This window comes from Nocardioides salarius (assembly GCF_016907435.1).
In the GTDB taxonomy this organism is placed as follows: Bacteria; Actinomycetota; Actinomycetes; order Propionibacteriales; family Nocardioidaceae; genus Nocardioides; species Nocardioides salarius.
This window is the reverse complement of record NZ_JAFBBZ010000001.1, coordinates 1,404,598-1,860,830: the sequence shown is the minus strand read 5'-3', so window position 1 is coordinate 1,860,830 and position 456,233 is coordinate 1,404,598. Positions and strand designations below refer to the sequence as shown.

Sequence of the window (456,233 nt, the reverse complement as noted above, 5' to 3'; positions counted from 1 at the left end):
GAGGCGAACGCGGTCGTCGTGGAGGTCGCGCGGGCCCACGGGGCCGACGAGGTGGTCAAGGTGAAGTCGATGGCCACCCAGGAGATCGGGCTCAACGAGGCGCTGGAGGCGCAGGGGATCGCGGCGTGGGAGACCGACCTGGCCGAGCTGATCGTGCAGCTGGGCGAGGACCTGCCCTCGCACATCCTGGTGCCGGCGATCCACCGCAACCGCGCCGAGATCCGTGAGATCTTCCTGCGCCGGATGGCCGAGGTCGGCCGCCCCGCGCCGGCGGACCTGTCCGACGAGCCGGCCGTGCTGGCCGGGGCGGCACGCGACCACCTGCGCGAGAAGTTCCTGCGCGCCAAGGTGGGGGTCTCGGGCGCCAACTTCGCGGTCGCGGAGACCGGGACGCTGGTGGTGGTGGAGTCGGAGGGCAACGGGCGGATGTGCCTGACCCTGCCCGAGGTGCTCGTCTCGGTCGTGGGGATCGAGAAGGTGGTGCCGACCTGGGCCGAGCTCGACCCGTTGCTGCGGTTGTTGCCGCGCTCCTCGACCGGGGAGCGGATGAACCCCTACACCTCGACCTGGTCCGGGGTCACCGACCCCGACGGCGGCGCGGACGGGCCGCGGGAGGTGCACGTGGTGCTGCTGGACAACGGCCGCACCCGCGCCCTGGCCGACGCCACCGGTCGCCAGGCGCTGCGCTGCATCCGCTGCTCGGCCTGCCTCAACGTGTGCCCGGTCTACGAGCGCACCGGCGGGCACGCCTACGGCTCGGTCTACCCGGGCCCGATCGGGGCGATCCTCAACCCGCTGCTGGCCGATCCCGAGGAGCCCGACGCCGGGGTCCGGGCCCAGACCGACTCGCTGCCCTACGCCTCGTCGCTGTGCGGGGCCTGCTTCGAGGCCTGCCCGGTGCGCATCGACATCCCCGAGGTGCTGGTGCACCTGCGCTCCAAGGTCGTCGACTCCCACCGCGGCGACCGGGTGCCGAAGGCGGAGGCGCTGGCCATGAAGGCCGCCGCCTGGGCCTTCTCCGACGCCTCGCGGCTGGGCCTGGTCGAGAAGGCCTCCGGTCTCTCGGGGCGGGTCCTGGCGCGCCTGTCGCGTACGACGCTGCCGGGCGGTCGCCCCGCGGCGGGACGCCTGCCCGGCCCGGGCGCCGCAGCCTGGACCGGCGCCCGCGACCTGCCCGCCCCACCCCGCGAGTCGTTCCGGGCCTGGTGGGCCCGCACCGACGGCGGCCGCACCGAGCCCGGCGCCGGCGCCGGCCCCGGGGTCGGCGGTGAGCAGGCAACCGGCCTGCCCAGCAGTCCGGTTGCTGAGGCACCGCCGCCCGAGCCGCCCGCCGCTGAGCCCGCCCCGGCGGTGGGCCAGCAACCGGTCCCGGAGCCGGAACAGTTGCCAGCTCACCGCTACCCGGCCGACCCGACCGGCGCCCGCGCCGAGGTGCTCGACCGGGTGCGTGCGGCGCTGACGGGGGTCGTCCCCACGCCCGAGCCGGTCCCGGCGCCGGCCGGTCCCGCGGGCACGCCCGCCCAGGTGCTCGACCTGTTCGCCGAGCGGGTGGCCGACTACCGCGCCGTGGTGGAGCGGGTGACGGCCGCCGACCTGGCCGCCCACGTCGCCGGCCTGCTCGCGCCGACCGACCGGGTCGTCGTACCTGGCGGGCTCGACGAGGCGCTCCTCGAGGCGCTGGGGGAGCGCGGGATGCCTGACGACCACCTCTCGGCCGCCGACCTCGACCGCGTCGACGCGGTGCTCACCACCGCCAGCGCCGGGATCGCCGAGACCGGCACGATCGTGCTCGACCACGGGCCGGGCCAGGGCCGCCGGGCCCTGAGCCTGGTGCCCGACCGCCACATCGTGGTGGTGCGCGCCGACCAGGTCGTGCCCGACGTCCCCGACGCCGTCGACCGGCTTGCCTCCGCGGTGCGCGCGGGGCGCGCGTTGACCTGGATCAGCGGGCCCTCGGCCACCAGTGACATCGAGCTCGACCGTGTCGAGGGGGTGCACGGCCCTCGCCGGCTGCACGTGCTGCTGGTCGACCCGATGGGCTGAGGACAACCCGCTGCACCGGGCGCCCGGCCGTGAGGGCCGGCACGCCCGACCGGGCACCGAACGGACATCCGGGCGGCCCGGACGGCCGGTTCCGGACGGGGGCGGCGCCGAGATGTGCGCAGCAGTGCGGCTTCGAGCGATCGAAGTGGGCAGCACTCGGGCATCCGCGACCGCCCGATCGGGCTGGTCAGATGGCGGACAGCGGGCGCACCATGGTTGTCACGAGCCTGTGACACCAGTCACAGACCGACAGCGGCACCGGGGACACCAGCCCGAGCGGTCGAGGGGAGATGGACGCGATGGAGGCCACCAGACGCCACCGCGAGATCCTCGAGCGGGCCCGGTCGTCGGGGCGCGTCGAGGTCGGCGGCCTGGCCGTCGAGCTGGGGGTGGCGCCCGAGACCGTGCGCCGCGACCTGCGCCACCTCGTCGACCGCGGCGTGCTGCAGCGGGTGCACGGCGGGGCCTACCCCGTCGAGAGCGCCGGCTACGAGACCGACGTCGCCACCCGCAGCGCCAGCGGTCTCGACCAGAAGCGCCGCATCGCGACCGCGGCAGCCCAGCACCTCGACGGCGCGGAGACGGTCTACGTCGACGAGGGCGTCACCCCCCAGCTGGTGGCCGAGGCGCTGCGTCCCGACGGCCCGCTGACCATCGTCACGTCGTCGCTGCTGACCGCCACCGCGCTGGCGGCCCGCCCCGAGGTGACCGTCCTGATGCTCGGGGGACGGGTGCGTGGTCGGACCATGGCCACCGTCGACCACTGGGCCACCCACATGCTCGCCGACCTGGTCATCGACCTGGCCATCCTCGGCGCCAACGGCGTGACCCGTGAGCACGGGCTGACCACCCCCGACCCGGCCGTGGCCGCGGTCAAGGGGCTGGTCGTCCAGCGCTCGCGGCGCCGCGTCTTCGTCGGCATCCACAAGAAGTTCGGCGTCTCGAGCTTCTGCCGCTTCGCACACGTCGCCGACTTCGAGGTCCTGGTCACCGACACGGGCCTCAGCGCCACCGAGGCGCACCGCTATGCCGCGCTCGGACCCCACGTGGTGCGCGCCTAGCCCGCACATCCCCACCCCGCTGGCCGTCGTCGACGGTCGGCCTGCCGGCCACGCCCGTGGCCGGTGCTCGATCGGACACGCACGACCCCAGGGAGGACCCAGATGAGCATCACGAAGAGGCGGCTCGCCGCAGCAGCCATCGCTCCGGCGGTGGCAGGACTCGTACTCAGCGGCTGTGCCGGCGCCGGAGGCGGCGGCGAGGCCGGCACCGACGGCGAGGGTGGCGCCATCACCGTCCTGATGGTCGGCAACCCGCAGATGCAGGACATCCAGCAGATCACCGAGGACACCTTCACCGCCGACACCGGCATCGAGGTCAACTACACCGTGCTCCCCGAGAACGAGCTCCGTGACAAGGTCACCCAGGACGTCGCCACCGGCGCCGGCCAGTACGACGTGGTCTCGGTGGGCGCCTACGAGGTGCCGATCTGGGCCAAGAACGGCTGGCTGAAGCCGGTCGACGAGTACGTCGAGGGTGACGACGACTACGACGTCGACGACCTGCTCGACCCGATGATCGCCTCGCTCTCCTCCGACGACCAGCTCTACGCGCTCCCGTTCTACGGCGAGTCGTCGTTCCTGATGTACCGCAAGGACGTGCTGAAGGACGAGGGCATCGAGATGCCCGAGCGGCCCACCTGGGACGAGGTCGCCGACATCGCGGCCCAGGTCGACGGCGCCCAGCCGGGCATGAAGGGGATCTGCCTGCGCGGCCTGCCGGGCTGGGGCGAGATGTTCGCCCCGCTCACCACGGTGGTCAACACCTTCGGCGGCACCTGGTTCACCGAGGACTGGGAGGCCCAGGTCGACAGCCCCGAGTTCACCGAGGCCGTGCAGTTCTACGTCGACCTGGTGCGAGACCACGGTGAGGCCGGTGCCGCGCAGGCGGGCTTCACCGAGTGCCTCAACGCGATGAGCCAGAGCAAGGTCGCGATGTGGTACGACGCCACCTCGGCCGCCGGCTCGCTCGAGGACCCGCAGGTCAGCAATGTCGCCGGGAAGGTCGGCTACGCCTTCGCCCCGGTCAAGGAGACCGACTCCAGCGGCTGGCTGTGGACCTGGTCGTGGGCGATGCCCGAGACCACCACCAACTCCGACGCGGCCGCCGAGTTCATGTTGTGGGCCACCTCCAAGGAGTACGAGCAGACCGTCGGCGAGGAGCTCGGCTGGTCGCGGCTGCCCGCGGGCAAGCGAGAGAGCACCTACGAGATCGCCGAGTACCAGGAGGTCTCGGAGGCCTTCGGCCCGATCACGCTGCAGGCCATCGAGGAGGCCGACCCGACCGACCCCGGTGTCCAGCCCCGCCCGACCGTCGGCGTGCAGTTCGTCGGCGTCCCCGAGTTCGCCGACCTCGGCACCAAGGTCTCCCAGGAGATCTCGGCCGCCATCGCCGGCAGGGGCACCGTCGACGAGGCGCTGGCCCAGGGCCAGGAGCTCGCTGAAGAGGTCGCCTCCCAGTACCAGTGACCACGCCCGGGCGGGCCGGCTCCGGCCGGCCCGCCCGGTCCCCGCGCCGGCGCCGCCGACGTACGTCCCGCTCCAGCCCGCCACCTCTCGCACCACCTCGAGACCGCCCCACCGGAGGACGAATGAGTGCCACCGCCACCCCGGCGCCGGAGGACCAGGCCCGTTCGGGCCACCGCTCCCGCCCACCTCGCCACGAGCTGACCCGCGCCCAGAAGTGGCGTCGTCGCGGCCCGCTGATGCCGGCGCTGATCTTCACGATCATCGTCACCCAGCTGCCGTTCCTGCTCACGATCGCCATCTCGACGCTGAACTGGAACGTGCTGCAGCCCGGCGACAAGAACTTCCTGGGGATGGGCAACTTCAGCTCGTTCGCCGGGTTCGACAACTACCGGACCGTCTTCACCGACAGCCGGCTGCGCGACGCGGTGCTCAACACCATGGTGCTCACCGTGTCGGTGGTCCTCATCAGCATGATGCTGGGCCTGATGCTCGCGATCCTGCTGGACCGCAAGTTCCCGGGCCGCGGCCTGGCCCGCACGCTGCTGATCGCACCGTTCCTGGTGATGCCGGTGGCCTCGGCGCTGATCTGGAAGCACGCGCTCTACAACCCCGACTACGGCCTGTTCAACGGCACGCTCAACTGGGTCTGGCAGCTCTTCGGGGCCGAGGAGGGGCCGGTCATCGACTACGTCTCCACCTTCCCGATGCCCGCGGTCATCGCGGCCCTGGTCTGGCAGTGGACGCCGTTCATGATGCTGATCCTGCTCGCCGGGCTGCAGTCGCAGCCGGGTGACGTGCTCGAGGCCGCCAAGATCGACCGCGCGTCGGGGATGCAGACCTTCCGCTTCATCACGCTGCCGCACCTGCGCCGCTACATCGAGCTCTCGATCCTGCTGGGCTCGATCTACGTGCTGCAGACCTTCGACGCCATCTTCACCATCACCCAGGGCGGTCCCGGCTCGGCGACGACCAACCTGCCCTACGAGATCTACCTGACCCTGTTCCGCAAGTTCGAGTACGGCGAGGCCGCTGCGGCCGGCGTCGTGGTCGTCATCGGCTCCATCGTCGTGGCGACCTTCGCCCTGCGGGTCATCTCGTCCCTCTTCAGCGAGGAGCACCAGCGATGAGCACGCGCACCCCCGACCAGAGCACCGGGACCCGTCACCCGGCCGACCCGCTCGACGCCCACGGGGCCGACCCCGGCGACGTCGCCCAGGGCATCGCACCGCCGCCGGCCCAGAAGCGCCGCCGCCGGCGCAGCAGCAGCGGCGACGGCGACCGGGCCGGGTGGCGCTGGGCCACGCTGGCCTGGGTGCTGACCCTGCTCTTCGTGGCGCCGGTCTTCTGGATGATCCTGACCTCGTTCCACCAGGAGTCCGACGCGGCCACCAGCCCGCCGTCGCTCTTCGCGCCGCTGAGCTTCGACAACTACGCGGCCGTCTTCGACCGGGGGGCGAGCACCTTCCTGATCAACTCCGCGATCGCCAGCGGGGTCTCGACGCTGCTGGTGCTCATCCTGGCGGTGCCGGCGGCGTACGCGCTGTCGATCCGGCCGGTGGAGAAGTGGACCGACGTGATGTTCTTCTTCCTCTCCACCAAGTTCCTGCCGCCGATCGCGGCGCTGCTGCCGGTCTACCTGATCGTCAAGCAGATCGGGGGGCTCGACAACATCTACACGCTGGTCCTGCTCTACACGGCGATGAACATGCCGATCGCGGTCTGGATGATGCAGTCGTTCCTGGCCGAGATCCCGCCCGAGATCCTCGAGGCGGCCCAGGTCGACGGGGCCGGCTTCCTGCGCACCGTGTGGAGCATCGTGACGCCGATGGCCTCACCTGGGCTGGCCGCGACCGCGCTGATCTGCTTCATCTTCAGCTGGAACGAGTTCATGTTCGCGGTGAACCTGACGGCCACGGTCTCGGCGACCTCGCCGATCTTCCTGGTCGGGTTCATCTCGAGCCAGGGCCTGTTCCTGGCCAAGCTGTGCGCGGCCGCGACCCTGGTCTCGCTGCCGGTGATGATCGCCGGCTTCGCGGCCCAGGACAAGCTGGTGCGGGGCCTGTCGCTGGGAGCGGTCAAGTGAGCCTGCCGGCCTCCGCCGCCACCGCGCTGGGCCTGGACTCGCTGTCCCGGCTCGCCGACCGGCTGCCGGTGCCGTCGTACGACCGAGGTCGCCTGCGGCACGGGATCGCCCACCTCGGGGTGGGCGGCTTCCACCGCGCGCACCAGGCGATGTACCTCGACGCGCTGATGAACCGGGGCGAGGCGCTCGACTGGGCCGTCACCGGCGTCGGGCTGATGCCCGGCGACGTCGCGATGGCCGACGCGATGGCCGCGCAGGACAACCTCTACACGGTCGTGGTCAAGCACCCCGACGGCTCGCGCGAGCCGCGTGTCGTCGGGGCGATGGTCGACTACCTCTTCGCGCCCGAGCAGGGGGCCAGGGTGCTCGACCTGCTCGCCGACGCCAGTACCCGCATCGTGTCGCTGACCGTGACCGAGGGTGGCTACCACGTGCACCAGGTCACCGGGGAGCTCGATCCCGACGACATCGGCCTGCAGCGCGACCTGCGGGCCGGCCCGGGCGAGCTGCCGGTCACCGCGTTCGGGTACGTCGTGGAGGCGCTCGCGCGCCGCCGGGCCGCCGGCACGGCGCCGTTCACCGTGATGTCGTGCGACAACATCCAGGGCAACGGTCACGTGGCCAGCCGGATGATCACCGCCTTCGCCCGGCTCCGCGACCCCGACCTGGCCGACTGGATCGCCGCCGAGGTGCGCTTCCCGAGCTCGATGGTCGACCGGATCACCCCGGTCACCACCGACGACGACCGTGAGGACCTCGCGGCGCGGTGGGGGGTCTCCGACGCGTGGCCGGTGGTCTGCGAGCCCTTCACCCAGTGGGTGCTCGAGGACGACTTCGGCCCGCTGGGAAGGCCTGTGCTGGAGGACGTGGGGGTGCAGGTCGTGCCCGACGTGACGCCGTACGAGCTGATGAAGCTGCGGCTGCTCAACGCCGGGCACCAGGCGCTGGCCTACCTCGGTGCGCTGGCGGGCTACACCTACGCGCACGAGGCGTCGGCCGACCCGCTCTTCGAGCGATTCCTGCTCGGCTACATGGAGCAGGAGGCCAGCCCGACCCTGGCCGAGCTGCCCGGCGTCGACCTCGACGCCTACCGGCACCAGCTCGTCGAGCGGTTCGCGAACCCCGAGGTCCGCGACACGCTGGCTCGGCTGTGCGCCGAGAGCTCCGACCGCATCCCCAAGTGGCTGCTCCCGGTGGTCCGCGAGCGGCTCGCTGCCGGCGGCGAGGTCAGGCACGCCGCCCTCGTGGTGGCCGCGTGGTCGCGCTACGCCGAGGGCGTCGACGAGCAGGGGCGGCCGATCGACGTCGTCGACCGGCGCCGCGAGGCCGTGCTGGCCCGCGCGCAGGCGCAGGCCCAGGACCCGCTGGCCTTCCTGCGCGACCCCGACCTCTTCGGCGCCCTCGCCGACGAGGCCCGGTTCACCGAGCCCTACCTCGAGGCCCGCCGGCTGCTGCACGAGGTGGGCGCGCAGGAGACGCTGCGGCGCTGGGTGGGCAGCCTGTCGGCGTAGCCGGGCGGCCAGGCCCCGCGGCCAGGTCCCCGGGCCACCACCCCGTGTGCCCGACTGATTTCGCCCGAGCGCGGCGCCTCCGGTACATTCACCGGCGGTGGCGTGTCCGAGAGGCCGAAGGTGCATCACTCGAAATGATGTGTGGGGAAACCCACCGTGGGTTCAAATCCCACCGCCACCGCCAGCCAGTCGGACCGAACGCCCCGGAGCACCGCTCCGGGGCGTTCGTCGTCCTCGTGGACGGGGATCGGGAGCGAGGACCTCGGCCATGGACTTTTGTAGGGTGCCCACGTGTCCACCCCGGAGATCAAGCCCGCCACCATCTACGACGTGGCCCGTGAGGCGGGCGTGAGCATCTCGACCGTCTCCAACGTCCTGAACAAGCCGGGCCGGGTGGGTGCGCGGACGCGGGAGCGCGTGCTCGGTGCTGCCGACCGCCTGGGGTACGTGCCCAAGGCGAGTGCGGCGCAGCTGGCGCGCAAGCGGGTGGGGCGCATCGGCGTCGTGGCTCCCTTCTCCGCCTACCCCTCCTACCTGAGGCGTCTGGTGGGGGTGATGCGGGCCGCGGCGGGGGAGCCGATCGAGATCTCGGTCATCGATCACGAGTCCGCGGCGACCGCGTCGTCGCCGGTGCTGGCCAGCATGCCGCTGCGGGGATCGGTCGACGGGCTGCTCGTCATGGGATCCCAGATCGAGCAGGACATCGAGGACCGGTGGCACCAGCACGGCCTTCCTGTCGTGCTGGTCGATGCGCCGAGTGCGGTCTTCAGCGTCGTGAACATCGACGACTACAGCGCGGGCGCCCTTGCCGCCAACCACCTCCTCGAGCTGGGACACCGCCGGATCGGCTACGTCCTGGAGCAGCAGGAGTCGGACTACGCCTCCCAGGCGCGCCGACGTTTCGGTGGGTTCCGTGCCGCCGTCGAAGACCGTGGCGGTGTCGACCTGGTGGTCACCGAGTGCGAAGGAACGGTTCAGGCTGCGCAGGCCGCCGGAGAGGCGCTGCTGGCGAGCGCGGAGCGCCCGACCGCGGTGATGGCACACTTCGACGACCTTGCGCTGGGGGTGGCCCGCGCAGCCGGCCGCGCAGGACTGTGCGTCCCTGACGACCTCTCGGTGCTCGGGTTCGACGACGGGCCGGTGGCCGAGGCCGCGGGGCTGTCGACGGTGCGGCAACCCTTCGAGGAGTCCGGGGAGGTCGGGCTGCGCCTGCTGCTGGAGGCGATGGGCGGGCACGCGCAACGACGTTCCACCCTCCTCGACTGTCAGGTGGTCACCCGCGGGAGCACAGGGGCACCGCGCTGAGGCGAGATGTAAAGTGCTTTACAAGAAGTGCTTGACGACCGTGACGCTCTTCACTACGGTGGCGTCGTCGCGCGGAGCCCTGTGAGGCGAGCCGCCGCGCGGGACCCCATCGAAGGAGCACGTCGTGAAGAAGCTTTCCCATAGCCCGCTGTCACGCGCCGGCGTTGCCGGACTTGGTCTCTGTGTCGGCCTTCTCGCCGCGTGCGGCGCCCCGGGGTCCGATGGCGAGACCGCCTCGCAGGACCTCGACCGCGAGGTGACCACCGAGCTCGGTGAGGAGCCCGTGACCCTGGAGCTCTACCTGGAGACCGGGTTCCCGCTCGTCGAGGAGCTCAGCAAGGAGTTCACCGAGCAGTACCCGCAGGTGAGTTTCGACATCCGTAGTGACCAGTTCGCCGCGCTGACCGAGAACGCTCCGCGGGTGATGGCCAGCAACGACGCACCCGACCTGATCCGGCTGCCGACCATCGTCGACTCGGCGCGCGACGGGCTCCTGCTCAACCTCGACCCGTACGTCGACGCCTACGGCTGGGACGAGTTCCCCGAGTCGCAGCTGGAGCAGATGCGTGTGGGGGAAGACGGCACCCGCGGCTCGGGGTCCCTGTACGCCCTGGGCGTCGGCTACTCGGTCACCGGTGTCTACTACAACAAGGAGATCGCTGCGCGGATCGGCATGGACGAGCCGCCGGCGACCATCGATGAGCTGGAGCAGGCGATGGCCGATGCGAAGGCCGCCGGTGAGCAGCCCATCATGCAGTTCAACGACATCGGCGGCGTCGCCTTCCCCTACCAGGCACTGCTCAACCAGATGGGCGACCCCGGCGCCATCGCGGACTGGATCTTCCAGAAGCCGGGGGCGAGCATCGACACCGAGGCGGCCGTCGAGGCGGCCACTCACGTGGGCCGCTGGGCCGAGCAGGGCTACTTCCCGGCTGACGCCAACAGCCTCGACTACACCACCATGATGGGTCGCTTCACCGAGGGCACCGGCCTGTTCATGTTCAACGGGGACTGGGAGTCGGCAAACCTGGACGAGTCCATGGGTGCGGATGTCGGCTTCTTCCTGATGCCGCCCGTCGAGGAGGGGAACGCGCCGGTCGCGATGGGCGCGCCGAACACCTACGCCGTGCCGGCCAAGTCCGACCACCGAGACGAGGTCGCCTTCTTCCTCGACTGGATCCACACCAACGAGGAGGCCCGCGACATCCTGGTGAACCAGGGCGGTGCGGCCCCCGGGGGTCCCGCGTCCCTGCCGCTCCCGGAGGTGCCGGACGACTCCCTGGTCAGCCAGACCCTGCAGGGCGCCCAGACCATCGGCGAGTCCGGGGTGCTCGTGGACTTCATGGCCAACGCCACCTCGGGGATCTACGCGGGGTCCATCCGTCCCGAGCTGCAGCGTCTGCTGGACGGCCGCACCGAGCCGGAGGCGGTGCCCGCCGCGCTCCAGCAGGCCTACGAGGAGGAGCTCGACTCGTGAGTCTCGGGTCCTCGACCGCGACGGCAGGAGCTCGCGCCACCGCGCGCGGCCCTGCCGCCGCGGGTCTGCCCGGCGCGTCCAGGGTCGGGCGCCGGCGTCGCGCCCGGCGCAGCTGGGGCCACCTGCTGTACGTGCTGCCCGCCCTCTGCGTCTACGGCTGGTTCGTCCTCTACCCGCTGCTGACCTCGGTGCAGTACTCGCTCTATGACTGGAACGGGATCGGCCCGGCCACCTGGGTGGGCCTCGAGAACTACCAGCGGGTCCTGACCGACCCCGACCAGCTCGAGACGATCCTGCACGCCCTCGAGCTGATCATCTTCTTCACCCTGGTGCCGGTCGCGCTGGGCCTGCTCGCGGCGTCGCTGATGCACGGCCTGCCGAGCGGGCCCTTCGTGACCCTGTCCCGCACCGTCCTCTTCGTCCCCCAGGTCATCCCCCTGGTCGCGGCCGGCATCATGTGGGACTGGGTCTACTCGAGCGACGGGATCGCCAACCGCCTGCTGGAGTTGGTCGGGCTCGGCGACCTCGCCCGGCCGTGGCTGGCTGACTTCACCACGGCGCTGCCCGCCGTCGGCCTCATCGGATCGTGGGTGATGCTCGGTCTGTGCACCCTGCTGCTGCTCACCGGCATCAGCAAGATCGACCCCTCCCTGTACGAGGCCGCCCGCATCGACGGGGCCAACCGGTGGCGTGAGTTCGTCCACGTCACGCTGCCTGGCCTGCGTCGCGAGATCGGGGTGTGCGTGACGGTCACGATGATCGCCGCCCTGGCGAGCTTCGACATCATCTACGTCTCCACCCAGGGCGGGCCGGGTCGCACGACCATGGTCCCCGGTGTCGAGATCTACCGGCTCGCCTTCACCGAGAGGGAGATCGGCCAGGCCTCGGCCATGGCAGTCATCTTGATGGCACTCGTGCTGGTGATGATCGTGCCCGTGCAGCGACTCACGCAGCGGGAGGACACATGAGTCCACGCTCGCGCAGCCTCCTCGCCGGCCGGGGCATGCTGGTCCTCTTCATGGTCCTGACCCTCGTGCCCTTCGCGACCCTGTTCACGACCGCTCTCGCACCGCAGGGGAGCATCCCGACGGGTCTGGGGTGGCCCGAGGACCCCCAGTGGGGCAACTTCGTCGACGCCTACCGGGTCGCGAACCTGACGCCGCTGCTCACCTCGAGCCTGCTCATCGTCCTGGGCGTGGTGCCGGCATCGCTGTTGCTGTCCAGCCTCGCCGGTTATGCGCTCGCGAGCCTGCGCGTGCCCGGCGCCAACGCACTCTTCCTGCTGTTCGTGCTGGGGCTGACCATCCCGTTCGAGTCGCTGATCACCCCGTTGTACTACCAGGTGCAGGCGCTCGGGCTGCTGAACACCCGCCTGGCGCTGGTCCTGCCGCTCATCGCGCTCTACCTTCCCTTCGGGGTCTTCTGGATGCGTGCGCACTTCCTGACCATGCCCGCCGAGCTCTCCGAGGCGGCGTACGTGGACGGTGCGGGGACCTGGGCGACCTTCCGACGCATCCACCTGCCGCTCGCGATGCCGGCCCTGTCGTCGCTGGCCATCCTGCTCTTCCTCTGGACCTGGAACCAGTTCATCCTGGCCATCGTCCTGGTCGACGACCCCACCAAGCGCACGATGGCCGGGGCGCTGGGTGCCTTCCAGGGCCGCTACGGGACCGACATCGTGCTGCTCTCCGCCGGCGCGCTGCTCATCATGGCGCCCACGATCGTCGTCTTCGTCCTCTTCCAACGCCAGTTCTCCAAGGCACTCCTCCAGGGTGCCGTCAAGGGCTGAGGCGCACAGCCCGACAGCAGTGCTCTCCCCGTCAACCGGACCAGAACAGAAAGCGCACACGATGCCGCAGTACGACCTCCCCCTGCCCGAGCTCGAGCGCTACCGCTCCGGTGTCGAGGCGCCAGGCGACCTGCGCTGGTTCTGGGACAGCACGATCAGCACCGCCCGGTCCTGCATGTGGATGCCGAAGGTCGAACGGATCTCCACCCCGCTGGAGCTGGTCGACGTCTACGACGTGACCTTCTCCGGATTCGGGGGAGATCCAGTCAAGGCCTGGTACCGCCGCCCCGCCGGCCGCAGCGATGACCTCCCGGTCATCGTGCGGTACCAGGGCTACACGGGTGGACGGGGTCTTCCCCACCAGGTGGGCCACTGGCCGTTGGCCGGCTACGCCGTGCTCGACGTGGACAGCCGGGGCCAGGGGGCCGGCGGCGGGGCCGTGGGTGACACCGCCGATCCGCACGGGCACGGCCCCTCCTACCTGGGTGGGTTCATGACGCGAGGTCTGGACGACCCGCAGGACTACTACTTCCGCCGACTGCTCACGGACGCGGTGCTCGCGGTCGACGTCGCCACGATTCTGCCGGGAGCGGACGCGTCGCGGATCTGCGTCACCGGCGTCAGCCAAGGCGGGGGCATCGCCCTGGCCGTCGCCGGTCTGCGCGCCGACCTGGCGGCGGTGATGAGCGACGTGCCGTTCCTGGGCGACGTCCCGCGTGGCATGGCCATGGCCAGTGCCGGCCCCTACCTGGAGGTGGCCGCCTTCCTGGCATCGCACCGCACCAAGGTGGGGCGCGCCCTGGCCACCCTGGCCTACGTGGACACGACGGTGCTGGTGCCGTGGGCGACGGCACCGGCGTTGTTCTCGGTGGCCCTCATGGACAACGTCTGCCCCCCGTCCACCGTCTTCGCAGCCCACAACGCCTACGGAGGCCCCGCCTCCATCGAGGTCTACCCCTACAACGACCACGAGGGCGGTCAGTTCCACCACGAGGCCGTGCAGCTGACGTGGCTGGCGAACGTGCTGGACAACCTCGCCGGTTGAGCTGTGGGGGGCAGGCAGGATGTGCCCCGTGAACCTCTTCGAGCTCGACGGCAAGCGTCCCTCCGTGCACCCCGAGGCCTGGGTGGCCCCCACCGCGACCCTGATCGGCGACGTGGTCGTCGAGAAGGACGCCAGCATCTGGTACGGCGTCGTGGTGCGCGCCGACGTCTGCTCGATCGTGGTGCGCGAGGGCACCAACGTGCAGGACAACTCGGTGCTGCACGCCGCCCCCGGGGAGCACCTGTCGATCGGCCCGAACGCCACGATCGGGCACGGCTGCGTCGTGCACTGCGCCGAGGTCGGCGAGCAGGCGCTGGTCGGCAACGGCTCGACGCTGCTCGACGGGGCGCACATCGGCGGCGGCACGCTCGTGGCCGCCGGGTCGGTGGTGACCCCCGGCACCCGGATCCCCGCGGGCGTCGTGGCCGCGGGCGTGCCGTGCAAGGTGGTCAAGCCGATCGAGGGCACCAGCTCCCAGCAGTGGGTCGAGCACAACGCCGCCGGCTACCAGCAGCTGGCCAAGCACCACGCGACCAGCGCGAAGCGGGTCGAGACGGCCTAGCCGGGCGCACCCGGCCGCGGTCTCGCGTCAGGGCAGGGGCGCGGCGCAGACGGCGACCAGCGTGCCCGGCCGGCTGCCGTCGTACGCCGCCCAGCCGCGCTCGAAGGTGACCATCCGCAGGGCGCCCTCGGGGGAGCGCAGCACGGCCGAGCCCGGCACCACGCCGTCGTCGAGACCCCTGGTGGAGCAGTCGTAGGCCGCCATGAGACTTGTGAGACGGTCGCTGCGCGGGTCGACGGGGGCGCGCGACGGCGTCGTGCCGCTGACGATCGTGCCGGTGACGACGGCGATGATCGCCACCACGACCCCGAGCTTCACGACCCCCAGCAGGCGTCGCCCGCCCGCGAGCGGGGCGGGGGCGACGGGGCCGGGGGACCTCGGTGCACTCATCGTCTTCACTTTACGAGCACGGTGGTGGGCGTCGCCGGGCTCAGGACCGCTCGACGGCCCGGGTGCCCAGGCAGACCGCGACCAGGGTGCCGGGGAGCATCCCCTCGTGGGCCTGCCAACCGCGCGCGAACCCCACCACGCGCAGCTGCCCGCGCTCGGTGCGCAGCAGCGCCGCGGCCGGCAGCGAGCCGTCGGCGAACCCCCTGGGGCTGCAGCGGTGGTCGCTCATCAGCCGCTCCAGCTGGGCGGCGCCGATCTCGCTGGGCACCGGGGGCGGAGCGGTCTCGGCGCGCACGTGCGCCGCGACCGCGACGCTCAGCACCGCCGCCAGGGCGCCCATCCGCAGGGCCCGCAGCCCACGCAGCACCCCGCGCGGCGCGGTGGGGGCGGCGAGACCGGTGGGGGCCGGGCCGGTGCGGGCGAGGCCGGTGCGGGAGGCGGGCACACCGGTCCAACGAGTCCTGGTGAGCCGGGTCACGGCCGGTCTGGTCCGGGGGTGGGACAGGATGGGCCCATGACCTGGTTCAGCTCGCCGTCCGACGCCGCCGACCGCCTGGGCGCCACCGGCTACCTCACCGACGCGGCCACCGCGACGACGACGTACCTCGCCGGCGCCCTGGAGAAGCCGTTGCTGATCGAGGGCCCGGCCGGGGTCGGCAAGACCGAGCTGGCCAAGGCGGTGGCCCGGGCGACGGGCGCCGACCTGGTGCGGCTGCAGTGCTACGAGGGGCTCGACGAGGCGCGCGCGCTCTACGAGTGGAACTACAAGAAGCAGCTGCTGCGCATCCAGGCCAGCCAGGGCAGCGACGCCACGTGGGACGAGACCCACGACGACATCTTCACCGACGAGTTCCTGCTGACCCGCCCGCTGCTGACCGCGATCCGCCGCGAGGAGCCCACGGTGCTGCTCATCGACGAGGTCGACAAGACCGACGTCGAGGTCGAGGGCCTCCTGCTCGAGGTGCTCTCCGACTTCCAGGTCACCATCCCCGAGATGGGCACCGTCACCGCGGTGCGCCGCCCCTTCGTGGTGCTGACCTCCAACGCGACCCGCGAGCTCTCCGAGGCGGTCAAGCGGCGCTGCCTCTACCTGCACCTGGAGTACCCCGACGCCGAGCGCGAGCGCGAGATCGTCGTCTCCCAGGTGCCTGGCCTGGAGGAGGCCGTGGCCACCCAGCTGGTGGCGATGGTGGCCCGGCTGCGCGAGCTGGAGCTCAAGAAGGCGCCCTCGATCGCGGAGTCCGTCGACTGGGCACGCACCCTGATCGCCCTCGAGATCAGCGACCTCGACGACGACGCGGTCAACGCCACCCTGGGCGTGGTGCTCAAGCACGTCTCCGACCAGGAGCGCGCGGTCAAGGAGCTGCGCCTCGACCGCGCCGGGCGCTGAGCCGATGCCCACCCCCGACCCGCCGGACGAGGCCAGGTCCGGCCTGCTCGACCGCCACATCGCCTTCCTCGAGGCGCTGCGCGCGGCCGGCCTGCCCGTCTCGCTGGCCGAGGACCTCGACGCCGTCGCGGTGCTGACGGCGCTGCCGTGGGACGACCGCGCCGTGGTGCGCGAGGGGTACGCCGCCGCGGTGGTCAAGCGGCACGCCCAGCGGCCGACCTTCGACGCGCTCTTCGACCTCTACTTCCCGCCGCTGGTCGGCAACGGCGCCGACCGGCTCGGCGCCGACGAAGCGGGCCCGGAGGACAGCGAGGGCGGCGACGCCGACGCCGCGGCCGGTGGCCCGCAGGACGGCGACGTGCCGGGGGCGCGCGACAACGCCGAGGCGCTGCGCGACTTCCGCGAGCGGCTCGAGGCCGCGATGACCGCGGGGGACGAGCAGCAGCTGGCCCGGCTCGCCGCCGAGGCCGTGGGCCGCTTCGGTGCCATGCCCGGGCGCGGGCCGGGCCTGTCGTCCTGGTCGGCCTACACGGCGCTGCAGCGCGTCGCGCCCGGCGAGATCGTCGACCGGCTGGTCCAGGGGCTGCTCGCCGAGGGCCGCGGCGACGAGGAGGCCCGCCGTGCCGCGGCGCAGCGGGTGGGTGGCTTCACCCGCCGGGTCGAGGCCGACGCCCGCCGCCGGATCGGGGAGGAGAAGGGCGCCGAGCACGTGGCCCGCACCGCCCTGCGCCCCTCCATCGACCGACTCGACTTCCTGCAGATGCGGCGCACCGACCTCGAGCAGATGCGCCGCGAGATCTACCCGCTCGCGCGCCGGCTCGCGACCCGGCTGACCCAGGAGCACCACGCCCAGCGGCGCGGCCCGCTGGACTTCCGGCGCACGGTGCGGGCCTCGGTGTCGACCGGTGGCGTGCCCCTGACGACCCACCACAAGCCCAAGCGCCCGCACCGCAGCGAGCTGGTGGTGCTGTGCGACGTCTCCGGCAGCGTCGCGAACTTCGCCCAGTTCACCCTCCTGCTGGTCTTCGCGCTGCGCGAGCAGTTCACCAAGGTGCGCGCCTTCACCTTCATCGACCACGTGCACGAGGTGACCCACCACTTCAAGCCGGGCGCCGACGTGGTCGACGTGATGGCCGACCTCGCGGCCAGCGCCTCGCACGCGGCCCTGTGGGGGCGCACCAACTACGGCCGTGCGATCGAGAAGTTCGCCGAGCAGCACGCCGACGCGATCGGCCCGCGCACCTCCCTGCTGGTGCTGGGCGACGCCCGCTCCAACTACTCCGACCTGGCCCTGACCACCCTCGCCGAGCTCGCCGGGCAGTGCCGGCACGCCTGGTGGCTCAACCCCGAGCACCGCCGGCACTGGGACACCGGCGACTCGGCCGCCAGCAGGTACGCCGACGTGGTGCCGATGGTCGAGTGCCGCAACCTGACCCAGCTCTCCGAGCTGGTCCACGACCTGCTCTGAGCGGGACCCGGTCCGCCCGGCAGCCCGCCCGTCAGCCCGCCCGTCAGCGCGCCAGGTAGCCCAGGGCGCGCAGCCGCTCGAGCTCGGCCACGACCGGGGCGTGGCGGGCCCGGTCGGCTGCCCGCCCACCGGCGACGTAGACCTGGCCCCGCCGCCCGTGCCCGGCCCCGGCGTCGGGATCGCCGGAGGTCACCCGGGCGTCGAAGACGACGGTCAGCCGGTTCTCGGCGCCGGCGTTGACCAGCGAGCCGAGCAGCGCCACCGGGTCGGAGCGGTCCTCGAGGCTCAGCACCCGCGTCGGCGCCGGGATGCGCGGCACCTGGGCGGCCGGCGCCCCCGCCGTGACCACCTGCTCCACGCTGAACGAGGCCGGGACCGCGCCGGTCGCGACGCCCGCGGCGACCTCGGCCGCGGTGGCGCCGCCGTGCGCGCCGCCCACCAGCATCACCCGCGCGTCGGGCACCCCGCGCACCGCCCGCTCGAGCGCGCCGACCACCACGTCGGCGTACGCCGCCCGGTCGCCGCTGACGAGCCGGAGCGGCCCGCGTCGACCGGCGTCGGGGCCCGCCAGGTAGGCGACGAAGCGGCCGCCGCCGACCGCGCGCACCTCGACGCTGCTGCGGGCGTGGACCAACCTGACCAGCAGCTCCTCGAGACCCCGGGGCGCCCCGGCAGCCCCGTCAGCCCCGGCAGCCCCGGCAGCCTCGTCCGGCCCGCCGTCGTCGGTGCTGCGGCCCGTCGCGGCGTCGTTGTCGGTGTCTGCGTCGGCGTCGGCGTCGAGGAGCCCGCCGGCGATGTCGCGCGCCGCCGACCCGACGTCGAGACCGAGGTCCTCGATGCCCAGCGCGCGCAGCCCGGCGGCAGCGGCCAGCGGTGCGTCGTCGCGGGCGAGGGCGCTGACCGAGAGGAGCGAGCGCAGCTGCAGCGAGTCGAGCAGCCCGCCGCCACCGCTGCTGACGTGGTCCATCAGCGCGGGGTGCATCCCGGCGAGCTCGCCCAGGTAGCCCGCGACCTCGTCGCGGTCGGCGGCGTCGGTCTCGATCAGGCCGGCCGAGACGATCGACCCGCCGAGCGCCACCTCGGGCGCCAGGTAGCCGATGGCCCGCCCGGCGATGGCGCCCAGCGTCTCGTAGGCGGCGCTCGCCAGGTCGTCGATCCAGCGGTAGGTCAGCACGGTGGCGCGCACCACGAGGGCGTCGGCGTCGAGCTCGACCGACCGGCCGACCAGCCCGCCGCGGCCCGTGGTGGCGGCGCGGACCTCGTCCTCGGCCTCGCGCCAGGTCGCCGGCGAGAGCGGCTCCGAGTCGGCCAGGTCGGGGTCGTCCAGCACCTCGGGGCCCAGCCCGGAGCGGGAGCGCAGGTCGCCGCCGGCGCGGGAGAACAGGTCGGCCAGGTGCAGCATCTGCTCGTACTTGTCGTCGAGGCCGGCGCGCTCGTCGAGGTCGGGCCGCTCGCTCATGCGCCGACCTCGCCCTGCGCCCGGCCCCGCGTCTCGTCCTGCACCCGGGCCAGGACCGGGGCCAGGTCGGTGGCCAGGCCCGCGGGCTCCACCCGCGCGACCTCCACGCGGTGGCCCGCGTCGTCGCCGCGGGGGCGCAGCGCGTGCCACCCGTCGGCGAGCAGCACCCACGACACCACGCCCGCCACGGTGGTGCGCGGGCCCGAGACGTCGGCGACCAGCGCCCGCAACCGTCCCCGCGACTCCTGCGACAGCGCCGTCAGGGCGGCGACCGACGCGGCCTCGTCGAGCGCCCGGCCGTCCTCGTCGCGCAGCGCGCCGTGGTGCTGGGCGACGAGCACCGGCAGCAGGTCGAGCCGGCCGGCACGTGCCGCCTCGCCGGCGGTGTCGAGCAGCTCGTAGGGCGCCTCGAGCACGGCCGGCACCCCGCTGGGCCCCGTCGCGCCGTCCTCGGGCAGCACCGCCACGCGGGCCAGCTCGAGCGGCCACTGGTCGACGCCCAGCCAGGCCAGCTCGAAGACCAGGCCGTCGGCGGTGGCCAGGGTGGCCACCGCGGCCCCCGCCTGGCGGTGCCAGGCCCGGGCGCGGGCCGTGCCGACGGCCAGGTCGAGGTCGAGGGCCACCTCGGGGGTGGCGAGCAGGCCGACCGCGCCGGCCAGGCCGTCGTCGACCCGGTCGCCGTCCAGCAGTCCTCGGCGCGCCAGGCTGTCGGCGGGGTCGTGCAGCGAGCCCAGCGCGGCGGCGTACGCCGCGTCCTCGGCGCCGCCGCGCAACCGTCCGAGCCGACCCTCGAGGGTGGGGGCCACGCGCTCGGCGGTCTCGAAGGGCAGCGGTGCCCCACCCGCGGCCCGCGCGACGTGCCGCAGCTCGGCCAGGCTCAGGGTGACCCGGCGGGGCAGCGCGTGGAGGCCGCCCGGGGCCGCCGGGGACGCCGGGGGCGGGCTGCTCAGGTCGACGGTCGGCACGGGGTCCTCGCGGGGGTCGGGGGCACGGGTGCGGTCACAGGCCCGGCAGCTCGAGGTCGAGCCAGTCGCGGTGCCCGGCGGGCGGCAGGTCGCACTCGAGCAGCCGGCGGTCAGCGGCGTCGGGCTCGCGCACGACGCCGAGCTCGCGGTCGGCCTCGGCGTGCGCGAGCACCGCGTCGACCCGGGCACGCGCCCCGTCGCGCAGCGAGCGGGCCCGGCGCTCCCGGGCCGCGATCAGCTCGGCGACGCGCTCCACCTCCTGCAGGTGGCGCTGCAGGGCGTCGGCGGCCACGTCGTGGCGACCGGCGCAGGCGCGCAGCTGCCCGGCCCGCTCGCGGACCCGCTCGCGCATCGACTCCGCCGCCCGTCCGCTCCAGGCCACGGTCTCGGCCTGCGAGACCAGCCGGTCGGCGAGCGCACGCACGTCGCCGCCCTGCTCGCGCAGCTGGGCGACACGCCTGCGCATCACGTCGGTGTCGCCGTGCACGTCGCCTCCCTGCTCTGCTCGCGGCCCGGGATGGTCGCTGGGACCCTTCCCCGGCCCCTGGCGGGCAAACGCCGGACCAGACCGGTCGGCGCCGGCACGCCGGTGCGCTGCGGACAGTGTGCCCACCCCCGCCTGACGTGAGCGCGATCACCCCCGGAGGCGTGACCGCCGGCACACCGCGCTCGTTGGAGGGGTGCCGCGCCCGTTGCGAGAGGACCCCCATGTCGCTGCCCACCCGCCTGCCCGCCCGCCGACCCGCCGGGCCGAGCCCCGCGCGCCACCTGGCCCGCACCGCGCTCGCGCTGGCGCTGGCCGCCGGACCGGTGACCGGTCTCGCCGGCAGCGCACCGGCCGGGGCCGCGGCCACCGTCGTCAGCACCGTCCCCAGCACCGTCCCCAGCACCGTCCCCAGCACCGCCCCCAGCACCGCCCCCAGCACCGCCTCGGGCGCCGTGACGCTCGACGGCGCGCGGGCCGACGCCGGTCGCGGCGCCGCGCAGACCGTGCGGGTCGGGCGCGCGAAGCGGCGGCTGGTCTTCGTGGGCAACAACTGGGCGGGCACCGCCGACCTGCTGCGCCCCGGCTCCTTCAAGCGGATCGCGCGCATCGACGTCGTCCCCGACCGGGAGGAGCGGATGGGCGAGATCCTCTCGAACCCGGTGCGGCTGGCCTTCTACGCCGCCATCCAGCAGTTCATCGGCGAGGGCCACGACCAGCTGGTCGACGACATGTACTCCTCCAACGACGGACGGCTGCTGGTCGTCTCGCGTCCCTCGTTCGCCGACGTCGTCGCGATCGACCTGCGCACCCGCGAGATCGTGTGGCGCTTCGCCGTCGACGGCTACCGCTCCGACCACATGGCCCTCTCGCCCGACGGGCGCACCGTGGTCGTCTCGGCCTCCACCGGCAACGTCGTGCACGCCCTCGACGTGCGCACCGGCGCGGAGGTGGGCCGCTTCGAGTCCGGCGGCTCCCCGCACGAGAGCGTCTACATCGACGGTGGCCGGCGCATCCTGCACGCCAGCATCGGCATGGTCTACACGCCCTTCGACCAGCCCGCGCTCGACCCGACCAAGGACGAGCGGGTGCTGCAGGTCGTCGACGCGCGCACCTACGAGGTCGTGCGCCGCTACGACCTGCGCGCCGCCCTCGACGCCGCGGGGCTCGAGGGCGCCTCGACCGCGGTGCGGCCGCTGACGCTCTCGCCCGACGAGGAGCAGGTCTACTTCCAGCTCTCGTTCATGCACGGCTTCGTGCAGATGGACCGGCGCAGCGGCGAGATCGTGCGGGTCAAGCGGCTGCCCGACCTGGTGCCCGACCTGCCCCGCGAGCTCTACCTGCTCGACTCGGCCCACCACGGCATCGCGATGGACCCGGCCGGTCGCCGGATCTGCGTCGCCGGCACGATGTCCGACTACGTCACCGTCGTCGACGCCCGCTCCTTCCGCCGCACCGACCTGGTCGTGCGCGAGGGCGGCAAGCCCTACTGGGTGACGCCGAGCCACGACGGCAGGCACTGCTACATCTCGTGGAGCGGCACCGACGAGGTCTCCAAGGTCTCCTACCGCACCGGGCAGGTCGTGCGCACCACCAGCGTCGGCGACCACCCCCAGCGGGTGCGCAACGGCGTGGTGCGCAAGAGCCACCTGCGCTGACCCTCACGGCTCGCGGGTGATGCGGTAGACGCCGTGCCGCACCCCGTCGGGCGGCTGGGCGCCCAGGAACCCTGACTCGTGCAGGCTGCGCACCTGCTCCTGCACGCCGGGGTGCGTGCTGGTGTCGGCGGCGGCCGCGCCGGCGGCGTACGCCGCGAAGCCGTGGTGGCCGGCCACGTCGCGGCCGGCGAGCGGCCCAGCCTCGAAGGTCAGCGTCACCTGCTCGGGCGAGTCGGGGTTGGGTGCGCCGTCGAGCAGCGGCACCACGTCGCCCCGCTGCTCGAGCGACAGCACGTGGCTGCCGTCGGGGAAGGGGCCCAGGTGGGCCACGGGGGCGCCGGCGGTGACCACGTGGGTGACCCGGTAGCCGTGCTGCTCGTCGAGCAGCTGGGCGGCCTGCAGCCCGCCCTGGGAGTGGCCGGCCAGCAGCACCGGCTCGTCGGGGCCGATCCCCGCCGCCTGCATGGCCTCGAGCACCCCGGCGCCGTAGGCGGTGGGCTGGTCGCCGACCAGCGCCAGGTTGGCGCCCATGTCGCGCACGTCGTCGTCCTGGGTCCACGGCCAGGTCGTCATGTCGTCGGTGCCGGGCAGGTAGACCACGTGCCGCGCGACCCCGTCGTCGCCGGTGAAGCTCTGCACCTCGATGGTGCCGTTCATGTCGGGCCGCCCGGGAGCCGACAGCTCGCTGAGCTGGGCGAGGTGCTCGACGAGGTCCTCGACGCTGCTGGGCCGCTGCCCCGAGGCCGGCACCGTCACGCCGGGCAGCGCCCGGGTGCGGGGGCGCCCGGGGGCGTAGGCCCTGGCCAGCAGCCGGGCCGCCGCGGCCGTGTCACGGGTGGGTGGCAGCAGGCCCAGCATCCCGAGCAGGCCCAGGGGCGGCAGCGGTGCCGCCGGGCCCAGGGGGAGCCCGGCGCCCCGCAGCCCGTCGACGAGACCACCGCCCCGGGCGGCGAGCCGCTCGACCAGTCGCGGGTGCTCGGTCACCCACTCCTGCAGGTCGTCGCCCTCGCCGTCGAGGCGCTCCAGCAGGAGGTCGCGGCCGGGTCCGGGCACCTGCGGCCACAGCAGTGCCGCGGTGGTGAGGCCGCCGGCGAGAACCGGCACCCACAGCGGGGCGCCGGCGGCCAGGGTCTGGCCCAGGGCGCGGCCCAGCGCGTGGTCGATGGCGGCGAGGGAGTGCCCGGCCAGCTCGTCGGCCTCCTGCAGCAGCCGCACGGCCAGGCGCAGCGCCTCGGCGTCGAGCCACCAGCCGGCGGACTCGGTGAGCACCCCGTCGGGGCCGGTCGTCGCCGTCACCACCGCCACCTCGGCCTCGGCGAGGCTGAGCGGGGCGAGCAGCCCCGAGGCCAGGAGGTCGCCGTCGACCAGCACCCTCGCGCCGTCCGCCGCCCACGCCCGCATCCGCTCGGCGGCGGCCTCGAGGGTCACGGCCAGCGCGAGCAGCCGCTCGTACGTCGCCGACACCCCGGTGACGCCGCCGGTCACCGACACCACGACGGCGCCGTCGGACCCGGTCACCTCGCGCTCCCCGAGGAGGCGTCCAGGGCCCGGGCCAGGGCGTCGACGTCGACGCCGAGCCAGCCCGGGTCGCCTGGAGGTGGTGGCACGAAGCGCTCGACGAGGTCGGGCAGACCTCCCGCGAGCTCACCGGCGGCGTTGAGCAGCTCACCGACACGGTGCTGCGCGGCGAGCAGCAGCGCCAGCCGCTCCTCCACGACCGCGGCGTGCCGCTCGAGCGAGTCCGCCGCGTCGTCGTGGCGCGCGGCCGCGCGGCGCAGGGCCGCTGCCTGGTCGCGCACCCGCGCCTGCAGGGCCTCGCCGGCGCGTCCCTGCCAGCCGGCCGCCACCGTCAGCGCGACCAGCCGGTCGGCCTCGGCGCGGATGTCGGTGCCCTGCTCGCGCAGCTCGCGGGCCAGGTGGCGGATGGCGGCGGGGTCGGCGGTCACGGGGCCTCCCGAGGTCGAGGACGGTCCCCCGATGCTGGCCGCGGGAGCCGGACGGCCGCAGTGCTGCCGACCCGCCTGTGGAGGACCGCGCGGGAGAGGTCCCCTGTCGAGGGCGACGGGACCCGGTGCCCGAGTCGGGCGTCGGCCCTCAGCGACCCGAGAAGGCGGGCGCCAGCCGCGCGAGACCGGTCTCCACGTCGCTGCGCGGCCCCGCGAAGGAGAAGCGCAGCGAGCGGTGCCCGTGCACGGTGTCGAAGTCGACGCCCGGCGCGAGCGCCACGCCCGTCGTCGCCAGCAGGTGGTGGGCGAAGGCCATCGAGTCGTCGGTCAGGTGCGAGACGTCGGCGTAGACGTAGAACGCGCCGTCGGCCGGGGCCAGCCCGGTGACGCCGAGCCCGCGCAGGCCCTCGAGCAGCACGCGGCGGTTGTCGGCGTACCGCGCGACGTGGCCGTCGAGCTCGGCGTACGACGCCTCGGAGAACGCCGCGACCCCGGCCCGCTGGGCCAGCACCGGCGGACAGATCGTGAAGTTGCCGGTCAGCACGTCGACGGCGCGGCGCAGCCGCTGCGGCACCAGCATCCAGCCGATCCGCCACCCGGTCATCGAGAAGTACTTGCTGAAGCTGGAGAAGACGACCGCCTCGCGGCTGGTCTCCCACGCCGAGCGCGCCAGGCGCGGGCCGCCGTCGAGGACGGCGTGCTCGATGCCGTGGTAGATCTCGTCGGAGATCAGCTGCACGCCGTGCTCCTCGCACCAGCGTGCCAGCGCGGCCAGCTCCTCGGGCAGCAGCATCGTGCCGGTCGGGTTGGCCGGGCTGGCCACCACCAGCCCGCGCAGTCCGCGGCCGGTGCGGGCGGCGAGGTCGGCGTGCAGCGAGGCGACCTGCTCGACGGTGGGCTGGAAGCGGGTCCCGGGCCCGGTGTCGACCTCGACGACCTCGCAGCCCAGCGCCGCCAGCACGTTGCGGTAGCAGGGATAGCCCGGCCGGGCCATCGCCACCGCGTCGCCGGCCTCGAACGCCGCCAGGAAGGCCAGCAGGAACCCGCCGCTGCTGCCGGTGGTGACCACCACCTCGTCGGGGTCGACGTCGACGCCGTGCGCGCGGGCGTGGTGGCCCGCGATCGCCTCGCGCAGCTCGAGCACCCCGGTCGCGGGGGTGTAGCCGAGCGGGTCGCCCGACCCGAGCAGCCGCACGGCCTCGGCGTTGACCGGCTCGGGCGCGCCGGTGCTGGGCTGCCCGGCCAGCAGGTTGACGACGTCGCCGTGGGTGCGCTGGCGGCGGGTCGAGGCCTCCAGCAGGTCCATCACGTGGAACGGCGGCACGTTGGCGCGCGAGGCGACCTGCAGGCGCTGGACGGGAGGCGGTTCGGGCTGGCTCACCTCCCCGAGGCTAGGTCAGGCGGCCGGGAGGTTCATCGGGTGCCCGATGGATCTAGCGTCACCCGCACGAAGGTTCAGTCGGGCAGCGCCAGTTTCATCGGGTCCCCGATGAACCATTGCGGGCCAGCTCCGCAGCGGCCAGGCCGGCGCGGCGGCCGAAGAACGAGCCCTCCCCGAGCTGGGTGCCCGAGCAGTAGCCGTTGCCGTCCTGGGCGAGGTTGGAGGCGCAGGCGCCGGCGGCGTACAGCCCGGGCACGGGGGAGGCGTCGTCGCGCAGGGCGCGGCCGTCGACGTCGGTGGCGATGCCGCCGAGAGTGAACCCGGCGTAGAGCGCCTTGCCCAGCCGCAGGTCGAAGACCGCCCAGGGTCCGACCGACTGCGGCGCCAGCCACTGCGGCGCCTTGTGGAGGTCGGGGTCCTCGCCGCGCGCGGCGTGCTCGTCGTAGCGGGCCAGGGTCGCGCGCACCGACCCGTCGGGCAGGCCCAGGGACGTCTCGAGCTCCTCGAGGGTCTCGTAGCCGTCGAGGAGCGGCGCGAGCGGGAAGTCGGGGTACTCCACGTGCTCGCTGTCGACCACGAGGTAGGCCTCGGAGCCCGGCTGGGCCATCACGTGCTGGCTGGTGCGGGAGTGGTAGCTGTCCTCGGCCACGAACCGCTCGCCCCGGTTGTTGATGATCACCCCGGTCAGCAGGGTCGCCGGCGGGTAGACCGGCGCGGTGATGAACGGCTCGTCCATGTGCTGCAGCGCCGCGCCGGCCGAGCGGCCCAGGCGGATTCCCAGCCCGTCGTCGTACGTCGAGCCGAGGGTGAAGAGCTTCTCGCCGAGCGCCGGGGTGTGCTCGGCGACCATGTCGGGGTTCATCACGAAGCCGCCGGCCGCCAGCACCACCGCGCCGGCCAGGACCACGCCGGTGCGGTCGAAGCTGCGCCAGCCCACACCGCGCACCGCCCCGGCCCCGTCGAGCACCAGCGCGGCGGCGCCGGTCTCGTAGCGCACCTCGACCCCGGCCTCCTCGACCCGCTCGCGCAGCAGGTCCATCACCAGCCGGGTGCCCTCGGTGTCGCCGGCGACCGGCACCTTGTGCCCGCGCGGCGCCGGGCGCGCGAGCTCCCGGAACGGCCACACCTTCTCGTTGCCGGTGTACATCAGGCCCTGGGTGCCGGGCTGGATGACGGCCTTCTCGGGGTAGTAGGAGCGCTCGAACTCGAAGCCCAGCGCCTCGAGCCAGTCGAAGTGCGCCACCGAGCCCTCGCAGTAGGCGCGGATCTTGGTCTCGTCGGGGGCCTTCGACGAGGCGGTCAGGTAGGCGACCATGTCCTCGACCGTGTCGTCGTGGCCGGTCGCGCGCTGCACGGCGGTGCCGGCGCCGAGGTAGAAGTGCCCGCCCGACATCGACGACGTGCCCCCGTGCACGGCCGCGCGCTCCAGCAGCAGCACCCGCGCCCCGGCGCGCGCGGCCTCCAGCGCCGCGCAGCCACCGGCGATGCCGAAGCCGACCACCACGACGTCGTACGCCGGGGCGTCGGGCGGGACGCCGGCGGCCGGGATGGTCGCGGGGATGGTGGTGCCGGGGCTGTCCATGGGCCAAATCTAGAACATGTTCCAGTCTGTGGCGACGGTAGGCTGCGACCTCGCGGCCCACCGTCCAGATCGGATGAGATGACCATCGACGTCCAGGCGCTCAACGAGTTCGTCCTCGTGGGCTCCGCGGTGCTGCTGCTCGCCATCCTGGCGGTGCGGCTCTCCAGCCGGGCCGGCCTGCCCAGCCTGCTGGTCTACCTGCTGATGGGCGTGCTGCTGGGGGAGTCCTTCATCGGCGTGCCCTTCGAGGACGCCATGCTCGCCCAGGTCCTCAGCTTCGCGGCCCTGGCGATCATCCTGGCCGAGGGCGGCCTGACCACCAGCTGGCGCGAGACCCGGCCGGTGCTGCGCCTGGGCCTGTCGCTGGCGACGATCGGCACCGTGGTCTCGATCACCGTGGTGGCCGTGGGTGCCCACTACCTGCTCGGGCTCCCCTGGGAGCTCGCGGTCCTCCTGGGCGCGGTCTGCTCGCCCACCGATGCGGCCGCGGTGTTCTCGGTGCTGCGGGTGGTGCCGCTGCCGCGGCGCGTCAGCAGCGCGCTGGAGGCCGAGTCGGGCTTCAACGACGCACCCACCGTCGTGCTGGTCACGCTCATCTCCGTCGGCACCGTCGGTGACCACCACCCCGGCGTGGTGGCACTGATCGTGCTGGGCCAGCTCGTGCTGGGCATCGCGGTCGGCCTGGTCGCCGGCTTCGGCGGCGCCTGGCTGATGCGTCGCGTCGCGCTGCCCACCGCCGGCCTCTACCCGCTGGCGGTGCTGTCCATCGCGCTGCTGGGCTACGGCTCGGCGGCGGTGCTGCAGGGCAGCGGCTTCGCGGCGGTGTACGTCGCCGGGCTGGTGCTGGGCAACTCCGAGCTGCCGCACCGCGCCGCCACCCGCTCCTTCGCCGAGGGCGTCGCCTGGTTGAGCCAGATCGGGCTGTTCGTGGTGCTCGGGCTGCTGCTCAGCCCGGGGCGGATCACGCTCGACACGGTCGGGCTCGCGCTGGCGGCCGGGCTGCTGCTGACCCTGGTGGCCCGGCCGGTCTCGGTGGCCGTGAGCGCCCTGGTGCAGCCGATGCCGCTGCGCGAGCTGTCCTTCATGAGCTGGGCGGGCCTGCGCGGCGCCGTGCCGATCGTGCTGACCACGATCCCGCTGTCGGAGGGGGTCGAGGGCGCCGAGCGCCTCTTCGACCTGGTCTTCGTGATGGTGGTGGTCTTCACCGTCGTCACCGCCCCCAGCCTGCCGCTGGTGGCGCGGCTGCTGCGCGTCGCCCGGCGCTCCGAGCCGCGCGACCTCGAGCTAGAGGCCGCGCCGCTGGAGCGGATCGCGGCCGACCTGCTGCAGATCACCATCAGCCCCGTCTCGCGCCTGCACGGCGTCGAGGTGGGCGAGCTGCGCCTGCCGCCGGGGGCCTCGGTCTCGCTGGTGATCCGCGAGGGTGCGACGCTGGTGCCGGAGCGCTCGACGTCGCTGCGCCACGGCGACGAGCTGCTGGTGGTCACGCCCCGCAAGGTCCGCGAGCGCACCGAGTCGCGGCTGCGCCAGGTCAGCCGCGGCGGGCGGCTGGCGCAGTGGCTGCACGAGGACGACGAGCGCGAGCGCTGAGCCCGCCGCTCGAGGTCGCCGTTCAGCCGGCGGTCGGGGGCGGCGCGACGCAGACCTCGACCTCGTCCTGGACCTTGATCCGCTTGCGTCCCTTGGTGACCTTGTCGAAGCGGTCGCCGACCACGACCACGACGCCGGGAGCGGTCACCTCGCGGTCCACCACCGGCACCTTCTTGCCCAGCGTCGAGAGCACGAGACGCACCTCGGGAGCGTTGCGGTCGGGCGCCCAGACCTGCACGCGCTCGACCTCGGCGTCGCCGGGGGCGTTGCCGCTGGTGCCCTCGGCGTACCCGCGCGCGGAGAGCTGGGACAGCACCCGGGCGGCGAAGCTGCCGCGGTTGCCGGCGTTGAGCACGCTGACCTCGACCTGGTCGGGGTAGAGCTTGTCGCCGGGGCCCAGCGTGGTGGGGGTGCAGCCCTCGGAGGAGCCGGTCGTCTCCGGCAGCGGCTCGGTGGCCGCCGACCAGCCCCAGACGACGCCCACGACCAGGAGCAGGCCCAGGACGGCCAGGGTCAGGGCGGAGCGGGCCGCGGCCGGGATCTCGGTCATCGGCCCACGGGGTCCACGCGCTCGGAGGTCACACCCGGGAGTGTAACGAGGGACCCGGGTGCGCCTCCGAGCGCGCGGTCGCGGCAGTGGTCGCGGCAGTGGTCGTCGCAGTGGTCGTCGCAGGGGTCGCGGGTCAGACCGACCAGCGCACCGCGTCGTCGACCAGGTCGGCCAGCGCGTTGACGCCGCGCAGGTCGGCGCGCTCGCTCATCAGCCGGGTGAGCCCCTCGGAGTGCCGGTCGCGCAGGGCGTTGGCGCGGGCCCGCTCGCGGGCCGGGTCCGGCGCCGTCTCCAGGGCCGGGTCGCGCCGGCCGTGGATCAACGTGAGCTGGGGCGGCGGCGGCTGGGTGCTGCGGGTCGGGGTGTCGGGGGTGGTGCGGAGCTGCTGGGTCATCAGTTCTCCTCGGGTCGGCCATCGCTGGCGGGTGGGTGGTCCCAGCCTCGCCCCGCCAGGTCGCCGGGGTGTTGACGGCAGGTGACGCGGGGGTTTCGGGTTCGGCCGGAGGCCGTGACCTGCGCCACGTCGGTGTCGTAGGTTGCGACCGTGACCGAAACTGATACGCGTTCTAGTCATGGGCGGGACCTCGGCGCCGAGCTCGACCGGCTGCACGCCCTCGAGGACGTGCGCGCGCTCAAGCACCGCTACCTGCGCTGCCTCGACACCAAGCAGTGGCAGGAGTTCGAGGACTGCTTCGTGCCCGACGCGACCGGCGACTACAACGGCCTGGTCTTCGACGACCGTGCCGCGCTGGTCGACTACATGCGCACCCACATGGGCCCGGGCCTGATCTCGCTGCACCAGGCGCACCACCCGGAGGTCGAGGTGCACGGCGAGCTGGCCTCCGGCCGCTGGTACCTGCAGGACAAGGTGATCGTCGCCGAGCACGGCTTCATGCTCGAGGGCGCCGCGATCTACGACGACCGCTACGTGCGCACCCCGCAGGGCTGGCGGATCGCGCACACCGGCTACCGCCGCACCTACGAGGCGACGTACCGGCTCGCCGACCTGCCGGGCCTGCGCGTGCGGGGCCCGGGGGAGCACACGCACGTGTGACCCGAGCGGTGCCGGCGGCGGCCCGACCGCCCGCGCTCAGAGCGTCGGCTCGGTCCAGGCGGTCTGCACGACCTCGGTGCCGCGGTCGCGGGTCAGCAGCCGCCCGCGACCGGGGGCGGTCGGCGTCGGGCGCAGGGTGCCGATGAGCGGGCCCTCGTCGGGTGAGCCCGAGAGCAGCAGGCCCGGCATGGCCAGGTCGCGCAGCGACTGGACCACGGGCTCGTAGAGCGCCCGCGACGCGCCGCCGGAGCGCCGGGCCAGCACCACGTGCAGGCCGACGTCGTGGGCCTGGGCCATCAGCGGTGCCAGCACCTGCACCGGCGAGGACTGCTGGGTGGCGACCAGGTCGTAGTCGTCGACGAGCACGAAGACCTCGGCGCCCTGCCACCACGAGCGGTTGCGCAGCTGGTCGGGGGTGACGTCGGGACCCGGCAGCCGCTGCTGCAGGTAGGCCGCGACGTCGGTGAGCGCCGGGCCCGCCTGGGTCGCGGAGGTGAGGTAGTTGAGCAGGTACTCCTCGGGCACCTCGCCGAGCAGCGAGCGCCGGTAGTCGACGACGATCAGCTGCGCCTGCTGCGGGCTGCGGGTGCGCATCACCTCGTGGGCGTAGGTGCGCAGCAGGGCGCTCTTGCCCGAGCGGCCGTCGCCGAAGACCAGCAGGTGGGGCTCGGTGTCGGGGTCGAGCGCGACCGGGGCGAGCTCCTTCTCGTCGACGCCGAGCAGCAGCGGCCCGCCCGCCTTGGCGGCGTGCTCGGGCTCGGGGTCGACCTGCGCCAGCTCGCGCACCCGCGCGAGGTCGATGCGGTCCGGCAGCAGGCGCAGCTTGGGTCCGCGGGGTCCGGTCCAGGCGCGCCGGACCCGGGCCACCAGGTCCTCGATGCCGTCGCCGAGGGTGGCGCCGTCGTGGTCCGCGTCGACGCGCGGGAGCGCGCCGAGGAAGTGCAGCTTCGACTGCACCAGGCCGCGTCCGGGCCGCCCGGTCGGCACGAGCGCCGCCAGCTTGCGGTCGACCTCGGAGTCGATGTGGTCGCCCAGGCGCAGCTCGAGCCGGGTGCCGAAGACGTCGCGCATCGCTGCGCGGAAGTCCGACCAGCGGGCCGCGCCCGCGACCACGTGCAGCCCGAAGGTCAGGCCCCGCCCGGCGAGCTGCTGCAGCGCGAGCTCGAGGTCGTCGAAGTCGGCGCGCAGCGTGCTCCAGCCGTCGACGACCAGGAACACGTCTCCGTAGCCGTCGTCGACCCGGCCGGCCGCCCGGCGCGCGCGGTAGGTCTCGATGGAGTCGATGCCCTGGGCGCGGAAGTAGGCCTCGCGGCGGTCGACGATGCCGTGCACCTCCGCGACGATGCGGCGTACGACGTCGGGCTCGGAGCGGGTGCCCACCCCGGCCACGTGCGGGAGGTCGACCAGCGGTGCGAAGGTGCCGCCGCCGAAGTCGAGCACGAAGACCTGCGACTCGAGCGGCGTGGTGATGAGCGAGGTGCTGGCCACGATGGTGCGCAGCAGGGTGCTCTTGCCGCTGCGCGGGCCGCCCACCACCGCGACGTGGCCGGCAGCGCCCGCCAGGTCGACCGTGAGCGTGTCGCGGCGCTGCTCGCGCGGCCGGTCGACGGTGCCGAGGGGGATGGCGAGACCGCCGAGCCGGCGCCAGGCCGGGGAGACCAGGCCCAGGGCGGGGTCCTCGACCAGGTCGGGCAGCAGGTCGTCGAGGGTGTCGGGCACGTCGAGCGGCGGCAGCCACACCTGGTGGGCGGCGGGTCCGTGGCCCTGCATCCTGGCCACGGCGACGTCGAGCAGCGAGAGCTGGGTGCCGTCCTGGGTGTCGTCCTGGCCGCTGGCCCGGGTGGTCGGGGGCTCGGGCGGCGCGACCTCCCCGAGCGGCTCCGGCAGCTCGAGCTGCTGGACCTCCGAGATGGTGAAGGGCAGGATGCCCGCCACGTGCCCGCCCTCGTCGCGGCGCACCCGGACGCGGCCGGTCGGCGGCCCCGACACGTAGGCGGCCTTGAAGCGCAGCATGCTGGTCGGGTCGGGCTTGAGGTAGCCCAGGCCCGGCACGGCCGGCAGCTCGTAGGCGTCGGCCACGCCCAGCACCGCACGAGACTCCTGGGCGCTGAAGGTGCGCAGCCCGATCCGGTAGGAGAGGTGCGACTCCAGGCCGCGCAGGCGACCCTCCTCGAGCCGCTGCGAGGCCAGCAGCAGGTGCAGGCCCAGCGAGCGGCCCAGCCGGCCGATGGCCACGAAGAGGTCGATGAACTCCGGCTTGGCCGAGAGCATCTCGGAGAACTCGTCGACCACGATGAACAACGACGGCAGCGGGGCCAGGTCCTCCCCGGCGGCGCGGGCCTTCTCGTAGTCGCGCACCGAGGCGAAGTTGCCGGCCTCGCGCAGCAGCTCCTGCCGGCGCACCATCTCCCCCGAGAGCGCGTCCTGCATGCGGTCGACGAGGGTCAGCTCCTGCGACAGGTTCGTGATCACGGCCGAGACGTGGGGCATCTGCGCCATCCCGGCGAAGGTCGCGCCGCCCTTGAAGTCGACGAGCACCAGGTTGAGCTGCTCGGGGGAGTGGGTGAGGGTGAGGCCGAGCACCAGGGTGCGCAGGAACTCCGACTTGCCCGAGCCGGTGGCGCCGATGGCCAGGCCGTGCGGGCCCATGCCCTGCTGCGCCGACTCCTTGATGTCGAGGTGGACCAGTGCGCCGGACTCGCCCAGGCCGATCGGCACCCGCAGCCGGTCGCGGGCAGGCCGCGGCCGCCAGGCCGCCGCCGGGTCCAGGGTGTGCACGTCGCCGAGCGCCAGCAGCTCCATGAAGTCGGTGGGCCCGGCGATCTCGCCCGTGCCGGCGCCGGCCTCCGCGGCGGAGGTCGAGCCTCCCGACCCCGTGCTGTGCAGCGGGGTGAGTCGGCGGGCGAGCGCCTCCGCGGTGGCCAGGTCGCACTGGTCGGCGCTCGCGCGCACCGGCGCCTCGCGCACCCGCAGCGCCAGCAGCGGCAGCCGGCCGGCGGCGTCGGGCGCCGCGGCCACCTCGAGGCGCAGCCGGGTGGCGTCCTCCAGCTCGTCCCACCGGGTGGGCAGGTCGAGGACCGTCACCCCGTGCAGCCCGTCGGGCGGTACGACGTGGTTGCCGGGCGGCAGCGCGACGCCGTCGGTGACCAGCAGGATGTGCGGGGTGGCCGGCCGCTCGTCGGCCCCGAAGCGGGGCCGGTCGCCGAGGTCGGGGGGCAGCAGGTCGGCGAGGTCGTCGAGCGAGGTGGTGACCATGCGCTGCGCCCCGACGGCGTCGGAGCGCTGCGCCGACAACCCGTGCGGGAGCCACTTGACCCAGTCCCAGTGGGCGAGGTTCTGCTCGGAGGCCAGCACCGCCACCACCAGGTGCTCGGGGGACTGGAAGGTCACCGCCGAGCAGACCAGCGCCCGCGCCAGCGAGCGCGCCGGCTCGTCGGGTCCGCAGACCTCGATCCGGTCGAAGGCGCGCAGGTCGACGGAGGCCGGGAGGTCGGGCTGGTTGCGGTGCACCACCAGCAGCCGGTGCAGGGCGGAGGCCGCCACCGGGTCGACCTGGTCGATGGGGGTGCTGTCGGGCGGCACCAGCGCGAGGGCCAGCTCCTGGCTGCAGCGCCCGTAGCGCACGTGCAGGAACTCCGGGTCGCCCGCACCGTGCTCCCAGACGCGGGTGCGGTCCTCGGCCAGCGCGGGCAGCGCGGCGGGGTCGGGGTGGCGCCAGGTGAGCGCCCGGCGCTGCTGGTCGGCGGCGTCACGGGCCACCTGGCGCACGCTGCCCAGGTAGCGCAGGTACTCGGTGCGCGAGCCGGTGACGCTCTGCGCCCGCTGCTTCCGCTGCCGGTCGATCTGCACCACGATGAAGCCGAGGGTGGCGAAGAGGAACATGCCCGCGGCGATGAAGCTGCGCCCGCCGTTGCCCGACGACTGGCCCATGGTGGCGACCAGCACGATGGAGCCGAGGCTGCCCAGCATCGGGATGGCGTTCATCAGCACGCCGGCCGCGCCCTCGGAGCGGTCGAGCTCGGGCGGGGCCTGGAGCTGGATCTCGCCGGAGGGCATCTCCGGCTCCTCGAGGCGCGGGCCCCGCAAGGTGGTGGTCACTGCTCTCCTCGCTGCTCCGGGCACGCGCTGGGGTGGCCACGTCGCCCGCGCCAAGCACTACCCTGCCTCACCACGGGCCAAACCGTCCTGCACGACGCCCGACCGGGAGCGGAGGTGGTCATGTCGATCGGCGAGGACGCCTCCCAGCGCGTGGCGCTGACGGTGCACGGGCCGGCCGGCGCGGTCGACCTGGTCGTCCCTCTGGTGGCCGGGGTCGCCGACGTCGCGCGCGAGTACGCCGCGCAGGCCGGCCTGCACCGCGTCCCCGCCCTGGGCACCGTCGACGGCCGGCTCCTCGACCCCGACGCGCCGCTGGCGGGCACGGGGCTGCGCAGCGGGGCGCTGCTGGTGGCGCTCGACCCACCGGCGGCGCCCGTGCGCGCGCCGGGCGAGGACCCCGGCGCGACCGCCGACGTCTCCGACCCGACCGTGCCTCTCGGGGCCGGCGCCTGGGTGGGGGTGGCCGCGGGGCTGGCCGGCCTCGCCGGGTGGTGCGCCGCGCGCGTCGACGGCAGCCTGCACCTGGCCAGCGTCGGGGTGCTCGTGCTCGCCGCGCTCGTGGCGGTGCTGCCGGTCGGGCGGTTCGCGGCGTACCGCCTGCCGGTGGCGCCGGCCGCCGCAGCCGCGGCCGCCTTCGCCGTCGTGTGGCAGCCCGAGGTGGTGCTGCGACCCACCGTCGTGGGCGTGAGCGCGCTGGTCGCCGCCCTGGCCGCCGCCGTGGGCCGTGCCCTGTCACGCGCGCAGGAGGAGGCGCTGCGGGTGTGGGTGGTCACCGGCGCGGGGGTCTTCGTGGTCACCGTCGCCGGTGCCCTCGTCGGCGCCCCGACCCCGCTGGTCTGGGGCCTGCTGCTGCTCCTCGCCGTGCTCGCACCACGCTTCGTGCCGGGGCTGGCCGTCGACGTGCCCGACCAGCTTCTGCTCGACCTCGAGCGGTTGGCGGTCACCGCCTGGTCGGCCCGCGAGCGTCCTGCCGGGCGGCGAGGGCGCACCCTGGTCGCGCCCGAGGCCGTGGCGGCCGTGGCCGCCTCCGGCGCCCGGACGGTGACGGCGGCCTGTGCCGGCGTGCTGGTCGTGGCCGCGGTCGCCGCGACCGGTCTCCTCGGCTCCGTCGAGGCCGAGGTCGACGTCGTGGGCGCCCGGCTGATGGTGCTCTTCGCCGGGGCCGCCGTGCTGCTGGCCGCGCGCAGCTACCGGCACCGCGCCGCCCGGGCGCTGCTGCGGCTCGCCGGGCTGACCTGCTGGGCCGCGTTGGGCTGGTCCGTCGCACCGGCCCTCCAGGGCTCCCTGGGGATGGCGCTGGCCCTGGCCGCGGTGGTGCTCGCCGGGCTGGTCGTGGTCGTGGCCGTGGCGACCGGCCGCGGCTGGCGCTCGCCGTGGTGGGCGCGCCGGGCGGAGGTGGCCGAGGGGCTGTCCACGGCGCTCGCCCTGGCCGCCCTGGTCGTGGCGTCCGGTTTCTTCCGCGGCCTGTGGGAAACCATCCCCGACGTTTAGAGGGTAAAGACGGGGGTAGAGGACTGCCCGACAGCTCCATGCCGGGTCCGCGAGGAAGACACGTATCGGCCCGCAGGCTGAGCGAACATCCAGCGCACCCAACGCAGACTCCCGCAGCGGCGACGCCGCGCGGGGTGAGGAGCAGGACATGAGCAACGAGTACGGACAGGGCGAGAAGACCCTCAGCCGCGCGGCCGGCATGGTCGCGCAGGCGCGCGGCGAGTTCGACGCCATCAGCAAGAACCTGATGGGCAACGTCGAGTCGATGCGCGCGCAGTGGGGCGGGCAGGGGTCGGTGGCCTTCCAGACGCTGGCGATGGCCTGGGGCGAGAAGCAGCAGAAGATCGTCAGCGCCCTCAACGAGTTCGAGTCGAACCTGGTCACCACCGAGAAGGACAACATGGCCACCGACGACTCCCAGTCCTCGGCCATGACGTCGCTGCAGAACAGCCTGGGCCAGCTGCCCAACGGCTGAGCCACCCCTCGACCCACCTTCCACGGACCAGGAGAACAACCGATGATGAACGACGGCATCCGCGTCAACCACGCCGGCCTCGACACCGGCGCGAGCGACCTCGCCACCGGGGTCAAGCAGATCGAGGACCGCATGAACCGCCTCGAGGACGACCTCAAGGAGCTCAAGGGCGCCTGGGTCGGCAACGCCAAGGACTCCTACACGGTCGCCAAGGCCAAGTGGGACCAGGCGATCCTCGAGATGAAGGACCTGCTGCAGAAGACGAGCCTGGCGGTCTCGCAGGCCAACCAGGACTACCGCTCGGCCGACCAGCGCGGCGCATCTCTGTTCAACGGCTGATCCAGCGCCGAGCACGATCCCACGACCAGGGGGCCGGCACCGCGAGGTGCCGGCCCCCTGGCGCCGTGGCGCAGTAGCATCACCGTCCGGTCGACACCCCCGGTGAGGGAGACGAGATGAGCCCCCAGATGAGCCCGGCGCCCGCGAGCGCCACCGCCCTGGTGCGCGTGACCGTCGCCTCCGGCAGCCGCCGCGTCGACCTGGTCCTGCCCGGCGCGGTGCCGCTGGCCGAGATGGTCCCCGAGCTGGCCCGCAGCGTGGGGCTCCTCGACCCGATGACGGTGCACGGCGGCTACCGGGTGCGCACGGCCGAGGGTCGGCTCCTGGCCACCGACGCCGGACTGGTGGTCCAGGGGGTCGAGGACGGCGCCCTGCTCGCCGTCACCGCGGGGGTCGACGACCCGGCGCCCCGGGTCTACGACGACGTGGTCGAGGCGATGACCGACGTCGTCGAGCGCGACCTGCGCCCCTGGTCGCCGGCGTCTGGGCGGCTCACGGCGCTGGGTGCGGCGGGGCTGCTGATGGCGATGGGCGCCGCCGCGCTGCTGGTGCAGAGCGACACGGTGCTGGCCGGCAGCGCGGCGGGCGTCGTCGCCGCGGTGCTGGTGGCGGGCTCGGTGGTGCTGTCCCGGGCGCAGGGCGAGCCCGAGGCCGCCGTCGCGGTCGCCTGGATGGCCACGGCGTACGCCGCTGTCGCGGGGCTGCTGCTCGCCCTCGACAGCGCGCCCCTGGGCACCGCCGGGCCGGGCGACCTCTCCGGTGCGGCCGTGGCCGCTGGGGGGCTCGGTGCGGTCCTGGCGGGGCTGGTCGCGCTGCTCGGCCTCGGCGACGGCCGCGCCCTGGTGCTGCCCCCGGTGGTCGTCGGCGCCGCGTTCTGCGTGGTCGGGCTGGTGCTGCGAGCCGGCGGCGGCGTCGACGTGGGCGTGCTGCTGGCGACCCTGCTCGTGCTCGTCGTGCTGATGGGCAGCCTCTTCCCGTGGCTGGCGCTGGGGATGACGGGGGCCCGGGTGGAGCAGATCTACAGCACCGCCGACATCACCGCCGACCCCGACGACGTCGACCCCGACCAGGTCGGCCGCGAGGCCCGGCTGGCCCACGAGATCCTGCTGGCCATCACCGCGACCGTCGGGCTGCTGCTGGTGCTGGTCGCCCCGGTCGCCGTCGACCTCGGTCTCTCCGGCACCATGCTGGCGCTGGTCTGCTGCGGCGTGGTGATGCTGCGCACCCGCCAGTACCGCGCCGGGAGCGAGGTCCTGGTCGGCCTGGTCGCCGGCATCGCCGGGCTCGCCTCGGTCGCGGTCGCGCTGCTGTGGTTGCAGCCGCAGTGGCGACCCACGACCGCGCTGGTGCTCGCGAGCGCGGGGGCGGTGCTGCTGGCCGTCACGCTGCTGCCCGGCCCGCCGTCGGTGCGCCGCGGACGCCTGGGCGACGTCGCCGAGAGCCTGTGCCTGCTGGCCCTGGTGCCGCTGGCCCTGCTCGCCACCGGCGTGTTCTCGGCGATCGCGGGCTGAGCGTGGCCACCAAGCGCGACCTCGTCGAGGCGCACGCCTTCAGCAGGCGCCGCCTGGTGACGGCGTTCGTCTCCGGGGCCCCCGGCGGCCGCGAGGTCGAGCCGGCGCGACCCGGCCGGACCATCGTGGGCGGCGTGGCGCTGGGTGTGCTGCTGGTGGCCGGCGCGGCGATCACGGGCGTGTTCACCGACAACGCCCCCACCGACTGGGACGAGCCGGGTCTGGTGATCAGCAAGGAGCAGGGGGCGGCGTACGTCATCCTCGACGACGACTCCGCCGGCCAGGACGGCCAGGACGGCCAGGACGGCGAGGACGGGAGCGGGGACGGGGACGACGGCCCCCTCCTGCGCCCGGTCCTCAACATCACCTCCGCCCACCTGATCCTCGGAGCCGAGGGCCTCGAGCCGCGCATCGTCTCCCAGGAGACCATCGAGACGCGTCCGCTGGGCGAGGACATCGGCATCCTCGACGCCCCGGCCCGGCTCGCCGGCACCGGCTCCCTGGTCGAGACCGGCTGGAGCGCCTGCACCGGCGACGGGCTGGGGGTCAAGGTGTGGCTCGGCGAGAGCCCCGGGGTCAGCGCCGCCCCCGGCACCGCGTTCCTGGTCAAGGTCGCGACCCGCAGCCCCAGCGACGCGGCGTACTGGGTCGTGGGCACCGCCGAGCGGACCGGCCAGGAGACCGAGGCCTACCGCTACGCGCTCACGATGCCCGGTCGCTCGCAGCGCAACGCCTTCCTGGCGGCGCTCGACCTGCCGCTGCTCGACTCGGCGGTCAAGGTGCCCGGCGAGTGGCTGGCGCTCTTCCCCCGTGGCGGCGACCTCGACGCCGGCAGCTTCGACGTGCCCGGCCTGGGCGACCCGCTGCCCGGCGGCGAGGGGCGCGTCGGCGACTACGTGGTCGACGACGGCGGGGGCGGCTACCTGGTCACCACCGACGGCGCCGAGCTGCTCGACGAGTTCGCCCTGCAGGTGCTCGCCGCCTCCGAGCTGCCGGGTGGGCGGCTGCCGCAGGAGCTGGCCGAGCTGCCCTCCGGCAGCGACGGCTCGTCGCTGGTCGCCGCCAACCGCTGGCCCGAGGACGTGCTCGACGACGAGCCCGGCGAGCACTGCGCCCTGCTGGAGACCGCGGCGGGGGAGGTGCCGCGGGCCCAGGTCGCCGTCGACCCCGTCGGCGAGGCCGCGGCCGAGGGCCTCGCCGACGACCGGCGCGAGGTCGAGGTCGAGCCCGGCGGGGGCGCCTACGTGATGAGCGGCGGGTGGGACGACGTCGAGAGCGACAGCCGCTGGGCCGTCGACCAGAAGGGCCGCGCCAACGCACTGGTCGGCGCCGAGACGCCGACCCTGCTGGGCTACGGCTCCTACGCCCCGGTGCTGGTGCCCGACACCTGGCTCGAGCTCTTCGAGACCGGTGTCGCGCTGTCCCAGGAGGCCGCGCTCTGCCCGCCCGACCGTGACGCCGGCTCCGGCGAGGGCTGCGGGTGAACGGCCGGGCCGGCCGGAGGGTGCCCGCGGCGGCCTCAGCGGCCTCGGCGGCGGTGGGGGCGCTGACCCTCCTCGCGCTGGCGGCAGGCGCTGCTGCACCGGCCGCCGCGGTCGGTGGCGCCGCGCCCGAGACCAGGTCCTGCACCGAGGTGGCCGCCGAGGACCCCGAGGTGGGCCCGTTCGCCGGCCCGAGCCGGGCGCTGGAGGCGATGGGGGTGCCCGCGGCGCACGAGGTGCTGCGCCGCCGCGGCGTGCTCCCCGGCGAGGGCGTGACCGTCGCCGTGGTCGACACCGGCATCGCACCACGCGCGGGGCTGCCCGCGGCGCCCGGCGTGGCGTCGTACGGGCCGGACGGCGAGCCGGTCGACCCGCACGGCACCGTCGTCGCCGGCCTGGTCGCCGCGCCGCCGCGCCCCGACGGTGACGCGGTCGGCGTGGCCCCGGGCGCGCGCCTGGTCGACGTGCGGGTGCTCGACGCGTTCAGCCCGCAGGAGGGCCAGGCGGGGCCGCTGGCGGTGCGGGTCGCCGAGGGCCTGGAGCACGTCCTGGCGCAGGTGCGTCGCGTCGGCGGCGCTCGGCCCGTCGTGGACGTCGTGAACGTCTCCGTCGCCGTCCCGCCCGAGCCGCGCATCGACGCGGCGGTCGAGGCGCTGTGGCGCGCGGGCGTCGTCGTGGTCGCCGAGTCGGGCGACCGACCGGTCGACGAGGCCGACCCGCTGCCCGACGAGCTGGCCGTGGCCACGCCCGGCGAGGACGCCGCCTCGCAGGTGCATCCCGCCGGGGCGGGCGACGGCCGGGGCGAGCACGTGCTCGGGGTCGCGGCCGTCGGCGACGCCCCGGACGCCCCCGACGCCGGGGTGCTGCGCAGCAGCGCCATCGACGTCGCCGCCCCCACCGTCGGCGGGGTGTCGGTGGGGCTCAACGGCGGCACCTGCGGCGTCGACTCGGTCTCCACCTCGTGGGCGGCCGCGCAGGTCACCGGCGTGGTCGCCCTGCTGATGTCGGCCTACCCCGACGACACCCCCGAGCAGGTCCTCGACCGGCTGCTGCCCGCGGCCGACGGTCGCGCCGACGTACGCTCGCCGACGCGCGGCGCCGGGGTGGTGCGCGCCGACGAGGCCCTCGCCCGCGGCCTGGGCCCGCCCGCCCCCGAGGCCCCCCGGTCGGTCGCCGACGCCGAGCCCGCCACCGCCCCGGTGCCCGAGCCCGACCTGCTCGCGAGCGTGCGCGACGACGCCGTGTGGTGGGGTGTGCTGGGCGGGGGAGCGCTGCTGCTGGCGCTGGTGCTGCGCCCCGTCCTCGCCCGCCGCGACCCGGCCCGTACCTCGCGCTGACCCGGCCCAGATCTCGCGCTGACCCGGCCCGTACCTCCGCTGGCTCCGCGGGGCCGGGCCGTCCGGGCCGTCCGGGCCGGTCGAGACGCGCGAACGGCGCCGGCCCGGGGGCCGACGCCGTTCGAGTGGCGGAGGATAGGGGATTCGAACCCCTGAGGGCGTTAACCCAACCCGCTTTCCAAGCGAGCGCCATAGGCCACTAGGCGAATCCTCCGCCGAGGAGCGTACCGGTGCCCCCGGGAGGCGGCGAAATCGCCCCGGCCACCCGCTGTCGCCGGGCCACCCCCGCTGACAGCACGCGTGCGGGCGCTGCGACCACCTCTGGGACGACCTCGGCGACGACCTCGTGTTGGAGGGCTCCGGCCCCCTCGCCTACACTCGGGCCAACCCCCCGTGTGGCGGCATCTTGCCCAACTCCCCCAGGGCCGAGAGGCAGCAAGGGTCAGCGAGCTCTGTCGGGTGCGCGGGGGGCCTTTTCATGCCCGGACGCGGGTGGCCGGCGCGGTGTCCTCCCCAGGTCCCCTCCTGGCGATGGCCACTGTCGGACCTGCTGGTTAGGGTCGTCGTGTGGAGTCCCCCCTCGCCCTGTACCGCCGCTACCGGCCCGAGACGTTCTCGGAGGTCATCGGGCAGGACCACGTCACCGAGCCGCTGCGTGCCGCGCTCGCCAACAACCGGGTCAACCACGCCTACCTCTTCTCCGGGCCGCGAGGCTGCGGCAAGACCACGTCGGCGCGCATCCTCGCGCGGGCGCTGAACTGCGAGCAGGCCCCGGTCGCCGACCCCTGCGGGGAGTGCGACAGCTGCCGCGACCTGGCCCGGGGCGGCCCGGGCTCGATCGACGTGATCGAGATCGACGCGGCCAGCCACGGCGGCGTCGACGACGCCCGCGACCTGCGCGAGAAGGCGTTCTTCGCGCCGGTGCGCAGCCGTTACAAGGTCTACATCATCGACGAGGCCCACATGGTGACCACGCAGGGCTTCAACGCCCTGCTCAAGCTCGTCGAGGAGCCCCCGCCCCACCTGCGCTTCATCTTCGCCACGACCGAGCCCGACAAGGTGCTGCCGACCATCCGCTCGCGCACCCACCACTACCCGTTCCGGCTGATCCCGCCCCGCCTGCTGTCGTCCTACCTCTCCGAGCTGTGCGAGCTCGAGGGCGTGCCGATCGAACAGGCGGCGCTGCCGCTGGTGGTGCGTGCCGGGGCGGGCTCCGCGCGCGACTCCCTGTCGGTGCTCGACCAGCTGCTCGGAGGCGCCGGTGCCGACGGCGTGACCCACGCCCTGGCCACCGGGCTGCTCGGCTACACCCCCGACTCGCTGCTCGACGAGGTCGTCGACGCCTTCGCGGCCGGTGACGGCGCGGCCGTCTTCGGGGTGGTCGACAAGGTCATCGAGACCGGGCAGGACCCGCGCCGCTTCACCGAGGACCTGCTGCGCCGGCTGCGTGACCTGGTCATCGTGGCCGCGGTGCCCGACGCCCCGGCCACCGGGCTGATCGACGTCAGCGAGGACGCCGGCGAGCGGCTGGTGGCCCAGGCCGCCCGGTTCGGCGCGGCCGAGCTGACCAGGGCCGCCGACCACGTGGCCGCCGGCCTGACCGAGATGCGCGGGGCGACGGCGCCCCGGCTGCTCCTCGAGCTGATCTGTGCGCGGGTGCTGCTGCCGGGCGCCGACCACTCCACCGACGGCCTGACCGCCCGCCTCGACCGCATCGAGAAGCGGATGTCGGTCTCGGGGCTGCCGGCCAGCGCGCCCGCGCGTCCGCAGACCCAGGTCCCGGCGCAGGACCGCCCGGCGCCGGCGTCGTCGACCCGGGCACCCGACCAGGTCGCCGAGGCCCCCGCCGGCGCGGCGGTCGCGCCGTCCGCCACCGCCCCGCACGCCGAGCCGGCGCCCGAACCCGTCCCGGCGCCCGCGCCGGTCGCCTCCCAGCCGGCCGCCCAGCCCGACCCCCAGCCTGCCGCCCACCCGTCATCGCCGCCAGAGACGCCCCCGCAGGAGACGCCCCCGCGGTCGGCCCCTGCGCCGACCCAGCAGGCCCCGGCCCAGCAGGCCCCGGCCCAGCAGCAGGCGCCCCCGCAGCAGGCCGCCGCCTCGACGCCCGAGCCGGGCGCGCTCAGCCTGGTCGAGGTACGCCGCCTGTGGCCCGACATCGTCGAGGCCACCAAGGTTCGGCGCCGGGTCACCTGGATCCACCTGACGCAGAACGCCCAGGTGGTGGCCGTCGACGCCAAGACGCTCACCCTCGGTTTCGCCAACGCGGGCGCTCGCGACTCCTTCGACGGCAACGGCAGCGCCGAGATCGTGCGCCAGGCCGCGATCGACGTGGTCGGCTCCGACTGGCGCATCGAGACGATCGTCGACCCCGGCGCCTCGCCCGACACCGCGCCGGTGGTGACGCGCCAGGCCGCGCCCGCCGCCCCGCCGGCCGAACCCGCGGCCTCCCCGGTGCAGCCGCAGCAGCCGCAGCAGCCCCAGCAGCCCCAGCGGTCGCAGCAGCCCCAGCAGCAGGGCGCACCCGAGGGGCAGCCCGGCCCGCTCGGGCAGCCGCCCGTCCCCGAGACCCCGGCGCCGGCCCAGGAGCGACCGCCGGCCTGGCTCGACGAGGCGCCGCCCGACGACGACCCCGGCGAGCCGGGCACCCCGCCGCCGGACGCGGCCCCGACGGCCCCGGCCCAGCGCCCGCAGGCCGGCCCGGGCTCGATCGCGGCCGCCCGCGGCGCCATCCAGCAGACCCGCGTCGGCGGTGCCGACATCGCACGCTCCGACGACCTCCGGGCCGCCGATGCCGACGCGCACCCCGACGACCTCGACGCGGACGACGAGACGCTCGGCGGCGCCGCCCTGCTCGAGCGAGAGCTCGGGGCGCGCGTCATCGAGGAGATCCGTCACCAGTGAGCGGCCCAGCACCCGCCGGGTGAGCGACCGCACGACACACTGGGCACATCCCGCACCACCCACCGCGAATCCACGACCCAGACCCACGACAGCCAGATCCACGACACCCAGAGGTGACCCCATGAGCCAGAACCCCTTCGAGGCGCTCGGCGGCGCAGGCGGCGGCCTCGACATGAACGCGCTGCTGCAGCAGGCCCAGCAGATGCAGGAGCAGCTCCAGCAGGCCCAGGAGCGTCTGGCCGAGGCAGAGGTCGAGGGCACCGTCGCCGGCGGCGCCGTGACCGTGCGGGTCAACGGGGTCGGCGAGCTCGTCGGCGTCGACATCAAGGCGGGCGGCTTCGACGGCAGCGACGCCGACGACCTCAGCGACCTGGGCGACATGATCGTCGCGGCCTACCGCGACGCGAAGGCGCAGGCCGACACCATGGCCGGCGAGGCGCTCGGCCCGCTCGCCGGCGGTGGGATGCCCGGCGGCGGCGCTCCGGGCGGCCTGCCCGGCCAGCTCGGCTTCTAGGGCGCGCGACCTTGTACGAAGGCGTCGTCCAGGACCTCATCGACGAGCTCGGGCGCCTGCCCGGGGTCGGGCCGAAGAGTGCCCAGCGCATCGCGTTCCACCTGCTGCAGGCCGACCCCGTCGACGTACGCCGCCTGGCCGACGTGCTGCTCGAGGTCAAGGCCAAGGTCAAGTTCTGCTCGGTGTGCTTCAACGTCTCCGAGGACGAGCAGTGCCGGATCTGTCGTGACCCGCGCCGGGACCCGGCGGTGCTGTGCGTGGTCGAGGAGTACAAGGACGTCGTCGCCATCGAGCGCACCCGCGAGTACCGCGGCCGCTACCACGTGCTGGGCGGCGCGATCAGCCCGATCGACGGCATCGGCCCCGACCAGCTGCGCATCCGCGAGCTGATGACGCGGTTGGCCGACGGGGTGGTCACCGAGGTCATCCTGGCCACCGACCCCAACCTCGAGGGCGAGGCCACGGCGACCTACCTCACCCGGATGCTGAAGGTGATGGACTTGCGCGTGACCCGGTTGGCGAGTGGACTGCCGGTGGGTGGGGACCTCGAGTACGCCGACGAGGTGACCCTCGGACGGGCGTTCGCAGGAAGGCGGGCAGCGGAATGACCAGCACCAGCAGCGGTACCGACGACGTGCACGGCGGGGCCGGCGAGCCCCCGGGCGGCCTGGCCGAGGCCCTCGTGGAGGCCCTGGCGCTCGACGCCGAGACCGAGGAGTTCGCCCAGCAGATCGCCGACCAGGTGGCCAGCTTCCTGCTGGCGCTGCGCGCCATCGCCAAGGAGGCCGACGGCGGCCGGGCGATCTCGCTGCTGCTCCTGGAGATCAGCCAGGTGCTGCTCGCCGGTGCCCGGCTGGGCGCCCAGCAGGACTTCACGCCGCACTCGCGCTACCAGCCCGACGTGGGCCCCGAGCCGGACCTCGACGAGCTGCGCATGCGCCTGGCGCTGATGCTCGACAACATCGACACCTACAGCTTCGTCTTCGACCCCTACGTGCCCGAGGTCGTCGAGAGCCAGCTCTCCGACGACCTGGCGGCGATCGCGACCGACCTCGACACGGGGCTGCGCCACTTCCGTGACGGCAACGTGGGCGAGGCGCTGTGGTGGTGGCAGTTCTCCTACGTCTCCTCCTGGGGCAACCTCGCCGGCGCCGCGCTCAACGCGCTGCTCTCGGTGGTGGCCCACGACCGCCTCGACGTCGACGTGGACCTCGACGCCGACCAGGTCGCGGCCGCCGACGCGCTGCTCACCGACCGGCCCTGAGGCGAGGAGCGCTCGCGCCGACGACGTCGGTGCCGTGAGATGGGGGCGGGTGGCCCCTGGCGGCCCCGGTAGACTCCGACCCCGGTCATCGTGGGCCCGCGGCCCACGCCCCTCGCATCCGGAACGGGAATTTTGTCGTGGGCATTGTCGTCCAGAAGTACGGCGGTTCGTCGGTCGCTGACGCCGCCGCGGTCAAGCGGGTCGCGCGCCGCATCGTCGAGGCCAAGAAGGCCGGCAACGACGTCGTCGTGGCCGTCTCGGCGATGGGGGACACGACCGACGACCTGCTCGAGAAGGCGCAGGCCGTCAGCCCGCTGCCGCCGGCCCGCGAACTCGACATGCTGCTGACCGCGGGGGAGCGGATCTCGATGGCGCTGGTGGCGATGGCCATCAGCGACCTCGGCTACAGCGCCCGCTCCTTCACCGGGTCGCAGGCCGGCGTGATCACCGACTCGGTGCACGGCAAGGCCAAGATCATCGACGTCACCCCGGGCCGCATCCGCACCGCCATCGACGAGGGCCACATCGTCATCGTCGCCGGCTTCCAGGGCGTCTCCCAGGACACCAAGGAGATCACCACCCTGGGGCGCGGCGGCACCGACACCACCGCGGTCGCGCTGGCGGCGGCCCTCGAGGCCGACGTCTGCGAGATCTACACCGACGTCGACGGCGTCTTCACCGCCGACCCGCGCATCGTCCCCAGCGCCCGCAAGCTCGACCGCGTCACCTACGAGGAGATGCTCGAGCTGGCTGCCAGCGGGGCCAAGATCCTGCACCTGCGCTGCGTGGAGTACGCGCGTCGCTTCGACATCCCGATCCACGTCCGTTCCTCGTTCAGCCAGCTCGACGGCACCATCGTCTCCGGCAGCATCGAGGACCCCGCGCCCGAGGAGGGCACCATGGAGCAAGCCATCATCGCCGGCGTCGCGCACGACCGCAGCGAGGCCAAGATCACCGTCACCGGTGTGCCCGACAAGGTCGGCGAGGCGGCACGCATCTTCGCCGCGCTGGCCGAGGCCCAGATCAACCTCGACATGATCGTCCAGAACGTGTCGGCGGCCTCGACCAACCTGACCGACATCTCCTTCACCCTGCCGCGCACCGACGGCCAGACCGCCATGACGACGCTGGCGGGGCTGCAGGAGGAGATCGGCTTCGAGACGCTGCTCTACGACGACAAGGTCGGCAAGGTCTCGCTCATCGGCGCGGGCATGCGCAGCCACCCGGGAGTGACGGCGAAGTTCTTCTCGGCGATCGCCGAGGCCGGGGTCAACCTGGGCATGATCTCCACCTCCGAGATCCGCATCAGCGTGGTGGTCGCCGACGAGGACGTCGACGCCGCGGTGGCCGCGACCCACACGGCGTTCGACCTCGACGCCGACGAGGTCGAGGCGGTCGTGTACGGCGGGACCGGCCGATGAGCGGGCTGCGCATCGGCGTGGTCGGCGCCACCGGCCAGGTGGGCGTCGCCATGCGCCAGATCCTGGCCGAGCGCGACTTCCCGGTCGAGGAGATCCGCTTCTTCGCCTCGGCCCGCTCGGCCGGCAAGGTGCTCGACTTCGCCGGCACCGAGGTCGTGGTCGAGGACTCCGAGACCGCCGACCCCACCGGTCTCGACATCGCGCTCTTCTCCGCGGGCGCCACCGCGTCGCGCGCGCTGGCGCCGCGCTTCGTGGAGGCCGGCGTCATCGTGGTCGACAACTCCAGCGCCTACCGCTTGGACCCCGAGATCCCGCTCGTGGTCGCCGAGGTGAACCCCGAGGCGGCCGCCGCCGTGATCGAGGCCGGTCGCGGCATCATCGCGAACCCGAACTGCACCACGATGGCCGCGATGCCGGTGCTCAAGCCGCTGCACGACGAGGCCGGGCTGGTGCGGTTGATCGCGTCGACCTACCAGGCCGTCTCCGGCTCCGGCGTCGCCGGCGTCGAGGAGCTCGCCGGGCAGGTCGAGGCGGCGGGCGAGAAGGCCCGCGAGCTGGCCTACGACGGCGAGGCCGTCGACTTCGGCGAGCCGGGCGTCTACCGGCGCACCATCGCCCACAACGTGCTGCCCTTCGCCGGCAACCTGGTCGACGACGGTCTCGGTGAGACCGACGAGGAGCAGAAGCTGCGCAACGAGTCGCGCAAGATCCTCGGGCTGCCCGAGCTGGCCGTCTCGGGCATCTGCGTGCGGGTGCCGGTCTTCACCGGGCACTCGTTGGCCCTCAACGTCGAGTTCGCCTCGCCGCTGGGCGTCGAGCGCGCCACCGAGCTGCTGGCGGCTGCTCCGGGTGTCGAGCTCAGCGAGATCCCCACGCCGTTGCAGGCCGCCGGCAAGGACCCGTCGTACGTCGGTCGCATCCGTGCCGACGAGGGCGTCCCGGGTGGCCGGGGGCTCGCGCTCTTCGTCTCCAACGACAACCTGCGCAAGGGCGCCGCACTGAACACCGTGCAGATCGCCGAGCTGGTCGCCGCGGCCCGCTGAGGCTCCGGCCGCTGGCCCCCGGCGGGCCCCGGTCGAGGCGGGTCGTCGGGCGGAGTGTCAGTCGCGGGCGGGCTCGACCACCGCGGTGGTGACCCAGTGCGAGAGCACGAACGCCCCGACGGCCACCAGCGGGATGACGATCGCCATCCACGGTGACATCAGCGCGTCGACCAGGAACAGCAGCGCCACCACGCACAGCAGGCCGACCGCGAGGAAGGCGGTGCTGGTGGGGTCGGGCGCCCCGGCCGCGCGCAGCATCGCGCCGCCCAGGACCACCATGGCCACCATGATGGCCAGCAGCAGGAAGATGCCGGGGTTGCCGCAGGACGGGGTGCCCTGCAGCACCTCGCACAGGCGCAGCGAGAGCCAGGTCAGCACGACCACCAGCGCCCCCACGACGGCGCCGGTGGCGGCGGCCGCGCTGCGCCCGCGCAGCCCGAAGAGGCTCGAGAACGGTGAGCGGCTGCGGGCGGCGGTCGGCTCGTCAGCGGCCACCTCGTCGACGAAGAGGGGTGCGCCCGCGGTCTGCGCCGTCCGCGTCTCCGCGGCCTGCTGCGGGACCTGCTGCTGGGCGGGCTGCTGGGCGGGCCGGGCAGGAGGCGTGGGGCGGCGTACGGGCTCGCGGGAGGCCGGCGGCGGAGTCGGCGCCGGGGCCGGCGTGGGCGCGGGGACCGGGTCGGGCTCGGGCTGCGGGGTCGGCTCGACGTCGGGCAGCGGCTCCGGCTCGACGACGGGGACGGTCGCGGTGGCGTCGTCGCTGCTCCCGGTCGCCGCGGCGGGCGCGGCCTCGTCAGCGGTCTTCTTCCGGCGGCGCCACCGGCCGAGCCCGAGCGAGGGCGCCTCCAGGGACGGGCTGTCCGCGGAGCGGTCGTCGTCTGCCATGCGCGCATTCTGGCACGCGGACCCCGGTGGCCGGGCCCGCGAGCGACGGTGGCGCAGCGCCACGTCCTGAGATGACAGCAGCCGGGCCCACTCTCGTGGGCCCGGCTGCTCGATGCCGGGAACATCGGATCTGTCGGGCTGACAGGATTTGAACCTGCGGCCTCCTCGTCCCGAACGAGGCGCGCTACCAAGCTGCGCCACAGCCCGATCCATGGGTCCAGCCGAGGCTGGCCCCACGAGCACCGGAGCATACCGGAGCGCCGAGGAGCACCCCAATCGGGCCCCCGCGCTCCGTCACCGCCCGCGCGGCACCAGCGTGAGCAGGGTGGCCTCGGGGCGGCACGCCGTGCGCACCTGGGCGTAGGGGCTGGTGCCGAGACCGGCGCTGACGTGCAGCCACGCCGAGCCCGGGTCGCCGGGGGTGGAGGCCGCGGGGTGGCGGTGCAGCCCGCGCGCACGCGCCGGGTCGAGGTCGCAGTTGGTGGTCAGTGCCCGGCCTCCCGGCAGGCACACCTGGCCCCCGTGGGTGTGCCCGGCGAGGATCGCGTCGTGCCCGTCGGCGGCGAACCGGTCGAGCACCCGCACGTACGGCGCGTGCGCGACGGCCAGGCGCACGTCGGCGGCCGGGTCGGCCGGCCCCGCGACCGCGCCCAGGTCGTCGTACTCCAGGTGCGGGTCGTCGACGCCGACGAAGGCCAGGTCGAGCCCGCCGACGTGCAGCCGGCCGCGGGTGTTGGTCAGGTCGAGCCAGCCGTGCTCGGTGAAGGTGGCGCTCAGGTCGCGCCACGGCAGCTGGGGCACGTCGGTGTGGCGGGTGCCGTCGTCGGGCAGCACGTAGCGCAGCGGGTTGCGCAGCCGCGGCTCGAAGTAGTCGTTGGAGCCGTGCACGAACACGCCGGGGACGTCGAGCAGCGGGCCGAGGGAGTCGGTCACGAAGGGGACCGCGCCCTGGTGGGCGAGGTTGTCGCCGGTGTCGACCACGAGGTCGGGGCGCAGCGTGGCCAGCCCCGCCAGCCACTCCTGCTTGCGGTGCTGGCGCGGGGTCATGTGGATGTCGCTGAGGTGCAGCACGCGCAGCGGGTCGGACCCCGCGGGCAGCAGCGGCACCTCGACGCGGCGCAGCACGAACTGCCGCGTCTCGCGCACGGCGTACGCCGTCACGGCTGCGCCGCCGAGCGTCGCGGCTCCGAGCAGGGCAGCGCCGCCGCGGGTCAGAAGCGGGGTGAGGCTCACCGGCACAGGCTGTCACAATGTCGGTCATGAGCACCCTCAAGGACCAGCTGCGCGCCGACCTGACCACCGCCATGAAGGCCCGCGACCAGGTCCGCTCCTCGACCCTGCGGATGGTGCTCGCCGCGGTCGCCAACGCCGAGGTCGCCGGCAAGACCGCCCGCGAGCTCTCCGACGACGAGGTCGTCACGGTCCTCGGCGCCGAGGCCAAGAAGCGCCGCGAGGCCGCGGCGGCCTTCGACGAGGGCGGTCGCGAGGAGAGCGCCGCCAAGGAACGTGCCGAGGCCGAGGTGATCGCGGTCTACCTGCCCGAGCAGCTCGACGCGGCCGAGATCGAGCGCATCGTCGCCGCCGCCGTGGAGTCGACCGGCTCCGCGGGCGAGGGCATGAAGGCCATGGGCAAGGTGATGGGCGTCGTCCAGCCCCAGGTCAAGGGCCGCGCCGACGGTGCAGCCGTGGCCGCGGAGGTCCGGCGACAGCTCGGCTGACCTCGAGACCCCGCGGAGGGGAGATCCGGGCCGGGTCGAGGCGAAGTTCGGGCCGGGTCGGCGGGAAGTTTGGGCCGGGTCAGCCGCGCCCGTTCCCGCCGCCGTTCCCACCGCCGCCACCGTTTCCGCCGCCGTTGCCACCGCCGCCGCCGCCGTTGCCGCCGCCGTTGCCACCGCCGCCGTTGCCACCGCCGCCGTTGCCGCCGCCGTTGTTGTTGGAGGGGGGAGGCGGCGGGGGTGCGGGGGTGCCGTTGGAGAGGTAGAGCGTGATCTGCGAGCCGGAGGGCGCGCTGCCGCTGGGGGAGGAGTAGGCGACGGTGCCGGAGGAGTAGGACGAGTTCACGTAGCCGCCGTTGCTGACGCCGAAGCCGGCCTCCTCGAGCACCTGGGTGGCCCCCTCGAGGGTCATCCCGCTCACCGAGGGCAGCGAGACCGTGACGCCGTTGACGACCGTGGCGTCGGGAGCGGTGAACCCCGTGTCGGGCAGCTGGTCGTCGATCGCCTTCATCGCGTCGCCCCAGATCGGCCCGGCGTAGCCGGAGCCGGAGGCCGAGGAGACGTAGCGCCCGCCGACGGTCTGGCCGGTCAGCGTGATCGGGGTGCCGGCCTGGTTGGCGCCGGCGATCATCGCGGCGGCCGCCATCTCCGGGGTGTAGCCCACGAACCAGACCGAGCGGCCGTTCTGGGTGGTGCCGGTCTTGCCCGCGGCCGGGCTGTCGAGCGCCTCGGCCTGGGCGAAGCCGCCGGGCTCGATGACGCCGCGCAGGATGTCGCTGACGGCGTCGGCGGTCGAGGCCTTCAGCACCTGGCGGCACTTGGCGGGGTACTGCTTGAGCACGTTGCCGTTGGCGTCCTCGATCGAGGTGACCGGCCGCGAGGCGCAGTGCTGGCCACGCGCGGCGAAGGTCGCGTAGGCCTCGGCCATCTCGAGCGGGCTGACGCTCGCCACGCCGAGCGGGAAGGACGGCACCATCTCGCTGTTCTTGTCGGTCAGCCGCACGCCCATCTTCTTGGCCAGGCGGTAGGGCTGGCACAGCCCGGTGCGCTGCGCGAGCTGGATGAAGAAGGTGTTCACCGACAGCTGGGTGCCCCGGTAGAGGTCGAAGGTGCCCGAGCTGGTCGAGTTGCCGACCTCATAGGTGTCGGTCGACTGGTAGCTCTGCCCGCCGCACACCTCGAACGAGCTCTGCGCGACCTCGATCTCCTCGGGGCTGTTGATCTGGGTGTTGAGCGGGATGCCCTGCTCGATCGCGGCGGCCAGCACGAAGGCCTTGAACGTCGAGCCGGGCTGGAAGCCGCCCGAGTCGCCGTACTTCCGGGGCACCACGTAGTTGAGGTAGGTCTGGCCCGGGCCGTCGCCGACCGGGCGCGACTGGGCGATCGCGCGCACCTGCCCGGTGCCGGGCTCGACCATCGCGAGCCCGCCGATGGCCTGGTCGGTGGGGTTGACGCCCTCGCGGACCGCCGCGTCGGCGGCGTCCTGGTAGTCCTGGTCGAGGGTGGTGCGGATGGTCAGGCCGCCCGACTCGAGCAGCGCGCGCCGCTCCTTCTTGGTCCTGCCCAGCGCCGGGTCGGTGACCAGGTAGCGCAGCACGTAGTCGCAGAAGAACGGGGCGGCGGTGAAGACGCACCCGTCCGAGGTCTTCTGCACCTTCAGGCCCAGGGGCTTGTCCTGGAGCCGGTCGGCGCGCTTCTGCTTGACGACGCCCAGGTCGGCGAGCCGCTCGAGCACCACGTTGCGCCGCTCGGTGGCGCGCTCGGGGTTGTCGACCGGGTCGTAGCCCACGGGGTTGCGCACCAGGCCGGCCAGCAGGGCCGACTGCTGCATGTTGAGCTTGTTGGCGTTGACGCTGAAGAAGTGCTGGGCGGCGGCCTGGATGCCGTAGGCGCCGTCGCCGAAGTAGGCGATGTTGAGGTAGCGCTCGAGGATCCAGTCCTTGGAGTGGCGCTGCTCCATGGCCACGGCGTAGCGCAGCTCCTTGAGCTTGCGCGCGTACGTCGTCGCGGTCGCGGCCTCGCGCTCCTCGTCGGTCTTGGCCTGGATCACCAGCGTCTGCTTGACCAGCTGCTGGGTGATCGAGGACCCGCCCTGGACGTCGCCGCCCTCGGCCTGGTTGGTCACGAAGGCGCGCATCGTGCCCCGCACGTCGAGGGCGCCGTGCTCGTAGTAGCGGGCGTCCTCGATGCTGACGATCGCCTTGACCATCTTGCGCGAGACCTGCGAGAGCGGGACCTCGACGCGGTTCTGGTCGTAGAGGGTGGCCAGGGTGTTGCCGTCGACGTCGAGGATCGTGGTCTTCTGCGCCAGCGCCTCGGTCTCGAGCTCGGCCGGCAGCTGGTCCATGGTGTCGGCGAGGTTGCGCGCGCCGATGCCCACGACGCCCGCGAAGGGGATCGCGAGCCCGGCGACGACCACGCCCAGCACGGCGGAGATCGCGACCATCACGGCGAGGTGGGAGGCGACACGGCTGGCAGGACGAGACGCGGGCATGGCGCCCAGCGTACGGGAGCAGCGCACGGCCGACCCATCGTCGAGCCCGGCACGGTACCTCCCAGGAGCCGCGCCGGGGGGAGAACACGACATCCTTCGTCGTCGCACCCCAGTGAGTCTGACCACATCGGTCTAGTCATTTCGGGCCATGTCCTTTGGGTCGAAATGACCTGTCCCCCAGCGTGGCGTGGCCCTTTACTGAGAGGCAGGGACATGAGAGCGACGTCGGTGCCGGCCCCAGGGGACGCAACGGGGCCCGCCGGCGCACGCTCTCGCGACAAGGATGTGGGGACTCGTCATGTGGGTTGAGGACTGGACACCGCGCGCTGCCTGCCGGGCGGCGCAGCCGGATCAGCTGTTCGTTCGCGGAGCGGAGCAGAACAAGGCCAAGCAGGTCTGCCAGGGCTGCCCGGTGCGCACCGAGTGCCTCGCCGAGGCGCTCGACAACCAGATCGAGTGGGGCGTGTGGGGCGGGATGACCGAGCGTGAGCGCCGGGCCCTGCTGCGTCGTCGCCCGGCCGCCTCGTGGCGCTCGGTGCTCGAGAACGCACGCACCCGCGGCACGGTCGAGGCCGAGCCGCTGCGCGCTCGCTGATCCAGCCGGCGCCCAGCCGGCGCCCAGCCGCCGGTCAGCCGCCGATCAGCCGCCGCTCAGTCGGCGGTGGGGGCGCTGCCCAGCAGGTCGCCGACCCGGCGCAGCCCGTCGAGGTCGTGCACGTCGCCTGCCAGCGCCGGCACGGTCGTCGTCGGCACGTCGGGGTGCGCGGCCGCGAAGCGTGCCCGCAGGCCCGCCTCGCGCTGCACCAGCCGCACCCGGTCGGCGTGCAGCCGCAGCAGTCCGGCGCCCAGGTCGTGGCCGCCGCGGGTGCGCAGCCGCTCGGCCGCGGCCATCGCCTCGTCGGCCCCGAGCTCGTCGTACGCCGCCGGGCTGACGCGGTTGACCACCAGCCCCGCCAGCGGCATCGCGTCGCCGCACAGCCGCTCGACGAAGTAGGCGGCCTCGCGCAGCGCGTCGGGCTCGGGGGCCGCGACCACCACGAACGCGGTGCCCTCGGCCTGCAGCAGCGCGTAGGTGCGCTGCGCCCGCTGGCGAAATCCTCCGAAGACGGTGTCGAGGGCGGCGACGAACGTCTGCAGGTCGGTGAGGACCTGCGCGCCCAGGATCTTGGTCAGCGCGCCGGTCACCAGGCCCAGCCCCGCCGTGACCAGGCGCGCCGGGCCGCGCGCGGGCGCGAGCATCAGGCGGATGAACCTGCCGTCGAGGAAGCTGGAGAGCCGCTCGGGCGCGTCGAGGAAGTCCAGGGCTGAGCGCGAGGGCGGGGTGTCGACCACGATCAGGTCGTAGGTGCCCTCGCGCCGTGCGTCGGTGTCGATCTGGCCCAGCTTCTCCATCGCCATGTACTCCTGGGTGCCGGCGAACGAGCTCGACAGGGCGATGTAGAAGGGGTTCTCGAGGATCTGGCGGGCCTTCTCGGGGGTGGCCTGGCTCTCCACCACCTCGTCGAAGGTGCGCTTCATGTCGAGCATCATCGCGTCGAGGCGGCCCGGGCCCTCGACGCCGGCCACGGGGCGCGGGGTGTTGTCGAGCTCCTCGATGCCCATCGACTGCGCGAGGCGGCGGGCCGGGTCGATGGTCAGCACCACCACGGAACGGCCCCGTTCGGCGGCGCGCAGCGCCAGCGCCGCCGACGTGGTGGTCTTGCCCACGCCTCCCGAGCCGGTGCAGACGACGATGCGGGTCGCCGGGTCGTCGATGAGCGCGTCGACGTCGAGGTCGGGCACCGGCGAGGGGTGGGCGGCGAGCGGGCCGACGCGGGGCCGGGCGCGGTCGCTGCGGCGGGTTCTGGTGGCCTGGGTCATCGGAGCCCCTGTTCGTCGAGGGTGGCCGCGAGGTCGTAGAGGCCGCCGAGGTCGACGCCGCCTGCGAGCCGCGGCAGCTCCACCACCGGCACGTCGAAGTCGGCGACCAGCCGGCGCTGCGCGTCCTCGAGCGCCCGCCGCTCGGCGTGGTCGCGCGCCTCGGCGACCAGCCCGTCGAGCAGGGGGTCGGTGACCTCGACACCGGCGGCCTCGAGGTCGCCGCGCAGCTGCGCGCGGTCGAGCCGGCCGGCGAGCGCGTCGGCGAGATCGCCCGTGGCCAGGTCGCGTGGGCGCACCTGGTTGACCACGACCGCCCCGACGGGCAGGCCCGCCTCGCGCAGCTGGGCGATGCCGTCGGCCGTCTCCTGCACCGGCATCTCCTCGAGCACCGTCACCAGGTGCACGGCGGTGCGCGGCGAGCGGAAGAGCGTCATCATCGTGTCCGACTGGGCGCGGATCGGGCCGACCTTGGCCAGCCCCGCCAGCTCGTCGCTGACGTTGAGGAACTGGGTGATCCGGCCGGTGGGCGGGGCGTCGAGCACCACGGCGTCGTACTGCACCGCGCCCTTGTTGCGGCTGTTGCGCTGCACGGCCTCGTAGACCTTGCCGGTGAGCAGGACGTCGCGCACGCCCGGGGCGATGGTGGTGGCGAACTCGATCACGCCGAAGCGGTCGAGCGCCCGCCCGGCCCGGCCGAGCTTGTAGTAGAGCGCGAGGTACTCCAGGAGCGCGGCCTCGGGGTCGATGTGCAGCGCGTGCACGGTGCCGGGCCTGCTGCCGGTGGTGCCGCTCCCGGGGTCGGCCAGGCCGGTGGCGATGCGGCGCTCGGCGTAGGGCAGCGGGTCCACGTCGAACATCCGGGCGATGCCCTGGCGCCCCTCGACCTCGCAGAGGAGCACCTGGCGGCCCTCGGCGGCCAGCGCCAGGGCCAGGGAGGCGGCGACGGTGGACTTGCCGGTGCCGCCCTTGCCCGTCACCACGTGCAGCTGCACCTCGGACCAGTCGGTACGTGTCACGGACGCGAGCCTAGTGCGCGCGCTCGCACCCCGCCGGGTGGTCGCGCACCACCCGCAGGTGTGACGAGCGGGGTGTCCGGGCGGTAACGTGATCGGTTGCTCCCGCGCCGGCCTCGGGGCCCGGCGGCCCCACGAGGGCCCTGCGGTGGGTACGCCCGACCGAGCACGACCGACTCAGCACGACCGACTCAGAGTGATCCCGACCGAGAGGCAGTCATGACGTCCAGCCCACCCACAGACCGACCCGCTCATCCGGACGAGCCGGCCTCCGACGCGCCCGACCGCGCCGAGGGTGCTGCGCGGCGCCGCTTCCCGATGGCCGCACCCCGCGTCTTCATCCCCGCCGCCGTGATCCTGGTGGTCTTCTCCGCGGCCGCCGCGATCTTCCCCACCGGCATGGGTGACCTGCTGCAGAAGGCCAACAACACCGTCGTCATCGACCTCGGCTGGTGGTACGTCCTCGTGGTGACGTCGTTCGTCGCCTTCTCCCTGTGGATGGCCCTCTCACCGATGGGCTCGATCGTCCTGGGCAAGGACGACGAGGACCCCGAGTTCGGGCTCAAGTCCTGGTTCGCGATGCTCTTCGCGGCCGGCATGGGCATCGGCCTGGTGTTCTGGGGCGTCGCCGAGCCGCTCAACCACGTGGCCACCCCGCCCCCGGGCACCGACGTCGCCGGCGGGCCCGACCAGGTCGCCCGCACCGCGATGGACACCACCTTCCTGCACTGGGGCCTGCACGCCTGGGCCATCTACGTCGTGGTGGGCCTCGCGATCGCCTACGCCGTGCACCGCAAGGGCCGCCCGATCTCGATCCGCTGGGCGCTCGAGCCGCTGCTCGGCAAGCGCATCCTCGGCTTCTGGGGCGACGTCGTCGACGTCGTCGCGATCGTCGGCACCCTCTTCGGTGTCGCCACCTCGCTCGGCTTCGGCGTCAAGCAGGTCGGCGCCGGCCTGAGCTTCCTGGGCGTCGTCGACGAGGCCAGCACCCCGCTGCTGGTCCTGCTGATCGCCGTCATCACCGGCATCGCGCTCGTCTCCGTGGTCACCGGCGTCGACAAGGGCATCCGCTACCTGTCGAACATCAACATGGGCGTCGCGGCCGGCCTGCTGGCCGCCGTGCTGCTGCTCGGCCCGACCGTCTTCCTGCTGAGCGACTTCGTGACCCAGATCGGGTCCTACCTGCAGAACTTCCTCAAGCTCTCCTTCGACGTGCGCCCCTTCCAGGGCGAGGCCGGCCAGAGCTGGCTGTCGGGCTGGACCACCTACTACTGGGGCTGGTGGATGAGCTGGGCGCCGTTCGTCGGCGTCTTCATCGCGCGCATCTCGCGCGGGCGCACCGTGCGCGAGTTCGTGCTCGGCGTGCTGCTGGTGCCGACGATGGTCACCTTCCTGTGGTTCTCGGTGCTCGGTGGCACGGCCATCTGGACCGAGATGTTCGGGGGCGGCGGCCTGATCGGCGAGGAGGGCGTGAGCACCGACCTCGCGCTCTTCCAGATGCTCGACACCCTCCCCCTGGGCACCCTGCTCAGCGTGGTCGCGATCTTCCTGATCGTGGTCTTCTTCGTGACCAGCTCCGACTCGGGCTCCTTCGTGGTCGACATGCTCGCCGAAGGCGGCGACCCGAACCCGCCGGTGTGGAGCCGCGCGTTCTGGGCCGGCATGGAGGGCGTCGTGGCAGCGGTGCTGCTGATGGCCGGCGCCGGCGGACTGGCGGCGCTGCAGACCAGCGCCATCCTGGTCGCGGCCCCGTTCAGCATCATCATGGTGCTGCTGATGATCGCCACCGCCAAGGCGCTGCTCGCCGAGAACCGCGTCATCCAGCGCAAGAAGCGCAAGTGGCTGGCGACGCAGATCGCCGACGAGGTCACCGAGGGGCTGCAGGACAGCGGCACGATCCCGGTGGTCGAGGACTCCTCGACCAGCACCACGCACCGCCGCTGACCCCAGCACCACCCAGCACGACCCAGCACCACCCAGCACCACCCAGACACGGCCCCGGCCGCGCCCCGCGCGCGGTCGGGGCCGTGTCGTCGTACGACGCCTCCGCGGGGGGCGGTGGCGGCGCTGCCGCGGCGAGTAGGGTGCGGCCCATGACGACGTGGGAATACCAGGTGGCGCCGATTCCGCTCCACAACGAGGCCCTGATGCTCAACAACTTCGGCCAGGACGGCTGGGAGCTGGTGACCATCCAGACCAACGCCCAGGGCGGCCTCGTGGCCTTCCTCAAGCGCCCGGCCCAGGGCTGAGGAGCGGGCTGTGAGCACTCCCGAGGAGCGCCTGGCCGACCTCGGCCACGCGGTGCCCGAGGTGGCCGCCCCGGTGGCGGCGTACGTGCCGGCGGTCCGCTCGGGCGCGCACGTCTTCACCTCCGGCCAGCTGCCGATGCGCAGCGGCGAGCTGATGGCCACCGGCAAGGTCGGCGGCGAGGTCACCGCCGAGGAGGCCTACGAGTGCGCCGTGCAGTGCGCGCTCAACGCCATCGCCGCGGTGCGCGCCGAGGTCGGCGAGCTCTCCCGGGTCGCACGCGTCGTGAAGGTCGTGTGCTTCGTGGCCTCCACCCCCGACTTCACCGGCCAGCCCGGGGTCGCCAACGGTGTCTCCGAGCTGCTCGGCAAGGTCTTCGGCGAGGCCGGGGTGCACGCACGCTCGGCCGTCGGGGTGCCGGTCCTCCCGCTCGACTCGCCCGTCGAGGTCGAGCTGGTGGTCGAGGTGGCCGACGCCTGATGCGCATCCCGCTGCCGCCCGTGCCGCTGCCCGACAAGGTCGTGGCCCTGGCCGCGGAGTACGCCGACGGAACCCGCGAGCCGGTCGAGCCGCGCAACGCGGCGACCGTGATCGTGCTGCGCGGCGGCGAGACCGGGCCCGAGGCCTACTACCTGCGCCGCCAGGTCTCGATGGACTTCGCGGCCGGGATGGCGGTCTTCCCCGGCGGCGGCGTCGACCCGCGCGACTTCGACGCGCAGGTGGGCTGGGCCGGGCCCGACCCGGCGGCCTGGGGCGAGCGGCTGGGCTGTGACGAGGAGACCGCCCGGGCGCTGGTCTGCGCGGCGGTGCGCGAGACCTTCGAGGAGTCGGGGGTGCTGCTGGCCGGCGTCTCCGACGGCGACGTCGTGGCCGACACCACGGCCGACGACTGGGAGGCCGACCGGGTCGCCCTGGAGTCGCGCGAGCTGGCGATGACCGACTTCCTCAACCGCCGCGGGCTGGTGCTGCGCACCGACCTGCTGGGCGTCTGGGACGCCTGGCTGACCCCGGTCTTCGAGCCCAGGCGCTACCGCACCTGGTTCTTCGTCGCCGAGCTCCCCGCCGGTCAGGTGACCCGCGACGTCTCCAGCGAGTCGTCGTCGGTGACCTGGCTGCCCGCGCGGGTCGCGGCCGACCAGGCCGACGCCGGCGAGCTGGCGATGATGCCGCCGACCTACCTGACCTCGATGGAGGTCGGCACGTACGCCGACCCGGCCGCGGTGCTGGAGGCGGCCCGGGAGCGCTCGGTGCAGATGTTCACCCCGACCGTGGAGCCGCTGGGGGACGGCTGGACCCTGTCGCTGCCCGACCGGCTGCGCCCGCTCGTCAGCGAGCGGAGGCAGGCGTGAGCACGCCCGTCGTGGGTCCCTCCGGCTGGGCCGGCGGGTCGTTCGGCGAACGGGCGCGCTGCGTGCTGGCGCCCAACGCCGACCACATGACCCTCGACGGCACCAACACCTGGGTGCTGCGCGAGCCGGGGGCCCGCCGCTCGGTCGTGGTCGACCCGGGTCCCTCGATCCTGGCCCATCTCGACGCGGTGGCCGAGGCGGCCGGCGAGGTGGGGGCGGTGCTGCTGACCCACCACCACCACGACCACTCCGAGGCGGCCAAGGAGTTCGCCGAGCGGATGGGCTGCGGCGTGAGGGCCCTCGACCCGCGCCACCAGCTGGGCTCCGAGGGGCTCGACGACGGTGACGTCGTCGAGGTCGACGGGCTCGAGGTGCGCGTCGTGGGCACCCCCGGCCACACCGCCGACTCGCTGTCCTTCGTGCTGCCCGCCGAGCGGGCGGTGCTGACCGGTGACACCGTGCTGGGCCGCGGCACCACCGTGGTCGCCCACCCCGACGGCGAGCTGGGCGCCTACCTGGGCTCCCTCGGCCGCCTGCGCGCCTTGGCCGAGGCCCAGGAGGTCGCCACCATCTGGCCCGGCCACGGCCCGGTGATCGACGACGCGTTGGGCGCGATCGGCTACTACCAGGACCACCGCCGCGAGCGGCTCGAGCAGGTGCAGGCCGCGGTCGACACGCTGCGCGCCGCCCCGCACCCCGAGGGCATCGCCGTCGACGAGGTGCCGCGGCGCGTCGTCGAGATCGTCTACGCCGACGTCGACCCGGTGCTCTGGGGCGCCGCCGAGCTGTCGGTGCGGGCCCAGCTGGCCTACCTGGCCGAGCGGCGCTGAGCGCGGCGGCGTACGACCGCACGGGCGAGCGCCAGCGCGCCCACGAGCGCCAGCCCGCCGCCGACCCACCACCAGGTGCGGGAGCGTCGCTCCTCGGCGAAGGCGGGCAGCGGGCGCTCCACCGCGGCGGCGCCGTCGGCGAGCAGGTCGGTGGCCACGGTGAGGGCGTGCGCGTCGGGGCCGCTGACGAGCACCGTCTCGAAGGTCGCACCGCCGGCGGCCAGGGTGAGCACGCCGACCTGCGTCTCGAGGGTGGAGCCGTCCTCGGAGACGTCGACGGCCACGACGACGTGGTCGGGGTCGACCCACTCCAGCACCCGCCAGGTGGCGCCCAGGAGGGCATCGGCGAGGCCGAGGCGCCGTGGTGCGGCGTCGGGGTCCGCACGGCTGGCGGTGACCCAGCTGTACGCGGCCTCGCGGTCGTCCCCCGGCTGGTAGGTGTTGACCAGGTGGCTCACGGCGCTGTCGTCGACGGTGCCGCTGAGCACGACGCCCTCCACGCCCGGCGGGGCGCGGGGCGCCGAGTCGTCGTCGACGGGCAGCAGGCGCGTCGACGCGCCCACCCGCGCGACGGTGCCCTGGTCGTCGATGCCGACGGAGAGCCCGGTTCCTCGGTCGCGGCCGGGCAGCGGCACGGAGCGGGTCGACCCCGGGGCGACGCGGCCGGAGACGGCGGCGTCCCCGAAGGACCTGCCGCTTCCGCGCGGCAGCACCGGCTGCCCCGTCCAGAGCAGCCAGCCGCCGCCGGGTGAGAAGGAGACCGTGCGCACCAGGACGGGGCGCCCTGCGTCCTCCAGGGCCACCTGGCGCACCTCGCCGGTGGTCAGGTCGACGATGCCCAGGCCGGTGCGCAGCGTGGCCCCCACGGGGAGCCCCGAGACGGTGGGGTAGGCCAGCGTGGTGCCGTCGGGCGAGAGCGCCACGGGGTGCACGGTGCCGCTGAGGTCGCGGCCCGCGGCGGCGCCGAAGCGGGGCAGGTCGAGACCCCGGTACTCGCCGGTGCGCGCGTCCACCGCGACGACCTGCCGGTTGCCCTGCGGGGTGTCGGGCACCATCGCGGCCGCCTGGGCCCCCACGGCGAGGTCGTCGGTGGAGTGGACGGCCTGCCGGCCGCTCGGCACCGGCAGGTACGCCGGCAGCGCACCCGCGTCGCCCTCGGCCGGGGCGACCTCGGCCCGGTCGGGCAGCCACGCGAGCGCGCCGGCGACCAGGGCCACCACCGCGGCCACCGCGGCCACGACGGCGAGGGCGTCGCGCCGCACGCTGCGCCGCGCCCGCTCCCAGGTGTCGGCGGGCACCTCGGCCACCGGGGCGCGCTCGGCGATCCGCTCGAGCTCCTCGCGCAGCGGCCGGCTCATCGGGCCACCTCCTCGGCCGGGGGGTGCCCGACGAGCTCGGCGAGCTCGGGCGCCAGGGTGCGGAGGCGGGCCAGCGCCTGGCGGGTCAGCGACTTGGCGGTGCCGGGGCGGATGCCCAGCGCGGACGCGGTCTGCACCTCGGTGAGGTCCTCGAAGTAGCGCAGCACCAGCACGGTGCGCTGGCGGCTGGTCAGGCGGGCGAGCGCCTCCTCGAGGCTCAGGCGCAGAGCCGGGTCGGAGCGCTCGGCCGCCGGGGCGTCGTACCCGCCGAGCGGCTGCTCGGTGAGGTGGCGCCTCGAGCGCCACCAGGAGATGTTCTGGGTGTAGAGGATGCGCCGCACGTAGGGCTCCGGGTCGCCGGAGAGGCGCGGCCACGCCCGGGCCGCCTTGAAGAGCGCTGTCTGCACGAGGTCCTCCGCCAGGTGGGCGTCCCCCGTCAGGAGGTACGCGGTGCGGGAGAGGGCCGGTGTGCGGGCGCGCACGAACGACTCGAAGTCCATGCCCGGTCCGGACGCCACTGGATCACCCTCTCTCACCCAGGCATACGCGCGCAGGGCCACCCGCGGGGGTCACTCCTCGGCGACGTCTTCGCGTGCCCTGCGCCGGCGGCGTACGACGACCCAGGCCAGCCCGCCGACCACGAGCAGTCCCAGGATGCCCAGGCCCACGGTGAGCAGCCACCGCTCCTCGGACCACGGCCAGTCGGGCGCGGGCCGGGACACGGTGGGCCGCTCCGCAGTGACGAGATCGGTCGCCACGCTGAGCGGGCCGACCCCGGGTCCGGTGGACGAGCCGTCGCCGCCCCCGATCATGCCGACGTCGAGCAGGTCGGCGTCGGCATCGACGGGGGCGAGGGTGAGCCGGCCCGGACCTCCGTCGGCGGGCACTCGCTGGACCAGGACCGCGTCCCCCACCCAGCCGAGGGGGCGCACGGCCCAGGACCGCCCGTCCGGTGCCTCGCCGGAGCGGGAGTAGGACGCGCTCCGGTCGAGCTGCAGCACCACGAGGTCCTCCACGGCCGAGGTGCCGATGGCCAGCCGGTCTCCGTCGGGCGCGAGCGCGCCGGCATCGGTGGTCTCGAGCACGCCTGTGGTGAGGCGCTCGGTCCGCGATCCGTCCGGCCGGTGGACCTTGACCGTGCCGCTCGTCAGCACTGCGGCAGTGCCGTCGTCGTCGACGAACGAGCTGCTGCCCGCAGGCTCGAGCCGGCGCTGGGCGCCGCCTGGGGCCACGGTCCCGGAGACGGCCCGTCGACCGGTGCGTGCGGATGTCGTCCAGTACGAGTTCTCGACCCCGCTCCAGGCCAGCCAGGATCCGCCCGGTGACCACGACACCTGGGTGATCGTCACGCCGGCTCCGCCCTCGAGCGGAAGGTCGCGCTCGACCTCGCCGGTCTGCAGGTCGACGACGCGCAGCCCTGACGGGACGGCGGTGCCGTCGTCGGTGGCCGGCCAGGCGTAGGCGTAGGCCAGCCGGGTGCCGTCGGGGGAGAGCGTCAGCGGGGCCGCGTCGCCGGGGAACCAGCCGCTGGTCAGGCCGCTGGTCAGCAGGAAGCCGGGCGGGTCGAGCAGGTGGTAGTCGCCGTCGGCCGCGTCGACGAGCACCGGCAGCCCGGCCTGGGTGACCCACGCGGCGGCAGCAGGACCGACGGCCAGGTCGGAAGTGACCTCGTCGCGCAGCCACGCACCGTCGTCGTCGCGCTCCGACATCCTCTCGGGCACCGGGTGCAGGCTGTCGGGGAGCCCCAGCGCCGACGCTCCCTCTCCCGCGGGCTGCGGCGCGGTGCGGTCGATGGCACGGTCCAGCAGCCCCGGGGTCGCGGCGACGAGCGCGACCACCCCGACGACCGCAGCGGCCCGCAACGCCAGCGCCCGGCGGTGCCGCCGGCGCCCGCGCTGCCAGGTGTCGCGCGGGACCTCGGCGGGCGGCACGGCCTCGGCGGCCTGCTCGAGCAGGTCCTGGAGCTGCGGGTGGGTGCTCATGCGGGGTCCTCCACGAGGTCGGCCAGGTCGGGGGCGAGGACCCGCAGGCGCGCGAGCGCGTGGTGGGTGGTCGACTTGACCGTGCCGCGGCTGACCCCGAGCACGTCGGCCACCTGCGGCTCGGTCAGGTCCTCGAAGAAGCGCAGCACCAGCACGGTGCGCTGGCGGGTGGTCAGCCGGCGCAGCGCCTCGACCAGGCTCAGCCGCAGGTCGGGGTCGTGCCCGGCCGCGGCAGCGGCGTCGTACGCGCCCAGGGCGTGCTCGCGCACCCCGCGGCGGCGCCGCCACACCGAGACCTGCTGGGTGTAGAGCGTGCGCCGCACGTAGGCCTCGGGCGAGGTCTCGACGCGGTGCCAGTGCTCGGCGGCCTTGACCAGGGCGCCCTGGACCAGGTCCTCGGCCAGGTGCGCGTCGCCGGTCAGCAGGTACGCCGTGCGGGTCAGCGCCGGGGTGCGGGCACGCACGAACGCCTCGAAGGCGGCGTGCTGCTCCTCGCGCCGCTCGTGGCGTGGCCCCATGGCTGTCTCCTCGTCCTCACCTGCTCAGACGCTGGGCAGGTGGGAAAAGGGGGCAGTGCTCGAGAAGTTTCTCCTCCGGCCCTCAGCGGGCGCGGCGAGACATCCGCTCGAGGTCCATGATGACCACCGAGCGGGGCTCGAGGCGCAGCCAGCCGCGCGAGGCGAAGTCGGCCAGCGCCTTGTTGACCGTCTCGCGGGAGGCGCCGACCAGCTGGGCGAGCTCCTCCTGGGTGAGGTCGTGGTGCACGTGCACGCCGTCGTCGGCGGTGCGGCCGAAGCGGTCGGCGAGGTCGAGCAGCGCCTTGGCCACACGCCCGGGCACGTCGGAGAAGACCAGGTCGGCCACGACGTCGTTGGCCTTGCGCAGTCGCCCGGCGAGCTGGGTGAGCAGGCCGCGGGCCACGACCGGGCGCCCCTCGAGCCAGCGCAGCAGGTCCTCGTGGGACAGCGAGGCGAAGGAGGCGTCGGTGACGGCGGTGACGGTCGCCGAGCGCGGGCCCGGGTCGAAGAGCGAGAGCTCGCCGAACATCTGGCCGGGGCCCAGGATCGCCAGCAGGTTCTCGCGCCCGTCGGCTGAGGTGCGGCCGAGCTTCACCTTGCCCTCGAGCACGATGTAGAGCTTGTCGCCGGAGTCGCCCTCGCGGAACAGGACGTCACCACGGCGCAGCCGGCTCTCGGTCATGGACGTGCGCAGCGCGGAGGCCGCCTCGTCGTCCAGGGCGCTGAAGAGTGGTGCCTGACGCAGTACGTCGTTGTCCACCGGACCTCCTGTAGTGCGTGCGGGTGCTCGAGACTCGACCGCGCAGGGGCGCACGGATGTGGGCAATGCTATCCAGTGGACTTGATCACAGGCACCATCGCCCCTGTCCGGCGCGGCGGCGACGGTCGCTCCGGGGGTGTCGGTGCTGTCTCGTAGGCTGGCCCGGTGCCCGCCGCCGAGACCCCCACCGCCCTCGTGCGTCGTGCCCGCAAGACCCACCGGGTGCTCGCCGAGACCTACCCCGAGGCCCGCTGCGAGCTCGACTTCGACGACGCCTTCCAGCTGCTCGTGGTGACCGTGCTGTCCGCGCAGACCACCGACCGGCGGGTCAACGCGGTGCGACCCACGCTCTTCGCCGCCTACCCCGACGCCCGGGCGATGGCGGGCGCCGACCGAGGCGTGCTCGAGGAGATCGTCGGTCCGCTCGGCTTCTTCCGCGCCAAGACCGAGTCGCTGCTCAAGCTCTCGGCCCACCTGGTGGAGCACCACGACGGCGAGGTCCCGCCCCGGCTGGTCGACCTGGTCAAGCTGCCGGGGGTCGGGCGCAAGACCGCCAACGTGGTGCTCGGCAACGCCTTCGACGTGCCCGGCATCACCGTCGACACCCACTTCGGCCGGTTGGCGCGCCGCCTGGGCTGGACCGAGGAGACCGACCCGGTCAAGGTCGAGCACGCCGTGGGGGCGCTGTTCCCCAAGAAGGACTGGACGATGCTGAGCCACCGGCTGATCTGGCACGGCCGCCGGCGCTGCCACGCCCAGCGCCCGGCCTGCGGTGCCTGCCCGGTGGCGCGCTGGTGCCCGTCGTACGGCGAGGGCCCGACCGACCCCGAGACCGCGGCCGCGCTGGTCAAGACCGAGGCGCGCCGGTGACCCGACGCCGCACCGCCCCCGTCCTGGCGGCGGTGGCCCTCGTGCTCAGCGCCTGCTCGGGTGAGGACGGCTCGTTCGTGGCCGCCCCCGGCCCGGCGCAGATCGACGTCGACACCCCCGCGCTGCGCGAGGCCAAGGCCGAGGCCGGCATCGAGGACTGCCGTCCCGGCGACGGTGCACCCGTCGAGGGCGGGCTGCCCGAGCTCGAGCTCGCCTGCTTCGGCGGCGGTCCCGCCGTCGACCTGGCGACGCTGCGGGGGCCGCTGGTCCTCAACGCGTGGTTCGCCACCTGCGCGCCGTGCAAGCGCGAGCTGCCGGTCCTGCAGGACTTCTATGCCCAGCACGGCGACCGGGTCGACGTGCTGGGCGTCGACTTCGCCGACCCGATCACCGAGGGCGCGATGGAGCTGCTCGTCGAGAGCGGCGTGACCTACCCCCAGGTCGCCGACACCGAGGGCGAGCTGGGGCTCGACCCGGTGGTGCGCGCGGTCGCCTTCCCCACCACGGTGCTGGTCGGGGCCGACGGCGCGGTCGAGGCGGTGCTGCCGATGGAGATCCGCAGCGTCGCGCAGCTCGAGGGCCTCGTCGCCGAGCACCTGGGGCTCGTGCTGTGAGCGGCTCCAGCGGTTCCATGGCGCCGCTGCCCGAGTGGCTGCTGCCCGTGCAGGCCGCCGCCCAGGCCATCACCGCCGGCCACCTCACCCGCTTCACCCCGCCGGCCGACGGCAGCGCCCGCCCCGGCGCCGTGCTGATGCTCTTCGCCGAGGGGCCGCAGGGCCCCGAGCTGCTGCTCACCGAGCGCGCCCACGACATGCGGTCGCACCCGGGCCAGGTCTCCTTCCCCGGAGGCGGCGTCGACCCCGGCGAGAGCGCGGTGCAGGCGGCGCTGCGCGAGGCGGAGGAGGAGGTGGGTCTCGAGCCCGCCGAGGTCCGGGTCTTCGCGACCCTGCCCGACCTGTGGCTGCCGCCGAGCAACTTCGCGGTCACGCCGGTGCTGGGCTGGTGGGCGCACCCGAGCGGCGTGCACATCGCCAGCCGCCACGAGGTGCACGCCATCCACCACGTGCCGATCAGCGAGCTGCTCGACCCCGAGCACCGGGTCACCGTGCGCCACCCGCGCGGCTACCAGAGCCCCGGCTTCATGATCGGGCCCGACAACGACGTGATCCTGTGGGGCTTCACCGGCGGCATCATCGCCAAGCTCTTCGACTTCCTGGGCTGGACCCAGCCGTGGGACGAGACCCGGGTGCGCGACCTGCCCGCGCACATGCTGGCCGCCGACCCCCGCCCGACGCCGGGCCTCCTCGACATCGAGGACGAGCCCGACCGACCCCACGAGGACATCTGACGACCATGAACCTCCTCGACTGGCTGCTGGTCCTCCTCGTCGTCGCCTACGCCCTCTCCGGCTACTGGCAGGGCTTCATCACCGGCGCCTTCGCCACCGCAGGCCTGCTGGCCGGCGGCCTCTTCGGCATCTGGCTGGCGCCGATCGCCCTGGGCGACGCCAACCCCTCGCTGCTGGTGACCCTGGGGGCGCTGTTCATCGTGATCCTGGCCGCCTCGCTGGGCCAGGCCACCTTGCAGTACGTCGGTGCGCGGCTGCGGTCGCGCATCACCTGGCAGCCCGTGCGCGCGCTCGACGCCGTGGGGGGCGCTGCCCTGAGCGCGGTCGCGGTGCTGCTGGTGGCCTGGGCGCTGGGCGTGGCCGTCTCGGGGTCGCGGATCGCGGGCGTGACCCCGATGGTGCGGGCCTCGACGGTGCTGGCCAAGGTCGACTCGGCGCTGCCGCAGTCGGCCGGGGGACTGCTGCAGACCTTCAACACCGTGGTCGGCACCAGCTTCTTCCCCCGCTACCTCGAGCCCTTCGCGCCCGAGCGGATCATCGAGGTCGGGCCCGGCTCGGAGAAGATGCTGCAGCGTCCGGCGGTGCAGCGCGCCGCTCCGAGCGTGCTGAAGGTCCGGGGCGCCAACTCGTGCGGCAGCGGGGTCGAGGGCACCGGGTTCGTCTACGCCCCCGACCGGCTGATGACCAACGCCCACGTCGTCGCCGGTGTCGACACCCCCCAGGTGCAGACCGCCGACGGTCCGGTCGAGGGCCAGGTCGTCTACTACAACCCCGACGTCGACGTCGCGGTCGTCGCCTTCGACTCCGGCGCCCTGCCGGCCCTCGACTTCGCCGACGCGGCGCCCCGCGACGCCGTGGCCGTGCTCGGCTACCCGCTCGACGGCCCCTACGACGTGCGGGCCGCGCGCATCCGCGCCGAGCAGCGGCTGCGCTCGCCCAACATCTACGGCGACGGCACCGTGATCCGCGAGGTGTTCTCGCTGCGCGGGCTGGTGCGCCCGGGCAACTCCGGGGGGCCGATCGTCTCCACGTCGGGCGACGTCGTGGGCGTCATCTTCGCGGCGTCGGTGACCGACGGCGACACCGGCTACGCGCTGACCACCGACCAGGTGGAGCAGGCCGCCGAGCAGGGCCGCTCGGCCACCGGCGCGGTCTCGACCGGAGCGTGTGCCTAGCGCACAGCCGGTTCGAGACCCAGCCGAGCCTCAGGCGCTGTGCTTGCCCTTGAGTGCCGAGGGGATCTGCTTGCCCTGGGAGATGGCCTTCTCGGGCGCCCGCACCTGCTTGACCTTCTTCACGCCGATGAGCACCAGCAGCCCCGCGAGGGCGACGTACGCGCCGAAGACGATCAGGAACGCCCAGTGCAGGGAGAGCCCGGAGCCGTTCCAGTGGATGAAGTAGGCGATGGCCACCGAGAGCATGATGACGGCCAGCACGCCGAGGAAGCCGGCCGCGGCGAAGAGCCCCACGCCGATGCCACCGGCCTTGACGCTCACCTTCAGCTCCGACTTGGCGAGCTGGATCTCCTTCGAGATCAGGGTGGAGATGTCGCGGCTGGCGTCGGTGACAAGACGCCCGATGGTGGGATCGGTGTCCTTGACCGGCTCGATGGCCATGCGGTTGCTCCCCTGCGGTGAGTGCGGTGTGTCGGGCTCCGACCCTACAAGCCCGGCACCCCACCCGCGCCGCCAGTGGGGGTGAGGGGTCAGGCCGGCGGGGTGGCCGGGTCCTGGTCGCCGGTCTGGTAGACGTCGGGGATGTCGTCGCGGTCCTTGTCGACCTGCTCGGCGTCCCACATCGACTTGTAGACCCGGTTGCGCGCGCGCAGCACGATCGAGGCCAGCAGCACGGCGACCAGGGAGCCCACGAGCACCCCGACCTTGACGTGCTCGTCGCGCTCGGAGGAGCTGCCGAAGGCGAGCTCGCCGATGAGCAGCGAGACCGTGAAGCCGATGCCGGCCAGCAGCGAGAGCCCCACCACGTCGATCCACGACAGCTCGTCGTCGAGGTCGGCCTTGGTGAACTTCGACAACAGCCAGGTCGAGCCGGTGATGCCCACCGCCTTGCCGACGACCAGCCCGGTCACGATGCCGATGGCGACGGGGTCCTGCAGCGACTCCACGAGCCCGCTGAAGCCGCCCACCGTCACGCCGGCGGCGAAGAAGGCGAAGACCGGCACCGCGAAGCCGGCCGAGACCGGGCGCACGAGGTGCTCGAGGTGCTCGGCCAGGCCGGGCTTGTTGCTGTCCTCGTCACGGCGCAGCACCGGCACGGTGAAGCCGAGCAGCACGCCGGCGACGGTGGCGTGCACGCCGGACTCGTGCACCAGCACCCAGGCGACGAGCGCGAGCGGGATCAGCAGCACCCCGTTGAAGATGCGCTTCTGCACCAGCAGGGCGAAGAGCAGGATGGGCAGCAGGCCCAGTCCGAGGAAGGCCAGGTCGAGCTCCTCGGTGTAGAAGAGCGCGATGATCGTGATCGCGAGGAGGTCGTCGACCACGGCCAGGGTCAGCAGGAAGGTGCGCAGCCCCGTGGGCAGGTGGGTGCTGATGACGGCCAGGATCGCGACCGCGAACGCGATGTCGGTGGCGGTGGGGATCGCCCACCCGCTGGGCCCGCCGTTGTCGGCGCCGAGGTTCCAGGCCAGGTAGATCAGGGCGGGCGCGATCATGCCGCCGACGGCCGCGGCCATCGGCAGCGCCGCCCGCTTGGGGTCGCGCAGGTCGCCGGCCACGAACTCGCGCTTGAGCTCGAGGCCGACCACGAAGAAGAAGATCGCGAGCAGGCCGTCGGCGGCCCAGGTGCCGATGCTCAGGTCGAGGTGGAGGGTGAAGAGACCGAGGTCGAGCGGCTCGGAGAGCGGCTTGAAGTCGCGGATCGCCTCGTAGGTGCCCGACCACGGGGTGTTGGCCCACACGATCGCGATCAGCGCGCCGGCGATCAGCAGGAGACCGCCGGTGGTCTCGGCCCGCAGCACCCCCGCGATGCGGGAGTCCTCGAGGAAGCTGCCGCGCGAGAAGAGCCGCGACGAGCCGGAGGTGGAGGGCGGGGTGGGGCTGCTGGAGTTCACGAGGGCTCCTCGGATCGGTCAGCGGTCATGGGCGATGCCGTCGACAGGGGTCGACGGACGCGTTGCCGACCAGACTTCCCGGCGCACCAGCCACTCATCGTAGCGGCGTACCGACCCACCCCTCACCGCCGACCCGGCGCCAGTTCCGCGCGAGCCGGCGCCAGTTCCTCCGCACTCGGAGGAAGTGGCGCCGGCTCGCGGATGAAGTGGCGCCGGGTCGGTGCTGCTCGGTGCTACTCGTCGCCCTTGCCGGTGGAGATGCCCGAGGAGATCAGGTCCATCACCGAGGAGTCGGCCAGGGTCGTGACGTCGCCGACCTCGCGGTTCTCGGCCACGTCGCGCAGCAGGCGGCGCATGATCTTGCCCGAGCGGGTCTTGGGCAGCTCGGCGACGATCATCACCTGGCGCGGCTTGGCGATCGGGCCGATCTCCTTGCGCACGTGGGCGCGCAGCTCCTCGACGATGTCCTCGCCGCCGTCACCCGCCTCGTCGCGCAGGATGACGAAGGCGCAGACGGCCTGGCCGGTGTCCTCGTCCTGGGCGCCGACGACCGCGGCCTCGGCGACCTTGGGGTGCGAGACCAGGGCCGACTCGATCTCGGTGGTCGAGAGGCGGTGGCCCGAGACGTTCATGACGTCGTCGACGCGACCCAGCACCCACAGGTCGCCGTCGTCGTCGAGCTTGGCGCCGTCACCGGCGAAGTAGTAGCCCAGCTTCTCGAAGCGCGACCAGTAGGTCTCCTTGAACCGCTCGTCGTCGCCCCAGATGGTGCGCAGCATCGCCGGCCACGGCTTGGTCAGCACCAGGTAGCCGCCCGCGCCGTTGCCGACCGGCCGGCCCTCCTCGTCGACGACGTCGGCGCTGATGCCCGGGATCGGGATCATCGCCGATCCGGGCTTGCCGTGGGTGACGCCGGGCAGCGGGCTGATCATGATCTGGCCGGTCTCGGTCTGCCACCAGGTGTCGACCACCGGCGTGCGGTCGCCGCCGATGACGTGGCGGTACCAGACGTAGGCCTCGGGGTTGATCGGCTCGCCGACCGAGCCCAGGACCCGCAGGCTCGACAGGTCGCGCGCGTCGGGGATCTCGCGGCCCTGCTTCATGAAGGAGCGGATCGCGGTGGGGGCGGTGTAGAAGATCGAGACCTTCTTCTCCTCGATGATCTGCCACCAGCGGCCCTTCTCGGGCGAGTCGGGGGTGCCCTCGTAGAGCACCTGGGTCGCGCCGTTGGCCAGCGGTCCGTAGACGATGTAGGAGTGCCCGGTGACCCAGCCGATGTCGGCGGTGCACCAGTAGACGTCGTCGGGCTTGAGGTCGAAGACCGCCCAGTGCGTGTACGCCGCTCCCGTCAGGTAGCCGCCCGTCGTGTGCAGGATGCCCTTGGGCTTGCCGGTCGTGCCGGAGGTGTACATGACGTAGAGCGGGTGCTCGGCGTCGAAGGCCTCGGGGGTGTGCTCCGTCGACGCGGTGTCGACGCTCTCGTGCCACCACACGTCGACGCCGTCGTCCCAGCCGTCGGCGCCGAGGTCCTGCCCGGTGCGGCGCACCACGAGCACCTTCTCGACCGTGTGGCCCAGGTCGGCGGCCTTGGCGCGGGCCTCGTCGACGGCCGGCTTGAGCGCCGAGGGCGCGCCGCGGCGGTAGCCGCCGTCGGCGGTGACGACGACCCTGGCCTGGCAGTCCTCGAGGCGCGAGGCCAGCGCGTCGGAGGAGAAGCCTCCGAAGACGACGGTGTGCGGGGCGCCGATGCGGGCGCAGGCCAGCATCGCGACGACGGCCTCGGGGATCATCGGCATGTAGATCGCGACCCGGTCGCCGGTCTGCACGCCCAGGTCGGTCAGCGTGTTGGCGGCCTGGCTGACCAGGTCCTTCAGCTCGGCGTAGGTGATGTCGCGGCCGTCTGCGTGTCCGTCAGCGTCGACCGGCTCGCCGACGAAGTGGAAGGCCACCTTGTCGCCGCGCCCGGCCTCGACGTGGCGGTCCACGCAGTTGTACGCCGCGTTGAGGCGCCCGCCCTCGAACCACTTCGCGAACGGCGGGTCGTCCCAGTTGAGCACCCGCTCCCACGGGGTGGCCCAGTCGAGGCGCCCGGCCTGCTCGGCCCAGAACCCCTCCGGGTCGCGCTCCGCGGCGGCGTACGCCTCGGCGGTGACGTTCGCGTTGGCCGCCAGCTCGGCGGGCGGCTCGAAGCGGCGGTCCTCCTTGAGCAGGTTCGACAGGGTCTCGTCGCTCACGTCTCTTCGTCTCCTCGGTCGTCGGCGTGGGGTGCGGCCGTCGTCACACTAGGACGCCGGCGGCCGGCGTGGGAACGCCCCCGAGGGCGAACCTCCCGGCGCCGGCGAGGCGGCCGGGCGGGTGCGGGTGCACCGGCCCGGCCGCGGGTCCTGCTCAGAGCTCGATCTCGCCCGCCTGGTGCTGGGCGACGAGCTTGGTCTTGCCGGGGTAGCGGATCTCCTCGACGAGCTCCTGCATGATCGGCGAGGGCTTCGTGGTGAACTGCGAGACCACGATGGTGACGGTGAAGTTGATCAGCATGCCGACGGTGCCGAACCCGGTCTCGGGGATGCCGAACAGGCCGTCGGAGTTCCCGTAGATGTCGATGGTCCAGATCATGTAGGCCAACGTCACCGTGAGGCCGGTGAGCATGCCCGCCACGGCACCCTTGGCCGTGCAGTTCTTCCAGAAGATGCCGAGCACCAGGATCGGGAAGAAGCTGGCCGCGGCGAGGCCGAAGGCGAGCGCGACCACCTGGGCCACGAAGCCGGGTGGGTTGATGCCGAAGTAGCCGGCCACCACGATCGCGCCGGCCATGGCGAAGCGGCCGACGAGCAGCTGCTTGGCCTCGGTCGCGGCGGGGTTGATCTTCTTGTAGTAGACGTCGTTGGCCACCGACGAGGAGATCACCAGCAGCAGCCCCGAGGCCGTCGAGAGGGCCGCGGCGAGCGCGCCCGCCGCGACCAGGCCGACGATCGGCGCCGGCAGGCCACCGATCTCGGGGCTGGCCAGCACGATGATGTCGTTGTTGATGACGGTCTCGGTGGCGAAGTCGATGACCCCGTTGCCGTTGGCGTCGGTGGCCGAGACCAGCCCGACCTCCGACCAGGTGCTGAACCAGCCCGGCTCCGAGCCGATCGCGGTGCCGTCGAGGTCCTGGAGGATCTGCAGCTTGGTGAAGGCCGCGACCGACGGGGCGGTCGTGTAGAGCAGCGCGATGAAGAAGATCGCCCACAGGGCGCTGTAGCGGGCTGCGCGCACGCTCTTGGCGGTGTAGAAGCGCACGATCACGTGCGGCAGCCCGGCGGTGCCGAACATCAGCGCCGCGGTGATCAGCACCATGTTGGGCATCGAGGTCTGCGTGAAGGCCTCGGTGTACGCCGCCAGGCCCAGGTCCTGCTGCAGCCCGTCGAGCTCGGCGAGGATGTCGCCGAAGCCGATCTGCGGCACGGGGATGCCGGTGACCTTCGCGGAGACCGCGAACGCCGGGATCATGTAGGCCACGATCAGCACGGAGTACTGCGCGACCTGGGTCCAGGTGATGCCCTTCATGCCGCCCAGGACGGCGTAGAAGAAGACCACCGTCATGCCGATGACGACGCCGGTGGTGGTGCCCACCCCGAGGAACCGGGTGAAGACCAGGCCTGCGCCGGCCATCTGGCCCGCGACGTAGACGAACGAGACGACGACCGCGGCGACGACCGCGACCAGCCGGGCGGTCTCGGAGTACCGGTCGCCGACGAAGTCGGGCAGCGTGTACTTGCCGAACTTGCGCAGGTACGGCGCCAGCAGCAGGGCGAGCAGCACGTAGCCGCCGGTCCAGCCGAGCAGGAAGACGCCGCCGGCGTAGCCGTTGTAGGCGAAGGCCACGATGCCGGCCAGGGAGATGAACGACGCGGCGCTCATCCAGTCGGCCGCGATTGCGGCGCCGTTGGCCACGGCCGGGATGCCGCCGCCGGCGACGTAGAAGCCGGAGGTGGTGCTGACCCGGCTGGCGTAGGCGATGTAGATGTAGACGCTGAAGGTGATGACCGTGAAGATCAGGGTCCAGAGCTGGATGTCGCTCACGAGTGGTGCACCTCCTGCTCGTACTCCTCCACGCCGAACTCCGCGTCGAGCTTGTCCATGCGCCACACGTAGACCGCGATGATCGCGACGAACGTGATGATCGCGCCCTGCTGGGAGAACCAGAAGCCGAGCGGGAACCCGGCGACCACGATCTCGTTGAGCGGCTCCACGAACAGGATCCCGGCGCCGAACGACACCAGGGCCCAGATCGTCAGCAGCACGGCCATCAGCCGTACGTTGCGGCGCCAGTACTCCCGGCGCTGTGCGTCATCCATCGCTTCCTCCTCGTCTCGACGACGCGTGAGGTGGACCACACGTCAGGTCGTCGGAACGGGATGCAATCGCCGTCGCCGGGGTCGCCGCAAGAGTAAAAGGTGACTCCGGTCACACTTTGCGACGAGCGGGTCGGCGGCTGCGACGAGCGGCGGGCGGGCGGCACTCGAGGGGCGACGAGCGGCTCCTGAAGGGGGTCGTCGACCGCTCGTCGCGGCGCAGCGACCGTTCGTCGCGCGGCGTACGACGCTCGGCCGGCGCGCGGGGTCGTGCCCCTGCCGTGACGTGGGTCACTCGTCGTAGCCTCCCGGCATGGCCACCACCAGCAGCGCTGCCGCCACGACCACCAGCAGCACCGACGCCACCCGCTCGCGCACGCGGGGCCGCCGCGGCGGCGAGCCGGGGCGTCGCAGCCTGCTCGGTGCCAGCCTCCTGGTGCTCTTCGGCTCGTTCATGCCCTGGGTCGACACGCCGCTCGGCACGGTGCTGGGCGGCCAGGGCGCCGGGCTGTGGACGTTCTACGCCTGCATGCTCGGCTTCGCCGGGGTGATGGTGCCGTGGCGCACGCTGGCGGTGGCGCAGGCGGCGCTGCTCGGTGTGGTGGCGCTCGCCCTGCCGCTGTGGCAGGTCGGGCACCTGCTGAACCTGGTCGGCACCGCCGGCTGGATGCCCGGCCCCGGTCTGGTGCTGGTGCTCGGCGGCGGCGTGCTGGCCTGCGTGAGCGCGGTGCGCCTGCACCGCGGCCCAGTGGGCGCCTGAGGGCCCGACACCCGGGCGCTCCGCCGCCTCTCCCTGACGCCACCCGGTCCTCGAGGACCGGGTGGCGTCGTGCATGAGGGGTCCTCCGGCACACCCGAGGCCGCAGATACGTAGATCCACGGACGCCACCCCCGTGCGGGTGTTCCTACGGTCCTGGGACACGCCGGTCGACGACCGGGAGGACCGGCCGAAGGAGCAGCTCACATGTTTGACCTCACCGGGCGCGTCGCGCTGGTGACGGGTGCCGCGCAGGGAATCGGGCACGCGGTCGCCACGGCACTCGCCGATGCGGGAGCGACGGTGGTCGCCACCGACATCAGGGACCAGTCCGACCTGGGCGACGAGATCCGCACGCGGTCCCACGACGTCACCGACCCTCGCCGTTGGGCCGAGATCGTGGACGAGGTCGCCGACTCCGAGGGCCGCCTCGACATCCTGGTCAACAACGCCGGCGTCTCGGGCTACGACCAGCTGCACGAGCTGTCGCTGCAGGAGTGGAACCGCATCGTGGCCATCAACCAGACCGGTGTCCTGCTGGGGATGAAGCACGCGCTGCGACTGATGCGTCCCCGGCGTTCCGGAGCCATCGTCAACATCTCCTCGATCTGCGGGGCCACCTCGGTCGCCGGCGTCGCGGCCTACCACGCCTCCAAGCACGCCGTGCTGACCATGACGAAGAACGCTGCCGTCTCCTACGCCGCGGAAGGCATCCGGGCCAACGCGGTCCTGCCCGGTTGGATCCGCACTCCGCTGACGCTGGGGCAGACCGACGAGCTCAACGACGCCTTCCTGGACGCCACCCCGATGGGCGTGGGTGGCGAGAGCGCCGACGTGGCAGCAGCTGTGTGCTTCCTCGTCTCCGACCACGCCCGCTTCATCACCGGCGTCGACCTCCCGGTCGACGGCGGCTACCTCGCCCGCTGAGCAGGAGGAGATCCACATGAACCCGCAGAGCGGACGACTCGACGGCAAGGTCGCGCTGGTCACCGGCGCAGCGGTCGGCATCGGCCTGGCCACGGCCCGCCTCTTCGCCGCCGAGGGCGCCACCGTGCTGGCCGCCGACGTGGACAAGCCCGAGCCCGGGGCCCTCCTGGTCGAGGGAGCCGAGGAGATCGAGTACGTCCACCTCGACGTCACCGACGAGCACGAGTGGGAGCGGGTGGTCGTCGACGTCGTCGCCGAGCACGGCAGGCTCGACGTGCTCGTCAACAACGCCGGTGTCATCGACTACGCCGGCATCAGCGAGGTCACGCTGGAGGACTGGAACCGGGTGCTGGGCGTCGACCAGACCGGGGTCTTCCTGGGCACTCGCACGGCGCTGGCGCCGATGCGTCGGCAGCGCTCGGGGTCGATCGTCAACCTCTCGTCGGCGTGGGGCGTGGTCGGCTCCGAGGGGGTGGCTGCCTACCAGGCGGCCAAGGGGGCCGTGCGCGGCCTGACCCGCAACACCGCGACCACCTACGCCCGTGACGGCATCAGGGCCAACACCGTCATCCCGGGCTGGATCACCACTCCGTTGACCGACCGCCAGCCCGACCAGAAGAACGCCGAGGTCATCGGGCTGACCCCGCTCGGCTTCGGCGGTGCCCCCGAGGACATCGCCTGGGGCTGCGTCTACCTCGCCAGCGACGAGTCCCGCTACGTGACCGGCAGCGAGCTGGTCATCGACGGCGGCCTGCTCGCCCGATGACCACCACCGACCCGTCCTCCACTGCCTTTCCCGAGGAGACCTCCATGACCCGCACCCTCCGCGTCGCCGCCGCCCAGTTCGAGATGCGCGCGGTCGACTCCTTCGACGCCTTCGCCGAGCAGGTCCGTGCCCTGCTCGACCGTGCCGGCGACGCCCGGCTCGTCGTGCTGCCCGAGCTGTTCACCGAGGCGCTGTTCACCCTCGACCCCGACTGGCAGCAGCACCGGATCGACCAGCTGACCCGGATCGCGGACCACACCGAGGCCTACCGCGACCTGTTCCGCACCGAGGCGGCGGGCCGCGACCAGTGGATCCTCGCCGGCAGCCACCTGGTGGCCACCGAGCGCGGCCACGAGAACGTCGCCTTCCTGTTCGGCCCCGACGGCCAGGAGCACCGGCACTCCAAGACCCACATCTTCCCTGCGGAGGCCGAGTGGGGCACCGCCGAGGGTGACGAGCTGGCGGTCTTCGACGTCGACGGAGTCAGCGTGGGCATCGCCATCTGCTACGAGGCGGAGATCCCCGAGGTCAGCACCACCCTGACGGCCATGGGTGCCGAGGTGCTCCTGGTGCCGTCGTACACGTTCACCGAGGCCGGCTTCTGGCGGGTGCGGCACTGCGCGGCCGCCCGGGCCATCGAGGACCAGGTGTACGTCGTGCACAGCCCGACCGTCTCCCACCTCGAGTCGCCGCTCTCTCCTGGCTGGGCCCGTGCCTCGGTGCTCTCACCCTGCGACCTGGTCTTCCCCGCCGACGGGGTGCTGGTGGAGGCCCGCACCAACGTCGAGGACGTCGTGGTCCACGAGCTCGACCTCGACCTGCTGCACGAGAACCGCCGCTCCGGCGCCGCGACCACCTACACGGACCGCGGTCGCCGCAAGGACCTGTACGCCAAGTACGACCACGTCTCGCTCTGACCCGGCTCCACGCCCTCGAAAGGACTCCTGATGCCGCTCACCCTGCCTCCAGGCAAGAAGATCGCCGTCAACATCGGCTGTGACTTCGACGCCCACTCCGTGTGGATGGGCACCTTCGGCAAGACCAGCCCCAGCTACCTCTCCCGGGGAGAGTTCGGCGCCGAGGTCGGTGTCCCGCGGGTGCTCGACCTCTTCGACCGCTTCGGTGTCACAGGAACGTGGTGCACGCCGGTGCACTCGATGGAGACGTTCCCCGAGGCGTTCGCGACCATCGTGGAGGCCGACCAGGAGATCGCCGCGCACGGCTGCTACCACGAGTCCGTGCCCTCGCTGGACGAGGAGACCGAGGTCCGCCTGATGGAGCAGACCATCGAGGGTCACCTCAAGCACGTGGGCAAGCGCCCACGGGGCTACCGCTCCCCGGCCTGGGACTTCACCGAGCACACTCTCGCGCTGCTGGAGAAGACCGGCTTCGAGTGGGACTCCTCGCTCATGGGTCGTGACTTCCAGCCCTACCGTCCGCGCCCGGTGGAGGTGCGCTGGGAGGAGGGCTCCGTCCGGGGGCCCGCGAGCCCGATCCTGGAGCTGCCGGTCTCCTGGTACCTCGACGACTTCCCGGTCGGCGAGTACATCCCCGGCGTCAACCAGGGCCTCGGTTCGGCCGAGGTGATGTTCCAGCGGTTCCAGGACCACTTCGACTTCGCCTACGAGCGTGAGACGAACCCCGTGCTGGCCATCACGGTGCACCCGCAGACCATCGGCCGCGCCCACCACCTGCTCGGCATGGAGCGGCTGCTGACCCACATGGCGGGCCACGACGGTGTCTGGTTCGCCTCCCTGAGCGAGATCTACGACTGCTGGAGCGACTGAGCGCCGTCTCTCCACCACGGCAACGACGCCGTTCCTCTCGGATCCGCAACAACCATCCGCCGGCGCAGGCCGGCTCCCCAGTGAGGACACCCATGAGAATCCACCGCACCCCCTACGTCGCTGCCCTGGCCGTCGCCACCTGCCTCTCGGTCGCTGCGTGCTCCAGCGGCGTCAGCGAGACCGCTGCCAGCGGCAGCGGCGACGTCGAGATCATCGACGCCCCCGTCGACGACCCGTCCGACCTCAAGATCGCCTACTTCTCCGCCGGCAGCAGCAACTCCTACCTGCAGGCCTCCATCGACGAGGCCAACACCGTCGCCGACGAGATCGGCGCCGAGCTGGACGTCTTCGACGGCGAGTTCAACGCGCAGACCCAGTACGACCAGATGCAGCAGGCGTTGACCAGCGGCAAGTACAACGCCTTCGTGGTCGAGCCCAACGACGGCAACCTGGTCTGCGACATCCTCACCCAGGAGGCTCCCGAGAAGGACGTCCTGGTCTCCGTCTTCAACCTGCCGATCTGTGGTCGGGCGACCAATCTCGGCGAGGAGACCTACCAGCCGGGCACCGTGACCTACGTCGGCGGCCAGACCCTCGACGTCTACCAGGCCTGGGTGCAGGACGTCATCGACTCCCACCCCGAGGGCGCCAAGATCGGCCTGATCTCGGGTCCCGACCTCAACGCCAACACGATCTGCTTCTTCGATGCCGCCCAGGCGTTCGAGGACGCGGAGGGATTCGAGGTGGTGGCACAGCAGACCACCGACTACACGACCCCCAAGGCGTTCGACGCGGCCCAGACCATCGTGCAGGCCAACCCCGACATCGACATCGTGATGTCGAACTTCTCGGGCATGACCCGCGGCGTGGTGGAGGCCGTGGGCGGCAAGGACGTGGAGATCTACGACTTCGGTGGCGACGAGTGGGCGCTGTCGCAGCTGCGGTCCGGGGGGCTGGAGAGCTCGGTGATGATGCTGCCCCGCCAGGAGACGCGTGAGGCCATCGAGGCGGTCGCCGACTACGTCTCGGGCGAGGACGTGGCTGCCTTCGTCAACCTCGCCGAGTCCGACTCGCTGCCCGGTACGCCGTTCGCGACGCCCGACAACGTCGACGAGTTCACCGCGGAGTACTGAGCCCGCCCGCTGCTCGACCACCCACCGCCAGGAGAACCACATGCCACTCGCGACACGTCCTGCCCCCGAGGCGGACACGGTCCCGGCCATCGCGTGCCGAGGCGCTCGCAAGGTGTTCAGCGGCGCCGTCGCCGTGCAGGGTGCCGACCTCACCGTCCGCTCCGGGGAGGTGCACGCCCTCGTGGGCGAGAACGGAGCCGGCAAGTCCACCCTGCTCGGCATGATCAGCGGTCGGCTCGGAGTCGACGGCGGCACCGTGGAGGTGTTCGGCCGGCGCCTGCGTGGCGCCGACCCGCGGGAGAGCCGCGAGCACGGCTTGGTGACCGTCTACCAGGAGCTGACCATGGTGCCGGGGCTGTCCGCGGAGGCGAACGTCTTCCTCGGGCAGACCCGCACCCGGCGCGGTCTGCTGGACCGACGCTGGATGCGTCGCCGCTACCTCGAGCTGTGCGAGGAGCTCGACGTGCACGTGCCGCCAGACGCGACGGTGCGCGCGCTCTCGGTCTCCCAGCAGCAGATGCTGGAGATCATGCGCGGTGTGCAGAGCGACGCGAGGATCGTGGTCCTCGACGAGCCGACCGCCGCCCTGGCCGAGCACGAGCGCGAGACGCTCTACCGGGTGCTGCGCACGCTGACGGCGCGGGGCACGACCATCGTGTTCGTCAGCCACAACCTCGACGAGGTGCTCGACCTCAGCGACACGATCACGGTGCTGCGCGACGGGGCCGTGGTGCGCAGCGCCGCACGCTCGGAGTGGACCCGGCCCACGCTCATCGAGCACATGGTGGGTCGGGCCGTCGACAAGCTCGCCGACCGGGGCAGCCACCCGCTGGGAGCGGAGGTCCTCCACGTCGAGGACGTGAACCTGCCGGGCGTCCTCAGCGACATCGCCATGACCGCGCGCGCCGGAGAGATCGTAGGTCTGTGGGGCTTGGTCGGTTCGGGGCGCACGACCTTCCTGCGCTCCCTGGCCGGGGCCGAGCCGGCGTCGCGCGGGGTCCTGCGCCTGCGCGGCGAGGAGCGCAGCTGGCCCGGGCGGGTCCGGCACAGCGTCGACGCGGGCGTCGTGATGGTCCCGGAGTCGCGCAAGCAGGCTCTCGTGCTGGGGATGGACGGTGCCAGCAACTACTGGCTGGGCCGCCCCGGTGGCGGACGTCCCTTCCTCGACCGAGGTGCCGAGCGCGCCGAGGCGGGCCGGACCGGCGAGTTCTTCGCCTTCGACCGCCGCCGCCTCGGCGAGCCGGTGCGCAACCTGTCCGGGGGCAACCAGCAGAAGGTGCTCCTGGCCAAGTGGGCCGGCCACCGACCTGACGTCTTCCTCATCGACGAACCCACCCGAGGCATCGACATCGGCGCCAAGGCCGAGGTGTTGACCTCGCTCGTCCGACTGGCCGAGGAGGGCGCCGCCGTGGTGGTGACGTCCTCGGAGCTCGAGGAGGTCCTCGCCATCGCGAACCGGCTCCTCGTCTTCGCCCATGGACGTGTCGTGCGCGAGATATCCGCCGACGACCCCGAGTTCACCGTCGACGCCGTGGTCCACCACGGCTTCAGCCCAGGAGAGAAGCATGAACCAGCCCACTGACCTCGCCTCGCCGCCGACCCGGGTCGCGGCACCGAGCACGGGGTCGCGCGAGCGTCCCGGGCCCGCGGCCCTCCTGCAGCGCTACGCCATGATCCTGGTCCTGGCCGGCCTGGTGGTGCTCGCCACCGTCCTCTACCCGGGGTTCGTGTCGCCGGAGAACCTGCGCGACCTGCTCCTGCAGAACACCGCGGTCGGGATCGTCGCCCTCGGCATGACCTTCGTCATCATCTCCGGCGGCTTCGACCTCTCGGTCGGAGCGACGTACGCCCTGGGGGCCACGGTGGCGGCCGGCGTCGCGATCTCGACGGGCTCACCGAGCCTGGGGCTCGCCGCCGCGCTGGGGGCCGGCCTGGTCTGTGGCGTGCTCAACGGACTGCTCGTCGCCCGGGTCGGGATCAACCCGTTCGTGGCCACCCTGGGCAGTGCCTCCGTGATCTCGGGAGTGGCCTACCTCTACTCCGGCTCGGCGCCCTTCATCGTCTCCGACCCGCAGTTCAAGGTGCTCGCCCGGTCGAGCGTGGCCGGGGTTCCCACCCCGATCCTGGTCCTTGCCCTCACCTTCGTCGCCGGTGGGGTGCTGCTCGCGCTGACCCGCTACGGCCGCAACATCTACGCGATCGGCGGCAACCACGAGGCGGGCTGGCTGTCGGGGCTGCGGGTCAACGACCTCACGGCCAGCGTGTACGTGCTCACCGGCGCCCTGGCGGCCTTCGCAGGCACGATCGATGCGTCACGGCTGGGCGTGGGACAGGCCGATGTCGGCGCCAACGTCGCGCTGGACGCGATCGCCATCGTGATCGTGGGAGGCACCTCGCTGCGAGGTGGCGAGGGCGCGGTGTGGCGCACCGTCGTGGGGCTGCTGATCTTCGCGACCCTGACGAACCTGTTCTACAGCCTCAACCTCTCGCAGAACTGGCAGCTGATCGCGAAGGGCACCATCGTGCTCCTCGCCGTCGGGCTGGACTCGTGGTCGCGCCGGCGCTCGTGACCCGAGCCGATCACGGCCTCCTCACGGTTCGGACTCGGGACGCACGACGCCACTGGCCATCCGGCGCCCGGCCCTAGAGTCTGGGACGGGCTCGGGCCCAGGTTCGCAGAGATCGGAGAAGACGTGCCCGCCAACGCCCGCCCGCCCGTGCCCGGAGCCGCCGTCCACGAGGTGGTGCTCGACAGGCACGGAGAGCCGGCCTCCGCCCGCGGCGTGAGCCTGGCCCAGGGCCCCGGCGCCTGGCAGGAGCTGCTGGAGCTGGCCCGCAGGGCCGGTCGGCTGCAGGGCGCGCACGAGCTGTCCTTCTACTGGCGCGACGAGTCCCGCCGGCTGGTCTTCGCCACGGTGCGCAGTGCGGGGGTCGGTGGGCGCACGTCGTTGTCCTGGGTGGAGGACAGCGAGCCTCCCTACTCCCTGACCCAACGGGAGCTGGAGGTGCTCACGCTGCTCTCCGGCGGTCTGGGCAACGCCGAGATCGCCGAGCGGCTGTGGGCCAGCGTGCGCACCGTCACCACGCACGTCGAACGGGTCCTCGGCAAGCTCCAGGTGCGCTCCCGGGCCGCCGCTGCGGTGACCGCGCTCGAGGAGAGCCTCATCCTCCTGCCGGTCACCGGCGGGCCCCACGGTTTCGACCGCCTGCTGCACGGCATCCTGAGCGACCCGGACGCGACCAGGGCCCCGGCGTCCTCCGGAGGGTTGTCGAGACGAGGGGACAGTGCATCGGCGCCCACCACGCGCAGGCGCTCGGTGCGCCGCCCGATCCTGCTCGGCAGCGCCTTCCCCGTGACCGGGGAGATCGCCGAGGACGGGGAGGAGATGATCCGAGCCAGCCAGCTGGCCATCGACCAGGTCAACCTCCGCGGCGGGATCGGTGGGCGTCCGGTCGAGCTCGTCAACGTCGACCTCGACATCAAGGACGGCGAGTCCATCCGGTCAGCCTTCTCCGAGCTCGCCGGACGCGACGTGGACGCCCTGGTGTCGGGGTACCTGGGCGACCAGGAGGTCGCGCACGAGATCGCCGCCGAGCACGGTGCGCCGTACCTGCACGCCGCGACGCTCGAGTCCATGGTGCGGCTCGTGGAGCACAACCCCGGCCGGTACGGACACATCTTCCAGATCTGCCCCAGCGACATCAACTACGGCCCGGGCTTCGTGCACGCGCTCACCGAGCTGCGGGACAGTGGCCAGCTGCCGCGTCGTTCACGCTCGCTGGCCATCGTGCGGGGGCGGTGGAAGCTCGGCGACCTGGGTATCGAGCGTGCCGTGGCGATGGCCGAGGCAGCGGGGTGGGAGCTCGACTACATCGCCGACGACATCGCGTCGGCGGAGCAGTGGGCCGAGGAGGGCCGACGCGTGGCCGCCCGGGCGCCGGCGGCGGTCATGATCGGCAGCTTCTTCACCCACGAGACCATCTCGTTCGTGCGCGCCTTCCAGGCCGACCCCGCACCCACCCTGCTCTACGCCCTCTACGCCCCCTCGATCCCCAGGTTCCGGGTCGAGATGGGCCCGGCGGCGGAGGGTCTGCTGTGGGCCACCACCACCGGCACCTACTCCGACCAGGTCGCTCGACGGTTCATCGACTCCTACCGGCGCGCCTGGGCCGTGCCGCCCGGTCGTTCACACGCGGGGATCGCCTACGACCGGGTCCGGATCCTCGCCGACGCCTGGGGGGCGGCGGACTCGGCGCGGGACTTCGGCTCGGTCTCGGAGGCGCTGCGCCAGGGCGTGCACCGCGGGGTCAACGGCGCCTACAGCTTCGCCGGAGCGGGGCAGGCCGCCCTCGCCTACCCCTTGGCCACGCCGGATCCGTCCATCTCGATGGCCCACCTGGTGTTCCAGATACAGGACAACAGGCAGCGGATCGTGCATCCCGCGCCCTACACCGAGTCGGGGCTGCGGCTGCCACCCTGGTGGCCCAGCTGATCGGTGGTGCCCCCGGGTGCGACGGCGCCGGACCGGTCCTTGAGGTGGACCCCGGTGGCGCCGAGCCGGCGCGCCCCCGCCACCAGCATCGACAGGACCCGCGCGGCCGCGGGGTAGTCGAGCCCGTGCGGCGGGCGGATGTTGCTGACGCAGTTGCGCGCGGCGTCGCCGAGGCCGGGGCGGGGCTCCCAGGTCAGGTAGGCGCCGAGGCTGTCGGTGCTGGACAGGCCGGGCCGTTCACCGATCAGCACGAGCACCAGTGCGGCACCCAGGTGCGCGCCGACGTGGTCGCCGAGCGCGACCCTGGCCTGGGTCGCCACCACGGGGCTCGCGAGCACCAGGCCCGGCAGGAGGGTGACGAGCTCGCCGAGCAACGGCGTCGCGTGCCGTTCCACGGCCTCCGAGGACAACCCGTCGGCCACCACCACCGCCAGGTCGACGGCACGACCGCGCGCAGGGGCGAGGTCGCCCGACGGACGGCGGCCGAGGTCGGGACGGGCGAGGTAGGTGCGCCGGTCGGGCGCGGCGCTCCGGACGACGACCGGCTCGCCCAGGCCGAGGCCGCGCAGCTGCTCGGTGACGGACTCGACGTCCAGGGGACGGTGCACGGCGTCCCGGGCCAGGGCGTGGGCGGCGCCGAGCGACAGCAGTGCCGGGGTGTCCAGCGCGTCGCCGGTGCGGTGCAGTCCGATGCGGGCCGGCGTCGACCCGCGCAGACCGGCCCAGAAGTCGCCGCTCATCGGGCCAGCGTCCGCAGGACCGTGCCCGCCGGGTCCACGTTGCGCACGCCACCGTCCGGCGCGAGCAGCCCGACCCGGTCCAGCCACGCCTCGAACTCGGGGGCCGGGCGCTTGCCCAGGACACGGCGCACGTACAACGCGTCGTGGTGGGAGGTCGACTGGTAGCCCAGCATCACGTCGTCGGACCCGGGGACCGCGATGACGAACGAGCACCCCGCCACCCCGAGCACGGTCAGCAGGGTGTCCATGTCGTCGGCGTCGGCCTCGGCATGGTTGGTGTAGCAGACGTCCACGCCCATCGGGACCCCCAACAGCTTGCCGCAGAGGTGGTCCTCCAACCCGGCACGCAGGATCTGCTTGCCGTCGTAGAGGTACTCCGGCCCGATGAAGCCCACCACGGAGTTGACGATGAACGGGTCGAACGCGCGGGCCACGCCGTACGCGCGGCACTCCAGGCTCTGCTGGTCCACCGGGTGCCCGTCCGTCCCGAGGTGGGCGTCGGCCGACAACGCCGATCCCTGGCCGGTCTCGAAGTACATGGCCTGCTGCCCGACCGTGCCCCGTGCCGTGGAGCGCACCGCGTCGCTGGCCTGCGCCAGCAGTCCGAGGTCGACGCCGAAGCCCCTGTTCGCCCCCTCCGTGCCCGCGATCGACTGGAACACCAGGTCGACGGGCTCACCGGCCTCGAGCAGGTCGAGGGTCGTCGTCACGTGGGTGAGCACGCAGGACTGGGTCGGGATCTCGTAGCGCTGGCGCAGCTCGTCCAGCATCCGCAGCAGGCGGGTGACGGTGGCCGGGTTGTCGGAGGCGGGATTGATCCCGATGACCGCGTCGCCGGCGCCCAGCAGCAGGCCGTCCAGCACGGCGGCAGCGATCCCGGCAGCGTCGTCGGTCGGGTGGTTGGGCTGCAGGCGCGTCGACAGCCTCCCGGGGAGCCCGACGGTCGTGCGGAAGCCGGTCACCACCCTGGTCGCGGCGCCGACCGCCACGAGGTCCTGGTTGCGCATCAGCTTGGAGGTGGCCGACACCATCTCGGGGGTCAGGCCGGGGGCCAGGCGGGTGAGCCGCTGCGCACCGTCCGCCTCGACGGCCACGGCGAGCAGCCACTCGCGCAGGCCCCCCACCGTCAGGTGCGAGACGGCGGAGAACGCGGACTCGTCGTGCGACGCGAGGATCAGCCGGGTCACGTCGTCGTCCTCGGGCGGGACCAGGTGCTCCTCGAGGAAACGGGTCAGCGGCACGTCTGCCAGGGCCCACCTCGCGGCGGCGCGCTCGGCGTCGCTCGCGGCGGCGCATCCTGCCAGCTCGTCGCCCGAGCGCGCCGGCGACGCCCTGCCCATCAGCTGCACCAGCCCGTCGAACTCGTAGGTGCGACCGCCGAGGCGGTGTCGGTATCGCATGAGGCCTCCTCGTTCCCGCGAGGCTAGTCGGGCTCGGGGCCCTGCCGCGTCCGTCGAACGACGTACACCGGCCGGAACGGCTCCTGCCCCCTCCTCAGGGTCTGCGCGGCGGGAGCCGGTGCAGCACCACGGCGTGCAGCGACCCGTCGGTGATGTTCGCCGTCAGGTAGGTGCAGTGCGGCTGGCGGCGCCGGTCGGTCGGTGAGCCCGGGTTGAGCAGCCGCAGGCCCCCCGGGGTCGTGGTGTCCCACGGGATGTGGCTGTGGCCGAAGACCAGCACGTCGAGGTGCGGGTAGGCCGCGTCGCAGCGCTTCTCGCGGCCCTGCTTGTCGCCGGTCTCGTGCACCACGCCCAGCCGCAGCCCCTCGATCTCGGCCTCGGCCACCAGTGGCAGCCGCTCACGCAGCACCCCGTGGTCGTTGTTGCCGTGCACGGCGACCAGGCGGCGGCTGCGCTGCTCGAGCTCGTCGAGGAGGGACACCTCGACCCAGTCGCCGGCGTGCACCACGACGTCGGCCTCCTCGACCGCTGCCCACACCTCCTCAGGGAGCGCCTTGGCGCGCCGGGGGAGGTGGGTGTCGGCGGTGATGAGCAGTCGGGTCGGCACCGCCCCAGTGTGCGCCGTGCCGGGATCGACGGTGAGGTCGTGAGGGGTGTGAGGCCGTGAGCGGAAGTTGACGGGAGCGACGCGTCAGGCGCACGCAGGCTGAAACCTGGGCTCGGGAGGCTGGCAGCACGCCGGTCACCGACTGGTCGGCGCGCACCCGTCCCGTGCTCCTCCGAGGAGAACCGCCATGACCACCCTGCAGCCCACACCCGCCGCCGCTGCACCGGCAGCCAGCCCGCCCTGCGCCCCGGCGCCACGCCGCACCCGGCGCTGGATCGACGACTGGCGCCCGGAGGAGCAGGACTTCTGGGAGGGCGGCGGCAAGCAGGTCGCCCGTCGCAACCTCGGCTGGTCGATCTTCGCCGAGCACCTGGGCTTCTCGGTGTGGCTGATCTGGAGCGTGTCCGCGGCCATGCTCGGCAGCCGCTTCGGCTACAGCCCCCAGCAGCTGTTCTTCCTGGTCGCCGCCCCCAACCTGGTCGGCGCGCTGATCCGGATCCCCTACACCTTCGCCGTCCCCCGCTTCGGCGGACGCAACTGGACCGTGGCCAGCGCGCTGCTGCTGCTGGTGCCCACCGTCCTGTTCGTGGTGGCCGTCCAGCGCACCGGCACGCCGTACTGGGTGATGGTGCTGATCGCGGCCACCGCGGGCCTGGGCGGTGGCAACTTCGCGTCCTCGATGGCCAACATCAACGCCTTCTACCCCTCCGACAAGAAGGGGGCCGCGCTCGGTCTCAACGCCGCAGGCGGCAACATCGGCGTGGCCGTCATCCAGTTCGCGCTGCCCGTCATCGTGGGGGCGGCCGGTGTGTTCGGGCTGGTGAAGGCCGCCGAGGGGGGCATCCACCTCGAGCGGGCCGGATGGGTCTACGTCGCCCTGGCCGTGGCGGCCGCACTGGGCGCGTACTTCTACATGGACAACCTCGGCACCGCCACCGGCTCGAGCAGGGAGAGCGCGGCGGTGCTCCGGCGCCCCCAGACGTGGGTGATGAGCTTCCTCTACATCGGCACCTTCGGCTCCTTCATCGGCTACTCCGCTGCGATGCCGCTGCTGATCAAGGTGAACTTCTCGGTGGTCGACCCGTCCACCGGTGCCGTCACCGGCGGCATCAACTTCGTGTTCTACGCCTTCCTCGGCGCACTCGTCGGCTCGTTCACCCGCCCCTTCGGCGGATGGCTCGCCGACCGCTTTGGCGGGGCCCGGGTGACCCTGGCCGCCTTCGTGGCGATGATCGCCTCCACGTGTGCGGTGCTGTGGACGTTGAGCCAGGTGGTGGCCAACCCGGCCGGCGACCTGGCGGTGGCCGACGCGAACTCGTCGTGGTTCCCGCTCTTCCTGGCCTTCTTCCTGTGCGTCTTCGCCGCCACCGGCGTCGGCAACGGGTCTGCCTACCGGATGATCCCCACCATCTGGCGCCACCAGCACGCCGCGGGCACCGAGACGGGCACGCCCGAGCACCGCAGCGCCCTGCTGCGCGCCACCAAGGAGTCCTCGGCGGCGGTCGGCATCATCGGCGCGGCCGGTGCGATCGGGGGCTTCCTGATCCCGATGATGTTCGGCGCCCCCTGGATCGCCGACCCGCTCGCGGCGGTCAAGACCGCCTTCGTGCTGTTCATCTCCTACTACGTGCTCTGCGCGCTGGTGACCTGGTCGGTCTACATCCGTCCCACCGCACCGCTCGCGGCCGCCCGCGCCTGATGACCGGCGCCGCGCCCCCGTCCGGGGGCCCGCAGGGCACCCGGACCCACTGCCCCTACTGCTCGCTGCAGTGCGGCATGACCCTGACCGGCTCCGGCCGGGGCGGGGCGCGCCTGGAGGTGCAGCCGTGGGCGGAGTTCCCGGTCAACGAGGGGGCGCTGTGCCGCAAGGGGTGGACGGCCGGCGGGCTGAGCGGCAGCCGCGAGCGGCTGACCACCCCGCTGCTGCGGGACCGGGCCACCGGCGAGCTGCGCGCGGCCTCCTGGGACGAGGCGCTCGACCTGGTCGCCGCCCGGCTCTCGGACCTGCGCGAGGGCCACGGCGCCGACGCGATCGGGGTCTTCGGCGGCGGCGGGCTGACCAACGAGAAGGCCTACCAGCTGGGCAAGCTGGCCCGGGTCGCGATCGGGACCAGCCAGATCGACTACAACGGGCGCTGGTGCATGAGCTCGGCGGCCTCGGCCGCCACCCGCACCTTCGGCATCGACCGAGGACTGCCCTTCCCGCTCGCCGACGTCGAGCAGGCCGACGTCGTGGTCCTGGTCGGCTCCAACCTCGCCGAGACCATGCCGCCTGCCGCACGCCACCTCGACCGGCTGCGCGAGCGGGGCGGGCAGGTCGTGGTGGTCGACCCGCGGCGCACCCCGACCGCTGCGCACGCCGACGTGCTGGTGCAGCCGGTTCCCGGGGGCGACCTGGCGCTGGCGCTGGGGGTGCTGCACCTGCTGGTGGCCGGCGGCCACGTCGACGCGGCGTACGTCGAGGAGCGCACGCGGGGGTGGGACGCGGTCGCCGAGTCGGTCGCCGGCTGGTGGCCCGAGCGCGTCGAGCGGGTCAGCGGCGTCGCGGTCGCCGAGCAGCAGGCCCTGGTCGAGCTGCTCGCGGGCTCCGGTCGCGTCGTGGTGCTCACCGCCCGCGGCGCCGAGCAGCACGCCCAGGGGTCCGACACCGTGCTGGCCTGGATCAACGTCGCCCTGGCGCTGGGCATGCCGGGTCGCCCGCACGCCGGCTACGGCTGCCTGACCGGCCAGGGCAACGGGCAGGGCGGGCGCGAGCACGGCCAGAAGGCCGACCAGCTGCCCGGCTACCGGATGATCGACGACCCCGAGGCGCGCGCCCACGTGGCGCGGGTCTGGGGAGTGGACCCCGGCGCCATCCCGGGGCGCGGCCGCTCGGCGTACGAGATGCTCGACGCGCTGGGGACCCCGACCGGTCCCCGGGCGCTGCTGGTGATGGGTTCCAACATCGTGGTCTCGGCCCCCCGGGCCACCCGGGTGACCGAGCGGCTCGAGGCCCTCGACCTGCTGGTGGTCTGCGACCTGGTGCTCTCGGAGACCGCGGCGCTGGCAGACGTGGTGCTGCCGGTGACGCAGTGGGCCGAGGAGACGGGCACGATGACGAACCTCGAGGGACGGGTGGTGCTGCGCCGCCAGGCGGTGCCGGTGCCCGAGGGCGTGCGCTCCGACCTCGACGTGATGGCCGGGCTCGCTCAGCGGCTGGGCTCGCCGGTGCCGCTGTCGACCGACCCCGAGGAGGTCTTCGCCGAGCTCGGGCGGGCCTCGGCGGGTGGCGTCGCCGACTACAGCGGCATCACCTACGCCCGCATCGAGGCCGAGCACGGCGTCTTCTGGCCGTGCCCGGCGACCGAGGGCGCAGCGCACCCCGGCACACCCCGGCTCTTCTCCGAGCGCTTCGAGACGCCGGACGGCCGCGCCCGCTTCCACGCCGTCGACCACCGGGGGCCGGCCGAGCCGCCCGACGCGGACTACCCGCTGCACCTGACCACGGGGCGGGTGCTGGCCCAGTACCAGTCCGGCGCGCAGACCCGGCGGATCGCCGCGCTGCCCGACCCGGGCCCGTTCGTCGAGATGCACCCGCAGCTCGCGGCCCGGCTCGGGGTCGCCGACCGGATGCTCGTCGAGGTCGGGACCCGCCGTGGCACCCTGCGCGCCCCCGCCCGGGTCGTCGACACGATCCGGCCCGACACCGTCTTCGTGCCGTTCCACTGGCTCGGGGTCAACCGGCTGACCAACGACGCGCTCGACCCGGCCAGCCGGATGCCGGAGTTCAAGGTCTGCGCGGCCCGGGTGGGTGCCGCGTGAGCCGCGAGCGTCTCGTGGTGGTGGGCCACGGGATGGCCTGCACCCGGCTGGTCGAGCAGCTGGTCGCCGGCGCGTACGCCGGACGGGTCACCGTCCTGGGCGACGAGCCGGTGCCGGCGTACAACCGCATCCTGCTCTCGGCGGTGCTCGAGGGCACCCACGCCGCCGGGGCGATCGGGCTGCGCAGAGCGGAGTGGTACGCCGAGCACGGCATCGACCTGCGCCTGGGGACCAAGGTGCTCGCCGTCGACCGTGAGCACCGCGACGTGATGCTCGTCGACGGCACCGTGGTGCCCTTCGACCGGCTGGTGCTGGCCACCGGGTCGCTGCCCACGTTGCCCCCCGTGCGCGGGCTGGTCACGCCCGAGGGGCGGCTGCACCCGTCGGTGCACGCCTTCCGCTCGCTCGCCGACTGCGACGGGCTGGTCGCCGCCGTGCCTGGCGCCCGTCGGGCGGTGGTCGTGGGCGGTGGACTGCTGGGGCTGCAGGTGGCCCGGGCGCTCTCGGTGCGCGGGGTGTCCACCGAGGTCGTCGAGGGCGCCGAGCACCTGCTCTCCCGACAGGTCGGCGCCGGAGCCGGACAGGTGCTGGCACGCAGCCTGCGCCGGCTCGGCACCACGGTCTACACCGGGGCGCGCGCCGTCCGGCTGGTCGAGCCGGCCTCGGGCGAGGGCGTCACCGGCGTGCGCCTCGACAACGGCGCCGTGCTCGACACCGACCTGGTCGTGCTCACCGCTGGCGGGCGCCCGTCGACCTCGCTGGCGCGGGCCGCGGGGCTGGCCGTGCGTCGGGGCGTCGTGGTCGACGACCACCTCACCTCCCCGACGGACCCTGCCGTGCACGCGATCGGCGACTGCGCCGAGCACCGCGGCACCACCACCGGCTTCGTCCCCCCAGCCTGGGACCAGGCCGCGGTGCTGGCACGCCGGCTGTGCGGCGAGGACGTCGCCCACGCAGGGTCGCGGGGGGTCGCCAGGCTGCGGGCCACCGGTCTCGACGTGGCGGTGCTCGGCGACCCCGTCGGGGCCGCAGGAGAGGTCGTCGAGGTCACCAACCCCGTGGTCGGCAAGCACTCGCGGCTGGTGGTGCGCGGCGGCGTCGTGGTGGCCGCCGCCCTGGTCGGCGACCTGTCGCGCGTCGGCCTGATCACCCAGCACTACGACCGCGGCACGGTGCTCGGCCCCCACGAGCCGGGCCAGCTGCTGCTGCCCGAGCGGGGCGCCGCGGCGCCCACCGCGACCGCCCTGCCCGACGACGTCGAGGTCTGCGCCTGCGCCGGTGTGAGCGCCGGCCGGCTGCGGGGCTGCGCCGACCTCCAGGAGGCGCGCGAGAAGACCCGGGCCACCACCGGCTGCGGGTCGTGCACCGCGACCTGCGTGCAGCTGGTCGGCACCACCGCGGCCGAACCGGCCTGTGAGGTCGTGCGGACAAAGTGACACGACGTCATCGACGAGGTCACCGCGGGGCAACCTCGCCGGCCCAGCCTGGTCAGGCAGTCCCGCACCACCCGAGCCCCGTTCCGAGCCCCGGTCCGAGCCCCGGTCCGAGCCCCGTTCCGAGCCCCGTTCCGAGCCCCGTTCCGAGCACTGCACCAAGTGAGGGAGAACCGATGACGAGCACCACCCCCCGCCCGCGCCTGGTCGTGGTCGGCCACGGCATGGTCGGCCACCGCCTCGTGCAGGCCGCGGTCGAGCGCGGCCTGACCGCCACCCACGACGTGGTCGTGGTGGGCCAGGAGCCGCGCCCGGCCTACGACCGGGTGGCGCTGACGTCGTACTTCGCGGCGTCGGGCCCCGAAGAGCTCTCCCTGCTGCCCTCCGGGAGCTACGACGACCCGGCGGTCGAGCTGCTGCTCGGCACCGAGGTCACCGCCCTCGACCGGGCCGCCCGCACGGTCCGGCTCTCCGACGGGCGGGTGCTTGCCTACGACCAGCTGGTCCTGGCCACCGGGGCGGCGCCGTTCGTGCCGCCGGTGCCGGGGCGCGACCTCGACGGCTGCTTCGTCTACCGCACCATCGAGGACCTCGACGCGATCAGGGAGGCCTCCCGGTCGGCGACGGCCGGGGTCGTGGTCGGCGGCGGGCTGCTGGGGCTGGAGGCGGCCAACGCGCTGGTCCAGCTCGGCCTGGAGACCCACGTCGTCGAGATGGCGCCGCGGCTGATGCCGGTGCAGCTCGACGAGACCGCCGGCGCCACGCTGGTGCGCCACGTCGAGGGGCTGGGGGTGCGCGTGCACACCGGCGTCGCCACCGAGTCGGTGACCGGCGCCGGCCGTGTCGACGGTCTCGCGCTGGCGGGGGGCGAGCGTGTCGATGCCCAGGTCGTGGTGTTCTCGGCCGGTGTCCGGCCCCGCGACTCGTTGGCCCGCGCCGCCGGCCTCGAGGTGGCCGAGCGTGGTGGCGTGCTGGTCGACGAGCAGTGCCGCAGCAGCGACGAACGGGTCTGGGCGGTCGGCGAGTGCGCCGCGCCCGGCGGCCGGATGTACGGGCTGGTCGCCCCGGGCTACGACATGGCCGAGGTGGTCGTCGACGCCCTGCTCGGCGGGCCGGGGCGCTTCGCGGGCGCCGACATGTCCACCAAGCTCAAGCTGCTGGGGGTCGACGTCGCCTCCTTCGGCGACGCCTTCGCCACCACCGAGGGCGCCCTCGAGCTGGTCTTCGCCGACGCGGTCGCGGGGCTCTACAAGAAGCTCGTCGTCAGCGACGACGGGCGGCGGCTGCTCGGCGGGATCCTCGTCGGCGACGCGTCGGCGTACGGCGTGCTGCGGCCGATGGTCGCCAGCGGCATCGACCTGCCCGACAACCCCGAGGAGCTGATCCTGCCCCCCGGGCGCGGCGGGGGCGCCACCGGCGTGGCCGCGCTGCCGCCCGAGGCCCAGGTCTGCTCCTGCAACAACGTCACCAAGGCCACGCTCCTCGAGCGGCTCGACGTGGCACACCCGGGTCCCGACGGCGTCGAGCACCACTGCGAGGACGTCGCGGGGCTGAAGGCGTGCACCGGTGCGGGCAGCACCTGCGGCTCCTGCGTCGGCACCGTCAAGGCGCTCGTCGAGGACCACTTCGCCGCCCAGGGGCGCGAGGTCAGCCGGGCCCTGTGCGAGCACTTCGCGCTCTCGCGCGCCGAGCTCTTCGACGTCATCGCCATCCACGGCTACCGCGGGTTCGACGAGGTCGTGCAGGCCCACGGCACTGGCCGCGGCTGCGACGTGTGCAAGCCGACCGTCGCCTCCGTGCTGGCCAGCCTGGTGAACGAGCACGTGCTCGGCGGGCAGCGCGCGGTGCTGCAGGACACCAACGACGCGTTCCTGGCCAACATCCAGCGCAACGGCAGCTACTCGGTGGTGCCGCGGATCCCGGGCGGCGAGATCACCCCCGACAAGCTCATCGTGATCGGCGAGGTCGCCCGCGACCACGGGCTCTACACCAAGATCACGGGTGGCCAGCGCATCGACCTCTTCGGTGCCCGCGTCGAGGAGCTGCCGGTGATCTGGCGCCGGCTCGTCGACGCCGGCTTCGAGTCGGGGCACGCCTACGGCAAGTCGCTGCGCACGGTGAAGTCGTGCGTCGGCTCGACGTGGTGCCGCTTCGGGGTGCAGGACTCCGTGCAGATGGCCATCGACCTCGAGCTGCGCTACCGGGGCCTGCGTTCGCCGCACAAGCTCAAGGGCGGCGTCTCGGGGTGCGCCCGCGAGTGCGCGGAGGCCCGGTCGAAGGACTTCGGCGTGATCGCCACCGAGAAGGGCTGGAACCTCTACGTCGGCGGCAACGGCGGCGCCTCGCCGGCCCACGCCCGGCTGCTGGCCGGCGACCTCGACGACGAGACGCTGGTGCGCTACCTCGACCGCTACCTCATGTACTACGTGCGCACCGCCGACCGTCTCCAGCGCACGGCGCCCTGGCTCGACTCGCTGGAGGGCGGGCTCGACCGGCTGCGCGAGGTCGTCGTCGACGACGTGCTCGGCCTCGGCAGCGAGCTGGAGGCGGCGATGGCGCGCCACGTCGCGACGTACGTCGACGAGTGGTCGGCGGTGCTCGACGACCCCGACAAGCTGGCCCGCTTCGTGTCGTTCGTCAATGCGCCCGAGACCCCCGACCCGGCCGTGTCGTTCGGCACGGCACGCGACCAGATCGTGCCCTCGGGGCCGGCCGGCCCCGCCGGGCCGGTCGACCTGGGGGCCACGATCCCGGTGGGGGCGCCGGCATGAGCGCCGCGGTTCCCCACGAGGAGCGCCCGCCCGAGGCGGTGGACTGGGTGCCGGTCTGTGCCCTCGCCTCCCTGGCCCGTGAGGCCGGTGTGCCGGCCCTGGTGCGCGGCGAGGCGGTCGCGATCTTCCGCACGCACGACGACCAGGTGCACGCGCTGTCCAACATCGACCCGGTGACCGGGGCCTCCGTGCTCTCGCGTGGGATCATCGGCACACGCGGTGACGAGGTGTTCGTGGCCTCGCCGCTGCACAAGGAGCACTACGCGCTGCGCGACGGCCGGTGCCTCGACGACCCCACCCTGGGGGTCGCCGCCTACGACGTCCGTCTCGTCGGCGGAGAGGTCCAGGTGGGCGGGCGGCGGCCCGAGTGCACGCTGTGACCCCCGGGAAGGCCCTGGCACCAGGCGTCGGACCGGACGCCGACGGGAGGGCCGAGGAGATGGACGAGTCCGGTGGCGGGAGCCTCGACGGCTTCCGGATCGGAGTCACGGCCTCGCGCAAGGTCGAGGAGCAGATCGCCCTCATCGAGCGTCGCGGCGCCGAGGTCGTCTGGGCCCCGGCGCTCTCGAACGACCCCACCCGCGTCGACGACGCGGCGCTGCGCCGGGCGACCGAGGCGGTGGTCGCCCAGCCACCCGACCTGTTCCTGGCCACGACCGGGGTCGGCATGAAGGCCTGGCTGCGCGCGGCAGAGTCCTGGGGGCTGCGCGAGGAGCTCCTCGACGCCCTGCGCCCGGCCGAGATCCTGGCCCGCGGGCCCAAGAGCGTGGGCGCGCTGCGCGGCGCCGGCCTGCGCGAGCTGTGGGCACCGGAGTCGGAGCTCTTCGAGGACGTGCTCGACCACCTGCGCGGGCGGGACCTGGCGGGCCGGCGGATCGTGGTGCAGGAGCACGGTCAGTCGCTCTCCATGGTCGCGCACGCCCTGCGCCGCCAGGGCGCCGTCGTCGACGTGGTGACCGTCTACCGCGTGGTGGGCGCCGAGGACCCCACGCCCATGTTCCGGCTGGTCGACGAGATCGCCGACGGCGACGTGCAGGCCGTCACCTTCACCGCCGCGCCCGCGGTCGCGGCGCTGCTCGACGCCGCCGCCTCGGTGGGGCGGCGCGACGACGTGGTCAGCGCCTTCCAGGCCGACGTGCTCGCTGTGTGCGTCGGCCCGGTCACCGCAGCGGCCTTCGAGCTGTGGGGCGTGCCCACCGTCTACCCCGAGCGCTCCCGGCTGGTCGCGATGGTCAAGCTGCTGGCCAGCGAGCTGCCCTCGCGCCGCTCCGGCCTGGCCGTCGAGCTGGTCGGTGGGCACCAGCTGCTGCTGCACGGGGACAACGTGCTCCTCGACGGCGCCGAGGTGCGGCTCTCGCCCGCACCCGCCTCGGTGCTGCAGGCCCTCGTGGCCAACCCGGGCAATGTCGTCTCGCGCCGCGCCCTCCTGGCCATGCTGCCCAGTGGCACGGCCGGGTCGGAGCACGCGGTCGAGATGGCCGTGGCGCGCCTTCGGGCCGCTCTCGGCACCCGCGCCGTCCAGACGGTGGTCAAGCGCGGCTACCGCCTGGCGGTGGATGCGTGAGTCGTGCGCCCCGCCTCGTCACGGTCGCGCACGGCACCCGCCGCGCCGGCGGCAACGAGACCGCGCGGCGCCTGACGGCCGCGGCGGCCGAGCGGCTCGGCGTGCCCGCGACGGCGGCGTACGTCGAGCTGAGCGAGCCGCTGCTCGCCGACGTCGTGGCGCGCCTGGACGGGCCGGCCGCGGTGGTGCCGCTGCTGCTCTCGACCGGCTTCCACGTGCGCCAGGACCTGCCGCAGGCCTGTGCGGCCGCGCCTGCCGGCGTGCCGGTCGCGCTCGGGCGCCCGCTCGGTCCCGACCCGCTGCTGGCCCGTGCCCAGGTCGACCGGCTGGTCGAGGCCGGCGCCGAGCCCGGGGCGCCGCTGGTGATGGTCGCGGCCGGCTCCACCGACCTGCGCGCCTGGCGCGACCTGCGCGGCGCCACCCGGCTGCTGGGCCAGGAGTGGGGCGGGCGGGTGCGGCTCACCACGCTCTCGGGCTACGGACGACGGCCCGAGGAGGTCGTCCGGCCGGGGGACGCGGTCTCGCCGTACCTGCTCTCGCCGGGGTTGTTCTCGCGGAAGGTGCGCGAGATGGCCGAGACCGCCGGTGCGGGCTCCTGCGCCGACGTGCTGGGGGAGCACCCGCTGGTGGTCGACCTCGTCGTGGAGCGCGCTCGCGCCCTGCTGGGGGAGGCGGGGTCTCAGCCGGGGCGGTGCAGGTAGACGCGGAGCCGGGTCGCCCGGCCCTCGCCGACGCCGTTCGTCGCGCGGATCCGGAACGTGTGCCAGCCCGGCTGCAGGCCGAACCACGCCAGGCGGGTGTCCGGGGTCGACGGGACGCCACCCACCGTCCACCTGTCCTCCCGGCCGTGCCGCACGCGGTAGCGGTGCACGTACGAGCCGTTCTGCTCGGCGTAGTCCCAGCGCAGGACGAAGCCGCCGCGGCGCGGCCGCTCGTGGGCGCGCAGCTCGCCGGGGCGCCCCGGGGGCTCGGCACCGACCACCGTCGTGGTGCGCGAGGCCTCGTTGCCGGCCAGGTCGCGGGCGTAGAAGGTCACCTGGTGCTCGCCCTGCGGCACACCGACCACCATCGCGTAGTCCACCTCGTAGACCACGTCCTGGCCGGGCGCGTGGAACCAGCCGTGCGGCTCGAACCCCGACCCGTCGTCGTACACCCGCTCGGCCACCGGCTCGCCGTCGAGGAGCGCGCCTAGCACGGCCAGGTCGTCGCCCTCGTCGAGCCACCCCGCGACGTACGCCGCCTGGCGCTGGCACGGCTCCGACCCGAAGCACGGGTCGAGGTCGATCTGCGGGGGAGTGGTGTCGGCGGGTGGTTCCTCCTGCGCCGCGACGGCGGGGCTGGCGGCGACGGGGCTGGCCGCGACGGGGCCGAGCAGGGTGAGCGCGGGCGCGGTGACGCACAGCAGCAGGGCGGCGGGGAGGGTCCGGGAGGGCACGGCGTCATCCTCGCACCAAGGTCGTGTCCCAGGTCGTGGTTCCGGTCGTGGTCCGGGTCGTGTGTCCCCGGACGCGCCAGACCGCGTCCACAGGCCACGACCCGGGCCACGACCCGAGCCACGACCCGGACCACGACTCAGCCGTAGTGGACCGCCACCCGGTGCCCGCGCACCGTCTCGACGTGCACGTCGACGCCGTAGAGACCGTGCAGCACCTCGGGGGTGATGACCTCGGCGGGCGGGCCCTGGGCCACCACCCGTCCGCCGGCCATGGCGACGATCTCGTCGGCCCAGCGCGAGGCGAAGTTGATGTCGTGCAGCACCACGACCACGCGGGTGCCGAGGGTGTCGGCGGCGGTGCGCAGCATCCGCATGATCGCCACCGCGTGCGCGAGGTCGAGGTTGTTGAGCGGCTCGTCGAGCAGGAGGTACTCGGTCTGCTGGGCCAGGGCCATCGCGATGAACGCCCGCTGGCGCTGTCCGCCGGAGAGCTGGTCGAGGAAGCGGTGCGAGAGCCCACCGAGCTCGAGGCGGGACAGCACCTCCTCGACCACCGCGACGTCGTGGCTGGTGGGTCGGCCCCGCGAGTGCGGGAACCGGCCGAACATGACCAGGTCGCGCACGGTCAGCCGGGCCGCCAGGTCGTGCTCCTGGCGCAGCACCGCCAGCACCGTGGCCAGCTCGCGCGAGCCGGTGCGGTGCACGTCGCGCCCGCCCACGTGCACGGTGCCGCGCTCGGCGGAGAGCAGCCGGGCGACCACCGAGAGCAGCGTCGACTTGCCGGCCCCGTTGGGTCCGATCAGCGCCGTGACGCCGGGCCCCGCGAGGTCGAGGGTGACGTCGTCGACGACCGCGGTGTCGTCGTACTGCTTGGTCAGCGAGCGGACGGTGATCACCGGCGGGACCTCCTGAGGACCAGGGCGAGGAAGAGCACGCCGCCGGCGAAGTCGATGATGATCGACAGCCCGGTGGCGTAGGAGAAGACGCGTTCGAGGAGCAGCTGGCCCAGCACCAGCGTGACCACGGCGAGGGCTGCGGCGGTGGGCAGGCTGTGGCGGTGCCGGTGGCCCACGACCCGGTAGGCCAGGTGGGCCACGAGCAGCCCGAAGAACGTGATCGGCCCGACCAGGGCGGTGGAGACCGAGACGAGCACGGCGACGGCCACCAGCACGCCCATCACCGTGCGGCGGTGGTCGACGCCCAGGCTGGTCGCGACCTCGCGGCCCAGCGCCAGCACGTCGAGGGTCGCCCGCAGGCGGAAGACGGCCGCCAGGGTGAGCCCGACCGCGATGGCGGAGAGCCCGAGCAGGGTCTCGTCGACGGTGTTGAAGGAGGCGAAGAAGGAGTCCTGCAGCACCGCGAACTGCGTGGGGTCGAGCATCCGCTGCAGCAGGCTGGTGACGGAGCGGAAGAGGGTGCCCACGACGATGCCCACGAGCACCAGCACGTGCAGGTCGCGCCGCGCCCCGACGAACAGCCACTGGCTCAGCAGCGCCACCACGACGACCATCAGCGTGGTCTCGAGCGCCCACAGGGCCCGGGCGCCGTCGGCGCTGGTGACGGCGTTGGCGCCGGAGCCGACCGTGAAGACCACCAGGGTGGCGATGAGCAGGTGCAGCGCGTCGAAGCCCATGATCCCCGGCGTCAGGATCGTGTTGGCCGTGACGGTCTGGAAGAGCACCGTCGAGACCGCCACGGCGACCGCGACCAGTGCCAGCGCCGCGACCTTGCGGGCGCGCAGCTCGAGCACGTACTCCCACGCGCTCGGCAGGTCCCAGAGCACGAACACCGCGCAGACGACGAGCGCGGCCAGCACGCTGAACCCGGTGAGCAGCCGGGCGCGGCGCTCCGAGTCGTCGCGCGGGGCAGCGGCGTACGCCGCCGCGGGCGCGGTCTCAACCGACACGGGACGATCCCTTCAGCAGCAGCACGAGGAACACGACGCTGCCCACGACGCCGACGACGACGCCCAGCGGGATCTCGTAGGGGTGGCGCAGGGTCCGGCCCAGCACGTCGCAGACCAGCACGAAGCCGGCGCCGACCAGCGCGACCCACGGGATGCTGCGCCGCACGTGGTCGCCCAGGAAGAGCCGCACCACGTTGGGCACGACCAGGCCCAGGAACGGGATGACGCCGGCCGTGGTCACGACCACCGCGCTGACCAGCGCCACCACCACCAGCCCGGTCATCAGTACCCGGCGGTGGTCGACGCCCAGGCCGGTGGCGACCTCGGCGCCCAGCCCGGCGATGGTGAACCGGTCGGCCACCACCCATGCGACCACGGCCAGCACCCCGGCCACCCAGAGCAGCTCGTAGCGACCGCGGAGGATGCCGGAGAAGTCGGCGGTGGTCCAGGCGAGCAGCGACTGCACCAGGTCGAAGCGGTAGGCCACGAACGAGGAGGCCGCGCCGACCACGCCGCCGAACATCAGGCCGACCAGCGGCACCATGACGGGCGAGCGCAGCGGCATCCGGCTCAGCAGCGCCAGGAAGACGCCGGTGCCGGCGAGAGCGAAGACGCTGGCCACCCCGGCCTTGGCGATCAACGGCAGCCCCGGCGCGTAGAGCATCACCACGACCAGCCCGAGCGTGGCGGAGTCGACGGTGCCGGCGGTGCTCGGGTCGACGAAGCGGTTGCGCACCAGCACCTGCATGATCAGGCCCGCGATCGACAGCGAGACCCCGGCCAGGACCAGCGCGGTGGTGCGCGGGCCGCGGCTGACCGCGACCAGCTCCCACGCGTCGGAGTCACCGCGCAGCAGCGCGGCGGGGGAGACGTCGCTGACGCCTACGAAGAGGCTGAGCAGGGCCAGGGCCGCGACCACCGAGGCGCCGAGCAGCAGCGGCGCCGCGGCACCCCACCGGCCCCGGCGCGCGCGGCGTACGGCGGGGCTCGGGGCCGGTGGGGGCGAGGGGGTCGTGGCGGTCACCACCGAGCCGGGTGCTGCGTTCAGGACGCGAGCCCGTCGGCCACGTCGGAGACCATCGTGGCGGTGGCGGTCAGACCGCCGCTGACGATGTACCAGGCCATCGGGTCGAGCTGGACGACCTGGTCCTGCGACCAAGCGGTGGTGCGCGCGACCAGGTCGTTGTCGAGCACCTGCTCGGCCGACTCGCCGGAGGTCTCGCCGATGGCGACGTCGCGGTCGACGACGAACAGCCAGTCGGGGTCGGCCTCGGCGACGAACTCGAACGACACCGGCTCGCCGTGGGTGGCCGAGTCGATGTCGACGGCCGGCTCGACGCCGAGCACGTCGTGCACCAGGCCGAAGCGCGAGCCGGCGCCGTACGCCGACACCTCGCCGGCGGAGGTCATCACGATCAGCCCGGTGCCGGCCTCGGAGCCTGCGGCGCGGGTCTCCTCGACGTCGGCCTGGAGGTCGGCCAGGGCGTCCTCGGCGGCGTCCTCCTCGCCGATGATGGTGGCCAGGGAGCGCACGTTGCGCTCGACCGAGCCCAGGTAGTCGGCCTCGTCGGTCGACAGGTCGATGGTCGGGGCGATCTCCTCGAGGTCGGGCATCGCCTCGAGGCTGCGGCCGGTCACGATGATCAGGTCGGGGTCGATCTCGGCGACCGCCTCGAAGTCGGGCTCGAAGAGGCTGCCGACGACCGGGGCGTCGGAGTAGGCGGAGAGGTAGTCGGGCATCGCGAACTCGGGCACGCCGGCGACCTCGCCGCCCAGGGTGTCGATGGTGTCGAGCACGCCGATGTCGTAGGTGATGACCGTCTCGGGCTCGCGCGGCACCTCGACGGGCCCCTGCGCGGTCTCGACGGTGACGGTGGCGGCGCCCGTGTCGGTCGCGGTCGTGTCGTCGCTGCCGCAGGCGGTCAGGACGAGGGCGCTGGGCAGGGCGAGGGCGACGAGGGCGACCGAGGTCGGTCGGGGGCGGCGCAGGGTCATCGAGTACTCCGTCTAAGAGGTGAGGCTTACCTTAGTAAGGGTAGCCTTAATGACGCCGGTCGTGCTCGCGGGTCCCGGTTGCCGGACGAATCGGGTCGTGGCCTGGGTCGTGGCCTGGGTCGTGGCCTGGGGCGTGGCCTGGGTCGTGGCTCGGGTCGTGTGCCTGCGGACGCGGTATGGCGCGGCCAGGGGCCACGACCCGGACCACGACCCGGACCACGACCCGGACCACGACCCGGGAAGGGCTGGCGGGCGGGAGTCAGCCCCGGTCGAGGTCGAGCGCCTCGGGGGTGTGCAGGCGCACCATGAAGCGGCGCACGTGCAGGGGGGCTCGGCCGCGGGTGGCGCGGCTGACGGCCACCATCACCAGGAACGACAGCGGCACGCTCCACGCCGCCGGGCGCCGCAGCAGCACCTCGACCCACCCGTCGGCCCACCCGGGGAAGAGCGTGAGCACCGCGGCCAGGCCCGAGCCGAGGCCGCCGGCGGCCAGGCCGGCCAGCGCGCCGGCGGCGGTGAGCCCGCGCCACCAGATGCCCAGCAGCAGCAGCGGGCAGAAGGTCGAGGCCGAGACCGCGAAGGCCAGCCCCACGGTCGTGGCCACCCCCACCTGCGACTCCGTGAGCGAGACCGTCGCCGGCACCACCACCGCCAGCACCGCACCGACCCGGAAGGCCGCGACCCCGCCCAGGCGCCGGCCGGCGTAGGTGCGCCCGGTGACGTCCTGGCTCAGCACCCCGGCCACCGCGATGGCCAGCCCCGACGACGTCGACAGGAAGGCCGCGAAGGCGCCGCCCACGACCAGCCCGGTCAGCACGTCGCCGCCGAGGCCGGGCAGCATCAGCCGCGGCAGCTCGAGCACCAGCACGTCGGAGCGGCCGCTGGCGGCCAGCTCGGCGGCGTACACGCGCCCGAGCGCGCCGTAGACCGGCGGCACCATGTAGAAGACGCCGATCAGCACCAGCACCACCAGCGTCGTACGCCGCGCGGCGCGGCCGTCGGGGTTGGTGTAGAAGCGCACCACCACGTGCGGCAGGCCCATGGTGCCCAGGAACGTGGCCACGATCAGCGAGTAGGTCAGGTAGAGCCCCATCGACCCCGACTCGGCCAGGGGGCTCGACCACGACAGCGACCCGCCGGGCTCCGACGAGCCGGCGGCGGGGCCGGGGCGTCCGTCGCCGGCCCACACCACGAGGAGCACGGCGGCCGGGACCAGCAGCGCGGTCAGCTTGAGCCAGTACTGGAAGGCCTGGACCAGCGTGATCGAGCGCATCCCGCCGCTGATGACGTTGATCAGCACCACCGAGCCCACCACCAGCGAGCCCAGCCAGGTGGGGCCGCCGACGGCGCTGGCCAGGGTGATGCCGGCGCCGTGGAACTGCGGCAGCAGGTAGAGCCAGCCGATCGCCACGACCAGCAGCGAGCAGGCCCGGCGCACCGCCTGCGAGTCGAGGCGGGCCTCGGCGAAGTCCGGCAGCGTGTAGGCGCCCGAGCGGCGCAGCGGGGCCGCCACAAGCGTCAGGAGCACCAGGTAGCCGGCAGTCCAGCCCACGGGGTACCAGAGCATGTCGGCGCCGAAGGTCAGCAGCAGCCCGGCGACGCCGAGGAACGAGGCCGCCGAGAGGTACTCCCCGCTGATCGCCGAGGCGTTCATCCGCGGGCGCACCGTGCGCGAGGCGACCATGAAGTCGCTGGTGGTGCGCGAGAACCGCAGGCCGTAGGTGCCGATCGCGAGGGTGGCCACGCTGACCAGGACCAGCGCGACGATGCCCGGGGCGGCGCCGAGGCCAGGGCTCACCGCCGCCGCCTCCGCTCGGGGGTCGGGCCGGGGGTCGGTCCGGGGGCGCGCCCGGCCTCCATCAGCTCCACGAAGGCGTCCTCGTTGCCCTCGGCGCGCCGCAGGTAGCGCCAGCCCAGCAGCACCAGGAACGGGTAGGCCAGCACCCCCAGCACCAGCCAGGCCAGGGGCAGCCCCAGCACCTGCACGTCGGTCAGCCCCGGCACCAGCAGGAAGAGCACCGGCACCAGGCCCAGCCCCAGGCCCAGCGCCACCAGGGTGCGCACCGCCAGCCACAGCTGCTCGCGCAGCAGCGATCCCAGGTAGACCGCGCCCAGCGGGGTCTCGGCGTCGACCTCGCGGGTGCGCGCCAGCGGCGTACGCCGCCTCGGCGGGCCGGTGACCCGCACCCGGGCCGGCGGCTCGTTCACCTGCGCCCCTCGACGGGACCCGCGCCCACGACCGGCTGCGTGCTCACGACTGGCCCCGGCGCAGCAGCAGGTCGCGCAGCTGGCGGGTGTGGCGCCGGCTGACGCCCAGCTCGACCCCCGGCCCGCCGCCAGGACCTCCGGGGCCGCTGACCACGACCGAGCAGCGTCCGGCGTCCATCCGCACCTCCTGGACGTGGGCCAGCGCCACCAGCAGCGAGCGGTGGATGCGCACGAACCCGGCGGGCGCCCACTCCTCCTCCAGGGTCGACAGGGCGGCGCGCACCAGGTGGGAGCCGCCGGCGGTGTGCAGGCGCACGTAGTCGCCGTGGGCCTCGACGTGGGTCAGCTCGGAGCGGTGCACGAAGCGGGTCACCCCGCCGAGCTCGACGGGGATCTGGAGGTCCTGCTCGCCGGCGGGGCGCACGTCGCCGCCGCCCACGCGGCGTACGGCCTCGGCGAGCCGCTCGGCCCGCACCGGCTTGAGCACGTAGTCGACGGCCTGCAGGTCGAAGGCGTCGACGGCATGGCCCTCGTGGGCGGTGACGAAGACGATCGCCGGTGGCTGCCGGAAGCGGGTGAGCACCTGGGCGAGCTCGAGGCCGTTCAGCCCGGGCATCTGGATGTCGAGGAAGAGGGCGTCGACCTCCTGCTCCTGCAGCACTCGCAGGGCGTCGGTGGCCGAGTCGCAGGTCAGCACCTCCCCGACCCGCTCGTCGCGCTGCAGCAGGTAGGCCAGCTCGTCGAGGGCGGGGCGCTCGTCGTCGACGACCAGCACCCGCATCCGCGACCCGCTGCTCACGCGTGGACCCCCGGGGCGAACTTCGGCAGCCGCACCACGACCTTGGTGCCGGCGCCGGGCGCGGTCTCGACGACCAACCCGTGGTCGTCGCCGTAGACCGCGCGCAGCCGGCCGTCGACGTTGCCCAGGCCCACCGAGTCGAGCGACTGGTCGCCCGCGAGCACCCGCCGGATGTGCTCGGGGTCCTCCCCGGCGCCGTCGTCCTCCACCTCGATCACGCACTCCTGCCCCTGGTCGATGGCCACGATCCTGATGTGCCCGCCGCCCTCGGCGGACTCCAGGCCGTGCCGCACCGCATTCTCGACCAACGGCTGGATGCAGAGGAAGGGAACGGCGACGCTGAGCACCTCGGGGGCCACCGAGAGGGTCACGCGCAGCCGGTCGCCGAAGCGGGCCTGCTCGAGCAGCAGGTAGCGCTCCACGGAGCGCAGCTCTTCGGCCAGGGTGGTGAACTCGCCGTGGCGGCGGAAGGAGTAGCGGGTGAAGTCGGCGAACTCCAGCAGCAGCTCGCGCGCCCGGTCGGGGTCGGTGCGCACGAAGCTGGCGATCGCCCCGAGGGAGTTGTAGACGAAGTGCGGGCTGATCTGGGCCCGCAGCGCCCGCACCTCCGCCTCCATCAACCGGGTGCGCGAGGTGTCGAGCTCGGCGAGCTCGAGCTGGCCCGAGACCCAGCGGGCCACCTCGTCGGCCGCGCGCACCAGCCCGGCGGAGGCGAAGGGGCCGAAGACCTGCAGGGTGCCGATCACCCGGTCCTCGACCACCAGCGGGCTGATCACCGCTGCCCGCACCGGGCAGGAGCCCTGCTGGCCCTCGGCGCACGGCAGCTCGCGGCGCGCCACCACCTGGGTGCCGCTGCGCGCCAGCGCCTCGGTGGCCAGGCCCGGCACCTGCCCGGCGTGGTGCTGCCCGGCGCCGTCCCAGGCCAGCAGGTCGGCGGTGTCGCTCAACGCGATGGCGGGCGAGCCCAGCAGCGCGTGCAGGTGCTTGACGGAGCGCTCGGCGCTGTCGCGGGTCAGCCCGGCGCGCAGGGCCGGGGCCGCCAGCGAGGCGGTGTGCAGGGTGCGGAACGTGGCGCGGTCGGCGTCGGAGCCCAGGTGCGTACGCCGCCACGGGCGCGGCAGGCGTGCCACCGCGGGACCTCGCCGCTCAGCCCCTGCTCATCGGAAGTCGATGAGCAGCATCGAGGTGTCGTCGTCGCCGACCGAGGGCCAGGGTGCCTTGGTGACCTCGTCCTCCACCCGGGGGATGCTGCCGGTGGTGACCGTCCACGGCGGGTCCGACTGCTGGGTGTCGTCGAGGGTGCGCCCGGGGTGCCGACCGGGCTCGTGCGCCGGGGCCGGGGCGGCCAGGGGGCGGACCCGGGCCCGGAAGCAGGAGGTCAGGTAGGGCAGCTGCATGCCGTCCATGCCGCGGCCGTAGTCGTCGTAGAGCGCCAGCACGTCGGCGAGCAGCCGCTCGCGCTCGGGCGCCTCGAGGGTCGAGACGCTCGACAGCGAGCAGACGTAGTCGAGGATCGACTCGCGGTCGAGGACCTGCCAGTGCTTGGCGGTGTGCTCCTCGGCGTCGTCGAAGAGGTCGCTGTCGGCCAGCGGGCGGGTCAGCTCCTCGAGCGGGTGCTCGGGGCCCAGGACGCGGCCGAGCTTGCGCACCCACGGGATCCGCACGTCGCGCTGGTGCCAGACCAGGGAGAGGTGCCCGCCGGGCTTGAGGACACGGGCGATCTCGGGCAGCGCCCGGTCGTGGTCGAACCAGTGGAAGGACTGCGCCGCGACCACGACGTCGTACCCGCGGTCGGCCGCCGGCAGCTCCTCGGCGCCCGCGAGGCTGGTGCGCACCCCGGGCAGCCGCTCGCGCAGCACGGCCAGCATCTGCTCGTCGGGATCGGTGGCGTGCACGACGTGGCCCAGACCCACGAGCTGCTCGGTGAGCCGGCCGGTGCCGGCGCCCAGCTCGAGCACCGTCAGGCCGCCGCGCTGCTCCCCGCCGCCCAGCCAGGCCGCGACGTCTCGCGGGTAGGTCGGCCGGCCCCGGTCGTAGGCCGACGCCACCTGCCCGAAGGAGCGCGCGTGCGGGAGGAGGTCACTCATCGGGTCGAGCGTATCGGCTGGATACCCTCGACGCCGTGACCACCGATCCGTTGTCCTGGCTGGTGTCGCTCGAGGGTGTGCCCAGCGGCCTGGCCGCCGCCCGCGACGGCATCGACGTCGTGCTGCGCGACCGCGGGCTGCGGCGCACCAGCCCCGAGACCACGGGGGAGTCGCTGCTGCGCGGTGCGCACGCCAGCGCCACGCTCGAGGGCTCGACCTCGACGCTGGCCCAGGTGCGCGCCGGCGAGGGCGACGCCGTCGCCCAGGACGCGCTGCGCCTGTCGACCGAGCTGCTCTCGCTGGTGCCCACCCTGGGCCGCTCGCCCCTGCAGGCGCTGGCCCGGCTGCACGCCCTCGCGTCCGCCTCGAGCCTGCCCGCCGAGCAGCGGGGCCGGCCCCGCGACGCCGAGTCGGCCGGCCGGCTGCGCGACCTCGCCGACCTGATCACCTCCAGCGCCGGCTCGCCCGGGCTCCTGGTGGCCGCGGTGGTGCACGCCGACCTGGCCACCGCCGCCCCGTTCGCCTCCCACAACGGTCTGGTCGCCCGCGCCGCCGAGCGTCTCGTGCTGGTCGCGCGCGGCGTCGACGAGAAGTCGCTGGTGGTGCCCGAGGCCGGCCACCTGGCGCTGCGCGAGGCCTACGAGTCGAACCTGCGCGGCTACGCCACCGGCGGCGACGCCGGCGTGCACTCCTGGCTGCTCTACGCCACCGAGGCGTACGCCGCCGCCGCCGAGGCGTCGCCGTTGCGGCGGCCCGCGGAGGGCTGAGGGCTCCCCGGGCTGAGGGCTCGGGCCTCGTCCGCCCATCGGTGACTGGTGCCTCGACACGCGCGTCGCGGCCTCGTTCCTCGGCCGCGGCGCTTGCTCGACCCTTTCCGGGTCCGTCGCCCGGCCGGAGGCCGGGCGACGGCCGGAAAGCAGATGGCCCCGGGAGCAGAGCTCCGCGGGGCCATCGCTGACACGTGTCCTGGCTGGCTACCAAGCGTGCACTCGTAAGCTGTCTCGGAAGTCTTCCGTCGACAAGCGCCCTGTAGGAAGGGTAGGTCGCCGCGTGGGTACCCCTGGTCACGTGTACGTCTGTTGAGTTGGTACCCCCTTGTGTACGCCGATGTGGGCCACGACACAAGGGGTCGGCAGGAAAATGCAGCGGGTCAGTCGACCCGGCGCCGGCCCGCCCAGACGACCCCGCCCACGGCCACCGCGCCGCCCACGGCGAGCGCTGCCAGGGTCGGGCGCACCCGCACCCGGCCCCGCAGCGCCACCGGGCGCATGAAGACCAGCACCGGCCAGTCCCGCTCGGTGGCGGTGCGTCGCAGCTCCTTGTCGGGGTTGACGACGAAGGGGTGCCCGACGGCCTCGAGCATCGGCACGTCGGTGACCGAGTCGCTGTAGGCGTAGCAGGTCTCGAGGTCGTAGCCGCGCCGCTCGGCCAGCTCGCGGATCTCCACCGCCTTCTGCTCGGCGTAGACGTAGGTCGCGATCTCGCCGGTGTAGCAGCCGTCCTCGACCTCCATGCGGGTCGCCACCACGGTGTCGGCGCCGAGCAGCTCACCGATCGGCTCGACGACCTCGGTGCCCGAGGCGGAGACGATGACGATGTCGCGGCCCGCGGCCCGGTGCTCCTCGATGAGCGCGACCGCCTCGTCGTAGACGATCGGGTCGACCACGTGGTGCAGGGTCTCGGCGACGATCTCGTTGACGGTCGCGACGTCCCAGCCCTTGCACAGCTGCGACATGAACTGGCGCAGCTTCTCCATCTGGTCGTGGTCGGCGCCCCCGACGAGGTAGAGGAACTGCGCGTACGCCGAGCGCAGCACGGCTCGCCGCGAGATCAGGCCCCCGGCCTGGAAGGGCTTGCTGAAGGCCAGCGTGCTCGACTTGGCGATGATCGTCTTGTCGAGGTCGAAGAAAGCCGCTGAGGCGGTCATGGGTCGAGCCTAGGGGGTGGCGGCGTCCCGGTCGGGACCCGCCGGTCCGGGCGGCCGGGCCGGGCCGTCTCGGCTGCACAGGGCACCGCTGCCGCGGCCCCGTCCACAGCCCGCGGCCGGGACGCCCGGCCGGGCGTCGTACGCCGGGCAGCGTGGCCCCATGAGCCCTCTGCGCAGCACCTCCTCCCTGACCGAAGCCGCCACGACCGGTGCCGCGGGCCCGAACGGGGGTCCGGCCGCCGGTCCCGAGCCCGAGCCGGCGCTGCTGGTCACCCGCGACCCCGACCTGCTCGACGAGGTCGGGCGTCTCGCGGCGGCCGCCGGGAGCGCCCTGGCCACCACCGGGGAACCGGCCCAGGCCCTGCGCCGCTGGTCGCGGACCCCGCTGGTGCTGCTCGGGGCCGACCTGGCCGGTGAGATGGCCGTGCTCGGCCCTCCACGCCGGGCCCGGGTGCACGTGGTCAGCACCCGCGTGGTCCCCGACGACCTGTTCCGTCTCGCGCTGGCGGTCGGGGCCGCGGACGTCTCCGACCTGCCGGCATCGGCCGGTTGGCTGACCGAGCTGCTCACCGACCTCGGCGAGGCGCGGGTGCGCCCGGCGCGGGTGGTGGGCGTGGTGGGCGGGTCCGGCGGCGCCGGCGCGACCACGCTGGCCTGCGCGCTGGGCCAGCGGGCCGCCGCTCGCGGCCCGACGCTGGTGGTCGACGCCGACGCGGCCGGGCCCGGGCTCGACCGGGTGCTGGGCCTCGACGGGCGCGACGGGGTGCGCTGGGACTCGCTGGGGCGCACCACCGGTCGGCTCAGCGCCCGCTCGCTGCGCGACGCGGTGCCCCGCGAGCGCGACCTGGGTGTGCTGACCTGGCCGCCCGGGGTCGCCGAGGTGCTGGCGCCCTTCGCGGTCCGCGAGGCGCTCTCGGCGGCCCGCCGCGGGCACGAGACGGTGGTGGTCGACCTGCCGCGGGTGCTCGGGCCGGTGGCCGAGGAGGTGGTCGCCCACTGCGACCTGGTCCTCGTCGTCGTGGTGCCGACGGTCCCCGGCCTGGCCTCCGCGGCCCGGGTCTGCGCCCGGCTCGGCGACCCCGGCCGCACCCGGCTGGTGGTGCGGGGCTCCGCCGACCCGACGCTGGTGCGCCGGACGGTCGGAGCGCCGGTGCTGGCCACCATGGGCGACCAGCGCGGCCTCGACGAGGCCGTCGACCTCGGGCGCGGCCCGGCCAGGTCGCCCCGCGGCGTGCTCGCGCGCACCGCCGCGGGGCTGCTCGACCGGCTCGAGGTCCTCGGTGAGGCGGCGTGAGCCAGCCGTCGGAGCCGGCCGGTGTCGCCGACCTGGTCGAGGCGGTCCGGGCCCACCTGGCGCGCGATCCGGGGCCGCTGACCCCGCACCGCGTGGCGACCGCCCTGCGGGCCGCCGGTCGCCCCGTCGGCGACACCACGGTGCTGGCCGTCCACGAGGCGCTGCGCCGCGACGTGCTGGGCGCCGGCCCGCTCGAGCCGCTGCTGCGCCGCCCCGGCGTCACCGACGTGCTGGTCAACGGGCCCGCGCAGGTCGTGCTCGACCGTGGGCAGGGCCTCGAGCCGACCGGGGTGGTCTTCCCCGACGACGACGCGGTGCGACGCCTGGCCCAGCGGCTGGCGGCCGCCGCCGGGCGTCGCCTCGACGACGCGACGCCGTACGCCGACGTGCGGCTGCCCGACGGCACCCGCCTGCACGCGGTGCTGGCGCCGGTGGCGCGTCCGGGCACCTCCATCTCGCTGCGCGTGCCACCGACCCGCGCCATCCGTGTCGACGACCTGGTGGCCGAGGGCTCCCTGCCGGCCGCGGGGGCCCGGCTGCTGCGGGCGGTCGTGGCCTCACGCTGCGCCTTCCTGGTCACGGGAGGCACCGGCAGCGGCAAGACCACGCTGCTGGCCGGCCTGCTCGGGCTGGTCGACCCCGCCGAGCGGCTCGTGCTCGTCGAGGACTCCTCCGAGCTGCGCCCCGACCACCCCCACGTGGTGGGCCTCGAGGGCCGGCCCGCCAACATCGAGGGCGCCGGGGCCGTCGACGTGCGCACCCTGGTGCGCCAGGCGCTGCGGATGCGGCCCGACCGGCTGGTGGTCGGGGAGGTGCGGGGCGCCGAGGTCGTCGACCTGCTCGCGGCGCTCAACACCGGCCACGAGGGCGGCTGCGGCACCCTGCACGCCAACTCCGCCGCCGACGTGCCGGCGCGCGTCGAGGCACTGGCCCTGGCCGCCGGGCTCGACCGGGCCGCCACCCACAGCCAGCTCGCCTCGGGGGTGCACCTGGTGCTGCACCTGGCCCGGGGCCCCGACGGCGTACGCCGCATCCGCGAGGTGGCCGTGCCCGAGCGTGGCCGCGACGGGCTGGTGCGGATGCTGACCGCAGCCCGCCTCGACGCCGACCGGGTGCAGGACGGCCCGGGCGCCGACCGGCTCGCGGCCCTGCTCGAGCGGAGCCAGGCGTGAGCCGGCCGTGGTGAGCCAGGGCGTGCCGGGCATGGCGGCCCTGCTGGCCACGGTGTCGGCCGCGGGGGCGGCGGCGCTGCTGCTGCGCCCCTCGCCGGCCGCGTCCCGCGGGTGGGCCGCCGGCCGCCGGGGGCTGCTCGCCGTCGCGACCGGGGTGCTCGGGGTGCTGCTCGCGGTGCTGGTGACGGGGCTGGTGACGGGGCTGCTGCGGATCCTGGTGCCCGGTCTCGTGGCACTGGCAGCGGCGTGGGCCCTGCTCGGGCTGTCCCGGCGGCGCCGGCGCGACGTCCAGGCCCAGGAGCGCTCGGAGCGGGTGCGGGAGACCTGCGAGGCGCTGGCCGCCGAGCTCGCCGCCGGCCGGCCGCCCGGCGCGGCGCTCGACCGGGCCGCCGACGAGTGGGCGCTGCTGGCGCCCGTGGCCGAGGCCCACCGGGTCGGCGCCGACGTGCCGGCGGCCTGGCGGGCGGCCTCGGAGGTCGCCGGAGCCGGCGACCTGCGGTTGGTGGCGGCGGCCTGGCAGGTCGCCCACCGCACGGGTCACGGGCTGTCCCACGCCGTGGCGCGCGTCGGGGCCGACCTGAGGCGCGCCCGCGGCACCCGGCGGATCGTGGCCGGCGAGCTGGCCTCGGCGCGGGCGACCGCCCGGCTGGTGGCGGTGCTGCCGGTCGCGGCGCTGCTGATGGGCTCGGGAGCCGGTGGCGACCCGGTCGCGTTCCTGCTCGGCCACCCGGTGGGCCTGGCGTGCCTGGCCGGCGGGGTCGGGCTGGCGGTGGCGGGCCTGGCGTGGATCGAGGCGCTGGCCCGCGAGGCCGGGCGCGCGGCGTGAGCGCGCGGTGAGCCCCTGGGCGGTCGCGCTGGTGGCCGCGGCCTCGATCCTCCTCGCCCTGCCTCCGGCCCGCGGCAGGCTCGGCGTCGTGCCCGTCGGGTCCGCCACGGGTCGGCCGACCAGCGCCGACGGGTGGATGCGGCGCCACCGGCTGCTGCTGGCCGGGGCTGCCGCGGCGGTCGGCCCGACGCTCCTCGGTGGGGCCACCGGTGCCGTCGTGGGGCCAGTGGTGGCAGTGGTGGTCTGGGTGCTGGTCGGCCGGTCCGAGCCGCCGGCGGCGCGTCGTCGTCGCGAGCAGGTGCGGCGCGACCTGCCGCACCTGGTCGGGCTGCTGGCGGTGGCGCTGCGCTCGGGCGCGGCGCCCGGCGAGGCGGTCGCGGTCGCCTGCGCGGCGCTGCCGGGGCCGGCGGCCGAGCACCTGGTCGTGCTGACCTCGAGGCTGGGCCTGGGCGTCGACCCGGGCACCGTGTGGCGCGACGTGGCGCAGGACCCGCTGCTGGCTCCGTTGGGCAGGGCGCTGGCCAGGGCCCACACCAGCGGCTCGTCGGTCGTCGAGGCCGTCGAGGACCTCGCCGACGCGCTGGCCCGCGAGTCGCGTGCCGACGCCGAGGACCTGGCGCGCTCGGTAGGGGTGCGGGCCGCGGTGCCGCTGGGTGTGTGCCTGCTGCCCGCGTTCGTCCTGGTCGGCATCGTGCCCCTCGCGGCAGGGCTGATGCGCACGATCCTGTGAGCCGGCCGGCGGGCCAGCACCTCTCCACAGGGCCGTCCCCGGGCGCGGCCACCCACACACGGCGCGCGGCCGGCCCCGCGCCGGGCACCGCGGGCGGAGGCTCGACCCACCCGGCCGCGACCACGCGGCCCCGACGAGGAGGACCACCCGTGGCCCGACACGACCAGACCCCCACCCACCAGACCCGCACCGGCCCGACCCGCCGTGGTCGGCTCCGCCGCCGCATGGCGGCCGGCCGCGGCCAGGACGGCATCACCACGGCCGAGTACGCCGTCGGCACCGCGGCCGGCGCGGGCCTGGCCGGCCTGCTCTACACGATGCTCACCGGCGGGTTCGGTGACCAGCTGCTGACCACGTTGTTCGACCACGTGCTCGGCCTGCTGGGCATCGGGTGAGCCGCGGGTCGCGCCGCCGGCGCCGACCCCGCAGCGCGGCGGCGCGACCCGAGCGCGGTGCGGTGACCGCGGAGCTGGCGATGGTGCTGCCGCTGCTGCTCGCGGTCGTGGTGGCCATGACCTGGTTGCTCAGCGTGGGGCTGGCCCAGCTCCGCACGGTGGACGCGGCCCGCGAGACCGCCCGGGCGCTGGCCCGCGGTGACGACGAGTCGCGCGCGGTGGAGCTCGGGGCGCGGGTGGCGCCCGCCGGCAGCCGGGTCGCGGTCACCCGCACCGACGGCACCGTCGTGGTCACCGTGAGCGGCACCGTCACCGGTCCCGGCGGGCTCCTCGGCTCGCTGCCCGGCGCCGAGGTCTCGGCGACCGCGACCGCGCTGGAGGAGGCGCCGTGACGCTTCCACGGGGCTCACCGGGCTCACGGGGCGCGGCCACCGTGCTCGGGGTCGCGATGGCCGGTCTGCTCCTGCTGCTGGGCGTGGCTCTCGCCGAGCTGGGCGCCGTGGTGGTGGCGCACCGGCGTGCCCAGGCGGCCGCCGACCTGGCCGCCCTCGCGGGCGCGAGCACCCGCAGCGACCCGTGCGCGGCGGCCGAGCGGGTCGCCCGCGGCAACGGCGCCCAGCTGGTCTCGTGCACGCCCGACGCCGCGGTTGCTCGGCCCGCGGTGCTGGTCACCGTGCGGGTCGACGCACCGCCCGGCCTCGACCGGGTGCTGGTGATCGAGGGCCACGCCCGGGCCGGCCCGGGGCCGTGAGCTGTCGCCTCAGTGCGAGGCGTCGTCCTGGTCGGGGCCCCGGCGGCGCTCGGCCTCGACGGCATCGAGCTTCTGCGAGAGCTCCTCGAGCTGCCTGTGCTCGCGGCGGGCCTGCAGCGAGCGCCGTGTGCCCGAGCGGACCAGCACCGCGCCCAGCAGCACCGCGAGGCCGGAGGCGAGCCCGAGCAGGAAGAGCGTCGGGGCGCCGACGTCGACCCCCAGCACCTGCACCATTCCCGCGGCGTTCTCGGCCGTCAGCACCCCCGCCAGGATCGTCACGACACCGGCGGCGAGCAGGATCAGACCCAGGACGACCATCCCCGGAGACTAGGCCATCGCCCCGGCGCGCTCCTGCGCCCCGGCGAGCAGCACCTCGAGCAGCCGTGCCGCTCCGGCCTTGTCGAGGGGGTTGTTCTGGTTGCCGCACTTGGGCGACTGGATGCAGGAGGGGCAGCCGGCCTCGCACTCGCACGAGACGATCGCCTCGCGGGTCGCGGTGAGCCAGGCGTGGGCGGTGCGGTAGCCGCGCTCGGCGAAGCCGGCCCCGCCCGGGTGGCCGTCGTGCACGAAGACCGTCAGCACCCCGGTGTCGGGGTGCCGCGCGGTGGAGACCCCTCCGATGTCCCACCGGTCGCAGGTCGCGAAGAGCGGCAGCAGCCCGATCGAGCAGTGCTCGGCCGCGTGCGCGGCCCCCGGCAGGTCGCCGGGGTCGAGCCCGGCGTCCTCGAGCACGTCGTCGGGCACGCTCCACCACACCGCGGTGGTGCGCAGCGTGCGCTCGGGCAGGTCCAGGGGCTCCTCCCCGACGACCTCGCCCCCGGGCTGGCGGCGCAGCAGGTAGGAGACGACCTGGTGGCTCACGGCCACCTCGCCCAGCGAGAGCCGGCACCGGCCCCAGTCGGTGTGCTCGCGCTCGGCGACGACGCTGATGTCGGTGACCTCGCGCGCCGAGGTGGTGTGGTCGGGCTCCGCGCGCTCGATGACGGCCACCGACTCCTCGAGGTCCAGCGACGTGACCAGGTAGGTCTCGCCCCGGTGCAGGTAGACCGCGCCGGGGTGGGCGGTGCCGTGGGCGCTGCCGGCGTCGACGGTGCCGACCACCCGCCCCGTGCCGGCCTCGACCAGCTGCACCGGTCGTCCGCCCGCGGAGCGGATGTCGGCCAGGTCGGCGGCGCGCCGACGGTCGGTCCAGAACCAGCCGTGGGAGCGCCGGCGCAGCAGCCCGGCCGCCACCAGCTGGTCGACGACGCCTCGCGCGGTCGGACCGAAGAGCGGCAGGTCGGCCTCGGTCAGCGCCTGCTCCTGGGCCGCGGCGCACAGGTGGGGCCCCAGCACGTAGGGGTTCGACTCGTCGAAGACGCTCGCCTCGACCGGTCGCCCGAAGAGCGCCTCGGGGTGGTGCACCAGGTAGGTGTCGAGCGGGTCGTCGCGCGCCACCAGCACCGCCGAGGCGTCGCGTGCGCCGCGCCCGGCGCGGCCGACCTGCTGCCACAGGGCCGCCCGGGTGCCGGGGAAGCCCGCCATCAGCACCGCGTCGAGGCCGCTGACGTCGATGCCGAGCTCGAGCGCGTTGGTGGCGGCCAGGCCCAGCAGGTCGCCGGCGCGCAGCTGCTGCTCGATCGCGCGCCGCTCCTCGGGCAGGTAGCCGCCGCGGTACGACGCGACCCGCCCGGCCAGCGCCGGGTCCACCTCCGCCAGCAGCGCCGCCGCGGTCATCGCCACCTGCTCGGCGCCGCGCCGCGAGCGCACGAAGGCCAGGGTGCGCACGCCCTCGACGACCAGGTCGGTCAGCAGGTCGGCGGTCTCCGACGACGCCGCGCGACGCACGGGCGCGCCGTTCTCGCCGGCGTACGACGTCAGGGGCGGCTCCCACAGGCCCAGCGCCACCGAGCCGCGTGGCGAGGCGTCGTCGGTGACGGCGTGCACGGGCAGCCCCGTGAGCCGCGCGGCGGTGGTCGCCGGCTCCGCGACCGTCGCGGAGGCCAGCACGAAGGTCGGCGACGAGCCGTGCGCGGCGCAGACCCGCCGCAGCCGGCGCAGCACCTGCGCGACGTGGGCGCCGAACACGCCGCGGTAGTGGTGGCACTCGTCGACGACCACGTAGCGCAGGGTGCGCCAGAAGTGGTGCCAGTGCTCGTGGCCGGGCAGCAGGCTGCGGTGCAGCATGTCGGGGTTGGTCAGCACGTACTCGGCGTGGTCGCGCGCCCAGTCGCGCTGGTCGCGCCCCGAGTCGCCGTCGTGGGTGGTCGCCCGCAGGCCCAGGTCGAGGCCCCGCAACGAGGCCAGCTGGTCCTGGGCCAGGGCCTTGGTCGGTGCCAGGTAGAGCGTCGTGGCGCCGCGCTGGCCGCGTCGCCCGCGGGCACCCAGAAGGGTGGTCAGCGCGGGCAGCTGGAAGGCCAGCGACTTGCCCGAGGCGGTGCCGGTCGAGACCACCACGTGCTGCCCGGCGTACGCCGCCTCCGCGGCCTCGACCTGGTGCTCCCACGGCTGCGCCACCCCGCGCCGCCCGAGGGCCGCGACGACCCCGGGGTCGGCCCAGGCCGGCCACGGCGCCGGACGCCCCGATCGGGCCGGGAGCCGCTCCAGGTGCGTCAACCGGCCCTGCCGCGAGGGCAGCGCGGCCAGCCGCTCCACCGCGTCGCCGACGCCGGCGGGGGCCCCGCCACGGGAGGTGGTGGCCGCGGTGTCGGGAGCGTCGGTGGGCACCACCCGATGGTCGCAAACGGCACCGACAGGGCCGCGCCGGGCGCCGGTTCCGGGTGCCGCCAGGGGGTCGATCGAGGCCCTGCCGGCCGCGGGGACCGCGACACGATGTGGGACGCCCTCTTTACGTTGGTGTGCACCCGGCTGGCGCACGTGGTTTCATATGGCTGATCAAGTGCTCGGGACCGGGGGCGTCCCGCCGCCTCCGGGCGACACCGCAGCTGACAGGGAGTTACGACGTGGACCTCACCCTTGCCACACGCGATGCCGATGGCAAGACCATCGTTGCGGTCGGCGGGGAGATCGACGTCTACACCGCTCCCAAGCTGCGCGACAAGATCACCGAGCTGGTCGCTGCCGGCGTCTACGACATCGTCGTCGACATGGAGGCCGTCGAGTTCCTCGACTCCACCGGGTTGGGCGTGCTGGTCGGCGGGCTGAAGAAGGTCCGCGCCCACGACGGGTCGCTCGAGCTGGTCTGCACCCAGGACCGGCTGCTGAAGATCTTCCGGATCACCGGCCTCGCCAAGGTCTTCGTCATCCACGAGTCGGCCGACGCCGCGCTAGCGGGCGGCTGAGCCGACTCTCTCCGCCCCGGGCGCGCAGCCGTCCGTAGCGCCGCCGCCGGATCCGCGACCGCGCAGGGAGCGGGCCCCCGGTGCCCGCGTGGTGCCCGTGCCCCGGCCCGTACGCGGGTGACCGGTCTGGTCGACTCGCTGTGGCGCAGGTCACATCGGCGTGCCCTCGGGGGGTCGGGTCTGCGTAGAGTTCGCCTCGTTCCGTGAGACCTGGGTCACATCTGGTGATCCCGGCCCGCTCGACCGAGTCGCAGGAGGCAGCAGATGACGGGGTTCGTTCCCGCTGTCGTGTCCGTCACCGGTGGGGACCTCGTCCTGGTCATCGTCGTCGCACTGATCGCGCTCGGCGCGCTCGCGATGGCAGCGATGTTCAGGCAAGAGGTCCTCTCCGCCGCTGAGGGCACCGACAACATGAAGACCATCGCCCGAGCGGTCCAGGAAGGAGCCACCGCCTACCTGACCCGCCAGTTCCGCACCCTCGCCATCTTCGCGGGCATCGCGTTCTTCGCGCTGCTGCTGCTGCCGGCCGACGACGCCGTGGTGCGGATCTTCCGCTCCGTGGCCTTCCTGGGCGGCGCCGGCTTCTCGGCGGCCGTGGGCTACCTCGGCATGAACCTCGCGGTGCAGGCCAACCTGCGCGTGGCCGCGGCGGCCGAGTCGCAGGGGCGCGACCCCGCGATGCACATCGGCTTCCGCACCGGCGCCACCGTCGGCATGCTGACGGTCGGCCTGGGCCTGCTGGGCGCGAGCCTCGTGGTGATCTTCTTCCAGGACGACGCACCCAAGGTGCTCGAGGGCTTCGGCTTCGGCGCCGCCCTGCTGGCGATGTTCATGCGGGTCGGCGGCGGCATCTTCACCAAGGCCGCCGACGTGGGCGCCGACCTGGTCGGCAAGGTCGAGAACAACATCCCCGAGGACGACCCGCGCAACGCCGCCACCATCGCCGACAACGTCGGCGACAACGTCGGCGACTGCGCCGGCATGGCCGCCGACCTCTTCGAGTCCTACGCCGTCACCCTGGTCGCGGCGCTGATCCTCGGCTCGCAGGCCTTCGGCGACAAGGGCCTGGTCTACCCGCTGCTGATCCCCGCCATCGGCGCCCTGACCGCGGTGGCCGGCGTCTACCTGTGCCAGCCGCGGGCCGGCGAGAGCGGCCTGACCACGATCAACCGGGCGTTCTACATCTCCGCGGCCATCGGTGCCGTCGGCTCGGTGCTGCTGTCGTTCGTCTACCTGCCCGGCGAGTGGTCCGAGCTCGGGGTCGGGGTGGAGGCCGCGGTCAGCCCGCCGGTCTTCGCCTCGCTGTCGGTGGTGATCGGCATCGTGCTGGCCGCCGCCATCCTCTCGTTGACCGGCTACTACACCGGCACCGAGCACCGCCCGGTCCAGGACGTCGGCAAGACCTCCCTGACCGGCGCGGCGACCGTGATCCTCTCCGGCCTGGCCGTCGGCTTCGAGTCGGCGGTCTACACCGCCTTCGTCATCGGCGCGGCCGTCTTCGGTGCCGCGCTGATCGGCGGCGAGGTGGCGCTGTTCGCCGTCGCGCTGGCCGGCTGCGGCCTGCTCACGACCGTCGGCGTCATCGTCGCGATGGACACCTTCGGCCCGGTCTCCGACAACGCCCAGGGCATCGCGGAGATGTCCGGCGACGTCAGCCCGGAGGGCGCGCAGATCCTCACCGAGCTCGACGCGGTCGGCAACACCACCAAGGCCATCACCAAGGGCATCGCGATCGCCACGGCCGTGCTGGCCGCCAGCGCACTGTTCGCGTCGTACACGCAGGACGCCTTCGAGAAGTTCACCGAGGTCGCCAGCGAGGCCGACATCGCGCCGTTCTACGAGGGCTTCTGGGTCTTCGACGCCAAGGTCCTGGTCGGTGCGCTCCTCGGCGCCGGCGTGGTCTTCCTCTTCTCGGGCCTGGCGATCAACGCCGTGGGCCGGGCGGCGGGCGCGGTGGTCTACGAGGTGCGCCGCCAGTTCCGCGAGATCCCCGGGATCATGGAGGGCACCGGTCGTCCCGAGTACGGCAAGGTCGTCGACATCGTCACCAAGGACTCGCTGCGCGAGCTGGCGACGCCGGGCATCCTGGCGATCCTGGCGCCGATCGCGGTCGGCTTCGGCCTCGGTGTGGCCCCGCTGGCCGGCTTCCTGGCCGGTGCGATCGCCACCGGCACCCTGATGGCGGTCTTCCTGGCCAACGCCGGTGGGGCCTGGGACAACGCCAAGAAGCTGGTCGAGGACGGCCACCACGGTGGCAAGGGCTCGCCGGCCCACGAGGCGACGGTCATCGGTGACACCGTCGGCGACCCCTTCAAGGACACCGCCGGGCCGGCCATCAACCCGCTGCTCAAGGTGATGAACCTGGTCTCGCTGCTGATCGTGGCCGCCATCGTCGAGATGTCCTACGGCGAGGGCGAGAACGACGTGCTGCGCATCTCGATCGCGCTGGTCGCGACCGCGGTGATCGCGGGCGCGGTCTATGTCTCCAAGCAGCGCTCGACGGTCATCGGCGACGACCAGCCGGCCCCGGCCGGCCCGTCGTCGCCCGGGTCCTCCGGCTCGACCGGGCCGTCCACGGCCTGAGGTGACACCACGAGGCCCCCGTCCGGACTCCGGGCGGGGGCCTCGTGCTGTGCAGCGGGGTGCGGGGCCGGTCAGCGGCGCACCCGCACGACGACCTTCCTGGCCTTCGACGCCTCGGTGCTCGTGGAGCCGAGGTAGCGCACCCGCAGCACGTGCTTGCCGCGCTTGAGCTTGGCGATGCGGACCTTCTTGGTGCCCTTCGCGATCTTGACGACCCGGAGGCGCTTGGAGCCCTCGTCGATGCGGACCTTGCCGTCGGGGCTGGCGGCGCCGGCGTCGACGGTGATCCGCAGGACCGCCGCCCGGCCCTGGCGGATCTTCTTCTTCGCGGCCCTCGCGGTGGTGCTCGTGGCCGCCTTCGCGACCGGGAGGCCGGCGGTGGTGAACACGCCCGGGGCGTAGGCGGTGCGGGTCGCGGTCAGCCGCAGCGACAGCTCGCGGCCCAGGTCGGCGGGCGTCACGACGTACGACGCCTCGGTGGCACCGCTGATCGGCCCGCCGTCGCGCAGCCACTGGTGGCCGAACGTGGGCGTCTCCCCGGTGCCCCAGGTGCCGGGCGTGGCGGTGAGGGTCCGGCCCAGCGCGGGGGTGCCGGTGACCCGCGGCTGCACGGTGGCGACGATCGCGTCGCCGAGGGTGGCGGTGAGCGTGGCGCTGTCGACGGTGGCGCTGGTCCAGCCCTCCTTGGTGCCGGTCACGGTCACGCTGATCACGCGACCCAGGTCGGCGGGGGTCAGCAGGTGGCTGGCGGTGGTGGCGCCGGTGATCGGGTCGCCGTCCCGCCGCCACTGGTAGGTCTGCTCGACGCCGTCGGTGTTCCAGGCGGGGTCGCCGACGGTGAGGGCCCTGCCGACCTTCGGGGTGCCCGAGAGCGCGGGCTGCGACGTCGAGCCCAGCTCCTGGGCCGGGGCGTCGGGGATGGGCAGGTGGTTGGTCAGCACGCTGACCAGCGGCAGGCCGGCGAGCAGGCCGGTGACCTGCGCGTGGATCGTGGTGCCGGCCTGGGCGAGCGTGGGCACGAAGGTCTGGCCGGTCGCCCCCGGGATCGCCGCGCCGTCGGAGAACCACTGGTAGGTCGTGCTGACGCCCGGCAGGCTCCACACGGGGTCGAGCACCAGCAGCAGCGACCCCACGCCGGGGATGCCGGTCAGCTGCGGCTCCTCGAGCACCTCGAGCGGGTCGGGGGTCTCCGCGCCGCCCCCACCACCGCCGCCACCGGCAGGGGAGAGGACCTGCACCACGCCGGTGAAGGCCTCGACGGGCAGCAGGCCCAGCACCCTGCCGGTCACCACGGCCTGCAGGTTGCCGCCCACGTCGTCGAAGGTCGGCAGGTAGGTGTCGCCCGTGGCGCCCGGGATCGCGACGCCGTCGCGCAGCCACTGGACCGACTCGGTGAGGGTGAGCAGGCCCAGCGGGTTCGGGAAGTCCCAGGTCGGGCGCTCGAGGTCGAGCAGCGTGCCGGGGGAGGCTGCACCCTCGAGGTGGCCCAGGATGCGCGCCGGGGTGAGGACCTCCAGCACGTCGACGAGGCCCGTGTCGGTGGCGGCGCTGGTGCCGGTGGCGGCGGTGGCGGGCGTCGGGCTCGCGGCGGTGGCCGGCGTGCTCGCCAGGCCCGTGCCCGAGGCGACGAGGGCGGTGGTCAAGGTCGTGGTCAGAGCGGCGCCGAGGGCGCGTCGGGCTCGGTACATGTGGGTTCCCTCCCCATGGTGGTCGCCGCGCCCCGGGCTCCCGACCGGTCGCGGAGGTGACCTGGGCAACGTAAAACGCGCTCGCCGCCCCCGTCCCGCGAACGCACAAGGTGTGCCCGATCGGCACGGTCACTAGGCTCGCGCAGGTGAGCGACCTCCCCCACCTGCTGCGCGACGCGCTGGTCCGTGCCGACTTCACCTACGACGCCGTGGCCGAGCTGCTGGGGCCGCGCGCCCACGACGCGCTGGCACGCAACGAGACGACCCCGGCGCTGCGGCGTACGGCGCGGGCGGGCGGGTCGCCGCTGGCCACGCTGGTGCGCCTCTTCCTCCTGCAGGTGCCGGTCGAGGCCGGCCAGGCCGAGGCGGCCCTGCCGGGGCTGGTGGACCGGATGTGCGTCGAGGGCCTGCTCGAGCAGTCGGTCGGCGAGGTCGCCGCCCGCCTCGACGTGCGGCCCTACGCCACCGAGCACGCCGGGCCCGCGGGCGTCGGCGGGGTGGTCACCGAGCACCTGTGGGTGGTCTCCGACCTGACCCCGGGCCTCGACGGAGCGCCGCAGCGGGTCGGCGCCGACCACGTGCTCGGCATCAGCCCGGCCTCGACGTCGCTGGCCCAGCTGACCCGTCGCGAGCCGGTCGGCCGGGCGCTCGACCTCGGCACCGGGTGCGGCGTCCAGGCGTTGCACCTGGCCCGCCACAGCGACAGCGTGGTCGCCACCGACGTCAACGCCCGCGCGCTGCGCCTGACCCGCTTCAACGCCCGGCTCAACGACGTCGCCGAGCGCGTCGACGTGCGCGACGGGTCGTTCTTCGAGCCCGTGGCCGGTGACCGCTTCGACCTGATCGCCACCAACCCTCCGTTCGTGATCTCGCCGGCCACCGGCGAGCGGCTGGTCTACCGCGACTCCGGGCTGCCCGGCGACCGGGTCGTCGAGGACATCGTGCGCACCGCGCCCGACCACCTAGCCCCCGGCGGCTGGTGCCAGGTGCTGGCCAACTGGGTGATCAGCGAGGACCAGCCGTGGGACGAGCGGCTCGGCGCGTGGCTGCGCGACGACGTCGACGCGCTGGTGGTCCAGCGCGAGGTGCTCGACCCGGCGTCGTACGTCGAGCTGTGGCTCAAGGACTCCGGCCACCACCCCTCGACCGGCTCGGCCACCGCGGCGGCCACCGCCGACTACCGGCGCCGCTACGACACCTGGCTGTCGTGGATGGAGGAGCAGCGCATCGAGGCCGTCGGCTTCGGCTGGGTCAACCTGCACCTGCGCGAGGACCGCGCGGCCACGCCCGCCCGCGAGCTGCTGTCGTGGCCCTACGAGGTCGAGCAGCCGATCGCGCCGGCGATCTCGGCGTGGGGCGCCGCCGCGCGGCTCGACGTCGACGCCGGCACGCGGCTGGTGACCCGGCCCGACGTGCAGCAGGAGACGCTGGGCGCACCCGGCGCCGAGGACCCAGAGACCATCGTGCTGCGCCAGCAGACCGGCCTGCGCCGCGCCCGCACCGCCGACACGGTCGTGGCCGCCCTGGTCGGTGCCTGCGACGGAGACCTCGAGGTCGGCCAGATCCTCGACGCCCTCGCCGAGCTGCTCGACCTCGACCCCACCGCCACCCGCGAGGACTACCTGCCGGTCGTGCGCGAGCTGGTCCGCGAGGGCTACCTCACCCCCGCCTGACCCGGCCCGAACTTCCCGCCGACCCGGCCCGAACTTCACACTGACCCGGCCCGAACTTCTCGCCGACCCGGCCCGGATCTCCGCCCGGGGTCAGGGCAGGGACAGCCGACCCTCGATCGGGTACGCCGGCTGCTCGACCTCGCTGCCGAGGACGGCGTCGATCGTGACGTCGAGGGAGGGGACGTCGCCGCAGGTCGCTGCGTCGAAGCGCACCGAGCCGGTGGAGTCGGGGGCGCCGCTGACGATCTCGTTGGCCTGCCGTGCCGGGTCGGGGCTCGGCACGGCTGCGAAGTAGACGAACGTCCACTCTTCGGAACGGACGTTCTTCTTCTCCGCGCTCCCCTCGAAGGGCAGCACGTAGGTGCGGCCGGGCTCGACGTCGTCGACGAGGACAGAGATGTGCAGCAACGGCTCGAGGAGCACGTCGTCGGGGCCGGTCACCACCTCGGTGGAGGCGTCGAGGCGCTCACCCAGTCGACCGGCCGGCGAGCAGCTCAGCTCGACCGGGCCGAAGCTGAGCTCCTCGCCGTCGTCGCGGGTGACCACCACGGTGTTGGTCCCGCCCTGGCCGGCCGGGTCTGGTGCCCGCTCGGGCTCGCTGCCCCCGGTGGTCAGGGCGAGCCCGCCGATCGCGACCGAGGCCGCCAGCGCGCCGCCCGCGACGCGAACGGTCGTACGTCGGCGCCGGCGACGGGTGATCGCGGTGCCCAGAACGGGTCCGAGGTCGAGCGGAGCCGCCAGTGCCGAGGTCAGCCGGTCGTAGGCCCGCTCGAGCTCGTCGTCACGCCCGTCGGTGGTCTCGTGCAGGTCGGTGGGGCTCATCGCGGGGTCGCTTCCTGGGTGCTGGGACGGGTCGGGTCGGCGCGGTGGCGGGCCAGCTCGGCCTGGAGCCGCTCGGTGCCGCGGGACAGGTGGGCCTTGACGGTGCCCTCGGCGCAGCCCATCCGAGCCGCGATGCCGCGGACGTCGAGGTCCTCGACGTAGCGCAGCGCCAGCGCCGTGCGCTGGCGGGGGCTGAGCGTCGCCAACGCCTCGACGAGCCAGCCGTCGAGCTCGCCGACCAGCTCCACGCGGGCGTCCTCGCGGTGGTTCCCCGGCACCAGCACCTCACGGCGGAACCGCCGCAGCCTGTCGATGTTGAGCCGGGTCATCACGGTGCGGGCGTACGCCGCGGGCTCGTCGAAGCGGGTGCGGCCCCACCGCTCGCCCATCCGGACGGTCTCCTGGGTGAGGTCCCAGGCGTCGTGGGGGTTGCCGGTCAGGGCGTGGGCGAGACCGAGCAACCCGGGGGTCTGTGCTCGCGCGAACTCCCCGAACTCCCCGAACTCCCCGAACTCCCCGAGGTCGCGGGTGGTGTGCGTGCTCATCCGGGTCCTCTGCTCGTAGGTGTTGACACCACCTTGACGACCGGCGGGCACGAAAGGTTGAGGCTGCGCGGCACGAGCTGTCGGTCCTGGCCGGGTGGGTGGGAAGAATGGGGCTCTTGTGACCCTTCCGTGGGTCGCTGAGCGTGGCCTGATGTGGCGCACGCCGTTCTCTGTCTAGGTTTCTGGCTTGTCTAGAGTCCGAAACCAAGGGCAGGAGAACGGCGTGCGGGACGCCAGCCTATGGCGCGCCTTGTTGGGCGTCGATGCGACAGCGGTGATCGAGGGTGTCGAGTTCAACCAGGACGCCGATTCCGACGGGTCACTCGGGGGTGTCCTGGTCGCTCACGTGCGCCCACGTCGCGCCAAACGCGGCCGCTGCGGGGTGTGCGGGGCACCCAGCAGCTGGTACGACCCTGGCGAGGACCGCCGACGCTGGCGGGCCCTGGACCTCGGTGTCATCCAGGTGTACTTGGAAGCCGATTCGCCGCGGGTCCGGTGCGCAGTGCATGGCCCCACGGTCCGGCAGGTGCCCTGGGCACGCCACGGGGCCGGGCACACCCGTGCCTTTGATCAACAGGTCGCCTGGTTGGCCACGCAGTGCTCCAAGAGCGCGGTGACCCAGCTGATGCGCATCGCGTGGCGCACGGTGGGCTCGATCATCACCAGGGTGTGGGCCGACACCGCGGCCGGGATCGACCAGTTCGCCGGCCTGCGACGAATCGGCATCGATGAGATCTCCTACAAGCGCGGCCACAAGTACCTGACCGTGGTCGTCGACCACGACACCGGACGACTCATCTGGGCCCAGCCCGGACGCGACCGCGAGACCCTGGGCCGGTTCTTCGATGCTCTCGAGGAGTCCTCGCCCGGTCGGTGCGCTCAGATCACCCATGTCAGCGCCGACGGCGCGCAGTGGATCAGCGACGTGGTGGCGCAACGATGTCCCCAGGCGGTGCGCTGCGCTGATCCCTTCCACGTGGTGGGCTGGGCCACCGAGGCCCTCGACGTCGAACGCCGCGCAGCGTGGAACAACGCGCGTCGTGCCCCCGGCGGCACGTACGGCAACGGCCCCGGCCACGGCCCCCAAGGGCGACGACACGACGCGACCGGTCGCGCACGCGGCCTCAAACGTGCCCGCTACGCGCTGTGGAAGAACCCCGAGAACCTCACCACCCGTCAACGCGCCAAGCTTGAGTGGATCGCCAAGACCGATCCACGCCTCCACCGCGCCTACCTGCTCAAAGAAGGTCTGCGCGTGGTCTTCCAGCTGCCCTACAACCAAGCCTGCGAGGCCCTCGATGCCTGGATCGCCTGGGCCCGAAGATGCCGGCTTCCCTCCTTCGTCGAGCTGCAACGACGAATCACCAAGCACCGCACATCGATCCTGGCCGCCATCGAGCACGACCTGTCCAACGGACGCATCGAATCGATCAACACCAAGATCCGACTCATCACCCGCGTCGCCTTCGGATTCAGATCACCCGAAGCCCTCATCGCGCTGGCCATGCTCAACCTCGGCGGCCACCGGCCCACCCTCCCCGGGCGCACATGACCCACGGAAGAGACAGGAGAGCCAAGAATGGGCCGGGTCGGCGTGAGATCTGGGCCGGGTCAGGGCGAAGTTCGGGCCGGGTGGGCGTCGCGGGCGGCCCAGGCGCGCTCGCGCAGGTGCAGCAGACGGGCGCGGGTGGCGCCGGTGAGCAGGTCGGGGTGGCCCAGGTCGAGCAGGTCGGGCACGCCCATCGGGCGGTGGTGCAGCGAGGCGAGGTGGCGGAAGCCGACCAGGCCCGCGCGCACCGTGGCGCCGTACGCCGACGGGGCGCCGCGCAGGTCGAGGTGGTCCTTGAGCGTGCCGACGCGCAGGTCGCCCGCGGGGTGCAGCAGCCCGTTGGCCTTGGCGACCGCCCAGGCGATCCCCCCGGCGCAGGCGGCCGCGCTGCTGGCGCGGCTGACGGCCTCGGGCTCGAGGCGCCACAGCGTCAGCAGCGCGGTGCGCAGCGCGGTGGCGACCTCGACGTCGAAGCAGCGCCCGGCCACCGAGTCCAGCAGCTCGGCGACGGCCTCGACCCGCTGGCGCTCGGCGCGGCTGGGGTAGTCGTCGGGCAGGTCGGGCGACTCGCCCAGCGGCGCGGCGTCGAGGGCGGCCAGCGCGGCCTCGCCGCCGACCCGGTCGGCGAGCCAGTCGAGCACGTGCTGCCAGCGCGGCGTCGGCGGTGGCGGTGGCGGCTGGCGCTCCTCGCGGTCGCGGCGGGCCGCGAAGGCCGCCCACGCCGTGCCCGTCACCGGGCGGGTCGAGTGGGAGACCAGGCGGCCGTCGAGGAAGACCAGCTCGGTGAGCCGGTCCTCGACCGGGCCGTCCGAGCGCGCCGCCTCCTCCCAGGGCTCGTCGAACCAGGGCCCGTCGAACCGGGGCCCGTCGAACCGCGCGTCGTCGAAGGATGGCTCGTCGAGGTACCGGTCGTCGTAGCGGGGACGCCGGCGCGGGGCGCCGTAGAGGTCGGTCACGGGGAACTCCTGGAGGTCGCGGCGGGAGGTGGGGGGGACGAGGCTGGCACGTCGCCGGCCGCGTCGAGCCGGTCCTCCACAGGCGCCGCGGCCCGAGGTGCCGGCAAGGCCCCTGACCTGCGCAAAGCGTCCGCGGCCACGCCGCAGCAGCGGCGTACGCCGCCGCACGCGCTACCGTGACGGCCGGCGGGACCCTCGGGGGTCGTGCCTCGGCCAGCACCCGGGGCACCGCACGGAGCAACGCCGTCCCTCCCCACACCTCTCGAAGGAATGACACACGCAGTGGCACACAAGTTGGTGATCGTCGAGTCCCCGGCGAAGGCCCGCACCATCGGCGGGTACCTCGGCCAGGGCTACGTCGTCGAGTCCTCCATCGGCCACATCCGCGACCTCCCGCAGTCGGCCGCGGACACCCCGGCCAAGATCAAGGACAAGCCGTGGGGCCGCCTGGCCGTCGACGTCGACAACGGCTTCGAGCCCTACTACGTGGTGCCGCGCGACAAGAAGAGCCACATCACCAAGCTCAAGGGCCTGCTCAAGGACGCCGACGAGCTCTACCTCGCCACCGATGAGGACCGCGAGGGCGAGGCCATCGCGTGGCACCTCCTCGACGAGCTGAAGCCCAAGAACATCCCCGTGCACCGGATGGTCTTCCACGAGATCACCAAGTCGGCGATCCAGGCCGCCGTGGACAACCCGCGCACCATCAACGACGACCTCGTCGAGGCCCAGGAGGCGCGCCGCATCCTCGACCGCCTCTACGGCTACGAGGTCTCCCCGGTGCTGTGGAAGAAGGTCATGTCGGGCCTGTCGGCCGGGCGAGTGCAGTCGGTGGCCACCCGCCTGGTCGTCGACAAGGAACGCGACCGGATGGCCTTCAAGATCGCCTCCTACTGGGACCTCGAGGGCACCTTCGACGCCGGCTCCAAGCACGAGCAGAGGATGTTCCCGGCGAAGGTCTACTCCGTCGACGAGCGCCGGGTCGCCCGCGGCTCCGATTTCACCTCCGAGGGCGTGCTCAAGTCCTCCGCCGAGGGCAAGGTCGTCCACCTCGACCGCACCCGCGCCGAGGCGCTGGTCGCCGGGCTGTCGGAGACCACCTTCGACGTCCGCTCGGTCGAGTCCAAGCCCTACCGCCGCTCGCCCTACGCGCCGTTCCGCACCACGACGCTGCAGCAGGAGGCCAGCCGCAAGCTCGGCATGGGCGCCAGCGTGACCATGTCGGTCGCGCAGCGCCTCTACGAGAACGGCTTCATCACCTACATGCGTACCGACTCCACGACCCTGTCGGGCACCGCGGTCAACGCGGCGCGCGCCCAGGTCCAGGAGCTGTACGGCGCGGAGTACCTGCCCGACGCCCCGCGCACCTACGCCTCGAAGGTCAAGAACGCCCAGGAGGCGCACGAGGCGATCCGGCCCGCCGGCGAGTCGTTCCGCACCCCCGCCCAGACCGGCCTCAAGGGCGAGCAGTTCCGCCTCTACGAGCTGATCTGGATGCGCACCGTCGCCTCGCAGATGAAGGACGCCGTCGGCCAGTCGGTCACGATCCGCCTCGGCGGCGCCGCCTCGGGCGGCGAGGACGTCGTCTTCTCGGCCAGCGGTCGCGTCATCACCTTCCACGGCTTCCTCAAGGCCTACGTCGAGGGCACCGACCACGGTGCGGCCTCCGACGACCAGGAGACCCGGCTGCCGCAGCTCGCCCAGGGCGACGCGGTCTCGGCGGCCTCGATCAGCGCCAACGGCCACGAGACCAAGCCGCCGGCGCGCTACACCGAGGCCACGCTGATCAAGGAGCTCGAGGAGCGCGAGATCGGCCGCCCCTCGACGTACGCCTCGATCATCGGCACGATCCTCAACCGCGGCTACGTCTACAAGAAGGGCACGGCCCTGGTGCCGGCCTGGCTGGCGTTCTCGGTGATCCGGCTGCTCGAGGAGCACTTCCCGCGCCAGATCTCCTACGAGTTCACCGCCCAGATGGAGGACGTGCTCGACGAGATCGCGGCCGGGCGCAAGCAGCGCAACACCGAGCTGGGCGAGTTCTACTACGGCAACGACGACCTCGTCGGGCTCAAGAAGCTCGTCGACGAGCTCGGCGACATCGACGCCCGCGAGCTGGCCACCTTCCCGGTGGGCGGCCCCGACTCGGGGGTCAACCTGCGGGTGGGCCGCTACGGCCCCTACCTCGAGGGCCCCGACGACGAGGGCAACCCGGTCGGCAAGCGCGCCAACGTGCCCGACGACCTGCCGCCCGACGAGCTGACGCTCGAGAAGGCCAAGGAGCTCTTCGCCAACCCCGCCGGCGAGGAGATCGAGCTCGGCGCGCACCCCGAGACCGGGCTGCGCGTGGTGGCCAAGAACGGGCGCTTCGGCCCCTACGTCACCGAGGACCTGCCCGAGGACGCCAAGAAGAGCGCCAAGCCCCGCACCGGCTCGCTCTTCAAGTCGATGTCGCTCGACACGATCACCCTCGACGACGCCGTCAAGCTGCTCTCGCTGCCCCGCGTGGTCGGCGAGGACCCCGAGACCGGCGACGAGATCACCGCCCAGAACGGCCGCTACGGCCCGTACCTGAAGAAGGGCACCGACTCGCGCTCGCTGACCAGCGAGGACCAGCTCTTCACGGTCACCCTCGAGGAGGCCCTGAAGATCTACTCCCAGCCCAAGCAGCGCGGGCGGGCCGCCGCGGCCCCGCCGCTCAAGGAGCTCGGCAACGACCCGGTCTCCGGGCAGCCGGTCGTGGTGAAGTCGGGCCGCTTCGGCGAGTACGTCACCGACGGCGAGTACAACGCCACCCTGCGCAAGGACGACACGGTCGAGGACCTCACCCTCGAGCGCGCCGCCGAGCTGCTCGAGGAGCGTCGCGCCCGCGGACCGGCCAAGAAGGCCGCGAAGAAGGGCGCCAAGAAGGCCCCGGCCAAGAAGACGGCGGCCAAGAAGGCCACCACCAAGAAGGCCGCCGCCAAGAAGACTACGAAGAAGGCCTCGGCCAAGAAGTCCTGAGGCCTCCGGCCCCCTGCAGGAGTCCCCGGCCGGCCGGGGACTCCTGCGCTTGTCAGGGGTTGCAACACCCACCAAGCGCAGGACTTCCCTGACAAGCGCGGCTCACCCGGACCCGTCGTACGCCGCCCGCTCGCCCACCGCGGGCCGGGCGGCGTACGCCGTCGGGGCGCCGTCGGTGGGCCTGCCTAGCCTGGGCCCGTGCCCCCGCCCACCGCAGCCGAGCGCCTGCTCCAGGTGCGCCGGATCTACCACGAGCCCGACATCGAGCGGTGGCCGCGCGCGCAGCAGGTGCTGGAGCGCTTCCCCGATGCGGAGCGGGTCGAGGTGGCCTCCCACCAGGACATCCCGGGCCTCTACGGCAACCCCGGCGGGGTGGAGCGGTGGGTGCGCACCAAGCGCGAGGTGCTGGTGCTGGGGGAGAAGCGCAGCCTGCAGGCGCGGCCCAACGGCCGCTCGGCCGACTTCATCGCCCCGTCGACCGGCAACGGCTGTGCGATGGCCTGCAGCTACTGCTACGTGCCGCGGCGCAAGGGCTTCGCCAACCCAGTCACGGTCTTCGTCAACATCGAGAGGATCGCGGGCTACCTGGCCCGCCACGCCGCGCGGCAGGGGCCCAAGGCCGAGCCCAACCAGTGCGACCCCGTCGACTGGGTCTACGACCTGGGCGAGAACGGCGACTGCTCGGCCGACGCGCTGGTCTCCGACAACGTGCGCGACCTCGTCGACCTCTTCGGCGACCTGCGCGGGGCCAAGGCCAGCTTCGCCACCAAACTGGTCAACCGCGACCTGCTCGACTGGGACCCGCGCGGCGGCACCCGGGTACGGTTCTCGTTGATGCCCGAGCCGCTGGCGCACCGGCTCGACCTGCGCACCTCGCGCATCGCCGAGCGGATCAAGGCGGTCGACGACTTCGTCGAGGCCGGCTACGAGGTGCACCTCAACTTCAGCCCCGTCGTGGTGCACGAGCAGTGGCTGGGCCAGTGGGCCGAGCTGTTCGAGCAGGTCGACGACGTGCTGGGGGAGCGGGCGAAGGCGCAGCTGGCCTGCGAGATCATCTTCCTGACCCACAACGAGCCGCTGCACGAGGTCAACCTCGGCTGGCACCCGCGCGGCGAGGAGCTGCTGTGGCGCCCGGACCTCCAGGAGCCCAAGACCAGCCACTCGGGGCAGGCCAACGTGCGCTACCGCGCCGCCTGGAAAGCGCGGTGGCGCGACCAGCTCACCGACCTGCTGGCCGAGCGGATGCCCTACTGCCGGGTCCGCTACGCCTTCTGAGCCCCGGTCGCAGGGGACGGCTGTGGACCGGTGCTGGCCGGTGTCGGTGCCCCCACGTAGGTTCGGGGCCGTGACATCGCCCGGCACCTACACCCAGCGCGGCGTCTTCGTGTGCTTCGAGGGCGGCGAGGGCTCCGGCAAGTCGACCCAGTCGCGCCTGCTGCGCACCTGGCTGGAGGAGCAGGGCCACCGCGTCGTCCTGACCTTCGAGCCGGGGGACACCCCGGTGGGCCGACGGGTGCGCGAGATCGTGCTCTCCCCCGAGACCGGGGCGCTGGCCGACCGCACCGAGGCGCTGCTCTACGCCGCCGACAAGGCCGAGCACGTCGAGACGCTGGTGCTGCCCGCCCTCGAGCGCGGCGAGGTCGTCGTCACCGACCGCTACGTCGACTCCACGCTGGCCTACCAGGGCGCCGGGCGCAGCCTGCCGGTCTCCGAGGTCGAGCAGGTGGCCCGCTGGGCGACCCAGGACCTGCGCCCGCACCTGACGGTGGTCCTCGACCTCGAGCCCGCCGCGGGCCTGGGCCGCTTCGAGAGCCGCGACCGCATCGAGGGCGAGTCGCTGGAGTTCCACCAGCGGGTGCGCGAGTCGTTCGTCGCGATGGCCGCCGCCGACCCCGGGCACTACCTGGTGCTCGACGCCCGCGCCCCGGTCGAGGAGGTCGCGGCCGCCGTGCAGGCCAGGCTCGTCCCGCTGCTGCAGGCGCTGACCGGCCCCCAGCAGCCCGAGCAGGTGGCGCCGTGAGTGCGCCCACCCACGAGGTGACCTCGACCGTCTGGGAGCGCCTGGTCGGCCAGCGCCCGGCGATCAAGGCGCTGCGCTCGGCCGCGTCGGGCCACGGCATGAGCCACGCCTGGCTCTTCACCGGCCCACCGGGCTCGGGCCGCTCCAACGCCGCGATCGCGTTCGCCGCCGCGCTGCAGTGCGAGAACGCCCCCGAGCGGGCCGGCTGCGGGCACTGCCACGGCTGCCACACCGCGCTGGTCGGCAGCCACGCCGACGTCGCCCTGGTGCGCACCGAGAAGCTCTCCATCGGCGTCGAGGAGGTGCGCGACCTGGTGCGCAAGGCGTCCCTGTCACCGGTGGGGCCGGGCCGCCAGATCCTGATCATCGAGGACGCCGACCGGCTCACGGAGCGGGCCTGGAACGCGCTGCTCAAGGCGATCGAGGAGCCCGGCGAGCGCACCGTGTGGATGCTCTGCGCCCCCACCCTCGAGGACGTGCTGCCCACCGTGGTGAGCCGCTGCCGGCTGGTCACGCTGACCACCCCGACCTCGCCCGACGTGGCCGCCTTCCTCTCCCGCACCCTCGGCGTGCCCGACGCGCTCGCGTCGTACGCCGCCCGCGCGAGCCAGGGCCACATCGGCCGGGCCCGGGCGCTGGCCACCGACGAGGCGACCCGCAACCGGCGGCGCGAGGTGGTGCTCTACCCCGCCAAGCTGACCACGCTGGGGGCCTGCATGCAGGCGGCCGCCAACCTCGTCGAGGTCGCCAAGGAGGAGGCCGAGGCGATCACCACCGACCTCGACGCCCGCGAGAAGGTCGACCTCGACGCCTCCTACGGCGTGGTCGAGCGGGGGCGCCGCCCGCGCGAGTACGCACCAGCCCTCTCCGCGCTGGAGAAGGGCCAGAAGACCCGGGCCAAGCGGCGCGTCCTCGACGTCGTCGACCGCAGCCTGATGGACCTGGTCTCGGTCTACCGCGACGCGATCGCGATCGCGGTCGGTGCCGCGGGCGCGCTGGTCAACGAGGAGATCCGCCCCGACGTCGAGGAGGTCGTGCGCACCTCGAGCCCCGAGCTCAACCTGCGCCGCATCGACGCGGTCTTCGAGGCCCGTGAGCAGATGCTGGAGTTCAACGTGCAGCCGGCCTTGGCGCTGGAGGCCATGATGGTCGCCCTGATGGTGCCCGAGGGGAGCGGTCGTTGAGGTCGGTCAAGCAGGTCGTGGCGATCGTGGTCGTCCTGGCGATGGTCCTCAGCGCCCTCGGCCTGGCCCTGGCCCTGGTGCTGGGCGGCCTGCTCGGCGGCGACGAGACGCCGCAGCAGCCGCGCACCGGTCCGGCGCCGATCACCACCCCCTCCGGCGACGCCACCGAGCCGCCCGACCCCGCCCTGGCGCCGTTCTACGACCAGTCCCTCGACTGGCAGGCGTGCGAGAGCGACGCCGACCACGAGTGCGCCCGTCTCCAGGTGCCGCTCGACTACACCGACCCCGGCGGCGAGACGATCGAGATCGCGGTGCTGCGGGTGCCGGCGGGCGAGCCCGGGCAGCGGCTCGGCTCGCTGGTGGTCAACCCCGGCGGACCCGGCGCCCCCGGCACGTCGTACGCCGCCGCCGGCGACGCGGTCTTCCGCGCGCCGCTGCTGGCCCGCTACGACATCGTCGGCTTCGACCCCCGCGGCACGGGCGGCTCCGCGCCGGTCGACTGCCTCTCCGACGACCAGCTGACCGACTTCCTGGCAGCCGACCCCTCGCCCGACGAGCCGGCCGAGGTCGAGGCGCTGGTCGCCGGCCTCGAGGCCTTCTTCGACGGGTGCGTCGAGCGCTCCGGCGACCTGGCCGCCCACGTCAGCACCGTCGAGGCCGCCAAGGACATGGACGTGCTGCGCGCTGCGCTGGGCGAGAGCGGCCTGACCTACCTGGGCGCCTCCTACGGCACCAAGCTGGGTGCCACCTACGCCGAGCTCTTCCCCGACCGGGCCGACCGGCTGGTGCTCGACGGCGCCGTCGACGTCAGCCTCACCAGCCGCGAGCTCAACCTGGGTCAGGCGGCGGGCTTCGAGCGGGCGCTGCGCGCCTACGTCGCCGACTGCGTCGAGGCCGGCGCCTGCTTCCTCGGCGGGACCGTGCAGGAGGGCCTGGACCGCATCGTCGCCTTTCTCGAGGAGGTCGACCGTGAGCCGATCCCCGCCCCGGGCGAGCGCGAGCTGACCGTCGGCAGCGCCTTCTACGGCATCATCACGCCGCTCTACGTCAGCGACTACTGGTTCCTGCTGAGCCAGGCCCTCGAGGCCGCCTTCGCGGGCGACGGGACCACCCTGATGCTGCTCGCCGACACCTACGCCTCGCGCACCCCCAGCGGCAGCTACACCGACAACTCCTCCGAGGCGATCTACGCGATCAACTGCCTCGACGACCCGTCCTCGACCCCGGTCGAGGAGATCCCGGCGCAGGTGCCCGACTTCCTCGAGGCCTCGCCGACCCTCGGCGAGGTGTTCGCCTGGAGCCTGGTCGGCTGCCGCGGCCTCGAGGTCGAGCCCGACCCCTCCACCCGCCTCGACGAGATCACCGCCGACGGTGCGGCGCCGATCCTGGTGGTGGGCACCACCCGTGACCCGGCGACGCCGTACGAGTGGGCCGAGGCGCTGGCCGACCAGCTCGAGCCCGGCGTGCTGCTGACCCGCGAGGGCGACGGCCACACGGCCTACAACTCGGGCAACGCCTGCGTCGACGAGGCGATCGAGGGGTTCCTCATCGAGGGCACCGTCCCCGACGACGGCACCACCTGCTGAGGCAGGCGCTCAGCGACCGGAGCGCAGCAGCCGCAGCAGCCCCGCCACGGAGGCGACCGAGGCCTCGCCCCAGCTGAACCGGTCGTCCCACAGCGTGATCAGCCCGTCGCGCACCTCGAAGGTGCCGTCGACGTGGAACCGGCTGCCGTAGGCCTTCCAGGTCAGGGTGTCGTGGCGGTCGGTGAGCACGGTGGACCCGTCGGCGCCGACGTGGTGCAGCTCGACGCGCACGCCGACGCCGCGCGCGGTGAGCATGTCGAGGGCCTCGGCGACCTTGGCGCCCCGCACGGTGGGCAGCCGGGTGTTGCGCCACTCGACGTCGGGGGCCAGCAGCGCGTTCGCCCGGGTGGTGTCCCCGGCGCTCAGGTGCTCGAGGAAGGCGCGGACGACGTCACGGGGCTCGGTCATGGCGCCAGCCTAGGGACACACGGCACGCGCTCACCCCAGCCGGGAGTGCACCTCGGCGGCGGTGGCCTCACCGGAGCGGACCGCGCCCTCCATGTAGCCGTTCCAGACCGGAGAGCACTCGGTGCCGGCCCAGTGCACGCGGCCCACGGGCTCACGCAGCGCGCTGCCGAAGCCGGTCCAGGTGCCCGGGGTGAAGTGCGCGCCGTAGCAGCCGCGGGTGAACTCCTCGGTCGACCAGTCGCGCTCGAGGTACTCGACGGGCTCGGCGGCGCGCGGGCCGAAGTAGCCGACCAGGCAGTCCACGACGGCCTGCCGCCGCTCGGCCGCGTCGCGGCCCGACCACTCCCGAGCCGCGGGGCCCTCCAGGAAGCAGAGCAGGATGCCGCGCGGATACCCGGGCGGTGAGTTGTCGAAGACCACCTTCACCGGGCCCCGGTCGGAGGCCACCTGGCCGTTGAGCCCCTCCTCGCGCCAGAACGGCGTGGGGTAGACGGCGTAGACCTTGATGACGCTGCCGGCCGGGGTGCGCTGGGTCAGCTGGTCGCGCAGGGCGGGCAGGATCGGCCGGTGCACGAGCCGGCCGGCCAGGGTGGGCGGCAGGGCCACGACCGCGCGTCGCGCCCGCCAGCGTCGGCCGTCACGGGTGCCGACGGTGATCCCCCGGTCGTCCTGCTCGACCTGGCCCACCACCTGGCCCAGGCGCACGTCGAGCGGCTCGGCCATCCGCTCGCTCAGCAGCACCGAGCCACCCTCGACGCGGTCCTGCTGGGCGCCGGCCCCGGTGGCCATCAGCGTGTCCAGGTCCTGCCCGGAGCGGGTGTAGAAGAGCGTGTGCAGCAGCGACACGTCGCCGGACCCCGTCGCGAGGACGGCCTCGGCGAAGAGGTCGAAGTAGGCGCGCCCGGCGGCGGTCCGCAGGTGGCGGCTCACCCAGGTGTGCAGCGTCTGGGCGTCCAGTCGCCCGGCGTCGGGGGTCAGCCACGGGTGCTCGGTGTCGACGCGCCGGGCGATCCGGCCGAAGCGGGCCACGCCCTGGGCGAGGTCGGCGAGGGCGACCGGGTTCAGTCGCGGCACGGCGCCCTTGGCGCTGCTCATCCGCCGGGTGCGTCCGCCGAGGGAGAAGAGCATCTCGCCGTCGTCGTACGTCGCCACGGTGCGCAGGCCGTGCTCGTGGACGAGCTCGTACATGCGGTCCTGCGTGGGCCCGATCCACTGTCCGCCGAGCTCGACCCACTGGCCGTCGGACAGGTGCGCGCCCTCGGTGCGGCCGCCGACGCGCTCGCGCGCCTCGAGCACCACCACCGAGCGACCGGCCTTGGTGAGGGCCCGGGCCGCGGAGAGACCGGCCAGGCCGGCGCCGACCACCACCACGTCGTGGGTGTCCATGGCCACCTCCTCGGCGGCAGCCTAGTGACGCGGGCGCCGCTCAGCGAGGGTTGATGGGCTCGGCGATCGCCTGCATCCGCCGGGTGGCCAGCTCGATCATCAGCCGGGCGGCGGGGGAGAGGACGGCGTTGGTGCGGTGCACGATCGCGAAGGTGTCGAACTGGCGCGGACGCAGCGACACGAACCCGGCCCGCGGCGCCAGCCGGGGCAGCAGCTGCTCGGCGGCACCCCGGGGGATGACGCTGTCGGCCAGGCCCATGCCCACGAGCTCGACGGCGGTCTCGACGTCCTCGACCTCGATCCTGCTCTGCGGGTTGCGCCCGGTCTCGTGGAGCATCTGGCGCAGGGTGGCCCGGGTGGAGTCGACCGCGCGGTACGTCGTCTCGGGCATCACCAGCGAGGCCTGCGCCAACCGGTGCGCGGTGACCGGGCTGGTCAGGTGCTCGGGGTCGGAACTGATGTAGACCAGCTCCTCGCGCGCCACCGGGCGCACGGAGATGCCCTCGCTGGCCACCGTCGAGACGGCCAGCATCGCGGCCTCGAGGCGGCCGCGGCGCAGGTCCTCCACGACCTCGGTGGAGTTCTGCCCGACCAGCTCGACCCGCACCCCGGGGTAGCGCTTGAGCACGTCGGCGATCAGCGCGGAGCCGGCGTACAGGCGGGCGATGCCGAACATGCCGAAGCGGATGGTGCCGGTCTCGAGCGACTTGACGCTGGCCACCGCCCGCTCGGTCTCGGCGATGGCGGCCAGCACCTGCTCGGCGTAGGGCCGCATCGTCTCGGCGACCGTGGTGGGCTCCACCCCGCGCCCGACCCGGTGGAAGAGCTGCACGCCCAGCGACTTCTCCAGGGCCCGGATCTGCTCGGAGACCGAGGGCTGGGCGTAGCCGAGCTCCTCGGCCGCCCGGGTCAGCGAGCCCTGCTCGTAGGTGGCGAGGAAACATGTGAGCTGGTGCACAGATAGCACAAGGATGATCCTATGCCTTCCGCAGGAAAGTCAGGCTACCCCTATTGCTACTGGCGAGTCAGACTGGTCGCAGACACCACGTCTCCGAGTCGAGAAAGGAACCGCCGTGCTCACCCACGTCTGCACCTCCTGCAGCAAGCGCCAGCTCATCTTCCCCTCCCAGTTCACGGCCGTGACCGGCTCCGAGACCGGGCCGATCGCCACCTTCACCTGCTGGTGCGGCGCCGAGCAGTCCGCCCCGCTGGGCTGGGCCGACTCCGAGCCCCGCAAGCGCGTCCTCGCCGCCTGAGCGAGGCCCACGCCGTACGCCGCCGCCCCCGCCGCCTGATTTCTCGCGGCCGGGGCGGCGTCTGTATGCTCACCCGCGTTGCCCGGAGCCGGATGCCGGAACGGGCAGCACGCCGCCTTAGCTCAGTCGGTAGAGCGTCTCACTCGTAATGAGAAGGTCGTCGGTTCGATTCCGACAGGCGGCTCCAACGGCCCCTGCGGCCAGCGGTCGCAGAGGCCCAGGCCGAGCACGCACTATCGTCGGCGTGCCATGAAGAACAGGCCGCAGTACTCCATCGCCTCGGTCGACAACGCCCTGCACCTCGCGCAGCTGCTGCTGCTCGAGGGGCCCCTGAGGGTGTCGGAGGCCGCTGCTCGCCTCGACGTCTCCGTGTCGACGGCGCACCGGCTGCTGGCCATGCTCGTCTACCGCGACTTCGCCGAGCAGGCCAGCGACCGGACGTACCGGGCCGGGCCCATGCTGGGTGGCGCCCCGGCGCCGGACGTGTCGGTCGGTGACCTGCGAGCCGTGGCCCTCCCGCACCTGCGACGACTCGTCGACCGCGTGCAGGAGTCCGCGAACCTCGTGGTGCTCAGCGGGCCGCAGGTCCGGTTCGTGCACACCGTCGAGTGCGCCCAGCTGATCCGGGCGGGGGACCGCTCCGGCAAGGCGCTGCCGGCCCACGTCAGCAGCGCGGGCAAGGCGATCCTGGCGATGCTGGAGCCCGACGACCTGGCGGTCGCGCTGGCCGGGCTCGACGCCACGCAGCGCCAGCGCGTACGCCGCGGCCTGGGGGTCGTGCGCCGCAACGGCTTCGCGCTCAACAACCAGCAGACCGAGGCGGGGCTGAGTGCCATCGGGGTCCCGGTGCGGTGCGGGGGCGGTCGCTTCGCGGGGATCTCCGTGGCCATGCCGGCGTTCCGCTTCTCGCGCGACCGCGTGGCGCCCCTGGTCGAGGAGCTGGTCACCTGCGCCAGGGCGCTGGAGGACGACGTGCGTGAGGCCGGCGGCGACCGTCAGCAATAGTTTCTGTCAGGCAGAAACGTGTGTTCTGCAGGCTGGGCCCTGCCGCACGCTGGAGGTCGACCCACCACCCCAGGAGCTCCAGTGCAGTTCTACCGAGACGGCTTCTACACCGGCGACCCGGCCACCGCCCCGTCGACCGCCCTCCCGCGCCCGTCGCAGGACGTCGACGAGGAGGTCGACGTCCTCGTCGTCGGCACGGGCCCCGCAGGTCTGGTCCTCGCGGCCCAGCTCGCTCGCTTCCCCTCCATCCGGACCGTGGTGGTGGAGCGCCGCGAGGGGCCGCTCGAGCTCGGCCAGGCCGACGGTGTCGCCTGCCGCAGCATGGAGATGTTCGAGGCGTTCGGGATCGCGGGGCGGATCCTGGAGGAGTCCTACCAGGTCAACGAGACCAGGTTCTGGGGCCCCGATCCCGAGCGTCCGGCGGTGATCGCGCGCACCGGCCGGGTCCAGGACGTGGAGGACGGGCTGAGCGAGATGCCCCACCTCATCCTCAACCAGGCACGGGTGCACGACCACCTGCTGCAGGCGATGCGGTCGGCGCCGGCGCGGCTGGCTCCCGACTACGGTCTCGAGCTGGTCGACCTCGTGGTCCCCGACGGCGACGGCCCGGTCGAGGCGACCGTGCGCGACGTGCGCACCGGGGCGGCGCGCCGGCTGCGCGCCACGTACGTCGTGGGGTGCGACGGTGCGCGCAGCCGGGTGCGCCAGCTGGTCGGACGCCGCCTCGACGGTGACCGGGCCGACCACGCCTGGGGGGTCCTCGACGTCCTGGCGGTCACCGACTTCCCCGGACATCCGCGTCAAGGCGGCCATCCGGTCGGCCGAGCACGGCAGCATCCTGCTGATCCCCCGCGAGGGCGGCTACCTGGTGCGCCTCTACGTCGACCTCGGCGACGTGCGCGCGGCCGACCGCGAGCGGGTGCGCTCGATGAGCGCGGAGGAGGTCGTCGAGCGCGCCCGGCGGGTGCTGCACCCCTACAGCCTGGAGGTCCGCGAGACCGTGTGGTTCTCGGTCTACGAGGTGGCCCAGCGCATCGCCGACCGGTTCGACGACGGCGCCGACGACGCCGGCGAGGACCCGCGTCCCCCGCGGGTCTTCATCGCCGGGGACGCCTGCCACACCCACAGCGCCAAGGCCGGTCAGGGGATGAACGTCTCCATGCAGGACGCCTTCAACCTCGGCTGGAAGCTCGCCTCGGTGCTCGGGGGCCGCAGCGCCGCCACGCTGCTGCAGACCTACGACGCCGAGCGCCGACCCGTGGCCCAGCAGCTGATCGACTTCGACAAGGAGTGGTCGACGATGTTGGCCGGGTCACCCACGCGCGAGGCCCCCGGCCCGGGCGGCCGGTCCCGGGACGACCTCCTGGCGACGTACTTCACCCAGCAGGGCCGCTACACCGCAGGCGTGGCCACGCGGTACCCGGCCGGCGCGCTGGTCGGTGGGGGCGAGCACCAGCACCTCGCGACCGGCTTCGAGGTCGGCACCCGCTTCCACTCCGCACCGGTCACCCGGCTCGCCGACGCACGACGGGTCCACCTGGGCCACGCCGCCCGCGCCGACGGCCGGTGGCGGCTCTACCTCTTCGCCGACCGCGCCCGCCTCGCCTGGGACGCCGCCCTGACCTGGCTCGCGGAGGACCCCGCGTCCCCGGTCGTGCGGCACCGGCGAGCCGACGACGACGTCGACGCGGTGCTGGACGTGCGCGGCATCCTGCCGTGCTCCAGCCACGAGGTGGAGCTCGCCGACCTGCCGGCACTGCTGCGGCCCCGGACCGGCGCCCTGGGCCTGGTCGACCTGGAGAAGTGCTTCACGGCGACGACGACGCCGGCAGCAGCGGCCGGCGGCGAGGTGGACGTCTTCGACCTGCGCGGGGTGGACCGGGACGAGGGTGCGATGGTCCTGGTGCGCCCCGACCAGCACGTCGCGCAGGTGCTGCCCCTGACCGGCACCCGGGAGCTGTCGGCCTTCCTGGCCGGGGTCCTGCTCGACGCCGGAGCGCAGGAGCCCCTGACCCGGCGGTGAGACGCGGTGACAGGTGGTGACAGGTGGTGACAGGCGGGTCGTCGGCCCAGGGACCCGGCCCCCTCACAGCCGCCGGTCAGCCTGCTGTCAGGTCCGTGGCTCAGGCTGGGGGCCATGACCCCAGCGCACCGCCCGACCAGGTCCGTCCGAGTCCGCGACAGGGCGGGCGAGGTCTCGCGCCGCGGCCGCCGGGCAGCGGCGACCGTGCTGCTGGTGGGCGCCACGCTGCTGGCGGGACCGCTGCCCGCCGCCGGGGCCGCGACGCCGGCGACCGCACCCGGGCTGGTCGCCGGGGACGTCTCCAGGGACGGCGCCGCCGGCTCCGACGTCCTCGAGCTCGCCGAGGCGCTGCAGGTCGAGTACGCCGGCGCCGTGCCGGCCGAGGAGGTCTCGGCCCTGGTGCGGGGGGTCGCGGCGCGGCTGGAGATCGATGGCCCTGGGGCCGGGCTGCTGCTGCGCACCACGGAGGCGGCCAGCCGGCGCGCACTGACCGACCACCTCGCCCGCGGGGTGCCGCTGCCTCGCTGACCCGTGCCGTTCGCGACCCCCTCCGAGAAGGCGAGGTGCGCCACCCCCGTCTCCCGGTACGATCCGGTGCCGCGCAGGACGCGCGGGGAGGAGCTCAGCCTCCGCGAGCGTGGAGGCGACACGATGGCAGCGACGGGCTCACCCGGGGCCGCGCAGGACCCTGCCCGGTCGACGCCGCCCGACGTGCGCTCCTCCGTGGTGCGGCGGCTGGTGGCGGGCAGCGACCGCAGCTCCTCGCTCGACCGGCTCTGCGAGCTCGCAGCCGCCCTGCTCGACGCCGGCTCCGCCCAGGTCTCGCTGGTCGGGGCGACCCAGGTCGTCGTGGGCGGCCACGGCGCGGGCAGTGGCCTGGTCGGCCTCGAGACACCCGCCGCCGACTCGCTGTGCACCGTCACGGTCGGTCTGAAGGCGCCGCTGGTGGTGCCCGACACCACGCTCGACGACCGGGTCAGCACGCTGCCACCGGTCACGTCCGGTGCTGTCGGCGCCTACCTGGGAGTCCCTCTGGTGGTCGCCGACGGCCAGGTGGTGGGCTCGCTCTGCGTGTACGACGCCGCCCCGCGCGACTGGCCCGACCACAGCGTGAGCACCCTCGAGCGGCTCGCCGACGCCGTCGTCGGCGACCTCGAGCTCGCGGCGCTCAGCTCCGACTTCGAGACCCAGCAGGTCGCCTGGCGGCTGGCGACGGACGCGGCCGGGGTCGGCGCCTGGGAGTGGGACCTGGTCACCGGCGACCTGCGCTTCGACGACCGGCTCCTCGAGCTGTTCGGCCTCGATGACGACACCTTCGGCGGCACCATCGACGCCTTCACCGACATCGTCCACGTCGAGGACCGGGCCCGGGTCGTCGCCGCGCTCGATCGTGCGATCGCCGCTCGCGGCGAGTACGCCGCCGAGTACCGCATCCACCTGCCCGACGGCCGGGTGCGCTGGATCGCGGCGCGGGGGCGCGGCCTCGGCGACGAGGGCGGCCAGACGGTGCGGGTGCTGGGAGCGGCGTACGACACGACGGCCGTGCAGGAGGGCGAGGCGCGCGTCGCCCGGGTGCTCGAGTCGATGCCCACGGCCTTCTACCAGCTCGACGACGAGTGGCGCTTCGCCTACCTCAACGGGGAGGCGGAGCGGCTCCTGGGCCGCTCGCGCGAGGACCTCGTCGGGCAGGTCGTCTGGGAGGCGTTCCCCGCGACCCTCGACAGCATCTTCGAGCGCAGCTACCGCGGCTGCGTCGAGTCGGGGGACCCGGTGGCCTTCGACGCCTACTACCCCGCACCGCTCGACGCCTGGTACGAGGTGCGTGCCTGGCCGAACCCCGATGGGCTGGCCGTCTACTTCGTCGACGTCACCGCCCGCTACCAGGCGCAGGAACAGGTCGCGCGCACTGCTCGCCGCGACGCCCTGGTCGCCGACGTCACGGAGCAGCTGGCCGGCACGCTGGACCTCGGGGAGGCTGTCTCCCGCCTGGGTGCCCTGGTGGTACCGGCGATCGGTGACTGGTGCGTCGCGACGCTGGTCGAGGAGCCCGGCCACGAGGGCCGGCTGCCCGGGCTGCGCGACGTCGGGGGGTGGCACCGCGACCCGGGCGCCCAGCACCTGGTCGACCGGTTCGCGGCGGTGCGCCTCGACCAGGTGGTCGACGACTCCTTCCTGCCGCTGGTGCTCGCCGCGGATCGCCCCGTCGTCGGCGACGGGGCGACCGAGTCGATGTGCCGCGTCTTCGCTGCGGGCGAGGTCCACGAGCTGCTGCGTGCCCTGGCGCCCGAGCACGCCACCGTCCTCAGCCTCAAGGGGCACGACCGGGTGGTCGGGCTCCTCACCGTGCTGCGGGGCGAGGCCCGGGGCGCCTTCACCGACGCCGACCTCGACACCCTGGCCCTGGTCGCGGAACGGGCCGGCCTGGCGCTCGACAACGCCCGGCTCTTCGCCGAGCAGCGCGACCTCGCCGAGGGCCTGCAGCGCAGCCTCCTGACCGCGCCCCCGCAGCCCGACCACCTCGAGATCGTGGTGCGCTACGAGGCCGCGGCCGAGACCGCCCAGGTCGGCGGCGACTGGTACGACGCGTTCGTGCAGGACGCCGGGGCCACGATGCTGGTCATCGGGGACGTCGTCGGCCACGACACCGCGGCCGCGGCGGCCATGGGCCAGGTCCGCAACCTGCTGCGCGGCATCTCGGTCTTCAGCGGCCAGGGGCCGGCCGACGTGCTGCGCGGCGTCGACCACGCGCTGGACACCCTGGGCGTGGACACCACCGCGACGGCCGTGCTGGCCCGCCTGGAGCAGACCCCCGAGGAGCTCGCGGAGGGCGTCACCCGGCTGCGCTGGTCGAACGCCGGCCACCCGCCGCCGGTGGTGGTCTGCCCCGAGGGCGAGGTCACCCTGCTGGTGGGCGACGACCCCGACCTGCTGCTGGGGCTCGACCCCGAGGCCGAGCGCCAGGAGAGGCAGGTCGTGCTGACCCGGGGGTCGCTGGTGCTGCTGTTCACCGACGGGCTCGTCGAGCGGCGCGGCGAGGACCTCGACGCCGGCCTCGACCGGCTGCGGCGCGAGCTGGCCAGCCTCGACGCACTCGGCTGCCCCCTGGACGAGCTCTGCGACCGGCTTCTCGTGCGGATGGTGCCCAGCCTCCGCGAGGACGACATCGCGCTGGTCGCCGTGCGGCTGCACGAGCAGGACGGGCCCCCGCCGCGGCGGCGCAGCCAGGACCAGCACGGGCCAACCGGTGGGTCCGCCGGGACCGGCGTGGAGGACGCGCCTGTCGCGAGCGGGCGGATCGTGCGCACCCGCTTCTCCGCGCACCCCTCGAGCGTCCCCGGCGCCCGGCACTTCGTGCGCGAGGCGCTGCGGGGGCGGGGTGTCGAGCTGGTCGACGACGCCGAGCTCTGCGTCGGCGAGCTGGCGGCCAACGCCGCGCTGCACAGCGGAGGCGAGTCGATGGACGTCTCGGTGCGCCTGGACCACGGTGCGGTGACCGTGTCGGTGGCCGACGAGGGCGTCGTACCGGCCGAGGCGGTGGTGCCCCGCCTGGTCGCCGAGCCCGACGGACGCGGGCACGGTGAGCCCACCACCGGTCGCGGCCTCGGCATCGTCTCGGTGCTGGCCGACGACTGGGGCGTCGAGCGCTTCCCGGGCGGCACCCGGGTGTGGGCCCGGCTGCTCGACGACCGTGCCGACAGCCCGGTGCGCCCGCCCGACTCGCCGCCCGCCCCCGGGCCGGCCGCCGACCAGGACGCTCCCGAGGGCCGCGAGCCGACGTCGCCGGTGCTGCTGCGGGGCTGCCCGGTGCGGCTGTGGCTGCGCCAGGACGAGCACATCGACGAGCTGGTGCGCGACCTGCAGCTGCTCTCCGCGACCCACGAGCTCGACCCCGGTCTCGTCTCGGTCGGCGAGGTGCGCGACCTGCTGGCCGTCTTCGCGCCGCTGCGCCGGGGCACGCGGCGCGCGGTCGAGGCCGCCCAGGCGCAGGGTCTCGACGAGCTCGACGTCACCGTCGACCTGCCGGTCAGGGCGGCCGACGAGGTCGTCCGGCTCGACGACCTGCTGTCCCTCTCCGACGAGGGGCTCGACGACCAGCGGCTGCTGACCGTGCGCGCCGAGCCCGACGTCGTACGCCTGCGGGCGTGGATGATCGAGCAGGTGCGCACCCAGCTGGAGGAGGGCGCCGAGGCCGTGGCATGGACCGACTGGACCCCCCGGGACCTCGGCTCACCCCCTCCGCGGGCCTAGGCTCGCCCGGACCGAGCGGAACCGATCTCCACCGGACGGGGCAGCAATGAGCGACCTGATCTTCGCCAACGGACGGCTCTTCGACGGGCTGAAGTACCACCACGATCACGCCGTGGGGGTGCGCGGGAGCCAGATCTACGCTGTCGGCCCGCTCGACCGGGTGCGGGAGGAGATGGCGGCCGGCGGGAGCCGGGCCGAGGAGGTCGACGCCGCCGGGGGACTGGTGATGCCGGCCTTCCACGACGCCCACATCCACCCGCTCATCGGCGGCCTGGAGCTGCGCAGCGCGCTGCTCACCGACTGCGCCGGCGCCGAGGAGTGCCTCTCGACGATCGCCGACGCGGTGGCCGCGCAGGGCGACGTGGGCCAGGCGTGGTTCCGCGGTGGCGGCTGGTCGCTCGAGCACTTCGACCCCAGCACCGGGCCCACCGCCGAGATGCTCGACCGCGTGGTGCCGCACCGTCCGGCGTTCCTGCCCAGCAACGACCACCACAACGCCTGGGTCAACACCCGCGCCCTCGAGCTGGCCGGCATCGACCGCGACACCCCCGACCCGCCCGACGGCTGGATCGAGCGCGACCGCGACGGCAACCCGACCGGCACCCTGCGCGAGGCCGCGGCCGCGATGGTGCACCGCCTGGTCGACACCACGCGGGAGGAGAAGCGTGCGGCGCTGCTCGACGCGCAGGCGCACCTGCACTCGTGGGGCATCGTGGGCTGGCAGGACGCGCTCGTCGGCGGATACGCCGGCATCGACGACCCGACCCAGGCCTACCTCGACCTCGTGGAGGCCGACGAGCTGACCGCCCGGGTGCGGCTGGCGCTGTGGTGGGACCGCAACCGCGGTGTCGAGCAGGTCGAGGAGCTGGAGGCCGAGCGGGCCCGGCTCGGTGACGCGGGCCTCGACGCCGGGTCGGTCAAGCTGATGGTCGACGGGGTCTCCGAGACGCTCACCATGGCCGTCGACGAGCCGTACCTCGGCGGGGCGCGCTGCCCCTGCGCCGGTGGCGAGCGGGGGCTGGCGTTCATGGAGCCCGAGCAGCTCGACGAGGCCGTGTGCGCGCTCGATGCCGCCGGCTTCCAGGCCCACTTCCACGCCCTGGGCGACCGGGCCGTGCGCACCTCCCTCGACGCCATCGAGGCCGCGCGCCGCCGCCACGGGTGGAGCAACCAGCGCCACCAGCTCGCGCACCTCCAGCTGGTCGCGCCGGTCGACCGCAACCGGTTCCGGCTGCTCGGCGCGATCGCCAACGTCGAGGGCATGTGGGCGCGCTACAACACCCCCGCCGTGCAGATGGTCAAGCCCTACCTCGACGAGGAGCGGCTCGACTGGCAGTACCCCTTCGCCGACATCGTCGACAGCGGGGCGCTGGTGGCCGGCGGCTCGGACTGGCCGATCAACCCGCCCGACCCGATGGAGGGCATCCACGTGCTGGTCAACCGCTCCTCGCGCACCACCGACGAGAGCGACGAGGAGCCGCCGATGCGCGACGACCAGGGGCTCACCCTGGTCCAGGCGCTGCAGGCCTACACCAGCGGTGCCGCCCACGCGAACCACCAGGAGGACTCCGGCAACCTGCGCGTCGGCGCCTCCGCCGACGTGCTGGTGCTCGACCGCGACCCCTTCGACCTGCACGAGGACGAGATCGGCTCCGCCGAGCCGGTCACGGCCTGGGCCCGCGGCTCGGAGGTCTACCGCCGCGACTGACCACCGGCCGAGCAGTCACTTTCGCACCATCGACCAGTCGCTTCCGCACCGACTCGAACTCCTCGAAAAAAATTTCGATCTGCCTGTGGAAAACGGCTTCTGACCTGGTGCTTTGTCGGTGGGCCCTGAGATACTTTACTCATGGCCACCACCGCGGCGCACCCCATCAACGGGACGCTCGCGCGCATGCACTCGCTGCTCGACGAGCTCGCCGAGCTCGCCGAGAGTCCGCTGTGGTCGATGAGCCACACCGCGACGGCGGAGGCGCTGGTCGACTTCTCGCAGCTCGAGGCGAGGGTGGTCGAGCTGCGATCGCGGACCCTCGCCCACGCCGAGACGGTGGCGGTGGCGGAGACGAATGCGTCGCCGTCGGTGGCGGTGTGGCACTCCAACGCGACCCGGTCGACGAAGCGGGAGTCGTTTCCGCCAGGTCCGCCTCGCCGCGGGTCTGGATCGCCACGAGCTGGTGCGGGAAGCGCTGGGTCGTGGCGAGATGGTCGCGGAGCAGGCGTCGGTGATCTGCACGGCGCTCGATGAGCTGCCCGACGACCTCGACCCGTCGGTCTTGGAGCAGGCGACGAAGGCGCTGGTCGCATACGCGGAGGTCCACGACGCGAAGGCGCTGCGGGTGCTGGGCCGTCGGATCCTCGAGGTCGTGGCACCGGAGGCGGCTGAGGCGTGGGAGGCCGAGCAGCTCGAGCGCGAGGAGCGCGAGGCGGAGAAGTCGGCGGTGTTCCGGATGCGCGAGGACGGCCACGGCCGGATCAAGGGGTCCTTCACGGTGCCGCTGCTGGCCGGCCAGATGCTGGAGCGGGCCCTGCTCGCGTTCGCCGCACCGAAGCACCAGATCGCCAACCGCGCCACCGATGAAGGCGAGCACGAAGAGCAGGACGAGGCACCGGTGCCGGTACGCCGCCCCACAGCGCAGCGGTTGGGTGCCGCGTTCGTCGAGCTCGTCGAGCGCCTCGACCCCCACGACCTGCCCAAGGCCGGTGGCGTGAACGCCACGGTGGTGGTGACGATGACCCTCGACTCCCTCAAGGACGGCCTGGTGGCCGCGACGCTCGACACCGGTGACCGGATCAGTGCCTCCACCGCGAGGCGGCTGGCCTGCGAGGCCGGCGTCGTGCCCGTGGTGCTTGGTGGCAAGAGTCAGCCTCTGGATGTGGGGCGTGCGAAGCGGTACTTCACCCCGGCCCAGCGGATCGCGATGGGTATCCGTGACGGCGGCTGCACCGCCCGCGGCTGCGACGCCCCGCCAGCGATGTGCCACGCCCACCACGACGACCCGTGGTCGTGCCACGGTCACACCGACCTCGACCGCGGGCGCTTGTTGTGCCCGTTCCACCACCGCCGGATTCATGACCCGGAGTACGAGAGCGACGTCGGCGCCGACAACCAGGTCACCTTCCACCGACGAACCTAGGAGCACTTCGCTCCCGGCCTCGCTGCTCGACCAACGGCGCTGCCGCGCGTCCGTTGGTTGAGGAGGTTGCGCAGCAACCGTCTCGAAACCCGGTGAGCCCATGGCGTACGGCGGGTGGTCGCGGTGGGCGGTCACCTCACGGGGTCTCGGCGTCGCTCGTCGCTGGCGCTCCTCCCTGCTCGACCAACGGTGCTGCCGCGCGTCCGTTGGTTGAGGAGGTTGCGCAGCAACCGTCTCGAAACCCGGTGAGCCCATGGCGTACGGCGAGTGGGCACCTCACGGGGTCTCGGCGTCGCTCGTCGCTGGCGCTCCTCCCTGCTCGACCAACGGTTCCGCTGGTTGAGCAGCGAGGGCCGAAGGCTCGAGCGATGCCGAAACCCGGTGAGCCCATGGCGTACGGCGGGCGCGGTCCTCACGGGGTCTCGGCGACGCGCGTCGCTGGCGCTCCTTGCTGCTCGACCAACGGCGTGGACACTCGTCGCTGGCGCTCCTTGCTGCTGGACCAACGGCGGCCGACTCGTCGAGGCGGCCGCTGGTACTTTGTGGCGTCCGACCACGCCGGGGGGCTGCCGCGGCGGCCGATCCTTCGAGGAGCCGATCACGCATGGGTGGGCACCACCGCGGTCCCGGTCGCGACGAGCTGGGACGCACGCCGAGGGTGGCGTGGCTGGTGCTGGCGCCGATCGCGCTGCTGACGCTGGTGGCGATGGTCTGGCTGTGGCCCACCGGTGACGTCGGTCCCGACGAGCAGGGCAGCGCCGACCAGTACGAGGGCCGCATCAGCACCATCGAGCGCTCGGAGTGCACCGAGGAGCTCACCGACGACGTCAACGGCTGCGGCACCGCGACCGTGTCGCTGGAGACGCCCGAGGACGACCCGCGCGACGAGCCCGTCGACACCGCCGAGGTGCCGCTGCCCAACGGTCCGGGGGCGCCGGAGGTGGAGGAGGGCGACGACGTCGTCCTGATCCTCAACGAGACGCCCGACGGGGAGTCCTACGCCATCGTCGACCACCAGCGCGGCACCGGCCTCGCGGTGCTGGCGGGCGCCTTCGTGCTGGCGATGGTGGCCTTCGGCCGCTGGCGCGGGGTCAGTGCGATGGCCGGTCTGGGCGTCACCTTCCTGCTGCTGCTCTACTTCGTGGTCCCCGCCATCCTCGACGGCTCGCCGCCGCTGCTGGTCGCGATCGTCGGCTCGGCGGCGATCATGCTCACCGTCCTCTACCTGACCCACGGCCTGGGGGCCACGACCACGGTGGCCGTGCTCGGCACCCTGGCCAGCCTCACCCTCACCGGGCTGCTCTCCGCGCTGGCCGTCTCGGCGCTGCACCTGACCGGCGTCACCGACGACCTGTCGCTGGCGGTCGGGATGACCCAGGGCGTCAACACCGAGGGCCTGTTGCTGGCCGGCATCGTCATCGGCTCCCTGGGTGTGCTCGACGACGTGACCGTCACCCAGTCGGCCACGGTCGCCGAGCTCGCGCGCGCCAACCCGGCGTACGGCGCCCTGCAGCTCTTCCGTGCCGGCAGCCGCGTGGGGCGCTCCCACATCGCCTCGGTCGTCAACACCATCGTGCTCGCGTACGCCGGCTCGGCGCTGCCGCTGCTGATCCTGATCGTCGCCAACACCGAGTCCCTCGGCAGCGTCGTGACCGACCAGATCATCGCCCAGGAGGTCGTGCGCAGCGTGGTGGCCACCCTCGGCCTGGTCGCCGCGGTGCCGCTGACGACCGGTCTGGCGGCGGTGGTGCTGCGGGCCCGGGCGCACCCGGTCGAGCAGGGCCCGCCGGTCGACCAGGCCTAGGGGTGGTGCCTAGGCCGGGCGGGTCATCCGCAGCATCGTGTCGGCCACCAGGTACTCGTCGGCGTAGCCCGCACGCATCACCGGCTGGGCGGCCAGCGTGTCGAAGCGGCCGTCGGGGGTCAGCAGCGCCTCGTCGAGGTGCACGCCCACGACCTCGCCGACGACCAGCCAGTGGTCGGTCTCGGCGCCGTGCCGGTCGCGCAGCTGCGTGGAGTGCACGACGACGCACTCGAGCGAGGCGTGGCTGGCGACCACCCTCGGGGCGCCCGTCACGCGTCCGGGCTCGAGCTCGAGGCCGGTCGCCGCGGCCTCGTCGTCACCGCGGGGCAGCGAGCGCGACGTGGCGTTCATCAGCTCGGCCAGGTCGCGCGAGACCAGGTTCCAGCAGAACTCGCCCGACTCCAGCGCGAGGCTGGCGGTGTCCTTCATGCCCACGCTCGAGAACATCACCATCGGCGGCCGGTCGCCCACGGCGTTGAAGAAGCTGTAGGGGGCCAGGTTGGTGGTGCCGTCGGCCGTGCGGGTGCTGATCCACCCGATCGGGCGCGGCGCCACGATCGCCTTGAACGGGTCGTGGGGGAGCAGGTCGCGGTCGCGGGCAGCGGGCTCGTAGAAGACCATGACGCCATTCCACCAGCGCCGTCCCCACCCAGCCGGTGTCGGCGCCCCCTGCCACGCTGTACGTCGTGGACCTCAGGTGGGTGCCCGCGGCCGGGCTCGCGGTGGTGCTGCTTGGCGGCTGCGCCGAGGGCGGGCTGGGCGCCGGGTCGGTGGTCGACGCGCCCCGCGAGGCCGAGAGCGGGGACGAGCGCGAGCGGGGACGGGTGGTGCGCATCGTCGACGGCGACACCCTCTACCTGCGTGGCGACGGCGACCTGCTCGGGGCCGGCGGCGCCGACGGCACCGCGGTGCGGCTGCTGCAGATCGACACCCCCGAGACCGTGGCGCCCGGCAGCCCGGTCGAGTGCTGGGGCCCGGAGGCGTCCGAGGCGCTGGCCGACCTCGTGCCGCCCGGCGCGAGCGTCAGCGTGGAGGCCGACGAGGAGCTGCTCGATCCCTACGACCGCACCCTGCTCTACGTCTACGACGCCGGCGGCGACATGGTGAACCTGGCGATGGTGCGCGCCGGGCACGCCGAGGCGGTGCTCTTCGAGCCCAACGACCGCCACATCGAGCGGATGCGCGCCGCCGAGGCCGAGGCCCGCGACGCCGGGCGGGGCCGGTGGGGCGCCTGCCCCGGCGGTGGGTGATCCGCCGGGGCAGGCGCCCGGGTCTCAGCGCGCGAGCGCCGCGTCCAGGAAGTCGGCCACGAGGTCGTAGCTCGGCCCGGCGTCGCCCAGCGGCGCGCTGGCGCTGCTGGTCGAGGTCGAGCAGCCACGGCGTGCGCCGTCGTCCACGGTGGAGACCGTCTGGCCCAGCACCGGTCCCGCGGCCGGGTCGGCCAGATAGCGGTACTGGTGGTCGGGCCCCTCGACCAGGTGGTAGGTGGCCTCGACGCACCGGCTGGCCAGCCGGTCGAAGAGCACCTGGCTCTGCCCGGGGGGCAGCAGCTGGTCACGCGAGCCGTGGAACATCAGGAACGGCGGGTCGTCCCGCGAGACGTAGCGCAGCGGGTTGGCCAGCCGTGCGTTGTGGCAGCGCGGGTCGCCGATCCCGGTCTCGTACTGCGTGCACCCGGTCATCCGCGACTCGGGGGAGTCCGGGGTCTCGTGCTCGAGCACGCTCCACTCGGTGGCCTGGGAGTCCATCTTGCGGAACGCGGTCGGCGGGGAGAGCGTCACCACGGCCTGGACGCGGCTCGAGGGCCCACGCACGCCCTGGTAGCCCTCCAGGCGCTTGACGTCGCCGGTGGTGCCGGCGATCGCCGCGGTCCAGGCGCCGGAGGAGAAGCCGCCGATCGCGAAGCGACGACGGTCCAGGCCCAGCCGCCCGGCCTTCTTGCGCAGGTAGCGGATGGCGGCCTTGATGTCGTGGACCTGGCCCGGGAACTGGACCTGGCTGCTGTTGCGCACCGACACCCCCGCCACCGCGTACCCGTGGGGGGCCAGGCGCTCGGCCCAGGCGTCGGCGGTGTCCTTGCCGTTGTCCCCGAACCAGGCCGATCCCTCGGAGTAGATGAACAGCGGCAGCTTCTGGTTCTTGCGCCGCTCGGGCAGGTAGAGGTCGAGCAGGTTCCCTCGGGTGTCGGCCGGCACCGGGTCGGTGTAGGCGACGTCAGTGAGCACGCGGGCCGGCACCTTCTTGCCCCGGGCGGCCGGTCCGGCCGTCGTGTCGGCAGTGCTGGTGGCGGTGCTGGTGGCGGTGCTGTCGGCGGTGCTGCCTGCAGTGGTGCCGGCCGCGTCGTCCGCGGCGTTGGTCGGGCCCGCCAGGGCGAGTCCCGTGACGAGAGCCGCAGCGACGGCGTACGCCGCCCGCCTGGCTCGCGGGGTGGTCTTCATCTGTTCTCCTAGCGCACGACTGTTCGTCTGACGAATGGAACTCGAACCCTGCGCCCGTGACCGCGGTCACGTCAAGGGGTGGTCCAGGCCTCCGTGCGCTGGAGAACAGATGTGGAGCCTTTTTCCGTTCAGCGGAAGCTGGGTCTCGACCGGTCCGTCCCCGGTCCCTACGGTCCGACCCATGACGAGCCCCGCCAGCACCACCCGCACGCAGGTCGCGATCGTCGGCGGAGGCCCCGCAGGGCTGCTGCTGAGCCACCTCCTGCACCGGGTCGGCATCGACTCGGTGGTCGTGGACCACCGCAGCGTCGACGAGATCGAGACCACCCACCGCGCCGGCATCCTCGAGCCCGACAGCGTGCGGCTGCTCACCGACACCGGCGTCTACGCCGCGGGGCAGGAGCGGGTGCTGACCGAGGGCGACCGGCACGGCGGGATCTACCTGCGCTTCGGCGGGGAGAGCCACCACCTCGACTTCGAGGACCTGGTGGGCGCCTCGGTGTGGCTCTACCCCCAGACCGAGGTCTTCGTCGACCTGCACCGCGCGCGGGTGCGCGACGGCGGCGACCTGCGCTACGGGATCAGCCAGACCGCGGTCAGCGACGTCGAGACCGCCCCCCGCGTCGCGTACGTCGACGCCGACGGTGCCCAGCACGAGGTCCTGGCCGACATGGTGGTGGGCGCCGACGGCTCACGCAGCGTGTGCCGCGACCTGGTGGTCGGGAACGAGCGCTTCTTCCGCGAGTACCCCTTCGCCTGGTTCGGCATCCTGTGCGAGGCCCCGAAGAGCTCCTCGGAGCTGATCTACGCCCGCTCGGACCGCGGCTTCGCCCTGATCAGCCAGCGCACCGAGTCGGTGCAGCGGATGTACTTCCAGTGCGACCCCCAGGAGGACCCCGGGGCCTGGTCGGACGACCGCATCTGGTCCGAGCTGCAGCACCGGTTGGCCGGCGCCGACGGCTACCGCCTGCAGGAGGGGCCGGTCATCGAGAAGTCGGTGCTGCCGTTCCGCAGCTTCGTGCAGACCCCCATGCAGCACGGCCGGTTGGTGCTGGCGGGCGATGCCGCCCACACCGTGCCGCCGACCGGCGCCAAGGGCCTCAACCTGGCGCTCCAGGACGTCAAGGTGCTGGCCGAGGTCATCGAGCAGGTGATGGTCGAGGGCGACGACGCGGCGCTCGCCGGCTACACCGACCGGGCCCTGGCGCGCGTGTGGAAGGCCCAGCACTTCTCCTACTGGATGACCACGATGCTGCACCGCGGGGACGGCTCGTCGGAGTTCGACGAGCGCCGCCAGCTCGGCGAGCTCGCCTCGCTGGTCTCCTCGCGCGCCGGTGCGACGTACCTCGCCGAGGGGTATACCGGCTGGCCCCAGTAGGACCCGCCCGCCGGCCGGGGGCGCTCAGCGCTCGCCGGGGGCCACGGGCGGCAGCCGCTGCAGCGCCCGCCCGATGCCGCGGGCCGCGACCTCGAGCGCGGCGACCAGTCGCGGGCGGTCGGTGCGCAGCGAGGCCACCACCAGGCCGAGGGCGGCCACGACCTCGTCGCGCTGCACGACCGGCACGGCCACCGAGCACGCTCCCAGGCTCATCTCCTCCGCGGTGGTCGCCCAGCCCTCGCGACGCACCCGGCCCAGCTGGCGGCGCAGGGTGCCGGGCTGGGTGATCGTGTAGCGGGTCACGGCCCGGAGGTCGGCGAGCGCGGCGCGCTCGACCTCGGCCGGTGCGTGGGCCAGGAGCACCTTGCCGACCCCGGTGGTGTGCAGCGGCAGCCGGGAGCCCACGGCGCTGACCACGGGCACCGAGGCGTTGCCCCGCAGCCGGTCGACGTAGAGCACCTCGGTGCCGTCGCGCACCGCGAGGTGCACGGTGGCCCGGGTGGCGCCGAACAGGTCGTGCAGGTAGGGGGAGGCCACCTCGCGCAACCCGGTCTGCACTGGCGCGAGGAGCCCGATGTCCCAGAGCCGGCGGCCCACCACGTAGTCGCCCTCGGGGGTGCGGTTCAGGGCGCCGAACTCGAGCAGGTCCGCCACCAGGCGGTGGGCGGTGGTGAGCGGCATCCCCGCGCGACGGGCCAGCTCCGAGAGCGGGAGCCGGCGGTGGTTCTCGTCGAACGCGGCCAGCAGCGAGAGCGCGCGGGAGGTGACGGATGCGCCGACGGCGCCGGAGTTGCCGGCCATGGCTCCAGTCTGCACGTCCCGCGCCGGCCGGGCCGGAAGTCCGGGCCGGGTCGGCGGGAGATTCGGGCCGGGTCGGCGACGTCCGGGGGTACTTCCGGTCAGTGGAAGTGAGGGGAGGTGGTGGCCGAGCCGTGGCCCTTACGGTGGGCCGGTGAACGACACCACCCAGTCCAACGTCCCCCAGGTGGCGCGGGATCCGGCCAGCGGCCTGGAGCCCCAGTCGCAGCTCTCGGAGGAGATGGCTCGCATCTCGGCCGAGCACGAGCGCTCCGGGGTCGAGGAGACGCAGCCCCGTCTGGACTACGCGCCGTACCGCTCGAGCCTGCTGCGGCACCCGACCAAGGCGCCGGTCCAGGTCGACCCCGAGGGCGTGGAGCTCTGGGCGCCCTGCTTCGGCGAGCGCGACGTCGACCCGCTCGAGGCCGACCTGACCGTCCAGCACGGCGGCGAGCCGGTGGGCGAGCGGATGGTGGTCACCGGCCGGGTGGTCGACGGCGACGGGCGCCCCGTGCGCCGCCAGCTGGTCGAGATCTGGCAGGCCAACGCCGGGGGACGCTACGTGCACCAGCGCGACCAGCACCCCGCCGCTCTGGACCCGCACTTCACCGGCATGGGGCGCTGCCTGACCGACGACGAGGGGCACTACCGCTTCACCACGATCAAGCCGGGCCCCTACCCGTGGCGCAACCACCACAACGCCTGGCGGCCCGCGCACATCCACTTCTCGCTGTTCGGCACCGACTTCACCCAGCGGATGGTCACCCAGATGTACTTCCCGGGCGACCCGCTCTTCGCGCTCGACCCGATCTACCAGGCGATCGTCGACCCACGCGCCCGCGAGCGCCTCGTCGCCACCTACGACCACGACGTCACCCAGCACGAGTGGTCCACGGGCTACCGGTGGGACATCGTGCTCACCGGCGCGCACCGCACGCCGCTGGAGGCCGACACCGAGCCCGAGCAGGACTCGGGGAAGGGAGGCGCGCGATGAGCCGCCTGCACCCCACGCCCGGGCAGACCGTGGGCCCGTTCTTCCACTACGCCCTGCCCTACGACGGCGACCGCGACCTGGTCGCGCCCGGGACCCCCGGCTCGGTGCTGCTGCACGGCACCGTCCGCGACGGGCATGGCCAGGGGCTCCAGGACGCCCTCGTCGAGATCTGGCAGCCCGACGCCCACGGCCGGGTGCTCCAGCGCCCCGGCTCGCTGCGGCGCGACGGCCATGTGCTGACCGGCTTCGGGCGCTCGACGACCGACCGCACCGGCCGCTACACCTTCACCACGGTCGCCCCGGGCCGGGTCGAGGGCGCGCTCCCCTTCTTCGCCGTGACCGTCTTCGCGCGGGGGCTGCTGAACCGCCTCTTCACCCGCGCCTACCTGCCGCTCGACGAGACCCCCGGGGCGGTGCCCGACGCGCTGCTCGACTCGGTGGGCGAGCGGGCCGGCACGCTCCTGTGCGAGCGCGACGACGACGGCCTGCGCTTCGACATCACTCTCCAGGGCGTGGGGGAGACGGTCTTCCTGACCTATCCGGGACACTCCTGAGGTGAGCTCCTTGTGGTGGCCCGGCGACCACCGGGCCGGATCGGCGATGCTGGACCAGAGCCTGCTCGAGCAGCTGGTGGAGGTCGAGCACGCCTGGCTCGGTGCGCTGGTGCGGGTGGGCGCGGCCCCGGGCGGGTGCCTCGACGCCGACGTGCGCGCGGTCCTGCCCGATCTCGACCGCGACGAGCTGGCGGTGGCGGCCGAGGCCGGGGGCAACCCGGTGATCCCGCTGGTGGGGCGGCTGCGCGAGCTGCTGCCCGAGCCCGCGGCGACCTGGGTCCACCGGGGGCTGACCAGCCAGGACGTCCTGGACACCGCGACCGTGCTCTGCGCGCGCGACACCGTGCGCCGGGTGCGCGTCGAGGTGGCCGGGCAGGTGCGGGCGCTGGTGGACCTGGCCGACACGCACCGGCACACCCCGATGCTGGCGCGCACCCTGACCCAGCCGGCCGTCCCGAGCACCCTGGGCGCCAAGGTCGCAGGCTGGCTGCACGGGGTCCTCGACGCCGACGACGCCCTGGCCGCGCTGCGCTGGCCGGTGCAGCTCGGCGGCGCGGGCGGCACGCTCGCCTCGCTCGTCGAGCTCGCCGGCCGTCCCGGGGCGAGGCGGCTGCGCGCCGACCTCGCTCACGCCCTCGACCTGGAGTCCGCGGCGCCGTGGCACACCCGGCGCACGCCGATGGTCCGCGCCGGCGAGGCCGCGGCGGCGGCCACGGCGGCCTGGGGACGCATCGCCAACGACGTGCTGGTGCTGGGCCGCCCCGAGGTCGGCGAGCTGCGCGACGGCTCGGCCGGGGGCTCCTCCGCGATGCCGCACAAGGCCAACCCGACCCTGGCGGTGCTGGTGCGCCGCGCCGCGCTCGCGGCTCCCGGCGAGCTCTCGTCGCTGCACCTGGCCTCGGCCGAGCAGGTCGACGAGCGAGCCGACGGCGGCTGGCACCTCGAGTGGCACCCCCTGGCGCTGCTGCTGCGCCGCACCCTGGTCGCGTCCTGCCACACGGGCGACCTGCTGCGCGGGCTGGTGGTCGACACCGAGCGGATGGCGGCGCGGCTGGCCGAGGTCGAGCACCAGGTGCGCGCCGAGCAGCGCTCCTTGGCCGCGCTGGGCGGCCGGGAGCCCGCGCCGACGTACGTCGGCCTCGCCGACGACCTCGTCGACGAGGCGCTCGAGCGGGCCCGACCACACCTGCGAACCGATCACCCGACCCCGCACGAGGAGCACCTGTGACCGTCACCGCCGTCCGTCTCGGAGGCCGCCCCGACCTGCCGCTCCTGGTGCTGGGGCCCTCGCTCGGCACCACGGCCACCACCTTGTGGTCGCGCGCCGCGGCCCACCTGGCCCAGGACTTCCAGGTGGTCGCGTGGGACCTGCCCGGCCACGGGCACAACCGCGTGCCGGTGGGGGAGGACCCCGTCAGCATGCGCAGCCTGGCCCGCGACGTGCTCGCGGTGGTCGACGAGGTCGCCGGCGGCCTGCAGCCGGCCCCCTTCCACTACGCCGGCGACTCGGTCGGCGGCGCGGTCGGCCTGCAGCTGCTGCTCGACGCTCCCGGGCGGGTGCAGTCGGCCACGCTGCTGTGCACCGGCGCCCGCATCGGCTCCGAGGAGTCGTGGCGCGAGCGCATCGAGCTCGTGCGGGCCAGCGGCACGCCCGCCCTGGTGAGCGGGTCGGCGCAGCGCTGGTTCGGGGAGGGGTTCCTGGAGCGCTCGCCGGAGGCGGGCTCCGCGCTGCTGCACGCCCTGTCCGAGGTCGACGACGAGGGCTACGCCGCGGTCTGCTCGGCCCTGGCCACGTTCGACGTGCGAGACCGGCTGGACCGCATCGCGACGCCCGTGCTGGCCGTGGCGGGCGCCGAGGACGTCGCCACCCCGCCGGAGTCGCTGCGCGAGGTCGCGGACGGCGTGCGGGACGGCCGGCTCGTGGTGCTCGACGGGGTCGCCCACCTCGCGCCCGCGGAGGCGCCCGACGAGGTGGCCAGGCTCGTGCGCGAGCACGCGCTGGGCCCGGTCGCGCCGGCGCGCGACGAGATGAGCCTCGCGCAGGTGCGCGCGGCGGGCATGGAGGTGCGGCGCGAGGTGCTCGGCGACGCCCACGTGGACCGGGCCACCGCCGCGGCCACCGACCTGACCGGTGAGTTCCAGGAGCTCATCACCGAGTACGCCTGGGGCAGCATCTGGACCCGCCCCGGCCTCGATCGGCGCTCGCGCTCGCTGATCACGCTGACCGCGCTCGTCGCCCGCGGCCACCACGAGGAGCTGGCCATGCACGTGCGGGCCGCCCGCACGAACGGGGTGTCGGTCGAGGAGATCAAGGAGCTGCTGCTGCAGACCGCGATCTACTGCGGCGTCCCCGACGCCAACACGGCCTTCCGGATCGCGCAGCGGGTGCTCTCGGAGATGGGCGAGGCCTGAGGCGCCACGTGCGGCGCCCCAGGCCTCGCCCGGGGATGCGGGTCGGGGTGCGGGTCAGGCGCGGACCGTCACCGCACGGCGGGTGGCGCCGGCGGGTCGGGCGCTGCCGCCGCGGGGGAGCAGGGCCACCGCGATCGCGGAGACGCTGAGCACCAGCGCGGCACCGACGTAGAGCTGGGTGGCGCCCCAGTCGGCGTCCACCAGCCGACCGGTGACCAGGGGCGCCAGGATGGCGCCGATGCGCCCGATGCCGATGGCCCAGCCCATGCCGGTGCCCCGGGTCCGGGTCCCGTACAGGGCGGGGGTGACCGTGTAGAGACCGGCCACGCAGCCGTTGACCAGGGCGCCCACCAGGACCCCGACGAACAGCGCGACGACGAGCACGGCGGTGCTGAGCACCAGGGTCGCCATGGCGACGGCGGCGAGCAGCGTGAAGCCGATCAGGACGAGGCGCTGGTCGGCGCGCGCCGTCACGACGCCGTAGAGGATCGAGCCGAGGGCGCCGCCGATCGCCAGGGCGATGCCACCGCCGGCCGCCTGGTCGGAGGAGAGCCCCGCGTCGGCGAGCAGGGTGGGGGTCCAGCTGTTGACGAAGTAGAAGCCGAACATGGTGCAGAAGAAGGCGAGCCAGACCAGCAGCGTCGAGCGGTGCTGGCCCCCGGTCAGCAGGGCCGAGAGGCGGACCCGCGGAGCCGTGTCCGCGCCCGTGGCCGTACCCGTGTCGGTGGTGGCTGCGGAGAGCGAGGTCAGCGGCTCCTGCCGCATCCGCACCAGGGTGGCGTTGACGCGAGCCAGGTCGCGGTCGCGGCCGCGGTGCACCATCAGGTCGACCGACTCCGGCAGCAGCCGCACGAGCACCACCAGGGCGCCGAGGGTGAGGGTCGCGCCGGTCCAGAAGACGCCGCGCCAGCCGAAGGAGTCCTGCAGCGCGACGGCCGCGAGACCGCCGACCATCGCGCCGACGCCGTAGCCGGCGGTGTAGATGCCGATGGACAGGCCCCGGCTGCGGGCGTTGGCGAACTCGCTGGCGATGACGTTGGTGCACGCCAGGATGCCGCCGACGCCGAGCCCGGTCAGCACCCGGGTGCCACCGAGGGTCAGGGCGGTCGGCGCCAGCGCGCTGCCCACCATGCCGATCCCCGAGAGCGCTACGCACGCCAGGACGACGGTGCGGCGCCCCAGGCTGTCGGCCAGGGGCGCGATCAGCATCGATCCGGCCGCCATGCCGACCAGACCGGCGCTGAGCAGCAGGCCGATCTGGGTGCCGCTGAGGGCGAAGGTGGACCCGACGCCGGCGGCGGTGAACGCCATCGCCATCACGTCGAAGCCGTCGAGCGTGTTCAACAGGGTGCACAGGGCGATGACGCCCCACTGGAAGCGCGACATCGGTGCCGCGTCGATGCGTGCGCGCAGGGTCGGGGCAGGTGGTGCGACGGGGGTGCTCATGGCAGCTCCAGGGTCAGGACGCCGCAGGGCGCGGGGTCGGTGGTGCGGGTGTCGGTGGGGCGGGTTGCGGCGCGGTCGGGCACCGCGACCCGGGAGACGCACAGGCACAACCGGTCGCCGGCCGCCTTCTGGTCGTCGTCGAGGAAGACGTCGCGGTGGTCGAGCCGGCCCTCGAGGTCCAGCACACGGGCCACGCAGAGCCCGCACTCGCCCTTGCGGCAGTCGGCCATCACCGCGACGCCGGCGGCCTCGAGCGACTCCAGGACGGTGCTGCCGGGCGTGACCTGGACGGTCGTGCCCAGCCGCGGCACCCGGACCCGGAACTCCTGCGGCTCCCACGAGCCGCTGTTGCCGAACGTCTCGAAGCGCAGGTTGGTCGGTGGCAGCGCGGCGTCGGCCCAGGCCCGTCGGACCGCGTCCATCATCGCGATGGGCCCGCACATGTAGAGCTCGGTGCGTCCCGGGTGGGCGCCGTCGGCGACCTCGGAGACCAGGGCGGCGACGTCGAGCCGTCCGCCCTCGGCCTCGGTGTGCAGGGTGAACCGGTCGCCGTGCTCGGCCGCGAGCTCGTCGAGGTAGGGCAGCACCTCGCGCCGGCGTCCGGCCAGCACGAGGCGGTAGTCGGCGCCGCGCGCCCGTAGGGTGCGGGCCATCGCGATGGTGGCGGTCAGGCCGATGCCGCCGGCCAGCAGGACGTAGCGCGCGGCTCCGACGCCGAGCGGGAAGTTCTGCAGGGGGGCCGTGACCGGCAGGCGGTCGCCGACGCGCAGGGCGTGCACACGCCGCGAGCCGCCCCGCCCCGGGTCGGCCAGCTGGACGGTCAGGGTGAGCCGTCGCCCGCCGTCCTCGCTGGCCACCACCGAGTAGGACCGGGTCAGCGAGGCGGGGCCCGGCTCGCCGTCCCGGGCGGCGAGGCGGATGTCGACGTGGCTGCCGGGCCGGGCCGGGACGGGGCGGTCGGGGGCGAGCACCACGCGGCGCACGCCCTCGGCGACCTCCTCGCTGGCGACCACCTCGGCGGTGCCCCAGCTGATGACGCTGTCGATGGCCATCGCGCTCAGCCGTTCGCGGCCGGGCGCAGCGCGGTGACCGCTGCGTCGGCGTCGTTGCCGCGGCCCTCGAGGGCCAGCATCTCGTCGAGGATCCGGCGCACCCACATGCCGCCCGCGTCGATGTTGAGGCTGTAGAAGGCGTGGTCGGGGTTGGCGTCGATCGCCCGCTGCTGGGCCACCAGCATCTCCTCGTCCTCGGCGAAGACGCCGTGCACGCCCTCGCGCAGCTGGGTGGTGATGAGCTGGCTGTCGAGGCGGTAGTTGCGCATGAACGCCCAGAAGTAGTGGCTGGTGCGCGCCGACTCGGGGGTGATGGTGTTCATGACGTAGCCGTTGACGCCCTGGGAGCGGTCCCCCTCGGGCGCACCGGTGCCGGCCTTGGCCACCCCCACGTCGATGCAGATGGTGCCGGGGGCCTCGTAGTGGATGATCTGCCAGCGGTCGACCTTGCCGCTGAACCCCGGGAACTTGTCGCGCATGTTCTTGAGCCAGAACGGCGGCGGGTCGATGTCACGCATCCAGCGCGAGACCGTGACCCGCCGGTCGCCGTCGCGGGTGACCTCGAACTCCGACTCGCTGAGCTCGTCCTGGCCGATGCTCGAGGAGTGCACGAACTCCTCATGCGTGAGGTCCATCAGGTTGTCCAGGACCAGCTGGTAGTTGCAGCCCGCGGCGATGGTCAGGCCGTCGCCGGCCCAGTCGGGGTGCTCCATCTGGTGCATGTCGGGCACCAGGTCGGGGTCGGCGAGGTCGGGATCGCCCGGCCACACCCACACGTAGCGGTGCCGCTCGACGACCGGGAAGGAGGGGACCGCCGCGCTCGGGTTGACGGTGCGCTGGGCCGGCATCGACGTGCAGCGCCCGGCCGGGTTGTAGCGCAGGCCGTGGTAGGGGCACTGGAGCTCGTCGCCGTGGATCGTGCCCATGGACAGCGGCGCCAGGCGGTGCCAGCAGGCGTCGGCGAGCACGCTGACCGCGCCGTCGGTGCTGCGCCACATCGCCATCGGGACGCCGGCGATGGTGCGGGCCAGGGGCGTGCGGGCGCTCACCTCGTGGTCCCAGGCGGCGGCGTACCAGGCGTTGCGGGGGAAGTCGAAGACCTTCGCGGTCACCGAGCGCGGGGGCGTGTCCATGGGGCTCCTCGATCAGAAGTCACTACGTGCATAGGGATGTAACCCTCATCACGGTAAGCGGGATCGATCCCTATGTCTATAGGTACTTTCCCGACCACTAGGCTGCGGGCGTGAGCCTGCGACATGCGCTGTTGTCCCTCCTGAGCGGGCGTGAGCGCACCGGCTACGAGGCCTCGACCGACTTCGGCCGGTCGGTGGAGCACGTGTGGCACGCGCCCGACTCGCAGATCTACCCCGAGCTGCGCAGGCTGGCCGACCTCGGCCTGCTCGACGTGGACGAGCTGCCCGACGGCGGGCGGGGCACCAAGAAGCGCTACCGCATCACCGAGACGGGGCTGGCCGAGCTGCGCGCCTGGATCGAGTCGCCGACGCGCCCGCGCCCGCAGCGGGACCCGGCGTACCTCCGGGCGGCCTACCTGGAGTGGGCCTCGCCGGAGGCCGCCCGCGAGGTGCTGGGCGTGCACCGGGACGTGCACCTGGAGCGCCTGCGGATGCTCGAGCAGGTGCGCGTCTCGCTCGTGGAGCGCACCAACCCCACGCTGGTCCAGCGGCTGCGGCGCTACCCCGCGGAGCAGCACGACCGGATCGTGGCCTGGAAGGTCTACGCCTACGACGGGATGATCGCCCAGGCGCGCGCCGAGGTCGCCTGGGCCGAGCAGGGCCTCGAGCTGGTGGAGCGCTTCCGCGACCTCCCGCCCCTGGGCATGGGCGAGGCGCGGGACGAGCCCGGGGCCGGCTCCGGAGCCTGACCCCACGCCCCACCCCCCACCCCCTGTCCGTCGCCCCTCGCTGCTCGTCCCGCGTGACGCGCGTGCGGGTCTGCGCGCAGAACCGATTGACGTACGTCACACTCCGGCGTATGTTCGTCTGAAGAACGCATGTTCGTTCAGCGAACACTACGGAAGGATTGCTCGATGACGAGGACCAGGACCACGTGGGCCACGGGGATGCTGGCTGCGGCCGCGCTCGTGCTCTCGGCGTGCGGCGCAGGCGACGACGGCGGGACGACCGAGTCGGCCTCCGGGCTGGACCAGGTGACCGTGGGGATCATCCCGATCCTCGACGTCGCACCGATCTACCTGGGGCAGGACCAGGGCTTCTTCGAGGACGAGGGCATCGAGCTGACCCTGGAGAGCGGCCAGGGTGGCGCCGCCATCCTGCCCGGCGTGGAGTCGGGGCAGTTCCAGTTCGGCTTCTCGAACAACACCTCGCTGCTGGTGGCCAAGGACAAGGGCCTCGACGTGCGCATCGTCGCGGCCGGCAACAGCACCACCGGCGAGGTCGGAGCCGACTTCAGCGCCGTGGTCGCCCCCGAGGGCAGCGGCATCGAGGACGCGGCCGACCTCGAGGGCAAGCGCGTCGCGGTCAACACGCTCAACAACATCGGCAGCACCACGATCAACGACGCCGTCCGCGAGGCCGGTGGCGACCCCTCCAGCATCGACTACGTCGAGCTCGGCTTCCCCGACATGCCGGGCGCCCTGAGCGGCGGCCAGATCGACGCGGCCTGGGTCGTGGAGCCCTTCTTGTCGATCACCCAGGGCCAGGGCGCCGCCCCGGTGCTGTGGAACTTCGCCGAGGCCGACCCCGAGCTGATGGTGGCCAGCTACTTCACCTCCGGCAGCACCGCCGACGCCGACGCCGACCTGGTGGAGCGCTTCGCCTCGGCCATGGAGACCTCGCTGGAGTACGCCGAGCAGAACCCCGACGAGGTGCGTCGCATCGTGCAGACCTACACCTCGCTCGACGCCGAGGCGGCCGAGGGCGTCACGCTGCCCGCCTTCCCGACCGACGTCGACCAGGACTCCCTGCAGCGCCTGGCCGAGCTCGCGGTCGAGGACGGGGCGCTCAGCGAGGTCCCGGACATCGGGTCGATGCTGCCGTGACCCACACGGCCACCACGCGGACCGGCGGCCTGGGGGGTCGCCGGTCCGCGACGGACCTCGCCACCTCGAGCCCCGTGCTGGGCCTGGCCGGCGTGCTGGGCCTGGTCGGGCTGCTCGAGGCGCTGCCGCGCCTCGGGGTGGTCGACCGTCGCTTCTTCCCCCCGTTCTCCGAGATGGTCGCCGCGCTCGGTGAGCTCGTCGGCACCTCGGAGTTCTGGGAGGCGCTGGCCCAGACGCTGCGCGGCTGGGCCCTGGGTCTGGCCGTCGCGGCGGGCGCCGCCGTCGTGGTCGGCCTGGTCATCGGCTCGCAGCCGTGGCTGAGGGCCGTGACCGCGTCGACGGTGGAGTTCCTGCGCCCCATCCCCTCGGTGGCGCTGATCCCGCTGGCGGTGCTGCTCTACGGCACCCAGATGCAGGCCACGCTGATCCTGGTCGTCTACGCCGCCTTCTGGCAGATGCTGGTCCAGGTCCTCTACGGCGTCCAGGACGTCGACCCCGTCGCCCGCGACACCGCCCGCTCCTTCCGGTTCGGCACCCTGCGCCGGGTGCGCGCGGTGCTGTGGCCCACGGCGCTGCCCTACGTGATGACCGGCTTCCGGCTCGCCGCCGCGGTCGCGCTGGTGCTCGAGGTCACCGGCGAGCTGATCATCGGCTCGCCCGGCCTCGGCCGGCTGCTGGCCTCCGCACAGACCGCCGGTGCGGTCGACACGCTGTACGCGATCGTCCTGGTCACCGGGATGCTCGGGATCGTGGTCAACCTCGGTGCCCGCACGGTCGAGCGGCGCAGCCTGCGCTGGCACCCCTCGCAACGAAGGGACGTCCCCGCATGAGCCCCCTGTCCCTCCTGCGTCGAGCAGGCCTCGTGGCAGGCCTGCCGATCGTCCTGCTCGCGCTCTGGTGGGTGGCCACCGACTCCAGCACGAGCTTCTACTGGCCCCCGCTGCGCGAGATCCTCGGGACCTTCCCGGAGACCTGGCTCGAGGGCCGGCTGGGCAGCGACGTGCTGCCGAGCCTCGGGCGGCTGCTGGTCGGCTACGCCCTCGCCCTGGTGCTGGGGATCTCGATCGGGGTGCTGGCGGGCTCCTCGCGGACCTTCCGTGCCGTGGTCGAGCCGCCGCTGGAGTTCCTGCGCTCGATCCCGCCGCCGGTGCTGGTGCCGATCCTGATCCTGCTGGCCGGGGTGGGCAACACCATGAAGGTGCTGGTCATCGCGGCGGGCTGCGTGTGGCCGATCCTGCTGAACACGATCGAGGGCGTGCGCGGCATCGACCCGGTGCTGCGCGACGCCGCTGCCGCCTACCGGCTCGGCCCGCTGACCCGTGTGCGCCACCTCGTGCTGCGCGGCGCCAGCCCCCAGGTGGCCGCCGGGGCGCGCCAGGCGCTGTCCATCGGCCTGATCCTGATGGTGATCAGCGAGATGTTCGCGGCCAGCAACGGCCTCGGCTTCACCATCATCCAGTTCCAGCGCGGCTTCGCGATCCCGCAGATGTGGAGCGGCATCGTGCTGCTGGGCCTCGTCGGGGTCCTGCTGTCGCTGGTCTTCCGCGTCGTGGAGGGGCGGCTGCTCGCCTGGTACCACGGGCAGCGTGCCGCCGAGAGAAAGGGCTGAGCAGTGACGACCGTGACCCACCAGATGGAGGACCCAGTGACCCAGACAGGCCCCCAGGCAGGCCCTGGCACCACGAGCGAGACCGTGCTCGACGTACGTGGTCTCACCAAGACCTACGCGACCGGGGTGCAGGCCATCGGGGACCTCACGTTCTCGGTGCAGCGCGGCGAGTTCGTGTGCATCGTCGGTCCCTCGGGGGCCGGCAAGACCACGCTGCTGCGCTGCATCGGCGGACTCCTCGAGCCGTCCGGTGGTGAGGTCGAGCTGGCGGGCAAGCTGGTCACCGCGCCTCCTGCCGACATGGCGGTGGTCTTCCAGGAGTACGGGCGCAGCCTGTTCCCCTGGATGACGGTGGCGCAGAACGTGGAGCTGCCGCTGAAGGAGAAGGGGCTCGACAAGGCCCGCCGGCGCGAGCTGGTCCAGGAGTCGCTCGAGGCGGTGGGCCTGGCCGACATGACCGGCGCGCACCCCTGGCAGCTCTCCGGAGGCATGCAGCAGCGGGTGGCGATCGCGCGGGCCGTGGCCTACGAGCCGACGGTCCTGGTGATGGACGAGCCCTTCGCGGCCGTGGACGCCCAGACCCGGGCAGAGCTCGAGGACCTGGTGCGCGGCCTGTGGGCCCGGCTCGGGGTCACCGTGCTGTTCGTGACCCACGACATCGACGAGTCGGTCTACCTGGCCAACCGCGTCGTGGTGCTCAGCGGGCGCCCCACCGAGGTGCTCGGGACGGTGGAGGTCGACCTCCCCGCCGAGCGCGACCAGCTCGAGACCCGCTCCTCGGAGCGGTTCGGCGAGCTGCGGCACCGGGTCTACGGGCTGGTGCAGGACGCCAAGCGCGGCGTGCGACCGGGCGACGTGCGCTGATGCCCGCCCGGCCGGTCGCCGACACCGGCCGGGGCTCGTCAGGCCGACGTCATGGCGAGGTCGGCCTCGATGGCGTCGCGCGTGGCCCGCAGCGGCGGCAACAGGTCCTCGACGGTGTCCTCGACCGGCCCGCGGCTGGCGTGCGTGGAGACGTTGACGGCCGCCACCGGGCGGCCGTCGCGGCCGCGGATCGCCACGGCCAGCGAGCGCAGCCCGGTCTCCAGCTCCTGGTCGTTGAGGGCGTAGCCCTGCTCGGCCACCGCGGCGAGCGCCGAGCGGATGCGGGCGGGGTCGGTGAGCGTCCGGCTCGTGCGGGCGCTCAGGTCGGCGCCCGCCAGCACCCGTTCCTGCTCGGCCGGGTCGGAGCTGGCGAGGATGGCGCGTCCCATGGCCGTGACGTGGGCCGGGAAGCGGGTGCCGACGTGGATGCCCACCGTCATGATGCGGCGGGTCGCCACGCGGGCCACGTAGACGACGTCGGTGCCGTCGAGCACCGCCACCGAGCACGACTCGCCGACCAGCGACGAGAGGCTCTCGAGGTGCGGCTGGACCAGCTCGGGCAGCCGCAGCGAGGCCAGGTAGGCCCAGCCGAGCTCGAGCACCTGCGGGCGCAGCCGGAAGGACCGGCCGTCGCTGTCGACGTAGCCCACGCCGACCAGCGTGTGCAGGATGCGGCGGGCCGTGGCCCGCGAGGTCCCCGACCGACGGGCGACGTCGCTGAGCGTCATGGCGGGGTGGTCGACGTCGAAGGCGCGGATCACCGCCAGTCCGCGCACCAGGGCCTGGATGGGTTCCACGGGCGCGGTCGTCGAGGGGTCGCTCATGGCGGCCAGGGTAGGCCCTCCCCGGGCCTGGAACGGCGGACGCGCCCGAGGTATGTTCGCTTGGAGAACAATTGTGCGGAGAACGAACAAGGAGTGCGGGATGACCAGTAGCTACCTCTACACGACGGCGCGGACCCCGTTCGGCCGCTTCGGCGGCGCGCTGGCGGGTGCTCGTCCCGACGACCTCGCCGCGACCGCCCTGCGCGGCGCGCTCGCCAAGGCGCCGGACCTCGACCCCGCCGCGGTGGACGACGTCGCCTGGGGGTGCGCCAACCAGGCCGGCGAGGACAACCGCAACGTGGGCCGGATGGCGGTGCTGCTGGCCGGGCTGCCGACGTCGGTGCCGGCCACGACGATCAACCGGCTGTGCGGCTCCTCCCTCGACGCCGCCATGCAGGCCTCGCGCACCATCGAGACCGGTGACGCCGACGTCGTGGTCGCCGGTGGGGTGGAGTCGATGACCCGGGCGCCCTGGGTGCTGCCCAAGCCCGAGCGCACCTTCCCGGCCGGCAACGCCCAGCTGGTCTCGACGACGCTGGGCTGGCGCCTGGTCAACGAGCAGATGCCCGCCGAGTGGACCGTCTCGCTCGGCGAGGCCAACGAGCAGCTGCAGGAGCGCTTCGCCATCAGCCGCGAGCGCCAGGACGAGTTCGCCGCCCGCTCCCACCGCCTCGCCGCGCAGGCCTGGGCCGACGGGTCGTACGACGAGCTGGTGGTCGGCGTGGACGGCGTCGAGCTGGCCCGCGACGAGAGCATCCGCGACGGCTCCACCGCCGAGAAGCTGGCCGGCCTCAAGCCGTCCTTCCGCAGTGACGGCACCATCACCGCCGGCAACGCCAGCCCCCTCAACGACGGCGCCTCGGCGCTGCTGCTGGGCTCCGAGGCCGCCGCCGAGCGGATCGGGCTGGCGCCGATCGCCCGGATCGCCGGTCGCGGCGCCCACGCGCTGGACCCCCAGGATTTCGGCTTCGCGCCCGTCGAGGCCGCGAACACCGCGCTGGCGCGGGCCGGCATCGGCTGGGGCGACGTCGGGGCCGTCGAGCTCAACGAGGCCTTCGCGGTGCAGTCGCTGGCCTGCGTCGACGCGTGGTCGCAACAGGGGGGCGTGGACCCCGAGATCGTCAACGCCTGGGGCGGCGCCATCGCGATGGGGCACCCGCTGGGCGCCTCCGGCGGTCGGGTGCTGGGCACCCTGGCCGCCCGCCTGCGCCACAGCGGCGAGCGCTGGGGCGTCGCCGCGATCTGCATCGGGGTCGGCCAGGGCCTGGCCGTCGTGCTCGAGAACGTCTCCGACACCGCGAGCGCCTCGTGACCGCGCGCCTGCTGACGTCGTACGACGACGCGGTCGCGGGCGTCGAGGACGGCGCGACCGTGCTCGTCGGCGGCTTCGGGATGGCCGGGATGCCGGTCGAGCTCATCGACGCGCTGATCCGCCAGGGCGCCGGTGATCTGACCGTGGTGTCCAACAACGCCGGCAACGGCGACACCGGCCTGGCCGCGCTGCTGGAGCGGGGGCGGGTGCGCAAGATGATCTGCTCCTTCCCCCGGCAGGCCGACTCGTGGGTCTTCGACCGGCTCTACCGCGCCGGCGAGGTCGAGCTCGAGGTGGTGCCCCAGGGCAACCTCGCCGAGCGGATGCGCGCCGCCGGGGCCGGGATCGGCGCGTTCTACAGCCCCACGGGGGTCGGCACCCCGCTGGCGGAGGGCAAGGAGACCCGCGAGATCGACGGGCGCACCTACGTCCTGGAGCACCCGATCCGCGGCGACCTGGCCCTGGTCAAGGCGCACCTGGCCGACGAGATGGGCAACCTCGTCTACCGCAGGACCGCCCGCAACTTCGGGCCGGTGATGGCCACCGCCGCGCGCACCGTGGCCGTCCAGGTCGACCGGGTCGTGCCCACCGGCGCGCTGGACCCCGAGGCCGTGGTCACCCCGAGCATCTACGTCGACCGCGTCGTGAGCGAGCAGACCGGCCAGGAGGCCACCGCATGAGCACCGCCACCGGGACCACCCGTCGTACGAAGGAGCAGATCGCCGCGGCGATCGCGCGCGACATCGCCGAGGCCCACCCCGAGGGTGCCTACGTCAACCTCGGCATCGGCCAGCCGACGCTGGTGGCCGACCACCTGCCGGCCGGCTCGGGGGTGGTGCTGCACACCGAGAACGGCATGCTCAACATGGGCCCGGCCGCGGCCGACGACGAGGTCGACCCCGACCTGACCAACGCCGGCAAGGTGCCGGTGACCGAGCTGCCGGGGGCGTCGTACTTCCACCAGGCCGACTCGTTCGCGATGATGCGCGGCGGCCACCTCGACGTGTGCGTGCTGGGCGCCTTCCAGGTCTCCGGGAGCGGCGACCTGGCCAACTGGCACACCGGTGCCCCCGACGCGATCCCGGCCGTGGGCGGGGCGATGGACCTGGCCATCGGGGCGAAGCGGGTCTGGGTGATGATGACGCTGCAGAGCAAGGACGGCTCGCCCAAGCTGGTGCCCGAGTGCACCTACCCGCTCACCGGCGTGGGCTGCATCGACCGGGTCTACACCGACCTGGGCACCTTCGAGATCACCGGCGCGGGGGTCCGGGTCCTCGAGCTGCACGGCGCCACGTCGCAGGAGGTCGCCGACCTGCTGGCCCCGCTGCGGCTCCTCGAGGCCTGAGCGGGGCTGCGGCCCGCTCAGGTGTTGTAGCGCAGCCAGGTCAGCAGGGCCACGACCCCGACCACCAGCAGCACCAGCCCGATCACGGCCAGCGCGGCCCCGCCGAGTCGGCGGGGCTCCCCGTGCAACGGGTGGTTGGTGCTGGGCAGGTCCCTCTGCTCGTCGTCAGCCATGCTTCCTGGGTACCCGTCTCGATGGCCTCCGACCCCACCCTTCCCGGTGGGGTCGGGCCGCCGGCGCGTGGCGAGGCCGGCTCAGGCCGTGTCGCCCTCCATGGCGACCACGAACTGCTTCTTCACCGAGCGCCACTGCTCGTCGTCCATCCCGCGTCGCCAGTAGGGCGAGCAGGACAGGTCGCCCTTGGCCAGGCCGCGGTCGCGCAGCAGGTGCGCCCGGATCTGGCGGATCTCCTCGGCCTCGCCGTGCACGAAGGCGTGCACCCGCCCCTCCGGCAGCTCGGCCGCCTCGACGGCGCCGACCAGGGGACGCGGCGACGCGGCGCTGCGGTGCACCCACTGCAGGTCGAGCTGAGCGGGGCTCTCGAGGGCGATCTCGTGCTCGGGTCCGTCGACGACCAGCCGGACCACGGCGTGGTCGGTGGGGCGCAGGACCTCGAGCGACGCCGCGATCGCGGGCAGCGCGGACTCGTCGCCGACCAGCAGGTGCCAGTCGGCGTCGCTGCGGGGGCGGTAGTCGCCCCCGGGGCCGTTGAAGACCAGCACGTCACCGGCCTCCGCGCGGTCGGCCCACGGGCCGCCGTGCCCGGCGTCGCCGTGCACCACGAAGTCGAGCGTCATCTCGCGCCGCTCGGCGTCCCAGCGGCGCACGCTGTAGCGCCGGCGCAGCGGCCACTCCTCCTGGGGGTGGGTGTCGCGGACCTCCCGCGGGTCGAAGACCGGCCCGTACGTCGCTCCCGCGGGCGGGATGGCGGCGTTGATGTAGCTGTCGGTGCAGTCGGGCATCTCCAGCCCGTCGAGCCCGCTGCCGCCGAGGACGACGCGGACCATCGTGGGGGAGATCTGCTCGGTGCTCCGGACCTCGCCGTGCATGGGCTCTGCCCCTCTCTGTGGACGTGTGCGTCTAGTTAGGCAAGCCTAACTGCCGTGGACAACGGTCGTCGGGCCAGGGCCCGTCCGCCCGCCCCGGGCGCCCCGCGCTCAGGACCAGTCGGCCGTCTGCTCGCGCAGCCGTGCGTAGGGCTCGCGCACCTGCGGTGTCGGCTCAGCGCGCAGCGTGCGGGTGCCGGTGGCCGGCCAGGCGGGCGGGGCGGGCGTGCCCGCCAGCGCCCAGGCCGCCTGCCGGGCCGCGCCCAGGGCGACGTACTCGCCCGGGTCGGGCAGCTCGACGTCGCGCCCCAGGACGGCCGGCAGGACCCGCTGCAGCGCCCGGCTGCGGGTCGCGCCTCCGACCAGCACGACACGCCCGGCGGGGCTGCCGGCGGGGCCGGTGCGCGAGGCCAGGGCGTCGACGGTGTCGGCGAGGCTGCAGGCCAGCGCCTCGAAGGCGGCCCGGGCGAGGTCGGCCCGGTCGGTGGTGGTGCTCAGGCCCGTCCAGGTGCCCACGGCGTGCGGACGGTCCGGTGTGCGCTCGCCGCCGTAGTAGGGCAGCAGGGTGGCTCCGTGGGAGCCGGGCGGGGCCGTGAGCGCCAGCGCCGCCAGCTCGTCGTGGTCGACGCCCAGCAGCCGGGCCTGCAGGTCGAGGATGCGGGCGGCGTTGAGCGTGACCGCCAGGGGCAGGAAGCCGCCCGTCGCGTCGGCGAAGCCGGTGACCAGCCCCGACCCGTCGAGCACCGGCTCGCTCACGCGCTCCGAGGCCACCCCCGAGGTGCCCACCGACAGGAGCACGTCGCCGGGCCCGAGGTCGAGCGCCAGGGCCGCCGCCATGTTGTCGCCCGTGCCGGGGCCCAGCACCTGGCCCGCGCTGGTCTCGGCGGCCGCCTCGCCGGGGGCGGCGATGCGGGGCAGGGCCACCTCGCGGCCCAGGGCGCCCGCCGCCAGGTCGGGGCGCCACTCGTCGTCGACGGTCGAGAAGTAGCCGGTGCCGGAGGCGTCGCCGCGGTCGGTGAAGGCGGGGGTGCCCGGCGCGGCCAGGTGCTGGGAGAGGTGGTCGTGGGGCAGCAGCACCCGGTGCGTGCGCCGGGCGGCCTCGGCCTCGTGCTCGCGCAGCCAGCGCAGCTTGGTGACGGTGAACGAGGCCACCAGCACGCTGCCGACGAGCTCGGCGCAGGCCTGCGGGCCGCCCCACTCCTCGACGAGCTGCCGCGCGCTGGCCGCGGAGCGGGTGTCGTTCCACAGCAGGGCGGGGCGCACCGGGTCGCCCTGCTCGTCGAGCGCCACCATCCCGTGCTGCTGGCCCGCCACGGCGACGGCGCTCGCGCGGGGCAGCAGCGGGCCGGCCGCCTGCGTCAGCGCCTCGGTCCAGGCCCGAGGGTCGACCTCGGTGCCCTGGGGGTGCGGTGCCGAGCGCTGCTCGACGACGGTGCCGTCGGCGGCGTCGACCAGCACCGCCTTGGTCGACTGGGTCGAGGAGTCGATGCCGAGCACGAGGGTCATGGTGCTGGTCTAGTGCACCTCGGCCGTCGGGCTCAAGAGCGGCGGCTCAGGGCGCGGTGACGCTGCTCGCCGGGTCGATGAGGATCTTGGCGTGCCGCTCGGGGTCGCCCAGGGCGTCGAAGGCGGCCGCCACCCCGTCGAGCCCGACGGTGCCGGTGACCATGGGCGTGGCGTCGACCTCGCCCTCGGCCAGCTGGTGCAGCGCGTCGCGCAGCTCCAACGGGGTGTAGGCCAGCACGAAGCGCAGGTCGATCTCCTTGTTGATCGCCATCGTGGGCCGCAGCCGGTCCTCGCCCATGCAGACGCCGACGACCACCACGCGGGTGCCGATCGGGGCGGCGCTGACGACGCCCTCGATCATCCCGGGCACCCCGACGCACTCGAAGACCACCGGGCCGGTGATGTCGGCGGCGCCCAGCGCGTCGGCGGCGCGGTAGAGGTGCACCCACCCCGGGAGCCGGCGCAGGCGCCGCATCGAGTCGAGCGCGTGGTCGAGCACCTGCGGGGCCGAGCGCATCCACCCCGCCGCGGCAGCGACGTCGTACGCCGACTCCTCGGCGGGGTCGACGACCGCGTCGGCCCCGCAGGCCAGGGCCAGCTCGCGCCGCGCCGCGGAGTAGTCGGAGGCCACCACGCGCCGCACCCCGCGGGCCTTGAGCTGCAGCACCACCGCGAGCCCGACCGGCCCGCAGCCCAGCACGACCGCGACGTCCTTGCGGCCCACGTCGCTGCGGTTGACCGCGTGCAGCGCCACCGCCATCGGCTCGGTGAGCACCGCGGTCTCGGCGTCGAGGCCGTTGGGCACCTTGAGGCTGAGCGCGCCCTCGACGAGCACCCGCTCGGCGTACCCGCCCGGGGCTCGCGGCGAGAGGCCGGTCGGGTGCACGCCGGCGCTGTCGCGCACCAGCGGGAACGGCACCACCAGGTCGCCCTCGCGCAGCCCGCGCCCGGCGCCGCGGCCGCGCTCGAGCACCTCGCCGACGATCTCGTGGCCCGGCACGACGTGGTTGTCGCGGCGGATCGAGTGGGCGTAGCCCAGCTCGTCCATCACCTCCGCCAGCGCGTCGCCGTGGTCCTTGGCGTGCAGGTCGGAGCCGCAGATGCCGCAGCGGCGCACCCCCAGCACCAGCTGGCCACGGCCGGGTCGCGGGTCGGGCAGGTCGACGACCTCGAGACGCCCGCCGGAGCAGTCGACCGCCCTCACCGGCCGGTCCCTGCGGTGCGCTGGGTGGGGCGGGGCAGGTCGGCGGGGCTGTCTCGGCGGCTCACCCGCGCAGTATGTCGCCCCGCCCGAGCGCGTGCCGGTGCTTCCGTCCGGTCGTGGTCTGGGTCGTGGTCTGGGTCGTGGTCCGACTCGTGTGCCCCAGGACGCGCCCTGGCGCGTCCACAGGCCACGACCCGAACCACGACCCGAACCACGACCCGGGCCACGTCCCGCGCGGACGCCACGGTGGGACGGACGGCGAGGGTGGGAGCGGTGGGCGCCGGGGCTGGCTACGATGCCGGAGGCGGCTCCCTGCCGCCCCAGGGCGCTCGAGGGGGGTGGTGGCCCGTGCCGGCGTCGGTGCTGAGCGAGGAGCAGGTGCTGCCTGCCGAGCCGCGCAGCGCCCTCGAGGCCCGTCGTCTCGTACGCCGCCTGCTCGCGGAGGCGGGCGCCGAGCGGTTCGTCGAGGCCACCGAGCTGGCCGTCTCGGAGCTGGTCACCAACGCCGTGGTGCACGCCGGCGGGGAGGTGCGCCTGCGGGTGCGCTGCGGCCCGCGCGCCGTGCGCGTGGAGGTCGACGACTCCAGCTCGCACCGGCCCGTGCCGCGGCACTGGACGACCACGTCGGGCACCGGCCGGGGGCTGCACCTGATCGCCGACTGCGTCGACGTCTGGGACGTCGAGATGCGTCCGGGGCGGGGCAAGACCGTGTGGTTCGAGATCGGTGAGACCCGGGCCCGGGCCGGTCACGACCCGGGTGCGGCCTACCAGGGCGGCGCCGGCGTCGTCGAGGTCGAGCTGCTCGACGTGCCGCTGCTGATGCACCACGCCTGGCAGGAGCACGCCGCCGGGCTGCTGCGCGAGCACCTGCTGCTGCGCCTCGAGGAGGAGCCGGGCGCACTCGACGAGCACGCCGCCGCCAGCGACGCCCTCAACCTGCTCCACGAGCAGCTGCCGCTGCCGCTGCTGCACGACGACGGCGAGGCGATCATGGCCGGCGCCGTCGAGCCGGGCGTCAGCGCGGCGCGCCTGGTGCTGAGGGTGCCGGCCGCGTCGGTGCCGCACTTCGAGGTCCTCAACGCCTCGCTGGGCTCGGCACTGGCCCACGCCCGCGAGGGCCGGCTGCTGGCCCCCACCACCCAGCCCGAGATCGAGCTGATGCGCGACTGGCTCTGCGGCGAGGTGACCGGTCAGGCGCGCGGCGCCCGGCCGGTGCCGTGGCGCAGCACCGGCCTCGACGTGGCCCGCCCCGCGCCCTCGCCGCTCATCGGCTCCCCGGCGGTCGCGGCGCTGGTCGCGCAGGCGCCCGTCGTGGTCACCGACGCGCGCCACGACATCGTGGGGGTCAGCCCCGAGGTCGCCGCCTTCCTGGGCTACGACGACCCCTCGCGGCTCGAGGGCCGGCGGGTGCTGGTGGTGGTCCCCGAGCGCTTCCGCCAGGCCCACGTGGCCGGCACGACGATGCACGCCTCGCACGGGCGCGACGTGCTGCTCGACCAGGTGGTGCGGGTGCCGGTGGTGCGCGCCGACGGCAGCGAGGTGGTGGCGGCCTTCGAGGTCACCGCCCAGCGCCTCGACGCCGACGACCGGGTCTTCGTGGCCCGCTTCCTGCTGGACTGAGCGCCCGGCCGGACCAGCCAGGTCAGCCGGCTCAGTCGGCCAGCCAGGCCACCAGCTCGGCGGCCAGGCCGCGCTGCTCGGGCAGGCCCGGGAAGAGCGCCCAGTCGTGCGGCAGGCCCTCGCGCACCCGCAGCTCGAGGTCGGTGCCCCCGGCGGCCGCGGCCTGCTGGGCCAGCCGCTCGCACTGCGGCCAGAAGACCTCGCGGGTGCCCACCAGTGCCAGCACCCGGCCCAGTCCCGAGAGGTCGGCGAGGCCGGGGGAGATGCGCGGGTCGTCGAGCCCGTGCGGGCCGGCGTACAGCCGGGCGGCGCCGTGCAGGGCCCGCCGGCTCAGCAGGGGGTCGAGCCGGTCGGCGGCGATCGTGCCGGCGTCGGCCATCACGGCGTCGACCCACGGCGAGAGCAGCACCGTGGCGCGCGGCATCGTCGCGCCCTCGTCGCGCAGCTGCTGCAGCAGCGCCAGCGAGAGCCCGCCGCCCGCGGAGTCGCCGGCCAGCACCGGCGCCGGGCGGCCGGCGGTGGCCGCGGCCTCGACGGCCAGCCCCCACGCCTCGCGCACCATGGGCAGCGTCTCGTCGACGGTGTGCTCGGGCGCGAGGGGGTAGTCGACGAGCGAGACGGCGTAGCCGTGCGGCAGCAGCCGCGAGAGGAACGGCCAGTGCTGCGCCTGCAGCGTGTAGGCGCCGCCGTGCAGGTAGAAGACGTGGTCGCGCGCGCCGGCCGGGGTCACGGTCGCGACCCGTCCGGCGCCGACCTCGGTGGTGGCCACGTCGTGGCGCGCGGCCAGCGAACGGGGCACCAGCGGCGTGCGCAGGCGCGGCGGGTGGGTGAAGACCCGGGTCACGAGCGCGCCGGGCACCAGCCCGAAGGCGCGCACCGCCAGGCGGGCCTGCCAGGAGGGGGTGCCGGTGGCGGGCACCGGCTCGGGCGCGGGCACCGGGGAGGGGGTCGGCTCAGGCAACGAAGTCCCACCCCGCGGCGAGGTACTCGATGAAGTCGGGGCCCACGCGCTCGGCGCGCAGGTGGTCGCGGCTGACGGGCGTGGCGGCCATGGTGAAGGCGGGGTCGGCCAGCGCGCGGCGGGCGAAGTCGTGGTGCAGGATGCCGGCGGTGCCGACGGTCACGAAGTCGGCGCCCCGCTCGAGGCACCAGTCGGTGTCGGCGGTCGAGACGATGCCGCCGGCCACCCCGAGACGGGCGCTGCCGCGCTCGAGGGCCGTGAAGTGGTCGATCAGCGCGCCGTCGTACGCCGTCTCGAAGGGCGCCTTGCGCACGTCCCACAGCGACATGTCGAGGTGGTCGACCGCGCCCGAGACCATCAGCTGCTCGGCCAGCGCGGTCGACTCGGCGAGCGCGATGCCGCTGCGCTCGGGGGTCAGTCGCATCCCGACCTGGAAGTCGGGCCCGGTGGCGGAGCGGATGCCGTCGACGACCTCGTGGAAGACCCGGGCCCGGTTCTCGGCGGAGCCGCCGTAGGCGTCGGTGCGGTGGTTGGAGCGCGCGTCGAGGAACTGCGCCAGCAGGTAGGCGTGGGCGCCGTGCACCTGCACGCCGTCGAAGCCGGCGCGCTCGCAGCGCACCGCGGCGTCGACGAAGTCCTGCACGACCCGCTGCACCTCGCCGGTGCTCAGCGCCCGGGCGCCCTTGGCCTCGTCGTCCCACGGGGCCACGGTCGGGTGGCCCGACAGCGACTGCGAGGCGCGCATGCCGCCGTGCTGCAGCTGCACGCACGAGGTGGTGCCGCTCTCGCGCAGGGCCGTGGCCAACCGGGTCAGGCCCGGCAGGAACCGGTCGTCCCACACGGCGAGCTGGCCGTCCCAGCACTGGCCCTCGGGCGAGACGTGCGCGGCGCACGTCATCACCATCGCGAAGCCGCCCTCGCCGCGCGCCACGAGCCAGTCGAGCTCGTCGTCGGAGAGGCTGCCGTCGGGGTGCGACTGCAGGTTGGTCAGCGGCGCCAGCGTGATGCGGTTGGCCCACGCGGGTCCGTGGGCGAGGGCGAGGGGGTCCTGGAGCGAGGTCACGGCCCCATCATCCACGCCCCTCCCACCGGCAGGCGGGTCGGCGTCAGCGGTCGTGGATGCGCTGCAGGTTGCGCCCGCCGCGGGCGAAGGAGGTCCGCACCGCCGGCGGGACGTCGACGTCGGCGACCTCGCGCCAGGCGCAGGGCCGCACGTGCGCCAGGTCGAGGCGGTGCGCCTCGGGGTCGACGTCGTAGCGCCAGCCACCCTCCAGCTCGCCCATCCACCAGCCGCCGTCGGCGTCACGGGTCCAGGCCAGGGTCCCGTCGGCCTCGTCGGCGAAGCGCCGCAGCCGGGCCGCGACGCGCTGGTCGTGCTCCTCCTCGACGAGCGCCAGCGCGTCGGCGAGGTCGAGCGGCTCGCGCGAGAGCCGCCCACCGACCCCGCACACGCGCCGGGCCAGCGCGCGGCGTACGGCGGCGCCGTGGTCGACCGTGTCGTCGCGCGAGCGCATCGGCGCCCTCAGGACCCGGGGTTCCCCGGGCGCGCCGGGCCTGCCTGGCCTGCCGGGCTCGGACGCCGCGGGGCTCACACCGAGCCGAGCCGCCGGGCGCGCTGGCCGCCGGCCAGCGCCTTGTGCGAGCCGTCGCACCAGGGCTTGAGCGAGGAGGCGCCGCAGCGGCACACGGCCGTGACGGGCCGCGTCGACACGTGCCGCTGGCCGTCCTCGTCCTCCACGACCACCTCGCCGCGCACCAGCATCGGCCCGTCCTCACAGAGCGTGACCTGCGTGGGCTCGCTCATGCCACGTCCTCGCTGGCCTCGGTCTCGCCGGCACCGCGGCGCACGTGCTCGAGCACGGCGGTCGCCGTGGCGGCCTCCGCGAGCAGGCACACGGCCGCGCCGAACGCGATCTCCGGCTCGCTGCCGGGCACCTCGGCGACGTAGGAGCCGACGAGGTCGCGCACCGCGAGCTGCTCGTGCACCGCGTCGGCGACCATGTGCTCGCGGTAGTAGGCCACCATCGGCTCGGGCGTGCCGAGCCGCTCCATGCCCCGCACCACCCGCCGCGAGGGCACCGCGCTGGTGACCTCGAAGGCCGCCAGGTGGCCCAGCGCCGCGGGCGCCAGGCGCCGGTGCAGGCCCAGCAGGCTCATCAGGTTGTTCTGCTCGAGCACCTCCGGCAGCGCGCCGTCGACGTGGGCGGCGTACGACGCGTCGAGGCCGCAGGCGCGCATGCCGCGCGCCCACAGCTGGGCGTGCAGGTCGTCGGGATGGCCGTTGCCGTACTCGTCGGCCGCGATCGTCACCAGGTGCGCCTTGGTGGTGTCGGGCAGGCGCGGCAGGGTCCACATCGCCGCGTCCTGCTCCTTGACGTGGTAGATCGAGCGCTGCCGCAGCACCTCGGCCAGCTGCTCCTCGTCGGCCTCGCGCTGCACGAACCGGGCCACCGACTCGGCGCCGGTGTCGGCCTCGCAGAACGCGAAGAAGGCGCGGGCCAGGTCGGCCGGCTCCGCCCCGACGGGCAGCTCGGGCAGGTCGGCGGCCGCGACCCGCTCGCGCCAGCGCTGCTCGAGGCGCCGCTCGAGGTCGCCGCGGACCGCCAGCAGGTCGGGGCGCCACTCGTGGTCGGCACCGCCGGCGACGGCGTCGTCGAAGCCGTGGTGGTGCAGCTCGTAGAGCAGCCACAGCGCCAGCTCCTCGTCGCCGGAACCGGGCCGGCCCGGAGCGGGCGCGTCGTCGGGCAGGGGCGCATCGCCGCGCAGGTCCGCGATCAGGGCGGCGCTGAGCGGGCCGCGGGCACGGGGAAGGAGGGGCATGTCCTGACCGTTCCCCGCCCGGAGGTGGCTCATCCACCCCCACAAGGGTGTCCGTGCGTGACCTAGGTTGCTACGCATGCCTGCACCGACCCCCGAGCGGACCCCGGCGACCAGCCCCGAGACGAGCCTGCGCCGGATGGGCTTCGGCCCCCTCGAGATCGCGTACGACGACAGCGTGCTCGAGCCGCGCCCCTGGACGCAGGCGCAGTCGCTGTGGGCCCGCGAGCTGCTCGACGCGGCCCCGGCCGGCCGGGTGCTCGAGCTGTGCGCCGGGGTGGGCCACATCGGCCTGCTGGCCGTGCACGGCACCGACCGCTCGATCGCCTGCGTCGACCTCTCACCGCGCGCCGTCGAGCTGCTGGTGGCCAACGCGGAGGCCAACGCGATGGCCGCGCAGGTCGATGTGGTGCACACCGACCTGGCCCGCCTGCCCCTCGACGAGGAGCGCTTCGCGCTGGTGGTCGCCGACCCGCCGTGGGTGCCGAGCGCCGAGGTGGGGCGCTACCCCGCCGACCCGACGCTGGCCATCGACGGCGGCCCGCAGGGCCTCGACGTGGCCCGGGCGTGCATCCGCGCCGCTGGCGCCTGCCTGGCGGGCGACGGGCTGCTGGTGCTGCAGCTGGGCACGCCCGAGCAGGCTGCGTCGCTGGCCCCCGACCTCGCGGCGGCCGGCCTGCGCACGGTCGAGGTGCGTGCCCTCGAGCGCGGCACGCTGGTGCGCGCCGACCGGCTCTGAGCCCACCCGGCCCACGAGCCGGCTCGTCCGGGCCGGCCGGCCCGGCTCAGCAGGGCTCGACAGCGGGCAGGGGCGGGGCGGTGTCCGCCTGCTCGCGCACCTGGTCGCACAGCCCGGCCAGGCGCAGGGCGTACTCGTCGGTGTCGAGACGCCGCCCGGTCCAGGCCCGGTGCAGGTCGATGGCCTGCAGCCGCACCCGGGCGGACAGGACCGGATCTCGCCGCTCGATCCGTGCGAGCTGCTGCATCAGGCTCATCCGCGTCTGGGTCACCTGTGCGTCGACGTGCGTGTCCATGTCCCACCTCCCGGGTGTCGTTGGTCTGGTCCTCGTCATCGTAGGTCGCGCCCCCGCGCCCGGCCGAGTCGACGAGGAGCGGGCCGGGCTGCCACAGGTCCTCGCGCGACAGCATCATCCCTGGGGATGAGCAGCGTCCCGCCTCCCGGCGGCGACGAGGTGTCCGGCACGTGTCGTCCCTATGATCGAGCCATGTCCAGCCACGTGCGCGTCGCGATCGTCAACGACTACGAGATCGTCGTCGCCGGCATCGCCGCCGTCCTCGAGCCGTTCTCCGACCGGATCAGCGTCGTCGAGCTCGACAGCGGGATGCCGGTGGTCGGCGACGTCGACGTGGTGCTCTACGACTCCTTCGGCCAGGTGCAGGGCGGCGACGTCGACGTGGCCCGGCTGATGGCCGGCGGCAGCGGTCGCCTGGTGATCTTCAGCTGGAACACCGAGCCCGAGCTCGTCGAGGCCTCGCTGGCCGCGGGCGCCGCCGGCTACATCCCCAAGGGCATCCCCGCCAAGGAGCTCGTCGACCTGATCGAGGCCGTGCACCGTGGCGAGCGGGTGCTGCCCGGCAACGTGGCGACGCCCGAGAGCGACGACTTCGGGCGCTGGCCGGGCCGCGAGCACGGGCTGAGCCCCCGCGAGGCCGAGGTGCTGGCGCTGATCTGCCAGGGCCTGAGCAACCAGGAGATCACCGAGCGGGCGTTCCTGGGGCTCAACACCGTCAAGACCTACATCCGCTCGCTCTACCGCAAGATCGGCGTCGACAGCCGCACCCGGGCGCTGCTGTGGGGGATCGACCACGGCTTCCGCCCCGACCACGTGCGCCGCCCCGGCCCGCACGCCTGAGCGGGGCATGCCGGTGCAGCGTCCCCAGGTCCGCTCCCAGGTGCGCTCGGCCCTGGGCCGGCTGCGCGAGCCCGCGGTGCACACCGACCTGCTCCAGGTCGTCAAGGCCACCATCGCCACGGTCGTCGCGTGGGTGCTCGCCGACACCTGGCTCGACCTCGAGCAGGCGTTCCTGGCGCCCTGGGTGGCGCTGCTGACCGTGCACGCCACCGTCTACCGCTCGGTGCTGCGCGGCGGCCAGTCGGTGGCCGCGACCTTCCTGGGCGTGCTGCTGGCCTACGCCGTCTTCGAGCTCCTCGGCTACGGCCCGCTGTCGGTGGGGCTCGGGGTGCTGGTCGGGCTGCTGCTGGCCCGGCTGCCCCCGCTGCGGCTCGAGGGCGTGGCGGTCGCCACCACCGCGCTGTTCCTGCTGACCCTCGGCGGCACCTCGGAGGAGTCGGAGCTGGTCGACCGGCTGCTGGCGACCGCGATCGGGGTGCTGACCGGCATCGTCGTCAACCTCCTGGTGGTGCCCCCGCTCGACGACCGCGGAGCCGAGCACCAGCTCGACCTGATCCACCGCCGACTCGGGGCGCTGCTGCGGAGGATGGCCTCCGAGCTCGACGAGGGCGTCGACGACGAGGGGGTGCGGGCCTGGGTCGAGGAGACCCGCGGCATCGACGCCGAGGTCGACCGGGCCGAGTGGCTGCTGGAGTACTCCCGCGAGTCGCAGTGGTGGAACCCCCGCCGCCACCGCTCGTCCAGCGTCAGCGACACCGAGCGCGGCAGCGACGTGCTGGTGCGCCTCGAGGAGGGCGTCGCCCAGGCCCGCGCCATCGCCCGGACCCTGGAGGAGTCGGTGATCGAGGCCGAGGACTGGGACCCGCGCTTCCGCGACCCGTTCCTGCGCCTGCTCGACCAGGTCGGGCGCCGCATCAGCGACCCCGAGGCCTACCTGCACTCGCTGCGCGAGGAGATCGACGCGCTGACCAACGAGCTGTCGGCCCAGGACCTGCCGGGCCTGCGCTGGCCGCTCTACGGCTCGCTGATCACCTCGCTGCGCCACGTCGTGACGATCGTCGACGACGTCGCCTCGACCCTGGCCCGTCCCTGACCCTCCCCCAGAGCCGGCCGCAGAGCCGGCGGGTCAGCGCTCGAGGTGCGCCTTGAGCAGGGCCAGGTCCTTGCGCGTCGCCCGGCGCACCGCCAGCGCCATCACCGGTGCCGAGACCCCGGCGAAGCCGCTGGGCCGGCCCCGGTTGGCGAGGGTCATCCGGGTGCCGTCGCCCTCGGGCGACCACGTGTAGGTGGTCTCCATCGGGAAGGGTCCGTCGCTGGTGCGCATCACCAGCCGCTCGCCGGGCACCAGCTCGACCACCTCGTAGGTGTAGGCCAGCCGCCGGCCCAGGAACCGGGCCACGAAGTCCATCCGCGAGCCGATCTTCACCGGCGGCGGCGTGCGCCACTCGACGCTGCGGATGTTGGCGTACCACCGCGGCGCGTTGCCCGGGTCGCCGGCGTACGCCGCGACCTCCTGCGGCGAGCGGGCGATGTGGGTGTGCACCTCGACGTCGACGTCCATCCGCCCATCCTCGCGCGTCGTCCCTGCTCGGGGCACTTGTGAGCGGGGCCACGCCGTGGTGCAATTAACAGACCGAGCGGTCAGTAATCCCAGGAGGCCCGATGAGCACCAGTGCCGGCGAGCGCACCGACGAGCGCACCGACGAGGCGCTGCTCGAGGAGCGGTTCGAGGCCGTCATCGCCCGCCACGAGCGCATCGAGCCGCGTGACTGGATGCCCGAGGCCTACCGTCGGACCCTGGTGCGCCAGGTCGCCCAGCACGCGCACTCCGAGATCATCGGGATGCAGCCGGAGGGTGCCTGGCTGACCCGGGCGCCCTCGCTGCGCCGCAAGGCGGTGCTGCTGGCCAAGGTGCAGGACGAGGCCGGCCACGGGCTCTACCTCTACTCGGCCTGCGAGACCCTCGGCGTCTCCCGGGGCGAGCTGACCCAGATGCTCGTCGACGGCCGGCAGAAGTACTCCTCCATCTTCAACTACCCCACGCTGTCCTACGCCGACGTCGGCACCATCGGCTGGCTGGTCGACGGCGCGGCGATCTGCAACCAGGTGCCGCTGTGCCGCACCTCCTACGGGCCCTACGGGCGCGCGATGATCCGGGTCTGCAAGGAGGAGTCCTTCCACCAGCGCCAGGGCTACGAGCTGCTGATGACGATGATGGGCGGCACCGACGAGCAGCGCGCGATGGTGCAGGAGTCCGTCGACCGGTTCTGGTGGCCGGCGCTGATGATGTTCGGCCCGCCCGACGACGCCTCGCCCAACACCGCGCGCTCGCTGGCCTGGGGCATCAAGCGCAACACCAACGACGAGCTGCGCCAGAAGTTCGTCGACATGACCGTGCCGCAGGCCGAGCGGCTCGGGGTCACCCTCCCCGACCCCGACCTGCGCTGGAACGAGGAGCGCGGAGCCCACGACTTCGGCGAGCCCGACTGGGACGAGCTGACCCGGGTGATCAGCGGCGCCGGGCCCTGCAACGCCGAGCGCATCGCCCACCGGCGCCGCGCCCACGAGGAGGGTGCGTGGGTGCGCGACGCAGCAAGCGCGTTCGCGCGGGCGACGAAGGAGCCCGGGCGAGGCCGCGCGCAGGTCGAGCGAGCCGACGGGCGGGTCGAGACCCCGTGAGCGAAGAGACGACGATGACCACCACCCCCGACGACACCACCCCCGACGACACCAGCCCCCGGGCCGAGTGGCCCCTCTACGAGGTCTTCGTGCGCGGCAAGCGCGGCCTCAACCACGTGCACGTCGGCTCGCTGCACGCCGCCGACGACACGATGGCGCTGCACCACGCCCGCGACGTCTACACGCGCCGCAACGAGGGCGTGAGCATCTGGGTGGTGCGCGCCGACGCGATCACCGCCTCGAGCCCCGACGAGAAGGACCCGCTCTTCGCGCCGTCGGGCGACAAGGTCTACCGCCACCCCACCTTCTACGACGTCCCCGCCGACGTCCCCCACATGTGAGGCGTGCCCCCATGAGCCAGCACGCGAGCCAGCACACGAGCCACGAGTCGGTGTACGACGGCCTGGTCGAGGACCACGGCGACGTGTCGGGCCAGTGGGCCTTCGGCACGTCCTTCGAGGACCCCCTGGCCGGTGTCGACACGACGATGCCCGAGGGGGTCGACGGCGCCGACCTGGCGGCGTACTGCCTGGGGCTCGGCGACGACGCGCTGGTGCTCTCGCACCGGCTCTCGCAGTGGTGCAGCCGCGCGCCCGACCTCGAGGACGACATCGCGGTCGCCAACATCGCGCTCGACCTGCTCGGCCAGGCCCGGCTGCTGCTGGCCCGCGCCGCGGCCGCCGACCCCGCCGTGGTGCCGGTGCTCGCCGAGGGCTCGCCCGCCCCCGACGAGGACCGGCTCGCCTTCTTCCGCGAGGCCGGCGAGCTGCGCTGCACCCGGCTGGTCGAGCTCGAGCACGGCGACTTCGCGCACCTGGTGGTGCGGCTGCTGCTCTTCTCCACCGCCCGGCTGGCGCTGCTGCACCGGCTGGCCGGCACCCGCGACCCGGTGCTGGCGGCGATCGGCGCCAAGGGCGCCACCGAGGTCACCTACCACCGCGACTACGCCGCCCGCTGGGTGGTGACCCTGGCCCGCGGCACCGAGGAGTCGCGGCGCCGGCTGCTGGCCGCCCTCGACGAGCTGGCGCCCTGGCACCCCGAGCAGCTCGACGCCCACCCGGTCGCCACGCGTCTGGCGCAGGCCGGCGCGGGCGTCGACCCCGCCGCCACGGCCGAGGAGGTCGAGGGGGTGCTGGCGCAGGTGCTCGCGGAGGCGCGGTGCTCGTGGCCCGACGTCGCCCCCCGGGCCGGGGTGCGGGGACGCACCGGACGCGACGGCATGCACACCGAGGCGCTGGGCCGGATGCTGGCCGAGATGCAGGTCGTGGCCCGCGCGCACCCGCTGGGGCGGTGGTGAGCATGAGCACGGCCGAGCGCACGCGCGGCCCGGGCGTCGCCGATGCCGAGGCGGTCGCCGCAGGCGTCACCGACCCCGAGATGCCGATGCTGACGCTGCTCGACCTCGGGGTGCTGCGCGAGGTCACCGTCGCCGACCACCCCTGCGGCACCGCGGTGACGGTGGCGCTGACGCCGACGTACTCCGGCTGCCCGGCGATGGCCACGATGCGCGACGACCTGGTGCGGGCCCTCACCGAGGCCGGCTTCGACGAGGTGCGGGTGCAGGTGCGGCTCAGCCCGCCGTGGACCAGCGACTGGATCACCCCGCGTGGGCGTGCCGCGCTGCGCGAGCACCGCATCTCCCCGCCGGGCACGGCCGCGCCGCGCCCGGCCGGCCCGGTGCCGCTGAGCCTGGGCGTCACCCGGCGCCGGCTGGACTGCCCGCGCTGCGGCTCGGGCGGGCCCGAGCTGACCTCGGAGTACGGCCCGACCGCCTGCACCGCGCTCTACCGCTGCACCGCGTGCGGCGAGCCGTTCGAGCACGTCAAGGAGATCTGAGATGAGCGCACCCGCCGTCGAGCGCCCCCGCAGCCGCACCTTCCACGCCCTGCGCGTGGCCGCGGCCGACGCGCTGACCGACGACGCCGCCGCGATCACCTTCGAGGTGCCCGACGAGCTGCGCGAGCAGCTGGCCTTCGACGCCGGTCAGTCGCTGACCGTGCGCCGCGTCGTCGACGGCGTCGAGCACCGCCGCTCCTACTCGATCTGCTCCCCGGTGGGCGCGGCGCCACGCATCGGCGTCCGCGAGATCCCCGGAGGCGCCGTCTCGTCGTGGTTGGTGCGCGAGGTGCGCCCCGGCGACGACGTCGAGGTCCAGCTGGCCCCCGGCGGGTTCCGCGCCACCCCCGAGGTGCTCGCCGCGGGCGGGCGGCACCTGTGCGTGGCGGCCGGGTCGGGCATCACCCCGGTGCTCTCGATCGCCGCCAGCCTGCTCGCCCACCCCGACGCCCGGGTCACGCTGCTCTACGGCAACCGGACCACCGCCTCGGTGATGTTCGCCGAGGAGGTCGCCGATCTCAAGAACGCCCACCCCGCCCGGCTGCAGGTCGTGTACGTGCTCAGCCGCGAGCCGCGCGACGTCGAGCTGCTCTCGGGCCGCCTCGACGCCGCGCGGCTCGAGCGGGTGCTGACCAGCCTGGCGCCCGTCGATGACGTGGACCACGCCTGGCTCTGCGGGCCGCACCGGATGGTGCAGGACGCCCGCAGCGTGCTCGGGCGGCTGGGCCTGGAGCCCGGGCAGGTGCACGCCGAGCTGTTCTTCGTCGACGAGCCGCCGCCCGAGCTGGTGCGTGCCGCAGCCGCCCCCGGCGCCGGGTCGGGCCGGGCGACCAGCGAGGCGACGGTGGTGCTCGACGGGCTCAGCTCGACCGCGACCGTCGCGCGCGACCGGCCGCTGCTCGACTCGGCCCAGGAGACCCGGGCCGACCTGCCCTTCGCCTGCCGCGGCGGGGTGTGCGGCACCTGCCGGGCGCTGGTGCGCGAGGGCGAGGTCGAGATGGCGCGCAACTACGCCCTCGAGCCCGCCGAGGTCGAGGCCGGCTTCGTGCTGACCTGCCAGGCGCGCCCGCTCACCGACGCGGTCACCGTCGACTTCGACGCCTGAGCGGTCCCGGCCGCCGGACCGCGGTCCAGGCGGGTTCAGGCGGGGTCGGGCTGTGCCGCGCGCAGGCCGTCGAAGGCCAGGGTGGTCACCGCGTGCGCGAGCACGCCCGCGTCGACGTCGCCGCCGGGTCGATGCCACTCGACCAGCGAGTTGACCATGCCGAAGAGCAACCGGCTGACCAGGTCGGGGTCGACGTCGTCGCGCAGCGAGCCCTCCTCCGCCGCGGCCCGCACCAGGTCGGCCAGGCGCGCGTCGATCCAGCGCCGCCGCTCCAGCGCCGCCACCTCGACCGGGCTGTTGCCGCGCACCCGCAGCAGCAGCGTCACCTCCGGCTGGTGGGCCACCAGCACCTCCACGCTGCGCGCGACGAGCGCCCGCAGCCGCTCGTAGGCCGAGGCGGGCGGCCGGCCCGCGGGGGCGGCGTACGACGGGGTGGTGGCGGCCTCGACCGCCTCGCTGAGCTCGGCCAGCGCGGCGTCGAGCGCCATCTCGAGCAGCTGTTCCTTGCTCGTCACGTGGTGGTAGATCGCCGACTTCGTCAGCCCCAGCTCGCGCGCCAGGTCGCCCATGCTGGTCGCGTCGTAGCCCTGCCGGTTGAACAGCGCCACCGCCTCGCGCAGCACGTCGGACCGGTCGTGGCCGGGGCGCCCGCGGCGGGCCGGGGCGGCGGGGTCGGCCATGGGGCCAGGATGGCACGGACGTGACCGGTCGGTGGTGCAGGACCGACCGGTGGGTGGTGCGGAAGTGACTGCTCGACCGTCGAGCCTCTCACCTCTATGGGCGGGGAGGTGGTCAGGGGTGGGGTGGTCGGTGCGATCATCACGACGATGACCACGCACCGTTCCCCCGAGACCCCTGCGGCGACGTCGCTGGTGGTCGGTGGGCGCTACGAGCTGGTCGAGCTGATCGGCAGCGGCGCGATGGGCAGCGTCTACGCCGCCCAGGACCTCGTCGACGAGCGCCTGGTCGCGCTCAAGCGGCTGCACGCCCAGCGCGCCGACGACGACACCGCGCGGCACCGCTTCGAGGCCGAGGCGCGCACCCTGCGCCAGCTCTCGCACCCCGGGCTGCCCCAGGTCTACGACGTGGGCGAGGACGACGACGGGATCGCCGTCCAGCCCTACCTCGCGATGCGCCTGGTCACCGGCGACACCCTCGGCGAGCTGGTCACCGAGCGCGGCCCGCTGCCCCCGCTCGAGGTCGCCGGCCTCGTGGCCCAGCTGGCCTCCGCGCTCAGCGCGGTGCACGCCGCCGGGGTGGTGCACCGCGACATCAAGCCCGCCAACATCGTGGTCGGGGAGTCCGGCCAGCCGGTGCTCGTCGACTTCGGGATCGCCACCGGCGACGACGTCGAGCCGCTGACCAGCACCGGCGAGGTGCTCGGCACGATGGAGTACATCTCGCCCGAGCAGGTCTCGGGCCGGCGCGCGACCGCGGCCTCCGACGTCTACTCGCTGGGCGTGGTGGCCTTCCAGTGCCTGACCGGCGTCAAGCCCTTCCAGCGCGACTCGCCGGTGGCCTCGGCGCTGGCGCACCTCAACGACCCCGCCCCCGACCTGCCGCCGAGCGTCGACCGGCGGCTGGGCGAGGTGGTGCAGCGGATGCTCGCCAAGGACCCCGCCGACCGTCCGCTGGCCGCCGACGTGGCGCGGCTGCTCGAGCGGGTGCTGGCGCGCCGGCGGCGCTGACCCCCGCCCCCGCCCGCCTGGGCTCAGGCCCGCGCCCACCCGTCACCGGCCCGCACGACCAGCCCCTCGGCCTCGAAGGCCTCCAGCCAGCCCGTCATCGGCCACCAGCCCCACCGTTGGTGGAAGAGCGCCCCGTTGCGCAGCACGTCGTCGAGGTGCTGGCGCGGCGGGTGCTGGGTCGGGTGGTGCTGGTGGAAGCCCCGGGCCGAGCCCACCCAGCCCAGCGGCACGCCGCGGGCCACCGCGAGCCGGGCGAAGTCGGTGTCCTCGCCGCCGTAGCCGACGTAGTCCTCGCAGAAGCCCCCGATCCGCTCCCAGGTCGCCGCCGAGGTGGCGAAGGAGAGCGACCAGAACAGGTCGGGGGAGGCGTCGTGCACCACCTCGCCCGGCGCCGGTGCGGGCCGGGCCGGGTGCGGGTCGTCGAGACGCTCCAGGGTCTCGAGGTCGTAGCCGGCCGGCGGCGCCGGCGGCAGGTAGGTGACCGGCCCCGACCACAGCCCGTCCGGCTCGCGGGCCACCACGTCGGCGTACGCCGCGAGGAGGCCGGGCCCGGCGAGCAGGTCGACGTCGAGCAGCACCAGCGCGTCGGCCCCGAGGCGCACCGCCTCGGCCACCCCGGCGTTGCGGGCCCGGGCCAGGGGGAGCCCCCGGGGGTCGGGCGGCAGGTGCAGGACCCGGGTCGGGGCCCCGGGCAGGTCGGCCACGGGCGGGTCGTCGTCCATGGCGACCACGACGGTGAGGTCGGGCAGCCGGTCGCCGAGCGCGAGCGACGCGCGCTGGCGGGCCAGGTGCTCGTGGCGCCCGTGCGCGATCGTGACCACCGCGGTGCCCGTCATCGGGCCACCTGCTCCACGACGTCGGCGAAGCGCGCCGCGGCGTGCCCGTCGACCCAGCCCGCCCAGGCCGAGCCGTCGAGGGCCCGCGCCTCGTCGAGCACGTCGGGCCAGCGCGCGGCCGCCAGCGACGGCACGACCACGGCGGGCCACGGGCCCGCGGCGAGCACCCGGCCGGTGCACCGCTGCTCGTCGTGGGGCCGCTCGGCCGGCACGACCACGGCCGGGCGGCGCAGCGCGGCCACCTCGGCGAGCGCGTTCTGGCCCGCGTGGGTCAGCACCACGTCGGCGTCGCGGATCGCCTCGCGCGGGTCGGCGACCCAGGAGCCGCCGGTGCCGCCCAGCACCTGCCAGTCCCACGACCCGGCGGCGGCCGTCGCCGCCTCGAGCTCGCCCTCGGCCCAGGCGTCGCCGCCGCGACCGCCGAGCACCAGCACCCGCGGCGGCCCGGGGCGCCGTCGCCCGGGAGGCGCCTCGACCTCGAACCGGGACAGCCCGCCCAGGGCCCGCACTCGGCCGGCCACCTCGGGCGCGACCCCCAGCAGCGTCGCGGTCGCCTCGGCGGGCCAGAGCCCGACGAGCTCGTCGCAGACGTCGTGGCCCAGCCGGTGGGCCGCGTCGTCGCGCACCCCCGGCAGCACCACCGAGACCACCGGCACGCCGTGCAGCCGGACCAGCAGGGCCACCTCGACCGACACGTCGACGACGACCGCGGCGGGGCGGGTGCGCGCCAGCCAGGCCGCGACGGCGGCGTGCCTCTCCAGCAGGCCCGCGTGGTGTCGCGGCGCCCAGTGCAGCCGGCCGCCGGCGAGCGGGTCGGCGGCGGCGGGGTCGGGGCAGCCGGGCTCCGCTGGGTCGTCTCGGGGCAGGTCCACCCACTCACCGCTCCAGTCGTCCGGGCGGGGCAGCGAGGACAGGCCGGTCACCGAGACCCCGCGCCCGGCCACCTCACGGGCCAGCGCCCCGGCGCGGTGCAGGTGGCCGCTGCCGTGGTGGTGCACGTAGCAGCCGACGGTCGAGGGGGCCGCGACCGCGAGGGGTCCGGTGCTCATGCGGCGGGTCGGCCGGCGGCGGCCAGGGAGACGTAGAGCGCCTCGTACTCGTCGACCATCCGCTGCAGCGAGCAGTCCCGCACCGCCGTGGCCCGCACCTGGTCGCGGGGCAGCGCCGCCGCGCGCGGCAGGGCGGCCGCCAGCGCGTCGACGTCGTCGGCCGCCACCACCACCCCGGCGGCGGGCGTGACCACCTCGGCGACCGCGCCCCGGTCGTAGGCCGCGACGGGCGTGCCGCAGGCCATGGCCTCGGCCGCGACCAGGCCGTACGGCTCCTCCCAGCGGGGGGTGACCAGCGCGACCGAGGCCGCGCCGACCACCTCGACGAGCTCGTCGTGGGGGAGGTGGCCCAGGTGCTCGACGTCGCCGCCCAGCAGCGGGCGCACCATCGCGTCGTAGTACGCCGGGTCGCTGACCGGCCCGACCAGCCGCAGCGGCACCCCCGCGCGGCGGCAGGCCAGGATCGCGTCGTGCGGCGCCTTCTCGGCCGTCATCCGGCCCGACCAGACCGCCGCGCCACCGCCGGGGCCGGGCCGCCAGCGCTCGGTGTCGACGCCGTTGCGCACCACCGAGGCGCGCACCCGCGGGGCCCACATCCGCCGGCAGGTCTCGGAGACCGCGACGGCCGGGGTGTCCGGGCTGAGGTGGAAGGCCGACTCGAGCCAGGGCAGGGGCGGGGTGTGCAGGGTGGTCACGACCGGCACCGTGAGCGTGCGGGCCATCGCCACCGGCAGGTGGTGCAGCGAGTTGTTGTGCACCACGTCGACCTCGTCGCCGCCCGCGCCGGCCAGGTCGAGCATCAGGGAGAGGTAGGCGTGGTGCTCGGTCATCCACCGCGCCGGGGGCGCGTTGACGTCGCGGCTGGCGGCGGCGCTGGGCCGGAACCGGTCGAGGGTCAGCTCGCGCGCCTGCAGCGCCGGGTCGGAGCCGGGGGCGGCGTACAGCGAGACCAGGTGGCCGCGGCGCCGCAGCTCGCGGGCCAGGTAGTGGGTCTGCGACTCGAGACCGCCGGCGAACGGCTCGCGGATCGGGTGCTGCGAGGAGGCCACCAGGCACACGCGCAGCGGCCCCGTGGTCGGGCGGCTCACCGCTCCACCGGGCGGCCGTGGGCCCGGGCCACGTCGGCGTAGACCCGCTCGTGCGCCCGCGCCACCTCGCGCCGCTGGGCGCGGCGCTCGTCGATGCCGGCCCCCCAGCGCGGGCGCTCGGCGTGTGCGCGCCGCACCGCCGAGGCCAGCGAGTCGAGGTCGACGTGGTCCTCGTCGTGCTCGTAGCCCAGCACCGGGCCCTGCTCGGCGAAGTAGCCGCAGGTGGGCGCGAGCACGGTGGTGCCCAGGTCGCGGCAGGCCTCCAGCCAGCCCGAGTGGGTGCCGAACCGGTAGGGCAGCACCGACAGGTCGAGCGAGCCCAGGTAGGCCCACAGCTCGTCGTCGGGCAGGAAGTCGTGGACGCGCAGGTCGACCCGTCCGGCCTCGGCCGCGCGGCGCAGCCAGCCGCGCAGCTCGACGTCCTCGCGGGCGCCGCCCTCCATCACGTCGCGGTGCGCGTTGACCTGCAGCACCGCGTCGGGCAGGTCGGCCACGGTCTCGGCCAGCGTGGGCAGCAGCCGCATCGGTGCCATCGAGGCTCGCAGGCTCTTGACGTGCAGCCCCACCCGGAACGCTCCGGTGCGCCGCCGGGCGCGGCAGTCGGCCGCCACCGCCATCGTGCGCAGGTCGACCACGTGCGGGTGCGGCACCACGGTGGCCTCGCGGCCCCAGCGGCGGCGGATCTCCTCGGCCGCGCCGGGGGTCAGCGTCAGCAGCGCGTCGGCGCGCGGCACCAGCGCGTCGAGCTGCTCGTCGTGCAGGCCGCGGTCGGCGTGGTGGGGGTTGCGCAGGTCGTGGACGGTCTGCACCAGGCCGCGGCCGGTGTCGTGGACGGCGTCGGCGAAGGCGACGAGGTCCTCGGGGCGCAGCGCGTCGAAGCCGAAGTGCAGGTGCAGCAGGTCGAAGTCGTGGGCCCGCACCCACGCCGGGTCCAGCATCGCCGGCGGCCACCACTGGCCGGGCTCGGGGTCGGCGACCCGCGGCGGCGGGTCGGGCAGGCGTCGTACCCGGGCCTCGTGCGTCGCTCCCTCGGGCGCGAGGTGACGGACGTAGACGTGACCGCTGGGCACCGAGGCGATCGTCAGGGGTCGGGGGCCGGCCTGCGCGGAGGCCGGGGCGACGGAGATGCTCACGCTCGTCCTTTACCCGCCCCCCGCCGTTCGATCCCCCCTCCAACGGGTGACTCTCGGCGACCACATCTCGGCGCCCCGCGCGAGTGTGGCGACCAGGCGCTACGGTGCCGCACAGGACCGGCATCCGCAGGCACGGTCCCTGGCGAGGAGGTGGACGGTGGACGACTCCGACCCGGTGGTGCCCGTCTTCTTCCTCTCCGACTCCACCGGCATCAGCGCGGAGACGATGGGCAACGCGCTGCTCATCCAGTTCCCCGACGCCAAGTTCGAGCGCACCACCATCCCGTTCATCTCCACCGTCGAGCACGCCCGCGAGGTCGTGGCGATGCTCGACGAGCTGATGGAGGGTGCCGTCACCCCGCTCGTCTTCACCACCGCGGCCGAGGACGGCGTGCGTGAGGAGCTCAACCGCACGCGGGCCCCGCTGATCGACTTCTTCGGCATGCACATGCAGCGCGTCGAGTCGATCCTGGGCCGCTCGGGTCGCCGCGAGGCCGCCCGGCTGCACGGCGTCGGCGACATCCAGCGCTACAACAGCCGGATGGCCGCGGTGGAGTTCACCATCGAGCACGACGACGGCCAGAGCCTGCGTGCGATGGACCGCGCCGACGTGATCCTGCTGGCGCCCTCGCGCTGCGGCAAGACCCCCACCAGCATGTACCTGGCCCTGCAGCACGGGCTCTTCGTGGCCAACTACCCCCTGGTCGACGAGGACCTCGAGCGCAGCGACCTGCCCGGCCCGGTGGCGGCGTACGCCGACCGGTGCTGGGGCATCACCACCAACGTCGACCGGCTCAGCCGGGTGCGCAACGAGCGCCGCCCCGGCTCGCGCTACGCCTCGCCCGAGCAGTGCCGGTGGGAGCTGCGCCGCGCCAAGCAGCTCTTCGAGGCCTACCGCCTGCCCGTCGTCGACTCCTCGGCCAAGTCGGTCGAGGAGATCAGCGCGCTGATCCTGCAGAACCGCACCTCCCGAGCCAAGGCCGCCGAGCGCGTCCGCCGCACCCAGGAAGAGAACCCCGCATGACCGAGCAGACCCAGCCCGCCAGCACCGACGAGCCCGGCCAGCCGGGCCAGCACAGCAACGTCCGGTGGTTCTCCGACCTCGGGCTCGACGACATCGACCAGGTGGGCGGCAAGAACGCCTCGCTGGGCGAGATGGTCTCGCACCTGACCGACCTGGGGGTGCGGGTGCCCAACGGCTTCGCGACCACCGCCGAGGCGTTCCACCGCTTCATCGGCGACACCGGGCTGGCCGAGCGGATCTCCGGGCTGCTCGCCGACCTCGACACCGACGACGTACGCCGCCTGGCCCAGGTGGGTCGCGAGATCCGCGAGGCCGTGGTGGGCCAGCCGTTCCCCGAGGACCTCGAGGCCGACATCCGCTCCGCCTACGACGCGCTGGTCGAGGAGTCGACCAGCGAGGGCGCCGACGCGCCGTCGTTCGCGGTGCGCTCCTCGGCGACCGCCGAGGACCTGCCCGACGCCTCCTTCGCCGGGCAGCAGGAGACCTTCCTCAACGTGCGCGGCATCGACGCGGTGCTGCAGGCCGTGCGCGAGGTCTACGCCTCGCTCTACAACGACCGCGCCATCGCCTACCGGGTCCACCACGACTTCGCCCACGACGCCGTGGGCATCTCGGCGGGCGTGCAGCGGATGGTGCGCTCCGACATCGGCTCCTCGGGCGTGATGTTCACGATGGACACCGAGTCGGGGTTCACCGACGCCGTCTTCATCACCTCCGCCTTCGGCCTCGGCGAGGGCGTGGTGCAGGGCGCGGTCAACCCCGACGAGTTCTACGTCTACAAGCCCGCGCTGCGCGAGGGGCGCCCCGCGGTGCTCAAGCGCAGCGTCGGCGGCAAGGCCACCCAGATGGTCTACACCCAGGACACCGCGGTCGGGCGCACCACCGAGTTCGTCGACGTCGAGCCGTCGCGCAGCCGGCTGCTGAGCCTCGACGACGACGAGGTCACCGAGCTGGCCCGCCACGCGCTGACCATCGAGGAGCACTACGGGCGCCCGATGGACATCGAGTGGGGCAAGGACGGCGTCGACGGCCACCTCTACGTGCTGCAGGCGCGCCCCGAGACGGTGCAGTCGCGCCGCTCGGGCGCCCTCGAGCGCTACGCCATGGACCCGGCGGCCTCGAAGGGCGCCGAGGTGCTGGTCGAGGGCCGCGCGATCGGGCAGCGCATCGGCGCCGGCGCGGTGCGGGTGCTCACCGACATCGACCAGATGCACGAGTTCACCCCCGGCGAGGTGCTGGTCGCCGACATGACCGACCCCGACTGGGAGCCGATCATGAAGCGGGCCTCGGCGATCGTGACCAACCGCGGCGGGCGCACCTGCCACGCCGCGATCATCGCCCGCGAGCTGGGCATCCCCGCCGTGGTCGGCACCGGCCGCGCCACCCGGGACCTCGCCGACGGCCGCGAGGTGACGGTGACCTGCGCCGAGGGCGACACCGGGCTGGTCTACGAGGGTCTGCTCGACTTCGAGGTCGAGCGCACCGAGCTCGACTCGATGCCCGAGATCCCGGTCAAGATCATGATGAACGTCGGCACCCCCGAGCAGGCCTTCGCCTTCTCGCGCCTGCCCCACAAGGGCGTGGGCCTGGCCCGCCTGGAGTTCATCATCAACCGCCAGATCGGCATCCACCCGCGCGCCCTGCTCGAGCTGCAGGACGACGCCCAGGCGCTGCCCGGCGACCTGCGCGCCGAGGTCGAGGAGATGATCGCGGCCTACCCCTCGCCCCGCGAGTTCTTCGTGCAGCGGGTCGCCGAGGGCGTCTCGACGATCGCCGCCGCCTTCGCCCCCGAGCCGGTGATCGTGCGGATGAGCGACTTCAAGTCCAACGAGTACGCCAACCTCGTCGGCGGCGAGCGCTACGAGCCCGACGAGGAGAACCCGATGATCGGCTACCGCGGCGCCTCGCGGTACCTCTCCGAGGACTTCGCCGAGTGCTTCGCCATGGAGTGCGAGGCGCTGCGCCACGTGCGCGACGAGATGGGCCTGACCAACGTCTGGGTGATGATCCCGTTCGTGCGCACGCTCAAGGAGGCGCGCGGGGTGATCGACCTGCTGGCCCAGCACGGCCTGGTGCGCGGCGAGAACGGCCTCAAGGTCGTGATGATGTGCGAGGTGCCCTCCAACGCGGTGCTGGCCGAGCAGTTCCTCGAGCACTTCGACGGCTTCTCGATCGGCTCCAACGACATGACCCAGCTGACCCTGGGCCTCGACCGCGACTCCGGCCTGGTCGCCGACGGCTTCGACGAGCGCGACCCCGCCGTGCTCTACATGCTCGAGCTGGCCATCAAGGCCTGCAAGGCCCAGGGCAAGTACGTCGGCATCTGCGGCCAGGGCCCCTCCGACCACCCCGACCTCGCGCAGTGGCTGCTCGAGCAGGGCATCGAGTCGATGTCGCTGAACCCCGACACCGTCGTCGACACCTGGCTGCGCCTGGGCGGCGTCGGCTCCGGCTGAGGCGCGGCCGGGAGAGTTTCATCGGGCGGCCGATGAAACTCCTGGGTGGCCGATGAAGCTTCATCGGCCACCCGCCAGGTCCGTCGGCCGGCCGATGAAGCTCCTCGAGCGTGTACGCCGCCGCGCGGCCCGGCTCAGCCCGCCGCGCGGGGCAGCGGGAGGCCCGGCAGCCCGCCCAGCAGCCCGCCGAGCAGGTCGCCCAGCACGTCGCCGAGCGAGCCCAGCAGCAGTGCCAGCGTGCCCGCGTCGATCGCGCCGCCGAGCTGGTCGAGGAAGCCGGTCGAGCCGAGCTCGCCGACCAGTGCCTCGAGCACCTGGGCGAAGACGCCGGTGGGGTCGGCGCCGGACAGCGCGCCGAGGTCCTGCAGCTCGGTGAAGAGCCCGAGCAGCGGGCCGAGGTCGGCGCCGTCGAGCTGGCCGGCCAGGCCGGTCAGCGCGGTGGCCAGGCCCTCGGCCGCCGCCAGCAGGCCGGCGGGCCCGGCTGCGGGGTCGAAGGCGCCCAGGGCGCCCTGCAGCGCCGCGAGGGCGCCGGCGACCTGGCCCAGGTCGGCGCCCGGCAGGCCGGTGCCGCCGGGCAGCCCGCCCAGCAGCGTGGTGAGGACGGTGCTGACCGCGGCCGGGTCGGCACCCTCGAACCCACCACCGGTGAGCTCGCCCAGCAGGGACTGGACCGCCGCGACCAGGCCGGGCACGTCCATCGCCTGCAGCGCCGCGAGGATCTCGGCCAGCTCACCGGCGTCGGCGCCGGGGATGCCGGCCTCGAGCTGGCCCAGCAGGTCCTGCAGCTGTGCGGTGGCGGTGTCGAGCTGGCCGGTGAGCTCGGCCGGCAGCAGTGCGCCAAGCTGGCCCAGCGGCAGCGAGCCGAGCGCGTCGCGCGACTCGTCGACCTCGTCCTGCACCTGGCCGGGCGTCGTGGTGCCACCGCCGGTCGCGCACAGCTTGTCGCGCCGGTTCTTGCGCTTCTCCACCCGCTTCTTGGCCCGGGACACCTTGGTGGCGCGGTTGTGCTTGGCCTTGCGGGCCTTCTTCACCGACTTCTTGGCCTTGCGCAGGTCCTGCTTGGCCTCCTGGCAGGTGCGGGCGCGGCGCTCCTCGACGGCACCGGTGTGGAGGCCGGTGCCGGTCACGGCCGCGGCGGAGACCCGGGGGGAGGTCTGTGCGGCGTTCGCGGCGCCGGCGGCCAGGCTCCCGGCGCCCAGGGTGCCGGCGGTCAGCGCCAGCACGGTGGCGGCGGTGGCGGCGCGCGCGCCCAGCCGCGGCAGCGCGCGGTCGGCGCCGGGGTGGGGGGTGGTGCGGTCGAGACTCATGGGCAGGCTCCCTCGTCAGGTCGTCAGGTCGTCAGGTCGTCGGGGTGGTGGGCGGCCCCTCCCGGGTCGCCCCGGTCATCGTGGACCCGGCTCGCGCCGCGTGTCCGGCGAACCTGAGGAGACGTCTTGGGAACTGACCGATCGGAGGAGACGGGTCCGGTGGACGGGACCACGACTCGTGCATAGGTGAGCCTTGCCTTACCCTCGGGGGGTGAGCATCGCCCCCCACCTCCCGGACCGCTCCGGGGCGCCCACCACGACTCCCGCCCCGGGCGTCGGGTTCGCGCGCGACCTCGCGGCCTGGGGGCGGCGCCGCGCCCTGGTGCACGACGAGGGGGTGGTCTCGTACGCCGACCTGGCCGCGCTCGTCGCCGAGCGCGCCGAGCGCCTCGGGCCGGTCCGCCGCCTGGTGCTGCTCGAGATGGCCTCCGACGTCGACTCGGTCGCCACCTACCTGGCCGCCCTCGCGGGCGGGCACCCGGTGGTCGTCGTCGACGCGGCCCGGCCCGACGTGGTGACCGCGACGCGGGCGGCGTACGACCCCGACGTGGTGGCGCGCGGCGACGCCCTCGACGAGCAGCGCCCCGGCAGCGCCCACGACCTGCACCCCGAGCTGGCCGCCCTGCTCTCGACCTCGGGCAGCACCGGCTCGCCCCGGCTGGTGCGCCTGAGCGCCGAGAACCTGCAGGCCAACGCCGAGTCGATCGCTGCCTACCTCCCGCTGCGCGACGACGACCTGGCGGCGCTGAGCCTGCCGCTGCACTACTGCTACGGGCTCTCGGTGCTGCACACCCACCTGCTGCGCGGCGCCGGCGTGCTGCTCAGCGACGCCTCGGTCGTCGACCCGTGCTTCTGGGCCGCCGCCCGCGAGCACGGCGCCACCTCGCTGGCCGGGGTGCCGCACACCTTCGAGCTGCTCGAGCGGATCGGGCTCGACGAGGTGGCCCCCACGACCCTGCGCTACCTCACCCAGGCCGGCGGGGCGATGGCGCCCGAGCGGGTGCGGGCCTACGCCGAGCTGGGCCAGCGCCGCGGCTTCGACCTCTTCGTCATGTACGGCCAGACCGAGGCGACCGCGCGGATGGCCTACCTGCCGCCCGACCTCGCCGGCGCCCGGCCCGGCACGATCGGGCTGCCCGTGCCCGGCGGCCGCTTCGAGCTCGCCGACGTGCCCGGCTCGCCCGCGGGCACCGGCGAGCTCGTCTACGAGGGCCCCAACGTGATGCTCGGCTACGCGGAGTGCCCCGGCGACCTGGCCCGGGGCCGCGAGGTGCACCGGCTGCGCACCGGCGACCTGGCCCGCCGCGGCGACGACGGGCTGTGGGAGGTGGTCGGCCGGCTCTCGCGCACCGCCAAGGTGATGGGGCTGCGCATCGACCTCGACCGCGTCGAGCGCGCGCTGGTCGACGACGGCGTGCGCGCCCTGGTCGCGAGCACCCCGCCGGTCGACGGCGCCGCCGAGCAGCTGGTCGTGGCCGTCGAGCCGCGGGCCACCGGCGGGGCCACCCGCCTGCTCGCCCGCGTACGCCGCCTGGTCACCGCCGCCACCGGGCTGCCGGCCGCGGCGGTGCAGGTGCACGCGGTGGCGCAGCTGCCCCGGGTGGCCAACGGCAAGCCCGACCACCGGGCGGTGGCCGCCCTCGCGCGGCCCGCGCCCGAGCGGTCCGGCCCGGCGCAGCCCGAGACCGTGCGCGACGTGCTCACCGCGGTGCTGGGCCGCCCGGTCGGTGACGACGACACGTTCGCCGGCCTCGGCGGCGACTCCCTGACCTACGTCGAGACCTCGGTGCGCCTCGAGGAGGCGCTGGGCCACCTGCCGCCCGACTGGCACCTGCGCACCGTCGGCGAGCTCGAGGGCGCCGGTGTGGCACGGACCCGTCGCGGCCGCGCCGTCGAGACCAACGTGGTGCTGCGCGCCGTGGCGATCGTGGCCGTGGTCGGCACCCACGCCGACCTGCTCACCCTGCTCGGCGGGGCCCACCTGCTGCTCGCGCTCGCCGGCTTCAACCTGGCCCGCTTCGCCCTGGGCGACGTGACCCGCCGCGAGCGGGTGCGGCGGCTCCTCACCGGCGCCGCGCGGGTGGTGGTGCCGGCGGTGCTGTGGATCGGCGGCACCGCGCTGCTGCTGGGTGCCTACCCCTGGCAGACCGCGCTGCTGGTCAACGGCTTCCTGGGCCCCCCGGGCTGGACCGAGCCCGCCTGGCACCACTGGTTCGTCGAGGCGCTGGTGCTGCTGGTGCTCGGGGTCGCCGCGCTGGTCGCCGTGCCGGTGCTCGACCGCACCGAGCGGCGCTGGCCGTTCTGGTTCCCGGTCGCCCTGACCCTGCTGGCGCTGCTGGCCCGCTACGAGCTGGTGCCGCTGCCCGACGGCGACGTCATCCACCGCGCCCCGGTCGTGGCCTGGTTGCTGACCCTGGGCTGGGCCGTCGCCCGCGCCCGCACCACCGGCCACCGGCTGGTCGTCTCGGCGCTCGCCGTGCTCACGGTGCCGGGCTTCTTCGCCGACGACGCCCGCAGCGCCGTCGTGGTCGCTGGCCTGCTGGTGCTGACCTGGTCGCGCCGGGTCCGGCTGCCGGCCACCGCGGCCCGCCTGGTCGCCTGCCTGGCCGGCGGCTCCCTCTACATCTACCTGACCCACTGGCAGGTCTACCCGCACCTCGAGGACGACTACCCCGCCCTGGCCACCCTGCTCAGCCTCGTGGTCGGCGTGCTCGCCTGGCGGGTCGCCACCCGCGCCGAGCGCCGGCTCCGCCACGCCCGCCGACCCGGCGCAAACTTCCCCCCGACCCGGCGCAGATCTCCCGCCGACCCGGCCTGAACTTCCCCCTGACCCGGCGCAGATCTCCCGCCGACCCGGCCTGAACTTCCCCCTGACCCGGCGCAGATCTCCCGCCGACCCGGCCTGAACTTCCCCCTGACCCGGCCCGATCTTCGCCCCGACCCGGCGCAGACCTCCTGCCGACCTTCCGCGGCAGTCTGGTCACCCGCTCGAGGAGCCGCCTCGGCAGTGCCCCGGCTCTCGACCCCGGCGTGCCTGGTCGCGCGGACACGAGGTTCGGGCCGGGTCGACGCGAGATCCAGGCCGGGTCAGCGCGAGACATGGGCCGGGTCAGCGGCGGGCGGTGGCGGGCGGGGCGCTGAGCGCCTCGTCGCCGGCCAGCAGCACCGGGCGCGAGCCCGGCACGACCGAGACCGCGACGGAGGTGCCCGGCGCGTGCTGCACGTCGTGCTGCTGCCAGGAGCGCACGGTGCTGCCCGAGGCCAGCCGCACGTGGTGCAGCACGAACGCGCCGTGGTACTCCACCCGCTCGACCAGGTGGCGCGATCCCCGGTCGACGCGCAGCGCGACCTCGTGGGGGCGCAGCATCACCTCGACGTCGAGGTCGGTGCGGCCCCAGCCCGGCACCGTCGACACGACGCCGATCTCGCAGGTCAGCAGGGCGTCGTGCACGTGCGCGGGCAGGAAGTCGGCCTCGCCCATGAAGGCAGCGACGAACCGGCTGCTGGGGGACTCGTAGACCTCGCTGGGGGTGCCGACCTGGCGCAGCAGTCCGTCCTTGAGCACCGCCAGCCGGTCGCCGAGGGAGAGCGCCTCGGTCTGGTCGTGGGTGACCACCAGCGCGGCGCTGCCGGTCTCGTGCAGCGCCTCGAGGGTCTGGGTGCGGACCTGGGTGCGCAGGTTGGCGTCGAGGGAGGAGAACGGCTCGTCGAGGAGCACGACGGTCGGCCGGGGCGCGAGCGCCCGGGCCAGCGCGACCCGCTGCTGCTCGCCGCCGGAGAGCTCGTGGGGGTGCCGGTGGCCCAGGTGGCCCAGGCCGACGAGCTCGAGCACCTCGGCGACCCGGCCGGCCCGCTCGGCGCGGGGCAGGGTGTCGAGGCCGAAGGCCACGTTGCGGGCGACGTCGAGGTGGGGGAAGAGCGCGTGGTCCTGGAAGACCATCCCCACCCGGCGGCGCTCGGGCGGCACCCACGTCGAGCCGGCCACCACGCGGCCCCCCACCCGCACCTCGCCGCTGTCGGGCCGCTCCAGGCCCGCGGCCAGGCGCAGCAGCGTCGACTTGCCGCAGCCCGAGGGCCCGATCACGGTCACCACCTCGCCGGCGGTGACGGCCAGGTCGACGCCGCACACCGCGGGGTGCGAGCCGTAGCTCTTGGTCGCCCCGACGAGCTCGAGCGCCGGGGTCCCGTAGCCGACGGTGGTGGCCTGGGTGGCGCCGCCGCTGCGGGTGCTGGTCATTGCTCCATCCTGCCTGGCGTGCCCGACCGGCCCTGGTCGAGGGTCAGGGTGGTGCTGACCTGGCCGGGTGCCGGCGGCAGCGAGCCCGACAGGGCCGAGGGCGCCGCGGCGCCACCGGGCGCGGCCGCGTCGGGCCGGCGGGTGCCGGTGGCCCGGAAGGTCAGCACGACCGGCACCACGGCCACGGCGACGATGAGCAGCGCCGGCAGCGCGGCGCGCTCCCAGAAGTTCTCCGAGGCCAGCTCGTAGACCCACACCGAGAGGGTCGTGAAGCCGAAGGGGCGCAGCATCAGCACCAGCGGCAGCTCCTTGACCGCGTCGATGAGCACCAGCGTCGCCGCCACCGCCACCCCGGGGCGGGCCAGCGGCAGGTGCACCTGGCGCAGCAGCCGGCCCGGGCCGGCGCCGAGGGTCATCGCGGAGGCGCTGATGCTGGGGGAGACGCGCGAGAAGCTCGCCTCGACCGCCTGGTACGCCGGCGCGGTGAACCGCACGACGTAGGCGACCAGGATGCCGAGGACCGAGCCGGTCGCCAGCAGCCCGGTGCCGCCCTCGACCCCCAGCGCGACCAGGGCCCGGTCGGCGCCGGCGAAGACGGCCAGCACGCCGATGCCGACGACCGCGCCGGGCACGGCGTACCCGAAGGTCGTGACCTGGGCGGCGCCGCGCACCAGCGGCCCGCCGCCCAGGCGCAGCGAGTGCGAGATCGTCAGCGAAACCAGCACGCACACCACGGCGGCGATCGCGGCCACCACCAGCGAGCTGGTCAGGTTGTCGACGAAGCGCTCGTCGACGACGGCGCCGGCGTCGTCGCGCAGCGCCGAGACCGCCCAGGTGAGCAGCCGCAGCACCGGCAGCGCGAAGGCCGCGCCCACCACGCCGAGCCCGGCGGCGGTGGCCGCGGCGGCGCGCCAGCCGGTGAGGCGACGCCGCTCGAGGCCGCGCCCGCGCCCGCCCTTCTGGTGGTAGCGCGCCCGGCCGCGCAGCGCCCGCTCGGCGGCCAGCACGGCCACGGCGAAGACCAGCACCAGCACCGCCAGCGAGATGGCCGAGCCGACGTCGTAGGTGCCCTTCCAGGTCAGGTAGACCCCCACCGAGACGGTGCGCACGTTGAAGTACTGCACCGTCGCGAAGTCGGTGAGGACCTCCATCGTCACCAGCGCCAGGCCCGCGGCGAGCGAGGGCCGCGCCAGCGGGAGCAGCACGGTGCGGAACGCCCGGGCGCGCGAGGCGCCCAGCGTGCGCGCGGCGTCGTACGCCGTCGGGGCGAGCTCGAGGAACGCCGCCCGGGTCAGCAGGTAGACGTAGGGGTAGAGCGTGAGCACCAGCACGACGACCGCGCCGCCGAGCGAGCGCACCGGCAGTGCGCCGAGGTCGTCGCCGAGCACCGAGCGCAGCGCGCCCTGGACGGGCCCGGCGTAGTCGAAGGTGGAGAGGAAGACGAAGCCCAGGATGTAGGCCGGCATCGCCAGCGGCAGCACCAGCAGCCAGCTCAGCACCCAGCGCAGCGGGAACTCGTAGGCGGTGACCAGCCACGCCAGCCCGGTGCCGAGCACCGCGGTGCCCGCGGCGACCAGCAGCAGCAGCGCCAGGGTGGTGGCCACCATCTCCGCGACCCCGCCGGGCATCCGCAGCCCGCCCTGGCCCAGGGCGTAGGCGGCGACGGCCAGCACCGGGCTGGCCACCACCAGCGCGATCAGCACGACCGCCAGCGACCACCCGGGTCGCCCCGCGCCCCGGGCGGTGCTGCTCACCTCAGCGGTACCCGGCCTCGTCGAGCAGCTCGACGGCCTCGGAGTTCAGCGACCCGTAGGCGCGGGCGTCGACGGGCATCCGGTCGAACTCGCCGAAGGACGCCGCGAGCGGCTCGGGGTCGACCTCGGGGTTGACGGGCAGCTCGTGGTTGGCGTCGACGAAGGCGCTCTGGCCGTCGGTGGCCAGCCACTCGAGGAGCTGCTGGGCCTCCTCGGGGGCCTCGGTGCCCGCGACCAGCCCGGCGCCGGAGATGTTGACGTGGGTGCCGTCGCCGTCCTGGCTGGCCCAGTAGAGCTCGACGTCGAAGTCGGGGTCCTCCTCGAGCATCCGCGCCAGGTAGTAGTGGTTGCTGATCCCGATGTCGCACCCGCCGGCGTCGATGGCCTCGAGCAGCTCGACGTCGTTGCTCATGATCTGCACGTCGTTGGCGACCCAGCCCTGGACGATCGCGAGGGCCTCGTCGCGCCCGTGCAGGTCGATCAGGCTGGCCACCAGGCTCTGGGTGTACGACGCCGTCTCGTCGCGCATGCAGACCCGCCCGGCCCACTGCGGGTCGCCGAGGGCGGCGTAGGTGTCGACGGCGTCGAGGTCGCCCGGGTCGACGCTCTCGGGGTCGTAGACGACCGTGCGGGCGCGCATCGCCAGGCCGTACCACTGCCCGTCGGGGTCGCGCAGGTCCTCCGGCACCGCCTGGTCGAGCACGCTCGAGTCGATCGGCTCGAGCACGTCCTGCTCGGCGGCGTTCCACAGCATCCCGGCGTCGACGGTCATGAACACGTCGGCGGGGGTGGAGTCGCCCTCGGCCTTGAGCCGCTCGAGCAGCTCGGCGTCGTCACCGGAGAGGAACTCGACGCTGATGCCGGTCTCGTCGGTGAAGTCGGCGAAGGCCTCCTCGAGGTCGTAGTGGCGCGCGGTGTAGATCTGCAGGTCCGCGTCGTCGCCGCCGCCCAGCGCGGAGCAGCCGGTGAGGGCGAGGACCGCCGACGTGGCCGCGGCGGTGAGGGCGGGGCGGGCGCTGCGCTTCACTCGATGTCTCCTGGAGCGGGCGGGGAAGGCCGCGGACGGACGTCCGGGTGTTGGTGAGGCTAACCTTCCCACCCTGAGCCCGCCGATTCCAGGCCGGTTGACGAGACCCCGGACGCACCGCGGGCGGGGGCGTCCTCCCGGACCGTGTGGGTCCGACGCCCCCGCCCGTGCGGGTCGTGCTGGTCGTGCTTGTGGTGCTGGCTCAGCCCGCCATCGACGCCTCGACCTCGACGGCCTCGGACGCCTCGGCGCTCTCCTGGACGGCGAGGTTGTTGGCCATGCCCCAGGCGACGGCCTGGGTGCGGCGCTCGACGTCGATCTTGCGGTAGGCCTGGCGGATGTAGGTCTTGATCGAGTTGATGCTCAGGTTGAGCTTCTCGACGATCTCGCCGTTGGTCATGCCGGCGGTGATCAGGGTCAGGATCTCCAGCTCGCGCGGGGTCAGGCGGCTGCCGGCGGGCGCCTCGGGGCGCAGCGGGGCGGGGGCCGGGGCCTCCACGACCGGCGCCTTCTCCGGGGCCGGGGCCTCCGGGACGCGACGGCCGGAGACCAGGTCCTCGAGGGCCACGACGAGCTGCGCGGCGGTCAGCGTCTTGGGCAGGTACATGTTGGCCGTCGACGTCGGCAGCTGGTCGCCGGTGGCCCAGCTGAACACCACCGGGTGGGCGTCGGCCGAGCGCTGCAGGTCGCGCAGCATCGCGGCACCGAAGGCGGACTGGCCGACGGGCTCGTAGAGCACCACGTCGAGGTCCTCGGGGTGCGCCAGGGCCTGGCGCATGTCCACCAGGCGCACCCGGTCGGCGTACGGCGTCAGCAGCGTCTGCAGGCCGGCCACGGCCAGGTCGTGGTCGTCGACCATCGTGACGGTCAGCGGGGCGGCGTTCTCGTGCGTCATTCTCAACACCTCTGGGTTCGGCTGTGACGGATGAGCTGTGTCTGGGGCGGCGCCGCGACGTCGTGCGCCGGACTGCCTACACATCAGTGATGTCCGCTTGGTGCAGAGTTCAACCGTCTTCGCCGGTCTTTTCACCCGTCCGGGTGGGCGGAGGTTTGAAGCCGGCGTGCATGGGCACGTTGCCGCCTCAGGGCCGCGCGTCGTCCTCGGTGCCCTCCCGGGCCGCTCGGCGGCCGGTGCCGACCAGCGAGCGGGCAGCGGTGACGGGGTCGCCCTCGAGCACCTCGGCGCCCCACCGCAGCGCGGCTCCCTCGTCGGCGGCGGCGCCCGCGATCACCACGCGCGTGGCCCCGGAGAGCCGCTCGACGCTCGCGCGGTCGGCGTCGGCCACGTCGAAGGCGCCGGGACCGGTGCCGGCCAGGACGAGCAGGTCGGGCGCGATGACCCCGACGGCGACCTCGAGGGAGGCCACGGGGGTGCGCGGGCCCAGGAACCGGGTGCGCCAGCCGGCGCGCAGCAGCACCACCTCGAATGCCTTGAGGGCGATGTCGTGCTGCTCGCGGGGCGGGCAGGCCAGCAGCGCCAGCGGGCCGCTGCGCGAGCCCGGCGCGATCGAGAGCGCCGCGAGCCTGGCCCTGACCAGGTCGCTGGCGAAGTGCTCGTCGGCCACGTCGAAGTCGCCACGGGCCCACCCGTCGCCCACGCCGGCCAGGAAGGGCAGCAGCACGTCCTTGATGGCCGTCTCGGCCGACACGTCGGCGAGCACGCGGTCGAGCGCGGCGTGCATCGAGCTGACGTCGTAGGCGACCATCGCCGCGCGCAGCTCGTCGAGGGTGCGGGAGACGTCGAGGGCGCCGCTGGTGGCGTAGCGCGGGGCGGGCGCCCCGGGCAGCAGGCTGCCGGAGCGCTCGGCGGCCAGCACCTCGGCGGCGGCCTGGCCGGCGGGCACGCCGCGGCGCCGGGCGTCCTGCATGGCGCGGGCGCGGCGCTCGTCCTCGGGGCCGTAGAGGCGGTAGCCGGCGTCGCTGCGGGTGGGGCTCAGCAGCCCATAGCGCAGCTCCCAGGCGCGCAGCAGTGTCTCGGAGACGCCGACGCGCGAGGCCAGCACGCCGATGCGCCAGCGCTGTGCGGGTCGGGAGGCCATGGTGCCCCGGAGTTTAGACGAACCCTGCACGGCGTGCGGGGGCTCGTCAGCATCTCCCGGAGGGTGCCGCGCGGCGTCCGCGAGGGCTCAGACGGCCTCGGCGAGCGCGCCCCGCATCTGGGTGAGCACCCGCTGCAGCAGGCGCGAGACCTGGATCTGCGAGAGGCCCAGCCGCTCGGCGATCTCGCGCTGCGAGAGCTCCTCGACGAAGCGCCAGCGCAGGATCCGCTGCTCGCGCTCGCCCAACGACGCGACGAGCGGGCGCACCAGCAGCCGCGCCTCGGCCTGCTCCTGCGAGCGGTCGGCCACGTCGGCGACGTCGGGGGTGGGGCCCTCCCCGTCGCCCGAGCCCGGGCCGCCCGAGCCGATGGGCTGGTCGAGGGAGAGCAGCGAGAAGCAGGTGCGGGCCGACAGCGCCTCGCGCACCACCTCGACCGGCTCCTCGACCTGGGAGGCGAGGTCGTTGAGCGCGCCGGTGTCGTAGCGGTCGAGGCTGGCGCCGGTGCGCACCAGGCGCGTGTGGGCGCGCTGCACGTCGCGCGGCGGCCGGATGGTCCAGCCGTGGTCGCGGAAGTGCCGGCGGATGTCGCCCTCGATGGTCGGCACGGCGTAGGCCAGCAGGTCGCGCTCGTGCGCGGCGTCGTAGCGGCGCACGGCCCGCACCAGCGCCAGGTACGCGATCTGGGTGAGGTCCTCGACCGGCACGCCGCGCCGGGCGTAGCGCCGCGCCACCGCCTCGGCGACGCGCATGTTCACCCGCACGACCTCGTCGTGGCAGGCGCGCCGCTCGGCCTCGTCGGTGGTGGCCGCGGCGCGGGCCAGCAGGCTCGTGGTGGCCGCGGCGCGCTCGGCGTCGGAGGCGCGGAAGGTGGTGCGTCGCTCGGCGAGGGTGCTGGTCATGTCCTGCTGCCTTCCGTGTCCTGCTCGATGTGCTGCTCGGTGTCCTGCGGGGGAGGTCCGCTGACCTGAACAAGAATCTACACAACATTGCACAAACCTTCTACAACCTCACCCCTTCGGGCGCGTGCGCGATGATGCGCGGCGTGGAGGACTTCCCCCAGGACCCGGCCCCGGCCGCGGCAGACCGGTCCGTACGCCGCTCCCGCGCGCGGCGTACGCCGTTCGGCTCGTGGCTGCTCGGCACCGAGACGCAGTCGACGCGCCGGCTGCGGGTGCGGGTGCAGGTGCTCCTGACCCTGGCGCTGACGCTCACCCACGGCATCGGCGCCGGTGTCGTGCTGCTGCTCTCGCTCTTCGTGGTCACCGCCCCGGCGCCGGAGGGCGCGACCTGGCTGGCCCTGGCGGTCGCGGTGCCGGTCTACGTCGGTGTCGCGCTCGTGGTCGGCACCGCCTGGGGCACCCGGGTCGCGCTGCGCAGCCTGCGGTGGGCCCTCGGCGGCGCCGACCCGACCCCGCGGGAGCGGCGCCGGGTGCTGCGGGTGCCGCTGCGGCTCACCGTGCTGGCCGGTGTGCTCTGGCTGGTCGCCGACGCGCTCTTCGTCGCCCTGGCGCTGTGGCTGCAGCCCGAGCGCGCGCTCAGCACCGGGCTGACGGTGGCCATCGGCGGCGTCGTCGCCTGCGCGGTCGCCTACCTGTTCTCCGAGTTCGCGCTGCGCCCGGTCGCGGCCCGGGCCCTGGCCGGCGGCACCGCCAGGGAGGACGGGCGGCGCCCTCGCGGCCTGGGCGTCGGTGGGCGGATGCTGATGTTCTGGCTGCTCGGCACCGCGGCCCCGGTCGTCGGGCTGTCGCTGGCGGCGCTGCTGGTGCTGGTCGGCGACTCCGTGAGCACCCGCCGCCTGGCCGTCGAGGTGCTGGTGCTCGGGGGAGTGGTGCTGGTGGTCGGGCTCCTGGTCACCGTGCTCAACGCCCGGTCGGTCGTGGCGCCCCTGACCTCGGTCCGCCTGGCGCTGCTGGAGGTCGAGCGCGGCGACCTCGACCAGCGGGTCGCGGTCTACGACGCCACCGAGCTCGGCGAGCTGCAGGCCGGGTTCAACCGGATGGCCGAGGGCCTGCGCGAGCGCGAGCACCTGCGCGACGTGTTCGGTCGCCACGTGGGCCGGGAGGTCGCCCGGGCCGCGAGCGGCGGCGAGGTGCGGCTGGGCGGCGAGACCCGCGAGGTCAGCGTGGTCTTCGTCGACCTCGTGGGCTCGACGGCGATGGCCGCCGAGCGCGAGCCGGCCGAGGTGGTCGCGGTCCTCAACGCGTTCTTCGAGGTGGTCGTCGACGAGGTCGACCGGGCCGGCGGCCTGGTCAACAAGTTCATCGGCGACGCGGTCCTCGCGGTCTTCGGCGCTCCGGTCGACCAGCCGGGCCACGCCGCCGCGGCGCTGGCGGCCGCGCGCCGCATCGACGAGCGGCTGCGCGCCGAGCGGCCCGACGTCGCCGCCGGCATCGGCGTGTGCACCGGTCCGACCGTGGCCGGCAACGTCGGCACGCGCAGCCGCCTCGAGTACACGGTGATCGGCGACGCGGTCAACGCCGCGGCCCGGCTCACCGAGCTCGCCAAGGCCGAGCGGCCGCGGGTGCTCAGCACCCGCGAGACGGTGCAGGCCGCCGAGCGGGCCGGGGCGGGCGACGAGGCCGGCCGGTGGGAGGACGCCGGGTCGACCGTGCTGCGCGGGCGTCCCACGGCCACCGCGCTGGTGCGGCCACGGTCCGACGAGGGCTGAACCGCGCCCACAGGGGGGCTGGGCGGGGCTGAGCGGGGGCTGTGAAGCCGGTCACGACGGGGGGTCGTGATTGCCGCTCGCGCGTGCCGGGGCCGGACACTCGGAGCCGTGCACACCCCCCTGCCCGCCTCCGCCGCACCCGTCGTCGCCGGTGCCGGCACCTCCCGGGTCCTGTGGATCGACGTGGCCAAGGGGCTGTCCATCCTGCTGGTGGTGCTGCACCACGCGGTCGTCAAGAACCTCGGCCTCGACGCCCCCGAGCCGCTGGCCGCGGTGGCGGCCGGCTGGGGCGCGGTGACCAGCGCCCTCAAGCCGGTGCGGATGCCGCTGTTCTTCGTGCTCAGCGGCTACGTGGCCGCCCGCGCCGTGCACCGGCCCTGGGCGCAGGTGCGCCGCCGCGCGCTGGCGCCGTACTACACCTACGTCGTGTGGCTGCTGCTGCTCGGCGCGTTCTTCTCGGTCGAGCGGCTGCTGCCGATGAACCGCACCCAGGACCTCGGTGAGCTGGCCGAGGACCTGGTCTGGGCCTCGACCGGCGTGTGGTTCCTCTACGCGCTGGCGCTCTACTTCGTGCTGGCCAAGCTGCTGGCCGGGCTGCCCGCCGGCTGGGTGCTCGGCGGCGCGGCCCTGGTCTCGGCGCTCTCCTCCCAGCTGGGCATCGAGCAGTGGAACCGCTTCTCCGTGCTCTTCCACTTCACCTACTTCGCCCTGGGCGCGCTGGCGCCTCGGGTGGTGCGCCGCCTGGCCGAGGGACCGCGCGGGCGGTGGGGCGGGCTGTTGCCGGTGGCGGCGGCGTACGTCGCGCTCGCGGTGCTGCTGGCGCGGCTGCCCCTGCCGATCAGCGTGCACCTGCTGGTGGCCAGCGTCGTCGGCGTGCCGCTGGGCCTGCGGGTCGCCGCGGTGCTGGCGCGCAGCGGACCGCCGGCGCGGCTGCTGGGCTGGGTCGGTCGCCGCACGCTGCCGATCTACGTGCTGCACACGGTGGTGCTGGCCAGCCTGCTGCACCTGCCGCCGCTGGTCGACCTCGAGGAGGGCTCGGTCGTGCGCGGCGTGCTGCACCCGCTGGTGGTCACCGCGGTCGCGGTGCTGGTCTCGCTGGCCGCGCACTGGGTGCTGCTGCGCCTCGGGGCGACCTGGCTGTTCACGATGCCGGGGCGGCCCGCGCGGGCGCGTCGTCAGGCGCCGCGGCGCTCCACCGAGGTGCGCGCGTCGAGCAGCGAGGGCCCGTACCAGGTCAGCAGCCGCCCGTCGACGAGCTCGCAGGGCGAGCGCAGCGCCTCGGGCCCGTCGGTGGCCGTGAACTCGTAGGGCTCGTCGGGCAGCAGCACGGCGTCGGCGCCGAGGGCGTCGATCTGCGCCACGTCGAGCGACGGGTAGCGGCCCTCGGCGGCGTCACCGGTGTCCGGCAGCGTCTGCCACCCCAGCCGGCGGCACAGGTCGCTGGTGAAGGTGGCCGGGCCGACGACCATCCACGGGTCGCGCCAGATCGGCACCACCACCCGCCTGGTCACCTCGGGCAGCGGCCCGCACCACAGCTCGCGGGCCCGGGCCAGCCAGTCGGGACGCTGCCAGCCGATGCCGTCGAGCAGCCGCTCCATCGACGCCACGGCGCCGGGCACGGTCTCGATGTCGGTGACCCAGACCCGTACCCCAGAGTCCCGCAGCCGGCGCACGTCGAGCTCGCGGTTCTCCTCCTTGTTCGCCACCACCACGTCGGGCTCCAGCGCCCGGACCGCGGCGAGGTCGGGGTTCTTGGTGCCCCGCACCCGCGTGGTCTCGAGGTCGGTGGGCCGGATGCACCAGTCGGTCGCCCCCACCACCGCCGAGCGCTCGACCGAGACCAGCGCCTCGGTCAGCGACGGCACCAGCGAGACCACCCGCCGCGCCGGGCGCGGGCCGTCGTACGTCGTCCCCAGGTCGTCCATGTGCCCCACCCTCCCCGACCCGTCCCAAATCTCCCGCCGACCCGGCCCAGATCTCACCCTGACCCGTCCCAATTCTCCCGCCGACCCGTCCCAGATCTCACCCTGACCCGGCCTGAATCTCCCACCGACCCGGCCCGAACCGGCCGGCCGAAGGTTCGGGCCGACTCGACGCGAAGTATGGGCCGGGTCAGGGTGAAGTTTGGGCCGTCTCGGCGGGAAGTATGGGCCGGGTCAGACGTTGCGGCGGTAGGCCCCGCCGACCTCGAAGAAGGCCTCGGTGACCTGGCCCAGCGAGCAGACGCGGGCGGCGTCCATCAGGACCGCGAAGACGTTCTCGCCGGAGGTGGCCGCTGCCTTGAGGCGGGCCAGCGCCTCGGCGGCCTCGGCCTCGTGGGCGCGCTGGAACTCGTGCACCCGGCGCAGCTGCGACTCCTTCTCCTCGTCGGTGGCGCGGGCCAGCTCGACGTGCTGGGGAGTGGCGTCGTCGCCGACCTCCTTGAGGAAGGTGTTGACGCCCACGATCGGCAGCGAGCCGTCGTGCTTGCGGTGCTCGTAGAGCATCGACTCGTCCTGGATGCGCCCGCGCTGGTAGCCGGTCTCCATCGCGCCGAGCACGCCGCCGCGCTCGTTGATGCGGTCGAACTCGGCGAGCACGGCCTCCTCGACGAGGTCGGTGAGCTGGTCGATGATGAACGAGCCCTGCAGCGGGTTCTCGTTCATCGCCAGGCCCCACTCGCGGTTGATGATGAGCTGGATGGCCAGCGCGCGGCGCACCGACTCCTCGCCCGGCGTCGTGACCGCCTCGTCGTAGGCGTTGGTGTGCAGCGAGTTGGCGTTGTCGTAGATCGCGATCAGCGCCTGCAGCGTGGTGCGGATGTCGTTGAAGTCCATCTCCTGCGCGTGCAGGGAGCGACCGCTCGTCTGCACGTGGTACTTCAGCTTCTGCGAGCGCTCGCTGGCGCCGTACCTGTCGCGCATCGCCACCGCCCAGATCCGGCGCGCGACGCGGCCGATGACGGAGTACTCGGGATCCATGCCGTTGGAGAAGAAGAACGACAGGTTGGGCGCGAAGTCGTCGATGTCCATGCCCCGCGCGAGGTAGGCCTCGACGTAGGTGAAGCCGTTGGCCAGGGTGAAGGCGAGCTGGCTGATGGGGTTCGCCCCGGCCTCGGCGATGTGGTAGCCGGAGATGGAGACCGAGTAGAAGTTGCGCACCTGCTTCTGGATGAACCACTCCTGGATGTCGGCCATCATCCGCAGCGAGAACTCGGTGGAGAACAGGCAGGTGTTCTGGCCCTGGTCCTCCTTGAGGATGTCGGCCTGCACCGTGCCGCGCACGCTGGCCACGGCGTGGGCGGCGAGCATCGCGGTCTCGTCGGCGTCGGGCTCGCGGCCCTCGCGCTCGCGGAAGGCGTCGACCTGCTGGTCGATGACGGTGTTGAGGAAGAAGGCCAGCACCGTGGGCGCCGGGCCGTTGATGGTCATCGAGACCGAGGTGCTCGGCGCGACGAGGTCGAAGCCGTCGTAGAGCACCTTCATGTCGTCGAGCGTGGCCACCGAGACGCCGGAGGTGCCGACCTTGCCGTAGATGTCGGGGCGCTCGTCGGGGTCGCGGCCGTAGAGGGTCACGGAGTCGAAGGCGGTCGAGAGCCGCTTGGCGTCGCCGTCGGCCGAGAGGATCTTGAAGCGGCGGTTGGTGCGCGCGGGGTCGCCCTCGCCGGCGAACATCCGCGCCGGGTCCTCACCGTCGCGCTTGAACTTGAAGACGCCGGCGGTGAAGGGGAAGAGCCCGGGCAGGTTCTCGCGGCGCCAGAAGCGCACCAGCTCGCCGGCGTCGTCGTACGACGGCAGCGCGACGCGGGGGATCTTGTTGCCGCTGAGCGACTCGCGGGTCAGCGCGGTGTGGATCTCCTTGTCGCGCACCACCACGACCTGCTCGTCGCCGGAGTAGGACTCCACGACCGAGGGCCAGGCCTCGAGCTGCTCGGCGACCTCGGGGTCGAGCTGGCGCCGGGCCTTCTCGAGCAGGGCCGGCACGTCGCCGGCGTCGTGGTCCTCGAGCTCGGCGGTGACGGCCTCGAGGCGCTGGACCCGGCGGGCCGCCTCGACGAGCTGCTCGGTGCGCTGGTGGTAGCCGCGGACGGTCTCGGTGATCTCGGCCAGGTAGCGCACGCGCTCCTGGGGCACCACGGCGCGGATGCCGGAGGAGTGCTTGACCTCGACGGGGGCCAGGGTGCCCTCCTGGGCGGGCAGGCCCTTCTCGGCCAGGATGCCGCGCAGGTGCTGGTAGAGCGCGGTGACGCCGTCGTCGTTGAAGGTGGCGGCGCTGGTGCCGAAGACCGGCATCTGGTCGGGCTGCTGGCCGAACGCCTCGCGGTTGCGCACCAGCTGGCGCCCGACGTCGCGCAGCGCGTCCTTGGCGCCGCGGCGCTCGAACTTGTTGATGGCCACGGTGTCGGCGAAGTCGAGCATGTCGATCTTCTCGAGCTGGCTGGCGGCGCCGAACTCGGGCGTCATCACGTACATCGCGGTGTCGACGAACGGCACGATCGCGGCGTCGCCCTGGCCGATGCCGGGGGTCTCGACGATGACGAGGTCGAAGCCGGCGGCCTTGGCGACGTCGATGACGTGCGGCAGGTGGTCGGGCAGCTCGTGGGCGCCGCGGGTGGCCAGGGAGCGGAAGAAGACCCGGTCGCCGTCGAGGCTGTTCATCCGGATCCGGTCGCCGAGCAGCGCCCCGCCACCCTTGCGACGGGTCGGGTCGACGGCGATCACGGCCACGCGCAGCTTGTCCTGCTGGTCGACGCGGAAGCGGCGCACCAGCTCGTCGGTGAGCGAGGACTTGCCCGAGCCACCGGTGCCGGTGATGCCCAGCACGGGGGCGTGGCTGCGCGCGGCGGCCTGCTGGATGGTCTCGAGCTCGCCGCCGAGGCGGCCCAGCTCGGCCCCGGTGATGGCGCGGGCCACGGCGAAGCGGTCGCCGCTGAGCACCTGCTCGGCGGTGACCGAGCCGGCCTCCCACAGGTCGTGGTCGCAGTCGGCGACGACGCTGTTGATCATCCCGACCAGGCCCATGCGCTGCCCGTCCTCGGGCGAGAAGATGGTGACCCCGGAGTCGCGCAGGCGCTGGATCTCGTCGCGCACGATCACGCCGCCGCCCCCGCCGACGACCTTGACGTGCCCGGCGCCGCGCTCGCGCAGCGACTCCACGAGGTACTCGAAGTACTCGATGTGCCCGCCCTGGTACGACGACACGGCGACGCCCTGCACGTCCTCCTCGAGCGCGGCGTCGACGACCTCGGCCACGGAGCGGTTGTGCCCGAGGTGGATCACCTCGCAGCCCTGGCTCTGGAAGATCCGCCTCATGATGTTGATCGAGGCGTCGTGGCCGTCGAACAGGCTCGAGGCCGTGACGAGGCGGACGGGGTGGGTGGGCTGGTGCAGGTCGCTCATGCGGGGCTCGCTCCGGGGAAGATAGTTGGACGTCCAACTATCTCAGCATAAGTGATGCCCGTCGCACCCGGAACCCCTACGTGCCGGTAGTCGAGGCGGTCTGCGCGGTCGGGGACGGATCAGTCGACCCGGTCGCCCGCGCTGGCGCGCAGCTCGCCCAGGAGCCTGGTCAGCTCGGCCGTCGACTCCGCCCCGATGCCGGGGGAGCCGAAGACGTCGGTGTTGAGCCCCTCGGTCGCCCGCTCGACGACCTCGCGTCCCGCGTCGGTGATCTCCGCGAGCACCACGCGCCGGTCGCCGTCGCCGCGCACGCGGCGTACGAAGCCCTGGCGCTCGAGGCGGTCGACCGCGCTGGTGACCGAGGCGGGGTGCACCTGCAGCAGCGAGCCCAACCGCATCATCGGCAGCCGCCCGGCCGAGGAAAAGGACAGCAGTCGCAGCACCTCGTAGCGCGCGAAGGTCAGGTCGAGCGGGCGCAGCACCGCCTCGATGCGTCCGCTCAGCAGCTGCTGGACGCGCACCACCGACGTCACCAGCGCCATCCCGTCGGCGGCCTCGGGCCAGCCGTGGGCGACCCACTGGCGGTGGGCCTCGCGGATCGGGTCGCGCTCGCTCATGGGGCCGCAGTCTGGCAGGAGCCCCGACAGCGGCAGAACTAGAACGCGTTCTATCGAGGGTCTACGATGCCGCCATGAGCGCCACCCCCGACGTGCTGGCTCCGGCGAGCCTGGGTCCCGTGCGGCTGCGCAACCGCATCGTCAAGGCCGCGACGTTCGAGGGACGCACCCCCGACGGGCAGGTCACCGACGCGCTCGTCGACTACCACCTCGAGGTGGCGCGCGGGGGGATCGGGATGACCACGCTCGCCTACCTCGCGGTCGCCCCCGAGGGCCGCACCCACCGCGAGCAGGTGGTTGTCGGGCCGGCCACCGAGGCCGGGCTGGCCCGTCTCGCCGAGGCCGTCCACGACGCCGGCGCCGCCGTGGCCGGCCAGGTCGGGCACGCCGGGCCGGTCGCCAACGGCCGCTCCAACGGCGTGCGCGCCATCGCGGCCAGCCGGATGCCCAGCCCGCTGTCGATGCAGCTGGTCGCGGCGGCCACCGAGGCCGACCTGACCCGCGTCACCGGGGCGTACGTCGCGACCGCGCGCACGCTGGCCCGCGCCGGCTTCGACTGCCTCGAGCTGCACATGGCGCACTCCTACCTGGTCTCCTCGTTCCTGGCCCCGGGGCTCAACCGCCGCACCGACCGCTGGGGCGGCTCGCTCGAGAACCGCGCCCGCCTGGCCCGACAGGTCGCCCGCGCGGTGCGCGAGGAGGTCGGCGACGCGGTCGCGGTCACCGCCAAGCTCTCGCTCTCCGACGGCTTCCGCGGGGGCGTGAGCACCGACGAGGCCGTCGAGGTCGCCCAGCTGCTCGAGGCCGACGGGTGCCTCGACGCGCTGCAGCTCTCGGGCGGCTCGTCGCTGATGAACCCGATGTACCTCTTCCGCGGCGACGTCCCGCACCGCGAGTTCGCGGCCGCGATGGGCGGCCTGGTCGGCTGGGGGATGCGCACCCCGATGGGCCGGTCGTTCCTGAAGTCCTACCCCTTCGAGGAGGCCTACTTCCGCGACAAGGCACTGCGGGTGCGCGAGGCCGTCGACCTGCCGCTGATGCTGCTCGGCGGCATCAACCGGCTCGACACGATGGAGCAGGCGATGGCCGACGGGTTCGAGTACGTCGCCCTGGCCCGCGCGGTGCTGCGCGAGCCGGGCCTGGTCGACCGGGTGGCCCGCGAGCGCGCGGCCGGTCGCAGCGGCGAGGGTGCCTGCATCCACTGCAACCGGTGCATGCCCACCATCTACGCCGGCACGCACTGCCCGGTGCGCGACGCCGCCCGGGCCGCCGACCCGGGAGGGCGCGAAACCCTTCCGCAGATCTAGAACGTGTTCTAGATTGCGGGCATGACACAGGTCGTCCCCGAGAAGCCCCTGCGCGTCGTCGTCTGGTCCACCGGCACCATCGGTCGCCACGCGATCGCCGGTATCGACGCCCACCCCGACCTCGAGCTGGTGGGGGTCTGGGTCTCCAACCCCGACAAGCACGGCCGCGACGCCGGCGAGCTCGCCGGCCTCGGCCGCGAGCTGGGCGTGCGGGCCACCACCGACCGCGACGAGCTGGTGGCGCTCGCGCCCGACGCCGTCGTGCACGCCGCGATGACCGACGACCGGCCCTTCGAGGCCATCGAGGACCTGCTGTGGATGCTCGAGCAGGGCCTCGACGTGGTCTCGTCCGGGCCGGTGCTGCTGCAGTGGCCCGCCGAGATCCTGCCGCCCGACATGATCGAGCGGATCGCCGAGGCCGGGCGCCGCGGCGACGCCAGCCTCTACGTCAACGGCATCGACCCCGGCTTCGCCAACGACGTGCTGCCGCTCGTGCTGAGCAGCCTCTCGCAGCGCATCGACCTGGTGCGGGTCAGCGAGATCGCCGACTACTCCACCTACTACCAGCCCGTGGTGATGGGCGACCTCTTCGGCTTCGGCCGCCCGATGGAGGAGGTCGGGATGCTGTGGCAGCCCGGCATCCTCTCGATGGCCTGGGGCAGCGTGGTGCGCCAGATCGCCGCCGGCCTCGACGTCACCCTCGACGAGCCGCTGACCGAGGAGGTCGACCGGCGCGCCGCCGAGGTCGACACAGCCAGCGTCAGCGGCGACGTCGCCGCCGGCACCATGGGCGCGGTGCGCTTCCGCGTCGTCGGCAAGGTCGACGGCGTCGAGCGGGTCGTGCTCGAGCACGTCACCCGCACCGCCCCCGACCAGGTGCCCGAGTGGCCGACCCCGCCCGAGGACGACGGCTGCTACCGCGTCGAGATCCTCGGCGAGCCCGTCCTGAAGCTCGACCTGACCCACCACGGCGAGCACGGCGACCACAACGTGTCGGGGATGATCACCACCGCCCAGCGACTGGTCAACTCGCTGCCCGCCGTCTGCGCCGCCGCTCCCGGCCTGGTCACCGCCCTCGACCTGCCCCTGGTGACCGGGCGTGGGCTGGTGGCGCGCTGATGGGCATCCTCGAGCGCTTCACCCTCACCGACCACGTCGCGGTGGTCACCGGCGCCGGGCGCGGCATCGGCGCCGCCACCGCGGTCGCCCTCGCCGAGGCCGGCGCCGACGTGCTGCTCTCCGCCCGCACCGCCTCCCAGCTCGAGCGGGTCGCCGAGGCGGTGCGGGCCACCGGCCGCCGCGCCCTCGTGGTGCCCGCGGACCTCTCCGACACCGGGGCGGTCGCCGGGCTCGCGGAGGCGGCGTACGACGGGTTCGGGCGCCTCGACACGGTCGTCAACAACGTCGGCGGCACCATCCCCAACGCCTTCCTCGACACCGACGTGGCCTACCTGGAGGAGGCGTTCCACTTCAACGTCTCCACCGCCCACGCGCTGAGTGTCGCCGCGGTGCCGCTGATGCTGGAGGGCCCCGACGACGCGCAGCGCTCCATCGTCAACATCTCCTCGATGATGGGCCGCGCCTCCGGGCGCGGCTACCTGGCCTACGGCACCGCCAAGGCCGCGCTCGCGCACTGGGCCCGCCTGGCCGCCACCGACCTGGCACCGCGCATCCGCGTCAACGGCATCTACGTCGGCTCGGTGATGACCAGCGCCCTCGAGTTCGTCGCCGGGCAGCCCGAGATGATGGACCAGCTCGAGACGAAGACGCCGCTGGGGCGCGTGGGCGAGGCCGAGGACATCGCGGCGGCAGTGCTCTACCTGGCCTCGCGCGCCGGGCAGTACGTCACCGGCAAGGTGCTCGAGGTCGACGGCGGCATCCAGCAGCCGAACCTCGACCTCGGCATGCCGGACCTCGGGTGAGCCGCCCCGGGGGCGGGGCCTAGGGTCGGTCGGGTGACCGCGTCAACCAGTTCTCCCCAGCCCGGCCAGCAGCCCGACAAGCAGCCCGGCCAGCCGCCCCGCGGCGGCACGCCCACGGCGTACGCCGTCTCTCCCGACTCCGGCGAGCACTGGACCGTCGAGGGGGCCTGGGAGGTCGCGCCCGGCATCCACCGGATCCCGCTGCCGCTGCCGATGGACGGGCTCAAGGCGATCAACGTCTACACGATCGAGACCGACGACGGGCTGACCCTGGTCGACGGCGGCTGGGCGATCCCCGAGGCGCGCGAGCTGCTCGACCGGTGCCTGAAGGGGATCGGGGCCGGCTTCGGCGACATCACGCGGTTCCTGGTCACCCACGTGCACCGCGACCACTTCACGATGGCCACCGTGCTGGGCCGCGAGCTCGGCGTCGACGTGGCGCTCGGTGCCGAGGAGAAGCCCGCGCTCGACCTGCTCAACAACGCCGGCGACCTCACCGAGAACCCGTTCGCGGCGGTGCTGCGCTCGGCCGGCGCCCACGACGTCGCCGAGGTGTGGCTCGGTGTCGGCGAGGACGACCCCGACCTCACGCAGTGGCAGTACCCCACCACCTGGCTCGACGGCGACCAGCGCATCGCGGTCGGCGCCCGGGTGCTCGACGCCGTGCACACGCCGGGCCACACCCCCGGCCACTACGTCTTCGCCGAGGCCGACGCGGGCCTGCTCTTCGCCGGCGACCACGTGCTGCCCACGATCACCCCGTCGATCGGCTTCACGGTGCCCCCGATGGACCAGCCGCTGGGCCACTTCATGGCCTCGCTGACCCGGGTGCGCTCGCTGCCCGACCTGCGGGTGCTGCCGGCCCACGGCCCGGTCTCGCCGTCGACCCACGCCCGCGTCGACGAGCTGCTGGCCTTCCACGAGGACCGGCTCGACCAGAGCCTCGCCGCCCTGGCGGGCGGACCCCTGACCAGCCACGACGTCGCCGGCCACCTCGGCTGGACCCGCCACGAGAAGGCCTACGACAGCCTCGACGTCTTCAGCCAGGGCATGGCCGCCATGGAGACCAAGGCCCACCTCGAGCTCCTGCACGCCCGCGGCCGGGTCGCCCGCGAGGAGACCGAGGCGGGCGTCCTCTTCACCGCCACCTGACCCGTTGGTCGAGCAGTGACGAGCGCCAGCGAGGAGCGTCGCCGAGACCCGGCGAGCGGCCCACTCGCCGGACGCCGGGTGGTTGCGGGGTCTCGTCGACGCTCGAGCCTTCGGCCCTCGCTGCTCGACCAACGGCGGTGCCCCGGCGGCGGGCTACGCGCCGTGGGGGAGGCGCATCGGCACGTGCGGGATGCCGTCCTCGAGGAACTCCGGGCCGTCGGGGATGAAGCCGAAGGTGGCGTACCAGCCGGTCAGCGGGGACTGGGCGTCGAGCACGACGTCGCGGTCGGGGCAGACGTCGAGGGCGGTGCGCACCAGCTGGTCGGCGAGCCCGCGGCCACGGGCGGCGGGGGCCAGCAGCACCCGCCCGACCCGCCAGGTGGTGGCGTCGTCGAGCACCCGCGCGTAGCCGACCAGCTCGCCGTCGTCGGTGAGCAGCACGTGGCGGGTGCCGGGCTCGGGGTCGCGGCCGTCGAGGTCGGGGTAGGCGCACTCCTGCTCGACGACGAAGACCTGCTGGCGCAGCCGCCACACGTCGTACGCCGCCGCGGCGTCGAGGGCGGCGAAGGGCTGGGCGCTGATGGCGAGGGTCATCGCAGGAACTCCAGGGTGGTGGCCCAGGCGCGGGCGGCCTCGGGGATGCCCGGCAGCAGCGGGTAGACGTGGATCGCGCCGGGCTCCTCGACGTAGGTCAGGTCCCACCCGGCGTCGGCGGCGCGGTCGGCGAGGCGTCGGCAGGCCGGCACCAGCAGGTCGCGGGTGCCGCACAGCACCAGCGTCGGCGGCAGGTCGCCGAGCTCGCCGAGCGCGGGGGAGACCTCGGTGCGGGCCAGGTCGGCGTGGTCGTCGGGCGCGTCGTCGGGCACCCCGGCCCACCAGCGCGCGTAGAGCCGCAGCGACGAGGTGTGCAGCCACGGGTCGCGCCGGTCGAACCACGAGGTGGCCGGGCTCGAGGTGGTCAGGTCGACCCAGGGCGAGACCAGCAGCAACCGCTCGGGGCGCACCTGCCCCCGCTCGCGCAGCGCCTGGGCCAGCGCCAGGGCGAGCCCGCCGCCGGCGGAGTCGCCGCCCAGCAGCAGCCCGCCGAGCCCGGGGCCGGTGCCCCATCGCGTCACCAGCTCGGCCAGCGGATCGAGGGAGTCGCGCCAGGTGTGCTCGGGGGCCAGCGGGTAGTCGGGCAGCAGCACGCGTACGCCGAGCGCGTCGGCCAGGCGGGCGGCGTACCGGACGTGCACGGGGTCGAGGGGCGAGACGAACCCGCCCCCGTGCAGCCAGACCAGGGTGCGGGCCGGGGAGGTGCCGCGCCGGGTCAGCACGTGCACGGGGAAGCCCGCGGAGTCGTCGACCTCGTGCTCGAAGCGCAGCCCGAAGGCCGGGACCGACCGGGTCGGCAGCCGGCGGTCGAGCCCGGCGTGGGAGGACTCCACCGAGGCGCGCTCGGCGGCGGGGTCGGTGACCGCGCCGGCGCCGCGCAGGCGCGGCACGACGAGGGCCAGCAGGTCGTGGCGCAGGCTCGGCATGCCGCCCATCCCACCATGCGCCCGCCCACCTGCACGGGCGGAGCCGACCGGGCAGCCGACCGGGGGCCACGCCCCTCGACACCGCCGGATACCCTCGACGACGACAGACAGGGGAGCACCCGCCCGGCCCGGCCGGGGTGGTGCTGAGAGTGCGGACACGCCGCAGACCCTCCGAACCTGCTCCGGTTAAGACCGGCGAAGGGAGTCCAGATGCGACGCATGCGCATGCACATCCACCCGACGAGGACCGCGGTGGCCGCCGTCCTGGCGCTGGCCGTGAGCGGCTGCTCGCTGGTCGGCACGGGCGACGACGAGTCGGCCTCCGACCCGGCCGGGGGCGGTGACGAGGCGGGCGGCACCGTCGTGCTCGTCACCCACGACAGCTTCTACCTGCCCGAGGAGCTCGTGGCGGACTTCGAGCGCGAGAGCGGCTACGACCTCGAGCAGCGCGCCGGCGGCGACGCGGGCGCGCTGACCAGCCAGCTGGTGCTCAACACCGACAGCCCGATCGGCGACGTCGCCTTCGGCGTCGACAACACCTTCGGCTCCCGCGCCCTCGAGGCCGACGTCTTCGAGCCGACCGACCTCGAGACCCCCGCCGGGGTCGAGGAGAACGCGCTGCCCGGCGACGACGAGGGCGCCCTGGTCGCCGTCGACACCGGCAACGTGTGCGTCAACGTCGACACCACCTGGTTCGCCGAGCGCGACCTCGATGCGCCCGAGACCCTCGACGACCTCACCGACCCGGCCTACGAGGGCCTCTTCGTCACCCCCGGCGCCACCACCAGCTCGCCCGGCTTCGCGTTCCTGCTCACCACGATCGCGGCGTACGGCGACGACTGGCAGGACTACTGGGAGGACCTGCTCGACAACGACGCCAAGGTCGTCAAGGGCTGGGAGGACGCCTACCAGGTCGACTTCACCCAGGGCGGCGGCAAGGGCGACCGGCCGGTCGTGACCTCCTACGACTCCTCGCCCGCCTTCACCGTCGACGGCGAGGGTGGCACGACGACCCGGGCGCTGCTCGACACCTGCTACGAGCAGGTCGAGTACGCCGGCGTGCTGCGCGGCGCCGACAACCCCGAGGGCGCCCGCGCGGTCGTCGAGTGGCTGGTCTCGCCCGCGGTGCAGGAGGCGCTGCCCTCGTCGATGTACGTCTACCCGGCCGTCGAGGGCACCGAGCTGCCCGCGGAGTGGGCCGACCTCACCGAGCGTCCCTCCGACCCCTGGTCGGTGGACCCCGACGAGATCGACGCGAACCGCGACGAGTGGCTGCAGGAGTGGAACGAGCTGGTCAGCCGCTGATGACCACCCCGCGCCGCCTGCTCGGCCTGGTCGCGCTGGCCGGGCTGCCGCTGGCGGTGCTCGGGGTGTTCTTCGTGCTGCCCGTCTCGGGCATGGTCGCGCGCGGCTTCGTCACCGACGGCGACCTCGACGTCGGCGGGGTGCTCGAGGTGCTCACCCGGGCCCGCACCGGCCGGGTGCTGTGGTTCACGGTGTGGTCCTCGGCGGTGGCCACCGTGCTGGCGGTGGTCCTCGGGCTGCCCGCCGCGTACGCCCTGCACCGGCTGCGCTGGCCGGGTCGCCGCGCGGTGCGGGCGGCGCTGCTGGTGCCGTTCGTGCTGCCGACCGTGGTGGTCGGCGTCGCCTTCCGCCAGCTGCTGGGGGAGTCGGGCCCGGTGGTCGCCCTCACCGGCGGCCGGGTCGACCTCGACGGCACCGCCGCCGGCATCGTCGCAGGCCTCGTCTTCTTCAACGTCGCCGTGGTGATCCGCGGCGTCGGCGCCGCCTGGGAGGGCCTCGACGCCCGGCCCGGGGAGGCCGCGGCCGCGCTGGGCGCCTCCCCGGCCCAGGTCTTCCGCACCGTGACCTGGCCGATGCTGCGCCCGGCGGTGGTCTCCTCGGCCAGCGTCGTCTTCCTCTTCTGCGCCACCGCCTTCGGCGTCGTGCTCACCCTCGGCGGGCTGCGCTACTCCTCGGTGGAGACCGAGATCTACCTGCTCACCACCGAGCTGCTCGACCTGCAGGCCGCCGCGGCGCTGTCGGTGCTGCAGCTGGTCGCCGTGGTGGCGCTGCTGGTCGTGGCCGGTCGCCTGCGCGCCGTCCCCGACCCGACCCTGGCGCGCAGCACCGCGCGGCCGCACCGGCCCCGGCGCAGCGACGTGCCCCAGCTGGTGGCGACGGCGCTGCTGCTGGTGCTGGTCGCGGCCCCGGTCGCCACCCTGGTCGTCGGCTCGCTGCGCGTCGACGGCGCGTGGTCGCTGGCCTACTACCGCGCCCTGGGCGGCGGCGCCGAGCTGCAGGCGCTCCCGGTGCCGGTGACCGGGGCCCTGGTCACCTCGCTGCGCACCGCCGTCGACGCCACCTGGATGGCGCTGCTGCTCGGCGGGCTGATCGCCGTCGTGCTGACCCGCCGCTCGCGCAGCCGCTCCGAGCGCCGGGTGCGCTCGGTGCTCGACGGGCTCTTCATGCTGCCGCTGGGCGTCTCGGCGGTGACCCTGGGCTTCGGCTTCTTCATCACCCTCGACTCCCCGCCGCTCGACCTGCGCGAGTCGCCGGTGCTGGTGCCGCTGGCCCAGGCGCTGGTGGCGATGCCGCTGGTGGTGCGCACCCTGGTGCCGGTGCTGGCCGGCGTCGACGACCGGCAGCGCCAGGCCGCGGCCTCCCTGGGCGCCGGCCCGCTGCGCGCCATGGCCACCGCCGACCTGCCGGTGGTGTGGCGCCCGCTGCTGGCCGCCTCCGGCTTCGCGTTCGCGATCTCGCTGGGCGAGTTCGGCGCCACCTCCTTCCTGGCCCGCCCCTCCGACCCCACGCTGCCGGTGCTGATCTTCCGGCTCATCGGCCGCCCCGGCGAGCTCAGCTACGGCACCGCCCTGGCCGCCTCGGTGGTGCTGGCCGCCACCACCGCGGTCGTCGTGCTCGCCGTCGAGCGGCTGCGCGTGCCCTCCCTAGGAGCCTTCTGATGCTGTCCCTGACCGACGTCGACGTCTCCTACGACGGGGTGCCCGCGGTGCGCGGGGTCTCCCTCGACCTGCCCGACGGTCAGGTGCTGGCGGTGCTGGGCCCCTCGGGCTGCGGCAAGTCGACCCTGCTGCGCGCGGTCGCCGGGCTCGAGCCGAGCAGCGGGTCGATCCGTTGGGACGGCCACGACCTGGCCCGGGTGCCCACCCACAAGCGCGGCTTCGCGCTGATGTTCCAGGACGGCCAGCTCTTCGGCCACCTCAGCGTCGGGCGCAACGTGGGCTACGCGCTGCGCCTGCGCCGCACGCCGGGCGCCGCGCAGCGCGTCGAGGAGCTGCTCGAGCTCGTCGGGCTCGAGGGGTACGCCGACCGGCTGCCCGCGACCCTCTCGGGCGGCGAGCGGCAGCGGGTCGCGCTGGCCCGGGCGCTGGCCGTGCAGCCCCGGCTGCTGCTGCTCGACGAGCCGCTCTCGGCCCTCGACGCGGGGCTGCGCGAGCGGCTGGCCGGCGACCTGCGCGACATCCTGCGCCGCGCCGGCACCACCGCGCTGATGGTCACCCACGACCACGACGAGGCCTTCACCGTCGCCGACCGGCTCGCGGTGATGCGCGCCGGCCACCTGGTGCAGGAGGGCGGCATCGAGGAGGTCTGGCGCGCGCCGGTCGACACCGCCACCGCGCTCTTCCTGGGCTACGCGCGCGTGCTCGAGGGCGCGCCCGCCCGGCGGGTGCTGGCGGCCGCCGACCAGCGCCCCGGTGACGAGCAGCGTGCCGTCGCGGTCGCCGTACGCCGCTCGGCGCTGCAGGTGGCGGGCGACGGGCGGCTGGCCGGGACGCTGCGCTCGCTGCGCGCCACGCCCGAGCTGCAGCGCCTGGTCGTCGACGTCGACGAGGTGGGCGAGTGCGACGCCGTGGCCGGTCTCGACCGGCGCCTGGGTCCCGGCGACCGGGTGCGGCTGCGGGTCGACGCGACCCGCACGGCGGTGCTGCCCGAGGGGCTGCCCGAGGCGCTGCCCGAGGCGCTGCCCGGCGCGCCGGACGGCGCGTGAGCCCCGTTCACTAGACTCCGACCCCGTGTACCGCCGCGCCTATGCCCTCCTCGTGGGCACCGCCCTCGCCATGGGCCTGTGGGCCATCATCACCGCGCTGATCCTCGACAAGCGGCTGGTCGACCCCGAGGGCAGCTTCCTGGGCCCGTCGTGGCTGCGGCTGCCGCTGCTGCTGACCGGGGCGCTGCTGCTCGACCTGCTGCCGCGCTCGCTGTGGTTCGGCAAGGGACACCCCGTGGCGATGGTGCAGGTGGCGCGCGAGCGGCTGCGCTCGCACTGGAACCGGGAGCGGCTCACGCTGGTGGTGCTGGGCATCGTCAGCTTCTACGTGACCTACGTCTGCTACCGCAACCTCAAGTCGTTCCTGCCGTTCATGATCGAGACGAAGTACGACCGCGAGCTGCACCTGCTCGACCGGGCGCTGTTCTTCGGCAACGACCCGGCGATCGTGCTGCACGGGCTGCTGGGCACCGACGTGGTGGCCTACCTGCTGTCCTACATCTACCTGTGGTTCCTGCCGCTGGTGCCGCTGGCGCTGACGGCCTGGCTGGTGTGGTCGCGCAACATGTCCTACGGCTACTGGTTCGTGACCTCGCAGTGCATCGCCTGGAGCCTCGGCACCCTCTCCTACTACGCGCTGCCGACGCTGGGCCCCGGCCTGGAGTACGTCTCGCTCTACGCCGACCTGGCCCAGACCCCCACCAACGACCTGATGGACTCGCTGGTCTCCTCGCGGCAGGGCGTGATCCTCGGCGGGCTGACCGGCCAGGTGCAGTCGGTCGCCGGGTTCGCCAGCCTGCACACCGCGATCACGCTGCTGGTGGCGCTGCTGGTGCAGTACACGCTGCGCTCGAAGGTGCTCAAGATCGTCTTCTGGGTCAACTTCGCCATCACCGTCGTGGCCACCCTCTACTTCGGCTGGCACTACGTGGCCGACGACCTGGCCGGCATCATGATCGCGCTCGTGGCCTTCTACGTCGGCGGCCTGGCCACCGGCCAGAAGTTCGACCACGGCGGGCTGGCCTCGCACCCCACGACCACGACGTCGAGGATCCCCGTCTCCAAGGACTGACCCCCTCACCCCTCCCCGCCCAGTAGCGTGGGGCCATGTCGACCGAGACACCTGCTCCCGTCCCGCCCGCCGAGACCAGGGAGGTCCCGGCACCGCCCGGCCCCGCGCCCGACCGGGCCGCCGAGGGCGCGGAGACCCGCGCCGACGGCTACGTGCGGCCCGACGTCGACGTGGCGGCGCTGCAGCGGCTGCTCGACGGCCGCTACGCCGAGGTGCGCGACCTCGTGCGGCGCAACCTCGTCGAGAGCGCCGACATCCTCACCGACGCCGAGACGCTGAGCCGCGACGACTACCGCGACCGGGTCAGGGACCTCGTCGTCGAGATGGCCGCGACCGGCCAGACCGGGATGGGCTTCCCCACCGAGTACGGCGGCGGCGGCGACCTCGGCGCCTCCATCGCGGCCTTCGAGACCCTGGCCTTCGGCGACCTGTCGGTGCTGGTCAAGGTGGGGGTCCAGTTCGGGCTGTTCGGCGGGGCGATCCAGCAGCTCGGCACCGAGCGGCACCACCGGGAGTACCTGCCCCGGGTGGTCACCGGCGAGCTGCTCGGCTGCTTCGCGATGACCGAGACCGGGCACGGCTCCAACGTGCAGGCGCTCGGCACGGTCGCGACGTACGACGTCGAGACCGGCGAGTTCGTCATCACCACCACGACCGAGGACGCCGGCAAGGACTACATCGGCAACGCCGCCGCGCACGGCGAGGTCGCCGTCGTCTTCGCCCAGCTCGAGGTGGGCGGCGAGGGACGCGGCGTGCACGCCTTCGTGGTGCCGATCCGGGTCGACGGGCAGCCCGCGCCCGGGGTGCGCATCGAGGACGACGGGCTGAAGATGGGCCTCAACGGCGTCGACAACGGCCGGCTGTGGTTCGACCACGTGCGGGTGCCCCGCGCGAGCCTGCTCAACCGCTTCGCCGACGTCACCGAGGCCGGCGTCTACGAGAGCCCCATCGAGAACCCCAACCGGCGCTTCTTCACGATGCTCGGCACCCTGGTCACCGGCCGGGTCAGCGTCGGCGCGGCCGGCATCAGCGCCAGCAAGGTCGCGCTCGCCGTGGCGGTCAAGTACGCCCTGCGGCGCCGCCAGTTCGAGGCCACCGACGACGAGCAGGAGGAGCTGCTGCTCGACTACGGGATGCACCAGCGCCGGCTGCTGCCGCTGCTGGCGCGCACCTACGCCCTGCACTTCGCCCAGGAGGAGCTCTCCGGACAGCTGCACGACGTGCTGACCGGCCAGGTCGACGACGAGCAGACCAAGCGCGAGCTCGAGTCGCGCGCGGCCGGTACCAAGGCGCTCGGCACCTGGCACGCCACCCGCACCATCCAGGAGTGCCGCGAGGCGTGCGGCGGCGCCGGCTACCTGGCCGAGAACCGCTTCACCGCGCTCAAGGCCGACACCGACGTCTTCACCACCTTCGAGGGCGACAACCACGTGCTGCTGCAGCTGGTGGCCAAGGGCCTGCTGACCGACTACGCCAGCGAGTTCGAGGACATGGACCAGCTGGGCATGGCCCGCTTCGTGGCCGGCCTCGCCGTCGAGACGGTCGTGGAGAAGACCCGGGTGCACCAGCTGCTGCAGCGGGTGCGCGACCTGCTGCCCGGCGGCGACGAGTGGGACCAGGAGGCCGGGCTGCTCGACCCCGACTACCAGCTCGCGATGCTGCGCTTCCGCGAGGAGCACATGATCAGCGGCGCCGCGCGCCGGCTCAAGCGCGGCATCGACCAGGGCATGCACCCCGGCGCCGTCTTCTCCCGGGTGCAGGACCACGTCATCGGCGCCGCCTCGGCCCACATGGAGCGCCTGGTGCTCGAGGCGTTCGTCGCCAAGACCCGCTCGCTGCCCGACGGCGACCAGAAGGTCGCCCTCATGCTGCTCTGCGACCTCCACGCGCTGTCGGCGATCGAGGCCGACCGGGCGTGGTTCATGGAGCACGGCCGGCTCTCCGCGCAGCGCTCCAAGGCGATCAGCCGCGAGGTGGCCTCGCTGTGCCGCAAGGTCCGCCCGCTCGCCAACGACCTCGTCGACGCCTTCGGGGTGCCCACCGAGATGCTGCGCGCGCCTGCGCTGGTGGGCGACCTGGGCTGAGGCCCGCCCGCGGGAGTTTTGTCGGGGACCCAACAAGACTCGCGCCGCCTGACCGAAGGTTCAGTCAGGCGGCGCGAGGTTCATCGGGGACCCGATGAACCTTCAGGCTGGTGCGGCTCAGTGGCCGTTGTTCTTGGCCCGCTCGAAGGAGGCGACGACCTCGGCCTCGGCCTCGGTGCGGCCCACCCACTCGGCGCCCTCGACGGACTTGCCGGGCTCGAGGTCCTTGTAGACCTCGAAGAAGTGCTGGATCTCGAGGCGGTCGAACTTCGAGACGTGGCTGATGTCGCGCAGGTGCTCCAGGCGCGGGTCGGCGGCCGGGACGCAGAGGACCTTGTCGTCGCCGCCGGCCTCGTCGGTCATCCGGAACATGCCGATCGCGCGGCACTTGATCAGGCAGCCCGGGAAGGTGGGCTGCTGCAGGATCACCAGGGCGTCGAGGGGGTCGCCGTCCTGGCCGAGGGTCTCCTCGATGTAGCCGTAGTCGGCGGGGTACTGGGTCGAGGTGAAGAGCGTCCGGTCCAGGCGCAGCCGGCCGGACTCGTGGTCGACCTCGTACTTGTTCCGCTCGCCCTTGGGGATCTCCACCAGTACGTCGAACTCCAGCACGTATTGCCTCCGCGTGTCGGTCCGGCACGAGGGCCGGTCGTCAAAAGTCATGTCGGGCCCCGTGGCGGAGCCGCCGACAGTCTCGCGCACAATGGCCCGAAACGTGAACGGGGAGGTGCGCCAGGTGGTCCGACGTGACCCACGCCACTCCTCGGCGACGAGCCGTGACGACGCCGGACGCGCCTCGACGTGGGCGGTGCTGCTGCTCGTCCTGGTGCTCGCGGCCGGCGCGGCCACCTGGCGCCTCGACCTCGTCGACCCGGCCCGCGAGCGCGTCGAGAGCCTCTACGAGCAGGTGCTGGGGGGCGAGGAGGAGCCCGACCCGCGCACCGACCCGGCCGCCGTGCCGCCTCCCCCGGGGCTGAGCCTGCCCGCGCTGACCGACCCCGACCCGGTGGCCGACCCGGTCGATCCCGGGGCCGCCGGCGAGCCCAGCCCGACCGCCGTACGCCGGGTGCTCGAGCGGCGCCTGGGCGAGCAGCGGCTCGGCAGGCGGGTCAGCGTCGCGGTGGCCGGGGCGACCGGGGCGCCGGCGTACGCCGAGGGCGGGGCGCTGGTGCCGGCCTCGACCACCAAGCTGCTCACCTCGGTGGCCGCGCTCGAGACGATCGAGCCCGGCACCACCTTCGCCACGACCACGGTGCTGCGCGGCAACCGGCTGGTCGTCGTCGGCGGCGGCGACCCCTTCCTGATGCGCGAGCCCGACGCGCCGGGCACCACCAGCGTGCCGGCGCGCGCCGACATCACCACCCTGGCCCGGCTCAGCGCCGAGCAGCTCGGCGAGCGGGGGGTGCGCCGGGTGCGGGTCGGCTACGACGACACGCTCTTCTCGGGCCCGGCGTTCAACCCGCGCTGGCCCGAAACCTACCGCGGCGACGTGATCGCGCCGATCACCGCGCTGTGGGTCGACCAGGGCCGTCCCGAGACGGGCTTCGGTCGCGTCGACGACCCGGCGGCGGTGGCTGCGCAGGTCTTCGCCGCGGCGCTGGCCGAGGCCGGCGTGCGCGTGCAGGGCTCGCCGTCGCCGGCGCGCGGGCGCGGCGACGAGGTCGCGGTGGTCGAGAGCGCACCCGTCGACGACGTGGTCGACCGGCTGCTGCAGGTCAGCGACAACGAGGCGACCGAGGTGCTGCTGCGCCACGTCGGCCTGGCCACCGGCGGAGCCGGCAGCTTCGTCGACGGCGTCCGCGGCGTGGAGCGCACCCTCGAGCGGCTCGGGGTCCCCGCCCCGCGCCGCCTGTACGACGGCAGCGGGCTGTCGCGCGAGAACCTGGTCTCGCCCGCCACGCTGGTCGGCCTGCTCCAGGCGGTCGTCGGCGCCGACGAGGACGACCCGGTGCGCGCGGTGCTCGGCGGGCTGCCGGTGGCCGGCTTCAGCGGGTCGCTGACCTTCCGCTTCGACGACGCCCCGCCCGCGGCGGTCGGCGCGGTGCGGGCCAAGACCGGCACGCTCAGCGGGGTCAGCAGCCTGGCCGGCACCGTGGTGACCCGCGACGGCGTGCCCCTGGTGTTCGCGCTGATGCTCGACCGGGTCGGCGCGGCCGACGAGGGGTTCGCCCAGGCGGCGCTCGACAGCGCCGCGGCCGCCCTGGGGGCCTGCCGGTGCGCGCGGGGTGGGTCGGGCGCTGGCGGCGGGTGAGTAGGTTCGACGCATGACGAGCCCTCCGCAGATCATCGACTGGGACCTCGCCGTCCGCCTCGGGACCAAGCTGGCCGGCGACGGCCCGGTGGTGGAGCGCGACGAGGCCGCGCGTGCCGTGGAGGAGCTGCGCGCCGGGGCGCACCGCTCGACGCCGCTGGTCGCCGAGTTCACCGGCCTGCACGCCGACGCCGACACCGCGCCGGTGCTGGTGGTCGACCGGGGCGGGTGGGTGCAGGCCAACGCCGACGCCTTCAGCACCGTGCTGGCGCCGATGGTGGCCAAGCTGGTGGAGAAGAAGCCGCCGAGCGGGGTCTCGCTGGCGGTGGGCTCGCGGATCACCGGCGCCGAGGTGGGCGGGCTGCTGGGCTTCCTGGCCGGCAAGGTGCTGGGCCAGTTCGACCCCTTCCACGACCCCGCCGGCCGGCTGCTGCTGGTCGCGCCCAACGTGGTGCAGGTCGAGCGCGAGCTCGGCGTCGACCCGAGCGACTTCCGGCTGTGGGTGTGCCTGCACGAGGAGACCCACCGGGTGCAGTTCACGGCGGTGCCGTGGATGCGCGACCACATCTTCTCGCTGGTCGAGCAGCTCAGCGCGACGATGGACGGTGCGAGCCTGTTCGAGGACGGGTTCGCCCGGGTCAAGGCCGCCATCAGCGGCGCGGGCGGCCCAGGCGGCCCAGGCGGGTCCGGCAGCCTGGTCGAGATGTTCAGCACCCCCGAGCAGCGCGACCTGATGGACCAGGCGACCGGCGTGATGTCGCTGCTCGAGGGTCACGCCGACGTCGTCATGGACGGCGTCGGGCCCGAGGTGATCGGCTCGGTCGAGGCGATCCGCTCGAAGTTCGACGAGCGCCGCAAGGGCGCCGGCACCCTCGACCGGCTGGTGCGCCGGCTGCTGGGCCTCGACGCCAAGATGGCGCAGTACCGCGACGGTGCGGCGTTCGTGCGGGCGGTCGTCGACAAGGTCGGGATGAGCGAGTTCAACGCCGTCTTCGCCGGCCCGGAGCACCTGCCCAGCAAGGCCGAGATCCACGACCCGCAGGCCTGGGTCGCGCGCGTCCTGTGAGGCCGGCGTGAAGCTGCACCCGTCGGTCGCGGCGGTGCGGGTCGCGGTGCGCCGCGACCTCGACGACCTCGACCCCGGCGACACGGTGGTCGTGGCCTGCTCGGGTGGGCCCGACTCGCTGGCGCTGCTGGCCGCGACCGTGCACGAGGCCCGCGCCGGGGGGTGGCGGGTGGTCGGAGCCACCGTCGACCACGGCCTGCAGGAGGGCTCGGCCGAGCACGCCGAGCGGGTCGTCGCGCAGATGGGCGCGATGGGCGCCGACGAGACCCTGACCGCGCGGGTGCAGGTCGGCGCCGACGCGGGCATCGGGCCCGAGGCGGCCGCCCGCCGGGCCAGGTACGCCGTCCTCGAGCAGGTCGCCGACCACGTCGGGGCCGCGGCGGTGCTGCTGGGCCACACCCGTGACGACCAGGCCGAGACGGTGCTGCTGGGGCTGGCCCGCGGGTCGGGCGGACGCAGCCTGGCCGGGATGCGTCGGCGCTTCGACCGCTACCGCCGCCCGCTGCTCGACGTCTCGCGCGACGACACCGTCACCGCCTGCCAGGTCGAGGGCATCGAGACCTGGGACGACCCGCACAACCTCGACCCCGGCTTCGCCCGGGTCCGGGTGCGGCGCAGCGTGCTGCCGGTGCTCGAGGAGCAGCTCGGCCCCGGCATCGCCGCCACCCTCGCCCGCACCGCCGACCAGCTGCGCGCCGACTCCGACCTGCTCGACGACATCGCCGAGGCGACGTACGCCGACCTGGTCACCGCCGACGGAGCCCTGCCCGTCGAGGCCCTCGAGGGCGTCCCCGACGCCCTGCGCCGCCGGGTGCTCCGCCTCGCCGCACTGGCCGCCGGTGCCCCCGCCGCCGAGCTCTTCCACGAGCACGTGCTCGCCCTCGACTCCCTCGTCACCCGCTGGCGGGGCCAGAAGTGGGTCGACCTGCCCGGTCACCTGCGCGGTGTGCGGCGCGAGGGCGCGCTCCGGGTGGAGTCGAGCAGGTAGGCGCCGGCTCGCGGGGGAACAGGGCCGAAACGGCTCCGCCCGCGCCGTCCCAGCCCCATACTCGGCGCATGCAGACCACGACCCTGCGTCGCGCAGGCATCGCCGCCGTCGTCACCGCCGCCCTGGTGGTGCCGTTCGCCCAGGCGACCGGCGCCGAGCGGCCCACAGGCGCCCGCGCCCCGGCGGTGGGGGAGACCGGGCGCTCGATCATCCACGGCCAGGTCGTCGACTCGCGCACGGCCAGGCCGCTCGACGACGTCGAGGTCACCGCGCTGCGGGTGACCAAGCGCGAGGAGACGGTGGCGGCCACCGACCTCAGCTACGCCAGCCCCGACAACGAGATCGACCACGGCTACTTCGCCATGCACGTGCCGGCCGGCACCTACGCGGTGGTCCTGGCCCGCGCCGGCTACCGGCCGACCCGGGTCGACGTCGTCAAGGGCAGGGCCGACCGCGCCGGCCTCGGCGCACCGGTCGAGCTGGTCGCGCTGCCCCGCCCGTCGGTCACCCTCAGCTCCACGGCGGGCAAGGGGGGCCTGACGGTGCGGGCCGGTCGCCGCGTCGAGCTCGTCGCCCAGCTGGGGGGGCAGGCGCGGGAGCATCCCCACCGGGCTGGTCTCGATGGCGCTCGACGGACCCGGGCGGGGTGTCGCCGCGACCACGGTGCTGCGCCGGCGCGACCGCGGCCGCCTCGTCGCCCAGCTGGGCCGGGTGCGCACCCCGGGCCGCTACGACGTCGACGTCGACTACGCCGGCGACGCCGCCCACCGCGCCACCTCGGGCACCTTCACCCTGCGCGTGGTGAGGAAGAAGGGGTAGCCGGGCCCGGCGTCCGCGCCCACCATTAGGCTGCCTCCATGGACTCTGCCCACGTGGAGCACGACCTCGTCAACGTCCTCTTCACCGAGGAACAGATCCAGGACCGGCTCAAGGAGATGGCCGCCCAGATCGAGCAGGACTACGAGGGCGAGGAGCTCCTCATCGTCGGCATCCTGCGCGGTGCGGTGATGGTGATGGCCGACCTGGCCCGCTCCTTCACCCGCCACCTCGAGATGGACTGGATGGCGGTGAGCTCCTACGGCTCCGGCACCAAGTCCAGCGGCGTGGTGCGCATCCTCAAGGACCTCGACACCGACATCTCCGGGCGCCACGTGGTGATCGTCGACGAGATCATCGACACCGGCCTGACCCTGTCGTGGCTGACCTCCAACCTCAGCAGCCGCAACCCGGCCAGCGTCGAGATCGCCACCCTGCTGCGCAAGCCCGAGGCGCTGCAGATGCCCGTCGACGTCAAGTACGTCGGCTGGGACATCCCCAACGAGTTCGTCGTCGGCTACGGCCTCGACTACCGCGAGAAGTACCGCAACCTGCGCGACATCGCCACCCTCGCCCCGCACGTCTACTCCTGAGCGCGACCCGGGCGCCGTCCCGGGCCCCCTCGATCACCAGTCGCCTGCGAGAATGAGCCTGACGCGGGCATGTACCGTCGTCGGTCCGTTCGACGTCTGAGACGAGAGAAGTCCGTGAAGCGCTTTGTCAAGGGTCCCTGGCTGTGGATCGTGGTCGCCGTGGTCGGCGTCCTGCTCGCCCTGCAGTTCCTGGCCCCCAGCAGCGGCGGGGACGAGATCCCCGCCTCCGAGATGGCCGCCTACATCGAGTCGGGCGAGGTCGAGGAGCTGACCTTCGTCGACGGCGACCAGGAGATCCGCGCGACCCTCGACGACGGCGTGCGCGAGGAGGGGGCCGAGGTCTTCTCCTACTGGGTGCAGGGCACCCAGCCGCGCCTCTACAACGCGGCGAGCATGCAGGTCAGCAACGGCGAGATCGAGGAGCTCAAGACCGAGATCTCGCGCCCGAGCGCGCTGAGCTCGTTCCTCTTCTCGTTCCTGCCGCTCATCATCATCTTCATCGTCTTCCTGTGGCTGCTCAACAACATGCAGGGCGGCGGCGGCCGCGGCGTGATGCAGTTCGGCAAGTCCAAGGCCAAGCTGATCTCCAAGGACATGCCCACCTCGACCTTCGCCGACGTCGCCGGGGCCAACGAGGCGATCGAGGAGCTCGGCGAGATCAAGGAGTTCCTCCAGGAGCCCGCCAAGTTCCAGGCGGTCGGCGCCAAGATCCCCAAGGGCGTGCTGCTCTACGGCCCCCCGGGCACCGGCAAGACCCTGCTCGCGCGCGCCGTCGCCGGCGAGGCGGGCGTGCCCTTCTACTCCATCTCCGGCTCCGACTTCGTCGAGATGTTCGTCGGTGTCGGCGCCTCGCGGGTGCGTGACCTCTTCGAGCAGGCCAAGGAGAACGCCCCGGCCATCGTCTTCATCGACGAGATCGACGCCGTGGGCCGGCACCGCGGCGCCGGCATGGGCGGCGGCCACGACGAGCGCGAGCAGACCCTCAACCAGCTGCTGGTCGAGATGGACGGCTTCGACGTGCGCGGCGGGGTCATCCTCATCGCCGCCACCAACCGTCCCGACGTCCTCGACCCGGCCCTGCTGCGGCCCGGGCGCTTCGACCGCCAGATCGGGGTCGACGCTCCCGACCTCGACGGTCGCCAGAAGATCCTCGAGGTGCACTCGCAGGGCAAGCCGATGGCTCCCGACATCGACCTGCGCTCCTACGCCCGTCGTACGCCCGGCTTCACCGGCGCCGACCTGGCCAACGTGCTCAACGAGGCCGCCCTGCTGACCGCGCGCAACGACGAGAAGCAGATCACCAACATCTCGCTCGACGAGGCCATCGACCGCGTGATCGCCGGCCCGCAGCGCAGCTCGCGCCTGATGAGCGAGAAGGAGAAGCTCATCACCGCCTACCACGAGGGCGGCCACGCCCTGGTCGCGGCGGCGCTGCCGGGCAACGACCCGGTCCACAAGATCACGATCCTGCCGCGTGGACGCGCGCTCGGCTACACGATGGTGCTGCCCGACGAGGACAAGTACTCCCAGCCGCGCTCGCAGATGCTCGACCAGCTGGCCTACATGCTCGGCGGCCGGGCGGCCGAGGAGCTGATCTTCCACGACCCGACCACCGGCGCCGGCAACGACATCGAGAAGGCCACCAACCTGGCCCGCGCGATGGTCACCCAGTACGGCATGACCGAGACCCTGGGCGCGATCAAGCTGGGCGACTCCAACTCCGAGCCGTTCCTGGGCCGCGACCTGGGCCACCAGCGCAACTACTCCGAGGACGTCGCCGCCAAGGTCGACCAGGAGACCAGGAACCTGCTGGCCGCCGCCCACCAGGAGGCCTTCGACATCCTGGAGGAGAACCGCGACGTGCTCGACTCGCTCGTGCTGGTGCTCCTCGACAAGGAGACGCTCGACAAGGAGCAGATCGCCGAGGTCTTCGAGCCGCTGCGCCGCCGCCAGGCGCGCCCGGCCTGGACCGGGTCGCCCCACCGCCGGCCCTCCGAGGTGCCCGCGGTCGAGGTCCCGCAGGAGATCCGCGACCGGGCCCGCGCCAACGGCAGCGACCGCGCCGGTGACGACGCCGGTGCCGGCGCCGTGGTGACGCCGCCGGGCTCCGGGGGCGACGTGCACGGCGGCCCTCCCACGCCCGGCGACGGCCAGTCGCGGCCGTGACCGACCCGATCACGCTCGCCGAGCGCGACCCGGCCGACGTGCCCGCCTTCGACCAGGCGCGGGCCGAGGCCGCGGTGCGCGAGCTGCTGCTGGCCATCGGGGAGGACCCCGACCGCGAGGGCCTGCTCGAGACGCCGGCCCGCGTGGCGCGGGCGTACGCCGAGGTCACCGCCGGGCTGCGGATGCGCGCCGAGGACGTCCTGACCACCACCTTCGACCTCGGCCACGACGAGATGGTGCTGGTGCGCGACATCGAGCTGTGGTCGATGTGCGAGCACCACCTGGTGCCCTTCACCGGGGTGGCGCACGTGGGCTACATCCCCGCCGAGAGCGGCAAGATCACCGGCATCTCCAAGCTCGCCCGCCTCGTCGACGTCTACGCCCAGCGCCCCCAGGTCCAGGAGCGGCTGACCACCCAGGTGGTCGACGCGCTGATGACGATCCTCGAGGCGCGCGGCGCCGTCGTGGTCATCGAGGCCGAGCACCTGTGCATGACCATGCGCGGGGTCCGCAAGGCCGGCGCGCGCACCGTGACCTCGGCCGTGCGGGGCACGATGCTGACCGACCGGGCCACCCGCGCCGAGGCGATGGCCCTCATCCACGGCACCACCCGCCGCTGAGCCGTCCCCGAGGTGTTCCCGACGTGTCGATGATCCCCGCGCTGGCCGTGCCGCTGGGGCGCCCGCGCGTGATGGGCGTCGTCAACGTCACCCCCGACTCCTTCTCCGACGGCGGCCGGTACGCCGCCCCCGCCGACGCGGTCGCCCACGGCCTGGCGCTGCTCGAGCAGGGCGCCGACCTGCTCGACATCGGCGGGGAGTCCACCCGTCCCGGGGCGACCCGGCCGCTGGTCGCCGAGGAGCTGGCCCGCGTGGTGCCGGTGATCCGCGAGCTGGCGGGCGCGGGGGCGCTCGTCTCGGTCGACACGATGCGCCACGAGGTCGCCGAGGCGGCCCTGGAGGCCGGTGCGGTCGCGGTCAACGACGTCTCCGGCGGGCTGGCCGACCCGGCGGTGCTGGACGTGGTGGCCGACGCGGGTGCGACGTACGTGGCGATGCACTGGCGCGCCCACAGCGACCGGATGCGCGACTTCGCGGTCTACGACGACCCGGGCGGGGTGGTGGCCGCGGTCTGCCGCGAGCTCGAGGAGCGCGTCGAGGCGATCCGGGCGGCCGGCGTGGCCGACGACCGGATCGTGCTCGACCCCGGCCTGGGCTTCGCCAAGACCGCCGCCCACAGCTGGGAGCTGCTGCGCGACCTCGACCCGCTGCTCGCGATGGGGCACCGGCTGCTGGTGGGAGCCAGCCGCAAGACCTTCCTCGGCACCCTGCTCGCCGACGACGCCGGGCCGCGTCCGGTCGGCGAGCGCGAGGCCGCCCACCTGGCGGTGGTGCTCGAGCTGGCCCGGGCCGGGGTGTGGGGGGTGCGGGTGCACGACGTACGGTCTGCTCGCGACGCGTTGGCCGCCCTGGCCGCGATACGCACCGAGACGCCGTCGGAGGAGGGCCGCCCATGACCGACGAGATCGCCGTCCTGGGCGTCGAGTGCTTCGCCCACCACGGCGTCCTGGAGCACGAGAAGCGCGAGGGGCAGTCCTTCGTGCTCGACCTCGCGCTCGGTGTCGACACCGCCCCGGCCGCCGCCTCGGACGACTTGCGCGACACCGTCGACTACGGAAGTCTCGTGACCGCGGTCAAGACCGCGGTGGAGCGCGAGCCGGTCGACCTGATCGAGACGCTGGCCCAGCGGGTCGCCGATGTCTGCTTGCAGGACGACCGTGTTGAATGGGCCCGGATCACGGTCCACAAGCCGCACGCCCCCATCAGCGCGACCTTCTCGGACGTCACGCTGACGATCACCCGGAGACGCGAGGACTCGACGTGACTGAGACGCCCAACCCGCACATCATCAACGCCGACACCCTCACCGGTGAGATGCGTCCGATCCGTCGCGCCGTGCTGGCGGTCGGCTCCAACCTGGGCGAGCGGATGGCCATGCTCCAGGGCGCGGTCAACGCGATCGCCGACACCCCCGACGTGTGGGTCACCGGCATCTCGCCGGTCTACGAGACCGAGCCGGTCGACTCCCCTGAGGGCGCCCGCCCCTACCTCAACGCGGTGGTGCTCATCGACACCACGCTGGCGGCCAACCGCCTGATGGACCGGGCCCTGGCCATCGAGGACGCCTTCGAGCGCGAGCGCAGCGAGGTGCCCAACGCCCCGCGCACCCTCGACGTCGACCTGATCGTGGTCGGTGACCGCCGCAGCGACGAGCCGCACCTGCGCCTGCCCCACCCCCGCGCCGCCGAGCGCGCCTTCGTGCTCAAGCCGTGGTTCGACCTCGAGCCCGACGCGACCCTGCCCGGCCGGGGCCCGATCGCCGACCTGCTGGCCGAGACCGGCATCGAGGGCGTCACGCTGCGCGAGGACCTCACGCTCGCGGTCGAGTGAGCGACCCCGGCCGACCGGGTGAGCCCGACGGGCCGGGCGGGGGACGCCTGCGCCCCACCTCGCCCGCGGCGCTGACCGCCGCGATCGTGGTGGGCCTGGTGGCCGGCTGGCTGGCGCGACCCGTCACGATCGCCTGGCTCGGCTCGGCGCCGGTCGTCACCTGGGTGCAGCCGGTCCTGCTCGGCCTGCTCGCCCTCGTCGTCGGCGTCACCGCCCGGCACACCCACGCCGCGCTGCAGGTGCGCCACGAGCCGATGGAGGCGCACCGCGCGGTGAACCGGCTGGCCTTCGGCCGCGCCAGCGCGTACGTCGGCGCCCTCGTCGGCGCGGGGTACGCCGGCTACGCGCTGTCCTGGCTGGGCCTCAACGCCGAGCTGGCCGGCCAGCGGATGCTCTGGTCGGGCCTCGCGGCGCTGGCCGGTGTGGGCGTCGTCGCGTGCGGGCTGCTGCTCGAGCGCGCGTGTCGCGTCCCGGGAGACGACGCGGACGCCTAGCCTGGGCCCATGTCCTCTTCTGTCGCTGGAGCCACGCAGGCCACGCCCGTCACATCCGCCACGCGGGCCTCGCGGCGTCGCCAGCGCTCGACCCGCCTCACCGTCGCCACGGTGCTGCTGGTCCTCTCGGCCGCGCTCGTGCTGGGCGCGGTCGCCAGCGGCTCGGCGCTGCTCGTCACCGTCGCCGCCCTGGCCGCGGTGGTGCTCGGCGCCGCCGCCACCCGCATCACCCACGCCGAGCTGCTGCAGTCGCGCCGCGACGCCGCCCGCGACCGCGCCGAGCAGGCCCAGGCCTACCGCCGGATGGCCGAGACCCGCGCCGACGAGCACGCGGCCCGCGTGGCCGAGCTGACCAGCCGCCTCGAGGAGCGCGAGGGCGCCCTGGGCGACCTGCAGAGCGAGCTGGTCAAGACCCAGCGCAGCGCCGCCGACAGCGCCCGCCAGGTCGACGTGGCCCACCGCCGCAACGTCGACCTCGAGAAGGAGGGCCGCCTGCTGAGCCGCAGCCTGGAGTCGGCCGAGGAGCGCGCCGCCGACGCCATCGTGCGTGTCGCCGAGCTCGAGGCCGAGATCGACGTGCTGCGCGCCGAGATCGAGACCGTCACCGCCGCCTGGCGCACCGCCGAGGCCGGCGCCCGCCGCCGCGCCTGACCCGACCCGCCGAGCCGGCGCCAGTTCCTCGTGAGCCGGCGCCAGTTCCGCGACCGGCACCACCAGGCCCGAGCGGGCGAGGCGGCGTACGGCATCATGACCCCCGTGAACGACGAGGAGACGCTGCCCGACGAGAACCGCTTCGAGAGCGACCCGGGGGAGATCCTCGACGACCTGCCCCTGCCGGAGGGCTGGGAGGTCGGCACCCCCGACGCCGAGGACCGCTTCGAGGTCGCCCGGCTGACCCATCTGCTGCGCGCCCACGAGCGCCACGGGCGCGGCTGGGCCGGGGCCGGTGTCGACGACGTGCTGGTCGAGGTCTCCGAGCACGGCCTGCGCACCCGCGCCAACGTGGTGATCCGCGACCCCGAGGGCCACATCCAGGCCTGGGGCAGCGTCCACGACCGCGCCGGCGGCCGGATGCTCTACTCCCACATCGTCAGCCGCGAGCTGGCGCCGCCGATCGCGCGCAAGTGCTCCGACGCCCTCTTCGAGTGGGCCGCCGCACAGGCCCGCGCCGTCGGCGAGGCCCGCGGCCTGCCGACCCAGCAGATCGACACCGGCGCCTTCGAGGGCGACGAGCGCCAGTACGACTGGCTGACCCGCGCCGGCTTCCGCAAGGTGCGCACCTGGTGGCAGATGAACCGCCCCGTCGCCCCCGAGGAGCGCGACCTGGTGCCCGACAACGAGGAGTGGGAGGCGCGCGGCGTGCGCTTCCGCCTCGTCGACCGCGAGGGCCAGGGCCTGCCCGACGAGGCCGACCTGCGCGCCGTGCACGACGTGCTCGAGCAGTCCTTCACCGACCACTTCAACAACTTCGAGGAGTCCTACGCCGAGTTCCTGCACCGGCTGCGCGAGGACCCCGGGCACCGCTGGAACCACTGGTGGCTGGCCGAGATGGTCGAGGACGTCCCCGAGGGCCTGGAGGCCTCCGAGGAGGGCCGGCACCCGGCCGTCGGCGCACTGATCGGCACCGTCTCGGAGAACGCCACCGGCCCCGACTCCTCCTACGTCTCCTACATCGGCGTCATCGAGGCCGCCCGCGGGCGGGGCGTGGCCAAGGGCCTGCTGCGCACGATCATCTGCGACGCCGCGCGGCGCGGCCGGGTCGGCGTGGGCCTCGAGGTCGACGCGGACTCCTCCACCAACGCCCACGAGCTCTACACCTCGATGGGCTGGCGCACGAAGTACGTGACGGAGTCCTGGCACCGCGACGTGCCGGTCGAGGGCTGAGCCGGCCCCCCCGGGGGTCGCTAGGCCTGCTCGGCCAGCGAGGCGCGCAGGGCGCGGTGCACCCCGTCGGGGGTGAGCACGCCGACGAACTGCGCGCCGTCGCGGACCCCGACCATGCCGCGGTCGTCGCGCAGCAGGTGGGTCAGGGCCTCCTCGAGGGTGCTGTCGAGATCGATCGCGGCACCGAGCTGGCCGGCCCGTACGCCGTCGAGCGGCTCGAGGTGCTCGCGCCGCAGGGGTACGACGCTCAGTCGCCGCAGGCTCTTCTCGGAGCCCACGAAGTCGGCGACGAACTCGTCGGCGGGCTCGCCGAGCAGCTCGGCGGGGGTGCCGTACTGCGCCAGCCGGCCGCCCTCGGCGAAGACCGCCACCCGGTCGCCCATCTTCACCGCCTCGTCGATGTCGTGGGTGACCATCACGACGGTCTTGCCCAGCTCGCGCTGCAGGCGCAGGAACTCCTCCTGCAGGCGCACCCGCACGATCGGGTCGACGGCACCGAACGGCTCGTCCATCAGCAGCACCGGCGGGTCGGCCGCCAGGGCCCGGGCCACGCCGACGCGCTGGCGCTGGCCGCCGGAGAGCTGGTGGGGGAACCGGTCGGCGTACCGCTCGGGGTCGAGGCCGACCAGCTCGAGCAGCTCGACGGCGCGGCTGCGCGCGTGGGCCTTGGACTCGCCGTACAGCAGCGGCACGGTCATCACGTTGGTGACGATGCGCTGGTGGGGGAAGAGCCCGATCTGCTGGATGACGTAGCCGATGCCGCGGCGCAGCCTGACCGGGTCGGCGGTGGTGACGTCCTGGCCGTCGATCTCGATGGTGCCCGACGACGGCTCGACGAGACGGTTGATCATCTTCAGCGTGGTCGACTTGCCGCAGCCCGACGGGCCGACCAGCACCACCATCTCGCCGGCGAGCACCTCGAGGTCGAGGTCGTGCACCGCGACGGTGCCGTCGTCGAAGCGCTTGCCCACGCCCGAGAGCCGGATCATCACGGTCGCGGCTGACGACCCGGTAGCGTCCATGCGGTGACCCTACTCGCGCAGGCCGACGACGGTCCGAGCTGCTACGGGCGCCTGACCAACGAGTGGGTGTGCTGGGACTACGTCGTCGACTACCGCCCCGAGATCGTCGAGGCGACCACCCAGCACATCGCCATCACGATCGCCTCGGTGCTCTTCGGGCTGGCCCTCTCCTTCCCGCTCGCGCTGCTGGCGCGGCGGCTGCCGCGGCTGGAGAGCACCGTGCTGGGCGTGAGCACCGGCCTCTACACGGTGCCGTCACTGGCGCTCTTCCCGCTGCTGGTGCCCTTCACCGGCCTGAGCGCGACCACGGTGGTGATCGGGCTGGGCCTCTACGCCCTGACGGTCCTGGTGCGCGCGATCCTCGAGGGGCTGCGGGCGGTGCCCGACGACGTGCGCGAGTCGGCGCGCGGGCTGGGGTACGGCGACGGCCGGCTGCTGCTGCGCGTCGAGCTGCCGCTCGCGGTGCCGGTGGTGATGGCGGGGCTGCGGGTGGCCACGGTCTCGACCGTGGCGCTGACGACCGTCGGGTCGCTGGTGGCCTACGGCGGGCTGGGCAACCTGATCGCCGAGGGCGTGCAGAGCAACTTCCGCGCCCAGCTGCTGACCGCCGCGGTGCTGTGCGTGGTGCTGGCGGTGCTCCTCGACGTCGTGATCGTGCTGGCGCAGCGGGTGCTGACGCCCTGGACCCGGACGGCGGGCTGATCTCGTGGGCGTGCTCCTGGACGCGCTGGACCACCTGCGCGACGCCGACAGCTGGACCGGGCCGGGCGGGATGCTCGAGCTGCTGGTCCAGCAGCTGCTGGTCACCCTGACCGCGCTGCTGGCCGCGATGGTGGTCGGGCTGCCGGTCGCGCTGTGGCTGGGCCACCTGGGCCGCGGCGGCTTCCTGGCCATCAACATCTCCAACGTCGGGCGGGCGGTGCCGACCTTCGCGCTGCTGGCGATCTTCGTGGCCGGCGACCCCTGGGGCTGGACCGCCGGGGCGTTCCCCGGCACCGGCGACGTCGGCCCCTACGGCCGCGCCGGCATCTCCACCCTGGTCGCGCTGGCGCTCTTCGCCCTGCCGCCGCTGATCACCAACGCCTACGTCGCGGTCCGCGAGGTGCCGCCCGACGTGCGCGAGTCGGCGCGGGGCATGGGGATGAGCGGCTGGCAGCAGTTCCGGCGCGCCGAGCTGCCGCTGGCGCTGCCGCTGGTGATGTCGGGGGTGCGCCTCGCGCTGGTGCAGGTCTGGGCGACCGCGACCATCGCGGCGCTGGTCGCCGGGCCCGGGCTGGGCCGGGTGATCACCGACGGCTTCTTCCGCACCGACTACGGCAAGGGCATCGCCGGGGCGATCGTGGTCGCCGCGGTCGCGCTGGTGCTCGAGCTGCTCGCCGCCGCGGTGCAGCGCTCGCTCGACCCGGTGCGCCGGGCTGCCCGGACGGGTGAGGGGGAGGTGTCCGCGGAGGTGTCTACGCTGGGACAGGCCGGCCACGAGGACGGCTGAGCAGTGGGCGCCGCCTGCTGACCGGACACGCGCGGGGCCCCGGCCCCGCGGGACACAGAAGGTAGGACCCCACATGATGGTGCGACGTTCCCTGGCCGCGGTGCTCTCCGCCGGTGCCCTGACCCTGGCCGCCTGCGCCGGCGACGACCTCGACAGCAGCGCCGGCGACGACACCGGCTCCGCGGCCGGCGGCGGGCCCGTCACGATCGCCTCCCAGTCGTTCCCCGAGGCCGCGCTGATGGCCTCGATGTACGAGCTGCTGCTCGCCGACGCCGGCTACGAGCCCACCGTGCAGCTCGTCGACTCCCGCGACGCCTACATGGCCACCTTCCCCGGTGACGTCGACGTGGTGCCCGAGTACGTCGGAGGCATCGTCAACTTCCTCAACTCCACCTCCGACCAGGGCAGCGGTGAGCAGCTGACCGCCGGCGACGGCGAGGAGCTCGCCGAGGCCGGCGAGGACCTGCTCGACGAGGCCGGCATCGAGCTGCTCGAGCTCTCGGAGGCCACCGACACCAACGCCTACTTCGTCACCGTCGAGCGCGCCGAGGAGGAGAGCTGGGAGGTCCTCTCCGACCTCGAGGGCGAGTCGGTCGTGCTGGCCGCCGCCCCCGACTGCGAGGGCCGCCTCGACTGCGAGGCCGGGCTGCGCGAGGAGTACGGCATCGACATCACCAAGGTGCTGCCGCTGGGCTACGCCGGCGACCAGACCTACCAGTCGGTCCTCGACGGCGAGTCCGACCTGGGCCAGACCTCGACCACCGACGGCACCCTGGAGTCGCTGGGCCTCGTCGTCCTCGACGACGACCAGGAGATCCAGCCCGCCCAGAACCTGGTGCCGGCCGTCGCCGAGGACTTCCTCGAGCAGAACGAGGGCGTCGCCGACGTCCTCGAGGAGCTGATGGCCGCCCTCGACACCGACACCCTCACCGAGCTCAACGGCCGGATGGCCGTCGACCGCGAGAAGCCCGAGGACGTGGCCCGCGACTTCCTGGAGTCCGAGGGGCTGCTCTGACCTGACGGTGGTCTCGAGACGGGACTTCGTCCCTCCTCGACCAACGTGTTGACGACTCAGCGCTCGTGCGCGCGCAGGGCCACGGCCTCGTGCGGCACGGGCGCTGCGTCGTCCCCGAGGGGTACGTCGATGACCGCGCCCGCCGGTGTGTCCCGGCGCGGGACGGGCCCGGGGTGCTGGGCCACGTAGGTCATCACGGCCGCGGCGTCGGCGCGCCGGCCCTGCTCGACCAGCCAGCCGGTGAGCCGGTGCACGGGGGTCAGCCCGGAGTGCACCAGCGACCGCTCGCCCCACAGCGAGGCGACGCCCTCGTGCAGCAGCGCCCACCACTCGTCGTCGCAGCCGGGGATCTCGGTGAAGTAGCGGTGCAGGTCGCCGGCCAGGACCCGGTCGAGGAAGACCTCGGTGACCGCGGAGGAGCCGTGCTCGCGCACGCTGGCCAGTGACATCTGCTTGGTCACCCACCGGTCGCGCAGGTCCTCGACCGAGGAGCGCTGCTGGGTGATCGACGAGCCGTCGGAGCGGATCCGCCAGTGGTAGACGACCTCCGGCAGCACCGCGAAGCGGCGCGCGGCCAGGAACGCGCGGGTGGTGGTGGGCTGGTCCTCGTAGCGCAGGCCCTCGGGCCACGAGAGCCCCTGGTCGTCCCAGAAGGAGCGCCGCACCAGCTTGTTCCACGCGAACACGTCGCCCAGCACCTCGGGGTGCTCCTCGATCGCGACGGTGCGCCGCTCGCGGTGCAGCCGCCGCATCCACGGCGGCTCGACGAGCGCGTCGCCCTCCCACCGCACGATCGAGCCGGTCGCGAGGTCGACCCCGCGCCCGCGCAGGGCGCGCGCCAGGGCGTCGTACGCCGTGGGTGGGACGACGTCGTCGGAGTCGGCGAAGGCCAGCAGCTCGCCGCGGGCGTGCGCGACGCCGGTGTTGCGGGCGGCGCCGAGCCCGTGGTTGTCGGTGTGCACGACCCGGAGCTCGTCGTGGCGCTCGGCCCACTGGTCGGCGATCGCGCCGGAGCCGTCGGTGGAGCCGTCGTCGACGACCACGACCTCGAGCGGGCGGTAGGTCTGCGCGAGCAGGCTCTCGAGGCAGGCGGGCAGGTAGTCGGCCACGTCGTAGACGGGCACGACCACGCTCAGCAGCGGTGCGCGCCGCCCGAACTTCATGGGCCCACGCTATCCAGGACGGGCGCTGCGGCGCGGGCGGGGATAGCATCGCCTCCCGTGAGTGCCGACCCCTTCGCCGTGCCCGCCGACCCGGACCCGTCCAGCTACCCGCGCAAGGTCCTCTTCGTCGCGGGCGCAGGCCGCTCCGGCACCAGCACCATGGCGGGGCTGATGAAGATCCTGGGCCTGCACGTGCCGCAGCCCGAGGTCGAGCCCGACGAGACCAACCCCAAGGGCTTCGCCGAGCCCGCCTGGGCCGTCGAGCACCACTCGCGGCTGCTGCGCGAGGCCGTGGTGCAGGTCAGCGACTCGCGCCCCGACGCGTGGTTCGAGACCGGCCGGGTCTCGGCGCGCGAGCCCGAGCGGATCGCCACCGCCGAGTGGCTCGAGGGCCACTTCGCGGTCAACCCCGAGCTGGTCGTCAAGGACCCGCGGCTGAGCTGGTTCCTCTCGCTGTGGCGCGTCGCCTCGATCCGCTGCGGCGCGACCCCCGTCTTCGCCACGATGCTGCGCCCGCCCTCGGAGGTCGTGGGCAGCAAGCAGAAGTACTACGCCAACCGGCTGGGCTCGGCGCACCTGGCGGCGTCGTGGCTCAACATGCTGCTGCACACCGAGCGCGCCACCCGCGAGTCGGTCGCCGACGGCGGCCGCGTCTTCGTGCGCTACGGCGACCTGCTCGACGACTGGGTCAAGGCGACCAGCCACGTGGGGGAGACCCTCGGGCTGCAGCACGTCGTCAACGCCAAGTCGGAGCGGATCCGCGACGGGCACCGCTTCGTCGACCCCGGCCTGCGCCGCGTCTCCGGCTCGCTCGACGACCTGGGGCTGCCCAAGCGGCTGCACGAGCTGACCGCCGAGACCTGGAACGAGCTCAACAAGCTCGCCGAGCCCGGTGGTGACCAGCCCGAGGTGCACCAGGCGCTCGACCAGCTGCGCGAGACCTACGTCGACCTCTACGAGGAGTCCGAGGCGATCTCGCGCTCCTCGGTGGTCGCGGCCGAGCAGAAGACCCGGCGCGGACGCGACAAGGCCCCCGCCCCAGCGGCTCCCACGCCTGGGCCCGCCGCCCCGGCCCCCGGCTCCGCCGTCGACCGGATCCCGCACGGCCTGCGCGCCGCGATCCCGCCGAGCGTACGACGCGGCCTGCGCAAGGCCGCCGGGCGCGAGCGCTGAGCCGGTCGTGAACGCGATCCGCAACCCCGAGGGCCTGCGCAACATCGAGGGCCACACCGACTTCGACATCACCTGGCCCTGGAACCGGCCGGGTGGCCTGCGCCCCGGCGCCACCGCGGTGCTGCGGGTCAAGGACGAGTCGATGGCGCTGCCGTTCGTGCTGCCGCCGCTGCTGCGCGCCACCGACCACGTGGTCGTGGTCGACAACGGCTCCACCGACGGCACCCCCGAGGTGGCGGCCCGCGCGGCCGCCGACGCCGGGCTGTCCCACAAGCTGACCCAGCTGACGTACCCCTTCGAGGTGGCCCGCGCCGGCGCCGAGCACCTCGCGGTGCACGAGCTGTCGGTGCACTCGCTGTCGTACTTCTACAACTGGTGCTTCGCCCAGGTCGGCACCCGCTACTCCTGGAAGTGGGACGGCGACATGGTGCTGACCACCGAGGGCGAGGTCTCGATGTCCGACCTGACCTGGCAGGTCGGGGGCGTGCAGTCGATCATCCGGGTGCCGCGCCACGGGCTCTACCTCGAGGACGAGTCGCTGGCCTACCTCGACCTGGGGCTGCGCAACGCCGAGGAGTGGGGCTACCCGGTGGGCCCCGACTTCGTCTTCACCAAGGCCTTCGAGTGGGAGATCCGCTCGACGCCCGACAACTGCCGCACCATGGGCCTGCCGCACGGGCTGTGCGTGGAGCTCAAGGACCTGCACGGCGACGAGTTCGCGCACTGGACCGACCCGGCGTCGTTCGCGACCTCGTGGCGCAACCGCCGCAAGCGCCGCGAGTGGGCGGTCTTCCACGCGCTCAAGGAGGGCACCGTGCCGCCGGGCGTGCACGAGATCCGCGCCCCCGAGGGCGTGCACGTCGTCGACCACGTCACCCGCGACTGGCTGCCCCGCGCCCCGCGCCCCCTTCAGGTCGGCTGACCCGGCCCGAACTTCGCGCCGACCCGGCCCGAACTGCGCACTGACCCGGCCCGAACTTCGCACTGACCCGGCCTGAACTTCGCACCGGCGTACGCCGGGTGGTGGCGGGGTCTCGGCGTCGCTCGAGCCTTCGGCCCTCGCTGCTCGACCAACGGCGGCGGTGGGCCAGGTCACACCGTCGCGGGTTACGCGTGTTGCCCGAGCGGCGTACCGTTCATGGGGTATCTGACGGACACGACGTCCGGTACCCACCCCGGCCCCCGCGCCCGCAGCCCCGGCTGCACCGACGTGGGGGTGGTCGGAGGGACTGGAACGAAAGGTTCTGACATGTCTCTCCCCGCACTGCGGGTGGGGGTGATCGGCGCGGGACGCGTCGGCGCCGTCCTCGCTGCCCGCCTGCGCGACGCCGGCCACGAGGTCGTCGCCGCGGCCGGCGCCTCCGACGCCACCCTGGGGCGCATCGCCGCGCTGCTGCCGGGCGTCCCCAACGACAAGCCCACCGCGGTCGCCAGGGCGTGCGACCTGCTGCTGCTGACGGTGCCCGACGACATGCTCGACAACGTCGTCACCACGCTCGCCGGCGCCGGTGCGCTGCGCGAGGGCCAGCTGGTCGTGCACACCTCGGGCCGCCACGGCCTGGCGGTCCTGGAGCCCGCCCGCGCCGCGGGTGCGCGCACCGCGGCCATCCACCCCGCGATGACCTTCACCGGCACCGCGCTCGACCTCGACCGGCTCTCCGGTTGCGTCTTCGGCCTCACCGCCGGCGCCGGGGAGCGCGAGGTCGCCGAGCGGGTCGTCGCCGACCTCGGCGGCCGGGCGATGTGGGTGCCCGAGGAGATGCGCACGCTCTACCACGCCGGTCTGGCGCACGGCGCCAACCACCTGGTCACGCTGGTGACCGAGGCGATGGAGGTGCTGGCCGCCGCCGGTGCCGACGACCCCGCCGGCACCCTGCGACCGCTGCTGGTCGCCGCCCTCGACAACGCGCTCGAGCACGGCGACGCCGCGCTGACCGGCCCGATCGTGCGCGGCGACGTCGGCACCGTGCGCGCCCACCTCGACGACATCACCGCCAACGCCCCCCAGACCAAGGCGTCGTACGTCGCCCTCGCCCGCGCCACGCTCGGGCGGGCGGTCACCGACGGCCGGATCGTGCCGCTGCGGGCGATGCGCATCCACGAGCTGCTCGACGAGCACTCCGCGCCCGACCCCGCCCGGCCGGTGGCCCCGGCGCGTCCCAACGAGCCCGCGGTGACGCGGGAGAGCCGGTGAGCGCCCCGATCCTCGTCCGCACCCGCAGCGAGCTCGCCGAGCAGCTCGCGCCCGCCCGCAGGGACGGCCTGCGGGTCGGGCTGGTGCCGACCATGGGCGCGCTGCACGAGGGGCACGCCTCCCTGGTGCGGGTCGCGCGCGAGCACGTCGGCGGCGGCCCGGTCGTCGTCTCGGTCTTCGTCAACCCGCTGCAGTTCGGCGAGGCCGCCGACCTCGAGACCTACCCGCGCACCCTGGAGGCCGACCTCGAGGTGTGCGCCCGCGAGGGTGCCGACGTCGTCTTCGCGCCCACCGTCGACGAGGTCTACCCCGGCGGCGAGCCCGAGGTCACCGTCGAGCCCGGCCCGCTGGCCGAGGTGCTCGAGGGCCGCACCCGCCCCGGGCACTACCGCGGCGTGCTGACCGTGGTCGCCAAGCTCTTCGGGCTGGTGCGCCCCGACGTCGCGGTCTTCGGCGAGAAGGACTACCAGCAGCTCGTGCTGATCCGCCGGATGGTCGCCGACCTGTGCCAGGGCGTCGAGGTCGTCGGCGCCGAGACCCGCCGCGAGCCCGACGGGCTGGCGATGTCGAGCCGCAACGTGCACCTCGACCCCGAGCAGCGCGAGCAGGCCGTCGCGCTCAGCCGCACCCTGCTGGCCGCCGTCGAGGCGAGCGGGTACGGCGCCAAGGTCGCCCTCGACGCCGCCCGCGGCGAGCTGCGGGCCGCCGAGGGCGTCGACCTCGACTACCTCGAGATCACCGACCCCGCCCTGGCCGCGCTGCCCGACGACGTGCCCGCCGGCACCGACGCGCGGGTGCTGATCGCCGCCCGCGTCGGCAGCACCCGCCTCATCGACAACCTCCCCCTCGTCCTCGGTCGCCCGGCGACCTCCCCCGACCAGCCCCACCACCAGGAGTGATCCGCATGCTGCGCACGATGATGAAGAGCAAGATCCACCGCGCGACGGTGACCCAGGCCGACCTGCACTACGTAGGCTCGGTGACCGTCGACGAGGACCTCCTCGACGCCGCCGACCTGCTGGCCGGCGAGCTGGTGCACATCGTCGACATCACCAACGGCGCCCGCCTCGAGACCTACACGATCGCCGGCGAGCGCGGCTCGGGCGTGATCGGCATCAACGGCGCCGCCGCGCGCCTGGTGCACCCCGGCGACCTGGTCATCCTGATCGCCTACGCCCAGATGGAGACCGCGGAGGCCAAGGAGCTGCAGCCGCACGTCGTCTTCGTCGACGGCGACAACAAGATCATGGCCACCGGCTACGACCCGGCCGAGACCTTCGACGGCCCCGGCCTGGTGCGCGGCGACGTCACCGCCGGTCGCTGAGCGCCACGCCCGAGCCGCGCCCACAGCGCCTGCGACTAGCCTGACGCGATGCCCACCACCAGCCCCGTACGCCGCGTGCCCGGGCGCCTCACCGCGCCCGAGCCCGGCTGGACGACCTCGGCCGACGTCGTGGTCATCGGTTCCGGCATCGCCGGCCTGACCGCGGCCCTGCGCCTCAAGGACGCGCTGGGCCCCGGCGAGAAGGTCCTGGTCGTCACCAAGGACGTGCTCTCCGCGGGCTCGACCCGCTGGGCCCAGGGCGGCATCGCGGCGGCGCTCGGCCCCGAGGACACCCCGGAGGAGCACGAGCGCGACACGCTGGTGGCCGGCGCCGGCGGCTGCGACCTCGAGGCGGTCCGCGCGCTGGTGACAGAGGGCCCCGAAGCGGTGCACGAGCTGATCGGCCTGGGCGCGCAGTTCGACCTCGACCCGCAGGGCGAGCTGTCGCTGACCCGCGAGGGCGGCCACCACCGCGACCGGATCGCCCACGCCGGCGGCGACGCGACCGGCGCGGAGATCCAGCGCGCGCTGGTCGCTGCCGTGGAGCGGGCCCCCGAGATCGAGGTGGTCCAGCACGCGCTGGCCGTCGACCTGCTGCTCGCCGCAGACGGCGGGGTCGCGGGCCTGACCCTGCACGTGATGGGGGAGGGCCAGCGCGACGGGGTCGGCGCGGTGCGCTGCCGCGCGGTGGTGCTGGCCAGCGGCGGCCTGGGCCAGGTCTTCTCCCAGACCACCAACCCCGCGGTCTCCACCGGCGACGGGATGGCGCTGGCGCTGCGGGCCGGGGCGACCCTGCGCGACCTCGAGTTCGTGCAGTTCCACCCCACCGTGATGTACCTGGGCCCCGACTCCGTGGGCCAGCAGCCGCTGATCTCCGAGGCGGTGCGCGGCGAGGGCGCGGTGCTCGTCGGCCCCGACGGCGAGCGGTTCATGCAGGGCGTGCACCCGCTGGCCGACCTCGCGCCCCGCGACGTGGTGGCCAAGGCCATCATGCGGCGGATGCTCGAGACCGGGCTGCCGCACATGTGGCTCGACGCGACCCGCATCGGCGGCGACGAGCCCACGGCGAGCTTCTGGGAGCGCCGCTTCCCGACCATCCTCGCCGTGTGCCGCAGCCACGGCGTCGACCCGGTCACCGACCCGATCCCCGTCGCCCCCGCCTGCCACTACGCCTCCGGCGGGGTGCGCACCGACGTGTGGGGCCGCTCCGACGTGCCCGGGCTCTACGCCACCGGTGAGGCGGCCTGTTCCGGCGTCCACGGCGCCAACCGGCTGGCCTCCAACTCGCTGCTCGAGGGGCTCGTCTTCTCGCGGCGCATCGCCACCGTGCTGCCCGGCGAGCTGCGGCCCTGGGCCGAGCCCGTGCCCGACCGGCGCACCGCCGGGCTCGTGGCTGCCGGCGTACGCCGCCAGGTGCAGGAGGTGATGACCTCGCGGGTGGGCGTGCTGCGCACCGCCGCCGGGCTCGACGAGGCCACCGCCCGGCTCGACGCGCTGGTGGCCACCCCCAGCGACACCGTCGACGTGGCCGCCTGGGAGACCACCAACCTGCTCACCATCAGCGCCGCCCTGGCCGACGCGGCCACCCGACGCGAGGAGACTCGTGGCTCGCACTGGCGCGAGGACCACCCCGAGCGCGACGACGCCGACTGGGCCGGCCACCTCGACGTGGTGATGCGGGACGGCGTCGGCAGCGTCGAGTTCCACCCCGAGCCGGCCAGCGACGCGCTGGTCGCGGTCGGGGCCACCACCAGCGGAGGGACGTCATGATCGCCCGGACCTCGCTCGGCGACCTGCCGCGCGCCCTGGTCGAGGAGCTCGCCGCGGCGGGCCTGGACCCCCGCGGCGTGCACGCCCACGTCGCCGACGCCTTCGAGGAGGACCTGCCCGGCGGCGCCGACGACGTCACCAGCGCCGCGATGCCGCCGATGGGCCACGCGGTCGCCGACGTCGCCGCCCGCGAGGCCGGCGTGGTCGCCGGGCTGGGGGTCGCCGAGATGGCGTTCCGCTACGGCCTGGGCGACGACCTCGAGGTGCTGCACCGGGTGCCCGACGGCTCCCGGGTGAGCCCCGGCGGCGTGGTGATGACGGTCGCCGGCCCCGTCGCCGCGGTGCTGACCGCCGAGCGCACCGCCCTCAACTTCGCCTCGCACCTCTCCGGGGTGGCCACCGCGACCGCCGCGTGGGTGGCCGCCCTCGAGGGCACCTCGGCGCGGGTGCTCGACACCCGCAAGACCCTGCCCGGCTGGCGCTCGCTGCAGAAGTACGCCGTGCGCTGCGGCGGCGGGCTCAACCACCGGATGAGCCTGGTCGACCGGGCGATGGTCAAGGACAACCACGTGGTCGCCGCCGGGGGCGTCGTCGAGGCCTACCGCGCGGTGCGCGCCGCCAGCCCCGACGTGCGCGTCGAGGTCGAGGTCACCGACCTCGACCAGCTGCGCGCGGTGCTCGAGGCGGGCTGCACCGAGGTGCTGCTCGACAACATGGACGACGCGACGATGACCGAGGCGGTGCGCCTGACCGCCGGCCGCGCCGCCCTCGAGGCGTCCGGCGGGCTGACCCTCGAGCGGGCGGGCGCGGTGGCCGCCACCGGAGTCGACTTCATCTCCGTGGGCGCGCTGACCCACTCGGTGCGCGTCTTCGACCTCGGCCTCGACTTCCGCGAGGACTGAGCCGTGGTGCTCCTGGCCGCCGACATCGGCAACGCCCACACGGTGCTGGGGCTCCTCGAGCCCGCGGCCGAGGGGCCCGGCCACGACGTGCTGGCCCACTGGCGGGTCGGCACCGACGAGCGGCGTACGGCCGACGAGTGGGCGGTGCTGCTGCGCGGCCTGCTCGGGCGCCACACCTCCGAGATCGAGGGGCTCGCGGTCTGCTCCACGGTGCCGTCGGTGCTGCACGAGTGGCGCGACATGCTCGGCTCGCACTTCGACGACGTGCCCCGGGTCGTCGTGGAGCCGGGGGTGCGCACCGGCATCCCGGTGCTGATGGACAACCCGCGCGAGGTCGGCAGCGACCGCATCATCAACGCCCTGGCCGTGGCCACCCTGCACTCCGGCCCGGCCGTGGTCGTCGACTTCGGCGGCACCGCCACCACCTTCGACGTGGTCAGCGCCCAGGGCCAGTACGTCGGCGGCGCCATCGCCCCCGGCATCGAGATCAGCCTCGAGGCGCTGGGTCGGCGCGGCGCCCAGCTGCGCAAGGTCGAGCTGGCGCGCCCGCGCTCGGTCATCGCCAAGAACACCGTCGAGGCGCTCCAGTCGGGGATGGTCTTCGGCGCCGCCGCCCAGGTCGAGGGGATCGTGCACCGCATGGTCGCCGAGCTCGGCGTGCGCACCGACGACATGACCGTGGTCGCCACCGGCCACCTGGCCCCGCTGGTGCTCGAGGAGTGCTCGGTCTTCACGATGCACGACCCGTGGCTGACGCTGCGCGGCCTGGGCCTGGTCTTCGACCGCAACCGCTGACGCGCCTCGGTCCCCCCTCGGGTCGTGGTCCGGGTCGTGGTCCGGGTCGTGGTCTGGGTCGTGGTCCGGGTCGTGGTCCCTGGCCGCGCCAGGGCGCGTCCTGGGGCACACGAGTCGAGCCACAACTCAGACCACGACCCAAGCCACGACCCGAACCACGACTCGAGCCGCAATTCGGTCCGCAGCCATTCCCCGGCGCGCGATCCTGCAATTCGACGGACGCTTTCTCGTGGATGCTCAGGTGGCGTCGCAATTGCAGGTAAAGAAAGCCGCGTCAATTGTCGGCGATACGAACGTGATGGCATGATGCACAATGCTGCACGGCGAAACGCAGCAATTGCCCCGCATTAGGCGGTGACGCCTACGGGATCGATATCTCTGTTCGAGCGACAGCAAGGAAGAAAACAAATGGCGCAGAAGGTCCAGATCATTCTCGAGGACGACCTCGACGGCACCGAGGCATCGGAGACCGTCTCCTTCGCACTCGACGGCACCTCCTACGAGATCGACCTGACCGCCGAGAACGCGGCCGAGATGCGCGACGCGTTCGCCCGCTACGTCGGCCACGCGCGCAAGGTCTCCTCCTCGCGCCGCGGCTCGGGGCGTCGCGCGTCGACCGGTGGCGCCGGCTCCTCGGGCGGCCCGAGCACCAAGGACATCCGCGACTGGGCGCGCGAGCAGGGCATGGAGGTCTCCGAGCGGGGCCGCGTGAGCAGCGAGGTGCGCGAGGCGTACGACGCCGCGCACTGACCCGCGCCGCTCCGCAGCACCCCGCAGCACCCCGCACCACCCGGAGGCCCGTTCGCTGACAGCGGACGGGTCTTCGGTCGTGTGGGGGAACGCGTAGGCTGGTCGCGGGGTTGGAACAGATGTCTCCACCGCTCGACGATCGGGCGGGGAATCCCCCACACAGCTTGAGGAGCGATGCCCATGTTCGAGCGGTTTACCGACCGAGCCCGCCGGGTGGTCGTGCTGGCCCAGGAAGAGGCCCGCATGCTCTCCCACAACTACATCGGCACCGAGCACATCCTGCTGGGCCTGATCCACGAGGGCGAGGGCGTGGCCGCGAAGGCGCTGGAGAGCCTCGACATCTCGCTCGAGGCGGTGCGTGCCCAGGTCGAGGAGATCATCGGCCAGGGCCAGCAGGCGCCCAGCGGGCACATCCCCTTCACCCCGCGCGCCAAGAAGGTGCTCGAGCTCTCGCTGCGCGAGGCGCTCCAGCTCGGCCACTCCTACATCGGCACCGAGCACATCCTGCTCGGGCTGATCCGCGAGGGTGAGGGCGTGGCCGCCCAGGTGCTGCAGAAGCTCGGCGCCGACCTCAACCGGGTCCGCCAGCAGGTCATCCAGCTGCTCTCGGGCTTCCAGGGCAAGGAGTCCTCGGCCTCGGCCGCGGCAGCGACCTCGGGTGCCGGCGAGGCGCCGTCCTCGTCGCTGGTGCTCGACCAGTTCGGGCGCAACCTGACCCAGGACGCCCGCGAGGGCAAGCTCGACCCGGTCATCGGTCGTGACCAGGAGATCGAGCGGGTCATGCAGATCCTCTCGCGGCGCACGAAGAACAACCCGGTCCTGATCGGTGAGCCCGGCGTCGGCAAGACCACCGTCGTCGAGGGCCTGGCCGCCGACATCGTCAAGGGCAACGTCCCCGAGACGCTGAAGGACAAGCAGATCTACACCCTCGACCTGGGTGCGCTGGTGGCCGGCTCGCGCTACCGCGGTGACTTCGAGGAGCGCCTCAAGAAGGTGCTCAAGGAGATCCGCACCCGCGGCGACATCGTGCTGTTCATCGACGAGATCCACACCCTCGTCGGGGCCGGCGCGGCCGAGGGCGCGATCGACGCCGCCAGCATCCTCAAGCCGATGCTGGCCCGCGGCGAGCTGCAGACCATCGGTGCGACCACGCTCGACGAGTACCGCAAGCACCTGGAGAAGGACGCCGCGCTCGAGCGCCGCTTCCAGCCGATCCAGGTCGCCGAGCCCTCGATCGCGCACACCATCGAGATGCTCAAGGGCCTGCGCGACCGCTACGAGGCGCACCACCGGGTGACCATCACCGACGAGGCGCTGGTCTCGGCCGCCACCCTGGCCGACCGCTACATCTCCGACCGGTTCCTGCCCGACAAGGCGATCGACCTCATCGACGAGGCCGGCTCGCGCCTGCGCATCCGCCGGATGACCGCGCCCGCCGACCTGCGTGAGTACGACGACAAGATCGACGCGGTGCGGCAGAAGAAGGAGGCCGCCATCGACGGCCAGGACTTCGAGGCCGCCGCTCGTCTGCGCGACGAGGAGAAGCAGCTCATCCTCAAGAAGGCCGAGCGCGAGAAGCAGTGGCGCGCCGGCGACATGGACGAGGTCGCCGAGGTCGACGAGGAGCTGATCGCCGAGGTGCTCGCCGTGGCGACCGGCATCCCGATCGTGAAGCTGTCGGAGGAGGAGTCCTCGCGGCTGCTCAAGATGGAGGACGAGCTGCACAAGCGCGTCATCGGCCAGGACGAGGCCGTCCGGGCCCTGTCGCGGGCGATCCGGCGTACGCGTGCCGGCCTCAAGGACCCCAAGCGTCCCGGTGGTTCGTTCATCTTCGCCGGCCCCTCGGGTGTCGGTAAGACGTGGCTCTCCAAGTCGCTCGCCGAATTCCTCTTCGGTGACGAGGACTCGCTGATCCAGCTCGACATGAGCGAGTTCTCCGAGAAGCACACGGTGAGCCGTCTGTTCGGTTCTCCTCCGGGCTACGTCGGTTATGAAGAGGGCGGTCAGCTGACCGAGAAGGTGCGGCGCAAGCCGTTCTCGGTGGTGCTCTTCGACGAGGTCGAGAAGGCGCACCCCGACATCTTCAACAGCCTGCTGCAGATTCTCGAGGAGGGCCGTCTGACCGATTCACAGGGTCGGGTGGTCGACTTCAAGAACACCGTCATCATCATGACCACCAACCTCGGCACCCGAGACATCGCCAAGTCGGTCCACCTCGGTTTCAACCAGGGTGGCGACGCGGCCGGCTCCTACGAGCTGATGAAGGGCAAGGTCCGCGACGAGCTCAAGCAGCACTTCCGGCCCGAGTTCCTCAACCGTGTCGACGAGACGATCGTCTTCCCGCCGCTCTCGCGCGAGCAGATCGTGCACATGGTCGACAACATGGTCGCCGGTGTGGAGCTGCGGCTGCGCGACCGCGACATGGGCCTGGAGCTGACGCAGACGGCCAAGAACCTGTTGGCCGAGCGGGGCTTCGACCCGGTCCTGGGTGCTCGTCCGCTGCGCCGCACGGTGCAGCGCGAGATCGAGGACACCCTCGCCGAGAAGATGCTCTTCGGCGAGGTCGGCCCCGGCCAGCTGGTGCTGGTCGACGTGGAGGGCGAGGGCGCCGAGGCGACCTTCACCTTCACCGGCCAGAAGGTCGCGGCGCTGCCCGACGTCCCGCCGCTCGAGGCCGCCGGCGCGGTCGAGGGTGCGGACGACGACGGCGGTCCGACCGACGTGCCGAAGGGTGGCCCCGCTCCCGAGTGAGGCGCCTGAGCACAGGCTCGTGACGAGTGCCCCGGACCCTGGTGGGTCCGGGGCACTCGTGCGTCCGGGCCGCGGGACGTCATACCTCTGGCTCGGACGGACGTCCCGCCCGTATGACGTCCCGCGCGCGCCTCAGGGCAGGGCGTAGACGTCGGGCGCGACCTGGGCGACCAGCCGGTCGGCGACCAGGCCGGCCAGGCAGCGGGTGCGCTGCTCCTCGTCGGGCCAGGTCGCCTCCAGCGCCGAGCGGTGCACCGGCGCGTGGCTCTCGCGCAGCACCGCCATCAGCCGGCCCCGGCACTGCCGGTCGGTGCCGTCCCAGGCCTGCGCGCGCCGCGGCGGGCCGTCGTACGCCGGGTGGCCGGCCAGGCGCCACGCGCACTGCTCGGCGACCGGGCAGGCCTCGCAGCGCGGGCCGGTGGCGGTGCAGACCAGCGCGCCGAGCTCCATCACCGCGACCGCCCAGGTGGCCGCGGTGGCGGCGTCGTCGGGCACCAGGGCCGCGGCGGCGTCGCGCTCGGCGCGGGTCAGCGAGCGGCCGGGCAGCTCGGAGCGGCCGACGGCGCGGGCCAGCACCCGGCGCACGTTGGTGTCGAGCACGACGTGACGGCGCCCGAAGGCGAAGCTGGCCACCGCCGCCGCGGTGTAGTCGCCGACCCCGGGCAGGGCCAGCAGGTCGTCGTAACCGGAGGGCACCTGCCCGCCGTGCTCGGCGACGATCGCGGTGGCGGCCGCGTGCAGCCGCAGCGCCCGGCGGGGGTAGCCCAGCCGGCCCCAGGCCCGCACCGCCTCGCCGGTGGGCTCGGCGGCCAGGTCGGCCGGGGTGGGCCAGCGCTCGAGCCAGGTCTCGTGCACCGGCAGCACCCGCGCGACCGGGGTCTGCTGCAGCATCAGCTCGGAGACCAGCACCGACCACGGCGAGGCCTCCGGCCGACGCCAGGGCAGGTCGCGCTGGTGCTCGTCGTACCAGTCCAGGATCGGGGCGTGCAGGTCGCTGGTGGGCATCGGTGACATTCTCCGCCAGGGCCTCGGAGCGCCTCGCCGAGACCCCCGACCATGCTGGCTAGATTGACGCCCCATGAGCACCATGACCCGGGGACCCCACGCGCCCGCGGTCTACTGGCGCCGACGTCTGGTCGTGGCGCTGGTGGCCCTGTTCCTCGTCCTCGGCGCCGCCCGGCTGCTCGGGCTCGGCGGCGACGAGGACACCGCCGAGGAGCAGCTCGTGCAGAGCTCGGCCGAGACGACGGCGGAGACCGAGGAGACGTCGGGGCAGGTCGCCCCCTCGTCGGTGCTGCCGACCAGCGACGCCGCCGCGACCGCCGGTGACGGCACCGGGCAGGGGAGCGGGCAGTCCGGCGGCCAGGGCTCGAAGAAGGGCAAGAAGAAGGCCAAGGCCGCTGCGCCCCCCGAGCCGGTCGGCACGTGCGTGGCCAGCGACGTGCGGGTCGAGCCCGTCGTCGGGTCCGCGGTGGCCGGGCGCAGCGTGACCATCGGGCTCGAGCTGCGCACCCGCGACGCGGTGGCCTGCACGTGGGAGGTCTCGCCCAGCGCGCTGACCATGAAGATCACCTCGGGGCCCGACGAGATCTGGACCAGCCGGCAGTGCCCGAAGGCGGTGCCGACCCAGGAGGTCGTGCTGCGCAACGAGGGCACCACGACGGTCGAGGTCGCGTGGAGCTCGCAACGTTCCGACGAGGGGTGCACCAGGTTTACCGAATGGGCGAAGGCCGGGTTCTACCACGTCACTGCGGCTGCGCTAGGCGGTGAGGCGCGCGACGTGCAGTTCGAGCTGGTGTTGCCCGTGGCGCCCACCATCACCGCCTCGCCCGAGCCCGAGGGCGACGACAAGAAGAAGAGGAAGCAGGACCGCGACTAGCCCTGCGAACGCCCCAGGAGCGTCTCGTCGAGGTGCTCGAGCAGGTCGCGGGGGGTGTCGTGGACGCTGGCGGCGCCGGCCTCGAGCAGCTCGGCGGTGCTGATGCCGCCGGTGCGCAGGCCCAGGCACGCGACCCCGGCGCGCGCCGCCGACTCGACGTCCCACACCGTGTCGCCGAGCATCACCGCACGGTCGGGGGAGACGGAGCCGAGCGCGACCTCGACCAGGTTCGGCGCCGGCTTCGACTCGTCGGCGTCGCCGCCGGCGACCCGGTCGTGCAGCAGGGGTGCGGCGCCCTCGACGACCTCGAGCAGCCGCTCGCTGAGCTCCTTGTCGGCCGAGCTGGCCAGCACCAGGGTGAAGCCGCGGGTGCGCAGCTCCTCCAGCAGCTCGACGGCGCCGTCGGTGGCCACGATCTCGTGGAAGCGCTCGTCGAGGTGCTCCTTGTGGCGGGCCCGCACCTCGTCGCCCACGGCGTTCTCGACGCTCTCGCCCGCCACCGCGGTGACCAGGCGGTCGCCGCCCATCCCGATCGAGCGGTGCAGGCGGTGGGACGCCACGTCGACCCCGACGTCGCGGAAGGCGGCGCGCCAGGCGGCGGTGTGCTGGTAGACCGAGTCGACGAGCGTGCCGTCGAGGTCGAGCAGGACGGTGTCGATGCCGGCGTCGTGGGAAGTCATGGGGGCCACCGTCGCACGCGAGCGCCGATGCGCCTTCACCCCGAGGGGCGTGGGTGCGGCGTACGCCGCCTCAGCTCGCCACAGCCGGCCCCTCGTCGCCTCAGCCCAGCCGGTCGCGCAGCTTGGCCAGCAGCGGCTCGGCGGCCTCGTCGAGGAAGCGCTGCTGCTGCTCGTCGCCGACCTGCACCAGGGCGACGTCGGTGAAGCCGGCGTCCTTGAAGGCGGAGACGGCCTCGACGATCTTGTCGAGGTCGGGGCCGCAGGGGATGTTCTCGGCGACGTCCTCGGGGCGCACGAACTGGGTCGCCCCGGCGAACCCGGAGGTGGTCGGCAGGTCGGCGTTGACCTTCCAGCCGCCGGCGAACCAGCGGAACTGCGCGTGCGCCCGCTCGCGGGCGGCGTCCTCGTCGGGGTCCCAGCAGATGGGGATCTGGCCGATCGCCCGGGCGCCGTCACCGATGCGGGGGGCGCCGTCGACGCCGTTCCAGGAGCTGACCAGGTCGGGGTCGGGCTCGACGGCGATCAGGTCGTCGGCGAGCGGGGCGAAGCGCTGCACGCCCTTGTCGCCGGCCACCGCCAGCGCGAGGCGCACCGGCTCGTCGGGCAGGTCCCAGATGCGGGAGGAGTCGACGTCGAAGTGCTCGCCTCGGTAGGTGACGAGGTCGCCGGCGTGCAGGGCGCGGATGATCTCGAGGGCCTCGACCAGCATCGACTGGCGGGTGTCGACGGCCGGCCACCCGTGCCCGATGGTGTGCTCGTTGAGGTTCTCGCCGCTGCCCAGCCCGAGGGTGAAGCGGCCCTCGGTGAGCACCCCCATGGTCGCGGCCTTCTGGGCCACCACGGCCGGGTGGTACCTCATCGTGGGGCAGGTGATGTAGGTCATCAGCTCCACCCGCTCGGTGACCTGGCTGACCGCGCCGAGCATCGACCAGGCGTACGGCGCGTGGCCCTGCTCGGTGAGCCAGGGGCTGAAGTGGTCGCTGGAGACCTCGAAGTCGAAGCCGGCCCGCTCCGCGGCGGCGGCGTAGCGCACCAGCTCTCGAGGTCCGCTCTGCTCGGTCATCAACGTGTACCCGAATCGCATGCCACCGACGCTAGGAACGGCGCGGGGGGCGGCTGCTCACCCGGTAGGACCGGTTTCGCGTGATTCCCGGCGAACGGGCCCGGGAGCAGGCACCATGTGTGACGCCGTACGACGCAGCGGGGGCGCCGGACGGCACGGGGCAGGCCCCGAACCTTGGACAGGGCCTCCACAGATCGACGAGCGCGCCCGAAAACCTCACCTCCGCGGGTGAAAGGTGCCCTCGTGGGCTCGGCGTGGGGGCGGCGGAGCAGTACGTTCGAGGACGTGTCTACCTCTCGTCCTGTCCGCGTGGCCCTCATCGACAACTTCGAGGTGTCCGTCGTGGGTCTCCGGGCGCTCCTCGCCCCCTTCTCAGGACGCGTGAACCTGCTCGAGCTGCGCACGGCGATGAACAAGCCGTCCGCGGTCGACGTGATCCTCTACGAGCCGGTGCGTCAGTCGCCGACCACCCAGGGGATGCTGCGCGACCTGGTGCGCGCCTCGCAGAAGCAGGCCGTCGTCTACTCCTGGCGCGACCAGGAGGGCGAGCTGCGCGGTTCCTTCGCCGGCCACCTGTCCAAGGCGCTGCCGGCCTCCGACCTGGTCGCGGCGCTGGAGTCGCTGCACGACGGTGGCGAGATGGTCGCGCGGCGCCGGATGCCGGCCGACCCCGGCCCGCTGAGCATCGTCTCGCGGGCCTCGGGCGTCGATGTCGAGCTGACGCCCCGCGAGGCCGAGATCCTGGCCCTGGTCACCCAGGGCCTGACGAACTCCGAGATCGGCGCGCAGCTCTACCTGAGCATCAACTCGGTCAAGACCTACATCCGGGCGGCCTACCGCAAGATCGCGGTCACCCGGCGTGCCCAGGCGGTGGCGTGGGGGATGGAGCACGGCCTCGCGCCGCTCAGCGAGCGCGAGACGGCCGGCGTCTGAGGAAAAATCTGCAGGAGGACCTGCAGGCGCGCAGAAGTTTGCTACTCTCCTCCGCGAACGTACGAGGACACTCCTCGACCGGGTGATGCATCACCAGCGCCGGGTGATTTCGATACGTGTCCGCGGCCCTCGTGGCCGCGACGCAGGCGGTGGGCCCCGACCCTAACGGGGCCCACCGTTCTGTCGTTGTGGGGCGGTCCGTGCCCGCCTGGTGGTCTTCTTCCCCGGCTCGACGCCTCCTAATCCTCCCGAGCCGGACGGATCTCGCACCGGTCTCCGGGCTCCCAGGGCTCGAAGGGCCCTCAGCGTCGTCGACGCGGGTCGAGGCTGACCAGGGCGCCCAGCACCGCCACCGCGCCGGAGACGATCTCGCTGGCGACGGTGGTCTGGGTGTCGTGCGCCCCGATGATGCCCAGCAGGACCAGCACCGCGCCGGTGACGAGGGCGATCGCGGTGGCGACCAGGGTCCGGCCGTGCTGCAGGAGCCACAGCCCGACCAGGAGCAGCACCACCCCGCCGCCCATCGCCCGCCAGGTGCCCACGCGCCCGTCAGGCGTCTCGGGGTAGAGGACCCACTGCGAGAGGGCGAGCCACGCGCCGGCGAGCAGCACCAGCAGGGCGCCCACGGGCACCAGGTTGAGCCGGGTGCCGCGCCGGTCCGCGAGGCGGCGGCGTACGTCGTCGGTGGTCTCCTCGGCGTGCTCGGCCGTCGCCTCGTCGTCCTGGTGGGTGCCGGCGCCGGGCCGCTCGACGGTCTCGCTCTCGCTGCTGACCAGGTCGGCGGGGGAGGAGCCGGTGTCGACGTCCCACATCAGGCCGCTGCGCCAGGCGCCCACCGCCCCGGCGGCCAGCAGCACGCCGCCGATGGTGCCGACGAGGAGGTCGAGCAGGATCACGCCGATCCCCAGCACCACCACCCCGGCGAGCAGCACCAGCAGGCTGGCCCACGTCCACCGGGTGTGCACCGTGTGCGTGGGCCCGCTGAAGTGCGGTTCCTGGTCGTCGGTCGTGCGGTCGGGGGTTCGCTCGTCGGTCATCGTCGGTTGCCACCTCCGTGCTCGGTCTCACCGGCACGGGTACCCCGCCGCGGGCGGGCGCACACCTGCGAAGGGGTGGGCCTACCGGTTCACCGGTCGGGCTGCGGGCCGGTCCGCCGGGCCCGGCACCGAGACGGTCGGGAGGATGTCCAGCACGTCGAGATCACGTGCTCGCCGAGCTGTGCCGGTGAGGGCGTCGTGCCACTCGCGGTGGAAGTACATCAGCGCCCGGGGGACGCAGGCGAAGCAGACGTCGCAGACGGCGACGTGCTCCGGGAGGTCCATGCGCACAGCCTACGGCGGCGCTGGTCGAGTGGGCCCCGTGGGACTCGAACCCACAACCAAGAGATTAAAAGTCTCCTGCTCTGCCAATTGAGCTAGAGGCCCGAGGACCGCCTCCGCCGGGTCTCCCGACGGCCGGACCGGTCCGCGCGGCGAGTATCCCAGACCGCCGCGTCGGGCCGCGAGGAGAGCCCCGCGCCCTGTCGTGGGTACGGCGCTCAGCCCGGGGCGCTGCTCGACGGCACGGGCTGCAGGTCGGCCCCGAAGGCCACGAGCCAGGCCTGCAGCACCGCCTTCTCCAGGGCCGGCCGGTCGCGCAGCACGCCACCGATGGCCAGCCCGCGCAGCAGCGAGAGCAGCCCGTCGCCGAACACCTCGAGGCGCTCGTCGTCGAGGTCACCGACCCGGCCCAGGAGGGGCTCCCTGAGCTGGCGGGCCAGCTCGCGCGCGCCGGGCCCCAGCGCCTCGCGCAGGGCCGGGTCGGTGCGGGCTGCGACCCACAGCTCCAGCCCGGCGACGTACGTCGGGCGCCGCGTGACCTCGTGGAGCACGTCGATGAGCGCCGTCGGGTCGGCGGTGCCCACGGCGCCCTGGATCTCGGCGCCCTGGGCGCGGGCGACGTGGTCGACGGCCGCGACGGCGAGCTCGCGCATCGAGGAGAAGTGGTGGGTCAGCGCCCCGCGGGTCACGCCGGCGCGGGTCTGCACGCGCTGCATGGTCAGGCCGGCGTACCCGTGCTCGACCATCACCTCGACCGCGGCCGAGAGCACCAGGTCGCGGGTGCGCAGGGCGCGTGATTGACGGCGCTCGGGTTCCACGGCACGATCCTCGCAGACCGGAAACAGACCATTTGGACTGTTTTGCTGACGAACCGAGGAGAACCCCATGGTGCTGGCCGCCAGCCTTGTCCGCCGCGGAGCAGCCGCCTTCCCCGACCGCACCGCGGTCCTGGTGGGCGACGACTCGCTGACCTACGCCGAGGTGGACGCCCGCGCGAACCTCATCGCCCACCACCTGCGCGGCCACGGCGTCGGCAAGGGGACCCACGTCGCGCTGCTGGTCGGCAACGGGCTGCACTCGGTGCCGATGGAGTTCGCCTCGATCAAGGCCGGCCTGGTGCGCGTGCCCCTCAACGCCCGCCTCTCCCTCGACGAGCACGCCGACATGCTCGCCGGCTCGCACGCCACGGTCGTGGTGGCCGACGCCGCCCTGTCGCCCCGCGCCGCCGAGCTCGTCGAGCGCGTCCCCGGCCTGCGTGCGTTCTCGCTCGACGACCTGGTGGCCCCGGTGGCCGAGGCCGTCGCGGAGCCCGAGGTGGCCCTCTGCGAGGACGACCCGACGCTGCTGCTCTACACCTCCGGCACGACCGGGAAGCTCAAGGCGGTCGTGCACACCCAGGGCACCTACGGGGCGATCTGCACCAACATCCTGGCCAACGTGCTCGACCCCCAGCCCGACTCGGTGATGCTGCACGCGGCCTCGCTCATCCACGCCAGCGGCACCTTCGTGCTGCCCTACTGGGTGCGGGGCGCCGCCTCGGCGATCCTGCCCGGCTTCGAGCCCGCGTCCTTCGTGGCCGCCATCGCCAAGCACCGCGCCACCGAGATCAACCTGGTGCCGACGATGTTCGCGATGCTGCACAGCACCGGCGTCCTGGAGGGGGCCGACCTCTCCTCGCTGCGCAAGGTGATCTACGGCGCCAGCCCGATGCCGAGGCCGGTGCTGGAGCGCTCCATCGAGGTCTTCGGGCCGATCCTGACCCAGTACTACGGGCAGACCGAGGCGCCGCTGTGCATCGCGGTGCTCGACGAGCACGCCCACGCCGACCCGAGCCTGTGGAGCGCCTGCGGCAGGCCCGCCACCGACGTCGAGATCCGACTGCTCGACGAGGACGGCGCGCCGGTCGGGCCGGGCGAGATCGGCGAGATCTCGCTGCGGGCCCCGTTCCAGATGCAGGGCTACTTCGAGGCCGACGGCCTCAACGCGGCGTCGCTGAGCGACGACGGCTGGCTGCGCACCCGCGACCTGGCCCGCTTCGACGAGCGGGGCTACCTGCACCTGGTCGACCGCACCAGCGACATGATCGTCACCGGCGGCTACAACGTGTACCCCCGCGAGGCCGAGGACGCGCTCGCCTCGCACCCGGCGGTCGCCGAGTGCGCCGTCGTCGGCGCGCCCGACGCCACCTGGGTCGAGGCGGTCACCGCCTTCGTCGCCCTCCGCGACGGCGCCAGCGCCTCCGAGGCCGAGCTGGTCGAGCACGTCCGGGCCCGGATCGCCACGCACAAGGCCCCCAAGACGGTGCAGTTCGTCGAGGCGATCCCGAAGTCGGCGGTGGGCAAGATCCTGCGCCGCGCGCTGCGCGAGCCGCTGTGGGAGCAGGCGCGATGAGCGACGTGCGCGTCGAGACCGACGGCGACGTCACCACGATCGTGATGAGCCGCCCCGAGCGGCACAACGCGGTCGGGCGCTCGATGGCCGACGAGCTGGCGCAGGCCTTCCGCGACTTCGAGGAGTCGGAGGCGAAGGTCGCGGTGCTGGCCGGCGACGGGCCGTCGTTCTGCGCCGGGGCCGACCTGAAGGCGGTCGGCACCGCCGAGAGCAACCGGGTCTCGCCCGAGGGCGACGGGCCGATGGGCCCGACCCGGATGGAGCTCTCGAAGCCGGTGGTCGCGGCGGTGCACGGGCACGCGGTCGCGGGCGGCCTCGAGCTCGCCGTGTGGTGCGACCTGCGGGTGGCCGACGAGGACGCCGTCCTCGGTGTCTTCTGCCGGCGCTGGGGCGTCCCGCTCATCGACGGTGGGACGGTGCGGCTGCCCCGCCTGATCGGCCACGGCCGCGCGATGGACCTGATCCTCACCGGCCGGGCCGTGGGTGCGCGGGAGGCGCTCGAGCTGGGCCTGGTCAACCGGGTGGTGCCCGCCGGCACCGCCCGGGCAGCCGCCACGGCGCTGGCCCACGAGATCGCGCGGATGCCGCAGACCTGCCTGCGTGGCGACCTCCGCTCGGCGCGCGCCCAGTGGGGCGACACCGAGGAGGCGGCGATGCGGCGCGAGCTCGCCATCGGCCTGGTCTCGCTCGAGGCCGACGGGGTCGCGGGCGCGGGCCGGTTCGCGGCGGGCAGGGGTCGCGGCGGCTCGTTCGAGGACATCTGACGACGACGCGCCACTAGGGTGCGGCCATGACCAGCACCGGACCCGAGGCCACGACCACCCACGAGGGCCCCCTGCGCGTCGAGCGCGACGGCCACGTCGAGACCTGGACGATCGACCTGCCCGAGACCCGCAACCCGATCTCGGGGCCCGACGTGGTCGCGGCGTTCGTCGAGCACACCGCCCGCGTCGACCGCGACGGCGACGTGCGGGCGGTCATCCTGACCGGCGCCGGGTCGGCCTTCTCGGCCGGTGGCAACGTGCACGAGATGGCCGAGCGGCGCGGGATGTTCTCGGGGGCGCCGTACGAGCAGCGCAACGGCTACCGGCACGGCATCCAGCAGATCCCGCTGGCGCTGCGCCGCTGCGAGGTGCCGTTCATCGCGGCCGTCAACGGCCCCGCGGTCGGCGCGGGCTGCGACCTGGCGATGATGTGCGACCTGCGCATCGCCTCCACCAAGGCGTTCTTCGCCGAGTCCTTCGTGCAGCTGGGGATCATCCCCGGCGACGGGGGAGCGTGGTTCCTGACCCGCGCGATCGGGCCCGCCCGGGCCGCGGAGATGGCGCTGACCGGCGACCGCGTCGACGCCGCCACCGCCCTGGAGTGGGGGATGGTCTCGCGCGTCGTCGAGCCCGAGGAGCTCCTCGACGCCGCCCGCGACCTGGCCGCCCGGGTCGCCAAGAACCCGCCGCACGCCACCCGGATGGCCAAGAAGCTCATCCAGGAGTCCCAGCAGCGCGACCTCGAGGGCGTCCTGGAGCTGAGCGCGGCGATGCAGGCGATCTCCCATCACACCCAGGCCCACACCGACGCGGTGCAGGCGTTCGTGGAGCGCACCCGCCGCTAGGCACTCATACTCCTCGGGTGAAGACGCTCACTCCCCGCCGCGCCGCCTCCTTGGTGGCAGCGCTCGCGGTCTCGGTCCCCCTGCTCGCCACGCTGGCCACCGCGCCGGCCTCCTCCGCGCCCTCTGCGCCCTCGACGCCCGCAGCGGCCGCCGCCGTCCGTGCGTCGGCGGCCCCCGACGCACCGACCATCCGCTGGCGCGACTGCGGACGCCTCGACTGCGGGCGGATGTCCGTCCCGCTCGACCACGACGAGCCCGACGGCGCCAGCATCGACCTCGAGGTGGCGCGGGTCCCGGCCCGCAAGCCGGCCCGGCGCATCGGTGCGGTCTTCGTCAACCCCGGCGGGCCCGGCGGCGGCGCGGCCGGCTTCGCGCCGTACGCCGCCAGGCTGCTCGGCCCCCAGGTCCGCAACCGCTTCGACGTCGTCGGCATCGACCCGCGGGGCGTCGGCGGCAGCAGCGGTCTGCTCTGCCGCGGGCGCAGCGACGCGTCGTACCCGCGCGTGGCCTTCCCCGACACCCGCCCCCAGCGGCGCGACTGGCTGGCCTTCGACGCCACCGAGCAGCGCCTGTGCGCCAAGAAGCGGATCGTCGACCACATGAGCACCGCCGACACGGCGCGCGACATGGACCTGGCGCGCCAGGCGCTGGGCGACGAGCAGGCGAGCTTCTTCGGCGCCTCCTACGGCTCGGTGCTGGGCGCGACCTGGGTCTCGCTGTTCCCCGAGACCGTGCGCGTGGCGGTCGTCGACGGCGTGCTCGACCCGGTGGCCTGGACCACCGGCCGCGACCTGCCCGACGGCACCCCCGGCTCCAGCCTGCCCTCCAGCGGGCGGCTGGGCAGCGAGGTCGGCGCCCGGGACGCCCTGGTCGCCGGCCTCGCCGAGTGCGACGCCGCCGGGCGGAGCAGCTGCCGGCTGGCCGGCGACGCGCTGGGCCGCTGGGACGCCGTCGCGGCCCGGCTGCGCGGCGACCGTGCGGCCGGGCGCCGCATCGGGCTGTCCTACTCCGACTTCGTGGGCTCGACGCTCGGCATGCTCTACGGCGGCGACGTCGCCTTCATCGCCGACTTCGCCTTCCGCGCCGAGCGTCGCCTCGCCCGCACCGGCGGACGCCCGCTCTCCGGCGAGCCGGCCGAGGCCGCCGCGTCGCTGGCCCGCACCGTGCGCCAGGTGCGCGAGCAGCTGGCCCGCTCGCCGTTCCCCGGCCCGTACTCCGCCGCCCCCACCGTCACCGGGCAGCGCCGCGCCGGCTCGCGCGTGTGGATCGACGGCAGCTTCCACGGGGTGCTGTGCTCCGACGGGCTCAACCCCACCGACACCGGCGCCTGGGTCGAGAACGCCGAGCGCACCCGCGCCGCGGGCGGCGACTTCGGCCCGCTGTGGTCGTGGAGCTCCTCGGCCTGCGCGGCCTGGCCGGGCTCGGGCGAGGACGCCTACCGCGGCCCGTTCACAATGCCGGACGCCGAGCGGCTGCTGGTGGTCAGCAACCGCCACGACCCGGCCACCCCGCTGAGCGGCGCGCTGGCGCTGCAGGAGCTGATGCCGGGCTCGCGGCTGGTCACCACGGGTGAGACCGGCCACGTCGCCACCGGCACCAACGAGTGCGCCACCAGCGTCGTGCGAGCGGTGCTGAGCACCGCACGCACGCCCGGTGCGGACGTCTTCTGCGAGCGCGAACGGGAGCCGTTCACGCCCTGATCCACAAAAAGTCGCCCGCGATTGGTTTGCAGACGGGGTGGGCGCGGTAGTGTGTGGCTCAGCAACAGATGCAAGTTCCAGCAGGTCGACGCCAGCGGAGTTTGTGATCCAACGGCGTTTCAGCTTGTACGGGTCCTGCCAAGGTCAAAGCAAGTCGGAGCGACGTGTCACCGCATCAAGTTTGCCGGGCCGTCGAAGTGACGGTCCTCGCTTTGACTAAGGAGTACCAAGCACATGGCACAGGGCACCGTTAAGTGGTTCAACGCCGAGAAGGGTTTCGGCTTCATTGCGCAGGAGGACGGCGGCGACGACGTCTTCGTGCACTACTCGGCGATCCAGACCCAGGGCTACAAGTCCCTGGACGAGAACCAGAAGGTCGAGTTCGACGTCACGCAGGGCCCCAAGGGCCCGCAGGCGGAGAACGTTCGTCCCGTCTGACCAGGACGTCGCCGGCTCCTAGCCGGTAGCACCATGACGAGGCCCCACCCGGTGACGGGTGGGGCCTTCGTCGTGTCCGGCGCGCGTCTTGCTGAGTTTTGGCACAGAATGTGGGCCGCGGGGGTTTGTCCGGCCCGTGCGTCGGGCAGTCTGGATGGCGATGGACATCCACGAGCTGAGCGGAGGAAGAGTGCACGACCAGTTCGACGTCTCGCTCGAGGACTCCGACCTGCTCGGGGAGGTCGAGCTGACCACCAACCTGATCATCGCGGCCTCGGAGTCCGAGGAGCACCTCAGCCAGCCCGAGATCGACGACATCCTCGGCGTCGCGCTGCACCGCGACGCCTCCTGACGCCCGGCCCCGCAGCGCCGGCCCCGAAGCGGCCCTGCGGCGCCGGGCTTCTTCTCTGTTGCTTTCCTACCCTAGGGGGGTACCCTATGGTCATGGTTGAGCACCAGCACGGGTACCTGCACCGCAAGGACGACTACCTCGCCCGACTGCGCCGCATCGAGGGCCAGGCCCGCGGCCTGCAGCGGATGGTCGAGGAGGAGCAGTACTGCATCGACATCCTGACCCAGGTCTCGGCGATGACGAAGGCCCTGCAGTCGGTCTCGCTGGGCCTGCTCGACGAGCACATGCACCACTGCGTCGCCGACGCCGCCCGGGCCGGCGAGGCCGAGGGGCGCGCCAAGATCGACGAGGCCGTCGCCGCTATCACCCGACTCGTGAAGTCCTGAAGGAGTACCGCATGAGCACCCACACCAGCACCTGGACCGTCACCGGCATGACCTGCGGCCACTGCGTCGCCTCGGTCACCGAGGAGATCGCCGAGATCGACGGCGTCGAGAGCGTCGACGTCACCCTCGAGAGCGGCGAGGTCGTCGTGACCAGCAACGCCCCGCTCGAGCGGGTCAGCGTCGAGCGCGCCGTGAGCGAGGCGGGTTACGAGCTGACGTCATGACCACCACCACCAGCGAGGTCGAGGTCGACCTCGCCATCACCGGCATGACCTGCGCGTCGTGCGCCAACCGCATCGAGCGCAAGCTCAACAAGCTCGAGGGCGTCAGTGCCACGGTCAACTACGCCACCGAGAAGGCGCACGTGGTCGCTCCCGGGTCGACCAGCACCGACCTGCTGCTCGAGACCGTCGCCAAGGCGGGGTACGCCGCCAGCGTGCCCGACCCCGAGAGCGACACCGACGACGCGGCCGACGAGCTCGCGGCGCTGCGCCGCCGCCTGGTGGTCTCCGCGGTGCTGGCGGTGCCGGTGGTCGCGCTGGCGATGGTGCCGGCCTGGCAGTTCGACCGCTGGGCGTGGGTCTCGCTGGTGCTGGCCACCCCCGTCGTGCTGTGGGGCGCCTGGCCCTTCCACCGCGCCGCGGCGACCAACCTGCGCCACGGCTCCACGACCATGGACACGCTCGTCTCCGTGGGCGTCGGGGCGGCGTACCTGTGGTCGGTGGTGGCGCTGGTGGTCGGCGACGCCGGGATGCCCGGCATGACGCACGGGTTCTCGTTGAGCCTGCAGCGCGGCGACGGGCTCGACGAGGTCTACCTCGAGGTCGCCGCCGGGGTCACCACCTTCCTGCTCGCCGGACGGTGGTTCGAGAAGCGCTCCAAGCGCCGCGCCGGCGCCGCACTCGAGGCGCTGCTGCGGATGGGCGCCAAGGAGGTCGCGCTGCTGCGCGACGGCCTCGAGACGCAGGTGCCGGCCGAGGCCTTGCGGGTCGGCGACGTCTTCGTGGTGCGCCCCGGCGAGAAGGTGGCCACCGACGGCGAGGTCGTCGAGGGCGTCTCCGCGGTCGACGTCTCGATGCTGACGGGCGAGCCGGTGCCGGTCGACGTCGGTCCGGGCGACGTGGTCACCGGGGCGACCGTCAACGCCGGCGGCCGGCTGGTCGTGCGCGCCACCCGCGTCGGCTCCGACACCCAGCTGGCCCAGATGGCGCGCCTGGTCGAGCAGGCCCAGCAGGGCAAGGCCGAGGTGCAGCGCCTGGCCGACCGGGTCTCCGGGGTCTTCGTACCCGTCGTGATCGCGCTCTCGCTGCTGACCCTGGCCGGGTGGCTGCTCAGCGGCGCCGGCGCGACCACCGCCTTCGCCGCGGCCGTCGCGGTGCTGATCATCGCCTGCCCGTGCGCGCTGGGCCTGGCCACGCCGACCGCGCTGATGGTGGGCACCGGCCGCGGCGCCCAGCTCGGCATCCTGATCCGCGGGCCCGAGATCCTCGAGTCCACCCGCCGCGTCGACACGATCGTGCTCGACAAGACCGGCACCGTCACCACGGGCCGGATGAGCCTGGTCGACGTGGTCGCCCACGGAGCGGAGGCGGGGGAGGTGCGCCGGGTCGCGGCCGCGCTCGAGCACGGCTCCGAGCACCCGATCGCCCGCGCCGTGGCCACGGCCGCGCCGCGCGAGGAGCACCCCGAGGTGAGCGGCTTCGCCAACCGCGAGGGCCTCGGCGTCGTCGGCGACGTCTCGGGGCGGCGTACGGCGGTGGGGCGCCCGGCGCTGCTCGAGGCCGAGGGCCTGGCCCTGCCCGCGCCGCTCGCCGAGGCGCTCGAGGCGGCGCAGGCCCAGGGCCGCACCCCGGTGCTGGTCGGCTGGGACGGCGCGGCGCGCGGGGTGCTGGTCGTCGCCGACACCGTCAAGGACACCTCCGCCGAGGCCGTCGCACGGCTGCGGTCCCTCGGTCTCGACCCGGTGCTGCTCACCGGCGACCACGAGCGGGCCGCCCGGGCGGTGGCCGCCGAGGTCGGCATCGACACCGTGGTCGCCGACGTGCTGCCGGCCGACAAGGTCAGCGAGGTGCGGCGGCTGCAGGAGGCCGGGCGCGTGGTGGCGATGGTCGGCGACGGCGTCAACGACGCCGCCGCGCTCGCCCAGGCAGACCTGGGCATCGCCATGGGCACCGGCACCGACGTGGCCATCGAGGCCGCCGACCTGACCCTTGTCAGCGGCGACCTGCGCGTCGCCGGCGACGCGGTCGCGCTGGCGCGCCGCACCCTGGGCACCATCCGCGGCAACCTCTTCTGGGCCTTCGCCTACAACGTCGCCGCGCTGCCCCTGGCCGCCCTCGGCCTCCTCAGCCCGATGATCGCCGGCCTGGCCATGGCGCTCTCCTCGGTCTTCGTCGTCACCAACAGCCTGCGCCTGCGCCGCTTCCGCGGCGCCGTCGCTGGTTGAGCAGCGAGGGCCGAAGGCTCGAGCGTCGCCGAAACCGGGTGACTCCATGGCGTACGGCGGGCGCGGTGCTTGTGGGGTCTCGGCGTCGCTCGTCGCTGGCGCTCCTCCCTGCTCGACCAGCGGGCGGGGTCAGCAGGTGGCGAAGAGCAGGGGACCGTCGGAGAGGTCGCTGAGGGGGAAGGCGCCGGCGACGGGGGCGAGGTCGAGGGTGACGGTGGTGGCGTCGGCGGTGACCTCGTCGACGGTGAACCGGTCGGAGAAGGCACCGCCCTGGCCGGGGGCGGGGCCGGCGGCCAGCGCGGCGCGGGTGTCGGCGTTGGTGCGGGCCTGCTCCTCGGACTCGAAGCCCAGACCGACCCGCAGGTCGAGGGGCGCCTGCGAGCCGCCGTCGCCGTCCTCCTCGGGCGGCAGCAGCGCCAGCACGAACCCGGTCAGCGGGCTCACCGGGCCCGCCTGGGCCAGCAGCTCGTCGGCGGCGGCCTGGTCGGAGTCGCCGGCTCCACCCATCGACAGCGACCCGCAGGCCTGCTCGCCGGTGAGCAGCACCGCGCTGAGCGGCTGCGCGGGCAGGGTGCCGAGCACGTCGGTGACGCCGGCTGCGCTGGGCTCGTGCTCGTCGGCGGCCTCCTCGAGGCTGCGCTCGAGGTAGGCGCGTTGGTCGCTGGCCAGCAGCAGCGAGCGCTCCTCGTCGAGGGCCACGAACTGCAGGGTGGGGGTGCCGGCGCTGCCGCTGGCGGCGTTGAGCCGGGCCAGCACCTCCTCGCCGCCCTCCCACACGCCCTCGGGGGAGTCGGGACGGGTGTAGCCGAGCGACTCGAGCCGGTCGCCCAGCGCCGAGGCGTCGGCGTCGTCGCCGAGCCCCACGATCTCCAGCGCCCCGTCGGGCGACTGGGCCAGCAGCTCCCAGTCGATGCTGGCCGGCGACCAGCCGAAGGACTGCGCCAGCAGCGGCGCCGACTCCACCAGCCCCGAGGCGGAGGTCAGGTCGGCGTCGAAGCCCGCGTCGAGCAGGCGGCGTACGGCGTCGTCGTCGGTGCCGGTGACCCCCAGGCGCTCGCGCACCGCCGCCCAGTCGGTCCAGGTCCAGCGCTGGGTGTCGGCGGGGGCCAGCGAGACCGCCCGCTCGAGGTCGCTGCCGGGCCCGCGCCACCACCGCACCCCCACCGCGAGCACGGCGATCAGCAGCAGCGTGAGGGCCACGACACCGGCCACCACCAGGCCCCGGCGCAGCGTGCGTCGGTCCTGGGGGTGGGCGCTGATGCTCGGCTCTGGCACGGGTCGGGCTCCTCATCGCGGCGACGGTGGTGTGAGACTACGGGCATGGCAGACGTCCCGAGCCGCTCCCGTGACGTCCTCGCCGCCGGGGCCGTCGTCTTCCGGCCCGGCCGCGAGGTGCTCCTGGTGCACCGGCAGCGCTACGACGACTGGTCCTTCCCCAAGGGCAAGCTCGACCCGGGCGAGCACGCGAGCACCGCCGCGGTGCGCGAGGTCGAGGAGGAGACCGGGCTGCACGTGCGCCTGGGCCCGCCGCTGCCCTCGCAGCGCTACCCCAACGCCAAGACCATGAAGACGGTCCACTACTGGGTCGGTCGGGTGGTCTCCGACGACTCGGTCGACGACTACGAGCCGAACGCCGAGATCAGCGGCGTGCGCTGGGTGCCGGTCGACGAGGCCGCGACGCTGCTGACCTACGAGCGCGACCGCGAGCTGCTCGAGACCGCGCTGGGTCGGCGCAAGCGCACCCACGCGCTGGTGGTGCAGCGCCACGCCCGCGCCCGGGCCCGCTCGACGTGGCGGGGCGACGACCGGGAGCGCCCGCTGCAGCAGGTCGGGCGCAGCCAGGCCTTCGACCTGGTGCCGGTGCTGGCGGCGTACGACGTGCGCCGGCTGGCGACCTCGCCGGCGGCGCGCTGCCTCGAGACCCTCACGCCGTACGCCGAGACGATCGGCGCCGACCTCGAGCTCGTCGAGGAGGTGACCGAGGAGGCCGCGACCGAGGGAGCGGTGGCCAAGGTCGTCACCGGCCTGGTCGAGGACCTGCACACCACCCGGCGCGGCGCGGTGCTGTGCACCCACCGCCCGGTGCTGCCGCTGGTCTTCGAGGCGCTCGGCCTCGACGACCCGGCCCTGGCGCCCGGCGAGATGGTGGTGGTGCACCTGCGCAAGGGCCGTGTGGTGGCCACCGAGCGGCACCTGCCGCACTGACCGGCGGCCCGGCGCGCGACCGGAGCGGGCTCGTTCATGTGACGGCCGTCTCGTGCTGTGCCCGATGTCGCCGAAGTGGCGGTGCGGGTTCACCGTCCGTTCACCGACGCCGACAAGGCTGGTCACTTCTGCTGCCTAGGTTCCTGGTTGTCCGTAGAACATGAGACTCCAGGAGTAGACGAAGTGACGAGCACTTCCATCCGTCGGGCGATCGTCCCCGGCATCGCAGCGCTGACCCTCGCGCTGTCCGCCTGCGGCGCAGCCAACGAGGACACCGGCAGCACCTCCGCCGAGGGCGGCGGCGACCTGTCCGGCACGCTCGCCGGCGGCGGCGCCTCCACGCAGCAGGCCGCCATGGGCGCCTGGGCGGTCGGCTTCCAGGGCACCAACCCCGACGTCACCGTCGAGTACGACCCGATCGGCTCGGGCGGTGGCCGCGAGAACTTCATCAGCGGCGCCTTCCCGTTCGCCGGCTCCGACGCCTACCTCACCGACGACGAGGGCGAGCTCTCCGACGCGACCGAGCGCTGCGGCGGCGACGCGCCGATCCAGGTGCCCAGCTACATCAGCCCGATCGCGGTGGCCTACAACCTGCCCGAGGTCGACGAGCTGAAGCTCTCGCCGCAGACGCTGGCCGGCATCATGGCCGGCAAGATCACCACGTGGGACGACGAGGCCATCGCCGAGGACAACCCCGACGCCGACCTGCCGTCCGAGCGCATCAACGCGGTGCACCGCTCCGACGAGTCGGGCACCACCGAGAACTTCACCGACTACCTCACCACCGTCGCCCCCGACGAGTGGGACGCGGGCGTCGTGGAGACCTGGCCGACCGAGTACGGCGGCGAGGGTGCCAAGGGCACCTCCGGCGTGGTGCAGACGGTCGAGAACTCGGAGTTCTCGATCGGGTACGCCGACGCCAGCCAGACCGCCGAGCTGGGCCAGGCGCTGATCGGGGTCGGCGACGACTTCGTCGAGCCGTCGGCCGAGGCGGCCGCCAAGATCCTCGAGGCCTCGCCCGAGGCCGAGGGCGCCAGCGACACCGCGGTGATCTACGACCTCGACTTCGCCACCGAGGAGGGCGGCACCTACCCGATCGTGCTGACGTCCTACCTGATGGCCTGCCAGTCCTACGACGACGCCGCCGACGGCGAGCTCGTCAAGGCCTTCATGGAGTACGTCATCTCCGACGAGGGCCAGGACCAGGCCGCCGCCGAGGCCGGCTCGGCCCCGCTGTCGGACTCGATCCAGGAGCAGTCGCTCTCGATCATCGAGAACATCGGCTGAGGCCGTAGTTTTCACCGTGTGCCCCACCACGACGTGGTGACGAGGGGCTCGGGACCGTCCACCATGGTCCCGGGCCCCTTGACCACGCCCGGCACCACCACCGCACCAGACCAGGAGACCCACCCGTGGCGATGACCACCGAGCCCCGATCCGATCGGGACGTGACGGCGATCGACCAGTCGACCGGTCGCGTCGGCGACGTCGTGTTCGCCGGCCTGGCCCGCAGCTCCGGCCTGCTGATCATGCTGGCGCTGGCCGGCGTGGCGGTGTTCCTGGTGGTGCAGGGCTCCGGGGCCCTGGGCAACACCGGCGACGCCGTCTACGGCAAGGACAGCATCTGGGGCTACGTGTGGCCGCTGCTGTTCGGCACCCTGCTGGCCTCGGTGATCGCGATGATCATCGCCGCGCCGCTGGCCATCGGGGTCGCGCTGATCATCTCCCACTACGCGCCGCGTCCGGTGGCCAAGACGCTGGGTTGGCTCATCGACCTGCTGGCCGCGATCCCGTCGGTGGTCTACGGGTTGTGGGGCATCAACTTCCTGGCCCTCAACCTGGTGCCGGCCTACGACTGGCTGCAGCGCAACGCCGGATGGATCCCCTTCTTCGAGGGCCCGGTGCCCAACTCCGGACGCACGATGCTCACCGCCGGCATCGTGCTGGCGGTGATGGCGCTGCCGATCATCACCGCGATCTGCCGCGAGGTCTTCGCCCAGACGCCGACGATGCACCAGGAGGCCGCACTGGCGCTGGGGGCGACGCGGTGGGAGATGATCCGGATGACGGTCTTCCCCTACGCCCGCTCCGGCATGATCTCGGCGGTGCTGCTCGGCCTGGGCCGCGCGCTCGGCGAGACGATGGCGGTGGCCCTGGTCCTGGCCCCGAGCCTGCTGGTCAGCTTCAACCTCATCACCGCCGAGCAGAGCTCGTCGACGATCGCGGCCAACATCGCGCTGAACTTCGGCAACGCCTCCGGCGCCAAGATCGACACCCTCATCTTCACCGGCCTGGTGCTGTTCGTCATCACCTTCGCCGTCAACTTCCTCGGTCGGGCCATCGCGGTCCGCGGCGTGGCGAAGGGCTGATCACGATGACCGACACCCTCACTCCCGTCGACGACGCCTCGCCGCACTCGATGCCGCTGCAGGGCGCCCAGCTGCCCCGCTACGCACCGGCGCTCGCCGCGGGCATCGCCGTCGGCATCGCCCTGCTCGCCGTGCTGCTGGCCGGCGTCGGCCTGGTCACCGCCGTCCTGATCGCCTGGATCCTGTTGGCCGTCGGCCTGCCGGCCTGGTCGCGGGCGGTCGAGGGGTCGCGCAAGGCCGCCGACCGGGTGGCGGGCGTGCTGGTCTGGTCGGCGTTCGCGCTGGCGATGGTCCCGCTGGTCTCGCTGGTGTGGACGGTGCTGAGCAAGGGCCTGCCGATCCTGTCGGCGCAGTTCTTCCAGAACTCGATGCGCGGCATCCTCGGCGAGGGTGGCGGCATCTACCACGCGCTGCTGGGCACGCTGATCATCACGGCGCTGGCGACCGTGATCTCGGTGCCGATCGGCGTGCTGTGCGCGATCTACCTCGTCGAGTACGGCAAGGGCTCCAAGCTGGCCCGGGTGATCACCTTCCTGGTCGACGTGATGACGGGCATCCCCTCCATCGTGGCCGGCCTGTTCGCCTACGCGCTCTTCGTGCTCTTCTTCGGACCCGGGGTCCGGATGGGCTTCGGCGGCTCGGTGGCGCTCTCGGTGCTGATGATCCCGATCGTGGTCCGCGCCACCGAGGAGATGCTCAAGCTGGTGCCCGACGAGCTGCGCGAGGCGGCGTACGCCCTGGGCGTGCCGAAGTGGCGCACCATCGTCAAGGTGGTGCTGCCGACCGCGGTGGCCGGCATCGTCACCGGCGTCACCCTGTCCGTGGCCCGCGTCGCGGGCGAGACCGCGCCGCTGCTGATCATCGCCGGCCTGACCACCGGGGTGAACTTCAACCCGTTCTCGGAGCGGATGGCCACGCTGCCGGTCTTCATCTTCTACGCGATCACCGAGCCCGGCATCTACGACGAGGAGATGGCCGCCTACGCCTGGGGCGCGGCGCTGACCCTGGTCACGCTCGTGATGGTGCTCAACGTCGCGGCCCGCGTCATCGGCAGCGTCTTCGCCCCCAAGACCGGGCGCTGACCGGCCTCCGGGCCTCCTGACTTCTCACCGACCCTCACCACAAGGACACTGTTTCCATGGCCAAGAGCATCGACGTCTCCGACCTCAACATCTACTACGGCGACTTCCTCGCCGTCGAGGGCGTCAGCATGACCATCAAGGCGCGCTCGGTGACCGCGTTCATCGGCCCGTCGGGCTGCGGCAAGTCGACCTTCCTGCGCTCGCTGAACCGGATGCACGAGGTGATCCCCGGCGCCCGCGTCGAGGGCAAGGTGATGGTCGACGGGCAGTCGCTCTACGACCCCTCGGTCGACCCGGTGGCCGTGCGCCGCCAGATCGGGATGGTCTTCCAGCGCCCCAACCCGTTCCCGACGATGTCGATCTACGACAACGTGCTCTCGGGCAAGAAGCTCAACGCCAAGCGGATGAGGAAGTCGGAGTCCGACGACCTGGTGGAGAAGTCGCTGCGCGGGGCCAACCTGTGGACCGAGGTCAAGGACCGGCTCGGCAAGCCCGGCATGGGCCTCTCCGGTGGGCAGCAGCAGCGGCTGTGCATCGCTCGCGCCATCGCGGTCGAGCCGCAGGTGCTGCTGATGGACGAGCCCTGCTCGGCGCTCGACCCGATCTCGACCTCGGCGATCGAGGACCTCATCCACGAGCTGAAGTCCGACTACACCATCGTCATCGTCACCCACAACATGCAGCAGGCCGCCCGCGTCTCCGACGAGACCGGCTTCTTCAACCTCAAGGCCACCGGTGAGCCCGGCCAGCTGGTGGAGTTCAACTCCACCAAGCAGATGTTCACCAACCCCGACAACGAGGCCACCGAGGCCTACATCTCCGGCCGCTTCGGCTGAGGGCTGCGTCGGATAGTCCCTGACCTTCGACACCCGGACACGCCGCTGGCGGGTGTGGAAGGTCAGGGACTTTCGTATGTCAGGGGGCCCCGAGGCCTTCCCTGTGGAGGAGCGGCGCACCGGTCTCGCCGTTGCGGCAGCCTCCGGGGCATGTCGCAACAGATCGGGGTCGAGCACGGGGTGGTGCTGCCCGTGCGCGTCGACCCGCGCGGCATCGACGGCCCGACCGCCCGCGAGGCTGCCGGCCCGTGGTGGCGGCGTACGTCGCGCGGGCTCTACGTGCCCGCCCACGTCGAGGCGAGCGCGGCGCAACGCGTCGCAGAGGTGGCCTGCCTGCTGCCGGCCCGTCATGTCGCCGTCACCGGGTGGGCCGCACTGGCCTGGCGTGGGGCGCCGTACGCCGAGGGGCTGGACGCGTCGGGCGAGCCGCGGCCGGTGCCGCTCGCCGCGCCGCGCCGGCTGCTGCGACCACAGCCGTCGTTCCGCCTCTGCGAGGAGCGCTGCGACCCGCGGGAGGTCGAGCGGGTCGACGGGGTGCCGGTGAGCTCGGCGGTGCGGGCGACCTGCTTCGAGATGCGCTACGCCCGTGATCTCGAGACGGCCGTGGCGGTCCTCGACATGGCCTACCTCAGCGACCTGGTCACGCCGGCCGAGGTGGCGGCCTGGGTGGGGATCCACTCCAGCTACACCGGGATCGAGCAGGCGAGGCAGTGCCTGCCCCTGGCGCGGGAGAACGTGTGGTCGCCGCGCGAGACGCTGCTGCGCCTGCTCTGGCAGCGGCACCGCCCCGGCGTGGAACTGCTGGCGAACGCGCCGGTCTTCGACCTCGAGGGGCGCCACCTGGGCACCCCTGACGTCATCGACCCCGCCACCGGCGTGCTGGGCGAGTACGACGGTGCCGTCCACCACGGCGGCGCCCGCCGGGCCCACGACCTGCGCCGCGAGGGCGACCTGCGCAGGCACGGGCTGGAGCCGGTGGTGATGGTGGGCGCCGACGCGCACCGGCCGGCGGCCTTCTGCTCGCGCCTGCGCGACGCGTACGCACGCGTGGCGCGGGCGGCCGGGGAGCGCGACTGGACCCTCGAGCTCCCGCACTGGTGGCGGCCCACCCACACCGTCGAGCTGCGGCGCGCCATCGAGGGCACGGAGCGCGAGATCTGGCTGGGCGACCGGAGCGCCCGCCCACCATCCTGACGACCCTGACGCGATCGCGGCGTGTCGCGGTGAGGGTCGTCAGGACGGTCCGCGCCCGCGCCCGCCCCGCGGGTCAGGGCAGCTGGAAGACGTAGTGCGAGAGCCAGTAGAACGAGGCGGCGACCAGCCCGGCGGCGGGAAAGGTGAGCACCCAGGCGGTGACGATCGAGCGGGCCACGCCCCAGCGCACGGCGGAGAAGCGCTTGGTGGCGCCGGCGCCCATCACCGCGGAGGTGATGGTGTGGGTGGTGGAGATGGGGGCCTCGAAGACGAACGCGGTGGTGTAGAGCACGCCGGCGGCGACCGTCTCGGAGGCGAAGCCGCGGGCGGGGTCGAGGGCGATGATGCGCCGGCCCAGGGTGCGCATGATCCGCCAGCCGCCCGCCCAGGTGCCGGCCGAGATGGCGGCGGCGGCGGCGATGATGACCCACACGGGCAGGTCCTCGTCGGCGCCGGCGTACCCGCCGGTGACCAGGGCCAGGAAGATCACGCCCATCGTCTTCTGGGCGTCCTGCAGGCCGTGGCCCAGCGCCATCGCGGCGGCCGAGACGGTCTGGGCGATCCGGAAGCCGCGCTGGGTGCGGTGCGGGTTGCGGCGCCGGAAGATCCACATGATCGCGAGCATCAGCGCGAAGGCGGCCGCGAAGCCGAAGAGCGGCGAGGCGACCATCGGGATCAGGATCTTGTCGACGATCACGTCCCACTTGACCACCGAGCCCGAGGCGACGGCCGCGCCGACCAGGCCGCCGATCAGGGCGTGCGAGGAGGAGGAGGGCAGGCCGTAGTACCAGGTCAGCAGGTTCCAGGCGATCGCGCCGAGCAGGCCCGACATCACGATCACCAGGCCCGCGGTGCCGGCATCGGGGGTGATCACCGAGCCGACGGTGTTGGCGACCTCCTGGCCAAGGAAGGCGCCGATGAAGTTCATCACCGCCGCCATGCCCAGGGCCACGCGCGGGGTCAGGGCACGCGTCGACACCGAGGTGGCGATGGCGTTGGCGGCGTCGTGGAAGCCGTTGGTGTAGTCGAAGACCAGGGCGACGACGACGACCGCGATGACGATCGCGAGAGTCAACTCAGGACTCCTTGACCGCGATCTGCTCGATCGTGTTGGCGACCTTCTCGAAGGCGTCGATGGAGCCCTCGAGCGCCTCGGCGATGTCCTTGAGCTTGAGCACCTCCATCGCCTTGAACTCGCCCGAGAACAGGTGCGCCATGATCCGGCGGTGGTTGCGGTCGCCGGCGTTCTCGAGGCGGTTGATCTCGATCCAGAACTCGTCGAGCGACTGCATCGAGCGCAGCCCCGGCATCACCGTGGCGGTCAGGTCGGCGCAGCGCTGCAGCAGCTCGACCTGGTCGAGCAGCTCGGCCGGCAGCACCTTGGGCTCGTAGAGCAGCACCATGTCGACGGCCTCGTCCATCATGTCCATCACGTCGTCGAGGCCCGAGGCCAGCGCGTAGATGTCCTCGCGGTCGAAGGGCGTGACGAAGGTCGAGTTCACCTGCTTGACGATCGTGTGGGTGGTCTCGTCGGCGGCGTGCTCGGCCTCGCGCATCTGCTTGGCGACGCTCTCCTTGTCAGCACCCTCGGTGAGCATCTCGGCCAGCAGCCCGGCCCCGACGACGAGGTGCTGGGCGGAGGTGGAGAAGTGGTCGTAGAACGAGGTCTCGACCGGACGGAAACGCAGTCGCACGGTGTGTCTCTCCTGAGGGCGACGAGATGGCCGCGCCAAGACTAGGGCCCCTGAAGCCAGGTGACTAACGCGAGGCCCGTGGGTGTGGCGCAGGCGACGCCCGGGTGACCGCCGGGTGAACGGCGCCGGCTCAGCCGGTGACGCCGGTGTGCCGCCGGCCCCGCTGCCGCTCGATCAGCGCCTCCTGCAGGTGTACGCCGCCGCCGTTGCGCGCCCAGGACCCGTCGCTGGCCAGCACCCACGCACTGGTGTCGGCGTCGAAGGCCAGGTCGAGCAGGTCGCCGATCGCCTCGATGCTGGCGGCGTCGGGCAGGCGCACCAGCACCTCGACGCGCCGGTCGAGGTTGCGGTGCATCAGGTCGGCCGAGCCGATCCAGGCGACCGGGTCGCCGCCGTTCTCGAACCAGAAGACCCGCGAGTGCTCCAGGAAGCGGCCCAGCACCGAGCGCACGGTGATGTTCTCGCTGAGCCCGGGCACGCCGGGGCGCAGCGAGCAGGTGCCGCGCACCAGCATCTCGACCGGCACCCCGGCGCAGCTGGCCAGGTAGAGCGCGTCGATGACGGACTCGTCGACCACCGAGTTGGCCTTGATCCGGATCCGCGCGGGGCGCCCGGCGAGGTGGTGGCTGATCTCGTGGTGGACCTGCTCGAGGAGCCCGGGCCGCACCGAGTCGGGGGCGACCAGCAGCTCGTCGTACGAGGCGTTGCGCGACCAGCCGGAGAGGTTGTTGAAGAGGTGGGCGACGTCCTCGCCGATCCGCTCGTCGGTGGTGATCAGGCCCAGGTCCTCGTAGAGGCGCGAGGTCTTGGGGTTGTAGTTGCCGGTGCCGATGTGGGTGTAGCGGCGGATGCCGCCCTGGCCCTCGCCCTCGTCGCGCACCACCATCGAGAGCTTGCAGTGGGTCTTGAGGCCCACCAGCCCGTAGACGACGTGGCAGCCGGCCTGCTCGAGCTTGCGGGCCCAGCGGATGTTGGCCTGCTCGTCGAAGCGGGCCTTGATCTCGACGATCACCAGCACCTGCTTGCCGGCCTCGGCGGCGTCGATGAGGGCGTCGATGATGGGGGAGTCGCCGGAGGTGCGGTAGAGCGTCTGCTTGATCGCCAGCACGTGCGGGTCGGCGGCGGCCTGCTCGATGAAGCGCTGCACCGAGGTGGCGAAGGAGTCGTAGGGGTGGTGCAGCAGCACGTCGTTGCGGCGCGCGGCCTTGAAGACGTCGACGGGCGCGGCCGACTCGACCTCGGAGAGCAGCTTGTGGGTGGTCGGCACGAACGCGGGGTACTTCAGCTCCTCGCGGCCGATGTCGGCGATGCTGTGCAGCCCGCGCAGGTCGAGCGGGCCGGGCAGGTGGAAGACCTCCTCCTTGCTGACCCCGAGCTCATCCATCAGCAGCTCGAGCACCTGCGGGGCGATGGACTCCTCGACCTCGAGGCGCACCGCCGGCCCGAAGCGGCGGCGCAGCAGCTCCTTCTCGAGCGCGGCCAGGAGGTTCTCGGCGTCGTCCTCCTCGACCTCGAGGTCCTCGTTGCGGGTGACCCGGAAGGCGTGCGCCTCGCGCACCTCCATGCCGGGGAAGAGCCGCTTGAGGTGCTCGCGGATGACGTCCTCGAGCGGCACGAAGCGGTGGTTGCCCAGCGGCACGAACCGGCTGAAGCTCGGCGGCACCTTGACCCGGGCGAAGTGCTCCTTGCCGGTCTTGGGGTTGCGGATCATCACCGCGAGGTTGAGCGAGAGCCCGGAGATGTAGGGGAAGGGGTGCGCGGGGTCGACGGCCAGCGGGGTCAGCACCGGGAAGATCCGGTCCTTGAACATCCGCTTGCACTGCTTCTGCTCGTCGCGGTCGAGGTCGTCCCAGCGCACCAGCTCGATGTCGTGCTCGAGCAGCTCGGGCACGATCCGGTCGCGGAAGAGCGAGGCCTGGCGCTCGCTGAGCTCGCGGGTGGTGGTCCAGATCCGCTCGAGCACGTCGAGCGGCATCAGCCCCGAGGCGGCGCGCACGGCGAGCCCGGTGGCGATGCGGCGCTTGAGCCCGGCCACGCGGACCATGAAGAACTCGTCGAGGTTGCTGGTGAAGATCGCCAGGAACCGCACCCGCTCCAGCAGCGGCAGGTCGGGGTCCTCGGCCAGCTCGAGCACCCGCTGGTTGAAGTGCAGCCACGACAGCTCGCGGTCGAGGAAGCGGTCGTCGTGGGCCTGCACCGCGGCCAGCGCCGCCTCGTCCGGCTCGTACGCCGCCTGCTCGGCGTCGAGGAGTCGCACCTCGGGCGCTGCTTCGGGCGCCGTCTCGGTCGGCGTCTCGACCGGGGCGTCGACCGCGGAGGAGGCGGCGGGGGCGGCGGGGTCGGGAGGCACGTCGGGCATGCGGCCCAGTGTGGCACCGGAATCTGAACGGGAGATGACGCTAGGTTGGGGAGCCGTGATCACCTCCCACGTCCAGCAGGTCGTCGAGCGTCTCCTCGTGCGGGGGGTGACCGGTCTCCCGGAGGTCCTCCAGCGCCGGCTCGGCCGCCCGGTGGTGCGCGACGCGCAGACCCTCGCCGACGACGTACGGCTGATGCTGGCCCTGCAGCGGCTGGCCCGCGAGCCCGCGGTCGAGACCCTGCCGATCGTCGAGGGCCGCCGGGCGCTGGCCCGCCAGACCGCGATGATCGCCGGCGACGACCAGGTCGCGGAGGTCCGCGACCTGCGGGTGGCCGGCCTGCCCGCGCGGCTCTACGTGCCCAGCGCCCGGCGCGGCCCCGGCGCCCACCCCACGCTGCTGTTCCTGCACGGCGGCGGCTTCGTCTACGGCGACCTCGACAGCCACGACGCGCCCTGCCGGCTGCTGGCCTCGGAGGCGGGGGTGCGGGTGCTGGCGGTCGACTACCGGCTCGCGCCCGAGCACCCCTTCCCGGCCGCCCACGACGACGCGTGGGCGGCGTACCGCTGGCTGCTCGAGCACGCCGACGAGGTCGGCGCCGACACCGCCCGGCTGGCGGTGGGCGGCGACTCCGCGGGCGGCAACCTGGCCGCGGCGACCGCCCTGGCCGCCGCGCGCGAGGGGCTGCCGCTGGCGCTGCAGCTGCTGGTCTACCCGGGCACCGACGCGCTGCGCGACACCGAGAGCCTGCGGCTCTTCGGCGAGGGGTTCTACCTCACCCAGGGTTTCATCGACCTGGCCGCCGACGCCTACTACCCCCACCTGTCGCAGGACGAGCGGCGCGACCCGCGGCTCTCGCCGGCGTACGCCGACCTCGGCGAGGTGGCCGACCGGCTGGCGCCGGTCTTCCTGTGCACCGCCGGCTTCGACCCGCTGCGCGACGAGGGCGAGGCCTACGCGCGGCGGCTCGAGGAGGCCGGGGTGGCCGTTGAGGTGCGCCGCTTCGAGGACCAGATCCACGGCTTCCTCAACATGACCGGCGCCGGGCGCACCCCGCGCGCGGCGGTCGTCGAGATCGCGCACCGGCTCGAGGCGGGGCTCGCCTAGAGCTTCCCTGACCAGAGCTGGTCAGAGCTGACCAGAGCTGGTCAGAGCCGGCCGGAGCCGGTCAGAGCTCGGGGCGCCAGGCGCGCAGGGCGCGCTCGAACTCCTCGGGCTCGACCATGGTCGCGTCGACGGCGACCGGCGGCAGCGTCCTGCGGTGGAAGAGCACCCGCCACTCCCGCTCGCCCGGCTGGCCGACCACCTCGATGGCGGTGCCGGGGTTGGCGGCGCTGAAGCGGTGGTGACCGTCGGAGTCGACGATGTCGACCATCCCGTCGTCGTCGATGCTGGCGTGGCCCGAGGAGCGCAGCGAGCGCACCGCCACGGCCCCCAGCAGCACCGCGAGCAGCAGCGCGCCCGCCGCCAGCGGGGCGGTGAACCCGTCTGCGAGGCCGACGCCGACCCCCACGATCGCCGCGAGGAGCGCCAGGGCCCCGGTGACGGCGCCGATCACCCGGCTGCGGGTGCGGGGGTGGGCGGTCGGTGGGTGCGGGTCGCGCCCGGTGGGGCGTACGCCGTCGGCGGGCCCGTCGGGGCTGCCGAGCAGGCCCTGCAGACCCCGCCCGCCACCCGCCGAGCCGCCTGAGCCGCCTGAGCCACCTGCTCGACCACCCTGCTGACGATCCTGGGCCAGCTCGTCGGCGAGCGCGGCGGCGCGCTGCTCGGCCTCGAGCCGCTCGGCCATCGCGACCTCGACCAGCTCGGCGTGGTGGCGCACGGACGCCTCGACGGCCTGGCGGTCGACCGCCCGGTCGGCCGCGGCCTGCTCGGCCTCGGCGCGGGCGGCCATGGCCTCGGCGGCGGCCCGCTCGGCGTCCTCGCGGGCCGTCTGTGCCTCGCTCAGCGCCTGGTGGTGGTCGCGGGCGGCGGCGCTCATCTGCTCGAGGACCTCGCTGGTGCGCTGCTCGGCGGCCTCGCGCTCGCGCACCGCCTCGGCGGCCATCTGGGCGTGGCGCTGGGCGTCGGTCTCCGCGACGGCGCGGGCCTCGGCGGCCACGGTCGCGGCCTGCTCGGCGGCGAGGCGGGCCTCGTGGGCCTCGGCGGCGAGCCGGGCGTGCTCGGTGGCGGCGGTGTCGGCGCCCGCGCGGGCCTCGTGGGCCTCCTGCGCGGCCCGGGCCTCGGCGGCGGCGTCGGCGCGCGCGGCCTCGAGGGCGCTGCCGGCGGCCTCGGCGTCGCGACCCCGGGCGGCGGCGGCCTGGTGGGCGGCGTCGGCCAGGGCGACGGACTCGCTGAGCCGCACGGCCGCATCGGCGGCGGCCTGCTCGGCGCCCTCGCGGGCGGTGTGGGCCTGCTCGGCGAGCCGGGCGTGCTCGGCGGCGGTCTCCTCGGCGGCCTGCCGGGCGGCGGCTGCCTCCTGGGCGGCGGCGTCGGCCTCGGCGCGGGCCCGGTGGGCGGCGGCCGCGGCCTCGCCCTGCTCCTGCGCGCGGGCGTCGGCCTCGGCACGCGCCCGGTGCGCGGTCTCGGCCGCCTCGTGGGCGGTGCGGGCGACGGCCTCGGCCTGCTCGCGCGCGGCCAGCGCCTCGTCGGCCAGCCCGGCCTGCACCCGGCCGGCCTCCTCGGCCTCCAGCCGCGCGGCGCGGGCCTGCTCGGCCTCCTCGGCGCGCTCGCGGGCCGCCTGCTCGGCGGCCTGGCGGGCCTCGTGGGCCTGTTCGGCGAGGTGGGCCTGCTGGGCGGCGGCCTGGTCGGCCTCGGTGCGGGCGCGGGCGTGCTCGGCGGCGACGCGGTCGGCCTCCTCGCGGGCGGCGGCCTGCTCGGCGGCGGCGTCCTCGGCGGTGGTGCGGGCCTCGGCGGCGGTCTGGGCGCGGGCCTCGGCCTCGCGGGCGGTGTGCTCGGCGTTCTCGCGGTCGGAGTGGGCCTGGGTGGCGGCTTCGCCGTGGGCGGTGGCGACCTCCTCGGCCTGGCGGCGGGCGGTGAGGGCGTCCTCGGCTGCCTTGGCGGCGGTGGTGGCGGCCTGCTCGGCGGCGGTGCGGGCCTCGTGGGCAGCGGTGGCGGCCTCGGCCTGGGCGCGGGCGGCCTCGTCGGCCGCGGTGCGCGCGTCGGCGGCCACCCGGGCGGCCTCCTCGGCGGCGGCGCGCTGCTCGGCCTGCTCCTCGGCGCGCCGGGTGGCCCCCTCCTCACGCCGCAGCGCCTCCTGCGCGGCCTGCTCGGCGGCCTCGCGGGCCCGCGCCGACTCCTGGGCGCGCTCCTGGATCGAGGCCTCGGCCGTGGCCCGTGCCTCGGCGGCCACGCGAGCCGCCTCCTCGGCGGCCGAGCGGGCGGCGTACGCCTCCTGCGCGGCGGCGGCGAGCTCGGCCGCGGCCCGGTCGGCCTCGGCGCGCGCCTCGACGGCCTGCTGGGCCAGCTCCTCGGCGGCGATCCGCTCGGCGGCCTGCTCGGCGGCGGCCAGCTCGGCGGAGTGGCGCAGCGACGCGGCCCGCTCGGCGGCCGCGGTCTGGCTGGCGATCCGCTGCTGCAGCTCCTCCACCGACGGCGGCGGCGCGGCAGCACCGGCATCGCCGGCATCGCCGGCCGCGCTGGTGGGGGACGGCGAGGCGGAGCGGCGCAGCCAGCGGCGCGGCTCGGTGGGGGGCTGACCGGGAGTGCTCATCGGGGTCAGTACACCAGCGCCTGCACCTGGTCGCCGAGGACCTCCTCGGCGAAGAGCGCCGCCCCGGCCATCCGCAGCCCCGGCGCGAGGTCGGCCTCGGTGATGCCGCGGCGCGCCGCGCACTGGGTGCACACCGTCACCCGGCCGCTGGCCAGCACCACCTCGAGCAGCTGCGCGACGGGGGTGGCGTGCTCGAGCCCGAGGTCGGGCCCCCCGCCCGCGACGGCGTACGACGCCGCGTCACCGGTCAGCCACAGCGAGACGTCGGCGCCGGCCGCGGCCGCGGAGGCCGCCACGGTGAAGGCCTGGTTGGAGCGCTCGGGGTCGCCGGCGGCGCAGGTGACCTTGATGACGAGGGGACGCATGGGCGCAGCCTAGACAAGGCCCTGCGCCGGGGTCGGGCCTATGGTGGAGACGTGCCGATCGAACTCCCGCCCAACCTGCATCCCCACTGTGGCCCCCTCGTCTGGCTGCTCGGCACCTGGACCGGCAGCGGCAAGGGCGACTACCCCGGGATCGAGCCCTACGACTACCAGCAGGAGCTGGTCTTCCAGCAGGACGGCCGCCCGTTCCTGCACTACTTCTCCCGCTCGTGGGTCGTCGACGAGAACGGCGAGAAGGTCCGCGACGCCGCCCAGGAGACCGGCTTCCTGCGCTGCCCCGAGGTCGGCAAGGTCGAGATGGTGCTGGCGCACAACACCGGCATCTCCGAGATCTGGTACGGCAACGCCGAGGACGGCAAGATCGAGCTGCGCACCGCCGGCGTGGCCTTCACCGAGACCGCCCGCGAGGTCACCGGCGGCCACCGGCTCTACGGCAACGTCGAGGGCGACCTGCTCTACGCCTACGACATGGAGGCCGAGGGCAAGGAGCTGCAGCCGCACCTGTGGGCGCGGCTCAAGAGGTCCTGAGGTCCGCGATGCGACAGGCCGGGCGATGACCGACGACCTGCGCCGGCGCCTGGCCGGGCGCGGCTACCGGCTCACGCCCCAGCGCGAGCTGGTGCTGCGCGCGGTCGAGTCGCTGGGCCACGCCACGCCCGACGAGGTGCTGGCCGAGGTGCGCCAGCACTCCTCGGCGGTCAACGTCTCCACCGTCTACCGCAACCTCGAGGTGCTCGAGGAGCTCGGGCTGGTGCGCCACGCGCACCTCTCCGACCGGGCACCGACCTACCACTCCGTCACCGACCACGAGCACTTCCACCTGGTGTGCCGCAGCTGCCGGGGGGTGGTCTCGGTCGGCGCCGAGGCCGCCTCGGTGCTGACCGGCCGCCTCGCCGACGAGCACGGCTTCACCGCCGACATCGGTCACCTGACCGTCTTCGGCACCTGCGCCGAGTGCGCACGAGAGGAGAACCCATGACCACCCCTCCCCACCAGTCCAACCAGTCCAGCCAGCCCAGCTCCCTGCTCGACCTCCCCGGCGCCGTCGCCGGCAACGGCGTCGACGCCCCGGTGGCCGCCCACTACGGCTCCTTCAACGCCGAGCAGCGCACGCTCGAGTCGGGGGAGGGCTTCGTCGACCTCTCCCACCGCGACGTGCTGCGCATCGAGGGCCCCGACCGGCTGACCTGGCTGCACTCGCTGACCACCCAGTTCTTCCTCGACCTCGCCCCGCGGGTGTGGACCGACGCGCTGGTGCTCTCCCCGCAGGGCCACGTCGAGCACGCCTTCAGCGGGTACGACGACGGCGAGGCGTTCGTGGCCCACACCGAGCCCGGCGCGGCCGCGGCGCTGCTGGGCTTCCTCGAGCGGATGAAGTTCATGACCCGCGTCGAGCTCTCCGACGTCACCGACACCGTCGCGGTGACCTGGCGCGCCTCGTCGAGCGGCACGACGTACGAGCTGGTGCCCCGCGACCAGCTGACGGCGTACGCCGCCGCCGCGGGGCCGGCCTGCGGGATGTGGGCCTTCGAGGCGCTGCGCATCGCCCGCGGCGAGCCGCGCCATCAGGTCGACACCGACGCGCGCACCATCCCCAACGAGGCCGGCTGGGTGGGGCCGGCGGTGCACCTCGACAAGGGCTGCTACCGCGGCCAGGAGACCGTGGCGCGGGTGCACACCCTGGGCCGTCCGCCGCGGCGGCTGACGCTGCTGCACCTCGACGGCACCGAGAACCGGCTGCCCGAGCAGGGTGCCGAGCTGCGCCACGGAGAAAGGGTCGTCGGCTTCGTCGGCAGCTCGGCGCGCCACCACGAGCTGGGCCCGATCGCCCTGGCGATGGTCAAGCGCAACGTGCCGCTCGAGGCGACCCTCGAGGTCGACTCGATGCCCGCGGCCCAGGAGGTCGTGGTCGACCCGGAGGTCGGGCTGCACGTGCGGCCCAAGCTGCGCTGAGCGGCCCTCAGCGCGAGTGCTGCTCGATGTGCGGGCAGCGCCGCCCGTACTTGCGGCGGCAGCGGATCGTGCGGCGGAGCTTGCGGAACACGACGGGGAGCACCCCTTCTCGAGTCGGCCCGAGGCGGCGGAGCACCCTGACCGGGTGCGCGCCAAGTCAAGCGCACCGGCGCCGGCGCCCGCACGGCCTCGGCGGCCCGGTCCAGACAGCTCTCACCCCTGGGGAGGGCGTGGCCGGGCAACAGGGTGGGCAGCGTGGGGACATGACTTCCCCAGGTACGCATCGAGACCCCTCGCAGGGCGACCCCGACATCGAGGGCCTGTCCACGCCGCAGCTGATGTCGCGGCTCTCGCAGCAGACTTCCGAGCTGGTCAGCGCCGAGCTGCGGCTGGCCAAGGCCGAGATCCAGCAGAGCGTCAAGCACGCCGGGATCGGCGTCGGGCTCTTCGGTGGCGCCGGCACGCTGGTCTGGTTCGCGCTGGGCACGCTGGTGGCCGCCGCCGTGCTGGCCCTCGACCTGGTGCTGCCGGCCTGGGCCGCGGCACTCGTGGTGGCCGGCGTGCTGCTGGCCGCGGCCGCGCTGCTGGGCCTGGTGGGCAAGAAGCAGGTCGACCAGGCCACCCCGCCGGTCTCGGCCACCCAGACCAACGTGCAGCGCGACGTCGAGACCGTGAAGGAGGCCCGCCGCCATGGCTGAGCCGCAGCAGGACCCCCGCGAGGGCTCCCAGAACCAGACCCCTGAGCAGATCGAGGCCGAGATCGAGGCCGCCCGCCGGCGTCTCGGCGAGACCGTCGAGGCCTTGGGCGCCAAGACCGACGTGAAGGCCCGCGTCTCGCACCGCGCGCAGTCGGTGCGCGAGCAGCACGGCACCGCGCTGATCGCTGGTGGCGTCGGCGCGCTGGTGCTCGTGGTCGGCGTCGTCGTGTGGCGGCGGCGCCGGTGAGCGACGACGCCCGCCAGGCCGAGCGCCCGGTCGACCCCGACCACGGCGCGAAGCCCGACTCGCCCGACGACCTGACGGCCCCGTCGTGGAAGTACGTGCTGCGCAAGACCGGGCGCGAGTTCGGCAAGGACCAGTGCACCGACCTGGCCGCGGCGCTGACCTACTATGCGGTGCTGGCGCTCTTCCCCGGGCTGCTGGCGCTGCTGAGCCTGGTGGGCCTGCTGGGTCAGGGCCAGGAGTCGGCGCGCACCATCCTGGGCATCCTGCGTGACGTCGGCGCCGGGTCGATCGCCGACACCCTCGAGCCCACGCTGCTCGACCTGAGCCAGAGCACCGGGGCCGGCCTCGCGCTCGTCGTGGGACTGCTGGCCGCGCTGTGGTCGGCGAGCGGCTACGTCACCTCGTTCGGCCGGGCGATGAACCGCATCCACGAGGTCGGCGAGGGCCGCCCGATCTGGAAGCTGCGTCCGGTGATGCTGCTGGTGACCCTGGTCGAGGTGGTGCTGGCGGCCGCCGTGCTGACCGCGCTGGTGGTCACCGGGCCCGCTGCGGAGGCCGTCGGATCGGCGATCGGCATCGGCGACACGGCCGTGCTGGTGTGGAGCATCGCCAAGTGGCCGGTGCTGCTGGCCGCGGTGGTGCTGATGGTGGCCATCCTCTTCTACTCCACCCCCAACGTCGAGCAGCCGAAGTTCCGCTGGATCTCGGTCGGCGCCGCGCTGGCCATCCTGGTCTGGGCGCTGGCCTCCGCGGCGTTCGGCTTCTACGTCGCCAACTTCTCCAGCTACGACAAGACCTACGGCTCGCTGGCCGGCGTCATCGTCTTCCTGCTGTGGGTGTGGCTGACCAACCTGGCGCTGCTCTTCGGCGCCGAGCTCGACTCCGAGCTCGAGCGCGGCCGTGAGCTGCAGGCCGGGCTGCAGGCCGAGGACCAGCTGCAGCTGCCCCCGCGCGACACCCGCAACATCGAGAAGGCCGAGGAGAAGCACGAGGAGGACGTGGCGATCGGGCGCGCACTGCGCGAGAGCCACGGCCACGAGGACGACCCCGACGAGGTCGGTACGGGTGCGGGGGTCGACCCCCGCCCAAAAGCACCGGGCACGCCCCCGGCGAGCACTCGAGCGGCGAGCGAGAAGGAGACACGATGAGGCGCGAGGAACGCACCAGCACGTCGGCCAGGATCCTCTACCGGCCGGTCGGCATCACCAGCTCGATCGTCGCCGGCGTGGTGGCCGGCCAGGTCTTCCAGCAGGTCTGGAAGCGGGTCAGCGCCGGCGACGGCGCCGACGCCCCCAAAGCCCTGGAGTCGGAGTACTCGATGAAGGAGGTGCTGGCCGCGGCGGCCCTGCAGGGCGCTGTCTTCGCGGTGGTCAAGGCCGCCGTCGACCGCGGCGGGGCCCGGGCCTTCCAGCGGGCCACGGGGGAGTGGCCCGGCGACTGACCCGCCTCGGCCGGCGAGGGTGCCGGCGGGCGCGCGTAAACCTTGCGTTAAACGTGGGGTAAAGCGTCTGGGTGTTGGCTGCCGGCGGCCATAGGCTGCCTCCTGCCGCCGCACGCCCACGACCGTCCGCGAGGTGCTCGTCGCCTCGTGCCCGCCCGGAAGCCACCCGCTTGCACCCGCCCACCGACGACCCGTCCACCGCGCCCCGACGCGGTGTCCCTGTCGACCCCGTCGCCCCTGTCGACCCCGATCCGCGCGCCGAGGCCGGCCCGCTGCTGCGCGTGCACGAGGCCGGCGACGACCAGGGCGCGCCGGTCGTGCTGCTGCACCGCCGGGGAGCAGGCGCCCAGGTGTGGGCGCCGTTGCTGGCGCTCGGCTCGTGGAGCGTGCGCCTGCTGGCCCCCGACCTGGCCGACCTGCCCGGTGTGAGCGAGGGCGCCGACGCGGCGTACGTCGTCGACTCGCTGCGCGCCACCGAGCGGCGCGCGCTGCTGGTGGTCGCCGAGGGCGACGCGGCCCCGCTGGCCGTCGAGATGGCGCTGGCCCGGCCCGAGGCCGTGGCCGGCCTGGTGCTGCTGGCCCCCGACGAGCACACCGCCCGGGCCGTGGTCGAGCGGCTGCGCCTGCTCACGGTGCCGGTGTGGGCGGCCGCCGGGGAGCGGTCCGAGCGGTCCGACCAGGGGGCGGCGTCCTCGAGCGTCGAGGTGCCGGGGGCGCGGTGGCTGAGCCTGCCCGGCGTCGGCGACGAGCCGGTCACCGAGCACCCCGACCTGCTCATCGATCTGGTGCACGGGGCGGTCGCCGAGCTCGCGGCGATCCCGCGGCCTCAGGACGGGCGTCGGTACATCACGTGGGTGTCCTCCGAGGCGTGCGTGAAGCCCAGCTTGTCGCGGTAGACCCGGATCGCCGCTGCGTTGTCGGACTCGACGTAGAGGATCACCTCGTTGACCTGCAGGTCGGCCAGGTGGTGCAGGCCGGCGAGGGTGACCAGCCGGCCCAGGCCGGCGCCCTGCGCGTCGGGGTCGACCCCGACGACGTACACCTCGCCGAGGTCGTGGGTGTGCCGCTTGGTCCAGTGGAAGGCCAGCAGGCGGCCCTCGGCGCCCTCGGAGGTGTCGACGGCGAGGATCAGCCCGGCGGGGTCGAACCACTGCTCGGCCATCCGCTCGGCGAGGTTCTCGGCGTCCATCGCGCCCTGTTCGGGGTGGGCGGCGAAGGCGGCGGCGTTGAGGCGCAGCACCGCGTCGGCGTCGGCGTCGGTGTAGGAGCGCAGCCGCACGCCCGGGGGCGGCTCGAGGCGCGGCAGCGGGGTCGACGTACGCCGGCGCATCACCCACAGCTCGCGGGCGCGCTCGAAGCCGGTGCGCTCGGCGAGGCGGCGCGCGGCGGGGTGGTCGGCGTGCGACCAGGCCTCGAGGGCGACCTGGGGGCCGACCTCGCCGATCAGCCGCTCGAGCAGCTTGGCGCCGAGGCCGTGACCGCGGGCGTCGGGGGCGACGACGAGGGAGATCTGCCCGTCGACGAGCACGGCGACGGCGTCACCGTCGACCCACGACCGGAACCGGTCGGGGTGGCGCAGCGCCATCAAGGTGGCCTCGTCGAGCGGAGCGGTGCCGTCGGCGGCCTCCGAGAGGGCCGCGACCCGTTCGATCTGGCGGGCGTCGTGGAGGGAGTCCATTCCCCCGAGCCTAGCCAGAGGCCGGCTCGGTGACCCCGGCTTCCCGCGATGGCTCGGTGACGGCACGCACGTCGGCCTCGGCGCGAGCGTCCTTGGCCGGCACCACGAAGCGGTAGCCGACGTTGCGCACGGTGCCGATGAGCGTCTCGTGCTCGACGCCGAGCTTGGCGCGCAGGCGGCGCACGTGCACGTCGACGGTGCGGGTGCCGCCGAAGTAGTCGTAGCCCCAGACCTCCTGCAGCAGCTGCTGGCGGTTGAAGACCCGCCCGGGGTGCTGGGCCAGGTGCTTGAGGAGCTCGAACTCCTTGAAGGTCAGGTCGAGCGGGCGCTTGCCGATGCGGGCGGTGTAGGTCGTCTCGTCGACGGTGACCTCGCCGGAGCGGATCAGGTGGCTCTCGGGGTCGTCGGCGTCGCGGCGCGCGGCCAGGCGACCGATGCCGAGCTTGATGCGGGCCTCGAGCTCGGCGGGTCCGCAGGTGTGCAGCACCACGTCGTCCATGCCCCAGTCGTGGCTGACCACGGCCAGCCCGCCCTCGGTGACGACGAGCAGCACCGGCTGGTCGCTGCCGGTGGTGCGGATCAGGCGGCACAGGTCGCGGGCGTGGGCGAGGTCCTGGCGGCCGTCGACGAGCAGCAGGTCGGCGTCGGGCGCCTCGAGGAGCGCGCTGCCCTCGGGCGGCAGCACCCGGACCTGGTGGCCCAGCAGGGCGAGCCCGGGGAGCACCTCGGCCGAGGGCTGCAGGGCGCTGGTCAGGAGGAGAATCGTGCTCACGGTGGGTCCCTCCGGTGTGCGGGGGACCAGAACGCATCGTTGGGCTCCGGTCGGTGATCCGGGTTGAATACTACCCAAGGCAGCACCGGGCGCAGGAGGAAGCGACGTGGACGAGACAGATGTGGTGCACGTGCACTACTGGGCCGGGGCCAAGCACGCGGCGGGCACCGGCTCCGACCGGCTCGAGGTCGACGGCGCGCTGACGCTCGCCGACGTCGTACGCCGCGCGGTCGCGCTGCACCCCGGCACCGACCTCGAGCGGGTGCTCGCGGTCTGCTCGACGCTGATCGGCGAGCAGCCGGTCGGCAGCCAGGATCCGGGCTCCGTGCGGGTCGAGCCGGGCGCGACCGTGGAGTTCCTGCCGCCCTTCGCCGGCGGCTGAGCGGCTGGACGCCGGGAAGCGGCCGTGCGGCGCGTCAGGATCTCCTGCGGCGCTCGCGGGCGCGCAGCTCCCAGCCGCGGAGGGGGTGGTGGGTGAGGTGCCATCGTGGGTCGTGGGCGCGGTGGTGGTGCCAGGAGCAGAGGGGGATGGCGTCGAGGTCGGTGTCGCCGTGGTGTGACCAGGGGATCAGGTGGTGGATCTCGGACCAGGCGAAGGGTCGTTCGCAGGTGCCGATGGCGCAGGTGTCGTGGACGAGTGCGAGGGCTTTTCGTTGGTGGTGGCTGTGGAGCCTTCGAGTCCTGCCGAGGTCGAGGGGGACGGACTTGGTGTTGAGGACGGCGGGGACGAGGCCGGCTTCGCAGGCCAGGCGGCGGAGGTCGCCGGCGGCGGTGCGGATGCCGGTGTCGAGCTTGGCGGTGCCGGTCTCGTCGGGGCCGTGCCAGTCGGGCCAGTCGGCGGGGTCGAGCTTCCCGGCTTGGGTGAGGTCGTGGGTGAGGTCCTCGGCGGTCATGGTGACCAGGATCGTGAGGGCGTTGGCGCCGTTCCAGCCGTCGGTGGGCAGGTGTTCGATGAGCTCGCACAGGGCGTTGCCTGCGATTTCCCAGCCGGAGAGTCCGTGGCCGGGGCCGGTGGGCGCGGACTCGTCGTAGCCGGAGATGGTCTCGCCCTCAGCGCTGGTGCGGGTCTTGTTGAGCCGCCGGGGTGCCGACAGGGTCTCCAGTGCGGTGCGCAGCAGGGAGCCGTGCAGCTCGGGGATGGTGAACTTGCCGGAGTAGGTGCCGTCGCCGTTGTCGTGCAGCGCCAGGTAGGTCTCGTGCTTGGCACGGCGGGACTCGCGGCCGAGCATGATCGCTTCGTGCTTGTCGGCCAGGTCGCGGTCGACGATGTCGAGCATCCGTCGGGCTGCTTGGCGCAGGCGTTTGGCGTTCATGGGGCGGCCTGACCTGGTGCCGATGCCGGTGGCCTTGTTGACCAGGACCTCCTCGGCGGCCGCGAGCTGCTCGACCGTTGTCTCGAGGGGTGCTTGTTCGGCGGCGCGGACGATGACGCGGACCTGGTCGGCGCGCAGCTGCCCGGCGGCGTAGGCCTCGCGGGTGTGGTGGTACTTGGTCTTGAGGAGCTGGGCGAGGTGGAGTCCGCCGGCGTTGATCTCGCGGGTGGTGCCGGTCAGGGCGGCGGCCCAGGCGTCGGTGCCGGTGGCGGCCTCGTCGGTGGCGACCTGGCGGCGTTCGGCCTCGGCGAGGACCTTGAGGCGCAGCGCCTCGGTCTGGGACTCCAGGGTGGCCAGTGTGGTGAGCAGCTGGGCGAGCTCGTCGCGGTGCACCCGCTCGAGCGCGACCTCGTGGGCCCGGGCCAGGTGGGCGCTCGCCTCGCTCACCGCTGGGGCTGCGGTGGGGGTGGGGAGCGCCTGGACCGTCATGGGTTCATTCTCCCAACCCCAAGGCCCGATGGGAACACCAGTTCGACAATCTGTGGAGAACTTTTTCCCAGTCCACAGCCTCGTGGGGCGCGGCCGGAGACGCGCCAACGGCCGCCCCGAGCGGGGCGGCCGTAGGCGGTGTGCAGGGGTCGGACTCAGCTCTCGATGGCGGTGGTCTCACGCTCGGGAGAGGCGGATCCGATCTCGATCTTGCGCGGCTTCGCCTTCTCGGCGACCGGCACGACCAGGCGCAGCACGCCGTCGGCGTACGTCGCCTCGATGCGGTCGAGGTCGAGGTTGTCGCCGAGGACCAGCTGGCGGCTGAAGACGCCGGTGGGTCGCTCGGAGGCCAACCGCTCCCAGTCGCCGTTCTTGGCCACGCGCTCGGCGCGCACGGTCAGCACGTTGCGCTCGACGTCGAGGTCGATGCTCTCGCGGTTGACGCCCGGCACGTCGAGCTCGATGACGAACTGCTCGCCCTCGCGCCAGGCGTCCATCGGCATGACGGCCGGGCGGTTCGTCGTCCCCAGCAGCTGCTGGGTCAGGCGGTCGAAGTCGCGGAAGGGGTCGGTGGATCGCAGCAACATGGGGTGTCCTCCTTGAGTTCGGATGGTGGTTGGTCGGATGGTCCAGACGGTCTGCGTAAGCCCGCCGTACCTGTATCAGTGGTTACAGGTTTGTTGTAATCCATCCAGTAGGTCAGACTCAAGTGGCGGGGCTGAGAATTTTCTGAGATTCAGTGCAGACGGAGGTGCAGGCGATGGCGGCGCGAGTCCGGGGGGTCTTCGCGATCTCGGTGGCGGCGCAGATGGTGCGCATGGAGGTGCAGAACCTGCGCGTCTACGAGCGGCGCGGCCTGCTCGACCCCGACCGCACCGAGGGCGGCAACCGGCTCTACAGCGAGGCCGACATCGAGGTGCTGCACCGCATCCGCGAGCTGCTCGCCGACGGCCTCAATCTGGCGGGGGTGGCGCGGGTGCTGGAGCTCGAGGCGGAGGTGCGCCGGCTGCGCTCACAGCTCGCCTCGAGGCGCCGAGACTGAGAAAAACCGGGAGAAAGGCCCGCCAGGTCGCGGTTTCGGGGGGTTTGCTGGTTAGGGTGCGGTGAACGACGGACCCCACGACGAGCAACATGATGAAGGAGAACTGCATGAACAAGGGAGAGCTTCGCGAGACCGTGGCCAAGGAGACCGGGCTGACCGGTGCCGACGCCGAGCGTGCCGTCGACGCCGCGCTGTCGGCGATCGTCTCGGCTGTGGCCAAGGGTGAGCGCGTGAGCATCGCCGGTTTCGGCACCTTCGAGCCCCGTGAGCGTTCGGCTCGCGAGGGTCGCAACCCGCAGACCGGCGAGACCATGCAGATCGCCGCGACGACCGTCCCCGGCTTCAAGGCCGCGGCCGCGTTCAAGAAGGCCGTCTCCGGCTGATCCAGCCACTGACGCCAACGAGGGCCGGGCTCCGCTTCACGCGGAGCCCGGCCCTCGGTCGTTGGCGGGGTGCTCGCTGCTCAGGCGGCGGGCTGGACCAGGCGCGGGGGCGCCGGGTGGCGGCGTACGTCGGCGGGCGGCTGGCCACGGCGCAGCAGCGAGCCGACGACGATGCCGGCGACGAGCGACAGGATCGACCACGCCATGAGGGCGAGGGCGACGATGGCAACGATGGTCAGCACGGGTCTCCCTGGGGGGTGGGGAACGGCCTGGTGGTCCACTGTGCGGTCGCTGCGCCGGTGTGTCAGGGGGATGGCGGAGCGCTGCGCGGTGGACTAGACCATCATGCCTCAGTCACAGTCAGACTGGAAGCGCGTCCTGTCACTTCCGGGCCGCCCGAGGGTGGCGAGGGCCGCCTCGATCTGGTGGACGTCGAGCTTGTGGCCGTCGCGGAAGGCGCGTCCGATGGCGACGGCCAGCGGCAGGGGCGCCAGGCACCACAGGCAGACGACGAGCGTCGTCGCGATCAGCAGGTCCATGTCGGCCTTCAAGGTCTTCTTGTCCTGATGCCCGCTAGTTCGTCGCCTGAACTGCGGGCGGATGTAAAAATCCGGTGGTGGTCCAGACCTCGGTGGGCGTGGCCCTGGTCGCTGGGGCGCGAGGTGGAATGTGCGGCCGTGACGCGCTGTTGACGCGGACGTGCCTACCGGACTGTGGATCGCCCTCGCGGCCGTCGTGATCGCTCTCGCCTTCGGCGCCTACCGCGCTCTGACGGACGGGCGGTTCCGCGGCACCCACGAGGTGCGGGGCGTTGCCGGTGGCGCCGATGCAGCGGCCACGGAGCCGGCCGTGGCCGAGCGGACCGTCTGGGACGACGTCGTCGCGGCCGTGCCCGACGCGCAGCTGGGGGAGCGGGCGACCTTCGTGCAGTTCTCGTCGGCCTTCTGCGCGCCCTGCCGCGCGACGCGCCGCGCGCTGAGCGAGGTGGTCGAGCTGGTGCCGGGCGTGGTGCACCTCGAGGTCGACGCCGAGCACCACCTCGACCTCGTACGCCGCCTCGACGTGCTGCGCACCCCCACCACCCTGGTCCTCGACGCGTCGGGCCGCGAGGCCACCCGCGCCGCGGGGGCGCCGCGCAAGGAGACCGTGCTGGCGACCCTCGGCTCGGTCGTGGGGGACTGACCCGCCCGCCGGTCCCGGGCAGCGGTGACCTGGCAACCGTTTGTCAGCCGGGTCCGGTTGGTGGCGCACCGCCGGAGCTGCGGGCCGGTGGTCGGCGGTGCGCTGGCAACCTTCCGGGCGTCGGGTCCGGTTGCTGGCACACCGCGGATGTCAGTCGTAGGAGACCAGCTGCGGCTGGGCGGTGCGGACCTGGAGGTCCTGCGCGGGGCTGGTCATGGTGACGGTGCCGTCGACGTCGCGCCACGGCCCGTTGCCCAGCCGCCACCGTGCGCCCCACGTGGTGGTGAGGTCGAGCGTGACGGGGCCGGCCTCGGTGTAGCGGTGCGAGACGTACTGGTCCATCCCCACGCCGCGCGCCCATGGCCGCCCGGGGTCGGTGGTGGTCATGGTCTCGCCGTTGCCGAGGCTCCAGGTGAAGCTGGCCGGGCTGATGTCGAAGGTGACCTGTCGCCCGAGCAGCTGGACGGTCTCGGTGAACGGCTCGGCCTGCGTGTGCAGGATCGTGTCGAAGTTGACCAGCGTCTCCCCGCCCGGCGGCTGCACCTCCAGGGGTGCCTCCGGCAGGGGGATGCGGCGGAAGGCCTCGAGGATGCGGCCCGGGGTCAGGACGGGTGCGGTTGCTGCGGCGACGGGGTCGCCGGGCTCGATGCACGTCGCGCCGAGTCCGATCTGCGTTCCGTCACCGTCGACTGACGTCACGTCATGCAACAAACCGTTGTCCCCACACTCGAACGCTCCCGCGCACCCGTAGGCCGTCGACTGGACGATGCCATCGCTCGCTTGGCAGAGCGGCTCGTAGATGTAAGTGACCGACGACTCGGACGCGGCCTGTGCGCTGGCGGATGCAGATGCCGTTGCCGATGGCTCGGCGCAGGTGACGACACTGTTCCAACTGTTGACGCCGGCTGACGCTTCGCCTGCGCAAGTTCCGGCGGAATTGGCAGGGGGCGCGGGCGCGAAGGTGATCAGCGTGAGTGCAGTGATCAGGGCGAGTAGCTTCATGCTGGGAACTCCCAGGCCGACATGCGCCACCCTCCGGATTGCCACACGACGGTCGACAAGAATGTGACGGTCCCGCCTGGGAAGCTTGTCGGCTCTGCTTCAGCGGTCTCGAATATCTGCTGGGGCAGCTGTCGGACGCGCAACGCGAACTGGTGGCCATTGGGAACGTCCAACGAGGTCGCAGCGACGGATCGGATACGCCATCCGTCTGATTCGATGCGTCCGCCATTCGCGTAGGCTTGGTCGGTCATTTCAACGAAGTTGCGGCACGTCTCGCATTCACTGGTTGAAAGGTTCTCGAACTCCCCGACCTCTCCGCTTGCTTGCATTTCGTTGAATGCTCGGACCCAGCGTTTCGCGAAAGCTTCAGCCCCCGCCTCGGTCTTCTTCTCCCACGCCTCCTTCTCCACCGCCGCACTCGCACTGGGCGAGGCCGAGACGCTCGCGGAGGGGGTCGGGTCGGCGACCTGGGGCGTGGGGTCGTCCCCACCGCAACCGGCCAGGGCCAGCACGGCCGCGCCGGCGGCGTACGCGAGGTGTCGTCTCATCTGTTCTGCTTTCCCGAGAGGGCGCCCATGGGAGGGGGGTGGGCGCGATTCACGGTAGAGACCTACCCAGTTCGGCGCCAGGTCTCACCTGGCGCCTGTGGACAAGCGCCGCGGCGACCGCGGATCAGGCCGGCGAGAGGTAGTCGCCCGCGTCCTCGACGCCCCGCTCGAGCCGGGTCACGTCGACGCGCACCATGTGCTCGATGACCTGCTCGAACGAGACGCTGGGGGTCCAGCCGAGCTGCTCGCGCGCCTTGGTCGGGTCGCCCACGAGGTCGGCGACGTCGGCGGGTCGCATCAGCGCCGGGTCCTGGCGCAGGTAGCCCTCGGGCGAGCCGAGCCCCGCGGCGGCGAACGCCACCTCGACGACCTCGGCCAGGGGGCGGGAGGTGCCGGTGGCGACGATGAAGTCCTGCGGGTCGTCCAGCTGCAGCATCCGCTGCATCGCGACGGCGTAGTCGCCGGCGAAGCCCCAGTCGCGGCGTACGTCGAGGTTGCCCAGCACCACCTCGTCGCGCCGCCCGAGCGCGATCTCGGCGACCGAGCGGGTGATCTTGCGGGTCACGAACTGCTCGCCGCGCAGCGGGCTCTCGTGGTTGTAGAGGGTGCCGGTGGCGGTGAACAGCCCGTAGGACTCGCGGTAGTTGACGACCAGGTGGTGGGCGAACGACTTCGAGGCGGCGTACGGCGAGCGCGGGTGGTGGGGGGTGCCCTCGGTCTGGGGCTGTTGGTCGGAGGTCCCGAACATCTCCGAGCTCGAGGGCTGGAAGAACCGCGGCGACCAGCCGTGCCGGTCGCGGAAGGCGACGAGCTCCTCGAGCATCCGCAGCACCGCGAGCCCGTTGGTCTCGGCGACCACCTCGGCGTGCCCCCACGACGCCCCCACCGACGAGAAGCCGGCGAGGTTGTAGATCTCGTCGGGCTGCAGCCCCTCGAGCACCGCCGCCCAGCCCTCGTGGTCGCGCTGGTCGAGGTCGACCAGCTGCACGCCGTCGAGGTAGGCGTAGGCGCGCCCCAGCGTCAGCGGCGCCCACCGGCTGCCCGGGCGCAGCGTGCCGACCACGTGGTAGCCCAGCGAGCGCAGGTGCCGGGCCAGGTAGACGCCGTCCTGGCCGGCCACGCCGGTCACGAGGGCGCTGCGCGTGCGGCCGGCGGGTCGGGTGCTCATGGTGCGACGACCCTAGCGTCGCGCCTTTCGCGCGTCCCCGATCCTGGTGACGTACGCCGGCACCGCGCCCACGCGACGCCCACCGGGTGTGTCCTGGGCAGATGAGCCTGCTGCACCGAGCGCCCGCGACGACCTGTCCCCAGTGCGGTCACTCCTGCCTGGGGCCGGTGCAGCGGGTGCTGGAGCCGCTGGTGTGGTCGCAGCGCTGCTGCCACGTGCTGGTCGACGACCCGTGGTCCTACTACGGCGGCGACGAGTGCGGCTGCTCCGCCGAGCTGCACCAGCGCCGGCTACTCCACCGACTCCGTGTCGGGGCAGTCCCGCGGGGACAGCTTGTCCGCCGTGCTCGGGTCCACTGACACCGACGACCGGATCGTCAGGGCCGACGGAGCGGCCCGGATCGGCACCACGGGTGCCGGCGCCGCGTCGACGGGCGGCAGCTGCGCGTGCACCCGCAGGTCGTGGGTGGGGGACTCCTCGATCCAGATGCGCTCCGCCTCCGCCTCGATGAGCACGTGCTCGATGGCGGCGAGCAGGGCGTCCTGCAGGGTCTGGTCCAGGCCCGGGAACAGGCTGACGATGCGACGTCCGGTGTATCGGGTCATGTCAGGCCAACGACCTTTCGCTGGAGAAGTGACGCGCCGGTAACCTTTCTCATCATGCAAGACGCGTGTCCGATTGATGAGACGTGGTGCGGAATACCCGAGGTGCGGATCGTATTGTCACCCACATGACCACCACCTGGCTCACGAAGCGGCGCGCAGTCGACCACTGCCGCATGCGCTCGAGCCTGTGTCGGATGTCGTGACGGCGCTGCCTTTCCTCCTGCTCCTCGTCTGAGCACGCGCAGCGCCGTCGACCGTGACCCACAGGGCCGCGGTTCCAGCCGTTCCGGCGACGCCATCCTCAGGAGAGACATGTCGAGCACGACCACCGAGCGCACCTACGCGCCCGCCATCCAGCCCCACGCCAGGGGGCACGCCGCGGCGCGGGCCGGCATCGACCCGCGCGGCCCGCAGTTCGCCGCCGGGGTCACCGCGCTGGTGCTGATCGCGATCCTCGGCCTGCCGCCGCTCGCGGCGCTGGTCGTGACCGTCGCCCAGGCCTCGCTCTTCGCGCTGGGCGCCCTGCGCGGCGTGCAGCACACGCCGCACGCATGGGCCTTCAAGCGGTTCATCCGCCCCCGGCTCGCCGCGCCCGACGAGCTCGAGGACCCGGCCCCGCCGCGCTTCGCGCAAAGCGTCGGCCTGGTCTTCACCCTGGTCGCGATCGCCGGGTACGCCGCCGGCCTCACCGTCCTGGCCCAGGTCGCGATCGGCTTCGCGCTGGTCGCCGCCACCCTCAACGCCGTCTTCCGGTTCTGCCTCGGCTGCGAGATTTACCTGCTGATCAAGCGCGCCACCGCCTGAGACCTCCACACACTTCCCTGCACGTCAACGAAAGGCCTTTTCATGACCCGCGAGACCAGCCTCGTCACCACCCAGTGGGTGGAGGAGCACGCCCACGACGACAACGTCGTCCTCATCGAGGTCGACGAGGACACCACCGCCTACGACAAGGGCCACATCGCCGGCGCGATCAAGCTCGACTGGACCACCGACCTGCAGGACCAGGTGCGCCGCGACTTCGTCAACAAGCGCCAGTTCGAGGAGCTGCTGAGCAGCCGCGGCGTCTCCAACGACGACACCGTGGTGCTCTACGGCGGCAACAACAACTGGTTCGCCGCCTACGCCTACTGGTACTTCACCCTCTACGGCCACCGCGACGTCAAGCTGATGGACGGCGGCCGCAAGAAGTGGGAGCTCGACTCCCGCCCGCTGACCGACGAGGTGCCCAGCCGCGAGGCGACGACGTACACCGCGACCGAGCAGGACCTCTCGATCCGCGCGTTCCGTGACGACGCGGTCAACGCGATCGGCGTGCAGAACCTCATCGACGTGCGCAGCCCCGACGAGTTCGCCGGTCGCCTGCTCGCCCCGGCCCACCTCCCGCAGGAGCAGGCCCAGCGCGCCGGGCACGTGCCGACCAGCCTCAACGTGCCGTGGAGCAAGAACTGCAACGACGACGGCACCTTCAAGTCCGACGAGGAGCTCAAGGCGCTCTACGCCGAGGTCGGCATCGACGACTCCAAGGACACCATCGCGCTGTGCCGCATCGGTGAGCGCTCGTCGCTGACCTGGTTCGTGCTCAAGGAGCTGCTCGGCCACCAGAACGTCAAGAACTACGACGGCTCCTGGACCGAGTACGGCTCGCTGGTGGGCGTCCCGATCGCGCTCGGCGACGAGCCCGGCACCGCCGAGGACGCCTGATGTGCGGCGCGACCCAGGGCGGTCTCTCGCTCGACGGCATCGACGTGGCCAAGGAGGCCGTGGTGCAGGGCCAGGTGCTGCGCGACGGTGAGCCGGTGGCCAGCGCCTACGTGCGCCTGCTCGACCGCACCGGCGAGTTCACCGCCGAGGTCCCCACCTCCGCGACCGGGCACTTCCGGTTCTTCGCCGGCAACGGCGAGTGGACCCTGCGCACCCTGGCCCCCAAGGCCGACCCCGTGGACCGCAAGGTCCACGCCCAGGTGGGCGAGGTCGCCGAGGTCTCCATCAGCGTCTGAGCCACTTCTGGCACCCTGGATCCCAGCGAGCCCCCGTGCAGCGGCACGGGGGCTCGCTGCGTCCTCGGGATGAGCAGACGCCTCAGGTGCTCGCGGGCCGCCAGGAACGGCGGGACCACAGCTGCTCGAGGTTGACGAGCACCGACTCGGCCCCCTCGGGCAGCCCGACGGCGTGGGCAGCCTCCCAGGTGGAGCCCAGCACTCCCTCGAGAGTCGCCCGCGCGCGGCTGGTGCCCATGCCCCAGCTGCGAGCTTCCTGCACCAGGTCGTCGGCGTCGACCCAGTGCAGCCTCGTACGCCCGTTGACGACGTGGCCGATGTTGTTGAAGCGGGTGGCCAGGTAGTGCACCGGGGCGGCGTCGTACAGCGGCGCCAAGGACACCTCGCCACGGCGCCCCAGCAGGAGCGAGTAGTTCTTGGAGTGTGCGTCGCCGTTGCCGATGACGACGTTGAAGGCCACCGACGACAGCAGGTCGCGCCGGAAGGCGTCGGGGTCGAGGCTGCGCGGGGCGGCTACGGTCGCCAGTCGTTTCAGCCGGGTGCCGCGCGACGGTCCCCGCGCGGGGCTCTCGTACTTGGCCTGTGGGTCCAGGGCCAACGCCTGGCAGAAGTCTTCCTGGTGGACCCGCTGTCCGTCGTCGAGGCGGTCGTAGCGGCGTACGACGATCGCGGGGCGCCCGTCGAAGTGCGCCAGCCGGGTGTGGGCGGCCCGCAGGCCGGCGCTGGCTGCCACCTGCATCGCCCAGTGCTCGGTCTGCACCAGGCGGTCGATCACCTGGGCCCCGGTGGGCTCGGGCTTGACGAGGTGCGAGGAGGCCGCGCCCGCTTCGGGCCAGCCCCAGGAGCCGTCCGGCAGCTCGGTCAGCAGCACCTTGTCCTGGATGCCGGCCAGCGAGGCCTGGGGTGCCGCCCCGTCGGGCAGGCGATAGGTGGGCAGGTCTGCCACCAGGCGGTCGACCTCGTCTGGGCCCAGCGGCCGGACGTGCCCCGACGACGGTCGCTGGCCGACCGGCAGGAAGCGCACTGCGCCGGCGCACTCAGCGCCGACCTGGGTGAGCAGCGACAACTTGTCGAGGGCCAGCACGCCCAGCGTGGTCGCGAGGTGGGTGCGCAGGTTCCCCTCGGGCAGCAGCCCCTCGAGGAAGCTGGAGACCGGTTGACGGGTGGGATCTCGGGGGTGGTCCTCGAGCGGTCGGGACGACAGCGGCAGGGACAGCGACAGCACGCGAGCGCCGACGCCGAAGGTGTCGAGGGCCTCGTCGGTGAAGGTGAGCCGGTAGCGGTAGGTGGACGGCTCGCTCAGCGTGGCGACGTGGGTCTCGTGCAGCCACACCGACAGCGAGACCGAGCCGGGCCTAGCCACCGGTGCCGCCGTCCTGGTCGGGCTCGTTGGTGGGTGCTGCCTCCACGTGGAGGGTGGCGAACTTGGGTGCCACGACCAACGCGTAGCCACACTCCGACAGGGCGCGCATCGCGGTCTCCGCGCTGACCGACTCGCCGTTCTCCAGGCGTGAGAGCGTCATCCGGGTCACGCCCAGACGCTCGGCCAGCTCGATCTGGGTCAGGCCTTGGTCGGTGCGGGCTCGGCGCAGGGCTTCGCCGAGGTCTCGGACGTCGTAGGCCCACCGCACGTGCTGATCCATTCTTCGATCATAGTCTCTAAATCGAGTAATGATCCAGGAATCGATCACCGCGCTCGTGACGCGCAATGCTCGTCATTTCGATCAGGATGCGGTGCGAAAGTGACCGGTCGATGGTGCAAGTGACTGCTCGTCGGGGTGTGCGGCCGTGGGGGAGTGGGTAGGTGGGGGCCGTGCCTGAGGAGAGCAGGGCGGACCCGGCCGCCACCGACCCGTTCTGGGCGCCGGTGCGCCGGCGGCACCCCGACGTCGACATCGTGCTGCTCCCGCCCGAGCAGGCCGCTGACGAGCCGACCGACCAGCCATCCGACCAGGCACCTGACCAGCCACCTGCCGACCCCGAGCTCCTGAGCCGGCTGTGGGCGACCGCGGTCGGTGGTGGCGAGCCCACCGAGACCGAGGAGCGCCGGGCCCAGGGCCGCCTGGAGACCACCTGGACCCGCGAGGGCGGAGAGCCGGTCGCGCCCGACACCGCCCAGGCCGTCGTACGCCGCGCGGCCGAGGCGCTGCGCGAGGCCGGGTGGCACGTGCTCGCCCCCGCCGAGGGGCTGCCCCGCGTGCAGGCGGGTCGTCCCGAGGGGATGGACCGCGCCGAGCTGCTGCTGCTCGTGGTGCCGGAGACCGGGCGGGTCGTGCTGCGTCACCGCAGCGGGTCGGAGGCGGCCGAGCGATGAGCCACATGGGGCTGGAGTACAACGCGCTGCGCGCCGGCAGCGAGCGCTGGTCGAGCCTGGGCGAGCTGCTCGAGGAGACCGCCCGCGACCTCGGCGCCGCCCCCACCGGCGGGCTGGCCCCCGAGTGCCAGGGTGCGGCGCGGGCGTTCCTGAGCGCCTGGGAGGGCTACGCCGGCGAGAGCGCCGCGATCGTCGGCGGCTTCTCTGCCGCGCTGGAGGAGGTCGCGGCCCGCACCGCCGCGGTCGACAGCGGCACCCGCGGCGAGATGGAGGCCCTCGACAGCCGCCTGGGCCCCGCCCGATGACCACGATCACCGTCCCGGCCTCCGAGCCGGAGGTCCGCGAGCCCGAGGGCTCCCCGGCGGGCGCCGACCAGCTCGCGGAGCGGCTCTTCACCGCGGTGGGGCGCTACGACGAGGTCGCCACCGAGGCCGCCCACCTCCAGGCGCTGCAGGGCTGGTGGGGCGATGCCTACGACGCCTACCGCGACGCCGCCGCCCGCGCCGGCGACGAGCACGACGTGATGGCCACCACCCTGCGCCGTGTCGCCCGCGCGGTGGCGGCGTACGCCGACGACCTGCGCGCCCACCAGGCCACCGCCGACGACCTGCTGGCCCGCAAGCGCGACCTCGACGCCGACCGCAGCGGCCTGGTCGCCGACATCAACGCGATCACCGACGCCACCCCGCAGGACATCGAGGTCATGCGGGGCCGCGCAGCCGACCTGCGCCTGGCCTACCGGCACCTCGTCGAGGACCACGCCGACCTGCAGCGCGCGGTGCGGGAGAACGAGCAGCGGCTGCGCCAGGCGTTCGAGGCCGGCACCAGCCTGCGCGACGCGCTCTCGGCCACCGGCGGCGCGAGCGACACTGCGGTCGAGGCGATGGGCCGCGACGGTGCGCCGGGGAGCGGCGCGAGCCCGAGCGAGGTGCAGCGCTGGTGGGCCGGGTTGAGCGAGGCCCAGCAGCAGGCCGCGCTGGCGGCGTACCCCAGCCTGCTCGGCCAGGCCGACGGGCTGCCCGCGGGCGTGCGCGACGAGGCCAACCGGCTGCTGCTCGACGACGACCTGGCCACCCTGGCCGCCCAGCGCGACGACGCCACCCTCAGCGCCGACGAGGCGCAGCGGCTGGCGAACGCCGAGGCGACCCGCGACGCGCTCGCCGACGCCGACGGCTTCACCGACCCCCTCACCGGCGAGCAGCCGGGCGGGCGGCTGTGGCTCTACGACCCGGGCGCCTTCGACGGCGACGGCCGGGTCGCGTTGGCGGTCGGCGACCCCGACACCGCCGCCGACGTGGCCGTGAGCGTGCCGGGCATCACCACCGAGACGGTCGACGTGGTCGGCGGGGTCAGCGACGCGACGAACCTCTACGAGGCGGCCCGCTTCAACGGCGACGGCTCGAGCGTGGCGACGATGTTCTGGCTGGGCTACGACACCCCGGAGGGCGCGGTCGACCTCGACACCATCACCCGCGGGCGCGCCGAGGACGGCGGCGAGCGCCTCGCCGACGCCATCGACGGCCTGCGCGCCTCCCGCCCCGACGACCCGGCGCACCTGACCGTGATCGGTCACAGCTATGGCTCCACCACCACGTCGTACGCCGCCACCGACCACGACCTCGGCGCCGACGACGTCGCCCTGATCGGCAGCCCGGGCGCCGGCCCCGCCGACACGGCCGACGACTTCAGCCCGGGGGAGGGCCACGTGTGGGTGGGCCGCAACAGCCGCGACGCGGTGGCGTTCTTCGGCGACGAGGGCTGGCTGCACACGCCCGGCGGGCTGGGCATCGACCCGTCGTCGGAGGACTTCGAGGCGCGCCGCTTCGAGGCCGAGTCGGTCGGGCGCAGCGCCGTGCGCAGCCTGGCCGACCACAGCCGCTACTACGACCACGACTCCGAGTCGCTCTACAACCTGGGCCGCATCGTCGACGGCCAGCACGACGCGGTCAACGGCGCCGAGCATTCCTACGACCCGTGGTGGCGCTGGGCCGACGACCCCGAGGGCGAGCGCGAGCCCAGCGGTGACGTGCCCGGGCGCTCCGACACCACCCAGGACCAGCCATGAGATCCCGGGCGGCCCTGGCCGCAGTCGCGCTGCTCGCCGTGGCGGTGCCGGGGTGCGGTGTCGACGACGAGGACGCGATGGGCAACCTCGAGCAGCTCTCCGAGCAAGTGCTGGCCACCGCCGGCGAGGTCGTCGAGACCCTCGAGGAGGCCGGGCTGGAGGTCGAGAGCGCTGTGGGCCAGGGGGACCACTGCCAGATGGAACCCGCCCCCGGCCTCACCTTCGGCCTCGGCGGGCAGGTCGCCGAGACCGCGCCGTACGCCGAGCAGCACGCCGCAGCGCTGGAGGCCCTGCAGGCCGACGGCTGGGAGGTCACCGATGAAGGGGAGCACGCCCAACCCGGCGAGCAGCCCGAGCCCTACTCCCGCCTGTCCCGCGACGACTTCCGGCTCTCCCTCGACAACACGGTGCGGCAGGGCTCCGACGCCCTGGTCTTCGGGCTGCACCGCGACGACGACTGCATCCGCGTCTCCGACGGCAGCGTGCAACTGCCCGAGGACCTCGAGGAGGTCCCGTTGGTCGAGTAGCCCACCGCTGGTCGAGCAGTGAGGAGCGCCAGCGACGATCGTCGCCGAGACCCAGCGAGCACCACGCCTGCCGTACGCCGTGCGGTCACTGGGTTTCGACGACGCTCGAGCCTTCGGCCCTCCCTGCTCAACCAACGGCGGCGCCCGTGCTGCGCAACCCCCGCCCACCACGCGGACACACACACCCAGCTCCGAGACCCCTCCCTAGTCTCAAGACGTCGCAGCAGCCGCTGAGCCGACACCAGCCATCCCAGCAGGAGCACCCATGACGCACCGCCCCGAGACCCTGGCCGTCCACGCCGGCCAGGAGGAGGCCGACCCGACGACCAACAGCCGGGCCGTGCCGATCTACCAGACGACGTCCTACGTCTTCAACGACACCGACCACGCCGCGAACCTCTTCGCGCTGGCCGAGCCGGGCAACATCTACACCCGCATCATGAACCCGACGCAGGACGTCTTCGAGCAGCGGATGACCCAGCTCGAGGGTGGCGTCGGCTCGCTGGCGACGGCGAGCGGCTCGGCGGCGACGACCTACGCCGTGCTCAACCTCTGCTACGCCGGCGACAACATCGTGGCGCTCTCGACGCTCTACGGCGGCACCTACGCGCTGTTCGCCCACACGCTGCCCCAGTTCGGCATCGAGGTGCGCTTCGTCGACCCGGAGAAGCCCGAGGACCTGGCCAAGCACGTCGACGAGAAGACGAAGATGGTCTTCGGTGAGACCGTCGGCAACCCGCGCATCAACGTGATCGACCTGCCGGCCTGGGCCGACGCGGCGCACGCGCAGGGGCTGCCGTTCGTGGTCGACAACACCGCGCCGACGCCCTACCTGGTGCGTCCCTTCGAGCACGGCGTCGACGTCGTGGTGCACGCGGCGACCAAGTTCATCGGCGGCCACGGCACCTCGATCGGTGGCGTGATCGTCGACTCGGGCAACTTCGACTGGGCGGCGCACTCCGATCGGTTCCCGGGCCTGACCAAGCCCGACCCGGCCTACCACGGCGCGGTGTGGACCGAGGCCGCCGGACCGGCGGCCTACATCATCCGGGCCCGCACGGTGCTGCTGCGCAACACGGGCGCGGCGATCACCCCGATGAACTCGTGGATGTTCCTGCAGGGTCTCGAGACGCTGCACCTGCGCATGGAGCGCCACAGCTCCAACGCGCTCACGGTCGCGGAGTACCTCCAGGGCCACGACGAGGTGTCGTGGGTCAGCTACCCCGGCCTGCCCGACAGCCCCTACAAGGAGGTGGCCGACAAGATCCACACCGGCCACGGGTACGGGGGCTTGCTCAGCTTCGGCGTGATGTCGGGTCGCGAGGGCGGCAAGAAGTTCATCGAGGCGCTCGAGCTCTTCAGCCACCTGGCCAACATCGGTGACGCGAAGTCGCTGGCGATCCACAACGCCACCACCACCCACAGCCAGCTCACGCCCGAGGAGCTCGTGGGCGCGGGCGTCCCGGAGGACATGGTGCGCCTCTCGATCGGCATCGAGAACGTCGAGGACCTCATCGCCGACCTCGAGCAGGCCCTCGCCGCCACCAAGTAGCCACCAAGTCACCGACCAGTGAGCGGTCTCCTTCTCGACGCCGTGCCCCAGCGGGTCGTCCTCGCCACCGAGGACGACCCGCTGCGGCTGCGTGGCGGCAAGAGCCTCGAGCACGTCGAGGTGGTCTACGAGACCTACGGCGAGCTGTCGCCTGAGCGCGACAACGTGGTGTTCATCTGCCACGCGCTGACCGGTGACGCGCACGCGGCGGGCTACCGGCGCGGGGAGGACCCGCACACCGCGAAACCAGGCTGGTGGGACCGGATGATCGGGCCGGGCAAGCCGGTCGACACCGACCGGTTCTTCGTCGTCGCGCCCAACATCCTGGGCGGCTGCTCGGGCACCACCGGCCCGATGAGCATCGACCCGGCGACGGGGGAGCCGCGCTACCTCGACTTCCCGCTGCTGCACGTCTCCGACCTGGTCGCCTGCCACCGCCGCCTCCTCGACCACCTGCAGATCGAGACCCTGTACGCCGCCGTGGGCGGCTCGATGGGCGGCATGCAGGTCCTGCAGTGGGTGATCGAGGAGCCGCGGCGCATCGAGCGCGCGGTCGTGGTGGCGGCCTCGTCGCGGCTGAGCGCGGAGAACATCGCGTTCTCCTCGGTGGCACGCCAGGCGATCATGGCCGACCCGGAGTTCCACGGCGGGCGCTACGCCGAGCGCGGGGTGGTTCCCCGGCACGGGCAGAAGGTGGCCCGGATGATGGCCCACATCACCTACGTCTCGCCGGAGTCGCTGGAGACCCGCTTCGACCACCAGCGCGACTCCCTAGGTGACGACCAGTGGCGCCTGGAGCCCGACTTCGAGGTCGAGCACTACCTGCAGCACCAGGGCGAGACCTTCCTGGGCCGCTTCGACTCGCTGTCCTACCTCTACCTGACCCGGCTGATGGACTACTTCGACCCGTTCGCCGACGAACCGGTCGCCGAGCGCCTCGCCGGTTGCCCCACCCGCTTCCAGGTCACCTCGTTCTCCTCCGACTGGCGCTTCGACACCGCCCAGTCGGTGCGCCTGGCCGAGCAGCTGCAGGCCCACGGCGTCGACGCCGACCACGCCGAGATCCACAGCCCCTACGGCCACGACTCCTTCCTCCTCGACCCCCCGGGCTACCTCGACCGCGTCGCTACCTTCCTCAGTCCCGACGCTGGTTGAGGAGGGACGAAGTCCCGTCTCGAAACCACCGTTGGTCGAGCAGTGAGGCGCCCCAGCGCCGAGCGACGCCGAGACCCCGCAAGGGAGAGACAGTCGCACGCCGCCCGGCGCCCAGGATCACGCGCGTCACCCTGGGCCGGCCCACCGCCGCTCGGCGGCACGTGCGGCCTGACATCCCGCGTGTGCGGGGTGACGGCGACACCGTCGCGTGCCGGTTCCACCAGCTACGTTCTTCAAGGTTCTCCAGCAACCTAGACCAGGCCCAGGGCGGGCTGGATAGCAGCCAGAATGTTTCGCGGAGGCTAACTTTCGGGGACGTGACACAGCATTTGGACCGCGAACGTGCAGGTCGGCCAGTCCTGTGGTTTGCTTTGCTCACTGAACCATCGTCTTGGGCGCCCCGCGGCGTCACATATGGGGAGTCTCAAACATGAAGAAGCTCATCGCCGGCGTGTTCGCCGCTACGCTGATGTTCGGCGTCACCGCGCCGTCCGCGTCCGCCTACCCGGCCACCGTCCAGACCGAGGCCGACGTCAAGGTCCCGAAGAACGTCCAGGCCAAGAAGAAGGTCAAGGTGCGGATCAACCTCAACACCGCGACCAACGAGGGTGCTGTGTGCACCGGCCAGGTCTACATCCAGGTCACCCGCCTCAACCCCAAGCCGCAGCGGGTTGTCAAGGAGGCCACCAAGAACGTCAAGGACTCGAACCAGTTCCGGTTCGCGTACCCCGCCAAGGGTCGCTACCGCACCGTGGTGAAGTACACCCGCGGCGGCCAGGACCCGTGCTCCTTCTCGCGTGACAAGAAGATCGTCCGGGCGTCCTGACGCTCGACGCTTGAACGAAGACCCCCCGGGCCTCGGCTCGGGGGGTCTTCGCGTCTCCGCACCACCCTCCGTGCGGTCCACCGACGCGCCGGTCGTCTCAGACGACTGGCCTGATCACCTAGGGTCTGGCTCATGTCTCGCGCGCGTCTCGTGTTCTCGCTCCTCGCAGCGGCGGGAATCTTCTTCCTCCTGGCGGCTGGCCTCGTTGCCTGGCAGGCGCTCCAGGTCAACAGTGCTCTACGGGCCGCAGTCGCCGACGCGGGCACGTTCCGCGCCGCCCTGGAGGCGGGGAACGAGCAGGAGGTGGACGCTGCTCTCAGCGACCTCCAGGACAGTGCAGGGGAGGCCGAGGAGCGTACGTCGGGCTTGCGCTGGTCGATCCTGACCTACACCCCCGTCATCGGGGACGACGCCCGCGGCGTGCGTGCCGCGGCGACCGCGGTCTCTGATCTCAGTGAGGCGCTGGCACCGGTGGCTCAGCGAGCCACTGATCTTGACGCGCTGCTACCCGAGGGAGGTCGCGTCGCACTCGAGGCGGTGGCTGAGCTGCAGCAGCCGGTCAACCAGGCCGCGCAAGCCTTGGAGGCCGCAGACGCCCGGCTACAGGCAGAGGACTCCCGCGGCTACGTCGACCAGTTCCGTGCCCGCTACGACGAGTTGGCCCGCTTGGTGGGCGACGCCGCTGACGCTATGGACGCGGCCTCCGTGGCCGTCGACCTGATGCCCCTGGCGTTGGGTGCTGAGGGCCCTCAGCGCTATTTGCTCGTCTTCCAGAACAATGCGGAGATTCGTGCCACCGGCGGTCTCCCCGGCGCCCTGTCGCTCTTGAACGCCGACGACGGGCGCATCTCGCTGGGCCGACAGGTGGCGGCGAGCTCCTTCGGCGAACGCAGCACCCCGCTACCCATCACGAAGGACGAAGAAGAAGTCTTCACCGACTACCTCGGCCGCTACATGCTCGATGCCAACTTCACGCCGGCCTTCCCGCGCACCGCCGAGCTGATGAAGCTGCGCTGGGAAGAGGTGCACCCCGAGCGGTTGGACGGCGTGATCTCGCTCGACGCCGTGGCCGTCTCCTACCTGCTGCAGGCGACCGGTCCGCTGACCGTCGACGGCTACGACCTGACTGCCGACAACGCAGTCGACGTGCTGATCAACCAGATCTACATCGACCGGCCCGACCCGCAGGCCCAGGACGCGTTCTTCCGCCAGGTCGTGTCGACCATGTTCGACCGCATCCTGCAGGGCGACCTGGGGCGCCCGCGCGAGCTCCTCGCTGCCCTGGTCCGTGGAGCGAACGAGCACCGCATCTACACGCGCTTCTTCGACGAGGGTGCTCAGGACCTGATCGGGGCTCGTCTTATCGCTGGCGAACCGGCCACGCCAGACGGATACGCCGAACGCATCGACGTGACCCTGAACTCGGGCACCGCCTCGAAGATGTCTTACTACCTTGACTACGACGTCCGGGTCTCGAGTTCGATGTGCAGCAACGGAGTCGAGAGTGCTCAGGTCACTGCCCGCCTGAGCTCGACGGCCCCGCTGGATGCCGCGACATCCCTGCCGTCGTATCTCTCCGGAACTGGAAGCAACGGTGTCGCGCCCGGAAAGCAGCTGGTCGAGGTGCGTCTCTTCACTCCTTCCGGGGGAGCGGTCCGGGAGTTCAGCATCAACGGCAAGGACTTCAAGCCCGACAAGAGCCCGTTGGGCGACCGTGCGACGACGACGGCCTACATCTTCTTGGAGCCCGAGCAGACCGCTGAGGTGACATGGCAGGTCACGGCACCGCCTGTCGCCGGCGTACGTGAGGTGCGGGTGACACCGGGCATCGAGCCGCGCGACTATTCGACACGGCTCTCTGGGGCCTGCTGAACCAGCCGTCGGACTGCAACGGCAGTGGCCCCGGGCGTGGACCGTGGCGAAGTCGTCGTCCGAGGCGCAGGTCGCGCCGGTCAGGCGCCTTCCGAATGCGGCGGCACGACAGTTGCCTCAGCCGTTGCCGGGGCACCTGGGGACGACCCGCAGGGATACGGCCTACGCCGGGTCCTGCTTGGCGCGCTTGCCGCTGGACGGCTTCTCCGGCGTGGGGGCGTAGCCGTACCCGTAGCCATACCCATACCCGTAGCCGGAGCGCTGGCGTGCCGGGGTCATGTTCAGCACGATGCCGACCGCCTGCGCGCCCACCTGCTCAAGGCGCTCCCCAGCCTGCGCCAGCTGCTCGCGGGTGGTGCGGCCGTGGGCGGCGACCACGATGGCGCCGTCGGCCTGGGAGGCCAGCAGGGCCGCGTCGGTCACCGGCAGCAGCGGGGGAGCGTCGATGATGATGTTGTCGAAGCGATCCTTGGCGTGGTTGAGCAGCTCGGCCATCGCCCGCGACTGCAGCAGCTCGGCCGGGTTGGGCGGGACGGCACCGCTGGCGAGCACCGCGAGGCCGGTGCCGGGGTGCTCCTGGAGGGCGTCGTCGAAGCTAACCTTGCCCAGCAGCACCGTCGTCACGCCGACGGAATTGTCCACGTCGAGCGCGAGAGCAGCCTTGGGGCGGCGCAGGTCGCACTCGATGAGCAGCGTCTTCTGGCCAGCCTGGGCGAGAGTGATGGCGAGGTTGACTGACGTCGTGGTCTTTCCCTCGCCCGGCAATGCCGAGGTGACCACGAACACCTTCGTGGTGGCGTCAACGTCGACGAACTGCAGGTTGGTGCGCAGCACCCGGAATGCCTCGGCCCGGGGGGCGTGCGACGACAGCGAGGTCACGAGCGGCTCGGTGCGGATCTGCGAGTCGAAGTTGATGGTTCCCAGCAGGGGAGCGTTGGTGGTCTCGCGGATGTCGTCGACGGACTTCACGGTGGTGTCGAGCAGTTCTCGTGCCACCGCGAGGCCGACACCCAGCAGCAGGCCGAGCACCAGGGCCAGGCCGAGGTTGCGGACCGGCTGCGGTGAGACCGGCGCCGTCGGCAGGGTGGCGTCCGAGGTGACACTGGGCCGCACCAGCGGCTCCGTCTCACCCACTGGGGTCTCCACGGCGCGGATCTGGTCGGCAAGTGCGCTGGCGTAGCCCTGCGCTATGGCCTGTGCCTGTGAGGGGGACTCGTCCTGCGCCTGCAGCGCGATGATGACGGTCTCGGGTGAGACCGTAGCGGTCACCTGGTCCCGGAGGGTGCCCGGTGCCATGGCCAGGTCGAGGTCTTCGACGACCACAGCGGCCAAGTCGGCGTCCTTCACGAACTCGGCGTAGGAGGTGACCCGCTGCTGGCTGAACTGGGCACCCGCGAAGGCCCCCGAGACGGTCTCACCGCCGTCGGCGGAGGATGAGATGAAGAGCTTGGCCGTCGACTGGTACATCGGAGTCACCGTGAAGGTGTACGCCGCGGCGGCTGCCACGACGATCAGGGTCGAGGTGAGGACCAGCATCCACCGTCGGCGGAGGATGCGCAGGTAGTCCCGAAGTTCCATGTGTCCGACTCCCGTCGTCTGTGACGGTAGGGACTTTAGTGCCAATGAGTGGCCAGGCCGGCATCCGGCCCGCGCCCCCGGGAGTCAGCCAGCAACGACCGGCGTGCGGCCGTAGTCGTCCTCGAGGCGGCAGATGTCGTCCTCCCCGGTGTATGAGCCGAGCTGCACCTCAACCACGACCAGGGGGTGATCTTCCTGGTTGGTGATGCGGTGCGCCTGGCCGACCTCGACCCAGATGGACTCGCCCGGCCCTGCCACGACGGTCTCGCCGTCGATGATTGCGGTGCAGCGGCCGGCAGCGATCACCCAGTGCTCGGCGCGGTGCTCATGCGTCTGGTAGCTCAGCCGCGAGTGTGGGTTGACATGGATGCGCTTGACCTTGAAGCCGTCACCCTCGTCGAGGACTGTCCATGAGCCCCACGGGCGGTCTTCGCTCTCGCCGATCATCAAGAATCTCCTCCACATCGGCGGCCGGGTGCCACGCGCTCTGCGAGGTTAAAGGTTACGGCACGCGAGTGGGTGCCGTGTTACCAAACGTTAGCGACGCCGTAGCCCAGCCATGGCAGGACGGACGTCAACCAGATAGACGATCGCGGCAATCGTGAAGATCAGGTTGAAGATGCCGATCGGGTTGTTGAGGAACAGTACCTGCAGTGCCACCCCGAGCCCGAGCAGGATCGTCCAAGTCGGCTTCGTGAGCTTGCCCGCCGCCCCGTAGGACTCAGCAGAGAACATCAAAGAGCTGACGAAGGCGTAGATCTTGACCGCCAGCAACACGAAGGCGAGCAGGGCGTAGAAACCGAGCTCGAGAGAGTAGACGTCCAACACACCCTCACCCTACGGGCCGCAGCGCAGCGTCTGCGGGACGCACCGCGGACCGAGCCACAGAGCGGTGGTTGAGGAAGGCGCGCAGCGCCTGTCTCGAAATCACCGCCGACATAGCGGACGCCGTTGATCGAGCAGAGAGGGCCGCCAGGCCCGAACGCCCGTCGAGATCCCGCAAGGGGCCCCCAACCTCAGCCAGGGCCTCAGAAGCAGGCCCGGATCTCTCCCACCGGCCTGCCTCCACCAAGCAGCACGTGCTCCCCGGTCTTCCGAATGGACTCAGCGTCCACCCACTCGTCCGAGGTCACACCAGACCGCTCCAGCGCCGCAGCCATCACCACGGGCCGAGCCCGCGCCGCACCGTCATCGGTCTTCAGCGCGAATGCCCGCCCATCAGCCAGCGCAAGGGCGTAGCAGGACTCCGCCCCGGCCTTCCCGATCGACCCAGGCATGGCGGTGAGCAGCCTCCGCTCGTCCCGAGTCGTCCCCGACACGTACTCGGGGTGCGCCCGGATCGCTTCGGCGATCCGACGCTCCGGCCCGTCCGTGGCGACCGCAAGACGCGAGAACGCTCGGGCCAGCCCCACGAGCGACGTCGACAGCAGCGGAGCGCCGCAGCCATCCACGGCGACCTCCGCCCCCTCACCCGTCATCCGCTCGAACGTCGCACGGATCGCCAGCTGCAGCGGGTGCTGCGGGTCGAGGTAGGTGGCGGTGTCCCACCCGTTCTGCACGCACGTCGCGAGCATCGCCGCGTGCTTGCCCGAGCAGTTCATCGCCAGCGACGACTTCTCACCGCCAGCGCGAAGCATCGCCTCCCGAGCTGTCTCGTCCAACGGCCAGTCCGGCGGCGTCTGCAATGCAGACTCGTCCAATCCGGGGCCTGCCAGGATGCGCCTTGCGCCGTCGAGGTGGTGCGCTTCGCCGGAGTGGGACGCACAGGCGAGCGCTAGCAGCTCGGGCGGCAGGTCGAGACCCTGCTCGACCATGGCGAGCGCCTGGATCGGCTTGTTCGACGAGCGCGGGAGCACCGGCGAGGTCGCGTCACCCACCGACCAGTCGACACTCCCGTCGGCGCGGAGCGCCACCACGGAGCCGTAGTGGTGCCCCTCCACGATCCCGGAACGCACGATCTCGGCCACGACGACAGGTCCAGTCATGCCTCGCACCGTAGAGGGCGCCCTGGATGACGCTGAAACTCGACTGAATCTGTCAAGATACTTCGGTGAGTTACCCGCAGTACTGCCCTTCCCCCCGCGAGCTCGACGACCTCGAGCTGTTGACGACCGGCGCGCTGGTCCCGATCGTTGCCTTCAACGAGCCCGACAGCCCGGTGACTCTGTCGCTGCCTGGGGACGTCCAGGCGGCGGCCGAGATTGCTGGTGGCGTCGAGCTGGTCGACCCGGAGGGCCTGCCCCTCGCCCGCGTCTCGCTTCCCGGTGGAGCCGTGGAGTCATTGACGCACGCGCAGTACGGACCCTTCCGGCGCTACTACCTCAGCCCCGAGCAGGTTCGCGAGCAGTACCCCGGCCGCAGAGTCGTTCCAGTCGTCGACGCGCTCTCAGAACAGCAGGTCGCGCAGCTCAGGGGTGCCGGCCCAGTCCTGCTGCTGGCCTTCGTCGGCACCGGGACCCCCGATCTGACTCCCACCGCGCTCATCCGCGCCACCCTCGCTGTCGCGGCACGGCTGGACTATGCAGCGGTCGTCGCGGTGCCCCTTGCGAGCCGCGGCGACGTGACGGTCGACCACGCCTTGGGGGCGCAGGTGGCGCGAACGTACGCCGGCGATGCCGACGTGCTCGCCCTCCCCGACGCCGCCGACGACGCGACCTACGCCCCCGAGGTGGCAGCCATCATCGAGGCCGACCAGCCGGGACCCGAGGAGCAGGGCCTCGTCCTCTTCTTCACCGGCCTCTCCGGCAGCGGCAAGTCGACCCTGGCCCAGGCGCTGGTGGATCGCATCCTCGAACAGGGCACCCGCACCATCACCTCGCTCGACGGCGATGTCGTCCGCCGCAACCTCTCGGCCGGCCTGACCTTCTCCAAGCAGGACCGGGAGACCAACATCCGCCGCATCGGCTGGGTCGCAGCCCAGATTTCCCGTCACCGCGGCCTCGCGGTCGTCAGCCCTATCGCCCCCTTCGACGAGACCCGCCAGCAGGTGCGCGCAATGGTCGACGAAGCCGGCGGCGCCTTCTTCCTCGTCCACGTGGCCACCCCGCTCGAAGAGTGCGAGCGCCGCGACCGCAAGGGCCTCTACGCCAAGGCCCGCCGAGGTGAAATCCCTGAGTTCACCGGTATCTCTTCGCCCTACGAGGAGCCCCAAGACGCAGACGTCCGTGTCGACACCACCGGCCGCACCATCGACGACGCCCTCCAAGACGTGATCGACGCCCTCGCTGAAGCCGGCTACCTCGACCTGCGAACCCCGCCGGAGGTCGAGCAGCGAGGGACGCACGCTGGCAGTGCCCCCGCGCCGTTGGTTGAGCAGGGACGAGCGCCAGCGACGACCGCCCGCCGTAACCCGGTGAGCGACGAAGCATCCGCCCCCACGGAGGTTGAGGAAGGCGCGCTAGCGCCTGTCTCGAAACCCCTCAAGGTCCTCTTCGTCTGCACCGCCAACATCTGCCGCTCGCCCTACATGGAGCTCGCCGCCCGTCACCTGGCAGGCAACGACCCGACCCTCGAGTTCGCCAGCGCCGGCACCCACGGCTTCACCGACGAGCCGATGAACCAGCCCATGGTCGAGGTCCTCCAGCCCGGCACCACCGGTCACGACGACTTCCGCAGCCGCCGCCTCACCACCGCTGAGCTCGAGTGGGCCGACATCGTCCTTACCGCCGAGGCCTCACACCGCCAGTTCATCCTCGACGACAACCCGGCGCTCTTCCGCAAGGTCTTCACCCTGGGTCAGTTCATCGAAGCCGTCGCCGACATCGGTGCCGGCGTCCACGGACGCGAGCTCCTAGGTCAGCTTCAGCAGCGTCGCGGCCCGGCAACGGCTGACCTCGACGTCGCCGACCCCTACCGCCGCGGCGACAAGGCAGCCCGCACCGCCGCCGACCACATCGACCGGTTGCTTCGCGCCGCTGTCGCCGCGCTGTCCAGCGCTGGAAAGGCCACCTGATGGACCTCATCACCCTCACCGCCCTGTCCATCCTGGCAGCTGGCTTCATCGTCGGCATCGTCGTCGGCCTAACCGGCATGGGCGGCGGCGCACTGATGACGCCGGCACTGATCTTCCTCGGTGTCGGGTCGGGCGAGGCGGCGACCATCGTCACCGCCGACCTGACCGCGGCTGCGGTCTACAAGACCGGTGGCGCTGCCGTGCACGCCCGACACGGGTCGCCCAACTTCATCCTGGCCAAGTGGCTGATCATCGGGTCGGTGCCGATGGCCTTCCTCGGGCCCTACATGGTCAAGTTCTTCACCAACGATGCAGATCAGCTCGACCGGGTGCTGAAGCTGGCCATCGGATTCGCGCTGCTCTTCGCCGCTGCCACCTACGCGCTTCGGCTTTACATCAACCTGCGCGCGGTCCGCTCCGGTGGGTTCACCGGCGACCCCGACCCCAAGATCAAGGTCGTCCCGACACTCCTGGTCGGCATGCTCGGCGGCCTCCTGGTCGGCATCACCAGCGTGGGCTCCGGCTCAGTGATCATGATTGCGCTGTTGATGCTCTACCCCGGTCTGTCTGCAGTGAAGCTCGTCGGCACCGACCTGGTGCAGGCGGTGCCGCTGGTTCTGGCCGCCGCGGTCGCCAACATCGCCATCCACGGCCTCGACTGGTCAATCGCCATCCCGCTGATCCTCGGCTCGGTGCCGGGCACCCTGCTCGGCAGCCGGATCGCCCCGCACGTGCCACAGTCGTTCATCCGACGGGGGATCGTCGTGGTGCTGACGATGTCGGGCGTCGCGCTGCTCGATAAGGCCGGCTGGGCACCACTGGGGCGCGAGGAGACCTACCCGGCACTGATCGGCCTGATCGGCCTCGGCATGGCCGTCCTGGTCCCTGTCGTGTGGGGCTTCCTGCGCAAGGAGCAGGGTCTGCCCTTCATGGGGGCGCCCACCGTCAGCGAGCTCGACAGCTGGACCTACGGCCGCAGCGCTCGTACCTGGGAGCGCACAATGGCTGCGACGCCGCCGAGCGACGGCGCGGACGATGACGGCACCAGACATTGAGGGACAACATGGGGCACGAGCCGGTTGCGCGCAGAAGGCTCCTGGTCATCGGGATCAACTACGCACCGGAGATGACCGGCATCGCGCCGTACACGGCGGGGATGGCGCGAGGGCTTGCTCGGGACCACGACGTCCAGGTCGTCACAGCGCATCCTCACTATCCCGCTTGGCAGGTCAGCGAAGGGTACGGCGGCTGGAGGCGCAACGAGCGCGAGGACGGCGTCCAGCTGAGTCGTGTGAGACATCTGGTGCCCTCGCAACCGACAGGCATCACCAGGATCCTCAGCGAGGCGAGCTTCGCCGCCCGCGCACTCGCACCCGGCGTCCAACGCCCCGACGCCATCGTCGTGGTATCGCCGGCACTGCTGCCGGTCGCATCGGCGCTCGCTCTGGGGCGACGTTGGCGAGTTCCCGTGGGTGTGGTCGTCCAAGACCTCTACGGCAAGGCCTTCAGCGAGCTGGAGCTTATGGGCGGCCGAGTCGACCGCCCGGTCCACAGGCTGGAGAGCGGGCTGCTGCGCCGCGCAGCAGGGGTCGTGGCCATTCACCAGAGAATGGCCGACGCGGTCGTCAGAGACCTCGCAGTCGATGCCGCGCGCGTCAGTGTCATCCCGAATTGGGCTCACGTCCAGGCTCCGCAGGGAGACCGGGACCAGCGTCGGCGCGAGCTGGGATGGGACGACGGACGCTTCGTCGTCACGCACGCCGGCAACATGGGCGCGAAACAGGGCCTGGACCACCTGGTCGAGGCGGCGCGGCAGGCCCACGGCCAGGGCGCACCAGTTCGCTTCGTCATGATCGGTTCAGGCAACGTCCGCGCGGCGCTTGAGGCCAAGTCCTCTGGGCTCGGGACCGTCGACTTCATGGACCAGCTGCCGGGAGACCGCTTCATGGACACCCTGGCGGCCTCAGACGCGTTGCTGCTGCACGAGCGACCGGGTCTGAAGGAAATGTGCGTCCCGTCCAAGCTGACCAGTTACTTCGCAGCGGGTCGGCCCGTCATCGCGGCGACAGATCAGGCGAGCGCGGGGGCGTTCGAGGTCAAGAGAAGCGGAGCCGGGTTGATCGCCGAGCCTGGCGACCCGCGCTCCCTACTGGACGCCGTGGACCAGCTCCGATCGTCGGACCTGGACGCCCTCGGAGCAAGCGGCTTCGAGTACGCGCGCACCCAGCTGAGCGAACAGGCCGCTCTGGACCGCTACCGCTCTTGGGCCGGTTCGCTGCTCTCGTCCGGGAAGCGCTGACCGACCACCTGCGCTGTGTCCGATCCGTAGATGGCGTTCGGCGGGACCGAGCCCTTCACGACGGTGTTCGGCAGAATCAGCGCCGACCGGCCGATGTGGCTTCCCCCGAGCACCATGCACCGGGACGTCACCCAAGCCCCGTCGTCGATGCGGATGGGGCGCGTGCGCAGCGCCATGTCGGTGCGGAACGCATGCGTTCCCGTCGTGACAAAGGTGTCCTGGCTGATCACCACATCGGTGCCGATCACGAGCTGGTCCTGGTTGTGCAGCCATACGTCTTCGCCGATCCAAGACCGGTCACCCACCGTGAGTTTCCAAGGGAAACGCACGCGTAGCCCCGGGCGGGCGATGACCCCCTGACCGATCGTGGCCCCAAACCGACGAAGTGCGCTGATGCGCAGCCGAGAGCTCAGCTGAAGGGAATTCCGGACGACAAGAATCTCCACCAGTGCCCACAGAAGCACGGTGAGGAGTGGTCGATCCCAGCTCTCTCGGGAGCCGGGAGCCCGGGACAGGTCGATCGGCGGGGTGGCACTCATACCTTCTGCCTTCGTCGTCGGACGGGAGATAGTCAGTCTCTGCCGTAGATGTCGCGCGTGTAGACCTTGTCCTCGACGTCGGCGAGTTCGTCGGCGCGACGGTTGGCGATGATCACGTCACTCCTCTTCTTGAACTCATCGAGGTCGTTGACGACCTCGGAGTTGAAGAAGAGCTCGTCCTCGATCGTCGGCTCGTGGACGATCACCTCGATCCCCTTCGCCTTGATCCGCTTCATCACGCCTTGGATCGAGGACATCCGGAAGTTGTCGGAGCCCTCTTTCATGACCAGCCGGTAGATGCCGACGGTGGAGGGGCGACGGCGCAGTACGTCGTAGGCGATGAAGTCCTTGCGTGTGGTGTTGGCCTCAACGATGGCGCTGATCAGGTTCTGCGGCACGGCGTCGTAGTTCGCCGCGAGCTGCCGGGTGTCCTTTGGGAGGCAGTATCCGCCGTAGCCGAAGCTGGGGTTGTTGTAGTGCGAGCCGATTCGTGGGTCCAGCCCGACACCCTCAATGATCTGGATGGTCGACAGTCCGTGGGTGGCGGCGTAGGTGTCGAGCTCGTTGAAGTATGCGACGCGCAGCGCCAGATATGTGTTGGCGAACAGCTTGATCGCCTCCGCCTCAGTGGAGTCGGTCAGCAGCACCGGGATGTCGTCGTCAAGCGCCCCCTCGACCAGCAGGTCGGCGAACCGGCGTCCGTCCTCGGCACGGTCGCCGACCACGATGCGGGACGGATGCAGGTTGTCGTGGAGCGCCCGGCCCTCCCGGAGGAACTCGGGACTAAAAACGATATGGGCGCCGAGGTGCTCTCCTCGCATGCGGGCGGTGAAGCCCACGGGCACGGTGGACTTGATGACGATGACGGCGGTGCTGTTCACCGCACGCACGGCCCTGATAACCGACTCCACGGAGCCGGTGTCGAAGTAGTTCGTCTCCGGGTCGTAGTCCGTGGGCGTGGCCACGACGACGAACTTGGCGCCGGCGTACGCCGCCTCAGCATCGGCAGTGGCTCGCAGGTCGAGATCGCGGTTCGCGAGGTAGTCGACGAGCTCGGGATCCACCAGCGGGGACTCACGCCGGTTGACCAGGGCCACCCGGTCCTTATTGAGGTCCACTGCCCAGACTTGATGGTGCTGAGCAAGGATGACGGCGTTCGAGAGGCCTACGTACCCGAGGCCGGCCACAGCGATCTTCACCCGCCGAGAGTAGACGCCACTCCGGTGTTTGCGCAGACGACGGGCGATGAAGTGACGGGTCCTCAGCCGCGTGTTTGATGCCGTGCGGCCCTGTCGGTCTACGATGAGCCGACTTGTCACGAGGAGAGGTTCATCTGAGCATGACCCAAACGCACGCCGACTACCGGCTGAGCCAGCTCGACCAGCTCGAGGCGGAGTCGATTCACATCATCCGCGAGGTCGCAGCCGAGTTCGAGAGGCCCGTCCTGATGTTCTCGGGCGGTAAGGACTCCATCGTGATGCTCCGCCTGGCCGAGAAAGCCTTCTATCCGGCGAAGATCCCGTTCCCCATCCTCCAGGTCGACACCGGTCTGGACTTCCCCGAGGTCATGGAGACCCGCGACCGCTGGGTCGACCGCCTGGGCGTGCAGCTCGTGGTCGCCAGCATCGACGACGCGATCGCCAAGGGCGTCGTGACCGAGGACGGCAAGACCAGCCGCAACCGGCTCCAGATCGGCACCCTGCTCAACGCCATCGAGGAGAACGGCTTCACCGCCGCCTTCGGTGGTGGCCGCCGCGACGAGGAGAAGGCCCGAGCCAAGGAGCGCGTCTACTCCCACCGGGACGAGTTCGGGCAGTGGGACCCCAAGAACCAGCGCCCCGAGCTCTGGAGTCTCTACAACGGTCGCCTGCACGAGGGCGAGCACATGCGGATCTTCCCGATCTCGAACTGGACCGAGCTCGATGTGTGGTCTTACATCGCCCGCGAGGGCATCGAGATCCCCCAGATCTACTTCTCCCACCAGCGCCGGGTCTTCGAGCGCGGCGGCATGCTGATGACCGAGACCCCGCTCAACCCTTGCCGCGAGGGCGAGGTGGCCGAGGAGCGCACCGTGCGGTTCCGCACGTGCGGTGACATCACCCTGACGGGCTGCGTGGAGTCCACGGCGAGCACGGTCGAGGAGATCATCGAAGAGACCGCAGTCTCCCGCGTCACCGAGCGTGGTGCCACCCGGGGAGACGACAAGTTCTCCGAGGCCGCCATGGAAGACCGCAAGAAGGAGGGCTACTTCTGATGGCCGAGAACATCACCGCCGGCGAACAGGCCGTCGAGAACGTCACCACGAACATGGACCTGCTGCGCTTCGCGACCGCAGGCTCCGTCGACGACGGCAAGTCCACCCTCATCGGGCGGCTGCTGCTGGACTCGAAGTCCATCTTCGAGGACCAGCTCGAGGCGGTCGAGACCACCAGCAAGGGCAAGGGCTACGACTACACCGACCTCGCGCTGCTGACCGACGGTCTGCGCTCGGAGCGTGAGCAGGGCATCACCATTGACGTGGCGTACCGCTACTTCGCGACCCCGGCGCGCAAGTTCATCATCGCCGACACCCCGGGCCACGTGCAGTACACCCGGAACATGGTCACGGGTGCCTCGACGGCCGATTTGGGACTCGTGCTCGTCGACGCTCGCCAGGGTCTGACCGAGCAGTCGCGCCGCCACGCGGTGATCCTGTCGCTCCTGCGGGTCCCGCACCTCGTGCTCGCGGTGAACAAGATGGACCTCGTGGACTTCTCCGAAGAGGTCTACGACAAGATCCAAGCCGAGTTCACCCAGTTCGCCACCAAGCTGAACATCCCGGACCTCGAGGTCATCCCGATCTCCGCGCTGCAGGGCGACAATGTCGTCAACCGCTCCGAGAACATGGCGTGGTACTCCGGACCGACGTTGATGCACCACCTTGAGAACGTCCACGTCGCCTCCGACCGGGACTTGGTCGACACTCGGTTCCCGGTGCAGTACGTCGTGAGGCCCAAGTCGGAAGAGCACCACGACTACCGTGGCTACGCGGGCCAGGTCGCTGGCGGCGTGCTCAAGCCGGGCGATGAAGTCGTCGTGTTGCCCAGCGGTATGACGTCAAGGATCGCAGGCATTGACCTGTACGACCAGGAGATCGAGGAAGCCTTCCCGCCCATGTCGGTGACCGTCCGACTCGAGGACGATGTTGATGTCTCTCGTGGCGACACCATTGCGCGGGTAAAGAACGCTCCCAAGCCAAGCCAGGACATCGACGCCATGATCTGCTGGATGGCGACGACCCCGCTGCGGCCGCGCCAGAAGTTGGCGATCAAGCACACTACGCGCAATGCGCGAGCGTTGGTAAAGGATATTCAGTACCGACTGGATATCAATACGCTTCACCGTGACCAAGAAACCAAGGAAATTGGCGTGAACGAGATTGCACGTGTCCAGCTCCGGACGACGACGCCTCTCTTGTGTGACGCCTACGCCCAGAATCGAACTACCGGCTCCTTCATTCTCATCGACGAAAACACCGGCGTCACAGTCGGGGCCGGCATGATTAACACTGGCAACTAGGATCTGCGCTCGTGATGGATGGGGCTAGCTGGATGGCGCTGCTTAGAACAGAGATGGATCGCAAGCAAGGTGTGCTCGGTAATGGCGCATCCAGGTATAGGTCCTCTTCCGCGCGGTTGGTCTGACACATGCCTACGAGTTGTGATGGGTCAGTGATGTGAAGTGGGCGGTGAGCTGGCCTCGGTCGACGTCGTAGTCACGACTTTCAACCGTCGAGAGACGACGCGCCAATGCCTCGACGGATTGAGCGAACAGCTAGGTAGAGGGATCGACTACGACTTGGGCGTGATACTGGTCGATGATGCGAGCACCGACGGCACCGCCGCCCTCGCCGAAGCGTACGCCCCTTGGGTCAGGGTTGTTCGCACGGACGGTAACCTATTCTGGGCTAGAAGCATGAGTCTTGGGTTGCGGCTTGCCGCCGAACGAGAACCGGACTTTTTGTTGATGCTGAACGACGATGTGAAGCTTGACAGTGACGCAATTATTTCATCGTTGCAGCAACATAAAAGCTTGCCTGGGCCCTGTGTGCTCGCAGGGTCGACTCGCGGCAGTGATGATCGTGCTGAAACGACTTATGGTGGTCTGCTCTTGCGAGGACGTCGACCGACTGCTCTTCAAAGAGTTGGTCCGGCCGGTCCATCAAATAGGTCGATAGACACCTTCAATGGAAATTTTGTTCTGATTCCTCATGCGGTGTACTCGGACGTAGGAGATCTGGATGGCGCCTTTGCTCATTCGTATGCAGACATAGATTATGGCCTGAGAGTTAAGCGTTATGGCTATAATTGCTACTTAATGACCAACCATGTAGGCATTTGTGATCGAAACTCCACGCGGGGTTCATACCTGGACAACGAGTTAAGTCGTCGAATAAGATTCAAACACCTGCTGTCCCCAAAGGGGCTCCCAGTGAGATCGCAAGCCAGGTACCTCAGGCGTCACGGAGGCTTGTTCTGGCCGATCTATTTCGCCGCAACCTACCTTCGACACTCGATGAGAATTGCACGGCAAATGTAATGCCGCATCCCTCGGGTCGGAGAATGGCTCGCGCGATGGCGAGTGAGCGCGCAAACTCTGAAACACTGCTAAATACAACAGTAGTTCTCTACGTGGTTTTGTGGATATTCGAGGGCGCTGTACGAAAATGGATTCCCTCCCTCGACGGACCAATGTACGTCTTCCGGGATCTAATCGTCACAACCGTACTCCTCGGCCTCTTTCTTAAACGAGGCGTACCTGCTGGGACCATTCTTGCGACTGTGTCGCTAGTTAGTTTTGGAATCCTTCAGTCCATCACCTTGAACGTAGACGTGATGGTGATAACACTCGGATTACGGGCTATGATAGCTCCCCTCCTGCTCTTGGCTCTATTGTTTAGCGCCGCTAGCCCCTTGCGAACGGACCTAATTCCAAGGGTTGTCTTGATGGTTTTGCCGCTCCAAACGTTGCTCGTGATTGTCCAAGTATCTAGCGACCGATCGAGCTCCTGGAACAGACAAACGGGGGGTGAAGAGGCCTACTTCACTACCGCCGACGATATTGTTCGAGCAGCAGGCACTTTCTCAGCGCCAGCCGGCCTGATCGCCTTTTGCGGCATTGCGACAGTATCGCTGCTGGTGCTTTGGCCCAAGTGGAGCAACCCTGTCCTGAAGTTGACTAGTGCGACCCTACTTATCGCCATGTTGGGATTGAGTGGCTCTCGAGGCGCAGTGTTTATATGCGGAGTTTTGGTCATAGCTTGGGTTCTCCGCGCCCGAGCGTCTTCCCGACCTACCCGGTTACCAATGCTTGCCGGTGTCGCCTTAACGGCCTCAGTCACCATAGCAATCATTGGCTTTCTACTGCCAAACGTAACTGGCGCATTCCAAGAGAGATTCGTCGCCGCCTCCTCCAGTGAGAACACCGCGCTTCGGATATTGACAAGTGCTTTTGGGTACCTGGTCACTGACCTCCAACCTCTCGGTTCCGGATTGGGAGTTCACTCGTCTTCGGGGCGAGCCGTCGGCTCTGCGGGCGAATGGATCGAAGACGATTCGGCACGTTGGGTGGCTGAGATGGGCGTGCTTGGTCTTTGGCTCGGCGTCCTCCGCTCCTTTATTGGACTCCTACTGCTGATACTCGCCACGAGACGACGTGACTGGACCGAGGCTCAGCATCTGACCGCCACATATCTTGGCGTGCTACTAGTCGCGGGGAGCGTCACAACGAACCCCAGCACTCAAGGCGCGGTGGCGATCATCGCTGTTTGGCTCGCGAGTGAATTCAAGTCCCGGAACCGGTTGAAGGGAGTCGACGATGAAGATTCTCATCAACACGCCAGTGTATCCGCCGAGCAGAGGCGGGATTGAAACTTTCACCGAGGGCCTAGCAGACGAACTCCATGGGCGCGGGCACGATGTAACCGTGATGGTTCCTGGTAAATCTGGAGTGGCGCTGGGGGGACACGTTCGGGTGATCTCGCGTCGTCAATGGATTACTCACCTAATCAAACTTCTGCGAGCGGAAGTTGTCGTGAACAGTGGGCCGGCGATGCGCTCGTCCTGGACAAGCTTGTTCGTCCGACGACGCCGAGTGAATATTCATCATATCGATCTCACTCGAACTGCCCAAACCAACGATTTACGATCAAACCTTAAGACTTGGGTGTTTAGTAAATCATGCGATGTTTACGTCAGTCATGAATTACAACGACGCTCCGGCCGCAGTGGACTCGTTATCCATAATTTTTACAACGAGGTTCCGGATAATGCAAATGCGGTCATTGAATCACAAAGAAGAGATATCTTGTTCGTTGGAAGGATGCTGCCTGGGAAAGGCGTAGATGTGCTGCTCAGAGCGTTCGCAGAATCGGCGAATGTGCTTCCGAAAGACGTGAATCTAGTCATTGTGGGCGAAGGTCCTTGCCTGGCAGACGCACGAAAGTTGGCTGAGTACCTGAGGATTGACCAACGGACTCGTTTCCTTGGTCAACTTCCGCAGAACCGGGTCCAGGATTGTATGAGACGAGCAGACATCCTGGTCGTCCCGTCGAATTGGGGTGAGCCATATGGCCTTGTCGTCCTGGAAGCCTTGGCCGCAGGCTGCCGCGTGGTGGTGTCTCGCGACGGTGGGCTGCCTGAGGCGTTGAGCGGACACGGAACCGTCGTGGAACCTGGGAACACTGCACAACTCGGGGCTGCGATTCGCAGCCTGGTTGTTTCCGTCAGAACGGGCCAGATGAGTGACTCGCTGCGCGCGCACTTAGCGCGGAGAAGTCGACCGGCCGTTGTGGATGAGTACGAACAGCTGTTCAGGGAGGTCGTGGCGCAATCACGACGCTGGAAAATCGACAGGCGTAGGCGTAGGCATTGAGGCGCGCGTACAAATTAGTCAGGTTTCTGATTCGCCAAGGGGGGGTGCAGGCATTAAACCTGGCCACGGGCGTCGTCGTCGTCCGCGCGCTGACCAAGGAGGGGTACGCCGCCTACGCAGTCATTTCCACAGCCCTAGCAGCCTTGGTGTTGCTCTCCGAGTCTGGATTGGCGAGCGTAATCCTTCATCGCGGCGCGAAGGAACTGAGAACCGGTGGGACTACTAGTGATGTCCTAGCGGCCGCTTTGCGATTTAGGCTTCTCCGCTTGCTGCCTTTAGTTCTTATGGTTTCCGTGGTGACCGCCTACACTCTAACGGCGATCGGCTTAGGGGCAGGAGAATCACTCCTGCTTCTGGTCCTGCTGCTGGCGGTATCCTTCCCCAATGCTATTAGGACGATAGTTCACGTAGAGTATCGCCTAAGTGGTCGATACTTCGAGTTGCAAGGCGTGCAGCTCGTTGGCGCAGCTTGCAGATTGGCTACCGTGGCAGCGCTCTGGGGCGTCGATTCTTTGAGCGTGTATCTCGCCGTTTGCATCCTGTTCGGGGAAGCTGTTCTTGAGTCTGCATTGCTCTGGCGACCCGAATACATTCTGCCGAGGCGAAGTGTGGGATACCAGTCATACGTGCCAGATTTTATGCGTAGCCGACGCGCGACCTTCCCGATGAATCTCGCGATTGTCCTACAAACTCAGGTGCTCACGGTCGGTCTAGCGGTGATGGGAGGAGCAGTCGTTCTCGCGGAGGTGAGTGCCTTGTCGCGTGTCGCGCTGGTATTTGCCGTTGTTGGCTCGATCGTGATCAACATTGGCTCGGGACATGTTGCCAGGATAGGTGGTTCCGTTCATGCTGTCATCCGGGGCTATGCGGTGTTCTTGGGTGCGTACTTTTTGGTTGCGGCACTGATTGTTGCACTGTCTTGGATGTTTTCGGAATATTTCCTTGTGATACTCGGGTCCGGATACGAGGGGTTGGGCACGCCTTTCTTGGTCGTTGCAGTGGGAACTGCTGCTATCGGTCTAGGCGATTCCCTGAGGGTGCTCAATCAGGCAAGAGGATGGGTTGCGTACTCGTGGGTTTATGTCCCTCTAACTGTTGCATGGGCTGTGACTGGCCTGCTTGTTCTGAATATCGAAACCACGATTGGCGCGGCCTGGTGGATGGCGGCCCAAGCCGCACCATCACTTCTTTCCCAATCTGTTGTGGCATACGGGGGCATCCGGCGTTCCGTTGGTATAGAGTGCCCGAGTGACTGATTCTGGCCTCGTGCGCCTGCTGCATCCGACGGGGAATGCCAACGTGAAGCAAGTCATTCGTGCTCTCGTAGAAGCCGACAAGTTGGAGATGTTCGTTACCGGTATCGGGTTCAGTTCCGGAAGCGCCGCGAACCACTTGGGCCATCTTTTTCAGTCGAGGATGTACGATGTGCCCGAAAGCAGATATTTATCTAGTCGGCCGCTCCCTGAGATCTGGCGACTTTTGTTACTTCACGGGAAGAGCGATCGCGCGCGAACTGCCGCAATGTACGGCCGTTTCGGAATCGACTGGGTCTCGTCACATGTTGATCGGAGATCGGCAGCCACCCTTTCAGCGTCGGCGGCCTCCGCGGTCTACGGTTATTCGAGTCACTCATCGCAGAGTTTCGAGTTGGCTAGCCGCCTGGGTATTGGTCGCGTCTTAGAGGTGCATCATGCTCACTGGGAGACTGCCTATGAAATCTCGGAGGCCGCTCAAGAGCAATACCCTCAGTGGCACAATCCCATTGCTTCTCGGGGCCGCGACGTGGTCGCCAACGTTCGTGCCGACCAAGAGTTGGAGTACGCACAGGTAGCGGTTTGTCCAAGCACCCAGGTTCTTGAGAGTGTGAAGCGGACCGCGTTTCAGGGCAAGACGGTGCATGTTCCATATGGTTGTCCACCCCCAGTCCAGCGCACCTCATCGATCTCTCCGCAGACTGCGAAGTTGAAGGTCTTGTACGTGGGACGGCTGGACCTCATGAAGGGTTTCCCCGTACTCATGAGCGCTTGGAACGAAGCTCTGCGTGGCAAAGTAGATCTGACCGTTATCGGGCGCTTGCCTGCGGTGTCCCCGCCTGGTCTCCGCGATTTCCTTTCTCAGGTTCAATACCTAGGACCTCAATCCCACGCAATGGTGCAAAGGCGGATGCTTGAACATGACGTTCTGGTCGCGCCTAGTTATGTCGAAGGGCGTTCGCTCGTGGTCTCCGAGGCGATGAGCGCCGGGTTGCCCGTAGTGATCACCCGCGGTACCGGCTGTGAAGACTTAGCTCTCGGCGGCGCGGGCCTTATTATGGACGTTGGCTCTGGAGAAAGCATGGTAGATCGGTTGTCTGTTCTCGACTCCGAGCGCAGCAAGTTGGATGCCATGAGTTCTGCGGCCTCTAAGTTGGCGGTTCAGAACAGCTGGGCCGCCTTCCGTCGCGGCGTTCTTGGCGCTGTCAGTTCAACCTCCTCGGTCGAGTGAGCCACTCAATGACCGAAGTGTTGCGGATAGTCGCCATCGGTAGTGCCACAGGCACGTACGGGGGGCCGTTCGATACGGCTGTTAATCAGGCGCGTATTGGTAGTGGAGCTGGGCATCATGTGAACGTTCTGTGTGGCCACTTCGCGGACGATGCTCCGCTCGGTCGCAAAGTGGGCGGCTCATCGGTCCGTTCGTTGATCCCATCACTTCCTTTTGTCACTGCTTTCTCATCACGCTTGGCGTTAAAAATATGGAAGGCTGTGCGGCGCGCCCACGTTGTACATATCTCATTCGCGAGGGAGGCCATACCTGTATTTTCGTTGTTGGTCGCGCGTTTGACTGGTACATCCGTTATCTTACAGCCTCACGGGATGCTGACCTCTAGGACGTCTAGAAAGCATGCGCTAGTAGATTTGCCGTTGCGTAACCTTGCGCGTGCGTCCAAGATTGTGATCGCGCTCACCGACGTCGAAGCCGAACAGCTGCGCGCTTGGTTCGGAGCGAGCTGCCCGCCGCTCATGATTCTCGGGAACCCAACGCCACTACTTGATGGTCGCGATCATATGTCGCTGCTTGATGAAGACGGCGGCCCGCCTGAACTCCTCTGGTTGGCACGCTTGCACCCACGTAAGCGTGTTTCGGTCTTTGGTCAGGCGGCCCGCACTGCCAAACGAGAAGGCTTGAATTGGGATTTCTGCGTGGTGGGGCCCGACGGCGGAGAACTTCCACTACTGCTCGAAATGGTGTCGGAGCTCTCTCGATCTCCGGGGCCGGGTAGGCTTCGATACGAAGGAGCCATTCCAGGAGCAGAAGTCGCCCAGCGAGTTTCTAAGTGCCAAGTATTTGTTTTGACCGCAGATTCTGAACCATGGGGTAACGTGCTCGTGCTCGCGATATCGTTAGGGAAGCCCTGTGTCGTGCCAGAGTCGTCGGCATTGGCCACGGTGGTGAGAGAATTTGGCGCAGGGATAGTCGTTCCCGATGATGAACCGAATGCAGTAGTGAGGGCCGTCAGCGAAATATTGTCGGAGCACAGGTATGGTTCGTTTGTTGATGGCTGTCGCGAGCTCGCGGCCAGGCATTTTTCGGATGCTTATCAACGGCAGAGACTGGATGCTTTGTATCGATCTTTCAGTCCCCGTGCGTGAACTTGGAGGCGGGCGTTTCGTACTAGTGACTTGGACCGAGGGGGTCAATTAGCGCGTTGGGACCTATCGGAGTCCACGTATGACTTTGCAAGGGTTTCCGGCGGCCAAAGAGTGCTGGGGGATGTCACTTACAACTACTGACCCCGCTCCAATGACGGATCCTTTTCCTATCCGTACGCCTTTCAGGACAATCGTCCTAGCGCCAACGAACGCGTCATCTTCGATGTGTATGGCATCCCTTACTTGCGGTTCTTCGGGGCCAGCGTATCTTCTACGCGAAGCTGGGGCTGCATCGATAATGTGATGGTCAGAGTCGGTGATGATGACTCCACCCCCGATCAACACACGTTTTCCAATAGTGATCTGAGATGAGGCGCTTATTGTACTTGATGTTATCCCCGTGTCGTCGCCGATGTAGATACGAGCGGACGATGAATTGGTGCGTAGAATTATGGGACCGCGAGCTTCGAGACTATTGCGGGAAGTTTGGGCGACTAGGGTTGCGTTGGCGCCAATCTCGACGTTGGACCCTGGGTAGAGATATGCGATGACATTTCCGTGTACTCTGCTGCGCTCGCCAAGAGTCACCCCCTTTCGACCTAGGTCGTAGGCCCTAAGTGCTTGGACGGCTTTGCTAGCAATTTTGCGTGGCTTGTGCGTCATTCATGCTCCCAGCGTTGTATCTTGGAGTGGTGTCAGGTCATTGTTTATCTATACTAGGAGAGTTCCTTGTTGGTTGCCCTGTATTGCATTAAGCATCGCGGGTTCAACGTCAGTCGGACACTTCCAGCGCCATGTTTCGATGGAGAGGGGGTGGGGTCCTAGTATTGCCGTGTGCGCAACGGAGCGAGGGGGGTGGGGCAGTCATCGCAGTGCTGGGCGTCTGGGTAGGTCTCCGTTGGCCTGGGTCTTCCTCGGCATACCCTCAGTTACCCCCTGTCATGCACTACGATCAAAGCAATCACATCCGGGCGTTTATCACCGGCATCGCCGGCATCACCGGCCAGGACGGCTCCTATCTGGCCGTGCTCTTGCTCGGTAAGGGCTACGAGGTGCATGGGCCTATACAGCGTGCCTCTACTTTCAACATCGGTCGCCTTGACCACCTTTACCAGGACCCGCAGGCCGAGGGGGCCAAGCACTTCCTGCACTATGGCTCTGACGAAGCGCGCCTCGTCACGTTGCTCCACAAGATCGACCCTGACGAGGTCTACAACCTCGGCGCCCAGTCGCACGTGCGGGTCAGATTCGACGAGCCCGAACATGCTGGCGACACTACCGGCGTCGGCGTCGGCGCCACGCGGCCGCCCGAGGCCGTCCGCCTGGCTGGGGTGTACTGCAAGTAGTACCAAGCGTCGAGTTCGGAGGTGATCGGTGCGAGGCCGCCGCCGCAGAACGAGGACGGTCCGTTCTACCCGCGCTCCCCGTACGGGTCCGCGAAGGTCGACGCCTACCGGGTGACTTGCAACTACCGCGAAGGTTTCGGGATGTTCGCCACCAGCGGCATGCTCTTCAACCACGAGCCACCCCGCCGTCGAGAGATTCTCGTCGCTCGCAAGATCACGCGTGCCGTGGCACGCATCCTGGCGCGCCTGGAGCACCACCTCTACCTGGGCAACCTCGACGAGATCCGCGACTGGGGTTTCGCGCCTGAGTATGTAGAGGGCATGTGGCGGATGCTACAAGCGGACGAGCCCGAGGACTTCGTGCTTGCCACCGGCGGGGACTTCACCGTGCGCGACCTCGTTGTCACAGCGTTTGATCACGCTGGTCTGAACTGGGAGAAGTACGTGCGGTTCGACGAGCGCTTCCTGCGTCCGACCGAGGTTGACGCTGACGGGGGGGGGGGGGGGGGGGGGGGCGCCTCGAAGGCTCAAGAGCGGCTCGACTGGAAGGCGCAGGTGCAGACTGACGAGCTCTCTCGCATCATGGTGGACGCCGACATCGAAGCCCTCCAGCACGAGGGTCGTCCGTGGTACGACATGGTCATGGCCCGTCTGGCCGCAGGTCGGCGACCTCGGGGTCACCGGTGTCTGAGTCGCCGTCTCGCGAGCCGATCGACCGGACTGCAACGACGTACGTCCCGGGTCACCGGGGCCTCGTGGGGTCGGCGATCTGGCGGCGCATGGAGCGGGGCGGCTTCACATCGCTGGTCGGACGGACGGCGTGCGAGCTGGATCTGCGGGACCGCGACGCGGTCTTTGCCTTCTTTTCGAAGCGCTCGACCCCGTGATGTCGTCCTGGCGGCCGCCAAGGTCGTCGGCATGCTGGCAATCAGCACGTAACCCATGGACTTCATCTCCGAGAACCTGCGCATCCAGACCAACGTCATGGACGCTGCCCTCGAAGCCGGCGTCGAGCGGCTGCTGTTCCTCGGTTCGTTCTGGATCTACCCGAAGCTGGCCGAGCAGCCGATCACCGCGGACTCCCCGCTCACCGGCCACCTCGAGCCGATGAAGGACGCCTACGCGATCGCCAAGATCGCGTGCATCCTTGGGGTGAAGGCTGTCCGGCGACAGCACGGTCTGCCGTGGATCTCGGCGATGCCTACCAACCTGTACGGGCCGGGCGACAACTTCTCTCCGACCGGCAGCCACGTGCTGCCGGCGCTGAACCGCCGCTATGACGAGGCTGCGCGATCCGGGGCTGAGACCGTCACGAACTGGGGGACCGGCGCGAGTTCCTGCACGTTGACGACATGGCCGACGCCTGTCTGCACCTGCTCGATCGCTACGACGGACCGGAGCAGGTCAATGTCGGTACGGGCAAGGACACGACCATCAAGCACATCGCGGAGATGATCGCCGAGGTGACCGGCTTCGAGGGTTCCACCGAGTGGGACACCTCCACGCCCGACGGCACCCCGCAGAAGCTGCTCGACGTCACTAAGCTCCGCGAGGCAGGCTGGGAGGCACGCATCGGTCTGCGAGAGGGACTCGAGTCGACGGTGGAGTGGTATCGCGACAATGCCGACCGCCTGCGCGAGGCCGGCTGACTCGTGACCCTCTGATCGAGATGAGATCGCTGGCGCCTTGCGCCGGCGGCCTTTGCGTTTCCGGCTTCAGTAGGCGCCGCGGCTGCTGACTACGGCACCGAGCGTCTTGGTCAGGATTGAGATGTCCTGCAGCATCGACCAGTTGTCGACGTAGTAGAGGTCGAGACGGATCGCCTCGTCCCATGTCAGGTCCGAGCGTCCTGAGACCTGCCACAAGCCGGTCATGCCGGGGCGCACGTGCAGGCGACGGGTGGTGTCAACGTCGTACGACTCCACCTCGCGTAGCAGCGGGGGACGTGGTCCAACGAGGGACATGTCGCCACGTACCACGTTGAACAGCTGCGGCAGCTCGTCGATCGAGAACCGGCGCAGCCAGCGGCCGGGGACGGTGATGCGCGGGTCGTCCTTCATCTTGAACAGACCCTCGCTGTGCCCAGACGCCTCGTGCAGCGAATTCAGGCGGGCCTCGGCGTCGACCACCATGGTACGGAACTTAAGGCAGGCGAAACGTCCGCCGTCCTTGCCGATGCGCTCCTGTCGGAACAGGACCGGGCCGCGGTCGTGCAGCTTGACGCTCAGAGCGGCAAAGGCGAACAGCGGCGAGAAGACGAGAACCAGGAACAGCGAGCCGGCAAGGTCGAAGAGCCGCTTGCCCCAGCGAGAAGCGTCCGACCATGTTGGGGGTTCGATGTGCATCAGCGGCAGACCCCCGACGGGGCGAATATTGATGCGCTCGTTGGAGATATCGGTGACGCTGGGGGCGATGACGACTTGGATCGACTCGTGCTCGAGCTCCCAAATGGCCCTGCGGAACTGTGACGACGAGCCCACGGCCCCACCGGCAAAGAAAATGGAGTCGGCGTTGTATGCCTTCGCCAAGGATGTGGCCTCGTCGGCGTTGCCCACCACGGGGACGCCTGTCGCGGTCTCCTCGCTGAGGTCGTACTCGGGAGTGAGGGCTCCGATGACCTCGTAGCCGAGCCAGGGCTCGCGACCCAGTACCCGGGCAATTTCGTCGATGTGGGCGCGCGACCCGGCGATGAGCACTCGGTGACGCAGCAACCCTCGGCGACGTGCGCTGTGCAGCGCACGGCGCAGCGCCATGCGACCGAGGATGAGTGAGGGCACTCCGAGGCCGTAGGCCAGGAGGAAGAATCCTCGCGAGAGATCGAAACGTGCCAAGTAGCAGACGACGCCAGTAACTCCGGCCGCGAGCAAGCTGGCGTTGAGGACGCGACGGTATTCGTCGGTGCCGACTCCGAAGACGTCGCGGCGGTAGCCGCCGAGCAGCGCGACCGTGGCGATCCATCCGACGATCATGAGCGGCCCGGCAAGCACAAGCTGGTCCTCGACCTGGGCGGACGAGGCGAAGACGTCAAGCTCCCGTCGTCCCACGATGGCGACGAGACCTACGAGGGTCATCAGCGCCGCATCGATGAGCAGGGCTGAGGCCGGCAGGTAGCGGAGCATGCGGCTGGGAGTGGCGGTCGCGACGGACTGAGTGTGCTCGGACGTGGTGGTCACGCCAACTCCCCATGCTGCTGTTGAAACGACGGCTGATCGCCGGAGACGCGCCGACTTTACTCGCTCCGGCGCGGCGGTGCATATCGCGGAGATGAACCAGATGTAAATTGCGCGACCGCTCTGAACCGGCCACGGTGTGGACCTCGGAGGGCCGGGGGAGCCGGTAACGCCGTACGCTCACCGCCGTGAGCGAGGAGACCCCCGACCTGCTGGTGACCCGCACCGACGGCGTGGTGGAGGTCACCTTCGACCGGCCGCACCGGCACAACGCCTTCACCCGTGACATGTACGCGGCACTCAAGGACCTGTGCGCTGAGCTGCGCGAGAGCGCCGACGTGCGGGTACTGGTGCTACGCGGGGCCGGGGGCCGGGCTTTCGCGGCCGGCAACGAGATCTCTGACTTCCTCGAGCAGGACCCGGTCGCATACGAGGACTGGATCCGTGAGCTGCTTGAGTCGCTCTTCGCGCTGCCCCAGGTGACGATTGCTGCGATCGACGGGGTCTGCGTCGGTGGGGGACTGGCCGTGGCCACGCACTGCGACCTGCGGATCGCCTCGGGCGGTTCCCGGTTCGGTTACCCCATCGCGCGCACCCTCGGCAACGCGCTGGCCGCGTCCATCGTCTACCGCTGCGCCACGGTCTTCGGGGAGCCGATCACCCGCGAGATGTTGCTTGCCTCGCGGCTCGTCGGAGCCGACCGGGCCTACGCGGTGGGCGCGCTGATGGCCGTGACCGAGGACCTCGGCGCCGAGCTCGCCAGCCTCCTCGACGGGCTGCGTGCGGCCTCGCCCGTCACGCTGCGGGCCACCAAGGGCCAGCTGCTCGACCGAGCCCGCCGCCTCGAGGCATCGCCGGCCGGTGACACCGACCTATTGCGCGAGGTCTACACCGGGCCCGACTTCGCCGAGGGCGTGCGCGCGTTCCTGGCCAAGGAGAAGCCGGCCTTCGGCTCCTGATCCGGCCGCGCACCCCACCCTGCGCGATGTGACAAAGAACCTGCCTGAGACAGTAAGGACGCGTCGACGCGTCCGGTTGGCGCGAGGTCCTGGGGGATGGAGTAGGCCCATGCGAGTCCTGATCGGTGCTCAGAGCAACGACGACGTCAGTGACGACGACCTGACGAACCTCTACGCCGCCGAGGCGAGCGCGGCGAAGCCGTGGATGCGCTGCAACATGGTCAGCACCGTCGACGGCAGCGCCACCGGTGCGGCCGGTGACTCCGGCTCGATCAACAACGACGCCGACGGCCGGGTCTTCCGGGTGCTCCGCGGTCTCGCCGACGTGATCGTGGTGGGTGCCGGCACCGCCAAGGCCGAGGCCTATGGGCCCGCCGACGTGCCGATCGTGCTGGTCAGCCGCAAGGCGCAGGTGCCCGAGTCGCTGCGTGACGCGCCCGCCGGCTCGGTCTACCTGGCCACCTGCTCGCGCTCCGACGGCGTCGACGCCGCCCGCGAGCTGCTCGGCGAGGAGCACGTGCTGACCCTCGGTTCGCACCGCGTCGACCTGGCGCTGCTGAAGAAGGAGCTCGCCGACCGCGGCTGGGTGCACCAGCTCTGCGAGGGCGGCCCGCACCTGCTGCGCGACCTGGTCTTCCAGGGCTGCGTAGACGAGCTGACCGCCACCACCGTGCCGCAGATCGTGGGCGGCGGCTACGGCCGGATCACTGAGGGCGCGCCGGTCGAGACCGAGCTCGACCTGACCCTGCTTCTCGAGGACCACGGCACGCTGCTCGGACGCTGGCGCGTCAAGAACTGATCAAGCACACTGACGATCGGCTCCGGACGGTCCTCGGGGGAGCCACCACCTCGACGAGACGGACCTCATGACTCGCTCCCGCCTGGCCGTGCTGGCCGCCACTGCGTTGGCCGCCGGCTTGTTGCCCGCACTCTCCACCACCGGCTCCGCCGCGGCCGCGCCCACCACGCTGCGCTCCACGGCCGACGGTGACGACATCTTCTCGGTCCTGCCCGACTTCGAGCCCAGCGGCGACCGGGTGCGCGTCGAGGCCGAGGACTTCTCCGCCGTGCGCATCGACCTGGGCGCCGCGCGGGCCGCGCTGACCAGCGCACCCAAGCGGGCCGCCGCACGCGGCGAGGTCTTCGAGCTGCCCACGCCCGAGGGCAAGGCCGAGCGCTTCCGCGTGCACCGCACCACCGTGATGGAGCCGACGCTGGCCGCCGCGCACCCCGAGCTGCGCAGCTACGCCGGGCAGTCGCTCGACACCCCCGGGCGCAGCGTCGTGCTCGACGTGACCCCCCTGGGTCTGCACGCGTCGGTGCGCGGGCCGGGCGGTGACTACCTGGTCGACCCCGCGTACGACAAGGCCGGCACGACCGCCCACCTGAGCTACTACGCCAAGGACGCCGCCACCCCGGTGCCCGACCTGCTCGAGCAGGAGGAGCCCCGCGAGATCGCCCCCCGCATCGGCACCGACAACGCAGACCCCGAGGCCGGCGAGCTGGTCACCCGCCGGACCTACCGGATCGCGATCGCCAACGACCCGTCGTACGCGGACTACTTCGGCACCGACAACGTCCTGGCCGAGAAGTTCACGCTGATCAGCCGGGTCAACCAGGTCTACAACGACGACCTCGGCATCCGGATGGTGCTCATCGACGACACCGAGGACCTGAACTTCGACACCGAGGCCAAGGCGCAGGGCGCCGACGGCCCCTGCGGCTCCGCGCCCTGCTTCGACCCGCCGGTCGGCGACGACCCGGAGGCCGACGACTACGTGCCCGGGATGCTCGAGTTCTGCAGTCCCGGTGCGCTGGGCCGGATGCGCACCGTGCTCGGCCAGGTCGTCGGCGCCGACGCCTACGACGTGGGCCACCTGGTGCTCGGCGTCAACGGCGGCGGTGTCGCCTACCTCGGCGTCGTGGGCCAGGACTATTCCTCGGGCGGTTGCACCGGGCTGCCCGAGCCGCGCGGCGACTTCTTCGCCATCGACTACGTGGCCCACGAGATCGGCCACCAGTTCGCGGCCAACCACACGTTCAACGGCACCCAGGGCGCGTGCGGCGGCAACATCGCCGACGCCTCCGTCGAGCCCGGCTCCGGCTCGTCGGTGATGGCCTACGCCGGCATCTGCGGAACCGACGACCTGCAGCCGCACACCGACCCCTACTTCTCGCAGCTCACCGTCGAGGAGGTCACCTCGTTCGTGACCGAGCGGGTGCGCAGCGGCTACGAGGTTCAGACGGTCTCGCTGCGCGGCTTCGACAGCCCGGGCGACAGCCTCGAGATCAGCTTCGGCGACGAGTCGCGCACCGTGACCCGTGGCGAGAACTACAACCGCGCCGGCGTCGAGGCGGCTGTTGAGGCCGTCACCGACGTGGACGTGCGGATCGCTCGTTGGGGCTACGACGCCTACGGTGACTTCAGCCAGGCCATCGCCAACCCCGGGGTGCCCAGCGAGGCTGGCTTCCAGGTGATCTTCAACGACGAGCTCGACCCCTTCGGCAGCGGCAACGGCGAGCGCAAGAACTACACCTCGCTGGCTGTGACCGGCAGCGCGGGCGTGACCGCCTTCGTCGGCGAGACCGCCAAGGGCGGCCCCGCTGCCAACCGGGGCGACCAGGTCGCGGTGACCGCCAACCACAAACCGGTCGTCAAGGCCGGGCGCAACCGGGTCATCCCGGCACGCACCCCCTTCGAGCTCTCCGGACGGGCCACCGACGAGGACGGCGACGACCTGACCTTCCTGTGGGAGCAGGACAACACCGGCCTGGGCACCGCCCTGACCAGCAACCGCAAGATCTTCGGCCCGCTCTTCCGGGTCTTCAGCGACAACGCGGTCGTCACCAACGAGGCGGCGCTGCTCAGCCCCTCACCCGGCCAGAACAGCGCCGACAGCAGCGCCAAGCGCAGCTTCCCCGACCTGCGCCAGGTGATGCGGGGCGCCACCAACGCCAAGACGGGCGCCTGCCCGACGCCTCGCATCGACACCGACGAGGAGGAAGAGCTCGAGAGCGTGATCATCAACGACCGCGAGCTGGACTGCTTCTCGGAGTTCCTGCCCACCCGCGACTACCGCGGCACCGCGTCGGAGAACAACCACAAGCTGGTCTTCCGGCTCACCGCCCGCGACGGCTTCACCGAGGGCGGCGGCAGCTCCTACGACGACGTCAAGCTGCGGATGAAGAAGAAGGCCGGACCGTTCCTGGTCAAGACCCAGGACGACGGCCGGACCCTCCAGGGCGGCAAGAAGGTGCGCGTGGCATGGGACGTCGCCCGTACCCGCTCGCTGGCAAGGAACGTGCGCGTCAAGCTCACCACCGATGGTGGCGAGACCTGGAGCAACGTCGCTCGCAAGACGAAGAACGACGGTGCTGTGCGGGTCCGGCTGCCGAAGGTCACCTCGGACGACGCGTGGTTCAAGATCGAGGCGCTCGGCAACATCTTCTACGACACCAATGACGAGGCGTTCTCGATCAAGTAAGGCCGCCAGTGACGGCCCTTACACATCGGCCCAGCGGCGCCATCACAAGGAGGAGTCGCGGCGAGAGACGCGATACCGTCGCGCCATCAACTCAAAGCAAAGGATCACCATGCGGGCACTGATCACCGGCATTACCGGTCAGGACGGCTCCTACCTCGCCGAGCTCCTGCTGGGCAAGGGGTACGAGGTGCACGGGCTCATCCGCCGTGCCTCCACGTTCAACACCGGGCGCATCGACCACCTCTACCAGGACCCCCATGCCGAGGGCGCCAAGCTCTTCCTGCACTACGGCGATCTCTCCGACGGTGCTCGTCTGGTCACGCTGCTGCACCAGATCAACCCGGATGAGGTCTACAACCTGGGCGCTCAGTCCCACGTGCGGGTGAGCTTCGACGAGCCCGAGCACACCGGCGACACCACCGGCATCGGCGCCATGCGCCTGCTGGAGGCGGTGCGCCTGGCCGGGGTCGACTGCAAGTACTACCAGGCGTCCAGCTCGGAGATGTTCGGCGCGACCCCGCCGCCGCAGAACGAGGAGACCCCGTTCTACCCCCGCTCGCCCTACGGGGCGGCGAAGGTCTACGCCTACTGGGTGACGCGGAACTACCGCGAGGGCTACGGGATGTACGCCACCAACGGCATCCTCTTCAACCACGAGTCGCCCCGTCGCGGCGAGACCTTCGTGACCCGCAAGATCACCCGGGCCGTGGCGCGCATCAAGGCCGGTCTCGACCAGCACGTCTACCTCGGCAACCTCGACGCGATCCGTGACTGGGGCTACGCGCCCGAGTACGTCGAGGGCATGTGGCGGATGCTGCAGGCCGATGAGCCCGACGACTTCGTCCTCGCGACCGGCGGCAACTTCACAGTGCGCGACTTCGTGGTCACTGCGTTCGAGCACGCGGGGATGGACTGGGAGAAGTACGTGCGCTTCGACGAGCGCTACCTGCGCCCGACCGAGGTCGACGCCCTGGTCGGCGATGCGTCGAAGGCGTACGAGAAGCTTGGTTGGAAGGCCGAAGTGCAGACCGACGAGCTGGCGCGCATCATGGTCGACGCCGACATCGAGGCGCTCGAGCACGAGGGTCGGCCTTGGTACGACAAGGTCGGCCTCCCCAACTGGCCGGTGGTGGGTGCTCCCGGGATCACCGGTGTCTGAGCCGACCATCGTGGGGTCCCTGGACCGAACCCGGCGGACCTACATCGCTGGCCACCGCGGGCTGGTGGGTTCGGCGATCTGGCGGCGCATGGAGCGTGCCGGCTTCGACTCGCTGGTCGGGCGTTCCTCGGCTGAGCTCGACCTGCGCGACCGCGACGCCGTCTTCGAGTTCTTCGCCGCTGAGCGCCCGGAGTACGTGGTGCTGGCCGCGGCCAAGGTGGGTGGCATCCTGGCCAACAACACCTATCCCGTGGAGTTCCTCTCCGAGAACCTCCGCATCCAGACCAACGTCATGGACGCTGCGCTGGAGGTAGGTGTCGAGCGGTTGCTGTTCCTGGGATCGTCGTGCATCTACCCCAAGCACGCTGCCCAGCCCATCACCGAGGACTCGCTGCTGACCGGGCACCTGGAGCCGACCAACGACGCGTACGCCATCGCCAAGATCGCCGGCATCCTCGGCGTGCAGGCAGTGCGACGTCAGCATGGCCTGCCCTGGATCTCCGCGATGCCGACGAACCTCTACGGGCCAGGGGACAACTTCTCGCCCACCGGCAGCCATGTGCTGCCCGCGCTGATCCGCCGCTACGACGAGGCCGCGCGCGCCGGCGCCGACGTCGTCACCAACTGGGGGACCGGCACGCCGCGCCGCGAGTTCCTGCACGTCGACGACATGGCGGACGCGTGCCTGTTCCTTCTCGACCACTACGACGGCCCCGACCAGGTCAACGTGGGCACCGGCAGGGACGTGACGATCAAGGAGATCGCCGAGACCATCGCCGCCGTCACCGGCTTCGAGGGACGCACCGAGTGGGACACCTCGAAGCCCGACGGGACGCCCCAGAAACTCCTGGACGTCACCAAGCTCCGCGAGGCCGGCTGGGAGGCCCGGATCGGGCTGCGTGAGGGCCTCGAAGCGACCGTCCGCTGGTACCGGGAGAACGTCGACACAGTGCGAGAGGCCGGCTGACCTCCGCCTGTCTAGGCTGGCCGTATGAGCAGCTCGACGGCGACTTCGAAGCGAAGCACGTGGCCCACCGCAGCGTTCGCAGCGGTGGGCTTCGTGGCTCTGCTCTGGGTCGTGGAGATCGCCGACCAGCTCACCCCCGGGGCGACGCTCGACGACAACGGCATCCGCCCGCGCACCGACGAGGGCCTCGTCGGGGTGTTGTTGGCGCCGCTGCTGCACGGCGGCTGGCCGCACCTGGTCAGCAACTCCGGGCTCGCGCTGCTTCTCTTCTTCCTGGTGCTGGTCGGCGACGTCCGACGCGGGCTGCTCGCCACTGGCATCGTGTGGGTCGTGGCCGGCCTGGGGACCTGGCTGATCGCCGGCGCCGGCACCAGCCACATCGGCGCCTCTGGGCTGGTCTTCGGATGGCTGACCTACCTCGTGCTGCGCGGCTTCTTCGCCCGACGGCCCGGGCAGATCGTGCTCGGCATCGTGCTGTTCCTGATGTACGGCTCGATCCTGTGGGGAGTGCTGCCCGGCCAGCCCGGCATCTCCTGGCAGGGGCACCTCTTCGGCGCCGTCGGCGGCGTGCTGGCCGCCCGAGCGCTCGCCGAGCGCCGATCTCGCCCGGCCTGAGGTCTGACTAGGCGGGGACCGACACGATCTTGCTGTCGATGGTCCGGACGACCTGGGGGTCGAGGTCGACGACGCCGTGGTCGGCGCGGGCGTGGGCGCCCACCTCCGCCATCAGCTGCTCGCGCGAGGTGGAGGTGAAGCGGGACGTGCAGCCGGGCATGACGTCGCCGCAGGCGAGGGAGAACTTCATCAGCGTGATCCTTCCGAGGGTGATCAGGTAGTGGGGAGGGTACTGGGTGCCAGGGGGACGTGGACCCAGAAGTGGGTGTGCCCGTCGTCCTGCTCGACACCGATGGAGCCGCCCTGCGCCACGGCCAGGGCTCGCGCGAGGTAGAGCCCGATGGTGATGCCGGTGGCGTCGTCGTTGGCGTCGAAGGGCTCGAAGAGCAGCTGCAGCTGCGACGGCGGGATCGGCGGGCCGGTGCGGACCACGCGCAGCTCCTGCCACGGCCCCACCTCGGAGACCTCGAGCACCACGCTCCCCGGGTCGGGAGGCAGGTGGGCTGCCGCCCAGAGGTCGCGCAGCACCAGCCGCATCAGCTCGGGGTCGACCGCCAGCGGGCCGGGCGTCTGCGTGGGTGCGGCCGGCGCAGGGCTCAGGCCCTCGGTGAGGGCGGCCAGCTCCACCGGCTCCACGTTGGCCCGCAGCCGCCCCAACGACGCGGTCGCCAGGAGCTCGACGTCGCGGCTGCGCTCGGCGAGCCGGTGCAGCGCTGCGTCGAGCTTCTCCACGGTGCGCGCCATCATCGACGGCGGGACGTCGCCCTCGGCCAGCAACGCGACCCAGCCCTGGGCCGTGGTCAGCGGCGTACGGGTCTCGTGCGCGAACGCGGCCAGGAACCGGTCACGGTGCGCCGCCGCGTCGGCGACCGGGGTGTTGGTGACCTGGGCGCTCCCGGCGTCGACGAAGGCGCGCACCCACCGGTGCAGCACCGCCACGTCGACCGACGAGCGTCGCGCGACCTCGGCCGCCGGGTCGCCACCGAGGACGGCCAGCACCGCCTCGACACGGGAGTCCGGCGCCGCGTCGCCCCGGACCAGTCTCGGTCTGTCCATCACTCGGCCCTCGAACTGATCATGGAGCATGATGGCGCGCCGGCAGCCGGGCTCCGGCACCGGCCGGCTCCCCTCGGCACCGACCGCCCGGTCGACTCAGTCGGGGCGGGCCATCCGGATGCCCTCGGCGACGGCGCCGATCGTCCCGACGAAGAAGCCGGCGGCGAGCAGGACGCCGCCGACGACCACGATGGCGGTGTCGCCGTCATCGGCGTTGACCCACGTGGCGAGCCCGCCTGCGACCAGCCCGAGACCGAGCACGATGTAGAGCAGCGCACCGACGTCCCACTCCTTGGTGGTGCCGGTGCTGCGCCAGTCGAGGTCGGTGTCGCCGCAGACCGGGCAGGTCTCGGCCCTGTCGGGTGCCTCGTGACCGCGGGAGCACTGCCAGGACCAGTTCGACGCCATGGGAGGACTCCAGCGGACGTCCTGGCTTCGGTCAACCGCTCGGTGCTGCCGCCTCGGGCGTTTCTGACGGCTGACTATCGTTCGGGGCGTGATGAGCCCCGGGGTCAAGGTCGCGCTGGTGCCGGGGGTGCCCGCGCTGCTGCCGGGGTACGCCGGGCGGGTCGATCCCGTCGCTGAGCTGCGGGCTGCGTGTGTGGCTGCGGTGGAGTGGCTGGGGGAGGACGTCACTGTGGTGGCTGACCCGCAGGGGTTGCGGGTGGCTGAGGCGCTGGGTGTGTCACCGGGTCTCGGCGACGCTCGTCGCCAGGGCTCCTCGCTGCTCGACCAACGGGGTGGGGCTGCCGACGTCGACCTACGGGGTGGGGGGCTCGACGGTGGTTTCGAGACGGTTGCTAGCGCAACCTCCTCAACCAACGTCGGTGCGACCTCCTCAACCAACGTCGGTGCGACCTCCTCAACCAACGTCGGTGCAACCTCCTCAACCAACGTCGGGGCGTCGTCGGTGCTGGTGGTGGCGAACGGGTCGGCCCGGCGGTCGGAGAAGGCGCCGGGGCACCTCGACGAGCGGGCTGCGGCGTACGACTCGGAGCTCGAGAAGGCGTTGCGGGCCGGGGACGTTGGGGCGCTGCGGGCGCTCGACCCGGGCTTGGCCGAGGAGCTGATGGTCGGCAACGTCGCCGGGTTCGCGCGGCTCGGGGAGCTGCTGAGCCCCGGCCTGGCACCCGAGGTGGACTACGCCGACGACCCGTTCGGGGTGCAGTACTGGGTGATGCGCTGGAGCCTGCCGGCGTGATCGCCACCGCGCGGTGGGACGACTGGTCGCTGGCCGAGCTCGTCGAGGCCAAGGGCGAGCACCGGGTCAGCCTGGTGGTGCCGGCGCGCAACGAGGAGGGCACCGTCGGGGAGGTGGTGGCCCGCACCCGCGAGGCGCTGATGGAGACCGTCGCGCTCGTCGACGAGCTGGTGGTCATCGACTCCGACTCCACCGACACCACCTTCGCCGTCGCCACCGACGCGGGCGCCTCGGTGCACCGCTCCCGGGAGGTGCGCCCCGACCTGGGCAGCCACCCCGGCAAGGGCGAGGCGATGTGGAAGTCGCTCTTCGTCACCACCGGCGACCTGGTCGTCTTCATGGACGCCGACCTGCTCGACTGGGACACCCACTTCGTGCCCGGCCTGCTCGGCCCGCTGCTCACCCGCCCGCAGGTCTCGCTGGTCAAGGGCTTCTACGAGCGCCCCGGCGCCGACGGCCTGCAGGGCGGGCGGGTCACCGAGCTGGTCGCCCGGCCCTGGCTGGCGCTGCGCCACCCCGAGCTCGCCGGGCTGGTGCAGCCGCTGGCGGGGGAGTGGGCAGTGCGCCGCTCGCTCTTCGAGTCGCTGTCGGTGCCGACCGGGTACGCCGTCGAGCTGGCCGCCCTGGTCGACACCGCACGGCTGCACGGAGTCGAGACAATCGCCCAGGTCGACCTCGGGCTGCGCTCGCACCACCAGCAGCCGCTGCTCGACCTCGGCGCGATGGCCACCCAGATCCTGGCCGCGATGCTCGCCCGCGAGCCCGGGGTCGAGGTCCCTGCTGGCTCGCTCGGCGCCGAGGTGGCGCTGCGCCAGTTCCGCCCCGGCGAGGGCGGCGCCGAGCCGCGCGAGCGCGGCGTACCGACGCTGGAGCGGCCGCCCGCGCGGGACGTCTGATCGTCAGCGACCAGGGCTGGTCTCGCCGATGACGAGCTCCGGGTCGAACCACCGCGACGACGGCTCGTCGTCAGACTCCACCAGCGCCCGGATCGACCGGGCCATCTCCTCGACGGGCTGGCGCACGGTGGTCAGGGTCGGGTAGGCGAAGGCCGCCGCGCCCACCCCGTCGAAGCCGATCACCCGGAAGTCGCCGGGGACCGAGCAGCCCTGGTGGAGCAGGTGCGAGACCACCCCGACCGCGATCACGTCGGCCGCGGTCACGATCGTCGCGCTCCTCCACCCGTCGGCCAGCAGGCGGGCGGCGGCCTCGCGGCCCCAGGCCGCCGAGAAGTCGCCCAGCAGCGTCGGGACCTCGGGGGAGAACCAGCGGCGCATGCTGTCGAGGCGCTCGTGGGCCGACGACGACCCCTGGGCGGCCCCCACGTAGACCACCGGGTGCGTGCCGACGTCGATGCACGAGCTGACGTGCTCGTGCACCAGCCGCACGCCCTCACGGTTGCTGACGCCGACGTACGACGCCGCCGTGCCCGGCACGTGCCGGTCGAGCTGGATCGTGTGCACCGCGGCGGCCGCGGCCGTGACCGTGGCCTCGCTGAGCTGCTCGTGCACCGGGATCATCACCAGCGCGTCGACCTGGCGGCCCAGGAACGAGCTCACCCCGCGCGCCTCGGTCTCGAGCGACCCGTCGGCGCTGAAGACCAGCAGGTCGATGCCGGGGTCGGAGAAGACCCGGGAGAGCTGCTGGGCCAGGGCCGAGAAGTAGGGGTTCTCCAGGTCGGGCACCACCAGGCCCACCGTCGAGCTGCGGGTCTGGCGCAGCGCCCGCCCGACCAGGTTGACCTGATAGTTCAGCTGGGCGGCCGCCTCGGTGACCTTGCGCTGCATGGCCGGGTCGACCGCGCGGGTGCCGCTGAGGGTGCGCGAGACGGTGGCCACCGAGACCCCGGCCAGGCGGGCGACGTCGGCCATCGTGGCCGATCGGCTGGGCGCCACAGCGGGTCTCCTACCAGTGGACGGGTCGGCACGAACTCTTGGACATCGATTTCCGGACAAGTGTGGACGCTGAGCGACCACCGTGTCTAGAGTCACTCCCACGTCTCGGCAATCGATTACCGACGAGTGGAGAACACCATGAACCGATCCTTCCGCCTGGCGGCCGTCGCGACCGCCGCGACCCTGACCCTGGCCGCGTGCAGCACCGGCAACGAGGAGCCGACCACCGGCGAGGCCGGCGAGGCCGCCGACGAGTGCGTGATCGGCATGACGCAGATCAACCAGACCGCCACGTTCTTCACCCAGATGAACGAGGGCGCCCAGGAGGCCGCCGACGCCGCCGGCTGCGAGCTGCAGATCGCCAACGCCAACAACGACTCCGCCAAGCAGAGCAGCGACATCGAGAACTTCGTGTCGCAGGGCGTGACCGGGCTGATCGTGGTGGCCATCGACGTCAACGGCGTGCTGCCCGCCCTCGACCAGGCCACCCAGCAGGGCATCCGCACCGTCGCCATCGACGCCCAGCTCGACGAGGGTTCGGTCGACACCTTCGTCGGCGTCGACAACGAGGCCGCCGGCGAGGAGGCCGGCCAGTGGGTCATCGACCAGGGCCTGGCCGACGGTGCGACGTACGGCGTCGTCGACGCGCGCAGCTCCTTCATCCAGAACCAGCGCGAGGACAGCTTCCGCGCCGCCATCGACGACGCCGGCGCCACCTTCACCCAGGCCGTCGACGGCGAGAACGTGCAGGAGCAGGCCGCCACCGCCGCGCAGAACCTGGTCACCGCCCGCCGTGACCTCGACTTCGTCTACACCACCGGCGAGCCCGCTACCGTCGGCGCCGTCGCCGCGCTCGACGCCGACAGCGACACCAAGGTCATCGGCTGGGACCTCACCGCCGAGGTGATCGCCGGCATCGACAGCGGCCTGGTCACCGCGGTGATCCAGCAGGACCCGCGCCAGGAGGGCATCGAGGCCGTCAACGAGCTCGCCGCCATCCTCGACGGCGCCGAGCCGCAGGGCTTCATCTCGGTGCCGATCACCATCGTCACCCAGGAGAACGTCGACCCCTACCGCGAGGTCTTCGAGTGACGGCCCCGACCACCGAGACCCGCGACGTCGGCGTCGCCCGCGTCGAGATGCGGGGGATCCGCAAGAGCTTCGGCGCCCTCGACGTGCTGCGCGGCGTCGACCTGACCGTCGGTCGCGGCGAGGTCGTCGGCCTGGTCGGCGACAACGGCGCCGGCAAGTCGACGCTGATGAAGATGCTCGCCGGCGCGGTGATCCCCGACAGCGGCGAGATCCGCGTCGACGGGCAGGCGCTGCGCTCGCCCGGGCCCCGCTCGGCACGGGCCGCGGGCATCGAGATGGTCTACCAGGACCTCGCCCTGTGCAACGACGTCGACGTCGCCGGCAACCTCTTCCTGGGCCGCGAGATCTACCACCCGCTGACCCGGCGCCTCGACCACGCCCGGATGCACGAGGAGGCCGCCAAGGACCTGGCCACCCTGCACATCCGGATCAGCGACACCCGCCAGCTGGTGGCCAACATGTCGGGCGGGCAGCGCCAGGCGATCGCCATCGCCCGCGCCGTCACCTTCGAGCCCAAGGTGCTGGTGCTCGACGAGCCCACCGCCGCCCTGGCCGCCCGGGAGGTCGAGATGACGCTGCAGCTGATCCGCGACGTCTCCCAGCGCGGGGTCAGCGTCGTGCTGATCACCCACCGGCTGCAGGACCTCTTCGAGGTGGCCGACCGGTTCGTGGTCCTCCACGAGGGCGTCAACCACCGCGAGATGGCCCCCGCCGACACCGACCTCGGCGGTCTCGTGACCGCCATGATGGGGAAGTGAGCCCGTGAGCACGCAGACCGACACCCCTGGCACCCCCGACTCGACCCGCAAGCCCGGCAAGACCGGCGGGCCCGGCAGGCTCGGCCGCCACGAGTTCCTCACCCGCAACTTCGGGGTGCTCTCGATCCTGGCCGTCCTGGTCGTGCTGTTCGTCTTCTTCAGCGTCCAGACCGACGTCTTCCTGACCACCGACAACCTGGTCAACGTCGCCCGCCAGGTCGCGCCCACCGTGATCGTGGCGGTCGCGATGACCTTCGTCATCACCACCGGCAACATCGACCTGTCGGTGGGCTCGACGCTCGGGCTGACCGCGGCGTCGCTGGCGATCTTCGCTGAGAGCCGCAACGCGCTCGTCGCGGTCGCGCTGACCCTCGTGCTCGGCCTGGGCATCGGCATGATCAACGGCGCCCTGACCGCCTACGGCAAGCTGCAGTCCTTCATCGTCACCCTCGCCGCGCTCACCGCGGTGCGCGGGCTGGCGCTGCTGATCACCGACGGCTACAGCACCCCGATCACCTCCGACGCGCTGCTGCCCATCGGCAACGGCAAGCTCGCCGGGCTCTACACCCCCACCTGGATCGCGCTGGTGGTCGTCGCGCTCGGTTGGTACGTCTTCAACCACACCCGCTTCGGGCGCTACGTCGTGGCCACCGGCTCCAACGCCGAGTCGCTGCGCCGCGCCGGTGTCGACGTACGCCGCATCCAGCTCGCCGTGCTCACGCTCACCGGGCTGGCCGCCGGTCTGGCCGGTGTCATCACCGCCAGCCGCCTGGCCAGCGGGTCGGCCAACTCCGGCACCCTCTTCGAGCTCGAGGTCATCACCGCGGTGGTGCTCGGCGGCACCGCGCTGATGGGCGGCAAGGGCTCGATCGTCGGCTCCGCGATCGGTGCGCTGACCCTGGGCGTGATCAGCAACGGGCTGGTGCTGCTGCGCGTCGACGTCTACTGGGTGCCGATCACCCAGGGCCTGATCCTGATCGTGGCGATCTTGCTCAACGCCAAGCTCTTCGGCCGGGTCACCGGTCAGCAGGGCTGAGCCGATGACCCCCGTCCAGACCGTCCAGACGGTCCTGGGGCCGGTGCCCGTCGCCGACCTCGGGATCACCCTGAGCCACGAGCACCTGCTCAACGACGTCTCGTCGTGGTGGACCCCGACCACCTCGCGCGGCCTCGACCCCGCGGCGTACGCCGAGGCGCCGATCACCGCCGACCTGCTGTGGGACCTGCGCCAGGACCCCTTCGGCAACCGCGCCAACCTGGCCCTCGACGACGTCGAGGCGGCCTGCGAGGAGGTCGCGCGGTTCGCCGCGCTGGGCGGGGCCACCATCGTCGAGACCACCGGCTGGGGGATCGGGCGCGACCTGGCCGGGCTGCGACGGATCGCCGAGCGCACCGGCGTCCACGTGGTCGCCGGCACCGGCTTCTACCTCGAGGACTCCCACCCGGTCGACGTCGAGGCGCTGGGCGCCGACGGCGTCGCCGAGCGCATCCTCGCCGACCTGCGCGAGGGCGAGGACGGGGTGCGCCCCGGCATCATCGGCGAGATCGGCGTCAGCGCCGGCTTCACCCCCGCCGAGCGGGTCAGCCTGCGCGGCGCCCTGCTGGCCCAGGTCGAGACGGGGCTGCCGGTGCAGGTCCACCTGCCCGGCTGGTTCCGGCTCGCCGGCGACGTGCTCGACCTCGTCGAGGCCGTCGGGGCCGACCCCGCCAAGGTCGTGCTGTGCCACATGGGGCCCTCGGGCGCCGACCTCGACTACCAGCGCGCGGTGCTCGAGCGCGGCGCGTGGGTGCAGTACGACATGCTCGGCATGGAGGTCTTCTACGCCGACCAGGGCGTGCAGTGCCCCTCCGACGACGACAACGCCGCCCACCTGGCCCGGCTCATCGGGCTCGGCCACGGCGACCGGCTGCTGCTGAGCCAGGACGTCTTCGTCAAGTCCCTCCTGCGCCGCCACGGGGGCCCGGGCTACGCCCACCTCCTGCAGTACTTCGTGCCCCGCCTGCACCGCCACGGTGTCGACGAGGCCCAGGTGCTGCGCCTGCTCACCGACAACCCGCGCCGCCTCTTCGGCGGCGCCGACCACCACCCTGATCACCACCACGATCACCACCACGAGGAGACACCGTGACCCGCATCCTGCTGGCCGGCGAGAGCTGGATCTCGACCGCGACCCACGTCAAGGGATTCGACGAGTTCTCGAGCACCACCTTCCACACCGGCGCCGACGCGTTCATCGCCGCCGCCGCCACGGAGGGCCTCGAGATCGAGCAGATGTACGCCCACGACGTGCCCGGCTCGTTCCCGCGCACCGTCGAGGCGCTGTCGGCGTACGACGTGGTGATCCTCTCCGACGTCGGCGCCAACAGCTTCGTGCTCTCCCCGGAGGTCTTCCTCGAGGGCAGGCGCACCGACAACCCGCTGCTCGCGCTGGCCGAGTGGACCCGCGGTGGCGGCGGGCTGATGATGGCCGGCGGCTACCTCAGCTTCACCGGCTTCCAGGCCCGCGCCAACTTCGCCCGCACCGCCGTGGCCGACGTGCTGCCGGTGACGATGCTCGACGCCGACGACCGGGTCGAGGCGCCCCAGGGCGTGTCCATGGCGGTCACCGACCCCTCGCACCCGGTCGCCGCCGGCTGGGGCGAGCAGGCCGCCTCGGCGCCGACGCTGCTCGGCTACAACGTGGTGCGCGCCCGCGAGGACGCCACCGTCGTGGCCACCGTCGACGACGACGTGCTGGTGGCCACCCGCGAGGTCGGCGAGGGCCGCTCGCTCGTGTGGACCTCCGACATCGGCCCGCACTGGTGCCCCGAGGACTTCCTCGCCTGGGACGGCTTCGCCCCGCTGGTCGGCGGCATGCTGCGCTGGCTGGCCGACCGATGAGCGCCGTACAGGCGGCACAGGCGGCACAACCGGGCAAGCCGGTGCCGGTCCTGCTCGACTGCGACCCCGGCCACGACGACGCCGTCGCGATCCTGCTCGCGCTGGGCTCGCCCGGCACCGACCTGATCGGCATCACCACCTGCTTCGGCAACTGCGCCGTCGAGGACGCCACCCGCAACGCCCAGCGGGTGCTGGCGCTGGCCGGGCGCGAGGACGTGCCGGTGGCCGTCGGCGCCGCCGGACCGATGCGCGGCGAGCTGGCGCTGGGCAACTACGTGCACGGGGTCAGCGGCCTCGACGGCCCCGACCTGCCCGAGGCCACGGTCGCCCCGGTCGAGGAGAGCGCCGTGCAGCTGCTGGCCCGCAGCCTCGAGGAGTCGCCCGAGCCGGTCACCGTCGTGGTGACCGGGCCGATGACCAACCTGGGCCACCTGCTCACCGAGCGCCCCGACCTGGCCGACCGCATCCGCGAGCTCGTCTTCATGGGCGGCTCCACCGAGCGCGGCAACCACACGCCGACCGCGGAGTTCAACACCTACGCCGACCCCGAGGCGCTCGACGTGGTGCTCCGCTCGGGCGTGCTGCTGCGGATGGTCGGGCTCAACCTGACCCACCAGGCGCTGGCCACCCCCGCCGTCGTCGAGCGGATGTCGGCGATGCCGCACGAGGTCGGGCGCACCTGCGCGGCCTGGATGGGCTTCTTCGGCGACTCCTACGAGCGGATCTGGGAGTTCGCCGCGCCGCCCGTGCACGACCCGTGCACGATCGCGCCGCTGCTCGACCCCGACGTCATCGAGTGGCGCGAGGCGTTCGTGGCCGTCGAGCTCGACGGCACCTGGACCCGCGGCACCACCGTCGTCGACCTCTACGACCGCTACCCCGAGCACCCCGCCAACGTGCACGTCGCGATGGGGCTCGACGCCGAGCGCTACTGGGACCTGGTGCTCGCGGCGCTCGACCGGCTGGGGACGACGTGAGCGCGGCCAGCGGCCGGGTCTGCGTGGTCGGCTCCTTCAACGAAGACACCACCCTCGGCGTCGTCGCGCTGCCCCGGCCCGGGGAGACCACCCTGACCCGCGGCACCCGCCTGGTCTCGCCCGGCGGCAAGGGCGCCAACCAGGCGGCCGCCGCGGCCGTGCTGGGCGCCCGGGTCAGCATGGTCGGCGCGGTCGGCGACGACGAGCCGGGGGAGCGGGCGCTCGCCGCGCTCACCGACCTCGACGTCGACGTCTCGCCCGTCGCGCGCCGCGACGACCTCGGCACCGGCATCGCCGTGATCACCGTCGACGCCGAGGGCGAGAACACCATCGTCGTCGACCCCGGCGCCAACGCCTCGCTCACCGCGAGCGAGGTCGAGGCCGCCGTCGCGGCCGCCCGGCCCGACGTGCTGCTGCTGCAGCTCGAGGTGCCGGTCGACGCGGTGGCCGCGGCCGTCGCCGCCGCCCACGGCGCCCGGGTGGTGCTCAACCCGGCGCCGATGCCGGCCGACCCCACCCCGGTGCGCGAGCTGCTGGCCGGGGTCGACGTGCTGGTGCCCAACCGCAGCGAGCTGGGCCGGTTGGTGGGCCGGCCCGAGCCGACCGACCCCACCGGGGTCGCGGTCTGCGTCGCGGCGCTCGGCCACCACGGCAGCGTCGTGGTCACCCTCGGCGCCGCCGGTGCGCTGTGCTTCCAGGGCGACGACGCCCCGGTCGCCGTGCCCGGGGTGCCCACCGAGGCCACCGACGCCAGCGGCGCCGGCGACGTCTTCTGCGGCACCCTGGCCCAGCAGCTCGCCGACGGCGCCGACCTCCTCGAGGCGGTACGCCGGGCCAACGCCCTGGCCGCGGCCCACACCGTGCACGCCGGTGCCCGGGTGCGCGCCGACCTGGCCGCCCACTGACGCCCGGCCTGCCGGTGGTCCTCAGGCCGCCGGCAGGCCGTCGGCTGCGAGCAGGTGCAGCGCGGCGCCGGTCGCCAGCACCGCCTCGTCGAAGACCGCGTCGGCGGCGTGGTTGAACGCCTCGTGGCCGGGCACCTGCGCGCCCAGGTAGACCATCGCGCCCGGCCAGCGCTGCAGGAAGTAGGCGAAGTCCTCGATCACCATCGACGGCTCGCTCATCTCCACCACCTCGACCGGCGCGGGGCGCCCGCCGAGCGCGGCGCGCACCCGGTCGACGTACGCCGCGTCGTTGACCACGGCCGGGTAGCCCTCGGTGACGGTGGTGCCCGCCTCGACGCCGACCTCGGCGGCGGTGGCGCTCGCGAGGTCGCGCAGCGCGGTGTGCAGCCGGTCGCGCCGCTCGGCCGAGAGGGTGCGCATCGTGCCGCGCAGGCGCCCGTCGGTGGGGATGACGTTGACGGTGTTGCCGATCAGCGACTCGGTGACCGTGGCGACCAGGTGCTCGTCGCGGCGCAGCCCCTCGACGCGCTCGCCCAGGCGCCGGACCAGCTCGCTGGCCGCCACCACCGGGTTGCCGGCCAGGTGCGGCTGGCTGGCGTGGGCTCCCGGGCCGCGGTAGTCGACGCGGAACCAGTCGCCGTACGCCATGAAGGTGCCCGCGCGCAGGTGCACGGTGTGCGCCGGCCAGGTCGCGTGCACGTGGATCGCGAAGGCCTCCGCGTCGTCCACCGCCAGCGCGGCGTGCTGCGCGAGCGTCGGCACCGCGCCCCGGTCGGTCTCCTCGCCGGGCTGGAAGACCAGCACCGTACGCCGCCGGGGCGGCTGCTCGACCAGGCACGACGCGGCGCCCAGCAGCATCGCCATGTGCAGGTCGTGGCCGCAGGCGTGCATCGCGCCGTCACGCCGCGACGTGTGCGGCAGACCAGTGCGCTCGGTGACCGGCAGCGCGTCCATGTCGGCGCGCAGCACCACCGGGCGCTCGTCGGTCGTGCCCGGCACCTCGACGGTGACGCCGGCGCCCGGGTGCACGGTCGGCTCGAGGCCCAGCTCGCGCAGGGTCGTGGCCAGGTGGTCGTGGGTGTCGGGCAGCTCGAGCCCGACCTCCGGCTCGCGGTGCAGGTGGCGGCGGTGCTCGACCATCCACTTCTGGCGCTCGGCAGCCTGCCGCCAACGGTCCGTCACGGGGCGAGCCTAACGTCGCGCCACGGTGCGGCGGCGCCACGGCTGCGGATGCTGCTCCTAGGGTGACCAGGTGCTCTCGATCACCTACGTCAGCTCGGCCGCCGAGCTGCTCACCGAGCCCCAGCTGCTCGACATGCTGCGAGCGGTCCGCGCCAAGAACCAGGCGCTCGGGCTGACGGGGATGATGCTCTACCGCGACGGCAACATCATCCAGGCCCTCGAGGGCCCTGACGACGCGGTGGTCGAGACCTACGCGAAGATCTGCGCCGACCCGCGCCACCACGGGATCATCGAGCTGCTCCGCGAGAGCATCGCCGAGCGCACCTTCGCCCAGTGGACGATGGGCTTCCGCTACGTCGACGACCTCGATGCGCCCCTCGACGGCTTCAGCGACTTCCTGCGCACACGCCCCCCGGGCGCCGGTGAGGCACCCGGCAACGGGCCGATGTGGCTGCTCGGACTGTTCCGCCAGACCATGCGCTGAATCCCCGGGGGGTGAGCGTGGTCCTGGCACACTGGCGACCGTCCCCGGAGCCGGGGCAGCGACAGAGCGAGGAGCCGGGGTGCGGTCGACGGACGAGGACGGGGCCCCGGCGTCGACCTCTGCCGAGCGCGCGCCCGAGGCGCCGCACACCGGCGTCCTGCCCAGCGCCGACCTCTTCCGCGCCACCCTCGACGCGGTGCCCGACGCCGTCATCGTCGTCGGCGACGACGGGCTGATCACCGCCGCCAACACCCAGGTCGAGCCGGTCTTCGGCTGGCGTCCCGCCGAGCTCGAGGGCGAGCGGATCGAGGTGCTGGTGCCGCCCCGGCTGCGCCCCACCCACCCCCGGCGCCGCAACGGCTACAGCCACCGGCCGATGGGGCTGCTGCAGCTGCCGGCCTACCGTCGCGACGGGGTGGAGTTCCCCGCCGAGATCTCGCTGGCCTCCGTGCCCTACGGCGACGGTCGGCTCGCGGTCGCCACGGTGCGCGACATCACCGAGCGGCTGCGTCTGGAGGCCGAGGCCGACCGGCTGCGCGACGAGCTGCTGGCCACCGTCACCCACGAGCTGCGCACCCCGCTGACCTCCATCATCGGCTACGCCGAGCTGCTCGACGAGCTCGAGCACGACGCGCTCAGCCCGCTGGGGCGCGACATGCTGGAGCGGATCCGCGCCAACGCCGACCGCGAGCTGCGCCTGGTCACCGACCTGCTCACCCTCGCCGTCGGCAACCTCGACCAGATCCGGCTGCGGCTGCAGGACGTCGACGTGCTCGACCTGGCCGGCGAGGTCGTCACCGAGCGGCACCGCGACGCGCGCCGCAAGGGCGTGGCCGTGCACGTGCACGGCGACCCCGAGACGCTGGCCCCGGTGACCGGCGACAAGCACCGGCTCACCCAGGTCGTCGACAACCTCGTCGCCAACGCCGTGAAGTTCACCCCCGCGGGCGGCCACGTCGACGTCACCGTCAGCGCGCTCGCCGACTCCACCGTGATCACCGTCGCCGACACCGGCGCCGGCATCGAGCCCGCGGAGCAGAAGAAGGTCTTCGAGCGGCTCTACCGCAGCCGCAGCGCCACCGCCGACCAGGTGCCCGGCACCGGCCTGGGCCTCGCGCTCGTGCACGGCATCGTCGAGGCGCACCGCGGCAGCGTCGCGCTGACCAGCACCCCCGGCAAGGGCACCACCGTCACCGTGCAGCTGCCGCAGCGCCAGCCCGACGACTGACGCACCCAGGACCGGCGTCACCGTCGGGGCAGCGGGTCGTTGAGGGGGCATGCGTCGCCTCCCCGCCGTCCTCGTCGTGCTCCTCACCGCCCTGGGCCTCACCGGCGCCCTCGTGCCCGTCGGCGCCGTGGCGGCCGAGCGCTACCCGGTGCCCTACAACTTCCTGCCCTACGCCCTGCTCGGCGGCGCCCAGAGCGACGCCCCCGGCACCAACGACTGGGACTGCCGACCCAGCCGCCGGCACCCGCGCCCGGTGGTGCTGGTGCACGGCACCTTCGGCAACCGGGCCACGAACTGGCAGACCTACGGGCCGTTGCTGGCCAACGAGGGCTACTGCGTCTTCGCGCTGACCTACGGCGTCGACGACCTCGGCGGGCCGGCGACCGAGGTCTTCGGGGGGATGCGGCGGATGCAGTCGAGCGCCCGTGAGCTCAAGCGCTTCGTCGGCGACGTACGCCGCGCCACCGGGGCCCGCAAGGTCGACCTCGTCGGGCACTCCCAGGGCACCCTGATGCCGAGCTGGTACGTGAAGTTCCTCGGCGGGGCGAAGCACGTCAAGCGCTACGTCTCGATCGCGCCGCTGTGGCACGGCACCGAGGTCGGCGGCGCCGCCGCGCTCGCCGGCAGCGCCTCCGGGATGCCGGTCGACTCCTCCGTGCCGTTCTGCGTGGCCTGCGGGCAGTTCTCGCCCGACTCGCGGTTCCTGCGCAGGATCCGTCGCGGCGGGGTCGCGGTCGAGGGCATCGACTACACCAACATCGTGACCCGCTACGACGAGCTGGTGGTGCCGCACACCTCGGGCATCGAGCGGGGGATGACCAACATCGTCGTGCAGGACGAGTGCGCCACCGACTACGCCGAGCACTTCCAGATCGTCGCCGACCCGGTCGCGGCCGGGCACGTGCTGCACGCCCTCGACCCGCAGCGGCGTACGCCGGTCGGGTGCTCGGTGGTGCTGCCGTTCGTCGGCGGGCCGCCGCCGGCCGGCTGACCCCCGGGCCGGGAACGTGAGGACGCCAGGCCCGGCATCACTGGGGGGTGTGTACACGCCGGGCCTGGCGTCACTAGACCTGTTCCCCGAGGTGGACGTCTCATACATCCCTCCGAGGAAATTCCAGGATTTATCTTTGTGGGGTCCCGACGCGGTGCGAGGGTGGCGGGAATGCGGGGCCGCGCCGCGGAGTTGGGAGAGATCGTGCCCATCGACGACTCACGCCGCGTGTCCATGCTCATCGGCGTGCTCTTCGGGCTCGCCGGGATGGGCTCGGCCGCGGCCGCCGTGGCGCTGCCCGCGCTGGGCCAGGACTTCGGCATCGGCGTCGGCGCCACCGCCTGGACGATCAGCCTCTACGCGCTGATGTTCGCGGTCACCACCGCGCTCTACGGCCGCTTCTCCGACCTCGTCGGCATCCGCACCCCGCTGCTGGTCGGCATCGGCCTGATGACCGGTGGCGCGCTGCTGGCGGCGCTGGCGCCGACGTACGGCGTGCTCCTCTTCGCCCGCCTCGTGCAGGGCGCGGGCGCCGCGGCTGTGCCGACGCTCGGGGTGGCGATCCTCAGCGGCCGGTACGACGGCGCCGTGCGCGGGCTGGCCCTGGGCCGCCTGGCCGGCACCGCGGCCGCCGTGACCAGCCTCGGCCCGCTGCTCGGCGGGTTGACCGAGGCCGCCTTCGGGTGGCGCGCGGTGATGGCGATCCCGATGCTCGGGGCGCTGGTGATCCCGTTCGTGTGGCGGGCGCTGACCACCGAGGGCAGCGGGGCGCGCCTCGACGTGCTCGGCGCGATCCTGGTCGCGCTGACCGCCGCCGGGCTGGTGCTGCTGATCCAGTCGCCCTCGACCGGTCTGGTGATCGCGCTCGTCGGGCTGCTGCTGCTCGGGCTCGGCACCCCGCTGGTGGCGCTGCAGGTGCGACGCCGGCCCGACGGGTTCCTGCCCCGCGACGTGATCCGCAACCCCGTGGTGGTGCGCTCGGCGCTGGCCGCCGCGGCCGTGCCGGCCGCCTGGTTCGGGCTGCTGATCGCGGTGCCGGCGGTGCTCGTCGGCGAGGCCGGCTGGGAGCCCTGGCAGGTCGGCCTGCTGCTGCTGCCCGCCTCCCTCGTGGCGGTGCTGATGCCCCGGCTCACCGGCCCGCTGCTCACCCGGATCGGGGCGGTGCGCACGCTGGCCATCGGTGCCATCGCCTCGTCGCTGGCGCTGTTCCTCGCCGCGTGGGGCTCCGCCGTGCTCTCCCCGGTGCTGCTCGCCCTGGTGCTGATCCTGGTCACCTTCGCCTTCGGCGCCGGCCAGCCCGCCCTCTCGGCGTCGGTCGGCGAGGCGGTGCAGGTGCACGTGCGCGGCGTCGCCCTCGGCATCGCCACCCTGGTCTTCATGACCGGCGGCTCCGTCGGCTCCGCCATGGTCGGCGGGCTCGGTGGCGTCACCGGGCTGCCGTGGGCGCTGGCGATCCTCGGGCTGCTGCCGCTGCTGGGCATGACCGCGCTGATCCCGATCCTGCGCAGCTCGCCCGAGGCCGTGCTGGCTGACGCCGCGGACTGAGCCGGCCCGTAGTCTCTCGCTCGTGAACCAGGGGGAGGGGGTCGGGCGCGAGGGCGCCCTGACCTACGAGCCCGTCGGCGCGACGCGCGGTGAGCCGCCTGCCGGGTTCGACCACCTGCGCCACTCGCGGGTGGTGGGCCGGGGCAGGCCACAGCTCGAGACCGCCGCTCGGGCGGTGCTGGGCTGGCAGGCGCAGGACCTCCTCGGGTCGAGGGTGCAGCCGGGCGACCGGCCGGCCGCGGAGGGTGACGTCGTCGGGGTGCGGCTCGGCCTGGGGCCCTGGGCGCTCCGCGCCCCCGCGCGCGTGCTCTACGTCGTCGACCAGCCGGACCGGCGGGGGTTCGCCTACGGCACCCTGCCCGGACACCCGCTCACCGGCGAGGAGGCGTTCGTGGTGCATCTCGAGCCCGACGGCTCGGTGGTCTTCACGGTCACCGCGTACTCCCGCCCCGCGTGGCCGCTGGTCCGGGCCGCCGGGCCCCTGCTGCCGCTCTTCCAGCAGGTGATGGCCCGCCGCTACGCGCGCGCCATCGCCCGGGCGGTGCGCCAGGCCCACCGGGCGGGGTGACGCTCACCGCGACAGCAGCACGTCGCCCAGCAGCCGCACCGACTCGAGCGCCAGCTCGACGTCGAGCCGGTCCTCGAGGCCGCGCGAGCGCAGCTCGAGCGCACGGTCGACCCGGTACTTCACGGTGTTGCGGTGCAGCATCAGCCGTTCCCCCGTGGCCTGGTAGCTGCCGCTGACGAGGAACGTCAGCAGGGTCTCGCGCAGCCGTGCCGCGTTGTCGGTGTCGGCCGCCAGCGGTCCCAGCACGTCGCCCACCCACCCGGCCAGGTCGTGCATGTCGTGCAGCAGCATCGCCACCACGGCCACGGCCCGGTCGCCGTGGGCGGTGACCTGCTGGCCGGTGCTGGCCGCCCGGGCCAGGTCGCGAGCGGCGCCGGCCTGACGGTGGCTGGTGCGGAACCCGGCCGCGCCCCGACCGGTCTGGCCGAGCGCGACGCGTGCCTGCTCGTGGCGCGTCAGCACGAGCTCGACCACGTCGGCGGCCAGCGGGCTCGCGTCGCCGTTGCGGCCCCACCAGACCCAGGCCGTGCTGCGGTCGACGGCGGTGAAGAGCGCCGCGCTCGACCCGGTGGCCGAGCCCAGCTCGCCGGCGAGCGACTTGAGCGCGTCGGTGTGGTCGACCGCAGGGTTCGCCCCCGCCATCCACACCACCGCCGCGACGTGGTGCTGGTCGAGGCGGTAGCCGGTGCGCTCGGCGAAGTCGTGGTGGGCCCCCGTCGAGTCCTCGAGCACCCGCCGGACCAGGGTCGCAGCGATCGAGGCGCTGCGCTCCTCGACCTGGCGGCGCTCGCCCTCGTGCGCGTCGAGCACGATCCGGGTGATCCAGTCGACGTAGGAGTGCATCCAGCCGGCCAGGTGGTGCAGCAGCCGCAACCGGGTGTCGGGGTCGACGTCGATCTGGCGCACCTCCTCGAAGGCCTGCCCCAGCAGGTCGTCGGACCCGAAGTGGTAGGCCCGGCGCAGGGAGGTGCCGGGCACCCCGCGCTGCGCCAGCCGGATGGCGTACTCGGTGGCGGCCGTGATCGGCTGGACCCGCTCGAGCGGGATGTCGTGGCGCAGCATGTGCAGGATCGTGGCGATGTTGCCCTCCACGCTCGCGTGGAGCATGTCGGTCAGGTCGGGGTCGCCCAGGTCGACGATCGCCTCCTCGATGGCCTCGTTCATGCTCGCGTTGAGGTCGTCGAAGCGGCGCTGCAGACGCTCGCCGACCAGCGCCGTGAGCCGCGCGATCTCCGCTGCCTCGGGAGAGTCCGGCGGCACGGTCCGGCGGTGCGGCACCTGCTCGGTCATGGGGGCTCCGTCCATCGCTGCGCGCTCACGCCCCGAGCCGTGCCAGCGCCGAACGGGCGGCGTTGTAGCCGGCCATCCCGTGCGCGCCCGCGCCCGGCGGTGTGGCCGCCGAGCAGAGGTACACGCCCGGCACCCCGAGGGTGTAGGGGTCCAGGGCCGGACGTGGTCGGAAGACCAGCTGCAGCGCGTCGTTGGCGCCGGTCACCACGTCACCCCCGACGTAGTTGGGGTTGTGCTGCTCCATCTCGAGCGTCGACCGCACGTGCCTGGCCACCACGCGGTCGCGGAAGCCGGGTGCGAACCGTTCGATCTGGGCCTCGAGCGCCGCCGTCGCGTCGCCGGTGTAGCCCGCCGGCACGTGGGCGTAGGCGTAGACGGGGACGGTGTCACCACGCGCACGGGAGGGGTCGGCCACGAACTGCTGGCCCACGAGCACGAACGGCCGCTCGGGCATCCGGCCCCGGTGCACCTCGGACTCCGCGGCGGCCATCTCCTCGAAGCTGCCCCCGACGTGCACGGTGCCCGCCAGCCGGGACTGCTCGTGCTGCCAGGGCACCGCGCCCTCGACGGCGAACTCGACCTTGAACGCGCCCGGCCCGTGCCGGTAGCGGGTCAGGGCCTTGGCGATGCGCCTCGGCATGGCGCCACCGATGATGCGCACCGCGGCGCCCGGAGCGACGTCGAGCATCACGATGTCGGGGGAGTCGAGCTCGGCCAGCGACTCGACCCGCACCCCCGTCTCCACCGTGCCGCCGTGCTCGGCGAGCAGCGAGGTGAGGGCGGTGGCGATCGAGGCCGAGCCGCCGCGGGCCACCGGCCAGCCGTAGCGGTGCGCGGCGGTGCCGAGCGCCACCCCGATGGCCGAGGACACCGGGGAGCCGAAGGGGCGCATCGCGTGTGCGGCGACGCCGCCGAAGAGGCCACGGGCCTCGGCGGAGGACCAGCGGCGAGCGGTCAGCGCCGCCGGTGGCAGGGAGAGCAGCCCGAAGCGGGCGAGCTTGAAGGGGTGCCGCGGCACGTGCAGCATCGGGCGCAGGAAGTCCTCGGCGATGTCGCCGAACTGCTCGCTCAGGTAGCCGAAGACCGAGCGCCACGCCCTGCCGTCGGCGCCGAGCCCGGCCGCGGTGTCCTCCACCGAGCGCCAGGCCACCGCTCCACGACCTCCGTCGAGCGGGTGGGCGTACTGCGCCTGGGGCCACAGCCATTCCAGCCCGTGGCCGGACAGGTCGAAGCGGCGCGAGAAGGGCGTGTCGACCGCGAGCGGGTGGAAGCCCGAGCACTCGTCGTGCAGCAGGCCCGGCACCGTCAGCTCGTTGGTGCGGGTGCCTCCGCCGACGGTGTCGGCGGCCTCGAGCACCCGCACCTGCACGCCCTCGGCGGCGAGGGTGAGGGCGGCAGCGAGCCCGTTGGGCCCGCTGCCGACCACGACTGCGGTGGTCACGCCTCGACTCTGCCATCCGCCGGCGCGACAGGGACGACGGGTGCCGGGATCACCGTGCGCCCGGAGGCGGCACCCTGCGCGACCGGGTGCACGTGGTCCCCGGCCGGCTTGTAGCCGGCCATCCGCCACGTCACCGTGTGGGGGATGGGGCCGTTGGGCAGCCAGGGCTGCTCGTCGACCGCCTCGCGCACGTTCCAGGTGCCCCGCTCGACGACACCCAGGGCGGCGTCGATGACCTTGTACTCCTGGGTCGAGCGGTGGATCGGCTGGGACTCCACCCACACCACGATGCACTCGCCGGGCTCGAACCGGCAGCGCTTCTGCACGGCACTGATCGTCGCCTCGTTGTGCAGGTGGGCGTCGCCGAACTGCCAGCCCACCAGGGTCGTGCAGACGAACTCTCCCTCGCGGATGCGGTAGTTCTCCAGCCGGTCGAGGTGGCGCATCATCAGCGACATCAGGCCGCGGCCCTGGCTGTGCATGGTGCGCCAGGCCATCGCCTTCTGCATGAAGATCTCGGCGATGTCCTTGCCGAAGGCGCCGGCCAGCTGGTCGACCTGGTTGGCGTTGTACTTCACCAGGTGGGTGTTGAGCTTGTTCTCCGCCTCGTCGCCGCGGAAGGCCCACGTGGCCGAGGCCCAGTTGCCGGCGTACTGGCGCATGGAGGGCAGGAAGGAGACCAGGTCGGGTCGCAGGTTGCCCAGGATCGGGAAGGTCACGAAGGCGGCCACGACCGGCAGCAGCAGCCAGGCCGAGCTGATGTCGGTGACGGCGTAGCCGTCCCAGGCGGGGAACCCGCCGAAGATCCAGGCCGCCGCGAAGATGAAGAAGATGTTCCACTCCAGCGGCACGGCCAGCGGGAACGTGGAGGTGATGAAGACGTGGAAGGCGATCATGCCGGCGATCGCCAGCCAGGTCAGGGTCGGGCTCGTCGAGAACAGCAGGACCATCGGCAGCACCAGCTCGACGACGGTGCCGCCGACGTGGGCGAAGCCCCACGAGACCTTCGACGGGCGCAGGTCCTCCGGGTAGTCGCGGTAGAGCGAGCGCTTGAAGCGCAGCGAGGTGATCCAGGGGGTGTTGCTGACCATGGGCGGGACCACGTTGGTGAAGTGGTGGCCGAACTTGGAGATGCCGGCACCGAGCCAGATGGAGACCATGGCGATCTTGGCGGCCAGGATCATGTCGACGTGGTGGGACAGGACGCCGAAGAAGAACATCACCGCGACGTACTGCTCGGAGCGGGCGGCGAGGAAGACGACCTTGTCGCGCAGCCCCATCACGATGATCAGGGCGACGTAGGCGAGCAGGCCCCACTGCGGGAGCAGCCCGGCGTCGCTGCCCGGCATCGCGGAGGTCTCGGCGCCCGGGGTCACCATCAGGAAGCCGAGCACCGCCAGGATGACCAGGTAGATGGTGACGTCGACGGGGGTGCGGTGGTCGCCCCGCGTGAAGGGGACCTTGCCGGGCCACGGGGGCAGGCGCAGCGTGTGGCGGCGCGACCAGTAGAGGAAGCCGCCGATGAAGGGCTTGAACTTGAAGGCCAGCGGGCCCGAGGACGACGCGAGGCCGACGATCTCGAAGAGCACGGTCCAGACCATCAGCTTCTGGTAGACGATCGGCTCGCCCCACCACCCGGCGAGGTTGCCGAGGCCGCCCAGGCCCGGGGTGGTCAGCGCGATGACGAGCACGCCGCCGACGGCGTAGAAGACGAGCTTGTAGACGTAGAGCATGTGGTTCGACTTCGGGCCACCGAAGCCGTACTCGGCCCAGTGGGTGGCGAGCATCCGCATGCGGTCCATGAACGGCATGTCCTCGTAGTGGGCCGGGTCCACCGGCGGCATGTCTGCTGTCTTGAATCCCACAGTGATCTCCTTCGTCGGGGCAGGAGGAACCAGCGCGAGGACCTCGCGCTGCATCCGTCGTGCTGGTCGTGCTGGTCGTGCTGGTGGCGGTGGTGCGCTCAGGCGGGCAGGGCCCCCAGGGCGCGGCGCAACGTGGGCTTGTCGATCTTCCCGACGGGGTTCCTGGGCAGGGCGTCGATGATCTCGATGCGCTCTGGCACCTTCACCCTCGTCAGGTGCCGGCGGCAGTGGTCGAGCAGCTCGTCCTGGGTGAGGTCCGAGCCGGGGTAGGTGCTGACGTAGGCGACGGGCACCTCGCCGTACATCTCGTCGTCGCGGCCGACGACGGCGGCCTCGAGGACACCGTCGAGACCGGCCAGGACCGCCTCGATCTCCTTGGGGTAGATGTTCTCCCCGCCGCGGATGATCATGTCCTTCACGCGGTCGACGATCGTGAGGTAGCCGTCCGCGTCGAGATGACCCACGTCGCCGGTGTGCAGCCACCCGTCGACGACGGTCTCGGCGGTGGCCTCGGGCCGGTTGAGGTAGCCGCGCATCACGGTGGGCCCGGAGATGAGCACCTCGCCGACCTCGCCGGGAGGCAGGTGCTCGCCGTCGGCGCCACCGATGGCGAGCCGCTGACCGGGCAGGGCCGGCCCGACGGTGCCGAGCTTGCGGACGCCGTCGACCGGGTTGCACGCGGAGGCGCAGGTGCCCTCGGTGAGGCCGTACCCCTCGACGATCGTGAAGCCGTAGCGCTCCTGGGACCTCTCCAGCAGCTCGCGGGACACCGGTGCGGCGCCGCAGATGACGAAGCGCAGCGAGGAGGTGTCGGGGCGGACGTCGTCGGGCAGCGCGGCCAGGACCGCGTAGATGGTCGGCACCGCGGAGAAGTACGTCGGGCGCAGCTGCTCGACCCGGTCGAAGAAGGTCCGCGCCGAGAACTGACCGATCACGCTGAGCTGGCCGCCGGAGCGCATCGTGGCCAGCGCGCTGACCATGATCGCGTTCACGTGGAACAGGGGCAGGATGAGCATGCAGTGGTCGTCGTGGGTCAGCCGGAGGTGCTCGGCCATCGAGCGGGACATCGCCTCGGCGTGCGTGTGGTCGAGCATCACGCCCTTGGGGTGGCCGGTCGATCCGCTCGTGTAGATCAGCAGCGCGAGGTCGTCGCCGGCCAGCGCGACAGGACGCACGGCCTCGCCCCGGCGCTCGGTGCGCATGTCGTCGACGTGGATCGTGCACCGCCCGTCGGAGGGCGCGTCGGGCCCCAGGTTGACCACCACGGCGGCACCGGAGTCCCCCAGCTGGTGCTCGGCCTCGTGCGCGGTGAACACCGGGTTGACCGGGGTGGCGGCGCCGCCGAGGCGCCACGCGGCGAACATGGCCACGAGCAGCTCGACGCGGTTGGGCAGCATGATCGCCAGGACCGCGCCCCGCCCGAACCCCTGCTCGGCGAGCTGCTCGGCGAAGGCCTCGACCCGGGTCTCGAACTGCTCGTAGCTCAGCTCGACCCGGTCGTCGCGCAGACCGATCTCGTGACGGCGCTCGCGGAGCGCCGTCGTGCCGTCCCACGGCAGGTAGCCCAGCTGCATCGGACCTCCAAGGCGGATCGGGGGTGGGCGGCCCGGACGGCCGCCTCACCCCGAGGGGTGTGACCCACGACACTAGGGACGCGGCGCTCGACCGCCTACGGCGCTGGGGACGAACCTCACGGGCCTTTTTGTGCACGGCGCACCGGTCGCTGCGTGGTCGGCGATCCTGGCATCGGCGTCGTCTATCGAGTTACGATAGATATCCGCTGTTGGTCGAGAGGAGTGTTCCGATGAACACACGCGTGGTCCTGGTCCTGCGGGGCGTGATCGGGCTGGCCCTGGTCGGGTCGGTGGGCGTGCAGGTGCTGCTGGGCTTCCAGCTCTGGCTCGAACGCGGCGAGGACCGCGCCGACCTGCGTATCCCGCTGGTGGCGCTGCTCGTCGTGGGCGTCCTCGCGCTCCAGGTGATCGGGGTGGAGATCTGGCGGCTGCTGACGATGGTGCGCCACGGCACGGTCTTCTCGTTCGCGGCCTTCCGCCACGTCGACCGCGTGATCGCGGCCATCGGCGCCGGGGCCGTGGTGGTGCTGGGGCTGGCCGTGCTGGCGGCGTACGCCAACCGCACGACGCCCGGCGACGAGATCGCGCCCGGGGCCGTCGGCATCGTCTGCGGGCTGGCGCTGGTGGCCGGCGGGGTGGCGCTGGTGGTCTACGTGATGCGCACCCTGCTGGCGCAGGCGGTCGCGCTCGACGACGAGACCAAGCGGCTGCAGGCCGAGCTCGACGGGGTCATCTGATGCCGATCGTCGTCGACATCGACGTGATGCTCGCGCGCCGCAAGATGGCCGTCGGCACGCTCGCCGAGCGGGTCGGCATCACCCCCGCCAACCTGGCGGTGCTCAAGAACGGGCGGGCCAAGGCCGTGCGGTTCAGCACTCTCGAGGCGCTCTGCGAGGTCCTCGACTGCCAGCCCGGCGACCTGCTGCGCTGGGAGCCCGACCCCTCGGGGCCGGCGGACCCGAGGGACCCGGCGGGATCGTGACGGCTCAGCCGCCCGGCACCAGCCCGGCCTCGCGGAAGGCCTCCTCGAGGCTGGTCGCGATCAGCTCGTGGCCCGCGTCGAGGGGGTTGCCGGCGGGGCCGGTGGGCAGGTCGGCGAAGCCCAGCCTGGTCGGACGCAGCACCAGCGTGCCGTCGAAGGCACGCCACGCCCGCGTCATCGCCGTCTCGTCCTTCGCGCTCACGCCGTCGGGGCGGAACGAGCTGATCGCCACCACCGGCGCGCCCGGCAGGTCGGCCGCGATCCGGTCGCCCAGCTCGGAGATCGCCCGGGTCACCGCGTCGACGTCGGGGTCGGGGCCCGCGTAGTCGGCCTGCACCAGCACCGCGTCGGGGTCGATGTCGGCGAGCGGGGCGTCGGCCCACAGCTCGGAGACCGTGGCACCCGCCTCGCCCGCGGCGAGGTAGCTCGCGCCGGGCTCGGCGACCACCCGCACGTCCCAGCCCAGGTCGCTGCCCAGCCGAGCGGCGTACGACGCGTCGTCGCCGGAGGCGCCGTCACCGGCCGCCCAGCCGTCGCCGACCAGCAGCAGCACCGGGCGGGGCCGGTTGGCGGTCGGGGTCAGGGTCGAGAAGGTCGGCGGCTCGTACGCCGGCTCCGGCTCGGGCTCCGCGGTCGGCAGGCCCGGCGCATCGGGCAGCTGCTCGTCGCGCGAGCCCGGGTCGACGACCGACTCGACGTCGGTGTCGGTGGCGACCTGGTCGTTCCAGCGCGACCAGGCGTAGCCGGTGCCGCCCACGACCCCGACCGCCAGCAGCGCGACCAGGATCGCCGCGACCGGTGCCTCTCGTCGTCGACCCACCCTCGGCAGGGTAGGGGATCGCTCGACCTGCTGTGGCGGCCCGGTTGCTCTGCGAGAGTGCGGGCGTGGAGATCGGCATGACGCTGCCCGTGATGGAGCCCGACCTGTGGGCCGAGCCCGGCACGCTCGAGGCCTGGGCGCGCGCCATCGACACCGGGCCCTGGTCGTCGCTGTGCTTCGGCGAGCGGCTGGCCTTCGACAACCCCGAGACGCTCACCCTGCTCGGGGCGGTGGCGGCCTGGACCACCGACGTGCCGATCGCGCTCACCGTGCTGGTGCCGCAGCTGCACGAGCCGGTGCCGCTGGCCAAGGCGCTCGCCACCGCCGACCGGCTCTGCGGCGGGCGGCTCACCGTGGGGGTCGGGGTCGGCGGCCGCGACGAGGACTACCGCGCCGCGGGCGCCGACCTGTCGACCCGCACGATGCGCGAGATGGCCGAGCGGGTCGGCGTGATGCGGCGGGTGTGGGCGGGGGAGCGGGTCGTCGAGGCGACCCTGCCCGTGGGGCCGCCGCCCGGGCAGGCGGGTGGGCCGCCGGTGCTCGTCGGCACCATGGGCCCACGCACCGTGCAGCACGCCGCCACCTGGGCCGACGGGCTCGCCGGCGTCACCCTCGACCTCGACGTGGACGCCGTCGCGTCGCTCTTCGACCTGGCCCGGTCGTCGTGGGCCGAGGCGGGGCGGCCGGCGCCGAGGCTGACCACGTCGTTCTGGTTCGCCCTCGACGACGGCGACGGCGCCGCCCGCACCCAGGTGCACCGCCACCTGCGGCACTACATGAACTGGCTGCCCGCCTCCCTCGTCGACGCCATGGCGCCCACCACCGGGTTCGCCGGCACCGCTGCTGAGCTCGAGGAGACGCTGCGCGGGTTCGCCGCCCTCGGCTGCGACGAGGTGCAGCTGATCCCGACCTCCTGCGACCGCGACCAGCTCGCGGCCGCCGCCGACGTCGTACGACGGATGGGGTAGCGGGCCCCGTCGATGCCCTGGTCGATGCCCTGGTCGATGCTCTGGTCGATGCCCTTGGGGGCGGGCGGGATGATGGGCGGGCCGTCCCCACCCATCGTCCGGAGAGGTCCCATGTCGACTCCTGCCAGAGCGCGTCTGTCCGTCGCTGCAGCGGTGGTGGCCTGCGGGCTGCTGCTCGCCGGCTGCGCATCCGGCCCGGAGGCGCAGCCCTCCTCCTCTTCTGCGTCGTCTGCGGCCGCGGTGCTGGCCGACCACGACCTCGCGGGGCTCGAGGCCCCGGAGGTCATCGAGCGGCTCGACACCATGGCCCTGGCCGACCGGCCGGGCGACCTGATGGCCTCCGTGCAGCCGGACGCCGTCGTGGTCACCGACGACCAGGGCCGCGAGGCGCGACTGCCGATGCCGGAGGACCAGGTCTACGTCTCGGTCGCGCCCTACGTGGACCAGACCCACGAGTGCCACTTCCACAGCCTCACCACCTGCGTCGGTGAGCTGGGCGACGAGAGAGTCGACGTCACGCTGACCACCGCCGACGGCGAGGTGCTCGTCGACGAGACCCGCCGGACCTACGACAACGGGTTCGTGGGCCTGTGGGTGCCGCGCGACCTCGACGCGACCCTGACGATCACCCACGACGGGCGCACCGGGACGGCGCCGATCACCACCCGGGACCCCGACGACCCCACCTGCGTCACGACTCTGCAGCTGACCTGATCCGGCTCCGTCAGCTACTGAGGCCGGCCGAGCAGTCAGTTTCGCACCATCGACCGGTCGCTTTCGCACCATCGACCAGTCAGTTTCGCACCGACTCGAACTCCTCGAAAATAGTTTCGATCTGCCTGTGGAAAACGGCTTCTGACCTGGTGCTTTGTCGGTGGGTCCTGAGATACTTAACTCATGGCCACCACCGCGGCGCACCCCATCGGAGGTGCTGTCGCGCGGGTGCACGCCACCCTTGACGAGGTGGCTGGTACGCCGTTGTGGTCGATGAGCCAGGAGGCCACCGCGCAGACGTTGGTCGAGGTCTCGCGGGCCGAGGCCCGGTTGGTGGAGGTGCGCTCGCAGCTGTTGTCGCACGCCGAGACAGTGGCGGTGGCGGAGACGAACGCGTCGCCGTCGGTGGCGGTGTGGCACTCCAACGCGACACGGTCGACGAAGCGCGAGTCGTTTCGCCAGGTGCGTCTGGCTGAGGGGCTGGATCGCTACGACCTGGTGCGGGAGGCGCTCGGTCGTGGCGACATGGTGGCGGAGCAGGCGTCGGTGATCTGCACAGCGCTGGACGAGCTGCCCGACGATCTCGACCCGTTCGTGTTGGAGCAGGCGGCGAAGGCGCTGGTTGCGTTCGCGGAGGTCCACGACGCGAAGGCGCTGCGGGTGCTGGGCCGTCGGATCCTCGAAGTCGTCGCACCGGAGGTGGCCGAGGCCTGGGAGGCCGAACAGCTCGAGCGCGAGGAGCGGGAGGCCGAGAAGTCGGCGGTGTTCCGGATGCGTGAGGACGGGCACGGGCGGATCAAGGGGTCGTTCACGGTGCCGCTGCTGGTGGGTCAGATGTTGGAGCGGGCGCTGCTGGCGTTTGCCGCCCCGAAGCACCAGATCGCCACCCGGGACGCTGAGGAGGAGCAGAGCGAGGCGCCGGTGCCGGTACGCCGCCCCACAGCGGAACGGTTGGGTGCGGCGTTCGTGGAGCTCGTCGAGCGCCTCGACCCCCACGACCTGCCCAAGGCCGGCGGTGTCAACGCCACCGTCGTCGTGACCATGACCCTCGACTCCCTCAAGGACGGCCTGGCGGCCGCCACCCTCGACACCGGTGACCGGATCAGCGCCGCCACCGCGAGGCGGCTGGCCTGTGAGGCAGGTGTCGTGCCGGTGGTGCTGGGTGGCAAGAGCCAGCCGCTCGACGTGGGCCGCGCGAAGAGGTACTTCACCCCGGCCCAGCGGGTCGCGATGGGCATCCGTGACGGCGGCTGCACTGCCCGCGGCTGCGACGCCCCTCCGGCGATGTGCCACGCCCACCACGACGATCCCTGGTCGTGCCACGGCCACACCGACCTCGACTGCGGACGACTCCTCTGCCCCTTCCACCACCGCCGGATCCATGACCCCGAGTACGAGAGCGACGTGGGGGCTGACAACCAGGTCACCTTCAACCGACGAACCTAGGAGCACTCCGCTCCCCGGCGCCGTTGGTTGAGCAGCGAGGGCCGAAGGCTCGAGCGACGCCGAAACCCGGTGAGCCCACGGCGTACGGCGAGTGGGCCACTCGCGGGGTCTCGGCGTCGCTCGTCGCTGGCGCTCCTCCCTGCTCGACCAGCGGTGGGTGCTGGCGCTCCTCCCTGCTCGACCAGCGGTGGGGCGCTGTCTTTGGATCGTGTGAGGATCGCGCGGGATGGGGCTGGTGTGGTTGGCGTCACGGTGTCGGCGGTCACATGCTCGGGTCTCCAGACCCCAGGAGGCACCCATGAGCACCACCCCCCACGCCGGCGCCGACGCCGGCACCGCCACCGGCACCCCGCCGCGCTGGCGGCTGATCGGCCCCGGCCTGGTGGTCGCGGCCACCGGGGTGGGCGCCGCCGACCTGGTCGCCACGATGATCGCGGGCAGCAAGTACGGCTACGCGCTGCTGTGGGCCGTGGTCGTCGGCTGCGTGATGAAGGTGGTGCTCGTCGAGGGCGCCGGGCGCTTCTCGCTGTCGACCGGGCGCACCATCTTCGAGGGGTGGAGCAGCCTGGGGCGCTGGACCCACATCTACTTCGGGCCCTACATCGTGGTCTGGGGCTTCGTCTACGGCGCCGCCGCGATGGCCGGCACCGGCCTTGCCCTGCACGCGCTCTTCCCGGTGCTCGGCGTCACCGCCTGGGGCATCGTCTCCGGGCTGATCGGCCTGGCGCTGGTGTGGTCGGGGCGCTACGCGATCTTCGAGAAGACGCTGAGCCTGCTGGTGCTGCTGATGTTCGTCTGCATGGTCGCTGCCGCCGTCGTCACCCTGCCCAACCTGCCCGACATGGCCGCCGGGCTCGCCCCGCGCATCCCCGACGGCGCCCTGATCAACGTGCTCAGCGTCGCCGGCGGCGTCGGCGGTACCATCACCCTGGCCGCCTACGGCTACTGGCTGCGCGAGAAGGGCTGGTCGACCCCCGCCTTCATGCGCGTGATGCGCCTCGACAACGGCGTCGCCTACCTGGTCACCGGCATCTTCGTGATCGCCACCCTCGTGGTGGGCGCCGAGCTGCTCTACTCCGCCGGCATCGCCGTCGACACCGGCGACAAGGGCCTGCTCGACCTCTCCGAGGTGCTGCGCGACCGGTACGGCGCCGCCACCGGCACCATCTTCCTCGTCGGCTTCTGGGCCGCGGCGATGAGCTCGCTGGTCGGCGTGTGGAACGGCGTCAGCCTGATGTTCGCCGACTTCGCCGGCCACGTGCGCGGCCTGCCCACCGACCACGCCGACCGCCAGGGCGGCGGGCGCTGGTACCGCGCCTACGTGCTGTGGCTGACCCTGCCGCCGATGCTGATGCTCTTCCTCGGCAAGCCCGTCTACCTGATCCTCGCCTACGGCGTGCTCGGCGCGCTGTTCATGCCGTTCCTCGCGATCACCCTGATCTGGCTGCTCAACACCGACCGCACACCTAAGGAGTGGCGCAACAAGCCCTTCGCCAACGTGGTGATGGTGCTGTGCGCGCTGACCTTCCTGGCCCTGGCCGTCGACCAGGTCCGCTCCGCGGTCGCCGGCGTCCTCTGAGCCTGACGCCGAGCGTGACGTACGCCGCCGCGGTGCCGGCGGCGGCGTACGATCCCGGGGTGCAGCTGCTGCTCGTCGAGGACGACGCCGGGGTCGCCGCGGCCCTCGTGGAGACGCTCGAGGGCGCCGGGTGGGGCGTGACCCACTGCCGGCGCGGCGACGACGGGCTGCACCAGGTGGCCGGCGCCGACCTCGTGGTGCTCGACCTGGGGCTGCCCGACATGGACGGCCTCGACTTCCTGCGCACCCTGCGCCGCGCCTCGACCGTGCCGGTGCTGGTGCTCACCGCCCGCGACGGTGACGGCGCCACCGTCCTCGGGCTGCGCGCGGGCGCCGACGACTACCTGGTCAAGCCCGTCGGGCAGGCCGTGCTGGTGGCCCGGGTGCACGCCCTGCTGCGCCGCAGCCGCGTCGAGGACACCGCCCGCGAGGGCGCCGCCACGCTGGCCTGGGGCGGGCTGGCCCTCGACCTCGGCGCGCGCCGCGCCACCCGCGACGGCGCCGAGGTCGCGCTGACCGCCACCGAGCTCGACGTGCTCGAGGCGCTGGCCGCCCAGCCCGGCGAGGCGGTGAGCCGCGAGGCCGTGCAGCTGCACGTGTGGGGCACCCCCGCGCTGGGCCGCTCGCGCTCGCTCGACTTCTTCGTGGCCTCGCTGCGCAGCAAGCTGGGCCCCGACCTGCCGCTGCACACGGTCCGGGGCTTCGGCTACCGGCTCGGCGGCTGAGCCGGCCGGAACAGGGCGGGACAGGGCGGGGGAGCAAGTGGAGAGACGGGTCCGGCTCGTGGTGGGGCTGCTGCTGGTCGGCGCGCTCCTGGCGTTGTCGGTACCGCTCGCACTGGCCCTGGGCGACCGGCGTACGGCGGCGCTCGCGGTCGAGCGCGACCGCCAGCTGAGCGTGCTCGCCGAGCTGGCCGCCCGCGAGGGCGACGTGGCCGCGGCGGTCGCGCGCTACCACGAGGTCTACGACGAGGACGTGCTCGTCACCGACGCCACCGGACGCGTGCTGGCCGGGGCGGGCGCGCTCGACACCGGGGAGGCGGAGGTCGCCGAGGCGGTGCGGGTCGGCCTGGTCGGCCAACCCACGCCGGCGCTCGAGCGGGTGCTGCCCTGGACCCGCGACCAGCCGCTGCGCAGCGCGGTCGCCTTCGAGGACGGCGACGTCGCCGCCCTGGCGCTGCTGCGCGTCGACACCAGGGCGGCCGCCGGCGACGTGGCGCGCGGCTGGGGGTGGGTGCTGCTCGTCGGAGTGGCGCTGCTGCTCGCCGCCCTCGCGCTGGCCCGCTGGCTCTCGCGGTGGGCGGTGCGCCCGGTGCACTCCCTCGAGAGCGCCGCCCACGACCTCGCCCAGGGCGGTCGCGGCGGTGGCGCGGTGCTGGCCAGCGGGCCGCCCGAGCTGCGCGGGCTGGTCGACGAGTTCAACCGGATGGTCGAGGTGGTGCAGCGCTCGCTCGACGACCAGCGGCGCCTGGTCGCCGACGCCTCCCACCAGCTGCGCAACCCGCTCGCGGCCGTACGGCTGCGCGCCGACTCGTTGGGCGCGCACCTGCACGACTCCGGTGCCCGCACGCACGCCGGGCTGACCAGCGAGCTCGAGCGCCTCGAGCGGCTGCTCGACCAGCTGCTGCGCCTGGCCCGGGCGCAGGAGAGCGGCACCTCCGGGGTCGCCGGTGCGCGGGCGCCGCAGACCCTCGCGCCGCTGGCGCAGGTGCTGGCCGAGCGGGTCGAGGCGTGGGCGCCGGCCGCGGCCGCCGCCGAGCAGTCGGTGGTCGTGGTCGAGCCGGTGCCCGACCTCGAGGTGGCCCGCGACGACCTCGAGCAGGTGCTCGACGTGGTGCTCGACAACGCGGTGCGGCACGCCGGAGCGGGGGCGGGGGTGTGCCTGCGTGCCGACGCCCCTGCTGCTGTCGCTGGTGGTGCCGCTGGTGGTGTCGCTGGGCGGCAGGTGGTGGTCGAGGTCGACGACGACGGGCCCGGGCTGGGCGAGGGGGAGTGGTCGCGCGCCGCCGAACGGTTCTGGCGCGGCTCCGACGACCCGCACGGCTCGGGGCTGGGGCTCTCCATCGCCCGCGAGCTGCTGCGCGGCGCCGGGGGCGACCTGTCGGTGGGGCCCGGCCCGCGCGGCGGGGTGCTGGTGCGGGTCAGCCTGCCCGTGGCCGGGGACGGCCCGTGAACCCGGTGGGGCGCCGCGCGCTGCTGGCCGGTCTCGGCGCCGGGGCCGTCGGGCTGGCGCTGCCCGGCTGCGCTGCCGACGTACGACGGCTGCGGCTGGCGGCCGGTGACGACGGCGGGATCTACGCCGCCTTCGGCGCGCTGCTCGCGCCCCGGCTCGAGGCGCGGGTCGACGGGCTGGCCGTCGAGGTCGCGGTGACCGCCGGGTCGGTGGACAACCTGCGCCGGCTCGCCGACGGCGACGCCGAGATCGGGCTGGCGCTCGCCGACAGCGTCGGGGCCGGCTCGGGCGACCCGGCCGAGGGCGTGGTGGCGCTGGCGCGCACCTACGAGAACTACCTGCAGCTGCTGGTGCCGGCCGACTCGCCGGTGCGCGACGTCGCCGGGCTGCGCGGGCGGTCGGTGGTGCTCGGCGCCGCCGGGTCGGGCGCGGCCGTGTCGGGCGGGGTGCTGCTCGAGGCCGCGGGGCTGCAGACGGGGGGTCGTGGAGGGGGTGGTCGCGGGGCGGGCGTGGTCGACGTGCGCAACGCCGGGCTCGCCGCGTCGCTGGCCTCCCTCGACGACGGCAGCGTCGACGCCGTGCTCTGGTCGGGCGGCATCCCCACCCCCGCCATCGCCGGCCTCGACGCCACCCGCCCGCTGCGGATGCTCGACCTCGGCGCCTGGGCCGAGCCGATGGCCGAGGTCTCCGGCTACCCCTACCGCGCCCGCCGCGCCCCCGACGTCGCGTACGCCGGCACCGTCACCAGCACCATCGGCGTCCCCAACCTCCTGCTGGCCCGCGCCAACCTCGCCGACGACCTCGCCGGCGCCGTGGTCGAGACGCTGGCGCGCGACGCCGCCGCGCTGGTGCCCGACTCGGCGCGAGGGGTCCAGTACCTCGCCCCGCCCTCCATGATCCAGACCGGCTCCGTGCCGCTGCACCCCGGTGCGGTCGCGGCGTACCGGCGGCTGCACGGTTGACGGCCGAGCAGTCAGTTTCGCACCATCGACCAGTCGCTCTTGCACCATCGACCAGTCGCCTGTGCACCGAAGAGATCGTCTCGAAAAAAGTTTCGATCTGCCTGTGGAAAACGGCTTCTGACCTGGTGCTTTGTCGGTGGGTCCTGAGATACTTTGCTCATGGCCACCACCGCGGCGCACCCCATCAACGGGGCGCTCGCGCGCATGCACTCGCTGCTCGACCAGCTCGCCGAGACGTCGCTGTGGTCGATGAGCCAGAGCGCGACGGCCGAGGCGCTGGTCGACTTCTCACAGCTCGAGGCGAGGGTGACCGAGCTGAAGTCGCGGACCCTCGCCCACGCCGAAACGGTGGCGGTCGCGGAGACGAACGCCTCACCGTCGGTGGCGGTGTGGCACTCCAACGCCACCCGGTCAACGAAGCGGGAGTCGTTCCGCCAGGTCCGCCTGGCCGAGGGGTTGGATCGCTACGACCTGGTGCGGGAAGCGCTCGGCCGTGGCGACGTCATCGCGGAGCAGGCGTCGGTGATCTGCACAGCCCTCGACGAGCTGCCCGACGACCTCGACGCCGGCGTGCTGGAACAGGCCACCAAGGCACTGGTCGCGTACGCGGAGGTCCACGACGCCAAGGCACTGCGTGTCCTGGGGCGACGCATCCTCGAGGTGGTCGCACCCGAGGTCGCGGAGGCGTGGGAGGCCGAGCAGCTGGCGAAGGAAGAGCACGAGGCGGAGAAGTCCGCGGTGTTCCGGATGCGCGAGGACGGCCACGGCCGGATCAAGGGATCGTTCACGGTGCCGCTGCTGGCCGGCCAGATGTTGGAGCGGGCGCTGCTCGCGTTCGCCGCACCCAAGCACCAGATCGCGAACCGCGCCGCTGCAGATGAAGGCGAGCACGATGAGCAGGCACCGGTGCCGGTACGCCGCCCCACGGCGCAGCGGTTGGGCGCGGCGTTCGTGGAGCTCGTCGAGCGCCTCGACCCCCACGACTTGCCGAAGGCCGGTGGGGTGAACGCCACGGTTGTGGTGACGATGACCCTCGACTCCCTCAAGGACGGCCTGGTGGCCGCCACCCTCGACACCGGTGACCGGATCAGCGCCGCCACCGCACGCCGACTGGCGTGCGAGGCCGGTGTCGTGCCGGTGGTGCTGGGTGGGAAGAGCCAGCCGCTCGATGTGGGCCGCGCGAAGAGGTACTTCACCCCGGGCCAGCGGATCGCGATGGGTATCCGTGACGGTGGCTGCACCGCCCGCGGCTGCGACGCACCGCCGGCGATGTGCCATGCCCACCACGACGACCCCTGGTCGTGCCACGGCCACACCGACCTCGACCGCGGACGACTCCTCTGCCCCTACCACCACCGCCGCATCCATGATCCGGCGTACGAGACCGATGTCGGTGCTGACAACCAGGTCAGCTTCCACCGACGAACCTAGGAGCACTCCGCTCCCGGCACCGTTGGTTGAGCAGCGAGGGCCGAAGGCTCGAGCGACGCCGAAACCCGGTGAGTCCATGGCGTACGGCGAGCGCGGCCCTTACGGGGTCTCGGCGTCGCTCGTCGCTGGCGCTCCTCACTGCTCGACCAACGGCGGGTCGCTGGCGCCCTTGTCGGCGGGGGTCAGCGGGGCTCGAGCACGACCACGGGGATCTCGCGGTCGGTGCTGGCCTGGTAGTCGTCGTAGTCGGGCCAGGCCTCGACCATGGTGCGCCACATCTCCGGCTTCTCGTCGGGGGTCGCGACGCGGGCGCGGACGGGGATGCGGCGGTCCTTGACCTGCACCTCGACCTCGGGGTCGTCGGAGAGGTTGAGGAACCACGCCGGGGGCGAGTCGGCGCCGCCCTTCGAGGCGATCACGAGGTAGGCGTCGCCCCAGGGGCGGAAGATCAGCGCGTTGGTGCGCGGCTCACCGGAGCGGCGTCCGGTCGTGAAGAGGATCAGGACCGTGGTGCCGTTGCGCCAGTGGTAGCCGTCCTCGCCGTTGGTCTCCAGGTAGCGCGCCACGTGCGGGGCGCCGTGCAGGTCGATCGCTGACGTCATCTCCCCATGGTGCGCTCAGGGGGAGTCGTCGCGCCAGAGTGCGACGCTGCACGCCATGCCCGCCACCCACAGCAGCACCACGGGCACGTCGCCGCTGTGCATCCCGTGGCTCTCGCTGACGGTGAAGAGCACGCGTCCGGTCCACGGCCCGTGGCCCGCGACCAGCAGCAGCGCGAGGACCGACACGATGAGGTAGATCGCGATGGCGATCAGGCGTCGGCGCTGCACCGGGAGAGAGTAGACGCGGCGTGCGTGCTCGCCCGACCGATCTACCCGTTCTGGGCGATGCCGAGGGTGCCTGCTAGCGGTGCTAGCGCGGCGAATCGCTTTGTTTCATTGGGGTTACCACCCGGTAGTGACTCGTCACACAGCCGCTAGCACTTGCAAGCGCTAGCAGGAGCAAGCACTATGGGGGACATGGCAAAGGGAAAGGTCTCGAACGCAGTCGGGACGCTGGGTGACTACCTCAAGGAGCAGCGCACCAGTGCGCAGCTCTCCTTGCGGCAGCTCGCCGAGCAGGCCGGCGTGTCGAACCCCTACCTGAGCCAGATCGAGCGCGGGCTGCGCAAGCCGTCCGCCGAGGTGCTGCAGCAGCTCGCCCGAGCGCTGCGGATCTCCGCCGAGCAGCTCTACATCCGCGCCGGCATCGTCAGCCCCGACGACGGCGTCGGCGGGTCGGTGGAGCTCGCCGTGCTCGGTGACACGCACCTGACCGAGCGGCAGAAGCAGTCGCTGCTCGACGTCTACCAGTCCTTCCTCGCGATGAACGAGGCGCAGGCCGGGGTCGCCGCCCCGGACGAGCCCGGCATCGACGAGGACTGAACGCCCACCCGACGTACGCCGCTCGTCTGAGCGGCGCGTACCAGAACGCCCGGCATCCACCGGGAACCAACCGAAGGAGCCGACATGGCCAAGACCAAGTTCGACATCAAGTCCGAGGCGACCAAGGGCCTGTACGCCGGTGCCGGCGTCGCCGACCTCGTCGTCGAGACCGTGCGGGAGTACGTCACCGACGTGCAGACCCGGATCACCGGCGTGCAGAAGGACGTGCAGACCCGCGTCGCCGACGTGCAGAAGTCCGTCACCGACATCGACCTCAAGCCCGAGGCCCTGCGCAAGCAGGCCGTGACCACGGTCAACGCCCGCGTCGACGCCCTCACCGAGGACGCCAAGGCCCGCCGCAGCGCCATCGAGGCCCGCGTCGCCGAGCTGCAGAACGAGGCCCTGGCTCTGCCGGGCAAGGTCCAGGGCACCGCGACCGCGACCTACACCGACCTCGCCAAGCGCGGCGAGACCCTGGTGACCCGCATCCGTCGCCAGGAGTCGACCAAGGCGGCCACGACCTCGGCCAAGACCACCTCGGCCAAGGCGAAGACCACCAAGACCCAGGGCACCAAGGCGGCGAACACCACCGCCAAGAAGGCCTCGACGCAGACCAAGACGGCTGCCAAGAAGTCGACCACCGCGACCAAGACCGCCGCGAAGAAGACCACCACGGCGGCCAAGACCGGCACCAAGTCGACCACCGCGACCGCCAAGAAGGCTTCCGCCCCGGCGCAGTCCTCGGCCAAGGCCACCGGCACCGCCGCCGCCAAGACCGCCGAGAACGCCGCCAAGGCCACCACCGAGGCCGCCAAGAAGGTCGGCGACTGATCGTCTCCGGCTCCCCGCGCTGACTTCGGTCACGCGTCACGCAGCGCGGCGCAGAGGCACCAGGACCCCCGCACCCACCAGGGTGCGGGGGTCCTGCGCATGTCGGACCGGGGCCCCGGCACTTGCCCGGGCCGGGGCCCCGGCACCCCGTCCACCCCGAGTCGGGTGGAGAGCGACCACCCGGGCGTGGTGAATCCCTCGGGGCTTTACCCAGTGCACCCCGCCCCCCGGCCGACCCGGCTCACCCGCCCGACGACACCCCTGGGGGTGGATGGCCCGTCCGGGGGGTCTTGGTCCGAACAGCCCCCACGAGCCGGCCCGGCTCTTTACCTTGCCCTGGTGACCACCGCCCCCGGCGTACGCCGCCTGCTCGCCGCCCTGTCCGCCCTGCTGCTGGGCCTGCTGGCGGCCGCCGGCCCCGGTGCGGCTCGCACGGTGCTCGACGGCCGCGTCGACCCGAGCATCCCCTGGGCGATCACCGAGCTCACCTGGGACATGCACGACACCGACCTGCGGACGCGGTGGTCGGCCCAGGAGAGCCCGGCCGGCGACTGGGCGGACTCCTACGACGTCGCCGTGATCGTCGGTGGCACGGCGCGACCCGTCGAGACCCTCAGAGTCCCGTACTGGTCCGGCCGCTTCGGCGACGTGCCCAGCGGGACCTCGATCACCTGGTCGGTGCGAGCCAGCGGTGGCGGTGTCGACGGTGAGTGGGCCAGCTTCACGACCCGCACCGGAGGTCACGCGCCGGGCGACGTGCTCGACCTGCAGGTCGAGTCCGATCCGGAGGCCGACGCGCTCGAGGTGAGCTGGACGGCGCCCGCCGAGCAGGTCGCCGACTACTGGGTGACGCTCGACGACGGTGCTCACGGTTCCGCCCGCACCTTCAACACGAGCAGCGCGCGGGTGCGGGTGCCGATGACGCAGGGCCGCACCCCCGTCGAGCTGCGGGTGCGCGCCGGCAACGCGTACGGCTGGTCCTACGGGTCGAGCCTGAGCACGTTCTACGAGGACGTGCCCGCGGCGCCCTCGGAGGTCAACGCTCGACCGCGCGCGGGCGGCTTCGCGCTGAAGTGGCAGATGGTGAGGTGGGCGGACCACGCGGACCGGTGGGAGGTGCTGGTCGACGGGCAGGTCGTGCCGAGCGAGGCCCGCCACGGCGGGGTGGGACGCAACATGCTCGCCGACATCGAGGGGCTGGCGACCGGCCAGGAGTACGAGGTCGGGGTGCGGGCGGTCAACGAGCACGGACCCGGGATCGTCTCGTCGGTCGTGGCGCGCACCTACGCCCTGCCCGACCAGGTCGCCGCCCCGCGCGTGAAGCCCGGGGTGAAGGGTGGCGGGCTGAGCGTGCGCGTCTCGTGGACACCGCCGCTCGACTGGGGCGGGGGAGAGGAGTGCTGCTACCGCATCACCGGGCACGGCCCGGCCGACCGTGCGGGCGTGCCGGCGCTGGTCGAGCGCTGGAGCGACGCCCCGGCCACCCGTTTCGACTTCCCCGTCGGGCGGGCCGGGAAGTGGCGATTCCAGGTCGAGGCCAAGACCGGCGCCGGGTTCAGCCCGATCAGCGATCCCAGCCGCAGGGTGCGGGCCCGCTGAGCCCGGGCCCGGCTCGGCTGGCGCTCAGTCGCGCAGCGCGGCGACGAGCTCGCCCAGCCGCGCCGGCGCGACGTCGTACCCCGGGAAGTAGCAGCAGACCCGCTCGGCCAGGTCGCCGAAGCGGCGCCTGAGCTCGGCGGCGCACTCGCTCGGCGTGCCACGCACGGCCAGGGTCTCGATGTGGCGGGTGGTCACCAGCGCCATCATCTCCGCCACCGCGCCGGTCTTGGAGAGCGCGTTGAGCTCGGGCTGCAGGTCGCCCCAGCCCTCCACATCGAGCACCGAGCGGTACGCCGGCGTGGAGCCGTAGAAGGCCAGCAGCCCGCCCACGCCCCGGTCGGCCGCGGCCTGCTCCTCCGGTGTCGAGCCCATCGCCACGATCGCCTGCGGGTAGAGCCGGAAGTCCGCGCGTGGGCGCCCGGGCTCGCGGGCAGCCAGTCCCTCCTCGAGCGCCGGCAGGGTCCGCTCGCGCACGTGGCGGTGGCTGTGGAACGGCATCACCAGCAGCCCGTCGGCGACCTGGCCGGCCGCCCGCGTCATCAGGGGGCCCAGAGCGCCGAGCAGCACCGGCGCGATGCCGTGCGGGTTGGGGCCCGGCACGAACGTCGGCGGCATCAGCGTGTGCTTGGTGAACTCGCCACGGAAGTCGAGGCGGGTGCCGTCCTGCCACGCCGTCAGGATCGCCCGCGTCGCCAGCACCGCCTCGCGCATCCGCGCCGCCGGGCGCGACCACGTGGCGCCGTACCGGTTCTCGACGTGCGGGCGGATCTGGCTGCCCAGCCCGAGCCGGAACCGGCCGCCACTCATCAGCTGCAGGTCGTACGCCGCGTGGGCCAGGTGCATCGGCGAGCGCGGCGTCGCGATGGCGACGTTGGTCATCAGGTCGACGTCGACGCCGTGGCTCGCTGTGGCCGCGAGCGGGAGGAAGACGTCGTGCGGGCCCTCGAAGGTGAACAGTCCGGCCACCCCTGTCGCGGCCAGCTCGGCGGCACGTGCGGCGGCCTGGTCGGGGCGGGCGTCGAGCTGCACGTCGAGGAGCACGGAGCCGATCTTGACACGTGTCAGGTCGGTTGGGGAGAGGTCGCGTCGACGCTGCCTCCCCAACTTCGGGTATTCGACGCGCGGGCCGGTGCGGGTCGTCGTCGGCCGATGCATAGTGGTCCTGCGGCTGCCCGGGCCCGCGGTCTTGAGACTCCCGCCGGCCCGGACACCCGCCCAACGTGAACAACCCGGACGACCCGGCCCTCCCGCGACGTAGCCTGGAGGCGTGCACCGGATCTTCACCACCCCGATCGCCGACGTGTGGCCGCACTACGTCGCCAAGCTCGAGCGCAAGGGCCGCTCCCGTGCCGAGCTCGACGAGGTCGTGCACTGGCTGACCGGTCTGGACCCGGCCCAGGTCGAGGCGCACCTCGGGGCCGGCACGACCTTCGAGGGGTTCTTCGCCGCCGCGTCGCTGCCGCCGCAGGTCACGCTGATCACCGGCGTCGTCTGCGGAGTGCGCGTCGAGGACGTCGAGGACCCGCTGATGCAGAAGATCCGCTACCTCGACAAGCTCGTCGACGAGCTCGCGCGCGGCAAGACGATGGAGAAGGTGCTGCGCCGCTGAGCCGCAGTCCCCCCGCTCTGAGTCAGAGGTCGGTGATGACGAGCCCGCGGTCGCGCAGTGTCGGCGCGTGCTCCTCGCCGACCTGGCCGAAGACGATCGCGTCCTCCACCACCAGGAACCGGCCCAGGCCGGAGCGGGCCGTCACGACCTCGTGGGCGACTGCAGGCGGCAACCCGCACACGGTGCTCAGCTGCGCCGGGGTGGCCGTGTTGAGGTCGAGCAGCCCGCCGTCGTCGTAGCCCAGCTCCACGTCGGGACGGCCGATGCCGAGCTCGCGGGCCATCATCGGATCGGTGGCGGCCAGCTTGCGTGCCTCGTCGCGGCGACGCCGTGCCTGCTCGACGGTGGCCATCGCCCCCTGGTTGCCGCTGGGTGGCGTGACCGGGAGCGGAGCAGCGGTCGAGGAGGGCCGGTAGACCTCGCGGCGCAGCCCGAAGAGCAGCAGCGAGGCCACGAGCATCACCGACATCATGAGGACCGCGCCGAGGCTCGACAGCCAACCGGTCGGGTCGCCTGCCTCGTCGGTCGGAGAGAGGCCGATGAGCACGAACCCCACGATGCTGACTGCCGCGATCGCCGTGCCCGCCTTGCGGGTCTGCGGCCGGTCCAGACGCGATGCGGCGTGGAAGAACGGGACGGCAGCGAGCAGTCCCAGACTGGCCAGCGTGATCACGAAGTACCACCGCCCGGTGGGTCCGTCCTGAGCCGGCGTCAGTCCTCCGTGCTTCGGGGACCGGTGCTCGGTCCATGCGCTGCCGTTCCAGTAGCGCAGCTGAGCTTGGTCGTGAGGGTCGGCGTACCAGCCGGCTCGTTGTGCGTTCATCTGACCCTCCCGAGCGGTGCGTTGACCTGACCCCGTTCACGGTACGTCGGGCCACCGACCGTCCGTTCCTGCGGCTACCCTCGGGCCGGCATTGAGGGGTCGTCGTGGAGGAGGGTGAGCGTGGACATCGAAGAGATCCGGCTGCTCGCCGACACCCACCCGGCCTGGCGCCTGCTGCGGGCCCGCAACGCACCCCTGGTCCTGGGATTCCTGGGTCGCGTCTTCGTGGAGGAGAACTCCGGTGCACTGGCGCAGTCCGAGCTGACCGGGTCCCTCGAGGACTTCCTGCACGTCGCGAATGCCGGGCGGGGGGCCGAGCAGCAGCACACCGGTGACGCGAGGGCCTATCTCGACGACTGGTCGGCGCCGGAGGCCGGCTGGCTGCGGCGCTTCTACCCGGCCGGCGTCGACGAGGTCCACTACGACGCGACACCGGCGCTCGAGAAGGCCTACGGCTGGGTCACCGGCCTGCGGGCCCGCAGCAGCATCGGCACCGAGTCACGGCTGCACACCCTGGTCGACCTGCTGCGCCAGATGGTGCACGGCGCCGAGGTCGACCCCGCGACCCGGCTCGCCGAGCTGCACCGCCGTCGCGAGGAGACCGACCGCGAGATCGCCGAGGTCGAGACCGGCCAAGTGCGGGTGCTCGACGGTGCCGGGCTCCGCGAGCGCTACCAGTTCTTCTCCAGCACCGCCCGCGAGCTGCTGGCCGACTTCCGCGAGGTCGAGGAGAACTTCCGGGCGCTCGACCGGGCCGCCCGTGAGCGGATCGCCACCTGGGAGGGCGCCAAGGGCGAGCTGCTCGCCTCGCTCGTCGGCGACCGCGCCGACATCGCCTCCTCCGACCAGGGCCGCAGCTTCCAGGCGTTCTACGACTTCCTGCTCTCCCAGGACCGCCAGGACGAGCTCAGCGATCTGCTCGCGCGGGTCCAGAGCCTCGACGCCGTCGACGTCGAGCCGCGGGTGCGGCGGGTGCACCACGACTGGTACGACGCCGCCGAGCGCACCCAGGCCACCGTGCGCAGCCTCTCCGAGCAGCTGCGCCGCTTCCTCGACGACCAGGTGTGGGTGGAGAACCGCCGGGTCCTCGACCTGGTCCGCGCCATCGAGGCCGCCGCCCTCGACGTGCGCGCCGCGCCCCCGACCATCGGTCTCGAGGTCGACGAGCCCCAGCTCGCGATCGCGCTGCCCTTCGAGCGCCCGCTCTACGACGTGCGCCCGCCCAGCCAGGTCGACTCCGAGCTGCCGGCCGCCGAGGTCGAGGACCTCGACACCACCGCGCTCTACGACCAGACCTTCGTCGACACCGCGCGCCTCGCCGAGCAGGTGCGCACCGTGGTCCCGCCGCGCAGCTCGGCGCTGCTGCACGAGATCATCGAGCTCTACCCGCTGCGCGACGGGCTCGCCGAGCTCGTGGGTTACCTCGCCCTGTCCGAGGAGGACCTGGCCGTCGAGCTCGACGAGCGGCGCGAGGTCACCGTGACCTGGCACGACGAGGATCTCGGCGAGCGCGGCGTACGGATGCCGGAGGCGACGGTGCGACGAGGATGAGGCCATGAGGAGCGAGTCGGAGCTGGCGGTCTCCACCGCCGTGATCACGCTGATGCGCGGCGTGGTCTACCGCGAGAGCCACGAGGCGGTGTGGCAGGGCCTGCTGCGCCACGGCGCACCCGTGCGTGACCACTTCGCGACGATCGGCGTCGACGTCGTGCTCGACGAGACCGAGGGCTACGCCTACCTGCGCTCGCGCGACGAGGAGGGCGCGCTTCCCCGCCTCGTGCAGCGGCGGAGCCTGTCCTACCCGGTCAGCCTGATGCTGGTGCTGCTGCGCAAGCGGATGGTCGAGTGGGAGTCGACCAGCCAGGAGGCGCGGCTGATCATGAGCCGCGAGCAGATCGCCGAGATGGTCTCGCTGTTCCTGGCCGACAGCCCCAACCAGGCCCGCCAGCTCGACCAGGTCGACGCCACCATCACCAAGGTCGTCGACCTTGGCTTCCTGCGTCGGCTGCGCGGGCAACGCGACGTGCTGGAGGTCCGACGGATCCTCAAGGCGTACGTCGACGCGCAGACCCTCGCCGACTTCTCGGGCCGGCTCGAGGAGTACCGCGGGGGCGTGTCGTGAGGAGGGGCGGTCGATGAGCGAGGCATTGTTCTCCGCCGTCGAGCTCGGCGGGGGCGAGCAGCGGGCCGGCTGGCGGCTGCACCGGCTCGAGGTGCTCAACTGGGGCACCTTCGACGGGCGGGTCTGGAGGCTGCGCCTCGACGGCGAGAACACGCTGCTCACCGGCGACATCGGCAGCGGCAAGTCCACCCTGGTCGACGCGGTGACGACGCTGCTGATGCCGGCGCATCGCATCGCCTACAACAAGGCCGCCGGTGCGGAGGCGCGGGAGCGCTCGCTGCGCAGCTACGTCGAGGGCCACTACAAGTCCGAGCGGGTGGAGAGCAGCGGCACCTCGCGTCCGGTGGGGCTGCGCGACCACCGCTCCTACTCGGTGGTGCTGGGTGTCTTCGCCAACGACGACGTCGAGCACCCAGTGACCCTGGCCCAGGTCTTCACCCAGCGCGAGCGCACCGGCCAGCCCGAGCGCTTCTTCGTCACCGCCGAGGCCGGGCTGGGCATCGAGGCCGACTTCGCCGGCTTCGGCAGCGACCTCAACGCGCTGCGCAAGCGGCTGCGCGACGGCGGCGCCCAGGTCGACAAGGACTTCCCGGCCTACGGGCGTCAGGTCCGCCGGCTGCTGGGGATCGCCTCCGAGCAGGCGCTGGAGCTGTTCCACCAGACGGTGTCGATGAAGTCGGTCGGCAACCTCAACGACTTCGTGCGCACCCACATGCTCGAGCCCTCCGACGCCAGCGACCGGATCGCCACGGTGGTCGCACACTTCGAGGACCTCACCCGCGCCCACGACGCCGTGCGCCGCGCCGAGGACCAGCTCGCCGCCCTCGACCCGCTGCTGGTCAACTGCGACAAGCACGCCGCGCTCGAGGCCGAGCGGCGGGCCGCCGGTCGCCAGCGCGACGCCGTCGGCCTCTACTTCACCGAGCGCAAGGCCGAGCTTCTCGAGGCGATGGGCGCCGAGCTCGAGAGCACCCTGGTCGGGTGCCGTCGCGACGGCGAGGAGGTGCGGGCCCGGCTCGAGGAGGCCCGGCGCCAGCAGGGTCGCCTGATCGGGGAGCGCGCCTCCGCCGGCGGCGACCGCGTCAGCGAGCTCGAGCGGGAGGCCGAGGAGCTGCGCACCCTCGCCGAGGCACGCCGCCAGCGTGCCGAGCGCCACCACCGGCTGCTGGAGGCCGTCGGGCTCGCGGGCGTCGACGGACCGGCCGCCTTCGCCGAGCGGCGCGACGAGGTGGGTGCGGCGTACGACGCTACGAGACCGCGCCAGCGCGCCCTCGACGCCGAGCTGGCCGACGTGATGAGCCACCGCTCGCGGGCGCGCGAGGAGGCGGGCGATGTCGAGGCCGACCTGGCCAGCTTGGCCGGGCGGCACACTAATTTGCCGCGCGCCAGCCTCGAGCTGCGGCAGCGGATGTGCGCCGAGCTCGGGATCGAGACCGAGCAGCTGCCCTTCGTCGGTGAGCTGGTCGAGGTCCGCGACGAGCACGCGGCGTGGCGCGGCGCGGCCGAGCGGGTGCTGCGCGGCTTCGGGCTCTCGCTGCTCGTGCCCCAGCGGCACTACCGCGAGGTCGCGGCCTGGGTCAACGCCCACCACCTGCGCACCCGGGTCGTCTACCACCGGGTGCCCGAGCGGCAGGTGCGCCTGCAGCCGGAGCCGCCCGTGGCCCACTTGCGGCTCGTCGACACCCTCGAGGTCGAGCCCGGCCGCTTCGAGACGTTCCTGGAGCGCGAGCTCACCCGTCGCGCCGACCACCGCTGCGTCGACTCGCTGGCCGAGTTGCTCGAGGCCGACAAGGCCGTCACCGTCGAGGGACAGGTTCGCCAGGGCAGCCGGCACGAGAAGGACGACCGTTCGCGCGTCGACGACCCGCGCTCGTGGATCCTCGGCCGCTCCAACGCCCGCAAGGTCGAGGCGCTGGAGGTCGCGCTCGGCGAGGTGCGGGCCCGCCTCGTCGGTCTCGACCGCGACGTCGAGACGGTCGAGGCCCGCCGCGACGACGTACGCCGCGCGGCCGAGGCGCTCAGCAGCCTGACCCAGTTCGACTCCTGGGCCGAGCTCGACGCCGCCACCCCCGCGGGGCAGGCCGGGGAGGCCGACCGCCAGCGCGAGCGGCTGCTGGCCGGCTCGTCGCGGCTCGCCGAGATCGACCGGGCGCTCGTGGCGGTCGACGCGCAGATCGCGCAGGCGGAGAAGGAACGCTCCAGGCTCGAGAACCAGCTCGGCGGCCTGGAGTCGCAGCTCGCGCGCACCGTGCGCCGGCTGGAGGCGGCGCGGGCCCAGGTCGAGGACGCCGGCGCGGTGCTGATCGCCGCGCGCGAGCAGTACGCCGACCTCGCCACGCGCCTGGGCGCGACGGTCGTCGACCCCGACGACTGCGACCGGGCCGCCCGCGACGCGGCCGAGGGGCTGACCCGCTCGATGGACCGGCTCCAGCAGCAGATGAACGGCATCGCGACGACCGCGCAGCAGCAGATGACGGCGATCAAGCACCAGTGGCCGGCGGTGACGACCGAGATGGACGCCTCGATCGAGGCCGCGTCGGAGTTCCGGGCCTTCCGCGACCGGGTCCGGCGCGACGACCTGCCGCGCTTCGAGCAGGAGTTCAAGCACCAGCTCAACACCAACACGATCCGCGAGCTGGCCGGCTTCGCCACCTGGCTGCGCCGCCAGGCCGACGACATCCGCGACCGCGTCGAGCAGATCAACGACTCGCTCGGCGCCATCGACTACTCCCCGGGCCGCTTCATCCGCCTGGTGGTCGAGCCGACCGTCAACACCGACGTGCGCCAGTTCCGCGACGACCTGCGCGCGGTGACCCGCGGGGTCCTTGAGGGCGACAGCGACCAGTACTCCGAGCAGCGCTTCGTCGACGTCAAACGGATAATCGACCGCTTCCGCGGTCGCGAGGGCCACGCCGAGGCCGACCGGGCCTGGACCCGGCGGGTCACCGACGTGCGCAGCTGGCACACGTTCTCGGCGGCCGAGCTCGACCGCGAGAGCGGGCAGGAGTGGGAGCACTACCGCGACTCCGACGGCAAGTCCGGCGGGCAGAAGGAGAAGCTGGCCTACACGATCCTCGCCGCCTCGCTGGCCTACCAGTTCCGTCTCGAGTGGGGCACCACGAGCTCGCGCGCCTTCCGCTTCGCGGTCATCGACGAGGCGTTCGGGCGCGGCTCCGACCTCTCCACCCGCTACGCACTGTCGCTCTTCGGCCGCCTCGGGCTCCAGCTGCTGATCGTCACCCCGCTGCAGAAGGTGCACGTCATCGAGCCGTACGTGCGCTCGATCGGCTTCGTCGACAACCGCGACGGCCGCGAGTCGCGGGTGCAGACGCTGAGCATCGAGGAGTACCGCGCCCGCCGGGAGGCCGGCGGCGGGTGGGCCGCGCGTGGCTGAGTGGTCGACGCCCGACGACGTGGCCGCGCGGCTGCGGCCGCGGTGGCGCTCGGGCGAGCTGCTGCGCGCCTGTGCCGAGGGTCGGCCATTCGAGCCGGTCGAGGTGCGGCTGCGCGGTCCTCGCGCTCGCGAGCTGGGCGCCGACCTCGAGCGGGTACGCCGCTGGGCCGAGCGCCTGGAGCGGGCGGCTCCCGGTCGCTACGAACTCGTCCGCGAGCCCGTCGGGGTGCGCACGGTGGGTCGCAACGATCTCCCGGCGCGGGCGGTCGTCACCGGCTACGAGCAGGCGTGGCGACTGCTGGACGTGGGCGACGAGGCCGGACGCCACGCGCGGCTGGTCGGCCTGCTCGCCGGAGATCCGGACCTGCGTTCCTGGGCGCTCGCGCAGCCGCACGCGGCGCTCGGCGTCGAGGAGGCGCACTGGCCGGGGCTCCTGGCAGCGCTCGAGTGGCTGCGCGCGGCGCGCGGATCGGGGCGCTTCCTGCGCGAGATCAGCGCCCCAGGGGTCGACACCAAGCTCGTCGAGCGCCATCGGGGTCTCCTGGCTGCGGTGCTGGGGGTGCCGGGCGCGGCCGACGACTTCGTCGAGGTGCTGGGCCTGCGGGTGCGCCCCGCGCGCGTGCGGCTGCGGCTCGGCGAGGCGCTGCTCCCCGGGTCGTCGTGGGCTGCGCTGCGCGACGTCACCGCGCCGGTCGAGCAGCTGGCTGCGCTCCCGGTCGCGCCCGCCGCCGCGGTGGTGCTGGAGAACGAGACGACGTTCCTCGCCGCCCCCCTGCCGCCGCGCGGCGTCGCGGTCTTCGGTGAGGGCTTCCGGGTCTCGCGCCTGGGGTCGCTGCCCTGGTTGCGCGACGTGCCGGTGCACTACTGGGGCGACCTCGACACCCACGGGTTCGCGATCCTCGACCGGCTGCGGGCCTGGTTGCCGCAGACCACCTCGTTCCTGATGGACCGCGACACCCTGCTGGCCCACCGCGAGCGGTGGGGGAGCGAGCCGAGCCCGACCACCGCGGCGCTGACCCGTCTCACCGACGCCGAGCAGGCGACGTACGAGGACCTGGTCAGCGACCGGTACGCCGACCGGGTGCGACTGGAGCAGGAGCGCATTGACTGGGCGTGGGCGCTCGAGCGCTGGCCGGACGGCACAGCCGGCTGAGAGCGGCGGACCGGGCCGCCGCGGCGTCATCGCGCATGCGTTCCGTGCATGCTGTGGTGCTGCACGAAACGCATGACTACACTAGATGCTCTGGAGGTGGGCGATGGCGACGCACGCACGCACGGCCGACGACGATCTCGTCGAGTTCAGGGGCGAGGCCGACCGACTGGCGCGGGTCCACGAGGAGATGCTGGCGTCCGTGGCTGCCCTGGGTCCTGCGATGCACGCCGTCGCCCGCGGGGCGTCGCCCCAGCTGGCGCGTGCCACCCAGGCACAGGAGAACCTGTACGACCGCATCGATGCGCAGTTCGGGCTCCTCGACTCGGCAGCCGCGGGGCGGCGACTCGGCTCGAGCGCCGGGCGCCCCGGCAACGCCGCCCTCCAGGCGCGTGCCGAGGGGAGGCTGGTGGCTCTCAAGCGTGGTGCCCGCCTCTACTTCCCCGGTTTCCAGTTCGACGCGGACGGTCGCCCGCTCGCGGTGATCGGCGACCTCGTCCGGACGGCCGCGGCGGCGGGCCGCTCCGAGCGTGGCCTGGTCGAGTGGCTCAGCAGCCCGAGCAGCTTCTTCGACGGGGTCCCGCCTGCTGTCTACCTCGCTGACGACCCGACCGCGGTGGCGGAGGCGGCCAGTTCCGCGTTCGGAACCGCCTGGTGAGGGCTGCTCGCCGATCCCTGCCCCGACCGCCCGACCCGTTCACGCCCGCGGTGTCCGTGCTGCGCGCCGGGACACGTCTCTACCGGGTCCACGACAATGCGTTCACCGTGGCGCAGTTCAACCCCGGTGTCGGAGGGCCGTCCCGGTTCGCCTTCTTCGGTGACCCGGTGGTGCCGGTCCTCTACACCGCGATGAGCGAGGAGGCGGCGGTCGCGGAGACCCTGCTGCGCGACGTGCCGGCCACCGGCGGCGTGCTGAGCCACGACGACTACGCACGCCGGGTCATGGGTCGCCTGACGGTGCAGCGCGACCTGCGCCTGGCGGCCCTCCACGGACTGGGGCTGCGACGGCTCGGTGTCACCGACACCGATGTGGTCGACGTGCACGGTCCGGGGGTCTACGCCCAGACCGTCCACTGGGCGCGCGCGGCGCACGCGGCCGGTTACGACGGGCTCGAGTGGATGTCGAGCCGGTGCAACAACACGCAGGCCCAGGTCATCTTCGGGGACCGGGCGGGCGACGCCCTCGCCCAGGACCCGACGTACGGCCGGGTGCTCGCAGCCGGCACGGACTTCGACTGGTTGGTGGACCTCTGCGCCCCGCTCCGTGTCGACGTCATGCCACCGTCCTGAGCGATGCCCGGTGCTCGGGACGCGCTCAGCCCGTCGCCTCTCCCGCGGCGTCGCACCAGACCACCATCTCCTGGCAGCGGGCGCGGGCCAGCGCGGGGACGGCATCGGCCAGGTGGTCCCAGGCGAGCAGGTGCTGGGGCGTCGCGAACCGTGCCAGCCGCTCGTGGTCGAGGAGCGGGTCGATCATCAGCTCGCCGATGCGGTGCCGGTGGGCGGACACCCGCTCGGGGCGGTCTCGGGCCATCCGCAGGGCGGCGGCGACGGCCTGGCCGACCAGCGTGTCGGGCCGCTGGTCGGGCCGCTCGCCCATCGGCAGGCCGAGCAGCGAGACCCACGAGCGGTGCGGCAGGTCGGAGGTCAGCGACGCGTCGGGCTGCAGCGTGCACCCCAGGGGCAGGCGGCGGCTGGCGATGCGGGTGCCCACGATCTCCGCCCAGCCCGGGGGCCGGCCCGCGACCGCGGCGGCGGTCGGCTCGTCGACCACGAGCGGTGGGCCCTCGAGCACCAGACCGGGTTCGTCGTCGACCGGCACCAGCCGGCCCAGCACGTGGGTGCCTTCGTCGACCTGCTCGCCGAGCCCCAGGTCGAGGATCTCCCGCGGTGCTCCGCTGCGGGCGTCGTGGAGGGTGCGGACCTCGTCGTCGAGACCACCGATCCGGTAGCCGCCCATGGCGGCGCGGCCCCACCGGGTCACCGGGCCGCCGCGCTCGACGAGCTCGGGCGCGAGGCCGACGGGTGGCGGGACGGGCAGGAGCAGGTCGCGGAGGCCGCCGAGCTCGTAGACCTCGAGCTGGCGCATCATCCAGTCGCGGCCCCACAGCTGCGAGGTCGCCTGCTCCGGGTAGGTGAGGTCGAGCGCCTCGAGGTCGACCCCGTGCGGGTGGGCCAGGGCCATGCCGGCCTCGAAGGCGACCTTGGAGCGCCGCTGGTCGACGCCGTGGCGGCGGGCCGTCACGGTCAGCCACCGCGCCACCAGCCAGCCCGGCGCGTCGTCGCCGAGGGCGGCCAGCACCTCCAGCTGCTCGCCGTAGGTGGAGTCGCGGAACATCGGCACCCGCCGGTAGTGGCGCAGTGCCGCGGCCCAGTCGCCGCGCAGCTCGGCGGCCTGGGAGGCGGCGAACGCCTCGTGGTGCTCGGACGACATCTGGCTCGCGATGGACCGGTAGGGGCGGGTGGGCTTGCGGCGTCGGCTCATGGGACCGACCCTGTGCGCGCCGTGCGCTTCGCGGGGGCCGTCTCGCTCGGCCTGTGGAGCAGCGCTCCGCGCGAGGGCCCTGTGGACGACAAGTGGCTGATACGAAGATAAACAGTTGGCCGGGGTTAGCAGGCTTTCTCCAGGGTGACGGTGTAGCCGAGTTGTTCGAGCTGGTGCAGGGCGCGGCCTTTGGTGCGCTCGGGGCGCAGGGTGGTGAAGAAGTCGGCGCCGGGGTCGTTGTAGAGCTCTCCGGTCTGGAGCATGTGCCAGATTGCGTTGAGCATGTCGTGCTGCAGCGCAACGCCTGCTCGTTTCTTGCCGCGACGTGCTGCGATGCGTCGGTACTTGGCGGCTAGATAGGTGTTCTTGGTTTGGGATGCGGCGAAAGCTGCGATGCCCAGGGCGCCTTTGAGGTGGGCGTTGCCGTGGGTTGTCTTGCTGGACTTCACCACTCCAGCCGACTCGTTGTTGCCCGGGCAGACTCCTGCCCAGGAGGCCAGGTGTGCGGGGCTGGGGAAGCGGGACATGTCGGCGCCGGTCTCGGCGATGATGACTTCGGCGACTCGGTTGCTGATGCCGGGAATCGATGAGATCAGGGTTCGGGCGTCGCGAAAGGGTTCGATCATCGCCTCGATCCGGTCGGTGATCTCGCTGATCACTTGGTCGTGTTTGTCGATGAGATCGAAGTGCGCGCGCACCAGGAAGCTGTGATGGTCGCTGAAGCGTCCGGTCAGTGCCTCGATCAGCTCGCCGCTCTTGCCCCGCATTGACCAGTGCGCGAGGTCGGCCAGGACCTCAGGGTTGCGTTCGCCAGCGCACAGAGCGTTCAGCATTGCTCGTGCAGAGACCCCGGTGAGATCGGATGCCACCGAGGACAACTTGATGCCGGCTCCTTCGAGGAGCTTCTCCATGCGCAGCACCTTGCGAGAGCGTTCGCGAGTCACTGCGCTGCGGGTGCGGGTCAGGTCGCGCAGCTCACGGATCGCCGGTGGAGGGACGAACGAGGCTCGGACCAGACCATGAGCTCCGAGCTGGGCCAGCCAGGTCGCGTCGTTGACGTCGGTCTTGCGGCCGGGCACGTTCTTGACGTGTCGGGCGTTGACCAGCATCACCTCGCAGCCCGGCAGGTCCTCCAGCAAGTAGTAGTAGGGCTTCCAGTAGTCGCTGGTGGCTTCCATGAGCACCAACGTGACCTGCTGCTCGATCAGGTGCTCACGCAACGCCAGGATGGTGTTGGTCATCGACCCCCACGTGGTGACAACCTCGCTGATGCGTTCTTTGGCCCTGCGGCTGTGGGGATTCACGCCGGGAGTTCGCACGCAGACCTTCGCGAACTTCTTGCCGATATCTATGCCCGCGCACCGCGGATGTACTTCCTCCATCACTGCGTCCTCCTTGATCCGGTGGCGACGCCGACCCGGCGTCGCAGGTGCCGGCCGTGAGGGGAGCGAGTGATTCGGAAGTCTGAATACGCGTGCTCAACGGCAACAATCCACGGTTCTCGTGGGAGCTCCCCGCCCCATGCTCGAAAGCAGGCTCAAGGCGCCAGAGACGCTCGGGGTCCGTCACGACCGACACCCTCCAAGCATCACCCCGACAACGCCACGCGGGAACCGTCACCGACCCCGATCTTCCCGCGCCACGGCGCGGCCCGGGGTTGGCCGCTGGGTTGCTCGAGAGCCCGGGCGAACGCCGTACCGCCCTCGTCCCCGGTTGCGTCACCATCTCCTGAGGCGGGTGGTGGCGGGCGGTTCGGGCCGACTCGAAGGAACATTCAGGCCGACTCGAAGGAACATTCAGGCCGGGTCGAGCGGCGATATGGGCCGGGTCAGCGTGATGTCTGGGCCGGGTCGCGGGTGGTTCAGGCGGCCCGCCGGGGGACCGTGGCCCGGTCGAGCACGACGGCGCCGACGCCGGCCACCACCCACACCGAGGCCAGGGTCAGCAGCGCGGCGGTGAACCCGCCGTCGCCGCCGCCGTACGCCGCGACCAGCGCGACGCTCAGCGCGCTGCCGACGGTGAAGCCCAGGTAGCGCAGCACCTGGTTGAATGCGACCGCCGAGCCGGTCTCGGCGCGGGGCACGTGCGGCACCATCAGCACCGCCAGGCTCGAGAAGGTGAAGCCCGAGCCGGCACCGCCGAGCGCCATCACCACCAGCGCCTGCCACAGGTGGTCGTGGAAGAGGCCCAGGCCCAGCGTCGCGGCCAGGAACATCGAGCAGCCGGTCGGCAGCAGCCAGCGCGGCCCCAGCCGCCGGCGGACCTGGGTGGCGAGCTGGTTGCCGAGCACGCTCATCAGCGAGTAGGGCACCAGGATCAGCCCGGCGACCAGCACCGAGCGGTCGAGCCCGAAGCCGGGCTCGTCGGCGCGCACCAGCACCACCACCAGCGTGAGCAGGGCGTACATGCCCAGCCCCGCGACCGCCGCCACCAGGTTGGGCGCGGCGATGCCCGGTCGGGTCGCCAGGCGCAGGTCGACCAGCGGGGTCGGGCTGCGCAGCGTCGCGCGCACCCACACCCCGAGGCCGAGCACCCCCACCACCGCCAGGCCCAGCACCCGCGCGGAGGTCCAGCCCCACACCTCGCCCTCGGTGACCGCGAGCAGCACCGCGAGCATCGCCGCGCTCAGCAGCAGCGCGCCCCACCAGTCGACCCGCGCCGGGGTCTCGTCGGCGCTGCCGGGCAGGTGCCGCCACGCCAGCAGCCAGGTCAGGCCGGTCATCAGCGTGCCCAGCGCGTACGCCGCCCCCAGCCCGCCGAGCTGGGCCACCAGCGCGGTCACCGGGTAGCCCAGCCCCGCGCCCGCGACCGTCGTCACCGACAGCAGCGCGATCGCGCGGTCCTGCCCCTCGGCGCGCAGCGCGTCGCGGGCCACCGCGATCGCCAGCGGCAGCAGCGCCATCCCGACGCCCTGCAGCGCCCGCCCCGCGACGAGGACTCCGAACCCCTCGCCCAGCGCGGCCGAGACCGCTGAGACCACGGTGCCCAGCGTGACCACGCCCAGCCCGACCAGGATCGTGGGCCGGCGCAGCCGCCCGCTCGCGAACCGGCCCACCACCGGCGTCGCCACCGCCCCGGCCAGCAGCGCCGCGGTCAGCGACCACTGCGCGGTGCCCAGCCGGACGTCGTACGCCGTCGCGACGCTGGGCACCAGCGGCGCGCCCAGGCTGCTGACCACCGCGGTGATCGTCGTCAGCAGCGCCAGCGTCGGCATCAGCGCCCGCGACGGGGCGGCGCCGACCTGCGGGACGGCGCGGCGGGTCACCACCCGAACCTAGGGCCTGCGTCGCTCACTAGGGTGAAGGGGTGAGCCAGCCCACGCCCGATCCGCACCGCATCCAGGCCGACCTCGAGGCGGCGCTGGAGGCCGCGGCCGAGCACGCCCGGCTGACCCACCGGCTGGCCGCGGCCGACGCCGAGCTCGCCGACGCCGAGGCGCAGGTCGCCGAGGCCCGCTCGCGGCTGGCCGACGAGCGCGCCGACGTGGAGCGCCTGGAGTCCTTCAGCCCCACGCGCATCTGGGCCGGGCTGCGCGGCAGCCGGGAGTCCGACCTCGACCGCGAGCAGGCCGAGCAGCGCCAGGCCGAGTACACCGTCGCGGTGGTCGAGCTGCGCCGCGACCGGGCCCGCGAGGCCTGCGCGTCGCTGCGAGCGGCGTACGACGCGCTCGGCGACGTGGTCGCCCGCCGCAGCGCGGCGCTCGACGCCAAGCAGGCCTGGCTGCTCGAGACCGGCGGGCCCCAGGCCGAGGAGCTGGCCCAGGTGGCCGCCGACCTCGGTGCGATCCGGTCGACGACGACCGAGCTGGTCGAGGCGCTGGAGGCCTGCGACATCGCCCTCGACACGCTCGCGCAGGCCGACAACCTGCTCAGCTCGGCGCGCGGCTGGTCGACCGCCGACACCTTCTTCGACGGCGGCCTGCTCACCGACATGGTCAAGTACGACCGGATGGACCAGGCGCAGGCACTGATGCGCCGCGCCGACGACGCCCTCTCCGACCTCGGCGTCGAGCTCGCCGACGTCGGCATGGAGCCGGTCGGTGGCGTCGAGGTCACCGAGCTGGTGCGGGCCTTCGACGTGTGGTTCGACAACATCTTCAGCGACTGGGCCGTGCGCGAGCGGATCGGCGAGGCCGCCGCCCGGGTCGCCGAGGCCCGCGGGGCCGTCGGCGAGGTGCGCCGCCGCCTGGTCGACCGGCTGCTGCAGGCCGAGTCGCGCGAGGCGGTGCTCGTGGGCCGGCGCCAGGAGCTGCTGGGCGCCGACTCCTGAGTCAGTCGCCCAGCAGGTGCCGCTCGAGGCCGGCCAGCTCGGCGTCGGTGAGCCCGTGGGTGCGCAGGTAGGCCCGCGCCCCGCCGTACGTCTGCTCGACCAGGCGCAGGAAGCGCCGCATCGTCTCGGGCGTGGAGCCGAACGCCTCGGCCGGCAGCGCCGCCAGCCGCTCCTGGTAGGACGGCAGCCGGGTGAACTGCTCGCGCAGCAGCGGCATCGCCTGCTCGGTGCGGGCGTAGTCGGCGACCACGTCGTCCTCGTGCACGCCCACGGCGGCCAGGGTCAGCGCGACCGCGGTGCCGGTGCGGTCCTTGCCGGCGGTGCAGTGCGCCAGCACCGCGGTGCGGCCCGGGTCGCCCACCAGGCGCGCGAAGGCGACCAGCGAGTCGGGGGAGTGCTCGGTGAAGCGCAGGTAGTGCCCGGCCACCCAGTCGCTGAGGTGCGCTGAGTCGAAGTCCCAGCGGGTCTCGCCCGCGTGCACCTCGAGGTGCTCGACCGCGACGGCGTCGAAGGCCGCGCTGGTCGCCTCGGCCGCCTCCTTCTCGCTGCGCAGGTCGACCCGGGTCGCGACCCCGAGCTCGTCGACCAGCCGCGCCACCTGCTCGTCGTCGACGAAGGCCGGCGTCGCGCAGCGCAGCAGCACCCCGGGTCGCACCGTGCGGCCGTCGGTGGTGCTCAGGCCGCCGACGTCGCGCAGGTTCAGCAGGTCGGGCGCGGTGCCTTGGGTGGTCCCGGAAGCGGGGGAGGGTGCGGTGCTCACGCCCCCGATCGTCCCTGGTCGGTGGTAGCCGACCGGTCCCCGGGTCGGCCACGGGCCGCAACGGCGAGCGCCCCGCTCCCACGAGGGGAGCGGGGCGCTGCGGCGTACGGCGTCAGGGCCGGGCCGGTCCTGGGGTCAGGACTTGTTGGCCTTGCGTGCCTGCGAGGCGGTCTTGGCGCGCGAGTTGGCGTCGAGCACCACCTTGCGGATGCGGACCTGCTCGGAGGTCACCTCGACGCACTCGTCGTCGCGGCAGAACTCCAGGCACTGCTCCAGCGACAGCTTCTTCGGCGGGATGAGCTTCTCGAAGTTGTCGGAGGTCGCGGAGCGGATGTTGGTCTGCTGCTTCTCCTTGGTGATGTTGACGTCCATGTCGTCGGCACGCGAGTTCTCGCCGACGATCATGCCCTCGTAGACCTCGGTGGTCGGCTCGACGAACAGCACGCCACGCTCCTGCAGCGAGGTCATGGCGTACGCCGTCGCGGCACCCTTGCGGTCGGCGACCAGCGAGCCGTTGTTGCGCGAGCGGATCTCGCCGGCCCACGGCTCGTAGCCCTCGGAGATGTGGTGGGCGATGCCGGTGCCGCGGGTGTCGGTGAGGAACTCGGTGCGGAAGCCGATCAGGCCACGGGCCGGGACCAGGAACTCCATGCGCACCCAGCCGGTGCCGTGGTTGGTCATCTGCTCCATGCGGCCCTTGCGGGAGGCCAGCAGCTCGGTGATCGTGCCGAGGTACTCCTCGGGCGCGTCGATGGTCAGGCGCTCCACGGGCTCGTGGACCTTGCCGTTGACCTCCTTGGTGACCACCTGCGGCTTGCCGACGGTCAGCTCGAAGCCCTCGCGGCGCATCTGCTCGACCAGGATGGCCAGGGCCAGCTCGCCGCGGCCCTGCACCTCCCAGGCGTCGGGGCGCTCGGTGGGCAGCACGCGCAGCGAGACGTTGCCGATCAGCTCCTGGTCGAGGCGGTCCTTGACCAGGCGCGCGGTGACCTTGGCGCCCTTGACGCGGCCCACCAGCGGGCTGGTGTTGGTGCCGATCGTCATCGAGATGGCCGGCTCGTCGACGTGGATGAGCGGCAGCGCGACCGGGTTCTCCGGGTCGGCCAGGGTCTCGCCGATGGTGATGTCGGGGATGCCCGCGATCGCGACGATGTCGCCGGGGCCCGCGGACTCGCCGGGCTTGCGCTCGAGGCCCTCGGTGACCAGCAGCTCGGTGATCCGCACGTTCTTGGTCTCGCCGTCGCGCTTCATCCACGCGACGGTCTGGCCCTTCTTCAAGGTGCCCTCGTGCACGCGCACCAGCGCGAGACGGCCCAGGAACGGGGAGGAGTCGAGGTTGGTGACGTGCGCCTGCAGCGGCGCGCCCTCGGTGTAGGTCGGGGCGGGGATCGTGTCGAGGATCGTCTGGAAGAGCGGCTCGAGGTCGGGGGAGTCGGGCAGCTCGCCGTTGGCGGGCTGGTCGGTGCCCGCGACACCGGCGCGACCCGAGGCGTAGACGACCGGGAAGTCGAGCGCGTCCTGGCTGTGGCTCTCGTCGAGGAGGTCCATGAACAGCTCGTAGGTCTCGTCGACGACCTCGGCGATGCGGGCGTCGCCACGGTCGGTCTTGTTGACGACCAGGATCACCGGCATGTCGGCGTTGAGCGCCTTGCGCAGCACGAAGCGGGTCTGCGGCAGCGGACCCTCCGAGGCGTCGACCAGCAGCACGATGCCGTCGACCATCGACAGCCCGCGCTCGACCTCGCCACCGAAGTCGGCGTGGCCGGGGGTGTCGATGATGTTGATCGTCATCGGCTTCCCGCCGGCGGCCGGGCCGGCGTAGTGGATCGCGGTGTTCTTCGCGAGGATGGTGATGCCCTTCTCGCGCTCGAGGTCACCGGAGTCCATGACGCGCTCGGCCACACCCTCGGCCTGGTGCTCGGTGAACGCACCGCCCTGGCGGAGCATGGCGTCGACCAGCGTGGTCTTGCCGTGGTCGACGTGCGCCACGATGGCGACGTTGCGGAGATCGGTACGAGTGGTCTGTCCAGACATGCGGCGCGGCGTCGCTTTCGATTGACGAAACGGCCGGTTCCGGCCTCGACGATTCTACGGCGGGCGGCGTCGTACGCCGATTCGTGCGGCCTGCATGAGTCCCCGGCCGGCCGGGGACTCCGTCACTTGTCGGGTGTTGCAACCCCTGACAAGCGCATGAGTACCCGGTCAGCCGGGGACTCCGTCGCACGTGCCAGGTCGGCTCAGCCGGCCAGCGAGCCACCGAAGATCTGCCAGGCCAGGGCGCTCTTGGCGACCAGGCTGAGCACCAGGTAGGCCTTCTCGCCGAAGGCGTAGGAGCGCCACGGGCCGACCTGCTTGTACTGCAGCCACTGGTTGACGCCGAAGCTCATGAAGAAGACGAACAGCGAGCCGACGATGCCGTAGACGAACCCGGGCACGGTGTCGGCGCCGACGGTGTTGACCACGATCGCGACCCACGGGGCGATGCCGGCCAGGGTGCCGAACCAGAAGGGCAGCATCGTGGTGCGCTCGCGCCCCGGCGGGTTCATCACCTCCTGGACCCAGCCGAAGAGGATCATCGAGACGTTGGCGCCGATGATCGCGACCAGCGCCTCGATGCCGGTGATGCCGTTGTAGAAGGCGATCAGGACGATCATCAGCGTCGCGCTGACGGAGTACTCCACCCAGCGGAACCGGTTGATGCCGTCGCGCAGCCCCTGCTCGTAGCGCCGGCGCAGCAGCGTGCCGGTCAGCCCGTGGTCGAGCGCGGCGAGCAGCAGGAACGCCGCGATCGCCCAGCCGATGCGCACGTCGAAGAGCGCCTCGGGTGCCGGGGGCGGGGTGCCCGGCGGGCCCTGGGGGAACGACGAGGTGACGCTGATCGCGAAGCCGCTGGCCAGCACCAGCACCGCCACCGCCTGGGCGGCGTGCAGCACGGCCAGGCCGATGTTCCAGCGCTTCAGGGAGGTCAGGGCCTCGTCGGTGACGCCGCTGGCCACCGGCCGCTCCCGCTCGGGTGAGACGTGCTTCGCGTGCGTCATCGGACCACCAGCTCCTTGCCGTCCATCACGACCTCGGTGGCCTCGCCACCGATCGCCTCCATCATGGCCGCCACGACGCGCTCGTGAGGCAGGGGCGCGGGAAGTCGTGGCGCGGTGCCGGCCAGGGCGCGGGTGTCGAGGCCGGTGTCGAGGTGCGGCGGGCGCGCGTCGAGCACCCGGAAGGAGCGGCGCTCCTCGCGGCGCAGCACCTGCAGCCAGGTCGCCAGCGCCGCCTTGGCCGCCGAGTAGTCGGCCATCCCCGCGGTCGGCAGGTCGGCCAGCACGGCGCTGAGCACCGCGACGGTGCCCTGCCCGTCGCGGGCCTCGGCGACGTACGGCGCCGCCGCGCGCACCAGCGCCATCGGCCCGAGGGTGTTGACCGCGAAGAGCTCCTCCGCGACGGCCTCCTCCAGCTCGACCGCGCGTCCGAATCCGGCGGCGCCGGTGGCGACGACCAGCAGGTCGAGCCCGCCCAGCTCGTCGGCCGCGCCCCGCACGGCCGCGGCGCAGGAGCCGGCGTCGACCACGTCGAGGTGCTGGCCGCCGGTGCCCAGGGCCTCGGCCACCTCGGCGAGGCGGTCGGGGTCGCGCCCGGCGGCCACCACCCGCGCACCCTGCTCGTGCAGCCCCTCGGCCAGCACGGCGCTGAGCACCGCGACGGTGCCCTGCCCGTCGCGGGCCTCGGCGACGTACGGCGCCGCCGCCCGCACCAGCGCCATCGGCCCGAGGGCGTTGAGCGCGAAGAGCTCCTCCGCGACGGCCTCCTCCAGCTCGACCGCGCGGCCGAAGCCGGCGGCACCGGTGGCGACGACCAGCAGGTCGAGCCCGCCCAGCTCGTCGGCCGCGCCCCGCACGGCCGCGGCGCAGGAGCCGGCGTCGACCACGTCGAGGTGCTGGGCGCCGGTGCCCAGGGCCGCGGCCACCTCGGCGAGGCGGTCTGGGTCGCGCCCGGCGGCCACCACGCGGGCGCCCTGCTCGTGCAGCCCCACGGCCAGGGCGCGGCCGAGCACGCCCGTCGCCCCCGCCACCAGCACCCGTGCTCCGTCGATCCGCATCCGTCGAACCTAGGTCGCGCCGGGGGCCCGGCCAGGACCCCTGGGGGTGGGTGGGGCGTGGCTATCGTCGTCGACATGGCCTCCATCGCGACCACCGACCGTGTCGACCTCGACGGGCTGCTGGAGTTCGTGCGGCCCCGCCACAAGATGACGCTGATGACGCTGCGCGCCGACGGCCGCCCCCAGGTCTCGCCCGTGACCGGCGGAGTCGACGCCGACGGCCGGCTGGTGATCTCGACGTACCCGCAGCGCGCGAAGGCCGCCAACCTGCGCCGCCGCGCCGAGGCCACGGTGCTGGTGCACTCCGACGACTGGGACGGGCCCTACGTGCAGGTCGACGGCACCGCCGAGGTGCTCGACATGCCCTCGCCGGAGGCCGAGGACGCGCTGGTCGAGTACTTCCGTTGCATCTCCGGCGAGCACCCCGACTGGGAGGAGTACCGAGCCGCGATGCGCCGTCAGGGCAAGTCGCTGCTGCGGATCACGCCGGTCTCCTGGGGCCCGGTGGCCACCGGCGGCTTCCCGCCGGAGCGGACGCCCGCCTGAGGGTCCTCCCGGGCCTCGTCGTGAGGGTCTTCCCAGCGTCGGCGCCCGGGTGTTGGCTGGGCAGATGACCCTCGGACCCGCGCGCGAGCCCCGGCACTGCTTCGTCCCGCCCTACCTGCAGCGCGCGCTGGGGTACGACGCCACCCTCGCGGTCGACGAGGCGCTGCGCGCGGCGCGGCTCGCCGGGCCCGCGCCGGCGGCGGCGCTGATCACCACCCCCGGCCTGCGGGCCTGGACCGTGCACGACGCCGGGTCGACCAGCACGCTGCCCGGCCGCCCGGCCCGCGCGGCCGGGGCGCCCGCCGTCGGCGACGCCGCGGTCGACGAGGCTGCCACCGGCATCGCGGCCTCGCTGGCGCTGCTCGCCGAGGCGTGGGGCCGCGACTCCTACGACGGCGCCGGGGCGCCGGTCTCGCTCACGGTGCACTACGGCCGCGACTACGCCAACGCCTTCTGGGACGGCACCCAGCTGGTCTTCGGCGACGGCGACGGCGTCGTCTTCGACCGGTTCACCAAGCCCGTCGACGTGCTGGGCCACGAGCTGGCGCACGCGCTGACCGAGCACACCGCCGGCCTGGTGTACGCAGACCAGCCGGGCGCGCTCAACGAGCACGTCTCCGACGTGGTCGCGGCCTGCCTCAAGCAGCGGCTGCTCGACCAGCGCCCCGACCAGGGCGACTGGCTCATCGGCGAGGGCCTCTTCCTGCCCGGCGTGCAGGCCCGCGGGCTGCGCGACATGGCCCAGCCCGGCTCGGCCTACGACGACCCGCGGCTGGGCCGCGACCCGCAGCCCGGGCACCTGGACGACTTCGTCGTCACCACCGACGACCACGGCGGGGTGCACCTCAACTCCGGCATCCCCAACCGCGCCTTCCACCTCGCCGCACTCGCCATCGGCGCCGCCGACCCCGGGCCCCGCGGCACGACCTGGGCCGGCGCCGGCCAGGTCTGGTACGACGCGCTGAGCGGTGGGCTCGTCGGCCCGCGCACCGACTTCGCCGGCTTCGCGGCCGCGACCCTGGCCACCGCGGGCCGGCACGCCGAGGCCGTCGCCGCGGCCTGGGACGCCGTCGGGGTCGAGCCCCGGGCGGTCGCGCCGACCGGCGCCGGGGCGCCGCGGACCTCAGGGGACGGCGGGGGTGGGCCGGCGACCGCGCCGGCCACCGCGCCGGCCACGGTGCCGGCCACGGTGCCGGCCACGGGGGTGGTGCGGGTGCGGCGTACCGGGGGGTTCGTGGGCGTGCCCGCCGAGGCCGACGTCGACCTCGCCTCCGACGACCCCCGGGTGCCCGAGCTGCGCGGCCTCGCAGCGCGCGTCGACGTCACCGCGGTCGCGGCCCACCAGCCGGCCCCCCAGCCCGACCGGTTCGTCTACGACCTCGACGTCTGCGGCGACTGCGCCCAGGTCGGGGAGCAGGCCCTCACCCCCGACCTGGCGCGCCTCGTCGAGCTCGTCCTGGACCTGGGCCACCGCTGACCCGGCCCAAACCTGGCTCTTGTGACCCTTCCGTGGGTCGCTGAGCGTGGCCTGATGTGGCGCACGCCGTTCTCTGTCTAGGTTTCTGGCTTGTCTAGAGTCCGAAACCAAGGGCAGGAGAACGGCGTGCGGGACGCCAGCCTATGGCGCGCCTTGTTGGGCGTCGATGCGACAGCGGTGATCGAGGGTGTCGAGTTCAACCAGGACGCCGATTCCGACGGGTCACTCGGGGGTGTCCTGGTCGCTCACGTGCGCCCACGTCGCGCCAAACGCGGCCGCTGCGGGGTGTGCGGGGCACCCAGCAGCTGGTACGACCCTGGCGAGGACCGCCGACGCTGGCGGGCCCTGGACCTCGGTGTCATCCAGGTGTACTTGGAAGCCGATTCGCCGCGGGTCCGGTGCGCAGTGCATGGCCCCACGGTCCGGCAGGTGCCCTGGGCACGCCACGGGGCCGGGCACACCCGTGCCTTTGATCAACAGGTCGCCTGGTTGGCCACGCAGTGCTCCAAGAGCGCGGTGACCCAGCTGATGCGCATCGCGTGGCGCACGGTGGGCTCGATCATCACCAGGGTGTGGGCCGACACCGCGGCCGGGATCGACCAGTTCGCCGGCCTGCGACGAATCGGCATCGATGAGATCTCCTACAAGCGCGGCCACAAGTACCTGACCGTGGTCGTCGACCACGACACCGGACGACTCATCTGGGCCCAGCCCGGACGCGACCGCGAGACCCTGGGCCGGTTCTTCGATGCTCTCGAGGAGTCCTCGCCCGGTCGGTGCGCTCAGATCACCCATGTCAGCGCCGACGGCGCGCAGTGGATCAGCGACGTGGTGGCGCAACGATGTCCCCAGGCGGTGCGCTGCGCTGATCCCTTCCACGTGGTGGGCTGGGCCACCGAGGCCCTCGACGTCGAACGCCGCGCAGCGTGGAACAACGCGCGTCGTGCCCCCGGCGGCACGTACGGCAACGGCCCCGGCCACGGCCCCCAAGGGCGACGACACGACGCGACCGGTCGCGCACGCGGCCTCAAACGTGCCCGCTACGCGCTGTGGAAGAACCCCGAGAACCTCACCACCCGTCAACGCGCCAAGCTTGAGTGGATCGCCAAGACCGATCCACGCCTCCACCGCGCCTACCTGCTCAAAGAAGGTCTGCGCGTGGTCTTCCAGCTGCCCTACAACCAAGCCTGCGAGGCCCTCGATGCCTGGATCGCCTGGGCCCGAAGATGCCGGCTTCCCTCCTTCGTCGAGCTGCAACGACGAATCACCAAGCACCGCACATCGATCCTGGCCGCCATCGAGCACGACCTGTCCAACGGACGCATCGAATCGATCAACACCAAGATCCGACTCATCACCCGCGTCGCCTTCGGATTCAGATCACCCGAAGCCCTCATCGCGCTGGCCATGCTCAACCTCGGCGGCCACCGGCCCACCCTCCCCGGGCGCACATGACCCACGGAAGAGACAGGAGAGCCCCAAACCTCCCGCCGACCCGGCGCAAATCACCCGCCGACCCGGCTCAAACCTCCCGTCGACCCGGCGCAAATCACCCGCCGACCCGGCGCAAACCTCCCACCGACCGTCACCAGGCGTCTCCGGGCCGGTCCTCGCAGGTCACGTCCACCCCCAGGTCGGGCACCAGGGCGGGGTCGAGGCGCAGGATCATCAGGCCGTCGTGCTCGCCGTCGGCGACGGTGCCGGCGGGGGAGCGGGTGTACGACGTGCCCCGCCACCGCTCCCAGCCGAGCCGTTCGTAGAACCCGGTGGTCGCGCCGGTCGAGAGCATCGCGACCGGCCAGTGCTCAGCGATCTCGACCTGCAGCCGCTGCATGGTCGCGCGGCCGACGCCGCGGCCCTGGTGGTCGGGGTGGGTGGCGACGGCCTCGACGTAGCCGACGCCGTGCCAGGTCCGGTCGAAGCGGATCCGTCGAGGGACAGCACTCGCGTGCGCGACCAGGTCGGGACCCGACCACGCCACGACGTGGACGCCGCCGTAGGCGTGGGACTCGTCGTCGTCACCGAAACGGCCGTCGAAGGCGAGGTCCCACAGGGCGCGCAGGCGACCCCGCGTCGCCCGGTCGAGGTCGGTGCTGCCGACCGCGACCAGCTCCACGGTGACCCCAGGTCAGGTCAGGCCAGGGCGCGGGCCAGGGCGGCCTCGACGTGCAGGCTGGTCGAGCCGAGCACCGGGATGTTGGCGTCCGACTGGTGCACGAGGAGCTCGAGCTCGGTGCAGCCGAGGATGACCGCGCCGGCGCCGGCGTCCCACAGCTCGTCGATCAGGCCGACCACGGTGCGGCGCGACTTGGTGACCACGCGGCCGTGGACGAGCTCGTCGTAGATGATCCGGTTGACCGTCTCGTGGTGGTCGGGCTGCGGCACGTGCACCGTCAGCCCCCGCTCACGCAGCCGGTCGGTGAAGAACGAGCGCTCCATCGCGAAGGTCGTGCCGAGGAAGCCGACCTCCTTGACGTCGTTGGCCACGCAGGCGTCGGCGAGCACGTCGGCCAGGTGCAGAAGCGGGATGTCGACCGCCGCGGCGACCTGGTCGGCGACCCGGTGGAACGTCGTGGTGCACAGCATCAGGAAGTCGGCGCCGGCGCGCTCGACGCCCTGGGCGGCCGCGACGAGGAGCGCGGCGACGGCGTCCCAGTCCTCGGCCTCCTGCAGGGCCGTGACCTCCGCGAAGTCGACCGAGGTCATCACGGTGCGGGCCGAGTGGAGGTCGCCGAGGCGCTTCTCCACACCGGTGTTGAGGGCTTCGTAGTAGGCGGCGCTGCTCTCCCAGCTCATCCCGCCGATGAGTCCGATGGTCTGCACCGGCGCAGTCTCTCACGTCCGGACGAGCAGTCGGTTCTGCACCACCCACCGGTCACTCCTGCGCCCTGGCGGTAGATCTCGACACGCCTGTCACGGCCTCGTTCCTCGGCCGTGGGCTCGCTCGATCTCCACCGCACCAGACGTTCACGAGTTCACGTCTGGCGGTAGATCTCGACACGCCTGTCACGGCCTCGTTCCTCGGCCGTGGGCTCGCTCGATCTCCACCGCTTCAAGCGTTCGCGAACTCACGCTTGGCGGTGGACCTTGTGCTGGGCGGCCTGGGCGCGGGGGCGGATGACCAGCTCGTCGACGTTGACGTGCGGGGGCCGGGTGACGACCCAGGCGATGGCGTCGGCGACGTCCTCGGCCACCAGCGGCTCGGCCACGCCCTCGTAGACCGCGTCGGCTTTCTCCTGGTCGCCCTCGAAGCGCACCAGCGCGAACTCGTCGGTGCGCACCATGCCCGGCGCGACCTCGCAGACCCGCACCGGCTGGTCGAAGAGCTCCAGGCGCAGCGTCTCGGTGACCACCTGGGTGCCGTGCTTGGCAGCGGTGTAGCCGGCGCCGCCCTCGTAGGCGATGCGGCCCGCGGTCGAGCCGACGTTGCAGATCACGCCGGCGCCCGAGGCGATCAGGGAGGGCAGCAGCGCCTTGGTGACCTGCATCAGGCCGATCACGTTGACGTCGTACATCGCGCGCCACTGCGCGGCGTCGCCCTCGGCGACCGGCGCCGAGCCGAACGCGCCGCCGGCGTTGTTGACCAGCACGTCGAGACCCGGGCGCCCGAGCTCGGCGGCCAGCTCGCCGACCCGGGTGGCCAGCGCGGAAACCGACTCGGCGTCGGTGACGTCGCAGACCACGGCGGTGCCGCCGATCTCGGCGGCCAGCGCCTCGACCCGCTCGGCGCGCCGGGCCGCGCACACCACGTGGAACCCCTCCGCGCCCAGGCGCCGCGCGGTCGCGGCCCCGATCCCGCTGCTGGCTCCGGTCACGACGGCGAGGCGGCTGCTCATGGGCCACATTGTGGCGCAGCCCCCGTGGGCCTGGGACGATGGGCGCCGACTGGGTGCCGACCAGGTGAGAGGGGTCTGCTGTGGACAGGGGTACGACGCCCGCCGCCGTCGGCGGTGCGCTCGCCGCGCTGGTGGGCGGAGCGCTGTGGCTGCTGGCTTGGGCCGGGCCCGGCCCGCTCGCGTGGTGGCCCGGTGCGGCGCTCCTGGCCCTGGCGGCCGTGACCCTCGGCGCCGGCCTCGTCGACCGGGGCGCCGCCCCGCTGCGCCTCGTAGTGGGCGTCTGCCTCGCCGTGCTGTGCGTAGCGCTGCTCGCCGTCGTCGGTGGGCTGGCGGGCGCGCGCGGCTCCGCGTCGGTCGACGCCGTCGTGGGCGCGCTCACGACGGCGCTCGGCGCACTCGTGCTGGCCCGCGAGGTACGGCGCCGCCGCCGCGACGACACCCCCGGCGGCGATCCCGAGCCGCCCGCCCCCGGCCGAGGCCGGCCGACCCGGGCCGCACGACCGGCACCGGGGCGGCGCCGTACGGGTGGGGCGCACGCGGGCTGAGGCCTGTCAGAGTTTCATCGGGCACCCGCTGGAACTCGCGTCACCAGCACGAAGGTTCGTGCGGGCGGCGCCAGTTCCGTCGGGGACCCGATGAAACTCCCGCCCGCCCGACCACCACGGCGCCCGCCGCCCCCCGCACCCCACCTACCCGACCTGGGGGAATCTTCGGGCGGCCCGAGGGGTTGAGCGACGAGGGCCCGGTGACGGGACCGGCAGACACACGGACGGAGGACTGCGTGAGCAGCCAGCACCGAAGCGAGCGCCCCGTGCGGCGCCTCGCGATGATCAGCCTGCACACCAGTCCTCTCGACCAGCCCGGCACCGGCGACGCCGGCGGGATGAACGTCTACGTCATCGAGCTGGCCCGCCGCCTCGCCGCCCAGGGCACCGAGGTCGACATCTTCACCCGCGCCACCTCCTCGGCACTCGAGCCGGTGGTCGAGGCCCACGACGGGGTGCGGGTGCGCCACATCCACGCCGGCCCGTTCGAGGGGCTGACCAAGACCGAGCTGCCCGGCCAGCTGTGCGTCTTCGCCCGCGAGGTGCTGCGCACCGAGGCCGCCCACCCGGTGGGCCACTACGACGCCGTGCACAGCCACTACTGGCTCTCCGGGCAGGTCGGCGCGCTGGCCCGCGACCGCTGGGGCGTGCCGCTGGTGCACTCGATGCACACGATGGCCAAGGTCAAGAACGAGGCGCTCGCCGAGGGCGACACCCCCGAGCCGCAGGCCCGCGTCATCGGCGAGGAGCAGGTCGTCGAGGCCGCCGACCTGCTGGTCGCCAACACCGACCTCGAGGCCAAGCAGCTGATCAACCTCTACGACGCCCACGCCGGGCGCGTCGAGGTGGTCCACCCCGGCGTCGACCTCGACGTCTTCCGCCCCCGCGAGCGCGCCGACGTACGCCGCGAGCTCGGGCTGCCCGTCGACGCCGACGTGCTGCTCTTCGCCGGGCGCATCCAGCCGCTCAAGGGCCCCGACGTGCTGCTGCGCGCGGTCGCCGAGCTGCTGCGCCGCGACCCCGGCCTGCGCGAGCGCCTGGTCGTGCCGGTCGTCGGCGGCCCCTCGGGCAGCGGCCTGGAGCACCCCGACGCGCTCGCCACGCTGGCCCGCGAGCTGGGCCTGGGCGACGTGGTGCGGTTCGTGCCGCCGGTCGCCCAGGCCGACCTCGCGCGCTGGTACGCCGCCGCCACGCTGGTGGCCGTGCCGTCCTACAACGAGTCCTTCGGGCTGGTCGCCGCCGAGGCGCAGGCGACCGGCACCCCCGTCGTCGCCGCGGCCGTCGGCGGGCTGACCACCGTGGTGCGCGACGGCCACAGCGGGCTGCTCGTCGAGGGCCACGAGGCCGGCGACTGGGCCGACGCGATCGCGCGGGTGCTCACCGAGCCGCTGCTGGCCCAGCGGCTGCGCTCCGGCGCGGTGCTGCAGGCCAAGGGGTTCTCGTGGGAGGCCACCGCCGAGGCGATGCTCGGCGGCTACGAACGTGCCCGGTGGATGATGCGGCAGGAGGCCCTCGCATGAGCGACGAGCAGATGCGCACCCCGACCAGCCAGGAGCAGGAGCGCGCCGCCGAGGTGGTGCGGGCCTGGCTGGCCACCAACGAGATCGAGGCGCAGGAGCCCAGCCCCGGGCTGTTCTCCTTCGCGCTGCCCGGCGAGAAGAAGCTGCAGACCCCCGTGCGCCTCGACGTCGGCGCCCACGCGCTGGGCGTGCACGCCTTCGTGTGCCGCAACCCCGACGAGAACCACGAGCGCGTGTGGCGCTGGCTGCTGGAGAAGAACCTGCGCCTGTACGCCGTCGCGTTCGCCGTCGACCGCACCGGCGACATCTACCTCGACGCGCGGCTGCCGCTGTCGGTGGTCGACGAGGCCGAGCTCGACCGGCTGCTGGGCTCGGTGCTGACCTACGCCGACGAGTCGTTCAACGCCATCCTCGAGCTCGGCTTCGCCTCCTCGATCCGCAAGGAGTGGGAATGGCGCACGCTGCGCGGGGAGTCGACCCGCAACCTCGACGCGTTCCGCGGCTGGTTGGAGGCCGAGGACGGCACCGACGCCGAGCAGGAGTCGACCGCCGACTGACCCCCGGCACCGACATACCCGACGTGGGGTATGACGCGGCCCCCCGCCGACCCGCAGCATCGTCGGGACGACGCTTCCAGTCGCGTCGGCGGGGAGGATGCAGGTGAACGCGAGCTCGATGTCCCGGCTCGTCGTGACCGCTCTCCTCCTGAGCGTCTCTCCCGTGGTGGGGGCCGCGGGAGAGACGCCTTCCGCCCCCGAGGTGGCCATCAGCGCCCCCGGTGACGGGCAGCGGGTCGCCACCGGCTGGAGCGGACCGGTCGTCGTGGAGGTCTCGCGCGGCGCGGCCGGCCACGACGGGCGCCTCAGCGTCGTGTGCCCCTCGAGCGGCTACGAGCACCACACCACCTTCAGCGCCCCCAGCGGCCGGGTCGGGGTCGAGGTCGCGCCCGTCGAGGCGCCGGCCTCCGACTGCACCGCCACCGCCCAGCTCGACCCGGTGGCGGGCGCTGCTCCCGGCGACGACCCGGGCGAGGGCCCCGCAGCGGCGGGCCCGAGCGCCGGCGTCGCCTTCTCGGTCTGGCGCCCCGTCGCGTTCACCGACGCGCGCGTCAGCCCGGTCTTCTACCCCACCGTGCGCGACGGGTTCGCCGACACCGCCGAGCTGGTCTTCGACGTCTCGGCGCCCACCGACGTGGTGCTGCTGGCCTTCGACGTCGCCCGGGGCCGCGTGGTCACCGAGCGGCGGGCCGTGCTGGCCGCCGGGCCCGCGACCTGGGCCTGGGACGGCGGCAAGGGCAACCGGCGCCGCGCCAGCCTGCCCACCGGGCGCTACCTGCTGGCAGCCGTCGCCATCGACCCCGTCAGCGGGGACTCGGTGGCCGTCATCGGGGCCACCGAGATCGCCCGCCGCACCATCACCCAGCGCACCGTGCGCAGCGTGCCCGCGGTGCGGGCCGAGCGCAGCGCCCACGGCGCCTGCGCCACCGGGGCCGGCGAGGCGCGCGTGGTGCTGGTGTGCCGCGGCACCCGCACGTCGTGGGCCGAGCTGTCGGCGGTCGTGCGCGTGCCCCGCGACGCCCGCCTGCGCGACGCCCGCTCGCGCAACGAGAAGCCGTCGGCCGACGAGCGGCCCGGCCGGGTGCTGCACGACGTCGAGCGGCTCTCGCCGCGCCGCGCCCGCGTGAGCCTGCGCATCGACGGCCGCCGGGCCCTGGTCGTCGACGAGCTGTACGTCGAGTGGTCGCGGCGGGTGCAGCAGCGCCCGGTCGCGCCGGTGCCAGGCCGTGCCGGGATCGTCGCCGGCGAGGTCACCCGCGACCAGGGCGGCGACTGGGTCGTCGAGCTCGCCCCGCCGGGATAGTCCCTGACCTCTCGCGCCGCGACACGCGGGTGGGTGGTGTGGAACGTCAGGGACTTTCCCCCACCCCGGCTCCAGAAGGCGCCGGCGGCACGCGTCAGAGGCGCACGTCGCCCGGGGGGACGGGTCGGCCGAGGTGGTAGCCCTGCGCCCAGCGGCAGCCCAGGGCGCGCAGGTGGGCCGACTGCAGGGCGGTCTCGACGCCCTCGGCGACGATCGTCAGGCCCGGGGAGGTCCGCAGCAGGCCCAGCACGGCGCGCAGCATCTCGAAGGCGGGCGCCGAGCCGCCGATCTCGCAGACCAGCGAGCGGTCGATCTTGACGGTGTCGACCGGCAGCTGCTGCAGCCGCGAGATCGAGGAGTAGCCGGTGCCGAAGTCGTCGATGCCCAGGCGCACCCCGAGCTCGCCCAGCGCGTCGAGGGCCGCGAGCACCTCGGGGTCGCCCGACATCGCGGCGCTCTCGGTGATCTCCAGCAGCAGCGCGGAGGCCCGCACGTCGTGCTGCTCGAGCAGGCGGGCCACGGCGGGCACGAACCCGGGCGCGCGCAGCTGCAGGGGCGAGACGTTGACGTGCATGGTCAGCGGGGTGGGCCGCTGCCAGGCGCGCAGCTGGGCCAGCGCCCGGTCGACGACCAGCAGGCCGAGCTCGCGCACCAGCCCGCTGCGCTCGGCGGCGGCCACCGCCACCAGCGGCGAGACGGCGCCGCGCTCGGGGTGGGTCCAGCGCAGCAGCGCCTCGACGCCACCGACCTCGCCGGTGGTCAGGTCGACGACCGGCTGGTAGGCCAGGGCCAGCTGCTCGGGGTGCTGGCGCAGCGCCCCGACCAGGTCGTCGACCAGCCGCAGCCGCCCCAGGTCGGAGCCGGTCCGCCCGGCCGGCCAGCAGGTGGTCGTGCCGGGGCTCTCCTGCTGGGCGCGCACCAGCGCCGACCTGGCGTCGCGCAGCAGCTGGGCGGCCTCGTCGCGGGCGCCCACGCGGCGTACGCCCAGGCTCACCACGGGCCAGGCCTGCTCGCCCCCGACCTCGACGAAGTCGCGCAGCGACTCCTCCGCGCCGGTGATCGCCGCGAGGGCCGGGTCGCCGGCCGGGCTCGGCTCGGCCGGGGACGGCACCGTGAAGACGAGCCCGCCCAGCGGCGAGACCCGCAGCACCCGCGCCGCGCAGCCGCGCCGGAGCCGCTCACCCAGGGTCGAGAGGACCTGCTCGAGCCCGTCGGTGCCGAAGCGCTCGAGCAGGTCGCCCGCGTTGGAGACGACGGCGCTGAGCACCGCCACCGGCCGCTCGGGCTGCTCCAGCAGCCACGCGAGGGTGGGCTCGGCGTCGCCGTCGCGCGAGGCGACCCGCAGGCCCGGACGCGGGTCGGCGGGCCGAGCGCCCGGCACGAGGCTGCTCGGTGCGAGGGGCCCGGGCCGCAGGGACCCTGGCTGGAGGGGGCCGGGCTGGAGGGGGCCGGGCAGTGGCGCGAGGCTCACGACGCGGCGGGAGCCAGCGACCAGCGCATCCCCAGGCCACGGATGACGTCGACGAGCACCGAGCCGGCCACGGTGTGGGCGAGGTACGCCGCCGCCCCCAGGTCGTGCACCGCGTCGATCTCCTCGTCGTCGGCGTCGCGGCCCACCACGACCACCGGGATGTGCTGCAGCTCGGGCCGCTCGCGGCGCAGCCGGAGGAGGTCGAGCACCGAGCCGTCCGGGGCGCCGGCGCGCAGGTGCAGGTCGGCCACCACCACGGCCGGCAGCGGGTGCCGGGCCCGGTCCTGCCACGGGCCGCGGGCCAGCAGGTAGCGCGCCGCGTCGCTGCTGTCGTGCAGTCCTCGCACCGGGTTGGTCAGCCCGCCGCTCGCGAGGGTCGCGCGCACCCGCTGGGTGGCGGCGGGGGTCGCGGTGAGCGCCAGCACGGGGGGTGCGGCGGGGGCCGGCGACGTGGTGGCCGGTCGTGCTCGGCGGGGGGCCGGGGCCAGGGTCGGTGCCGGGGTGGGGATCAGGGTGGGGGAAGTGTGCACGGGGGGGGGGTCCGTCCTCGAGAAGCCCCGTCCCGTCACCGTGGGGGGGTGGGTGACGGGTGTGACGCACGGGGCTGGGGTGCGCACGAATCCTCGCCTCCCCGGGCGCCCAGGGGAAGGGGGTCGGGCCACGTTCGACCGATCGGCTACTGGGGTGCGTAGTCATTTCGGGCCATGCCGTGACCACCCGGTGCTCCTACGGCGGGGGTGCCTCGCCTGGGGTTCCTAGGCAGGCGGAGCCGGCGGAGCGGGCGGCACGGGCAGCGTGGGGCCCAGCACCTGCGCCTGCACGTCCGGCCAGCGCCCGGCCCAGGCGCGCAGCTCGGCCAGGTCGGCCGGCGCCGCCACGGCGAAGCCCTGCAGCCGGTCGCAGCCCAGCTCGCGCAGCCGGCGCACGGTGCGGTGGTCCTCGACGCCCTCGGCGACGACCTCGACCTCGAGGCCGTGGGCGGCGCCGACGATGGCGCGCACTAGGCGGGCGGTGGCCTCGTCGTCGGCGACCTGGCGCACCAGCAGGGGGTCGATCTTGAGCTCGCGGACCGCCGGGTAGCGCGAGATCGCCGCCAGCGAGACCTGGCCCAGCCCGAGCTCGTGGATGCTCACCGCCACGCCGAGCTCGGCGAGCCTCTCGAAGAGCGAGACGACCTGGGGCACCGGGTGCGGGCTCGGCTCGCCGATCTCGAGGGTCAGCCGCGGGCCCGGGGGAGCGCCCGCCGCGTCGGCGTGCAGCAGCCGGGCGATGTCGGGCACGAACGCGTGCCCCAGCAGGTCGCGCGCGGCGATGTTGACCGAGACCACGACCTCCACGCCCAGGTCGGCGGCCAGGAGGCGCCGGTCGGCCAGCGCCCGCTCGATCGTCCAGAGCGCCAGCCGGGTGGTCAGGCCGTGGCGCTGGGCCAGCGGCAGCACCTGGCGTGGCGCCAGCACCCCCAGCCGTGGGTGCGGCCAGCGGAGCAGCGCCTCGACCCCGCTGACCGCGCCCGACCAGGTCACCTGGGGCTGGTAGTGCAGCTCGAGCCCGCCCTCGTCCACGGCCCGGGCGAGGTCGGTGGCCAGCTCCTCCTCGGGCACGTCGGGCAGGTCGGGCAGGCGTACGCCGCCCGGGGGCCGTCCGCGGGCCGCCTTGGCGGCGTACATCGCCTGGTCGGCGGCGCGCAGCAGCTGCTCGAGCCCGTGCCCGTCGCGCCGGTGCAGGGCGACCCCGACCGAGGCGCGCACCGACAGGTCCACGCCCTGGGTGCGCACCGGGCGGGCGATGCTGGCCTCCACCCGGCTCGCCAGCTCCTCGGCCGCGGCGGCGGCCTCGGCCGGCGGGCCGGTGAGCGGCCCGCTCAGCAGCGCGAACTCGTCGCCGCCGAGCCGCACCGCGACCCCGTCGTCGCCGGCGACCTCGGCGACCCGGCGCGCCACCTCCCGCAGCACCGCGTCGCCGGCCTCGTGGCCGGCCATGTCGTTGACGGCCTTGAAGCCGTCGAGGTCGAGCACCAGCAGGGCGTGCGCCGCCGGCCCGGTCTCGAGGCGATCGGCGTGCCGCGCCAGCGCGGAGCGGTCGCCGAGCCCGGTCAGGACGTCGGTGGCGGCGTGGTCGGGCCCGGCCCCCGGCTGGTGCGGGCCGCCGAGCAGCCCGGCGAGCCCGCGGCCCGGGTGCAGCCGCGGCAGCCGGTGACCGACGCGCGGCAGGCGCGCGGCCAGCCCGCGCGCGCTCTCGGCGTCCATCGCAACCCCCGGGGGTGTCGCGGGCCGTCGTGGCCCGTCGGTGCGGAGCCTAGTGCGGGGCGCCGACGCCGGTGGCGGTCAGGCGATCCCGACCAGGCGCAGGTAGCCGGTGGCGAGGGGCTCGCCGGCGACGAGGCCCAGCCCGGCGCCCGCCAGCATGAAGGGGCCGAAGGGGATGCGCTGGCCGCGCCGCACGGTGCCCAGGCCCGTCAGCAGCAGCGACCCGACGGCGCCCAGGGCGAAGCCGAGGGCCAGCCCCACGACGGCGGCGCTCACGCCCACCGCACCCAGCACCAGGCCCAGCAGCGGCGCCAGGGCGACGTCGCCCAGGCCCATGCCGCGCCCCGCCGTGACCGCCCACAGGGCGGCGTACACCCCGCCCCAGGCCAGCACGCCGACCAGCGGCCCGACCAGCTGGCCGGCCGCGGCAGAGGGGCCCTGCAGGGCCCACGTGGTGGTCCAGCCGGCCAGCAGCGCGGCGCCGGCCAGCAGCGCCGCGGTGCCGGTCACCGCGAAGGGCAGCCGGCCGTGGTCGAGGTCGATCAGGGCCAGCGCCACGCCCGCGCCGGCCACGACCAGGCAGGCGAGCAGCACCGGGGGGCGGGTCTCGGCGAGCGCGACCACCGCGAAGAGGACCGCCGTGCCGGCCTCCACGGCCGGGTAGCGCAGGGGGATCCGCACCCGGCAGTCGCGGCAGCGCCCGCGCAGCAGCAGCCAGGAGACGACCGGCACGTTGTCGCGCTCGCGCACCTCGTGACCGCAGGCGGGGCAGGCCGAGCGGGGCCGCACCACCGACAACCCGGCCGGCACCCGGTGCACGACCACGTTGACGAACGAGCCCACCAGCAGGCCCAGCAGGCCCGCGAGGCCCGCCACCAGCGGGAGGGGCAGCACCGCCGCGCTCACGGCTGCCCCCCGACGGGGACCCCGCGCGCAGGGGCGGCGGGCGCCTCGGGGCCGCGGCGGTGCGAGCGGTTCCAGAACCCCACCCACTCGACGAGGTCGATGAGGGGGGTGGGCGGGGCCACCGCGAAGCCCTGCACCGCGTCGCAGCCGAGGCCCTCCAGCGCGGCGGCCGCCTCCCGGGTCTCGACCCCGTCGGCGACCACGCGCAGGCCCAGGCCGTGGGCGGCGTAGACCAGCGCCCGCACCCGCCGGGCCACCTCGTCGTCGCGGGCCACCTCGGCGCCCAGGCGCGGGTGCAGCTTGACCTCGCGCACGGCGGGGCTGGCCCACAGCGAGGTCAGCGAGGCCCGGTGGGTGCCGAAGTCCTGCACGCTCAGCCCGGCGCCGCAGGCACCCAGGGCGGCGTACGCCGTGGGCTCGCCGGCGCTGAGCCCGGTCGCCGACTCGCTGACCTCGAGGGTCAGCCGCGAGCCGTCGACGCCGGCGTCGACCAGGTGCCCGGCCAGCCGGTCGGGCAGGGCGGGGTCGAGCAGGCTGTGCGCGGACAGGTTGACCGAGACGCCCGCCTCGGGGGCGCAGACGCTGAGCACCGCGTGGTCCTCGAGGGCCTGGCGCACCGCCAGGTCGTCGAGCGCCGTGGCCAGGCCGTGGCGCGCCGCCAGGGGCAGGAACCCAGCCGGGCCGAGCGGCCCCAGCCGGGGATGCTGCCAGCGCAGCAGCGCCTCGAAGCCGACGATGGTGCCGTCGGGGCGGACCTGCGGCTGGTGATGCAGGCGCAGCTCGCCGTGCCCGTCGCCGCCCAGCGCCCGGGCCAGGTCGGCGGCCAGGTCGTCGTCGGCCGGGGCCGCGCGGCCCGACAGCGTCACCACGCCGGGGCGCGGGCCGCCGCCCTTGCGGGCGTACATGAGCTGGTCAGCCGCCGCGAGCAGGGTCTCGACGCGGGTGCCGTCGACCCCGGCGAGGGCGACCCCGACCGAGGCGCCGGTGGGCACCTCGACACCGTCGACGTGCACCGGCTCGCCGAGGGCCGCCAGGATCGAGCCGGCCAGGGCCTGCGGCTCGGTGTCGCCCTCGAGCCGCACGACCAGGGCGAACTCGTCGCCGCCGACCCGGGCCAGCACCGCGTGGGGCCCCACGGTGCGGCGCAGGCGCACGGCGGTCTCGACCAGCAGCCGGTCGCCGGCGGCGTGGCCCAGGGCGTCGTTGACCTGCTTGAGCCGGTCGACGTCGACCAGCGCGACGGCGGCGCGCCGGCGCTCCTTGGCGGCGGTGTCGAGGAGGGCCTGGCCGCGCTGCAGCAGGCTGTCGCGGTCGCGCAGGCCGGTCAGCGGGTCGCGGCGGCTCAGCGGCCGTCGCCGGCCCGGACGCCGGGGTGCGGCCATCTCAGCGACCGCCCGTGGAGTCGCCACCACCGGCACCGGGCTGGTCCGTGGCTGCGCCCGCGTCCGCACCGGCGCCGCGGGGGCGCTCGACCGGGGCCGCGACGAAGGTCGAGCCCTGGATCGAGGCCCGGGCGGCCCCCGCGCCGGCCTCGCTGCTCGCGGTCAGGGTCACCGAGCGCACCAGGAAGGAGCGGTCCATCGACTCGAGCTCGGCGAGCAGGCGCCGCAGGCTCCGCTCGTCGGCCTCGACGTCGAGGGTGACGCTCTGCTCGGCGAGCCGGACCGTCGCGGGGTCCTGCTCGACGGGGGCGGTGGGCAGGCCGGGGGAGAGGGCGGTGACCTTGCCGGGCGCGATGCCGGCGGCGGTCGCGGCGGCGTCGACCATCTCGAAGAAGCCGGGCTGGTCGGCGGTCGGCGGGAAGAGCGTGGCCAGGTCGTCGGCGACGTCGTCGACGGCGCCGAGGTCGCCGGCCTGCTGCTCGAGGCCGGCCAGCTGCACGGTGCGCAGCGCGTTGGCGTCGGCGGTCGCGACGACCTCCTGGCGTGCCTCGGCGAGGTCGGCCCGGGCCGGCCCGAGCAGCAGCAGCCACGCGGCGGCGGCGACCAGCAGCAGCGCGAGGGCGCCCAGCACGCGGGTCGCGGTGACGGTGTGCAGGCTCATCGCTCGTCCTCCTCGAGGGTCTGGTCGGTCTCGTCGGCGGTCGTGGGGTCGAGGCGCTCGAGCAGGTCGTCGTAGCGCCCGGTGAAGGCCCGGGGGTCGACCCCGACCGAGCCGGTGAAGCTGACCTCGGCGGCCTCGTCGGTGGTCGTGGTGGTGATGAAGGGCTCGATGAAGAGCTTCTCGGCGGCCAGCGCCTGCACCAGCTGCGCCACCACGCGCCGGCTCGGTGCGGTGCCGCTGAGCTCGAGGCAGGCCACCACGGTCGTGGTCGCGAAGGGGTCCGGCCCGGGGCAGGTGGCCAGCAGGCCGCGAGCGGGGTCGTCCTCGGGGGCGACCGGCTCGGCCGGGTCGGTGCCCGCGTCGGTGCCCGGAGCGGCGGCGGTGCCGTCGGCGGGGGCCGCTGGGGCCCCCGGAGGGGCGGCCAGCGGCAGCACCAGCGTGGTCGACTCGAAGCTGGTGCCGCCCGGCGCGAGGTCGACCAGCGTGTCGAGCACGGTCGCGTGCGAGATCTCGGTCCGCATCGTGTCGTGGACCTCCTGCGAGCGGGTCCGCACGTCGGCGATGTAGCCGCTGACGGGGGCCAGGTCGTCGATGCGCGCCTCCAGCGCGGCGCCGACCGCCTGCTCGCCGCGCAGCTCGGCGGAGGCCTCGCGCAGCAGCAGCTGGTGGAAGGCCCAGGCACCTCCAGCGGCCACGACCAGGGCGAGCAGCGCGTAGGCGAACCGCTTGCGCAGCGCACGCACCCGCAGCCCCTCGCGCACCCACGGCGAGAGCAGGTTGACGCCGGTCCGCCCGGCGTACGCCGTCTGCTCGGGGATGCGGGGAGGGTCCTCGCCGCGCCGCCCGAGCGGCCGGGTCAGCAGGCCGCTCATGCCGCGCCCTCCAGGCCCAGCCCGAGCGCCACGGCACCGGCGGGGGAGGCCGCGTCGTCGTGCAGGCGCACCGGCAGGCCCCAGGCGGCCCGACCGTGCTCGACCAGGCCGGGCAGCAGGCTGCCGCCGCCGGTGAGCACCACCCGGCGGGGCGCGGTCGCGGGGTCGTGTCCGGAGTGGAAGTCGAGGGTGGTGCGGACCTCGGCGAGCAGGCGCCCGACGCCCTCCAGCAGCACCGACTCCTCCAGCGACCGCGCGGAGCGGCCCACCTCGGGCAGCGTCCCGGGGGTGCGCTTGAGCGCCTCGGCCTCGTCGCGGCTGCGCCCGGTCTGCTCCATCAGCACCCGGGTGAGCATCTCGCCGCCGAGCCCTGAGGCGACCCGCACGAACCACGGCCGGCCGTCGACGTGCACCGCGACCGAGACGGTCTGGGCGCCGACGTCGACGACGGCCTCGGGCACACCTGGCCCGCCGGGGGTCTCGGGGGGCACGGGCGTGCCGGCCACCGCGCGGACGGCGGCGAAGGCGGACAGGTCGGCGGTCAGCGGCACCAGCTTGGCGGCCTCGACGGCGCGCACCAGCCCGTCGACGGCCTCGCGGGCGGTGGCCACCAGCAGGATCCGGGACAGGCGGCGCGGGGCGCCCTGGTCGTCGACGCCCTGCGCCTCGCCGAGCGGGACGTGGTCGATGTTGGCGTCGTCGACGGGCACCGGCAGCAGGTCGGCGACCTGGAAGCGCAGCGAGCGGCGCAGGTCGTCGTCGGGCATCCAGTCGAGGTCGAGCTGGCGCACCAGCACCGAGGCCGACCCGACGCCCAGGTGCACCTGGCGGGTGCCGAAGTGCTGCTCGGCCCACAGCTGGCGCAGCGCCGACACGACGGCGGCGCGGTCGCGCACCAGCCCGGCCTCCACGGCGCCGGGCGGCAGCGCCACGCTGCCCGAGCGGCGTACCCGCGAGCCCCGGCCGGCCGCGCTGCCGCCCAGGCGCACCTCGGTGCCGCTGACGGCCGCGCTGCCGATGTCGAGGCCCACCACGCTGCGTGCCATTGTCGTCCTCCCGCTCCCGCGCCCTGGGTGCAGGGCTGACTGGGGCATCGGTCGTCGCGAGGTGCACCTTGAGCCCTGACGCGGACCTGATGCGGACCTGGCACGGACCTGGCACGGACCTGGCACGGACCCGAGGCCGCGGACCGGTGCCGAGGTGCCCTCAAGGTGGGGGCCGGGGCTGCCGAGACCTCTCCTGACAGCCGCCCAGACACCCGCCCAGACACCCGAGGAGCACGGTGAGCCTCACGCTCGAGCAGGACCACACCACCCTCGCGGGGCTGCGCCCGCTGCTGGAGGCCGTGGTCGACGCCGGCGCCTCCGACCTGCACCTGCGCGCCGGCGAGCGCTCGCGGATGCGGGTGCAGGGCGCCCTGACCGACGTCGGCGAGGTCGTCCCCGCCGAGCGGGTCGCCGCGATGGTCGCGGCCTCGATGGGCCCCGACGCGCGGGCGGCGTACGACGCCGACCTGGAGGCCGACTACGCGCTCACGGTGCCGGGGCTCGCGCGCTTCCGCATCAACGCCTTCCGCAGCCGCGGCGCCGACGCGATGGTGCTGCGCCTGGTCGGCGCCGAGCCGCAGCGCCTGGCCGACCTGGGGATGCCCGAGGTGCTGCACCACCTGGCGATGCGCCCGCGCGGGCTGGTGCTGGTCACCGGACCGACCGGCTCGGGCAAGACGACCACGCTGGCCTCGATGATCGACGCGATCAACGAGGAGCGCCCGGTGCACGTGCTGACGCTCGAGGACCCGATCGAGGTCGTGCACACCAGCCGGCGCGCCACCGTCACCCAGCGCGAGCTCGGCAGCGACTCGCGCAGCTGGTCGGGCGCGCTGCGCTCGGCGATGCGCCAGGACCCCGACGTGATCCTGATCGGCGAGATGCGCGACGCCGACACCGTGCACGCCGCGCTGTCGGCGGCCGAGACCGGCCACCTGGTGCTCTCGACGCTGCACACCACCGACGCGCTCGAGACGGTGCAGCGCATCATCGACTTCTTCCCGCCCCACGAGCAGCCGCGGGTGCGGGCCGCGCTGGCCAGCAGCCTGCAGGGCGTGGTCTGCCAGCGCCTGGTGCCGCGCCGGCGCGGCGGCCGGGCCTGCGTGCTCGAGATCGCGGTCGCCGACGCCCGTCTCGTCGAGGCGGTCGCCGACCCCGAGCGCACCTCCGAGATCCCCGACATCCTGGCCCAGGGCGAGTACTCGGGGATGCAGTCCTTCGACCAGCACCTGCTGCGCCTGGTCGTCGAGGGCACCGTGGACCCCACGGTCGCCCGCGGCGCGGCCAGCAACCCGCACGACTTCACGGTGATGCTGCGCCGGGCCGGCTGGCGGCCCGACAGCGACCCCTCGGGAGGACCACGATGACCCAGCGACCCACCCCCCAGCAGGCCCCCCAGCAGACCCAGCAGGCCCAGCAGCGGACGGGCGCGGCGTACGACGTCGACCCCGGCACGCTGAGCCTCGCCGAGCTGCGCGGCTACCGCGCCCGGCTGCGCGAGGAGGAGGACCGCGTCTCCTACTGGCGCCGCGTCGTGCACGCGCGCACCGACCTGATCGAGGCCGGGCGCGACACCTCCGGCGGACTGGGCCTCGACCAGGTCGAGCGGGCGCTGGGCGAGACCGGCAGCGGCGCACGGCGCGAGGCGCTGCTGCGGGTGCGCGCCTTCGACCCGCTGCCCGAGCTGCCGGTGCTGGCCGAGATCTGGCAGCACGACGGTGACCCCGCGGCCACGGTGGCCCGCCTGGGCGAGGCCTCCGAGCAGCTGTCGGCCTACCGCACGGCCCTGCACCGGCGCATCGACGCCGCCACCGAGGAGCTGGTGGCCCGCTACCACCGCGAGCCCGCGCTGGCGCTGGCCCTGCTGCCGGGGAGCGCGGCGTGAGCGCCGCGACCCCGTGGGAGGCCGCCTGGGCGGGCGCGTCGCCCGAGCCGGGCGAGGGCGGGCGGCTGGTGCCGCTGCCCGGTGGTGCGCGGCGGCGCACCGACCTGTGGCACAGCGAGGACGACCGGCTGACCACCACCGCCGACAGCACCGTCACGGCGCTGCTGGCCGCCGAGGTGGTCACCCCCGACCAGGTCGACGACGCCCGCGCGGCCGTGGCCGCGGGGGAGGGGCACGGCTCGGTGATCGAGGCGCTGCTCGACGACCTGGAGGACGCCGACGACCGCGCCCGGCTGCTGCAGGTGGCGGCCGGGGTGGCCGGCGTCGAGCACGTCGACCTCACCGAGACCGGTGTCGACGCCACGGCCGCGGCCCTGGTCAGCGGCGAGTTCGCCCGCCGGGCCGGGGTGGTGCCCTTCGCGAGGCGCGACGGCGCCCTGCTCGTGGCGGTACCGGTGCGCTCGGCCGTCGACCTCGACCTCAAGGACGACCTGGCCCGCGTCAGCGGGCTGCCGGTGCGCTTCGCGCTCGCCGGGCGCCACGAGATCGAGCAGCGCCAGGGCGAGGTCTACCGCGCCGAGGAGGAGCTCGCCGGGCTCACCTCCGACTTCGCCACCGACGCCGTCGAGGACCTCGCCGGGTTGACCGAGGTCGTCGACGACGCGCCGGTCGTGCGGTTCGTCAACCTGCTGATCAGCCAGGCGATCTCCGACCGGGCCTCCGACCTGCACCTCGAGCCGACGCAGCACGACCTGCGGGTGCGCTACCGCATCGACGGCGTGCTCGTCGACGCCCACCGGGCCCCGCGCAGCATCGTCAACGGCGTGGTCTCGCGCTTCAAGATCATGGCCGGCATGAACATCGCCGAGCGGCGGGTGCCGCAGGACGGCCGGCTCACGGTCACCCACGAGGGTTCCACCATGGACCTGCGCGTGGCCACCCTGCCGACCGTGTGGGGCGAGAAGATCGTGGCCCGGGTGCTCGACAACACCAACACCCGCCTGGGCCTCGACGACCTGGGCTTCGAGGCCGCCAACCGCGCCAAGTTCGCGGAGTCCTACGCCAAGCCCTACGGGATGATCCTGGCCACCGGGCCGACCGGGTCGGGCAAGTCCACGACCCTCTACGCCACCCTCAACATCCTCAACCAGCCGCACGTCAACGTGATCACGGTCGAGGACCCCGTGGAGTACCGGCTGCCGGGCATCAACCAGGTGCAGACCAACCCCAAGGCGGGGCTGACCTTCGCCTCCGCGCTGCGCTCGATCCTGCGCTCCGACCCCGACATCGTGCTGATCGGCGAGATCCGCGACCACGAGACCGCCTCGATCGCGGTCGAGGCGTCGCTGACCGGTCACCTGGTGCTCTCCACGCTGCACACCAACGACGCGCCCTCGGCGGTGACCCGGCTGGTCGAGATGGGCATCGAGCCGTTCCTGGTCGGCTCGGCGCTCGACTGCATCGTGGCCCAGCGGCTGTGCCGGGCGCTGTGCCCGCGCTGCCGCGAGCCCTACCGTCCCGACCCCGACGAGCTGCGCCGGCTGCGCTTCGCGTGGCCCGACGACGGCCCCCGCGAGATCTACCGCGCGCGCGGGTGCGCCGCCTGCTCGCGCACCGGCTACCGCGGCCGGATGGCGCTGCACGAGGTGCTGCCGGTCACCGAGGAGATCGAGCGGCTCGCCGTACGCCGCGCGCCCACCGAGGACATCGGGCGTGCCGGGCGCGAGCAGGGGATGACCACGCTGCGCGACGACGGCTGGACCAAGGTGCTGGCCGGGCGCACGACGATCGAGGAGGTGCTCCGTGTCGTGGGCTGAGAGCAGTACCGGTGGTGGCCTGGGTGGCGGCCTGTGGGACCAGGCGCAGGCCGAGGTGGGGGAGTCGCTGGAGCTCGACGACCTGCTGCGCCAGGTGCTCGACCTCGGGGGCTCCGACCTGCACCTGACGACCGGCGTCCCGCCGACGATCCGGGTGCGCGGCGAGATGCGCGCCGTCGAGGGCTTCGAGCCGCTCGAGGCGCGCCCGCTGCAGCAGGCGGTCTACGCGATGCTCACCGAGCGCCAGCGCAAGGTGCTGGAGGAGACCCGCGAGCTCGACGTCGCCTACACGGTGCCGGGCGTGGCCCGCTTCCGCGTCAACGTCTTCTGGCAGCGCGAGTCGATCGGTGCGGTGATGCGGCTGATCCCCTGGGAGATCAAGACGCTGGGCGACCTGTCGCTGCCGCCGGTGGTGGGCACCATCGCGGCCATGAAGCGCGGGCTGGTGCTGGTCACCGGGCCGACCGGCTCGGGCAAGTCCACGACGCTGGCCGCCATCATCGACCAGGTCAACCGCTCGCGGCGCGGGCACATCATGACCATCGAGGACCCCATCGAGTTCCTCCACGAGCACCGCGGCTGCATCGTCAACCAGCGCGAGGTCGGCGCCGACACGCACGGCTTCCGGGCCGCGCTGCGCCAGGTCCTGCGCCAGGACCCCGACGTGATCCTCGTCGGCGAGCTGCGCGACCTCGAGACCATCTCGGTGGCGCTGACCGCGGCCGAGACGGGCCACCTGGTGCTGGCCACGCTGCACACCCAGTCGGCGCAGGACACCATCTCGCGCGTCGTCGACGTCTTCCCCTCCGAGCAGCAGCAGCAGGTGCGCACCCAGCTGGCCGCGACCCTCAACGCCGTGGTCTGCCAGGCGCTGGTGCCGACCGCCGACGGGCGCAGCCGCGCCGCGGCCGTCGAGGTGATGGTGTGCACCACCGGCATCCGGGCGATGATCCGCGACGACAAGCTGCCCCAGATCCCCGGCGCGATGCAGGCCGGCGCCCGCGACGGCATGCAGACCCTCGACAACCACCTCGCCGAGCTGGTCAAGCAGGGGCGGATCACCCGCGAGGCGGCCCTCGAGCACTGCGTGAACCGTGAGGAGCTGATCGCCCTGCTCGGCTCGGGCGGGCTGCGCGGCACCCCCGGCACCGGCACGGCCGGCCCCGGGGCCCACGGCGAGAGCCTCAACCCCTGGCAGGCCCAGTCGCTGCCCTCGGGCGGGGCGCACCTGTGAGCACCCTGCAGTTCGACTACAAGGTCCGCGACGCCGCCGGCCGCTTCCGCGAGGGCAAGGTCAAGGCCCCCTCCGAGGGGGCGGTGGCCGAGCGGCTGGTCGCGATGGGCTACCAGCCGCTGCAGATCACCCGCGCCGGCACCGGCCTCAACACCGAGATCCGGCTGCCGGTCGCGCGCCGGGTCAAGCTCAAGGAGCTCGCGGTCTTCTCCCGCCAGCTCGCCACGATGATCGACTCGGGCCTGCCGCTGCTGCGCTCGCTGGGCATCCTGGCCGAGCAGGCCGAGAACCCCGAGCTGCGCCGGGTGCTCACCGGCGTTCGTCAGGCCGTCGAGGGCGGCGAGGCGCTCTCGACCGCGTTCGCCGCCGAGGAGGCGGTCTTCCCGCCGCTGATGGTCAACATGACCCGCGCCGGCGAGGCCGGCGGCTTCCTCGACTCCGCGATGCGCCAGGTGGCCGACACCTTCGAGGCCGACGTGCGCCTGCGCGGCAAGGTGAAGTCGGCGATGACCTACCCGGTGGTCGTGCTGATCATGGCCGCGCTGATGTGCATCGGCATGTTGCTCTTCATCGTCCCGATCTTCGAGAACATGTTCGCCGACCTGGGCGGCGAGCTGCCGCTGCCGACCCAGGTGCTGGTCACCATCTCCGGGGCGATGGGCGTCCTGGTGCCGGCCGGGGTCGTCGCCACGGTCGCCTTCGTGGCCTGGTGGCGCCGCTACGGCCGCACCCAGCGGGTGCGCGAGGTCCTCGACCCGCTCAAGCTGCGACTGCCCGTCTTCGGGCCGCTCTTCGCCAAGATCGCGCTGACCCGCTTCACCCGCAACCTGGGCACCCTCCTGGGCTCCGGCGTACCCATCCTGCAGGCCCTCGACGTGGTCGCCGAGACCTGCGGCTCGACCGTGGTGGCCCACGCCGTCGCCGACGTACGCCGCTCCGTCGCCGCCGGCGAGTCGGTCGCCGGCCCGCTGGCCCGCCACGAGGTCTTCCCCGCGATGGTCGTGCAGATGATCGCCTCCGGCGAGGAGACCGGTGCGATGGACCAGATGCTGCACCGCATCGCCAAGTTCTACGACGAGGAGGTCGAGGCCACCACCGAGGCCCTCACCTCCCTCATCGAGCCGCTGATGATCGCCGGCCTCGGCCTGGTCGTCGGCGGGATGATCGTGGCCCTCTACATGCCGATCTTCTCGGTCTTCGAGCTGATCGGCTGACCTGCTGCCGCTGCCCCCGGCCGGCCCCGCCGCGGGTCGTGGTCCGGGTCGTGGTCTGGGTCGTGGCTCGGGTCGTGGCCCCTCGCCGCGCCATGGCGCGTCCCTGGGCACACGACCCGGACCACGACCCGGCACACGACCGGGACCACGACCGGGGCCACGACCCACCGCCCGAGGCGGCAGCGGTCAGCGGTCGATCTCCCGGTAGTCCTCCACGGAGACCGAGAAGAGGCTGGGGCTGAGGTTGTCGAGGAAGCACTGGTTGAGCTCGAAGTCGAAGGCCCCGGCGAGGTTGAGGGTGTTGGCGAAGAGCGTGCCGACGTAGTCGGGGTTGCCGTTGCCCTTGTCGACCTCGCCGTAGGTCCGCGAGGTCAGCACGATGCTGGCCGCGACCTCGCTGTTGCCGTTCATCTTGACGTTGCCGCCGTCGATGACGATGAGCAGCGAGCGGGTCCACGCGCCGTCCTCGCAGCTGCTCTGCGCCCAGGTGCTGCCGAGCTCCTTCAGGTCCACGGTTCCGCCGGGGTCGGTGCGGGTCAGGTCGAAGTAGAGCACCGAGTTGGGGTACGTCGTGGGGTCCGGCACGCTCCACCCCGACGCGAACCGGGAGTAGCTGCCCTGCGAGGTGGCCACGGTGCGCAGCTCGGCCAGCTTCCACTCCGGCAGCGGGTCGTCCTCGATGCCGAAGAGGTCCAGCAGCGCCGCGTCGTCGGCCAGGAAGGTGCCGTCGACGTCGATGTCGCCGTCGCCGTCGCCGTCGTCGCGGCCGTAGTAGCGCGGGTGTGCGCCGGCCAGGTCGGAGCAGGGGCCGCCGATGGAGTCCTGGTCCCAGCGGAAGGCCCCCGACGGGCACGCCTGGGAGCGGTGGATCGCCTTCGAGTCCGAGCCGCTGCAGGTCTTGTTGTTGCCGTTGCGGTCGGTGATCACCTGCGAGCTGTGCACGGCGGCGGGGATGCCGTACGCCGCGTCGGTGGTGCCGCCGAAGTCGATCTTGGAGCGGTTCCACACGCAGCCGGTGGAGAAGATGCTGACCCCGGTCAGGTCCGGGGTGCCGGCCCCCTGCACCGAGCGGGCGTAGACCCCCAGCGGCAGCCCGACGTCGACGAGCGAGACGGTCACGTCGGCCTCGACCAGGCGCTGGGCGCGGGCCTCGCCGGCGCCGGCGAGCCCGCGGGAGTGGACGCGGTAGGTGCGCGCGTCGGCGCTGCCGCCGGGCTGCGGCACGATCCAGGCCTCGTAGCGCTGGTCGTCGCTGTTGGCGACCGGCGCGCTCATCGGGGCCCCCTCGTCGCCCCAGGGGTTCGCCGCGCCGCAGGCCGGCGAGCAGGCGTCCAGGGCCCGGGTGCCGCTGGAGCGCAGGTAGGCCACCGCCTGGTTGAGCCCCGCGTCGGCGGCGTCGAGGGCCAGGGTGGCGTCGGTGGCGCGGCGGGTCGCGCCGAGGTTGTTGACGGTGACCCCGAGCACCGTGGTGCCCAGCACGGCCATCAGGGCCATCACCATCACGGTGATCACCAGGGCGCTGCCCTCGTCGCGGTGGCGGCTCGTCTCGTGCATGGGCCGGTCCTCAGCTCTGGGCGCGGTTGCGCAGGTCGGTCTGGGTGGAGAAGACGTGCTCGACGTCGTCCTCGGTGACGCTCAGCTCGACCCCGATCAGGTCGACGTGCTCCAGCTCGGGGTCGTCGGGGACGCCGTTGTGGTTGCCCACGACCGAGGCGTCGAGCTCCTGCCAGGTCGTGGGCACCCCGTCGCCGGAGGTGTCGTGCTGCCACAGGCTGCTGCGCAGCTGCAGGTCGAAGGTGGTGACCCGGCCGGCGAGCACCGGGCGGGTCACGGCGGTGCCGGAGGCGTCGTTGGCGGTCAGGGTCAGGCGCTGGCTGTCGGGGTCCCAGCGGTAGGTGAGCACCTCCGGGTCGCTCGCGTCGAGGTCGACGACACCGTTGCCGTTGAAGTCGGTCCAGAACGTGATCGCGGTGGTGGTGCCGGTGCCGGTCGAGAACTGCACGCCGCGGATGTCGCTGGCCTGGCGCAGCTCGCGGGAGAAGCGCTGGAAGGCCAGCCGCGACTCGCCGGTCAGGTCGCCGGAGACCTGGATGCGGTCGGTGACCCGGGCGGTGGCCATCGCGAAGGACAGCAGCACCGAGCCGAGCACGGCGAAGAGCATCATCGAGACCAGCACCTCGGCCATCGTCATGCCGGCGTCGCGGGGGAGCGGCTGCGTCGCCACGGGGCCGCGGCTCATCGGGCGTCCAGGGCCGAGCACGACAGGGCGCCGACCGAGACCGACACCGACGAGGCGGGGTCGACGAGGTCCGGCTCCGGCGGGGCCGGGGCGGGCTCCGCGGTCGGGCTGGGCGAGGCCGTCGGGTCGGCGTCGGGCTCGGCGGTCGGTGTGGGCGACGGGCTGGGCGACGGGCTGGGGGTCGGGCTCGGTGTCGGGCTGGGGCTGCTGGTCGTCAGCGGCTCGGTGCCGGTCCGCACGGGCTGGGTGACCACCGAGACCAGCGCCGGGACGTCGACGGTGGCCGAGCCGGCGCCGGTGGTGCGGACCACCCGGTCCCGGGTCAGCGACGTCCAGGATGCGATGTAGTCGCCCAGCACGCCGTGCCCGGGCACCGGCAGCGTGTCGAGGTCGAGCCCGGCGAGCGGGTCGGTCGTGGCGTCGGGCCGCACCGTGGCGACGGTCGTGTAGGGGTCGGGGCTCGCGCCGGTCCAGCGGCGTACGACGGCCTCGTAGTCGACCGCGGTCGTGGCCGTGTGCGCGCCGCCGCTGACCGTGCACCGGGCGGCGGCGCGCACCAGCTGGACCTGGAGCACGCCCTCGGGCGCGAAGGTGGTCGGCAGCACAGCCAGGGCCGAGGCGCGCGCGGCGCCGCAGGCGTCGACCTGCAGGGCGGCGCTGCTGGGCACCCGGTCGGCGGTGCGCAGCCAGCCGCCGGCGACCACGCGCACGCTCTCGCCCGTCTCCGCGACCTGGCAGGAGCTGGAGATGCCCGACTTCACCGGTGTGGCACCACCGGCCAGGCGCACGAGCGGGCCGGCGAGGGAGAGCCGCTCGCGGTAGTCGGCGTCGGCGCCCCCGGCCAGGGACACCCCGCCCGACGACAGGTCGGTGACGGTGGCGGTGGCCGGCGCGGCCGGGTCGGCCACGAGGGGCAGGCCGTTGCTGGCGCGCACCGCGAAGGCGGTGGTGCGGGTGCCGCCCCAGCAGACCAGCTGGCAGCCGCTGGCGTCGAGCTGCCCGGCCAGCGAGCCCGTCGAGACCACCGACTGGTCGCCGGGCGCCGCCCCCGAGGCGGAGGCGCCGCGAGCCTGGGCGCCGGTGCCGAGGCCGGTCAGGGTCGAGCCGAGCACGGCGTCGGTGCGGCTGGTGGCCGTGACCGAGCCGGCCAGGTCGACCAGCCCTGCCGAGAGGGTCACCGGCACGGCGACCGGGTCGGCGAGGGCGGGGTCGGTGGCGGCCACGTTGGTGCCGAGCTGCAGGGCCGCGACCTGCACGGAGGCCTCCACGCGGGGGGTGGCCAGGCTCTGCCGGGTCAGCTGGCTGCTGGTGCTGACCGGCTCGCGGTCGCCGGCCAGCGAGGAGAAGACGGTCACGGTCACCCCGACCTGGGAGGCGGGCGGCGAGTCCCGGCCGCTGCGCTGGGAGTCCCAGTCGGCCGGAGGGGTCACGACCTGGGGCGGCGAGGCGTCGGAGAGCAGCTGGGTGGTGGTGACGGTGACGAACCCGGCGCCGTCGCCGCTGCCGACCTGCACCTGCCGGAAGAACGGGCCGGTGGCCGGCTCCCACGAGCACCGGGCGGCACCGGTGACGTAGCCGGTCCAGCCGGTCGTGGGCACGGTCCGGTCGCCGCTGGGGCCGCAGACGACCGTCGCGGTGGGCGCGCCGAGGTCCTCGTAGTAGCGGTCGAGCAGGTCGACGTACTCGCTGCCGACGTCGTAGGCGACGTGGAAGGGGAGGTTGCGCAGGCGCTCCATCTGCGCCTGCGCGAGGTTGCGTGCCTGGGTGGTGCGCTGGGCGACGGCGTCGGCCTTGATGCCGACCAGCAGCGCCGGCAGCACGAAGGTGATCAGCAGCACCAGGATGCCCACCGAGACCACGACCTCGACGAGGCTGAAGCCTCCGTCGGGGGCCTGGTCGTGGGCCTGGTCGCGGGTCTGCCCGCGCGTCTCCTCAGCGGGTCGTGACACGGCCGGTCAGCCCCTCCACCGCGATGGTGACGACGCGGTCGCTGCCGTCGCGGGCGATCCGCACCCGCCCCGGGGTGGCGGTGCCGCGCGCCGAGAAGGTGACGCCGGCGGTGCTGCCGCCGGTGGTCGGCGAGAACGCCACGTCGACGAGGTCGAGCCGCCCGTCACCCAGGCCGACCGGCCCGGTGAGCACGGCACCGCCGCTGCCGCACGCGCCCTCGTACGTCGTCCAGGTGTCGGCCGCCGCGTCGAACTGCACGCAGGTCGCCCACCCGTCGCTGACCGCCTGCTGCTGGGCCTGGCGCAGCGTGCCCTCGAGCGTCGAGGCGGCGCCGTCCTGCGCGGAGGCGCGCGCCCAGGCCGACCAGCCGACCACCGCGAAGGCCATCAGGGCGCCCATCATCGCGATCACCACCACGAGCTCGACCATGGTGACGCCGTCGTCGGGGCGTGCGGGCACGACTGGGCTCCTCGGTCGCGGGGGGATGTCGACACGGTGGGTCTCGGCGCCCGGGCCCGGCACCTTGAGGGCTGGACAGGTGGTCTAGACCGGGCTCAAGGCGGGCCTCCCCGACCCCGACACCCCGGGTGCACACGGCGCTATCCCCCTCTCGGCACGGCGCCACTCCATCCCTCCCAAGGAGATCCCCCCATGCTGAAGCTGCCTGTCCGCCCCGCGGACTCCGAGGAGCGCAAGGACCAGGGCTTCACCCTGATCGAGCTCCTCGTCGTCGTCCTGATCATCGGCGTGCTCGCCGCCATCGCGATCCCGGTGTTCCTGTCGCAGCGCGAGAAGGCGGCTGACGCGTCGGTCCAGTCGGATCTGAAGAACCTCGGGACTGTCCAGGGCACCTATCTCGTCGACAACAACGCCTATGCCAATAAGATGGCGCTGCTTATCGCAGACGGTTACGACTTCAAGAAGACGGGCAACAACGTCATCAAGCTTGTGTCTGCCAATGCTGATGGATTCTGCGCCACGGGAACGCGTGAGGGCGGAACCGCGGGCACCGACACCTTCTACTACGACTCCGGCGAAGGTGGCTTGACTGGCGTGGACTGCACTGCCGAATACACGGCGGTCGCGGCTGCAGATCAGGGCTGAGTCTCTTCACGGCGCGCCGTCCCCTCGGGGGCGGCGCGCCGTCGTCGTTCCTGCTCGGGTAGACAAGTCCCGTGACCGAGCGGCCGCAGGACACCCCCGAGGACGACCCCGTCTGGGCGGCCTGGCGCGGCGAGCGTGACCTCGAGGCGCGCAACGAGCTGCTGCTGCGCTACTCGCCCCTGGTCAAGTACGTCGCCGGCCGGGTCCGCACCGGGCTGCCGCGCAGCGTCGAGCACGCCGACGTCGTCTCCGAGGGGATGATCGGGCTGATCGACGCGCTGGAGAAGTTCGAGCCCGAGCGGGGGCTGGCCTTCCCGACGTACGCCGTGCCGCGCATCCGCGGCGCGATCTTCGACTCGGTGCGCGCCGCCGACTGGGTGCCCCGCTCGGTGCGCACCCGTGCCCGCGAGGTCGAGCAGGCCCGCACCGGCCTCCACGAGCGGCTCGGCCGCCCGGCCACCGACGACGAGGTCGCCGCCGAGACCGGGCTGTCCGTCGGTGAGCTGCGCGCCGCGACCGAGCTGCGCTCCTGGGTGGGCTACGCCTCGACCGACGACCTCGCCGACCTCGAGCAGGTGGACGCCGGGCTCGAGGAGGCCTTCGACGACGACGGCACCCGCGAGCTGCTGATGCCCGCGGTGCACCGGCTGCCCGAGCGCGACCGGATCGTGGTGGCGCTCTACTTCTTCGAGGGGCTGACCCTCGCCGAGATCGGGCGGGTCCTCGGCGTGACCGAGTCGCGGGTCAGCCAGCTGCGCAGCCGCGCCACCAAGGCGCTGCGAGAGGCCCTCCAGGACCGATAGTCCCTGACCTTCCTCACCGCGACGCGCGGGGAAGCGGTGTGGAACGTCAGGGACTTTCCCGCGCCCGCGCGCTCAGGCCGGCGCCGGCGGGTGCTCGACCCGCCGCGGCTTGCGCCGCGCGACCGCGACGCCGACCAGCGCCAGCACGCCGCCGGCGTACGCCGCCACGGCCGGGGTCTCGCCCAGCAGCATCCAGCCGAGCACGATCGTGATCGGCGGCACCAGGTAGGTCGTCACGCTCAGGCTGCCGGCGTTCATGTGGGTCAGGGCGTAGGCGTAGGTGGTGAAGGCGATCGCGGTGGGGAAGATGCCCAGGTAGACCACCCACAGCACCGACGAGGTCGGCGCGACCCGCACCTCCTCGACCAGGGTGGGCAGGAACGGCAGGCAGACGACCGCCCCGACGGTGCAGGCCAGCCAGGTCACGTGCACGGCGGCCAGGCGCTTCATCAGCGGCTTCTGCAGGATCAGGCTGACGGCGTACACGACGGCGCTGAGCAGCACCAGGAAGACGCCGACCAGGTCGCGACCCTGGCTCTGCGAGGTCGACAGCCCGATCAGCGCGACCCCGCCGAAGGCCAGCGCCAGGCCGATGCCGAGGTAGGCGGTGAACCGCTCGTCGAGGAAGACCGCGGCCAGCAGCGCCACCAGCACCGGCGAGAGCTGGATCAGCATCGCGGCGGTGCCGGCGTCGACGCGCTGCTCGCCCTCGTTGAGCGCGACGTTGTAGATGCCGAACCACAGCACCCCGATCGCGACCAGCGAGACCCACTCGCGCCGGGTCGGGCGGGGTACGCCGCGGGTCGCGGTGGCGACGACGCCCAGGCACAGCGCGCCGACGAGCAGGCGGCCCAGGCTGAGCGGGCCGGCCGAGAAGTCGGCGCCCAGGTGACGGATCGCCACGAACGCCGACGCCCACAGCACCAGCGTCGTGGCCACCGCCGCCAGCGGCAGCCAGGACGCGGGCGAGGTGGGCGCGGGGGACGCGGAGCGCGTGCTCTCGGGGCGGGTGGTCGTCACGACCGAAGCCTACGGTGACCCATGACGCCGGGTCGCGCGGGTTTCGGTCGTCGTACGCCGCCGCCTCACAGGTCGAGCTTGTAGCCCAGCCCCCGCACCGTCACCAGGTACTTCGGCTCGCCCGGGTCGGGCTCGAGCTTGGCGCGCAGCCGCTTGACGTGCACGTCGAGGGTCTTGGTGTCGCCGACGTAGTCGGAGCCCCAGACCCGGTCGATGAGCTGGCCGCGGGTCAGCACCCGCCCGGGGTTGCGCAGGAACATCTCGAGCAGCTCGAACTCCTTGAGCGGCAGCCGCTGCTCGTTGCCGTCGACGGTCACCACGTGCCGCTCGACGTCCATCCGCACCGGACCGGCCTCGAGGGTCGCCGGGGCAGCGTCGGGCTCGGTGCCGCGGCGCAGGACCGCGCGGATGCGCGCGACCAGCTCGCGGGGGGAGTAGGGCTTGGTGACGTAGTCGTCGGCGCCGAGCTCGAGGCCCACCACCTTGTCGACCTCGTCGTCCTTCGCGCTGACCATGATGACCGGCACGCTGGAGGTCTGCCGGATGGTGCGGCACACCTCGGTGCCGGGGATGCCCGGCAGCATCAGGTCCAGCAGCACGATGTCGGCGCCGTTGCGGTCGAACTCGACCAGGGCGGCGTTGCCGTCGGCCGCGATCGCGACCTCGTAGCCCTCCTTGCGCAGCATGTAGGCGAGCGCGTCGCTGTAGCTCTCTTCGTCCTCGACGACCAGTACCCGTGTCACGGGGTGTCCTCCTGCTCTTTCCTCTCGGACCCGAAGTGCTGGGGCAGGGTCAGGGTGAACGTAGACCCCTGCCCCTCCGCCGACCAGACCCGGACCTCGCCGCCATGGGTGGCGGCGACGTGCTTGACGATGGACAGGCCGAGCCCGGTGCCGCCGGTGGAGCGGTGGCGCGCGGGGTCGACGCGGTAGAAGCGCTCGAAGATGCGGTCCAGCTCGTCGGCGGGGATGCCGATGCCCTGGTCGACCACCGAGACGTCGACCGACCCGTCGTCGATGCGGGTGGTGACCAGCACCGTCGAGTCGGGGTCGGAGTAGGAGACGGCGTTGGAGACCAGGTTGGAGACCGCGGCGGTCACCTGCTTCTCGTTGCCGAAGACCTGCACGTCGCCGGTGCCGCCGATCGCGACCTGGATGCGCTTGGCGGCGGCATCGATGGCCGAGGCGTCGACCGCCGAGCGGATCACGTCGTCGAGGTGCACCGCGACCGGCGCGTCGAGCGGGTCGTCGGCCTGCAGGCGCGAGAGCTCGATGATCTGCTGCACCAGCTTGGAGAGCCGGTCGCTCTCGGTGCCCATCCGCGCCGCGAACCGCTTGACCGCCTCGGGGTCGTCGGCGGCGTCGACCATCGCCTCCGAGAGCAGCCGGATCGCACCCACCGGGGTCTTGAGCTCGTGGGAGACGTTGGCGACGAAGTCGCGGCGCACCTCCTCGATGCGCCGCTCGCGGGTGCGGTCCTCGACCAGCGCCAGCACCAGGCGCGAGCCCAGCGGCGCGACCCGGGCCGTGACGTGGCGCGAGGGCGCGCCGGGGCGGGTCATCAGGATCTCGGTCTCGCGGATCTGCCCGTCGCGGCGTACGGCGCTGACCTGCTCGGCCAGCGCCTCGGAGACCAGCCGCGAGCCGCGCACCAGCCCGAGCGCGTACGCCGGAGCGCTGGCCTTGAGCACCACGTCGGCCTCGTCGACCACGACCGCCGAGCTGCGCAGCACCGAGAGCACCGAGCCGATCCCGTAGGGCAGCACCGGCTCGGGCGCGGCGGGCACGGTGTGCTGCTGCCGGTCGCTGACGTGCCAGGCCAGCACCGCGGCGCCGGCGACGAACGCCCCCACGACGGCAGCGAGGAATGCCTGCAGCGTCGGGTCCACGTGCAGGATCGTACGCAGCCTGCCACCGAGCACCCCTTCGGCGAGCCCGGGCTTCGCAACGTTCATCCCGCGTTCACCGCGCCGCGACGGCCAGACACCCGCCCGCCGGTTCCATTGCCTAGGCTCTGCCCCATGCGTGACGTCTTCCATGAGCAGCTCGATGCCGTCTTCGACGACCTGACCGCCATCTGCGGCCAGGTCGAGGTCGCGGTCCGTCGATCCACCGAGGCCCTGATGAGCGGCGACGCCGCGGTCGCGGAGCAGGTGATCACCGATGACGTCGAGATCGACCGGGCCCGCGAGAAGGTCGAGGAGTCGGCCTTCGAGCTGCTCAGCCTGCAGCAGCCGGTGGCCGGCGACCTGCGCGTCATCATCGCGGCGCTGCGGATGGTCACCGAGCTCGAGCGGATGGGCGACCTGTCGGTGCACGTCGCCAAGATCGCCCGCCTGCGCGTGCCCAACGTGGCGGTGCCCGAGGGCATCAGCGACACGATGACCAAGATGGCCGAGACCGCCGAGGACATGGTGCGCCGGGTCGGGCAGATCATCCGCCACCGCGACGTGTCGGCGGCCATCGAGCTGGGCCGTGACGACGAGGTGATGGACCAGCTGCGCCGCCACAGCTTCACCCAGCTGCTCGGCGACGACTGGGCGCACGGCGTCGAGGCCGCGGTCGACGTGGCCCTGCTGGGCCGCTACTACGAGCGCATCGCCGACCACGCCGTCTCGATCGCCAACCGCGTCGTCTTCGTGGTCACCGGCGAGAAGCCGCACCGCGGCGAGCTCTGAGCCGCCCGCCCACCGACCGTCGTACGCCGGCTCCTCCTGCGGGAGGGGTCGGCGTACGGTCATTTCAGGCCGGCTCGAGGCGCAGAACGGGCCGGCTCGGCGCGAAGAACGGGCCGGGTCGGCGGGAGATACGGGCCGGGTCAGCGACCCTGGGAGGCCACGGCCGCGGCGGCCGCCTCGGCGGCGTCGGGGTCGAGGTAGCGCCCACCGGGGACGGTGGGGCGCAGGTCGTCGTCGAGCTCGTAGACCAGCGGCATGCCGGTGGGGATGTTGAGCCCGGCGATCTCGTCGTCGCCGATGCCGTCGAGGTGCTTGACCAGCGCGCGCAGGCTGTTGCCGTGGGCGGCGACCAGGGTCACCCGGCCGGCGCGCAGGTCGGGCACGACCGCCGACTCCCAGTAGGGCAGGAAGCGCTCGATGACGTCCTTGAGGCACTCGGTGCGCGGCATGTCGTCGCCGAGGTCGGCGTAGCGCGGGTCGTGGCGCTGCGAGAACTCGTGGTCGTCCTCGATCGGCGGAGGCGGCACGTCGAAGGAGCGGCGCCAGGCCATGAACTGCTCCTCGCCGTACTGCTCAAGGGTCTGCTTCTTGTCCTTGCCCTGCAGTGCGCCGTAGTGGCGCTCGTTGAGCCGCCACGAGCGGTGCACGGGGATCCAGTGCCGGTCGCAGGCGTCGAGCGCGAGCCCGGTGGTGGAGATCGCGCGGCGCAGCAGGGAGGTGTGCACGACGTCGGGCAGCAGCCCGGCCTCGCGCATCAGCTCGCCGCCGCGGCGGGCCTCGGCCTCGCCCTTCTCGGTCAGCGGCACGTCGACCCAGCCGGTGAAGAGGTTCTTGGCGTTCCAGGTGCTCTCGCCGTGGCGGAGCAGGATCAGGGTGCTGGTCGGGGTGCTCACTGGGTGCCCTCCGGCTCCGACTCGGCGCCGCCCTCGGGCACCAGCTCGTCGCCCTCCTCGCCCTCCTCGCCGGGGCCGTACTCGCGCACCGGCTCGAGGGGCTCGCATTCGTAGGTCTCGCCCGCCTCGCCCGCCTCGCCCGCCTCGCCCGCCTCGCCGGACTCGGTGGCGTGGTCGAAGCCCTCGAACTCGTCGCAATTGGTCACGACCGGCACCTTGACGGCCACCGTGTCGCCGTTGGAGAAGCCCAGGCGCAGCGACAGGTAGTCACCGGCGGTGAAGTCGCCGGTGACGGCGACGCCGTTGCCCTCCTGGGAGAGGTTCTCGAAGCCCAGCGGCGCGATCTCGCGCGGGTCGACCTCGGCGCTGAGCTGGCCGTCCTCGCTGTTGAGGGACTCCCAGGTCACCGACTCGCTGGAGGAGTTGTTGGAGAGCCCGGCGATGAAGGTGCCCGCGCCGTCGGCGCTGGCCACGACGGCCGCGCCGAGCACGTCGACCTCGGCGTCGCGCTCGTTGGCCCCGGCGGCCGGCGTGTAGGGCCGGTCGGTCGCGTAGTCGAAACCACACGAGGTGAGGGGGAGGGCGAGCGCGACCGCGCTGGTGGCGAGCGCGAGCTTGCGGCGGATCAGCATCGTGGGTCTCATGCCTTCGGTTCGTCGTGGGGCCGGCCGGGCCCAGCCTAGCGTCAGCCGGCGCCCAGCCCGCTGGTGGTGCCCACGAACGCCATCGCCACCGCGACCAGCGCCAGGTAGACGGCTGCGAGGGCCAGCAGCCTCGCGGCGCCCAGGCGCAGGCCCAGGCGCAGCGGCAGGTAGGTCCACCCGTCCTCGTGGTCGGCGACCAGTCCCCACAGCGCGGTGAGCAGGTGCACGCCCACGCCGAGCAGCGCCGCCAGCAGGACCATCGCGGGCTCCGGGGCGACCCCCGTGCCGACCCCGCCCCAGCCGCCGTAGGAGAGGAAGGCCGGGTAGGTCGCGAACGCCGCCGCCCACGGTACGAACGAGAGCACCCCGGTGCGCAGCGTCAGGTTGCCGAGCAGCCCGATCAGCACCGAGCCCAGGTAGAGCAGCCCGGCCGTGGTGCCGTGGGCCACGGCGAGCGGCACCAGCACCAGCACCGCACAGGCCAGCGCGAACCAGGCCGTGCCCGGGTCGAGGCGGCCGTCGGCGAGCGGCTTGGCGAGCGGCTTGGCATCGCTGGGGTGCGTGGCGTCGCGGCGCCGGTCGACCAGGTCGTTGTGCCAGCCGAGCACCGTCTGGCCCACCAGCACCGTGACCAGCACCAGGCCCAGCTCACGGGTGGGCCGGTCGTCCAGCGCCGCCACGACCGTCATCAGCACCGCGGTCAGCACCGCCTGGCGCGGGTGGGCGGCCCGGGCGAGGAGCACCGGCGTGGTGTCGAGGACCCGCGCCGGGCCCGTACGCCGCGCCCGCGGCGCCGGCGGCGGGGGCGCCACGACGGTGGTCGCGCCCGGGGCCGGCGCAGGGGCTGGCGCAGGGGACCCCGGGGGTGGTTCGGCGGGCTGCGGAGCGGCCTTGCGGCGGCGGGGCAGGTGAGGTCGGACCATGCTCGGCAGTATCCCTGCCGCGAGGGTCCCCCGCGGGAGGTCCGCGCAGGTAGGAGGCACTTTTCGACCCGCCGGCCAGGGGCCGGGCGTGGGCCGCGTCACGCCCCGCGGGGTGGGCGCCACCACAGCCCACAACGATCTGTCAAGACCGCATTGCCCCTCTGACCTGCACAAACGATGAGGGGGACTCCCAGATCCGTGTTAAGATGGTGGCCTAGGAAGGGGAACCTGACATATGACTTTCACCGTCGGCGAAACGGTTGTGTATCCCAATCACGGGGCCGCTGTCATCGAGGACATCGAGATGCGGACCATCAAGGGTGAGGACCGCCAGTACCTGGTGCTGCGGATCGTGGCCCAGCAGGACCTGGTCGTACGCGTCCCGGCCTGCAACCTCGACCTGGTCGGCGTGCGTGACGTCGTCGACAAGGAGGGCCTCGACCGCGTCTTCGACGTGCTGCGGGCCGCTCATGTGGAGGAGCCGACCAACTGGTCGCGACGCTACAAGGCGAACCTGGAGAAGCTGCACAGCGGCGACGTCATGAAGGTGGCCGAGGTCGTGCGCGACCTGTGGCGCCGCGAGCGCGACCGTGGCCTGTCGGCCGGCGAGAAGCGGATGCTGGCCAAGGCGCGCCAGATCCTGGTCTCCGAGCTGGCCCTGGCCGAGAAGACCAACGAGGACAAGGCCGAGGTCATCCTCGACGAGGTGCTCGCCTCCTAAGGGCAGCACCTCCACGCACCACCTCGCACCACCAGCAACGAGCACGACGGCCCCCGGGTGAGCACCCGGGGGCCGTCGTGCGTCCTAGGCTGGTCCCACCATGACCTCCCACGACAGCCACCCCGACAGTCCCGGCACCCCGGACGACGACGGCCGCAACTGGTCCGACTGGTCGGACCTCGAGGACGAGCAGGAGCAGCCGGCCGCGCTCGGCACCGTGGTCGAGACCGGCCGCGGGTCGCTGCCCTTCGAGCTGCTGCACGGTGAGGCGCTGGTGGCCGTGGCGGCCTGGGGCCTCGGCGAGTCGGGGGTCACCCCGGTCGACATCGGCACCGAGTGGGAGGGCCTGGCCGCCTCCGGTGAGCCGGTCGTGCTGCACGACTGCCTGTGCCCGATGACGCCGGCCGACTTCATCGCCGGGTGCGTGCGCGAGGCCGTGGCCCGCGAGGCGGTCGTCGTGGGCGTGCGGCCGGTCACCGACACCGTGAAGACCGCCGACGGCGACAGCGCGGCCGCGGGCGACGCGGGCGGGCTGCCGGTCGTGGGGATGGGCCCCGACCGCGACGACCTGGTCGTGGTCACCTCGCCGGTGGTGCTGCCGGCCGGGGTGGTGGCCGCGCTCGACGAGCTGCCCTCCGACGACTTCGGGGTGCTGGTCTCGTGGCTGGCCGAGCGGTTCCCGGTGCTGACCCGTCAGGCCCCGCCCGAGGGCCGCCGGGTCGCCGGCGCCGACGACATCGCCGTCCTCGAGGCGCTCACCGCCCGCTGAGGCCCAGCAGCTCCTCGGCCAGGGCCAGGTCCTCGGGCCAGGTGACCTTGAGGTTCGCCGGCCCGGAGGCGACCGCGACGACCGGCAGGTCGGCGTACCTGGCGAAGCACGCGGCGGTGTCGGTGCCCTCGAAGCCGTCGTCGTCGGCGCGCCGGTAGGCCGCCAGCAGCGGCCCGGCGCGGAAGGCCTGCGGGGTCTGCACCCCCACCAGCGCGCTCGGCACCGGCTGCAGCGCCCGGGTCAGCACCCCGGTCACCGGGGCCCCGGGCAGCGCCCCGCCGCGGGCGCGCGCGGCCTCGACCACGGCGGCGAAGAGCGCCACCGGGGCCAGCGGCCGGGCGCCGTCGTGGACGACGACCACGTCGGTGCGCCCCGCCTCGACGTCGGCGACCAGGGCGCGCAGCGCGCGCGACTCGGAGGCGTGCCGCGTCGGCCCGCCCGCCACCAGCCCGACCTCCGGGGCGCCCGGGCCCTCCCCGCCGCCAGCGCCGTCAGTGCTGCCAGTGCCGCCAGTGCTGTCGGCGCTGTCAGCGGGCAGGTGCGGTGCGAGCGCCTCGGCGACCTCGTCGAGCTCGTCGGGGTGCGCCACCACCAGCACCCGGGCGACGCCGGGGGTGCGCAGCGCGGCCAGCACCGACCAGGCCAGCACCGGACGCCCGGCCAGCGGCAGGAGCACCTTGTTGACCCCGGCGCCCACCCGCGAGCCGGAGCCGGCGCCCAGCACCACCACGCTGACCGAGCCGGTCTCGTGCGCAGGTGTCTCGGCGGGCGGGGGAGCGGGGGAGGTGGGCTGGTCGGGCACGCGGTGACCGTACCCAGCCGCCGGCCCGGACGTCATACGGGCGGGACGTCCGTCGGTGCGGAGGGGATGACGTCCGCGGGCCGCGGCCCCCTCGCTCAGCCGGTGGCCACGAGCAGCGCGGTGGCGATCGCCGCGACGCCCTCGCCGCGACCGGTCAGGCCGAGCCCGTCGGTGGTCGTGGCCGAGACCGAGACCGGGGCGCCCACCGCCGCCGTCAGTGCGGCCCGGGCCTCGTCGCGGCGCGGGCCCAGCCGCGGCCGGTTGCCGATCACCTGCACCGCGACGTTGACCACCTCGAAGCCCGCCCCGCGCACCCGGCGCGCGGTCTCGGTGAGCAGCGCGGCTCCCGACGCGCCGGCCCACCGGGGCTCGGCGGTGCCGAAGTGCGAGCCCAGGTCGCCGAGGTCCGCGGCGGAGAACAGGGCGTCGCACGCCGCGTGCGCGGCCACGTCGGCGTCGGAGTGCCCCTCGAGGCCGAGCTCCTCGTCGGGCCAGGCCAGCCCGGCCAGGTGCATCGGGACGCCGGGCACCAGCCGGTGCACGTCAGTGCCGATCCCCACCCGCAACCCACCCAATGCAGGCGCGGGACCGGGCGCAGGACCGGGTGCGGGAGCGGGGGCGGGGGTCTGCTCAGCGTCGCCGTTCACGTCGCGATCATGCCCGAGCGCGGAGGTCGCAGGGGGTGTGGGGGACAATCGGGTCGTGGACGAGCGCGCGGGGCTGTGGCGCCTGGCCGGCCTGGTGGCCGGGCTGGCCGGTCTCGCGACCAGCTACACCGCCGCGATGGTGCTGACGATCCGCGAGTCGCCCGTGGTGGCGATCGCCGAGGGCGTCATCCGGCTGACCCCCGGGCCGGTCGCCGACTTCGTGATCCGCTTCTTCGGCTCGGGCAACAAGGCCCTGCTGCTGGTGATGATCCTGCTGATCGTCTCCGTGGTCTTCGCCGCACTCGGCGCCGCCGCGCGCCGGCGCTGGTGGGTGCCGCTGGCCGGCTACTCGGTGCTGGCCCTGGTCACCGCGGCCGCGGTGCTGCTGCAGCGCGGCTCCGCCACCGCCGACCTCCTGCCCGTCGTCATCGGCTACCTGACCTGGCTCCTGGTGCTCGCGCTGCTGGTGGCCCCGCTGCGTCGCCTCGAGCGCACCGGCGCGGCGCCCCGGCCCGCCGGGGCGTCGGTCGTGGTCGCCGACGAGCAGACCGGGGCGCACGGGCGGCGTACGTTCCTGGTGCGCGCCGTGCTCGTCGGCGGCGCCGCGGTCGTGGTCGCCGGCGCCGGCCGGGTGCTGGGCACCGGGCGGCGCGCGGTCGAGGAGACCCGGCGGCTGCTGCGCATCGAGGGCGCCGGGCAGACCCCGCCGCCGCGCGGCTCGAGCCTCGGCGTCGACGACATCGCCTCGTGGCAGACCCCCAACGACGACTTCTACCAGATCCACACCGCGCTGGTGGTGCCCGCGATCGCGCCCGTCGACTGGCGCCTGCGCATCCACGGCATGGTCGAGCGCGAGGTCGAGCTGACCTACGACGCGCTGCTGGCCCGCGAGCGCACCGAGGCCTGGACGACGCTGAGCTGCGTGTCCAACCCGGTCGGCGGCGACCTGGTCGGCAACGCGCTGTGGACCGGCGTGCTGACCTCCGACCTGCTGGCCGAGGCGGGGGTGCTGCCCGGCGCCGACGCGGTGCTGCAGACCTCCGAGGACGGCTGGACCTGCGGCACCCCCCTCGAGGCGCTGACCGACGGCCGCGGCGCGATGCTGGCGGTGGCGATGAACGGCGAGGCGCTGCCGATCGAGCACGGCTTCCCGGTGCGCACCCTGGTGCCGGGGCTCTACGGCTACGTCTCGGCCACCAAGTGGGTCGTCGACCTCGAGGTGACCCGCTTCGCCGACTTCTCGGCGTACTGGACCCAGCGCGGCTGGAGCGAGCGCGGCCCGGTCAAGATCGCCTCGCGCATCGACGTGCCGCGCTCGGGGGAGGACGTGCCCGCGGGCCGGGTCGCCTTCGGCGGCGTCGCCTGGATGCAGGGCACCGGCGTCTCGACCGTCGAGTTCTCCGTCGACGGCGGCGAGTGGGTCGCCGCCGACCTGGGCCGGGTGCCCAGCGCCGACACCTGGGTGCAGTGGGCCGGCACCACCGACGTCGGGCCCGGCGACCACCGGGTGCGGGTGCGCGCCACCGACGCCGACGGCAACGTGCAGACCGACGTCGAGCGCGGCGTGCTGCCCGACGGCGCGACCGGCCTCGACGAGGTCGACTTCACCGCGACCGACACCTCGACCCCCGACGAGTAGCCGCGGGCCCCCGGCCGGCCCGCTGGCGGTCGGCTACCAGTTGGAGTGCTTCTCGGGCGAGGGCAGCGGGTGGTCGGCGTCGGTGATGACGTACGCCGTGCCGCCCGAGCGGGGCAGCCAGGCGTTCTCGAGCTGGCCGCGGTCGTAGGTGCGGCGCACCGCGCCGTTGGAGGCGCCGGCCGGGTCGTTGACGACCACGTCGCCCTTCGCGGTGAAGCCCACCACGACCAGCAGGTGGCCGTTGGACGCGCTGATCGGGGCGCCGCTGAGCTGGCCGCGGTCGAAGGCGATCGAGATGACGACCGGGATGCCGGCGGCGACGAGGACCTCGGTCTCGCGCATGCTGCGCAGCCGGGTCACGAAGCCCGAGCCGGTCTGGCGGGCGGCGTACGCGGTGTTGAAGGGCCAGTTGCCGGTGCCGTCGTAGCCGTGGTCGTAGGTCATCCGCGCGGCGTGGTCGACCCACGGGTCGGGGTGGCCGGCGGGCACCCAGGAGTGGTCCTTGGCCCGCGGCAGCGCGTCGTAGTAGCCCAGCACCATCGACGTCGAGGTGGGCGAGCACCACGCCTCGCCGCCGTTGCCCCACTGCGGGTAGTGGCCCTGGTGGATCATCTGGCTGTACGTCGGCACGTCGAGCACCGTGCCGCCGGCCTTGCTCACCACGCCGGGCGCCGAGGCCTGCACCGAGCCCGAGGGCAGCCGCGAGGCCATCGCGCTGACCGCACCCACGCTCGGCGGGTTGCTGCCCGCGCCGGCGCGGCGGCCCAGGGTGACCCGCAGCCGGTAGGCGACCAGCCCGGCCGGCGCCTTCCAGGTGTCGACGTTGACCGAGGCCAGGTCGTCGCTCTGCCCCGAGACGGTGGTGCGCTCGACGAACTTGTCACCCGCGGCCCAGCGGCCCATCAGGTCCCACGACGAGCGGCGCCCGTCGGCGGCGCGGCCCTTGACCTCGACCTCGATCCAGCTGTCGCCGGGGGTCTTGGCCTCCCACGACGCGATCAGCTCGGTGAAGGAGAACCCGGGACGGTGCCACGGGCCGTTCCAGCGCGCGGTCGTGTACGTCGTGCCGCCCAGCTCGCGGCGCGCCGTCGCGCTCGCCGGCTGGTGGAAGACCCGCCCGCGCTTGATCCGCACCGAGTCGAGCCGGCCCTTCTTCCACTGCGCCGAGCCGTCCCAGCCCTGGTGGTTGATCTTGCGCGTCGCGCTGCGGGCCGCGGTGCCGGCGCGCGCCGACTCGGTGCTCGCAGCGGTGCCCGCGGCCGTGCTGGAGGCGGGGCTCGCGGCGACGGCGCTACCGCCGCCGGCGGCGTACGTCGTGGGGGCGGGGGCCAGCGCGGTGGCCACCAGCGCGAGCGCGGTGGCGGGCAGGAGGGTTCGCAGCACCCGGCAACGGTACGTCACAGCAGTCACTTGCGTCACAGGTCGCGGCCGGAGGAGTTTCATCGGGTACCCGACGAACCTGGCGTCACCCGGCTGAACCTTCAGCTGGGCAGCGTGAGTTCCATCGGGTACCCGATGAAACTCCCTGTGGAGGGCCGGCGGCCCGGCCCGGGCGGGGATGCGGGGCGCGGGTGGGCTCGCTCCTACACTTGAGCCGTGACTTTCCGGCTCTACGACACCGCCACGCGCGACGTCCGCGACTTCGTCCCCCTGCAGCAGGGCAGGGCGGGCGTGTACGTGTGCGGGCTGACGGTGCAGTCGGAGCCGCACGTGGGCCACGTGCGCTCGGCGGTCAACTTCGACGTGCTGCGCCGGTGGTTGGTCCACCAGGGCCTCGAGGTGACGTTCATCCGCAACGTCACCGACATCGACGACAAGATCCTCACCAAGTCGGCCGAGCAGGGCCGCCCGTGGTGGAACCTGGCCTACGACATGTCGCGCGAGCTCGACCGGGCCTACACCGCGCTCAACGTGCTGCCGCCCTCCTACGAGCCGGCCGCCACCGGGCACGTGCCCGAGATGATCACGCTGATCGAGCAGCTGGTGGAGAAGGGCCACGCCTACGCCGCGGCCGACGGCTCGGGCGACGTCTACTTCGACGTCCGCTCGTGGCCGGCGTACGGCGAGCTGACGCGGCAGGGCCTCGACGACATGGAGCCCGCCGAGGACGCCGACCCCCGGGGCAAGCGCGACCCGCGCGACTTCGCGCTCTGGAAGGGCCGCAAGCCCTCCGAGCCGGCGACCGCGTCGTGGCCCAGCCCCTGGGGCCCGGGTCGGCCCGGCTGGCACATCGAGTGCTCGGCGATGGCCGGCAAGTACCTCGGCGAGGCCTTCGACATCCACGGCGGCGGCGTCGACCTGCGCTTCCCGCACCACGAGAACGAGCAGGCCCAGAGCCGCGCGGCCGGGCACGGCTTCGCGTCGTACTGGATGCACAACGCCTGGATCACCACCGCCGGCGAGAAGATGAGCAAGTCGCTGGGCAACAGCCTGACCATCCCGTCGGTGCTGCAGCGCTTCCGCGGCATCGAGCTGCGCTACTACATCGTCTCGGCCCACTACCGCAGCCACGTCGAGTTCAGCTTCGAGGCCCTCGAGGAGGCCGCGGTCGGCTTCCGCCGCATCGAGGCCTACCTCGAGCGCGCCCGCGCCGTCGTCGGCGAGGTCCCCGCGACCGGCATGCACTGCGCCGACTTCGTGGCCGCGATGGACGACGACCTCGGTACGCCGGCCGCGGTCGCCGCGGTCTTCGACGTCGTCCGCGAGGGCAACAAGCTGCTCGCCGACGGTGCTGGTGGTGCCGGTGCCGACTCGGCCGCGCTGCGCGGCAACGCCGCCTCGGTGCGCGCCATGCTGGGCGTGCTCGGGCTCGACCCGGCCGACCCCGCGTGGGGCCCGACGAGCGGCCACGACGACCAGCTCACCTCTGCCGTGGACGCCCTCGTCCGCGGCCTGCTCGACCAGCGTGCCCAGGCGCGCGCGGCGAAGGACTTCGCCGCTGCCGACGCCATCCGCGACCAGATCAAGGCGGCGGGCATCGAGGTCGAGGACACCCCCGACGGACCGAAGTGGAGCCTCATCAATGGCCGGTAGTTCGCGACAGGCGCAGAGCGCCTTCCTCACCAACCGAGAAGGGCACTGACGTGGCCGGTAATTCTCAGCGCAAGGGCGCGATCAAGAAGACCGGCAAGGGCAACCCCACCGCCGGCTCCGGCGGCCGGGTCAAACGCGGCCTCGAGGGCCGCGGCCCGACCCCGAAGGCCAAGGACCGCGAGTACCACCAGGCCCACAAGGCCGCCAAGCGCGCCGAGAAGAACCGCTCGCAGTCGAAGGGCGGCTCGCAGAAGCGCCGCGGCAGCAGCGACGCCGAGTGGATCGCCGGGCGCAACTCGGTGCTCGAGGCGCTGCGCGAGGGCGTGCCGGTCACCGGCGTGTACGTCGCCGAGGGCGCCGAGCGCGACGGCCGGCTGCGCGAGGTCTTCGCGCTGGCCGCAGACAAGGGCATCAGCCTGCTCGAGGTCGGCCGCGGCGAGCTCGACCGCCTCACCCAGGGCGCGGTGCACCAGGGCCTCGCGGCCCGCATCCCCTCCTACGAGTACGCCGACCCGCACGACCTGATCGTGCGCGCCGAGGAGATGGGCGAGCCGGCCCTGATCGTGATGCTCGACTCGGTCACCGACCCGCGCAACCTCGGCGCGATCGTGCGCAGCGCGGCCGGCTTCGGCGCCCACGGGGTGGTCATCCCCGAGCGCCGCGCCGCCGGCATGACCGCCTCGGCGTGGAAGACCAGCGCCGGCGCCGCCGCGCGCATCCCGGTCGCCCAGACGGTCAACCTGAACCGCCAGATCAAGGAGTACCAGGACGCCGGCTGCATGGTCGTGGGCCTGGCCGCCGACGGCGAGGTCGACCTGCCCGACCTCGACCTGGCCGACGGCCCGCTCGTGGTCGTGGTCGGCTCGGAGGGCAACGGGCTCTCCCGCCTGGTCGCCGAGAACTGCGACCAGCTGGTCTCGATCCCGATGGCCAACCAGCTGGAGTCCCTCAACGCCGGCGTCGCCGCCAGCGTGACCCTCTACGCGATCGCCCGTGCCCGAGCCTGACCCCGCCTCTCCCCGGGCCGCCGAGCCGACGGCCGAGCGGGGCCTGCGCGGCCGCCTGCTCGGGCACACCGTGCGCGGTGCGGTGGTCCTCGGCTGCCTCGCGGTCTGGCTCGGCGGCTCGCTGCTGGCGGCCGGCTTCCTGTTCCTCAGCAGCGAGCGCGAGGTCAGCCTGGCCAGCCACGAGTCGGTGGTCCGGCCGACCCTGAGCGGCCAGGTCGAGCTGCTGACCGGCCCGGTGCTGCCCGACCTGCGCCTGGCCTCCGACCTGCCGCTGGGCGTGCAGGTGCAGCTGGGCAAGACCGAGGCCGGCAGCACCGACGAGCTGGTGCAGCGCTACGCGCTGATCGCCTCGGCGCCCGAGGGCCCGCAGGCCAAGCTGCGCTCGGCGATCGAGGACATGGCCCTCGACGCGCTGCTGCGCGGCCTGGTCATCGGCGCGGTGCCGGTGCTGGTGTGGCTGCTGCTGGGCCGGGCCCGGCGCCGCCAGCTGCTGGTGGCGCTGCCTACGCCGTACGGCGTGCTCGCGGCGCTGCTCGCGGTCGCGATGGTGCTGGGTCTCTGGCAGCCGTGGACCCCCGCCGACGACGCGGTCGAGGCCGCGGAGGACGAGCGCGAGTGGGTGCCCCTGGCCGACTTCGTCGGCACCGGGGTGCCGCTGCCCGACGAGGTCGAGGGCGTCGAGATCCGCGCCGACCTGACCACCAACCAGTCGCGGCGCCTGATCGAGTCGGCCGTCAACACCTACGACAAGTCCCAGACGTTCTACGAGACCGCGGCCGAGGCCGCCGGCGAGCTCGACCTGCGCACCCCCGAGGAGGGGGAGGTGGTCGTGACCATGGTCAGCGACCGCCACGACAACATCCAGATGGACGCCGTGGCCCGTGCCGTCGGCGACCGCGCCGGCGCCACCGGGGTGCTCGACGGCGGCGACGACACCTCCACCGGCTCGAGCTGGGAGGCGTTCTCGCTCGACTCGGTCTCGGCCGCCTTCGAGGACCAGCCGCGCTGGGGCGTGGCCGGCAACCACGACAACGGCACGTTCGTGGTCGACTACCTCGCCGACCAGGGCTGGACGATGCTCGACGGCGAGGTCGTCGAGGGCCCCGGCGGCGGCACGCTGCTCGGCGTGGCCGACCCCCGCGCCAGCGGGCTGGGCAGCTGGCGCGACGAGGGCGGGCTGAGCTTCGAGGAGGTCGGCGAGCGGCTGGCCGACGCCGCCTGCGCCGCCGACGAGCCGATCGACACGGTGCTGGTCCACGACGCCAACCTGGCCTCCGAGGCGCTGCGCCGCGGCTGCGTCGACCTGGTCGTCGGCGGGCACCTGCACGTGCAGGAGGGCCCCGACCCGGTCGTGGCCGACGAGGATCCCGAGGGCCCGGACGACTCGGACGGCTCAGACGGCACCGACGGCTCCGACGGCCCCGACGGCCCCGACGAGTCGGCGGAAGGGGCGGCCGCCGAGCCCGCCGCCGACGAGGCGAGCGACGAGGAGCCCGAGGGGGAGGAGAACCCCGAGGAGACCGCCCCGCGCACCGGTTACCGGTTCACGATGGGCACCACGGGCGGGGCGGCGTACGCCATCGCGCTCGGCTCGAAGATCCGCCGCGAGGCGCAGGTCTCGCTGATCACCTACCGCGACGGCAGCCCCGTGGGCATCCAGACCGTCAACCTGCAGACCAACGGGGTCTGGGTCGTCGACGACTACGTCGAGCTCGCCGAGCTGGCCGTCGAGCCCGACCCCGACGACCAGCCCACCGACGGTCCGGCCCCGGGCCCGATCGCCCCCGGCGACGGCCTCGACGACGGCCTCGACGACGGCGCCGGCGACGGGCTCGACCAGGGCTGAGCGGGCCCGCGGGAGCTTCATCGGCCGGCCGACGGAACTGGCGGGTGGCCGATGAAGCTTCATCGGCCACCCAGGAGCTTCATCGGCCGGCCGACGGAACTCCTCCGGCCGGGCTCAGCCCCGGCGGCGCTCCCGCACCGCTGCCACCCGCTCGCGCAGCGGGCGCTTGGTGATCTGGCTGGCGCGGCCGTGCAGCGCGGTGAGCATGGTGACGAAGAGGGTGTCCTGCTCGTCGGTGCGCTCGAAGGTGGTCAGGTTGAGCACCGGCTTCATCCGCTGGCGGGTCACCGCCTTGGCGTAGGTGAACTCCTTGAGGCCGTCGGCGCCGTGGATGCGCCCGAAGCCGGAGTCGCCGACCCCGCCGAAGGGCAGCGAGGGCACCCCGGCGAAGGCGATCACCGAGTTGACCGAGGTCATGCCCGAGCGCAGCCGGCGGGCGATGTCGGGGCCCTGGCGACCGGAGAACACCGCGCCGCCGAGGCCGTACTTGCCGGCGTTGGTCAGCTCGACGGCCTCGTCCATGCAGCTGACCCGGTTGACCACGACCGTCGGCCCGAAGGTCTCCTCGGTCACGGCCAGGGAGTCCTCGGGCACGTCGACCAGCACCACCGGCTGGGCGTAGCGGTCGTCGACCGACTCGGGCCCGCCCACCACGGCGCGCCCGCCGCGGGCCAGCGCGTCGTCGACGTGGCTGCGCACCACCTCGAGCTGCGAGGCCATCGTCATCGGGCCGAGCTTGGCGTCGGCGTCGACGCCCGCGTGCACGGCGCGGGCCCGCTCGGAGAGGCGGGCCACGAAGTCGTCGGCGACCTTCTCGTGCACGTAGACCCGCTCGACGCCGATGCAGGTCTGGCCGGCGTTGGAGAAGGCTCCCCAGGCCGCGGCGTCGGCGGCGGCGTCGAGGTCGGCGTCCTCGTCGACGATCAGGGCGTCCTTGCCGCCGGCCTCGATCACGACGGGCGTGAGGTTCTCGGCGCAGGTGGCCATCACCTTCTTGCCGGTGGCCGTCGAGCCGGTGAAGGCGAGCTTGTCGATGTCGGCGCGGCACAGCGCGGCACCGGTCTCGCCCCAGCCGATGACGGTCTGCAGCAGGTGCTGGTCGGGCACGACCTCGCGCAGGCTGTCGGCGAGCCAGACGCCCACGCCGGGGGTCAGCTCGCTGGGCTTGAAGACGACGGTGTTGCCGGCGCCCAGGGCGTAGGCGATCGAGCCCATGGGCGTGAAGACCGGGTAGTTCCAGGGCCCGATCACGCCCACGACGCCGAGCGGCAGGTACTCCACCGACGCGGCGTGGTTGGCCAGCAGCAGCCCCGAGGAGACCCGGTGGCGCCCCAGCACCTTCTCGGCCTTCGAGCCGATCCAGGCCAGGTGGTCGATGGCCAGGCCGATCTCGAGCTGGGCGTCGGCGTGCGGCTTGCCGGTCTCGGCGTGCACGACGTCGGCCAGCTGGGCCATCCGCCGGGTCAGCACCGCGCGCCACTGGGCCAGCACCTCGGCGCGGGCGTCGAAGCCGATGCCGGCCCACCAGCCGGCCGAGGCCCGGGCCCGGGCCACGGCGGCCTCGACCGAGGCGGTGTCGTCGACGGCGTGCACGCCGACCACGTCGCCGGTCGCGGGGTCGAAGGACTCCAGCTTCTGCCGGTCCTGCTCCTGGGTGTGCTCGCTCATCGGTGGTCCTTCCTCGCGGTGCTCGTGGCGCCGACCGGCACGCGGCCGCGCACGAGGTCGGCGGCCTTCTCGCCGATCATGATGGTGGGGGCGTTGGTGTTGCCGCGGGTGACCATCGGCATCACGCTGGCGTCGACGACGCGCAGGCCCTCGATGCCGCGCACCCGCAGCTCGGGGTCGACCACGGCGCGCTCGTCGTCGCCCATCGCGCAGGTGCCGACGGGGTGGTAGAGCGTCTGGGTCTCCGCGCGCAGGTGCTCCTCGATCTGGGCGTCGGTCGGGTCGGCGCCCCACCGCATCGTCGCCAGCCCGGGCCCGGCGACCAGCTCGGCCAGCGGGCCGGTGGCGACCACGTCGAGCATCCGGCGTACGCCGGCGATCATCGCGTCGAGGTCGGCCTGGTCGTCGTAGTAGCCGGGGTCGATGTCGGGGTGCCAGCGCGGGTCGGCCGAGCGCAGCCGCAGGGAGCCGCGGCTGGCCACGTGCACCAGCGTCGGGGCGACGGTGACCTTGCGGCTGGTGGGCTCGTGCAGCCCGTTGTCCCAGAAGCCGCTGGGCGCGACGTGGGCCTGCAGGTCGGGGGCGTGCAGGCCCTCGCGGCTGCGCCAGAAGCCGCCGCCCTCGCCGACGTTGGAGGTCAGCGGGCCCCGGCCCATCAGCTTGGCGCGCGCGAAGGTGCCCAGGGTGTTGAGCTCGGCCAGGTCGGTGGTGCCGCGGGTCTCGAAGACCAGCGGCAGCGCGGGGTGGTCGTGCAGGTTGGCGCCGACCGCGGGCTGGTCGAGCAGCACGTCGACACCGACCTCGCGCAGGTGCTCGCCCGGGCCGATGCCCGAGAGCATCAGCAGCTGCGGGCTGTTGACCGCGCCGCCGCACAGCAGCACCTCGGCGGCGGCGTACGTCGTGCGGGTGCCGCGGCCGTGCTGGTACTGCACGCCCACCGCGCGGCCGCCCTCGACGACGACCTTCTCGGCCAGCGCGCCGGTGCGCACGGTGAGGTTGGGCCGGTCGGCGGCGGGGTCGAGGTAGCCGCGGGCCGTCGACCAGCGCCGGCCCTGGTGGCAGGTGACCTGGTAGAGCCCGGCCCCCTCCTGGGTGGCGCCGTTGAAGTCGTCGTTGCGCGCCATGCCCGAGGCGACCGCCGACTCGACCCAGGCCTCGGTGAGCTCGTGGGTGTAGCGGCGGTCCTCGACGTGCAGGGGGCCGTCCTGGCCGTGGAAGGGCCCGCCGTGGCGGCTGTTGGCCTCGGCACGGCGGAAGTAGGGCAGCACGTCGTCGTAGCCCCAGCCGTGGGCGCCGTGGTCGTCGCGCCAGGTGTCGTAGTCGGCTGCGTTGCCGCGGATGTAGATCATCGCGTTCATCGAGGAGCAGCCGCCGAGCGCCTTCATCCGCGGCCAGTAGGCGCGCCGGCCCAGCTGCTTCTGCTCGGTGGTCTGGTAGTTCCAGTCCCACCGGGTCTTGAAGAGGTTCGGGAACGCGGCCGGGATCGTGACGTGGTCGGACTCCGCCGGCCCGCCCGCCTCCAGCAGCAGCACGCTGGTGGTCGGGTCCTCGCTCAGCCGGGCGGCCAGCACCGCCCCGGCGCTGCCCGCGCCCACCACCACGTAGTCGAAGCTCTCCCGCACGCTCATCGGCCCTCCTCGTCGCGACCGGGCTCGGTGCCCGCGCGTCCGTGCCGACGGTATGCCGGGGTGGCCCGCGTCACAACGGCGGTGTCCCGGTGCTGGACACCACGCGTGGCCGGGTGGCCCGGGTGGGCCCGGTCGGGCCGGGTGCGGCCGGGGTCGACCACCCCTCCACGGGTGGGAGCGGGTGGAACTGATTCCAATTCACTGTGGGCAGCGTCACCTTCTTGCGGCACACTCGTTAAGAATTAGTACACGTTCTAGTTCTTGGAGGTCCGGTGTCAGCTCGACGGTCCCCGCGAGACGTCCGACGCGCCGCCACGGCCGTCGTGGCGGGCTCGCTCTGCCTGGTGCTCGCCGCGTGCGGCTCCAACCTCGACCCCAACGACGTCGTGGGGGCGGGCGGCACGCTGGGCGGCACCACGGCCGACGGCTCGGTCGTGGGAGGCGAGACCTCCGACGCCGGCGGCGACCCGGGCGCGGGCGGGGTGCCGGGCACCGACGGCTCGGGGGGCACAGCGGGCAGCCCCGGCTCCAGCGGGTCCGGCGGGTCGAGCGGGTCGGGCGGCTCCTCGGGCGGCGGCTCCACCACCGACCCGGGCGGCGAGAGCTCGGCCGACGGTGGCGGCAAGGCCGCCTCCTGCGACGGCTTCAAGAACGGGCCGGGCATCACCGACTCCACCATCACCATCGGCAACGCGGCCGACATCTCCGGACCGGTGCCGGGGCTCTTCGAGGCCGCCCAGGACGCCACCAAGGCCTACGTGGCCTTCTACAACAAGACCAACCCCGACGGCATCTGCGGCCGCTCGCTGGCGCTGAAGAACTACGACGCCCGCACCGACTCGGGCGGCAACCAGCAGGCCTACGCCGACGCCTGCACCAACACCTTCGCCATGATCGGCTCGATGTCGGCCTTCGACTCCGGCGGCGCGGCCGAGGCCGAGAAGTGCGGCCTG

General features: G+C 73.2%; 427 protein-coding genes, 5 tRNA genes, 1 other RNA gene, 4 pseudogenes and 1 riboswitch (2 of these 438 only partly in view). Of the genes and pseudogenes, 267 read left to right on the top strand and 170 right to left on the bottom strand.

All coding sequences use genetic code 11. The features are described from left to right. The 13 genes from JOE61_RS21640 to JOE61_RS08935 form a co-directional block, all read left to right on the top strand. Positions 1-2,043: the 3' portion of an LUD domain-containing protein gene (locus JOE61_RS21640; protein WP_193669728.1), read on the top strand. 285 nt of this gene lie to the left of the window's left edge; only the last 2,043 of its 2,328 coding nucleotides appear in the window; its start codon lies off the left edge, out of view; it ends in the stop codon at positions 2,041-2,043. A 299-nt stretch (positions 2,044-2,342) separates the two neighbouring features. Next, positions 2,343-3,104: a DeoR/GlpR family DNA-binding transcription regulator gene (locus tag JOE61_RS08990; protein ID WP_193669727.1), complete on the top strand. Its 762-nt coding sequence runs from the start codon at positions 2,343-2,345 to the stop codon at positions 3,102-3,104. Between the two features lie 102 nt (positions 3,105-3,206). Beyond that, the gene (locus JOE61_RS08985; RefSeq protein WP_193669726.1) at positions 3,207-4,571 is read left to right on the top strand and encodes an ABC transporter substrate-binding protein; all 1,365 of its coding nucleotides are present in this window, start codon (positions 3,207-3,209) and stop codon (positions 4,569-4,571) included. A 122-nt stretch (positions 4,572-4,693) separates the two neighbouring features. Continuing rightward, complete coding sequence (locus JOE61_RS08980; protein WP_193669725.1) at positions 4,694-5,698, top strand: carbohydrate ABC transporter permease; 1,005 nt, start codon at positions 4,694-4,696, stop codon at positions 5,696-5,698. Beyond that, on the top strand, positions 5,695-6,654 hold the full coding sequence (locus JOE61_RS08975; RefSeq protein WP_193669724.1) for a carbohydrate ABC transporter permease: 960 nt from the start codon (positions 5,695-5,697) through the stop codon (positions 6,652-6,654). Before JOE61_RS08980 ends, JOE61_RS08975 begins: the two co-directional genes overlap by 4 nt. Next, the gene (locus JOE61_RS08970; RefSeq protein WP_307822896.1) at positions 6,651-8,165 is read left to right on the top strand and encodes a mannitol dehydrogenase family protein; all 1,515 of its coding nucleotides are present in this window, start codon (positions 6,651-6,653) and stop codon (positions 8,163-8,165) included. The genes JOE61_RS08975 and JOE61_RS08970 overlap by 4 nt, the downstream gene beginning before the upstream one ends. Before the next feature lie 96 nt (positions 8,166-8,261). Further along, positions 8,262-8,349: transfer RNA gene (locus tag JOE61_RS08965), tRNA-Ser, on the top strand. Positions 8,350-8,456: 107 nt separating this feature from the next. Further along, positions 8,457-9,470 carry a LacI family DNA-binding transcriptional regulator gene (locus JOE61_RS08960; RefSeq protein WP_204797192.1) on the top strand — a complete coding sequence of 338 codons (1,014 nt, stop codon included), beginning with the start codon at positions 8,457-8,459 and terminating at the stop codon, positions 9,468-9,470. A 256-nt stretch (positions 9,471-9,726) separates the two neighbouring features. After that, entirely contained in the window at positions 9,727-10,947 is a 1,221-nt protein-coding gene (locus tag JOE61_RS08955; RefSeq protein WP_204797191.1) for an ABC transporter substrate-binding protein, read from the top strand. Beyond that, positions 10,944-11,915, top strand: coding sequence for a carbohydrate ABC transporter permease (locus JOE61_RS22455; RefSeq protein ID WP_204797190.1), 972 nt, complete (start codon positions 10,944-10,946; stop codon positions 11,913-11,915). Before JOE61_RS08955 ends, JOE61_RS22455 begins: the two co-directional genes overlap by 4 nt. Further along, positions 11,912-12,736, top strand: coding sequence for a carbohydrate ABC transporter permease (locus tag JOE61_RS08945; RefSeq protein WP_193669723.1), 825 nt, complete (start codon positions 11,912-11,914; stop codon positions 12,734-12,736). The genes JOE61_RS22455 and JOE61_RS08945 overlap by 4 nt, the downstream gene beginning before the upstream one ends. 61 nt (positions 12,737-12,797) lie before the next feature. After that, on the top strand, positions 12,798-13,781 hold the full coding sequence (locus JOE61_RS08940; RefSeq protein ID WP_193669722.1) for an acetylxylan esterase: 984 nt from the start codon (positions 12,798-12,800) through the stop codon (positions 13,779-13,781). Between the two features lie 28 nt (positions 13,782-13,809). Continuing rightward, positions 13,810-14,343 carry a gamma carbonic anhydrase family protein gene (locus JOE61_RS08935; RefSeq protein WP_193669721.1) on the top strand — a complete coding sequence of 178 codons (534 nt, stop codon included), beginning with the start codon at positions 13,810-13,812 and terminating at the stop codon, positions 14,341-14,343. A 27-nt stretch (positions 14,344-14,370) separates the two neighbouring features. Here JOE61_RS08935 and JOE61_RS08930 read toward each other — a convergent pair whose 3' ends face one another. Together JOE61_RS08930 and JOE61_RS08925 are read right to left on the bottom strand one after the other, a co-directional pair. Further along, positions 14,371-14,733, bottom strand: coding sequence for a hypothetical protein (locus tag JOE61_RS08930; protein WP_193669720.1), 363 nt, complete (start codon positions 14,731-14,733; stop codon positions 14,371-14,373). Positions 14,734-14,773: 40 nt separating this feature from the next. Beyond that, complete coding sequence (locus JOE61_RS08925) at positions 14,774-15,211, bottom strand: hypothetical protein (RefSeq protein WP_193669719.1); 438 nt, start codon at positions 15,209-15,211, stop codon at positions 14,774-14,776. Positions 15,212-15,247: 36 nt separating this feature from the next. Between JOE61_RS08925 and JOE61_RS08920 the strand changes: the two genes are divergently transcribed. Together JOE61_RS08920 and JOE61_RS08915 are read left to right on the top strand one after the other, a co-directional pair. Continuing rightward, on the top strand, positions 15,248-16,123 hold the full coding sequence (locus tag JOE61_RS08920) for an AAA family ATPase (protein ID WP_193669718.1): 876 nt from the start codon (positions 15,248-15,250) through the stop codon (positions 16,121-16,123). Between the two features lie 4 nt (positions 16,124-16,127). Next, positions 16,128-17,591 carry a vWA domain-containing protein gene (locus JOE61_RS08915; RefSeq protein ID WP_193669717.1) on the top strand — a complete coding sequence of 488 codons (1,464 nt, stop codon included), beginning with the start codon at positions 16,128-16,130 and terminating at the stop codon, positions 17,589-17,591. A gap of 43 nt (positions 17,592-17,634) precedes the next feature. Here the strand turns inward: JOE61_RS08915 and JOE61_RS08910 are convergent, their stop codons facing one another. From JOE61_RS08910 to JOE61_RS08900, 3 genes are read right to left on the bottom strand one after another with little or no spacing between them, the layout of a single operon-like run. Further along, the gene (locus JOE61_RS08910) at positions 17,635-19,050 is read right to left on the bottom strand and encodes a hypothetical protein (RefSeq protein ID WP_193669716.1); all 1,416 of its coding nucleotides are present in this window, start codon (positions 19,048-19,050) and stop codon (positions 17,635-17,637) included. Further along, on the bottom strand, positions 19,047-20,015 hold the full coding sequence (locus JOE61_RS08905; RefSeq protein ID WP_193669715.1) for an ESX secretion-associated protein EspG: 969 nt from the start codon (positions 20,013-20,015) through the stop codon (positions 19,047-19,049). Before JOE61_RS08905 ends, JOE61_RS08910 begins: the two co-directional genes overlap by 4 nt. A 34-nt stretch (positions 20,016-20,049) precedes the next feature. Beyond that, a complete protein-coding gene (locus JOE61_RS08900) occupies positions 20,050-20,502 on the bottom strand; it encodes a hypothetical protein (protein WP_193669714.1) in 453 nt (150 codons plus the stop codon). Positions 20,503-20,723: 221 nt separating this feature from the next. Here JOE61_RS08900 and JOE61_RS08895 point away from each other — a divergent pair, with 221 nt between their 5' ends. Then, positions 20,724-22,157 carry a YncE family protein gene (locus tag JOE61_RS08895; RefSeq protein ID WP_193669713.1) on the top strand — a complete coding sequence of 478 codons (1,434 nt, stop codon included), beginning with the start codon at positions 20,724-20,726 and terminating at the stop codon, positions 22,155-22,157. A 3-nt stretch (positions 22,158-22,160) separates the two neighbouring features. Here the strand turns inward: JOE61_RS08895 and JOE61_RS08890 are convergent, their stop codons facing one another. The 4 genes from JOE61_RS08890 to JOE61_RS08875 form a co-directional block, all read right to left on the bottom strand. Beyond that, positions 22,161-23,675 carry an alpha/beta fold hydrolase gene (locus JOE61_RS08890; RefSeq protein WP_193669712.1) on the bottom strand — a complete coding sequence of 505 codons (1,515 nt, stop codon included), beginning with the start codon at positions 23,673-23,675 and terminating at the stop codon, positions 22,161-22,163. Further along, positions 23,672-24,103, bottom strand: a complete 432-nt coding sequence (locus tag JOE61_RS08885; protein ID WP_193669711.1) for a hypothetical protein — start codon at positions 24,101-24,103, stop codon at positions 23,672-23,674. Before JOE61_RS08885 ends, JOE61_RS08890 begins: the two co-directional genes overlap by 4 nt. 148 nt (positions 24,104-24,251) lie before the next feature. Then, positions 24,252-25,484 (bottom strand): pyridoxal phosphate-dependent aminotransferase, encoded by a 1,233-nt coding sequence (locus tag JOE61_RS08880; RefSeq protein WP_307822894.1) that lies wholly within the window; start codon positions 25,482-25,484, stop codon positions 24,252-24,254. A 94-nt stretch (positions 25,485-25,578) separates the two neighbouring features. Next, complete coding sequence (locus JOE61_RS08875) at positions 25,579-27,066, bottom strand: FAD-binding protein (RefSeq protein ID WP_193669710.1); 1,488 nt, start codon at positions 27,064-27,066, stop codon at positions 25,579-25,581. A 78-nt stretch (positions 27,067-27,144) separates the two neighbouring features. On the opposite strand from JOE61_RS08875, the gene JOE61_RS08870 reads away from it, so the two are divergent. After that, complete coding sequence (locus tag JOE61_RS08870; RefSeq protein WP_193669709.1) at positions 27,145-28,656, top strand: potassium/proton antiporter; 1,512 nt, start codon at positions 27,145-27,147, stop codon at positions 28,654-28,656. Positions 28,657-28,678: 22 nt separating this feature from the next. Here the strand turns inward: JOE61_RS08870 and JOE61_RS08865 are convergent, their stop codons facing one another. Continuing rightward, on the bottom strand, positions 28,679-29,206 hold the full coding sequence (locus tag JOE61_RS08865; RefSeq protein WP_193669708.1) for a LytR C-terminal domain-containing protein: 528 nt from the start codon (positions 29,204-29,206) through the stop codon (positions 28,679-28,681). A 133-nt stretch (positions 29,207-29,339) separates the two neighbouring features. Next, the gene (locus JOE61_RS08860; protein ID WP_193669804.1) at positions 29,340-29,600 is read right to left on the bottom strand and encodes a hypothetical protein; all 261 of its coding nucleotides are present in this window, start codon (positions 29,598-29,600) and stop codon (positions 29,340-29,342) included. Positions 29,601-29,750: 150 nt separating this feature from the next. Between JOE61_RS08860 and JOE61_RS08855 the strand changes: the two genes are divergently transcribed. After that, positions 29,751-30,260, top strand: coding sequence for a nuclear transport factor 2 family protein (locus JOE61_RS08855; protein WP_307822893.1), 510 nt, complete (start codon positions 29,751-29,753; stop codon positions 30,258-30,260). A gap of 36 nt (positions 30,261-30,296) precedes the next feature. Here JOE61_RS08855 and eccCa read toward each other — a convergent pair whose 3' ends face one another. Continuing rightward, positions 30,297-34,358, bottom strand: a complete 4,062-nt coding sequence (eccCa, locus tag JOE61_RS08850) for a type VII secretion protein EccCa (RefSeq protein WP_307822892.1) — start codon at positions 34,356-34,358, stop codon at positions 30,297-30,299. Between the two features lie 120 nt (positions 34,359-34,478). Here eccCa and JOE61_RS08845 point away from each other — a divergent pair, with 120 nt between their 5' ends. The 6 genes from JOE61_RS08845 to JOE61_RS08820 all read left to right on the top strand — a co-directional run bounded on the left by JOE61_RS08845 (position 34,479) and on the right by JOE61_RS08820 (position 40,992). Next, positions 34,479-35,849 (top strand): ubiquitin family protein, encoded by a 1,371-nt coding sequence (locus tag JOE61_RS08845; RefSeq protein ID WP_193669707.1) that lies wholly within the window; start codon positions 34,479-34,481, stop codon positions 35,847-35,849. Between the two features lie 148 nt (positions 35,850-35,997). Next, on the top strand, positions 35,998-36,324 hold the full coding sequence (locus JOE61_RS08840; RefSeq protein WP_193669706.1) for a WXG100 family type VII secretion target: 327 nt from the start codon (positions 35,998-36,000) through the stop codon (positions 36,322-36,324). 45 nt (positions 36,325-36,369) lie between these two features. Further along, the gene (locus JOE61_RS08835) at positions 36,370-36,663 is read left to right on the top strand and encodes a WXG100 family type VII secretion target (RefSeq protein ID WP_194624580.1); all 294 of its coding nucleotides are present in this window, start codon (positions 36,370-36,372) and stop codon (positions 36,661-36,663) included. A gap of 116 nt (positions 36,664-36,779) precedes the next feature. Beyond that, on the top strand, positions 36,780-38,174 hold the full coding sequence (gene eccD, locus JOE61_RS08830; RefSeq protein ID WP_227491950.1) for a type VII secretion integral membrane protein EccD: 1,395 nt from the start codon (positions 36,780-36,782) through the stop codon (positions 38,172-38,174). Between the two features lie 2 nt (positions 38,175-38,176). Then, positions 38,177-39,658 carry a type VII secretion protein EccB gene (locus JOE61_RS08825; protein ID WP_193669704.1) on the top strand — a complete coding sequence of 494 codons (1,482 nt, stop codon included), beginning with the start codon at positions 38,177-38,179 and terminating at the stop codon, positions 39,656-39,658. Next, on the top strand, positions 39,655-40,992 hold the full coding sequence (locus tag JOE61_RS08820; RefSeq protein ID WP_193669703.1) for a S8 family serine peptidase: 1,338 nt from the start codon (positions 39,655-39,657) through the stop codon (positions 40,990-40,992). Before JOE61_RS08825 ends, JOE61_RS08820 begins: the two co-directional genes overlap by 4 nt. 126 nt (positions 40,993-41,118) lie before the next feature. Here the strand turns inward: JOE61_RS08820 and JOE61_RS08815 are convergent. Beyond that, positions 41,119-41,206: transfer RNA gene (locus JOE61_RS08815), tRNA-Ser, on the bottom strand. A gap of 171 nt (positions 41,207-41,377) precedes the next feature. Between JOE61_RS08815 and ffs the strand changes: the two genes are divergently transcribed. The 7 genes from ffs (at position 41,378) to JOE61_RS08780 (ending at position 48,135) form a co-directional block, all read left to right on the top strand. Then, an RNA gene (ffs, locus tag JOE61_RS08810) (signal recognition particle sRNA small type) lies at positions 41,378-41,468 on the top strand. Positions 41,469-41,559: 91 nt separating this feature from the next. Beyond that, on the top strand, positions 41,560-43,893 hold the full coding sequence (locus JOE61_RS08805; RefSeq protein ID WP_193669702.1) for a DNA polymerase III subunit gamma and tau: 2,334 nt from the start codon (positions 41,560-41,562) through the stop codon (positions 43,891-43,893). A gap of 121 nt (positions 43,894-44,014) precedes the next feature. Continuing rightward, positions 44,015-44,407, top strand: coding sequence for a YbaB/EbfC family nucleoid-associated protein (locus JOE61_RS08800; protein WP_193669701.1), 393 nt, complete (start codon positions 44,015-44,017; stop codon positions 44,405-44,407). A gap of 11 nt (positions 44,408-44,418) precedes the next feature. Beyond that, positions 44,419-45,015, top strand: coding sequence for a recombination mediator RecR (gene recR, locus JOE61_RS08795; protein ID WP_193669700.1), 597 nt, complete (start codon positions 44,419-44,421; stop codon positions 45,013-45,015). After that, entirely contained in the window at positions 45,012-45,671 is a 660-nt protein-coding gene (locus tag JOE61_RS08790; protein ID WP_193669699.1) for a DUF5063 domain-containing protein, read from the top strand. The genes recR and JOE61_RS08790 overlap by 4 nt, the downstream gene beginning before the upstream one ends. Positions 45,672-45,808: 137 nt before the next feature. Continuing rightward, positions 45,809-47,092 (top strand): aspartate kinase, encoded by a 1,284-nt coding sequence (locus JOE61_RS08785; RefSeq protein WP_193669698.1) that lies wholly within the window; start codon positions 45,809-45,811, stop codon positions 47,090-47,092. Further along, positions 47,089-48,135, top strand: coding sequence for an aspartate-semialdehyde dehydrogenase (locus JOE61_RS08780; protein ID WP_193669697.1), 1,047 nt, complete (start codon positions 47,089-47,091; stop codon positions 48,133-48,135). Before JOE61_RS08785 ends, JOE61_RS08780 begins: the two co-directional genes overlap by 4 nt. A gap of 57 nt (positions 48,136-48,192) precedes the next feature. On the opposite strand, the gene JOE61_RS08775 is transcribed toward JOE61_RS08780, so the two are convergent. The 3 genes from JOE61_RS08775 to JOE61_RS08765 all read right to left on the bottom strand — a co-directional run bounded on the left by JOE61_RS08775 (position 48,193) and on the right by JOE61_RS08765 (position 50,250). Further along, a complete protein-coding gene (locus tag JOE61_RS08775; protein WP_193669696.1) occupies positions 48,193-49,017 on the bottom strand; it encodes a hypothetical protein in 825 nt (274 codons plus the stop codon). A gap of 133 nt (positions 49,018-49,150) precedes the next feature. Then, positions 49,151-49,224, bottom strand: a tRNA-Pro gene (locus tag JOE61_RS08770). An 87-nt stretch (positions 49,225-49,311) separates the two neighbouring features. After that, positions 49,312-50,250 (bottom strand): metallophosphoesterase, encoded by a 939-nt coding sequence (locus tag JOE61_RS08765; protein ID WP_193669695.1) that lies wholly within the window; start codon positions 50,248-50,250, stop codon positions 49,312-49,314. 26 nt (positions 50,251-50,276) lie between these two features. Between JOE61_RS08765 and JOE61_RS08760 the strand changes: the two genes are divergently transcribed. Then, entirely contained in the window at positions 50,277-50,735 is a 459-nt protein-coding gene (locus JOE61_RS08760) for a GatB/YqeY domain-containing protein (RefSeq protein WP_193669694.1), read from the top strand. Positions 50,736-50,814: 79 nt separating this feature from the next. Here JOE61_RS08760 and JOE61_RS08755 read toward each other — a convergent pair whose 3' ends face one another. Further along, positions 50,815-53,226 carry a transglycosylase domain-containing protein gene (locus JOE61_RS08755; protein WP_204797189.1) on the bottom strand — a complete coding sequence of 804 codons (2,412 nt, stop codon included), beginning with the start codon at positions 53,224-53,226 and terminating at the stop codon, positions 50,815-50,817. 298 nt (positions 53,227-53,524) lie between these two features. On the opposite strand from JOE61_RS08755, the gene JOE61_RS08750 reads away from it, so the two are divergent. Beyond that, a complete protein-coding gene (locus tag JOE61_RS08750; RefSeq protein WP_193669693.1) occupies positions 53,525-53,821 on the top strand; it encodes a WhiB family transcriptional regulator in 297 nt (98 codons plus the stop codon). Positions 53,822-53,877: 56 nt separating this feature from the next. On the opposite strand, the gene bagB is transcribed toward JOE61_RS08750, so the two are convergent. Both bagB and bagA read right to left on the bottom strand, forming a co-directional pair. Then, a complete protein-coding gene (gene bagB, locus JOE61_RS08745) occupies positions 53,878-55,086 on the bottom strand; it encodes an ArsA family ATPase (protein WP_193669692.1) in 1,209 nt (402 codons plus the stop codon). Then, on the bottom strand, positions 55,083-56,102 hold the full coding sequence (gene bagA / locus JOE61_RS08740; RefSeq protein ID WP_307822891.1) for an ATPase BagA: 1,020 nt from the start codon (positions 56,100-56,102) through the stop codon (positions 55,083-55,085). The genes bagB and bagA overlap by 4 nt, the downstream gene beginning before the upstream one ends. Positions 56,103-56,318: 216 nt before the next feature. On the opposite strand from bagA, the gene JOE61_RS08735 reads away from it, so the two are divergent. The 5 genes from JOE61_RS08735 (at position 56,319) to JOE61_RS08715 (ending at position 60,525) form a co-directional block, all read left to right on the top strand. Then, positions 56,319-58,043 carry a BCCT family transporter gene (locus tag JOE61_RS08735; protein ID WP_227491949.1) on the top strand — a complete coding sequence of 575 codons (1,725 nt, stop codon included), beginning with the start codon at positions 56,319-56,321 and terminating at the stop codon, positions 58,041-58,043. 149 nt (positions 58,044-58,192) lie between these two features. Next, positions 58,193-58,348, top strand: coding sequence for a Sp36 family protein (gene sp36, locus JOE61_RS08730; protein WP_193669691.1), 156 nt, complete (start codon positions 58,193-58,195; stop codon positions 58,346-58,348). Positions 58,349-58,358: 10 nt separating this feature from the next. Continuing rightward, positions 58,359-58,826, top strand: coding sequence for a RidA family protein (locus tag JOE61_RS08725; protein WP_193669690.1), 468 nt, complete (start codon positions 58,359-58,361; stop codon positions 58,824-58,826). Then, a complete protein-coding gene (locus JOE61_RS08720) occupies positions 58,826-59,695 on the top strand; it encodes an NUDIX hydrolase (protein WP_193669689.1) in 870 nt (289 codons plus the stop codon). Before JOE61_RS08725 ends, JOE61_RS08720 begins: the two co-directional genes overlap by 1 nt. Beyond that, complete coding sequence (locus JOE61_RS08715; protein WP_307822890.1) at positions 59,692-60,525, top strand: MBL fold metallo-hydrolase; 834 nt, start codon at positions 59,692-59,694, stop codon at positions 60,523-60,525. The genes JOE61_RS08720 and JOE61_RS08715 overlap by 4 nt, the downstream gene beginning before the upstream one ends. Here the strand turns inward: JOE61_RS08715 and JOE61_RS08710 are convergent. The 5 genes from JOE61_RS08710 to JOE61_RS08690 form a co-directional block, all read right to left on the bottom strand. Next, positions 60,504-61,883: a hypothetical protein gene (locus JOE61_RS08710; RefSeq protein ID WP_193669688.1), complete on the bottom strand. Its 1,380-nt coding sequence runs from the start codon at positions 61,881-61,883 to the stop codon at positions 60,504-60,506. The genes JOE61_RS08715 and JOE61_RS08710 overlap by 22 nt on opposite strands. Beyond that, positions 61,880-62,401 (bottom strand): SigE family RNA polymerase sigma factor, encoded by a 522-nt coding sequence (locus tag JOE61_RS08705; protein ID WP_307822889.1) that lies wholly within the window; start codon positions 62,399-62,401, stop codon positions 61,880-61,882. Before JOE61_RS08705 ends, JOE61_RS08710 begins: the two co-directional genes overlap by 4 nt. 51 nt (positions 62,402-62,452) lie before the next feature. After that, positions 62,453-63,865: a TolB-like translocation protein gene (locus JOE61_RS08700; protein WP_193669687.1), complete on the bottom strand. Its 1,413-nt coding sequence runs from the start codon at positions 63,863-63,865 to the stop codon at positions 62,453-62,455. Next, complete coding sequence (locus tag JOE61_RS08695; protein WP_193669686.1) at positions 63,862-64,383, bottom strand: SigE family RNA polymerase sigma factor; 522 nt, start codon at positions 64,381-64,383, stop codon at positions 63,862-63,864. Before JOE61_RS08695 ends, JOE61_RS08700 begins: the two co-directional genes overlap by 4 nt. An 82-nt stretch (positions 64,384-64,465) precedes the next feature. Continuing rightward, the gene (locus JOE61_RS08690; protein WP_193669685.1) at positions 64,466-65,143 is read right to left on the bottom strand and encodes a Crp/Fnr family transcriptional regulator; all 678 of its coding nucleotides are present in this window, start codon (positions 65,141-65,143) and stop codon (positions 64,466-64,468) included. Positions 65,144-65,308: 165 nt separating this feature from the next. On the opposite strand from JOE61_RS08690, the gene nth reads away from it, so the two are divergent. Genes nth through JOE61_RS08670 form a run of 4 tightly spaced genes read left to right on the top strand, consistent with a single transcriptional unit; the run spans position 65,309 to position 68,536 of the window. Then, a complete protein-coding gene (gene nth, locus JOE61_RS08685) occupies positions 65,309-66,013 on the top strand; it encodes an endonuclease III (RefSeq protein WP_193669684.1) in 705 nt (234 codons plus the stop codon). Beyond that, positions 66,010-66,627: a TlpA family protein disulfide reductase gene (locus JOE61_RS08680; RefSeq protein ID WP_193669683.1), complete on the top strand. Its 618-nt coding sequence runs from the start codon at positions 66,010-66,012 to the stop codon at positions 66,625-66,627. Before nth ends, JOE61_RS08680 begins: the two co-directional genes overlap by 4 nt. After that, complete coding sequence (locus JOE61_RS08675) at positions 66,624-67,361, top strand: NUDIX hydrolase (RefSeq protein ID WP_307822888.1); 738 nt, start codon at positions 66,624-66,626, stop codon at positions 67,359-67,361. The genes JOE61_RS08680 and JOE61_RS08675 overlap by 4 nt, the downstream gene beginning before the upstream one ends. A gap of 5 nt (positions 67,362-67,366) precedes the next feature. Then, positions 67,367-68,536 carry a MarP family serine protease gene (locus JOE61_RS08670; protein WP_193669682.1) on the top strand — a complete coding sequence of 390 codons (1,170 nt, stop codon included), beginning with the start codon at positions 67,367-67,369 and terminating at the stop codon, positions 68,534-68,536. A 30-nt stretch (positions 68,537-68,566) separates the two neighbouring features. Here JOE61_RS08670 and JOE61_RS08665 read toward each other — a convergent pair whose 3' ends face one another. The 5 genes from JOE61_RS08665 to JOE61_RS08645 form a co-directional block, all read right to left on the bottom strand. Next, positions 68,567-68,977 carry a phage holin family protein gene (locus JOE61_RS08665; protein ID WP_193669681.1) on the bottom strand — a complete coding sequence of 137 codons (411 nt, stop codon included), beginning with the start codon at positions 68,975-68,977 and terminating at the stop codon, positions 68,567-68,569. Between the two features lie 89 nt (positions 68,978-69,066). Next, positions 69,067-70,431 (bottom strand): Na+/H+ antiporter NhaA, encoded by a 1,365-nt coding sequence (gene nhaA / locus JOE61_RS08660; protein WP_204797188.1) that lies wholly within the window; start codon positions 70,429-70,431, stop codon positions 69,067-69,069. Between the two features lie 233 nt (positions 70,432-70,664). Continuing rightward, positions 70,665-72,665 carry an acetate--CoA ligase gene (acs, locus tag JOE61_RS08655; protein WP_193669680.1) on the bottom strand — a complete coding sequence of 667 codons (2,001 nt, stop codon included), beginning with the start codon at positions 72,663-72,665 and terminating at the stop codon, positions 70,665-70,667. A 154-nt stretch (positions 72,666-72,819) separates the two neighbouring features. After that, entirely contained in the window at positions 72,820-74,493 is a 1,674-nt protein-coding gene (locus JOE61_RS08650) for a VC_2705 family sodium/solute symporter (RefSeq protein ID WP_193669679.1), read from the bottom strand. Beyond that, positions 74,490-74,768: a DUF4212 domain-containing protein gene (locus JOE61_RS08645; RefSeq protein ID WP_179615128.1), complete on the bottom strand. Its 279-nt coding sequence runs from the start codon at positions 74,766-74,768 to the stop codon at positions 74,490-74,492. Before JOE61_RS08645 ends, JOE61_RS08650 begins: the two co-directional genes overlap by 4 nt. Before the next feature lie 310 nt (positions 74,769-75,078). Here JOE61_RS08645 and JOE61_RS08640 point away from each other — a divergent pair, with 310 nt between their 5' ends. The 9 genes from JOE61_RS08640 to JOE61_RS21630 all read left to right on the top strand — a co-directional run bounded on the left by JOE61_RS08640 (position 75,079) and on the right by JOE61_RS21630 (position 84,628). After that, positions 75,079-75,525 (top strand): hypothetical protein, encoded by a 447-nt coding sequence (locus JOE61_RS08640; RefSeq protein ID WP_204797187.1) that lies wholly within the window; start codon positions 75,079-75,081, stop codon positions 75,523-75,525. Positions 75,526-75,729: 204 nt separating this feature from the next. Beyond that, positions 75,730-76,449 carry an SDR family NAD(P)-dependent oxidoreductase gene (locus JOE61_RS08635; protein WP_193669678.1) on the top strand — a complete coding sequence of 240 codons (720 nt, stop codon included), beginning with the start codon at positions 75,730-75,732 and terminating at the stop codon, positions 76,447-76,449. 16 nt (positions 76,450-76,465) lie between these two features. Next, complete coding sequence (locus JOE61_RS08630; protein ID WP_193669677.1) at positions 76,466-77,215, top strand: SDR family NAD(P)-dependent oxidoreductase; 750 nt, start codon at positions 76,466-76,468, stop codon at positions 77,213-77,215. A 44-nt stretch (positions 77,216-77,259) separates the two neighbouring features. Then, complete coding sequence (locus JOE61_RS08625; RefSeq protein WP_193669676.1) at positions 77,260-78,132, top strand: carbon-nitrogen hydrolase family protein; 873 nt, start codon at positions 77,260-77,262, stop codon at positions 78,130-78,132. 30 nt (positions 78,133-78,162) lie between these two features. Next, on the top strand, positions 78,163-79,002 hold the full coding sequence (locus JOE61_RS08620) for a polysaccharide deacetylase family protein (protein ID WP_193669675.1): 840 nt from the start codon (positions 78,163-78,165) through the stop codon (positions 79,000-79,002). Between the two features lie 92 nt (positions 79,003-79,094). Beyond that, positions 79,095-80,135 carry a sugar ABC transporter substrate-binding protein gene (locus JOE61_RS08615; protein WP_193669674.1) on the top strand — a complete coding sequence of 347 codons (1,041 nt, stop codon included), beginning with the start codon at positions 79,095-79,097 and terminating at the stop codon, positions 80,133-80,135. 112 nt (positions 80,136-80,247) lie between these two features. Next, on the top strand, positions 80,248-81,717 hold the full coding sequence (locus JOE61_RS08610) for a sugar ABC transporter ATP-binding protein (protein WP_193669673.1): 1,470 nt from the start codon (positions 80,248-80,250) through the stop codon (positions 81,715-81,717). After that, the gene (locus tag JOE61_RS08605; protein WP_193669672.1) at positions 81,701-82,705 is read left to right on the top strand and encodes an ABC transporter permease; all 1,005 of its coding nucleotides are present in this window, start codon (positions 81,701-81,703) and stop codon (positions 82,703-82,705) included. Before JOE61_RS08610 ends, JOE61_RS08605 begins: the two co-directional genes overlap by 17 nt. A 123-nt stretch (positions 82,706-82,828) precedes the next feature. Then, positions 82,829-84,628, top strand: a complete 1,800-nt coding sequence (locus tag JOE61_RS21630; protein ID WP_307822887.1) for an ABC transporter substrate-binding protein — start codon at positions 82,829-82,831, stop codon at positions 84,626-84,628. On the opposite strand, the gene eutC is transcribed toward JOE61_RS21630, so the two are convergent. From eutC to JOE61_RS08585, 3 genes are all read right to left on the bottom strand, one after another. Further along, the gene (gene eutC / locus JOE61_RS08595) at positions 84,583-85,368 is read right to left on the bottom strand and encodes an ethanolamine ammonia-lyase subunit EutC (protein ID WP_193669671.1); all 786 of its coding nucleotides are present in this window, start codon (positions 85,366-85,368) and stop codon (positions 84,583-84,585) included. The genes JOE61_RS21630 and eutC overlap by 46 nt on opposite strands. Next, on the bottom strand, positions 85,365-86,768 hold the full coding sequence (locus JOE61_RS08590; protein ID WP_193669670.1) for an ethanolamine ammonia-lyase subunit EutB: 1,404 nt from the start codon (positions 86,766-86,768) through the stop codon (positions 85,365-85,367). The genes eutC and JOE61_RS08590 overlap by 4 nt, the downstream gene beginning before the upstream one ends. A 94-nt stretch (positions 86,769-86,862) precedes the next feature. Next, a complete protein-coding gene (locus JOE61_RS08585; protein WP_193669669.1) occupies positions 86,863-87,375 on the bottom strand; it encodes a metallophosphoesterase family protein in 513 nt (170 codons plus the stop codon). 187 nt (positions 87,376-87,562) lie between these two features. Here JOE61_RS08585 and JOE61_RS08580 point away from each other — a divergent pair, with 187 nt between their 5' ends. The 7 genes from JOE61_RS08580 to JOE61_RS08550 all read left to right on the top strand — a co-directional run bounded on the left by JOE61_RS08580 (position 87,563) and on the right by JOE61_RS08550 (position 97,645). Further along, on the top strand, positions 87,563-89,074 hold the full coding sequence (locus JOE61_RS08580; RefSeq protein WP_193669668.1) for an MFS transporter: 1,512 nt from the start codon (positions 87,563-87,565) through the stop codon (positions 89,072-89,074). Continuing rightward, positions 89,074-91,176, top strand: coding sequence for a molybdopterin oxidoreductase family protein (locus tag JOE61_RS08575; protein WP_193669667.1), 2,103 nt, complete (start codon positions 89,074-89,076; stop codon positions 91,174-91,176). The genes JOE61_RS08580 and JOE61_RS08575 overlap by 1 nt, the downstream gene beginning before the upstream one ends. After that, a complete protein-coding gene (locus JOE61_RS08570) occupies positions 91,173-92,612 on the top strand; it encodes an FAD-dependent oxidoreductase (RefSeq protein ID WP_307822886.1) in 1,440 nt (479 codons plus the stop codon). The genes JOE61_RS08575 and JOE61_RS08570 overlap by 4 nt, the downstream gene beginning before the upstream one ends. 173 nt (positions 92,613-92,785) lie before the next feature. After that, entirely contained in the window at positions 92,786-95,380 is a 2,595-nt protein-coding gene (gene nirB / locus JOE61_RS08565) for a nitrite reductase large subunit NirB (RefSeq protein ID WP_193669666.1), read from the top strand. After that, positions 95,377-95,760, top strand: coding sequence for a nitrite reductase small subunit NirD (gene nirD / locus JOE61_RS08560; protein ID WP_193669665.1), 384 nt, complete (start codon positions 95,377-95,379; stop codon positions 95,758-95,760). Before nirB ends, nirD begins: the two co-directional genes overlap by 4 nt. 59 nt (positions 95,761-95,819) lie before the next feature. Then, positions 95,820-96,944, top strand: coding sequence for a uroporphyrinogen-III synthase (locus JOE61_RS08555; RefSeq protein ID WP_193669664.1), 1,125 nt, complete (start codon positions 95,820-95,822; stop codon positions 96,942-96,944). Next, the gene (locus JOE61_RS08550; RefSeq protein WP_193669663.1) at positions 96,941-97,645 is read left to right on the top strand and encodes a sirohydrochlorin chelatase; all 705 of its coding nucleotides are present in this window, start codon (positions 96,941-96,943) and stop codon (positions 97,643-97,645) included. The genes JOE61_RS08555 and JOE61_RS08550 overlap by 4 nt, the downstream gene beginning before the upstream one ends. On the opposite strand, the gene JOE61_RS08545 is transcribed toward JOE61_RS08550, so the two are convergent. The 10 genes from JOE61_RS08545 to JOE61_RS08500 form a co-directional block, all read right to left on the bottom strand. Further along, a complete protein-coding gene (locus JOE61_RS08545; protein WP_193669662.1) occupies positions 97,624-98,379 on the bottom strand; it encodes a fibronectin type III domain-containing protein in 756 nt (251 codons plus the stop codon). The genes JOE61_RS08550 and JOE61_RS08545 overlap by 22 nt on opposite strands. A gap of 137 nt (positions 98,380-98,516) precedes the next feature. Beyond that, positions 98,517-99,275, bottom strand: coding sequence for an iron ABC transporter ATP-binding protein (locus JOE61_RS08540; protein WP_193669661.1), 759 nt, complete (start codon positions 99,273-99,275; stop codon positions 98,517-98,519). After that, on the bottom strand, positions 99,272-100,285 hold the full coding sequence (locus JOE61_RS08535) for an iron chelate uptake ABC transporter family permease subunit (RefSeq protein ID WP_204797186.1): 1,014 nt from the start codon (positions 100,283-100,285) through the stop codon (positions 99,272-99,274). The genes JOE61_RS08540 and JOE61_RS08535 overlap by 4 nt, the downstream gene beginning before the upstream one ends. After that, complete coding sequence (locus JOE61_RS08530) at positions 100,275-101,309, bottom strand: ABC transporter permease (RefSeq protein WP_204797185.1); 1,035 nt, start codon at positions 101,307-101,309, stop codon at positions 100,275-100,277. The genes JOE61_RS08535 and JOE61_RS08530 overlap by 11 nt, the downstream gene beginning before the upstream one ends. A gap of 20 nt (positions 101,310-101,329) precedes the next feature. After that, positions 101,330-102,280 (bottom strand): siderophore ABC transporter substrate-binding protein, encoded by a 951-nt coding sequence (locus JOE61_RS08525; RefSeq protein WP_193669660.1) that lies wholly within the window; start codon positions 102,278-102,280, stop codon positions 101,330-101,332. A 259-nt stretch (positions 102,281-102,539) separates the two neighbouring features. Next, the gene (locus JOE61_RS08520) at positions 102,540-104,078 is read right to left on the bottom strand and encodes a sodium/solute symporter (protein ID WP_204797184.1); all 1,539 of its coding nucleotides are present in this window, start codon (positions 104,076-104,078) and stop codon (positions 102,540-102,542) included. Next, on the bottom strand, positions 104,075-104,488 hold the full coding sequence (locus tag JOE61_RS08515) for a hypothetical protein (protein ID WP_193669659.1): 414 nt from the start codon (positions 104,486-104,488) through the stop codon (positions 104,075-104,077). The genes JOE61_RS08520 and JOE61_RS08515 overlap by 4 nt, the downstream gene beginning before the upstream one ends. A gap of 43 nt (positions 104,489-104,531) precedes the next feature. Further along, positions 104,532-105,287, bottom strand: a complete 756-nt coding sequence (locus tag JOE61_RS08510) for a LytR/AlgR family response regulator transcription factor (RefSeq protein WP_307822885.1) — start codon at positions 105,285-105,287, stop codon at positions 104,532-104,534. Then, the gene (locus JOE61_RS08505; protein WP_193669658.1) at positions 105,284-106,417 is read right to left on the bottom strand and encodes a sensor histidine kinase; all 1,134 of its coding nucleotides are present in this window, start codon (positions 106,415-106,417) and stop codon (positions 105,284-105,286) included. The genes JOE61_RS08510 and JOE61_RS08505 overlap by 4 nt, the downstream gene beginning before the upstream one ends. A 27-nt stretch (positions 106,418-106,444) precedes the next feature. After that, positions 106,445-107,374: a class I SAM-dependent methyltransferase gene (locus JOE61_RS08500; RefSeq protein ID WP_193669657.1), complete on the bottom strand. Its 930-nt coding sequence runs from the start codon at positions 107,372-107,374 to the stop codon at positions 106,445-106,447. Between the two features lie 35 nt (positions 107,375-107,409). Between JOE61_RS08500 and JOE61_RS08495 the strand changes: the two genes are divergently transcribed. Then, positions 107,410-108,141 carry a Fic family protein gene (locus JOE61_RS08495; RefSeq protein WP_193669656.1) on the top strand — a complete coding sequence of 244 codons (732 nt, stop codon included), beginning with the start codon at positions 107,410-107,412 and terminating at the stop codon, positions 108,139-108,141. 383 nt (positions 108,142-108,524) lie between these two features. On the opposite strand, the gene JOE61_RS08490 is transcribed toward JOE61_RS08495, so the two are convergent. After that, positions 108,525-109,301 (bottom strand): HAD family hydrolase, encoded by a 777-nt coding sequence (locus JOE61_RS08490; protein WP_193669655.1) that lies wholly within the window; start codon positions 109,299-109,301, stop codon positions 108,525-108,527. A 160-nt stretch (positions 109,302-109,461) separates the two neighbouring features. Here JOE61_RS08490 and ssd point away from each other — a divergent pair, with 160 nt between their 5' ends. The 7 genes from ssd (at position 109,462) to JOE61_RS08455 (ending at position 114,469) form a co-directional block, all read left to right on the top strand. Then, positions 109,462-110,595 (top strand): septum site-determining protein Ssd, encoded by a 1,134-nt coding sequence (gene ssd / locus JOE61_RS08485; RefSeq protein ID WP_193669654.1) that lies wholly within the window; start codon positions 109,462-109,464, stop codon positions 110,593-110,595. Beyond that, on the top strand, positions 110,592-111,767 hold the full coding sequence (locus tag JOE61_RS08480; protein WP_193669653.1) for a TadA family conjugal transfer-associated ATPase: 1,176 nt from the start codon (positions 110,592-110,594) through the stop codon (positions 111,765-111,767). Before ssd ends, JOE61_RS08480 begins: the two co-directional genes overlap by 4 nt. Positions 111,768-111,777: 10 nt before the next feature. Further along, positions 111,778-112,593, top strand: coding sequence for a type II secretion system F family protein (locus tag JOE61_RS08475; RefSeq protein WP_193669652.1), 816 nt, complete (start codon positions 111,778-111,780; stop codon positions 112,591-112,593). 7 nt (positions 112,594-112,600) lie between these two features. Beyond that, positions 112,601-113,323, top strand: coding sequence for a type II secretion system F family protein (locus JOE61_RS08470; protein ID WP_193669651.1), 723 nt, complete (start codon positions 112,601-112,603; stop codon positions 113,321-113,323). Positions 113,324-113,472: 149 nt separating this feature from the next. Beyond that, positions 113,473-113,718: a DUF4244 domain-containing protein gene (locus JOE61_RS08465; RefSeq protein WP_307822884.1), complete on the top strand. Its 246-nt coding sequence runs from the start codon at positions 113,473-113,475 to the stop codon at positions 113,716-113,718. Positions 113,719-113,780: 62 nt separating this feature from the next. After that, positions 113,781-114,110 (top strand): TadE family type IV pilus minor pilin, encoded by a 330-nt coding sequence (locus JOE61_RS08460; protein ID WP_307822883.1) that lies wholly within the window; start codon positions 113,781-113,783, stop codon positions 114,108-114,110. Next, positions 114,107-114,469 carry an Rv3654c family TadE-like protein gene (locus tag JOE61_RS08455; RefSeq protein ID WP_204797183.1) on the top strand — a complete coding sequence of 121 codons (363 nt, stop codon included), beginning with the start codon at positions 114,107-114,109 and terminating at the stop codon, positions 114,467-114,469. The genes JOE61_RS08460 and JOE61_RS08455 overlap by 4 nt, the downstream gene beginning before the upstream one ends. 9 nt (positions 114,470-114,478) lie before the next feature. On the opposite strand, the gene JOE61_RS08450 is transcribed toward JOE61_RS08455, so the two are convergent. Continuing rightward, positions 114,479-114,787: a hypothetical protein gene (locus JOE61_RS08450; RefSeq protein ID WP_193669650.1), complete on the bottom strand. Its 309-nt coding sequence runs from the start codon at positions 114,785-114,787 to the stop codon at positions 114,479-114,481. Positions 114,788-114,796: 9 nt separating this feature from the next. Then, positions 114,797-117,175, bottom strand: coding sequence for a DEAD/DEAH box helicase (gene sftH / locus JOE61_RS08445; protein ID WP_193669649.1), 2,379 nt, complete (start codon positions 117,173-117,175; stop codon positions 114,797-114,799). A 236-nt stretch (positions 117,176-117,411) separates the two neighbouring features. Between sftH and JOE61_RS08440 the strand changes: the two genes are divergently transcribed. Then, complete coding sequence (locus JOE61_RS08440) at positions 117,412-117,750, top strand: anti-sigma factor antagonist (RefSeq protein ID WP_193669648.1); 339 nt, start codon at positions 117,412-117,414, stop codon at positions 117,748-117,750. Between the two features lie 264 nt (positions 117,751-118,014). Further along, a complete protein-coding gene (locus JOE61_RS08435; protein ID WP_193669647.1) occupies positions 118,015-120,333 on the top strand; it encodes a sodium-translocating pyrophosphatase in 2,319 nt (772 codons plus the stop codon). Positions 120,334-120,404: 71 nt separating this feature from the next. Here the strand turns inward: JOE61_RS08435 and JOE61_RS08430 are convergent, their stop codons facing one another. Next, a complete protein-coding gene (locus JOE61_RS08430; protein ID WP_193669646.1) occupies positions 120,405-122,021 on the bottom strand; it encodes a hypothetical protein in 1,617 nt (538 codons plus the stop codon). Positions 122,022-122,167: 146 nt separating this feature from the next. Here JOE61_RS08430 and JOE61_RS08425 point away from each other — a divergent pair, with 146 nt between their 5' ends. After that, positions 122,168-123,694, top strand: coding sequence for a DUF7059 domain-containing protein (locus tag JOE61_RS08425; protein WP_193669645.1), 1,527 nt, complete (start codon positions 122,168-122,170; stop codon positions 123,692-123,694). A gap of 90 nt (positions 123,695-123,784) precedes the next feature. On the opposite strand, the gene JOE61_RS08420 is transcribed toward JOE61_RS08425, so the two are convergent. Together JOE61_RS08420 and JOE61_RS08415 are read right to left on the bottom strand one after the other, a co-directional pair. Then, positions 123,785-124,516 carry a hypothetical protein gene (locus tag JOE61_RS08420; protein ID WP_193669644.1) on the bottom strand — a complete coding sequence of 244 codons (732 nt, stop codon included), beginning with the start codon at positions 124,514-124,516 and terminating at the stop codon, positions 123,785-123,787. Then, on the bottom strand, positions 124,513-125,061 hold the full coding sequence (locus tag JOE61_RS08415; protein WP_193669643.1) for an RNA polymerase sigma factor: 549 nt from the start codon (positions 125,059-125,061) through the stop codon (positions 124,513-124,515). The genes JOE61_RS08420 and JOE61_RS08415 overlap by 4 nt, the downstream gene beginning before the upstream one ends. A gap of 223 nt (positions 125,062-125,284) precedes the next feature. Between JOE61_RS08415 and JOE61_RS08410 the strand changes: the two genes are divergently transcribed. Next, positions 125,285-126,613: an ISL3 family transposase gene (locus tag JOE61_RS08410; protein ID WP_193671201.1), complete on the top strand. Its 1,329-nt coding sequence runs from the start codon at positions 125,285-125,287 to the stop codon at positions 126,611-126,613. Between the two features lie 59 nt (positions 126,614-126,672). Here JOE61_RS08410 and JOE61_RS08405 read toward each other — a convergent pair whose 3' ends face one another. Beyond that, positions 126,673-127,566 carry a hypothetical protein gene (locus JOE61_RS08405; protein ID WP_193670047.1) on the bottom strand — a complete coding sequence of 298 codons (894 nt, stop codon included), beginning with the start codon at positions 127,564-127,566 and terminating at the stop codon, positions 126,673-126,675. 270 nt (positions 127,567-127,836) lie between these two features. On the opposite strand from JOE61_RS08405, the gene topA reads away from it, so the two are divergent. From topA to JOE61_RS08380, 5 genes are all read left to right on the top strand, one after another. After that, entirely contained in the window at positions 127,837-130,566 is a 2,730-nt protein-coding gene (gene topA, locus JOE61_RS08400) for a type I DNA topoisomerase (protein ID WP_193670046.1), read from the top strand. A 198-nt stretch (positions 130,567-130,764) separates the two neighbouring features. Continuing rightward, entirely contained in the window at positions 130,765-131,841 is a 1,077-nt protein-coding gene (locus tag JOE61_RS08395) for a spore photoproduct lyase family protein (protein ID WP_204797182.1), read from the top strand. 70 nt (positions 131,842-131,911) lie between these two features. Beyond that, entirely contained in the window at positions 131,912-132,586 is a 675-nt protein-coding gene (gene tmk / locus JOE61_RS08390; RefSeq protein ID WP_193670045.1) for a dTMP kinase, read from the top strand. Then, positions 132,583-133,770: a DNA polymerase III subunit delta' gene (locus JOE61_RS08385; RefSeq protein WP_307822881.1), complete on the top strand. Its 1,188-nt coding sequence runs from the start codon at positions 132,583-132,585 to the stop codon at positions 133,768-133,770. Before tmk ends, JOE61_RS08385 begins: the two co-directional genes overlap by 4 nt. Beyond that, positions 133,767-135,356 (top strand): alpha/beta hydrolase, encoded by a 1,590-nt coding sequence (locus JOE61_RS08380; protein WP_227492060.1) that lies wholly within the window; start codon positions 133,767-133,769, stop codon positions 135,354-135,356. Before JOE61_RS08385 ends, JOE61_RS08380 begins: the two co-directional genes overlap by 4 nt. A gap of 9 nt (positions 135,357-135,365) precedes the next feature. Here JOE61_RS08380 and JOE61_RS08375 read toward each other — a convergent pair whose 3' ends face one another. Genes JOE61_RS08375 through JOE61_RS08365 form a run of 3 tightly spaced genes read right to left on the bottom strand, consistent with a single transcriptional unit; the run spans position 135,366 to position 138,117 of the window. Beyond that, positions 135,366-135,764: a limonene-1,2-epoxide hydrolase family protein gene (locus JOE61_RS08375; protein WP_193670044.1), complete on the bottom strand. Its 399-nt coding sequence runs from the start codon at positions 135,762-135,764 to the stop codon at positions 135,366-135,368. Between the two features lie 30 nt (positions 135,765-135,794). Continuing rightward, a complete protein-coding gene (locus JOE61_RS08370) occupies positions 135,795-137,150 on the bottom strand; it encodes a flavin monoamine oxidase family protein (RefSeq protein WP_193670043.1) in 1,356 nt (451 codons plus the stop codon). A gap of 40 nt (positions 137,151-137,190) precedes the next feature. Beyond that, on the bottom strand, positions 137,191-138,117 hold the full coding sequence (locus JOE61_RS08365; protein ID WP_193670042.1) for a LysR family transcriptional regulator: 927 nt from the start codon (positions 138,115-138,117) through the stop codon (positions 137,191-137,193). Between the two features lie 106 nt (positions 138,118-138,223). On the opposite strand from JOE61_RS08365, the gene JOE61_RS08360 reads away from it, so the two are divergent. From JOE61_RS08360 to JOE61_RS22120, 11 genes and pseudogenes are all read left to right on the top strand, one after another. Beyond that, the gene (locus JOE61_RS08360; protein WP_193670041.1) at positions 138,224-138,406 is read left to right on the top strand and encodes a hypothetical protein; all 183 of its coding nucleotides are present in this window, start codon (positions 138,224-138,226) and stop codon (positions 138,404-138,406) included. A gap of 111 nt (positions 138,407-138,517) precedes the next feature. Continuing rightward, a tRNA-Thr gene (locus JOE61_RS08355) sits at positions 138,518-138,593 on the top strand. A 62-nt stretch (positions 138,594-138,655) separates the two neighbouring features. Further along, a complete protein-coding gene (locus tag JOE61_RS08350) occupies positions 138,656-139,411 on the top strand; it encodes an IclR family transcriptional regulator (RefSeq protein ID WP_193670040.1) in 756 nt (251 codons plus the stop codon). Between the two features lie 18 nt (positions 139,412-139,429). Then, a pseudogene (locus JOE61_RS21625) lies at positions 139,430-140,633 on the top strand (FAD-dependent monooxygenase); the annotation flags it as partial. A gap of 78 nt (positions 140,634-140,711) precedes the next feature. Further along, complete coding sequence (locus JOE61_RS21620) at positions 140,712-141,434, top strand: FAD-dependent phenol hydoxylase family protein (protein ID WP_227492063.1); 723 nt, start codon at positions 140,712-140,714, stop codon at positions 141,432-141,434. 114 nt (positions 141,435-141,548) lie between these two features. Then, entirely contained in the window at positions 141,549-141,962 is a 414-nt protein-coding gene (locus JOE61_RS08340; protein WP_193670039.1) for a hypothetical protein, read from the top strand. Between the two features lie 123 nt (positions 141,963-142,085). After that, the gene (locus tag JOE61_RS08335) at positions 142,086-145,682 is read left to right on the top strand and encodes a SpoIIE family protein phosphatase (protein WP_193670038.1); all 3,597 of its coding nucleotides are present in this window, start codon (positions 142,086-142,088) and stop codon (positions 145,680-145,682) included. Positions 145,683-145,728: 46 nt separating this feature from the next. Further along, on the top strand, positions 145,729-147,390 hold the full coding sequence (locus JOE61_RS08330; protein ID WP_193670037.1) for an amidohydrolase: 1,662 nt from the start codon (positions 145,729-145,731) through the stop codon (positions 147,388-147,390). 141 nt (positions 147,391-147,531) lie between these two features. Next, entirely contained in the window at positions 147,532-147,927 is a 396-nt protein-coding gene (locus JOE61_RS21615) for a hypothetical protein (protein WP_227492066.1), read from the top strand. Continuing rightward, entirely contained in the window at positions 147,857-148,816 is a 960-nt protein-coding gene (locus JOE61_RS08325) for an HNH endonuclease signature motif containing protein (protein WP_307822880.1), read from the top strand. The genes JOE61_RS21615 and JOE61_RS08325 overlap by 71 nt, the downstream gene beginning before the upstream one ends. A gap of 604 nt (positions 148,817-149,420) precedes the next feature. Further along, positions 149,421-150,620: a YibE/F family protein gene (locus JOE61_RS22120; RefSeq protein ID WP_193670035.1), complete on the top strand. Its 1,200-nt coding sequence runs from the start codon at positions 149,421-149,423 to the stop codon at positions 150,618-150,620. A gap of 9 nt (positions 150,621-150,629) precedes the next feature. Here the strand turns inward: JOE61_RS22120 and JOE61_RS08315 are convergent, their stop codons facing one another. Further along, positions 150,630-151,241 carry a flavin reductase family protein gene (locus tag JOE61_RS08315; RefSeq protein WP_193670034.1) on the bottom strand — a complete coding sequence of 204 codons (612 nt, stop codon included), beginning with the start codon at positions 151,239-151,241 and terminating at the stop codon, positions 150,630-150,632. A 65-nt stretch (positions 151,242-151,306) separates the two neighbouring features. Here JOE61_RS08315 and JOE61_RS22450 point away from each other — a divergent pair, with 65 nt between their 5' ends. Then, complete coding sequence (locus tag JOE61_RS22450) at positions 151,307-151,870, top strand: thermonuclease family protein (protein ID WP_204797181.1); 564 nt, start codon at positions 151,307-151,309, stop codon at positions 151,868-151,870. A gap of 24 nt (positions 151,871-151,894) precedes the next feature. Here JOE61_RS22450 and JOE61_RS08305 read toward each other — a convergent pair whose 3' ends face one another. Next, the gene (locus tag JOE61_RS08305; protein WP_193670014.1) at positions 151,895-153,058 is read right to left on the bottom strand and encodes an alpha/beta hydrolase; all 1,164 of its coding nucleotides are present in this window, start codon (positions 153,056-153,058) and stop codon (positions 151,895-151,897) included. A gap of 181 nt (positions 153,059-153,239) precedes the next feature. Between JOE61_RS08305 and JOE61_RS08300 the strand changes: the two genes are divergently transcribed. Continuing rightward, the gene (locus JOE61_RS08300) at positions 153,240-154,436 is read left to right on the top strand and encodes a 4-hydroxybenzoate 3-monooxygenase (RefSeq protein ID WP_193670013.1); all 1,197 of its coding nucleotides are present in this window, start codon (positions 153,240-153,242) and stop codon (positions 154,434-154,436) included. A 24-nt stretch (positions 154,437-154,460) separates the two neighbouring features. On the opposite strand, the gene JOE61_RS08295 is transcribed toward JOE61_RS08300, so the two are convergent. Then, positions 154,461-155,237, bottom strand: a complete 777-nt coding sequence (locus JOE61_RS08295; protein WP_193670012.1) for an IclR family transcriptional regulator — start codon at positions 155,235-155,237, stop codon at positions 154,461-154,463. 151 nt (positions 155,238-155,388) lie between these two features. Here JOE61_RS08295 and pcaH point away from each other — a divergent pair, with 151 nt between their 5' ends. From pcaH to pcaDC, 4 genes are read left to right on the top strand one after another with little or no spacing between them, the layout of a single operon-like run. Then, positions 155,389-156,228 carry a protocatechuate 3,4-dioxygenase subunit beta gene (gene pcaH / locus JOE61_RS08290; protein WP_307822879.1) on the top strand — a complete coding sequence of 280 codons (840 nt, stop codon included), beginning with the start codon at positions 155,389-155,391 and terminating at the stop codon, positions 156,226-156,228. After that, positions 156,225-156,782, top strand: a complete 558-nt coding sequence (gene pcaG, locus JOE61_RS08285) for a protocatechuate 3,4-dioxygenase subunit alpha (RefSeq protein WP_193670011.1) — start codon at positions 156,225-156,227, stop codon at positions 156,780-156,782. Before pcaH ends, pcaG begins: the two co-directional genes overlap by 4 nt. Position 156,783: 1 nt before the next feature. Continuing rightward, entirely contained in the window at positions 156,784-158,010 is a 1,227-nt protein-coding gene (locus JOE61_RS08280; protein ID WP_193670010.1) for a lyase family protein, read from the top strand. Beyond that, positions 158,007-159,194 carry a bifunctional 3-oxoadipate enol-lactonase/4-carboxymuconolactone decarboxylase PcaDC gene (gene pcaDC / locus JOE61_RS22760; protein ID WP_193670009.1) on the top strand — a complete coding sequence of 396 codons (1,188 nt, stop codon included), beginning with the start codon at positions 158,007-158,009 and terminating at the stop codon, positions 159,192-159,194. Before JOE61_RS08280 ends, pcaDC begins: the two co-directional genes overlap by 4 nt. Before the next feature lie 54 nt (positions 159,195-159,248). Here pcaDC and JOE61_RS08270 read toward each other — a convergent pair whose 3' ends face one another. Genes JOE61_RS08270 through JOE61_RS08260 form a run of 3 tightly spaced genes read right to left on the bottom strand, consistent with a single transcriptional unit; the run spans position 159,249 to position 162,825 of the window. Further along, a complete protein-coding gene (locus JOE61_RS08270) occupies positions 159,249-160,640 on the bottom strand; it encodes an MFS transporter (protein ID WP_193670008.1) in 1,392 nt (463 codons plus the stop codon). After that, on the bottom strand, positions 160,637-161,692 hold the full coding sequence (locus tag JOE61_RS08265; RefSeq protein ID WP_193670007.1) for a PDR/VanB family oxidoreductase: 1,056 nt from the start codon (positions 161,690-161,692) through the stop codon (positions 160,637-160,639). The genes JOE61_RS08270 and JOE61_RS08265 overlap by 4 nt, the downstream gene beginning before the upstream one ends. Positions 161,693-161,697: 5 nt before the next feature. Continuing rightward, complete coding sequence (locus tag JOE61_RS08260; RefSeq protein WP_193670006.1) at positions 161,698-162,825, bottom strand: aromatic ring-hydroxylating dioxygenase subunit alpha; 1,128 nt, start codon at positions 162,823-162,825, stop codon at positions 161,698-161,700. A 110-nt stretch (positions 162,826-162,935) separates the two neighbouring features. Between JOE61_RS08260 and JOE61_RS22115 the strand changes: the two genes are divergently transcribed. The 5 genes from JOE61_RS22115 (at position 162,936) to JOE61_RS08235 (ending at position 167,184) form a co-directional block, all read left to right on the top strand. Beyond that, positions 162,936-163,574: a PadR family transcriptional regulator gene (locus tag JOE61_RS22115; RefSeq protein ID WP_193670005.1), complete on the top strand. Its 639-nt coding sequence runs from the start codon at positions 162,936-162,938 to the stop codon at positions 163,572-163,574. A gap of 165 nt (positions 163,575-163,739) precedes the next feature. Next, positions 163,740-164,711, top strand: a complete 972-nt coding sequence (locus tag JOE61_RS08250) for an ABC transporter substrate-binding protein (RefSeq protein ID WP_204797180.1) — start codon at positions 163,740-163,742, stop codon at positions 164,709-164,711. Then, positions 164,708-165,541 (top strand): ABC transporter permease, encoded by an 834-nt coding sequence (locus JOE61_RS08245; RefSeq protein ID WP_204797179.1) that lies wholly within the window; start codon positions 164,708-164,710, stop codon positions 165,539-165,541. Before JOE61_RS08250 ends, JOE61_RS08245 begins: the two co-directional genes overlap by 4 nt. Before the next feature lie 32 nt (positions 165,542-165,573). After that, positions 165,574-166,320, top strand: a complete 747-nt coding sequence (locus JOE61_RS08240; RefSeq protein WP_204797178.1) for an ABC transporter permease — start codon at positions 165,574-165,576, stop codon at positions 166,318-166,320. An 84-nt stretch (positions 166,321-166,404) separates the two neighbouring features. Continuing rightward, complete coding sequence (locus tag JOE61_RS08235) at positions 166,405-167,184, top strand: ABC transporter ATP-binding protein (protein WP_307822877.1); 780 nt, start codon at positions 166,405-166,407, stop codon at positions 167,182-167,184. Between the two features lie 38 nt (positions 167,185-167,222). Here JOE61_RS08235 and JOE61_RS08230 read toward each other — a convergent pair whose 3' ends face one another. Beyond that, positions 167,223-168,008 carry an IclR family transcriptional regulator domain-containing protein gene (locus JOE61_RS08230; RefSeq protein WP_193670003.1) on the bottom strand — a complete coding sequence of 262 codons (786 nt, stop codon included), beginning with the start codon at positions 168,006-168,008 and terminating at the stop codon, positions 167,223-167,225. Positions 168,009-168,108: 100 nt separating this feature from the next. Between JOE61_RS08230 and JOE61_RS08225 the strand changes: the two genes are divergently transcribed. The 3 genes from JOE61_RS08225 to JOE61_RS08215 are packed head-to-tail and all read left to right on the top strand — an operon-like array spanning position 168,109 to position 170,665. Further along, positions 168,109-169,320, top strand: a complete 1,212-nt coding sequence (locus tag JOE61_RS08225; protein WP_193670002.1) for a thiolase family protein — start codon at positions 168,109-168,111, stop codon at positions 169,318-169,320. Continuing rightward, positions 169,317-170,000: a 3-oxoacid CoA-transferase subunit A gene (locus tag JOE61_RS08220; protein WP_193670001.1), complete on the top strand. Its 684-nt coding sequence runs from the start codon at positions 169,317-169,319 to the stop codon at positions 169,998-170,000. The genes JOE61_RS08225 and JOE61_RS08220 overlap by 4 nt, the downstream gene beginning before the upstream one ends. Beyond that, positions 169,997-170,665: a 3-oxoacid CoA-transferase subunit B gene (locus JOE61_RS08215; RefSeq protein ID WP_193670000.1), complete on the top strand. Its 669-nt coding sequence runs from the start codon at positions 169,997-169,999 to the stop codon at positions 170,663-170,665. The genes JOE61_RS08220 and JOE61_RS08215 overlap by 4 nt, the downstream gene beginning before the upstream one ends. Positions 170,666-170,682: 17 nt before the next feature. On the opposite strand, the gene JOE61_RS08210 is transcribed toward JOE61_RS08215, so the two are convergent. The 4 genes from JOE61_RS08210 to JOE61_RS08195 all read right to left on the bottom strand — a co-directional run bounded on the left by JOE61_RS08210 (position 170,683) and on the right by JOE61_RS08195 (position 174,421). Then, a complete protein-coding gene (locus JOE61_RS08210; protein WP_193669999.1) occupies positions 170,683-170,838 on the bottom strand; it encodes a hypothetical protein in 156 nt (51 codons plus the stop codon). A gap of 81 nt (positions 170,839-170,919) precedes the next feature. Beyond that, positions 170,920-171,714 carry a siderophore-interacting protein gene (locus tag JOE61_RS08205; RefSeq protein WP_193669998.1) on the bottom strand — a complete coding sequence of 265 codons (795 nt, stop codon included), beginning with the start codon at positions 171,712-171,714 and terminating at the stop codon, positions 170,920-170,922. 108 nt (positions 171,715-171,822) lie between these two features. Continuing rightward, the gene (locus JOE61_RS08200; protein WP_193669997.1) at positions 171,823-173,217 is read right to left on the bottom strand and encodes an FGGY family carbohydrate kinase; all 1,395 of its coding nucleotides are present in this window, start codon (positions 173,215-173,217) and stop codon (positions 171,823-171,825) included. A gap of 46 nt (positions 173,218-173,263) precedes the next feature. Continuing rightward, complete coding sequence (locus tag JOE61_RS08195) at positions 173,264-174,421, bottom strand: zinc-binding dehydrogenase (RefSeq protein WP_193669996.1); 1,158 nt, start codon at positions 174,419-174,421, stop codon at positions 173,264-173,266. A gap of 348 nt (positions 174,422-174,769) precedes the next feature. Here JOE61_RS08195 and JOE61_RS08190 point away from each other — a divergent pair, with 348 nt between their 5' ends. Then, on the top strand, positions 174,770-176,041 hold the full coding sequence (locus tag JOE61_RS08190) for an ATP-binding protein (protein ID WP_193669995.1): 1,272 nt from the start codon (positions 174,770-174,772) through the stop codon (positions 176,039-176,041). Between the two features lie 31 nt (positions 176,042-176,072). Here JOE61_RS08190 and JOE61_RS08185 read toward each other — a convergent pair whose 3' ends face one another. From JOE61_RS08185 to JOE61_RS08165, 5 genes are all read right to left on the bottom strand, one after another. Next, positions 176,073-177,002: an alpha/beta hydrolase fold domain-containing protein gene (locus tag JOE61_RS08185; RefSeq protein WP_193669994.1), complete on the bottom strand. Its 930-nt coding sequence runs from the start codon at positions 177,000-177,002 to the stop codon at positions 176,073-176,075. Beyond that, complete coding sequence (locus tag JOE61_RS08180) at positions 176,995-178,065, bottom strand: NADH:flavin oxidoreductase (RefSeq protein WP_193669993.1); 1,071 nt, start codon at positions 178,063-178,065, stop codon at positions 176,995-176,997. The genes JOE61_RS08185 and JOE61_RS08180 overlap by 8 nt, the downstream gene beginning before the upstream one ends. A 43-nt stretch (positions 178,066-178,108) precedes the next feature. Further along, entirely contained in the window at positions 178,109-178,516 is a 408-nt protein-coding gene (locus tag JOE61_RS08175; RefSeq protein ID WP_193669992.1) for a GAF domain-containing protein, read from the bottom strand. Between the two features lie 74 nt (positions 178,517-178,590). Then, on the bottom strand, positions 178,591-178,806 hold the full coding sequence (locus JOE61_RS08170) for a CDGSH iron-sulfur domain-containing protein (RefSeq protein ID WP_193669991.1): 216 nt from the start codon (positions 178,804-178,806) through the stop codon (positions 178,591-178,593). After that, on the bottom strand, positions 178,803-179,822 hold the full coding sequence (locus JOE61_RS08165) for an iron-containing redox enzyme family protein (protein ID WP_193669990.1): 1,020 nt from the start codon (positions 179,820-179,822) through the stop codon (positions 178,803-178,805). Before JOE61_RS08165 ends, JOE61_RS08170 begins: the two co-directional genes overlap by 4 nt. A 76-nt stretch (positions 179,823-179,898) precedes the next feature. On the opposite strand from JOE61_RS08165, the gene JOE61_RS08160 reads away from it, so the two are divergent. Continuing rightward, positions 179,899-180,558 carry a methyltransferase gene (locus tag JOE61_RS08160; RefSeq protein ID WP_193669989.1) on the top strand — a complete coding sequence of 220 codons (660 nt, stop codon included), beginning with the start codon at positions 179,899-179,901 and terminating at the stop codon, positions 180,556-180,558. A 46-nt stretch (positions 180,559-180,604) separates the two neighbouring features. Here JOE61_RS08160 and JOE61_RS08155 read toward each other — a convergent pair whose 3' ends face one another. Then, entirely contained in the window at positions 180,605-180,853 is a 249-nt protein-coding gene (locus JOE61_RS08155) for a hypothetical protein (protein WP_193669988.1), read from the bottom strand. 192 nt (positions 180,854-181,045) lie between these two features. Between JOE61_RS08155 and JOE61_RS08150 the strand changes: the two genes are divergently transcribed. Together JOE61_RS08150 and JOE61_RS08145 are read left to right on the top strand one after the other, a co-directional pair. Next, positions 181,046-181,693, top strand: coding sequence for a response regulator transcription factor (locus JOE61_RS08150; protein ID WP_193669987.1), 648 nt, complete (start codon positions 181,046-181,048; stop codon positions 181,691-181,693). Between the two features lie 7 nt (positions 181,694-181,700). After that, positions 181,701-182,786 carry an FUSC family protein gene (locus JOE61_RS08145; protein ID WP_193669986.1) on the top strand — a complete coding sequence of 362 codons (1,086 nt, stop codon included), beginning with the start codon at positions 181,701-181,703 and terminating at the stop codon, positions 182,784-182,786. A 33-nt stretch (positions 182,787-182,819) separates the two neighbouring features. Here JOE61_RS08145 and JOE61_RS08140 read toward each other — a convergent pair whose 3' ends face one another. Further along, positions 182,820-183,254 carry an SRPBCC family protein gene (locus JOE61_RS08140; protein ID WP_193669985.1) on the bottom strand — a complete coding sequence of 145 codons (435 nt, stop codon included), beginning with the start codon at positions 183,252-183,254 and terminating at the stop codon, positions 182,820-182,822. A 101-nt stretch (positions 183,255-183,355) separates the two neighbouring features. Here JOE61_RS08140 and paaA point away from each other — a divergent pair, with 101 nt between their 5' ends. From paaA to paaE, 5 genes are read left to right on the top strand one after another with little or no spacing between them, the layout of a single operon-like run. After that, positions 183,356-184,372 (top strand): 1,2-phenylacetyl-CoA epoxidase subunit PaaA, encoded by a 1,017-nt coding sequence (paaA, locus tag JOE61_RS08135; protein WP_193669984.1) that lies wholly within the window; start codon positions 183,356-183,358, stop codon positions 184,370-184,372. 14 nt (positions 184,373-184,386) lie between these two features. Beyond that, positions 184,387-184,713, top strand: coding sequence for a 1,2-phenylacetyl-CoA epoxidase subunit PaaB (gene paaB, locus JOE61_RS08130; protein ID WP_193669983.1), 327 nt, complete (start codon positions 184,387-184,389; stop codon positions 184,711-184,713). Between the two features lie 11 nt (positions 184,714-184,724). Next, positions 184,725-185,669: a 1,2-phenylacetyl-CoA epoxidase subunit PaaC gene (paaC, locus tag JOE61_RS08125; RefSeq protein ID WP_193669982.1), complete on the top strand. Its 945-nt coding sequence runs from the start codon at positions 184,725-184,727 to the stop codon at positions 185,667-185,669. Between the two features lie 2 nt (positions 185,670-185,671). After that, on the top strand, positions 185,672-186,208 hold the full coding sequence (gene paaD, locus JOE61_RS08120; RefSeq protein WP_193669981.1) for a 1,2-phenylacetyl-CoA epoxidase subunit PaaD: 537 nt from the start codon (positions 185,672-185,674) through the stop codon (positions 186,206-186,208). A gap of 1 nt (position 186,209) precedes the next feature. After that, positions 186,210-187,313: a 1,2-phenylacetyl-CoA epoxidase subunit PaaE gene (gene paaE / locus JOE61_RS08115; RefSeq protein WP_193669980.1), complete on the top strand. Its 1,104-nt coding sequence runs from the start codon at positions 186,210-186,212 to the stop codon at positions 187,311-187,313. 35 nt (positions 187,314-187,348) lie between these two features. Here paaE and JOE61_RS08110 read toward each other — a convergent pair whose 3' ends face one another. After that, on the bottom strand, positions 187,349-187,993 hold the full coding sequence (locus JOE61_RS08110; protein ID WP_193669979.1) for a TetR/AcrR family transcriptional regulator: 645 nt from the start codon (positions 187,991-187,993) through the stop codon (positions 187,349-187,351). Positions 187,994-188,140: 147 nt separating this feature from the next. Here JOE61_RS08110 and JOE61_RS08105 point away from each other — a divergent pair, with 147 nt between their 5' ends. Beyond that, positions 188,141-189,001 carry a serine/threonine-protein kinase gene (locus JOE61_RS08105; RefSeq protein WP_193669978.1) on the top strand — a complete coding sequence of 287 codons (861 nt, stop codon included), beginning with the start codon at positions 188,141-188,143 and terminating at the stop codon, positions 188,999-189,001. A 23-nt stretch (positions 189,002-189,024) separates the two neighbouring features. On the opposite strand, the gene JOE61_RS08100 is transcribed toward JOE61_RS08105, so the two are convergent. The 4 genes from JOE61_RS08100 to JOE61_RS08085 are packed head-to-tail and all read right to left on the bottom strand — an operon-like array spanning position 189,025 to position 193,107. After that, positions 189,025-189,837 carry a glycosyltransferase family 2 protein gene (locus JOE61_RS08100; protein WP_193669977.1) on the bottom strand — a complete coding sequence of 271 codons (813 nt, stop codon included), beginning with the start codon at positions 189,835-189,837 and terminating at the stop codon, positions 189,025-189,027. Beyond that, positions 189,834-190,886 (bottom strand): glycosyltransferase, encoded by a 1,053-nt coding sequence (locus JOE61_RS08095; RefSeq protein WP_193669976.1) that lies wholly within the window; start codon positions 190,884-190,886, stop codon positions 189,834-189,836. Before JOE61_RS08095 ends, JOE61_RS08100 begins: the two co-directional genes overlap by 4 nt. Further along, positions 190,883-191,974: a glycosyltransferase gene (locus JOE61_RS08090; RefSeq protein WP_193669975.1), complete on the bottom strand. Its 1,092-nt coding sequence runs from the start codon at positions 191,972-191,974 to the stop codon at positions 190,883-190,885. The genes JOE61_RS08095 and JOE61_RS08090 overlap by 4 nt, the downstream gene beginning before the upstream one ends. Then, a complete protein-coding gene (locus tag JOE61_RS08085) occupies positions 191,971-193,107 on the bottom strand; it encodes a glycosyltransferase (RefSeq protein ID WP_307822876.1) in 1,137 nt (378 codons plus the stop codon). Before JOE61_RS08085 ends, JOE61_RS08090 begins: the two co-directional genes overlap by 4 nt. A gap of 157 nt (positions 193,108-193,264) precedes the next feature. Between JOE61_RS08085 and JOE61_RS08080 the strand changes: the two genes are divergently transcribed. After that, complete coding sequence (locus JOE61_RS08080; protein WP_307822875.1) at positions 193,265-194,131, top strand: pyruvate, water dikinase regulatory protein; 867 nt, start codon at positions 193,265-193,267, stop codon at positions 194,129-194,131. After that, positions 194,128-196,587 carry a phosphoenolpyruvate synthase gene (gene ppsA, locus JOE61_RS08075; RefSeq protein ID WP_193669973.1) on the top strand — a complete coding sequence of 820 codons (2,460 nt, stop codon included), beginning with the start codon at positions 194,128-194,130 and terminating at the stop codon, positions 196,585-196,587. The genes JOE61_RS08080 and ppsA overlap by 4 nt, the downstream gene beginning before the upstream one ends. Before the next feature lie 134 nt (positions 196,588-196,721). Here ppsA and JOE61_RS08070 read toward each other — a convergent pair whose 3' ends face one another. Continuing rightward, complete coding sequence (locus tag JOE61_RS08070) at positions 196,722-197,894, bottom strand: hypothetical protein (RefSeq protein ID WP_193669972.1); 1,173 nt, start codon at positions 197,892-197,894, stop codon at positions 196,722-196,724. Positions 197,895-198,105: 211 nt separating this feature from the next. Here JOE61_RS08070 and JOE61_RS08065 point away from each other — a divergent pair, with 211 nt between their 5' ends. After that, positions 198,106-200,712 (top strand): AMP-binding protein, encoded by a 2,607-nt coding sequence (locus tag JOE61_RS08065; protein ID WP_193669971.1) that lies wholly within the window; start codon positions 198,106-198,108, stop codon positions 200,710-200,712. A 291-nt stretch (positions 200,713-201,003) separates the two neighbouring features. Here the strand turns inward: JOE61_RS08065 and JOE61_RS08060 are convergent, their stop codons facing one another. From JOE61_RS08060 to JOE61_RS08035, 6 genes are all read right to left on the bottom strand, one after another. Next, on the bottom strand, positions 201,004-202,131 hold the full coding sequence (locus JOE61_RS08060; protein WP_193669970.1) for an ABC transporter ATP-binding protein: 1,128 nt from the start codon (positions 202,129-202,131) through the stop codon (positions 201,004-201,006). Beyond that, positions 202,128-203,885: an ABC transporter permease gene (locus tag JOE61_RS08055; RefSeq protein ID WP_193669969.1), complete on the bottom strand. Its 1,758-nt coding sequence runs from the start codon at positions 203,883-203,885 to the stop codon at positions 202,128-202,130. The genes JOE61_RS08060 and JOE61_RS08055 overlap by 4 nt, the downstream gene beginning before the upstream one ends. Position 203,886: 1 nt before the next feature. Then, complete coding sequence (locus JOE61_RS08050; RefSeq protein ID WP_193669968.1) at positions 203,887-204,912, bottom strand: extracellular solute-binding protein; 1,026 nt, start codon at positions 204,910-204,912, stop codon at positions 203,887-203,889. Positions 204,913-205,114: 202 nt separating this feature from the next. Next, positions 205,115-205,807 (bottom strand): response regulator transcription factor, encoded by a 693-nt coding sequence (locus tag JOE61_RS08045; RefSeq protein ID WP_193669967.1) that lies wholly within the window; start codon positions 205,805-205,807, stop codon positions 205,115-205,117. A 187-nt stretch (positions 205,808-205,994) separates the two neighbouring features. Beyond that, entirely contained in the window at positions 205,995-206,951 is a 957-nt protein-coding gene (locus JOE61_RS08040; RefSeq protein ID WP_193669966.1) for a MerR family transcriptional regulator, read from the bottom strand. Positions 206,952-207,038: 87 nt separating this feature from the next. Beyond that, complete coding sequence (locus JOE61_RS08035) at positions 207,039-207,851, bottom strand: sigma-70 family RNA polymerase sigma factor (protein ID WP_193669965.1); 813 nt, start codon at positions 207,849-207,851, stop codon at positions 207,039-207,041. 143 nt (positions 207,852-207,994) lie between these two features. Here JOE61_RS08035 and JOE61_RS22445 point away from each other — a divergent pair, with 143 nt between their 5' ends. Then, positions 207,995-209,620: an adenylate/guanylate cyclase domain-containing protein gene (locus JOE61_RS22445; RefSeq protein WP_193669964.1), complete on the top strand. Its 1,626-nt coding sequence runs from the start codon at positions 207,995-207,997 to the stop codon at positions 209,618-209,620. Positions 209,621-209,686: 66 nt separating this feature from the next. Beyond that, positions 209,687-210,715 (top strand): annotated as a pseudogene (locus tag JOE61_RS21585) (acyltransferase family protein); the annotation flags it as partial. A gap of 80 nt (positions 210,716-210,795) precedes the next feature. Here JOE61_RS21585 and JOE61_RS08025 read toward each other — a convergent pair. The 3 genes from JOE61_RS08025 to JOE61_RS08015 all read right to left on the bottom strand — a co-directional run bounded on the left by JOE61_RS08025 (position 210,796) and on the right by JOE61_RS08015 (position 215,615). Continuing rightward, positions 210,796-211,545: a helical backbone metal receptor gene (locus tag JOE61_RS08025; RefSeq protein ID WP_193669963.1), complete on the bottom strand. Its 750-nt coding sequence runs from the start codon at positions 211,543-211,545 to the stop codon at positions 210,796-210,798. 231 nt (positions 211,546-211,776) lie between these two features. Further along, complete coding sequence (gene icmF / locus JOE61_RS08020; RefSeq protein ID WP_193669962.1) at positions 211,777-214,998, bottom strand: fused isobutyryl-CoA mutase/GTPase IcmF; 3,222 nt, start codon at positions 214,996-214,998, stop codon at positions 211,777-211,779. A gap of 119 nt (positions 214,999-215,117) precedes the next feature. After that, positions 215,118-215,615 (bottom strand): MarR family winged helix-turn-helix transcriptional regulator, encoded by a 498-nt coding sequence (locus tag JOE61_RS08015; RefSeq protein WP_193669961.1) that lies wholly within the window; start codon positions 215,613-215,615, stop codon positions 215,118-215,120. A gap of 74 nt (positions 215,616-215,689) precedes the next feature. Here JOE61_RS08015 and JOE61_RS08010 point away from each other — a divergent pair, with 74 nt between their 5' ends. The 4 genes from JOE61_RS08010 to JOE61_RS07995 are packed head-to-tail and all read left to right on the top strand — an operon-like array spanning position 215,690 to position 219,996. Then, a complete protein-coding gene (locus JOE61_RS08010; RefSeq protein WP_193669960.1) occupies positions 215,690-216,922 on the top strand; it encodes an oxidoreductase in 1,233 nt (410 codons plus the stop codon). 21 nt (positions 216,923-216,943) lie between these two features. Beyond that, positions 216,944-218,041 carry an NAD(P)H-dependent amine dehydrogenase family protein gene (locus tag JOE61_RS08005; protein ID WP_193669959.1) on the top strand — a complete coding sequence of 366 codons (1,098 nt, stop codon included), beginning with the start codon at positions 216,944-216,946 and terminating at the stop codon, positions 218,039-218,041. Continuing rightward, entirely contained in the window at positions 218,041-218,844 is an 804-nt protein-coding gene (locus tag JOE61_RS08000) for an SDR family oxidoreductase (protein ID WP_193669958.1), read from the top strand. The genes JOE61_RS08005 and JOE61_RS08000 overlap by 1 nt, the downstream gene beginning before the upstream one ends. A gap of 33 nt (positions 218,845-218,877) precedes the next feature. Beyond that, on the top strand, positions 218,878-219,996 hold the full coding sequence (locus tag JOE61_RS07995) for an MBL fold metallo-hydrolase (protein WP_193669957.1): 1,119 nt from the start codon (positions 218,878-218,880) through the stop codon (positions 219,994-219,996). A gap of 153 nt (positions 219,997-220,149) precedes the next feature. Here JOE61_RS07995 and JOE61_RS07990 read toward each other — a convergent pair whose 3' ends face one another. Next, complete coding sequence (locus JOE61_RS07990) at positions 220,150-220,590, bottom strand: GNAT family N-acetyltransferase (protein WP_193669956.1); 441 nt, start codon at positions 220,588-220,590, stop codon at positions 220,150-220,152. After that, the gene (locus JOE61_RS07985; RefSeq protein ID WP_193669955.1) at positions 220,587-221,516 is read right to left on the bottom strand and encodes an alpha/beta hydrolase; all 930 of its coding nucleotides are present in this window, start codon (positions 221,514-221,516) and stop codon (positions 220,587-220,589) included. The genes JOE61_RS07990 and JOE61_RS07985 overlap by 4 nt, the downstream gene beginning before the upstream one ends. A gap of 99 nt (positions 221,517-221,615) precedes the next feature. Then, a riboswitch (TPP riboswitch) is annotated at positions 221,616-221,737 on the top strand. Between JOE61_RS07985 and JOE61_RS07980 the strand changes: the two genes are divergently transcribed. The 5 genes from JOE61_RS07980 (at position 221,736) to JOE61_RS07960 (ending at position 228,681) form a co-directional block, all read left to right on the top strand. Further along, on the top strand, positions 221,736-222,821 hold the full coding sequence (locus JOE61_RS07980) for a thiamine ABC transporter substrate-binding protein (protein ID WP_193670025.1): 1,086 nt from the start codon (positions 221,736-221,738) through the stop codon (positions 222,819-222,821). It overlaps the preceding riboswitch by 2 nt. Then, on the top strand, positions 222,797-224,479 hold the full coding sequence (locus JOE61_RS07975) for an ABC transporter permease (RefSeq protein ID WP_307822874.1): 1,683 nt from the start codon (positions 222,797-222,799) through the stop codon (positions 224,477-224,479). Before JOE61_RS07980 ends, JOE61_RS07975 begins: the two co-directional genes overlap by 25 nt. After that, positions 224,479-225,525, top strand: coding sequence for an ABC transporter ATP-binding protein (locus tag JOE61_RS07970; protein WP_193669954.1), 1,047 nt, complete (start codon positions 224,479-224,481; stop codon positions 225,523-225,525). Before JOE61_RS07975 ends, JOE61_RS07970 begins: the two co-directional genes overlap by 1 nt. A 25-nt stretch (positions 225,526-225,550) precedes the next feature. After that, positions 225,551-226,597, top strand: a complete 1,047-nt coding sequence (locus tag JOE61_RS07965; protein ID WP_307822873.1) for a phosphatase PAP2 family protein — start codon at positions 225,551-225,553, stop codon at positions 226,595-226,597. Positions 226,598-226,632: 35 nt separating this feature from the next. Continuing rightward, the gene (locus JOE61_RS07960; RefSeq protein ID WP_193669953.1) at positions 226,633-228,681 is read left to right on the top strand and encodes an acyl-CoA dehydrogenase family protein; all 2,049 of its coding nucleotides are present in this window, start codon (positions 226,633-226,635) and stop codon (positions 228,679-228,681) included. A 117-nt stretch (positions 228,682-228,798) separates the two neighbouring features. On the opposite strand, the gene JOE61_RS07955 is transcribed toward JOE61_RS07960, so the two are convergent. Next, positions 228,799-229,341, bottom strand: coding sequence for an inorganic diphosphatase (locus tag JOE61_RS07955; protein WP_443678571.1), 543 nt, complete (start codon positions 229,339-229,341; stop codon positions 228,799-228,801). Positions 229,342-229,414: 73 nt separating this feature from the next. On the opposite strand from JOE61_RS07955, the gene dacB reads away from it, so the two are divergent. The 13 genes from dacB (at position 229,415) to JOE61_RS22440 (ending at position 241,386) form a co-directional block, all read left to right on the top strand. Next, positions 229,415-230,929 (top strand): D-alanyl-D-alanine carboxypeptidase/D-alanyl-D-alanine endopeptidase, encoded by a 1,515-nt coding sequence (gene dacB / locus JOE61_RS07950; protein WP_193669952.1) that lies wholly within the window; start codon positions 229,415-229,417, stop codon positions 230,927-230,929. Positions 230,930-230,942: 13 nt separating this feature from the next. Further along, entirely contained in the window at positions 230,943-231,995 is a 1,053-nt protein-coding gene (locus tag JOE61_RS07945; protein WP_193669951.1) for an Rv3626c family coenzyme F420 biosynthesis-associated protein, read from the top strand. Between the two features lie 7 nt (positions 231,996-232,002). Beyond that, on the top strand, positions 232,003-232,983 hold the full coding sequence (gene tilS / locus JOE61_RS07940; RefSeq protein WP_193669950.1) for a tRNA lysidine(34) synthetase TilS: 981 nt from the start codon (positions 232,003-232,005) through the stop codon (positions 232,981-232,983). 68 nt (positions 232,984-233,051) lie between these two features. Further along, positions 233,052-233,831 (top strand): carboxypeptidase-like regulatory domain-containing protein, encoded by a 780-nt coding sequence (locus JOE61_RS07935; protein ID WP_193669949.1) that lies wholly within the window; start codon positions 233,052-233,054, stop codon positions 233,829-233,831. Between the two features lie 9 nt (positions 233,832-233,840). Continuing rightward, positions 233,841-234,392, top strand: a complete 552-nt coding sequence (gene hpt, locus JOE61_RS07930) for a hypoxanthine phosphoribosyltransferase (RefSeq protein ID WP_193669948.1) — start codon at positions 233,841-233,843, stop codon at positions 234,390-234,392. Positions 234,393-234,506: 114 nt separating this feature from the next. Beyond that, positions 234,507-236,558, top strand: a complete 2,052-nt coding sequence (gene ftsH, locus JOE61_RS07925; RefSeq protein WP_372440059.1) for an ATP-dependent zinc metalloprotease FtsH — start codon at positions 234,507-234,509, stop codon at positions 236,556-236,558. After that, a complete protein-coding gene (gene folE, locus JOE61_RS07920; protein WP_193669946.1) occupies positions 236,555-237,178 on the top strand; it encodes a GTP cyclohydrolase I FolE in 624 nt (207 codons plus the stop codon). The genes ftsH and folE overlap by 4 nt, the downstream gene beginning before the upstream one ends. A gap of 29 nt (positions 237,179-237,207) precedes the next feature. Continuing rightward, on the top strand, positions 237,208-238,074 hold the full coding sequence (gene folP / locus JOE61_RS07915; protein WP_193670022.1) for a dihydropteroate synthase: 867 nt from the start codon (positions 237,208-237,210) through the stop codon (positions 238,072-238,074). Beyond that, positions 238,071-238,442, top strand: a complete 372-nt coding sequence (gene folB, locus JOE61_RS07910) for a dihydroneopterin aldolase (RefSeq protein WP_193669945.1) — start codon at positions 238,071-238,073, stop codon at positions 238,440-238,442. The genes folP and folB overlap by 4 nt, the downstream gene beginning before the upstream one ends. Then, positions 238,439-239,008: a 2-amino-4-hydroxy-6-hydroxymethyldihydropteridine diphosphokinase gene (gene folK, locus JOE61_RS07905; protein WP_193669944.1), complete on the top strand. Its 570-nt coding sequence runs from the start codon at positions 238,439-238,441 to the stop codon at positions 239,006-239,008. The genes folB and folK overlap by 4 nt, the downstream gene beginning before the upstream one ends. Then, positions 239,005-239,502 (top strand): DUF3180 domain-containing protein, encoded by a 498-nt coding sequence (locus tag JOE61_RS07900; protein ID WP_193669943.1) that lies wholly within the window; start codon positions 239,005-239,007, stop codon positions 239,500-239,502. Before folK ends, JOE61_RS07900 begins: the two co-directional genes overlap by 4 nt. A 9-nt stretch (positions 239,503-239,511) precedes the next feature. After that, positions 239,512-240,153: a hypothetical protein gene (locus tag JOE61_RS07895; RefSeq protein ID WP_193669942.1), complete on the top strand. Its 642-nt coding sequence runs from the start codon at positions 239,512-239,514 to the stop codon at positions 240,151-240,153. Between the two features lie 30 nt (positions 240,154-240,183). Then, positions 240,184-241,386 (top strand): GNAT family N-acetyltransferase, encoded by a 1,203-nt coding sequence (locus JOE61_RS22440; protein WP_193669941.1) that lies wholly within the window; start codon positions 240,184-240,186, stop codon positions 241,384-241,386. Positions 241,387-241,406: 20 nt separating this feature from the next. On the opposite strand, the gene JOE61_RS07885 is transcribed toward JOE61_RS22440, so the two are convergent. After that, complete coding sequence (locus tag JOE61_RS07885) at positions 241,407-242,408, bottom strand: ABC transporter ATP-binding protein (protein ID WP_193669940.1); 1,002 nt, start codon at positions 242,406-242,408, stop codon at positions 241,407-241,409. Positions 242,409-242,411: 3 nt separating this feature from the next. Between JOE61_RS07885 and JOE61_RS07880 the strand changes: the two genes are divergently transcribed. From JOE61_RS07880 to JOE61_RS07870, 3 genes are all read left to right on the top strand, one after another. After that, positions 242,412-243,110, top strand: coding sequence for an ABC transporter permease (locus tag JOE61_RS07880; protein ID WP_193669939.1), 699 nt, complete (start codon positions 242,412-242,414; stop codon positions 243,108-243,110). A gap of 4 nt (positions 243,111-243,114) precedes the next feature. Then, positions 243,115-243,897: an ABC transporter permease gene (locus JOE61_RS07875; RefSeq protein WP_307822872.1), complete on the top strand. Its 783-nt coding sequence runs from the start codon at positions 243,115-243,117 to the stop codon at positions 243,895-243,897. Positions 243,898-243,973: 76 nt separating this feature from the next. After that, positions 243,974-244,912, top strand: a complete 939-nt coding sequence (locus JOE61_RS07870; RefSeq protein WP_193669938.1) for an ABC transporter substrate-binding protein — start codon at positions 243,974-243,976, stop codon at positions 244,910-244,912. 56 nt (positions 244,913-244,968) lie between these two features. On the opposite strand, the gene JOE61_RS07865 is transcribed toward JOE61_RS07870, so the two are convergent. After that, positions 244,969-246,075, bottom strand: coding sequence for a glycosyltransferase family 2 protein (locus tag JOE61_RS07865; RefSeq protein WP_193669937.1), 1,107 nt, complete (start codon positions 246,073-246,075; stop codon positions 244,969-244,971). A 57-nt stretch (positions 246,076-246,132) separates the two neighbouring features. Here JOE61_RS07865 and JOE61_RS07860 point away from each other — a divergent pair, with 57 nt between their 5' ends. The 10 genes from JOE61_RS07860 to JOE61_RS07815 all read left to right on the top strand — a co-directional run bounded on the left by JOE61_RS07860 (position 246,133) and on the right by JOE61_RS07815 (position 257,734). Next, positions 246,133-247,248, top strand: coding sequence for a sulfotransferase family protein (locus JOE61_RS07860; protein ID WP_227492017.1), 1,116 nt, complete (start codon positions 246,133-246,135; stop codon positions 247,246-247,248). A 7-nt stretch (positions 247,249-247,255) separates the two neighbouring features. After that, complete coding sequence (locus tag JOE61_RS07855; protein ID WP_193669936.1) at positions 247,256-248,170, top strand: glycosyltransferase; 915 nt, start codon at positions 247,256-247,258, stop codon at positions 248,168-248,170. 327 nt (positions 248,171-248,497) lie between these two features. Beyond that, positions 248,498-249,442 (top strand): Rossmann-like and DUF2520 domain-containing protein, encoded by a 945-nt coding sequence (locus JOE61_RS07850; RefSeq protein ID WP_193669935.1) that lies wholly within the window; start codon positions 248,498-248,500, stop codon positions 249,440-249,442. Continuing rightward, entirely contained in the window at positions 249,439-250,341 is a 903-nt protein-coding gene (gene panC / locus JOE61_RS07845; RefSeq protein ID WP_193669934.1) for a pantoate--beta-alanine ligase, read from the top strand. The genes JOE61_RS07850 and panC overlap by 4 nt, the downstream gene beginning before the upstream one ends. A 5-nt stretch (positions 250,342-250,346) precedes the next feature. Continuing rightward, positions 250,347-250,766 carry an aspartate 1-decarboxylase gene (gene panD, locus JOE61_RS07840; protein ID WP_193669933.1) on the top strand — a complete coding sequence of 140 codons (420 nt, stop codon included), beginning with the start codon at positions 250,347-250,349 and terminating at the stop codon, positions 250,764-250,766. A gap of 48 nt (positions 250,767-250,814) precedes the next feature. Continuing rightward, positions 250,815-252,536 (top strand): L-aspartate oxidase, encoded by a 1,722-nt coding sequence (locus tag JOE61_RS07835; RefSeq protein ID WP_193669932.1) that lies wholly within the window; start codon positions 250,815-250,817, stop codon positions 252,534-252,536. Beyond that, positions 252,533-253,438, top strand: coding sequence for a carboxylating nicotinate-nucleotide diphosphorylase (gene nadC / locus JOE61_RS07830; protein ID WP_193669931.1), 906 nt, complete (start codon positions 252,533-252,535; stop codon positions 253,436-253,438). Before JOE61_RS07835 ends, nadC begins: the two co-directional genes overlap by 4 nt. 3 nt (positions 253,439-253,441) lie before the next feature. Beyond that, positions 253,442-254,233, top strand: a complete 792-nt coding sequence (locus tag JOE61_RS07825; protein ID WP_319804363.1) for a type III pantothenate kinase — start codon at positions 253,442-253,444, stop codon at positions 254,231-254,233. Between the two features lie 408 nt (positions 254,234-254,641). Continuing rightward, positions 254,642-254,983, top strand: a complete 342-nt coding sequence (locus JOE61_RS07820; RefSeq protein WP_193669930.1) for a histone-like nucleoid-structuring protein Lsr2 — start codon at positions 254,642-254,644, stop codon at positions 254,981-254,983. A 180-nt stretch (positions 254,984-255,163) separates the two neighbouring features. After that, positions 255,164-257,734, top strand: a complete 2,571-nt coding sequence (locus JOE61_RS07815; RefSeq protein ID WP_204797177.1) for an ATP-dependent Clp protease ATP-binding subunit — start codon at positions 255,164-255,166, stop codon at positions 257,732-257,734. Positions 257,735-257,866: 132 nt separating this feature from the next. On the opposite strand, the gene JOE61_RS07810 is transcribed toward JOE61_RS07815, so the two are convergent. Further along, positions 257,867-258,748 carry an HhH-GPD family protein gene (locus tag JOE61_RS07810; protein WP_193669929.1) on the bottom strand — a complete coding sequence of 294 codons (882 nt, stop codon included), beginning with the start codon at positions 258,746-258,748 and terminating at the stop codon, positions 257,867-257,869. 64 nt (positions 258,749-258,812) lie between these two features. On the opposite strand from JOE61_RS07810, the gene JOE61_RS07805 reads away from it, so the two are divergent. Next, positions 258,813-259,613, top strand: a complete 801-nt coding sequence (locus tag JOE61_RS07805; RefSeq protein ID WP_193669928.1) for a hypothetical protein — start codon at positions 258,813-258,815, stop codon at positions 259,611-259,613. On the opposite strand, the gene JOE61_RS07800 is transcribed toward JOE61_RS07805, so the two are convergent. Further along, a complete protein-coding gene (locus JOE61_RS07800; RefSeq protein ID WP_193669927.1) occupies positions 259,610-260,293 on the bottom strand; it encodes an HAD family hydrolase in 684 nt (227 codons plus the stop codon). The two genes, JOE61_RS07805 and JOE61_RS07800, sit on opposite strands and share 4 nt — an antisense overlap. Before the next feature lie 100 nt (positions 260,294-260,393). Then, positions 260,394-261,377 carry an LLM class F420-dependent oxidoreductase gene (locus tag JOE61_RS07795; RefSeq protein ID WP_193669926.1) on the bottom strand — a complete coding sequence of 328 codons (984 nt, stop codon included), beginning with the start codon at positions 261,375-261,377 and terminating at the stop codon, positions 260,394-260,396. A 264-nt stretch (positions 261,378-261,641) separates the two neighbouring features. Here JOE61_RS07795 and JOE61_RS22435 point away from each other — a divergent pair, with 264 nt between their 5' ends. Beyond that, on the top strand, positions 261,642-262,289 hold the full coding sequence (locus JOE61_RS22435) for a helix-turn-helix transcriptional regulator (protein WP_193669925.1): 648 nt from the start codon (positions 261,642-261,644) through the stop codon (positions 262,287-262,289). Between the two features lie 302 nt (positions 262,290-262,591). Here JOE61_RS22435 and JOE61_RS07785 read toward each other — a convergent pair whose 3' ends face one another. The 4 genes from JOE61_RS07785 to JOE61_RS07770 all read right to left on the bottom strand — a co-directional run bounded on the left by JOE61_RS07785 (position 262,592) and on the right by JOE61_RS07770 (position 264,426). Beyond that, on the bottom strand, positions 262,592-263,326 hold the full coding sequence (locus tag JOE61_RS07785) for a hypothetical protein (protein ID WP_193669924.1): 735 nt from the start codon (positions 263,324-263,326) through the stop codon (positions 262,592-262,594). 81 nt (positions 263,327-263,407) lie between these two features. Next, positions 263,408-263,611 carry a hypothetical protein gene (locus tag JOE61_RS07780; protein ID WP_193669923.1) on the bottom strand — a complete coding sequence of 68 codons (204 nt, stop codon included), beginning with the start codon at positions 263,609-263,611 and terminating at the stop codon, positions 263,408-263,410. Positions 263,612-263,640: 29 nt separating this feature from the next. After that, positions 263,641-263,713 (bottom strand) — tRNA-Lys (locus JOE61_RS07775). Positions 263,714-263,826: 113 nt separating this feature from the next. Further along, complete coding sequence (locus JOE61_RS07770) at positions 263,827-264,426, bottom strand: TetR/AcrR family transcriptional regulator (protein WP_204797176.1); 600 nt, start codon at positions 264,424-264,426, stop codon at positions 263,827-263,829. Between the two features lie 67 nt (positions 264,427-264,493). Between JOE61_RS07770 and JOE61_RS07765 the strand changes: the two genes are divergently transcribed. The 9 genes from JOE61_RS07765 to JOE61_RS07725 all read left to right on the top strand — a co-directional run bounded on the left by JOE61_RS07765 (position 264,494) and on the right by JOE61_RS07725 (position 272,930). Then, positions 264,494-265,999, top strand: coding sequence for a class I adenylate-forming enzyme family protein (locus JOE61_RS07765; protein WP_193669921.1), 1,506 nt, complete (start codon positions 264,494-264,496; stop codon positions 265,997-265,999). Further along, positions 265,996-266,763 (top strand): crotonase/enoyl-CoA hydratase family protein, encoded by a 768-nt coding sequence (locus JOE61_RS07760; protein WP_193669920.1) that lies wholly within the window; start codon positions 265,996-265,998, stop codon positions 266,761-266,763. Before JOE61_RS07765 ends, JOE61_RS07760 begins: the two co-directional genes overlap by 4 nt. A gap of 26 nt (positions 266,764-266,789) precedes the next feature. Continuing rightward, complete coding sequence (locus JOE61_RS07755) at positions 266,790-267,608, top strand: crotonase/enoyl-CoA hydratase family protein (protein WP_193669919.1); 819 nt, start codon at positions 266,790-266,792, stop codon at positions 267,606-267,608. Positions 267,609-267,625: 17 nt separating this feature from the next. After that, positions 267,626-269,308, top strand: coding sequence for an alpha/beta hydrolase (locus JOE61_RS07750; RefSeq protein ID WP_193669918.1), 1,683 nt, complete (start codon positions 267,626-267,628; stop codon positions 269,306-269,308). 234 nt (positions 269,309-269,542) lie between these two features. Next, a complete protein-coding gene (locus JOE61_RS07745) occupies positions 269,543-269,746 on the top strand; it encodes a cold-shock protein (RefSeq protein ID WP_056863399.1) in 204 nt (67 codons plus the stop codon). Between the two features lie 160 nt (positions 269,747-269,906). Further along, a complete protein-coding gene (locus JOE61_RS07740; protein WP_193670032.1) occupies positions 269,907-270,098 on the top strand; it encodes a hypothetical protein in 192 nt (63 codons plus the stop codon). Positions 270,099-270,190: 92 nt separating this feature from the next. Further along, positions 270,191-270,484 carry a metal-sensitive transcriptional regulator gene (locus JOE61_RS07735; protein WP_193669917.1) on the top strand — a complete coding sequence of 98 codons (294 nt, stop codon included), beginning with the start codon at positions 270,191-270,193 and terminating at the stop codon, positions 270,482-270,484. An 11-nt stretch (positions 270,485-270,495) separates the two neighbouring features. After that, the gene (locus JOE61_RS07730; protein WP_193669916.1) at positions 270,496-270,708 is read left to right on the top strand and encodes a heavy-metal-associated domain-containing protein; all 213 of its coding nucleotides are present in this window, start codon (positions 270,496-270,498) and stop codon (positions 270,706-270,708) included. Then, positions 270,705-272,930, top strand: a complete 2,226-nt coding sequence (locus JOE61_RS07725) for a heavy metal translocating P-type ATPase (protein WP_193669915.1) — start codon at positions 270,705-270,707, stop codon at positions 272,928-272,930. Before JOE61_RS07730 ends, JOE61_RS07725 begins: the two co-directional genes overlap by 4 nt. Positions 272,931-273,059: 129 nt before the next feature. On the opposite strand, the gene JOE61_RS07720 is transcribed toward JOE61_RS07725, so the two are convergent. Then, a complete protein-coding gene (locus JOE61_RS07720; RefSeq protein WP_193669914.1) occupies positions 273,060-274,205 on the bottom strand; it encodes a hypothetical protein in 1,146 nt (381 codons plus the stop codon). A gap of 45 nt (positions 274,206-274,250) precedes the next feature. Between JOE61_RS07720 and JOE61_RS07715 the strand changes: the two genes are divergently transcribed. The 6 genes from JOE61_RS07715 to JOE61_RS07690 all read left to right on the top strand — a co-directional run bounded on the left by JOE61_RS07715 (position 274,251) and on the right by JOE61_RS07690 (position 280,616). Beyond that, positions 274,251-275,135 carry an NUDIX hydrolase gene (locus JOE61_RS07715; protein WP_193669913.1) on the top strand — a complete coding sequence of 295 codons (885 nt, stop codon included), beginning with the start codon at positions 274,251-274,253 and terminating at the stop codon, positions 275,133-275,135. 183 nt (positions 275,136-275,318) lie between these two features. Further along, positions 275,319-276,422 carry a phosphate ABC transporter substrate-binding protein PstS gene (gene pstS / locus JOE61_RS07710; protein WP_193669912.1) on the top strand — a complete coding sequence of 368 codons (1,104 nt, stop codon included), beginning with the start codon at positions 275,319-275,321 and terminating at the stop codon, positions 276,420-276,422. Positions 276,423-276,583: 161 nt separating this feature from the next. Beyond that, entirely contained in the window at positions 276,584-277,504 is a 921-nt protein-coding gene (gene pstC / locus JOE61_RS07705) for a phosphate ABC transporter permease subunit PstC (protein ID WP_307822871.1), read from the top strand. A 5-nt stretch (positions 277,505-277,509) separates the two neighbouring features. Continuing rightward, complete coding sequence (gene pstA / locus JOE61_RS07700) at positions 277,510-278,586, top strand: phosphate ABC transporter permease PstA (protein WP_193669911.1); 1,077 nt, start codon at positions 277,510-277,512, stop codon at positions 278,584-278,586. A 56-nt stretch (positions 278,587-278,642) separates the two neighbouring features. Further along, a complete protein-coding gene (gene pstB / locus JOE61_RS07695; protein WP_193669910.1) occupies positions 278,643-279,422 on the top strand; it encodes a phosphate ABC transporter ATP-binding protein PstB in 780 nt (259 codons plus the stop codon). Positions 279,423-279,572: 150 nt separating this feature from the next. After that, positions 279,573-280,616 carry a hypothetical protein gene (locus tag JOE61_RS07690; protein WP_193669909.1) on the top strand — a complete coding sequence of 348 codons (1,044 nt, stop codon included), beginning with the start codon at positions 279,573-279,575 and terminating at the stop codon, positions 280,614-280,616. 73 nt (positions 280,617-280,689) lie between these two features. On the opposite strand, the gene JOE61_RS07685 is transcribed toward JOE61_RS07690, so the two are convergent. The 3 genes from JOE61_RS07685 to JOE61_RS07675 form a co-directional block, all read right to left on the bottom strand. Then, a complete protein-coding gene (locus tag JOE61_RS07685) occupies positions 280,690-281,691 on the bottom strand; it encodes an inorganic phosphate transporter (RefSeq protein ID WP_193669908.1) in 1,002 nt (333 codons plus the stop codon). A 1-nt stretch (position 281,692) separates the two neighbouring features. Continuing rightward, entirely contained in the window at positions 281,693-282,310 is a 618-nt protein-coding gene (locus tag JOE61_RS07680; protein ID WP_193669907.1) for a DUF47 domain-containing protein, read from the bottom strand. 130 nt (positions 282,311-282,440) lie between these two features. Then, a complete protein-coding gene (locus tag JOE61_RS07675) occupies positions 282,441-284,669 on the bottom strand; it encodes an RNA degradosome polyphosphate kinase (RefSeq protein WP_193669906.1) in 2,229 nt (742 codons plus the stop codon). 55 nt (positions 284,670-284,724) lie between these two features. On the opposite strand from JOE61_RS07675, the gene JOE61_RS07670 reads away from it, so the two are divergent. Continuing rightward, complete coding sequence (locus tag JOE61_RS07670; protein WP_307822870.1) at positions 284,725-285,774, top strand: alpha/beta hydrolase; 1,050 nt, start codon at positions 284,725-284,727, stop codon at positions 285,772-285,774. Between the two features lie 61 nt (positions 285,775-285,835). Here the strand turns inward: JOE61_RS07670 and JOE61_RS07665 are convergent, their stop codons facing one another. Both JOE61_RS07665 and JOE61_RS07660 read right to left on the bottom strand, forming a co-directional pair. Beyond that, positions 285,836-288,358, bottom strand: a complete 2,523-nt coding sequence (locus JOE61_RS07665) for a coiled-coil domain-containing protein (RefSeq protein ID WP_193669904.1) — start codon at positions 288,356-288,358, stop codon at positions 285,836-285,838. A gap of 5 nt (positions 288,359-288,363) precedes the next feature. Then, positions 288,364-288,723 (bottom strand): DsrE family protein, encoded by a 360-nt coding sequence (locus JOE61_RS07660; protein WP_193669903.1) that lies wholly within the window; start codon positions 288,721-288,723, stop codon positions 288,364-288,366. A gap of 51 nt (positions 288,724-288,774) precedes the next feature. On the opposite strand from JOE61_RS07660, the gene JOE61_RS07655 reads away from it, so the two are divergent. The 8 genes from JOE61_RS07655 to JOE61_RS07620 all read left to right on the top strand — a co-directional run bounded on the left by JOE61_RS07655 (position 288,775) and on the right by JOE61_RS07620 (position 293,976). Continuing rightward, complete coding sequence (locus tag JOE61_RS07655; RefSeq protein WP_193669902.1) at positions 288,775-289,269, top strand: heme-binding beta-barrel domain-containing protein; 495 nt, start codon at positions 288,775-288,777, stop codon at positions 289,267-289,269. A gap of 25 nt (positions 289,270-289,294) precedes the next feature. Beyond that, positions 289,295-289,720, top strand: coding sequence for a Fur family transcriptional regulator (locus JOE61_RS07650; RefSeq protein ID WP_193669901.1), 426 nt, complete (start codon positions 289,295-289,297; stop codon positions 289,718-289,720). Further along, a complete protein-coding gene (ygfZ, locus tag JOE61_RS07645) occupies positions 289,717-290,694 on the top strand; it encodes a CAF17-like 4Fe-4S cluster assembly/insertion protein YgfZ (protein WP_193669900.1) in 978 nt (325 codons plus the stop codon). The genes JOE61_RS07650 and ygfZ overlap by 4 nt, the downstream gene beginning before the upstream one ends. Positions 290,695-290,957: 263 nt before the next feature. Beyond that, positions 290,958-291,392 (top strand): phage holin family protein, encoded by a 435-nt coding sequence (locus JOE61_RS07640; RefSeq protein WP_193669899.1) that lies wholly within the window; start codon positions 290,958-290,960, stop codon positions 291,390-291,392. Beyond that, the gene (locus JOE61_RS07635; protein WP_193669898.1) at positions 291,385-291,639 is read left to right on the top strand and encodes a DUF3618 domain-containing protein; all 255 of its coding nucleotides are present in this window, start codon (positions 291,385-291,387) and stop codon (positions 291,637-291,639) included. Before JOE61_RS07640 ends, JOE61_RS07635 begins: the two co-directional genes overlap by 8 nt. Beyond that, positions 291,636-292,787 carry a YihY/virulence factor BrkB family protein gene (locus tag JOE61_RS07630; RefSeq protein ID WP_204797175.1) on the top strand — a complete coding sequence of 384 codons (1,152 nt, stop codon included), beginning with the start codon at positions 291,636-291,638 and terminating at the stop codon, positions 292,785-292,787. The genes JOE61_RS07635 and JOE61_RS07630 overlap by 4 nt, the downstream gene beginning before the upstream one ends. After that, a complete protein-coding gene (locus JOE61_RS07625; RefSeq protein WP_193669897.1) occupies positions 292,784-293,080 on the top strand; it encodes a DUF4235 domain-containing protein in 297 nt (98 codons plus the stop codon). Before JOE61_RS07630 ends, JOE61_RS07625 begins: the two co-directional genes overlap by 4 nt. Positions 293,081-293,250: 170 nt before the next feature. After that, on the top strand, positions 293,251-293,976 hold the full coding sequence (locus JOE61_RS07620) for an alpha/beta fold hydrolase (RefSeq protein ID WP_193669896.1): 726 nt from the start codon (positions 293,251-293,253) through the stop codon (positions 293,974-293,976). On the opposite strand, the gene mshD is transcribed toward JOE61_RS07620, so the two are convergent. Next, positions 293,907-294,758, bottom strand: a complete 852-nt coding sequence (mshD, locus tag JOE61_RS07615; protein ID WP_193669895.1) for a mycothiol synthase — start codon at positions 294,756-294,758, stop codon at positions 293,907-293,909. The genes JOE61_RS07620 and mshD overlap by 70 nt on opposite strands. A 10-nt stretch (positions 294,759-294,768) precedes the next feature. After that, positions 294,769-295,530 carry a winged helix-turn-helix transcriptional regulator gene (locus tag JOE61_RS07610; protein WP_193669894.1) on the bottom strand — a complete coding sequence of 254 codons (762 nt, stop codon included), beginning with the start codon at positions 295,528-295,530 and terminating at the stop codon, positions 294,769-294,771. A 106-nt stretch (positions 295,531-295,636) separates the two neighbouring features. Between JOE61_RS07610 and JOE61_RS07605 the strand changes: the two genes are divergently transcribed. After that, a complete protein-coding gene (locus JOE61_RS07605) occupies positions 295,637-295,912 on the top strand; it encodes a MoaD/ThiS family protein (protein ID WP_193669893.1) in 276 nt (91 codons plus the stop codon). Between the two features lie 34 nt (positions 295,913-295,946). On the opposite strand, the gene JOE61_RS07600 is transcribed toward JOE61_RS07605, so the two are convergent. Beyond that, positions 295,947-297,332, bottom strand: coding sequence for an HNH endonuclease signature motif containing protein (locus tag JOE61_RS07600; RefSeq protein ID WP_193669892.1), 1,386 nt, complete (start codon positions 297,330-297,332; stop codon positions 295,947-295,949). Between the two features lie 155 nt (positions 297,333-297,487). After that, positions 297,488-297,919: an Hsp20/alpha crystallin family protein gene (locus tag JOE61_RS07595; protein ID WP_193669891.1), complete on the bottom strand. Its 432-nt coding sequence runs from the start codon at positions 297,917-297,919 to the stop codon at positions 297,488-297,490. A gap of 173 nt (positions 297,920-298,092) precedes the next feature. Here JOE61_RS07595 and JOE61_RS07590 point away from each other — a divergent pair, with 173 nt between their 5' ends. Together JOE61_RS07590 and JOE61_RS07585 are read left to right on the top strand one after the other, a co-directional pair. Next, positions 298,093-298,374: a MerR family transcriptional regulator gene (locus JOE61_RS07590; protein ID WP_193669890.1), complete on the top strand. Its 282-nt coding sequence runs from the start codon at positions 298,093-298,095 to the stop codon at positions 298,372-298,374. Positions 298,375-298,463: 89 nt separating this feature from the next. Then, positions 298,464-298,757: an HU family DNA-binding protein gene (locus JOE61_RS07585; RefSeq protein ID WP_372440057.1), complete on the top strand. Its 294-nt coding sequence runs from the start codon at positions 298,464-298,466 to the stop codon at positions 298,755-298,757. Positions 298,758-298,837: 80 nt separating this feature from the next. Here the strand turns inward: JOE61_RS07585 and JOE61_RS07580 are convergent, their stop codons facing one another. Beyond that, entirely contained in the window at positions 298,838-298,999 is a 162-nt protein-coding gene (locus JOE61_RS07580; protein WP_193669888.1) for a hypothetical protein, read from the bottom strand. A gap of 108 nt (positions 299,000-299,107) precedes the next feature. Further along, on the bottom strand, positions 299,108-299,296 hold the full coding sequence (locus tag JOE61_RS07575; RefSeq protein ID WP_193669887.1) for a hypothetical protein: 189 nt from the start codon (positions 299,294-299,296) through the stop codon (positions 299,108-299,110). A gap of 160 nt (positions 299,297-299,456) precedes the next feature. Between JOE61_RS07575 and JOE61_RS07570 the strand changes: the two genes are divergently transcribed. Further along, the gene (locus JOE61_RS07570) at positions 299,457-299,939 is read left to right on the top strand and encodes a TlpA family protein disulfide reductase (RefSeq protein ID WP_193669886.1); all 483 of its coding nucleotides are present in this window, start codon (positions 299,457-299,459) and stop codon (positions 299,937-299,939) included. A 150-nt stretch (positions 299,940-300,089) separates the two neighbouring features. Here the strand turns inward: JOE61_RS07570 and JOE61_RS07565 are convergent, their stop codons facing one another. From JOE61_RS07565 to JOE61_RS07550, 4 genes are all read right to left on the bottom strand, one after another. Further along, complete coding sequence (locus JOE61_RS07565) at positions 300,090-300,638, bottom strand: hypothetical protein (protein WP_193669885.1); 549 nt, start codon at positions 300,636-300,638, stop codon at positions 300,090-300,092. A gap of 299 nt (positions 300,639-300,937) precedes the next feature. Next, positions 300,938-301,489 (bottom strand): DUF6318 family protein, encoded by a 552-nt coding sequence (locus JOE61_RS07560; protein ID WP_193669884.1) that lies wholly within the window; start codon positions 301,487-301,489, stop codon positions 300,938-300,940. Positions 301,490-301,613: 124 nt separating this feature from the next. Further along, positions 301,614-302,657 carry a GDP-mannose 4,6-dehydratase gene (locus JOE61_RS07555; RefSeq protein WP_193669883.1) on the bottom strand — a complete coding sequence of 348 codons (1,044 nt, stop codon included), beginning with the start codon at positions 302,655-302,657 and terminating at the stop codon, positions 301,614-301,616. A 290-nt stretch (positions 302,658-302,947) separates the two neighbouring features. Further along, positions 302,948-303,262, bottom strand: a complete 315-nt coding sequence (locus tag JOE61_RS07550; protein ID WP_193669882.1) for a hypothetical protein — start codon at positions 303,260-303,262, stop codon at positions 302,948-302,950. A 312-nt stretch (positions 303,263-303,574) separates the two neighbouring features. Between JOE61_RS07550 and JOE61_RS07545 the strand changes: the two genes are divergently transcribed. From JOE61_RS07545 to JOE61_RS07535, 3 genes are read left to right on the top strand one after another with little or no spacing between them, the layout of a single operon-like run. Further along, positions 303,575-304,066, top strand: a complete 492-nt coding sequence (locus tag JOE61_RS07545) for a DUF4395 domain-containing protein (RefSeq protein ID WP_193669881.1) — start codon at positions 303,575-303,577, stop codon at positions 304,064-304,066. Between the two features lie 42 nt (positions 304,067-304,108). Continuing rightward, on the top strand, positions 304,109-304,966 hold the full coding sequence (locus JOE61_RS07540) for a sulfurtransferase (protein ID WP_193669880.1): 858 nt from the start codon (positions 304,109-304,111) through the stop codon (positions 304,964-304,966). After that, positions 304,966-305,262, top strand: a complete 297-nt coding sequence (locus JOE61_RS07535; protein ID WP_193669879.1) for a DUF1416 domain-containing protein — start codon at positions 304,966-304,968, stop codon at positions 305,260-305,262. Before JOE61_RS07540 ends, JOE61_RS07535 begins: the two co-directional genes overlap by 1 nt. Before the next feature lie 82 nt (positions 305,263-305,344). Here the strand turns inward: JOE61_RS07535 and JOE61_RS07530 are convergent, their stop codons facing one another. Further along, positions 305,345-306,625 (bottom strand): type II toxin-antitoxin system HipA family toxin, encoded by a 1,281-nt coding sequence (locus JOE61_RS07530; protein ID WP_193669878.1) that lies wholly within the window; start codon positions 306,623-306,625, stop codon positions 305,345-305,347. Further along, positions 306,618-306,905, bottom strand: a complete 288-nt coding sequence (locus JOE61_RS07525) for a helix-turn-helix transcriptional regulator (RefSeq protein ID WP_193669877.1) — start codon at positions 306,903-306,905, stop codon at positions 306,618-306,620. The genes JOE61_RS07530 and JOE61_RS07525 overlap by 8 nt, the downstream gene beginning before the upstream one ends. 170 nt (positions 306,906-307,075) lie before the next feature. Here JOE61_RS07525 and JOE61_RS07520 point away from each other — a divergent pair, with 170 nt between their 5' ends. The 8 genes from JOE61_RS07520 (at position 307,076) to JOE61_RS07485 (ending at position 315,573) form a co-directional block, all read left to right on the top strand. Further along, the gene (locus tag JOE61_RS07520) at positions 307,076-307,576 is read left to right on the top strand and encodes a hypothetical protein (RefSeq protein WP_193669876.1); all 501 of its coding nucleotides are present in this window, start codon (positions 307,076-307,078) and stop codon (positions 307,574-307,576) included. Beyond that, a complete protein-coding gene (locus JOE61_RS07515) occupies positions 307,573-307,881 on the top strand; it encodes a hypothetical protein (protein WP_193669875.1) in 309 nt (102 codons plus the stop codon). The genes JOE61_RS07520 and JOE61_RS07515 overlap by 4 nt, the downstream gene beginning before the upstream one ends. Continuing rightward, positions 307,878-309,641 carry an alpha/beta hydrolase gene (locus JOE61_RS07510; protein ID WP_193669874.1) on the top strand — a complete coding sequence of 588 codons (1,764 nt, stop codon included), beginning with the start codon at positions 307,878-307,880 and terminating at the stop codon, positions 309,639-309,641. The genes JOE61_RS07515 and JOE61_RS07510 overlap by 4 nt, the downstream gene beginning before the upstream one ends. Continuing rightward, the gene (locus JOE61_RS07505; protein WP_193669873.1) at positions 309,638-310,168 is read left to right on the top strand and encodes a hypothetical protein; all 531 of its coding nucleotides are present in this window, start codon (positions 309,638-309,640) and stop codon (positions 310,166-310,168) included. Before JOE61_RS07510 ends, JOE61_RS07505 begins: the two co-directional genes overlap by 4 nt. Before the next feature lie 265 nt (positions 310,169-310,433). Then, complete coding sequence (locus JOE61_RS07500) at positions 310,434-311,720, top strand: O-acetylhomoserine aminocarboxypropyltransferase/cysteine synthase family protein (RefSeq protein WP_193669872.1); 1,287 nt, start codon at positions 310,434-310,436, stop codon at positions 311,718-311,720. A gap of 18 nt (positions 311,721-311,738) precedes the next feature. Further along, a complete protein-coding gene (metX, locus tag JOE61_RS07495; protein WP_193669871.1) occupies positions 311,739-312,875 on the top strand; it encodes a homoserine O-acetyltransferase MetX in 1,137 nt (378 codons plus the stop codon). Between the two features lie 430 nt (positions 312,876-313,305). Beyond that, complete coding sequence (locus tag JOE61_RS07490; RefSeq protein WP_193669870.1) at positions 313,306-313,701, top strand: hypothetical protein; 396 nt, start codon at positions 313,306-313,308, stop codon at positions 313,699-313,701. Positions 313,702-313,833: 132 nt separating this feature from the next. Continuing rightward, a complete protein-coding gene (locus tag JOE61_RS07485; RefSeq protein WP_193669869.1) occupies positions 313,834-315,573 on the top strand; it encodes a DUF4012 domain-containing protein in 1,740 nt (579 codons plus the stop codon). 162 nt (positions 315,574-315,735) lie between these two features. Here the strand turns inward: JOE61_RS07485 and JOE61_RS07480 are convergent, their stop codons facing one another. The 4 genes from JOE61_RS07480 to JOE61_RS07465 form a co-directional block, all read right to left on the bottom strand. Next, positions 315,736-317,151: a tyrosine-protein kinase domain-containing protein gene (locus tag JOE61_RS07480; RefSeq protein ID WP_193669868.1), complete on the bottom strand. Its 1,416-nt coding sequence runs from the start codon at positions 317,149-317,151 to the stop codon at positions 315,736-315,738. An 84-nt stretch (positions 317,152-317,235) separates the two neighbouring features. Continuing rightward, complete coding sequence (locus tag JOE61_RS07475; protein ID WP_193669867.1) at positions 317,236-317,598, bottom strand: phosphomannose isomerase type II C-terminal cupin domain; 363 nt, start codon at positions 317,596-317,598, stop codon at positions 317,236-317,238. Positions 317,599-317,688: 90 nt separating this feature from the next. Then, positions 317,689-317,979, bottom strand: coding sequence for a DUF2516 family protein (locus JOE61_RS07470; RefSeq protein ID WP_204797174.1), 291 nt, complete (start codon positions 317,977-317,979; stop codon positions 317,689-317,691). A gap of 200 nt (positions 317,980-318,179) precedes the next feature. Next, positions 318,180-319,136 (bottom strand): asparaginase, encoded by a 957-nt coding sequence (locus tag JOE61_RS07465; RefSeq protein ID WP_193669866.1) that lies wholly within the window; start codon positions 319,134-319,136, stop codon positions 318,180-318,182. A gap of 119 nt (positions 319,137-319,255) precedes the next feature. Here JOE61_RS07465 and cysC point away from each other — a divergent pair, with 119 nt between their 5' ends. The 3 genes from cysC to JOE61_RS07450 all read left to right on the top strand — a co-directional run bounded on the left by cysC (position 319,256) and on the right by JOE61_RS07450 (position 323,402). Further along, complete coding sequence (gene cysC / locus JOE61_RS07460) at positions 319,256-321,103, top strand: adenylyl-sulfate kinase (protein WP_227492023.1); 1,848 nt, start codon at positions 319,256-319,258, stop codon at positions 321,101-321,103. Continuing rightward, on the top strand, positions 321,103-322,158 hold the full coding sequence (locus tag JOE61_RS07455) for a sulfite exporter TauE/SafE family protein (RefSeq protein WP_227492014.1): 1,056 nt from the start codon (positions 321,103-321,105) through the stop codon (positions 322,156-322,158). The genes cysC and JOE61_RS07455 overlap by 1 nt, the downstream gene beginning before the upstream one ends. 71 nt (positions 322,159-322,229) lie before the next feature. Continuing rightward, the gene (locus JOE61_RS07450) at positions 322,230-323,402 is read left to right on the top strand and encodes a glycosyltransferase (protein WP_193669864.1); all 1,173 of its coding nucleotides are present in this window, start codon (positions 322,230-322,232) and stop codon (positions 323,400-323,402) included. On the opposite strand, the gene JOE61_RS07445 is transcribed toward JOE61_RS07450, so the two are convergent. After that, complete coding sequence (locus tag JOE61_RS07445; protein ID WP_193669863.1) at positions 323,357-323,941, bottom strand: LbetaH domain-containing protein; 585 nt, start codon at positions 323,939-323,941, stop codon at positions 323,357-323,359. The two genes, JOE61_RS07450 and JOE61_RS07445, sit on opposite strands and share 46 nt — an antisense overlap. A 32-nt stretch (positions 323,942-323,973) precedes the next feature. Continuing rightward, on the bottom strand, positions 323,974-325,140 hold the full coding sequence (locus JOE61_RS07440; RefSeq protein WP_193669862.1) for a nucleotide sugar dehydrogenase: 1,167 nt from the start codon (positions 325,138-325,140) through the stop codon (positions 323,974-323,976). Positions 325,141-325,280: 140 nt separating this feature from the next. On the opposite strand from JOE61_RS07440, the gene cysD reads away from it, so the two are divergent. The 7 genes from cysD (at position 325,281) to JOE61_RS22105 (ending at position 334,485) form a co-directional block, all read left to right on the top strand. After that, entirely contained in the window at positions 325,281-326,195 is a 915-nt protein-coding gene (cysD, locus tag JOE61_RS07435; RefSeq protein ID WP_193669861.1) for a sulfate adenylyltransferase subunit CysD, read from the top strand. Then, on the top strand, positions 326,195-327,499 hold the full coding sequence (locus JOE61_RS07430) for a sulfate adenylyltransferase subunit 1 (protein ID WP_204797173.1): 1,305 nt from the start codon (positions 326,195-326,197) through the stop codon (positions 327,497-327,499). Before cysD ends, JOE61_RS07430 begins: the two co-directional genes overlap by 1 nt. 162 nt (positions 327,500-327,661) lie before the next feature. Next, positions 327,662-328,519, top strand: coding sequence for a glycosyltransferase family 2 protein (locus tag JOE61_RS22685; protein ID WP_193669860.1), 858 nt, complete (start codon positions 327,662-327,664; stop codon positions 328,517-328,519). A 1,278-nt stretch (positions 328,520-329,797) separates the two neighbouring features. Then, complete coding sequence (locus JOE61_RS07420) at positions 329,798-330,853, top strand: glycosyltransferase family 4 protein (RefSeq protein ID WP_193669859.1); 1,056 nt, start codon at positions 329,798-329,800, stop codon at positions 330,851-330,853. Positions 330,854-331,149: 296 nt separating this feature from the next. After that, on the top strand, positions 331,150-332,109 hold the full coding sequence (locus JOE61_RS07415; protein ID WP_193669858.1) for a hypothetical protein: 960 nt from the start codon (positions 331,150-331,152) through the stop codon (positions 332,107-332,109). Beyond that, a complete protein-coding gene (locus JOE61_RS22110) occupies positions 332,102-333,337 on the top strand; it encodes a glycosyltransferase family 4 protein (RefSeq protein WP_193669857.1) in 1,236 nt (411 codons plus the stop codon). The genes JOE61_RS07415 and JOE61_RS22110 overlap by 8 nt, the downstream gene beginning before the upstream one ends. Before the next feature lie 8 nt (positions 333,338-333,345). Then, a complete protein-coding gene (locus JOE61_RS22105; RefSeq protein ID WP_193669856.1) occupies positions 333,346-334,485 on the top strand; it encodes a glycosyltransferase in 1,140 nt (379 codons plus the stop codon). A 63-nt stretch (positions 334,486-334,548) separates the two neighbouring features. Here the strand turns inward: JOE61_RS22105 and JOE61_RS22680 are convergent, their stop codons facing one another. Beyond that, complete coding sequence (locus JOE61_RS22680; protein WP_193669855.1) at positions 334,549-335,148, bottom strand: acyltransferase; 600 nt, start codon at positions 335,146-335,148, stop codon at positions 334,549-334,551. A 131-nt stretch (positions 335,149-335,279) separates the two neighbouring features. On the opposite strand from JOE61_RS22680, the pseudogene JOE61_RS07395 reads away from it, so the two are divergent. The 3 genes and pseudogenes from JOE61_RS07395 to JOE61_RS21550 all read left to right on the top strand — a co-directional run bounded on the left by JOE61_RS07395 (position 335,280) and on the right by JOE61_RS21550 (position 337,480). Beyond that, a pseudogene (locus tag JOE61_RS07395) lies at positions 335,280-336,770 on the top strand (GDP-mannose 4,6-dehydratase). Between the two features lie 3 nt (positions 336,771-336,773). Continuing rightward, a pseudogene (locus JOE61_RS22095) lies at positions 336,774-337,186 on the top strand (NAD-dependent epimerase/dehydratase family protein); the annotation flags it as partial. Positions 337,187-337,282: 96 nt separating this feature from the next. Then, positions 337,283-337,480: a hypothetical protein gene (locus JOE61_RS21550; protein ID WP_227492296.1), complete on the top strand. Its 198-nt coding sequence runs from the start codon at positions 337,283-337,285 to the stop codon at positions 337,478-337,480. Between the two features lie 66 nt (positions 337,481-337,546). Here the strand turns inward: JOE61_RS21550 and JOE61_RS07385 are convergent, their stop codons facing one another. Continuing rightward, on the bottom strand, positions 337,547-339,004 hold the full coding sequence (locus JOE61_RS07385; protein WP_193670690.1) for a sugar transferase: 1,458 nt from the start codon (positions 339,002-339,004) through the stop codon (positions 337,547-337,549). A 185-nt stretch (positions 339,005-339,189) separates the two neighbouring features. On the opposite strand from JOE61_RS07385, the gene JOE61_RS07380 reads away from it, so the two are divergent. The 6 genes from JOE61_RS07380 to JOE61_RS07355 all read left to right on the top strand — a co-directional run bounded on the left by JOE61_RS07380 (position 339,190) and on the right by JOE61_RS07355 (position 346,186). After that, complete coding sequence (locus JOE61_RS07380) at positions 339,190-339,960, top strand: enoyl-CoA hydratase-related protein (RefSeq protein ID WP_193670691.1); 771 nt, start codon at positions 339,190-339,192, stop codon at positions 339,958-339,960. A 109-nt stretch (positions 339,961-340,069) separates the two neighbouring features. Continuing rightward, the gene (locus JOE61_RS07375; protein ID WP_193670692.1) at positions 340,070-340,759 is read left to right on the top strand and encodes a dihydrofolate reductase family protein; all 690 of its coding nucleotides are present in this window, start codon (positions 340,070-340,072) and stop codon (positions 340,757-340,759) included. 67 nt (positions 340,760-340,826) lie between these two features. Beyond that, on the top strand, positions 340,827-343,445 hold the full coding sequence (locus tag JOE61_RS07370) for a reprolysin-like metallopeptidase (RefSeq protein WP_193670693.1): 2,619 nt from the start codon (positions 340,827-340,829) through the stop codon (positions 343,443-343,445). Positions 343,446-343,554: 109 nt separating this feature from the next. Continuing rightward, complete coding sequence (gmd, locus tag JOE61_RS07365) at positions 343,555-344,604, top strand: GDP-mannose 4,6-dehydratase (protein ID WP_193670694.1); 1,050 nt, start codon at positions 343,555-343,557, stop codon at positions 344,602-344,604. Further along, positions 344,579-345,571 carry a GDP-L-fucose synthase family protein gene (locus tag JOE61_RS07360; RefSeq protein ID WP_307822868.1) on the top strand — a complete coding sequence of 331 codons (993 nt, stop codon included), beginning with the start codon at positions 344,579-344,581 and terminating at the stop codon, positions 345,569-345,571. The genes gmd and JOE61_RS07360 overlap by 26 nt, the downstream gene beginning before the upstream one ends. Before the next feature lie 24 nt (positions 345,572-345,595). After that, entirely contained in the window at positions 345,596-346,186 is a 591-nt protein-coding gene (locus JOE61_RS07355) for a rhomboid family intramembrane serine protease (RefSeq protein ID WP_193670696.1), read from the top strand. A 7-nt stretch (positions 346,187-346,193) separates the two neighbouring features. Here the strand turns inward: JOE61_RS07355 and JOE61_RS07350 are convergent, their stop codons facing one another. The 3 genes from JOE61_RS07350 to JOE61_RS07340 all read right to left on the bottom strand — a co-directional run bounded on the left by JOE61_RS07350 (position 346,194) and on the right by JOE61_RS07340 (position 347,650). Beyond that, positions 346,194-346,376, bottom strand: a complete 183-nt coding sequence (locus JOE61_RS07350) for a DUF1059 domain-containing protein (protein ID WP_193670697.1) — start codon at positions 346,374-346,376, stop codon at positions 346,194-346,196. A gap of 23 nt (positions 346,377-346,399) precedes the next feature. Further along, a complete protein-coding gene (locus JOE61_RS07345; protein WP_193670698.1) occupies positions 346,400-347,242 on the bottom strand; it encodes a sensor histidine kinase in 843 nt (280 codons plus the stop codon). A 96-nt stretch (positions 347,243-347,338) separates the two neighbouring features. Continuing rightward, the gene (locus JOE61_RS07340; RefSeq protein WP_193670699.1) at positions 347,339-347,650 is read right to left on the bottom strand and encodes a hypothetical protein; all 312 of its coding nucleotides are present in this window, start codon (positions 347,648-347,650) and stop codon (positions 347,339-347,341) included. 91 nt (positions 347,651-347,741) lie between these two features. Between JOE61_RS07340 and JOE61_RS07335 the strand changes: the two genes are divergently transcribed. Together JOE61_RS07335 and JOE61_RS07330 are read left to right on the top strand one after the other, a co-directional pair. Further along, a complete protein-coding gene (locus JOE61_RS07335; protein WP_227492276.1) occupies positions 347,742-348,443 on the top strand; it encodes a class III extradiol ring-cleavage dioxygenase family protein in 702 nt (233 codons plus the stop codon). Further along, positions 348,440-349,339, top strand: coding sequence for a glucosyl-3-phosphoglycerate synthase (locus JOE61_RS07330; RefSeq protein ID WP_307822867.1), 900 nt, complete (start codon positions 348,440-348,442; stop codon positions 349,337-349,339). The genes JOE61_RS07335 and JOE61_RS07330 overlap by 4 nt, the downstream gene beginning before the upstream one ends. A gap of 3 nt (positions 349,340-349,342) precedes the next feature. On the opposite strand, the gene JOE61_RS07325 is transcribed toward JOE61_RS07330, so the two are convergent. After that, positions 349,343-350,335: a LacI family DNA-binding transcriptional regulator gene (locus JOE61_RS07325; RefSeq protein ID WP_193670701.1), complete on the bottom strand. Its 993-nt coding sequence runs from the start codon at positions 350,333-350,335 to the stop codon at positions 349,343-349,345. 138 nt (positions 350,336-350,473) lie between these two features. Between JOE61_RS07325 and JOE61_RS07320 the strand changes: the two genes are divergently transcribed. From JOE61_RS07320 to JOE61_RS07290, 7 genes are read left to right on the top strand one after another with little or no spacing between them, the layout of a single operon-like run. Then, positions 350,474-351,427, top strand: coding sequence for a substrate-binding domain-containing protein (locus JOE61_RS07320; protein WP_193670702.1), 954 nt, complete (start codon positions 350,474-350,476; stop codon positions 351,425-351,427). Beyond that, positions 351,424-352,185, top strand: a complete 762-nt coding sequence (locus tag JOE61_RS07315; protein WP_204797172.1) for an ATP-binding cassette domain-containing protein — start codon at positions 351,424-351,426, stop codon at positions 352,183-352,185. Before JOE61_RS07320 ends, JOE61_RS07315 begins: the two co-directional genes overlap by 4 nt. 4 nt (positions 352,186-352,189) lie before the next feature. After that, positions 352,190-353,221, top strand: coding sequence for an ABC transporter permease (locus tag JOE61_RS07310; protein WP_204797171.1), 1,032 nt, complete (start codon positions 352,190-352,192; stop codon positions 353,219-353,221). A gap of 4 nt (positions 353,222-353,225) precedes the next feature. Continuing rightward, positions 353,226-354,314: a phosphotriesterase family protein gene (locus tag JOE61_RS07305; protein WP_193670703.1), complete on the top strand. Its 1,089-nt coding sequence runs from the start codon at positions 353,226-353,228 to the stop codon at positions 354,312-354,314. Beyond that, positions 354,311-355,066: a glutamine amidotransferase gene (locus JOE61_RS07300; protein ID WP_193670704.1), complete on the top strand. Its 756-nt coding sequence runs from the start codon at positions 354,311-354,313 to the stop codon at positions 355,064-355,066. The genes JOE61_RS07305 and JOE61_RS07300 overlap by 4 nt, the downstream gene beginning before the upstream one ends. Then, positions 355,063-356,043, top strand: coding sequence for a nucleoside hydrolase (locus tag JOE61_RS07295; protein ID WP_193670705.1), 981 nt, complete (start codon positions 355,063-355,065; stop codon positions 356,041-356,043). Before JOE61_RS07300 ends, JOE61_RS07295 begins: the two co-directional genes overlap by 4 nt. Beyond that, entirely contained in the window at positions 356,040-356,948 is a 909-nt protein-coding gene (locus tag JOE61_RS07290; protein WP_193670706.1) for a ribokinase, read from the top strand. The genes JOE61_RS07295 and JOE61_RS07290 overlap by 4 nt, the downstream gene beginning before the upstream one ends. Before the next feature lie 21 nt (positions 356,949-356,969). Here JOE61_RS07290 and JOE61_RS07285 read toward each other — a convergent pair whose 3' ends face one another. Beyond that, positions 356,970-358,130, bottom strand: a complete 1,161-nt coding sequence (locus tag JOE61_RS07285) for a M20 metallopeptidase family protein (RefSeq protein ID WP_193670707.1) — start codon at positions 358,128-358,130, stop codon at positions 356,970-356,972. Between the two features lie 70 nt (positions 358,131-358,200). Between JOE61_RS07285 and JOE61_RS07280 the strand changes: the two genes are divergently transcribed. The 5 genes from JOE61_RS07280 to JOE61_RS07260 all read left to right on the top strand — a co-directional run bounded on the left by JOE61_RS07280 (position 358,201) and on the right by JOE61_RS07260 (position 362,946). After that, positions 358,201-358,614, top strand: a complete 414-nt coding sequence (locus tag JOE61_RS07280) for a BLUF domain-containing protein (protein ID WP_193670708.1) — start codon at positions 358,201-358,203, stop codon at positions 358,612-358,614. 79 nt (positions 358,615-358,693) lie between these two features. Then, entirely contained in the window at positions 358,694-359,842 is a 1,149-nt protein-coding gene (locus tag JOE61_RS07275) for a PAS domain-containing sensor histidine kinase (RefSeq protein ID WP_193670709.1), read from the top strand. Between the two features lie 49 nt (positions 359,843-359,891). Beyond that, a complete protein-coding gene (locus JOE61_RS07270) occupies positions 359,892-360,833 on the top strand; it encodes an esterase/lipase family protein (RefSeq protein WP_193670710.1) in 942 nt (313 codons plus the stop codon). 204 nt (positions 360,834-361,037) lie between these two features. After that, positions 361,038-362,378: an MFS transporter gene (locus JOE61_RS07265; protein ID WP_193670711.1), complete on the top strand. Its 1,341-nt coding sequence runs from the start codon at positions 361,038-361,040 to the stop codon at positions 362,376-362,378. 22 nt (positions 362,379-362,400) lie between these two features. After that, complete coding sequence (locus tag JOE61_RS07260) at positions 362,401-362,946, top strand: DUF1990 domain-containing protein (RefSeq protein ID WP_193670712.1); 546 nt, start codon at positions 362,401-362,403, stop codon at positions 362,944-362,946. 3 nt (positions 362,947-362,949) lie between these two features. Here the strand turns inward: JOE61_RS07260 and JOE61_RS07255 are convergent, their stop codons facing one another. From JOE61_RS07255 to JOE61_RS07240, 4 genes are all read right to left on the bottom strand, one after another. Then, positions 362,950-364,236, bottom strand: coding sequence for a PucR family transcriptional regulator (locus JOE61_RS07255; RefSeq protein ID WP_193670713.1), 1,287 nt, complete (start codon positions 364,234-364,236; stop codon positions 362,950-362,952). A 25-nt stretch (positions 364,237-364,261) separates the two neighbouring features. After that, positions 364,262-365,677 carry a phytoene desaturase family protein gene (locus tag JOE61_RS07250; protein ID WP_193670714.1) on the bottom strand — a complete coding sequence of 472 codons (1,416 nt, stop codon included), beginning with the start codon at positions 365,675-365,677 and terminating at the stop codon, positions 364,262-364,264. Then, a complete protein-coding gene (locus JOE61_RS07245; RefSeq protein ID WP_193670715.1) occupies positions 365,674-367,542 on the bottom strand; it encodes a DUF3556 domain-containing protein in 1,869 nt (622 codons plus the stop codon). Before JOE61_RS07245 ends, JOE61_RS07250 begins: the two co-directional genes overlap by 4 nt. Before the next feature lie 98 nt (positions 367,543-367,640). Then, positions 367,641-369,116 carry a class I adenylate-forming enzyme family protein gene (locus JOE61_RS07240; protein WP_193670716.1) on the bottom strand — a complete coding sequence of 492 codons (1,476 nt, stop codon included), beginning with the start codon at positions 369,114-369,116 and terminating at the stop codon, positions 367,641-367,643. A 230-nt stretch (positions 369,117-369,346) separates the two neighbouring features. Between JOE61_RS07240 and JOE61_RS07235 the strand changes: the two genes are divergently transcribed. After that, on the top strand, positions 369,347-369,853 hold the full coding sequence (locus tag JOE61_RS07235; protein WP_193670717.1) for a DUF2975 domain-containing protein: 507 nt from the start codon (positions 369,347-369,349) through the stop codon (positions 369,851-369,853). Further along, a complete protein-coding gene (locus JOE61_RS07230; RefSeq protein WP_193670718.1) occupies positions 369,853-370,098 on the top strand; it encodes a helix-turn-helix domain-containing protein in 246 nt (81 codons plus the stop codon). The genes JOE61_RS07235 and JOE61_RS07230 overlap by 1 nt, the downstream gene beginning before the upstream one ends. Positions 370,099-370,102: 4 nt before the next feature. On the opposite strand, the gene JOE61_RS07225 is transcribed toward JOE61_RS07230, so the two are convergent. Then, a complete protein-coding gene (locus JOE61_RS07225; RefSeq protein ID WP_193670719.1) occupies positions 370,103-370,918 on the bottom strand; it encodes an SGNH/GDSL hydrolase family protein in 816 nt (271 codons plus the stop codon). 65 nt (positions 370,919-370,983) lie between these two features. Between JOE61_RS07225 and JOE61_RS07220 the strand changes: the two genes are divergently transcribed. From JOE61_RS07220 to JOE61_RS07185, 8 genes are all read left to right on the top strand, one after another. After that, positions 370,984-371,886 carry an LLM class flavin-dependent oxidoreductase gene (locus JOE61_RS07220; protein ID WP_204797170.1) on the top strand — a complete coding sequence of 301 codons (903 nt, stop codon included), beginning with the start codon at positions 370,984-370,986 and terminating at the stop codon, positions 371,884-371,886. 111 nt (positions 371,887-371,997) lie between these two features. Further along, positions 371,998-372,600: a CueP family metal-binding protein gene (locus JOE61_RS07215; RefSeq protein ID WP_193670720.1), complete on the top strand. Its 603-nt coding sequence runs from the start codon at positions 371,998-372,000 to the stop codon at positions 372,598-372,600. Between the two features lie 183 nt (positions 372,601-372,783). Beyond that, positions 372,784-374,046 carry an HNH endonuclease signature motif containing protein gene (locus JOE61_RS07210; RefSeq protein ID WP_193670721.1) on the top strand — a complete coding sequence of 421 codons (1,263 nt, stop codon included), beginning with the start codon at positions 372,784-372,786 and terminating at the stop codon, positions 374,044-374,046. 298 nt (positions 374,047-374,344) lie between these two features. Next, positions 374,345-375,625 (top strand): Nramp family divalent metal transporter, encoded by a 1,281-nt coding sequence (locus JOE61_RS07205; RefSeq protein ID WP_193670722.1) that lies wholly within the window; start codon positions 374,345-374,347, stop codon positions 375,623-375,625. A gap of 14 nt (positions 375,626-375,639) precedes the next feature. Next, positions 375,640-376,350 carry a response regulator transcription factor gene (locus JOE61_RS07200; protein ID WP_204797169.1) on the top strand — a complete coding sequence of 237 codons (711 nt, stop codon included), beginning with the start codon at positions 375,640-375,642 and terminating at the stop codon, positions 376,348-376,350. Between the two features lie 37 nt (positions 376,351-376,387). Beyond that, positions 376,388-377,797: a sensor histidine kinase gene (locus tag JOE61_RS07195; protein ID WP_193670723.1), complete on the top strand. Its 1,410-nt coding sequence runs from the start codon at positions 376,388-376,390 to the stop codon at positions 377,795-377,797. Continuing rightward, positions 377,794-378,759 (top strand): TAXI family TRAP transporter solute-binding subunit, encoded by a 966-nt coding sequence (locus JOE61_RS07190; RefSeq protein ID WP_204797168.1) that lies wholly within the window; start codon positions 377,794-377,796, stop codon positions 378,757-378,759. The genes JOE61_RS07195 and JOE61_RS07190 overlap by 4 nt, the downstream gene beginning before the upstream one ends. Positions 378,760-378,918: 159 nt before the next feature. Next, positions 378,919-380,190, top strand: a complete 1,272-nt coding sequence (locus tag JOE61_RS07185; RefSeq protein ID WP_193670724.1) for an HNH endonuclease signature motif containing protein — start codon at positions 378,919-378,921, stop codon at positions 380,188-380,190. A 182-nt stretch (positions 380,191-380,372) separates the two neighbouring features. On the opposite strand, the gene JOE61_RS07180 is transcribed toward JOE61_RS07185, so the two are convergent. Next, positions 380,373-380,792, bottom strand: coding sequence for a nitroreductase family deazaflavin-dependent oxidoreductase (locus JOE61_RS07180; protein ID WP_193670725.1), 420 nt, complete (start codon positions 380,790-380,792; stop codon positions 380,373-380,375). 15 nt (positions 380,793-380,807) lie between these two features. After that, positions 380,808-381,020, bottom strand: coding sequence for a hypothetical protein (locus tag JOE61_RS07175; protein ID WP_193670726.1), 213 nt, complete (start codon positions 381,018-381,020; stop codon positions 380,808-380,810). A gap of 189 nt (positions 381,021-381,209) precedes the next feature. Between JOE61_RS07175 and JOE61_RS07170 the strand changes: the two genes are divergently transcribed. The 3 genes from JOE61_RS07170 (at position 381,210) to JOE61_RS07160 (ending at position 384,044) form a co-directional block, all read left to right on the top strand. Beyond that, positions 381,210-381,614, top strand: coding sequence for a helix-turn-helix domain-containing protein (locus JOE61_RS07170; protein WP_193670727.1), 405 nt, complete (start codon positions 381,210-381,212; stop codon positions 381,612-381,614). Between the two features lie 84 nt (positions 381,615-381,698). Continuing rightward, positions 381,699-382,445, top strand: a complete 747-nt coding sequence (locus JOE61_RS07165; RefSeq protein ID WP_193670728.1) for a hypothetical protein — start codon at positions 381,699-381,701, stop codon at positions 382,443-382,445. 339 nt (positions 382,446-382,784) lie between these two features. Beyond that, positions 382,785-384,044, top strand: coding sequence for a hypothetical protein (locus tag JOE61_RS07160; protein ID WP_193670729.1), 1,260 nt, complete (start codon positions 382,785-382,787; stop codon positions 384,042-384,044). Between the two features lie 24 nt (positions 384,045-384,068). Here the strand turns inward: JOE61_RS07160 and JOE61_RS07155 are convergent, their stop codons facing one another. Continuing rightward, entirely contained in the window at positions 384,069-385,085 is a 1,017-nt protein-coding gene (locus JOE61_RS07155; RefSeq protein ID WP_193670730.1) for a TIGR03617 family F420-dependent LLM class oxidoreductase, read from the bottom strand. 226 nt (positions 385,086-385,311) lie between these two features. Here JOE61_RS07155 and JOE61_RS07150 point away from each other — a divergent pair, with 226 nt between their 5' ends. After that, on the top strand, positions 385,312-385,653 hold the full coding sequence (locus tag JOE61_RS07150; protein ID WP_193670731.1) for a DUF2200 domain-containing protein: 342 nt from the start codon (positions 385,312-385,314) through the stop codon (positions 385,651-385,653). A gap of 22 nt (positions 385,654-385,675) precedes the next feature. On the opposite strand, the gene JOE61_RS07145 is transcribed toward JOE61_RS07150, so the two are convergent. Then, the gene (locus JOE61_RS07145) at positions 385,676-386,476 is read right to left on the bottom strand and encodes a DUF2510 domain-containing protein (RefSeq protein ID WP_193670754.1); all 801 of its coding nucleotides are present in this window, start codon (positions 386,474-386,476) and stop codon (positions 385,676-385,678) included. A 120-nt stretch (positions 386,477-386,596) separates the two neighbouring features. Between JOE61_RS07145 and JOE61_RS07140 the strand changes: the two genes are divergently transcribed. The 6 genes from JOE61_RS07140 to JOE61_RS07115 all read left to right on the top strand — a co-directional run bounded on the left by JOE61_RS07140 (position 386,597) and on the right by JOE61_RS07115 (position 394,432). After that, the gene (locus JOE61_RS07140; protein ID WP_193670732.1) at positions 386,597-388,027 is read left to right on the top strand and encodes a DUF3375 domain-containing protein; all 1,431 of its coding nucleotides are present in this window, start codon (positions 386,597-386,599) and stop codon (positions 388,025-388,027) included. Between the two features lie 4 nt (positions 388,028-388,031). Further along, entirely contained in the window at positions 388,032-388,598 is a 567-nt protein-coding gene (locus JOE61_RS07135; RefSeq protein WP_193670733.1) for a DUF4194 domain-containing protein, read from the top strand. A gap of 13 nt (positions 388,599-388,611) precedes the next feature. Next, positions 388,612-391,992: an ATP-binding protein gene (locus JOE61_RS07130; protein WP_193670734.1), complete on the top strand. Its 3,381-nt coding sequence runs from the start codon at positions 388,612-388,614 to the stop codon at positions 391,990-391,992. Next, positions 391,985-393,145 (top strand): Wadjet anti-phage system protein JetD domain-containing protein, encoded by a 1,161-nt coding sequence (locus JOE61_RS22430; RefSeq protein WP_193670735.1) that lies wholly within the window; start codon positions 391,985-391,987, stop codon positions 393,143-393,145. Before JOE61_RS07130 ends, JOE61_RS22430 begins: the two co-directional genes overlap by 8 nt. Before the next feature lie 103 nt (positions 393,146-393,248). After that, positions 393,249-393,800 (top strand): hypothetical protein, encoded by a 552-nt coding sequence (locus JOE61_RS07120; protein WP_193670736.1) that lies wholly within the window; start codon positions 393,249-393,251, stop codon positions 393,798-393,800. A gap of 50 nt (positions 393,801-393,850) precedes the next feature. After that, positions 393,851-394,432, top strand: coding sequence for an RES family NAD+ phosphorylase (locus JOE61_RS07115; RefSeq protein WP_193670737.1), 582 nt, complete (start codon positions 393,851-393,853; stop codon positions 394,430-394,432). Between the two features lie 25 nt (positions 394,433-394,457). On the opposite strand, the gene JOE61_RS07110 is transcribed toward JOE61_RS07115, so the two are convergent. The 3 genes from JOE61_RS07110 to JOE61_RS07100 all read right to left on the bottom strand — a co-directional run bounded on the left by JOE61_RS07110 (position 394,458) and on the right by JOE61_RS07100 (position 398,892). Continuing rightward, on the bottom strand, positions 394,458-395,627 hold the full coding sequence (locus JOE61_RS07110) for a hypothetical protein (protein WP_193670738.1): 1,170 nt from the start codon (positions 395,625-395,627) through the stop codon (positions 394,458-394,460). A gap of 125 nt (positions 395,628-395,752) precedes the next feature. After that, a complete protein-coding gene (locus JOE61_RS07105; RefSeq protein ID WP_193670739.1) occupies positions 395,753-397,009 on the bottom strand; it encodes an IS110 family RNA-guided transposase in 1,257 nt (418 codons plus the stop codon). A gap of 479 nt (positions 397,010-397,488) precedes the next feature. Continuing rightward, the gene (locus JOE61_RS07100) at positions 397,489-398,892 is read right to left on the bottom strand and encodes an MFS transporter (protein ID WP_193670740.1); all 1,404 of its coding nucleotides are present in this window, start codon (positions 398,890-398,892) and stop codon (positions 397,489-397,491) included. Positions 398,893-398,933: 41 nt separating this feature from the next. On the opposite strand from JOE61_RS07100, the gene JOE61_RS07095 reads away from it, so the two are divergent. Then, complete coding sequence (locus JOE61_RS07095) at positions 398,934-399,896, top strand: hypothetical protein (protein ID WP_193670741.1); 963 nt, start codon at positions 398,934-398,936, stop codon at positions 399,894-399,896. Position 399,897: 1 nt separating this feature from the next. On the opposite strand, the gene JOE61_RS07090 is transcribed toward JOE61_RS07095, so the two are convergent. The 4 genes from JOE61_RS07090 to JOE61_RS07075 all read right to left on the bottom strand — a co-directional run bounded on the left by JOE61_RS07090 (position 399,898) and on the right by JOE61_RS07075 (position 404,749). After that, complete coding sequence (locus JOE61_RS07090) at positions 399,898-400,656, bottom strand: tyrosine-protein phosphatase (protein ID WP_193670742.1); 759 nt, start codon at positions 400,654-400,656, stop codon at positions 399,898-399,900. 135 nt (positions 400,657-400,791) lie between these two features. Further along, the gene (gene typA / locus JOE61_RS07085) at positions 400,792-402,690 is read right to left on the bottom strand and encodes a translational GTPase TypA (protein ID WP_193670743.1); all 1,899 of its coding nucleotides are present in this window, start codon (positions 402,688-402,690) and stop codon (positions 400,792-400,794) included. A 203-nt stretch (positions 402,691-402,893) separates the two neighbouring features. Beyond that, on the bottom strand, positions 402,894-403,694 hold the full coding sequence (gene heR, locus JOE61_RS07080) for a heliorhodopsin HeR (RefSeq protein ID WP_193670744.1): 801 nt from the start codon (positions 403,692-403,694) through the stop codon (positions 402,894-402,896). Continuing rightward, positions 403,691-404,749, bottom strand: coding sequence for an SDR family NAD(P)-dependent oxidoreductase (locus tag JOE61_RS07075; protein ID WP_193670745.1), 1,059 nt, complete (start codon positions 404,747-404,749; stop codon positions 403,691-403,693). The genes heR and JOE61_RS07075 overlap by 4 nt, the downstream gene beginning before the upstream one ends. Positions 404,750-404,824: 75 nt before the next feature. Here JOE61_RS07075 and JOE61_RS07070 point away from each other — a divergent pair, with 75 nt between their 5' ends. The 3 genes from JOE61_RS07070 (at position 404,825) to JOE61_RS07060 (ending at position 408,227) form a co-directional block, all read left to right on the top strand. Continuing rightward, a complete protein-coding gene (locus JOE61_RS07070; RefSeq protein WP_193670746.1) occupies positions 404,825-405,295 on the top strand; it encodes a PPOX class F420-dependent oxidoreductase in 471 nt (156 codons plus the stop codon). A 64-nt stretch (positions 405,296-405,359) separates the two neighbouring features. After that, on the top strand, positions 405,360-406,772 hold the full coding sequence (locus JOE61_RS07065; RefSeq protein ID WP_193670747.1) for a protealysin inhibitor emfourin: 1,413 nt from the start codon (positions 405,360-405,362) through the stop codon (positions 406,770-406,772). Positions 406,773-406,898: 126 nt separating this feature from the next. Further along, positions 406,899-408,227, top strand: a complete 1,329-nt coding sequence (locus JOE61_RS07060; protein ID WP_193671201.1) for an ISL3 family transposase — start codon at positions 406,899-406,901, stop codon at positions 408,225-408,227. A gap of 130 nt (positions 408,228-408,357) precedes the next feature. On the opposite strand, the gene JOE61_RS07055 is transcribed toward JOE61_RS07060, so the two are convergent. From JOE61_RS07055 to JOE61_RS07045, 3 genes are all read right to left on the bottom strand, one after another. After that, on the bottom strand, positions 408,358-408,888 hold the full coding sequence (locus tag JOE61_RS07055; protein WP_193670188.1) for a GNAT family N-acetyltransferase: 531 nt from the start codon (positions 408,886-408,888) through the stop codon (positions 408,358-408,360). Between the two features lie 17 nt (positions 408,889-408,905). Next, positions 408,906-409,595: an aspartate/glutamate racemase family protein gene (locus JOE61_RS07050; protein WP_193670187.1), complete on the bottom strand. Its 690-nt coding sequence runs from the start codon at positions 409,593-409,595 to the stop codon at positions 408,906-408,908. Between the two features lie 245 nt (positions 409,596-409,840). After that, positions 409,841-410,617 (bottom strand): SDR family NAD(P)-dependent oxidoreductase, encoded by a 777-nt coding sequence (locus tag JOE61_RS07045; RefSeq protein WP_372440056.1) that lies wholly within the window; start codon positions 410,615-410,617, stop codon positions 409,841-409,843. Between the two features lie 71 nt (positions 410,618-410,688). Here JOE61_RS07045 and JOE61_RS07040 point away from each other — a divergent pair, with 71 nt between their 5' ends. The 4 genes from JOE61_RS07040 to JOE61_RS07025 all read left to right on the top strand — a co-directional run bounded on the left by JOE61_RS07040 (position 410,689) and on the right by JOE61_RS07025 (position 414,533). After that, positions 410,689-411,153, top strand: a complete 465-nt coding sequence (locus JOE61_RS07040; RefSeq protein WP_193670185.1) for a hypothetical protein — start codon at positions 410,689-410,691, stop codon at positions 411,151-411,153. A 236-nt stretch (positions 411,154-411,389) separates the two neighbouring features. Next, complete coding sequence (gene mshA, locus JOE61_RS07035; protein WP_443678570.1) at positions 411,390-412,673, top strand: D-inositol-3-phosphate glycosyltransferase; 1,284 nt, start codon at positions 411,390-411,392, stop codon at positions 412,671-412,673. Beyond that, positions 412,670-413,230: a type III secretion system chaperone family protein gene (locus JOE61_RS07030; protein ID WP_193670184.1), complete on the top strand. Its 561-nt coding sequence runs from the start codon at positions 412,670-412,672 to the stop codon at positions 413,228-413,230. The genes mshA and JOE61_RS07030 overlap by 4 nt, the downstream gene beginning before the upstream one ends. A gap of 103 nt (positions 413,231-413,333) precedes the next feature. Next, on the top strand, positions 413,334-414,533 hold the full coding sequence (locus JOE61_RS07025) for a hypothetical protein (protein ID WP_193670183.1): 1,200 nt from the start codon (positions 413,334-413,336) through the stop codon (positions 414,531-414,533). Between the two features lie 94 nt (positions 414,534-414,627). On the opposite strand, the gene JOE61_RS22425 is transcribed toward JOE61_RS07025, so the two are convergent. The 8 genes from JOE61_RS22425 to pilM form a co-directional block, all read right to left on the bottom strand. Then, a complete protein-coding gene (locus JOE61_RS22425) occupies positions 414,628-415,914 on the bottom strand; it encodes an EAL domain-containing protein (protein WP_193670182.1) in 1,287 nt (428 codons plus the stop codon). Between the two features lie 86 nt (positions 415,915-416,000). Further along, complete coding sequence (locus JOE61_RS22420) at positions 416,001-416,534, bottom strand: response regulator (protein WP_193670181.1); 534 nt, start codon at positions 416,532-416,534, stop codon at positions 416,001-416,003. A 225-nt stretch (positions 416,535-416,759) separates the two neighbouring features. Then, a complete protein-coding gene (locus JOE61_RS07010) occupies positions 416,760-418,250 on the bottom strand; it encodes an EAL domain-containing protein (RefSeq protein ID WP_193670180.1) in 1,491 nt (496 codons plus the stop codon). 78 nt (positions 418,251-418,328) lie between these two features. Next, positions 418,329-419,156: a prepilin peptidase gene (locus tag JOE61_RS07005; RefSeq protein WP_307822865.1), complete on the bottom strand. Its 828-nt coding sequence runs from the start codon at positions 419,154-419,156 to the stop codon at positions 418,329-418,331. Continuing rightward, positions 419,153-420,538 (bottom strand): putative bifunctional diguanylate cyclase/phosphodiesterase, encoded by a 1,386-nt coding sequence (locus JOE61_RS07000; protein ID WP_193670179.1) that lies wholly within the window; start codon positions 420,536-420,538, stop codon positions 419,153-419,155. The genes JOE61_RS07005 and JOE61_RS07000 overlap by 4 nt, the downstream gene beginning before the upstream one ends. A 1-nt stretch (position 420,539) precedes the next feature. Then, positions 420,540-421,199, bottom strand: a complete 660-nt coding sequence (locus JOE61_RS06995; protein ID WP_193670178.1) for a hypothetical protein — start codon at positions 421,197-421,199, stop codon at positions 420,540-420,542. Continuing rightward, complete coding sequence (locus JOE61_RS06990; RefSeq protein WP_193670177.1) at positions 421,196-422,071, bottom strand: hypothetical protein; 876 nt, start codon at positions 422,069-422,071, stop codon at positions 421,196-421,198. Before JOE61_RS06990 ends, JOE61_RS06995 begins: the two co-directional genes overlap by 4 nt. Continuing rightward, on the bottom strand, positions 422,068-423,117 hold the full coding sequence (gene pilM, locus JOE61_RS06985; RefSeq protein ID WP_193670176.1) for a pilus assembly protein PilM: 1,050 nt from the start codon (positions 423,115-423,117) through the stop codon (positions 422,068-422,070). Before pilM ends, JOE61_RS06990 begins: the two co-directional genes overlap by 4 nt. Before the next feature lie 236 nt (positions 423,118-423,353). Between pilM and JOE61_RS06980 the strand changes: the two genes are divergently transcribed. Genes JOE61_RS06980 through JOE61_RS06960 form a run of 5 tightly spaced genes read left to right on the top strand, consistent with a single transcriptional unit; the run spans position 423,354 to position 429,267 of the window. Then, the gene (locus JOE61_RS06980) at positions 423,354-424,484 is read left to right on the top strand and encodes a type IV pilus twitching motility protein PilT (RefSeq protein ID WP_307822864.1); all 1,131 of its coding nucleotides are present in this window, start codon (positions 423,354-423,356) and stop codon (positions 424,482-424,484) included. Further along, positions 424,481-425,002 carry an RsiG family protein gene (locus tag JOE61_RS06975; RefSeq protein ID WP_193670175.1) on the top strand — a complete coding sequence of 174 codons (522 nt, stop codon included), beginning with the start codon at positions 424,481-424,483 and terminating at the stop codon, positions 425,000-425,002. The genes JOE61_RS06980 and JOE61_RS06975 overlap by 4 nt, the downstream gene beginning before the upstream one ends. Next, complete coding sequence (locus JOE61_RS06970) at positions 424,999-426,819, top strand: GspE/PulE family protein (protein WP_307822863.1); 1,821 nt, start codon at positions 424,999-425,001, stop codon at positions 426,817-426,819. Before JOE61_RS06975 ends, JOE61_RS06970 begins: the two co-directional genes overlap by 4 nt. Beyond that, the gene (locus JOE61_RS06965; protein ID WP_307822862.1) at positions 426,806-428,053 is read left to right on the top strand and encodes a type IV pilus twitching motility protein PilT; all 1,248 of its coding nucleotides are present in this window, start codon (positions 426,806-426,808) and stop codon (positions 428,051-428,053) included. Before JOE61_RS06970 ends, JOE61_RS06965 begins: the two co-directional genes overlap by 14 nt. After that, positions 428,050-429,267 (top strand): type II secretion system F family protein, encoded by a 1,218-nt coding sequence (locus tag JOE61_RS06960; RefSeq protein ID WP_193670174.1) that lies wholly within the window; start codon positions 428,050-428,052, stop codon positions 429,265-429,267. Before JOE61_RS06965 ends, JOE61_RS06960 begins: the two co-directional genes overlap by 4 nt. 186 nt (positions 429,268-429,453) lie before the next feature. Here the strand turns inward: JOE61_RS06960 and JOE61_RS06955 are convergent, their stop codons facing one another. Genes JOE61_RS06955 through JOE61_RS06940 form a run of 4 tightly spaced genes read right to left on the bottom strand, consistent with a single transcriptional unit; the run spans position 429,454 to position 433,915 of the window. Then, complete coding sequence (locus JOE61_RS06955; RefSeq protein ID WP_193670173.1) at positions 429,454-430,821, bottom strand: hypothetical protein; 1,368 nt, start codon at positions 430,819-430,821, stop codon at positions 429,454-429,456. 10 nt (positions 430,822-430,831) lie between these two features. Beyond that, positions 430,832-431,491, bottom strand: coding sequence for a PulJ/GspJ family protein (locus tag JOE61_RS06950; RefSeq protein WP_193670172.1), 660 nt, complete (start codon positions 431,489-431,491; stop codon positions 430,832-430,834). Positions 431,492-431,502: 11 nt separating this feature from the next. After that, positions 431,503-433,455, bottom strand: a complete 1,953-nt coding sequence (locus tag JOE61_RS06945; protein ID WP_193670171.1) for a type IV pilus modification PilV family protein — start codon at positions 433,453-433,455, stop codon at positions 431,503-431,505. Continuing rightward, complete coding sequence (locus tag JOE61_RS06940) at positions 433,439-433,915, bottom strand: GspH/FimT family pseudopilin (RefSeq protein ID WP_193670170.1); 477 nt, start codon at positions 433,913-433,915, stop codon at positions 433,439-433,441. Before JOE61_RS06940 ends, JOE61_RS06945 begins: the two co-directional genes overlap by 17 nt. Positions 433,916-434,107: 192 nt before the next feature. Between JOE61_RS06940 and JOE61_RS06935 the strand changes: the two genes are divergently transcribed. After that, positions 434,108-434,560 (top strand): type IV pilin protein, encoded by a 453-nt coding sequence (locus tag JOE61_RS06935; protein WP_193670169.1) that lies wholly within the window; start codon positions 434,108-434,110, stop codon positions 434,558-434,560. Positions 434,561-434,631: 71 nt separating this feature from the next. After that, complete coding sequence (locus tag JOE61_RS06930; protein WP_193670168.1) at positions 434,632-435,363, top strand: FliA/WhiG family RNA polymerase sigma factor; 732 nt, start codon at positions 434,632-434,634, stop codon at positions 435,361-435,363. Positions 435,364-435,435: 72 nt separating this feature from the next. Here JOE61_RS06930 and JOE61_RS06925 read toward each other — a convergent pair whose 3' ends face one another. From JOE61_RS06925 to JOE61_RS06915, 3 genes are all read right to left on the bottom strand, one after another. Further along, positions 435,436-436,383 (bottom strand): DMT family transporter, encoded by a 948-nt coding sequence (locus tag JOE61_RS06925; RefSeq protein ID WP_307822861.1) that lies wholly within the window; start codon positions 436,381-436,383, stop codon positions 435,436-435,438. Between the two features lie 65 nt (positions 436,384-436,448). Next, positions 436,449-437,126, bottom strand: a complete 678-nt coding sequence (locus tag JOE61_RS06920) for a response regulator (protein ID WP_193670167.1) — start codon at positions 437,124-437,126, stop codon at positions 436,449-436,451. Then, positions 437,123-438,271, bottom strand: a complete 1,149-nt coding sequence (locus JOE61_RS06915; protein WP_193670166.1) for a sensor histidine kinase — start codon at positions 438,269-438,271, stop codon at positions 437,123-437,125. Before JOE61_RS06915 ends, JOE61_RS06920 begins: the two co-directional genes overlap by 4 nt. Before the next feature lie 132 nt (positions 438,272-438,403). Here JOE61_RS06915 and phoU point away from each other — a divergent pair, with 132 nt between their 5' ends. Beyond that, positions 438,404-439,060, top strand: a complete 657-nt coding sequence (phoU, locus tag JOE61_RS06910; protein WP_193670165.1) for a phosphate signaling complex protein PhoU — start codon at positions 438,404-438,406, stop codon at positions 439,058-439,060. Between the two features lie 140 nt (positions 439,061-439,200). Here phoU and JOE61_RS06905 read toward each other — a convergent pair whose 3' ends face one another. The 3 genes from JOE61_RS06905 to JOE61_RS06895 are packed head-to-tail and all read right to left on the bottom strand — an operon-like array spanning position 439,201 to position 441,520. Then, positions 439,201-439,953, bottom strand: a complete 753-nt coding sequence (locus tag JOE61_RS06905) for a phosphoglyceromutase (protein ID WP_307822860.1) — start codon at positions 439,951-439,953, stop codon at positions 439,201-439,203. Further along, positions 439,950-440,597 (bottom strand): hypothetical protein, encoded by a 648-nt coding sequence (locus JOE61_RS06900; protein ID WP_193670163.1) that lies wholly within the window; start codon positions 440,595-440,597, stop codon positions 439,950-439,952. The genes JOE61_RS06905 and JOE61_RS06900 overlap by 4 nt, the downstream gene beginning before the upstream one ends. A gap of 41 nt (positions 440,598-440,638) precedes the next feature. Continuing rightward, positions 440,639-441,520, bottom strand: a complete 882-nt coding sequence (locus tag JOE61_RS06895; RefSeq protein WP_193670162.1) for a UbiA family prenyltransferase — start codon at positions 441,518-441,520, stop codon at positions 440,639-440,641. A 235-nt stretch (positions 441,521-441,755) separates the two neighbouring features. Here JOE61_RS06895 and JOE61_RS06890 point away from each other — a divergent pair, with 235 nt between their 5' ends. Beyond that, the gene (locus JOE61_RS06890) at positions 441,756-442,241 is read left to right on the top strand and encodes a CarD family transcriptional regulator (RefSeq protein WP_179615410.1); all 486 of its coding nucleotides are present in this window, start codon (positions 441,756-441,758) and stop codon (positions 442,239-442,241) included. Positions 442,242-442,341: 100 nt separating this feature from the next. After that, complete coding sequence (locus tag JOE61_RS06885) at positions 442,342-443,010, top strand: glycosyltransferase family protein (protein WP_227492071.1); 669 nt, start codon at positions 442,342-442,344, stop codon at positions 443,008-443,010. Here the strand turns inward: JOE61_RS06885 and JOE61_RS06880 are convergent. Together JOE61_RS06880 and ispF are read right to left on the bottom strand one after the other, a co-directional pair. After that, a complete protein-coding gene (locus tag JOE61_RS06880; RefSeq protein ID WP_307822858.1) occupies positions 442,997-443,812 on the bottom strand; it encodes an IspD/TarI family cytidylyltransferase in 816 nt (271 codons plus the stop codon). The two genes, JOE61_RS06885 and JOE61_RS06880, sit on opposite strands and share 14 nt — an antisense overlap. A gap of 95 nt (positions 443,813-443,907) precedes the next feature. Next, entirely contained in the window at positions 443,908-444,378 is a 471-nt protein-coding gene (gene ispF, locus JOE61_RS06875; RefSeq protein ID WP_204797377.1) for a 2-C-methyl-D-erythritol 2,4-cyclodiphosphate synthase, read from the bottom strand. 136 nt (positions 444,379-444,514) lie between these two features. Between ispF and JOE61_RS06870 the strand changes: the two genes are divergently transcribed. Further along, the gene (locus tag JOE61_RS06870; protein WP_307822857.1) at positions 444,515-446,098 is read left to right on the top strand and encodes a molybdopterin-dependent oxidoreductase; all 1,584 of its coding nucleotides are present in this window, start codon (positions 444,515-444,517) and stop codon (positions 446,096-446,098) included. 33 nt (positions 446,099-446,131) lie between these two features. On the opposite strand, the gene JOE61_RS06865 is transcribed toward JOE61_RS06870, so the two are convergent. Continuing rightward, positions 446,132-447,481 carry a C39 family peptidase gene (locus tag JOE61_RS06865; RefSeq protein ID WP_193670160.1) on the bottom strand — a complete coding sequence of 450 codons (1,350 nt, stop codon included), beginning with the start codon at positions 447,479-447,481 and terminating at the stop codon, positions 446,132-446,134. A 213-nt stretch (positions 447,482-447,694) separates the two neighbouring features. Between JOE61_RS06865 and cysS the strand changes: the two genes are divergently transcribed. The 3 genes from cysS to JOE61_RS06850 are packed head-to-tail and all read left to right on the top strand — an operon-like array spanning position 447,695 to position 451,984. Beyond that, positions 447,695-449,131 (top strand): cysteine--tRNA ligase, encoded by a 1,437-nt coding sequence (gene cysS, locus JOE61_RS06860; RefSeq protein WP_193670159.1) that lies wholly within the window; start codon positions 447,695-447,697, stop codon positions 449,129-449,131. Between the two features lie 50 nt (positions 449,132-449,181). After that, the gene (gene rlmB, locus JOE61_RS06855) at positions 449,182-450,138 is read left to right on the top strand and encodes a 23S rRNA (guanosine(2251)-2'-O)-methyltransferase RlmB (protein ID WP_193670158.1); all 957 of its coding nucleotides are present in this window, start codon (positions 449,182-449,184) and stop codon (positions 450,136-450,138) included. Continuing rightward, the gene (locus tag JOE61_RS06850; protein ID WP_193670157.1) at positions 450,125-451,984 is read left to right on the top strand and encodes a metallophosphoesterase; all 1,860 of its coding nucleotides are present in this window, start codon (positions 450,125-450,127) and stop codon (positions 451,982-451,984) included. Before rlmB ends, JOE61_RS06850 begins: the two co-directional genes overlap by 14 nt. Positions 451,985-452,098: 114 nt before the next feature. On the opposite strand, the gene JOE61_RS06845 is transcribed toward JOE61_RS06850, so the two are convergent. Beyond that, on the bottom strand, positions 452,099-453,652 hold the full coding sequence (locus JOE61_RS06845; RefSeq protein WP_193670156.1) for an aldehyde dehydrogenase family protein: 1,554 nt from the start codon (positions 453,650-453,652) through the stop codon (positions 452,099-452,101). Then, complete coding sequence (locus JOE61_RS06840; protein WP_193670155.1) at positions 453,649-455,280, bottom strand: GMC family oxidoreductase; 1,632 nt, start codon at positions 455,278-455,280, stop codon at positions 453,649-453,651. The genes JOE61_RS06845 and JOE61_RS06840 overlap by 4 nt, the downstream gene beginning before the upstream one ends. A 272-nt stretch (positions 455,281-455,552) precedes the next feature. Between JOE61_RS06840 and JOE61_RS06835 the strand changes: the two genes are divergently transcribed. Continuing rightward, a protein-coding gene (locus JOE61_RS06835) for an ABC transporter substrate-binding protein (protein WP_193670154.1) crosses the window boundary here: on the top strand, positions 455,553-456,233 show its 5' portion. 819 nt of this gene lie beyond the right edge of the window; the window shows 681 of its 1,500 coding nt (coding positions 1-681); its start codon is at positions 455,553-455,555; its stop codon lies beyond the right edge, outside the window.

Coding starts and splice junctions, on each gene's coding strand:
- JOE61_RS07345 (WP_193670698.1), bottom strand. CDS start 347,242: ATGGACAGACCGAGACTGGTCCGGGGCGACGCGGCGCCGGACTCCCGT.
- JOE61_RS08870 (WP_193669709.1), top strand. CDS start 27,145: ATGACCATCGACGTCCAGGCGCTCAACGAGTTCGTCCTCGTGGGCTCC.
- JOE61_RS07755 (WP_193669919.1), top strand. CDS start 266,790: ATGACCAGCACCGGACCCGAGGCCACGACCACCCACGAGGGCCCCCTG.
- JOE61_RS08350 (WP_193670040.1), top strand. CDS start 138,656: ATGAAGAACAGGCCGCAGTACTCCATCGCCTCGGTCGACAACGCCCTG.
- JOE61_RS08695 (WP_193669686.1), bottom strand. CDS start 64,383: ATGGGGCCACGCCACGAGCGGCGCGAGGAGCAGCACGCCGCCTTCGAG.
- JOE61_RS08500 (WP_193669657.1), bottom strand. CDS start 107,374: ATGAGTGACCTCCTCCCGCACGCGCGCTCCTTCGGGCAGGTGGCGTCG.
- ppsA (WP_193669973.1), top strand. CDS start 194,128: ATGACCGAGCAGACCCAGCCCGCCAGCACCGACGAGCCCGGCCAGCCG.
- JOE61_RS08985 (WP_193669726.1), top strand. CDS start 3,207: ATGAGCATCACGAAGAGGCGGCTCGCCGCAGCAGCCATCGCTCCGGCG.
- JOE61_RS07675 (WP_193669906.1), bottom strand. CDS start 284,669: ATGCCCGACGTGCCTCCCGACCCCGCCGCCCCCGCCGCCTCCTCCGCG.
- folP (WP_193670022.1), top strand. CDS start 237,208: ATGATCCCCGCGCTGGCCGTGCCGCTGGGGCGCCCGCGCGTGATGGGC.
- JOE61_RS08225 (WP_193670002.1), top strand. CDS start 168,109: ATGACCAGTAGCTACCTCTACACGACGGCGCGGACCCCGTTCGGCCGC.
- JOE61_RS08665 (WP_193669681.1), bottom strand. CDS start 68,977: ATGGCCATCGAGCCGGTCAAGGACACCGATCCCACCATCGGGCGTCTT.
- JOE61_RS08100 (WP_193669977.1), bottom strand. CDS start 189,837: ATGACGGGCACCGCGGTGGTCACGATCGCGCACGGGCGCCACGAGCAC.
- JOE61_RS07525 (WP_193669877.1), bottom strand. CDS start 306,905: ATGGATCAGCACGTGCGGTGGGCCTACGACGTCCGAGACCTCGGCGAA.
- JOE61_RS08980 (WP_193669725.1), top strand. CDS start 4,694: ATGAGTGCCACCGCCACCCCGGCGCCGGAGGACCAGGCCCGTTCGGGC.
- JOE61_RS07550 (WP_193669882.1), bottom strand. CDS start 303,262: ATGACCCGATACACCGGACGTCGCATCGTCAGCCTGTTCCCGGGCCTG.
- nirD (WP_193669665.1), top strand. CDS start 95,377: ATGAGCGCCGCGGTTCCCCACGAGGAGCGCCCGCCCGAGGCGGTGGAC.
- pstB (WP_193669910.1), top strand. CDS start 278,643: ATGGCCAAGAGCATCGACGTCTCCGACCTCAACATCTACTACGGCGAC.
- JOE61_RS08875 (WP_193669710.1), bottom strand. CDS start 27,066: ATGGACAGCCCCGGCACCACCATCCCCGCGACCATCCCGGCCGCCGGC.
- JOE61_RS07665 (WP_193669904.1), bottom strand. CDS start 288,358: ATGAGCACTCCCGGTCAGCCCCCCACCGAGCCGCGCCGCTGGCTGCGC.
- JOE61_RS07215 (WP_193670720.1), top strand. CDS start 371,998: ATGTCGACTCCTGCCAGAGCGCGTCTGTCCGTCGCTGCAGCGGTGGTG.
- JOE61_RS22680 (WP_193669855.1), bottom strand. CDS start 335,148: ATGACGCACAAGCCACGCAAAATTGCTAGCAAAGCCGTCCAAGCACTT.
- pilM (WP_193670176.1), bottom strand. CDS start 423,117: ATGGCACGCAGCGTGGTGGGCCTCGACATCGGCAGCGCGGCCGTCAGC.
- JOE61_RS08490 (WP_193669655.1), bottom strand. CDS start 109,301: ATGACCGCCTCAGCGGCTTTCTTCGACCTCGACAAGACGATCATCGCC.
- JOE61_RS08710 (WP_193669688.1), bottom strand. CDS start 61,883: ATGAGCCGGCCGCTGCGCGAGGAGCTCGAGCGGATCGCCGAGCGCGCC.
- JOE61_RS08170 (WP_193669991.1), bottom strand. CDS start 178,806: ATGAGCGAGCCCACGCAGGTCACGCTCTGTGAGGACGGGCCGATGCTG.
- JOE61_RS07490 (WP_193669870.1), top strand. CDS start 313,306: ATGAAGAAGCTCATCGCCGGCGTGTTCGCCGCTACGCTGATGTTCGGC.
- JOE61_RS07210 (WP_193670721.1), top strand. CDS start 372,784: ATGGCCACCACCGCGGCGCACCCCATCGGAGGTGCTGTCGCGCGGGTG.
- JOE61_RS08060 (WP_193669970.1), bottom strand. CDS start 202,131: ATGACCAGCACCCGCAGCGGCGGCGCCACCCAGGCCACCACCGTCGGC.
- JOE61_RS07075 (WP_193670745.1), bottom strand. CDS start 404,749: ATGCGGATCGACGGAGCACGGGTGCTGGTGGCGGGGGCGACGGGCGTG.
- JOE61_RS07715 (WP_193669913.1), top strand. CDS start 274,251: ATGGCAGACGTCCCGAGCCGCTCCCGTGACGTCCTCGCCGCCGGGGCC.
- JOE61_RS08860 (WP_193669804.1), bottom strand. CDS start 29,600: ATGACCCAGCAGCTCCGCACCACCCCCGACACCCCGACCCGCAGCACC.
- JOE61_RS06990 (WP_193670177.1), bottom strand. CDS start 422,071: ATGAGCGGCCTGCTGACCCGGCCGCTCGGGCGGCGCGGCGAGGACCCT.
- JOE61_RS08340 (WP_193670039.1), top strand. CDS start 141,549: ATGACCCCAGCGCACCGCCCGACCAGGTCCGTCCGAGTCCGCGACAGG.
- JOE61_RS08895 (WP_193669713.1), top strand. CDS start 20,724: ATGTCGCTGCCCACCCGCCTGCCCGCCCGCCGACCCGCCGGGCCGAGC.
- JOE61_RS07145 (WP_193670754.1), bottom strand. CDS start 386,476: ATGAACGCACAACGAGCCGGCTGGTACGCCGACCCTCACGACCAAGCT.
- JOE61_RS08790 (WP_193669699.1), top strand. CDS start 45,012: ATGACCAGCACCAGCAGCGGTACCGACGACGTGCACGGCGGGGCCGGC.
- JOE61_RS08070 (WP_193669972.1), bottom strand. CDS start 197,894: ATGAGTCTCGACCGCACCACCCCCCACCCCGGCGCCGACCGCGCGCTG.
- JOE61_RS08755 (WP_204797189.1), bottom strand. CDS start 53,226: ATGCCCGCGTCTCGTCCTGCCAGCCGTGTCGCCTCCCACCTCGCCGTG.
- JOE61_RS08915 (WP_193669717.1), top strand. CDS start 16,128: ATGCCCACCCCCGACCCGCCGGACGAGGCCAGGTCCGGCCTGCTCGAC.
- JOE61_RS08335 (WP_193670038.1), top strand. CDS start 142,086: ATGGCAGCGACGGGCTCACCCGGGGCCGCGCAGGACCCTGCCCGGTCG.
- JOE61_RS22105 (WP_193669856.1), top strand. CDS start 333,346: ATGACCGAAGTGTTGCGGATAGTCGCCATCGGTAGTGCCACAGGCACG.
- JOE61_RS06890 (WP_179615410.1), top strand. CDS start 441,756: ATGACTTTCACCGTCGGCGAAACGGTTGTGTATCCCAATCACGGGGCC.
- JOE61_RS08750 (WP_193669693.1), top strand. CDS start 53,525: ATGTGGGTTGAGGACTGGACACCGCGCGCTGCCTGCCGGGCGGCGCAG.
- pstA (WP_193669911.1), top strand. CDS start 277,510: ATGACCGACACCCTCACTCCCGTCGACGACGCCTCGCCGCACTCGATG.
- JOE61_RS08575 (WP_193669667.1), top strand. CDS start 89,074: ATGACCGGCGCCGCGCCCCCGTCCGGGGGCCCGCAGGGCACCCGGACC.
- JOE61_RS07660 (WP_193669903.1), bottom strand. CDS start 288,723: ATGCGTCCCCTCGTCATCAAGGTCACCTGCGCCGCCGGCGACCCCGAG.
- JOE61_RS07335 (WP_227492276.1), top strand. CDS start 347,742: ATGAGCCCCGGGGTCAAGGTCGCGCTGGTGCCGGGGGTGCCCGCGCTG.
- hpt (WP_193669948.1), top strand. CDS start 233,841: ATGGACTCTGCCCACGTGGAGCACGACCTCGTCAACGTCCTCTTCACC.
- JOE61_RS08845 (WP_193669707.1), top strand. CDS start 34,479: ATGTCGATCGGCGAGGACGCCTCCCAGCGCGTGGCGCTGACGGTGCAC.
- JOE61_RS07295 (WP_193670705.1), top strand. CDS start 355,063: ATGAGCGCCGTACAGGCGGCACAGGCGGCACAACCGGGCAAGCCGGTG.
- JOE61_RS08840 (WP_193669706.1), top strand. CDS start 35,998: ATGAGCAACGAGTACGGACAGGGCGAGAAGACCCTCAGCCGCGCGGCC.
- JOE61_RS08450 (WP_193669650.1), bottom strand. CDS start 114,787: ATGGTCGTCCTGGGTCTGATCCTGCTCGCCGCCGGTGTCGTGACGATC.
- paaA (WP_193669984.1), top strand. CDS start 183,356: ATGAGCACCAGTGCCGGCGAGCGCACCGACGAGCGCACCGACGAGGCG.
- JOE61_RS08525 (WP_193669660.1), bottom strand. CDS start 102,280: ATGACCCTGCGCCGCCCCCGACCGACCTCGGTCGCCCTCGTCGCCCTC.
- JOE61_RS07600 (WP_193669892.1), bottom strand. CDS start 297,332: ATGACGGTCCAGGCGCTCCCCACCCCCACCGCAGCCCCAGCGGTGAGC.
- JOE61_RS07505 (WP_193669873.1), top strand. CDS start 309,638: ATGAGATCCCGGGCGGCCCTGGCCGCAGTCGCGCTGCTCGCCGTGGCG.
- JOE61_RS07745 (WP_056863399.1), top strand. CDS start 269,543: ATGGCACAGGGCACCGTTAAGTGGTTCAACGCCGAGAAGGGTTTCGGC.
- JOE61_RS08160 (WP_193669989.1), top strand. CDS start 179,899: ATGCCTGCACCGACCCCCGAGCGGACCCCGGCGACCAGCCCCGAGACG.
- JOE61_RS07230 (WP_193670718.1), top strand. CDS start 369,853: ATGCCGATCGTCGTCGACATCGACGTGATGCTCGCGCGCCGCAAGATG.
- JOE61_RS07500 (WP_193669872.1), top strand. CDS start 310,434: ATGACGCACCGCCCCGAGACCCTGGCCGTCCACGCCGGCCAGGAGGAG.
- JOE61_RS08105 (WP_193669978.1), top strand. CDS start 188,141: ATGACCACGCACCGTTCCCCCGAGACCCCTGCGGCGACGTCGCTGGTG.
- JOE61_RS08430 (WP_193669646.1), bottom strand. CDS start 122,021: ATGTACCGAGCCCGACGCGCCCTCGGCGCCGCTCTGACCACGACCTTG.
- JOE61_RS08005 (WP_193669959.1), top strand. CDS start 216,944: ATGACACAGGTCGTCCCCGAGAAGCCCCTGCGCGTCGTCGTCTGGTCC.
- JOE61_RS07800 (WP_193669927.1), bottom strand. CDS start 260,293: ATGACTTCCCACGACGCCGGCATCGACACCGTCCTGCTCGACCTCGAC.
- JOE61_RS08605 (WP_193669672.1), top strand. CDS start 81,701: ATGAACCAGCCCACTGACCTCGCCTCGCCGCCGACCCGGGTCGCGGCA.
- JOE61_RS07120 (WP_193670736.1), top strand. CDS start 393,249: ATGGCGACGCACGCACGCACGGCCGACGACGATCTCGTCGAGTTCAGG.
- JOE61_RS07850 (WP_193669935.1), top strand. CDS start 248,498: ATGTCTCTCCCCGCACTGCGGGTGGGGGTGATCGGCGCGGGACGCGTC.
- JOE61_RS07320 (WP_193670702.1), top strand. CDS start 350,474: ATGAACCGATCCTTCCGCCTGGCGGCCGTCGCGACCGCCGCGACCCTG.
- paaE (WP_193669980.1), top strand. CDS start 186,210: ATGAGCGCACCCGCCGTCGAGCGCCCCCGCAGCCGCACCTTCCACGCC.
- JOE61_RS07235 (WP_193670717.1), top strand. CDS start 369,347: ATGAACACACGCGTGGTCCTGGTCCTGCGGGGCGTGATCGGGCTGGCC.
- JOE61_RS08435 (WP_193669647.1), top strand. CDS start 118,015: ATGACGGGGTTCGTTCCCGCTGTCGTGTCCGTCACCGGTGGGGACCTC.
- JOE61_RS07960 (WP_193669953.1), top strand. CDS start 226,633: ATGTCGACCGAGACACCTGCTCCCGTCCCGCCCGCCGAGACCAGGGAG.
- JOE61_RS06895 (WP_193670162.1), bottom strand. CDS start 441,520: ATGGTCCGACCTCACCTGCCCCGCCGCCGCAAGGCCGCTCCGCAGCCC.
- JOE61_RS08035 (WP_193669965.1), bottom strand. CDS start 207,851: ATGACCAGCACCCTCGCCGAGCGACGCACCACCTTCCGCGCCTCCGAC.
- JOE61_RS07985 (WP_193669955.1), bottom strand. CDS start 221,516: ATGCCGAGCCTGCGCCACGACCTGCTGGCCCTCGTCGTGCCGCGCCTG.
- JOE61_RS08015 (WP_193669961.1), bottom strand. CDS start 215,615: ATGAGCGAGCGCGACCCGATCCGCGAGGCCCACCGCCAGTGGGTCGCC.
- JOE61_RS07805 (WP_193669928.1), top strand. CDS start 258,813: ATGAGCACCATGACCCGGGGACCCCACGCGCCCGCGGTCTACTGGCGC.
- JOE61_RS07255 (WP_193670713.1), bottom strand. CDS start 364,236: ATGACCGAGCAGGTGCCGCACCGCCGGACCGTGCCGCCGGACTCTCCC.
- JOE61_RS07535 (WP_193669879.1), top strand. CDS start 304,966: ATGTGCGGCGCGACCCAGGGCGGTCTCTCGCTCGACGGCATCGACGTG.
- JOE61_RS07690 (WP_193669909.1), top strand. CDS start 279,573: ATGTCGCAACAGATCGGGGTCGAGCACGGGGTGGTGCTGCCCGTGCGC.
- JOE61_RS07455 (WP_227492014.1), top strand. CDS start 321,103: ATGGACCTCATCACCCTCACCGCCCTGTCCATCCTGGCAGCTGGCTTC.
- JOE61_RS07465 (WP_193669866.1), bottom strand. CDS start 319,136: ATGACTGGACCTGTCGTCGTGGCCGAGATCGTGCGTTCCGGGATCGTG.
- JOE61_RS07000 (WP_193670179.1), bottom strand. CDS start 420,538: ATGGCCGCACCCCGGCGTCCGGGCCGGCGACGGCCGCTGAGCCGCCGC.
- gmd (WP_193670694.1), top strand. CDS start 343,555: ATGCGGGCACTGATCACCGGCATTACCGGTCAGGACGGCTCCTACCTC.
- JOE61_RS08305 (WP_193670014.1), bottom strand. CDS start 153,058: ATGAAGACCACCCCGCGAGCCAGGCGGGCGGCGTACGCCGTCGCTGCG.
- JOE61_RS06900 (WP_193670163.1), bottom strand. CDS start 440,597: ATGAGACCCACGATGCTGATCCGCCGCAAGCTCGCGCTCGCCACCAGC.
- JOE61_RS08555 (WP_193669664.1), top strand. CDS start 95,820: ATGGACGAGTCCGGTGGCGGGAGCCTCGACGGCTTCCGGATCGGAGTC.
- JOE61_RS07515 (WP_193669875.1), top strand. CDS start 307,573: ATGAGCCACATGGGGCTGGAGTACAACGCGCTGCGCGCCGGCAGCGAG.
- JOE61_RS08010 (WP_193669960.1), top strand. CDS start 215,690: ATGAGCGCCACCCCCGACGTGCTGGCTCCGGCGAGCCTGGGTCCCGTG.
- JOE61_RS08760 (WP_193669694.1), top strand. CDS start 50,277: ATGAGCACCCTCAAGGACCAGCTGCGCGCCGACCTGACCACCGCCATG.
- JOE61_RS07370 (WP_193670693.1), top strand. CDS start 340,827: ATGACTCGCTCCCGCCTGGCCGTGCTGGCCGCCACTGCGTTGGCCGCC.
- JOE61_RS08155 (WP_193669988.1), bottom strand. CDS start 180,853: ATGGACACGCACGTCGACGCACAGGTGACCCAGACGCGGATGAGCCTG.
- typA (WP_193670743.1), bottom strand. CDS start 402,690: ATGTCTGGACAGACCACTCGTACCGATCTCCGCAACGTCGCCATCGTG.
- JOE61_RS08670 (WP_193669682.1), top strand. CDS start 67,367: ATGAACCTCCTCGACTGGCTGCTGGTCCTCCTCGTCGTCGCCTACGCC.
- JOE61_RS07165 (WP_193670728.1), top strand. CDS start 381,699: ATGGCCAAGACCAAGTTCGACATCAAGTCCGAGGCGACCAAGGGCCTG.
- JOE61_RS08230 (WP_193670003.1), bottom strand. CDS start 168,008: ATGAGCGACCCCTCGACGACCGCGCCCGTGGAACCCATCCAGGCCCTG.
- JOE61_RS08295 (WP_193670012.1), bottom strand. CDS start 155,237: ATGGCCGGCAACTCCGGCGCCGTCGGCGCATCCGTCACCTCCCGCGCG.
- JOE61_RS07815 (WP_204797177.1), top strand. CDS start 255,164: ATGTTCGAGCGGTTTACCGACCGAGCCCGCCGGGTGGTCGTGCTGGCC.
- JOE61_RS08330 (WP_193670037.1), top strand. CDS start 145,729: ATGAGCGACCTGATCTTCGCCAACGGACGGCTCTTCGACGGGCTGAAG.
- JOE61_RS08370 (WP_193670043.1), bottom strand. CDS start 137,150: ATGGACACCCACGACGTGGTGGTGGTCGGCGCCGGCCTGGCCGGTCTC.
- nadC (WP_193669931.1), top strand. CDS start 252,533: ATGATCGCCCGGACCTCGCTCGGCGACCTGCCGCGCGCCCTGGTCGAG.
- ygfZ (WP_193669900.1), top strand. CDS start 289,717: ATGACCACCCCTCCCCACCAGTCCAACCAGTCCAGCCAGCCCAGCTCC.
- JOE61_RS08800 (WP_193669701.1), top strand. CDS start 44,015: ATGAGCCAGAACCCCTTCGAGGCGCTCGGCGGCGCAGGCGGCGGCCTC.
- JOE61_RS08920 (WP_193669718.1), top strand. CDS start 15,248: ATGACCTGGTTCAGCTCGCCGTCCGACGCCGCCGACCGCCTGGGCGCC.
- eutC (WP_193669671.1), bottom strand. CDS start 85,368: ATGAGCGGCGACTTCTGGGCCGGTCTGCGCGGGTCGACGCCGGCCCGC.
- JOE61_RS08140 (WP_193669985.1), bottom strand. CDS start 183,254: ATGGACGTCGACGTCGAGGTGCACACCCACATCGCCCGCTCGCCGCAG.
- JOE61_RS08415 (WP_193669643.1), bottom strand. CDS start 125,061: ATGAGCACGCACACCACCCGCGACCTCGGGGAGTTCGGGGAGTTCGGG.
- JOE61_RS06885 (WP_227492071.1), top strand. CDS start 442,342: ATGACCTCCCACGACAGCCACCCCGACAGTCCCGGCACCCCGGACGAC.
- JOE61_RS07070 (WP_193670746.1), top strand. CDS start 404,825: ATGGCCTCCATCGCGACCACCGACCGTGTCGACCTCGACGGGCTGCTG.
- JOE61_RS07590 (WP_193669890.1), top strand. CDS start 298,093: ATGGCGGCGCGAGTCCGGGGGGTCTTCGCGATCTCGGTGGCGGCGCAG.
- JOE61_RS07420 (WP_193669859.1), top strand. CDS start 329,798: ATGAAGATTCTCATCAACACGCCAGTGTATCCGCCGAGCAGAGGCGGG.
- JOE61_RS08645 (WP_179615128.1), bottom strand. CDS start 74,768: ATGGATGACGCACAGCGCCGGGAGTACTGGCGCCGCAACGTACGGCTG.
- JOE61_RS07640 (WP_193669899.1), top strand. CDS start 290,958: ATGACTTCCCCAGGTACGCATCGAGACCCCTCGCAGGGCGACCCCGAC.
- JOE61_RS06955 (WP_193670173.1), bottom strand. CDS start 430,821: ATGCACGAGACGAGCCGCCACCGCGACGAGGGCAGCGCCCTGGTGATC.
- JOE61_RS07545 (WP_193669881.1), top strand. CDS start 303,575: ATGTCGAGCACGACCACCGAGCGCACCTACGCGCCCGCCATCCAGCCC.
- JOE61_RS08590 (WP_193669670.1), bottom strand. CDS start 86,768: ATGCGATACCGACACCGCCTCGGCGGTCGCACCTACGAGTTCGACGGG.
- JOE61_RS08315 (WP_193670034.1), bottom strand. CDS start 151,241: ATGGTCTTCTACGAGCCCGCTGCCCGCGACCGCGACCTGCTCCCCCAC.
- JOE61_RS07065 (WP_193670747.1), top strand. CDS start 405,360: ATGACCCTCGGACCCGCGCGCGAGCCCCGGCACTGCTTCGTCCCGCCC.
- cysD (WP_193669861.1), top strand. CDS start 325,281: ATGACCCAAACGCACGCCGACTACCGGCTGAGCCAGCTCGACCAGCTC.
- JOE61_RS07585 (WP_372440057.1), top strand. CDS start 298,464: ATGATGAAGGAGAACTGCATGAACAAGGGAGAGCTTCGCGAGACCGTG.
- JOE61_RS08200 (WP_193669997.1), bottom strand. CDS start 173,217: ATGACCCTCGTGCTCGGCATCGACTCCTCGACCCAGTCGACCAAGGCG.
- JOE61_RS07045 (WP_372440056.1), bottom strand. CDS start 410,617: ATGTGGCCCATGAGCAGCCGCCTCGCCGTCGTGACCGGAGCCAGCAGC.
- JOE61_RS07205 (WP_193670722.1), top strand. CDS start 374,345: ATGAGCACCACCCCCCACGCCGGCGCCGACGCCGGCACCGCCACCGGC.
- JOE61_RS07760 (WP_193669920.1), top strand. CDS start 265,996: ATGAGCGACGTGCGCGTCGAGACCGACGGCGACGTCACCACGATCGTG.
- JOE61_RS08940 (WP_193669722.1), top strand. CDS start 12,798: ATGCCGCAGTACGACCTCCCCCTGCCCGAGCTCGAGCGCTACCGCTCC.
- JOE61_RS07450 (WP_193669864.1), top strand. CDS start 322,230: ATGACCGGCATCGCGCCGTACACGGCGGGGATGGCGCGAGGGCTTGCT.
- JOE61_RS08420 (WP_193669644.1), bottom strand. CDS start 124,516: ATGAGCCCCACCGACCTGCACGAGACCACCGACGGGCGTGACGACGAG.
- JOE61_RS07340 (WP_193670699.1), bottom strand. CDS start 347,650: ATGGCGTCGAACTGGTCCTGGCAGTGCTCCCGCGGTCACGAGGCACCC.
- phoU (WP_193670165.1), top strand. CDS start 438,404: ATGCGTGACGTCTTCCATGAGCAGCTCGATGCCGTCTTCGACGACCTG.
- JOE61_RS07895 (WP_193669942.1), top strand. CDS start 239,512: ATGTCCTCTTCTGTCGCTGGAGCCACGCAGGCCACGCCCGTCACATCC.
- JOE61_RS06995 (WP_193670178.1), bottom strand. CDS start 421,199: ATGAGCCTGCACACCGTCACCGCGACCCGCGTGCTGGGCGCCCTCGCG.
- JOE61_RS08735 (WP_227491949.1), top strand. CDS start 56,319: ATGACGTCCAGCCCACCCACAGACCGACCCGCTCATCCGGACGAGCCG.
- JOE61_RS08635 (WP_193669678.1), top strand. CDS start 75,730: ATGTTTGACCTCACCGGGCGCGTCGCGCTGGTGACGGGTGCCGCGCAG.
- JOE61_RS07185 (WP_193670724.1), top strand. CDS start 378,919: ATGGCCACCACCGCGGCGCACCCCATCAACGGGGCGCTCGCGCGCATG.
- JOE61_RS07430 (WP_204797173.1), top strand. CDS start 326,195: ATGGCCGAGAACATCACCGCCGGCGAACAGGCCGTCGAGAACGTCACC.
- JOE61_RS07555 (WP_193669883.1), bottom strand. CDS start 302,657: ATGAGCACCCGACCCGCCGGCCGCACGCGCAGCGCCCTCGTGACCGGC.
- JOE61_RS08910 (WP_193669716.1), bottom strand. CDS start 19,050: ATGAGCGAGCGGCCCGACCTCGACGAGCGCGCCGGCCTCGACGACAAG.
- JOE61_RS07865 (WP_193669937.1), bottom strand. CDS start 246,075: ATGAAGTTCGGGCGGCGCGCACCGCTGCTGAGCGTGGTCGTGCCCGTC.
- JOE61_RS08270 (WP_193670008.1), bottom strand. CDS start 160,640: ATGAGCACCCCCGTCGCACCACCTGCCCCGACCCTGCGCGCACGCATC.
- JOE61_RS08045 (WP_193669967.1), bottom strand. CDS start 205,807: ATGACGCACGAGAACGCCGCCCCGCTGACCGTCACGATGGTCGACGAC.
- sp36 (WP_193669691.1), top strand. CDS start 58,193: ATGACGACGTGGGAATACCAGGTGGCGCCGATTCCGCTCCACAACGAG.
- JOE61_RS08615 (WP_193669674.1), top strand. CDS start 79,095: ATGAGAATCCACCGCACCCCCTACGTCGCTGCCCTGGCCGTCGCCACC.
- JOE61_RS07130 (WP_193670734.1), top strand. CDS start 388,612: ATGAGCGAGGCATTGTTCTCCGCCGTCGAGCTCGGCGGGGGCGAGCAG.
- JOE61_RS08000 (WP_193669958.1), top strand. CDS start 218,041: ATGGGCATCCTCGAGCGCTTCACCCTCACCGACCACGTCGCGGTGGTC.
- JOE61_RS07795 (WP_193669926.1), bottom strand. CDS start 261,377: ATGCGATTCGGGTACACGTTGATGACCGAGCAGAGCGGACCTCGAGAG.
- JOE61_RS22120 (WP_193670035.1), top strand. CDS start 149,421: ATGGGTGGGCACCACCGCGGTCCCGGTCGCGACGAGCTGGGACGCACG.
- JOE61_RS07635 (WP_193669898.1), top strand. CDS start 291,385: ATGGCTGAGCCGCAGCAGGACCCCCGCGAGGGCTCCCAGAACCAGACC.
- JOE61_RS08375 (WP_193670044.1), bottom strand. CDS start 135,764: ATGACCGAGCCCCGTGACGTCGTCCGCGCCTTCCTCGAGCACCTGAGC.
- JOE61_RS07885 (WP_193669940.1), bottom strand. CDS start 242,408: ATGGACGCTACCGGGTCGTCAGCCGCGACCGTGATGATCCGGCTCTCG.
- paaB (WP_193669983.1), top strand. CDS start 184,387: ATGACCACCACCCCCGACGACACCACCCCCGACGACACCAGCCCCCGG.
- JOE61_RS07870 (WP_193669938.1), top strand. CDS start 243,974: ATGGTGCGACGTTCCCTGGCCGCGGTGCTCTCCGCCGGTGCCCTGACC.
- JOE61_RS07180 (WP_193670725.1), bottom strand. CDS start 380,792: ATGACGTCAGCGATCGACCTGCACGGCGCCCCGCACGTGGCGCGCTAC.
- JOE61_RS06840 (WP_193670155.1), bottom strand. CDS start 455,280: ATGAGCGTGCGGGAGAGCTTCGACTACGTGGTGGTGGGCGCGGGCAGC.
- JOE61_RS08210 (WP_193669999.1), bottom strand. CDS start 170,838: ATGGCTGACGACGAGCAGAGGGACCTGCCCAGCACCAACCACCCGTTG.
- JOE61_RS07010 (WP_193670180.1), bottom strand. CDS start 418,250: ATGGACGCCGAGAGCGCGCGCGGGCTGGCCGCGCGCCTGCCGCGCGTC.
- JOE61_RS07595 (WP_193669891.1), bottom strand. CDS start 297,919: ATGTTGCTGCGATCCACCGACCCCTTCCGCGACTTCGACCGCCTGACC.
- JOE61_RS07475 (WP_193669867.1), bottom strand. CDS start 317,598: ATGATCGGCGAGAGCGAAGACCGCCCGTGGGGCTCATGGACAGTCCTC.
- JOE61_RS07650 (WP_193669901.1), top strand. CDS start 289,295: ATGACCGACGACCTGCGCCGGCGCCTGGCCGGGCGCGGCTACCGGCTC.
- JOE61_RS08025 (WP_193669963.1), bottom strand. CDS start 211,545: ATGGACGACCTGGGGACGACGTACGACGGCCCGCGCCCGGCGCGGCGG.
- panD (WP_193669933.1), top strand. CDS start 250,347: ATGCTGCGCACGATGATGAAGAGCAAGATCCACCGCGCGACGGTGACC.
- paaC (WP_193669982.1), top strand. CDS start 184,725: ATGAGCCAGCACGCGAGCCAGCACACGAGCCACGAGTCGGTGTACGAC.
- JOE61_RS07990 (WP_193669956.1), bottom strand. CDS start 220,590: ATGACCCTCGCCATCAGCGCCCAGCCCTTCGCCGCCCTCGACGCCGCG.
- JOE61_RS08110 (WP_193669979.1), bottom strand. CDS start 187,993: ATGGCCGACCCCGCCGCCCCGGCCCGCCGCGGGCGCCCCGGCCACGAC.
- JOE61_RS07355 (WP_193670696.1), top strand. CDS start 345,596: ATGAGCAGCTCGACGGCGACTTCGAAGCGAAGCACGTGGCCCACCGCA.
- JOE61_RS08150 (WP_193669987.1), top strand. CDS start 181,046: ATGTCCAGCCACGTGCGCGTCGCGATCGTCAACGACTACGAGATCGTC.
- JOE61_RS06935 (WP_193670169.1), top strand. CDS start 434,108: ATGCTGAAGCTGCCTGTCCGCCCCGCGGACTCCGAGGAGCGCAAGGAC.
- JOE61_RS07105 (WP_193670739.1), bottom strand. CDS start 397,009: ATGGAGGAAGTACATCCGCGGTGCGCGGGCATAGATATCGGCAAGAAG.
- bagB (WP_193669692.1), bottom strand. CDS start 55,086: ATGACCCAGGCCACCAGAACCCGCCGCAGCGACCGCGCCCGGCCCCGC.
- JOE61_RS07240 (WP_193670716.1), bottom strand. CDS start 369,116: ATGCAGCTGGGCTACCTGCCGTGGGACGGCACGACGGCGCTCCGCGAG.
- JOE61_RS08265 (WP_193670007.1), bottom strand. CDS start 161,692: ATGGCCATCGACAGCGTCATCAGCTGGGGCACCGCCGAGGTGGTCGCC.
- JOE61_RS07835 (WP_193669932.1), top strand. CDS start 250,815: ATGCCCACCACCAGCCCCGTACGCCGCGTGCCCGGGCGCCTCACCGCG.
- JOE61_RS08700 (WP_193669687.1), bottom strand. CDS start 63,865: ATGAGCACCCACCCGCAGCTCCAGGACCTGCTCGAGCAGGCCGCCGAG.
- JOE61_RS08260 (WP_193670006.1), bottom strand. CDS start 162,825: ATGGACACGCCCCCGCGCTCGGTGACCGCGAAGGTCTTCGACTTCCCC.
- JOE61_RS07350 (WP_193670697.1), bottom strand. CDS start 346,376: ATGAAGTTCTCCCTCGCCTGCGGCGACGTCATGCCCGGCTGCACGTCC.
- JOE61_RS08865 (WP_193669708.1), bottom strand. CDS start 29,206: ATGACCGAGATCCCGGCCGCGGCCCGCTCCGCCCTGACCCTGGCCGTC.
- JOE61_RS07785 (WP_193669924.1), bottom strand. CDS start 263,326: ATGACCGACGAGCGAACCCCCGACCGCACGACCGACGACCAGGAACCG.
- JOE61_RS21620 (WP_227492063.1), top strand. CDS start 140,712: ATGTTGGCCGGGTCACCCACGCGCGAGGCCCCCGGCCCGGGCGGCCGG.
- JOE61_RS08300 (WP_193670013.1), top strand. CDS start 153,240: ATGACGAGCCCCGCCAGCACCACCCGCACGCAGGTCGCGATCGTCGGC.
- JOE61_RS07740 (WP_193670032.1), top strand. CDS start 269,907: ATGGACATCCACGAGCTGAGCGGAGGAAGAGTGCACGACCAGTTCGAC.
- JOE61_RS07170 (WP_193670727.1), top strand. CDS start 381,210: ATGGCAAAGGGAAAGGTCTCGAACGCAGTCGGGACGCTGGGTGACTAC.
- JOE61_RS08175 (WP_193669992.1), bottom strand. CDS start 178,516: ATGCGCTCGCGCGACGACACGGTCGACCACGGCGCCGCCGTACGCCGC.
- JOE61_RS07970 (WP_193669954.1), top strand. CDS start 224,479: ATGCTGTCCCTGACCGACGTCGACGTCTCCTACGACGGGGTGCCCGCG.
- JOE61_RS08835 (WP_194624580.1), top strand. CDS start 36,370: ATGAACGACGGCATCCGCGTCAACCACGCCGGCCTCGACACCGGCGCG.
- JOE61_RS08975 (WP_193669724.1), top strand. CDS start 5,695: ATGAGCACGCGCACCCCCGACCAGAGCACCGGGACCCGTCACCCGGCC.
- JOE61_RS07485 (WP_193669869.1), top strand. CDS start 313,834: ATGTCTCGCGCGCGTCTCGTGTTCTCGCTCCTCGCAGCGGCGGGAATC.
- ssd (WP_193669654.1), top strand. CDS start 109,462: ATGAGCCCTCTGCGCAGCACCTCCTCCCTGACCGAAGCCGCCACGACC.
- JOE61_RS07540 (WP_193669880.1), top strand. CDS start 304,109: ATGACCCGCGAGACCAGCCTCGTCACCACCCAGTGGGTGGAGGAGCAC.
- JOE61_RS08215 (WP_193670000.1), top strand. CDS start 169,997: ATGAGCACCGCCACCGGGACCACCCGTCGTACGAAGGAGCAGATCGCC.
- JOE61_RS08630 (WP_193669677.1), top strand. CDS start 76,466: ATGAACCCGCAGAGCGGACGACTCGACGGCAAGGTCGCGCTGGTCACC.
- JOE61_RS06975 (WP_193670175.1), top strand. CDS start 424,481: ATGACCCAGCGACCCACCCCCCAGCAGGCCCCCCAGCAGACCCAGCAG.
- JOE61_RS07980 (WP_193670025.1), top strand. CDS start 221,736: ATGCGCATGCACATCCACCCGACGAGGACCGCGGTGGCCGCCGTCCTG.
- nirB (WP_193669666.1), top strand. CDS start 92,786: ATGACGAGCACCACCCCCCGCCCGCGCCTGGTCGTGGTCGGCCACGGC.
- JOE61_RS07110 (WP_193670738.1), bottom strand. CDS start 395,627: ATGAGCCGACGCCGCAAGCCCACCCGCCCCTACCGGTCCATCGCGAGC.
- topA (WP_193670046.1), top strand. CDS start 127,837: ATGACACACGCAGTGGCACACAAGTTGGTGATCGTCGAGTCCCCGGCG.
- JOE61_RS07820 (WP_193669930.1), top strand. CDS start 254,642: ATGGCGCAGAAGGTCCAGATCATTCTCGAGGACGACCTCGACGGCACC.
- JOE61_RS07445 (WP_193669863.1), bottom strand. CDS start 323,941: ATGAGTGCCACCCCGCCGATCGACCTGTCCCGGGCTCCCGGCTCCCGA.
- JOE61_RS08720 (WP_193669689.1), top strand. CDS start 58,826: ATGCGCATCCCGCTGCCGCCCGTGCCGCTGCCCGACAAGGTCGTGGCC.
- JOE61_RS08165 (WP_193669990.1), bottom strand. CDS start 179,822: ATGCCCCTCCTTCCCCGTGCCCGCGGCCCGCTCAGCGCCGCCCTGATC.
- JOE61_RS07305 (WP_193670703.1), top strand. CDS start 353,226: ATGACCCCCGTCCAGACCGTCCAGACGGTCCTGGGGCCGGTGCCCGTC.
- JOE61_RS21550 (WP_227492296.1), top strand. CDS start 337,283: ATGATCGCCGAGGTGACCGGCTTCGAGGGTTCCACCGAGTGGGACACC.
- JOE61_RS08775 (WP_193669696.1), bottom strand. CDS start 49,017: ATGGCAGACGACGACCGCTCCGCGGACAGCCCGTCCCTGGAGGCGCCC.
- pcaG (WP_193670011.1), top strand. CDS start 156,225: ATGAGCCGCCTGCACCCCACGCCCGGGCAGACCGTGGGCCCGTTCTTC.
- JOE61_RS07730 (WP_193669916.1), top strand. CDS start 270,496: ATGAGCACCCACACCAGCACCTGGACCGTCACCGGCATGACCTGCGGC.
- mshD (WP_193669895.1), bottom strand. CDS start 294,758: ATGGACTCCCTCCACGACGCCCGCCAGATCGAACGGGTCGCGGCCCTC.
- JOE61_RS07945 (WP_193669951.1), top strand. CDS start 230,943: ATGACGAGCCCTCCGCAGATCATCGACTGGGACCTCGCCGTCCGCCTC.
- JOE61_RS08145 (WP_193669986.1), top strand. CDS start 181,701: ATGCCGGTGCAGCGTCCCCAGGTCCGCTCCCAGGTGCGCTCGGCCCTG.
- JOE61_RS06845 (WP_193670156.1), bottom strand. CDS start 453,652: ATGAGCGAGCACACCCAGGAGCAGGACCGGCAGAAGCTGGAGTCCTTC.
- JOE61_RS08620 (WP_193669675.1), top strand. CDS start 78,163: ATGCCGCTCACCCTGCCTCCAGGCAAGAAGATCGCCGTCAACATCGGC.
- JOE61_RS08040 (WP_193669966.1), bottom strand. CDS start 206,951: ATGGCCTCCCGACCCGCACAGCGCTGGCGCATCGGCGTGCTGGCCTCG.
- JOE61_RS07560 (WP_193669884.1), bottom strand. CDS start 301,489: ATGAGACGACACCTCGCGTACGCCGCCGGCGCGGCCGTGCTGGCCCTG.
- JOE61_RS07810 (WP_193669929.1), bottom strand. CDS start 258,748: ATGTCACCGATGCCCACCAGCGACCTGCACGCCCCGATCCTGGACTGG.
- JOE61_RS07735 (WP_193669917.1), top strand. CDS start 270,191: ATGGTTGAGCACCAGCACGGGTACCTGCACCGCAAGGACGACTACCTC.
- JOE61_RS08580 (WP_193669668.1), top strand. CDS start 87,563: ATGACCACCCTGCAGCCCACACCCGCCGCCGCTGCACCGGCAGCCAGC.
- JOE61_RS07625 (WP_193669897.1), top strand. CDS start 292,784: ATGAGGCGCGAGGAACGCACCAGCACGTCGGCCAGGATCCTCTACCGG.
- JOE61_RS07375 (WP_193670692.1), top strand. CDS start 340,070: ATGCGAGTCCTGATCGGTGCTCAGAGCAACGACGACGTCAGTGACGAC.
- JOE61_RS08095 (WP_193669976.1), bottom strand. CDS start 190,886: ATGAGCACCGGACCCCTCGCGGTCGCGGCCCCCTCGACCGTCGGCTGC.
- JOE61_RS08640 (WP_204797187.1), top strand. CDS start 75,079: ATGGCCACCACCAGCAGCGCTGCCGCCACGACCACCAGCAGCACCGAC.
- JOE61_RS08945 (WP_193669723.1), top strand. CDS start 11,912: ATGAGTCCACGCTCGCGCAGCCTCCTCGCCGGCCGGGGCATGCTGGTC.
- JOE61_RS08990 (WP_193669727.1), top strand. CDS start 2,343: ATGGAGGCCACCAGACGCCACCGCGAGATCCTCGAGCGGGCCCGGTCG.
- eccD (WP_227491950.1), top strand. CDS start 36,780: ATGAGCCCCCAGATGAGCCCGGCGCCCGCGAGCGCCACCGCCCTGGTG.
- heR (WP_193670744.1), bottom strand. CDS start 403,694: ATGACGCACGCGAAGCACGTCTCACCCGAGCGGGAGCGGCCGGTGGCC.
- JOE61_RS07510 (WP_193669874.1), top strand. CDS start 307,878: ATGACCACGATCACCGTCCCGGCCTCCGAGCCGGAGGTCCGCGAGCCC.
- JOE61_RS08205 (WP_193669998.1), bottom strand. CDS start 171,714: ATGCACGGCGAGGTCCGGAGCACCGAGCAGATCTCCCCCACGATGGTC.
- JOE61_RS07480 (WP_193669868.1), bottom strand. CDS start 317,151: ATGGAACTTCGGGACTACCTGCGCATCCTCCGCCGACGGTGGATGCTG.
- paaD (WP_193669981.1), top strand. CDS start 185,672: ATGAGCACGGCCGAGCGCACGCGCGGCCCGGGCGTCGCCGATGCCGAG.
- JOE61_RS07270 (WP_193670710.1), top strand. CDS start 359,892: ATGCGTCGCCTCCCCGCCGTCCTCGTCGTGCTCCTCACCGCCCTGGGC.
- JOE61_RS07765 (WP_193669921.1), top strand. CDS start 264,494: ATGGTGCTGGCCGCCAGCCTTGTCCGCCGCGGAGCAGCCGCCTTCCCC.
- JOE61_RS21615 (WP_227492066.1), top strand. CDS start 147,532: ATGGCCACCACCGCGGCGCACCCCATCAACGGGACGCTCGCGCGCATG.
- JOE61_RS08930 (WP_193669720.1), bottom strand. CDS start 14,733: ATGAGTGCACCGAGGTCCCCCGGCCCCGTCGCCCCCGCCCCGCTCGCG.
- JOE61_RS07030 (WP_193670184.1), top strand. CDS start 412,670: ATGAGCGACGAGCAGATGCGCACCCCGACCAGCCAGGAGCAGGAGCGC.
- JOE61_RS08780 (WP_193669697.1), top strand. CDS start 47,089: ATGAGCGGGCTGCGCATCGGCGTGGTCGGCGCCACCGGCCAGGTGGGC.
- JOE61_RS07725 (WP_193669915.1), top strand. CDS start 270,705: ATGACCACCACCACCAGCGAGGTCGAGGTCGACCTCGCCATCACCGGC.
- JOE61_RS08625 (WP_193669676.1), top strand. CDS start 77,260: ATGACCCGCACCCTCCGCGTCGCCGCCGCCCAGTTCGAGATGCGCGCG.
- icmF (WP_193669962.1), bottom strand. CDS start 214,998: ATGAGCGACCTGCACCAGCCCACCCACCCCGTCCGCCTCGTCACGGCC.
- JOE61_RS07780 (WP_193669923.1), bottom strand. CDS start 263,611: ATGGACCTCCCGGAGCACGTCGCCGTCTGCGACGTCTGCTTCGCCTGC.
- folB (WP_193669945.1), top strand. CDS start 238,071: ATGACCGACGAGATCGCCGTCCTGGGCGTCGAGTGCTTCGCCCACCAC.
- JOE61_RS07575 (WP_193669887.1), bottom strand. CDS start 299,296: ATGGACCTGCTGATCGCGACGACGCTCGTCGTCTGCCTGTGGTGCCTG.
- JOE61_RS07135 (WP_193670733.1), top strand. CDS start 388,032: ATGAGGAGCGAGTCGGAGCTGGCGGTCTCCACCGCCGTGATCACGCTG.
- JOE61_RS07955 (WP_443678571.1), bottom strand. CDS start 229,341: ATGACTTTTGACGACCGGCCCTCGTGCCGGACCGACACGCGGAGGCAA.
- JOE61_RS08250 (WP_204797180.1), top strand. CDS start 163,740: ATGACGAGGACCAGGACCACGTGGGCCACGGGGATGCTGGCTGCGGCC.
- JOE61_RS07935 (WP_193669949.1), top strand. CDS start 233,052: ATGCAGACCACGACCCTGCGTCGCGCAGGCATCGCCGCCGTCGTCACC.